Origin of the sequence: Pseudomonas mercuritolerans (assembly GCF_025706525.1) — a bacterium.
GTDB lineage: Bacteria > Pseudomonadota > Gammaproteobacteria > Pseudomonadales > Pseudomonadaceae > Aquipseudomonas > Aquipseudomonas mercuritolerans.
Window position 1 is genome coordinate 1 of record NZ_JAMSHA010000001.1, and the last position, 459,638, is coordinate 459,638.

The following is a 459,638-nucleotide window of genomic DNA, read 5'->3' on the forward strand; positions in this document are numbered from 1 at the left end:
AAAACCAGGCAAGCCGCATCCCGTTTGAAATCTGTCGAAAAATATCGTCTGGTCATATCACACCTCGTCGCTGGGCGTAGATTACCGCCCTTTAGAAGTGTCCAGAATCATTAAGCCAGATCAGGTCAGTCCCCTCTCCCTCCGGGAGAGGGTTAGGGTGAGGGGCTTTTGATCTTCAGCGCTTGCAGACCTGAGTTCGACTCGATATTTCACGTCGGCGTATCTCTCACAAACAACTCGGTCAGTCCCCTCTCCCTCCGGGAGAGGGTTAGGGTGAGGGGCTTTTGATCTTCAGCGCGCAGCAACAACCTGCGCAGTGGCATCGCTGAAATCGAACACCTTGCCACCCTGCGCCGCAGCGTATTGCTGGGCCTGGCCCTTGAGCAGGAATGCGCTGAGGCGGCCCTTGCCGTCGCTGGCAAACCACGCCTGTTCAGCGAGCAGCTTGATCCCGCTGTCACTGGCCTGCGCATACACCGCACGAATGTTCTTGCCCTCCTGCTTCAACACCGCCAGCGCGGTGAACGCCGCTTCAGCCGAACCGTAACGGCGGACTTTTTCCTCGCCACGCACCCAGATCTCCGCAACATGGCTGAAATCGGTAATGGCTTTGCCCGCCGCCGCATCCACACCCGGCAACGGCGTCTGCGCGTAGTTGGCCAGTTGCGCGGTGTAATCGAGGTTCGAAGCCTTGAAGGCAGCGCGGATGTATTGGTCGTCGATGAAGCTGTTCAGGTCGAGCCCGCGATCGGCTTTCTTCAGCAGCTTCAGGGTATCGATGGCGGTACCGACGGCCTGGCGATATTCAGGCTTCCAGCTCAGGTCACGGGTCTGTACACCGAGCGGGCCATGGAACAGGTAGTTGACCTCGGCATCGACACCGGTGACTTTGGCGATCAGTTCGCTGTACTTCTCCGGTTCGGCGGCGAGCAGTTGGTTGGCTTCGATGCTCGCACGCAGGTAGGCGACGACGATTTCCGGGTACTTTTTGGCGTAGGCCTGATCCACCAGTGCGCCATGGAAAGTCGGCGCGTTGGCCTGGGCGCCGTCGTAGATCTTGCGGGCGAAACCACGGCTCGGGAACAGCTCGGCGAAGGGCACGAAATCGGCGTGGGCGTCGATCTTGCCGGCCTGCAATGCCGAGCCGGCGACTTCCGGTGGCTGGGCGATGATGTTGACATCCTTGAGCGGGTCCCAGCCCTGCTCTGCCACGGCGCGCAGCAACATGCCGTGAGCCGTCGAGGCGAACGGCACCGAAATGGTCTTGCCCTTGAGTTCGCTCAGGCTCTGCACCGACGAAGCGCTCGGCACGACGATGCCGTTGCCGCTGCCCTTGATGCTGCCCGACAGCACGCTGATGAACAGGCTGTGCTTGCCCGCCGTTTCGAATGCCACACCGTTGAACGCACCGGGGAAATCGGCCATGGCACCGAAATCGAGTTTGCCGGCGACCATCTCATTGGTCAGCGGCGCGCCACTGGTGAAATTCTTCCACTGCACGTCGTACTTCGCGTCTTTGTAGGCGCCATCGTGGGGCAGGTATTTTTCCAGCAGACCGAGTTCACGGATCAACAGGCCGCCGGCGGCGCAGTTGATGGTGGTGTCCTGGGTGCCGATGGCGATGCGGATGGTTTCGGCCGAGGCCGACAAGGTGAACGAAGCCAGGACCAGCCCAGCAAGTGCTGCACGCAACATAAGTGTTTCCCCTCGAATCATTGGTTTGAAGTTCGTCTCCGCCGCGATCGGGGCGCGGTGGGAAACGAGGGGTGTTTTGCATTCAGCGTCCGGGGTTCACCGGATGGCTATTGGATAATCACAATTGCAACGTGGGAGCGAGCCTGCTCGCGAAGGCGGCGGGTCAGTCACCATCATTGTTGAATGAACGATTGCTTTCGCGAGCAGGCTCGCTCCCACAATGGATTTGGGGTCAACGCAATAAATAGGGGATGTCGACTTTCACCGCCCCCGTCGGGCAATCCTTCTCGCACGGCATGCAGTACCAGCATTCATCGAACGCCATGTAGGCCTTTTGCGTGGCCGGGTTGATCGCTAGCAGGTCCATCGGGCAAACGTCGACGCACACGGTGCAGCCCTTTTCCGCGATGCATTTGTCCTCGTCGACGGTGACCGGCGCGTTGGAGCGGTAGAAGATTTCCTGAGCTTGATAAGCCATGGTTCGGACTCTCTGAAAAATGATGTCTCAAGCGGCGAAGGCGCCGACCCGCAGGCGGTCGTAAGCCTGCATTTCCTCGGCGTCGAGCGGGATGATGTAAGGCTCGACGGCCTTCTTGAAACTGGTCATCTTGCCGTCCTCGCCCTTCTTCAGATGGCAGTGGCAGAACCACTCGGCGTCGTTGCGCTGCGGATAATCGACGCGATAGTGGTACAGGCCCCAGCGGCTTTCGGCGCGGAACAACGAAGCGCGGGCGGCCATTTCGGCACAGTCGCGGATCACGCTGGTTTCCATCGCTCGCATCAGTTCGTGAGCGTTGTTGGCTTTCATCTGCTCGAGATCGCGCTCGATGTCGCTGAAGCGTTGCAGGCCGATCTGCATTTTTTTGGTCACTTTCGGCGGTTGCAGGTAATCGTTGACGAAGCGCCGCAGCTTGTACTCGACCTGCGCCGGCGGCAGACCGTGTTCGCGATCGAGCGGCGCGTAGACCCGGGCTTTCTCCTTGGCGATCTGCTCGCTGTCCAGTGCGGAAAACTCGCGGCCGGCAACAAAGTCCGCGGCGTTGTGCCCGGCGAACCAGCCGTAAGTGAACGCGCCGAGCATGTAATTGTGCGGCACCGCAGCCATGTCGCCGGCCGAGTACAAGCCCTTGACTGAAGTCTCGGCACGCTCGTTGACCCACACGCCGGACGCCGAGTGGCCGCTGCAAAAGCCGATTTCCGAAATGTGCATTTCAACCATCTGCGTGCGGTAGTCGGTGCCACGGTTGGCGTGGAACTGGCCACGGCTCGGGCGCTCGTTGCTGTGCAGGATTTCCTCGATGTTCTGGATGGTTTCCTCGGCCAGGTGATCGAGTTTGAGGAACACCGGGCCGTTGCCGCTTTCCAGTTCCTGGTGAAATTCCCACATCATCTGTCCGCTCCAGTAGTCGCACTCGATGAAGCGTTCGCCCTTGTTGTTGGCGGTGTAGCCACCCAGCGGGCCGGTGACGTAGGCGCAGGCCGGGCCGTTGTAGTCCTTGATCAACGGGTTGATCTGAAAGCACTCGAGATTGGCCAGCTCAGCGCCGGCGTGATACGCCATCGCGTAGCCGTCGCCCGCATTGGTCGGGTTTTCGTAGGTGCCCATCAGGTAGCCCGACGACGGCAGACCCAGACGTCCAGCCGCGCCGCAGGCGAGAATCACCGCTTTGGCCTTGATCACATGGAAGTCGGCGGTGCGGCAATCGAAGCCCATCACACCGTTTACCGCGCCCTCCTCGTCGGTCAGCAAACGCGTGCAGACCAGGCGATTGGTGATGCTCACCCGCGCACGTTTCAACTGCCGATACAGGACTTTCTTGATGTCGTGCCCTTCCGGCATCGGCAGCACATAGGCACCCATGTGGTGGACCTTTTTCACCGCGTAGTCGCCGGTCTCGTCCTTCTCGAATTTCACGCCCCAGCGGTCGAGTTGTTCGATGGTTTCAAAACTGTGCGTTGCATAGGCGTAGACCGCCGCCTGATTAACGATGCCGTCGTTGGCGATGGTGATTTCCTTGGTGTACTGCTCTGGCGTCGAATGGCCGGGGATGATCGCGTTGTTCAGGCCGTCCATGCCCATGCTGATCGCGCCGCTGCGCTTGACGTTGGCCTTGTCGACCAGCAACACGCGCAAATCGCGGTTCTTCTCCTTGGCCTTGATCGCTGCCATCGGCCCGGCCGTACCGCCGCCAATCACGACGATGTCGTATTCCTGTTCTAGAACGTTGCGGGTCATGCCTGCTCCCCTTTCTGCCGGTCGATCCGCAGGCGGTACTGGAACGCATCGCCACGGTAATAAAGGTGTTCGAAGTCCAGCGGCTGGCCCTGGGCATCATGGGTCAGGCGCTCGATGCGCATGATCGGCGAGCCCGCTTCGACGTTGAGCGCCTGGGTCAGGTCGCTATCGGCCAGCACTGCGTCGATGGCCAGATCGGCGTGGCCGAGGGCGATGCCGCAGTCGTTTTCCAGAATCAGAAAGATGTCGCGGGTGACCAGATCAGCCTTCTCCAGCCGTTCGCCGACGGCTTTGGGCAGGTAGGTAATTTCCAGCGAAATCGGCTCGCGGTTGATCAGGCGCACGCGTTTGATCTGCGCGACGATCTCACCTTCGGCCACCTGCAGACGCTCGGCGACACGCTTGTCGGCCGGAATGAATTTGAAACTGCGCAGGCGGTTGATCACCTCGTAACCGCGCCCGGTCATCGACTCGGCGAGGCCTTGCAGGCTGCTGACGTTCTGAAAGGTTTTCGGCTTGGCGACGAAGGTGCCCTTGCCGTGGATCTTGAAGATCAGGCCTTCCTTTTGCAGATCACCGAGTGCCTGGCGCACGGTGATGCGGCTGACTTTGAACAGCGCGCCCAGTTCGCTTTCGGAAGGCATCTGACTGTCTTGCGGGTATTCGCCGTCGAGAATCCGCGCACGGAGCACGTCGCGCAGTTGGGTGTGCAGCGGAACGCTACTGAGGGAGAGAACGTTATCGGTCATCGCGGGATCACTTGTCATAACGAGTTATGACGTGATCTTAGGGAGGTTATGACGAGGTTGAGAAATATTGTTTGGGCATAACCTTAGATGCGCGTTGCGCCGGCAAAACCTGTGGGAGCGAGCCTGCTCGCGAAAGCGGTGTGTCAGTCACCCAAAATACTGACTGACAGAATGCTTTCGCGAGCAGGCTCGCTCCCACAGGGGATCGTGAGCTATTCAGCGTTTGAGGATCCAGTCCATGACCCAATCGGTCTTGACGGCTTGCTCGGCCACGGCGGGATGCTGTGAATCACCACGAATATGCGCATTCATCCCCAGCACGTGATGCCACTGAATATGCTCGTGATGGGCAATCTCCAGGCTGATCTGCTCATCGGCAAACAGCTGCACCGGATGCTCGTCAAACACGGAAAAACCGATGCGCCCCTGGCTGCCGATAATCTCGACCCGATCTTCACGCCGGTCCGCAACAAAGTTCCAGCAGCCCATGCCTAGCGCCCCGGAGGCGAATCGCCAAGTGGCGCTGACCGCATCTTCCGCCGCGTACAACCCCGCCTGACGCGCGGTGAAACCGGCGACTTCAACGATGTCGCCAAGCAGGTACTGAAACAGGTCCAGGCCGTGGCTGGCCAGGTCGGCAAAGTAGCCGCCGCCCGCCACCGCCGGGTCGGTGCGCCAATTCTCCCGACCTTCAAGATCAGCCGGCGACGGTGCTTTGGTCAGTGTCCAGCTCAGATGGCGAACCTCGCCGATGCGCCCCTCCTCCAGCCATTGCCGCACCTGGGCAAAGCGCGGCAGCGAGCGGCGGTAATAGGAGACGAACAGGTGCAGACCGGCAGCGGCAAACGCTTGCTGCATCTCGCGGCTTTGCCCGGCGTTGAGCGCCATGGGCTTTTCCACGCAGCAATGCTTGCCGGCGGCGGCGACTTTCAGGCTGTAGGCGTGGTGGCTGTCGGGTGGCGTGGCGATGTACACCGCATCCACTTCGGGATCGTTGATCAGCGCATCGACATCGGTATAGACGCGGCTGATGCCGTGGCGCGCGGCATAGTCGGTCACCGCTTCGAGACGTCGGCCCATCACCGCAACCAGCGCCGAACCGGGCGCCTTGTAAAAGGCCGGTCCGCTCTTGCGTTCAGCGACACTGCCGCAACCGATCATGCCCCAGCGCACCACGTTCATATGCAGTCCTCAGCCGATGCGCAGCGCGCGCAGATCAAGGCGTCCGTCCTTGAGCGGCGGGCACCAGTAGTAGCCGCCGGTGATTGGTCGGCTGATCTGATACAAGCCATCGGCAATACCGTCCTCCAGACCGCTCATGCGCCGCAGCTGTGCTTCGAAGGCATCCAGCGAAAAGCCGAAGGCGAGGAACATCAAACCGGCACGATCGCCTTCAATCCATGGCATCGAGCGGCGCACGACGAACGCTTCCGGCGCGAAGCTCTCTTGCGCGGTGCGTTTGACGTGGGCGGAGATCGGCGCGTCGTCGATTTCTTCGTTATCGCTCAAGCGCCGTCCCATGATGTCGTCCTTGGCGCCGGCAGACAGGCGATGAAAACCCTTGAGGTCGTGCTGCCACTGCTGGATCGCGGCGAAGCTGCCGCCGACCAGTCCGTCCGCGCCACTGCTCAGCAGCGCGGCCGCGACAGCGGCGTCATCGTGAGGGTTTTCCGTGCCATCTTCGTAACCGGTGAGGTCGTGGCCGTCCATGTGGCGGAAGGCTTCCTGCATCTCGACCAGACGCAAGGCCGGGGCCAGCGCGGCTTCGATAGCGTTGCAGCGGTTGAGCAGCTCGCCACGGTCGACACCGTGCAGCCAGATCCACAGGGCATGCTGGGTCGACGGGTTGTTCACGCCAACGCCGGTCAGCGCCGGGAAGCTGCGCAGGCCAGCGATTTCGACATTCAGCGCCTTGGTCAACGACTCACCAAAGCCAACCACCGCCGACTTGCCATCCACCAGCATCAGCAGGTTGTCGATCGCTTGCGGCAAGGCTTCCACCGACGCCAGGGCGAAAAACAGATGACGTGCTTGCGCAGGAACAGGGGTAGCGAGAATGCCCGGCTGGTAGTAACTCATGTGAACTCCTTGAAAAAGTGCGCGGAGTTTACCTGTAGCCGGATCGTTTGTGTGGGTGGCGAGAGCGTCGTCGTTCAGCGTTCACCGCCTTCGATCAACGCCCTCAAAGCCAGCGCATCGGCCGTGGCGGCACCGCTGGCGGTGTTGTCGAAGATGCACCAGATGTCTCTGCCGTCGGCCTTCGCGCGCCGCAGGTTCTGAGCAAGCTGTTGCAGATAGGCCGCTTCATAAGCGCTGTGATAAATCCGTGGCGAGCCGTGCAGGCGCCAATACTGCAGGCCTTGCCAGCCACCCGGTGCGGTGTCGCTGCTGATCCGCGAGGGATCGACCACCGCCTGGGCAATCTGCAGATCCACCAGCACTGCCTCAGCCTCAGTCCAAGATTCGTGTCGCGGTTCCAGCACCACACTGCCCTTGAACCGCTCGCGCAGGGCATGAAAAAAAGCCTCGGCGACCGGTGCCTCAAACGCCAGTTTCGGTGGCAGTTGCATCAGCAGGCAGCCGAGTCGATCACCCAAGCCCTGGCACTGTCCGAGAAATTCATCGAGCGCGGCCGCGCTGTCCGCCAGCCGCTGTTCATGGGTGATGAGCTTCGGCACTTTCACTGCAAAGCGAAAGTCCGGTGCTACCGAGTCGGCCCAGCGTTCGTAGGTCTGACGCCGATGCGGGCGATAGAACGAGCTATTGATTTCCACACAGTTGAAGCGCGCGGCGTAGCGTTGCAGGTGCGTGCCCTCGGCGGGGAATGCCGGCCAGTGCTCGCGCCCGAGACTCCAGCCGGCGCAACCGATGAATATCGCTGGTTCGTTCAAGCGCCCACCGTCATTTCTTCCCGGGCAACACGGCGCCCAGTACCTGCTTGGCGGTTTGCATGATCACCCCGGCTTCGTCCGGGTCGCCCTTGAGCAGGGTCGTGGCGAATTTCTTCGCTTGCTCAAGCTTGATGTGCGGTGGCAGCGGCGGCACGTTCGGGTCGGTCTTGAATTCGATCAGCACCGGCACTTCCGAGGCGAGTGCCTGTTCCCACGCAGCGGCGACCTCTTCTTCACGATCAACGAAAATGCCCTTCAGACCGATGGAAATCGCGAACAGGTGATACGGCACATCGGGAATGCTCTGCGACGCTTCGAACTTCGGATCGCCCTCCATCACCCGCTGCTCCCAGGTGACCTGGTTGAGGTCTTCGTTGTTGAACACCGCGCAGATCCATTTCGGGCTCTGCCACTGGCGCCAATATTTGGCGACAGTGATCAGCTCGGCCATGTTGTTCATCTGCATCGCGCCGTCGCCGACCAGGGCAATGACCGGGCGTTCCGGGAAGGCGAACTTGGCCGCGATCGCATAGGGCACCGCCGCGCCCATCGAGGCCAGGCCACCGGAAAGTGAGCATTTCATGCCGCGACGGATTTTCAGGTCGCGGGCGAACCAGTTGGCGCAAGAGCCAGAGTCGCTGGTGATAATCGCCTGCTCGGGCAAACGCGGCGACAACTCGTAGACCACTCGTTGCGGGTTGACCGGATCGGCTTTGGCCATGGCGCGTTTTTCCAGAGTTTTCTCCCAACTCCCGCGCCAGCCTTCGATCTTCTTGCGCCATTTGTTCGAGGTCTTTTGTTCCAGCAGCGGCAGCAACGCGGCGAGGGTTTCCGCTGAATCACCGACCAGATTGACCTCCATCGGATAACGCAGGCTGAGCATGTCCGGCTGCAAGTCGATCTGCACCCCGCGCGCCTGGCCTTCCTTGGGCAGAAACTCGGAATACGGGAAGCCCGAACCGATCATCAGCAAGGTGTCGCACTCGCTCATCAGCTTGTAGCTGGGCTCGGTGCCGAGCAGGCCGATGCTGCCGGTGACCCACTGCAAATCGTCAGGTAACACTGCTTTGCCCAACAGCGCTTTGGCGACACCGGCGCCGAGTTTCTCCGCCACGGCGATGACCAGATCGGTCGCCTCCAGCGCACCGGCACCGACCAGAATCGCGACTTTCTCGCCGCTGTTCAGTACCTCGGCGGCGCGTTGCAGATCGGCGGCATAAGGAACGACTTTCGGCTTGCTGTAACCGACCCCGGAATGCGCGGTGCCATGGGCGCGCGCCGGTTGCTCGTAAGGCAGATCCTGCAAGTCATTGGGCAGAATCAGCGCGGTGACGCGGCGCTCGCCGACCGCAGTGCGCACCGCGCGATCAAGCAGATGGCGCACTTGCGACGGCGCCGAAGCCTGCTGCACAAACGCACCGGCGACATCCTTGAACATCGACACCAGATCCAGCTCCTGCTGGTAGTGACTGCCCAGCGCCGTGCGCGCCTGCTGACCGACAATGGCCAGCACCGGCATGTGGTCCATGCGCGCATCGTACAGGCCGGTGATCAGGTGCGAGGCGCCGGGGCCGGAGGTGGCGATGCAAACGCCCAGCTCGCCGGTGAACTTGGCGTGGGCCGAGGCCATGAACGCGGCCATTTCCTCGTGCCGTGCCTGAACGAATTCGATCTTGCCTTTGGCCCGGCTCATGGCGCCGAACACGCCGTTGATGCCATCCCCCGGATAACCAAAAATCCGCGTGACGCCCCATTCGCTGAGCCGCTCAACCAGAAAATCACCAACTGTCATCGTCATCTTGACCCTCGCCATTTACCGCTGCATGGACATGTAAGGGTCTGGACAGCCCGCTGCGCGATGAAGTTTCGCTGGATTTTCCGGGTATCAATTTCGGCGCCGTGTTTGCGCGGGAATGATTTTTTGAGGCGATTGCCCTGCGCTGCGGTCGACTGATAAATCGAGCGAAGGAGGATTGGCCATGACTGAAGTGCAAACCCTGCTGCTTCAACGCAATGACTGGGTGCCGAACAATCCGCGTCTGCCGGTGCTGATCTACCGCAGCGCGATTGCCGTTGAAGGCGACGATCCGGCCGCGCGCTTCGAGCAGACGTTCGGTGCCAATGGCTGGCCGGCGCAGTGGCGCTACGGCATTTATGACTATCACCACTACCACACTGAAGGCCACGAAGTGCTTGGCGTGGCGGCCGGTCAGGCGCGGTTGATGTTGGGCGGGCCTGACGGCCAAGTCGTCGACGTCAGCGCCGGGGATGTGCTGTTGCTGCCGGCCGGGACCGGGCACTGCAATCTGGGCTCGAGTGAGGATTTTCTCGTGGTCGGTGCTTATCCGCCGGGGCAGCAGGCGGATATTTGCCGGGCCGCGCCGAGTGATGCGCAGTTGGCGCGGATTGCGGGGCTGGCGTTTCCTGAGACAGATCCGGTGCAGGGACTCGGGGGTGCGGTTGGGCGGTATTGGAGCCATTAGGCGCGGCGACCCTGCCGACGCTTTCGCGAGCAGGCTCGCTCCCACAATAAATACGGGTGAACCCTGTTTCTCTGTCCAATACATACCCCTGTGGGAGCGAGCCTGCTCGCGAAGGCGGCAGATCGGCTTACATCATTCAATATGAATAACCGCACTCACCGCTGGCACCCGCCGGAAATTTTCCCTACGGTGTCTACCTGTTCTCTCCCAGCATCGACGAGGTCCGTTTCATGAGCAATGCGTCTTACGTTCCGCCCAAGGTCTGGAAACACGAAGCCCCGTCCGGCGGCCACTTCGCCAGCATCAACCGGCCGATCGCCGGGCCGACCCATGACAAAGAGCTACCGGTCGGCAAGCATCCGTTGCAGCTGTATTCGCTGGCCACGCCCAACGGTGTCAAAGTCACCATCATGCTCGAAGAGCTGCTTGCACTCGGGCACAGCGAGGCCGAATACGACGCGTGGCTGATCCGCATTGGCGAGGGCGATCAGTTCTCCAGCGGCTTTGTCGAAGTCAACCCGAACTCGAAAATCCCGGCGCTGCTGGATCGCAGCGTCGAGCCGCCGATCCGGGTGTTCGAGTCCGGTTCGATCCTGCTGTATCTCGCGGAAAAGTTCGGCGCCTTGCTGCCCAAGGATCCGGCCGGTCGCACCGAAACCCTCAACTGGCTGTTCTGGCAAATGGGCTCGGCGCCGTATCTGGGCGGCGGTTTCGGGCACTTCTACGCGTATGCGCCGGAGAAGCTCGAATACCCGATCAACCGCTTCACCATGGAAGCCAAACGGCAGCTGGATGTGCTCAACCGCCGTCTCGCTGATAACGCCTATCTGGCCGGCGACGATTACACCATCGCCGACATCGCCGTGTGGCCCTGGTACGGGCAACTGGTGCGCAACAACGTTTACTCGGCGGCGGAATTCCTCGCGGCGCACGAGTACGCCCATGTGCAGCGCTGGGCCGAAGAAATCGCCAAGCGGCCAGCGGTTGTACGCGGGCAACGGGTGAACCGTACCTGGGGTGATGAAGAGACTCAGGTGCCGGAACGGCACGGTGCGCAGGATCTGGACTGATTTCAAAAAACCGTATAACCCTGTGGGAGCGAGCCTGCTCGCGAAAGCGGATTATCAGACAACGCATCTGTTGAATGACCCACCGCCTTCGCGAGCAGGCTCGCTCCCACATTTGCGTCCGAAGGCCATCGAATCCAATTGTGAAAAAATCATTAACTAACTGACTCGTACGGGTTTATTCCCCCGGAAACTTCCGACATACTAATGCGAATAATTCTTACATGCACTCGCATTAGTTTCGTTTGGGTAAATCTTGGGGAAGCAGATAGATGTCGTTTCACACCATTCACCGCCGCTCGAACCTTTCACCTAACCTCCTCGCAATCGCCATCGGCATGGCCAGCATCGCTCCTGCGTTGGCTGAAGAAACCGCAGCCACTGCGCCCACCAATGGCCCGCTGGAACTGCAAGCGACCGAAATCGGCGCCACGCAGATGAGCAGCACCACCGAAGACACGCAGTCCTACACCACCGGCCCGATGCAGACCGCGACCAAGCTGTCGCTGACCATGCGCGAAACGCCGCAGGCGGTGACGGTGATCACTCGCCAGCGCATGGACGACCAGAACATGACCAGCGTCAACGACGTGGTGCGCGGCACGCCGGGGCTGTTCCTCAGCGAGGCCAGCGGCCCGGGCCGGCAGACTTACAAGGCGCGCGGTTTCGACATCGACAACATCATGTACGACGGTCTGCCCAGCTCGTATTCGCCGTTCACTTTGGCAGTGCAACCGAATCTGGCGATGTTCGACCGGGTGGAAATCGTCCGTGGTGCGACCGGCCTGGTCACCGGTGCCGGCAACCCGTCGGCGGCGATCAACATGGTGCGCAAGCGTCCGACCGCTGACCAGCGCGTGACCCTCACCGGCGCCGCCGGCAGCTGGGATGACTACCGTGGCGAAGTCGATGCCTCCAGCCCGCTGAACGACAGCGGCACCCTGCGTGGCCGGGTGGTGACGTCGTATCAGGGCGCCGACAGTTTCCGCGACAAGGAAGAAAACGATCACGGCCTGTTCTACGCCATCGGTGAAGCCGACCTGAGCGACAGCACCACGGCGACCCTCGGTTTCTCCCGGCAGAACGATCAGACCAACTATTTCTGGGGCGGCCTGCCGATCGGCGAAGACGGCCACCACCTCGACCTGCCCCGCTCCACTTACCCGGGCACCGACTGGGAAAACCGCAAGCTGCAAGTCGACACCGTATTCGGTGAAGTCGAACACCGTTTCGACAACGACTGGAAACTGCACCTCGGCGGTTCGACCTCAACCCTCGAGGGCGAATTCTCCGGCACGTACCTGTCGCGCTACGACGGCCCGCTGGAAACCACCGCCTACCAATCGCACCACACCGACAAGCAACGCGCCTTCGACGGTTTCGCCAGCGGCCCGTTCGAAGCGTTCGGCCGCACCCACGAGTTGGTAGTCGGCGCGAGCAATCGCGTGTACGACGCCACCACCAAGGAATACGCGCCCTACGACACCGGCCTGCCGATCGCCGCGCCCAAGCCTGACTTCGTGCGCAGTGGCAAGTCGCGCAACGTCACCACCCAGGACGCGGTTTACCTGACCACGCGCTTGAGCCTGGCCGATCCGCTGACGCTGATTCTCGGCAGTCGTCTGGACTGGTATGACTACGACGATCGCAGTGCCGACGGTGACTTCAAGGTCACGCGCAACCTGACCCGTTACGCCGGCCTGATCTACAAACTCGATGACCATCACTCGGTTTACGCCAGCTACACTGACATCTTCACTCCTCAGACCCAGAAGGACCTCGGCGGCAAAGTGCTTGAGCCGATCGTCGGCGAAAACTACGAAGTCGGCATCAAGGGCGAATATTTCAACGGCGCACTGAACGGCAGCGTGGCGGTTTTCCAGATGGACCAGACCAACCGCGCCACCCAGGCGGCGACCCAGCTCGGCTGCCCGGAACTGACTTGCTACGAAACCTCCGGCAAGGTTCGCGCTCAGGGCGTGGACATGGAGCTGCAAGGGGCACTGACCGAGCAATGGCAAGTCGGCGCCGGTTACACCTACACCCGCGCCCACTACCTCAAGGACGAAAACCCGGCCAACAACAATCAGAAATTCGACACCGACATGCCCGAGCACCTATTCAAGGTCTCCACCGTGTATCGCTTCAAAGGCCCGCTGGAAAAACTGCGCGTGGGCGGCAACGTCTACTGGCAGAGCCGCATGTACAACGACATCGCCCTGGCCAATGGCGGCAGCTATCGTCTCGAACAGGGTGGCTACGCGGTCACCGACCTGATGGCCGGTTACGAGGTCAACAAGCACCTCGACCTGCAGGTCAACGCCAACAACATCTTTGACCGCAAGTACTATTCCTCCATCGGCACCGACGTGACCTGGGGCTCGACCGACAACTACGGCACGCCGCGCAGCTACATGATGACGGCCAAGTACAAGTTCTGAGCGATAGCGCTCAGCAAGCACCACACAGGGCGCCGGGAGTTTTCCCGGCGCCCTTTTTTGCAGGTTCATTAGGCAAGGCCGGTAATTACCGATAGTCTCTGGCGACACTTTCGCGAAGCACCGGCCATGCCCCAGACAGATTTCTCCTCCGACCTCGAAGCCATCGGCAGCATTGACGCTGTGCCGGTGATCCTGAGCATGGTCAAGCATATGACCGGCATGCGCTTCGCCGCCGTAGCGCGGGTCACCGCGAGCAAGTGGATCGCCTGCGCCGTGGATGATTCGATTGACTTCGGCCTGTTGCCCGGCGGCGAACTGGTGCTGGAATCGACGATTTGTCATGAGATCCGTCAGCACCATCAGCCGGTGATCTTCGGCCATGCCAGCCAGCACCCGCTGTTCTCCACGCATCACACGCCGAAAACCTACGGTCTGGAAAGCTACATTTCCATTCCGATCATCAAGGCCGATGGCGAGTTCTTCGGCACGCTGTGCGCCATTGATTCGGTGCCGGCGAACCTCGACGACCCGGCCATCGAAAAGACCCTCACCCTCTTCGCCCAATTGATTGCGATGAGCCTGGATACCCAAGGCCATTTGCACGCGACCAAAACCGCGCTGGCCGATGCCAACGAAATGGGCCGTCTGCGCGAACAATTCATCGCCGTACTGGGCCATGACTTGCGCACGCCCCTCAGCGCCATTCGCATGAGCGCCGATCTGCTGGAAAGCAAAGTCGAGGACAAGCGCTCGCGCACGCTGCTGTCAGCGATCCGCACCAGCTCGGTGCGCATGGGCGTGCTGATCGAAAACATCCTCGACTTCGCCCGGGGTCGGCTCGGCAGTGGAATTCCGGTACAGCGCAAACTGGTCGATGACTTGCAGCAAACGCTGCGCCAGACCCTTGAAGAAATCCAGGTGGCGTACCCGCAGGCGAAATTTATTGATTCGCTGGAGGTGCCGGCCGGGGTCTATTGCGACCCGCTGCGGATCAGCCAGTTGTTGTCGAATCTGCTGGGCAACGCCGTGACCCACGGCTCCACCGCCGAGCCGATCTTGCTCAAGGCGTTTGCCGAGGGCGACGAGATCGTCATTTCGCTGACCAACCAGGGCACGCCAATCCCGCCTGCGCTGATGCCACTGCTGTTCGAACCGTTTTCCCGTTCCGAAGCAGGCCAGCGTCATGAAGGGTTGGGACTGGGCTTGTACATCGCCGGGCAGATTGCCAATGCGCACAACGGCACCTTGAGCGTGACGTCCGACCGTGAAACGGGCACCTGTTTTGTCGCGCGCTTCCCTGCCCGCTTCAAGTGGGTCTGAGCGCCGTTCTAAGTATTCAGTGGCGTCTGCGGCGTGTCGGGGTTGAGCTGGCGGCGGCGGAACTGCCCCGGTGGCTGGCCATGAATCTGGCGAAACCGCCGGGAAAAATAGGCCTCATCGGCGAACCCGCACAACCGCGCCACCTCGCCCACCGAGCGCGTACTGTTGAGGAGGAAGTTGCGCGCCGCGTGCATGCGCCGCTCCAGCACCAGCTCGGTGAAGGTCTTGCCGATCTCTTTGCGCAGCCAGTGCGTCAGGTAGGTCGGTGACAGATAGGTCGCAGCGGCGACTTTGATCAGGTTGAGATCAGGATCGGCGATGTTCTTCCGCAAATACTCGAACATGCGGCTCAAGGCGTCGCGACGACTGTTCTCGGCAGCATTCTCTTCCGCCAGGCGCTTGAGCGGCTCGGCGTAGAGAAAACACACGCTACCGATCATCTGCAGCAACAAGCCCTTGAGCATTTCCCGCGTGCCGAACTGACGGTTCTCATCGAGTGCGCGCATCTGTTCGATCAGGCCGCAGACCTGAGCGAAATCCTCATCGCCCAAAATGAAATCCAGATGTTCCTGAAAGCGGAACGGCGACAGCTCAGGCGCGAGCAGGATCGACACCTCTTCCAGATCCATCGGGTCGCATTGCAGATGCGGCAATAGAAACGTCTGGGAAAAATTGATGACGATGAAATTACTGTCTGCGGGATGCGGAATCACATGCACGCGGTGCGGCAGGATGAACGCCAGAGTGTTGCGCGGGAATGGCCGCTGGACGCTGCCGATGTGCTGCACGGTGTCGCCACCGAGGTTGATCTGGATCTGGAAGTACTCGTGCCGGTGCGGCGCGGTTTCGGCGCGCCGACCCTTTTTGTCGCGAATGTAGAAATCGGTCAATTCGCTGCGTTGCTGCATGACGTAAGTCGGGATACGGCTGGGTGAAGACATGGGCAGAAGGTCCTCCGGGCAGTGAGGTAGCGCCTGTCATCTTGCAGGGTTGGGCGGTGGGCGGCAATGAGTCATACGATGACGTTAGCTTTTTTGAAAGAAGCCACGCCATGTGCCTGTCCAAAAACCGCATTATTATAAAAATACAATTAGTCGTTATTTTTCATACGCTTGGGAGTTGAATCTGATCTTTATTCTCAAGACAAATCGTATTTATCTTTTTGGACACGTTCGCCAAACCCACTTTTTTCAAGAAAAAACGTTCTAACCCATCGGTTGATTTAGAACCGTTGTACGACCACTGTAATGACCAACGCAGCCCAACCTCTTTCAAAAACAATCAAAGGTGCGCACGTCATGATCCTGCTATTTCCCCTCGCCGCCCCGCCCGACCTCCCCTTGAAATCAATCGCACAAAGACGTTCCTGAACGTCTGAAACCCGCGCTGCAAGCCGTCCGATTGCCTTGCCCCACACGTTGCGGGCAACGGCATCGGCTGCTCGAAAAATCTCGACTCTTCTAACAATAACGAGGTCTCCGCATGTCCAACTCCCACTCTTCCAGTGCCACGGTGCCGCCGGTGATAGCCGGTGCACGCGATGCCGTTTCGGCGCAGCGCCTGCCTACGCGGCGGCGCTGGTTCATGCTGTCGTTGCTGCTGATCGCGACGATCATCAATTACATCGACCGGGTGAACATCTCGATCGCCGCGCCGTTCATGGCCAAGGACCTGGGCCTGGACAAGATCGAGATGGGCCTGATCTTTTCCGCGTTCGCCTGGACCTATGCCTTGGCGCTGGTGCCGGCCGGCTTCATCGCTGACCGGTTTGGCTCGCGCTTCACCTACGGCGTTTCGCTGATCAGTTGGTCGACCGTCACCGTTTGCCAGGGTTTCGCCACGGGGTTTGCCTCGCTGTTCGGCCTGCGCCTGGCGGTCGGCGCCATGGAAGCCCCGGCTTTTCCGGCCAACAGCCGCGCGGTGACGGTGTGGTTCCCGGCGCGGGAACGCGGGATGGCCAGCAGCATTTACGTGTGCGGTCAGTACCTCGGCACAGCGCTGTTCACCGGCGCGCTGTTGTGGCTGGCGACCACTTTTGATTGGCGCCACGTGTTCTACAGCACTGGCGCACTCGGCATCGTCTTCGGTGTGCTGTGGCTGTACCTGTATCGCGATCCGCTGAACTGCAAGAAAGTCAGCCAGGAAGAATTGAAGTACATCGAAACCGGCGGTGGTCTGGTCAAGAGCAGCCAGGAGCGCACCCGCTTCAACTGGCGGCAGATCGCCGAGCTGTTCAGCTATCGGCAGATCTGGGCGATCTGCATCGGCAAGTTCGCCAGCACCTCGGCGCTGTACTTCTTCCTCACCTGGTTCCCGACCTACCTGATCGAAGAACGCAAACTGACCATGATCAAGGCCGGGATCTTCGCCGTGCTGCCCTTCGTCGGTGCGACGGTGGGGATTCTGCTGGCCGGCATCGTTTCTGACCTGCTGATCCGTCGCGGCTACTCGATGTCGTTTGCGCGCAAGTTGCCGCTGGTGGTCGGTTCGATGCTGGGCATGTCGATCGTGCTGGTCAATTTCACCGACTCCAACCTGATCTGCATCGCCGTGCTGACCATCGCGTTCTTCGCCCAGGGCATCGCGTCCTCGTCGTGGGCGGCGGTATCGGAAGTCGCGCCGAAAGAGCTGATCGGCCTCACCGGCGGCATTACCAGCCTGGCGGCGAACATCGGCGGCATCGTCACGCCGATCGTGATCGGCGCCATCGTCCACGCCACCGGCACCTTCGCCTATGCCTTCTGGTTTATTGGCGGCGTCGCGCTGATCGGCACCCTCTCCTATTCGTTACTGCTCGGACGCCTGTATCGCATCGAGCTGAAGGTGCGCTGAGGCAAGAACCCGGATTTGTCCAAACGCAGGCGGCTTTCGTCCAACTTCACCGACGCCAGCCGCCGTACGCTGCCCTTTCAAACAGGATGACCCGCAGGATGAACATGACTGAATACGTCTTTACCCCGGATCTGCCGGTGACCTTGCCGGTACTCGGCACCGAGCAGCGCTTCCCCGTCGGCCGGGTGTTCTGTGTCGGCCGCAACTACCCATGGCCGGACACTCAAGGCCAGTCGCGCCAGCCGCCAGTGTTTTTCATGAAACCGGCAAGTTGTGTGGTCGATGCCATTGGTGACGTGACCTTCCCGTCAGTGTGCGAAGACTTCGTTCACGAAATCGAACTGGTCGTGGCGATCGGTGAAGGCGGCGCCAATATTCCTGAAGATCAGGCTCTGGCCTACGTGTGGGGCTACGCCGCCGGCCTCGACCTGACCCGCCGCGACGTGCAACGCGCAGCCAAGAGCAACGGCCTGCCGTGGGAAGGCGCCAAGGTGTTCGACGGCGCCGCGCCGATGACTGCCGTCGTCCCGGTGAGCCGCAGCGGCCATCCCGAGGGCGAGTTGTGGCTGAACGTCAACGGCGAAGAACGCCAGCGCGACAACCTCGACAGCCAGATCTGGTCGGTCAGTGAAGTAATCGCGCGCATCTCGCAATCCGTGGCCCTGCGCGCCGGCGACCTGATCATGACCGGCAGCCCCGCCGGCGTCGACAGCCTGCAACCGGGCGACGTGATCAGCGCTGGCATAGACGGCATTGGCCACCTGGAAATGCGCGTCGGCCCACGGCCCTGATTCCAGCGGATTGAGAAAAAAGGAGAACAACAATATGACGACCTCTTTGAAAGTTGCGCTGGTCACCGGCGCCGGCAGTGGCATCGGCCGCGCTGTGGCGCTGGGCCTGATGGCCGACGGCTTCACCCTCGTGCTCGCCGGTCGCCGGCCCGAGCCCTTGCAAGCGCTGGCCGAACTGGCGCTGAGCCAGGGTCACCAAGCACTGGCGGTACCCACCGACGTGCGTGATCCGGCCAGTGTCGACGTGCTGTTCGCGACCATTGCCGAGGTCTACGGGCGCCTCGATGTGGTCTTCAACAACGCCGGCGTCAACGCCCCCGCCGTGCCGCTGGACGAGCTGACCTTCGAGCAGTGGCGCAACGTGATCGACACCAACCTCAACGGTGTCTTTCTCTGCGCTCGCGGCGCGTTCGGGCTGATGCGCAAACAACAGCCGCAGGGCGGACGAATCATCAACAACGGTTCGATTTCCGCACACACACCGCGTCCGTTCAGCAGCGCCTACACCGCGAGCAAACACGCCGTGCTCGGCCTGACCAAATCCCTTGCGCTGGACGGCCGCGAATTCAACATCGCCTGTAGCCAGATCGACATCGGCAATGCCCTGACGGAAATGTCGGTGCGCATGACCAAAGGCGTACTCCAGGCCAACGGCAGCATCGCCGTCGAACCGATGGTCGACGTCAAACACGTCGCCGACGCGGTGCGCTACATCGCCGGCCTGCCGCTGTCAGCCAACGTCCTGAACATGACCGTCATGGCCAGCGCCATGCCGTTTGCCGGCCGCGGTTGAGCCGGCCTTTTTATTGCGTAACGAGGTAGCCATGAAGCCAGAAATCCTGCAACTGAGCCCGATCCTGATCCCGCAAATCAACGCGCGTCTGGACGAACTGTTCACCGTACGCCGCTACTTCCAGCAAGCGGACAAACCCGCCTGCATAAAGGAACACGGCGCCAACATTCGCGGCGTCATCACTGGCGGCCACACCGGCATCAGCCAGGCGCTGATGGCGCAACTGCCGAACCTGGAAGTGGTCGCGGTCAATGGCGTCGGCACCGACGCCGTCGACCTGACCTACGCCCGCGATCGCGGCATCCGCGTCACCGCCACCATCGGCGCCCTCACCGAAGACGTCGCCGACCTCGCCATCGGCCTGCTCATCTCGGTCTGTCGCGGCCTGTGCACCAGCGACCGCTACGTACGCTCCGGCCAATGGCCACAAAGCCCGACCCCACTCGCCCCGCTGCCCTTGGCCCGACAAGTCTCCGGCATGCGCATCGGCATCGTCGGCATGGGCCGCGTCGGCCGCGCCATCGCCACCCGCGCCGCCGCCTTCGGCTGCCCGATCAGCTACACCGACCTGCAACCGATGAGCGACGTCCCTCACACCTTCGTCGCCGATCTCAAACAACTGGCCCGCGACAGCGACGCCCTGATCCTCGCCGCCGCAGCGGACAAGGGCGAAGCGATCATCGACGCGCAAGTGCTGCGAGCGCTGGGCAAGGACGGTTATCTGATCAACGTCGCCCGGGGCAAACTGGTGAACGAAGCGGATCTGGTTGCCGCGCTTTCGGCTGGGGAAATCGCCGGGGCTGGACTGGATGTGTTTGTCGATGAACCGAATGTGCCTGAAACGTTGTTTGCTAATGAACAAGTGGTGCTGCAACCGCATCGGGCCAGCGCAACATTGCAGACTCGCACGCGGATGGGGGAAATGGTCGTGGCGAGTCTGGTTGATACGTTTGCGGGGAAAGTGCCGGTTGGGTGTGTGACCGGGTGAATGGTTGTTTGGGATAGGCTGCAGATTGCGTTGAGTCAGTGAAATCCAGCCCCCTCACCCCAGCCCTCTCCCCCCAGGGGGCGAGGGGGAAAGGGAGCCGATCTTCGTTGAATCCAAGAACGAGCTCGACGCAGAGTCTCAGGTCGGCGCATCTTCAACAAACACCTCGACCAAGTCCCCTCTCCCTCTGGGAGAGGTTTAGGGTGAGGGCCGTCCCTGGAGAAACCGGATCGCAAGACAAAAGAACACTCCCCAATCATCATCGTGTTGCCTGATACACAGCCATCGCGAGCAGGCTCACTCCTGCAGTTTTGATCGGATGCATGCAGTGAGAAAACGGTCGGCTGTCAGGCCGCCTTCGCGAGCAGGCTCGCTCCCACAGAAAAGCAAAAGCAGCGCAGCTGCCCGCGGCGAAGCCGCCCCACTCAACAATGAGCGCAAGCTCGAGTAGCTTTTGATCCTGGAGCCCGTCGGCAGGCTGAGTGGAGGGATTGATCCGGGGGTGGGAGCGCAGCGACCGTCTGGCGCAGCCAGACACAGCGGAAGGAGGTGCAGCGGAGCAAACCGTAGCCGCTGCGCCCGGATCGATCCCGGAGCGAAGGAACCCCGAGCCCCAGCGAGCGGGCCGAACGTCAGGGCGAAGACCTTTTGGTTCCTTTTGGGGCGTTTGCCAAAAGGGACTCGCCGTAAGGGCGAAACCGCCAGCCGCAACACCCAAAAAAACGGATATTCACCCAAAACCCCCAAAGCATGGTCGGCCCAAAGGCCGCCAAGACCCAAAAAAAACCCCACAACCGAAAACCAGTGTGGGGCGAAAAAATTGGTTGGTTGCGGCCAACCAAAGGAGCTCTGTCAAAACCCGTCAAGCGCTCAGATCAAATGCAATCCTGAGCCGCCCGCTCAAAACTCGAAGGCAACAAATTCGACGCCAGCAAATGCCGTTCATAAATGAACACCTTGCCACCCTTCCCCGCCTTGTACGCCTCAAGCACGTTGTCCGCCGACACCTTGCTCGGCACCACGATCCGATAACTGCGCTGACTCTGCGAAACCGTCGGATTCAACGCACTGCCCTGCAACTTCGGCACCACGCACTCGGCGTACTGCGCCGGCGTCTTGCTGGTCTGCAACGTCAGGGTCGGATCGTTCGGCGCCGAAGCGCAACCGGCGAGCAACAGGGAAACAAAAGCCATGGCTGGCACGAATAAAGGACGCATCTGGGTAATCCTGAAAATAAAGGTTCGGTTCAACCGGCAACGGTTCGACTTCACGGCGCCGCCGTTGCCATTTACGTTTTAAGAATCAGCTCGACGCCACCAGGGCCTTGAGCGACACATCGAATTGCTTCAGCGCGTCGAGTTGCAGGTCGCGCTGCTGATTGATCTGCGCGGCGACTTGCGGCGCCGCCTGGTTGTGCACCCAGACCGAAGGCAGCTCTCGCTCGATCGCCCCTTCCGCCTTGCCGATGTATTGCAGATCGGCGTCGTAGAACCGTGCAGAGAAGCGCGCTTCGACCAGACTGTTGCGCTGGGTCAGCAAACGATTGAAGGTGTCGAGCTTGACCACCACGTCCGGATGGGCCTGAAGCAGCTCATCCAGATTGTCGTAAACGGTCACCGAGACGAACTGTTGCTGCAGCGAACTCATCAGCCAGTCGAGGGCCAGTTCCGGGTCGGAGCTGCCGACAAAGGCGTCGCGGATTCGCGAGTCCAGTGCGTCCTTCGCGCCGTTGAGCGCCATGTCGTGGTAGCGCTCCAGATATTGCAGGTTCTGCAAGGTGTTTTCGCTCAACAGCACACCCACGGTCTGCGTGTGCTGCAACGCAGAGGCGCTGGCGGTGATGGGTTGCAGGTGACACGACCGGGCGTCGTCTGCGTAAGCCGGTGCGGTAACTACCCCGCCCATCAGCAGGGCGATCATTGCCAGTCGAGTCAGAATGTTCATCGCGCAATTTCCTTGAGCTGCGTCTTCGATGGAGGCGATTTTCCGCCGATCTCCGGCAAAGCAGAACTTGCGTTTCTTGATGGTCACTATTACTTCCAGCAATAGTTGCGTGTCGCGCAGACTGATGCACACTGGATACATCCAAGAAAAATGATGAGGGTCTCGCCTTGAGAACGTTTGATCTGATCCGTGACGCCGTGCTGCCCGAATATCGCGACCGCGTGGCGGAATACCTGATGCAGTACGAAAGCGTCCTGCTGGACAAAAACAGCCGCGATGCGCAAGTGATCCGCGACACTGCCCAGCAACTGCGCGGTTACCTGCGCGGGCTCAACACCACGCGAGTGCTGGGCATGGCCTATTGGGAAGAGCTCGATCGCCGCGTGGTAGACACCTGGCTAAGCCCGCAAGAGTGACCGCTGAAGCGCCAGTGGTCTGCCCGGCAACGCGCCCCCTGCGAAAAACCTGACCAAACGCTTACAATCGCAGGCCTATTGCCATACAGACAGGCTTGCCCGGAAATGCCGCTCGACCCGCCAACGATGCTGACCATCACGATCGCCCTCGCAGCCGCTGCCGCGCTGTACCTGGCGGTCGAGTGGCGCAGCATCCGTGAGCCTTCGCTGCTGTTCTGGAGCGCCGGTTTCGCCACCATCACCATCGGTTCCACCCTCGCGCTGCTGCGCAGCAGCGGTTTTCTGCTGCTGGGCATCTGGTTCGCCAACGGCCTGCTGGTGACCGCGCACTTCTTTTTCCTGCTCGGTGTGGCGCGCTTCACCCAGACCCGACTGTCGCCGGCGTGGTACCTGATTTTCGCGACGTGGCTGATCATGTTGATGTTGCCGGACGGCCCGCTGTGGTCCAAGGCCATGCTGGTGGCCAACTCGCTGCTGGTGGCGATCCCGACCCTCAAGGCCAGTTCGCTGCTGCGCCCGCACGGCAAGTCGTTGAGCGTTGGCGCGGTGCAACTGCGTTATGTGCTGCTCGGCCACGGCATCTTTTATGTGGCCAAGGCCCTGACCGTGGTGATCCCCGGCACGCTGATCGATCTGGCGGCGTTTCGCGGCGAGATCATTCAGATCTCGCTGGTCGAAGGCGCGATGGCGATCATGTTGATCGCCCTGTCGATGACCGGCACCGAGCGTTATCGCCGGGAAAAGCAGATCGCCCGCCTCGCCGAGCGCGATCCACTCACTGCCCTCTACAACCGCCGGGCCCTGGAAAAACGCACGCCACGCCTGTTGGCCGGTGTCTCCGCGCAAAGACCGGGTGCGTTGCTGTTGATCGATATCGACAACTTCAAACTGGTCAACGACCAGTACGGGCATATCGCCGGTGATCGCTTGCTGATTGCTCTGAGCGAGATGATCCGCGCCCAGCTGCCGCCCCATGCGCTGACGGCGCGGCTGGGTGGCGATGAGTTTCTGATGCTGCTCAACAACGCCTCAGCCGAAGCTATCCTTGAACTGGGCAATGCCTTGCGCGAACAGTTTCTGGCCTTGGCGTCGCACACCTATCCCACGTCCGCCGCGGTGACTTTGAGCATCGGCGCAACCCTGTTCGACAAACCGCCGGCCAGTCTCGCGGCGCTGATCGAGCTTGGCGATGCCGCGCTCTATGAGTCCAAACGCGGCGGCCGCAACCGCTTGCGCCTGTCCGGCCTCGCCACTCCAGGATGAACCCAGCCATGTCCAGCCACGACACCCCGCTGCAAGACCTCGCCGCCCCCGAAGGCGTTTGTTACGGCTGCGGCGGCCGCAATCCGCAAGGCCTGCACGTAAAAAGTCGTTGGGATGAGGACGGCAGCCACGTCATCGCCGAGCATATGCCCGAAGCTCAATATTGCGGCTGGCCGGATCTGGTTTACGGCGGGCTGATCGCCATGCTCGTCGACTGTCACTCCAACTGGACCGCCATGGCCTGGCACTACCGCGCAGAAAACCGCGAAGCCGGCAGCCTGCCGCGCATCGACTGCGTCACCGGTAACCTTGGGATCAAGTTCATCAAGCCAACGCCGATGGGCGTACCGCTGCTCTTGCGCGCACGGGTCGAAGGCGAAGTCGGGCGCAAGACCCGGGTGATTTGCGAAGTGTATGCGGGGGAAGTGCTGACAGCGGTGGGTGATTCGGTGTTTGTGCGGGTGGATACAGGGCAGTTGGCGGATACGGCGCATGGCCGCAAAAGTCCCTCACCCTAGCCCTCTCCCAAAGGGAGAGGGAACTGACCGCGGTGTTTGGTGCAGATACGCCGACCCGGGAAACCGGGTCGAACTCAAATCCTGAAAAGCCTCTCACCCTAGCCCTCTCCCGGAGGGAGAGGGAACTGACCGAGTTGTACATGCGAAGTACGCCGGCCCGAGATACCGAGTCGAGTGCAGGTTTTGAACACCACACAAATCGGCTCCCTCTCCCTCGGGAGAGGGCTGGGGTGAGGGGCTGCGGTTCAAGCCTCGGAGCCACACTCAAGCCGAAAGCGAAACGTCCTGAGCCAGCTCTTCAACGCGACAAAGCCGCCACACCCGCCCGCGCCGCATGCAGCTTTTTATAGCTTTCGATCAAGCGCAAATGCCGATCCAGCCCTTCCAGCTTCATGCTCGTCGGCGTCAAACCGTAAAAACGCACACTGCCATTCACCGAGCCAATCGCCGCATCCATACGCTCGTCACCAAACATCCGACGGAAGTTGGCCTCGTAGTCTTCCAGCTCGAGATCCTCGTCCAGCTCCATCTCCAGCACCACATTCACAGCCTGATAGAACAAGCCGCGCTCAACGGTGTTGTCGTTGTATTGCAGGAACGCCTCGACCAGATCCTTGGCCTCGTCGAACTTCTGCAGCGCGAGGTAGATCAGCAGACGCAGTTCCAGAATCGTCAGCTTGCCCCATGGTGTGTTGTCATCGAACTCGATGCCGATCAGCGTGGTGATATCGGTGTAGTCATCCTGCTCGCTGCGTTCCAAGCCCTGGACCAGATTGCGCAGGCCAACCTTACTGAGGTTGTGCAGGTTGAGGATGTCGGCGCGAAATTGCAGGGCTTTGTTGGTGTTGTCCCAGATCAGGTCTTCGATCGGGTAGATCTCCGAGTAATCCGGCACCAGAATGCGGCAGGCCTTGGCGCCGATGTGCTCGTAGACCGCCATGTAGACTTCCTTGCCCATGTCTTCGAGGATGCCGAACAGCGTCGCGGCTTCTTCGGCATTGGAGTTTTCGCCTTGGCCCGAGAAGTCCCACTCGACGAATTCGAAGTCTGGCTTGGCGCTGAAGAAGCGCCACGACACCACACCGCTGGAATCGATGAAGTGCTCGACAAAGTTGTTCGGCTCGGTCACTGCCTGCCCGGAGAAAGTCGGCTGCGGCAAGTCATTGAGTCCTTCAAAGCTGCGGCCCTGAAGCAGTTCGGTCAGGCTGCGTTCCAGCGCGACTTCCAGGCTCGGGTGCGCGCCAAACGAGGCGAAGACGCCGCCGGTGCGCGGGTTCATCAGGGTCACGCACATCACCGGGAATTCACCGCCCAGCGAGGCGTCCTTGACCAGCACCGGGAAACCCTGCTCTTCCAGGCCTTTGATGCCGGCGAGGATGCTCGGGTATTTCTCCAGTACCTCTTGCGGTACGTCCGGCAGGGCCATTTCGCCTTCGAGAATTTCGCGTTTGACTGCGCGCTCGAAAATTTCCGACAGGCACTGCACCTGCGCTTCGGCCAAGGTGTTGCCGGCGCTCATGCCGTTGCTCAGGTAGAGGTTTTCGATCAGGTTGGACGGGAAGTACACCACTTCACCGTCCGACTGGCGCACGAACGGCAGCGAGCAGATGCCACGCTGGGTGTTGCCGGAGTTGGTGTCGTACAGGTGCGAGCCGCGCAGTTCGCCGTCGCGGTTGTAAATGCCGAGGGTGTATTCGTCGAGAGTCTCGCTTGGCAATTCGTCCTTAGGACCCGGCTTGAACCACTTCTCGTCCGGGTAATGGACGAATTCGGCGTTGGCGATGTCTTCGCCCCAGAACTGGTCGTTATAGAAGAAGTTGCAATTGAGGCGCTCGATGAACTCGCCCAGCGCCGACGCCAGTGCGCCTTCCTTGGTCGCGCCCTTGCCGTTGGTGAAGCACATCGGCGAATGCGCGTCGCGAATGTGCAGCGACCAGACGTTGGGCACGATGTTGCGCCACGAGGCGATTTCGATCTTCATGCCGAGGTCGGCAAGGATCTTCGACATGTTGGCGATGGTCTGTTCCAGCGGCAGGTCCTTGCCGGCGATGTAGGTGCCAGCCTGGGAATCGGACTGCGGCATCAACAAGGCCTGGGCATCGGCGTCGAGGTTGTCGACTTCTTCGATGATGAACTCGGGGCCGGTCTGCACCACCTTCTTCACGGTGCAGCGGTCGATGGAACGCAGGATGCCCTGGCGATCCTTGTCCGAGATGTCGGCGGGCAATTCGACCTGAATCTTGAAGATCTGGTTGTAGCGGTTTTCCGGGTCGACGATGTTGTTCTGCGACAGGCGAATGTTCTCTGTCGGAATATTGCGCGTGTCGCAGTACAGCTTGACGAAGTAAGCCGCGCACAAGGCCGACGACGCCAGGAAGTAGTCGAACGGCCCCGGTGCCGAGCCATCGCCCTTGTAGCGGATGGGCTGATCGGCGATCACCGTGAAGTCGTCGAACTTGGCTTCAAGTCGAAGGTTGTCGAGAAAGTTGACCTTGATTTCCATGCGGGATTACCAGAATACGGCTAAACGAATGGCGGCCATTATCCGGTTTTTGTGCGGGAAGTCTCGCCCTTTCGGGATTCGCCGCTGGCCGGCGGTTCTGGAAATTCCATCGGATTCGCTACACTTTGAAAAAATCCAGGCGATACCAATAACAACAATCTGAACATTGTGCGCTCGCCATTGTTCTAGATTCAGAAGACACCGGATCAAGGACGAGCACATGGCCGTTACTCTCCCTGCGCAGCCAATCCCCACCCCGCAACGCGCCGTGACCCGGCGCCTGGCCATCGCCGTTGGCGCACTGTTTGTTGCGGGTGTCATTGCCGCGATCAGCACCCTGCTTGGCATTGCCAATTCCCTTGACGCGAAAGACCTGGAACAGAACCAGTTCTATTCCGTGCGCGCCGTGGAAAACCGCGTCACCGCATCGAAAAACTACATCACCAGTTACGCCTACTGGACCCGCGCCTATGAGGCCTTGAGCGGGCCGATCGACGTCAATTGGGCCTATACCGAACAGAACATGGGCAAGACCCTGTTCACCAGCGACGGCTACGACGGCGTGTTCGTCCTCGATCGCAAGCGCACCAAGTACGCGGTGATTCGCGGGCAGATGGTTGAAACCGACGTATCCGGCGTACTGCAAGCGCCCGCCTCGGCACTGGTCGAGCAGGTGTTGAGCCAGCCTGATCTGACCAAGCCGATCAGTAGCTATTCATTGTTCGAAGGCTGGCCGGCGCTGATCACCGCTGCCGCGATCATTCCCAACGACGAGCGCCCGCTGGATGAATTGAGAAACACCTCGGTGCTGGTGTTCGTCGACAAGCTGACCCCGACCAAACTGCGCAAGATCGGCAGCGGTTATGGCCTGACGAACCTGACCCTGGTTCCGGACGACACCATTGAAAAAGGCCATCCAAGCGTGCCGCTCGACAGCACCGGCTACAGCCTGGTCGCCGACCTGCAACGGCCCGGTCAACAATTGTTGTGGACGTTGGTGCCGCCGCTCGGCGCGACGTTTCTGGTGCTGATGCTGCTGACGGCATACTTTTTCCGCCACGCCCTGCGCTCTTCGCAATACGTCGATAACAGTATCCATGCGATGCAGGCGTCGAATCAGGCACTGGAAGCCGCCAATCATGCCCTCGAAGCCAGTGAGGAACGCTTTCGCGCCGTGGCCGAAGCGGCGTCGGACTGGATCTGGGAAGTTGATGATCAGTTGGCGCTGACCTATCTGTCGGCGCGCTTCAGCGAAGTCACCGGCTACCCGCAAGCCCTGTGGCTGGGCCAGGACATCGGCGAATTACTGACTTGCGACACCACGCCACTGGAGCTGTGGCTGCGCAAACTCAGCGAAGAAAACAGCGCCGGCGATTTGCGCTGCACTTATCGCGATCACTCCGGGCAGCCACGCCACTGCCGGCTCTCGGCGCGGCCGATTTTCGACAAGGACAGCGTCGTCGGCTATCGCGGCACTGCCAGCGATATCACCGACGAAGTCGCCGCCCATGCGCAGATCCAGCACCTGTCGATGCATGACGCCCTGACCGGTCTGCCCAACCGCAACAAACTGGCGCGTTATCTCGACGAGGTCTTGGTGTTGAAGGAACATTCGCCACCGCTGTCGCTGCTGATGATTGATCTGGACAACTTCAAACCGATCAATGATTCCCTCGGCCATCCTGCCGGTGACGCGGTTCTTCAGGAAGTCGCAACGCGCCTGCGCGAATGCACCCGCGAACATGACCTCGTCGCCCGCCTCGGTGGTGATGAATTCGTCGTGGTGCTCAATGGCATGGACAGCCATAACGAGATCGACAAATTCTGCACACGGCTGATCGGCAGCCTGCATCAGCCGATCCTCTACGAACAGCATCCGCTGCACATCGGCGCCAGCATCGGCATCGCCCTGAGTCGTCGGCACGGTTTCGTCGCCAGCGATCTGATCCGCTACGCCGACATCGCGCTGTATCAGGCCAAATCCGACGGCAAGAACACCTGGTGCTATTTCGAAGCGCACATGAGCGATCAGATCCAGACGCGCCGGCAAATGGAAGATGACCTGCGCCATGCGCTCAAGCACAACGAATTCGTCCTGCACTATCAGCCGCGCTACAAGGTCGATGGCAAGCACATCGTTTCGGTGGAGGCGCTGGTGCGCTGGCAGCATCCGACCCAGGGCCTGCTCGGGCCGGACGTGTTCATTCCGCTGGCCGAGCAGACCGACCTGATCGTACCGCTGGGCCGCTGGGTGCTGCGCGAAGCCTGCGAAACCGCGCTGGAATGGCCCCATGACATTCTGCTGTCGGTCAACCTCTCGCCTGCGCAGTTCGCCCTCAGCGATGTCGTCGAGGATGTTCGCGAAGTGCTGGTGGAAACGCGTTTCCCGGCCAGCCGCCTGGAACTGGAGATCACCGAGAACGTGATGCTCAACGACACCGATGGCGCGCTGACCACCATGAACCAGCTCAAGGAGCTCGGCGTACGCCTGAACATGGACGACTTCGGCACCGGTTATTCGTCGCTCGGTTATCTGCGCGCCTATCCGTTCGACGGGATCAAGATCGACAAACGCTTTATCGCCTCGATCAGCAGCGGCACCAACGATCGTGCCGTGGTGCAGGCGATCATTGGCTTGGGCAAGGCCATGGGGCTGACGGTGACGGCCGAGGGCGTCGAGACCGAGGAGCAACTGGCGATTCTCGGCAAGGATCAATGCAACGAGGTGCAGGGTTATTTCATGAGTCGGCCGATCGACAAGACGGCTTTTGCTGATCTGCTACGAGCTTCGCGCCTGTCGCTGGTGAGCAAAAAAGGTCGGGTAACGTGAATCTCAACCATCGTTGGCAACGCGCACCTTGCCGCTGAACACGCGGAAACCGAAGGTGTTGTAGGCCAGCGTGATGGGGATCAGCACGGCGAATCCGACCAGCATGAAGATCTGGCTGTTGGGGCTTGAGGCTGCTTCGCTCAAGGTCAGATCCGGCGGAATGATGAAAGGAAATAGCGCGACCAGCATCACCGCAAAAGCCAAGACGAAAATGCCCAGTGCGGCGAACAGCGGGATGAAGTCGAAGCGGCTGTGAAAACCTTTGCTGAATACCCATCCTAGAGCACCAAGGATAAGCCCTGCCGGCAACCACAGCCGAATATCGGCAAGCCGCCGGGCGTATTGCGGCTGCAACGTCGCCGTCCATGCGATCAGCACCAGCAATAACGCCACAACGACCAGCGACAGCACGCGGGCCTCTCGCGCCGAGTGCTGCTGCAGTTCATCAAGGGTGCGCCAGTACAGCCAGCACGTCCCCAGCCAGACGTAACCGAGCACCAGCACCAAACCGCAAAACACAGGGAACGGATTCAGCCAGTCGCGGCCATCGCCAATGTACTGACCGCCTTGATGGGCAACGCCTTTCACGAGGGTGCCGAGCACCATGCCCTGGACAAACCCGGTCAGCAGCGAAGCCAGGGCCAACACGCCGTCGACGATGCGCTTGCGTCGCTCGTTCGATGCGTAATCGCGAAACTCCAGCGCCATGGCCCGCGCGATCAAGGCGAGGAACATCACGATAAACGGCACGTACAAGGCCGGCAGCAAGATCGCATACGCCAGCGGAAACAACGCCAGCAGCCCGCCGCCGCCGAGCACCAGCCAGGTTTCGTTGGCGTCCCACACCGGCAGAATCGACACCGCCATAGCCCTGCGCTGCTTGCTGCAAGGCGTGAGGCCCATGAGCATGCCGACGCCCAGATCGGTGCCGTCGAGCACCACGTAGTTCATCACCGAGAACGCCAATGCGGCAGCGCACAACAGCGTCAGCCAGTCGGTGTCCATTTCTGCGACTCCTCAATGCCCGGTTTCGTCGGCAAGCGTGGGCTGCGGCCCGGGTTGATCCTCCTGAGGCGGCTCGCGCAACAGGCGCAGCAACACCCACAGACCGATGCCGAAGATCAGCAGATAAAACAGTAGAATCAACCAGGTCGAGCCGACCACTTGAGCCCTGGACACCGATGACAGGCTGTCCGCCGTGCGCAGCAATCCGTAAACGGTAAACGGCTGTCGCCCCACTTCGGTGACGACCCAGCCGCTGAGCATCGCCAGAAATCCGGCCGGCGCCAGCAGCACGCACGCGCCCAGCCAGCGACGCGCCGTGTACAGGCGATTACGTCGGCGCAGGATCAGGCTGACCACACCCTGCCCAAGCATCAGCAGTCCCAGCCCGACCATCAGCCGGAACGCGAAAAACACCGGCGCCACGGGCGGGATGTCCTCAGCCGGAAATTCATCAAGCGCGGCGATGGTGCTGGTCAGGTCATGCTGCAGGTAGAGGGAGCCGATGCGTGGAATGGCGACTTCCCAATGGTTGCGCCGCTCGTCCATATCCGGCCATGCGAACAGGCGCAGTGGCTCCCCTGCCCCTTGAGCCGGGCGCGTCCATGAAGCTTCGATTGCCGCGACTTTCTGCGGCTGGGCTTGCAAGCTGTGTCGCCCATGCAAATCGCCGACGACAATCTGCACCGGCATCAGCAGCGCAATCACCCACAGCGCCATGGAGAATTGCAGGCGAGCACGCGGGTTTTTCGGGGCCTTGCGCAATTGCCAGGCACTGATCCCGGCAATCAGCGTCGCGCTGCCGATGAACACGGCGAGCAGCATGTGCGCCAGGCGATAGGGAAACGAAGGATTGAAGATGATTGCCCACCAATCCTCGGCGAGGAAACGCCCGTCCGCGCCAATCGAATAGCCGGCCGGGGTTTGCATCCACGAATTGGCAGAAAGAATCCAGAACGCGCTGATCAGCGAGCCCACCGCCACCGCACACGTTGCAAAAAAGTGCAAACGCGGGCCGACCTTCTTCAGGCCGAACAGCATGATGCCGAGAAATCCCGCTTCGATGAAAAACGCCGCCATCACTTCATAGAACATCAGCGGACCGAGGACATCACCGGCCTGCACCGACAGCCGCGACCAGTTGAGACCGAACTGATATTCCAGAATCAATCCCGACGCCGTGCCCACTGCGACATTCAGCGCAAACACCTTGAGCCAGTAGCGATAGACATCCAGATAAACCTGGCGCCCGGTCCTCAACCACAACGCTTCCAGCACCATGAGGAAATTCGCCAGACCGATGCTGAACGCCGCCAGCACGATGTGGAAGCTGATCGTGATCGCGAACTGGGTGCGGGCGGCCATCAGGGCCGAATCAACAGGCTCCATCCATCAGCCGCTGTAGAACACAGCAAGCTTGTTGCCTTCAGGATCGCGCAGATAGGCCACGTAAAAGTCCGGCGTATAGGCCTCGCGAGTGCCCGGCGGGCCTTCGTCGCTGCCGCCACTGTCGAGCCCGGCCTTGTGCACCTGATCAACCCTGTGCCGCGAGTCGGCGCGAAACGCCGGCATCATGCCGTTGCCGGGTGTCGCCGGCTCACCATTGAACGGTTTCGAGATGTGCACACTGCCGGGGCCATTGGATTTGTCGACGCAATCGGGCAGGTAAAAACAGTAGTGTTCTTCGCGATCATGCCGGTAGCCAAGCGGCGTAAGGATCGCCTTGTAAAAAGCCGCCGAACGCTCGACATCGTTGGCGCCGATAAACAGATAACTGAGCATGGGATCTCCTCCGATGGCAGCTGTCAGCGCTGTGGCTGTTCCTCGTTCAGGGTGAAAACGTTGCCGGCGTCACGCACCAATTGGCGCCATTCGGCACTGGTGATCAGGCCCTGCTCCTCCATCTGATCCGCAGCCTTGAGCAACTCGTCATACTGCTGTTCCGGATCCAGATCGCCCTCGGCCTGCTCCGCCATCCTGCGCCATGCCGCCAGTGATGCCTTCTTTTGCTGATCGAACATATGGGTATCTCCTGAGGACTTACCCGGTAGAAAAATCAGCGCGACAGAGGTTCAGGGCAGACGACGGATGGACGGGTGATGCGCAAAACCTTGTGAGAGAGACCCTGCTCGCGATAGCGATATATCTGTCAAATTAAATTTGAATGTCCCTCCGTCATCGCGAGCGGGCTCACTCCCACAGAAAAGCAAAATCAAAAGATCGCAGCCTTCGGCAGCTCCTACAGTTGGATCGCGTACCACCTCGAGAACAGGTCGGCTGTCAGGCCGCCTTCGCGAGCAGGCTCGCTCCCACAAAAGCAAAAGCAAAGCAGCGCAGCTGCCCGCGGCGAAGCCGCCCCACTCAACAATGAGCGCAAGCTCGAGTGCTTTTGATCTTGCTTTTGATCCACCGGCGACGTCGGAAGGCTGAGTGGAGGGATTGATCCGGGCGTGGGAGCGCAGCGACCGTTCGACGAAGTCGAACACAGCGGAAGGAGGTGCAGCGAAGCAAACCGGAGCCGCTGCGCCCGGATCAGTCCCGGAGCGAAGGAACCCGAGCCTGCGAGGGCCGAACGCAGGAGCAAGCCTTTTGGGTTACCTTTTTGGCGTCTGAAAAAGGTGACTCGCCGTAAGGGCGAAACCGCCAGCCGCAACACCGCAAAAACGGATATTCACCCAAAACCCCCAGAGCATGGCCGGCCCAAAGGCCGCCAAGCCCCCAAAAACCCCGCAAATGTCAAAACCGCTCCGCCACCCGCTTATACGGATAATCCGGCTCCCGATACTTGCCCGGCTTCTGCCGTTTCGGCAACTCGACCTTGTCGCGCTCCACCTCCTCATAGGGGATGCGACTGAGCAGATCAGTGATGATGTTCAGCCGCGCACGACGCTTGTCATTGGAGTCGGCAACCCTCCACGGCGCCCAATCGGTATCGGTATGCTTGAACATCTCGTCCCGCGCCCGTGAGTAGTCATACCAGCGGCTGTAGGATTTCAGATCCATTGGTGTCAATTTCCAGGTCTTGCGCCCGTCATTGATCCGCGCTTCTAGCCGGCGGGTCTGTTCCTCAGGACTAACCTCAAGCCAGTACTTGAGCAGGATCACCCCCGAATCGACGATAGCGTTCTCCACCCAAGGGATCGATTTGAGAAACTTGTCAGCCTGTTCTTCCGTGCAAAAGCCCATGACCCGTTCGACGCCGGCGCGGTTGTACCAACTGCGGTCGAAGATCACCACCTCACCGCCCGCCGGCAAATGCGGCAGATAGCGCTGCACATGCATCTGGCTCTTCTCACGATCTGTTGGCGCCGGCAGTGCCATCACCCGGAAGACCCGTGGGCTGACGCGTTCCGTAATCGCCTTGATCACCCCGCCCTTGCCCGCACCGTCGCGGCCTTCGAAAACAATACACACCTTGACACCTTTGGCGATGACCCACTCCTGCAGCTTGACCAGTTCAATGTGCAGTTTGCGCAGCTGTTGGAGATAGTCCTTGTTTTTCAAGCGTGGGCGTTCGATTGCCTTCGCAGGTTTCTTCTTGTCTTTCGCCATGAACCTGTCCTCACGCTTCAACAGCCCGCTGAATTTGTTTATTGACCCGAAGGGCCTGATCCGTGAGGTTAGTTCACGCCGGGTTGTTTGCCATTGCCGGGCAAAAAAGCCCTGTCGCCATGTGTTTCCTGAGGTTGTTCCGACGTCGCACTGTTCATTGCCCGATCCCCTGTTTGCTGGAGTTTTTTCGATGCCGTCGTCCAAATCATTGCCCACTGCCCTGCTCGGTCTGACCCTGGCCTGCCCGGCGATGGCCGAGACCCAAGGTCTGGAGCTGGGGCAAGTGCTGATTTCGGCAAATGAGCGCAGTGGCAGCGATGCAGCGGTCGAAGAAGCGCGGGAACGCCTTCAGCAGGTTCCCGGCGGCACCAACGTGGTCGACATGCGCCAGCCGTTGCAGGGCCGCGTTGCCAGCAATCAGGATGTACTGGCCTATCAGCCGGGCGTGTATGCCCAATCGGCGGGCAACGAAGGTGTGAAGATCTCCATCCGCGGTTCAGGCATCAACCGCGCACCCGGCGCCCACGCCTCGGGGCTCTACACGATGCTGGATGGCTTGCCCCTCACCGGCCCCGGCGGCACACCGTATGAATTGCTCGAGCCGTTGTGGGTCGACCATGTCGAAGTGCTGCGCGGCGCCAACGGTTTCGATCGCGGCTCGCTGGCGCTGGGCGGCGCTATCGATTACGTCAGTCACACCGGTTACACCGCGCCAAAGCTGCAAGTGCGTTACGCCACCGGCAGCCATGGCTATCAGCAGCGCCAGGTCAGCTCCGGGCAAGTGCTGGGGGATTTCGATTACTACGTGTCGCTGACCGATGCCAATGCCGACGGCTATCAGGACCACACCGCCAGCGAGAGCAAAGGCCTGATCGCCAACTTCGGCTATCGCTTCAACCCGAATCTGGAAACCCGCTTCTATTTCCGCTATCGCGAAACCGACAACGACCTCGCCGGTCGCGTGACCAAGCATTCCATCGAACACAGCCCACGGGCCGCCAACCCGGCGTATGTGGCCCGCGATGACAGCCGCAAGCAGCCCGGCAGCACCTTCATCGGCAACAAGACCACGTTCTACCTCGACGACGATTCGAGCATCCAGACCGGCCTCGTCTACCACGACTACCCGATGGATTTGCGCGAAGGCCCGAACCGGTTGAAAGTGGCTTATACCGACGTCAGCGGCACCTTCGACTACAAGCGCCGCGACACCCTGTTCGGCATGGAAAGCCGCAGCAATGTCGGCCTGCGCGTGACCAAGCACCTGCCCAACGATGGCGCCAGCGAGTTCGTGCGCATTCCGAGTGGCAACACCGCCAGCTATGCCCCCGGCACGCGGATGCGTAATTTCACCTATCAGGGTTCGGATACCGTCCTGCATTTCGGTAACGACCTGGAAATCGCCGACGACCTCTGGCTGACCACCGGCCTCGCCGCGATCTACACCCGCCGCGAAAGCGCCGTGACCTATCCGCAGGGCGGCGGCAAAACCAGTCTCAGCGACTGGGACTATGCACCGCGCATCGGCCTGCGCTATCTGATCACCCCCGACGTGCAAGTGTTCGGCAACCTCAGCCGCTCCGTCGAAGCACCGCACCCGTGGTCGCTGATCTACAGCTCCAACGTGCGCTTCCCTGCCGGCAATGGCGCCGCCACCGGCACCCAGCGCGACCCGGTCGAACTGCAAAACCAGACTGCAACCACTCTGGAAATCGGTGGCCGTGGCGACAGCCATTTGGGCGAATGGAGCCTGGCCTGGTACTACGCGCAAGTTCGTCACGAACTGCTCTCGGTACTGCCGGACGCCAACGCCGTCACGCCCTACGAACTCAACGCCAGCCCGACCGTGCACCAAGGCATCGAGGCCAGCCTCAACAGCAAACTCTGGACCGCCGCCGACGGCCGCCAGCTGAGCTTGCGCCAGGCCTACACCTTCAGCGACTTCCACTACCGCGACGACGAACGCTTCGGCGACAACCGCCTGCCGGGCCTGCCGATGCATTATTACCAGGGCGAACTGCGTTACGACTGGCCGCAGGGCTTCTTCGCCGCCGTGAACACACAATTGGTGTCCAAAGTTGCCGTGGACTACGCCAACAGCTACTACGCCGACCCTTACGCCCTGTTCGGCGCCACCCTGGGCTACAACGCGCCGAAGGGCGACTGGCAAGGCTGGGTCGACATGCGCAACCTGACCGGCAAACGCTACGCGGCAACGGTCACGCCGGGGTATGACGACAAAGGTCTGGATGCCGCGCGGTCGACCCCGGGTGAAGGGATGGGGGTTTATGTTGGGGTTTCGTGGAGTTTGCTATAAGACCCAACGCGAGATTCAAATGTGGGAGCGAGCCTGCTCGCGAAAGCGGTGGATCAGTCGTGCATTATTTGACTGACACGACGCCTTCGCGAGCAGGCTCGCTCCCACAGTTGGCTTGGTGGTGTTGGTTAGAACGGCGCAGGATTCGAATCTTTGGACGAGTATATTCGTGAAAGCACGTACCCTCGAACCGACCAGATAATCTTCGCTCTCCACTGAAAATAACGGACTGACCTCATGGATACTTCCCAAGAAAACCCATTGGAAACATCACTCCGGCTGGCCGCGGACGAACCCGCGCATCGCCCTGACTTCTATCGCACCTGCTGGATTCCACTGTCTATATCCTCGGCACCGCCGGTGCGGCGCAAGGTCATGTCAATCTCGAAGCCGGCAGCAATATCAGCATCGCCCATTGGCAGAAGCCCGATGGCACGCCGGTCATTCCGTTCTTCTCCTCGCTGCCAACGCTGCAACAATCCATCGACAGCGAGCAGAGCTATGTGGAGATACCGGCCCGATCATTGTTCGAAATCACGCTGGGCGCGCTGCTCTTTCTGAATCCGAAGTCGCCGTACGGCAAGGAATTCCTTCCGGAGGAAGTGCAACGCCTGCTCTCAGGCGAAATCGGCCGGCCCGCCACGCAGCGTACCGTTGAAAAAGAAACCAACGTGTTGCTTGGACAGCCTTCGGACTACCCATCGACGATGGTCCATTCGCTCTCGCAACTGCTTGCCAAACACGCCAATGTGAAACGCGCGTTCCTGGCGCTGATGCACGACCCCTCGATTGATGAAAAACCGCACCTGATCGTGGGCATCGAAGCGGATGGCGATATCGAGCAGGTCATGCGCGAGGCCGGCAATGTCGCTGGGGACACGGCTCCTGATGGCGGGCCGGTTGACTTTTGCCGCGTGTTGACGGGACAAGCCGGGCTGAGTGATTACTTCCTCAGGGAGACCAAACCATTCTACGAGCGCAAGTCACCGAGCAAGCTGCGTTCGTTCTTTGGCTTTGGTTGACAGTCGCCTGCAGGCCGCTTGATCAGCAGGCCAATGGTCGATTCTGATAAGCGTAACCTTGGATTCTCTCAACCCGCCCTCATAACAGTGGGTATACCCCCATCGTCTCGAGAGGAAGCACACACCATGACCACTCAAACCGAAACTGCCATTCTCGCCGGCGGCTGCTTCTGGGGCATGCAGGATTTATTGCGCCGCTACCCGGGTGTGCTGAAAACCCGCGTCGGTTACACCGGCGGCGATGTGCCGAATGCGACCTATCGCAACCACGGCAACCACGCCGAAGCCATCGAGATTGAATTCGATCCGGCCGTGATCAGCTACCGGCAGATCCTCGAGTTCTTCTTCCAGATCCACGACCCGAGCACGCCTAACCGTCAGGGCAACGATCTTGGCCCGAGCTACCGCTCGGCGATCTACTACCTGAACGACGAGCAGCGCGCCGTCGCTGAGGACACCGCCGCCGATGTCGACGCATCGAAATTGTGGCCGGGCCGAGTGGTTACGGAAATCGAACCGGCCGGCCCGTTCTGGGAAGCGGAACCCGAGCATCAGGATTACCTGGAGCGGATTCCGAACGGCTACACCTGCCATTTCATCCGGCCTAACTGGAAACTGCCGAAGCGCGGTTGAAGAAACTGCTGGCGGGGTTCAATGCCCCGCCACCACCGAAGCTTCTACAGAGCGCGGGCCCGACTTGAAACCGTGGGCCCGGGCACCCCAGGCAATGGCGAAGGCGATAGCGACCAGTGCCAGCATGGCCCACGGAAATGAGGTAACGCCCCACTGATCGAGCAGCACGCCGCCGACGACACCGCTGCCAGCGATCGCGCTGTTCCACGCCACTACGTTCAACGACAAGGCGACATCCGCTCCGTCGCCCGCCGCATCAGCCAGCGCCGTTTGCAACAGCGTCGCCGCGCCGCCAAAGGTTAAACCCCATGCCGCCACGCCGAGATAAATCACCTCTGGGCTGCCTCCGCCAAATCCCAGCGCCACGCAGACGGCGGCAAAGGTCGCCAAACTCAGCAGAACCGTCGAACGCAGCAGCGGCTCGACCAGCTTCGCCGTCAGCCATATCCCGACCAGCGCGGCGATGCCGAAGATCAACAACACCACATCCACCCGCTCGGCCATGCCCGCCGGCGCCACGAACGGAGCGATATAGGTGTAGAGAATGTTGTGCGCCAGCATCCAGCTGATCACCACTGCAAGCACAGGACGCACGCCCGGGGTAGTCAAGACTTTGCTCAGCGATAGGCGTTGATGGGCCGGCTGCGGCGGGTAGTCGGGCACTTTCACCAGCACCCAGACGATCAGTACCAAGGTCAGCGCCGACATCAGGCCGAATGTAGTGCGCCAACCGACCAGCCCACCGAGCCACGTACCCAGAGGCACGCCCAGCGACAGCGCAATCGGTGTGCCGACCATCGCCAGTGCCAACGCCTTGCCCTGCTGTTCGGGCTCAACCATGCGTCGCGCATAGCCGGCCAACAGACTCCATGCCAAACCCGCTGCAACCCCGGCGAAGAACCGCGCGACCAGCGTAACGCCGTAGTGCGACGACAGCGCGGTAATCGAATTGAACAGCAGGAAACCGACAATCGTCAGCAGCAGCACGTTGCGGCGCCGCCAGCCCCGGGTGGCGATGGTCATCGGGATCACCGCCAGTACGGAACCCAATGCGTACGCGGTAACCATTTGCCCGGCCATGGACGGCGAAATCGCCAGGCCTTCACTGATCAACGGCAACAGGCCCGCCGGCAGGGTTTCGGTGACGATGCAGATGAAGCCAGTCATGGCCAGCGCCAGCAAAGCGCCGATGGGCAGACCTTTTGGCGTAGCCGTTAACGTGATTGAAGGTGTCACTGGAAGCTCCTCGAAAAACCGACTCAGATTTAAATACCGATCGATCTAGATCCTGAGGGTGCATGCGCAGCGTTGTCAACAATTTCTGTATCGACTAGTCTTTATATTAAATCAATGAGGAGTCAGGTCATGGCGAGAACCGGTCGCCCCCGTCAGTTTGATCGCGACGACGCCGTCGATCAGGCTTTGCAACTGTTCTGGCAACACGGCTACGACGCGACATCGCTGGCCCAATTGAAGGCAGGCCTGGGTGGCGGTATCTCTGCACCTAGCTTCTACGCCGCGTTCGGTTCCAAGGAAGCGTTGTTCGATGAATGCGTGCAGCGTTATTTAACCACCTATGCGCAAGTCACCGAGTGCCTGTGGGACGACAGCCTGCCACCACGCCAGGCGATCGAGACCGCTTTGCGCCAGTCGGCACGCATGCAGTGCGACGACACACACCCCAAGGGCTGCATGGTTACCCTCGGCGTCATGAGCGCACCGAGCCCGGAAACCGCCCATGTGGCGCAAGCCCTGACCCACTCAAGGCAGCGCACCCGTGCCGGCATTCAAGCCTGCGTCGAACGCGCTGTGAATGCCGACGAGCTGGCCAGCGGCACAAGTGCGGCGGCGATGGCGACGGTATTCGACAGTTTCCTGCAGGGCATATCCATCCTCGCCAGAGACAACACCGCGCTGGATAACATTGATGCTGCTATCACTCAGGTCATGCAAACCTGGGACATTGCCGTCACGCGTAAGGCGGATTGATCAAATCACAAATGCACCGGTGCCACCGGCGCCGAACCCGGCTCCGGCACATCGACATTGACCTTCAGTGCAATCAGCAGCGCGGCCAGTAACATCAGAATTCCAGCCGCTACAAACACGCCATTGATACCGCTGAAACTGAACACCGAACCGCCAGCGGCGGCGCCTGCGGCAATTGCCGACTGCACGGACGCCACAACCATGCCGCCCGCGCTTTCGGCCTGATCGGGTATCGAGCGCGCTACCCAGTTCGACCATGCGACCGGCACACCACCGAAAGCCATCCCCCACAGCGCCAAGAGCAACGCCTGCCCGGTGACCGAGGCCGGTAACCCGACCAACGCCAGAGCAGCAACGCCCACCAACACCGGCATCAGCACCAACGTTGTCCTTGGATTGCGCTGCAACAGCCAGCCGGCTAACAGCGTGCCGCCAAAGTTCGCCACGCCGAAACCAAGGAGCATCAGTGCTAGCGTCTGCGGGCCGACGCCGGTGGTGCTTTCCAGAAATGGCCTGATGTAGGTGAATAACGCGAAGTGGCCGGTGTGCACCAATACGCAGCCGAACATGCCGATGGCAATGCCCGGTCGCAGCAACACCTCGAGCACCGTGCGCAGGCGTGACGGACGATGCGGCGCCAGACTCGGTAGCGTGAACATTTGAAAGACCAGCGTCACCACGCCAACCGCCGCAGCTGCGAAAAACGCACTGCGCCAGCCAAACTGACCGCCGAGATAACTGCCCAATGGCACCGCGACCACGGTCCCCACGGCGATCCCGCTGAAGATAATCGACAGCGCCCGTGGCAGCAGCGCCGCCGGCACCAGGCGCATCGCCACGGCCGCCGCCATGCTCCAGAATCCGCCCAGAGCTATGCCCAAAAGAATGCGCATGATCAGCAACACCGCGAGGCTGGACGACAACGCCACCAGCAGATTCGACGCGATCATCAGTACCGAGAAACCGAGCAAGACCAGGCGCCGATCAAGACTGCGCGTCAATCCAGGTACGAGCAATCCGGCAAACAGCGCCACCACCGCAGTCACCGTCACCGCTTGCCCGGCCAGCGCTTCGCTGACGCCGAGATCGAGCGCCATCGGCGTCAGCAGGCTGGCCGGCAGATATTCCGCCGTGAGCAGACCAAACACGCCCATCGCCAGCGAAAACACCGCCATCCAAGCAGGCACCAGCGGCCCCCCTTCAGTTCGCCCATCACCTACACGTTCATTCATTTCAAGACCCCCTCGGACATTTCGAGAGGGCAGTCTATTGGCGACAACCCGGATGATCTATGATGCGCAGTCTTGAACTTTTGATCGAAACCCCGAACATGAGCAGCACCGATCCCTTTGCACTGTCATCAGACCTGATCACTGAATTGCTGCGCAGCATGCGTCTGCGTGGCGTGCAATATCGGCGGATCCACGCTGGTCCGCCGTATGGTCTGGGTTTCAGCGACAAGCCCGGCCATGCGTATTTCCACTTCGTCGCCGCTGGATCGACGGTATTGCGACTGGAGGACGGCAGCCTGTACGAGTTGTCAGCAGGCAATGCGGTATTCATTGCTCATGGTGCCGCGCACCAGTTGCTGTCACACCCGGGCGCCGAGGTGCAGGACATTGACAGCGCCGTCGCCGCACCGCTCGGCGACACGGTCTGCGCGGTGCAGGTCGGGCAAAGCGCCGATTCGCCCGATAGCGCCCTACTCTTTAGTGGCTGTATGGAGTTCGAACTCGGCAGCCTGCAAGGCCTCGGTCGGCTGATGCCGGGTCTTATGCTGATCGACGCCGGCGGCCAGCGTTATCCGGGACTTATGCCAATCCTTGCGACCATGGAACGCGAAGTCAGCGCAGCGCGCATTGGCTTCGCCGGCATTCTCGCGCGCCTTGCCGACGTAGTGGCGGCAATGATTGTTCGCGGCTGGGTCGAATGCGCTTGCGGCAATGCCTCCGGTCTCGTCGCCGCCCTGCGCGACCCTCGCCTGGCGCAGGCCTTGCTGGCCCTGCACCAACAACCGGGGCGCGACTGGAGCGTCGCCGAACTCGCAACGCTGTGCAACACCTCACGCTCGGTCTTCGCCGAACGCTTCCAGACCACCCTCGGCACCCCGCCGCTGCGCTACGCCACCGAACTGCGCATGCGCCTGGCCAGTCAGTGGCTGACGCTGGAAAGACTGCCAATCGAAGAAGTGGCGCAGCGCTTGGGCTACACCTCCCAAGCGGCGTTCAGTCGTGCGTTCAAGCGGATAACAGGAAACTCACCGGGAGCGAGTCGGCGCCAGCGCTGAAGACGAGAATCGCCGTAACAGAGCCGCTCTCATTATGTGCCCCCCCCCCCGGATTTCTGCCCAACACCGCGCTCGCCCGCTCACGGATAACCGAGCCTACGAGACACAGCGCTTTTGCCTACAAATCTTACGGAAGTCGCTGTCTTGCCCGCTTACCCTCCGCAATTTATCGTTTCCCCGTCGCCACCTGAGAGTTGAAAGCGCTGGGCACATTCGACTTTGTGCAAACAGGTCAGACGAAAAAGGTGTTGTTGACGTATCCGTCACTCCTACCTAATCTGCTCCCATCCCGCCCAAGGCAGTACGCCGTTCTAATCATCCAGAACGTGCCAAACCCTTGGGCGTTTTTTTAGGTAAAAAACATGCCCACTGCGGTGTTAGTCGATGGCGCCTTTTTCATCAAACGCTTTCGACGAATCGAACCTCAAAACGCCTTCAACGCTGAACGCGCGGCCGATCTGGTCCATCGATGGGCAACCGCCCACCTCCTCAATAAAACCTTGACCCGTCCAACGGGCGCCATTCGAGAGCTACGACAACGAGCCAGGAAAGAGCTTTACCGTATCTTCTTTTATGACTGCCCCCCACTGGACACCAAACAGCACAACCCAATAAGCAAAAAAGCTGTGGATTTTTCCAGGTCCAGGGAGGCGGCATTTCGCAAAGAGCTGCACTCCAGACTGCGAAGTAAACGTAAGCTGGCGTTACGACTTGGACATTTGTCGAAGGATGTCAGATGGACCATCAAACCCGCAAAAATCGCTGAGCTGTTGAAAGGCAAAATCCAGATGACTGACCTTATGGAAAATGACGTCAGTATTGAGACCCGTCAAAAAGGTGTCGATATGCGGATCGGCATTGATGTCGCGTCGCTGTCCTTTAAACAGCAGGTCGATCAGATAGTGTTGATAGCAGGCGACGCAGACTTTGTTCCAGCGGCAAAAATGGCAAGGCGAGAAGGTGTGGACTTCATTCTCGATCCGATGTGGCAGAGCATTCCCGATAGCCTGATGGAGCACATAGACGGTTTGCGCTCAACATGCCCCAAGCCGCCGCTTCGTGAAAATAAGGCGGCGTTCTTGGAGATGCAGCAACCAGGTTCAGTCATTGGTGAGAAATAATGGTACTGGTATCCCCGTCGACTTCAGCCCCCCAATTTCCCCAGCCCCGCGCCCACCCGCTCAGCAGCCTGCAAATCCCCACGCGCCTCCAATTCCCGCGCCACTTGCCGCAACTGCTCAACCGTCAGTCCCACATTCAGACTGATCTTCAAATGCGACTCCAGTTGCGACTCGACCCCAGCCATTGCCGCCAGCGCGCCGACAGTCGCCAGTTCCCGATCCGTCCATGTCAGATTGTCGCGGGCAAAGATGTCGCCGAACAGATGCACTTTCAGAAACTGATCGATCGCCGGGGCGAATTCGAACAGTGGGCCGGACACTGGCGCGCCGACCAGGCGGGTCTGATTGTCGGTGCCGAGTTCGGTGAGCGCATATCCCGACGGAACCGGACCCGGCTCGCGTCCCGGCACGTCTTCGATGCCCCGCGCGGCGCGTTCCTGCAAAACCTTCATCAGCAATGACAAGGCGTTAAGGCTGCGCGGGAACCCGGCGTAGGCGTACAGCTGCACCAGAACTTCCCTGGTTTCGCTGATGCTCAGCCCGGCATCGAGACCACGATTGAGTGCGTCGTGCAAACGCGGCATGTCGCCGATGGCAGCGTTGGCGGCAATCGGGGCGATCGCCAGTTGTCTAAGCGTCAGAGGCTGTTCTTTCATGATCGGTTTCTCCGGTGATCGGGAAGGATTGGCGCAGAGGGGATTCACGCAGGCTGAACTGGCAAGGACCGCGCAGCCGAGGGCCACAATGCGCAAAAGACGCCCTTGATTTAACGATTTCTGGTTCATCAATGACTCTCCTCACTCATGCAGAGTGAACGTCACCCGCACATCGCCGCGCCCCAAGACTTCGGCCAAGTCCTGCGGGCGTTCGATGCGGCCAAGACGCGAATAGCGGTAGGACGAATCGAAGGTTTTATAGAAGACCACCAACGTATCGTCGCCATACAAAAGGAAATCGCCGTTGTGGATCGTGCCCGGCCGGTAGGGCTGGGTGGGCAATGGCGGCTGCACGGTGGCGTATTTTTCATTGCCGTGCAGGTCAGCCATGTCCAGGCTCAGCGGCAATCGCGTGAGCAATTGCCGAGTGCTCGGGTTGTCCTCAAGAGCAATGGCAAAACGCTGTTCCCCGACGGTCATCCACATCGTGCTGGCCTCCATAGCGGTCGGTGCAGACAGAGCAACGGGCAGCCATGCCATCAGTACGAATCCCTTCCAGCCGTTGGCAAAAGTCCGCATCGCTTTGCTCCGTCGCGTTGAAAGTTACTTCAGGTTGCTCTTGAAGAACTGCGTCAGCTTGGCAAAAGGAATCAGCTCGACCCGGTCGTACAGATCGACATGGCCGGCATTCGGCACGATCACCAGTTCTTTCGGCTGCCCCGCCAACCGGAACGCCTCTTCGCTGAACTCACGGGAGTGCGCGTCTGCACCGGCAATAAACAACATCGGACGCGGCGAGATGCTCTCGATATCGACGAACGGATAGAAGTTCATGAACTTGGTGTTGCTGCTCAGCGTCGGACGCGTGGTCTGTTGCGGCGTCGAGCTGGCCGGGGTGAATTCGCCGCGCGGGGTGCGGTAGAAATCGAAGAATTCACGCTGGATCGGATGGGTGTCGGCCTTCAGTTCCAGCACCGTGCCGCCGGTGTATGCGACCTTGCCGCCAGTGAACTCGGCGTAACGCTGCTCTGCCGCTTGCGCAATGATCTGCTTGCGCTGCGCAAGGCTTTGCGAGTGCTTGAGGCCATCACGGTTGGCCGCGCCCATGTCGTACATGCTGACCGTGGCGATGGCTTTCATGCGCGGGTCGATTTTCGCCGCGCTGATCACGAAGCTGCCGCTACCGCAGATGCCCAACACGCCGATGCGCTCGCGGTCGATGAATGGCCGTGTGCCGAGGTAATCGACGGCCGCGCTGAAGTCTTCGGCATACATGTCCGGCAACACCGCGTTGCGGGGCGCGCCCTCGCTTTCGCCCCAGAACGACAATTCCAGCGACAGGGTGACAAAGCCCTGCTCCGCCAGTTTCTGCGCATACAGATTGGCGCTCTGCTCCTTTACCGCGCCCATCGGATGGCCAACGATTATCGCCGCGCTGCGCGCTTCCGGGTCGAGCCCTTTGGGGACAAAGAGATTGCCGACCACGGTGAGTTGATATTGATTTTTGAAGCTGACCTTCTGCACGGTCACCTTTTCGCTTTTGAAGAAATTGTCGGCACCGTGGGACATGTCAGCTCCGAATGCAGTAAATGAACTCAGGAGAAACCCGAGCAGTATGAACAGTCGTTTCATGGGGGCGTCCTTGATCGAGAAACCAGGCGAGGCCGGGATGGAGGTATTGTTGCGCAGGCGCGAGGCTTTGATTAGCTAATGAGTGCTTAATGCGGTTATAAACGCTGCTAATCAATAAACCCGAGCGTCACGCCATGGCTAAACCCAACTTCAATGACCTGCTCGCCTTCGTCACCGTGGCCCGCACCGGCAGTTTCACCCGCGCGGCGGTGCAACTGGGCGTGACGCAATCGGCGGTGAGCCAGGTAGTCTCGGCGCTGGAAGCGCGTCTGAAAATTCGCCTGCTGACCCGCACCACACGCAGCGTGTCACTGACGGCGGCCGGCGAACGCTTGCTGCACACCGTGGGCCATCGTTTCGATGAGATCGAAGCCGAGCTGGACGCGCTGACCGAGTTGCGCGACAAGCCTGCCGGTACGGTGCGCATCACCTGCGGCGACAACATCATCAAGACCACTCTGCTGCCCAAACTGACTCCGCTGCTGCTGCAGTACCCGGACATCAAGCTCGAGTTCGATATCAACTACGGTTTCCGCGACATCGTTGCCGATCGCTTCGATGCCGGCGTGCGTTTCAGCGATACCGTCGCCCAGGACATGATCGCCGTACCGATCGGCCCGCCGCTGCGCATGGCCGTCGTCGCCTCGCCCGACTACTTTGCCCGGCACCCCGCCCCGCAACATCCGCGCGATCTGGCGGCGCACCGCTGCATCGACATTCGATTTCCGACCTACGACGGTGTCGATGCCTGGGAATTCGAGCGTCAGGGCAAAAAGCTGAAAGTGCGGGTCGACGGCCAACTGGTGTTCAACTCCACCGTGCACATCACCGACGCGGCCGTGAACGGATTGGGAATTGCCTACCTGCCTGAAGACGAGTTCGGTGCGCATCTGGCCGAAGGGCGTTTGGTCAGAGTGCTGGAAGACTGGTGCGAACCGTTCGGCGGCTTCCACCTCTACTACCCCAGCCGCCGCCAACCGTCGCCGGCGTTTTCACTGGTGGTGGATGCGTTGCGCGTGGAGAGATCCAGCCCCGCTGTAGGAGCGAGCCTGCTCGCGATAACGTCGGCACATCCAACAGAGTAAGTGCCAGATCCAGCGCTTTCGCGAGCAGGCTCGCTCCCACAGGGATTTGCGTCAGACCCCGGAAATCAATCGATTCACGAATCAATTGTGGGAGCGAGCCTGCTCGCGAAGGCGTCAAGTCAGTGAATTGATGGCAAGGCTGACCCAGCGCTTTCGCGAGCAGGCTCGCTCCCACAGGATTTTGCGTCAGACCCCGGAAATCAATCGATTCACGAATCAATTGTGGGAGCGAGCCTGCTCGCGAAGGCGCCAGACCAGCCACATCATCTCTGCATGCCAGCCCCGCGACACCCTCACAACTTCGGCACGTCCCCGGTCGCCTCGGCAATCGTCGCCAACGTTTCCTCCATGCTGGCGATGTCTTCTTGCAGCTTTTGAAACACCAGATCCAGCGACTCGGGAGCGTCCACGGTCTGATGGCCACGCAGCGACTCGACGCTGGCGCTCTCCACGTGCTGGAGAATGTCCACACTTTCTCGCAGTGCCAACAGCTGATCGAAGATCGCGGCAATCTGCGCCTGGCTACGGGTGCTCATCATTTCCACCCAAGCCTGGCAATGATTTCACGGCGATACGGCGTGTCGATCTGCGCCGGCACCTGTTCGATATAGTCGCGCGCTTGTTCGTGCGCCGCGCCGCTCAACCCGGCCAGATAAGAAACTGCGTCGTCGACATTCGGCACCAGGCCTTCAATGTTCTTGAATCTGCCGGGCAGCGCCGTCCAGATCACCGCATCGAGTTGCCGAGGAATTGCCCATTCAGCAAGCACGCCCATCGCCGAGGGACCGAGGGTGAAGCTGCCGATGCCATCCTCCCTGCCCTCCGGCACGCCTTCTCGAATACGCAGGAGTTCGCGGGCCTGATCGAGATCGGTCACGTCCAGGACCGACCACAGCACTTTGCACGGCGGCGCGTTCGCGCTTATGGCTGTAGTCAACTCGCCAGTGTCACTGACGCGAACGAAGTCGATCGGGATCTGCGGCCCGTCCGCGAACCATTCGCTTGCCAAGGGCAAACCGTCCGGCTTCCAGATCAGCGAGCCCCATCCCAGACATGCAATGACCATAAATCAGACCCTTCTGAAGAAACGATGAACACAGAAAAGAACAGCCTGCTCAGCCTTTGGTTTTTCGCGGGTCGGCTGCGCGCGGAAAGGTGCGTTCTTCCTGGATCGTCCCGTCTTCTTTATGGATTTTCAGCGAGGCGGTTTTGTCCTGCAGATAGTCGCTGGCAATTTGGGTGATCTCGGCTTTGGTCGCAGCCGTTTTCGACGCACGCTGCGCGCCCTCTTTGACCAGTTCCCAGCGCTGCTGGTTTTTACTGATGTGGTAGTTATCCATTCCTTCACCTCTGATGTGAATGACGTGACCGTTACAAGGATTGACCTTGAGCGGTTCAGAGAGTTTGAAAGAAATCGCGATGCGCTCTGTGCCACGTAAACACTAGTGCACATCCGTTCTCTATCACTTCGGCGATCGATAGCTAGCGCATGAAGTGATGTGGAGGCGAAAAATCCGCTGAAACGAAAAAGCGTAAATACTTATACAAAGCTTGTCGTCCTTCCTGCGCTTATTGATTAATACCTTCGCCAATGGACGACTGCGCAATGCATTTATAGCGCTTAATAATTTCAATACTAATTAGCCATCAACGTTACGGTTGCGATTCTGCTTCCTCTTCGGTCTTTTTTGCCAATTTTAAAAAAGACACATTTTGTTTCATCCAATTATTCGTTGGATCCAACGGCCCGACAAACGGTAGCCTTACAAATTTCTTTTGATTTCAGCTGGATAGTCATCGGAAAAATGCCACTTCGGTAACTCGCCAAAAATCAGGCAGCCTTATTTCAAACTCCCTATCTATGGTTTTAAAACCATCCGTGGACGTCCACCCACCCATTTACAGGGAGTAGTAATGGACAACATCGTCATTGCCGACAAAGCCAATTCTCAGCTCACTGCCCAGAACTGGGGCAATGTTCAGCTCAGTCAGCCTTCAGTTGTACAAATGCCGGTCCGCCCCGACCAACTGGCGTCGACCAGTCGCAGCGGTCAGGATTTGATCGTCAATCTGAAGTCTGGCGAGCAAATCAAAATCTCCAATTTCTTTGTCACCAGCCCTGACGGCGTGCCTAATGACATTGTCTTTCAGGGTGACGACGCGACGCTGTGGCAGGCGCGCTACAGCGCCGAGCCGTTCAATGGCTTTACCTTTGACGAAATCAATTCGCTGGACGAGCTGATCGCTGGCGTCGGTGTGGTGGATGGGGCGACGCCGGCCTGGGCGATTGCCGGGCTTGGCCTGTTGGGCGCGGGTGGTGCGGCAGCCGCTGCCGGCGGAAGTGGGGGCGGCGGAGGTGGTGGTGGCGGTGGAGACGCGACGCCTCCCGCGCCTGCGACCGGATTAACCTTGTCGGCCGATGGCCGGGTGCTGAGTGGTTTTGGCGAAGCTGGCAGTGTCGTTCAGGTACGCGATGCGGCCGGCAACCTTTTGGGTTCCGGAACCGTTGGCGCCGACGGCAGTTTCCAGGTCGACCTGGGTACGCCACAGAACAATGGCCAGCCGCTCGACGTCACGCTCACCGATCCTGCGGGCAACGTTTCGACACCCGGTACGGTCACTGCGCCGGATACCACCGCGCCCACCGCGCCTGGCAACCTCGCTGTGAGCGCCGATGGCACGCAACTCGGCGGCACCGGTGAAGTCGGCTCGACCATCCAGGTGCGCGCCGCCGATGGCAGCCCGCTCGGCAGCGCCGTGGTTGCGGCGGATGGCACCTTCAGCGTCATCCTCAGCCCCGCGCAAACCGGCGGTCAGCCGCTGACAGTGAATGCCACCGATGCCGCAGGCAACACCTCGACCGGCGCAACGATCAGCGCGCCGGAGATCGTCGAACCGACGACGCCAGGCAATCTTGGTTTGAGCAGCGACGGCAGCCAGCTGACCGGCACCGCCCGGGCCGGCACCACCATTGAAGTCCGTGCCGCCAACGGCGAATTGCTCGGGCGCGCGGCGGTGGCCGCTGACGGTACTTTCCTGCTGACGCTGGTTCGTGCGCAGGCCAACGGTGAAACCTTCAGTGTCGTGGCGGTCAACAGCGCCGGTGCGCAATCGCCGGCCGTTACCTTCAACGCACCAGACATCACCGGCCCCGCCGCGGCGACCGATGTAGCGGTGAGCAGCGATGGCCTCTCGGTGACCGGCCGTGGCGAACCCGGCAGCACAGTCAGCGTCTCCAATGCCCAAGGCACGCTGCTGGGGACAGCTTTGGTCGCCGCCGATGGCTCGTTCACCGTGCAACTCAACCCCGCGCAAATCGATGGCGAGGCGCTGAGCGTGCTGGTCACCGACGCCGCCGGCAACCCTTCGCCAGCAGTGACTATCATCGCGGTTGACCTCGACGGGCTGACTCAACCGAGTGACATCGCAGTGAGCGTCGATGGCACGCAATTGAGTGGACGCGGCCAGCCCGGTTCGACCGTGACGGTGCGTGACGCCAACGGCAATCTGCTCGGCACGGCCGTTGTCGCGGCGGACGGCACGTTCAGCCTGCAACTGAGCAGTCCACAGAACAACGGCGAAACACTGCAGATCAGTGCCAGCGACGCCGCTGGCAACACCTCCGCACCACTGAGCTACGTCACGCCTGACACCCAAGGACCCACGGCCGTCTCCGATCTCGCGCTCGACGCTCAGGGGCAGACGCTCACCGGTAAGGGTGAGTTGGGTGCGTCAGTCACCGTGCGCGATCCGGCCGGCAATATCATCGGCACCGGCACGGTGGGTGCCGACGGTAATTTTACCGTTCCACTTTCCACACCACAGACCGATGCGCAACAGCTGCAAGTGATCCAGACCGACGCAGACGGCAATCCTTCGGCGCCGGTCAACGTGATCGCACCCGATCTGACCACGCCGGTTGCCGTGACCGATGTAAGCATTTCCGCCAATGGCGCCGTGGTCTCCGGCGCGGGTCAGATCGGCGCCACCGTTACTGTCACTGACACCAATGGGACCGTGCTGGGAACAGCTATTGTCGGCAGCAACGGCCGGTTCGAGGTCACCCTGTCCTCGCCACAAACCAATGGCCAGAACCTCAGCGTCGTGCAGAGCGACGGCTCGCCGTCGGGCTCGCCGGCAGTTCCAGTTGAAGCGCCGGATATCCAGGCTCCCACTGCCCCTTCGGATCTGACGCTGAATGCAGGTGGCACTGAACTGAGTGGCACCGGCGAACCCGGTGCCACGGTGTCAGTCAAGGATTCGGCGGGCAATATTTTAGGTACCGCGATCGTCGACGGCAGCGGCGCCTTTACAGTGCCGCTGAACAGCCCGCAGATCGAAGGCCAACAACTGCAAGTCAGCCAATCGGATGGCGTGAACGTTTCCCCCAGCACACCACTAACGGCGACGGACACCACCGCGCCGCTGGCGCCGGACAATGTCGTGCTCGCCAGTAACGGCGTGACCTTGACCGGCACCGGGCAAGCGGGCAGCACCGTAACCGTCAGCGCGCCCGACGGCACGGTGCTTGGCACTACGGTGGTCGCCAGCGACGGCAATTTCAGCGTCAACCTGAGTCCGGCTCAGCTCGACGGTCAGGTGCTGAACGTGATCCAGACCGATGCGAGCGCCCTGCCCTCGCCGGCCACGCCGGTCACCGCACCGGACATCACCGCCCCGCCTGCACCGACCGGGCTGGCCGTCGATCCTTCAGGTGCCACGGTCACCGGTACCACGCAGCCCAATAACACGGTGCAGGTGCTGGATGCCGACGGCAACGTCATCGGCACTGCGACCGCTGACGGCACGGGCGCCTTCACGGTCAACCTCGATAATGCGCAGACCAATGGCGAAGCCTTGCAAGTCGTGGTGTCGGACGGCGCCAACAGTTCGCTGCCAGGCACCGTTGCCGCGCCGGACAGCACGCCGCCGGCAGCGGTCAGCGATCTCGCGCTCAACCCGGCCGGCACGCAGGTCTCTGGCCTTGCCGAACCGGGCACGACGGTCACCGTCAGCATTGCCGGCGGTGGCGCTGTGCTGGGCACCGCGACGGCCGATGCGGATGGCCGCTTTGTCGTGACCCTCAGCCCACCGGCCGAGCCTGGCGGCAATCTGGAAGTCATCAGCACGGATGGCGGCGGCAATGATTCGCCCGTCGTGCCGCTGGCAGGACTGGACGGTAGCCAGGTCGCGACCCCGACCGATCTGGCCTTGAGTGCCGATGGTTTCACCCTGACCGGTGCCGGAACGCCCGGTTGCACCGTGACGGTGACCAGCAGCAGCGGCGCTGTGCTCGGCTCAGGTCTGATCAACAGCTTCGGCCGCTTCACCCTGTTGCTCAGTAGCAAACAGATCAACGCGCAAGTTCTCCAGGTGACGGCCACCAGTCCCGACGGGGACGTCTCGATTCCGGGCACGGTGACGGCGATCGATGGCACGGCGCCAGACGCTGTGACCGATCTGGCGCTGAATGCCAACGGCACAACACTCACTGGACGCGGTGAGGCCGGGGCGACGGTCACTGTCACCGACGCCACAGGTACCGTGCTCGGTACTGCACTGGTCGCCAGCAACGGCACGTTCAGCCTGACGCTGACGCCGGCACAACTTAATGGCCAGGCGCTTACCGCGATCCAGAGCGACGCCGCCGGCAACCTGTCGCAACCCGCTGGCATCATTGCCAGCGATCTGCAACCGCCCGCCGCAGCGACTGGCGTTACGATCAATGACGTCGGCACCGTGGTCAAAGGCCAGGGCGAAGCCGGCAGCACCGTGACCGTGCGCGATGCCGCCGGTAACGTGTTGGCCACCGGCGTAGTCGATCAGAGCGGCAACTTCCAGGTCACCTTGCCCAATGCGCAGAACACTGGCGAAACCCTGCAGGTCACTCTGACCGACGCCAACGGCAACGCCTCGACTTCCACTGGCGTGATCACTGTCGACGGCACCCCGCCGGCCGCTGTGCAGAATCCACTGATCAGCGCCGATGGCAGCACCCTCAGCGGCACAGGTGAGGCTGGCGCAACAGTCAATGTCACCACCGCCAACGGCACCCTGCTGGGCAGCGCCGTGGTGGGCGCGGACGGCTCGTTCAGCGTGACCCTGGCGCCAGCGCCGACCAATGGTGAGGCGCTGGCGATCAGCCAGACCGACTCTGCCGGCAATGTCTCGCCGTCGACCAGTGTCAACGCACCCGACATCAGCCCACCGGCGGCACTGACCCAAGTCGCGGTGAATGCCGACGGCGTCACCGTTACCGGCCACGGCGAACCCGGCGCCACCGTGTCTGTACGCAGCGCCGACGGCACCTTGCTCGGCACCGCACAGGTCGGCAGCGGCGGCGCGTTCACTGTCACGCTGAACGCAGCACAACTGAATGCCGAAGTGCTGACCGTCACTCAGGAAGATCCGCCGGGCAACGTTTCGACGGCGGTTGAAGTCATCGCCGCGGATTTGACCGCGCCGGCGATTCCGAGCGCATTGACCCTCAATGCTGCTGGCGTGCAACTGGCCGGTAACGCCGAGGCCGGCAGTACCGTGACCGTACGCGACAGCCAGGGCAATCTTCTCGGTACAACCACGGCGGCCGCAAACGGCACTTTCCAGATTACCCTCAACAGTCCGCAAACCAATGGCCAGTCGCTGAACGTGACGGCCACCGATGCGGCAGGCAATCCGTCGGCCCCGGCAATCGTCAATGCGGTCGATAGCACGGCGCCGTTGGTGGCGAGCGATCTGGCGGTCAGCGCCAATGGTGCCACCCTGACCGGCATCGGCGAGGTCGGCGCCAGCGTGGAAGTTCGCGATGCCGGCGGTGTTTTGCTGGGTACTGCGACCGTTGCCAGCAACGGCAATTTCAGCGTCACGTTGTCCCCGGCGGCGGTGGCTGGATCGAATCTTTCCGTGGTGCAGATCGATGCTGCCGGCAACACCGGACCGGCGGCGCCGGTGACTGCACCGGGCAATCTGGCGGAAAGTGCACCGACCAATCTGGCCCTCAGCGCTGACGGTCTAACCCTCACCGGCTCGGCCACCGCCGGCAGCACCGTGAGCATTCGCAATGCCTCGGGCGTGTTGCTCGGCAGCGCGCTGGTGGCGGCCAATGGCACTTTCAGCGTCACCCTCAACGCCGCGCAACTCAACGGTGAACAGCTGTCTGCCGTGGCAACCTCGAGCACCGGTATCAATTCGTCACCGACCGACTACACCGCTGCCGACATCGCCGCGCCAACACCGCTGAGTGAACTGAGTCTGGCACCGAACGGCACGGCCCTGACCGGGCGCGGTGAAACCGGCGCCACGGTGACCGTGCTCGGCACCGGCGGAGTGGTTCTCGGCAGCGCCGTGGTGGCGGCCAATGGCACCTTCAGCGTCACCCTCAGCCCGGCACAGACCTCTGGCCAGACTTTGAGCCTGAGCCAGGCCGACACCGCCGGCAACGAATCCAACAGCGTCAACCTGATCGCCCCGGACCTGCTCGCCCCCAATCCGCCGGCGGCGCTGGTGGCAAGCCCTGACGGCACCTTGCTGTCGGGTACCGGTGAGGCCGGCACCACGGTCAACGTATACAACGCTGCCGGAGCGCTGGTCGGCACCGGCACCGTGAGCATCGACGGCACGTTTGCGATCACCCTGACCACGCCGCAAGCCAACGGTCAGGCGCTGACCGTGTCGCTGACGGATGCGGCGGGCAACACCTCGGCAGCCACGCCGTTCACTTCGGTCGACAGCACACCGCCAGCGGCCGTTTCGCAACTGAGCATCGGCGGCGACGGCGCAAGCCTGACCGGGCGCGGCGAACCGGGCGCGCAGGTCCGGGTCATCGACAGCGACGGCAACGTGCTTGGCACCGCCGTGGTCAGCGCGACCGGTACCTTCACCCTGCCACTGAACCCGGCGTTGACCAATGCCGAAGTGATCACCGTGGTCCAGGCCGACGCGGCGGGCAACGACTCGCCGGCAGTGAACCTGACCACACCGGACTTCACCCCGCCTGATCCACTGGACAACGTCGATATCAACTCGTCCGGCGCGTTGGTCATCGGTACTGGCGAACCCGGCGCGACCGTGACCGTGCGCGATGCCAATGGCACCTTGCTCGGCACCAGCGTGGTGCTCGGCGACGGCACCTTCAGCGTCTCCCTCAATCCGCCGCAGATCAATGAACAGATCCTCAGCGTGCAGCAGGCCGATCCACCCGGCAACGTCAGCGCGCCGGTGTCGATCACCGCACCGGATCTGACCCCGCCAGCGACGCCGGCCGATCTGCAACTGAATGCCGATGGCGACACCCTCACCGGGACCGGCGAAGTCGGCGCCATTGTCCGCGTGACATCCGCAGACGGTACCGAGCTGGGCACCGGCACCGTGGGCAGCGATGGCCGTTTCCAGATCACCGTGACCCCAACACAGACCAATGGCCAAGCGCTGTTCGTGGTGTTGGCGGATGCGGCCGGCAATGCCTCGCCTGCCGGCACCCTGACGGCGCCTGACAGCACGCCTCCTGCAGCACTGACCGATGTCGAGATCGACGCCAGCGGCAGCCTGATCACCGGCTCCGGTGCGGCTGGCTCGCAGGTAGTCGTCACCAACGCGGTGGGCACCATCGTCGGCACCGGCACCGTCGCGGCCGATGGCAGTTTCAGCGTCATCCTCGATCAGCCTCTGCTCAACGGTGAAGCCTTGTCGGTGATCCAGCGCGATGCGGCGGGCAACCCTTCGCCGATCGTGCCCGTCACTGCGCCGGACATCACCCTGCCCGCTGCGCCCACCGGCCTCGTTCTCGCGCCCGACGGCGTGACATTGACCGGTACCGGTGAAGCCGGCGCCACGGTGCGCGTGCTCAGCGCGACTGGCACTGTTTTGGGCTCGGCAACCGTGACCGGCAATGGCTCGTTCAGCGTGACCCTCAATCCGCCGCAGGTGAATGGCGAGCTGTTGAGCGTCAATCAGACTGATCCGGCTTCAAACATTTCACCCACAGCACCTCTGCAGGCGGGCGACAGCACTGATCCGCTGGAAGTGGCCGACCTCAATGTCAGCCAGGACGGCTTGACCGTCACCGGCACCGGCGAGCCCGGCGCAACCGTCACCGTGCTTGACGGCGCGGTGGTGCTCGGCACGGCGACGGTGGCGGCAGATGGCAATTTCAGCGTCACGTTGTCGGCTGCGCAACTGGATGGCCGCGCGCTCTCGGTAGTGCAAGCCGACGCGCAAAACAACCAGTCCGAGCCCGTACTGGTCGACGCGCCCGACAGCACTGCACCTATCGCACCAACGGTGACATCGCTGACCGGCGCCGGCACCTTGCTCGCCGGGACCGCCGAAGCCGGCAGCACCGTGACTGTGCTGTCCGCCACCGGCACCGTGCTCGGCACAGCGGTGGCATTGGGCGACGGCACCTATACAGTCACGCTGAATCCGGCCCAGGCCAACGGTCAGTTGTTGTCGGTGATCGCGACGGACGAGGCGCAAAACGCATCGCCAGCGCTGCTCTACCCAGCGGCAGATACCACGGCTCCGGATGCCGTCACCGGTCTGACCATCAGCGGCGATCTGAGCCAGCTCGCCGGTCGTGGCGAAGCCGGCGCGATTGTCGAAGTGACCGATGCGCTGGGCAATGTTGTCGGCACCGGCACGGTCGCGGCCAACGGCACATTCCTGATCGATCTGGATCCGGGCATCACTGCCGGCCAGGTGCTGACAGTGAATCAAACAGACGTCGCGACTAACGTGTCCGCAGACGCCGACCTGACTGTTCCGGCAGTGCCAGCCCCGGCTGCGCCGGACAATCTTGTACTGACAGCCGACGGCGTGACGCTGACCGGCACGGCGGCGATCGGCACCACCATCAATGTCTACGCGCCGGACAACAGCCTGATCGGCACCGGCGTCACAGGCCAGGATGGCACGTTCAGCGTGGTGCTGACGCCTGCGCAAACCAACGGCCAAAGCCTCGAAGTCACCGCCAACACTGCGTTGGGTGGCGCCTCGCTGCCGACTGAAATCACCGCAGGCGACACCTCGGCGCCGGCGCCACTCAGCGATCTGGCGGTCAATGCCAGCGGCACACTGGTCACCGGTCGCGGCGAAGTCGGCGCGTCGGTGACCATCACCGGCGCGGGCGGCGTGGTGCTGGGCAATGCGACGGTTGGCGCCAATGGCACCTTCAGCGCACAGCTCAATACGCCGCAGGTCAACGGTCAGGTGCTCAATGCGACACAGACCGATGCGGCCAACAACACCTCATCCGGCCTTAACGTAACCGCGCCCGACATCACTCCCCCAGCCGCTCCGACAGCACTGGTACTCAGCGGCGCCGGTCTGGTGCTCGGCGGGCTCGGTGAAGCCGGCGCCATCGTCACTGTTCGCGGTGCGGGTGGCACGGTGCTGGGCACGGCGACGGCGGCGGGCAATGGCTCGTTCTCGGTGACCTTGTCATCAGCGCAACTCAATGGCCAGCAACTGAGCGTCACGCAGAGCGATGCGGCGGGCAACGTTTCGCCGGTTACCAATCTCAGCGTCGCCGATACCACCGCGCCGGCGCCGCTGAGCAATGTCAGCCTGAACGGCACCGGTCTGGCGGTCAGCGGCACGGGTGAAGCCGGCGCGACCGTCAGCGTGACCAACGCAGCCGGTACCGTCCTCGGCACCGCCGTGGTCAATGCTGGGGGCACCTTCACCGTGCAACTGTCCAGCGCGCAACTGAACGGCCAACAGCTCAACGTCCAACAGGCCGACCCGACGGGCAATCTGTCGCAGGTCTTCAATCTGACGGCCCCTGACGTGCAGGCGCCGATTGCAGCCAGCGGTCTGACGCTCGCTGCCAACGGTCTGACGTTGAGCGGTACGGGCGAAGCCGGTGCGACGGTCAACGTATACGGTCCGGGCGGCGCGCTGATCGGCACCACCACCGTGGGCAGTGGCGGCACGTTCAGCTTCGACCTGAACACCGCGCAACTCGACGGGCAGCTGTTGACCGTGCGTCTGGTCGACCCGGCCGGCAACCTGTCGCCCAACGCCAGCCTGACAGCGCCGGACATTACCGCACCCGGCGCGCCGACCGGCGTCAGCGTCAATGGCAGCGGCACCGTGCTCACTGGCGTCGGTGTGCCCGGTTCGACCATCAGCGTGCGAGGCGCCGGCGGGGTGGTGCTCGGCACCGCCACCGTCGCTGCAAACGGCAGCTTCTCGGTGACACTGGCCTCGGCGCAGATCAACAGCCAGGTGCTCAGCGTCACCCAGGCCGATCCGAGCGGCAACGTATCGGCTGCGGCGACCGCGACGGCGCCAGACCTGACACCGCCCGCTGCCGCCACGGCGCTGCTGGTCGGCGCCGATGGCCTGACCGTCACCGGTACCGGTGAAGCCGGTGCAACCGTGACCATCAAGTCGGCCAGCGGCACCGTTCTGGGCACCGGCACGGTCGACAACCTCGGCCTGTTTACCGTCACCCTGAGCAGTGCGCAGATCAACGGCGAAAACCTCACCGTCAATCTCAGCGACGCTCGCGGCAACGTTTCGGTAGCCGCCAACGTCATTGCGCCGGACGTCGACGTCAACGCGCCCGTGGTCGCCAGCGATAATCTCGCCGTCGGCACCGTCACCCTGGCCCCGGTCACCGCCTCGCAGACCTTCAACGACTCGTTCACTACGCTGCTGGCCGGATTCTCGAAAACCTTCACCTTCACCGTCGCCGGCGGCACGCGTCTTGATCCGACCCTGACGCTGACCACCAGCAGCCTGATTTCGCTGATCGATGGCGTGGTCTACACCCTGCAAGTCAAGGATGCCAGCGGCAACTGGGTGACTCTGGATGTCAATGGCAGCGGCGGCCTGCTCGACCTGATTGCCTTGGCCGGCCAGGGTGTGCGCGTCGACATCGGTAACCTGCTGTCAGGCGATTATCGACTGACGGTTTCGAGCACCGGCATCGGCGTGCTGACCACGGTCAATACCCAGCTGCAACTGGACGTCAGCAGCCTGACCCAGTTCAATGGCATTGCCGGGCCAGCGGTGACCGGCAACGTCATCACCAACGTCGGCGTCGATGGCACGGCCGATCAGACCGGCCCGGACAACGGCGCGCAGTTGCAGATCTTCAAGAACGGCACCTGGGTCAGCGCCGGTGCCGGCACCACGGTGCAAGGGTTGTACGGCACGCTGACCATCGACGCCAACGGCAACTACAGCTACAAACCGAACGGCAGTGTCGGCAGCGTCGGCAAAGTCGACGTGTTCAACTATCAACTGGTGCACCCGAACGGCTTGAGCGACACCGCCAATCTGTACGTGCGCATCGACAGCCCGCAAGCCAGCGAAGTGTGGAATGACGCCAGCCTCGGCAGCCCGGCACTGGTGGTGGATGCCACAGCGGACATCGCCTCGACTGACGTCACCCTGATCAACCGCGAAGTCACCACCAACTCCGCCCTTGGCACGTTCAATGTGCTGCTGGGCGGCGGCAGTGGTAACTACAACACCGTGGTCGCGGCCGATACCGTCAGTGACCTGACCGTGGTGGTCAATTCGAGCAACCTGCTGGCGCTGCTCGGTTCGATGACGGTGGGCCTGTACAAGCTCAACACCGCCACCAACCAGTACGTGCTGGTCAAGAGTTACGGCGGCAACGCGCTGGTCAATCTCGGCGGCGGCAACTACGGGATCAAGTTCGACGACCAGACCGCCGGCAGTTATCAGGTGCGGGTGGCAGTGGGCGGCCTCGGCCTGCTGACCAGCGTCAACACCAGCCTGATTAACGTCGCGACCTACAACAATCAGTTCGTGGTCGGCAGCTACACGCCGGTATCGGGCAATCTGCTCACCGACACCGCTGGCGGCGGCGCCGATGTGTTGGGCTCGGTCTACACCTTGCTCAGCGTGCTGGTCGCTGGCAGTTACGTGGCGCCGGGTCACAACGGCGTCTCGCTGGTCGGCAACTACGGCACCCTGGTGGTCCAGGCCAACGGCAACTACACCTACACGCTCAAGGCCGGGCTGACCGACGCGGTGATCGGCCAGGAAGACACCTTCACCTACCAACTCACCCACCCCAACGGCACCGTGGATACCGCGACGCTGACCATCGACCTGAACAATGCCGGCGCTTTCGCCAGCACCGCGTTCTCGGCGCTGGCCAGCGATGACCTCGGTCTGGCCCATGTCGCTGGCAGCGAACTGATCCAGGGCACCGAGGGCAACGACACCCTCGACGGCTCGCACGGGGGCGCCGTCACGCTGCAAGGTGGCGGCGGCGACGACACGCTGATCGTCGCCGACCAGCAGTTCGCTTCAGTCGATGGCGGCAGCGGCACCGACACCGTGCTCTGGGCCGGTGGCGACGTGTCGATCAACCTCGGCGATCTGCAGAGCAAGATCCACAACGTCGAAATCCTCGACCTCAACCATTCCAGTGCGGTTGCGCTGACACTGAATCTCAGCGATCTGCTGGCGATCACGTCCTCGGACAACAACACCCTGCTGATCAAGGGTGACGACAGGGACAGCGTGCACATGACCGATGGCTGGGTCTCCGATGGCACGCAACAGGCCGACGGCATCGACTATGTTCAATACACGGCGCAGGAGGATCCGAGCCACCACTTGTGGGTACAGAACGGCATTCAAGTGGTTTGAAACAAGACATCGAACGTTGGTCTCTCAACAGTAAGGGAAGTCTGTGGAGTCAGTTTTTCGCCAGAAATGGCCGGTGGTCCTGTTGACCATCGGCCTCTACCCCGCTTTCACCGTCGACGTTCGCGCCGACGACAATCTCGACAGCAGCTTGCGCAGCATCAGCCCCTCGCAACTGCAACAACCGGCAGGCAATGACAATCGTCAGCGCCCTGCCCCTGCTTCAAAAACGGCCGCCAACGCAGATACTTTGGGGCTGGAACAAGCGGTCAGGCTCGCCGTGGACTGGCACCCACGCATTGGCGAGGCCATCGGCACCCTGTTCCAGCAAGGCGAAGGGGTCAACGTCGCCGAATCCGGCTATTACCCGCAGGTCACCGGCGGCATCAAGGGTGGCTACACCAGCGGTTACGGCAGCGATGCCGGCAGCCAGTCGGTGAACATTTCCCTCAAGCAGATGCTGTATGACTTCGGCAAGGTTTCCAGTTCGGTCGACGCCGCCCGCGCCCGGGTGGCGCGCAGTCAGGCCGGGATTCTGCTGGCGATCGACGACATCGCCCGCGACACCGCCAGGGCCTACATCGAGGTGCAGCGTTATCAGCGTCTGCTCGAGGTTGCGCGTGAACAGATTCAGGGCATCGGCGGCATCGTCGACCTGGCCAAGCAGCGCAGCGACATGGGCGCCAGCACCCGTTCCGATATGGTCCAGGCGCAGTCCCGGGCCGAAGGCGCGACGGCGACGTTGCAGGAATTCAAGGCGCAATACGCACGCTGGCAAGCGACCCTGACCAGTCTGCTCGGACGGCGCACGCCGCCGGCGGTCAGCGACGCCGCCGCGCCTACGCTAACCCAGGCCTGCGACGCCTCGCAGATCTCCGACACCCTGCCCGCCGTTCTCCAAGCGGCTGCGCAACGCACCCAGGCCCAGGCCGAGTTGGCCCAGGCCAAAGCCGAGGCCTACCCGACCCTGTCGCTGCAACCGTCGGTCAACCAATACCTGGACGACCACTACGACGATCAGAACTCGCGCGCCGATCGCACTCAGGTCGGGATCTTCCTCAACCTCGAAGTGCCGATCTACCAGGGCGGTGCGATCAGTGCGCGCAGCCGCGCCGCCGGGCATGCGCTGACCGCAGCGGATTCGGCCGAAGACTTCGCCCGTCTGCAAGCGCGCCAGGGTCTGGCCGAAGCCCAGGCGCAAACCTCGGGTCTGAACCGGCGGCTGCGCTCGCTGGAATTTCGCCAGACCAGCATCACCGAGGCGCGCATGTTGTATGGCCGCCAGTACCTGGAACTGGGCACGCGGCCGCTGCTCGACCTGCTCAACGCCGAGCAGGAAATCCATCAGTCGCGCTTCGATCTGGTCAACACCCAGGCTGATCTGCAACGCCTGCAGATCGACTGCTTCTACAACAGCGGTGCGATTCGCCGGGTCTTCGGCATCGACCACAGCGCCATCCAGAATGTCGAGATCCTGCCATGACCGATGCCAGCATCACTGTTCCCGAACCCGCCGCTGCCGAGGCTCGCGAAGATTATTCGCCATGGCTGGAAGCGGTGCTCAAGGTCGCCCGCCACTATCGCCTCGACGTCTCCCCGGAAAGCGTGCGCCTGGCCTCGGTGCACAGCGAAGGCCGCGTCGAAGAAGTGGTTCGGCACATGGCGCGTCAGGCCGGTTTGAGCGTCAAATTCGCGGTGTTCGACAACAAGAGCCTGAGCCGCTGGCGCACGCCGCTGGTGGTGCAACTGCGCGACGGTCAGGTCGGCGTGCTCGAAAGCATCGGCGAAACCGGCGAGCTGGGCATCTGCTTCAGTGGCGATCAGGGTTTGCAGAGCCGCATGGAGGCTGGCGCGCTCGCCGAGCAGGCATTGCGCACGGTGATTCTGCGTCCGACGCAACCGGTGGCGGACGTGCGCACCAACGATTACATCAAGCCCTACGACGAGCACTGGTTCCGGCGCATCGTCCTCACCGATCTGCGCCCTTACAGCCAAGTGATGATCGCCTCGCTGGTCGCCAACCTGCTGGGCATGGCCGGCGTGCTGTTTTCCATGCAGGTGTACGACCGGGTGATTCCGGCCGAGTCGCTGCCGACCCTGTACGTGTTGTTCGGCGGGGTGATGCTGGCGCTGCTGTTCGATTTCGTCATGCGCATTCTGCGTCTGCGCATCACCGATGTGCTGGGCAAGCGCGCCGACTTGCGCGTCTCCGATCTGGTCTTTGGCCACGCCTTGCGTCTGCGTAATTCCGCGCGGCCGAAATCCACCGGTTCGTTCATTTCGCAATTGCGCGAGCTGGAGCAGATCCGCGACCTGATTACCTCCAGCACTGCCACGGCACTGGCGGACATGCCGTTTTTCCTGCTGTTCCTGCTGGTGTTCTATTTGATCGGCGGGCCACTGGTGTTGATTCCACTGGTGGCGCTGGTGTTCATGTTGCTCCCTGGGATCATCGCGCAACCGCGTCTGGCGCGACTGGCCAATGCATCAATGCGTGAAGCGGCGCTGCGCAACGCCATGCTGGTGGAAAGTATTCAGGGCCTCGACGATATCAAGGCATTGCAGGCCGAGCAGCGTTTCCAGCAACAGTGGAACCAGTACAACGCCGCCTCGGCGGACAGCAGCCTGCGCCTGCGCACCCTGACCAACAGCCTGGTGGCGTGGACGCAGAACGTGCAAGGCGGAGTGTTCGCAGTGGTCATCGTGTTCGGCGCGCCAATGGTGATTGCCGGCGACCTGACCACCGGCAGTCTGGTCGCGGCGTCGATTCTGTCGTCGCGGATGATGGGGCCGATGGCGCAACTGACCCACGTGCTCACCCGATGGCAGCAGGCCAAGGTCGCGCTCGAAGGCTTGAACCGGATCATGCAGATGCCGGTGGATCATCCCGAAGGCAGCCAGCGCGTGCACCTGCCGGCGATTCGCGGCGACTACCGCATGCGCCAGGCCAGTTTTCGCTACAGCGAGGAATCGACCCCGGCGCTCCACAACATCGACCTGAGCATACGTCCCGGCGAGCGCATCGCCCTGCTCGGCCGCAACGGCGCTGGCAAGTCGACGTTGCTGCAAGCGCTGGGCGGCGCGATGGATCTGAGCAGCGGTGAAACCACGCTGGACGGCATCGCCCTCGCGCATCTGGATCCGGCCGATCTGCGCCGCGACGTCGGCCTGCTGTCGCAACAGGCGCGACTGTTTCATGGCACCTTGCGCGACAACATCACCCTCGGCGCCGGTCAGGCCAGCGATCAGGAAATCATCGCCGCGCTGACCGTTACCGGTGCCCTGGACTTTGTTCGGCAGTTGCCCAAAGGCATGGATCACCTGGTGCTTGAAGGTGGCTTGGGCCTTTCGGGCGGTCAGCGTCAGAGCCTGTTGCTGTCGCGCTTGTTGATCCGCCAGCCACAAGTGCTGTTGCTCGACGAACCGACGGCCGCGCTCGATGACGTCACCGAGCGGCTGCTGTTGGAAAAACTCGCGACCTGGACCCAGGGTCGAACGTTGGTGGTCGCCACGCACCGGGTCAGTGTGTTGCAACTGGTCGAGCGGATCATCGTTCTCGACAACGGACGTATCGTCATCGACGACCACCGCGACGCGGCATTGGCGCGGCTGCGCGCACCGGGCAAAGGGGTGGCGGTATGAAGCCGATGATGACCGATGTGCCGGACCCGATGTCCTACCTCGACGGCCGCGATGAGCGCGCACTTGCCGGTGGCGCAAAGGTGATCTGGGGTTGCGCGCTGATGCTCGCCTGCTTCATTGCCTGGGCGGCGTGGTTCGAGATCGTCGAAGTCTCGACCGGCACCGGCAAAGTGGTGCCCAGCTCGCGCGAGCAGGTGATTCAGTCGATGGAGGGCGGCATTCTCGAACAGCTCAATGTCAGCGAAGGCGCATTGGTCGAGCGCGGCCAGATCCTCGCGCAATTGGACCCGGTGAAGAACCAGTCCAACGTCGGCGAAAGCGCGGCCAAGTACCGCGCGGCGCTGGCCAGCGTCAACCGCTTGCAGGCCGAAGTCAGCGAAAAGCCCCTGACCTTCGACGCATCGCTGCAGGAATTTCCCGATCTGATCCGCGCCGAAACCGAGCTCTACCAGACCCGGCGCAAAGGTCTGGCGGAAACCCTCGACGGTATTCAGAGCTCGCTGAAACTGGTGCGCAGCGAACTGGCGATCACCGAGAATCTGGCGAAGATCGGTGCTTCGAGCCGGGTCGAAGTGCTGCGCCTGACCCGTCAACGCTCGGAGCTGGAATTGAAGGCCACCGAAGCCCGCTCCGATTACATGGTCCGCGCCCGCGAAGACCTGGCCAAGGCCAACGCCGAAGCGCAGATGCTCGAAGCGGTGATCCGTGGGCGCACCGATTCACTGTCGCGCCTGACCCTGCGCTCGCCGGTGCGCGGCATCGTCAAGGACATCGAGGTCAGCACGATTGGCGGCGTCATTGCGCCCAACGGCCAGGTCATGCAGATCGTGCCGCTCGATGAACAACTGCTGATCGAGACGCGCATCTCGCCGCGCGACATCGCCTTCATTCACCCGGGCCAGGCGGCGAAAGTGAAAATCACCGCCTATGACTATTCGATCTACGGCAGCCTCGACGGCGAGGTGGTGACGATCTCGCCGGACACGATTCAGGACGAAGCCAAGCCGGAAATCTTCTACTACCGCGTGTTCATCCGCACCGCTTCGGATGAACTGCGCAACAAGGCCGGCAAACGCTTCGCCATCGTGCCCGGGATGATCGCCACGGTGGACATCCGTACCGGCGAAAAAACCGTGCTCGACTACCTGATCAAACCACTCAACCGCGCCCGCGAAGCGTTGCGCGAACGCTGATCAGCGACTGGCCAGTTTGGTCGCTGGAGGAGTCGTTGGAGTGATACTGGCCTGATAGCGCGACCACTCGCGATTGATCTCCGCGTACGGCAAAAAGATGCTTACGCGCGGTTGATCGAGCAAGTCTTTGCGCTTGAGGCGGCTGACGTCGTCACGGGTGAGGAACGCCACGTTGATGCCAACCACTTTGCCATCGGCGGAAAACACCGGCCCGCCGGACATGCCTTTGGCCAGCGCGCCATTGTGGGTGCCGTAAAGCACGTTGCCCTCTTTGACGTCGAGGCGAACCATGGCCGGCAAGGCCTGGCCGGTGCCCTTGACCGACATGTACAGCGAATTGAACCCCACCGAAGTCAGCTCCTCGCCCGGCTTGTAGCCGCGCCACGCCGGCACGCTATTGGCCTTGTGACGGAAGAACTGCACGTCTGCCTGCCCCTGGAAAACCGTGCCCGACAAGTAAGGAATGTGCTTTACCGTCACGGCGAAGTCTTCATTCCATTGCACAGCCGAACCCATCAGCAGGTAAGGCAAAGGCGCTCCGGAGTGAACGACAAAGGCTTGGTCTAAAACAGGATCCTGAACAAAAGCGACTGGCATTCCATTGCACCCGCTGAGCAGCAACGAGGCTGCAACAAGTGACTTGAGGGGGCGCATTTTCGGTACATCTTGAAGTGAGGGAAGGTGCTGCAATATGTCATTGCGCCATCACTTCTAGCAATAGGCTCAGCCTACCGCTTGTCGGCGTGCGATATAGTGAGTTAATGATTGGATCCAAGCAAATTCCCGGCAATGCACGCAATCAACAGCGAATGAACGCAAATGATCGCAATTGTCTTCAACCAGGTCGATTGATCCCGTGCTGACGAAGCTTGCGATACAGCGTATTGCGGCTGATCCCCAGACGACGGGCAACACGCGCGACATGCCAGTGTTCAGCTTCAATCAAGCTGAGCAGAGTTTGCCGTTCGGATACGCCCAGTGGATCGTCAACAGGTTGGTCGTCACTTGCGGGCAGTAACTCGTGCACGTCCTCCAGCGTGACCCGGCCGTCCACCGCCAACGCCACCAGCGTACGCAAACAGGTGCGCAGTTGCCGGACGTTGCCCGGCCAGGGCTGAGCCAGCAAGTGTTGTCGAACTCCCGCTTCCAGCCGCACATTCGCACCCGCCGCTTCTTCGCGCAGCAGCAGGTCGAGCAGACGGCCCTTGTCGGAACGCTCGCGCAGCGGCGGCAGTTCCACGGCGAAACCGCCAATGCGATAGAACAGGTCCTCGCGCAGGCGTCCGTCGGCCACGCAGGCTTGCAGATTCTGGTGGCTGGCGCTGATCAGGCGTACATCGAGCGGTCGCGGCGTTGCGCTGCCCAACGGCACGACCTGACGCTCTTCGAGCACGCGCAGCAGACGGGTCTGTAGCGCGAGGGGCATGTCGCCGATTTCGTCGAGAAACAGAATGCCGCCATGGGCCTGCTCAAGCTTGCCGACCATGCCGTCCTTGCGCGCGCCGGTGAAGCTGCCGCCGCGATAGCCGAACAGCTCGCTTTCGATCAACGTCTCGGGGATCGCCGCGCAGTTGATCGCGACAAACGGCTGGCCGGCGCGCGAGCTGGCGCGATGCAGCGCTGCCGCAAAGGCCTCCTTGCCGGTGCCGGTTTCACCCTGCAGAAACACCGGCACGTCACGCTCCAGTACACGCAACGCGCGAGCGAATCCGCGTTGCAGGCGCGGGTCTTCCAGGCACACGCGCTCATCCTTGATTGGCGGGACAGGCGCAAGGGTCAATGGCGCGGAGCGGATCGGTTCGCGCAACTGGCCGTAGAACAGGCGTCCATCTATCAACCGCATCGGCCAGCAGACGTGCGCCTGGGCACTGGCCTGATTGAGCAACTGCTCCATCGGCGTTTCCAGCAGCATAGTCAACGACTGCCCGACCATCTGCCCGCGGCTCAGGCCCAACAGATCCAGCGCCGCCGCATTCACCGAACAGATTCGCGCACTCTCGTCGAAGCTGAGCAGGCCTTCACCCAGCAGCCCGACAAACCCGGCATCCGGATGAAACCGCAGCAAATAGCGTTGCGGATCGTGGCCGAGGAAAAAACAGCTCTCGATCAACCTGGCCGACAGATTGGTCAGGGCCATGGCCTTGAAGCGTTGCTCAAGGCTGCTTTCCTCGCGCACGGAGGACAGGTTGAGCACCGCGAGCAACTCACCGCTGGCGTCGAATATCGGGCTGGCCGAACAGGTCAGGCCGACGTGCTGGCCACGAAAATGCTCGTCGCGGCGAATGGTCACGTGCTGGCGCTCGACCAGGCAGGTGCCGACACCGTTGGTGCCCTCGTGCTCCTCGCTCCAGACCGAGCCGAGCCACAGCCCGGAGCGCTGGAACTCGCCGCGTTCGGCTTCGTTGAACACGCTGTCGATTGCCACACCGCGGGCATCGGTGAGCAGCAGGACATGGCCGTCACGTCCCAGTTGCTGGTGCAGGCTGTTCATCTGCCAGTGCGCCACGGAAATGATGTGTTCCAGCGGCGCACGGTGTTCGCGCAAACGCGCCTGTTCGAGCACATCCGGCGCGCGGCGGCTGGCCGGATCGAGCTGGTATTGATCCAGGCAACGCCGCCACGAACGGGTGATCGCCAGGTCTGCCGCCGCGCTGTGGCTGGCAACAGAGCCCTGCACCGCTTGCAGTACCTGGCGCGCGTGGGCGTTGATCGAGGCCGGTTTCATTGTTGTTGTTCTCCGCTTCGGTGAAGACACGGGTGTGTCCGCAGCTTAGATGAAAAGCTCGTTGCGGGGGAATTTCGCGCCGAGTGACACAGTGTCATCCGCGATTCTCGAATTTGTGACATGTCGCCTGTGCCAAGCCTTGTCGGCCTTTGCATCAAACGCTCTGGCCCGCGTCTTTCAAGGAGATGGCCCAAGCCTTGCTCTGATGCCATGGCTTACCAAAACAACAAGATCGGGAGTGGCCCCATGAACATCGCTATTGAAACCCCTTTGCAATCGCCAACAGCGCAACTCGCCGCTTGGGTCGAACGCCTCGGCGGACGTCTGGCGCAACGAGATGTGGACGGCACGCTGGAGCTGTTTGCCGAAGAATGCCACTGGCGTGACTTGCTGCTGTTCAGTTGGAACCTCGTCACCCTGGAAGGCAAACCGGCGATTCGCGACATGCTCGAAACACGCCTTGAGCAGACCCGGCCCGAACGCTGGCAACTCGAAGGTGAAGCCACGCTCACCGATGGCGTGCTCGAAGGCTGGATGAGCCTGGAAACCGACACCGCGCGTGGCAAAGGCTACGTGCGCCTGAAGGACGGTCTGTGCTGGACGTTGTTGACCACCATGCGCGAGCTCAAGGGTTTCGAAGAGCCCAGCGGCCGCCGCCGGCCGATGGGTGCGAGCCATGGCCACGCCCACGCTGACAAGCGCAACTGGCTGGAGCGCCGCCGCGATGAAGAAGCGGCGCTGGGCATCACCACGCAACCGTACTGCCTGATCGTCGGCGGCGGTCAGGGCGGGCTCGGCCTCGGCGCAAGGCTCAAACGCATGGGTGTACCGACGCTGATCATCGACAAAGCCGAACGCCCCGGCGATCAATGGCGCGGCCGCTACAAGTCGCTGTGCCTGCACGACCCGGTCTGGTACGACCACATGCCCTACCTGCCCTTCCCCGACCACTGGCCGGTGTTCACCCCGAAAGACCAGATCGGCGACTGGCTGGAGATGTACACCAAGGTCATGGAACTCAACTATTGGCCGCGCACTGAGTGCCTCGGCGCTACGTTTGACGAGCAGACTGGCCGCTGGACCGTGGAGGTCCTGCGCAACGGCGAGCCCGTCACCCTGCAGCCGACGCAACTGATCCTCGCCACCGGCATGTCTGGCGTACCGAATGTGCCGGTGTATCCAGGCGCCGAAGACTTCCAGGGCCAGCAACATCACTCCAGCCGTCACCCCGGCGGCGATGCGTGGAAAGGCAAGCGCGCAGTGGTCATCGGCGCGAACAATTCAGCCCACGACATCTGCGCCGATCTGGTGGAAAACGGCGCCGAGGTGACCATGGTGCAACGTTCGAGCACGCACATCGTGCGTTCAGACAGCCTGATGGAAATGGTTTTCGGCGGGCTTTATTCCGAAGAGGCGCTCGAGTCGGGTCTGACCACGGACAAGGCCGATCTGCTGTTCGCATCGATTCCGTACAAGGTAATGCCACAGTTTCATCGGCCGATCTTCGACGCGATCAAGGAGCGCGACAAGGACTTCTATGAACGCCTGAGCCGGGCGGGTTTCATGCTCGATTTCGGCGACGATGAATCGGGTTTGTTCATGAAATACGTACGCCGTGGCTCGGGTTACTACATCGACGTCGGCGCCTCGGAACTGATCGCCAACGGCACCATCAAGCTCAAGAGCGCACCGGGCCTCGGTGTCGAACGCATCGAAGCGGACGCGGTGGTGCTCACCGATGGCAGCCGCCTGCCGGCCGATCTCATCGTTTATGCGACAGGTTATGGCTCGATGAACGGCTGGGCCGCGAAGCTGATTTCCCAGCAAGTCGCCGACAAGGTCGGGCGCTGCTGGGGCCTGGGTTCCGGCACCACCAACGACCCCGGCCCGTATGAAGGTGAACTGCGCAACATGTGGAAGCCGACCCAGCAGCAAAACCTCTGGTTCCACGGCGGCAACCTGCATCAGTCACGGCACTATTCGCTGTATCTGGCGTTGCAGTTGAAAGCCCGTTTCGAAGGCCTCGACACCGATGTTTATCGCCTTGCAGAGCGGCATCATCTGGGCTGATTCCTCAAGTGGTCGTTCGTCGGTGCGCAGGCCAGGCGCACCGGCGAACTGGAAAGTGCGTGCTAGGGTGTCTGGCCCAAGCACGTTTCAATCCAGGAAAAATGAGGAGGATTCATGCCACTTCATCCCATTCTGTTCATGGGCGGCTCCGGCGCCATCGGCCATCAGACGGCCCGCGCATTGCGCGCGGCGCATCCCGACGTCCCCTTGCTGATCGGCGGACGCGACCTCGCCAAGGCTCAGCAAACCGCCGAGCAAATCGGCAATGCCCAGGGTGTGGTCATCGATGCTCGCGCAGATGATCTGGGGCTGGGTGATCGCCCGGTCAGCGCCATCGCCTTGTTCTACATGGACCATGCCCTCGCCGGGCTACGCTTTGCGCAAAAGCGCAAGGTGCCGCACCTGAGCATCTCTTCCGGCGTGTTCGAAATCGCCCCGCAGATCGCCAGTTTCATGCACACGCCTGACGTGTCGCCCATTGTCCTCGGCTACGAATGGATGGTCGGCGCCACCACGGTAGCGACGCTGCACATCGCCCAGGCATTCGCCCGCGTGCACGACATCCGCATTCATGCACTGGTCGACGAACAGGACGGCGGCGGCCCGACCGTGGCCGTCGACTTCGAACACCTGAACAAAATGCTGCCCGCCGCGCTGACCCGCCGTGACGGCGAATTCATCTGGCGTGAAGGCGACGACGCCAAGGTCAGCTTCCGCGCCGTCGACGGCACGACCCTGCAGGGCACCGGCTTCTCCTCGATCGACGTCACCGGCCTGGCCGCCGCCACCGACGCCCCGAACGTCGAGTTCAACCTCGCCAGCGGCGTCAGCTCGACCCGGCGTCAGGGTCAGCCGATGTCGACGGAAATACTCATTGAACTCGAAGGCACGGATCACGATGGACAGCCATTGCACACCCGCCACGCCGTAGTTCACCGCGCAGGTGCAGCGGCGTTGACCGGGCTCAGTGTGGCCATGTTGCTGGAGCGGCTGGTTGGGCTGGATGGGCAAGCGCCGGTAAGGCCGGGGCTGTATTTTCCGTATCAATTGCTGGAGGCGCAGGTGTTTTTGCAGCGGTTGGAAAAGGAAGATGGCGAGCTGATCGAATTGGACGTGTGACCCCCTCTGGACAAAGGCTGGTCAATTTTGCCCGAGCGCCTGTACGACACGCTCCGCGATGGCGAGACAGCTCGTCAATCCTGGAGATTCGATGCCGAACAGATTAACCAGCCCCGGCACTCCATGCGCCGATGGGCCACTGATGACAAAGTCCGCCGCCGGTTCGTGTACGGCGTTGATTTTCGGGCGGATGCCGCTATAGGCCGGTTCCAGGCTGCCATCGGGCAGGCCGGGCCAATAGCGGCGAATCGCCTGATAGAAACCTTCGGCCCGCTGAGGATCCACACGGTAATCAACCTGATCGATCCACTCGACATCCGGTCCGAAACGCGCCTGCCCCCCCAGGTCAAGCGTCATGTGCACGCCAAGACCCGCGGCTTCGGGCGCGGGATAGATGAGATGGCGAAAAGGTATCCGACCGCTGAAGCTGAAGTAGCTGCCTTTGCACAACCTGGCCAACGGGACGTATCGTGAAGACAGACCGACAATGTGACCCGCAAGCTGGGGCGCAGACAAGCCCGCACAGTTGATCAGTTCGCCACAGCTGACGTTCATGGGTTGCGCACCGCCGATCTGCAACTCAAAACCCTGCGGGCGACGACAGGCCGATTCGAACGGCGTGTTAAAGGCAAACGAGGTGCCCGCCGCTTCGGCGTCTGCCTGCAAGGCAAGCATCAAGGCATGGGAGTCGACAATTGCGGTAGAGGGCGACCAGAGTGCCGCGATACATGACAACTCAGGCTCCAGTTCCAGCGCCTGCCGGGCGCTGAGCAGTTGCAGGTCGTTGACGCCATTGCGCCGTCCCTGCTGCCATAACCGCTGCAATGCCCCGCACTGCGCCTCATCGGTTGCGACAACAAGCTTGCCCAGAGGTTGGCGCGCTACTGCGTGCGCTTCGCAAAAGGCATACAGGCGATGCCTGCCGTCGACGCACATTTGCGCCTTGAGGCTGCCAGTGGGGTAGTAGATGCCGGCGTGAATGACTTCTGAATTGCGCGAGCTCATGCCCGTGCCAATGCGTTCAGCCGCCTCCACCACAATCACTTCACGGCCGCTCAAGGCCAGGGCCCGGGCGACAGCCAGCCCGAGCACTCCGGCGCCAATCACGACACATTCGATATCGACGCTCACCACCTCACCGTGCGTTCAAATTGCTTGATCAGCGTGACGACCTTTTCCACGTCGCCATCCGACAAATGATGGTGACAAGGAAGTGTGATCATTTGCCGGGACAGGCGTTCGGTTGTGGGTAACGCGATGCGTGGCTGACTACTCAACCATGCCTTCTGCCAATGAATGGGCACCGGATAATGAATGGCCGCTTGCACATCGTTCTCTGCCAGATAAGCCTGCAGCTCGTCACGGTGCGTGGATTGCACGACATAGTGATAGTAGGCATTTCCCGGTTTGCCGCGCCCCAGGTCAGTGCCCGTGCGGGTTGTCGAGAGGACGTCATCATAGAATGCGGCAATTTCCACGCGCCGCTTCAGCCACTGATCCAGATACTGCGCTTTGATGTTGAGTGCTGCTGCCTGCAACGAGTCGAGTCTGGAGTTGATGCCGAACCGGATCGATTCGTTACGGTTTTCCAGGCCGTGATTACGTGCAATCCGCGCGTACTCGGCAATTCCCGGATCGCGAGTCACCAGCATCCCGCCGTCACCCAGACCACCGAGCGTCTTCAACGGATGCATGGAAAACGCTGACGCATCAGCGCGAGTGCCGACTTGCCGGCCATCGATCATGGTGCCTATCGCCTGAGCGCAATCCTCGATCACGGCAACCCCGCGCGAGCGGCACAGGTCGATGATTGGGTCGATATCCAGAGGGCGTCCGCGCAGATAGACAGGAATCACGGCTTTGGTCCGATCAGTCACAAGTGGCGCAATCGTCTCGACGCTCAGGAGTTCATCGTCACCCACATCTGCCAGGATCGGCCGGGCACCAACAGCAACAATGGCTCCGACTGTGGCAACAAAGGTATTGGCGCAGGTGATCACCTCGTCACCGGGGCCGATATCGAGCGCGCGCAATGCCAGAAACAGCGCATCCGTGCCTGAATTGAGGGCAACGGCGTGCGCGCCGCCACAACGATCCGACATCCATGACTCGAACGCCAGAACCTGATCGCCGAGAATGAACTCGCCCGATTGCAACAGCTCCCGCCAGCGTTCAAAGATCTCGCCACAGAGATCCTGGGCCTGTTCCTGTACGTTATTGCACTTGATCATTACGCGCACTCCCTGGCATGAACATGATGGACGTCAGGACGATCAGCAGAGTGCCAACCGCGCTGATGACGGCGGTCAACGCAAGCGTCTGGGAATAGCCGATCATCCCGCCGACTACGCCGCTGCCCAGATAAATGAACGGGTGCACACCGCTGGTGACAAAGGTATCCACCGCCACGACTTTGCCCAGATCCTTTTCGGGCGACAGTGTTTGCATGGCGGTTGCCCAGCCGGTGAGCCAGGACGCTTCGACGATACCGACGAACGTCGCCCCCAGAACCGCCATCCATGCCGTCGTCCCCAGCCCGAGTAACGCCATCGCTCCGGCCAGGAACAACCCGCATACCACCGCAAGGCCCACCAGGCGTTCGTGCCCCGAGGCCAGCACGGTGACAACCGATCCGAGACAAGCGCCGAACCCTGATGCTGCCAGGCAATATCCCCACATTTCTTCGCTGAAACGAAGACTGATCGCGTAGGGTGCAACGACCAGAAAAATCGGAAAACACAGCACGTTCACCACCAGCGTCGCCGCAAACCCCAGCAGCAGCGTGGCGTTACGGCTGACCACGGTGATGCCCTTGAACGCCTCGCGCAGGGAGAACTCTTCTTCGGATTCATGACGGCCGACATTCGGTAACTGAGCGGTGTAAATCGCCGCGCCGAAGAAGGTCAAGCCATCGATCAGTATCCCCCAGACCGGATCCCACAAGATGATGAACACGCCCAACGTCGCCGGAAACAGAATGGCGATCAGGTTATCGAGGAAGTTCATCGCGCCGTTGCCCGCGACCAGCGCCTTTTTGGGTAACAGGCTGACCAGCAGCACCTGCGCGCAGGGCCGAGAAACGCCGATGCCGATGCCGAAGATCAGATAGGCCAGCACCAGCCAGCCCCAAGGCGCACCGGTCAGAAGCAGTGCGACGGCCGCAAGCTGCGCCATGCCTCGGGCCGTATCGGTGTAGATGAGCACCTGTCGAGGCGACTTGCGATCCGCCAGCATCCCTCCGGCCAGAGCACCGATGACGGTCCCTACCCCGACTGCGGCCATGATGAAGCCAAACACATCACCACCAAAACCGTGGCGGATCAGCGCTATCGGCAGCGCCGCCAGACAGATGGCGTCGCCGGCCATCGACAGGCCCTGGCCGATCAGCAACTTGCGAAAAGGCAAGACTCGCAGCGCATCGTTATAGGGGGATAAGCGTTCTTTGATAGAAATCATCGGTGCCCCTCCTTGAGGCATATATATCCATCCTGGCCACGTTCGGTTGGCAACTGCCGGCCGCCCTCGCGGATTTCCAGCTCATCGTCTCCGATTACGCAAATGCGCAGACGGCGGCCCCGAAACTCAAGGGTGAAGTGGTAGGCATCCCAATCGGCGGGCAACCTCGGGCGGAAGGCCAGTTGGTCCGCAATGAGATCAAGTCCTGCCAGCCCTTCCACCAAGCCCTGCCAGGCTCCGGCATAGGCGGAAAGATGCAGGCCATTGCTGTAGTCGTCGAGCGGGGTGAAATCCAGTTTGTAGCGGCTGGCCCGAGCAATGAAATCGGCACTGATCGACGTCTTGCCCAAGTGCGCGGCGACAACCGCGTGCGGGCCGTAGCTCAATGACGATTCATGCACCGTACGCGGTTCATAATATTGGAACGCTGCGCGTTTCACGTCCGTTGAAAAATCTTCTGGGAACATCGACATCAACAACACGATGTCCGCCTGTTTGACCACCTGCGACGCGAAATTCTGCAGATTCTCTGCGCTCTCCCGTTCGGCCTCGTCCGCAAACTGCGGCCCACGCTTTTTGTCGGAACGCAGCTGCGTGTCAGGTAAGGCGGCATAACCCTCGAACTCTTCAGGAATGACCACGCCACCCACAGTGATCCAGGGCAGAAAGACGTTATCGGCTATCGACTGCCAGCGCCTGGACTGTGCCTCGGGCAATCCCGGAAAGCCCGGCCGGTCGCACAGGGAAAGCGTTGACCGGAGACACCAGCGCAGCATGTAATTGGTAAAAAAGCTGTTGTCCACATGATAGTGGTATTCGTCCGGCCCCATGACCGATTCAACGACATACGCCTGACGACTCTCGGACCACTTGAACACGGACGCGGCGAAACGGGCGCACTCAAGCAGCATTTCAAAGCCGCGAGAGATCATGAACGCATCGTCACCGGTGACCTTCCAGTATTTGTTCACGGCATAGCAAACGTCTGCCGAAATGTGGAGCACCTCATGGACACTCCACTCTCGTCGAATGTCCTGTTCGGGATACGCCAGCACATAATGGGGACCATTTTCCCGCCCTCGATCATTGGCTGCTTCCGGAAAACGCGCTCCCTCATAGCCACTGGCCCGAGCAAACTCCCGCGCTTGTTCCAGACAGTGGTAGCGATAGTCAATCAACGCCCTGGCGACACCGGGTTCGTTCCAGATCCAGAACATGCACTTGTGCAGTTCGGTATCGAAAAACGTCGCTCCGGAGTGATACGTACTGGTCAGGCCGCGCGCCGGCGAGAGCGTTCCCCGCTCGGGGGGTGCGACTCCCACGCCGTGCTGTAGCAATTGAAACATCGCGTATTTGATGCCCAGATCGGTACGTCTCTGCGCGGTTTGAACAGTGACGTCATGCTCGCTCCAGATCCTGCTCCATCGGTCAAGATGGCTGCTCTGGATATGGGTCACATCGAAGTCGCCAGAAAGCGCGTCGGGCATACTGTGCTCGCCATCGATTGCAACCCGCCAATGCGTGGCGATGCGATGCTGCAGCACCGAGTTGAAATCCATGGTGACGGAAGCAATACAACCCTGCAGGCCGTGTCGCCAGCAAACAACGGAACTCGCCGCTGAACCGGACTGTTCGACACGTACGTCGTAGCGCAGCCGATACTCTGCGGCATCGACATCCACAGTGAAGGCCGTTCGATCGACAACACTTTGCCCAAAACGGTAATGTCGGGCGGTCAGCCAGTCACTGGTGCCCAGGTATTCATTCTCGGCACTGCCATCCACGCCGTAATCCAGTCGCAATCGGTGCGCACCGGTCGGCTCGCCCAGTCGAGTCAGACTGATGCGGGTCGACACGGCGCTGTCATCAGGGGCATCAATGAACTGATCAATCGTCAGCTCATAACGGACGCCCCGCAGTTGGAACAGCTCGCGGCTGCTGACTGTCGCCTGATCCATTGCCAACACCACCGCCGGTCCATCGCCTGATGGCTCGAGAGGTTCGCCCGTGTCCACATCGTAGAGGCGCAGGACTGCCGGCGCTGGCAAAGAAATGATCTCCCGCGAAACGCCGACCCCGGGTGCATAGACCCCCGCGCAGAGCAGTTGCGTTCGCCGTGTGCGCGGCGAGGCACTGGGCACATGCGGGCGCACGCCGATCAAGGGATTGGCCAGCATTGCCACGCAGGCTGCGAAGGACGATGTCCGCGGCTCGATACCGACGATATCCTCGCACTCCTCTCCATAAGCGATGGTCAGCACGACGTGTCCCCAGACGGCTGGAACGACCAGTCTTTGTGCAGCATGTTGCGCACATTGTGATAGCGGGTGTCGGACAACACATCGTCACTGTCGTTGAAGTTCCCGGATTGCCATTGCTCGCAGATTTCCACGATGGCATCCCTGATCGAATAGATGAACTCGAAACCCAGTGTCTCCTGCACCCGTCGCGAATCCAGACGGTAAGACCGAACATCATCGCTGCGGGTAGTGGTGATCGGCACGTTGACGAGGAAGTAGCGATCGACAACCTGTTTCACCTGATCGGCTATCTCGGTCACCGTGTGGTTTTCGTAGCCGACGTTGATTGCGGTTCCGCAGACTTCGTCCAGCGATTCGCGCTCCACGAGCATCGTATACAGCCGGGTCAGATCGCCGATATGCACATTGGGGCGGTATTGACTGCCGCCGAACACGGTAATTTCACCGCGCGCCAGCGCACTGGCGGTAAGGATATTGACGGTCAGATCCAGGCGCTGGCGAGGCGACCAGCCGCACACGGTAGCGGCTCGAACCGCGACGGTTTCAAAGGATGCATCAGTGAGCCCGAACAGTATTTTTTCGCCGTCAGCCTTGAAGCGGTTGTAGTCGGTGATGGGCACGCAGGGTTGGCGCTCATCGACAAATGGTTCTGTATTGACGCCGTAGACACTGGCTGAGGATGCATAGATAAAGCGCCGGCAGCCAAGGCGCTTTGCACTGCTCATGAGATGCGGCAGACAATCGATATTGATGGACTGGCCGAGTTCGGGTGCCGAATTGAAACTGGGATCATTGGCCACTGCGGCAAGATGGACAACGGTGTGCATCCCCCGAAGCGACTGCTCGACGAGCAGCGGATCGCGAATATCGCCCTTTATGAATTCCAGTGCCGGATGGTTCATCACGCCCTCCAGGCCGTTGCCGAAATAAAGCGCATCCAGTACCCGGACCCGGTAACCGGCAGCCAGCAGTTTTGGTACCAGACGCGAGCCAATGTAGCCCGCACCGCCTGTAACGAGAACAGCGGATTGATTATTCATGGTCCTTCCTTGGGATGGGTTTGCCAGGGGGTATTCATCAAGCGATGACAGCATTGATGCCTGTGGATGAGCAGCCTTGGGTTCAAGATCATGCCGGCGGATCTGCCAGGCATGGAGCCCCAGGCCACAGGCCAGATCCGTTGCATAGGGACTGTCGTCAATCAGCTCGACATCCTGCGGATCGCGGCTTCCGACCAGTTGTTGAATCAGTGCTTCGCGGCTCTGACCGGGCGCCTGTCGGGTAATCGACAACCTGGATTCTTGCCGCAGACTGGAGCGCTCGATAGCCGCCTCGAACAACTGCGGCGCATTCAGAGACGCCGTATAAAACATCACTGGCTGTGCGGCTTGTGCAATACGTTCCAGCAATCGCTTTGCGTCCTCGAACAGCTCAGTGCCTTGGGAGAGCTGTAGAAATTCCTTTTGTTTGTGCTGCGCCAGTTCGTCTGCGCTGAGCGAGCCGGTCATTTCAGCACCGATGTCATCGGTGATCAGCGCCAGCAATCGTGAAGCGCCTTCCATGCGAGGACGTCCGGCAATGTGGTCAATGTATTCGCGCTGAGTCAGTTGTTTGCCGGCAAGTCTGTGAGCGGCGTTGCTCCACGCTTGAAAATGCGGCGTGTCGATCATTGTTCCGTCGAGGTCAATCAGCAAAAGTTTCGACATGATTGCTTACCTGTCATCTGTGCGTGGACATGACGAGCCGGGCGATTCTGGACGTCGAGTCGAATATCTTGTCGTCCGTCAAGATCATTCGCCCCCCTGCGCTTTCAACCAGTGCGCGCTCCGCCTGAAGTCTCACGTCTGACCCGTCACTGTAATCCGCACCCTTGAAATAGAGGTTGGGACGCAGCGTCTTGATCATCAATTCAGCAGTGGGTGTGTGATTTACGATGACATGATCGCAATAGCGAATAGAGGCAAGAAACTCTGCGCGTTTTTGATCGGGGAATACCGGCCGGTCCGCTCCTTTATTGACATATGGGTCGGCGGTAACTGACACGAACAATCGATCCACCATTGTTCTGGCACGTTGCAAATGATAAAGGTGCCCAGGATGCACAATATCGAAACAGCCGTGACAAAGACCGATAGTCAAACCTTTTTCGCGGCAATAAACCGCCTCATCCTGCAGTGCAGTGATGTCACTTAAAACGCCCATGATTATTCATTCCTTTGAGATAAGAGATTTAGCCATGATGTTCAGGTGTTCAAGTTCTCCCCAGTAATCGGGAAGCTGCCCGACGATTTGAAAACCATTGCGTAAATGAAAACGGTAGGCTGCACGCTCTTTGTCAATATTTCCTATATCCAGACATAACCATGTCTTTTCATTTGCCAGAGCATACTTTTCAATTTCGTCATATAACAACGAAGCCACCCCGTATCGACGGTATTCGCTATCAACAATCAACCAGTCTGCCCACAGGACAGACTTCGAGGGGATCGGACCTGCGGCGCAGCCCATCGTCCCGATCACCCGTCCGTCCACTGTGGCGACAAATCGCCCTCCCTCAAATTGAGGATTGGCAAGTTCATTGGCAAATTGCTGACCCGCAGACTCGGTAAGGTCTTCGCCAGAGGCGATCTGGGCGACCAACCCAAGAACAGCTTCCATGTCAGCCTTTACAAATCGGCGCAGGCGAATCTTCGTAACAGGTTCACTTGGCATGGTATTGAACCCTCTTGAGTGCCGAATCCAGCCGCTCACAGGCGTCCGCCAACATTTCAGGCGTATGCGATGCACTCAGGGTGACAGGCTCTGGGCAATAACTGAGGGGCATCAAAAAGCCATACAAGTTGTACTCACGGGATAGCAGGGCGAACAACTTCTGGGCAAAGTCGATCGGGTAGAAATGCTCAATCTCCCTCATGGTTCTAGGACGTTCGGAGGTTCCGATGTGGACGCCGATTCGACCGCCGTACCCATCGATATGACAGGGTATGTGGTGTTTATCGAAAACGTCCCTAAGCCCGGCCTTCAAGCGCGATTCCAGCGCGGCGATATGCCGGTGCACCGCTCCATCCTGCAAATGCTCGATGGCGGCAAGCGCGGCGGACACGGACAGGTATCGCCCCGTATTGGTCCCGCTGACCTGAACAGGACCGCGTGGTGCGATTACGTCCATGTATTCGGCTTTACCGGCAATACCCGCGATCGGCATGCCGCAGCCGAACGCCTTGCCGAAGGCGGCGATATCGGGTACGACACCGAAGTCCTTTTGCGCACCACCAATGTTTGCGCGGAAACCGGTGAGCACTTCGTCGAAGATCAGCAGCGCACCCTTACGGCTGGTCAGCGCACGCACATTTTGCAGAAAACCTTCATCCGGCCTGATGCATCCGATATTCAATGCAACAGGTTCCAGGATCACCCCTGCCACATCGTCCTTGTATTTTTCAAAAGCATTTTCCAGCGCTTCCAGATCATTCCATGAAACCGAAACCGTCAAGTTGCCGAATTCGTCAGGAATTCCCACAGTGCCCGATAAACGCTCCAGTTCTCTTCCCGCCAATAACGCGCCAGAGCGCGGTGAAGAATCCACGTTCCAGGTCAAAGAATCATTCAGCCCATGAAAATGCCCTTCGAACTTGATGATGATGCGTCGACCGGTGACGGCACGGGCGATACGCGTCGCATACATGGTCGCTTCCAGTCCGGAGTTGACCAGCCGCAACTTTTCGGCGCAGGGAACGACCGCACAGAACCGCTCACTCAACAGACGATGTTCATCGGTCTCATACTGCTGAAGAAAGCCCCGCTCCAGTGCCTTGAGAATAGAGTTTTTGATGACCGGACTATCGTGCCCCAACAGGCAGGATCCCCAGCCCATAATATAATCATCGCGCCATTCGCCCGATGACAGCTGAACCCGCGCGCCGGCGGTATTCTGCACATTTATCGGCCCGACTACCGACAAGTGATTCCATCCCGACAGCACATTGCCGACTCGTGTTTCCTTTAAACAATCCATGACGACTGACTCTCCCTTTAAAAAGTTTAGAGCGAACAAAGTCCAATACCCAGGCAAATGAAATTCGCCATGGCGTTCAAACAAGATTCAATCGTGCGATACGCAATAACGCACAAAGCAGCGCAGCAAGTTGGAGAAAAAATTAGCCCCGCCATCTACGCTGCGTCAATTTAAAAAATAAATGACCAGCTAACAGCTTGTTTGCCAATGAAAACTGTTTTTCTTAAGAGAAAGTCGCGCAAAACATCAGGCGCATTATTTCAAACAGATATAAATGAATTTTCGCACTTATATTTCAGCAAGTTAGCCACAGCAAAACGCATTCTTTCAATGATGGGAAAATCTGATCCGCAAAATTCGCAAACAACTGTGATGCTTATTAATCACATCCTGTATAAGCGGCGGACCTGGTTAATTACGAGGGTCAACTCCGCACACTTGAAAATCTCCAATAGCCAAGAGAGAGAGTTAGTCGCGGATAGCAAAAGGCCCGTCATTGACGGGCCTCTTTCAAACTTGACCTTATACCGAACGCGAGGGTTGAACCTGCCCCCTGTTTTCAGGCCGAATCCTGAACCAGATCGCATACATCGCCGGCAGAAACACCAGCGTGATGATGGTGCCAACAAACGTGCCGCCGATCAGCGTGTACGCCAGCGTGCCCCAGAACACCGAGTGGGTCAGCGGAATGAACGCGAGAATCGCTGCCAGCGCGGTCAACAACACCGGCCGCGCCCGTTGCACCGTCGCTTCGACCACGGCATGGAACGGCGCTAGGCCTTCCTGCTCATTGTGATGAATCTGCCCGATCAGAATCAGCGTGTTGCGCATCAGAATCCCCGACAGCGCGATCAACCCGACCAGCGCATTGATACCGAATGGCTGGTTGAAGATCAGCAGCGTCGGCACCACACCGATCAAGCCTAACGGCGAGGTCAGGAAGACCATGATCATCGCTGAGATCGAGCGTACCTGGACGATGATGATGAGCAGCGTCATGGCGATCATGATCGGCAGCAACGGCAGAATCGCTTTGCCGGCCTTGCCGGATTCTTCGATGGCGCCCGCCTGTTCAATCCGGTAGCCGGAAGGCAGGTTTTCGATGATCGGCTGCAACTGCTGGATGATCGCGCCGGAAACGTCCGGTGGCTGCAAACCTTCGGCGATGTCGCCACGCACGGTGATGGTCGGCGTGCGATCGCGGCGGCGCAGGATCGGGTCTTCCATGCGCACTTCGACCTGGCCGATCTGCGACAGCGGGATGCGCTGCCCCGCTGCGCCGACCAGGGTGAAGCCTTCGATCTGCGCCGGGTCGAGGCGGATATTGCCCGCCGCACGGCCGACGACCTGCACGGAACGAATGTCTTCGCGCACCGCCGTGATCGGCACGCCGCTGAGCAGAAACTGCAACTGCTGGGCGACTGCGCTGGACGTCAGCCCCACCGCCTGCAAGCGGTCCTGATCCAGGTTGAAATGCAAGGTCGGCGTCAGCGGCCCCCAGTCAGTGTTGACGGTTCTCATCATCGGGCTGTCCTGCATCACTGCCCTGACCTGCTCGGCGATGTCGCGCAATTTCGCCGGATCAGGCCCCATCACCCGATAGGCCACCGGAAATGGCGAATACGGGCCGAATACGATCTGCGTCGCCCGAACCCGCGCCTCTGGAGCAAGCCCTTCGGCGACCGCTTCGCGCAAACGCAACTTCAGAGTTTCACGGGCGTCCTGGCTGTCGGTCAGCACGACGATTTTGGCGAACGATGGGTCCGGCAACTCAGGCGCCATCGCCAGGAAAAACCGTGGCGCGCCCTGGCCGATATAGGCGGTGACGATTTTTGCTTCATCCTGCTTGTGCAGCCAGGCTTCGACTTTGGCCGCCGCAGCGCTGGTCTGCTCGATGGACGTGCCGTAGGGCATCTGCACTTCGATCATCACTTCAGGGCGGTCAGAGGTCGGAAAGAACTGCTTCTTCACCAGCCCCATGCCCGGAATCGCAACAGCAAACAGCGCGACCACCGCACCGGCCACCAGCCATTTGCGCGTGATCACCCATGCCAGAACACGCCGGAAACGGTTGTAGCGCGGCGTGTCGTAGATTGCCGCATGCCCGCCTTCGACTTTCTTGATGTCCGGCAACAGCTTCACGCCCAGGTACGGCGTGAAAGCCACGGCGACGACCCACGAAGCAATGAGCGCGATGCCGACAATCCAGAACATGTTGCTGGTGTATTCGCCTGCCGTTGATTGCGCAAAGCCGTTGGGCAAAAAGCCAATCGCCGTCACCAGCGTACCGGCCAGCATTGGCGCTGCCGTGTGGCTCCAGGCATAAGCGGAGGCCTTGATGCGGTCGTAGCCCTCCTCCATTTTCACCACCATCATTTCAATGGCGATGATCGCGTCATCGACCAGCAAGCCGAGCGCCAGAATCAGCGAACCCAAGGTGATCCGGTCAAAGTTCTTGCCGGTGGCCGCCATCACCACAAACACGATCGCCAGGGTCAACGGCACCGCCGCTGCAACGACCACGCCGACGCGCCAGCCCATGCTGAGAAAGCACACCAGCATGACTACCAGCAGCGCGACAAAGAACTTGACCATGAACTCGCCGACGGCCGAGTCGATATTCACCGCCTGATCGGTGACTTTCGACAGCGTCATGCCCAACGGCATTTCCCCGTTGATCCTGACTGTCTCGGCATCCAGCGCCTTGCCCAGATCGAGACCGTTCCAGCCCTCGCGCATGATCACGCCGAGCAATAACGCTTCTTCGCCGTCGTTGCGCACCAGAAAGGTTGCCGGGTCTTCGTAGCCGCGCTCGACCGTGGCCACGTCAGACAGCTTGAGTGTTCGGCCTTGGGCGACAACAGGCGTGTCACGGATTTTCTGCAGCGTGTCGAACGCGCCATCGACGCGCAGAAAAACCTCCGGCCCTTTGGTTTCGACCGACCCGGCCGGCGTCAATACGTTCTGATTGTTCAGCGCGGCGAAGATGTCCTGCGGCGACAAGCCCAGCGTCGCCAGCCGATCATGGGAAAACGAAACGAATATCCGCTCGGCCTGCTCGCCGATGATGTTGACCTTTTTCACCCCCGGCACGTGCAACAGGCGCTGGCGTAAAGTTTCCGCGTCGCGCACCAGCAAGCGCTGCGGCTCGCCCTTGGCTTTCAGGGCGAACAGCGCGAAGGTCACGTCGGAGAACTCGTCGTTGACCATCGGCCCGATAACACCCGCCGGCAGCCTGATCGCTTCATCATCGAGCTTCTTGCGTGCCTGGTAGAACTCTTCCTGCACTTGCGACGGCGGTGTGCTGTCGAGCAACGAAACCATGGTGAATGCCAGTCCCGGACGCGTGTAGGTTTCCGTGCGGTCGTACCACTTCAATTCCTGCAGACGCTTTTCGAGGGGTTCGGCAACCTGATCCTGCATCTCTTGCGCGGTCGCCCCCGGCCACGCGGTAATCACTGTTAGCTGCTTGACCGTGAACGGCGGATCTTCCGCCCGGCCCAATTTGAAGAACGACAGGACGCCGGCCACGGCGATGAGAAAAATCAGAAACACCGTGATCGCACGTTGGCGCACGGCGATAGCGGAAAGGTTGAACCGGCCCTCGCTCATGGACGACTCCCGGCAATCTGGCCATCGTCGCGGGCAAGCAAGCGCACTTCTTCGCCATCACGCAGCAGATGCGCGCCCAGCGCGACAATCGGTTCACCGACGTTGAGCTGGCCAGCGACACGGGCCGAATCATCGCTCAAGCCCAGCACCTCGACCGGGCGCCAGCTCACTTTCGCCGGTGTGCCGGCGATGACCCACACGCCGGGGCCTTTGCCCGGGTCGTAGATCGCCGCGACGGGCACTTTCAGCGCCTGATCTGGCGAAGAACCCTGGGCAATTTCGACGGTGACCGTCGAGCCGATTGGCGCATTGGCCAAACTGCCTTCGAGCACATAGCGCGCCTCAAAAGTACGAGTTGTGCTGTCAGCCGAATCGGAAAGCAGACGCAATTTTGCGCTCACGGCAGCCGACGTATCGCCATACAGTTTTGCCTGAGCGGTTGAGCCCGGCGCGGGGCGCAAGGTCTCGGGCAGATGGACGATGGCCTCCCGCTGACCGGCCCGCGCCAGCCGCACCACCGGTTGTCCCGGGCTGACGACTTGCCCGGGTTCGGCGAGGGTTTCCACCACCACGCCATCAGCGTCCGCCACCAGAACCGCGTAGCCCGAGGCGTTGCGCGCTACGTCCGCTTGCGCCACAGCAGCATTGAGCTGCGCCCTGGCGGTGTCAGCGGCGGCTTTGAACTGATCGTAGGCCGATGCCGAAATAGCGCCGGCGGCGACAAGTTTGCGATTGCGCGCTTCGTCACCGGCAGTCTGTATGGCTCGGGCGCGAGCGGCGCTCACCGCTTCTTGCTGGGCTCGCGCCTGCAGGCCGAGGTCGATCGGGTCGAGGCGCATCAGTGGCTGGCCGCGCTTGACCGTCTGGCCGGTATCAACCAGACGCTCGAGCACCTTGCCCGAAACGCGAAAGCCCAGATCGCCCTGGGTGCGCGCAGCGACGACGCCGGTGAACGATCGAGATCCATTTTCTGCCGGTTGCACCGCCGCCGATCTGACAATCGGCGCCAAGGTACGTGGATCTTTTGCGCTGGAGGAATCCCCGCACGCCGTCAGGGCCAAGGGCAACAAACATACCGCGAGGGGGAAAGGTCGGAGCCGGCGCATGGAATTCCTTCACTGAAAATAGGATGATCATCATATTCTCAGTCTTGTGACCAATATCGTCAACAGTCACAAAGTCACCGGCCCGATGTTCAGCGCTGAATCAGAAGCGATAGCTGACAGAAGTACCGAGCCCGCTGGCGCTGTTCTTGTATTTGGCGCTGTACGAACCTTTGCCTGCCGAAGTGTCGTTGATCTCGACGCTGAATACGCGGCCCGCGATTGGTGTTGTTCGCGGGAGGCTGATCAACCGAGACCCAGTAAGCAGCACTGAAATAACCAAACTGCGGCGGCCATGTTGCCCTAGTGACCATACCAGTCAAGAGTCACAAACAGAACAGCGGAAATGTAGTTGCGTCAGGAACAGGATGGGGTTGGGGCGACTGATCCGAGTATTCGGATCAGCAGAGGGTCAAGGCATCAAGCTGCGCAAGATGAGGTTCGAAGTCAGCGTGGGCGCCACTTCGATGAAATCGAGGTTGTGTTGCAGCATCAGTGGATTGACGAAGGGCCGCAGCGCCAAGTGGATCGACTCGACCGTCTCGTCCAGCGGCGTCCTGCGCTCGAACTCACCGGCCTCGCGCCCTTCGCGGACAATGTCGGTAATAAAGCGCTTGATCTGCGCATCGTAACGCTGCGCACTTGGCCAGTTCTCACCCGCTGCAAACGCGGCAATGTCGTAGAGCTTGCGGTCGTTGAAGAACAGGTTCACGCCCGTAGCGATCACGGTTTTCACCAAACGACGGAAACGCTCGGTGGGCGTCAGGTCTTCTTCGTTGATCGCTTGCTCGACCGCCATAACGATCTGCCCCAGACAGTTCGCGCAGATGGCTTCGCCGATCGCCTGCTTGGAATCGAAGAATTTGTAGATGTACGCCTTGGAGAAACCGATGGCCTTGGCCAGATCGGACACCGTGGTCTTGGCGTAGCCGTACTGGCTGAAATGCTCGTTGGCCGCCGCGACAATCTGATCACGAATGTCGTGATCGACGGGACCACGCGGGCCGGGGAAGGATGGGGAAATTGAGGACTGATTCATATCGGCAGCTTACTCACCCGCCCGCCGACTGACAACGTGTGACTCATTCTGAAAAACACCACCCATCCACTGTGGGAGCGAGCCTGCTCGCGAATACGCCCGCCCAAACAACACCAATTCCCCAAGCTGCTGCACTACCCGGCCTTACTGATCGCAGAAAAATTGATACGAGAAAAGCCATGCAGCAACATCCCGACAATGATCAACGCCCCCGCGCGCAACCATGTCTCCCACCCCTGCTGACTGAGCAGCACCAGACACGACACGATCGCAAGCACCGGAACGAAGGTCGGCACGCGAAAGTGATCCTCCTCGACCCTGTCACGACGAAGAACCAGCACCGCCACATTGGTACTCAGAAAAACGAACAGCAGCAGCAAAACCACTGTCTCTGCCAACGTTGCCAAAGTACCGGTGAGCGTCAGGGCAATCGCTACCACCGTGGTTGCAACAATTGCAGCCCACGGAGTTTTTCGTTCAGGCAGAACCGCACCCAAAACACCCGGCAACAGCCCCAGATTCGCCATGCCATAGGTCAATCGGCTGGCCATGATCATGGTTAACAACGCACCGTTGGCCACAGCGATCAGCGCAATAAAGGAGAACAGCGCCGGCGGGATTGCGAGGGTCGATGCGCGGACAACTTCGAGCAAAGGCGCCGACGTTGCCACCAACTTCTCGGTAGGCAACACCGAAGAAGCCGCCACGCCCACCGCCATGTAAACCACGCCAGCGGTGAGCAAAGCGGCGAACAAGGCACGCGGGTAAACCTTGCGCACGTCTTTGATTTCCTCCGCAAGATTGGCCGAGGTTTCGAAGCCAACGAAGGAATAGAACGCCAACAATGCCGCCCCCAGCACCGCCAGCACGGGACTGACGCCCGGTTTGAACGTGAGCGTCCGTCCCAGGTCCGCATTGCCTGTGCGGAAATACCAGACAGCGGCGACGATCACCAGAATCAACCCGGACAGTTCAATCACGGTCATCACCAGGTTTGCCCCAAGCGACTCCTTGATCCCCCGCGCGTTGAGCAGGCCGATAGCCAGGAGAAACACCAGCGCTGCAATCTGCGGCGATACGTCGACAAAGGCGTTGAGGTAATCACCGGCAAACGCCAGCGACAAACCCGCTGCACTGGTGACCGCAGCCGCCAGCATGCAAAAACCGACCAGGAAGGAAATGAGCGGTGACTTGAAGGCTTTTTCCGCGAATACCGAAGCCGCCCCGGCGTGGGGATATTTGGTCACCAGTTCTGCGTAGGAACCCGCCGTCAACATGGCGAAGAACAACGCGATCAGCAGCGGCACCCAAATCGCGCCGCCCACCTCCCCGGCAATGGTTCCGGCGAGTGCGTAAACACCCGCGCCGAGTACATCGCCGAGAATAAACAGAAACAGCATCGGGAAAGTGATAGCCCGGCGCAGAGCAGGTTTATGAGTGGGAGCCGTCACGGTCATTCCTTGGTTCAGGTGGGTAGGAGCTGGAGGGTTGTCACCTCAAACAATGGAAAATGGTGAGCAAAGCAAAGTTCCAAATCTATGACGGCCCGATTGGCACGGCGCTATAAACATTGCCCACTCGACACCTGTGGGAGCGAGCCTGCTCGCGAAGAAGCCAGCCCGATCAACACAAAACCTCAGCCCAAACCAATTCCCTAAACACCCCGTTTAAAGCCGACATCCAGACTATTCCAGCAAGCTACAACGCCTTGCGCCATTGCCTACGACTACGCCAGAATCCGCCGGCTTGTGCGCCTCAGGCCGTGGTTCTATCGTTGGCCGGTCACTGAAAAACAGTGATCGGGTTTGGTAGCCCGTGTATTCGAGGTGCGCAATATCATCATTTGGCGAAAGTCTTCGCCTGACTTTTTATGGTGGTCATGCGCAGGGCGCTTTCGAGCGCGCCGGTTTTGCCTCGTGTCCCGGTCTACCAACCTGTGCATGGCCGCCACCCATCGTTTGGTAGCGAGCGGGTGATGGCTCCTTTTCAAGCGGCACGAGGAGACACATCATGTTCAAAGTCACACCGAATCCCCCGAACACCGACCCAACCTCCCCCTACGAATCCCTCGACTCAAAAAAACTCCACGAAGCCGCCGACCGCGCCCTCGACCACTACCTCAAACCCAGCGACACCATCAAAACCACGCCCTACCAAACCAGCAGCATGTTCCTCGCCAACCCAAAAACCGCCACTGAAGAACTGCTGGTCAACGCTAGCGAATCGCTAGGCTCGGCCTCGGTGATGCTGAGTGATGTGATTGGAATGGTTGAAGGATCTGCTCGCAAGACACTGCAAGGTATCGCGCAAGTGGTCATGCTCGGCGAACTGGCGGTTAATCAGGCGTTGGATAACGTCGTGCCGGTCGAGTAATTCTGCGGATGCAGGCGTTCGCTAATGCCTCGCCCTCATCGCGCGCGCCTCGATAGCCCAGCCTTGCGCTGGGCTTTTTGCTCGTCAGTGGCAGTGGTAGTCGTTGGTTTTATGGTTGCGATGGCAACCCTTTGCATCAGTGCCACCGCTGTGCGCAAAGGGCCTTATGCGCTCAGCCCGATCCAGCCATGAAAGCCGACATACAGGCCAACGCCAATGATCAGCACGCTGGACAGGTAAGGAGCGCGGCGCGCTACGGTTCCCAGCCACGGCCAGCGATTGGAAGCCTGTCTGGCGCCAATGGCCGCAGCGGCACCGACAGTGACCAGAGTCAGCGCCAGGCCGATGCTGAAACACAGAACGAGCATGCCGCCGAGCGCGACCTCTTTGACTTGCAGGCACAGCAACAGGACAGTGATGGCAGCCGGACAGGGAATCAGGCCGCCAGTCAGCCCGAACATGACGATCTGACCCGTGGTCACTTCGCGGTTGGTGAAGCGTTTACGGATGTCGTTGGCATGAGCACGTTCGTGCGCATCCTGATAGCCATCAATCGACAGCTCCAGGCCTTCCAATTCGGAATGCGCATGCCCGTGATCATGCTCCTGGAACGTCAGGTCGTAATCATGCGAATGCCCGGCATGCCCAAGGCTCAAGCGGGCGCTGAACTGGTGCGGTTCCGGAATATCCACCGTCGAATGCAGAAAGCCTTCACGCTCGACGAACGCGAACGATTGGCTGCTGCCGTCCGGACGCGTCGTGGTCAGGCGAACATCCGAGGCTGCCCAGGCGTGTCCGCTCAGGGTCTTCAGGCGCCAGTGCGGTGGCATGCCCTCTTCGAAGATCGACAGTTCAACACGGCCATGACCGGTATCGATCTGGTGGGTCTCATCATGATGGCCATGCTCGTGCTCGTCGTGATGATGATCATCACCTTGCTCGAACTTGAACATCTGCTCACCGCGCCAGGTACGCCACAGCATCCACAACGCAATCGCGATGATCAGTGCAGACGAAGCAAGCTGGAAATACGGCTCAGTGGTTTCAGCGTCCAGACCTTTGCCCAGGTACATGCCGCCGATGGCGACCAGCCACACCACGGCGGTGTGCGAAAGCGTTGCGGCCAACCCCAACAAAACAGCCTGTTTGACCGAGCCACGGATGGCCACGATGAAGGCCGCCATCATGGTTTTCGAATGACCTGGCTCCAGGCCATGCAAGGCGCCGAGCAGAATCGCGCTCGGGAAATACAGCCAGGCGTGAGCCCCGCCTTGTTGCAGCAGTTCAGCAAAGTTGGGCATGTCAGAACTAGAGGTACTTGGTGATTTGTTTGAAGGCTTCCAGCGGTGCGCGCTCGCCATTGCCCAGGGCCGAAACGGTATCTTCGAGGCAGTGGTCGATGTGATCCTGGATGAGTGTTCGTTTGGCCTGGCAGATCGCTTTCTCGACCGCATGAAGCTGCTGGGCGATATCCACGCACTGACGCCCTTCTTCGATCATGGTGATGATGCCGCGCAAATGCCCGTCCGCCCGTTTGAGGCGTTTGATGATCGCCTCATGACTTTGGTGGGTGTGGGGATGGCTGTGTTCGTGTTCGTGTTCACTCATGAGTTGAGTCTCAGGGCTCGATGAATCGCTGGCATCCTATCCCCCCAGGGGGGATTAGGCAAATCGCTTGAACGCCCGGTCAACGAGTTGAAACCTTTAACGCCATGTACAGCAAAACACTAACAACGACGGTAGTAATCGCGCTTGCTCTCGCCATGTTCATGGCCTGGGCCGGGCATACCTATTCGTTGTCAGTCACCTCGGGGCAGCCAGCCTGGGAGATCGCTCAGGACGTCCATCATGCTCACGGCGAAGAGTCGTCATCCAGCCACGACCGGCGATTACCTGAGCGTCAAACAGTAATGCGGAACACATTGAAAACGAGGCCGGAAATGCGGCCTCGTTTTTTTCTGCGCGAAGAAAAGTGCTGGATTCAAATTCCACAAATGTCCGTGCGCAGCCGCCAAGCGTCTTTCGCCGGCGGCATACCGAACAAGCGGGCGTAGTCCCGACTGAACTGCGAGGGACTTTCATAACCGACTGCATATCCCGCCTCTGCGGCATCCACTGCTTCAGTGACCATCAGCCGGCGTGCTTCCTGTAGCCGCAACTGGTTACGAAATTCCAGCGGGCTCATCGAGGTGATCGCCTTGAAATGCGTGTGAAACGAAGAACGGCTCATGCCGGCGATTTCGACGAGTTGATCTATTCGACACGCTTCGTTGTAGTGGCTGCGCAGCCAGGCAATAGCCTTGGCGATCTGGTTCAAGCGGCTGTCTGCTTGTGCCATCTGCCTGATGATGCTGTTGCCGTTTTCGGTTAGAAGGCGATAAAGCATTTCGCGAATCACCAGCGGAGCGAGCGCTTCGATATCCCGTGGCCTGTCGAGCAGCCCGGCCAGCCGAACCGCAGCATCCAGCAGTTCTGGAGTCGTATCGTTGAGCGTAATGCCTGCCGGCGGTGCACTGACGCTCTCTTCTCTTAGCGGATGGCGCAGCGCAAGTTCACTCAATACAGCGGTATCGAGATCCAGCGCCAGGCACAGATAGGGAACAGCCTCACTCGCCTCGATGACCGAGCCCATCACCGGAAGGTCTACCGATGCAATCAGGTATTTGGCCGGATCGTAAACATAGGCGGTAGTGCCCAGCATCGCTTGTTTTCGTCCCTGAGCCACTAGGCAAAGTGTCGGCTCATACACCACCGGCATAGGCATCGTGGGCGAAGCCGAACGAATCAGGCTGACACCCGGAATCGCGGTGCTGTGAATGCCGTCATTCTGGGCGTGACGACCAATGATATCGACAAGCTTGGACAGGGAACTCAAACGCAACTCCATAACGAGGGCATGCGGCGGTTGAACAACTGGTATCGGATGATCAAGCAAGAAATCAGGACGATCCTGCAACAGCCCTCCTCCGCTCATAAGTCACACTTCAGATGAAGCCCAGAGGTACTGCCGGCCACACCCGCGCCGATTCTTTGCCAAAGCCCCATATAGAGCAACGGCGTGAGGGAACGCAACTAGCGGCTTACAGATAACAACAACGGCCCATCCAACTCGACGGGGCTCATCGAACAGATTAAGGAGCACAGGAAATGACGCTTGTTCAACGCCTCTCTACAGCGCTAGCACTGGTCCTCACCACACTCATCGCAGGGCCGGCGCCCGCCAGGGCCAACGAACCGACTACGGAACGCAATCGCCAATTCATCGCGCAAGCGTTCAACCAGTGGGCTCAGGGCGGCCGGACGTTCTTCACAGATGTCCTGGCTCCCGATGTGATCTGGACAATCAAGGGGACGAGCCCTTCGGCGGGCACTTATCGCGGCCGAGATGACTTCCTCAAACGCGCAGTCCAACCCTTCGCAAAACGGCTCGCCTCGCCCGTTCGCCCGACGGTGACGGATATCTGGGCTGAAGGCGACGACGTCGTCGTGCACTGGGACGGCACCGCCACCGCAGCTGACGGCGCGCCTTATCGCAACAGCTACGTGTGGATCATGCGCATGCAAAATTTGCAGGCAGTCGAGGTCACTGCCTTTCTGGACCTGGTGCCTTATGACGACGTTATCAGGCGAATTCCGCTTGAAGCGGGAGATCTTGAATAGATAAGCCCGCCAGGATCGACTGGAGGATCTGCCCGGAACACGGTGCAAGATGATGCAGATAGAGATGTCACCGAATGTCGGCTTTCGGCCAATAGCTGCCTCTCATTTCAGCAGCAATGGGCAGGTGAAGACTGCATCTTATGACTGAGTACGGGTGCAATTCAGAGGGGGCATTTCTTCATTGAGAGCCGTAGTCGTTGCCATTCATTCCAGCAGTCCTCGGCGACTAAGTCCCGGAACCCACGTTCGTTCTCCATATCCAGGGCGACGTCGAATGGAACTGCAACACACGTCGCGTGATCACGAATTTTGAGTGCCTCGGACTCTGTAAGTGGGGAGCCTTTGTTCGTTTCGGCGCTTTGCAAAGCCACCGAAAGCGCCGGAATGAATACAACGCAAAGCTGTTCCGTCATCTGTTGCTTGCCTCAATTGTGCGAGAAGGCCGAAAGATTACGCTGGTCGCTTAATCACGGCTATTGGCCAGAAGCTGCCTCCCAGGCAGCGAACCGTGAATGGTCACTCGTCAAACAAGGTCCAGCCATGACAAATGCCGGCAAAGTCTTTTGCCGTAAAAAATAATGTCAGTTCCTTTGGGTCAAATTCTTTGTAGAGCCAATGCCCAGGAATGGGGCCTCTCGTTATCGCGTATTCCAAGCGGTATTTTTGAACAGGTCCAAAACCGAAGGATCGTGAATTCAACTCAAACCTGTCACCTCTGTTGAGCGCCCATAGCTTTTCAACAAGGCAGTCATCAAGCACCACCTCTCCCGCTACCTCAATCAGATACTTTGAATGAAGTTTTTGTTGAAGCCTAACGCTTCTGGCCATGCATCAACCTACCTATGAACAGTCCGAGCATCGGCGCAATAATACTTGAACATGATGACGACCGCTTTGGGTTGGAAAAAAGTGCGTTGAGCGTCCGCTTTTGGCCGATTGCTGCCCGTCGCAATGCGCACCTTGCTGGCAGGCAATGCAAATGGATAACGGTGAAGATCCTGGAAAATCAAAAAACCCCGACAGCCCCATAACCCGTCCAGACAAGCTATCGTGTCGAGCCCTCGCTTCGTCAAAAACCCCAGGAAAGCCAATGCCCAGCTTACTTGTAATGAATGGCCAGGCTCACGAGTTCGACCGTCCAGCCCCCATAGCCCCATGGTGGAGCTTTACCAAAACAGTGTTGGCAGCGACCGCCCTTTCGTTGGTACGTGACGGTCTGATCGAACTGGACGAGCCAGTTCTCAACCAGCCTTTTACGCTGCGTCAGTTGCTGCGGCATGAGTCAGGCCTCGCCGATTATGGCGAGCTGGCTGAGTATCACGACGCCGTCGCTGGCAATGAGGACGCATGGCCGGTGATTGAAATGATGCAACGTCTTGAGGGTGCGCGACTTCGATACCGCCCTGGCACCGGATGGCGTTACTCGAATGTTGGTTACCTTTTCGTCGTGAGACTCATTGAACAGCTCACTGAGCTGACGCTTGAAGAGGCCATCCGCCGACGCGTTTTGACCCCCTTAGGCCTTTCTAGCGTTCGCTTTGCTAAAACGCGGGCCGATTTGAAGGAATGCCAAGGTGGAAATACGTTGAACTACGACCCCGCCTGGGTTTATCACGGCTTGCTGATTGGTCCCCTCTCCCAAGCAGCGTTATTGCTGGATCGACTCCTCGCCGGCCAACTCCTTCCCTCGACGTTGCTCCAGGCAATGCAGACAGCAAAACCCTTGGGCGGCCCGATTCCAGGACGCCCATGGATCGCTCCGGGGTACGGCCTTGGTTTGATGCAGGGTTCGATTGAGGGCGGATTGATCCTGAGCGGACACACAGGTTGCGGACCCGGCAGCGTCATTGCCGTTTACCGAGTCTGCGATGGCAACGCATCAGCCTGTTGCGCGGGTTTCGAGATGGGAGCCAATGAAGGTGCCGTTGAAGCCCACGTCGTCCAACGATTGGTGCAGGCCTTACGACACGGTGCTGACAACGCCTGAGTTCTCTGCCGGCTGCCCTTCCCCCCGCAAAAAATCCACAAACGCCCTCAGCGGCGAAGGCATGTGACGGCGGCCGTGGTAGTAAAGAAACGGGCCGTCGAAGGCCTGCCACCAGTCCTCGAGTATCGGCACCAGTCGACCATCGGAGAGCGGCTCGCGCAGAAAGTCCTCGAAGGTATAGACGATGCCCAGCCCGTTGATGGCCGAGCGAATTTTCAGATCGTGCGACGACGTCAGCAGTTGCCCCTGAGGCGGGATACGCACGACACGGCCGTCTCGATGGAACTCGAATACGCCGACTTTGCCACTCTCGAAGCGATGGCCGAGCAGGTCATGGCCCGGCAGTTCTTCGGGGTGAGTGGGCGTACCGCGTTCAGCCAGATAGCCCGGGGCGGCCGCTGCAACGAAGCGTTGGCGACGCGGGCCGATGGGCACGGCGATCATGTCTTTCGCCAGGCTTTCTTCATAGCGCACGCCGGCGTCATACCCGCCAGCGTTGACGTCGACGAAGGTGTTGTCCATGACGACTTCGACACTGACTCCTGGATAAAGGCGCAGAAAACGCGCCAGCAGGTCGGGCAACAGAAAACGTGCCACCGGCACCGGCACATTGAGCTTCAGCGTGCCGACCGGGCGCTGAGCGTCGTCGTCGAGATCGTTGAAAGCGGCGTCGATTTCTTGCAAGGCCGGGCGCAGCCGCTTGAGCAATCGTTCGCCGGCTGCCGTCGGCGTGACGCTGCGCGTGGTTCGATTGAGCAGGCGCACGCCCAGGTCGCTTTCCAGCCGACGCATGCAGTCGCTCAGCGACGAGGCGGACAAACCGCGCTTTTGCGCGGCAGCACGAAATCCCCCCGCCTCGACCACCGCAGCAAATATCGACACATCGGTAAGGTTTGGTTTACGCATGGACGCTTCCTCCGCAAGCGGCTGACTGTACGCCATACCGTACGGGCCATCCACCAATGCCCGACTTATCCTCGGGCACTCGTACACCGATACTGCTCACTCGCCCCGCCGAGCGGGAACCTGTCACGCGAATGAGAATCCCCCGATGAGCCATTCACCCGCTACGCCGAGCAATACCGCGACCCAACGCCTTCTCAAAGCCACCCGAATGCTGTTCGCCATTTCCGCGATGGCCGGCACACTGGCTGCGCAGGCGACTTCCCGAACGGAGCCGAAGCCGGACTGGTCAACCCACGACATGCCCAGCCAGAAAGGTCGCATCGTGCTGGTGACCGGGGGAACCAGCGGCATGGGCTATGAAGACGCGCTGGCCCTGACGCGCGCCGGTGCCGAGGTGATCATCGCCGCACGCAACGCCGAGCGCGGCCGCGAGGCGATCGCCAACATCAAGCAAGCCGTGCCCGAGGCGCGCGTGCAATTCGAAACGCTGGACCTTGCCAATCTGCAATCGGTGCGCGACCTCGCCAACCGTCTGCAAGGGCGCCTGCCGAGGCTCGACGTGCTGATCAACAATGCCGCGATCATGTCGCCGCCTGTTCGAGGCGTTTCCGCCGATGGCTACGAGATGCAACTGGCGACCAATTATCTGGGGCATTTCGCCTTGACCGGCCTGCTGATGCCCCTGCTACGCAAAAGCGACGATGCTCGGGTGGTCAGCCTGTCGAGCATCGCCGCCGGGCGCGCAAGCCTGAACTTCGATGACCTGCAGGCTGAGCGCAGTTACGACCCTTTCGCCAGCTACAGCCAATCGAAACTGGCGGTTCTAAAGTGGAGTATTGAGCTGCAGCAGCGCAGCGATGCCGCCGGCTGGGGTATACGCAGCATCGCCGCGCACCCCGGCGTCGCCGTGACCGAGCTCATCGCCCGGGGGCCTGGCCTGGACAGTGAATTCGGCAAACAATGGGCAGTAGAGCGGGACCTGTATCATTCCGCAGCGCAGGGCGCGCTGCCCACGCTGTATGCAGCGACGGCGCTTGAGGCGGTTGGCGGCGCCTACTATGGCCCCACCGGAGATAACGAAAAGCGCGGGCCGCTGGGCTTCGCCAAGATGCCGCCGGCCGCTGCCGATCGCTCGAATTCGGCCACACTGTGGCAACTCTCCGAGCGACTGACCGGCGTCACCTACCGCTGACCGCCCGGCACGGGCAGGCCCCGTGCCGTTGCCCCGCCACTCCCACAGGAGCGCAACATGGATATGTCTCTTCTTGCCCACCGCGCCGGCGCCATCATCAATGCCGAGGCTCACGAGCTGCGCCCTGCGCTCAACGGTTTTCTGCTGTTCTTTTGCCTGTTCGCCGGCTATTTCATGCTCCGTCCGATCCGCGAATCGATGGGCATCACTGCCGGCGTCGAGAACTTGCAGTGGCTGTTCACCGCGACCTTCCTGGTCATGCTGGCGGCCGTTCCGCTGTTCGCCTGGCTCAGCGCACGCGTGCCGCGCCTGCATTTCGTGGACTGGGTGTACGGATTCTTCTGCACCAATCTGCTGTTGTTCGCCGCCTTGTTCCTGGGCGAGGAAAGCCCTTGGCTGGCGCGCGTGTTTTACGTGTGGATATCGGTCTACAACCTGTTTGTCGTATCGGTCGCCTGGAGCCTGATGGCCGATGTCTTCGACAGTGCCCAGGCCAAACGTTTGTTCGCGTTCATCGCGGCGGGCGCCAGCGTCGGCGGCCTGAGTGGCCCTGCGCTGAGCGCCTTGCTGATCGGTCCGCTGGGCGAGTCCGGCCTGATGCTGCTGGCCGCTGTTCTGCTGGCCGCTGCGATGTGGTTCAAGCGCCAGCTGATGCGCTGGCGTGAACGGGGTGGCGCAGGACGCCCCGATGCCGCGCCGAGCGAAAGCCCTCGCAGGCCGTTGCCGGGCAATCCGTTCAGCGGTATGACGGCCGTTTTGAAATCATCCTATCTGCTCGGCATCTGCGGCTTTGTGGTGCTGCTGGCGACAGTCTCCACCTTCCTTTACTTCGAGCAGGCACGCGTCGTCGCCGAACACTTCCCGGACCGCGAGGCGCAGGTGCGCGTGTTCGGCATCATCGACTTTGTCGTGCAGGCGGGCGCCCTGCTCTGTCAGCTGTTCATCACCGGACGCCTCGCCCAAAGGCTCGGTGTCGGCGTGCTGTTGGCCATGGTGCCGCTGGTCATGTGTGCGGGGTTTATCGGGCTGATCTTCGCCCCCGGCTTTGGCCTGATCGCCGCGCTGATGATCGTGCGCCGCATCGGTGAGTACGCCTTCGTGCGCCCAGGCCGAGAGATGCTGTTTGCCCCGCTCGATGCCGAAAGCAAGTACAAGGCAAAGAACTTCATCGACACCGTGGTCTACCGCGCCGGCGATGCCATCAGTGCCTGGGCGAAAAGCGCGCTGGACGCCCTCGGCCAAGGTGCAGGCATGTCAGCGCTGGTCGGCGCGTTGTGCGCACTGCTGTGGGGGCTGCTGGGATGGCGGCTCGGCGAGCGGGCGGACCGCCGAGCCAGTTTGTCGGCGGCGCGGCAAAACCCCGCCTAGCGTTCATCGGTCATTGACTGAGACAGGCATTGCCGTAGAATCGCCCGCCCAAAAAATCAGCTTGCAGAGCGAGAAGGAGCTTCGATGCAACGGGTGATGATTGTTGGTCAGCCTGGGTCTGGCAAAAGTACGTTGGCGCGCAGGCTTGGTGAGCGCACGGGGTTGCCGGTCGTGCATATCGACACGATCCATTGGCAGCCAGGCTGGATCGAGCGAAGCCCGGATGAGAAGACCCGACTTTGCCTGGAGGTCGAGGCGCGTGATCGCTGGATATTCGAAGGTGGCCATTCAACCACTTGGGAAAATCGCATCGCCCGTGCAGATCTGCTGATCTGGATCGATCGTTCGCCACCGCTTCGATTCTTGCGCGTCCTGCGTAGAACGCTGCTCAACCACGGTCAGTCTCGGCCTGACTTGCCGGAAAACTGCCCCGAACAGCTGGCGAATCTGCCGGAGTTTCTAAAGTTCATGTGGCGGACGAGAAAAACCTCGCGAGCCAAAATGCGCCAATTCGTGTCAACGGCGCCATCGGCTTGCCGGGTGGTTCATCTGCGGTCGAATCGAGAGACGAAGATATTTCTTGAAAGCATTCGCCATGCACAGGGCCAGACTTTACAGACTGACTGACGGCTGACCGCTCCACCAGGGAACTGCCGGTGCCAGGCATCGTCCGAGCTTAAGCGTTTAAGCAAACTGCTCGCCACGAGGTTTCCGTTTGAAAGCTGCCATCGTCAAAAAATACCGTCTGATCATCAAGACCCTCGGCTACGTGGGCTGGTCTTTGTTCTGGTTGCTGCTCTGGGACATCGCCGTCACCGTCGACTTCATGCTGTTTCTCAACGCCAAACTGAACCTGCCGTTGATGCCGCTGACCTTGCTCGGTTCGGCGTTGATCGTGTTGATCAGTTTTCGCAACAGCAGCGCTTACAACCGCTGGTGGGAAGCGCGGACTCTGTGGGGGTCGATGATCAACAATTCCCGCAGCTTCGCCCGGCAGGTGCTGACGCTGCTGGACGACGCTGGTGGCGAGGTTAACCCGGTCAAATCCACGCTGCTGCGCCGCCACGTCGCTTACGTAAATTGCCTCGCCGCGCATCTGCAAGGCCAGCCGTGTCCCGACGAGGTACGGGTCTTTATTCCCGCCGAAGAATTCGCCCGCAGTGGCACGACCAATAACTTTGCCAACGATATCCTCACCGGCTCGGCGACTTTGCTCGCTCGCGAATACAAGGCTGGGCATCTGGACAGTATTCGTCTGGCGCGGCTTGAGTCGACGCTCGTGGACTTGTCCAACAGCCAAGGCGGCATGGAGCGGATCGCCAATACCCCGCTGCCCTACCCTTATGTGTATTTCCCACGGCTGTTCATTTCGCTGTTCTGCCTGATCGTCCCGATAGGTCTGGTGGAATCCCTCGGCTGGTTCACGCCGCTGGCGTCGACTGTGGTCGGGTTCATGCTGCTGGCCATCGAGCGCATCGGCACCGATCTGCAAAGCCCGTTTCGCCACAGCGAACACCAGATTCAAATGGAAGCGCTGTGCGAAACCATCGAAAAGAATTTGCAGTCAATGCAGCGTGATTCGTTGGGGGATGTACGCAGGGTTGAGGAGCCCGCTTGAGGCGCTGCTTAAGCAGCAGCGCTTTTCATCAGATGCCCAGTGACTATTGACGAGTGTCCGCCGCCTCGGCCGGGTAAAACTCGCCCTGCTTGCCCATTTCTTCGAGTCGTTCGCGCGCTACCGCCTCAACACGTGCCACTGCCTCTCGATCGTCAGGGTCAACCAACTGCAAGCACAGGCGTCGAACATTCTGATCATGCGTCCCCTCGCTGAGCATTTCGTGGGTAAAGACTTGTTCAGCACGCCATAGGCATAACTGGGTATGGGTCCCGCCGAGCCATATCTCGTTGATTGATCCAAGATCAGTGGTTGCCAGTTGATCCACGGTGATTGTCTTATCCATTGCGCCGCACCTTGAAAATGCTTGTACAGGTACGACTGGCAGGCATAGCGAGTCGTTCAAGTCGTCGACATTCCACCCACGCCCCACTTATTCGGAAGACTCTTATGAAATCGCCAAAAATTGAAGACTACATCGCTCAATGGCCATTACTGGGCGTGGACTCCGCTGCCCCTTGGGCGGTGGTTCAGGATTGCGAGAGCCGGATTCTGGAATTGCTTGAAACGCTCGGCCCGGGATACCGGCGCCACGACTATTGTGCGATTCATGAAACCGCCATCGTTGAGCAAGGCGCCGTTCTCAAAGGCGCAATCATCATCGGCTCGGGCTGTTTCGTAGCAGCGGGCGCTTACCTCCGTGGAGGCGTTTACCTGGGCAGAAACTGCATCGTTGGCCCCAGCTGTGAGCTGAAAAGTACGTTCATGCTCGATGGCAGCAAGCTTGCCCACTTCAACTTCGTCGGCGACTCATTGATTGGCGAAGCGGTAAATATTGAAGCCGGCGCGATCATCGCCAACTACCGGAACGAACTGGACGGAGCCGATATCAAGATCCGCCACGAAAATCAGGTGATCGAAACAGGCGTCAGCAAATTCGGAGCGCTGGTGGGTGACGGCTGCAAGATTGGCGCAAACGCTGTGATTGCTCCTGGCGCTTTGTTGCGGCCCCACACACGTGTTCCTCGTCTGGGGTTGATTGATCAGTTTGCTTATGAGTGAAACCAATTTTGGCGAGAGTACGTCTTCGGCCAATGGCATCCATCTTCATAGGCGCGTCCGTTATGCCCGCTTTCATAACATCGATTTTTCCTGGCCCAGATCCCAAACACCTCTTGCACAAAGGATGACCGCTTTGGGCCGAAATCGGCCAATAGCAAAAATCCGACCTTCGCCACCCCACCGACTGACACCTTGTTCAATCAGAATGCTTGGGCAAAGTCTGCTTGTGCACGCGATTTCTTGGTTCACCTCCAGCCATTTCGTATGATGAGCAATCTAAGTTTGGGATGCTTGGCGTGAAACCGTCATCAAAAAAAGCTTTAACCACTCCGCCCGTACCAACCGGCGTCACCCAGAATTTAAGCGATGCTGTAAGTCAGCTTTCTTGGGACGACTTGCGAATCATCAAAACGCTAAGCGAATGCGGTAATAGAGCCACGACAGCGAAACGGTTGGGGATCAATGTATCCACCGTATCGCGTCGCGTGGCTCAAGTGGAAAAGACACTTGGGGTCGCCCTATTTGACCACCGTCGCTCTGGGTACATGCTCACGCCAGAAGGCATCGAGTTAAGGGCGCTCGCCGAACGCGTCGAGCTTGATATCGTCAGCGTTACACGTCGGGTTTCTCGGGCAGGTCAAGGGCCACAGGGAAAGCTTCGGATCACTACCAGCGACTCCCTGCTTTTGTATTTCCTCACGCCGATCATCGCCGACTTCAAGGCGCTTAATGAAGGAATTGCCATCGAGGTGCTGGTCGGCAACGAGACGTTAAGTCTCGCCCGCGATGAATCTGACGTAGCGGTAAGAGCGACCAAAAAACCTGCCGAAAGTCTCGTCGGGCGCAAGCTCGCTTCGATCGCATGGGCGCCTTATGGCAGCATAAAACACGCGACTACTACCCCCTTCGCAGAAGGCCAGCGATGGGTGTCGTATTCCGCAGGATTATGTGGACTGAAGGCCAAAAGCTACGTCGAAGACAGAATCGGCGCCGACTGTATTTCTTATCGTACGGACTCCGTCGCGGCCGCGAGCGTCGCCATTGCGGCAGGACTTGGTTACGGCTTTCTTCCGTGCATGCTGGGAGACATTACGCCTGGGTTAACACGCGTAGGGCCAGTTGTGCGCGAACTACAGGACGAGCTCTGGCTGCTTACGCATCAGGACATTCGAAAGTCATGGAGAGTCAAAGCATTCATGACTTTTTGTGCAGCAGCCGTAGCGCATCAAAAGCCTTTGATCGAAGGGCAATTGGATCTCCCGGTTGCGCAGGGCGAAACCGGGAGCGTCTCTTAGTCGGCGCGAGATCCGATGACAGCTTTGCAGACAATTTCAATCAGCTGTGAACGTTGAGCCAACCTGGATACACCGATGATATTGCTCGCGCACTGTGGCCGCTCAGTGCGATATGCGGCTTTGCGCACATCACCTACGACGGCGAATGCCGCGTCCATATCCAATACGTACAGCGTTTCTTCGACGACATCATCAAGGGTTGCTCCATAGAGCGCGAGCAGCTTGGCGATATTGTCGTAGGAGGCGCGCATTTGCTCTCCTATCGACGAGAAATCGCTGGGTTTACCCTCGCTATTCAGGGGCGCGGGAGCAACGAGATTACCCTCCTCATCGTGGTTGAACTGACCCGAGATATAGATCTCGTTTCCGACTTTTCTGGCCTGGGGATAGCCGTAGCCCTCCTCCCATGAGACTCCCCAGTAAGCGGTGTTTTTGCCGTGCGGTTGTGAGGCAGCCATTGCTTTCTCCTTGCAGATGACGAATCGAATGATGTCGATTCGAGTTGTCGGGAGGCAAAGGCTAGCATCGGGAACGCGACTGGGAATGTGCATTTTTGCGCCTCCAGTAGCGCAAAATTGCGCCCCCATCCCGTCGCGCCTTCCGTTAGATTTTTCCCATCGACTGACCGCTGGATTGAGCTGATCAACCGGCTAATGGGAAAAAGGAATCAGGATGAACAAGGAAACATGCGCGTCCTCACAAAAGGATCCGGCTAAACAAACCGGACAATTGAAACCCTGGCAGATCCAGCGCGCCAAGCAGCTGATGCTCGATAACCTGGACGCACATATCTCCGTGGCAGCTATCGCACAGGCGTGTGCGCTGTCGCGCAGCCATTTCACTCGTCAGTTCAAAAAAAGCACTCTCGTCTCACCCAAAGAATGGATGCGAGAGCAAAGGATTCTACGGGGCAAGCAGCTGCTTCAGACGTCAAGATTGTTGGTTGCAGAGATCGCACTAGAATGTGGTTTCTTTGATCAGTCTCACTTCAGTCGAACATTTGTGCAAACCGAAGGTGTGACTCCCAGGGCTTGGAAACAGAACAGTCAATCGCCTGCGCTGTGATTTGATGAGCTGCATAACGGGGCTAATTCGTACTTGCAGATTTAACCCCAGAATGCTGCGAATGGAGATAACAGAATCAGTCCGCCGACGACAACTGCCCAACCCCATGCTAAACCACTCTCTACCTTGAAACGGCCGTCATTCATTAAGTCCAACACGAACACGCCAATCCGATGACCTATCAAATCGATAATCAAGTCCATGGTCCTTTCTCATAACAATCTTTGCATGAGAAGTCAGAACCCGCTTTTAACTCATAGCTGCTGGTCAGGTCAGCAATTGCAACTCTGCGCAGACATTGCACAGGATGTGCGTTGGATTATATCCAGACGTCGTTCAAAGCCGTTCTTTCGCCATCTTCATGCCCCGTGTTCAAGATGCCTCGCGGCTCGATCATCATCAGCTTGGCTTCACCTTGGGCAGCCGTGCGATGTTCCACGCCGCGGGGTACCACATAGAGTTCACCTGGATTCACATAGACGCAGCCTTCCAGCAGATCAATGCGCAAGGTGCCTTCCAAAACAAGAAATGCTTCATCGGTCTCAGGATGCGAGTGCCAGATGAATTCGCCTTCGATTCGCACAACCTTGAACTGGTAGTCATTCATCTCTGCCACAACCCTGGGACTCCATTGTTGTTCGATCAGCGAAGCCTTATGTGCCAGGTTTACAGGAACTGATGAATATTGATGACGGAGCTCTGCCATGACGAATCCTCTGTGGTTGAAGTCGCCAGCCTATAGAGCAAGGAATAGGGTCTCTTGTACGATCCTGCAACTCAGCGTGCGGCGCGCAATCGTTCCAGCCAGCGCATGGGCGGGATGCCGTAACAGCGGGTGAAATGTCGCGTCATATGACTTTGATCGTGAAACCCCGCGACGAGCGCTGCATCGACCAGGGTAAAACCTTCAACCACCAATGAGCGGAACCGGTCCAGGCGGCGCAGGGTGACAAATCGGTAAGGACTCGTACCGTAAAGCGTTCTGAAGTCGCGTGACAGGCTCCAGCGTTCGCGCCCGCTGGCACACTCGAGCATCTCCAGCGTGATGCATGAATCCAAGTGTTCCAGGATGAACGCTCTGGCACGCTCGGCTGCGCGGTAATCCAGGCGCTTGCGCCCGCGCGGCTTGCCCGCGACGGCACGCAACGCCATTGCCAAGTCATACAGCGCGTCCTGTTGCTCCAATGCTTCCAGCGGATGATCCACTGCTTGCACAAATGTTTCACTGGCATGGAACAGCCGTGGGTCGTTTGAAAGCCCCCCCGTGATAAAAGGCAAGGGCTCGCCACCCAGGATGTTTTGAATCATTGCCGGATCAATGTAAGCCATCCGATAACGAAAGCCTGCATCAGTCCCGGCCATACTGGATGAAGCACGAGCGTATTGCCGGGGATACCGTGGCGCAACGAGCCTACATAGTGAAAGCTCTGGACGCCCGCCAACGTGCGGCCGATGGAGTAGGTGTCATGTCGATGAGGATCGTAGCCGTGGCTGCCGAACCACGCTTCAATACGCTCGATTCCTCCTGGTTGAACACTGCGGATGACCCAGTCAGTGCTGTCTGGTTGGCCTTTTTTCCTATCCATGAATGCGTACGTTCCCGAGTCTGTTCGGTCGTGGTGATCCGTCTGCCGAGAATATACAAGTGCAAGTATTGACTGTCTGCTTTTGCCTGAAAGCAGTCCATGGTTCCAGTCCTGTCACTGAACCGTCACGCCTGTTCCCTAGGCTCTACCAGTCTCTGCCATCGCCCCAAGAGCCCGCATTCCAAAATGCCGCCCATCACCGCCACCTCCCCACCCCGCCAAAAAATCATCCTGCGCTCCGACAACCTCACCTCTTCCGACTTCGGCGCCCTGTTCTCCAGGCTCTTCGGCAACCGCTACGCCGATACTCCGCCGCCACCTTCCAACATCATCATCGGCGGGGTCTACGGGCGGCACGACGGGGTGAGTTTTCGGCGTATGCATTACCACGGCGACTTCAGCGTCGCCCTCCCCGATCCGCAGAACGAAATCACTTTCGTCATCCCCACCGCCGGCAAGATCGTTTTCAACCACGTCACTGAATCCATTGGCATGGCGCACATCGGTCTGGCGATCGACAAAGCGGATATCCGTTCGATGCGCTTTATTGATGATCACGCCCATCACGGCATTTCGATCGATCGTCTTCAGCTCACCGAGCGGTTGTCGGCGCTGCTGGAGAAACCGGTCGTGCAGAAGATCGTGTTTGAGCCAAGCGTGGATCTGAATACCCCGGCATTTCAGGGCCTCAAGGCGTTGATTGATCTGGCCACGGGCACTGAGTTCGATGCCTTGATCAACAGCGGCACGCTGATGCCGTCGCGCTTACGCGAGATGTTGATCGATGCGGTGCTGGAGGCGTGGCCGCACAATTTCACTGAGGCTTTACGGGGGCCGGCACCGTGTGTGGCGCCGCGTCATGTGAAGGTGGCGATGGAGTTTATTCAGGCGCATCCGCAGCAGTTGGTCAGTGGCGTGGATCTGGCGCGGTTGAGTCATGTCAGCCAGCGCGCCTTGCAGGAAGGCTTTCGACGTTTTGTCGGGATGTCGATCGTGGCGTATCAGCGGCAGGTGCGTTTGCAGCGGGCGTATGAGGCGTTGGCGCGAGGGCATGCAGGCTCTGTGACGGAGGTGGCGTTGCGTTTCGGCTTCAGCAATGTCGGGCGCTTTTGTCAGTATTTTCAAAGTGCTTACGGCGTAAGCCCAGCGGAGTTGAAGGCCAGGCGTTGACCATTCGGTCCGGCGAAACCTGCATTTGATTGAACAGCAGGAATCTCAGGGCGACTAACCCCAGACAGGTCACTTGGCGAAAAGGGGGTTTCCATGACCGAGGATTTCATCGGCTTTTTCACGGCTCACACGATTTTAGGCATTTCACTGGCGAACTGGGTGCTGGCGTTCCTCGCCGCGACACTCAGTTATCTGCTGACCACCACGGCTATCCGTTTCGTGTTCCGCAAGGTGCAGGCGCGGGCCACTGCCGGCAATGGGCATCTGACGTACATGGCCAGCGAAGTACTGGCGGCGACCAGCACCACGTTGCTGCTGTTGGCATCGATTCTGGTCGGCATCGGCTTGCTGGATTTGCCGGAGCGCTGGCTCGGGCGGGTCAGCAGTTTATGGTTCGTGGTGGCGGCGTTGCAGGTCGGCCTGTGGACCAACCGCGCGCTGGCGCTGGGGTTGCATCGGTATTTCTCGCGGCATAACGCGACCGGCACTTTTCAGGCGAGCGCCCTGGCGACCCTGAGCCTGTGGGGCGTCAAGGTGTTGCTGTGGGCGGTTATTCTGCTTGCGATGCTGTCGAACCTGGGCGTCAACATCACTGCGTTCGTCGCCAGCCTGGGTGTCGGCGGTATCGCGGTGGCGCTGGCGGTGCAGAACATTCTCGGCGACGTGTTCGCCTCGCTGTCGATTGCCGTCGACAAGCCGTTTGAGGTGGGTGATTTCATCGTCGTCGGCACGCTGGCCGGTACGGTGGAGCACGTCGGTCTGAAGACCACGCGCATCCGCAGTCTCGGCGGTGAGCAGATTGTCATGGCCAACGCCGACATGATCGGCAGCACCATCCAGAACTACAAGCGCTTGCAGGAACGTCGGGTGGTGTTCGAGTTTCGTCTGACTTACGAGTGCACCAGCGAACAGATCCGCCAGATCACTCAACGCGTTGAAAGCATCATCAAGAACGAAAAACAGGCACGCTTCGACCGTTGCCATTTCCGCAGTTTTGGTGAGAGCGCGCTGGAATTCGAGACGGTATATATCGTTCTGGACGCCAGCTACAACGTCTACATGGACGTGCAGCAACGCATCAATCTGGCAATCATGGAAGCGGTGGCCGAACTGGACGCGACGTTCGCCTTCCCGGCGCGCACCGTGCATGTCGCCTCGCTGCCCGAACCCAGCGTGCAGCCGGCACGCACACCGCAACCTTCGCGTGCGCAGCATGCTTGAGCGCAAGAGCCCGGCAATTTGCCGGGCTCGCTGTGTTCAAAACGCGTAACTGGCCTTGAGTCCGCCATTGAAACCATGGCTGTCACCGCCACCGTTGGCGCCGACCTCAGCGCCTACACTCAGGGCGCCGAGGTTGGCCATCAGATTAACGCCGCCGCTGAACTGGTCGCGATTGTCGAACGCCGCGCGCTGCTCGATATCCAGCCCCAGCAGGTGGCCTTCGCTGTCGACTTGCTGATCGCCCAGCGCCCGCTCGTAGCCCACGCGCACGCCCGGCACCAACTGCCACGCACCCATCGCCATCGGGGCGAATGACACGTCGAGGTTGGCCACGGCGCTGCGTCGGGTCTGCTCGATGCCATCTACGTCCAGCGCCAGCTCACTGCCCTTCTCTTTGAAACCTTGCAAGTCGAGATGACTGACGCGAAAGCCCAGGCTCGGTTCGAGAGTCACGCCGTTGAGCGGTGCGCGATAACCCAGCGCCAGGGTCGCGCCGGTGAGGTTGCCATGGCTGTCGCCTTTAGCTGTGCCGAGGCCACCGCCAAGCTCGCGTTTGCTGTCGTAGTCGACATAACCGGCGCTGGCGTTGGCATCGACAAACATCCCGCGCTCAAGGCTGGTGAGGCCGTAACGCACACCGAGGTTGAGGAAGGTGAAGTCCGTATCGGCCTCGCCACCCGCGCCGCCCACGCTGCCCTTGCTGTAGCCAAAGCTGCCGCGCGCGCTGAGTTGTTCGCTGAAGCGCTGGGTGATGCCGAGCATCAAGCCCTGGCTGTGCTCGTTGCTGCTATCGGCGTGGGCTGAGCCGTCGGTGCCGACGTAGCTGGCGAGCGCGGTGCTCCAGAGGCGGTATTGGCCGACCTTCAAATCGCTGCCGCTGGCGAACGGCGCGGCGGCTTGTTCGATCATCGCGTTCTGCCGTAGCAGGTAGCTGGCCGCATCGGCGTAGACCTGACCGCCGACCTGCGATTCGACACCGCCCAGAGTGCCGGCGTCGATCGCCGATTGCAGGTAGTCGTTGTAGGCGCTGTAGGTGCCGGACAGCTCGGAGTTCTGCAACTGCCGCAGCAATTCGGCACCAGCGGCGGCGTTGCCGACCAGCCCGGCCTGCCCCGGCAAGCTGTTGTACTCGACCAGTTTGCCGCGCAGTACGTAAATGGTTTCCTGGGACAGACCGAGGCCCTGCTTGAGGTAGTTGTCCATGCTGCCGTACTCAGCGGCGACCTGGTCGAGACCGGCCTGCAGGTAACTGGCCTGCACCCCGAGCAGCGGCCCGTAGACAGCGGCCATGCTCGGCGGCAGCGCTTTCAGGGTCGCGGCGACACGGGCGGCGGTGTAGTCGTTGGTCGCCAGATAATTGGCCATGATCGTCGCCTCATCGACGCCAGCGATGCTCTGCAACACGGCGGCGGTCCAGCCGGTGCGATCCTTGCCGGCGGTGCAGTGGAACAGCTGCGCAGCGTCGACACTGGCCAGCTCATTGAACAACTGGCCGAACTGCCCGCGCATGCCGGCATCGCTGACGAAAGCGCGGTTGGTTTCCTCCATCATTGCCACCGCTTCGGCGGCGCTGTGGAACGAGATATTGGTGATGTTCGCACCCGAGGTGGTGCTGCCAATGATGTCGATATTGCGATAGGCCGCGCCCGTGATCATCGTGTCGGGCGTAGCGGCAATTTCGCTGGGCGTGCGCAAGTCGTAAATGGCTTTGATGCCGAGCCCATTGAGTGTCGCCAGATCCGCCGCCGACGGCGTCAATGCGTTGGAGCGGTAGAACACGCCGCTGCGCATAAAGCCGTCGTGGGCGGTGGAGTACGCGGTGGTGATGCCGGCGATGTCGCGAAAGTTGTCGATGCCGGACAAGCGCGGCGTATCAAGGATGACAGGCTCGGCCGCGTGGGCAGCGGCGATGGACAGGCTCAGAACGGACAGCGAACACAGAAGACGTTGGAACACAGTGCAGCCTCATGAAATCAGCGTTGGGCTGGTCACTATGGGCAGACGAGTGGGAGGGAATATGACAGTTTCGGCTGGCGACAAAATGCCTGCGCGAATGGGCCGTGGGGTGCGTGATCGGTCCACAAATCTCGAAATTGTTGAGGATCCCTGTGGGAGCGAGCCTGCTCGCGAAATCGGTGTGTCAGGCGACTCGATTGAAAATGGAAAAAAGCTTTCGCGAGCAGGCTCGCTCCCACAGGGGTATTACAGTGGACGTGGGAAAGTATCCGGTTTTTCTACTTGTCGCGCGCAATCACAACCCCTTATAAGACTGCCATCACTTTCAAGAACAAGAGGCTGTACCCATGAGCAACGCCTGGAACGAAGGTTATTTCACCGACGAAGGCTACACCTACAGCTATAGCCGGGAGATCAATCCGGTGTTCCTGCGTTACTGCCTGTTGTTGCGCGGGTTCGCCACGCTGGAAAGCAACGACGGCGTGCACTGCGAACTGGGTTTCGGTCAGGGCGTGTCGATCAACATCCACGCCACCGCCAACCCGGGTTCGTTTGTCGGTACGGACTTTCACCCGGGTATGGCGGCCCATGCCATCGACCTCGCGACTGCCGCCAACAATGGCGCGCGTCTGTATGACGACAGCTTCGAACAACTGCTGGCGCGCAATGATCTGCCGCAGTTCGACAGCATCAGCCTGCATGGCATCTGGACCTGGGTCAGCCGCGACAATCAGAAACTGATCGTCGAATTCGCCCGCCGTCACCTGAAACCGGGCGGCATGCTCTACGTCAGCTACAACTGCTTCCCCGGCTGGTCGCCGTCGGCGCCGCTGCGCAATCTGTTCAGCCTGCATGACCGTTTCGCCAATGCCTCGGCGCGCTCCGATGAGCGCATCGACGCCGCACTGGAGTTTTCCGAAGCGTTGCTCGCGGCCAATCCGAAGTATGCCGCGGCGGCGCCGAGCCTGGGCGCGCGGCTACAGAGCATCAAGGGCCAGGATCGTCACTACGTCGCCCACGAATATTTCAACCGCGACTGGAACTGCATGTACTTCGCCGACATGGTCGACGCGTTGGCCCCGGCCAAGCTTGACTACGCCACCACGGCAGTGCCGCTGGACTCGGTCGACCCGCTCAACCTGAGCGCCGAAGGCATGGACTTCCTGGAAACCATCGAACACCCGATCATGCGCGAGCAAGCACGGGACTACTTCGTCAACCAGCACTTCCGCCGCGACCTGTACGTGCGTGGCGCGACGCGCCTGTCCGCTGCCGAACGCCGGGCGAGAATGCTGCACAGCCGTTTCGCGTTGCTGCAAGCCTGGGAAACCGTGGCGGGCTCGGTCACCGGTCCTGCCGGCGAAGCGACCCTGCAAGCGGAAATCTACGGCCCGGTGCTCGATGCCTTGGCGGCGCAGAACTATGCGGCCAAATCAATGCGCCAATTGCTCTCCGAGACTGCAATGGCTTACGACGACCTCGAACAAGCCCTGGCCGTGCTGATCGGTATGGGCGCTGTCGCTCCGTGCCAGAGCGAGGCCGCCGAGTCGCAGGTCAGCGGTCGCTGCGCCGCGCTCAATCTGCAACTGTGCAAACGCTCACTGTACGGCGCCAACATCCAGACCTTGGCCAGCCCGGTCACCGGTGGTGGCGTGACGGTCAGCCGCTTCCAGCAGTTGTTCCTGATCTCGATCAAACAGGGCAAACAGCAGCCGGCCGAATGGGCGCAACTGGCGTGGGGGGTGATCAGCGAACAAGGTGAAGTGCTGGTCGACAATGGCCAGCCGCTGCTCACCGCTGAAGCCAACATCGCCGCGCTGACCGCACAGGCGGAGGTGTTTGCCGAGCAAACACTGCCTGTGCTGAGGGCGCTTAAAATCGCTTGATTGCAAACGAACCAAGGTGGGAGCGAGCCTGCTCGCGAAAGCGCTGGATCAGCCGCCAAATCGGTGGCTGACGTACCGCATTCGCGAGCAGGCTCGCTCCACATTGGTCGAGGTACGTGGCTAAGCCAACCGTCCTGTTTACGGAACTTTCCGCCCTCTGCCGCCCGTCCTGTCACTTGGCAAAAAACGAAATTTCTGCTGCGCGCCCTCCTCACAAACTATGCATGCGCCAACGCCCACAAGGGTGACTGCGCGATAGCCTGGTCTGAGGAAAATTTGAATGTTCATACATAACAAGCGACTTCAGTACACCGTTCGCGTGGCCGAGCCCAACCCGGGTCTGGCCAATCTGCTTTTGGAACAATTCGGGGGCGCCAATGGCGAACTGGCGGCGGCAGCGCGCTATTTCACCCAAGCCTTGGCCGAGGAAGATCCGGGGCGCAAAGACCTTCTGCTGGACATTGCCACCGAAGAGTTGAGTCACCTTGAGGTGGTCGGCTCGATCATCGTCATGCTCAACAAAGGCGCCAAGGGCCAACTGGCAGAGGGCGTTCAAGAGGAAGGTGAGCTGTACCGCGCGCTGAATGGCGCCGGCAATGACTCGCACATCACCAGCCTGCTTTATGGTGCCGGCGCGCCTCTGGTCAATTCGGCTGGTGTGCCGTGGACGGCGGCCTACGTTGACTCGATCACAGAGCCGACCGCCGACTTCCGCTCCAACATCGCAGCCGAAGCGCGGGCGAAAATTCTCTACGAACGCTTGATCAACATCACCGATGATCCGGGCGTCAAAGAGGCGCTGGGCTTTTTGATGACGCGGGAAATCGCCCATCAACAGTCCTTCGAAAAAGCCCTGCACTCGATCCAGCCAAACTTCCCGCAGGGCAAACTGCCGGGCATGCCTGAGTTCACCAACAAGTACTTCAACATGTCTGGCGAGCCCAACGTTCGTGGTCCATGGAACGAGGGCGGCGTTTGGGAATATGTGGAAACTCCAGAGCCGGCAGTAGATGGCGGTGACGGTCTGGCGACCGTCAGCCTCCCTGCTGACGACGCAGAGGTCCTGGAAGCCATGAAGATCCGCACGGCGTCTGACCCACTCAGCGAGCCGGTGACCGGTGCTGATCTGGGCTCCGGTTACGTGCAAGGCAAAGATGTCTGAACCCCGTCCGGCGACCCCGGATCGGGGTCGCCACTTGCTCAAGGTGATCAACATGAAAAACAGCAAAGTCTCGGCACTGACCTCTGAACATTTTCAACGTTTGATGGAGCACGCATACGCCGGTTTTGAGCTGGACTGCAAACAGGCCTGTCGGGGATTGAAAGTCAGCATGGCGGTGAATGTTTTTGGCCTGGGCACCCTGCTGCCGAATAATTTCGCTGAGGAGACTGCTGTCCCGCCAGCGGACGAACATCCAGCCGTCGACGACGCCTTGCCCACGATGCCGGTGGTCGCCAAGCGCGTATTGGCGCAGCGCAACCGTTCCATCGATGTGGCTGAAAGTTTTCATCGGTAACAGGAGCGCGACATGAGAACTGATAAAAACCTGAGCTTCCCCTCAAGCCTGAGCGTAGCCCCGGGACTCCAGTTTCTGCTGGGCTGTGCGATATTCGCCGGCGGAACGCTGATCCTGATGAGCGAACTGGCGGGAACCTTCTTTGCGATGTGAGCCTTGGTTTGCTATCGGGCCTTCAAAACAGCACCGCAGCCGCTTCTCTCATGAAGATCTCAACGGTCTTCGGCCCGATCCCCTCGAATTCGGACAGGCGCTTCTCCAGCGCCTTACGATCCGCGCTCGCCGCCACGATATTAGTGACCTTACCGGCGTACTCGCTGTTGAGCTTGTTGGCCAGCGCGAGTAATCGCGACGCCGTGCTTTCATCGTAACGAACGTAACGCGCCTGCCCCAGCATCGACACCAATTGACGGTGTGTGCACTGCGCGAGCTTTTGCGGCGTGTCTTTTTGATGCTGCTCTACTATGACTTGATACGCCTTCGCTGCGATCGCGCCCTGAATCCTTTTGCCCATCAGAAAACTCGCCAGCAGCCATTTGAACAGGCCGGTTTCGTTGGCGTTTTGCAGGTCGATGTTCAAGTCACCGGCGGTGATGATTTCACTCACAAGTCTCACCTCAGGGCGCGCTTCAATTACAGATGTTGACCGGGCATGACTTTGAACGATCCAATGGCCGCCGCCTGACCATGCCAATAAATTGAATCCCCAGTGGAAAAGGATGGTCATCTTTCAGTAGATGAGAGATGACAAGCATAAGGATCTTTGAATGCTCGGTCGTAAAATGCCCGAAACCAAGGGGCATGACGCCGCAGAAACGGCTCCCATCAAAGCGGCAAGTGATATCGCTGCCTTCCGCCTGACCGTGATTTTCCTGCTGACGGTCATTCTGGCGTTTCTCGGTGTGGAAGGATGGCGCACCTGGCGTGACTATCATGCGGCCTTCTCGTCGGCGCGCGATTCGGTCACCAACCTCGCTCGCGCAACCGCGCAGCATGCCGAGGACGCTATCCGCCAAGTGGACGTATTGACCGCCGCCCTGGGCGAGCGCGTTGAAGGTGACGGCTTGCAAAACATCGACGTACCACGCATCCACAAGTTGCTGGTCCAGCAAGCCAAGTTGATGCCGCAGCTGCATGGGCTGTTCATCTACGGCCCGGACGGGCACTGGATCGTCACCGACAAGGAAAACATACCGGACCCGGCGAACAACGCCGACCGCGATTACTTCCAGTATCACCGCACTCACACCGATCGCAACGTGCGCATCGGAGATGTCGTCACAAGCAAATCCACCGACGACCTTATCATCCCGATTTCCCGCCGCTTGAATAACCCGGACGGCTCCTTCGCCGGCGTGCTGCTGGGGACGATCAAGGTCAGTTATTTCGTCGACTATTACGGCGATTTCAAGATCGACGACAAGGGCGCGCTGGTACTGGCGTTGCGCAACGGAACCATTCTCGTGCGTCGCCCCTTCATCGCTTCAGTAATCGGTCAGAGCCTCGCCGACAGTGAGGTGTTCAAGAACTACCTGCCCATTTCCAACCAAGGGATCGCCGAGGTGAAAGCCATCGTCGACGGCACCGAGCGCTTGTATGGCTACCGCGCGCTGAGCACGTACCCACTGGTGGTGGAAACCGGACTTTCGCGCGAATCGATCATCGCGCCGTGGCGCTGGGATCTGATCAAAACCGGGTTTGTGCTGTTGTCGGTAATCATCGCATTCACGGTCTTCGGCTTGATCGTCTTGAGACAACTGCGCCAGCGAATGGTGATGGAAAAGGATTTGCGTCGGGCACACCAAGCCATGAAAGACATGGCTCTGACCGACAGCCTGACCGGTCTGGCCAACCGTCGGCGGCTGGACACTGCACTGCTTGACGAGATTCGCCTGGCAAGACGGCAAGGTTCGTCAATCTCGCTGATCATGCTCGACGTCGATCATTTCAAACTCTACAACGACAGCTATGGGCACGCGGCAGGTGACGATTGCCTGAGCGCCGTTGGCCAGGCGATTGCGCATGCGGTAAAAAGACCGGGAGATCTGGCCGTGCGCTATGGCGGCGAGGAGTTTTCCGTGTTGCTGCCCAATACCGATCTTCGTGGAGCAGCGCTTGTCGCTGAGGAAATTCTCGAGGCCATTCGATCCTTGAGGCTCGAGCACAGAGCTCATCCGCTGGGCCACGTCACCGCCAGCGCGGGTATTGCGGTCGGCAAACCCGCCGAACAGGAGGTGAGCCCCGCCATGCTGATCGATTCGGCCGACAAGATGCTTTATGCGGCGAAGCAGCACGGCCGGGATCGTTATTGCAGTGGCGGGGACAGCGGCTTGGAATGCGATGGACCGTGAAGGTCAATTGGTCCGGCTGACCACCCGGATATGTGTAATCCCTACCCGCTCGGCCTGCTCGAGAATCTGTTCTGGCGTCGAATCCGCCGTGGGCATGACCAGGCTGTTTTCCGCATCGCCCAGATGCAGTTCCAGCAGATGCATCGCCGCGTCGTGCTCGGCCAGTTGCGCTTCCTTGAGTTCGAGCAGATAAGTACGAGGCTCGCCATTGAAACGGTATTCGATGTGATAGGTGTACATGATGTCGTCCGCGTCGGTGGGAAAAGGCAGTGTTTATCCTGACGCGACGGTCAGCTTTTAGTTCAACCTGACTGCCATTTTGCGTTTGCAAACAAACTTTTTGCGCAGCGAAGCGTCCTCTTCTTAACTCTCCATAACAGCTGATCACAGCTAAGGACTGGCAATGACCTTTTTCATCTTCCTTCTAGCCTGCGCGGCGGCGGCAACCACTGGCGTGATGTTCAAACCCGGCCCGTGGTACGAATCCCTGACCAAACCCTCCTTTACCCCGCCCAACTGGGCCTTCCCGGTAGCGTGGACGATCATCTACCTGCTGCTGGCCTGGGCCGGTTATCGCTTGAGCCTGATCCCCGGCAGCCAAACGGTGCTGGCTTTGTGGGCCGCGCAAATCGCCCTGAACACGCTGTGGACGCCGGTGTTCTTCGGCGCGCATCAGGTGCTGGCGGCGCTGGTGATTCTGGCGGTGCTGTGGGTGGTGGTCGCGGTGATGGTCGTGCTCGCACTGCAACTGGACGTAGTCACCGGGCTGATTCTGTTCCCGTACCTGGCGTGGCTGTGCGTTGCGGCGGCGCTGAACTGCTCGATCCTGATGAAGAATCGCCTGTGAGCGATTTTCCGTGGCCACAAGGCGAGCGCGAGCTGGCGCAGGTTCGCGCGTTCAACAAAAAGCTCGCCTGGCTGCCGCGTTTCAAGATTCGCAATCGCCTTACCCCGAGGTTGATTCAGGCGTTGCTGCGGGCGGGTCAGCTCGGCGGCGACGGCAAGCTGCGCCAGCATGGGCTGAGCGCCGAACGGAAGATCATCGACACGGTGCCCGTGCGCATCATTCGCCCCAAGGGCAAAGCCAAAGGCGTGGTGCTGGATTTCCATGGTGGCGGCTGGGTGATCGGCAATGCGCAGATGAACGACAACTTCAACATCGCCATCGTCAACACCTGCGACGTGGCGGTGGTGTCGGTTGATTATCGGCTGGCCGTTTCGACGCCGATCGAGGGCTTGCTGGAAGACTGCCTGCGTGCCATTCGCGGCATCTTGAACGATGGCGAATTTGCCGGACTGCCCGTAGTCGTCGTCGGTGAATCGGCCGGCGGGCATTTGGCGGCCGCCACCCTGCTCGCGCTCAAATCTTCGCCGCAACTGCTGCAACGGATCTGCGGCGCGCTGCTGTATTACGGCGTCTACGACCTGACCGGCACGCCCAGCGTGCGCGCCGCGCCCGCCGAAACTCTGGTGCTCGACGGCCCCGGCATGGTCGAAGCGTTGCGCCTGCTCACGCCGGACATCAGCGACGAACAACGACGCCAGCCACCGCTGTCGCCGCTGTACGGCGATTTCAGCGGACTGCCACCAGCGCTGCTGTTTGCCGGCGACCTCGATCCGCTGCTGGATGACACGCGGCTCATCGCCGAGTGCTGGCAACACGCGGCGCCGGTGGAGATGTACGTGCTGCCGGAGTGTCCGCATGGCTTCATCCACTTCCCCACCGCCACTGCAGACCATGTGCTGGCTTACAGCCGCAAGTGGATTTCGGCACGAGTGGCAAGCTACTCAGCGAAATCCGCCGAAATCAGCCCAGTGCTTTCGTAGCTGCCGATTGCATGGCGAGCCGTAAAAAACCCAGATAAGCAAAAAGGCGCCCTCACCGGCGCCTTTTTTGTTTGCGCTGAACCCTGCGCGATCGTTCACCCCATGCCGATTGTGGCTCAAACCGTAAACAGTCTTTACCCGATCCGCGCCTGTTTCCCCCGCCAGCCGCCGCATAGAGTTTGTTCCAGCAGCACACTCAACTTCAGCAAAGGAACATCTTCCATGAAAGTCTCAATGCTCGTCCTCGCACTCTTCGGCTTCAGCTCGGTGGTCATGGCTCAGGAATCGACTACCACGCCACCAGTCGAGCAATACACCTACGCCAGTCACCTCGACGTCGCCAAAATCATCTCGGAAGATCCCGTGCCGGATGTCTGCGCTGTAGTGCCGGTGCACATGACTTATCAGGATTCCCAAGGCAAACAGCACATCCTGCAATACGAGGTCATGGGCAGCGGCTGCAGCAACGGTTGATCTGGCCAATACCTCGCACACCCATTGCGTCTCAGAGTTGGCTCGCTGAGACGCAAATGCCTTTACCGCTTCAATCGATAAGCGCCTGAGCAGTGCTCGCCAACTGCGCGCCGACCCGGGTTTTCAAGGTATCGATGAATCGAGTGATCTTCGCATCGACAAACTGGCGAGACGTGTAGACCGCGTAAACATTGCGCTCATAGGTGTGGTAATCGGGCAGCACCCGCACCAGCCTGCCGGTACGCAAATCATCGATCGCCGTGAAGCCTGCCAACAGACCAATCCCCGCCCCTTCGCGAATGGCCACGGCCATTGCGTCCATATCGTTCACGCTGAAACTCGGCCCGCTCGGGATGAACGTCGCGTCGCCCGCCTTGCTTTTGAGCTGCCATTCATCGCGCACGTAATCCACGGTACCGAGCAGCAGGCATTGATGATCGCAAAGCTGCTCCGGCGTTTCGGGTGCGCCATGCCGCGCCAAGTATTCCGGGGAGGCCACCAGTACACAGTGACTGACGCCGATCTTCTGGCTGACATACGCCGAGTCCGGCAGCGTTCGCGCGATCAGAATGGACACGTCCAACTGATCCTCAAGCAGATTGGGCATGCGTTGGGAGAGCATCAAATCGACGGTCACTTCGGGAAACGCCTGGCGATATTCCAGCACCGCGCCGGTCACCAGTTGCCGCGCCAGTCCGGGCACGCAGTGCACCCGTAACGTCCCTCGTGGTTGCAAGGCGGCATTGCTCGCCTCGGCTTCGGCGCTTTCCAGGTCAGCGAGAATCTTCACGCAGCGTTCATAAAACCGCCGGCCCGCATCGGTCACCGAGAGACGCCGGGTCGAGCGTTGCAACAGGCGAGTGTCGAGCACGTTTTCCAACGCCGAGACCGCACGCGATACGTTACCGACGGTGGAGTCGAGATGGTTGGCCACGGCAGTGAAACTACCCATCTCGACTACCTTGATGTACACCGACATGTTTGAAAGTTTGTCCATCCTGATCGTCCTGTAGACCTGCCACTCACTGCGGATAACGTCGGATCCTACACGCTCGCTCCTGGGATCGATATTACCTTCTGGGACAACAATGATTCCCTCGTGGCCGGCTAAATCAAACGGCACGCCTTCCATAGACTGGATTCCACGGGACGCCTGAACCACTGCGTACAAGGCGCCGAATGAATCCTCAACCATGAAGGCGACATCCATGAACACTCCTTACGATCCGCTCTATCTCTTCATCGGTGGTCAATGGCTTACCGCCCAAGACCGCGCGACCGCTGCCGTAGTCAACCCGGCTACCGGCGACGAAATCGGCCAGGTGCCACTCGCCACCGCCCAAGACCTGGATCACGCCCTCGAAGTGGCCCGACTGAGCTTCGACCAATGGCGTCAGACCGTGCCGGACCAGCGCGCAAAAATCCTCAAGCGCGCCGCCGACCTGATCCTCGAACGCGCCCCGCACATCGCTGCGCAAATGACGCTGGAAGAAGGCAAGCCACTGCGCGAAAGCCTCGATGAAGTGACCCGTGCGGCGGAATATTTCGAGTGGTTCGCCGAAAGCGCACGACGCATCGACGGCCGTGTCGTCCCGGCCAATCGTCCGGGTGTACTGCAACTGGTCAAACGCCAGGCAATCGGCCCTGTGGCAGCGTTCACACCGTGGAATTTCCCGGCCATCACCCCGGCGCGCAAGCTCTCGGCAGCGCTGGCGGCCGGTTGCAGCGTGGTGCTCAAGCCCGGCGAGGAAAGCCCTTCCACCGCTCTGGCCCTGGCCCGGGCGCTGGACGATGCCGGTTTGCCCAAAGGCGTCCTGCAAGTGGTGTTCGGTGTGCCGGATCAAGTGTCCAGCCATTTGATTGCCTCACCGATCATTCGCAAAGTGACCTTCACCGGTTCGGTGCCGATCGGTCGGCTGCTCTCGGCCCGCGCTGCCGAAGGCGTCAAGCCGATCACCCTGGAACTGGGCGGCCACGGCCCGGTGCTGGTGTTTGCCGATGCCGACATCGAAAAGGCTGCTGTGGAAGGCGTCGCCAATCGCTTTCGCGGCACCGGCCAGGTGTGCATTTCCTCGACTCGTTTTCTTATCCAGCGTGAGGCCTACGCCGAGTTCGTCGAGCGCTTCGTTGCTGCCACCAAGGCACTGAAAATCGGCGATGGCATGGATCCGCAGACCCAGGTCGGCCCTCTGGCCAACCCACGGCAACTGGCGAAGATGGAGCAACTGATCGCCGACGCCGTCGAGAAAGGCGCGCGGGTGCTGGCCGGTGGCGAAGCGTTGCCGGGCGCGGGCTTCTTCTTTCAGCCCACCGTATTGGCCGATGTGCCAATGAATGCGCGAGTCATGCACGAAGAACCCTTTGGCCCCATCGCGATACTGATGCCTTTCGATGAGTTGAGCGACGGCCTGCAAGAAGCCAACCGCCTGCCCTACGGCCTCTCGGCCTACGCGTTCACTTCCAATGCGCGCACCGCGATCGACGTCGCCGATGGCCTGGAAGCCGGAATGATCGGCATCAACCAGTACCGCATCGTCGCCACCGAACTGCCCTTCGGCGGCATGAAAGAAAGCGGCCACGGTTCTGAAGGCGGCATCGAAGGCATCGAGCACTACCTCACCAACAAATTCATCAGCCAGGTTTAAGGGGATTTCCATGTCGACTATCGATTTCAGCAGCCCACGCGAAGCCGCGCGTGCCTTCACCCCGAAACTGGCGCAATTCGTGGACTCAACGCTGTACCCGCAGATCTGGAGCGACCCCGCCTTGTCACCCCGCGAGCGCAGTCTGATCACTGTCGCTGCGCTGATTGCCGGCGGCCACTGTGAAGAATTGCCCGCGCACCTGCGCCGCGCTGTCAGCAATGGCGTGAGCCATGAAGAGTTGTCGGCGGCGATCACTCACCTGGCCTTTTACGTCGGTTTCCCGGGCGCCATCACCGCCTCGGCCATCGCCAATGCCACCCTTGCCGACACGGAGCAACGCTGAGATGAAAGCCATCAACCTGAAAGCATTCGGCTCGGCAGAAGTGCTGCAACTCGGTGAAGCGCCCAACCCTGAAGTGCGCGCGACCGACCTGCTGGTGCGTGTCTATGCGGCCGGCGTGAACCGTGCCGACCTGACCCACCGAACCGGCGGCTACGGCCATGCGAACTTCGGCGACTCGCTGATCATCGGTCTGGAGATTGCCGGGGAAGTGATCGAGACCGGCAGCGAGGTGAGTGGATTCGCCGTCGGCGACCGGGTAATGGGCGTGGTCGGTGGCGGCGCCTACGCCGAACTGGCGCGCATCGACTACCGCATGGCCATGCCGATTCCGGCGCAGCTCGACTATGTGCACGCCGCGGCGATTCCCGAAGTGTTTGTCACCGCCCACGAAGCGATGCTGCACCTGGCCCGACTCAAGTCAGGCGACTCAGTGCTGATTCATGCCGCCGCCGGCGGCGTCGGCTCCGCTGCCGTGCAACTGGCCTACGCCACAGGCGCCACGGTGTACGCGACCACCGAGGGCGGCAAGCTGTCACGTGTTGAACACCTGGGCGCCGACGTGGCCATCGACTACAAGACCGAGGATTTCGCCGCAGTCATCGCCGACAAAACCAACGGGCGCGGCGTCGACGTGATCATTGATTTCATCGGCGCTCCCTACTTCGCCCGCAACATCGCCTCGCTGGCCCACGGCGGCCGCCTGGTCCAGGTCGGCATTCTTGGCGGCGGCGGCAAGGTCGACGTGGAGCTGGAGCACATCCTCTACCGGCACCTGCAAATCATCGGCACGGTGATGAAGTCACGCACTCAGCCGGAGAAGCACGCGATGATCCAGCGCTTTCGCGACCACTGGCTGAAACGCTTCGCCGGCGCTGCGAGTCTGGAACCGGTGGTGGACAGCATCTTTCCGTTGTCCCGCGCAGCCGATGCCCATCGGCGGATGGAGTCTTCGCAGAATGTCGGGAAGATTATTCTGACGATGCAGCCCGAGGATTTGCGTTAAGACAGACATAAAAAAAGGCCAGTCAGTTGAGCTGACTGGCCTTGGTTTGTCTGACGTTTTCGCTGATCAGCTCACCTTGATCACAATCTTGCCAAACGCCCCTTTCGCCAGATGCTCATAGGCCTCACGCGCCTGTTCGAACGGATACACATGGTCGATCACCGGCCGAATGTCGTGCTCGGCGAGGAACACGTTCATCCGGTCGAACGATGAACGCGGTGCCACCGCGATGCCGCGAATGGTGGTCTGGCGGAAGATCAGCGGCATCAGGTTCAGCTCGACGGTCTGCCCTGTCAGAAAGCCAATCTGCGCTATCCGCCCCGAAGCCTTGGTCGCTGCTACCGACTGATTGATGCCATTGCCTCCCGCCACATCAAGGAGCAGATCCACACCCTTGCCCCCGGTGAGTTTCAGCACCTCGTCCGCCCAGTTCGGCGTGCTGCGGTAATTGATACCGGCGACCGCGCCCAGACGTTTTACCGCGTGCAGATTGTCATCGCTGCTTGAGGTAGCGATGACTTTGGCGCCCAGCGCGGTGGCGATCTGCACGGCGAAAATCGATACGCCGCCGGTGCCCTGTACCAACACGGTCTGCCCCGGTTGAATAGCGCCGAAATCCACCAGCGCGTACCACGCAGTCAGTGCGGCGATAGGCAGCGTCGCCGCCTCTTCATCGCTCATGTTGGCCGGCGCGCCGACGGCGCTGTCCTCGTGAATGATCATGTACTCGGCGAGGCCACCGGGCAGCGGCGAACCGAAGCAATAATCCGGCTCGTTCGGCCCCGGCTCGCCATCCAACCAGCGCGAGTACAGATGTGAATTGACGCGGTCGCCAACCTTGAAACGAGTAACACCGGCGCCGATTGCAACTACGGTACCGGCGGCATCGCTCACCGGAATCAGCGGTTTCGGCACCAGGTGCGGCTCGTAGATACCGTCAACGATGGCCTTGTCACGAAAATTCAGCGAGACCGCGCCGACCTTGACCAGCAGCTCGCCAGCCTTGGGCTGCGGGGTTTGCGTCTCGCCCAGTTGCAGATTGTCGAGCCCGAAATCTTTCAGTAACCACGCTTTCATGATGTGTCTCCAAATGCATTATTGGCCGCAAACCCTCAGGGGGGTTGCCTTGGGGCCATGATTGGCTTTTACATCAGCGCAATAAATGCTTGGAAACAGACAGGATTGTTCTATTCTCAGGCAACAAATACAGATACTGAAGCTCACCGGAAAAGTCATGGAATTACTGCAATCGATGCGCCTGTTCGCCCGACTGGCGGAGCTGGGCAGTTTCACCAAAGCCGCTGAGTCGCTGGACATCGGCCGGCCGCAGGTCACTCGCTATATTCAGGAACTGGAAACATCGCTGGGCGTGCGCCTCTTCCAGCGCACTACCAGGAAAGTCGCACTCACCGCCGAGGGTGAACTTTTCTATCAGCGGGTCCAGGAAATTCTGGCCGAGATCACCGCCGCCACCACGATGTTCGATCGCACCGGAGCCACGCTGTCCGGCCGCCTGCGCATCGACATTCCCACTGCGTTCGCGCAACTGGAATTCATCAAGAGCCTGCGCGAGTTCACCGCCACCTACCCCGGCATCGACATGGTGCTGGGCGTCACCGATCGTGCGGTTGATCTGGTCGGCGAAGGCATCGACTGCGCGCTGCGCATCGGCGAGCTGCCCGACTCAACGCTGATCGCCCGCCCTATCGCCCTGGCGACCATGGTCACCTGCGCCGCGCCCGAATACCTGCGGGAGCACGGCACACCCGAAACCCTTGCAGACCTGACGAACCATCAAGGCGTGAACTTTCTCTCGGGCCAGAACAACCGCACCTTGCCTTGGCAGTTTTCAGTTGAGGGCAAACAGAAAAGCTATGTCAGCCGCAAAGGCATTACCGTCACCGAGTCGAACGCTTACGTGCAGTGTGGCGTGTCGGGCTTCGGCATTATCCAGGCGCCGGGCATCGCGGTCGCCGAGCATTTGGCTAGCGGTGCTCTGGTGGAAATTCTGCAACCGCTGCGCCCGCTGCCTCGGCCGGTATCGCTGCTGTACCCGAGCCGCACGCATTTGCCGGCGCAGGTGCAGGTGTTTATCGAATGGCTGCAGGTGCGGTTTGTGCAGTTGTATGCGGGGTGGGTGGAAGGTTGAATCTGGCTTTATCGCGCAGTTTCTGCAGCGTGCTGCACCTAGGATTTGACACTGATCCCGCGAGCAGCAAAGACTTCACGCGCAGCCGTTATTCCGTTCAAGGCGCTGGGAAACCCTGCGTATACGGTCATTTGCAAGATCACATCGACCACCGCCTCCGGTGTGCACCCGACGTTCATGGCACCGCCGATATGCACTTTCAGTTGTGGCTGGGCGTTGCCCAGTGCGGTCAATGCCGCAACGGTTGCCAGCTCACGAGTGCAGTGATCTAGCCCGGGGCGGGCGAAGACATCGCCGTAGGCAAAACTCAGAATCCAGTCCGCAAGCTCTGGAGCAGTATCCTTCAATGAATCGACCACTGCCTGACCAGGTCCGCCAGTGATCTGCGTCAGAGCGGCTTCTCCGCGCGCTCGACGATCAGTCATCTCCACCGGCGCTGCCACACTGGTCACGCTTGCGCCAATCAGTGTGGCGGACAGCAAACGATTGAGACCGGGAAGTTTACGGATCATGGTGATGCTCCTTTTGCTCGAGTTGGTGGTAGATCTGAATCTTGTTATCCAGAACCTCCAGGGACTGGCTCAACTGGCTGATCTGCGCTTGCACGTCCCGGCGATGCTGCTCGAGAAGTTCGCGGCGTTCTGCCAGGGTCGAGTCGCCTGATCGACGCAATTCGGCATACCGCAGCATTTGCTGGATCGGCATTCCGGTCGCCTTCAGCCGGAGCAGAAACTCGGCCCACAGCACATCCTTATCGGCGTATACCCGGTGGCCATTGCCACCGCGCCCAACCGGGTCGAACAGCCCGATGCGCTCGTAATAGCGGATCGTGTGAGCGCTCAAATCAAGGCGCTTGGCCAACTTTGAAATTGTCAGTTCTGAATTCATGTCATCACCGTAAAGGTTTGAGTGCGCTCTAAGTCAATGGCTATTTTCCATCGAGCAGAATCAGGCAAATCGCGGGCAATATCCGTGCGGTCCGCCGCTATCAGTCTCGACGGTTCAACCGCTGTTATATTCGCTTTACCAGATATATGCTTATGCGTATATTCGGTCATCCGTATCCATTGCCCGGCAATCATCCCGCCGCCTTTCATCCTACGCATCACGACATCCGCAAACGCATCAGGCTCTTCGTTTTGGTCAAGACAAAAGCATCTGGAGGACGAATGACAGAACCCATGACCCCCACCACCTTGTTCAAGTGCCTGGCCGACGACACCCGAGCCAAAATTTCCCTGCTTGTCGTGAGCCAAGGTGAACTCTGTGTATGCGAGCTGACGGCAGCGCTCGACCTGAGTCAGCCGAAGATTTCTCGTCATCTGGCGCTGCTGCGCTCCGCCGGTTTGCTGCTGGATCGTCGCCAGGGTCAATGGGTGTACTACCGAGTCAATCCTGATTTGCCCGCGTGGGTGGCTGCAGTTTTGAAGGAAGTGGTAGACGCCAATCAGCAATGGCTGGAAACCGAGGCCAAGCGCCTGTGCGGCATGAGCGACCGTCCGATCAACCAAGCCGTGTGCAACTGATTCACGCCCAACCGGATTAATGAAATGCTGATTGCCGTATTGATCTTTATCGCCACCATCGTCCTTGTCATCTGGCAGCCCAAGGGACTCGGGGTTGGCTGGAGTGCGACGTTCGGCGCCATCGTGGCGCTGCTGGCAGGCGTCGTTACCCTTGCAGACATACCCGAGGTCTGGCGCATCGTCTGGAATGCCACTGGGACATTCATCGCGGTCATCATTATTAGTCTGTTGCTTGATGAGGCAGGCTTTTTCAAGTGGGCTGCATTGCACGTGGCTCGGTGGGGAGGCGGAAGCACCCGCAAGCTGTTCGCATTTATCGTCCTGCTGGGTGCGGCTGTATCGGCACTGTTCGCCAACGACGGAGCGGCATTGATCCTCACTCCCATCGTAATCGCGATGTTGCTGGCGCTGCGTTTTTCTCCCGCCGCGACGTTGGCGTTCGTCATGGCCGCTGGATTTATCGCAGATACGGCGAGCTTGCCATTTGTCGTTTCCAACCTGGTCAACATTGTTTCTGCCGACTACTTCAATATCGGCTTCAACGAATATGCTTCGATCATGGTGCCGGTAAACATCGTCAGCGTGGCGGCGACACTAGCCATGCTGCTGTGGTTTTTCCGCAGAGATTTACCAAAGACCTATGACCTCAACCAACTGGACAACCCGGATGACGCAATCCATGACCGTGCCACTTTCGTAGCCGGCTGGTGGGTGCTGGCACTACTGCTGATCGGCTTCTTTGTCATTGAGCCATTGGGGGTTCCGATCAGCGCCATTGCAGCGATCTGTGCATGCATTCTCTATGTCATCGCGGCTCGTGGTCATGCCATCAACACAAGCAAGGTGCTCAAAGAGGCGCCATGGCAGGTGGTGATTTTTTCTTTGGGTATGTACCTGGTTGTTTATGGCCTGAAGAACGCCGGCCTTACCGACCACATCGCGCAGATCCTGAACGTGTTCGCCGGTTATGGCGTTTGGGGCGCGTCCCTTGGTACAGGACTGCTGACAGCATTGCTGTCTTCGATCATGAACAACATGCCCACCGTTCTGGTAGGCGCCTTATCCATTCATGCCGCCGAAGTCGACGGTGTAGTCCAGCAAGCGATGGTTTACGCCAACATCATCGGCTGCGACCTGGGCCCGAAGATCACCCCGATCGGGAGCCTGGCCACGCTGTTGTGGCTGCACGTGCTCGCCCGGAAAAACATAACGATCAGTTGGGGTTACTACTTCAAGACCGGGATCGTGCTGACCTTGCCCATTCTCGTCGCCACATTGTCCGCCCTGGCACTGCGCCTAAGTTTCTGAATCAAGGAATCGTCTGATGAAAATCCTGTTCATGTGCACCCACAACAGCTGCCGCAGCATTCTGTCCGAGGCGCTTTTCAACCACTCGGCGCCCGAGGGTCTAGAAGCCATCAGCTCGGGAAGCTTTCCCAGTGGCCGGGTGAATCAACGGGCACTGCAAACGCTGGAGGCGGCGGGCGTCTCCACGGCGGGCTTGAGCAGCAAGGCTTCGGATGCTTTTGAGGGCTCGCCTCCCGACATCGTCATTACCGTCTGCGATCGCGCTGCTGGAGAAGCATGCCCGATCTTCTTCGGCCCAGCCTTGAAGGCGCATTGGGGGCTGGCCGACCCGTCCGAGGCTAGCGGGTCGGAAGCCGAGATCACCGCTGCATTTGAAAGCACACTGGGCAAAATCCAGGAACGCGTGAATGCATTTCTTGCACTGCCGCTCAAGACCCTGAGCCCTGACCAACTGCAAGCTGAACTGAACCGCATCGGTTCGCTTTAAAGATCAACCGAGGCGGCGCCCCTCCACGCGCCGCGCAGGAGTTCATATGCAAGACACATTGCCGAACGTACACGCCGACCTGATCGACATTCCTACGCTGGAGCAGCTGTCTCCTCGTAATCCTTCGCAGCATAAACCTCGCATTCTGCTGTTATACGGATCGACGCGGGCACGCTCATTCAGCCGTCTGGTCACGCAAGAGGCGGCACGCCTGCTGAATGAGTTTGGCGCCGAAACCAGGATCTTCGACCCTTCGGGTCTGCCGCTGCCTGATGACGCACCCGACACCCATCCCAAAGTCGTGGAGCTGCGCGAGCTGATGCAATGGTCAGAGGGTCAGGTGTGGTGCTCTCCCGAGCGTCACGGCTCCATGAGTGCCGTGTTCAAAGCGCAGATCGACTGGGTTCCGCTGGCACTGGGCGCTGTACGACCTACGCAAGGCAAAACCCTTGCTGTGATGCAGGTCTGCGGCGGCTCGCAGTCCTTCAACGTGGTCAATCAGTTGCGGGTACTTGGCCGCTGGATGCGGATGTTCACCATCCCGAACCAGTCCTCCGTGGCCAAGGCGTTCACCGAGTTCGATGAAGCGGGTCCCATGAAGCCTTCTTCGTACTACGACCGCCTGGTGGACGTGATGGAAGAATTGATGAAGTTCACGCTTCTCTTGCGCGATCGTCAGGATTACCTGGTTGACCGTTATTCCGAGCGCAAGGAATCCGCCGAAGAGCTGTCCAGACGAGTCAACCAGCGTTCGATTTGATGCCTGTGTGGGGCAACGGTATGAGCGCACCACGATCTTTCACAAGTTGAGGCCGTTGAGCCTGGAGGATGCTGGTGAGTCAGAATTCGAAACTTGATGTCGTGGTCATTGGTGGTGGCCAATCCGCGCTGACTGTCGCTTATTTTTTGAAGCGCACAGGCTTGTCTTACGTGCTGCTGGATGCCGAGCCGGGACCAGGAGGCGCCTGGCGGCATGGCTGGGATTCGCTGCGGCTCTTCTCGCCGTCAGCATGGAGTTCGATTGCAGGCTGGCCGATGCCGGCCCTGTCCGAGGGGACGCCCGGGCGGGACGACGTTGTCCAATACCTGACTCAGTACGAGCGCCGGTATGACTTCCCCATCATCCGCTCCACGCGGGTGACCCGTGTCGAAAAGATCGAAGGCGGCTTGCGTGTTATCTCAAAGGACAAACACTGGGACGCCAAAGCGGTTATCAGTGCAACAGGCACCTGGAGCCGCCCGTTCGTACCGGACTATCCCGGCCAGGCATTGTTTGCAGGCAGGCAGCTTCATTCCGCTCATTACGTCGGGCCGAACGAGTTTGCGGGTAAAACCGTCCTTGTCGTCGGTGGCGGCAACTCGGGCGCCCAGATTTACGCCGAGGTCTCCAAAGTGGCTCAGGCAACCTGGGTTACGCAACAGGCCCCAACGTTTCTACCTGATGAGGTGGATGGACGCGTCCTGTTCGAACGCGCTACCGCTCGACTGAAGGCGCAGCAGGATGGCGTGGAGCCTCAACAGCCCGTTGGAGGACTGGGCGACATCGTCATGGTGCCACCGGTCAAGGAAGCTCGCGAACGCGGTGTATTGAGCGCGGTACGGCCGTTCACGCGTTTTACTTCGACAGGGGTTGTGTGGTCATCGGGGATCGAGACAAAGGTGGACGCTGTCATCTGGTGCACCGGGTTTTCTCCGGCGCTCGACCATCTGAACAGCCTGAATATTGTAGGCCGGGATGGCAAAGTGGCTGTGAACGAAAACCGGAGTGTCGCGTTGCCCGATTTATGGCTGGTGGGTTATGGCGACTGGACGGGGCTCGCTTCTGCCACATTGATCGGCGTAACCCGCACCGCCCGGGATGTAGTCAGGCAAGTGCAAAGCTATCTCACTGGCGGAACCTGATTGCTCGCGCCGACAAATTCGCGCGAGCTTACTGTGATGCGACTTCAAGCTCGGGGAAGATGATTGGCTCCAGCGGTGGAGTCGCCTGGTTCAGGCCGAGTCGCCAGTAGCCGACATCGTGCCATTTTCCAAGCTTGAACCCTACCTCCGGGTACATGCCGATTTGGGTGAATCCTAGTGACTCATGCAGGCCCACGCTGCCTTCATTTGGTTGCGCGATCCCAGCGTAGGCTGAGTGAAATCCCTGCTTTTCGAGAATCGAAAGCAAGGTCCCGTAAAGTTCTCGGCCGACGCCCTGACGACGAACTGATTCTGCGATGTACACGGTCACATCAACGGCCCATCGGTAGGCCGGACGTGCGCGATGCTGACTTGCGTATGCATAGCCTTTGATCTCGCCCTGCTCTTCAGCCACCAGATAGGGATAAGTCTGAAGCGTCTTAGTTATCCTATGCGCAATTTCCGTAATGCTCGGCGGTGTTTCTTCGAAAGAGATCGCAGTATTCAGAACGATTGGGGCATAAATGCGCTGGATGGCATCTGCATCGGTTGCCGCCGCCGTACGGATATTCAAAGCCATGGAGGATCGTCCTTGAGACCAAGCCTGAACCTTAGCTTTTCCAAGCCACTTTTCAATATCAACGAATGCAATATCGGTATTCAGTGTCGGAATCACAGCTTGAAGCCTGAAGGTCGGTAGTCTGTAAAATCATCTTCAGCGAGCAGAATCAGGCAAATCGCCGACAGTATCCGCTTAACGCCGACACCGCCCTGCCCCCTAATCTGAACCCATGCAGAACACACCACTGCAACGGGTTAACCAGAGACTGATCTGAACGACCCGGACCTCAATCGAAATTTGACCGGAGTCACCGCCATGAAAACTGTAAGCCAACTGATCGCTATCGCCACCTTCGCCCTCAGCGCAAGCGCATTCGCCGTACCGAGTAATCAGGAAGAACGTTTCTTCACCCAGGTCAGCGAACCACAGCAGACTGTTGCTGCCGATGGCTCGGAACGTACGCCGCAGGGCCAGGCTCTGGCTGAAAACGGCCGCAACCGCCTCGAGGAACAAGGCCTGGTTGAAGACGGTCATGACAAGACCCCACAAGGCCAGGCCATCGCTGCCGACGGCTCAGACCGCACCCCACTGGGTGAGGCCCTCGCCGCTGATGGATCGGACCGTACACCGGGCCGTCGCGCAGCATAAGTGCGTGTTGCCGAGACAGGAAAAGTCCTGCGGGTATGAGACCTGCAGGACTTTTCCGTTTTTTGAGGCAAGACCTGATCGAAAACTCTATTGATAGGAACAGGCAATACTTCGATCCGATTCGGCATCGTCCGCCAGCGTTATCCGCCCTAGCATGGCCTCTCCAATTGCCTGCTGGAGTACAGATCCATGAAGACCCTTTTCATCACCGGTGTCAGCAGCGGCTTCGGCCAGGCGCTGGCCAAGGAAGCGCTCGCTAAAGGTCACAGGGTTATCGGCACAGTGCGCAGTGAATCCGCTCTGGCAGCCTTCGAAGCGCTGTCGCCCGAGCGCGCGCATGGGGTGGTGCTGGACGTTACCGAGTTCGATGCCATCGATGGGGTGGTTGCGGCTGTGGAGGATCGTCACGGCCCGGTGGACGTGCTGGTCAACAACGCAGGTTATGGCCATGAGGGGATTTTTGAAGAGTCATCGCTGCAGGAAATGCGCCGCCAGTTCGACGTCAACGTATTCGGCGCGGTGGCGGTGACCAAGGCTTTCGTCCCGTATTTCCGCCAGCGCCGCGCGGGGCATATCCTCAATATCACTTCGATGGGCGGCCATATCACCATGCCCGGGATCGCGTATTACTGCGGCAGCAAGTTTGCGCTTGAGGGGATCTCCGACACCTTGAGCAAGGAGCTTGCGCCCTTCAATATTTTTGTCACCGCTGTGGCGCCGGGGTCATTTCGCACCGACTGGGCAGGCCGTTCGATGCAACGCACGCCGCGTAGCATCAGTGACTACGACGCAAGCTTCGATCCGGTGCGCAAGGCCCGGGAGGAGAAAAGTGGCCATCAGCTGGGCGATCCGCAGAAAGCTGCACGGGTCATGCTGACGATCATCGACAGTCCAAACCCGCCGGCTCATCTGCTATTGGGCAGTGATGCGCTGGCGCTGGTGCGTGACAAATTGCAGCGCACGGCGGAGAGTATTGAGCAATGGGCAGCGCTTAGCCGTTCGACGGATGGCTGAAAGATCAAAAGCACCCTCACCCCAGCCCTCTCCCGGAGGGAGAGGGAGCCGATCGCGGGTGGATTCAACTCCTGAGCCTGCCTCGAAGATTTCCGCAGGGCTTATTACTCTAGAACAGCGCGGTCAGCATTCGGCGCGATATTTCAGGTCGGCAGATCCCGATCAAACACCACGGTCAGTCCCCTCTCCCTCTGGGAGAGGGCTAGGGTGAGGGCTCTGTCTGATACCCCGCCAATCAGCCAGACAGGTTCAAACCCGCCTTTTCACAAGGAAACCCACAGCCCATGCCGAAACCGAAAGACCCTATCACAGCGCGCATGGTCCAGTTAATGAGCCAGCTCGCCCCGCTGGAGGGTTACAACCTGAGCCCGCTGGACGATGTGCGTTTCCTGCGTTCCAACCGACCGCTGACCCGCACGCCGGTGTTGTACGAACCGGGCATCGTGATCCTTTGTCAGGGGCGTAAACGCGGCTATCTCGGCGATGAAATCTACGTCTACGACGCTCAGCATTATCTGGTGGTGTCGGTGCCGGTACCCTTCACCATGGAAACCGACGCCAGCGAAGCCGAGCCAATGCTCGCGGTGTACGTGCGCCTGGATTTCGCTTTGGCTGGCGAGCTGATTCAGCAGGTCGATGAACTGTGGGATTTCCCCAGATCCCAACCGATGGGCATGTACGCCTCGCCGCTCGACGAACCGCTGCGCCGGTCAACCCTGCGTTTTCTTGAAGTGATGAGCGACGATGCCGACGCGCAAATCCTCGGCCCGGCGATGCTGCGCGAACTCTACTACCGTATCCTCACCGGCGAACAAGGCGGCACCCTGCGCGCCGCCATCGCCCAGCAAGGTCAGTTCGGCAAAGTGACCCGCGCCATCCACAAGATCCACAGTTGCTATAACCAACATCTCGACGTAGAAACCCTGGCCGAGGAAGCGCAGATGAGCGTGCCGAATTTTCATTTGCACTTTCGCAAGGTCACCGATTCCTCGCCGATGCAGTACCTGAAATCGACGCGGCTGCACCAGGCGCGATTGCTGATGCTGCGCAACGACCTGACCGCGGCAAAATCTGCGTTTCTGGTGGGCTACGAAAGCGCCTCGCAATTCAGCCGCGACTTCAAACGCCTCTTCGGCCGCACACCGCTGGCGGAAGTGGCGTGGATGAAACAAGCCTATGCGCTGCCGGCACCGACGACTGCTTCGCCGTTTGTGTCGTCGCACTGACTTTACCCGCGTCTTGAACAAACAGAAATCCTCATCACCTTGAAGGCAAGAAAGTGAATCTGAGAGCTGAGATCGAAAACGCATTTGGACCCCAGGCATTCGCCCGCCCGCTTTTCTATTCCTGGCCCGGAGGATTGCGTTTCGAACTCTCCGAAACGGGCGGAATGATCGAGCAATTCCTGACCGCTATGCGCAAATCCATAACCATCTGCGGCGACATTTTCCAGGGGGACGCATCGTTTGTCGCATGCCTGCGCATTCATTCCGGTCGCAATCGATTCGCCCATCGCAGCACTCTTCGCGCCCTTAAATCTGCTGGCATCGACACTCCATCAGCGCTGTGCATCTGGAGCGAAGAAATAGATAACGAGGAATGGTTCAGTGAGGAAGAGCCGGAATACTGGGTCAACGTCGCCTTCGAAGCGTCTGCCGCCCGCATTCAAGCATTACTCTGGTGCGCATTGGCCAAGGACTTCGGTGCTATCCAACCGCGTGGGAACTGTGCTGTCTACCTGTTCAATCTGCCCAAGCGAGTCATGGTCTTTCCCTATGACGACAGAGGCATGGACGTGGTTGGAGCCAACACCGAACTACTTTTGCAGCTTTATCAACGACATCATGCCTGGTTGCTCGACCATGACCGGGCAGCGATGGAAACCACATTCGGCAGGCTTAAACGTTAGGTGAACGCTATCGTTTCAACTTCTTCGCCATGATGATCGTGCGCTCCGTCTGATGAAACTCATCTCTGATTTTCTTGAAGCCGAGCGAAGCATAGAAGCCTTCTGCGGTGACTGAAGAAGGAACGCGCAGCAAGTTGAAACCTGCGTCCATGGCGAGTGATTGAATGCTCTTCATCAGCTGGCTTCCGACACCCATTCCTTGAAAGTCCGGGTCGACAAATACGCTTCGAACAACGTCTCCATCAAGACTTGCCGTTGCGACGATTTGACTGTCGAGCGTAGCGACCAGCACCTGACGCTCAGACAACAAGCAAAGGATCTTCGAGGGCGAAAAACTTTTAATCACTCGATCAATGATTTCGGGTGGATAGTCGCGAGCATTGCTCTCACGGAGCGTCTTGATGATCGTCTCACTGATAGCCGATGCATCCGCATCTTTCGCAATGTGAATTTGAATATCCATCACGTAGCTCCTTGCTGGTCAGTTCCGTGTACAGCACTTATCGCAGCAAATTCCCCATCCGCATAGTGCTTGCCCCTTCCTGCGATTCCCCGCTCAATCGCACAGGTCAGCCACCTGCATCAGGATGGGATCATGAACACCACGGCCATTCCCGAAGGTTTCACTCCATTGACCCGCAGCAGTCCGTTGCTGGATCTGCTCGGCCCGATCTACGCCAGAGGCCACGGGCTGCAATTGGAACTGGGCTTGCTGACCGACTCCCGCCACGCCAATGGTCGCGGCACTTTGCATGGTGGTGTATTGGCGACTTTGGCCGATGTCGGCATGGGCTACGCCATGGCCTTCTCCAGCGATCCGCCGCAGCCATTGATTACGGCGAGCATGACCCTGGATTATCTCGGCGCGGTGCAAATCAACGAGTGGCTCGAAGTGCGTCTTGAGCACTCCAGAAAAGGCCGCCAATTGGCGTTTGCTGGCGTCAGTCTGCACGTCGGTGAGCGAACGGTTGCGCGCGCCAGCGCCGTCTTCGCCGTGCCGCTGAGCTGAAGCGCGAAACCTCAGTCTGACGCTTCAGAATCATCCCGCGCTGGAACAGGAATTTGCCATGAGGGTTTCTTGCCGATCTGGCTATCGAACGTGCGTCGCGCTTGGCGGAAACCCTCGACGTTTTCCACCACCCAAGTCCAGATCGGCGACATCCGCACCAGCAAGCCCATGCCCAATGGCGTCAGCTCGTACTCGACGTGCGGCGGCACCTGGTCGAGCTCGCGCCGGGTCAGCAGGCCGTCGCGTTCCAGCGCACGCAGGGTTTTGGTCAACATGCGCTGAGTCACGCCGGTCATCTGCCGTTTGATCTCGGCGTGACGCATCGTGCCGTAGACCCCCAAGGCATGCAGGATGCCCAACGACCAGCGACTACCGGCGTGCGCAAGCACTTCGCGGCGCACGCCATCATCGTCTCGTCTGAGCGTCTGGCAGATTGCTTCTGCCTCACTGAGCGCTTGCTGATCAGTCATTTCTTCACCTGGTATCACGCGTGTGCCTTCTTCTGAGTGCTGCCCGATCGTGCCAGCATTTGCCGATCTTACATGCAGATCTCAGGAGACATCATGACCGAATCGAACCACCCTTCCCCGCAATCCATTCTCGTCCTGGGCGCAGGTGAGCTCGGCCTGCCGGTTTTGCGCAACCTTGCGGGAGTGGCAAAGCGCTCGCCCGGCAGCACGATCAGCGTCCTGCTCAGGGCCTCGACGATTGACAGTCAGGTGCCGGCAAAGAAAGCCGAAATCGATGAACTGCGCAGTCTCGGCGTGCAGATGGTAGCGGCAGATCTGGTCAACGATTCGATCGACCAACTGGCCGAAGTCTTCGCACCTTTCGATACCGTCATTGGCTGCGCCGGCATGGTCGCTGGTCGCGAGACGCCGATGAAGCTAGCGACCGCCGCGCTCAAGTCCGGCATCAAGCGCTACTTCCCGTGGCAGTTTGGCGTGGACTTCGAAGTGATCGGCCGGGGCAGTCCGCAGGATCTGTTCGATGCTCAGCTCGACGTGCGCGAACTGCTGCGCGCGCAGGACAAAACCGAATGGGTGATCATCTCGACCGGCATGTTTACCAGTTTCCTCTTCGAGCCGGTGTTTGAAGTCGTTGATTTCGACAACGACACCGTTAACGCCCTGGGCAGCCTGGACACCAGCGTGACGCTGACGACCCCGGACGACATCGGCAAGCTGACCGCACAAATCGTTTTCTTCGAACCGCGTTTTCGCAACGAGATCGTGTATCTGTCGGGCGACACGCTGACCTATGAACAGGTCGCGGGCCTTCTCGAACGCGTGCTCGGACGGCCCTTCAAGCGTAACGTCTGGACAGTGCCGCACCTGATGCAGGAACTGGAAAAAGACCCCACTCACCACATCAAAAAATACCGCGCGGTGTTTGCCCAAGGTCGAGGTGTGGCGTGGCCGAAAGCGGGCACGTTCAATGAGCAGCGGGCGATTCAGGTCACGACGGCTGAGCAGTGGGCGAGGGAAAATCTTGCGAACGAGTGAAAGCAGATTTTGCGCAGCGGGGCGTTGTGGGCGCTTTATACTCCCGCAAGCACCAGCTCCGCCGCCCGCTCACCAATAACGACACACGGCGCCATCGTGTTGCCAACGGTGATGCGCGGCATGATCGAGGCATCTGCAACGCGCAGCCCGTCGATCCCGTACACGCGCAATTGGTGGTCAACCACCGACAGCGCATCGCGACCCATTTTTGCCGTACACGACAGATGCCAGTAGGTCATGGCCGAGTTGCGGATGAACTGTTCCATAGCGCGGCGTTCTCTCGGCCCGGGCACCACTTCGCGCTTGATCAGCCCATCGAAGGCCTGGCTGTTGCCGAGCGCCCGGCACAGTTCGATCGACGCATGGGCTGCGGCCATGTCCTCGGGCTCGCTCAGGGAGTTCGGCTCAATGATCGGTGCATCCAGCGGCCCTGCACCCGACAGTCGCAGGCATCCGCGACTGGCCGGTCTGGCCAGCCCGGCGAACATCGTCCAACCATGCTCCGGCGGTTGTATGGCGACCTCTGGCGGAGACGGTACCGCAAATGCCAGCTGACACTGCAACAGATCCGGGGCTTCCAGGCGACTGTCGCTTTTCCAGTACAAGGTGGTTTCGCATCCGCTGCCAGCGACCGCTTGGGGTTGTTGGTATTCCCACGTGCAGCCGAAAGCCAGATGATCCTGCAAATTCTCGCCGACACCGGGTAAATGAACGACCGGTGCGATGCTGTGTTTTCGCAGTTCATCCGCCGGGCCGATGCCCGACTGCATGAGCACTTTCGGTGATTGCACCGCGCCCATGGACAGGATGACTTCAGCTGCGGCATGAAAGCGCCGCCGCTCGCCGGCGATCAACACTTCGACACCGACGGCCCGGGTGCCGACCAGCAACACGCGGGTCACCAACGCCCCGGTCAGCACCGTCAGGTTCGGAAAGTGCAGGCGTGGCCGGATGTAGGCGTCGTAAACCGACTCGCGCTTGCCCTGTTTGATGCGCAAGTCGGTGACAGCGATCCCTCCTGCGCCTTCCATCATCTCGCCATTGGGACTGTCGAATCGGGGGATGCCCAGATCGCTGGCCGCCTCCAGCGTTGCCCACGCAAGGGGTTGAGGCGTGGCCGGCTGTTCGACATGTACCGGCCCACCTGAACCACGCCGGGTGGCGTCCGGGCTGCCTTGCCAGTTTTCGATCCTGCGGTAGTAATCGAGGACCGATGCGTAGCCCCAGGCCGGGTCGCCAGACTCGGCAGCAAAATGCTCCCAATCGCAGCGATGGCCGCGCGACCAGACCATCACGTTGATGCTCGAACCTCCACCGAGCCCCTTGCCCATGCTCAGCGGGAGCCGTCGACCGTTGAGGCGTGGATCGGATTGCCCCTCGAATGCCCAGTCGCGCGTGGAGCCGAGGTTCAGCGGCCATTGCGCCGGTTCGGTCACCTCGGGGCCTGAGTAACCTTCGCCGGCTTCAATCAGCAGAACCCGTGCGCCTGACTCATCGGCAAGCCGCGCAGCGACCACGCAGCCCGACGTGCCGGCACCACAGACAATGAAGTCATAGTCGTGATCGCTTCGAGGGTTCATACGCCCGCTCCCCTTCGATGCCGCGATCACTGCTTAGCAACGCTGTGCACGGCTTTGAGAATCACTGCGGCGACCTCGGCCGGCTGCGATTGCTGCGGGACATGGCTGGCGTGCACTTCTGCAAGGGTCGCACCAATACGCTTGGCGGCAGAACGCTGGACATCGGGATGAATCATCCGGTCTTCGGTAGCGAGCAGGTACCAGGACGGCTTGGTTTTCCAGGACGAAACGGTGGTTTTATCTTCGAAAGCCGAGGCCTTGATCGGCCCTTGCGTGGCGGTCATGACGGCAGTTTGCGCGGCCGGCAGATCCTGAGCGAAGTCCTTGGCCATGCCTTCGGGGGTCAGATAGAGGAAGCCGTTAGCGTCGGCCTTGATCTGACTGATGCCCGGCGGCGTCGGCGCGCCTTTACCCTGCTCGCCACTGGTTTGCCCGGCGTCTGGCGCGAAGGCGGCGACATACACCAGCGCGCTGACTTTCTGGTCGCTGCCAGCCTCGGTGATCACCGTGCCACCCCAGGAGTGACCGACCAGCACCACCTTGCCCTGCTGGTTGTTCAGCGCGCGGCGCGTGGCGGCAACGTCGTCGGCCAGAGAGGTGAGCGGGTTTTGCACAACGGTAACGGCCACGCCTTTGGCTTGCAGCAGTGGCACCACCTTGGCCCAGTCGGAACCGTCGGCGAAGGCGCCGTGTACGATCACCACCGAAGGCGTTGTATCCTGCGCGTGGCTGGCGCCGGCCATGAAGGTACTGGCCAGGGCAAAGGCGACGGTGGCGAATTTCGATTTGATTGTTTTCATTGGATGAGCTCCTGTTCGGGAGTTCAGAGTGTGCTGGCCGGCCTGCGATGTGGGCATCGGTCAATTATCCGACCCCGAGGCATTTTTCATGGATAGTGGCTTGCAACTGGACATCTCACTGGACGGCGCACTGGCAACCATCGCCCAGGTCGGTGACCTCAGCATGGGGCAACCGCTCGGTCACTCCCGGCGCGTTGCCGCTTTGGCGCGGATGCTCGCGCAGGCATGCCATGGCGACGGTGAGCATCTGCAGGTTGCAGAGCAGATTGCCTTGCTGCGCTGGTCTGGGTGCACGGCCAACGCCGAAGGCTTTGCCGACCTGCTGGGCGACGACGTCGATGGTCGCCGCGCGATGCTCGATCTGACCCTGGGCAATGAACAGATGAACGCGGTGCATCAGGCAACCCCGCTGGCCGTGGTGCACTGTGAAGTGTCCGGTGCAATCGCCAAAACCCTCCAGCTCGGAACCGCCGTTGAAGCGGGCCTGTGTCGGGTGTTCGAAACCTACGACGGCACTGGCCGACCACTGGGCGTAAGCCATGAGCACATCCCGGAAGTCGCCTATCAGGTGGTCATGGCCGGTGATCTGGACATTCTCACCCGCGCCCATGGCCTGGACGCGGCGCTGCGCTGGATCAGCGAGCAGTCGGATCGGCGCTATCCCGCATCGCTGGTGTCGTTGCTGGTGGCCAATGCCAAGGAATGGCTGGCGGATCTGGAAACGCTTTCCTCTAAAGTTGAACCCGCGCCCGAGCAGCGTCATGTCTCACTGACTTTGGTCGGAGACATCATTGACTTGAAGCTGCCATGGCTGGCCGGGCATTCGCGTCAGGTCGCCCATGTTGCCGTGGAAGCTGCGCGCCTGTGGGGCCTGGGTGAGCCGACGCTGACAGACATTGGCAAGTCCGCGCTGATTTACGGTCTCGGCCGCGCAGCCGTTTCCAATCACCTATGGAATAGCCCAGGGCCGCTGCCCTACGGTGCGGCAGAGCGAGTGCGCCTGGTGCCTTACTGGACGCAACAGGCGCTCCGACCGGTTCCTGAACTGACCGCGCCCGCCGAGATAGCCACCCACGCGTATGAACGGCTCGATGGCAGCGGCTATTTTCGCGGGGTGGCGGGTGATGCACTGAATGCCGAATATCGGCTGTTCGCCACCTCGGTCGCCTGGGTGGCGTTGAGGCAAGCCCGGCCATGGCGATCAGCCCACGACGAAACCGCAGCAGCCACGCTACTCAAAAAGGATGCTGGCCGTGGTCTGTTCGATAACGATGTCTGCGAAGCGGTCATTGCTGCCGCCAGTGGCGAGCGCCGCCTGCGGCAACCCAAGCCTTCGCTGCTGACAGCCCGTGAGTGCCGCATTCTCCTGGAAATCAGCCGTGGCGCGAGCAACAAGCAAGTCGCGCAACTGTTGGCTATCAGTCCGAGCACGGTGCGCACGCACATGGAAAGCATCTTTCGCAAACTGCAATGTTCGACCCGGGCAGCCGCCACCCTGAAGGGGCTGACACTGGGCTTGATCGCCTGAGTCCACCCGGTCACGCCTGATCAGCCTGCCTGGCGCGAGCCAGTTCGATGAATGCCCTGGCGGCCGCAGAGGGATTGCGGCGGTTCGGGTAGTACAGGCACAACCTGTCTCGGGGCGGCGTCCAGTCCTCGAGTACCTGCACGAACTCGCCGGTGCGGATTTCGTCACGAACGTCCTGCTCCATGAAAAAGCCCAGCCCCATGCCCGCCTGCACCGCGACCTTGACCACGCTCGATTCATCCAGGGTCAGCGGACCGTTCACATCCAGACGGGTGACTTCTCCGTCCCGCTCGAAATACCAGGGGAAAATCGCCCCGTTCGGCAGTCGCACGCGGATGCATCGATGCCCGGGCAGATCGGACGGCGTGCGCGGTTTGCCGTGTTGTGCAAAATACCCCGGCGAACCGACCACCGCGTAACGTTGCGGCGGGCCGACTGGCACCACAATCACATCGTTGGGCACAAGGCCTGCCGAGCGCACGCCGAAATCGAAGCCGTCAGCCACGATATCCACCAGCCGGCCTTCGGTTACAAGGTCAATATGGACTTTCGGATGCTGCTGCAAAAACTCGATCACCAGTGGCAGCAACGCCGAACGCGCAGCGCTGGCGAAGGCGTTGATGCGCAACGTACCCGAGGGCCCGGCGTTTTGCGAGCGCACTGCATCGAGTGCCGCACGCAAATCCTGCAAGGCTGGCCCCACCTGTTCGAGAAACACTCTCCCCGCTTCGGTGATGGCGACGCTGCGGGTGGTGCGGTTGAACAGTCGCGATTCGAGGCGCGCTTCCAGTTGCGCAATGGTGTTGCTCAGCGCAGTGGTGGAGACGTCGAGATCAATGGCGGCCTGGCGAAACGACCCCCTTCGAGCGACGGCTATGACGGCGTCCAGTTCATTGAGGGCCAAGCGATCCTGAACCAATGGATTGTCCTGTTTTTCGGGATAGGTCATTAAGGCTTGTCCCAGTTGAACAAACTATCTGCAGCGCAGCAAGATGACTCCAGTTAATCAATCAGGAGTCAGCCAATGAACCTTCAACTTCCCGCCGTCGTGCAGACGTATGTCACAGTCATCGACGAGAAAGAAAACTACGACGCGACCCATCAATTCCGAGCGCTGGAGATTTCGCCATGCTGAATTCAGGATTGACTGGCAAGCGGGTCCTCGTCACCGGCGGCACCAAGGGAATCGGCAAAGCAGTGGTCGAGTGGTTCCTGGCCGAGGACGCAAAGGTCATCACTTCGGCTCGGCAAGTGGACGTCGAAATGCCGGGCGCACTGCTGGTTGCGGCTGATCTTTCGACACGGGAAGGTTGTGACGCACTCATCGCAGCGGTCCAACAGCAACTGGGCGGCGTCGACATAGTGGTTCATGTCCTGGGTGGCTCGTCGGCCCCCGGTGGTGGTTTTGCAGCGCTGGACGAGGAGCAGTGGCAACGCGAGCTCAATCTGAATTTGCTGCCAGCGGTGCGCCTCGATCGCGCCCTGCTCCCGGGCATGTTCGAGCGTCGGGATGGCGTGGTGATCCATGTCACCTCCATCCAGAGTCGACTGCCACTGCCGGAATCGACGACAGCGTACGCGGCGGCCAAGGCTGCGCTGTCGACCTACAGCAAGAGCCTGTCGAAAGAGGTGTCGCCCAAAGGGGTCCGTGTGGTTCGGGTTTCCCCGGGCTGGGTCGAAACCGAAGCATCGGTGGCATTGGCCGAGCGACTCGCGCAGGAGGCAGGCACTGACTATCAGGGTGGCAAGGACATCATCATGCAAGCCTTGGGCGGTATTCCGCTCGGCCGCCCATCGACGCCAGCTGAAGTGGCTGAGCTGATCGGGTTTGTGGCGTCGCCGCGAGCGGCTTCGATCACAGGAAGTGAATTTGTGATCGACGGCGGGACCATCCCGACGGTTTAGCCGCCAGCCTGCGGGTCAAGGATGACTCGCTGAATCCGACCGGCACGCTTACATCCGATGCTGCTCCAACAAAAAATCCACAAACAACCGCACCCGCACCGGCATCGCCGCGCCGCCCACAAACACCGCATGAATCGGCTCCTCATCGCCAGGGTTGAACGTTTGCAGCAGCGGGATCAGCGTGCCGCGCTGCAAGTCTTCCCTGACGGTGAACTCGCCAATGCGCGCAATGCCTGCACCGAGCCTGGCGAACTGGGCCAGTGCTTCGCCGCTGCTGCATTCGATGTTGCCGCTGACTTTCAGCGAGAACTCCTTGCCGTCGCGGATAAACGGCCAGTTGGCTTCGGCGCGGCGGAAGTTGAAGCGCAGGCAGTTGTGCTTGAGCAGGTCTTCCGGTTCGAGAGGTGTGCCGTGGCGTTTCAGGTAGTCGGACGATGCGACCACGACTTGGCCGGTGTGGCCGAGCCGGCGTGCGGTCAACGGGCTGTCGGGCAGATGGCCGAAGCGGATGGCGACGTCCGCCTGACCGGCAAGGATGTCGACTACTTCGTCGCCAAGGCTGAGGTCGACGACGATGTTCGGGTAACGGACGGTGAAGGCTGCGACCAGCGGCACAATGGTCAGCCGTCCATGGCCAAGGGCGGCACTGACACGCAAGCGGCCCTTGGGTACGCCTTGATCGGTGATGGCCCCTTCCACTTCGTCCATGTCGGCGAGAATTCGCCGGGCACCGCGCAGGAAGGCTTCGCCCTCGGCGGTAAAAGTGAGTGCGCGGGTGGTGCGCAGCAGCAAGCGGGTGCCGAGGCGCTGCTCAGCGCGGGCGATGATCCGACTGACCGCCGAAGGCGTCAGCCCCAGCGCACGCGCAGCCGCTGAGAGGCTGCCCTCCTGCGCCACGGTGACGAACACGCTCATTTCCCCTGATCTGCCGTTGAAGTCCATTCGTGCCTCTTACGCAAAGGTGATTGCCAAAATCGCCATCTACCGCCTGAAAACGATGGATCGTAGCATTGGCGGCATAGATGAGGAGACTTTCCATGCGTATCAATCCACCACTTGTTGCACTCGCTGTCGGCGCCTTTGGCATCGGCGTCACCGAGTTCGCGCCGATGGGCATGTTGCCCGGCATCGCCGCCGATCTCGGCGTTTCCATTCCCGCTGCGGGGTTGCTGGTCAGTGCCTACGCCTTGGGCGTGCTGCTCGGCGCGCCGCTGATGACCCTGACCACCGGCAAGATCCCGCGGCGCTATCTGCTGATCGGGCTGATGGCGATTTTCACCTTGGGTAACCTGATGTCAGCGCTGGCCACCGATTACTCCAGCCTGATGGTCGCCCGAGTGATCACCTCGCTCAATCACGGCGCATTCTTTGGGGTGGGCTCCGTGGTCGCCGCCAGCGTGGTCGCGCCGGAAAAACGTGCCGGCGCCGTGGCGGCAATGTTCATGGGCCTGACGTTGGCGACCATTGGCGGTGTGCCGCTGGCGGCGTGGTTTGGTGAGCTGTTCGGCTGGCGCACGGCGTTCTGGGGCATTACCGGCCTCGGCGTGCTGACGATGATCGCCTTGTGGTTCGCCCTGCCCAATCTGAAAGCAGAGCAAGGCGCGGGTGCGCTGGCGGAAATACGTGTATTGGGCCGAGGTCCGGTATTGGCCGCGCTGGCCCTGACCGTGGTCGGCTCGAGTGCGATGTTCACCGTTTTCACTTACATCGCGCCGATCCTCAGCAGCGAGACCCACGCCTCCACCGCGTTCATAACCGCCATGCTGGTGTTGTTCGGGATCGGGTTGACGCTGGGCAATATGTGGGGCGGCAAGGCTGCCGACCGTTCTATCGACCGCACCCTGATCGTGTCGCTGAGCGCATTGATTGTGGTGTTGCTCGCATTCACGGTGCTGATGCGCTGGCCGCTGCCGGCCGCCGTGGCCATTCTGATCTGGGGTATCGCCAGCTTCGCTTTGGTGCCGCCGCTGCAGATGCGCGTGATGGAAGCGGCCAAGGACGCGCCGAATCTGGCTTCGGCGGTGAACATCGGTGCGTTCAATTTCGGCAACGCGATCGGGGCGGCGCTCGGTGGCGCGGTGATCAATGCCGGGCTGGGTTATCCGGCGATATCCCTGGCCGGCGCGGCGATGGCTGGTCTGGGCCTGCTGATGGTGCTGACGTTCGCCTGGCGCTCCAGAGCCAGTGCCGCTGCGCTGGCGTAAGTCTTCGCAGCGCTACGCCCCGCCCTGCTGATATTCGCGGGGCGTGCAGCCGAACTCGCGACGAAACACCGTGTGCAGATATTGCGCAGACTTGAAGCCGCAGGCCTGGGCAATGTCGGCAATCGCCGCATCGGTGTTCTTCAAACCGCTGGTAGCCGCCGCCAGTTTGAAACGCAGAATCTCGTCATGCACGCTGCAACCGCGCTCAGCGCGGAAATGCGCTTCCAGCGATGAACGCGACACGCCGACATAGGCCGCCACCTGCGCGGTCTTGATGCCTTGGCAGGCATATTGGCGGATGAACAGCAGCGCTTGCATGACGTAGGGATTGCCCAGCGGTTGATGCAGGCTCGACACCTGCACGTTGACCGCGTCCGGCGGAATCAGGATTTGCGTACCGGTGGACGGCATGCCGTGGAGCATCTGGTGCAGCAATTGCGCGGCGGTGCGGCCCATGGTTTCGGTGCCCTGAATCACTGAACTCAGCGGTACGCGCGTCAGGCTGCGGGTCAGCGGGTCGTTGTCGATGCCGATCAGCGCGACCTGCTCCGGCACGGCGATGCCGGCGGTCAGGCAGGCTTGCAGCAACTGCCGGGCGCGCGCGTCGCTGACGGCGATGATGCCGATCGGTTTTGGCAGGCTGTGCAGCCAGGCGATCAGTTGCTCGACGGCGCTGTCCCACAGCGGCGCGCTGGTGCCCATGCCGCGATAGATCTCAGCGTGCAGGCCGTCGCGCTGCATCAGTTTGCGAAAGGCTTTTTCCCGCTCCTGCGCCCAGCGATTGGCCTGCGCCTCCGGCAGGCTGAAACAGGCAAAGCGCTGCAACCCCGCCTCGACCAGATGCGAATAAGCCAGCGTGATCAATGCGTTGTTGTCAGTGGCAACGTAGGGAATCGCTTTCGGATAAGCGCGTGCATCCTCGTAGGAACCGCCCACCGCTACTACCGGCAAATGAATGTCGGCCAGCGCCTCGCCAATCAGCGGATCATCGAAGTCGGCAATGATCCCGTCACCCTGCCAGCGCTCGATGCCTTTCAAGCGGCAGAGAAAGTCCTCTTCCAGAAACAGGTCCCAGGAAGCGCGGGTGCTGCTCAGGTAGTTGCCAATGCCGCTGATGATTCCACGGTCGTAGATCTTGCTGCCGTTGAACAACAGGGCGATGCGGTGCACGGGCGGTAGGCTCTTCATTCAGTATCCGGATTTTGCGTCAAGCCATTCGCGAGCAGGCTCGCTCCCACAGGGTTTTGTGAACGACACAAGTTCAATGTGGGAGCGAGCCTGCTCGCGAAAGCGGCCTCAAATTGTTTTTGTACTGTTCCAGGCCGCCATGTCGCGGCGACGATGGACACAGACTAGGCCTGCGAGCGCTGAAGCTCAATACGCAAAATCGCACTCGCAGTTGAGGCTTTTCATAATCAGCGGGCACGGGGCCGTTGCTAGTATCGAGACACCGCCAAGAACAACAAGGACAAGGTCCATGCAGTATTTCCCCAATATCGAGCCGGTTCGCTACGAAGGCCCGAACAGTGATTCGCCCCTCGCATTCCGTCACTACGACGCCGACAAACTGATCCTCGGCAAACCCATGCGCGAACACCTGCGCATGGCCGCCTGCTACTGGCACACCTTCGTCTGGCCGGGCTCCGATGTGTTCGGTGCCGGCACCTTCAAACGCCCGTGGCAACGCAGTGGCGAACCGATGGAACTGGCTATCGGCAAGGCTCAAGCCGCATTCGAGTTCTTCAGCAAACTGGGCATCGATTACTACTGCTTTCACGACACGGACGTCGCCCCCGAAGGCAACTCGCTGAAGGAGTACCGCGAACACTTCGCGCAAATGATCGACCGCCTCGAACAGCATCAGGAACAAAGCGGCATCAAGCTGCTCTGGGGCACCGCCAACTGCTTCAGCAATCCTCGTTTTGCCGCCGGTGCAGCGAGCAATCCCGATCCGGAAGTGTTCGCCTGCGCCGCCGCGCAAGTGTTCAGCGCAATGAACGCGACTCATCGCCTCAAGGGTTCCAACTACGTTCTGTGGGGCGGTCGTGAAGGCTACGAAACCCTGCTCAATACCGACCTGAAACGCGAGCGCGAACAACTCGGGCGCTTCATGCGCATGGTGGTCGAGCACAAGCACAAGATCGGTTTCACCGGCGACCTGCTGATCGAACCCAAGCCGCAGGAGCCGACCAAGCACCAATACGATTACGACAGCGCCACGGTATTCGGCTTCCTCCAGCAGTACGGTCTGGAGAAAGAAATCAAGGTCAACATCGAAGCCAACCACGCGACCCTGGCCGGCCACAGCTTTCATCACGAAATTGCCACGGCTGCCTCGCTGGGTATTTTCGGCAGCATCGACGCCAACCGTGGCGATCCGCAGAACGGCTGGGACACCGACCAATTCCCCAACAGCGTCGAAGAAATGACCCTGGCGACCTATGAAATCCTCAAGGCCGGCGGTTTCAAGAATGGCGGTTTCAACTTCGACTCCAAGGTGCGCCGGCAGAGCCTCGACGAGATCGACCTTTTCCACGGCCACGTCGGCGCCATGGACGTTCTTGCCTTGTCGTTGGAACGCGCCGCCGCGATGGTTGAGAACGATCAACTGCAAGTGCTCAAGGATCAACGCTACGCCGGCTGGCGTCAGCCGTTCGGGCAAGCGGTGATGGCGGGCGACTTCAATCTCGAGTCACTGGCCGAGCACGCGTTCAGCAACGAGCTGAACCCGCAAGCCGTCAGCGGCCGCCAGGAAATGCTCGAAAACATCGTCAACCGTTACCTGTATCGCTGATCGCCGAGACCCTCTGTCGACGCAACGACGCTGTGACAATTGCACGACAATTCTGTGCCTGCTGCGTCGGCAGATTCTCTACAGTTCTACCAGCCCGATTCATCGTCAGGCCGTGTCTTTCCAACAAAAATAAAAGGACGCACCACCATGAAGAACTTGAAACGTACGCTGTTGGCCAGTGCCCTGGCGTTGTTGGCTCTGCCGGTAATGGCCGACGCCACCCACCCGAAAATCGGTTTCTCCATTGACGATCTGCGTCTGGAACGCTGGTCGCGCGACCGCGATTACTTCGTCGCGGCGGCAGAAAAAATGGACGCCAAAGTCTTCGTGCAATCGGCGGACGCCAACGAGCAGAAGCAGATATCGCAGATCGAAAACCTCATCTCTCGCGGCGTCGATGTAATCGTCATCGTGCCGTTCAACGCAACAGTGCTGACCAACGCCGTCGCCGAGGCGAAGAAAGCCGGGATTAAAGTGGTGTCTTACGACCGGCTGATTCTCAACGCCGATGTCGACGCCTACATTTCCTTCGATAACGAAAAAGTCGGCGAAATGCAGGCCGGCGGCGTGCTGAAAGCAGCGCCCAAGGGCAATTACTTTCTGTTAGGTGGCGCGCCGACCGACAACAACGCCAAGATCCTCCGTGAAGGCCAGATGAAAGTGCTGCAACCGGCCATCGACAAGGGCGATATCAAGATCGTTGGCCAGCAGTGGGTCAAGGAATGGAACCCGACCGAAGCGCTGAGCATCGTCGAAAACGCGCTGACCCGTAACAACAACAAAATCGACGGCATCGTCGCCTCCAACGACGCCACCGCTGGCGGCGCCATCCAGGCACTGGCCGCGCAGCAACTGGCCGGCAAGGTGCCGATTTCCGGTCAGGACGCCGACCTCGCAGCGGTCAAACGCGTGATCGCAGGCACGCAAACCATGACCGTTTACAAACCGCTGAAACTCATCGCCTCGGAAGCGGCCAAGCTCTCGGTGCAACTGGCGCGCAACGAAAAACCGGCCTACACCTCGCAGTACGACAACGGCAGCAAAAAGGTCGACACCATCCTGCTCACGCCAACGCCGTTGACCAAGGACAACATCGACTTGCTCGAACAGGACGGCTTCTACACCAAGGCGCAGATTGCCGGGCAGTGATCCGGTCGTAAATCTTGATCAGACCTGTGGGAGCGAGCCTGCTCGCGAAAGCGGAGTGTCAGTCAGTAAAGCTCTGTCTGAAAAGGCCCCTTCGCGAGCAGGCTCGCTCCCACACAGGTTCAGTGGTGTTTGAGTCCCTGGTATACGAGCCTTTTCCATGTCCGACTATCTGCTGCAAATGAACGGCATCGTCAAAACCTTCGGCGGTGTCAAAGCGCTCAACGGCATCGACATCAAGGTCAGGCCCGGTGAATGCGTGGGCCTGTGCGGCGAGAATGGCGCCGGCAAGTCGACGCTGATGAAGATCCTTTCGGCGGTCTATCCCCATGGCACCTGGGACGGTGAAATCCTCTGGGACGGGCAACCGCTCAGAGCGCAATCGATCAGCGAAACCGAGGCCGCCGGCATCGTCATCATCCATCAGGAACTGACCCTGGTTCCGGATCTGTCGGTGGCGGAAAACATCTTCATGGGCCATGAGCTGACGCTGCCGGGCGGGCGCATGAACTACCCGGCGATGATCCATCGCGCCGAAGCGTTGATGCGTGAATTGAAAGTGCCGGATATGAACGTGTCGCTGCCGGTTTCGCAGTACGGCGGCGGTTATCAGCAACTGGTGGAAATCGCCAAGGCCCTGAACAAACAGGCGCGTCTGCTGATCCTCGACGAACCCTCCTCGGCCCTGAGCCGCTCGGAAATCGAAGTGCTGCTGGACATCATCCGCGACCTCAAAGCCAAGGGCGTCGCCTGCGTCTACATCTCGCACAAACTCGATGAAGTCGCCGCCGTATGCGACACCATTTCGGTGATCCGCGACGGCAAACACATCGCCACCACCGCCATGGCCGACATGGACATTCCGCAGATCATCACGCAGATGGTCGGCCGCGAAATGAGCAATCTCTACCCCAGCGAGCCGCATGAAATTGGCGAGGTGATTTTCGAGGCGCGCCACATCACTTGCTACGACGTCGACAACCCCAAGCGCAAACGGGTCGACGACATTTCCTTCAGCCTCAAACGCGGCGAGATTCTTGGCATTGCCGGGCTGGTCGGGGCCGGCCGCACCGAGCTGGTCACCGCACTGTTCGGCGCTTACCCCGGCCGCCATGAAGGCGAAGTCTGGCTGGACGGCCAGCCGATCGACACGCGCACGCCGCTGAAAGCGATCCGCGCCGGCCTGTGCCTGGTGCCTGAAGATCGCAAGCGCCAAGGCATCATTCCGGATCTCGGTGTCGGTCAGAACATCACCCTCGCCGTGCTGGAAAATTATTCGAACATGACCCGCATCGATGCCGAAGCCGAACTGGGCTGCATCGACCGGGAAATCTCCCGTCTGCATCTGAAGACCGCAAGTCCATCCCTGCCGATCACCAGCCTGTCGGGCGGTAACCAGCAGAAAGCTGTGCTGGCGAAAATGCTCCTGGCCAAACCGCGCGTATTGATTCTCGACGAGCCGACCCGAGGCGTGGACGTCGGCGCCAAGTACGAGATCTACAAGTTGATGGGCGCGCTCGCCGCCGAGGGCGTGTCGATCATCATGGTGTCGTCGGAGCTGGCCGAAGTGCTCGGCGTCTCCGACCGAGTGCTGGTGATCGGCGAGGGCCAGTTGCGCGGCGACTTCGTCAACCATGAGCTGACCCAGGAACAGGTACTCGCCGCCGCCCTCAGCCAGCCGGGCAGCCATAACAATAATGATCGGAAAACCGCGTAAATGAATCAGGTCAAACAACTGTTCACCCGCTACAAAATGCTCGCGCTGGTATTCGCCGTGGTGCTGATCTGGCTGTTCTTCAGCTGGCAGACCGAAGGCGGTTTCCTCACCCCGCGCAACCTTTCCAACCTGCTGCGGCAGATGTCGATCACCGGCATCCTCGCCTGCGGCATGGTGCTGGTGATCATCAGCGGCGAGATCGATTTGTCGGTGGGCTCATTGCTCGGCCTGCTGGGTGGCCTCGCGGCGATACTCGACGTGGTCTATCACATTCCGTTGCTGGCGAATCTGAGTCTGGTCGCCCTGTGCGGCCTGATGATCGGCCTCGCCAACGGCTACATGGCGGCGTACTTGCGCATACCGTCATTTATCGTCGGGCTCGGTGGCATGTTGGCGTTTCGCGGGATTTTGCTGGGGATCACCGGCGGCACCACCATCGCCCCGGTATCGCCGGAGCTGGTCTATGTCGGCCAAGGTTATCTGCCCCACGCGATCGGCACTGGCCTGGGTGTGCTGCTGTTTGCGCTGACAGTGTTCCTGACCTGGAAACAACGACGCAATCGCGCCCTGCATGGCCTGGCGGCGCATTCACTGGTGCGTGATGTTGTGCGCGTGCTGGTGATCGGCGCGGTGCTGGCCGGTTTTGTTCAGACCCTCAATAGCTATGACGGCATTCCCGTGCCGGTGCTGCTGTTGCTGATTCTGCTCGGGGTGTTCAGTTACGTCACCAGCCAGACCGTGTTCGGCCGCCGGGTCTATTCGGTCGGCAGCAACATGGAAGCGACGCGCCTGTCCGGCATCAATGTGCAAGCGGTCAAGCTGTGGATCTTCGGCATCATGGGCGTGATGTGCGCCCTCGCCGGCGTGGTCAACACCGCACGCCTCGCCGCCGGCTCACCGTCCGCCGGCAGCATGGGCGAGCTCGACGCAATCGCCGCCTGCTTCATCGGCGGCACCTCCATGCGCGGCGGCTCCGGCACCGTCTACGGCGCCCTCCTCGGCGCGCTGGTGATCACCAGTCTGGACAACGGCATGTCCATGCTCGACGTGGATAGTTACTGGCAGATGATCGTCAAGGGCAGCATTCTGGTGTTGGCGGTCTGGGTGGATGTGAGTACGCGTACGGCGCGGCGTTGATCGCCGCGAGCCTGGAGGGATCTGCTTCAAAAGGGAGCAAGAACGCAAGCCGCTGCTACGCTACGTAACACAATATTATGGAATACCAGATACCACAAAACATTGCTTTGAACGCTTGGTCCGCTCTGGCTCAATGGCTTCGAAGGCCTTGCACAGCTTGGCCCGTATCTTGCTCCTCCAGTGCATATCGCGCTCAAGGTCTATGGCCATGCCTGCATCCTCCGCAAATTTCGGCGACGCTCACACCCGCTCTTCAAGCGCGGTGTGTGCGTTGCCGTGCGCAGCCATGGCGCGTTATCTCCGTCGATTCCGCCCTTCGTCCTCCATCGTGCTGCCGCAGCTGCCATCCTGCGTGAGCGCGAAGCAAAACGGTTTCTGGCAGATAGTCAGGTAACACCTCCCCACGAGAGTCTCTCTCGCACTCTCGCAGTTTCCGCCTTGGCGGATCGCTGCGCACCGTCATTACCGAGTTTCCAGGTGAGTCCCTCCGGCTCGCCCGGCGCTCTGCATCCGGAACAAACCTGATGAACCAAGACACCGCCTTGCTTGTGATCGATATGCAAAAGGAAGATGGCTTCCCGCTCGAACGCTTCGATCAAGTGGTCGATAACGCCGCGTCCCTGATCGATCGCGCTCGCCAGTTGCACATCCCGATTTTCTATACCCGCCATGTCAACGACGCTCCGGGCCGCGATCTGGCGCTGGGCGAACCGGTAGACGACCAAGGCAGGCCAACGACTTACCGCGCCGGCACATCAGCGATCGAGATCATTGACGCCCTGGCGCCTCGAGACGCTGACGTCGTCATCGATAAACGCCGCTACAGCGCCTTCCACGGCACCCGTTTGGCTCAGATGCTCAACCGCCGAGGCATCAAGCACCTGGTGGTCATCGGCGTGCTGACGGATGTGTGTGTCATGAGCAGTCTGTTCGACGCCTATCAGCACGACTTCCAGATCAGCCTTGTCGCTGACGCCTGTAGTGCGACTACAGAGGGAGCGCATTACTCGGCACTGTTCATCCTTTCCAACTGGCTGTACGGGCTGGAGCTCTTTACCACCGAGCAGTTGTCGAGACGCTGGAACAACGAGCCGGCAACATCGCTTCGAACCGCAGAACCCGATCACCTCGCCTTCCAGCCAGATGAATTCCCACAAGTCGTAGCGCGCTTTCAACGCCGCCTCGTCGACGCCTGCTGAACGGAGAACAGACATGAAAGTTGAAAAACGCAGCATCGACTTTATCCCTGAGAGCGAGCGTCACGGTCGGCCCCGTTCCCTGTTCTTCGTCTGGTTTGGTGCCAACGCCAACATCACCACGGTAGCGGCTGGAGTGTTGCCCATCAGCCTGGGACTCAATCTTTTCTGGAGTGCGCTATCGATCCTTATCGGTTCGCTGATTGGTGCAATCTTCATGGCTTCGCACTCCGCGCAGGGGCCGAGACTGGGTATTCCGCAGATGATCCAGAGCCGGGCACAATTCGGGGTTTTCGGCGCTATCGTCCCGCTGCTGTTCGTCATGCTTATCTACTTGGGCTTTTTCGTCAGCAACACGCTGTTGGCTGCTCAGGCGGTGAGCGACCTGAGCCCGTTGAGCACCGCTGGCAACATCGCTCTGCTGGGCGCGGCATGCTTCCTGGTCGCGCTGTTCGGCTACCAACTGATTCATCGCGTGCAGAAGCTGCTTTCGCTGATTTCGATTGCCGTTTTCGGCATCGCCACCCTGCTCGCCCTCGCGCTGCCGATAGAGGCCGGCCAATGGACCGCGCAGGGTTTCAATCTGGTCAGCTTCCTCGCCTCCGTCAGCATCGCGGTCACTTGGCAATTGTCCTACGCACCTTACGTGGCGGATTACTCTCGCTATTTGCCGAGCGACACTTCCACTCGCCAAGTGTTCTGGTACAGCTATGCCGGTACCGTGATCGGCGGAAGCTGGATGATGTTGTTAGGCGCCGTACTGGCCAAGGGCATGGTGGGGTTCTCCGATAATGTCGGGCTGCATCTGATAGGCCTGCTCGGAGGAGGCACGCTGCTGATGGTGGCATTCGTGCTCTACGGCCAGATCGCCATCAACGTGTTCAACCTGTATGGCGCTTTCATGTCGACGGTCACGATGATCGAGCCTTTCTCTGCACTCAAAATCACCCCGTCTGTACGTGCGGGATTCCTGCTGATCATCTGCACGACCGCTACCGGTTTATGCACTCTGGCGCAGGACGACTTTCTGCAGTTCTTCCTGAATTTCATCTTTTTCATGAGCTACTTTCTGATCCCCTGGACGGCGATCAATCTTGTCGATTACTACGCGCTGCGCAAAGGCGTTTACCGGATTGCCGACATCTTCGATCCGGCAGGCATCTACGGTCGGGTGAACTGGACAGCAATCGCAGTATTCCTTTGCACCATTGCTCTGGAGATTCCGTTCATGAATACCTCCATGTACGTCGGGCCTGTTGCCACCAGCCTGCAAGGCGTAGACCTGGCGTGGGCCGTTGGCTTGCTGTTCCCTGCGTACGCTTATTACGCCCTCATGCGCCGGCGCGGTTTGCCGTTGACCAAAGCAACGGGAGTCTGAATGAGCAGAGCAGATCTGCTTTCCAAAACCCGGAGACAGGGGCTGAGGTCTGTCAGCGCAGACGTCAGCCCCTCTTCGGACCAGCCCGTCAGGGCATGCGCATCTCATACGCAGTGCCGGACCTTAACCATCTGTAATGCACGAACGTCTGCTAGGATCGCAACTCACTGACGGAACAGGAGCACGGTGCGTGAGCAAGCACAATGCGAGCAGCGACAGCGTTTCCAAGGGCATAGTGCTGATCAGCGCTGCTGTCTTTCTGCTCTCGCTGGCCGATGCAGCGGTCAAATACTTCAGCGCACGCCTACCGCTCTGGCAGCTGTTCCTCCTGGTGTCTTGTCTGTCGGTTCCCGCCCTTGGAGTCTGGCTCGGCAGGCACATCAGATCGGGCCGCCAGGGGATTGCTTCGGTGTACTGGGTGACCGTCCGGAGCATCCTGCTTTTGTTGATGTGGGTAACGTATTACGCGGCATTACCGCTGATTCCATTATCAGTGGCTGCCGTGGCGATCTACACGACGCCCCTGTTCATTGCGCTTTTTTCCACCCTTTATGGAGGTGAGCCGTTATCACTGCGTGGCTGGGTGGCGATAGCAACAGGCTTTGCGGGTGTCGCAACGGTGTTACGTCCAGGCTCGGACATCTTCGTTCTCGCAACGCTGCTGCCCGTCATCGCTGCTGTGTTCTACGCGCTTGCGATGGTAGTGACGCGCCGACATTGTCGCAGTGAACATCCACTGGTATTGGCTCTTGGTTTGAATACAGCTTTCCTCGTCGCCGCCAGCATCGGCGCAATCGCTACGCTGATGGTCAGTGACACGGCTGCCACAACTGGCGGTTTTCTACTCTCCCCATGGCAAACGCTTGATTGGCAAGTGACACTGTTCATCTTCTGTTATGCCTGCGCTCTGATCTTCATCAACACCGCTACCGCCAAGGCTTATCAAATCGCGCCCGCGGCACTGATCGGCACGTTTGATTACGCCTACCTGGTTTTTGCCTGTCTTTGGGGTTACGTGGTGTTCCACGAGGTCCCGGATATTTTTACATGGGCAGGAATGGCGTTGATTTTGATTGCCGGCTTGCTGGTAATCCGCGCCCAGAAAGACGGCCAGTAACTTCTCCTGTGACAGTTGACAGTCGGGCCTTCTGACAGTGTTTTGCCTTTTCTGGTCAATTCCCCGGCAAATCAGATATTTCTGCCTAGACTTGAACATGTCTCGGCACTTGAACGCGTTCAGCGCGTCGAGCGGTCATCACAATAAAAACAAGAGGAATCACCCAGATGCTCAGATCTCTGTTCAGCGCACTTGCCTGCGCTTTGGCGGTAAGCAGCATGAACCCGGCCATGGCGGCAGACCCGGTGATCATCAAGTTCTCGCATGTGGTCGCTGACCAGACGCCCAAGGGGCAAGGTGCGTTGCTGTTCAAGAAACTGGTCGAGGAACGCTTGCCGGGCAAGGTCAAAGTCGAGGTGTACCCCAACTCCTCGCTCTTTGGTGACGGCAAGGAAATGGAAGCCCTGTTACTCGGCGATGTACAGATGATTGCGCCGTCGCTGGCCAAGTTCGAGCAGTACACCAAGTCAGTGCAGTTGTTCGACCTGCCCTTCCTCTTCAATGACATCAACGCTGTCGACCGCTTTCAACTGAGCCCGCAGGGTCAGGGCCTGCTCAAATCCATGGAAAGCAAAAACATCACCGGCCTGGCTTATTGGCACAACGGCATGAAACAACTGTCGGCCAACAAGCCACTGCGTGTGCCCGCTGATGCGCGCGGCCTGAAGTTCCGCGTGCAGGCCTCGGCGGTGCTGGAGGAGCAGTTCAAGGCGGTGCGCGCCAATCCGCGCAAGATGAGTTTTGCCGAGGTATACCAAGGCCTGCAGACCGGTGTGGTCAACGGGGCGGAGAATCCTTACTCGAACATCTACAGCCAGAAGATGCATGAAGTGCAGAAATACATCACCGAATCCAACCACGGTGTACTGGACTACATGCTGATCACCAACACCAAATTCTGGAACGGCCTGCCGCCCGACGTGCGCAGCGAACTGGACAAGATCGTCGTGGAAGTCACCACCCACGTGAACAAGGAAGCCCAGCAACTGAACGAGGGTGACAAGCAGCGGATCATTGCCGCCAAAACCACGGAAATCATCACGCTTACGCCAGAAGAACGTGGGCAATGGCGCGACGCGATGAAACCGGTGTGGAAGAAATTCGAAGGCGAAATCGGCGCTGAGCTGATCTCTGCTGCCGAAGCCGCAAACCAGGCGCAATAATCGCAAGGCAGGCGCCGCTGCGTCGGCGCCTGCCCGTCTTCACTCGACGTGAGATGCCATCCATGAAAGCGCTTCGGCGAATCTGGGAACACTTCGAGGAAGGCTTCATCGTCTTCCTTCTGGCGGCCATGACCCTCGTCACGTTTGTCTACGTGATCCTCAATAACTTCTACAGCCTGTTTTACTGGCTCGCCGATCATTGGCCGGCGGCCAGTGTTCCGCTGTTCGCTGTTGGCGATCAGATCATGGGCATGGCGCAGGCCATGACCTGGAGCACTGCCCTGACCAAAGCGCTGTTTGGCTGGCTGATTTTTTTCGGCCTGGCCTATGGCGTGCGCACCGCCGGGCATATCGGTGTCGACGCACTGGTCAAACTGGCGCGCAGATCGGTACAGCGTTACATCGGCATCCTCGCCTGCCTGTGCTGTCTGGCCTACGCGGGGCTGCTCGCCGTCGCCAGCTTCGAATGGATCGAAACCTTGATGAACGCCGGTATCGGTGCCGAGGATCTTGGCCATTTCGGCGTCATGCAGTGGCATGTCGGGTTGATCGTGCCGCTGGGCTTCGCGCTGGTGTTCATCCGCTTCGCTGAAATTCTCCTGCGCATCCTGCTCAATCGTCAGACCGGCCTCGGCCTGGCCGATGAGGCGGCCGACGCGCTGAAACTTGCCGAACACGAGGAAGACAAGCCATGACCATTGCCTTCCTGTTCGTGGCCCTGTTCGCCTTGATGTTCATCGGCGTGCCGATCGCCATCTCGCTGGGCCTGGCCGGCTCCTTGACGATCATTTTCTTCAGTCCCGACTCGGTGCGCTCGCTGGCGATCAAACTGTTCGAGACCTCGGAACACTACACGCTGCTGGCCATTCCGTTTTTCCTGCTGGCAGGGGCCTTCATGACCACCGGCGGCGTCGCCCGCCGGCTGATCGACTTCGCCAACGCCTGTGTCGGGCATATTCGCGGCGGCCTGGCCATCGCGGCGGTGCTGGCCTGCATGCTGTTCGCCGCCCTCTCCGGTTCAAGTCCCGCCACGGTCGCTGCGGTGGGCTCGATTGCGATTGCCGGGATGGTCCGTTCCGGCTACCCGCAAGCGTTCGGCGCAGGGATCATCTGCAACGCCGGTACGCTGGGCATCCTTATCCCGCCGTCGATCGTGATGGTGGTTTACGCCGCCGCTACAGAAACTTCCGTGGGCAAGCTGTTCATGGCCGGCGTGGTGCCTGGCCTGCTGCTGGGCACGGCATTGATGGTGGCGATCTACATCGTTGCGGTGAAGAAAAATCTCCCCGCCTTGCCGCGTGCGACGCTTCGCGAGTTTCTGAGTACGGCACGCCAGGCAATATGGGGCCTGTTGCTGATGGTGATCATCCTCGGCGGCATCTATTCGGGCATGTTCACCCCGACCGAAGCTGCCGCAGTGGCAGCCGTCTATTCGGCCTTTATCGCTCTGTTCGTCTACAAGGATCTGACCTTTCGCGAGACACCGAAGGTTCTGCTCGACTCGGCCAAGCTGAGCATCATGCTGATGTTCATCATTGCCAACGCCATGCTGTTCGCCCACGTGCTGACCACCGAACAGTTACCCCAACAAATCACTGCCTGGGTGATCGACGCCGGCCTGACGCCGGTGACGTTCCTGCTGGTGGTCAACATTGTCCTGTTGATTGCCGGCGCGTTCATGGAACCGTCGGCGATCATCCTGATCCTGGCGCCCATCCTTTTTCCTATCGCGATGAAACTGGGCATCGATCCGATTCACCTCGGCATCATCATGGTGGTCAACCTTGAGATCGGCCTGATCACGCCACCGGTGGGCCTGAACCTGTTCGTGACCTCGGCGGTGACCGGCATGTCCTTGCCCGCCACAGTCAAAGCCGCGATGCCTTGGTTGTCGATTCTGCTGTTGTTCCTGATCCTGATTACTTACGTGCCGTGGATCTCACTGGTGCTGCCGAACTGGCTGGGGATGAACTGACGTCGTGACGATCACGTTCAGCCGGGACCGGCTAGAGTGCAATCACTCTGCTTAAAACCATAACAAGACGGAGAAGTGCCCCCATGCGAGTCAAAACACGCTTTGCCCTGCTGGCCGCCGCCACGCTGACCCTTAGCAGTGCTGCGCAGGCCGCGCCCGTGTTCATCAATATCCTCACCGGCGGAACCAGTGGGGTTTACTACCCGATCGGGGTCGGTCTGTCGCAAATCTACAGCGACGGTATTGCCGGCTCGAAGACATCGGTGCAGGCCACCAAAGCGTCGGTAGAAAACCTCAACCTGCTACAGGCCGGTCGCGGCGAATTGGCCCTGGCTTTGGGCGACTCAGTGGCCGACGCCAAAAACGGCGTGGAAGACGCCGGCTTCAAAACACCACTGACCAAGTTGCGCGCCTTGGGCGGCGCCTATCCCAATTACATCCAAATCGTCGCCAGCAAAGAGTCGGGGATCAAAAGCCTCGCCGATCTCAAGGGCAAGACCATCTCGGTAGGCGCCCCAAAATCCGGCACCGAATTGAATGCGCGGGCGATATTCAAAGCGGCCGGCCTGACCTACGAGGACATGGGCAAGGTGCAATATCTGCCGTTTGCCGAATCGGTGGAATTGATCAAGAACCGGCAACTGGACGCCACCCTGCAATCGTCAGGACTGGGCATGGCCGCCATTCGTGACCTGTCGTCGGTGATGCCGCTGAACTACGTGGCTATCCCGAGCGAAGTGGTGGCAAAAATCGGCAATCCGGCCTATCAGAGCGCAATGATCCCGGCCAACACCTACGACGGACAGGCCGAAGCCGTGCCCACCGTGGCAATCACCAATATTCTGGTGACCCGCGCCGACCTGCCGGATGACGTCGTCTATGACATGACCCGCCTGCTGTTCGACAACCTGGGGCGCTTGGGTAACTCCCATTCGGCGGCCAAGGACATCAAGCTGGAAGCGGCTGCGAAAAACCTGCCGATCGCGCTGCACCCCGGCGCCGAGCGCTACTACAAGGAAAAAGGCGCTTTATAAGCGCTTGTGCGCAGTGGCGTGACGGCCACTGCAGCGTCGATTCCTTTGTGTGGTCATGAGGAAGGCAGCCAATGAGTGACGAGCATCACGGTATTTCCGCGAACCCACGGGACTGGCCGAAAACCCTGTTTTACGTAGCGTTGCTGTTCTCGATTTTCCAGATCGTCACCGCAGCCTTTTCACCCCTCTCCAGCCAGGTGCTGCGTGCGGTGCACGTCGGTTTCCTGCTGTGGGTGGTGTTTCTCAGTTATCCGGCACACGGCACAGACCGTCCGTGGCAACCGCTGGCGTGGCTGCTGAGCCTGGCCGCCATCGCTACCGCGCTGTATCAATGGGTGTTCGAGGCCGATCTGATCCAGCGCTCCGGTGATCTGACGTCGGCCGACCTGGTTATCGGCATCGTGTTGATCGCTCTGGTTTTCGAAGCCGCACGACGAGTGATGGGCATCGCGCTGCCGGTGATTTGCGGGCTGTTCCTGGCGTACGGTCTGTTCGGGCAATACCTGCCCGGCGAACTGGCCCATCGCGGCTACGGTTTCGACCAGATCATCAACCAGCTGTCGTTCGGCACCGAAGGGCTGTACGGCACGCCGACCTACGTATCGGCGACCTACATTTTCCTGTTCATCCTGTTTGGCGCGTTCCTTGAGCAGGCCGGCATGATCAAGCTGTTTACCGACTTCGCCATGGGCTTGTTCGGGCACAAGCTGGGAGGCCCGGCGAAAGTGGCCGTGGCCTCGTCGGCCTTGATGGGGACAATTACCGGCTCCGGGATTGCCAACGTCGTCACCACCGGCCAATTCACCATTCCGCTGATGAAGCGCTTTGGCTATCGCGCCGCGTTCGCCGGCGGCGTGGAAGCCACCTCCAGCATGGGCAGCCAGATAATGCCTCCGGTGATGGGCGCGGTCGCCTTCATCATGGCTGAAACCATCAATGTGCCCTTCGTCGAAATCGCCAAGGCGGCGCTGATTCCGGCCCTGCTGTATTTCGGTTCGGTATTCTGGATGGTCCATCTGGAAGCCAAGCGCTCCAACCTCAAGGGCTTGCCCAAAGACCAATGCCCCAGCGCTTGGGGCGCGGTGAAAGCCCGCTGGTATTTGCTGATTCCTCTGCTGGTCCTGGTTTACCTGCTGTTTTCCGGGCGCACACCGCTGTTCTCGGGCATGGTCGGCCTGGCATTGACTGCCATCGTGATTCTTGGCTCGGCGATCATTTTCCGGGTGCACAGCTTTGGCCTGCGCTGTGCGTTCTGGATTGCACTCGGCGTGCTCTGCACAGGTTTTTTCCAGCTCGGCATCGCGGTGATTTTCGCGGTCATTGCCGTCCTGGTGCTGGTCTGCGCTTTCATCAAGGGAGGTCGCGAAACGCTGCTGATCTGCCTGCACGCGCTGGTCGAGGGCGCCCGCCACGCGGTACCGGTGGGCATCGCCTGCGCACTGGTCGGCGTCATTATCGGCATCGTTTCGCTCACCGGCGTCGCTTCGACGTTTGCCGGCTACATCCTCGCCATCGGCCGCGACAACCTGCTGCTGTCGCTGATCCTGACGATGATCACCTGCCTGGTGCTGGGGATGGGCATTCCGACCATTCCCAACTACATCATCACCAGCTCGATCGCCGCGCCCGCCCTGCTGGAGCTGGGCGTGCCACTGATCGTGTCGCACATGTTCGTGTTCTACTTTGGCATCCTCGCCGACCTGACCCCGCCGGTCGCCCTCGCCTGTTTTGCCGCCGCACCGATCGCCAAGGAAAGCGGCTTCAAGATCAGCCTGTGGGCCGTGCGCATTGCGCTGGCCGGTTTCGTCATCCCGTTCATGGCGGTCTACAACCCGGCACTGATGCTGCAAGGCGACAACCTGTGGGCGACTGCCTACATGCTGATCAAGACTCTTCTGGCGGTTGGTCTCTGGGGCATGGCATCTACCGGTTTTCTGCAACAGAAAATGCTGCTTTGGGAACGTTTGCTGAGTCTCGGTGCGGGCGCTCTGCTGATCGTGGCACTGCCCGTGACCGATGAAATCGGCTTCGCACTCGGGATTCTGGTAATCGTGCAACACGTCTGGCGCTCGCGGCGCGCCGCAGCGGCCAATGCATGATCGGCTTGTGCCTGGGTCTGGCCGGCAGTATCTGGGCACAGTTGCCGGTAGCGAACTTCACCCTGGCATGGAACCACAGCATCGAAAAGATCCGCTGGGAGGAAGACTACCGCGTCACGGCCCAAGGGCTGGTTCTTGAGCAGGCCAGGGTTCGCGGCAACGGCGCTGGCATGGAGATACCCGACGATGCCCGGCTGGAGAACGGCAGTTGGCATTTCCGACGCCACTTGCCGCCGCTGCAACCACTGCAATTGGGCCGAACCCCGCAGGCCGGCGATTACCAGTTATGCATGGATGGCGAGTGCGAACTGGTCAGCCGATGGGTTGGGCCGGCCACTGTCAGCGAGCCGTTTTTGCAGTTGTGGGGGTGTGAGATGACCACGCTATCGCCTTCGCATGAACGCCAAGCCGCTCATTTCTAATCAAGCGGTCATTTCCCGATTGATCGCAACCATCTGCTCGCGGGTGAACTCAGTGCCGGGCGCCATGAATCGGGCCATCAACCCATCGCGGTTCAGCGGCGCGCGGGCCTTGTCCGCAGCTTCGAGCGCTTGCTTCAGTTCCGGCAAGGTCAGTTCGGTGCAGTAAGCCGGGGTCCCGGGTTGTTGACGCCATGACTCCTGAAGGCTGCCCGCAGCGAGCGCGGTGAATCCGGTTTCTTCGACCAGATCCTGTGCGATCGCCTCGGCACGCACATCATCGCCGGCGACTGGCAAGGCGATGCGAGTTGCGGATTCGGCAGGTTGACCTTGATCGGCCAGCGTAGCGGCGAGTACGGCATTCCACGCTTTGATCAGCGGGCGGCCGATCTGCTCGCTGACCCAGACGCTTTCAGGCTTGCCCTCGTCCACTTCCTTGATCGCCCCGTCACGCTGCGGATAGTAATTGGAGGTATCGATGACCACGACTTGCTCGGGAACCTGGCTCAGCGTCTGCTTCAAATCAGGGTATCGGGCGAAGGGAATCGACAGGATGATCACATCGACATCGGACACAGCCTGCTCTTTGGTGACAGCCTTGGCACCGACTTCTTCAGCGAGTGCCTGAATGCTTTGCGGGTCTTTCGAGTTGGCCAGTTTGATCTTATGACCGCACGCAGCCAGCTTGCGCGCCAGTGTTGCGCCGATGTGGCCGGCGCCGATAATTCCGATGTTCATTTCAAAACCCTCTCTGTTACGTGTGTTATCGCCCGGTTGAGCGCGCTTTTGGACGGTGGGCTCAGTCAGCCGCCGGATGGGCAAGCGCATCCAGCGTCAGACGAAGCGCCTCAATCCCCTGCTCATCAAGCTGGCAGGCCGTCTTGATCTTGCCGGTGATGGCTCTGATGTCGTCTTCCATGGCCCGGCTTTCGGGCGTCAGGTCGATCAGCACGCGGCGCTCGTCTGCCGGATCGCGCTTGCGCGTGACCAATCCGGCGCCTTCCAGACGTTTGAGTAGCGGCGTGATGGTTCCCGCGTCCATGGCCAGGTAAGTGCCGAGTTCGCCCACAGACAACGGCGCGCCATCCAGAAGCTGCAGGATCACCAGATACTGCGGAAAGGTTAAGCCGAGTGGTTCCAGATACGGCTTGTGCAAGCGCACGACACGGTTAGCGGCGGCGTAGAGTGAAAACGACAGCTGCGTTCCCACGTGATTTCGGTTCGAGCTCATTTCATAGTTCGCTATTGTATAGTGCACTATATATTTCATGAGTACGAAAGGAGTGTCAACCCAGGCAGCCCGTGCGGTGTCGATCAGCACCTCTGTCAGCGATCCGGATCGCCAACAGAGGTGCTAATCGCCACGCTTGGTTTACTTGTGCGCCAGCAGCGCCTTGCGTGCAGCCTTGGCGTGTTTCATGGCAGCGATTTCCCGCTCGCACGCTTCGACATCGAAGGAGTTGTCCCACTTGGCAATGGCAATGGTGCCGATGCCGTTGCCGATCAGGTTGGTCACCGCTCGCGCCTCGTTGAGGAAGCGGTCGATGCCCAACAGCAACACCAGGCCCACCAGAGGTATGGAGTGAATGGTGGTGAGCGTGGCCGCCAAGGTCACGAATCCTGCCCCCGCCACACCGGCCGAACCTTTGGAGGTCAGCAGGAACACGCCGAGCAGGATCATCTGATCCATGAAGGTCAGCGGCGTGTTGGTCGCCTGGGCGATGAAGATCGCCGCCATGGTCAGGTAAATGCAGGTGCCGTCCGCGTTGAAGGTGTAGCCCGTCGGCAGGACCATGCCGACCACGGATTTCTTGCAGCCGAGCTTTTCCAGTTTGACCATCATTCGCGGCAGTACCGCTTCGGTCGAACAGGTGCCCAGGGTGATCAGGATTTCATCCTTGAAATAACGCAGAAACTGCATCAGCGGCATGCCCGACCATCGCGCCACCGCGCCCAGTACCACGACGATGAAGATCAGCGTGGTGATGTACAGCGCGACCAGCAACTGCCCCAACGACAGCAGAGTGCCGATGCCGTATTTACCGATAGTGAACGCCATGCCGGCCCCCGCGCCCAGCGGCGCCAGACGCATGACCATCGCGACGATTTTGAACAGACCTTGCAGGAACAGATCGATGGTGTTGATCAGCGGTTTGCTGGTTTCGCCCATTTGCACCAAGGCGACGCCCATCAGCACCGACAACAGAATCACTTGCAGCATGACGCCATTGGAGAAAGCACCGAGGAAGGTGTGCGGAATGATATTGAGGAAGAATTCGACGAGGCCGCCCTGCTCGCTCGCCGCCTGGCTGTATTTGTTGACAGCGCTGCCATCGAGGGTGCCGGCGTTGATATTCATGCCGGCGCCGGGCTTGACCACGTTGACTACGATCAGGCCGACCACCAGTGCGATGGTGGAAAGAATCTCGAAGTAGATCAGCGCTTTCACACCGATGCGGCCGACCTCCTTGATACTGCCCATCTTGGCGATACCGACCACTACCGTGCCGAAAATAATCGGCGCCAACAGCATCTTGATCAGCTTGATGAAACCGTCGGCAAACGGCTGCAGCTTGGCGCCGATGTCCGGCACGAAGTAACCGATGGCAGCGCCGATGACGATGCCGATCAGCACTTGCACATAGAGCTGGCTGTACCAGCGTGATTTTGAAGTATCCACGGAAGCACCTCATTTTATTGTTGTGGTGGGCATGTGGCTTTGGCGTCGAGGATGACGCCTGAAGCTGCGGCCTCGGCAAAACGAGGCCGCAGGTGAAACCGAATCAGCCCTCGCCCAGTTCGCGCATGACGGCATACAGCGCAGATTTGGCTTCGAAGCCGACACCCGGGATATCCGGCAGCCCGACGTAGCCGTTTTCCACGCGAATGCCATCGGCAAACCCGCCGAATGGCTGGAACACGTCCGGGTACGATTCGTTGCCGCCCAAGTGCAGACCGGCGGCGATGTTCAACGACATCTGGTGACCACCATGCGGCACCACGCGGCGCGAAGACCAACCCAGCTCTTCCATCACTTTCAGCGTGCGCATGTACTCGACGAGACCGTAGGACAGCGCGCAGTCGAATTGCAGGTAGTCGCGGTCAGGGCGCATGCCGCCGTGGCGCAACAGGTTGCGGGCATCCTGGTGAGAGAACAGGTTTTCGCCGGTGGCCATCGGCAGTTCGTAGTGATTGGCCAACTCAGCCTGGAGCGCATAATCCAGCGGGTCGCCGACCTCTTCGTACCAGAACAGGTTGTACTTCTTGATCGCTTCGGCGTAGGCGATACCGGTCTGCAGATCGAAGCGGCCGTTGGCGTCGACCGCCAGGCGCTGGCCGTCGCCCACCACTTCGAGCACCGCTTCGATGCGGCGGATATCTTCGTCCAGCGGCACCGCGCCGATCTTCATCTTGACCACGTCGTAGCCACGATCCAGATAGCTCTGCATTTCGGCCTTGAGCTTGCTCTGGTCCTTGCCCGGGTAGTAATAACCACCCGCCGCATACACCCAGACTTTGTCATCGGCGACGCCGTTGCGATAACGATCGGCAAGCAGGCGATACAGCGGCTTGCCTTCGATCTTCGCTACCGCATCCCACACCGCCATATCGATGGTGCCGACCGCTACTGAACGCTCGCCATGCCCGCCCGGTTTTTCGTTGGTCATCAGGGTTTTCCAGATGGCGAACGGATCGAGGTTATTGTTCTCGTGATCGATCAGGGTTTCCGGGTCGGCTTCAGTGATCCGCGCCAGAAAACGATCGCGCATCAACGCGCCCTGGCCGTAGCGACCGTTGGAGTTGAAGCCGTAACCGATGACCGGTTTGCCGTCGCGAATCACGTCGGTAATGACCGCAACGACCGAGCAGGTCATCTTCGAAAAATCGATGTAGGCATTGGCGATCGGGGAAGCAATGGAGACGGTTTTTTCACGGATATCGACGATACGCATGACGGGTTCCTCTTGTTGTGGTGACCCAACGTTATGCTTTGCGACGACACCCGCCCAATGCTATTAATGCCGCGCCCTATGCACAGGAGGCATTGCCCTTGGAACTGGTTTGGCTTGAGGATTTTTCAGCACTGGCCGAGTACGGCAGCTTTGTCCGGGCCGCCGAAGCGCGCCATGTGACGCAGCCGGCGTTCAGTCGCCGAGTGCGCTCGCTGGAGAACTGGATGGGTGTCGAATTGTTCGTGCGCACACCGCAAGGCGCGACGTTGACCGAGGCCGGCCGGCAGATTTTGCCCAGCGCCCAGGAAGCTGCCAGACGCCTGTACCGCATGCGCTCCGAGGCCCAGGAAGTGGCTGGCATGGCGGCGAAAACCTTGCAGTTTGCTGCCACTCACTCGCTGTCATTCACCTTCTTCCCACGCTGGTTGCGCAGCGCCGAAAGTGGCGCGCCGATCGATGCGGTTCGTCTGCATTCCGACAGCATGGCCGTGTGCGAACAGATGCTGATTCATGGCCAGGTGCAGTTCCTGCTGTGCCATCGCCACCCCGACGTTCCGCCATTACTGGCGCCTGATCAGTTCATTGGCAAGAAGGTCGGCGAGGACGTACTCGTGCCGCTGGCGAGTGCTTCAGCCCAGTTCGGCACGTCGCCTGAAACCCTGCCCTATCTGGCCTACACCCACGAATCCGGCCTGGGCCGAATCGTCGCCCACAGGTTGCATGGCAAGGCTGATTATCTGCACCTGAAACCGCTGTTCAGCAGCCACTTGGCCGCAGTGCTGATGTCGATGGCGCTGGAAAGCAAAGGCGTCGCCTGGCTGCCGAAAAGCCTGACGGAACAGGAAATGGCTGACGGGCGTCTGGTCAGGGCACTGGATGAAAGTTGGGATATTCCACTGGAAATCCACCTGACTCGCCCGACGGCACCGATCAGCCCTTCGGCCGAGGAATTCTGGGCGAAGCTGGGGGAGTGATATGCCAGTCAGCCTCTTGAGCCTGGGCGCGTCGGCGACACGCCCAGGCAGGCCTGAATCAATCAGAACTGCAACGCAGCACCGTCAGCCGGGATATCCACGCGGCTGTCGATGCCGTGCTTTTGCACATAGCTGCGCAGCTCGTCACGGGTCAGCGACATGTGGTTGATCGCGTCCATGTGCACGGCGACGATTTTTGCGTCTTTCGCTACCTGCGTCGCTCGCAGTACATCTTCCTCGCCCATGATGATCGAGCCTTCGTAACCGCTCATTTTCGCTTTGCCGGCGTTAAGCACAATCACCTCAGGCTGGAATTTCTCGATGGCCTGATCGACTTCCGGGCGCCAGATGGTATCGCCGGCGAGATAGAGTGTTTTGTAGCCGGGCGCCTGGAACACCACGCCCATGGCTTCGCCCAGCGGTTTGGCGAGGGCCGGCACGGCATACATTTCGTCAGTGCCGTGCTGGCCGCCGGTTTTGCTGATCTTCACGCCGCCGAACTCAGCCTCGTTCGTCAGCACGCGCACGTTCTTGAAGCCTTGCGAGCGGATCAGTTGCGCATCTTCTTCATGCTGGGCGAACAGAGGGATGTCTTTGGGCAGCGCTTTCTGTGCCGCGTCATCCCAGTGGTCCAGGTGCGTATGCGTGACGATAACGGCATCGACGCCCGCAATCACCTGCTCCGGGGACTCAGTCAGGTCGACCAGCGGGTTACGCAGGTTGCTGCGGTAGGTATTTTCGAACCCTGGGTACGCGCCCTTTTTCGCCAGCATCGGATCGATCAGAAAGGTCGTGTCGCCGTAGGTGATCTTCACCGTGGCATTACGCACTTGCTGCAGATTCAGCTTGTGTGCAGCTTCAGGGTTTGCCCGCGTTTCTGTCTCTGCGAAGGCCGGTGCGGTAGCAGCGGCGCAAGCAATGCTCAGGGCAAACGGTAGAGTCTTGAGTGTCATCGGAATCATCCTGTTATTTATGAATGGGTCCATTTTTGCTGAAGCCTGGCGCAGCCAACAATGGCCTGAAAGACATATATCGATATAATCGGGCCAACCCGATAGTGTGCAACCGAGATTTGTTTTATGCCCCCCATTCGCGTTGCTGTTCTGGCGTTCGACGGCGTCAGCCTGTTCCACCTGTCGGTGCCGGGCATCGTACTGGCGACGGCGAATCCAGCGTCGACTGAGCCTCGTTACCAGATCAATTACTGCGCGGAAGTACCCGGCATGGTCGCCAGTGACCAAGGCATCGGCCTGGCGGTCGCTCATGGCCTGGAATTGATGGCGGCGTCCGACGTCATCATCATTCCGGCATGGGGCGATCAATCGATCACTGCTTCGGCAGCGCTTGTACAGGCGCTGCAGAATGCCCACGCCGAAGGCAAATTGATCGTCGGTTTATGCCTGGGCGCGTTTGTGCTGGGCGATGCCGGGTTGCTTGATGGCAAGGAAGCCACGACGCACTGGGCGGCGCGCGACGAGTTTGCCAAACGCTTTCCCATGGTTCGCTTTCGCCCCGAGGTGTTGTATGTCACCGACGACAATCTGATGACCTCAGCGGGCACCGTAGCGGCCATCGACTGTTGTCTGCATCTGGTGCGCCAGCGGTTCGGGGCTGACGTGGCCAATCACACGGCGAAAATGCTGGTCACGCCACCGCACCGGCAAGGCGGCCAGGCGCAATACGTCGAGCACCCGGTGCCACAGCTCTCAAGCGAAACGCATCTGGCTGAAGTTCTGGATTGGGCGCGCATGCATCTGGGTGAAAATCTGTCGCTGGACCTTTTGGCGGAGAAAGCCCGAATGAGTCGCCGCACTTTTACCCGGCGCTTCAAGGAAACCACCGGTACGACAGTATTCAAATGGCTTAACGCCGAGCGTGTGATCAAAGCGCAGGCGTTACTGGAAACCACGGATTTGCCGGTTGAATGCATTGCCGGGGAAGCCGGGTTTGGCACGCCGCTGTCGTTGCGGCAGCAGTTTGCGGCGCACTTGGGAACTTCGCCGTCGGACTATCGGAAGATGTTTTGTCTTGGGGTGAAGCGCGAAGGCGGTGCACGGGCGTGACGAGCAATTTTTGGGGTCGACTTGATTCCGGCGGCGCGGCAGCCCCTCACCCCAGCCCTCTCCCGAGGGAGAGGGAGCCGATTCGGGTGCTGTTCTAGAACTGAGTTCGGCTCGGTATTTCAGGTCGGCGAATTTCTACTAAACACCTCGGTCAGTCCCCTCTCCCTCCGAGGAGAAGGTCAGAGCCGATTTGGGTGCTGTTCAAAACCTGAGTTCGACCCGGTATTTCAGGTCGACGTTTCTCTGCTAAACCACTCGGTCGGTCCCCTCTCCCTCCGAGGAGAATGTGAGAGCCGATTTGGGTGCTGTTCAAAACCTGAGTTCGACCCGGTATTTCAGGTTGGCGAATTTCTACTAAACACCTCGGCCAGTCCCCTCTCCCTCCGGGAGAGGGTTAGGGTGAGGGGCTTTTGGCCTTTGACTCGATTCATGCCACCGTGAGCCCTGTCCATAGCTCCGAAACCGCCCAGAGTCGCTCAGCCAGCTCAGCATCCGCCGCCCATTTCGCAACACCCTTGCGGCCTGCTTCCGGTTCATTGATCGGGGCAACATTGCAGTCTTCGCAATACACACCACCCAAATCCGCAAGCACTGCACTGGTCGCGCACCACAACCCCGTCGCCGCGCCTTGCTCGACAGTTTTCATCCCATTGTGCGCATCCAGCCGTGGCCGGCCCTGCTCATCCAGCGCGTCGAATGCGGCAAGTTCCTCTGTGCTGAGGTGCCGTGCCAGATCCGTCAGAATCTGCCCCGGATGCAATGAAAACGCGCGAACGCCATGGCTACGCCCGCGCCGGTCGAGTGCGATGGCAAACAAGGCATTGGCCGTTTTCGATTGGCCATACGCAACCCATTTGTCATACGGCCGCTGTAAAAAATCGATGTCGTCAAAATCCACCCCGGCAATCTGATGCCCGCGCGAGGACACCGACAGCACCCGCGCCTGCCCAGCCCTTACCAGCGCGGGCCAGAGGCCGCAGGTCAGGCGGTAATGACCAAGATGGTTGGTCGCGAACTGGCTTTCATGGCCATCGGCATCGCGCAGCAACGGCGCGGCCATGATTCCGGCGCAGTTGATCAGCAAGGACACTGGCTGCCCCGCGCTGACCACGCTTTGGCTGAACGCCGCCACCGATTCAGCCTGCATGAGGTCCATGGGCAGCACGCGGACGCCGTCAACACCGGCCAATGCCACCTCTGCCCGCTCCGTATCTCTGGCCGGCACAATGACCTGCGCCCCTGCCGCAGCGAGGCTTTTCGCCGTCAGCAGACCCAACCCGGAATAGCCGCCGGTGACCACAGCGAGTTGCCCGCGCAGATCGATGCCCGCCATGACTTCAGCGGCTGTGCTGGCGGCGTTAAACGGTGATTGCACAGGTTGTTGGAGCGTAGCCATGGGCGTAATCCTGAGTGAGCTATCGAAGGCCTTCATTCTTGGCTAAGCTCTCGGGACGAACCAGTCTGATAAATCCAGGTTTCTGTCGTGATCATCCAAAATCCTGCCGGCGATCCACTCTCTGCCGTATTGGCGCTCTCGGAACTGCGCGCAGCCTGCTCGGTTCGCTTGCAAGCGGGGGGCGTCTGGGCGCTGCGTTTCCAACCCATCGAACTGAAATTCAACATGGTGCGACGAGGCGCATGCTGGCTGTGCATGCAAGGCGCGCCGGCGCGACTGTTGCAGGCCGGCGACTGTTTTGTGGTGTCGCGCACGCCGTTCATTCTGGCCAGCGGCGCCGACGTCGAGGCGGTGAATGCAGCGGAGGTTTTCGCCCATGACGAAGCCTCGGCGACCTTTGGCGTCGGCGAGGAAGTCGAGTTGCTGGGCGGCAGCGTGTCGCTATCGGGACCCGGCGCAACCGAACTGCTCGATGTGCTGCCGACCTCGCTGATCATTCGTGCCGAAACCGCAGGCGCCTCGTCGTTCGGTTGGCTACTGGATGAACTGGGGCGCGAGTGGCCGTCGCATCAGCCTGGCTCGCAGGCGATGTGCAACGACCTGCTGCGGCTGATCTTCATCCATGCGCTGCGCCACCACATCAACAGCGCGGATGCCGAACAACTGGCGTGGCTGGGCGGACTGCGGGAACCGGCGATTGCCGGCGTGTTGCGCGCCGTTCACGGTGCTCCGGAAAAGGCCTGGCGACTGACGCAAATGGCCGAGATTGCCTGCATGTCGCGTTCGGGTTTCGCTGCGTTATTCAAAACTTGCATGGGTGTAGCGCCGGTCGAGTACGCCACGCGCTGGCGGATGCGCGTGGCCGCGTTCCGCTTGCGCAATGGCCGGGACAACGTGACAACGGTCGCCGCGTCACTGGGCTATCTGTCCGACGCGGCGTTTGGCGCTGCATTCCGCCGCGTGCACGGAATATCGCCGGGGCAATACCGTCGCGATCCATTCTTATAGACCGATGATCGAGGTTATGATCGCGACAACCGCCGCCAAGGACATCCGCCGATGCCTGCCATGAAAATCCGCCCCACCTCCGCGCCATTGCTCAAGCCCGGCGAAACCGTGGTGCTGTTCGACGGTGTGTGCAAGCTCTGCAACGGCTGGGCGCGGTTTCTGATTCGGTATGACCGTCAGCGCCGCGTGCGGCTGGCGACCGTACAATCGCCCGAGGGCCAGGCCTTGCTGGCGTGGGCCGGTTTGCCGCTGGACGAGTTCGACACCATGGCGGTGATTCGCGACCGCAATTATTGGGAGCGATCAGATGCATTCCTTGAAGTGGTCGGGCAACTGCCAATGCGCTGGCAGCCGCTGAAACTGCTGCGCATCTTCCCGCGTCGTCTGCGCGACTGGGCTTACGATCGCATCGCGCTGAATCGCTATCGGCTGTTCGGCAAGTACGACACTTGCCTGCTCCCGACAGCGGATCATGAAAGCCGTTTTCTAAAGGCCCACGGCTGACCCGATCAGTTGCAGCGGCGTCATCTTCGTCACCATCATCAGCACGATGACAAACATTCCGGCAAACCCGGCGACGCCCATCCAGAACCACCAGCGGTACGTGCTCGCGTAGCGATCATCCAGAGGCAGGCTACCTTCGCCCGCGCTCAGCGCCATGCTCTGCAAACGCTTCTGCAATACCAGCACCGGCAGCCACAACGCGCCGACACAGAAGAAAATGATCAGCGAAGTCAGCAGCCATTCGGTGCTCATCGAAAGCCCGGAAAGCCGCATCAGCAGATAGCCAGTGATGACCTGCACAATCCCTGCCGGCGTGGTGATCCACGTATCAAAGCGCACCACCATTCGTGCGACATGGGCGATCACTTGCGGGTTGCCGCTGCGGCTGGCGGCGATCAGGTAGAGGTAGGAGCCCATGCCGAAACCAAAGAGGAAAATCGCCGCAATGACGTGCAGGTACTTCAGGCAGAGATAGAGCATCTCAACGCTGCCCTTCGGCGAACTGAACCGACAGGCTCAGGTTGCCCGGATCGTTGATCGCCGCCAGATATTCATCGACGCTGATTTCGCCAACACACGGCCGCGCGCCAGGTTGCGGTGCATAACCCCGCGCCATTTTGATTGCCAGGGCGACGGCGGCGCAGCTGGGGATTTCCGGGCCTTTGTCATTCAGCGCTGTGAGTTGCGCGGTCATGCTCAGCGGCTGGTCGTCAACCCCGATGCCTTGAACATCGATGTACATCGCGCTTTTGCCGTCACCGAAGCGTTCGAACCACGTGCCCAAGCGATGCAGACGTGCCGCCCAGCGTACGTGATCGCGCACCAGACCGAAGCGCAAGGCTTGCGCCAGCAAGGCGTTGGCGACACCGCCGAGTTTCAGGCCAGCGCCAGCCTTGAAGCGCAGCGTCTGTGCGCCATAGCGACGCGCGAAAATATCCATGTCCGGCACATCGACATTGGCCAGCACCCGCGTGCCCAGTTGCGGCATGCTGCGCAGGGTCAGGTCGAGCCAGCCCAATACTTCGTGAACCTGGCCATTCTGTAACTGCCTGATCGGCTTGCCGGCATAAGCGAGCACGCCTTCGACCGTGGACAGCCCCGGCATTTTTGCCGAGGAAGAAATGCCATGCTCGATCGAGTCGATTCGCGCAAAGCGTGAGCGCTGCTGATCGATGATCGCCGAAGACAAGGTCGGCACCGAACTGCAACCGCTGAGCACGGCCACACCAGCCTCCCTGGCGCGGGCGTCGAGCACATCAATGCCGTTGACGAAGGTGCGGCAGTCAGCCAGATCGCAGTAATTGACCCCGGCGCTGATGCAGCTTTCAGCAACTGCGTAGGATTGCCCCTGAAACGGCCCGCCAGTGTGCACCACTAACTGGATGTTCAGCTCGCGCAGCGCCGCTTGAAAACCTGCGCCCATCGCATCACCGCACCAGCCTTCGCAAGCTCGGCCCGACTGCGCTTGCAGCTCTTCGACCTTGTGTTGCAGCTTGCGTGCATTGCGGCCCGACAGCAGCAGTTCAATCTCTGGCATCTGCGCCAGATGCCGACAAACGATACTGCCGAAATTGCCGTAACCACCGACGACCATCACCCTGAATGCCATTGCCCTGTCCCTGTTCCAGCCCAAACGTGTGGCGCAGAGGATATAGGGCGCAGCGGCGACCAGACATCTATTTTGCAACCGGGTATCACTGCGTCCGCTTGTCCCGGGCAAAAAGAATGAACCCAACGCCCCTCTCGTCGCCTAACGCACAGACCATCAGGAGTTAAGCCTATGCAAATCGAAACCGTGTGGATCGTATTGGCGGTCATTCTCGTGCTGATCGAGCTTTGGGCCATCAATCGGGTGCGTAAAAGCGAGGGGAAATCGAGCAATAAAGGCGTGTGGATCGTGCTGATCGTGTTCGTGCCGCTGTTCGGCCTGATCGCCTGGGCGTTGGCGGGGCCCAAGCATATCGGTCGCGGCTCACCTTCCCAGGCCAGCCGTTAAGCAACGACGCAGGCCCCTCTCAAGCATCACCCTCAGCCCGGCTTTTGCCGGGCTTGTTATATGCAATGCCCGTTGCGCGGATTTCTTGCAGGCTGCACGAAAGCATTGTGCCTGCTTCGATGCCAGCCCTTGATTTAGAAGGGTTGCGCTCGATCAGCGAGTTGGCATGAGTCCTGCGATAGCCTCTTCCTGAATACACAGCAGCGCGAAAAAAAGAACGCTGTGTTCAATCCGTGAAAAGCAGAGGCCTCAAAAATGAATGCCATCGACCTTCTCAAAGCCGACCATGAAAAAGTCAAAGCCATCCTCAGCCAACTGAGTGAGTCCACCGACCGCGCACTGAAAAAACGCGTCGAGTTGCTGGGCAAACTGGAAATGGAAATCACCCTCCATACCCGCCTCGAAGAAGAGATTCTCTATCCCGCGTTCAAGGAAGCCGGCAGCAAGGAAGAAGACATCATGTACTACGAAGCCAAGGAAGAGCACCGCACCGTGGACTCACTGGTACTGCCTGATCTGAAAGAAACCGATCCAGGCACCCCGGAATTTGCCGGTCGGGTCAAAGTGGTCAAGGAGCTGCTGGAGCACCACATCGAAGAGGAAGAACAGGAAATGTTTCCGAAAGCGCAGAAGCTTCTGGGCAAGGCAAAACTCGAGGAACTGGGTGCGCAAATGGAAGCCATGAAGGCAAGCCACAAAAAGGAGATGGCGGCCAACAAGATCGCCGCGTAAAGCGTTGAAGACACCAAAGCCCGGCAGCAATGCCGGGCTTTTTTGTGCGCTCAAACTTGCCCTCGCTCTCACATTGGATATTTGGGCGTTCGGGAGCTTCTGAGCAAGCCACGAAACCTGTGGGAGCGAGCCTGCTCGCGAAGGCGTCAGGTCAGCCAGACCCTCTATGACTGACACTCCACTTTCGCGAGCAGGCTCGCTCCCACATTGGATATACGTATGTTCGGCAATTCCTGAGCAAGCCACGAAACCTGTGGGAGCGAGCCTGCTCGCGAAGGCGTCAGGTCAGCCAGACCCTCTATGACTGACACTGCGCTTTCGCGAGCAGGCTCGCTCCCACAGGGTCAGAGTCAGTCTTGATGCAGACTGGACTCAGAGGGCCCAAGGTGGCCCGGTCTCGAATTTCGCTTCGATCCACTCCTTGAACGCCACCACCGCCGCCGCCGGAAACCGCGAAGACGGTCTGATCAGATAGACGCCGCCCGCCGAATCCAGCTGCCAGTCGGGCAGCACGTGAATCAATCTCCCCGCCGCCAGGTCGCGGCTCATCAGCCAGTCGCCGGCACCGAGTATGCCGGCGTCGGCACGGGCGGCGGCGAGCAGGGATTCGCTGTCGCTGGCGGTCAGGTTGCCGTGTGGCGTAATGGTCTGCACTTCGTTGCCGCGATGCAGGCGCCACAGCGGGAACGACGCCAGCCCGCTGAAGCGCAGGCAATTGTGTTGCAGCAGGTCCTGCGGGGTTTGCGGCATGCCGTGCGCCTCTATGTAGGCCGGCGACGCGCAGAGAATCCGTCGATGGTCACTGAGCTTTTTTGCAATCAGCCGGTTGTCATCAAGCTCGCCGATGCGAATGGCCGCGTCGAAGCCCTGCTCGATGATGTCGACCAGGCCTTCGCTGTAATCGGCCACCAGCGAGACGTGCGGATGGGCCTTGAGAAATTCCGGCAACAGCGGCCCCAGCCACAAACGCCCCATCGCCGCCGGCAAGGCCAAGCGCAAGGTGCCGCGCACTTCGCTGGCGCCCTGCACCGCTTGTTGCTGCGCCTCGTTCATCAACTCGACGGCCGCGCGCAGGCGCTGTTCGAGTTGCAGACCAGCCTCGGTGATACGCACGTGTCGCGTCGAGCGCTCCACCAGCCGCACGCCGAGTCGCTTCTCCATCGCCGCGAGGCGCTTGGAAACGATGGTCGGATGACGCTGCAACAAACGCCCCGCCGCGACAAACGAGCCTTGCGCAGCGACGGCCAGGAAAGCAGCGATTTCATCGCTGTGCGGGTTGCTCAGAACATCCAGATTCATGGTTTTAAAATGATCGCCCCTGATGATCGGCCCGATTCAAGATCGGCGTGCGCTTGTGCCGCGTCAGCCAATGAATAACGCGCGCGGATTTGCGGCGTGATGATACCGGCGGCAACAGCGGCCAGCACATCTTGTGCGCGCTCCTGGTATTCGGCTGTCGTGGCGGTGTGCGCGGCCAGCGATGGACGGGTCAGAAACAGCGAGCCCTTGGCGTTCAGCGTGGCCATTTCCACCGCCGCCGGCGCGCCGGCCTGCGCGCCGAACGAGACCATCAATCCGCGTGGGCGCAAGCTGTCCAGCGAGGCCTGAAAAGACACCCGACCAATCGGGTCATACACCACATCGACCTTGCGCCCCTCAGTGATACGCCCCACATCGGCGGCGAGAGTCTCGGCATCGAACACCAGCACTTCGTCACAACCGGACGCGCGAGCCTTGTCGACGCTGGCCTGCTTCGACACCACACCGATCACCGTTGCGCCAAGGTGTTTGGCCCACGGCACCAAGATTTCCCCCAGACCTCCCGCAACACCGTAAACCAGCATCGTCGTGCCCGGCCCGACCGGGTAGGTCGCCTTCAGCAGATACTGCGCGGTGATGCCTTTGAACAACACCGCCGCCGCGTCTTCGAACGACAACTCTTCGGGAATCTTCACCAGACGCTCTGCCGGAAACAGCCGCGCCGAGGCGTAACCGCCCAAGGGACCTGTGGCATAAGCGACTCGATCACCGACGCGGACATTGCTCACACCGGCACCGACCGCCGCCACCCGACCCGCGCCTTCCAGACCCAGCCCCGATGGCAACGCCACGGGCACTGCACCTTTGCGCTGGCTGACATCGAGGTAATTGACGCCCACCGCCGCCTGCTCCAGCCAGACCTCGCCGGGACCAGGGGTTTGCTCGCTGACAGCGTGCAATTGCAGCACCTGCGGAGCGCCCGTTTCGATGAAGCGGATTGCGTTGGCCATGATCATCTCCATTCATTCGATAAGCGTTGAGCTCAGTTTGAAAGCACATCACTCAACGAACAACCCAGCCTGAATGCAGTTCATTGATGCACCTGATGCAGTTATGCACGCATAAAAAAGGGGCGGCACGTGCTGCCGCTCCTCTTTCAACAATCAATCGAACGCGCCGTTGAGCACCTCGTAGATCAACCCGGTGGCCAGCGCAACAAGGATCAGGTCGGTGCCCACCTGTTGCCATTCGTAGCCGTCATAGTGAGGCAAATGCCCAAGCATGCGCCCGTCCAGCTTCTTGGCGATGCCCGGTGGCAGCGGTTTGCCCCGCGCCAGATTCTTTTGAATACCCGGCGGCAGCGGCGGCCCCGGATTCCAGTATTGCCCGCGATAACCATCGATGATGCCGAGAATATTGCCGCGATCAACGCTCGGACCACCGCCGCGATTGCCAGAGGATTGCTGGCCTTTGTTGCCATTGCCCTGACCGCCACCACCCTGATTACCGTGATCCTGCATGTTCTGCGGTTTGCCCTTGCCGTTGCCCTGGCCGCCCTGGCCACCCTGCCCCTTGCCATTGCCGGGGTCGGCCAGTGCGGTCGTGCTGCCGATTACCAGCGCGAGGCAAGACAACGCGGTAATCAATCTGCGAGCTTTTCTCATGTGCGATTCCTTCGGTTGGGGGATGCTCTTGAGTATGGGCGAATGTGCTCAGCTTAGTGGATTTCTTCTTGCTGACCACTCGGCCTTGCGTCAGGATTCCCACCCTCTCCACCCCTGATCGAAAAATCATGAATCGCCAAAAGAAGCTGCAGCAGTTGTTCAAGGAAAAAGCCAAGAAGGCCAACGCCAAACTGGCGCCGAAAAAGCCCAAATACATCTGCAAGGCCGACCGCCTGAAGCTGGAAGCCGAAGCGGCGCAGGCGGCGGCCGAAAACACCGAAAGCTGATTCAGGCCGTCTGCCGCGACGTCAGCCATGTCATCAGCGCCGCTAGCACAAGCAATGCCGCGCTGGCGAAAAACGTCAGCCGATAGCCGCTGCCGTCGAACAGCAGACCACCGACGGTAGACCCCGAGGCAATCGACAACTGCACCACCGCCACCATCAGCCCACCGCCCGCCTCGGCATCGTCGGGCAGCGTGCGCGCCAGCCACGACCACCAGCCTACCGGCGCGGCAGTGGCGATCAATCCCCACAAGCCCAGCAATACGAACGTCGCCACCACTGAACCGCCCATCCCTATGAGCGCCACGGAGATCATCGCCATCAACAGCGGGATGGCGATCACTACGCGATACAGCCCCTTCTTCAAAACCGAACCGATGACCACGGTGCCGATAAACCCGGCCACACCAATGACCAGCAGGATGATCGACAGCATCGAAACGTCGACCCGGGTCACGGTTTCCAGAAACGGTCGCAGGTAGGTGAACAGAACAAACTGGCCCATGAAGAACAGACCTGCGCCGAGCATGCCCAACGCCACCCGGCGGCTTTTGAACAACGCAAACACATTGGCTGCGCTGGCTTTGCGTGGCGCGGCCGGCAGCGCGGGCAAGCTGATCCATTGCCAGAGCAGTGCAATCAGCGCTACCGGTATCAGGCAGAAAAACGCCCCGCGCCAGCCAATCACGCTGCCCAGATAACTGCCCAACGGCGCCGCCACAACGGTCGCCAGGGCATTGCCGCCGTTAAAAATCGCCAGCGCCTTGGGCACGCTGGCGGAGGGTACCAGACGCATGGCCAACGCCGCCGACATCGACCAGAAGCCGCCGATCACCACGCCGATCAATGCGCGACCGATCATGTACACCGTGTAATTGGGCGCCAGGCCCACCACCAGCCCGGACGCGCACATCAGCGCAGTCAACAGCAGCAACAGGCGCTTGCGATCCATCGAGCCGGCGAGCCTGCTGATCGTCAGGCTGGTCAGCACCGCGAACGCGCCAGAGATGGCAATGCCGTAGCCGGCCAGGCCTTCACTGATGTGCAAGTCCGTAGCCATTGGCGTGAGCAGACTGACCGGCATGAACTCGGAAGCGATCAGGGCGAAGACGCACAGGGTCATCGCGAACACACCGCTCCAGTACGCCGGTTGCTCGCCTGGTGCGGATGCTTTGACAGACTGCGCTGTCGGGTTGTCGATTGCTTGGGCCGTCATGCAAAACCTGCTTTGGAGAAGAACTAATCGAGGCATTCTTGCCCCGCTACTCAGGCTGCAAAGCTTGACGGATCGCGCTTAACTTGATTAGTAGCGGTAATCTTCATGTGCTTTTGAGAAAAATTCATCAATGAGCAACGCCAAAATCAACGACCTGCAGGCCTTTCTGGCGGTGGCGCAGGAGCAAAGCTTCACCAAGGCTGCCGCCCGGCTCGGCGTCACTCCGTCTGCGTTGAGCCATACGGTTCGCGCGCTGGAGCAGCGTCTGGGTATTCGCTTGCTCGCTCGTACGACGCGCAATGTCTCGCCGACCGAGGCTGGCGAACGCTTGATGCACTCGATTGCGCCGCTGTTCGAGCAGATCAACGCCGAGCTCGAGGCCCTTGGCGAATTGCGCGACGAGCCCAGCGGCACGATCCGCATTTCCTGCACGGACGATCAGATCGAGTTGTGCATTCGGCCGATGCTTGCAAAATTCTTGCAGGACTACCCGGACATCACCCTGGAGTTCTACGTCGATTACGGATTTACCAATGTGGTCAAGGAACGCTTCGACGCCGGCATTCGTCTCGGTGAATCGATCAGCAAAGACATGATCGCCGTGCGCATCGGCCCGGACTGGCGCCTGGCCGTAGTGGGCTCGCCCGAGTACTTCGCTCGTCACCCGCTACCCGCCACGCCGCATCAGTTGATGGAGCACACCTGCATCAACATCCGCCACCAACCGGCCGGCGCGATTTACGCCTGGGAGTTTGCGCACAAGGGTCAGGATTTCAGCGTGAAGGTCGATGGGCAACTGGTGTTCAACAGCATCATGCATGTGCTCAACGCCGCTGTGGATGGCATCGGCGTAGCGTACGTGCCCGCACAATTGGTCGCGCCGTATCTGGCGGACGGTCGACTGGTGGAAGTGCTGAGCGAGTGGTGCCCGACGTTTCAGGGCTATCACCTCTATTACCCCAACAGGCGCCAGAGCTCGGCAGCGTTTGCAGCGTTTGTCGAAGCGCTGAAATACAACCGCTGACACCACAAATCATCTGAGCAAAACGCCGATCCCTGTGGGAGCGAGCCTGCTCGCGAAGAGGCCAGATCAGATACATCCACGTTGAATGACACACCGCTTTCGCGAGCAGGCTCGCTCCCACAGTGATCCGGGGCAGATCTACAATCTTCGTTGCACCCCAAATCCCCTGTGGGAGCGGGCTTGCCCGCGAAGGCGTCGGCACATTCAACATCATCATTGCCTGACACACCGCTTTCGCGAGCAAGCTCGCTCCCACAATGGTCCGGGGCAAGGCCACAATCTTCAGCGCAACCCAAATCCCTGTGGGAGCGGGCTTGCCCGCGAAGGCGTCGGCAAATTCAACATCATCATTGCCTGACCCAGCGCTATCGCGAGCAAGCTCGCTCCCACGGTGATCCGGGGCAAGACCACAATCTTCAGCGCAACCCAAATCCCTGTGGGAGCGGGCTTGCCCGCGAAGGCGTCGGCACATTCAACATCATCATCGCCTGACCCAGCGCTATCGCGAGCAGGCTCGCTCCCACAGTGATCCGGGGCAGATCCACGATCTTTGTCGCCCCCCAAATCCCTGTGGGAGCGGGCTTGCCCGCGAAGGCGTCGGCACATTCAACATCATCATCGCCTGACCCAGCGCTATCGCGAGCAGGCTCGCTCCCACAATGGTCCGGTGCAAGGCCACAATCTTCAGCGCAACCCAAATCCCTGTGGGAGCGGGCTTGCCCGCGAAGGCGTCGGCACATTCAACATCATCACCGCCTGACCCAGCGCTATCGCGAGCAAGCTCGCTCCCACAATGGTCCGGGGCAAGGCCACAATCTTCAGCCCAACCCAAATCCCTGTGGGAGCGGGCTTGCCCGCGAAGGCGTCGGCACATTCAACATCATCATCGCCTGACCCAGCGCTATCGCGAGCAGGCTCGCTCCCACAATGGTCCGGGGCAAGGCCACAATCTTCAGCGCAACCCAAATCCCTGTGGGAGCGGGCTTGCCCGCGAAGGCGTCGGCAAATTCAACATCATCATTGCCTGACACACCGCTTTCGCGAGCAGGCTCGCTCCCACGGTGATCCGGGGCAAGACCACAATCTTCAGCGCAACCCAAATCCCTGTGGGAGCGGGCTTGCCCGCGAAGGCGTCGGCACATTCAACATCATCATCGCCTGACCCAGCGCTATCGCGAGCAGGCTCGCTCCCACAATGGTCCGGTGCAAGGCCACAATCTTCAGCGCAACCCAAATCCCTGTGGGAGCGGGCTTGCCCGCGAAGGCGTCGGCAAATTCAACATCATCATCGCCTGACCCAGCGCTATCGCGAGCAGGCTCGCTCCCACAGTGATCCGGGGCAAGGCCACAATCTTCAGCCCAACCCAAATCCCTGTGGGAGCGGGCTTGCCCGCGAAGGCGTCGGCACATTCAACATCATCATTGCCTGACCCAGCGCTATCGCGAGCAAGCTCGCTCCCACAGTGATCCGGGGCAGATCCACGATCTTTGTCGCACCCCAAATCCCCTGTGGGAGCGAGCCTGCTCGCGAAGGCGCCGGCACATTCAACATCATCATCGCCATTCACACCGCTTTCGCGAGCAAGCTCACTCCCACAATGGTCCGGTGCAAGGCCACAATCTTCAGCGCAACCCAAATCCCGGTGGGAGCGGGCTTGCCCGCGAAGGCGTCGGCACATTCAACATCATCATCGCCTGACCCAGCGCTATCGCGAGCAGGCTCGCTCCCACAATGGTCCGGGGCAAGGCCACAATCTTCAGCGCAACCCAAATCCCTGTGGGAGCGGGCTTGCCCGCGAAGGCGTCGGCACATTCAACATCATCATCGCCTGACCCAGCGCTATCGCGAGCAGGCTCGCTCCCACAATGGTCCGGGGCAAGGCCACAATCTTCAGCGCAACCCAAATCCCTGTGGGAGCGGGCTTGCCCGCGAAGGCGTCGGCACATTCAACATCATCATCGCCTGACCCAGCGCTATCGCGAGCAAGCTCGCTCCCACAGTGATCCGGGGCAGATCCACGATCTTTGTCGCACCCCAAATCCCCTGTGGGAGCGGGCTTGCCCGCGAAGGCGTCGGCACATTCAACATCATCATCTGACCCAGCGCTATCGCGAGCAAGCTCGCTCCCACAATGGTCCGGGGCAAGGCCACAATCTTCAGCGCAACCCAAATCCCTGTGGGAGCGAGCCTGCTCGCGAAGGCGCCAGATCAGATACATCCACATTGAATGACACACCGCTTTCGCGAGCAGGCTCGCTCCCACAGGTCCAGCGGCATCGCGAATAGCCTGGCACCACGCAATCTGAATTTTCCCGCCAATCTGCCCCCTAAATTCTGAGCGGTCGATACACGTCCGCCGATGCAAGGAGGGTCAGTACGCATGTCGGATAACCAAACGCCTTCGCCGCACAACTCGCAGCAATCCACCCAAACACTATTGAGCCGTTTGCTCATGGCGCGCGGGCCCGGCGGTCAGGAAGATGAGGTCCGGGCGATCTGCCTGGAAGAACTGCGGCGCCATTGCGACGAGGTCTGGACCGATCGGGCCGGCAATGTCATCGGCCTGCTCAAGGGCCGCGAACCCGATCCGGACGGCGAGCACGCTGTGCGCATCATGGGCCACATGGATGAGATCGCCATGCTGGTCAAACGCGTCGAGCCGGACGGTACGTTGCGAGTGGTTGCCCTCGGCGGTGCGAACCCGGTGAATTTCGGTGTGTGTCCGGTGGATATTCTCGGCGACGCGCAAACCCTGCCCGGCGTGCTCTCATTCGGCTCGATGCACGCCACCACAGGCTCGCCGCAGGGCCAGGATGTGATGAGCGGCGCGGTGGAGTGGAAAGACGTGCACATCATCACCCGCCACGACCCGCAAACCTTGCAAGACATGGGCGTGCGTCCCGGCACCCGCGTCGTGCTCAGCCAGCACTGGCGCACGCCGTTCCGGGTGGGTGACGCCACCGCTGCGCATTTTCTCGATGACCGCGCGCCCGTCGTCGCCATGCTCCAGGCCGCCGAGCAACTCAAGCGTAGCCCGACCGAATTGGCGCACGACACCTACTTTGTCTTCACCACCCTCGAGGAAGAAAGCAACGCCGGCGCAATGTACGCCGCTGCGCACCTGCCCGGCGACACCACAATCGCGGTGGAAGTAGGCCCGGTGATGAGCGAGTACGCAACGCGATTGAGCGTCGACCCGATCATCGATACCGGCGACCAGAAAGGCTATTACTCGCGCGGGGTGGTCATGGCTCTGGCCGACGCCGCCAAGCGTTGCGGCTTCGAACCACAGTTCGCCCTGCTGGTGGATTTCGCTTCTGACGCCAGCGCGGTGATGAGCTCAGGCATCAGCGCCCAGGCCGGATGCATCGCAATCCCGACCGAGAATACCCACGGGTTCGAACTGGTCGTGGATGGCGCGATTGAAGCGTGCGCGCAGACGTTGGTGGAATATCTGCAAGGCCTGCAGAACGAGGTATCCACTTGACCCGAGCACAAAAAAGGGAGGCCCATTACAGGCCTCCCTAATTCTCAGCGTCAGGACGTACCCAACCCCTGTGACAAATCCGAAGACGACGGCCGCGCCGGATCAGGCTTGGTTTCAACCTCGGTCTGTTCAGTGGTCCGAGTCACCGTGTCACGCACTGCTTCATACCCTTCCTGAGCTTTCTGCTTGGCCTTGTCGACCATGCCCGCGCTGGTACGGCCCATGTAGCGCTGTTCAGTGGAAGTAGTCGGCAACGCCGCGCCGAGCAATGCACCGAGCGCAACCCCGGCGGCAGCGACCATCAGCGGTTGCTCCTTGAGCATGTGACTGAACTGCTGGCCAAGCACTTGCGAATTACGCGACAGTCGATCACTGGCGTCATGCATCGCATGGGTCAGATTTTCCTTCGCCGCACCGACGTTTTCCCCGAGGTGGCTGGCCTTGCCTTTCAGCGACTGGTAGCCGTCCTTCAGCGAGTCAGTGGTCGAGTGCAAATGCGCGCGGGCGCTGTCGATGCCGTCGGCCAAACCATCGGCCCACTCGCCGGCCTTGTCTTGATCCGGCCCGCTGCGATAGGTCGGTTGCGGCACGGGCGGGCGATTCTGGCTCATCATCAACCAGAGCAGGCCCACCGAAGTCAGCACCGCTGGCACCGGGTTATTGCGCACGCTGGTGCCGAGATTGGTGAAGAACGTCGAGCCGTTGCTCTGCATCATTCCCCAAGCCTGATCGATCATCTGCCCGGGAGTGAACTTGCTTTCCAATTGATCGACGATGTTGCCGATGCTCGCACGTTGCGCATCGATTTCGCGCTCGATCTGCTCCGGGCTTTTTTCCGCTTCGATATCCAGTTCGCTTTTCATGAGACTTTCCTCCGCAGCGCTTCCTGATCCTTGTTCAAGGCGTCGAGAGTGCGATCAGGTTTGAAGTGAGATGGCTCGAATTGTTTCTTCCCGGATTGCAGCATGGCGAAGCCAATGATCATCACCACCACGCCAACTATCAGCGCAGCCAGCCACGGCGCCATGAACATGCTCAGGCCGTACACCGCTGACATCAGCAGAATGATGAAGCCGGCGAGAAACACGATCGCACCACCGGCAACCGCACCGATGCCCGCCTTCAGCGTGCTGAGGCTGTTCTGCAGTTCGGCTTTTGCCAATGCCAGTTCCTTGGTGAACAACGCTGGCACCTCGCGCGACAGTTGTCGCAACAGGCCGACCACCGAAGCGTCATCCGTTTGGCCGAGGGGCCTTGCCCCGCTCAGATCAGATTCATCTCTGTTCATCACAGTTCTCCTTTGGCGTCGGGTGCGTGCGGTACGGAAGCCGCGGCAAAATCAGAGGGGTGATCGCTGTCACTGGGCGAGGTCGGGGTGATGCCGGTGGCCAGCCCCGGATTGGCGTGGGCCGATGACGGCACTGACGATTCATAGGGTCGCTGCGCACCGTAATCGGCTGGCGGTGGCGTCGATGTCGTGCCCGCCGCCGGATCATGTTCGGCGCTGACCGTCGCTGCTGCGGCCGTGCCGGCTTTGAGAAACCGCGACAGTCCGAAACCGATGGCAATGCTGCCGGCGATGAACAGGCCCGGATTGCTGCGCGCCAGATCCGCCGCATCGTGCAGCAACTGCTCGGCACTCTTGCCGCGCAGGTTGCCCGCCAGCCCGGTCATGGAATCCGCCATGTCCGTCAGGTAGTCGGACATGCCCAGCGTGTCCTTGTCCTGCAACTCCGAGACGAAGCTCTTTGCGCCTTGGGCCAGTGCTTCTATCTGTTCCGCCGCGGTGTCGCGGTACTGTCCGAATTGTGCGTCGGCCTGTTGCCGCGCACCGCCGAGTGCTTCATTGACGTCGTCCTTCAAATGTTCAAAACCCTGTCCAGGCTTGCTGTTCGGATCACCTGATTCAAAGCCTGCCCTGCTGTCTTGAGTATTCATGTGGCCCCTCGCGTTCTGACTTGAAAACGGAAAAACGGGACTACACGGCAACATTGCCTCGAGCCCCCACATAGAAGATGACGGAGCAGCTTGCGCGAGAGTTCAAAGAGGTTGATGAGCGTGCGACATCAGGTCTGGATCAGCGACGAAAGGTTGCGCTTGGCACGATTGCGTTGAGCTTCTGCGCCTGGCTGCGGTCAAGACAAGGCACAAGCATTTATCTGCAACACGACGCTGAAACCCGCAACAACGCCGATAGATGGCAGAATCCCCACACCCTGATCACTTCGGAGACCGCAATGCTTCGCCTGTTTGAAGAAAGGCTCGACCCCTTCCCGCCCGATGAGGCGCCGCCACCGCCAGTCGGCCTGATGCGCTTCTTGTGGGCGTGCACCCGGGGCGCGCGCGGCTACATCCTGGCCTTCGCCCTGCTCAGCGCCAGCGTATCAATCTACGAGGCGTGGCTGTTTTCTTTCCTTGGGCAAGTGGTGGATCTGCTCTCGACCTGGCAATCCGGCGGCGCTGCCGGTGATGAGGAAAGCCGCGTGTTGTGGGGCATCGGCATCGTGCTGGTAGTCAGCATTGGTCTGGTAGCGCTGCGCACGATGGTCCAGCACCAGATCCTCGCGATCAATCTGCCGCTGCGCCTGCGCTGGGACTTTCACCGGTTGATGCTGCGGCAAAGTCTGTCGTTCTTTTCCGACGAGTTCTCCGGCCGGGTGACGACCAAGGTCATGCAGACTGCGTTGTCGGTGCGCGAGGTGCTGTTCACCTTGATCGAAATTCTCCCCGGCATCGGCGTGTACTTCATCGCGATCATCGCGCTGGCCGGTGGCTTTGCGCTGAAACTGATGCTGCCGTTCCTTGCCTGGATCGTTTTGTTCGGGCTGGCGATGGTGTATTTCGTCCCGCGTCTGGGCAAGGTCGGCCAGGAACAGGCCGATGCACGCTCGTCGATGACCGGGCGGATTGCCGATGCCTACACCAACATCACCACGGTCAAACTGTTTTCGCACTCCAAGCGTGAAGCGCACTTTGCCCGTGCGGCGATGGAAGATTTCAAGCTCACCGGATTCCGCCAGATGCGTCTGGTCAGCCAGTTCGAAATCGTCAATCAGGCGCTGGTGGTGGCGTTGATTCTCGGTGCCGGCGGTTATGCGTTGTGGCTTTGGCATCAGGGTGAAGTCGGCACCGGCGCTGTTGCGGCGATCACCGCCATGGCGTTGCGCATCAATGGCATGTCGCACTGGATCATGTGGCAGATGACTTCGCTGTTCGAAAACATCGGCACCGTCCAGGACGGCATGGCCACCCTGACCAGCGGTCCGAAAGTCCAGGACGCACCGGATGCCAAAGTGCTGGAGCCGGCCGGCGGCGAAGTGGTTTTCGACAATGTCAGCTTCAACTACAACGGCGAACGCCAGGTGCTCGACGGCTTGACCCTGCACATTCGCCCCGGCGAAAAAATCGGTCTGGTCGGCCGCTCCGGTGCAGGCAAGTCGACGCTGATCAACCTGCTGCTGCGCTTCTATGACGTTGATCGCGGCGAGATCCGCATCGATGGGCAGAACATCGCCGAGGTGACCCAGGACAGCCTGCGCAGCGTGATCGGCATGGTCACCCAGGACACCTCGCTGCTGCACCGCTCGATCCGCGACAACATCGCCTACGGTCGCCCGGACGCCACCGACGAAGACATCCATCGCGCGGCGGTGAACGCTCAGGCCGATGGTTTCATCAGCCAGTTGAGCGACAAGCAGGGCCACAGCGGTTACGACACGCTGGTCGGCGAACGCGGCATCAAGCTCTCCGGCGGCCAGCGCCAACGCATCGCCATCGCCCGAGTGATGCTGAAAAACGCACCGATCCTGCTGCTCGACGAAGCCACCAGCGCACTGGACTCGGAAGTCGAAGTCGCGATCCAGGAAAGCCTCGATGAAATGATGCAGGGCAAAACCGTGATCGCCATCGCCCACCGCTTGTCGACCATTGCGGCAATGGACCGGCTGATCGTCATGGACGAAGGCCGCATCATCGAACAAGGCACCCACGCGCAACTGCTGGAGAAGAACGGCACCTATGCGCGTCTGTGGCAGCACCAGAGCGGCGGGTTCCTGGGTGAGGATCGGGGTTTGGTTGAGGTGATGGAGGAGTGATCAGGCTGGAGGGCCGGGGCCGGCCCTCCATCGATTGGCCTAGATGGTGACGGGGCTTTCGGCATCAATCGGAAGCTTTACGCGGAACACCGTTCCACCGTCCCGGTCAGAGCTGACCTCAATCGAGCCTGCATGCGAGGCGACGATTTCCGAGGCGATAAACAGGCCCAGCCCCAGCCCAGCGACAGGCCCGTGATCAACCACGGAGCGCTGCGAGAACCGCCCCATCGGATTGAAGATGAACGGCAACACGTCTTCCGGAATCGGCTCGCCGCCGTTGTGCACCATGAACAGCGCGCAATCCGCCCGAGCTTCCAGTTCAACCGTAACCGGAAACTGATTGTCGCCATGGGTCACCGCATTGCTGATGATGTTGGAAAAGACCTGTTCCATCCTGGCGCCATCGAACGCTCCCATCACCGCCTCCTTCGCATCGAACCGCACGTTGGCCTGCGGATGAAAGGCGCGGATTTCCTCGATCACCCGCTCGCACACAGGGCTGAGATCGATCAGGGATTTTTTCACCGGAATCCCCGGCCCCATCTGGCAGCGCGTCAGATCCAACAGGTCGCCCACGATCTGGCTGGCGCGCTGCACGCTGGCGTAGATCTGCCTGGCCACTTTGCTGGTGCGCGGGTCAGTGGCTTCGGTACGACGCAACATATCCGCACCGAGCAGAATCGCCCCCAGCGGCGTGCGCAAGTCATGGCCGAGAATCCCCAGAAACACATTGCGCGACGCCTCGACGGCGCGCGAGTAGCTGGCAATCGACTCGGCCAGCGCCTGGTCGATGGCTTCGTGAAAGCGTGTCATGTCGTCGACATTCACCGATTTGCCATCCTTGACCTGACGCAGCCACTGGCTCAGCACACTGGTGCGCAGCGCGCGGTATTCCGACACCATCTGATCGATGGTGAAACCGGCCATCAGCCGCGTCACCGCGTGGGTTTCCGCAGCTGTTTCTTCATCGTCGCGCGGCGCTTGGCCCTGGGCTTTGGCGATTTGTTCGCTCATGGTCTGCTTGGTCCGCAGATCGATGACGATGGCGCGCAACATCTGCTCGGCGTGATCGCGCAGCGCGACGTTATCGAGTTCCACCCCCGGCGTCTCGATGGTGCGGGCGAAATCTTCCCAGGCCTGCAGGATCGGCTCTAGGTTTTCGAGAATGAAATCTGGCAGGCGCATGGCTGTGGTCCGCAGGGGAAATCCATCAACGCCAGCAACTGAGCCGGCGCAGATTTCGGAAAGGGCAATTCAGGAGTACAGAAGGTACGGCTGACCTCGTGCAGCCTACCATCATTGCAGTGGTTCAACGCGGGAGGAAAATCGGCAGCAGCCGCTTGTGACGAAAGCCATCAGTACACTCAGCTCCCTGTGCTTGAGCTGCTGCCCGCAACGCTCAAGTCGCCACCCGGAAAAGCACCACCCTCAATGTGATACACGCTCGGCTCTGCGGAAAAATAATCCTCCAGCCCCAGCATGAAGCGCTGATGGTCGTCACTCTCTTCAAACCCCGGCGAGTGATCTTCAAGCGATTGCCAGCGCACGATCAAATTGAATTGCTCGGGGGTTTCAATACCTTGCGCCAGCAAGTGGCCGCCATATCCCTTGGCGCGGGTGAGCAACGGTTCGACTTCGGCAAATGCCCGTCGAAAGGCTTCAGTCTGTTGCGGGTGAACGGGCAGCACAGCGATCTCGTAAACCATGATGTTTCTCCAGAATCAGTGAGCGGATTCAGACGATGAGTGAAGGCTCGACGGCGATGGCGATTTTTCCCAGCAGACCGTTGTTGGCGCTCTCCAGTCGGGCATGGGCGAGCGGGATGTCGGCAAGGGAATAGACCGCGCCAACATGGGGCCGCAACTGGCCGCGCTCGACCAACGCGCTCAGTTCATCGAGCTTGCCGCGATTCTGCCGGGTGAAAACGAAGTGGTAGCTGGCGTTCTTGCCCCAGGCCTGAACGAGGTTTTGTGGCTGCGCGATGTCGACGATCGAGACCACGCGGCCAAGCTGGGCGAGCGCGTCGGCACTGCGAGACAGGGTATCGCCGCCGATGGTGTCGAACACCACATCAACGCCATGCCCGGCGGTTTCGCGCATGATCGCTTCGGCGTAATCCTCTTGGGTGTAATCGATCACCACGTCGGCACCCAGGCTGCGGACGAAATCGGCGTTGGCCTCGCGCACGGTGGTGAACACTCTGGCGCCCATGGCTTTGGCCACCTGAATCGCCACATGGCCGACCCCGCCGGCGCCGCCGTGGATCAGAATGCTTTCGCCAACGCGGAGCACGGCGCGCACGGTCAGCGCTTCCCAAACCGTACCGCCGACCAGACTCAGACTGGCCGCCTCAAGGTGGCTCAGCGAGCCAGGCTTTCTGGCGATGATGCTTTCGGCTGCGACGTGGTACTCGGCATAACTGCCCTGCCCGTCGAATATCTGCGGGGTGTACCAGACTTCGTCGCCCGGTGCGAAAGCGCTCACGCCCGGCCCGACGGCTTCAACCACGCCCGACACGTCGTGACCGGTAATGGCTGGCAGCGGCACAAGATCGGGATAGTCACCGCGCCGAACCTGATAATCCAGCGGATTGATGGAAGTAGCGTGCACTCGGACCAGCACTTGGCCCGCTTGCGGAACCGGTTTTGGAACGTCGCTGAGTTCGAACGAATCAGGACCGCCGAAGGATTTCAAAATCATCGCTTTCATGGCAAAACCTCGTATCGATAAAGAGGGATATCGAGAATTCTCGATATCCTAGAGTAAAAAAATTTACAGCTCTTTCCCTATGATCTCTGCAAGCGCGCTGATAGCAGCCTCATTGCGTTTGTAGTAGGTCCATTGACCGATGCGTCGCACTTCCACCAGCCCCACCCGCTGCAACGTGGCCAGGTAACTCGACACCGTCGACTGCGACAAGCCGATACCTTCCTGGATGCTGCTGACGCAGACACCCTCGACGAGAACGTCACCCTCATCCTGCGGGGGGAAGTTCTTGACGGGATCCTTCAGGCCTTCAAGGATCTTGAGGCGCGTCGGGTTCGAGAGGGCTTTAAAGATTTCGATCAGTTCCATGCGCCGAGGATATCGAGATTTTTCGATATGTCAATGTGGTTTTTTGACTCGTTTCTTTCAGGAAACAATCGGGTCCTGAAGAATGCGCGCGTCGATGCAAGGCCGACCGTCCAGATAGAGCTGTTGGAACTGTGCGCACTCCATGGCTTTCGCAAACAGCCATCCCTGTGCATAGCGCACCTGGTTGGCGCCCAGGAAGTTTAGCTGTGCCGGGGTCTCGACGCCCTCAGCGACAAGTGTCAGCCGTAGCGCGTGGCCCATCTGAATGACGTGAGTGACCAGTAAGGTCTTCTCCTCTGCTTCGCTGATCTGCTCAACGAAGGATCGGTCGATCTTGAGCACGTCCAGCGGTAATTGCTGCAGGTATTGCAAACTCGAATAGCCGGTGCCGAAGTCATCCAGCGCGACAACAAACCCGGCGCTCCGCGCGCGCTCCAGCGTTATTTTCGCTGACGTTAGATCGACGAGGCTGCGCTCTGTCACCTCAAGCCATATCTGCGCGGGTTGCACGTCGAGGCGACGGCTTTCATTCAACAAAGCAGGGATCAGTCGCCCGGAGCTGACGTCGGCTGCGGCCAGATTTAACGCTACGTGCAGTGAACGATCACTGGCGAGCATGGCGCCAAGGTCTGCGAATACGCGGTGAACCACTTGGTCAGTGATCGCTTCGATCAAGCCACTGGATTCGGCCAGCGGGATGAACACGTCCGGGTAGACCAGCGTGCCGTTGGGTTTGCGCCAGCGGATCAAGGCTTCGGCGCCGATGCAGCGCCGGGTCTCAATTTCGATGATCGGCTGATAATGAACCACGAACTCCTGTCGCTGCACCGCGCGCTCCAGTGCCGCCAGCGGGGACAGCTTGCGACGCCACCAGCGCAGGCTCGCAATGACCAGGCCTACGCTGATGACAAGACCGATCGGCAGCAGATAAAGCACGTGCTGCCCGAGGCTGCGCAGCAGTTCCTGTCGCGGGATTGCGGCAATTACGGTGAAGTTGCCCTGGGCCACCAGTGTGTAGAGAAAGCCGTCCTTGAGGCCATGCGTAGGCCCCTCATGCACCAAGGCTAGGAAACTCGCCATGTTCGGGTCCGCCGGGCCGAGCAAGCGGCCCTGACGTGTGCCGACGGCCAGCCTCACGCCTTCATCCAGTACGACTTCGCGAAATTGTTCCGGGTCGACCAGCACGTTGAACGCAGCAAACTGCAACGCCAGCATCGGTTTGATCAGCTCGTTGTCATCCTGCGCATCGATGGACACCTTCACCCCGTCGTCGGTGACGAAATCCTCCGCCCATTGCTTCGACCGCGGCGGCGTGGCGCCCCATGACGTGCAGGCAAATACATCTTCTTCGTAGCCGACCGTCTCGACCGAAAACGTATTGATGGCAATCATGCGCATCTGCTCGATGCCCTGTGGCGAGCAGGGTTCGAGGTCAGTGACAGCAATGCTTTTCAGTGCCTGGGAGGCCTGCGCAAATGTCTGACTGGCGCGATCGTTGGCAATCGCAGCGAGCGTTTGCAGGCGGTCATGAGCCGCGTAGATCGACAGCATCCAGCCAGCCGCGAGGGTCATGCCCAACGGGACGATCACCGCAAGGGCCGTCAGCAATATTCCTCGCCGCATGATCTTGGAACGCTTCATTTCACCGCCCGAATGATTTGGTCCATGACGCGTCTTCGCGACTGCTGGACGCGCCGTTTGCGCGGCACCTACCGCTGCTTTTAGCGTGGAATCGAGCCAGAATCAATAACTCTGCCGATTAGTTGAAAGCCCCGTGACATGCATCAATTTGTAGCCTCATTCGGAATCGCTTGAGGCCATCGACAAGTACGATTCAACTCGATTGCGTCCACCCTGTTTGGCGCGGTAGAGGCATTCATCGGCTTTCTTGAGGACGATTTCTGCAGTAGTCGGTAAGTGTTTACACGTCGCCACGCCGATCGAAGCGGTAATGCGCCCCACGGTCGGAATATCACTGGTCGCAATGGCCTGACGTATCCGCTCAGCGATGGCACTGGCTGACTCGACATCGGTTTGCGGCAAAATCAACAAGAACTCCTCTCCCCCGGCTCGGCACGCCAGGTCGCCGACGCGGGAATAGGATTGCAGCGTATGCGCGACCTGTTTGATCGCCAGATCGCCCTTGTCGTGGCCGAAGGTGTCGTTAACCTTTTTGAAATGGTCGATGTCCAGCGATAACACCGAATATGTCTGCCCGCTGCGCTCAAGGCGGCGCAACTCCTGATCCATGGCTCTGCGATTGGCCAGCCCGGTCATGGGGTCGGTCAGCACCTGCTGGTTAAGGTGGCCCAGCTTCGCTTGCAACAACTGCACGCCGGCAAGCATCGCCTGGCGGATGGAAAATGCCTCGTGATACCAAGCCTTGACGTGGCGAAGTTGCTCGCTGGCCTGCGGCGCTGACAACTGCCGGGCAATACGCGACAGCTGGTTGAGCGGGCGACAGATCAGCAAGGTGCCGAACCAGATCAGTACGAAGCCGATCAGTGCGGCAGGCAGCATTCCCAGCAGCACATCGCGCATCAAGGTGTTCAGCGGCGCCAGACTCACTTCGCGCGGCTGCTGCGCGACCACCGCCCAGCCAGCGCCCGGCACCTGAGCGTACCCGGCGAGCATGGGTACGCCTTTGTAATTACGCACGCTCATCGAGCCGCTCTCGCCACGCAACGCCGCATCGACGGTTTTGCTCCAGCCCAGGGTGTCGCCAATGCGCGCCGCCTCAGGGTGAAAAAGCAGTTGGCGATCCTGATCCGCCACAAAGGCAAAGGTGCCTTCGTGGTGAAAATGGCGGCTGATCAGGGTGTGCAGCGCGTTGTCTTCGCGCAGATAAACCGAGCCGCCAATGATGCCCACGTAACGCTCAGCAGAGTCGTAAACGGGTTCGGAGATAAATACGACGAGATTGCCGGCGGCGGATGTATATGCGGAGCTGATGAAGGGCCGCTTCGCCTCGATGGCTTTGAGAATGGCATCCGAACGCAGCGTTGAACCGTTGATTTGCAGAGTATCCGGGTACGCCTCCAGCACCTTGGCAGTGCTATCGATGATGGCAATCGAGTTGAAATCGGCATCCTGTTTTTGCAGGCGCAGCGCTTCGGCGCGCATGACGCTGGGGTCACCCCAGGCCTTGCCCAGTTCACTGGCGCTGTACCGCAGATGGTTCTGTGCTGAATGAATGAATTCAGCGAGACTCGAAGCGACCTTAGCTGCATAGGCGCTGTTCGACTGCAGCGCATGATCAACCAAGGCATCGCGCTGCACGCGGTAGGCCGTGACAAGGCTGTTGCCCAACGTCGCCAGAACAGACAGCAGTACCAGGGAGAGAATCAGCCAACGCAAATTCAGCGCAGTTACGGGCTGCGTGGCACCCAGCGTCTCGTCGCTGGCCGATTCATTTGGGGGGTCCGTTCTGTCGATCATCGTCTGCCCTGACAGGTCTCTTTGGGAGTTCGCAGCGAAAGCGCCTCAGCGAGTATATGCGCTTGTGCGTGACACGCCTGAGGGACTTCCAATAGGAGAGCGTCTGCCTGCTGCGTTTGAACTTCAAACCGGGTCCAGCAACACCCACAACCGCACGATTTTCCCTTCGCTGATTTCCGCCACGTCGACACCGCTGACAACAGTTGGCCCAGCGCTCGGGCCCGCATGCCAGCGCAGGTAACCCAAGCCATGGTGCCCAACCGCCGGCCCCTCGGGAACAAAAGCGAAGTCCGCCCCGAACTGATCCAGCAACGCACCGGCCACCTCTGAAATCGCCGCCCGCCCGGTGACGATGCCAGTCGGTTCGTACATCGTCGGTGTGCCTGCAAAAAGCTCCTGCACCGCCGCAATGCGCTTCTGTGCATCGCGCTCGTTGAACACGCGCTGCAGGTTGGCCCGCAGCAAGGCGTCGTAGTTTTCCACCTCATTGATATTTCGCGAATCTGAGCCAGACATTTTTGAATCCTCGATTGGTATGTGAAGCCCGGTTGCCCGGGCTCAGCGGTCAACCATGTTTGACCAGGTTCAAGGCTGGCAGCGGTCCGCCCGGAAACTGCGCAAGCATTCCCTGCTGCACACCGCCCAGGTCGATGCCGTAAAAACCCAGTTGAGTAATCAGCTCTGCAACTTTGGTTTTGCTCGCGGCATCTTCACCGGAATAAAACAGCACCCGCTTGCCGCCCTCGGCGGAGGGATCGCTCAGCAGAGCCGCGAGCAAATGGTTGAAGGCCTTGACCACGTGCGCACCGGGCAGCATCTGCGCCACCACTTGCGAAGACGGCTGGCCGCCCAGATCGAACGGTTTGAACAGTGGCGCCTCGATCGGGTTGTTGGCGTCGATCACGATACGTCCATCCCAAGGCCCGAGATCGCGTACCGCGTCGGGGATCTTCGACCAGTTCACCGCCAGAAAAACAATGTCCGCCTGACTGGCTTGCTGAGCGGTCACCGCTTGTGCGAGTGGACCCAGTTCGTCGACCAAACCGGCAAGGCTCTGCGGCCCACGGCTGTTGGCCAGACTGACCGGCAGGCCTGCGTTGACGAGCAACCGAGCGATGGCGGTGCCGATGGAACCAGTACCAATGATGCTGATAGTCATGATGCTCTCCTTACGCTGTGAAGCCGCCGTCGACGATTAATTCTGCGCCGGTGACAAACCCGGCGTCCGCACTGGCCAGGTACGCCACCGCGCTGGCAACATCCTTGCCCTCGCCGTACCGCCCCATGGCGATGTTCGGGCGTAGGAAATCCGCAATGGGCCCGTCGGCCGGGTTCATGTCGCTGTCGGTCGGGCCAGGATGGACGGTGTTCACAGTGATGCCGCGCGGCCCAAGATCGCGCACCAGTCCACGACTGAAACCGGTCAGCGCACCTTTGCTCAGGGTGTAGACGGAGGCGGTAGCGAACGCAGCGTATTGCACCATCGAGCTGCCGATGTGAATGATGCGACCGCCCTGCCCCATGTGTTTGAGCGCTTGCTGAGTGGCGACGAAGACGCCGGTCACGTTCACCGCAAGGATGCGTTGAAAGTCCTCAAAGGCGATGTCCTCGGGGGCACCGAGCAGGCTGATACCAGCGTTGTTCACCAGAATGTCGATCTTGCCAAAACGCTGTGCAACCTCGGCAATCGCTGCACGTACAGCCTCGGGATTGCCCGCATCGGCCGCCAGCGCCACAGCCTGGCCGCCCGCCGCGACGATTTCCTGCACGACCGCTGCGGCGCGATCTGGCGATGCGTTGTAGGTGATAGCGACGTTGGCGCCATCTGCCGCGAGCCGCTTGGCGATTGCTGCGCCGATGCTGCGTGAGCCACCGGTAACGATGGCGATTTTGCCGGTCAGTGGAAGCGTGGAAGTGTTCATGGTCAAGCCTCTGGGTGGTTGGAGTTGATGAGGCCATGAGACGCCTTTTGATCTTCCACCAGTAGTGGAAGCCCACTAGAATCACTTTCAATCATTCGTTGAAGGTGCGCAGATGGAAACCTTAGGCAATTTGCTCTCATTCGTGCGCAGCGCCGAGGCGGGAAGCTTCTCTGCCGCCGCGCGGCGCCTGGGCCTGACTCCCGCGGCGGTCAGTCGCAATGTCGCGCAACTGGAGGCCAACCTCGGCGTACGCTTGTTTCAGCGCAGCACGCGCAAACTCACGCTGACCGAAGCGGGAGAACGCTTTCTGGCCAACGTCGGTTCGGGACTGGAAAGTGTTCAAGCGGCGATTGCCGATGTGGCCGGCAATGCCGGAGAGCCTTCAGGGCTTTTGCGTCTGAGCGCAGCACCCGGTTTCGCCAGGGATTTTCTGCTGCCGCTAATGCCCGAGTTTCTCAAGCAATACCCCGCCGTGACCCCTGAATGGCACGTCGACAATCGCCAGGTCGATCTCATCGCGGATGGATTTGATGCGGCTATCGGCGGCGGCATCGAACTCGCGCAAGGTGTGGTCGCCAGAGCCATTGCCCCGGCGCATCTGATTCTGGTGGCATCGAGGGAATATCTCTCGGCACACCAGCGCATCCGGCATATTGAAGAACTGTCGACGCTGGATCACCTGGCCATGCGCTCGGTACAGACCGGCAAGGTGCGCAGCTGGATGCTGCAAGGGCCCGACGGGCAACGAGCACCGCTGGAGTTAGCGCCGCGCCTGTTGGTCAACGACCCGCAAGCGCTGTGTAAGTGCGCGCGCTTGGGATTAGGGGTTGCGCTGTTGGCGGTTCCCGATGTGCTGCCTTATCTGCAGGACGGCACGCTGGAGAGGGTGTTGCCGGGTTGGCATGTCGATGCGGGACAGATCTATTTGTACTTTTCCAGCCAGAAACTGTTGCCGGCCAAAACCCGGGCTTTTGTTGATTTTCTGGTCGGTCAGGCTCGAGCGGATGGGTGGGCGACTCGACTCGATGCTCGGGCTTTAGCAAGCGAGTTATACGACCTCTGAAACTCAACCAGCATCACGCCTATGCGGTTTTTCAAGCCTTTCGAGCTTGCCGCGTCTGCCCGATTACGGTACAAACCGAGCAGTTGTACGACAACATAATAAAAACCTGAGCCGCCCTGAGTGGCTATTATTTTTGAGATCTGCCATGTCCCGTCCTGAATTTGCCCCAACCGTACCGCCGCCCTTCCCCCGTTATCTCGCCGTGATCATTCTGTTGTGCATGGGTTGTGCGTTCGCCGGCAACCACGTCGCGGCACGGGTGGCTTTTGATGACGGCGCGGGTGTATTGCTGGCGATTCTGATGCGCTCCGGCGGGACCCTGCTGGTGCTGGCCATTCTCGTACTGTGGCAGCGGCAAAGTCTGCGCCTGCCGACGGGTGCGTGGCGTTGGCAACTACTGTTGGGGCTGTTGATCACCGCACAGAGTCTGTGTCTGTACTCCGCTGTCGCACGGGTGCCGGTCGCTTTGGCGCTGCTGGTGGCCAACGTATTTCCGATCCTGCTCGCCTTGCTGACCTGGGCGCTGGGCGGCCCACGACCAAGCGCGCGCACCGCGATGTTGATGGGCTTGATTCTCGTCGGGCTGGTGTTCGTGCTGGACGTCCCCGGACGTCTGTCAGACAGCGCCAGCGTCGGCCCGGAATGGCTACTGGGCGTCGCACTCGCCTTCTGCGCCGCCAGCGTCTTCGCCTGCGCGCTGTGGATCACCGACCACAAACTGTCGCAAGTGCGCGGCTCGGTGCGCAGCCTGCTGACCATCTTCATCGTGTTCAGCAGCGTCAACCTGGCCGGCCTGACCGGCGCCCTCCCCGGCGGACTCAACCTCCCCGCCACCTCAACCGGCTGGCTGGCCCTTGCCACGCTTGTCGTGCTTTATGGGACCGGCTTCATTGTGTTGTTCATCTCCGTGCCCCGACTGGACATGCCACGCAACGCCCCGGTGATGAATATCGAACCACTGGCGACGTTGTTGATGGGCTGGATTGTGCTGGATCAAATGCTCAGCAGAGGACAGATCATCGGTGGCGTGATTGTGGTGAGCGGGATTGTTTTGCTGACGTATCGCAAAGCGCCGGTGAAGGTTGGGGTGAAGGCTGAGGTTTGAGGGGGTGTCGTGGCGGGACTCTTGATGGCGAGTCCTGCTTATCGCCCCCGGCTCGATACCGGATCAGCAAAATTGCAGGCTCTCGAGGTCTACCTGGGCGTAGCTTCCTATTTCACCCTTGTAGAGATAAATCGCAGTTACCTCCAGCTCCGTTCGTAAGAATTCCGCCAGCGTTCTGAGTCTGGTGCTTGTGGTCATGGCAGGGCGTACATAGATTGCCAGCGTACGAAAATTCGCTTGGGCAGATCTGCGCCAATATCCGGTTTCCCCGTACCTCCCAACCTACCCAACCGCGCGCGGATTCTTTGTCGTCATTTGGTTCAGCGCCGCTGGCGCTCCCTCCCCCGGCTCGCAGAAACGTTCGACCTTGTTCGTAGCGGTAGTTTTTCGGCGGGTTTGGAACGTAACCACTCAATCCTTGATTCCTTGTTCTGATCCTTGAAGAACGGCCCGAAGGGTGACAGTCGAGGCCGGGTGGTGCAAGCCGTGGCCGTGTGCCAGCCGTGGTGCGCCTGGGTGTTGCGACGAGGTCTTGCGCTCGTCGCATTGCGGGTTATTTGGCTATTTCGACTTTGTCCAAAGCCTGATTGACCGCGATTTCGCCGAGCATGACGACCTGGGCGATGCCCAGCAGCGTCTTGCGGCGCGGGTTGTCGAGCAGCGCGGCGAAGTCGTAGAGCATGGTGGTGGCCGAGCCGAGGGATTCGCTGGCGTTGGCCAGCAGGGATTCGGTGTCGTATTTCGGGTTGGCGAGGAACATCTGTTCCGGTGTGTTGGTGCTGGCCAGGATGTCTGCCGGGCCGAGGTAGTGATCGAGGGCGCGTTCGGCGGCTTCGTGTAGTTTTTTCGATGCACCGGATTCGTAGGGTGATGCGGGGTCGCTGGTTGGGGGATTGGGTGTGACTTTGAACATGGTGAAACTCCTAGTTAGGAAAAGGAGCCTTCACATTCGCTACCAAACGAAGGTGGCGGCCATACGCGGGTTGGTAGACCGGTAACTAGGAACCGGCACACCCGAAGGTGTCCTGCGCATGGCCACCATTGAGCAGAGACCTGAAGCAGGCCTGCGAACGGTGCGCAATGCGACTAGTTATGGCGGGCTACCAAACCCGATCACTGTTTTTCAGCGACCGACAGACGATAGAACCCGCGACCTAGACGCACAAGCCGGCGGATTCTGGCGTAGTCGTAGGGAATGGCGCAAGGCGTTGTAGCCGTTTGCTTAATGCTTGAGTTACTGTTTAAACGGGCTAAGGGTTTTCTGTTTATGTGGCGGTGAATGGGCTGGCGTCATCGCGAGCAGGCTCACTCCTACAAGGGGATCAGGCGATGGGCAGTCACAGCATTCTGCTCCTGCACATTCAACTGTCGCTTCTTAAGCAGCCGGTCAGTCTCCATTTTGTTCCTCAGTCGTGTGCCGCTAGTTGTTCTTGGTACCTAAACGTCTCCATCAAAAACCCCAGCGCTCGACGAAAGACAGGATGGCAATCGCCATACGGTAACTCATCGAGCGAGGCCCAAAAAAATTCGAAGACATGCCCATGATCATCCAATGTCTGGTGAGACCATCGCTCTGACAGTGGCTCACGCACCTCGCAACGTTGGAACGACCAGACTTGCCCGTGGTGGCCAGACTCCCAGCATCCTAAATCTTCACTGATTGTCGCATTGTGGATACCGGACTCTTCCGCCAGTTCTCGCAAAGCGGCCTCGGCGGGTGTTTCTCCGCGCTCAATGGTTCCTTTTACTAACTGCACGCCAGCCTGTGGATGTCGAAACAACAGGATTCGCGGGCGCTGTGCGAAACAAAGCACAACAGGACAGGCCTTGTCAGGATGCATAAAGATTTCCTTATCGGTTTAAACGATCAATCGGGGCGGCATCAACCCTGCGTTACGAGCGTCAACTTCGGCCAGATCTCGAGCCATCTCTTCGACTGCAGGCGCTCCAGAAACACCACGTATTTATCACTTTCAAATCGGGCGGTTGGCCGCACTTTCAGCGCAAACAAATCCTCCAGCCCCAACGGCGCCGAAACCTCTATCGCACCGTGCCGATCAAGCCTGACACCTACTGCCGTAGCAGTTTCCGGCCAGAACGTCATTGAATCCGCAGCCGCCCCATAAGGCGCATCGGCGTTCCGCTGGTGCATGCGTGCCTGGTTTTTCACCGACCACTTCAAGTCACTGCACAGTGCTGCAAGCTCGACCTCCACGGTCAGGTCTGTTTGCGCACTGGCACATGCTGTGTCAAACCATACGACATCAATGTCCTCGGGCAACGGCGAAGGTTGGCGCTGATGCAGATGATCCCAAACCAGGCTGCGCACAAAACCTGCGGCAACCCAGCAGTCCGGCAAGTTGAGATCCCTGACTATTCGCAAGATGTGCATGCGGACGGGATCTTCAGCAATCAGATCCCGCAGTTGCGCTTCCTGATTCATTTATTTCAATCCAATGACCATGGTTGCGAGAGCCTATCAGTGGTCTCTGTAAGCGCTCGGTCCCTTGTGCTGAATGACGAGTGCAGGCGAACTTTTCGGGATAGGGCCAACTGCCGCCCACTTCTCAAACCTTGAACTCTTCCTTGAGCAAATCGGCAAACTTGTCTTTTGCGCGATGAGATTCAACGTGCCTGTTCCAGATAAAATAATTCTGCACAGGCTTTAAGTCATTGAAGAAGAATCCTTGAATACCGCCGAGCTGGCGGAACTGTTCAAACATGCCTCTCGGCACCAACGATATCCCGGCGCCTGAACTTACGCAGCCAAGGATGGTGCCATAACTGGCTATGCTTGTTATCGGGTTGAAAACTTTGTACCGCTCCAGCCAGGTTAACAAAGCCTTTCTGTAGGGACATCCTTCAGGCCACATGAATAAATCCACACCGCGCAGGTCCTCTGGCTGGTTTATCACCCCCGCGGACGGCGAGGCAATCACTACTAGATCCTCTTCATAGATCTCCAGACTCTCGATGTCCGGATGTTCTGGCCTGACGGCAATTATTGCCCCGTCCAACGTGTAGTTGACCACTTCTGCGGATAATTGTGACCAATCGCCAGTGCTGAATTGCATTTGTACAGCCGGATAAAGTTGATGAAACCTGGATAGCACTTTGGGTAACCGGCCGGTAGCGGATGATTCTATGGCACCAATCCTGAGTTCTCCCGAAGGAGCTGACGACGGATCAAGCGCTCGTTGCGATTCTTCGCACAAAGACAGGATTTTGTTGGTATAGCCGAGAAAAAGCCGACCTGAAGGGCTGATGATCAATCCTCTGCCTTTCCTTATAAACAGGTCAACTCCAAGCTCACGTTCCAGAAGCTTGATGCGGTTGGTGATGTTGGACGGCACGCAGTGCAATCGCTCCGAGGCACGGACGATACTGCCCAGATCGGCTACTGCCTTGAACATGACCAGTTGCGAAAACTCCATGTAAACGCTCATTAAAAATGAATGATTGGGTCAGTATAAGTCACTTGTCGCAGGCCAACAAATCGGGCTAATTTCGCCGCTGCAAGGCAAGAAAGTGCGTTAAAACCAAACATTTCATAGGTCTTTAGGGAGAAGGACACATCATGAGCTCAGCATCGCCACAGAGTCGTTTGGAACCGCTTGAACATAAATCCATGCAAGAATTTGGCGAGACATTTATCCAGGCCCTGCCCAAGCACATACGCAACTTGAAAATTCCCGGACGTACCTTAGAAGAGAACCAACGGCGTCAACCGTTGCTGGCCTGCGTCGGCAACGTTGCTGAGATACAGGACGCCATGCTTGAGGTACTCAATCATTCCATCACGCAAGACGCGCAACTGGCGGCTGAAAGCGCATTCAGGGCGTTCCTCGAAAAGCCAGTAATGGACTCGTCGGTATTGAGCTTTTTCAATGGGTGGAATGAAACCCATAAAACCACCAGCCTTGTCTCGGCAAAAATCATCATGCGCTGTCGGCGGATGCGATATCGGTATCTGCCGACAGACGTGAGGGTTACCACAATGTCATGGCGCATATGCATGAAGTGGCGAAAGATGATTTCGGTCTTGGACATCAGGGCCATGACGGAATGTACAACTACATGACTGCAGCTTTTGGTGCGTCAGCCTGGGTTGAAGAACAATTCAAAATTGCTGAGTGCAATGACTTCGCGGACTTCCTATACAACACCGGGGTCGCCAAGCATAAAACGGCACTAAACTCGCAGGAACACAAATCTTCAATTATGGATGCGATGATGGTTTCAATCTCATCTGAACTGTGGAACGGTCGTGAATACAATTTCATCGCTCAATATATTGAAGCAAAGCTCCTCGCGGCCAATCCGTTCTTGAGGACAAACACGCAAAACCTGCGTAACGCCAAAGGCTACGTAATGGGGCACTCCGGAGAAGTTGAGAACAAACACGGATTGCATGCCTTGGCGGCCGCGCAAGCTTACGGTCAGACGGTAGGTCTGGAATTCAAGCCTGCGCGACTGAAGGGCATCATGCTCAATTACAATGAAAGAGTCGGCAATGCATTCTCCGCCATGCATCGGATTATGACCTGTTGATCTCTATGGATTAACGAAGCATGCCGATGAACTCTCATAATGTGAGCTTGGAGAATGATCGGCATGTTTTGACGATATTTAAACCAAACCACGAGCGACTCATGAACCTTCCGGCTAAATGACGTTCCGCAGGGATCTATCGCATGGATGTTGAACACGCTGTTCTTGCATTGGGTTTCTTCGCGTTTTGTGGTGGCCTGATAGACGCTGCGGTCGGTGGCGGAGGCCTGGTACAGGTGCCGGCACTTCTACATGCTCTACCCCAGTACAGCCTTGCCACCATTTTCGGCACCAACAAACTGGCCGTTCTGGCAGGCAATATTTCATCAATATCGGGTTACCTGAAGCGCATAAAAATCCGCTGGAAGCTAATGCTTCCGACCATGCTCGCCGCTTTTTTATTTTCTTTTCTCGGAGCTCTCTCAGTATCCCTTGTCCCTAAAAGATTGATGGAGATCGTCGTCTTTTTCATATTGATAGTCATGGCTATCTACACGTTTATGGAAAAAAAACTTGGTTTGGCAGGCAAAGACCGCCACTTCGGAACGAAAGACATTTGCCTTGGAGTTTTCTTCGGCAGCCTGATCGGTTTCTACGATGGTGTCTTCGGACCGGGCAGTGGCAGCCTGCTGCTGTTTATCTTCGTCAAGGTCTTTGGCTTTGATTTCCTCAATGCATCAGCCTCTGCAAAACTGGTCAATCTGGGGACGTTCAGCGCTGCGCTCATATTTTTTATCCCCTCCGGTAATGTCTTGTGGGCGATTGGCGGCATAGTTGTTTTATGCAATATGGCCGGTGCACTGACCGGTGTCTTCTTGGCATTACGGTATGGAAGCAGTTTCATCAGAGTTTTCTTCCTGATTCTGCTCGTATTCCTGATCGGCAGAATGGGGATCAACATTTTTTCGTAGACCCTGGTCACGTCATACCATCCGCCGCGAATCCCGCCGTACCGCCTGCGGCGGCACGCCAAAGCCGCGCATGAACACCTCGCGCATGTGCCGGCGGTCACGAAACCCGGTTTCCCTGGCGACTACATCCAGACTGTGACTGCTCTGCTCGATCAGCAAACGCGCCGCTTCCAGGCGCAGGCTCTCTATCGCCTTGGCTGGAGACTGGCCGGTTTCGGCGGTGAACACGCGGGTGAATTGCCGCGGACTCAGGTGCACCACTTCGGCCAGTTCTTCGACGCTCAGCGGGCGATTGAGGTGCTTGCGCGCGTAATCCAGCGCACTCTGAATGCGGTCGGATTTGGGCGACAGCGACAGCAATTCCGAATGCTGCGACTGGCCTCCGGACCTACGCTGATGCATCACCAGTCGATGGGCGACCGAGCGGGCGATTTCGCTGCCCAGGTCCTTCTCGACCATACCCAGCGCCATGTCGACACCAGCGGTCATGCCCGCCGATGTCCACACCGGGCCGTCGATGATGAAGATGCGGTCGTCCTCGACATTCACCGACGGATGCATCCTGCGCAGCGCCGGGGCGAACGCCCAGTGCGTGGTCACGCGGCGGTTATCCAGCACACCGGCCTGCGCCAGTAAGAACGAGCCGGTGCAGATGCCGGCCACGCGGCGTGCGCCGTCGGCGAGCCCGCGCACGCTTTGCAGCACGTCAGCATCGGGCGGCGTCAGCGGAGTCAGCGTGCCAGCCACCAGCCAACTGTCGGCCAGCCCCGCCTGCGTCAGTGGCAACGTATCGACGTGCAAGCCCAGCGAGGAGCTGACGATGCCGCCGGCCTGGGAAAAATTCTGCACCTTGTACACGGCTTTGCCGGTGACGATGTTGGCGAACTCGAACACCGACTGGGTCGCCAGCGCCATGACCTGAAAACCTTCCGTGAGCAGATAGCCGACTCGATGCATGGTCGCGCTCCGTTTATTGAATGTCCTGAAACACTACCACATACGTCATTCAGGTCGGAGCAGGTTTTCTCCATCATGGCTCGCATACCAATCAATCCACTCGCGGGACGCAGCTCATGAAACTTGAAGCCAACACCATCTTCATCACCGGCGGCACTTCCGGCATCGGCCGCGCACTGGCCGAGGCCCTGCATCAGCGCGGCAACAAGGTCATCATCGCTGGTCGTCGCCAGACCCTGCTGGCAGAGATTGCCCAAGCGAATCCGGGCATCGACACCGTGCAGCTGGACATCAACGATGCGCAGCAGATCAAGGACGTCGCCGCCGAAGTCATCCGCCGCCATCCGTCGTTGAACGTGATCATCAACAACGCCGGGATCATGCCCTTCGACAACGCGGGTTCCGGCGACTACGACGATGCGCAAGCCGTCGCTCTGTTGCAGACCAACCTCCTCGGCCCAGTGCGCGTCAGCGCCGCGTTCGTCGAACACCTCAAGCGTCAGCCCGAGGCCTACATCATCAACAACAGCTCGGTACTGGCCTACCTGCCGCTGGCGACCACGGCGCTATATTCGGCGACCAAAGCGGCGATCCATTCCTACTCGCTGTCGCAGCGTTTCATGCTGCGCGACACCAGCGTCAAGGTCCTGGAAATCGCGCCACCTTGGGTTGATACCGACCTGATTCACAAGAGCGGCGACGAGCGCGCCATGCCGCTGGGCGAGTTTATCGAGGAAACCCTGATCAAGCTGGAAACCGCCACTACCGAAGTGCTGGTTGACCGAGTCTTGCCGCTGCGAGCCAACCAGGGCGCGAACGAGCACGGGTTGATCGAGCAGTTCAACCTGTCGCTGCTGGAAAATCCAATTCCGGTGGCCTGAACTCACCGACAGAAACACCCGGGCTCAATGCCCGGGCAGCCTGGCTGTTGATCATGTTCATTCACAACGCGGCAAGCCAAACACCACCCGCGCCCCGCTCGGCTCATTGCGCTCGGCCCACAATTTGCCGCCGTGTCCTTCAATGATCGTGCGGCAAATCGACAGGCCCATGCCCAGCCCGGTGGATTTGGTCGTGTAGAACGCCGTGAACACTTGCTCCGCCCGCTCGCAGGCAAAGCCCGGCCCCGAATCGCTGACACTGATGTGCACGTTATCACCCAGCGCCTCACTGTGAATCAGCAGACGTCGCTGCCCCTCTGCCATGATCGTCATGGCTTCGAGGCTGTTGATGATCAGGTTAAGCAGCACCTGTTGCAGTTCGACCCGGTCCGCCACTACGAAAGGCAAATCTGCCGCCAGCTCAACGCTGACTTCGGCGCCGTGCTTGAGCGCTTCGCCACGGCTGAAACCGACCATTTCTTCAATCAGCAGATTGAGGCTGACAGGCTGACGCTGCGGTGGCGTTTTGTGTATCAGCGCGCGGATGCGCCCGAGTACGTCGGCGGCGCGGTTGCCGTCGAGAATGATATGCCGCAGGCCCTGCTCGACTTCGTTGATATTTGGTGGCTTTGCACCGAGCCAGCGCAACGCGGCATTGGCATGGGTCACCGTGGCGGCGATCGGCTGATTGACTTCGTGGGCAATCGATGCGGCCAACTGGCCCATGGTTGCCACACGATTGGCGTGGGCCAGTTCCGTTTGCACCTGACGATAACGACGCTCGCCTTCGCGCACTTGCTCTTCAGCCAGCTTGCGTTCGCTGATATCCAGCACAAAGGCCAGGCCCTGTTGCTGACTCGCTTCGAAGGCGGCCAGACCGACAATCACCGGCAGCCGACTGCCGTCCTTGCGGATGTACTCCTTTTCGAATGGCTGGGCCCGGCCGGTGTGGATCGCCGTTGCCAGTGCAATATCGCTGTTAGCGCGCATCGCCGGCGGGGTCATGTCACGCCAATGGACATTGCCCGAAAGCAACTCATCACGGGTGTAACCGACCATGCGCAGGAACGCGTCGTTGGCCTCGATGATTTCCCCTTCCACGCCCCAGACGATGATGCCGATGATGTTGGCGTCGACCAGCCGACGGATCTTCGCTTCTCGCTCGGCGAGGTCGCGGTACAGGCGCGCGTTGTCCAGCGAGATCGCTGCCTGCGACGCCACCAGGCGCAACACGGCGAGACGCGTCGGGCTGAACACCCCGGCGGACAGGTTGTTTTCCAGATACAGCGCCCCGGCGACCCGCGCCTGATTCATCAATGCCAGGCAAAGGATCGAGCGCGCGCCTCGTTGCTGAACGTATGGATCAGCGGCGAACAGCGGATCGGCAACCGCGTCGTCCAGGCACAGGTTTTCGCCGGTGCGCAGCGTCTGGTAGAGCACCGACTCTGCCAGCGCCACCGTGTGCAGCGGCGCGTTGCACAACTGCGTGGCACCGTCGCCGATACGGGTTCGCGCAGCGACATAGGGAACGTCGGCGTTCAACAAAATAAGCAGGCCATGCTCGGCCCCGGCCTGTTCGATCGCGGTGCGCATCACCGTTTCGATCAAACGGTCCAGGACGATCTCGCCGGAGACTGCTTGAGAGACCTTGAGCACCGTTGCCAGGTCGAGATGTTCAACTGGCGTAATGAGCGTGGTGACCGGATTCGGTTGCGCCTCTTCGGCACGCAGAAAACGATGACGTCGCTCCAGCTCCCGCACCTTGCCAGCAGCCCCCCAACGCAGATAGGCATAACGTGCGTCGCGCAGGTAGACGCGGGATATCCTGGCCAGACCGCGAGCGCTGTAGAACCGTGCGGCCAGTTCGTTGGCCAGCGCTTCGATATGGAGCAAACCATTGTCCTGAGCCAATTGAATGGCTTGCTCGTACTGCAATTCGGCTTCGAGCAACTGCCCGGTGACGCGCGCCATTTCCGCGCCGACCAGCGCCACCTGACTGGCGAAGGTCTCTGCACACAAGCGCGCCCACGTCTGCAACTGTTCATGATGTTGACCCAGACGCTGCAAAGCTCCGGCGTCAGTTTCGCCGTGGGCCGCCAAGGTCAACGCCGCGTAGAAATGGTATTCGGCCTCCTCGAAAAACGCCGAAACCACCCACAAAAGTCCCTGCGCCTTGGCCGCGCACTCAGCGGCCGCCGCGTAATCCCCGGCCAGATAGCGCGCCTGCAACTTGCGTACCCAGTACTTGCCGCGCGCCAGCGCCAGATCCGCCGAACCGGCCAGATGTGCCTCGACAGCTGTTTCATCGAACCCCTCATCGTCGAAACAGCCGAACGTCGGCGTCTGCCCGCGCAGCATGCGGATCAGCGTCAACTGGCAGCGCATGAAATCCGCCACCAGACCGAAACCGACCTTTTGTGCATAGACCAGCCCTGATTCCGCTTGCGCCTGCACCTCGGCCAGCGGCTCGCCGATGAATAACAGATCGGAAATCAGGCTGTTTCCAGCGAACGCCGCATACGGCAGATCGCCGCTGCGATGGGCCGCGTTGAGCGCACGGCGCAACAGTTCGCGGCACTCGCGCACTGGCCGCATCCAGCGCACCACGAAGATCGAGAAGCACAACCAGGTGCTCGCCTCATAACGCGTGAGCCCGCGCCGATCAACCAGATCGCAGCCCAGACGGCCAAATCGATAACCAGCGGCATAGTCGCCAAAACGCGGCCCCGACACGCGCCCGAAGTTGGCATAGAGCAGGCAGGAGGCGTCGCAGTTGCCATATTGCAGGCTCAGGCTGATCGCTTTGCAAATGGTCAGGCTGGCGAGGTTCAGATCCGACTGCACCGCCGGCGCGAAGAGTTTGCCCAGCGCATCGAGGGTGGCCCGCGCGGCAGGATCCTCCATCAGCGGCAAGTCGATCATCTGCTCGATACTGCGCCCGCGCAGGTTGGTCCAGACCTGCTGGTATTCGTCGCGCACCTGGCTATCGTCCGGACGCGCTGGCCAATCGATGCCGACCTGACGCAGAAAGGCCAGACACACCGTCACCGCCCGGTCACTGCGATCAAGCAGCAAGTAGACATCCATCTGCAGGCACGCCACCGCCGCGCGCTCGACGGTGGTCAGGGCGCGCTCGGCCAATGTCGCCAGGCGCGAGTCGGCAAGCTGCAGTTGGCCGGTGAGAAATTCGCACTCGGCACGGTTCAGCTCCAGAGCGAAACCCAGTTCATGCCGACTGTCATAACCCTGCTCGCCCAACAGTTCTGCGCCGGCGCCCAGATAGGTCAGTGCTGAGGTATAAGCGGTCGAGGCCTTCGCTCGCTGGCCGGCGAGCAGGTTGAACTCGGCCAGCTGCTCGCGCTCGGCACGCAGGCTGATCAGATGCGCACCGCGATTGAGCTGGCCGACAATCTCGAAGATCGCCTCCTCGCGCCGCTCCCCCTGGGTTTGCAGTGCCAGCAGCCGGCCGATGCGCAGGTGCATTTGCGCCCGTTCGGTTTCAGTGATCAGCGAATACGCCGCCTCATGGATGCGATCATGCACAAACCTGTAGGCACCGTCCTGACGCTCGACCAACTCCAGCCGCACCGCCGGCCACAATGCGGAGTGAGCGTGAGGCACCGGCACATCAAGGACTGTGGCCAGCGTGTCGAGACGTGCGACGTTGCCCAGGCAGGCCAGTTGTTGCAGCGCCTGGCGGGTTTCCTGGGGCAGCCGCGCCAGTTTGCCGACCATCAAATCGACGACATTGTCGGTGTAGTCCTTGCCGTTGATCAGGTGCACATCCCAACGCCAGCGCTGGCGCGCAGGCTCGTATGTCAGCAGCTTCTCCTCGGCCAGGGCGTGCAGAAACTGGATGACGAAGAACGGATTGCCAGCGGTCTTGTCCAGTACCAGCCGCGCCAGCCCGACAATGCTCGCCGGCGGGCAGCGCAGTGATTCGCTGATCAGTTGTTCGATGTGCGCGCCAGCCAGTGGAGCCAGACGAATTTCGTCAATGTGTACGCCGGCGTGACGCAGGGTCTTGAGTGTGCGGCTGAGTGGGTGATCGCCATCTACCTCGTTGTCGCGATAAGCACCGACCAGCAGCAGATGAGGAGTCTCTGCGCGACTGAGCAAATCTTCGAGCAGATCAAGGGTGGCCGCGTCGAGCCATTGCAGGTCGTCAAGAAACAGCGCCAACGGATGCTCGGCCTGAGCGAACACGCCGATAAAACGCTGCAAGACCTGAAGGAACCGCTGCTGCGCCTGTTGCGGCTCCAACTCAGGCACGGGCGGCGGCTCGCCGATGATCAGCTTGAGTTCGGGGATCAGATCGGTGATCAACCGCGCATTCGCTTCCAGTGCCCGCAACAGTGCTTCGCGCCAGCCCGCCAGTACGTCGGTGCGCTTGCCCAACAGCGTCCGCACCAGCCCCTGAAATGCTTGAACCAGGGTCGAATAAGGCACGTCGCGCTGGTACTGGTCGAACTTGCCGGCGGCGAACAAGCCACGCGACGGCACCAGCACCTTGTGCAGTTCACTGACCACCGACGATTTGCCGATGCCGGAATAGCCGGATACCAGCACCAGTGTCGGCGCGCCTGTCTGCACCACATTGGCGAAGGCATCGATCAACGTTTGCACTTCGTGTTCGCGGCCGTAGAGTTTTTCCGGAATCAGCAAGCGCTCGCAGGCGCCCTGCTCGTTCAACGTGAACGTCTCGATCTGCCGCATACGGCGCCAGTCATCGAGGCAACGGCGCAAGTCATGCTCGACACCGGCTGCGCTCTGATAGCGTTCCTCGGCCGTTTTCGCCAGCAGTTTCATGACCAGTCGCGAGAACATCGGCGGCACCGTCGCCACCCGTTCACACACGGGCATTGGCAGCCGCGCGATGTGGCAATGCACCCACTCCGTCGGGTCATTTGCACTGAACGGCAGCGAGCCGGTGAGCATCTGGTAAAGCGTCACGCCAAAGGCATACAGATCACTACGCGAATCAATCGAACGATTCATCCGCCCGGTTTGTTCCGGCGCCATGTAGGCCAGCGTCCCGGCGATAGATTCCGGTGGCGTGGGCGCTTGCCGCTCCCGTGGCAAACGCGTGGCCAGGCCGAAGCCGGTCAGCCGCGCCTGCCCATCATGGCAATGGACAAAGACATGCTGCGGTTTCAGGTCTTTGTGCACCAGGCCACGCTGATGCATATGGCCCAGTGCCTTGGCGATGTTCGTGGCCAATTCCAGGCAGGTTTCAATATCCAGCGGGGCGACCAGCAATCGCGACAACGGCTCGCCGCCCGGATCGTCGAACAGCAGACGAACTCGGGTGCCCGTACGCTCCAAAGCTGTCGGCTGCAACGCCCAGGCAGGATTGAGGTCGTCCCTGAGGCTGTATTCATGCGCCAGACGCTCCAGGGTGCTCGGCAATGGCTGGCCCAGCGCCGGACGCACCGCCAGTAAGCTGCCATCATTCGAACCGCGCTCACGGGACAGCACCCGCTCGCCGTCGTCCCACAAAATCTGTTTTCTGCTGGCCATCTGCGTCGACACTGCTCAGGTTTTTGCCGCACGGTGAGTTGCACTTCGCCAGCGCTCAGGGGTTGCGCTGGACAGGCTCGATGCCCAGCGCTTCTGCGATACGCACCAGATCGGCCACTGAACGTGCGGCCATTTTGCGCATGACCTGGCCACGGTGGACCTTGACCGTGACCTCGCTGAGGTTGAGCTGTCCGGCAATCTGTTTGTTCATCAGCCCGGCAATGACGAAGCCGAGCACTTCGCGCTCACGTGCGGTCAGGGTTTGGTAAGCCCGACACAAAACGGCGCCGGAGTGTTCGGCTGCCAGCCGCGCACGGTCGCGAGCCAACGCACTGGCCACGGCGTCGAGCATGTCCTGATCACGGAACGGCTTGGCCAGAAAATCCACCGCGCCGGCCTTCATCGCCTTGACGCTCATGGCGATGTCGCCGTGGCCGGTCATGAACACCACGGGGATGCGCAAGCCGTTTTTTTCCATCTGTTCCTGAAACGTCAGGCCACTTTCGCCGCGCAGGCGCACGTCGAGCACCAGGCAACCGGGTACGTCACGTTGCGCTTGCGCGAGAAAATCTCCGGCGCTGTCGAAGGTTTGCACCTGCAGGCCGATCGAGCGCAGCAAGCTGTCGAGGGCCTGGCGCATCGAGGCATCGTCATCGACCACGTACACCACTGGCTCGCCGAGCACGCCGGGACTTTGCGCAGGGCTGGAATGCGACCACAAGGTCATTGTGTCTCCTCGGCGAGATCGCAGCACGCATTGGGCTGGTCAATAAATCTAGTTCAGGATGGCCACCGCATCCAGCAACCGGCCGGCCGGACGTTCAGCGATCAGGCTAACAGTCAGCGCCATTGCCGGCCGGCCAGAAACCCCTGAAAATCGGCCAGGCCGAGGCAGTCCCGCCTTTAGCGATGCAAACAGGCAGGCCCGCGATGTCCAACCATTCCTCTTTTCCATCGGCCCCGCGCGACGTGGTGTTTATCGCCTACCCACGCCTGAGCCTGCTCGATCTCAGCGGTGCGCAGACCGTGTTCTGGGCCGCGAGCAAAGCCATGGCCGAGCGCGGGCAGCCCGGTTATCAACTGCACACCGCCAGCCTCAGCGGCGGCTTGATCCAGACCGTCGAAGAGCTGGCCATCGACACCCAAGCGTTAACCACGCTCGACACCGCCGCGCTGGACACGCTGGTCGTGCCCGGCGCCCCTGACATCTGCCAGACCCTTGAGAAGCACCGCGAACTGAGCGACTGGCTGCAGGACCATGCTCACCTCGCCCGCCGCGTGGTCTCGGTGTGCAGTGGTGCGTTTCTGCTGGCTCAGGCCGGATTGCTCGACGCCCGCCGCGCTGCCACTCACTGGGCGATGTGCGACGCTTTGCGCGATCGCTTTCCAGCGGTCGAGGTAGATGCCGACGCGATCTTCATTCAGCAAGGCAAGGTCTGGACCTCGGCCGGAGTCACCGCCGGGATCGATCTGGCGCTGGCGCTGGTCGAGGCCGATTGCGGCCGTGAAGTGACGTTGCAAGTCGCGCGGGAATTGGTGGTGTACATCAAACGCCCCGGCGGCCAGGCGCAATACAGCACGCTGCTGCAATCGCAGGCGCAGGACGCTGCAATGTTCGATGATCTGCACCTTTGGCTCATGGAGCGCCTCGGCGATCCGAATCTGACGGTGGAGCGCCTCGCCGAGCAAGCCGCAATGAGCCTGCGCAACTTCACGCGGGTCTATAAAGCGCGCACCGGGCGCACACCGTCGAAAGCGCTCGAGCTGTTCCGGCTCGAAGCGGCCAAACGCCTGCTGGAAAACTCCCCGCACAAAATCGAACGAATCGCCCGCCTCTGCGGCTTCAACGATGAAGAACGCCTGCGCGCCTGCTTCCAGCGCCACCTGTCGATCTCCCCGCGCGAGTACCGCAGTCGCTTCAGCCGCGATGGTTGAACCGCTATACCTACGTATAGTTTTGCCCGCTGGCCATCAGCGTATGGTGCAAGAACGACAGGAGTCACCAAGCTCGGCCGCCCGGCCCGGGAGCGTTATGTACAAGACGCATGTCATTGCGGTAGTGGACGACGACGAGGCAATGCGCACATCGCTGAGCAGCCTGCTGCGAGCGTCGGGGTATCAGGTGTTCTGCTATGCGGCGCCAGCGGACTACCTTGACTCGGACGGGCCGGCGCAGACTGATTGTCTGATTTCCGATATGCAGATGCCGGGCATGAGTGGTTTGCAGATGCTGGATGCACTGCGGGCGCAAGGCTGGAGGATGCCGGTGATTTTCGTGTCGGCGCATCACGGAGATTTGCCTTGCGACAAGTCCCGAGCGACTGATGTCGTTGCCTGCCTGCGTAAACCCTTTGCGGCGGACGAGTTAGTTGCCTGGGTTGAGGTTGCACTGCGTAGATCCGGAAATACTTGATGAGGCCGTCAGCGGATTGAATTGCGTGTCGCCTGGATTTATCCCATTGACCCACCACAACCCTATGCAGGAGTGAGCCTGCTCGCGATTGCCCAAGCCGCAGCACCGTTTTCATCAAGCCCAACGCAAAGGTGTGTTCAATGATTCACCCCAAAAAACATGACATTGCAAAGGAATCAGTTGTTAGCGCGAACGTGCGGGATGATCGACAAATTGGATATGCTTTTCTTGAATAACGCTTCGAATGAAAACGACTTAAAAACTAGTAGTTATTACAGTTCCAGAGTTACCGGTTCTTCACCATACTCAAAAACAGCCACGCTGCAATTCGAACGGAGTCGACCTCATGCCTAATCCAGATCTTTTGCCGAGCCTACTTTTTAAAATCAACGAAAACCAGTTAGCGCTAGAAGCGGCGATACTGGAGCTTTCAAAATGGGTAGAGCAACGCGGTAGTGCAGAAGTAGCTAATAACGTTAGGGATGTATTGGACACGTGTGATAGGAATGAAGGGTTTATCAAAATAACTCTGGCCTTACTGATGGCACCCGACTGATGGTTCCAATACGAATATCAATGGCATCGGTAAGGCTCGGTGACGTTCAGCATCAAGGCCCTTACCGAGTTGCCAATTTCCAAGCACGCTCCCCATGGCTGCATCCGAAATGCAAGTTCAGGACCTCCATCCTCACGGTCGAAATTAAGCAACAAACCCTCCACCAATTCGAAGACGCCATCGGGGATCTAACCCGCACGCGCATTGATATGATGGGCCGCGATGCGGACGGCAACATCTCCTGCGTCGAATGCAAATCTTCGGAAACAGCGCCACTGACGCGCAATCAGAAATTGGGCTTTCCAGAAATAGAAAAGACCGGCGCAACCGCCGTCGGCAAAGGTAAACCCGGCTTCACCGGAGGCACCCGAATCCCACCCACCAGAGTCGACATCATTCGACCTGACCCGACCCTCTGAGGGAGCAGACATGTCCATCACCGAAACCAAAGTCGTCGACATCATCGCAGTACCCGAGTGGGAACCCGACAATGTCGTACTCGTCATCACTGATCACTTGGAATGGGGCGACAAAGCCCAACAGGGTGAACACCTGTTGTTGCTACAGGAGAAGATCAATACCTACATCGCCTTCATCGAGAGCGGCGAACTGCTGGAAAGCTATCCGCCAGCCAAGGGCAAGAATCCGAAAATTCGCATCAATGGTTTATATGAGCTACCTGAGCAAGGTGAAACCTTTGTCGACCGCGTGACCGAGGTACTCAAAGGCGTAGGCATCGGAATGGAATTTGTGCTTAAGGACGACTTTGCTGTTCGACACTAGGCGTGTGAGCTAGTAGAGCTAAAGCAAAGCAAAGGGCGGCAAGCCACAGAGCTGTAGCTCGGTTCCCTCAGAGGGATTGAACAAACCGGCTGGAGGCCAAGGATCCGCAGTGTCCTTAACAGACCCGAACATTATCGATATGTGGGGAATCCCCAAATCGGACAGTGGCGCCATCATCTTGGGCATCGCTGACCACCTAGAATGGGGCAATAAGACCCTACAAGCCGAGCACCTGCTCGCGCTACAACGGAAGATAAACGGCTACATCGCTTTCATCGAAAGCGGTGAGATCTATAACAAGATTCCCGCTGCACTCGGCAAGTCACTTGTAATCCGTACGGCGCAACGGCCTTGAGATCGGCCTAAACAGATTCGGGTCTCCGATATTCTGAAAAGGTGAGATGAGCAGGCACGTACAGCGCATAAACACGACTTGGCAAGCACGTTTAAATTACACCGATTTCTCCTCCAAAAAGCCTACAACGCCTTGCGCCGCTGCCTACGGGTACTTCAGAATCCGCCGGCTTGTGCGTCTAGGCTGCGGGTCCTATCGTTTGTCGGTCACCGAAATAGGTGATCGGGTTTGGTAGCCCGCAGTGTTAGATATACAGATCTGCCGTCGAGATTTCTGTCTCGGATTTGCGGTGGCCATGTATAGGGCGTCCTAGGGCGCGCCGGATCCTAACACCCGGTCTACCAACCTGTGCATGGCCGCCACCCTTCGTTTGGTAGCGAAAGGGTGAAGCCTCCCTTAAATGTGTTAGGAGCTTCATCAATGTTCAAAGTAACCCCAAACCCGCCGGAAGCCGATTCAATCCCGTACGACCCTGCTCTGGAACCTCAGCGGATAAAAGATGCGGCCGCTCGCGCCATCAACTTTTACCTCGACCCCCAGACGCTCAAAACCACCATTCCCAAGCGCCAGCCAGGCAGGATCTTTCTCATTGACCCGACGGTGGATGAGGAAACGCTGCTCGTCGAAGCCTCTGAATCGCTGACAGCCGCCAATGACATGGCCCGCGAAATCGGCGGCGTGATTGATCACCCACAGCGTCGATCGCTGCTGATGTTGCAACAGGTGATCATGTTGAGTGAGCTGATCGTCAATCGCGTGCTCGACAGCCGACGCGTGTCGAACTAGCTGGCAACCCAGGCACGAGGGGGCATGCTCCCTCACTGCCAGCGGACGCGCCACTGCTGTGGCGCGGCATCCTCTTATCCAGACGCTCAAGCCGCTCTCATCGGAGTTTCAGCTGATGTCACAGACACCGCCCCATCCGCCGGTCACCGACCCGGTATCGCCTTACGAATCCTTCCATTCAAAAAAACTTCATGACGCCGCCGAGCGCGCGCTCGACCATTACCTCGCGCCGGCCAAGGTCAACGCCACGCCTTACAGTCCCAACACGCTGTTTATGGTCAACCCGGAATCCGACACCGAATCCTTGCTGGTCAATGCGTGCGAATCCCTGGCGTCCGCCACGGTGATGCTCGGTGATTTCGCCGGGATGCTGGAAGGCTCACGGCGCAATACGCTGTTAGGCATTGCACAGGTGGTCATGCTGGGGGAATTGGCCGTCAACAAAGCGTTGGATAACGTAGTGCCCACCGACTGAACAACGGCATCGGCCGTGCAGGCGTGCTGGCGCCCTGCGCGGCGATGTTCGTTTCGAACAACACCTCGCCCGGTATTCCCACCTCGCCCCCCCATACCTTCGTATACCCCTCTTCCACCCATGCGTACCCCACGCACACCGATGGACAACTGCGCCCGCATCCTCCCCGCCCTAGCATGACTCTCGACGGCGAACGATTGAGCGCCAGGTAGTACGGCAAGCAGTTGCGGCGGCCACTGATCGTCACGCCAGAGTCCGCGCCGGGCTCGGGTGTCATCCATCCATCAGCGTCAGGGAGCACATTATGAAACAGCAATTATTGGTGATCGGTGCAGGGTTCGGCGGGCTGTGGAGCGCGCTGAGCGCTGCGCGTTTGCTGGATATGCATGCCCGTCAGGATGTCGAGATCACGCTGCTCGCCCCGCAAGCCGAATTGCGTATTCGCCCGCGCTTCTACGAGCCGGACGTGCACAGCATGTACGCGCCGCTCGACGCGCTGTTCGATGCGGTGGGTGTGCGCTTCGTCAAAGGCACCGCTGAAAGCATCGACGCCCGGGCGCGCCGAGTCGGTTACCGCGACGAGGCCGGGCGTCCGGGTGAACTGGCCTACGATCGGCTGGTTCTCGCCAGCGGCAGCCAGCTCGCTCGGCCTCCGGTGCCTGGCCTCAAGGAGCATGCGTTCGATGTCGATCAGATCGAATCCTCGGCGCGTCTGGAACGCCATCTCATCGCCCTCGGCAACCAACCGCCCAGTGTTGCGCGCAACACCGTGGTGGTCGCCGGTGGCGGTTTCACCGGGATTGAAACTGCGACGGAAATGCCGGCGCGCCTGCGTGCGATCATCGGTGAGGATCAAGACCTGCGCGTGATCATTGTCGATCGCAGCAAGGACATCGCCGCGACCATGGGTGATGGCATTCGCCCGTCGATCATCGAGGCGTCCAATGACCTGGGTATCGAATGGATCGTCGATGCCAGCGTTGCCGCTGTGGATGCCAATGGCGTCACCCTCGCCGATGGCCGCCACATCGAAAGCCACACCGTGATCTGGACCGTAGGTTTCCGCGCCAGCCCGCTCACCGAACAACTCGACGCCGAACGCGATGGCCAGGGCCGCCTGCACGTCGATGGCAACCTCAAGGTGCAAGGCATCGATCACGTCTTTGCCGCTGGTGATGTCGCTCGCGCCGCCACAGACGACCTCGGCAACTATGCCGCGATGTCTTGCCAGCACGCGATCAGCCTGGGTCGCTACGCCGGCAACAACGCCGCCGCCGATCTCCTCGGCGTCGCTCCGACAATGTATCGCCAGCCCAAGTACGTGACTTGCCTGGATCTGGGCGCCTGGGGCGCGGTGTACACGGAAGGCTGGGATCGTCAGCTGAAACTGGTGAAGGCCGAAGCCAAAGAGCTGAAGACGCAGATCAACACGGTGTGGATCTACCCGCCCGCCGCCGATCGTCGCGCTGCCCTCGCGGCCGCCGATCCGCTGATCCCTGTAGCCTGATTTCACCCTCCGCTTTAGCCCTGAAAACAAGGAGAACACCATGACCCTGCATCTGGATTCCTTCACCGCCAACCGCGCGGTGGCCCTGCAAACCCAAAGCGAAGAACTGGTGCCGTCGCGCTACGCCCTGCGCCTGGGCGACATTGACGTGATGGTGATCAGCGACGGCGTGTTGCCGTTGCCGACCCAGACCATGTCAACCAATGCCGACCCCGCCGACCGTGCCGCCTGGTTCAAGGAAATGTATCTGGGCCCTGACGCCTTTGACTGGGCGCTCAACGTGCTGGTGGTGCGTAGCGGCGAACAAGTCATCCTCGTCGACGCCGGCCTCGGTGGCCAATTCCCCGGTTTCCCGCGTGCCGGGCAGTTCCCCAAGCGCCTGGCCGCTGCCGGGGTGGATCTCGCCGACATCACTGATATCGTCATCACGCACATGCACATGGACCATATCGGCGGCCTGCTGGTCGACTCGGTGAAGAGCCGTCTGCGTCAAGACGTACGCATCCACGTCACCGCTGCCGAAGTGAATTTCTGGTCCACGCCAGACTTCACCAGCACCGACATGCCCGCACCAGTACCAGACGTCCTGCGCAGCACCGCCAACGCGTTCATCGACCACTATGAAAGCAAATTGCACATCTTCGAAGACGAATGCCAGGTTGCACCTGGCGTAGTTGCAAAACTCACCGGTGGTCATACGCCAGGGCACTGCGTGGTCTACGTCAACTCCGGTGGCGAGCGCCTGACCTTTGCCGGTGACGCGTTGTTCCCGGTGGCGTTCGATCACCCCGACTGGCACAACGGTTTCGAACACGATCCGGCCAAATCGGTGGAAGTGCGCGTGCGCATGCTCAAGGAAGCCGCCGCCAGCGGCGAGCTGTTCGTCGCCACGCATCTGGCCTTCCCTTCGGTGGGTAGGGTCGCGATCAATGGTGCTGCTTTCCGTTGGATACCTGCGATTTGGGATTACTGATTGCGCGCCTGAAATCTTCGCCCGGCTTCTGCCGGGCGAAACCTTCTTCACCGCCATTGCGACGCAGAGCCGTGCGGGCGGTGACCATCCTTCGGTTGCTGTGTACCCTTTCCGTATCAAAAAATCTGTGCAGAGGACAGAGCGTTGGCATATCTGGATTGGGTGCAATGGCCGGCGATGCTGGTCACCGTTCTGGCCGCCTGGCTGATCGGTTCGCAACGACCGCAACGGCGCATGAGCGGTTTCGTTTGTTTCAGTCTGAGCAATTTGCTGTGGGTGATCTGGGGCGTCCATGCCGGGGCTTACGCGCTGATCGTTCTGCAGCTTTGCCTGTTCCTGATGAACCTGCGCGGTTTCATGAAGAACCGCGTTTTAGAGCGCTGAATGACGCTGATCATCCGGCCAGAAAATCCTTTGAATTTTTCTTGTCGGACAAAATCATTTACGTATGAGCGTAAGGAGGAACTCATGCGTAGCACCGATATTTTCGTCATCGAATACAAACATCACGACCAGCCAAAATCATTCGTCATCCGCGCCAAGAGTATGCGCAACGCCGACGCTTGGCATTGGGCGAGCTGTGACGCCGGTATTGCGCCGATTCCGAAACCGGGTAAACCACCGTTGAAAGTGGTTTCCAAACCCCAGGCCGAGCGCTATGGGATTACTGAGGTGAAGTGGCGCGAGACGGCAGCGCTGGACTGGACGGAGGCTTAGGCAAATCGGGTCGCCTGGCTGAGCTTGCACGTCAGCCAGGCGCCCCAGAACAGACTGCTGAAAAACCGTGTTGCATCGCCGAATCCGGCACAATGTAACAAGGCCTGCACCGCCGCCTCCGAGTGCGGCGGATCAGCGCCCTGCAAAATCTTCCCGAGTTTCGCCTGCACCTCGTCAGCGGTTGCGCCCTGCTGTCGCCAGCGCTGGCTCCAGGCTTGCAGCAGCAACGGCTGACTGGCGTAAGCGTAATGATTGCCGGCCACGATCAATGGCGCGCCGGGTTTGAGGCGGGCCTGAATGGAGCACAGTATTTGTTGCTTGGCCTCATCACCGCCCAGGTGATGGAGTACACCGATCAGGGTGGCGGCGTCGAAAGATGCGTCGGCCGGCAAGTCTTCGACATGACCGAGATGCACATGGGTTCTGTTCAGCAGATCATTGGCGCGCAGATGTTCGGCCGCAGCATCGAGCATCGGCCCGGAAGGATCAACCGCAGTGAAGTGCCAATCCGGCTCCAGCGCGGCCATCGCGATAATTTCCTGCGCAGTGCCCCCCGCGCCCACCACCAGCACGTTTGCCGGACGCGACTGCCCAAGGCTGGCGGCGAGCATGCAGGCCGACAGGTCGTGACAGGCATCGTAGCCAGCCAGGGCAATGCGGCTTTGCCGGGCATATTCGTTGGCGCGGGAGGTGTCGAATTTGCCGGCGGCGTCAGTGACGGGTTGGGTCATGGCGATTCTCCTTGTCTTTGCGACACGCTACGCGGTGAGCGTGGAGAAGAAAAATCCAATGATTTCATGGGGGGCATTCCGCTGGGGAATGTGTGGATGTCATCCCGGCAAAGTAAAAGTGATGCAGAGCGTCAGCGGATGCGTCCCCACGCAGGAGCGTGGGAACGATCCATAACAACTAAGACCAGAACCCTTTATGCGGCTCAGCCGCCTCTGCCTCCAGCATCGGCCCGAAGACACTGACCGTGCGCTGCCCTCTGGCAAACACTTCGCGACACGGCAACGAGAACGTCGGGTTCTCCGGATGATCGCCGGTCAGCCCGAGCAAAGCATGCTCCGATAACGCGTACACCACTCGCCCGACACCGGTCCAATACACCGCGCCCGCGCACATGCAGCAAGGTTCGGCGCTGGTGTACAGCGTGCACGCCTCCAGCTCCGTGGGTGACAACCGCTTCGCCGCCGCAGCGACCGCGACCAGTTCGGCATGCTGGGTGGGATCACCCTCCGGCGGCATCGAATTGTTGCCCGCTTCGGCAATGACCTTGCCGTCGCGGTCCGCCACCAGCGCCGCAAACGGGTGCCGGCCACGTTGTTTCGACGCCTGCGACAGAGCGATGGTCTGGCGCAGCAATGCCAGGTCCAGATCGCTGACGCCGGCCGGAACAAGCTGAGTGAATTGATTCATGGGTAACTCCTGGGCAGTGGGAAAAGATAAGGTCAGTCAGCCAGTCCGGCCGCGGATGCGCCGACGGCGTCGGTCGATGGTTTTTGTTTGTTGAGCAGTACATTGAGCAGAATGGCGGTGATCGCACCGAGGAAAATGCCGCTGTCGAGCACCAGTTTCAGCGTCGGGCCGACATGTTCGAACAGGGCCGGAAACGACATTGGCAGGACGCCGACGCTGACCGACACCGCAACAATAATGGCGTTGCGTGTGCCTTCGAACTGCACCCGTGACAGTTCCTGAATGCCCGCCACCGTGGTCATGCCGAACATGACGATCGCGCAGCCGCCCAGCACTGGAGTGGGCACCGCCGCAATCAACGCGCCGAGCTTGGGGAACAAGCCCATCAGCACCATGATCGCGCCAGCGGCCGCGACGACGAAGCGGCTCTTGATGCTCGAAAGTGCAATCAGGCCGGTGTTTTGCGTGAAGGCGTTATAGGGAAAACTGTTGAACAGGCCACCGAGCATGGTCGACAAGCCGTCGGCGCGGAAGGCGTTGCCGAGGGTCTGCTGCGTAGTCGGTTTGCCGACCAGTTTGCCGATGGCCAGGCAGTTGCCAGTGGTCTCGGCCATGATCACCAGCATCGCCAGGGTCATGATCAGAATCGGTACCAGAGAAAATTCCGGCGCACCGAACGCCATTGGCGCGCTCAACTCGAACCACGCCGCCTCGCTGACCCGATTGAAGTGCGTCATGCCGCAGGCGGCAGCGATCAGGCTGCCGACAAACAAGCCGATGAGCACACTGAGATTGCCGATGAAACCGCTGAATTTCGCATAAATCACCAGCGTCACACTGACCGTGGCCAGGCCCAGCAGCAGATTGGCCGGGCGACCGAAGTCAGGCGAATCGGGATTACCGCCACCCAGCCAGATTGCCGCCGCCGGCATCAGTGAAATACCGATGATGGTGATCAGGCTGCCAATCACCACGGGCGGAAAGAATCGCAACAAGCGGCTGAACACCGGCGCCAGTGCGATGGTCAGGAAGCCGGCGGCGATCACCGCCCCAAAGATCTGGCTGAGGCCGAACTCCTTGCCGATCATGATCATCGGCGCCAGCGCAATGAACGAGCAGCCCTGAATCAACGGTAACCGCGCGCCGAACTTCCAGAAGCCGAGGGTCTGAATCAGCGTCGCCACACCGGACGTCAGCAGGTTGGCGTTGATCAGTAAAACCACCTGAGCCGACGTCAGCCCCATCGCACTGCCGAGAATCAGCGGCACCGCCACCGCTCCCGCATACATCACCAGAACATGCTGCAGACCGAAGGTGAAAAGCTGCCGCAGGGGCAACACCTCATCGACCGGGTGAACGCGTTGTGTAGTCATGGCACAAGCTCCTGAAGGGGCAGCGTTGGTTGTAATCGCGGGCGCTCAGGGACAGATGCACAGAAAGAATCGGCCCCGGCGTTCGAAGACGCGGGGTCATCCTTGAATGTTTTTAACGATGAAACAAATTGGCAACCATCGCTTTTTTCGATGGCAAAGACGCGGCACAATCGCCGTCTCGCTCAACCTCGGAGTACACCGTGTGCGCTTCTCACTCGATCAGTTGCTGATGTTCGTCCAGGTGGTGAAAAGCGGCTCGTTCTCCGCCGCCGGGCGCAAGCTGGGCAAGACGCAATCGACCATCAGCGCAGCGATCGCCAATCTGGAAACCGACCTTGGCGTCGAGCTGTTCGACCGCCGCAATCGCAGCCCTGCCCTCACCGCCAGCGGCCATAAATTGCTGGTCCAGGCAGAGGCGGTACTGGAGCGCTGCATGACCTTCGAGGCCCACGCCGATTGCCTTTCCGATAGCGTCGAACCGAGCCTGACCCTGGCGATTGAAACGCCGTACGGCCCGATCATGCCGGTGCTGCAAGCGTTCGAGCGGGCCTTCCCGTTTGTCGATCTGATCATTCGCCACCCGGTCTACGGCGATGTCAGCGAACTGGTCAGCAGTGGCGAGGCGGTGCTGGGCGTGGCGTTTTCGCAGCCGGGCTATCCTCGGGAACTGGCGTTCCAGCAGCTGGGCAAACTGATCATGCTGCACGTCTGTCATCCCGATCATCCGCTGGCGCAACTGGACAACGTCACCTTCGACGATTTGCACGTGCATCGGCGCCTGGCGTTCAGTGCGCACGCCAGCAAACTGCCGAGCAGTGAATACCTGCGCTCGACGCAACTGTGGCAAGCGGAAAGCTATCTGGCCCTGCTGGAAATGGTCCGCGCCGGCCTCGGCTGGGCGACCTTGCCGCGCCAACTGATCCAGCGTGAACTGGGCAATGGCGAACTGGTCGAGTTGCAGCTGTCGGCGTACCCGCATACCGACTGGCAAATCGGCGTCGACCTGTTATGGGCACGCCAACGGCCGCTGGGCACCGCCGAGCGCTGGCTGAAGGAAAAGCTGCAGGCCACCAAGGTTTATGAACGCGATCGCAACGGCCAGATCACTACGCTGTGATCATTTGGCAAACACCTGACTCATGTCCTTGAACGCCTTGAATTCCAGCGCATTGCCGCAGGGATCGAGCAGAAACATGGTCGCCTGCTCGCCGACCTGACCCTTGAATCGAATGTAGGGCTCGATCACGAATTGCGTGCCGAATGACTTCAGTCGCTCGGCCAGTGCTTCCCATTGCTCCCACTGCAAAATGATGCCGAAGTGCGGGACCGGTACGTCGTGACCGTCTACCGGGTTGCTGTTGACGCTTTGCTGGGCAGCCGTTTTCGGCTGTTCGTGGATCACCAATTGGTGGCCGTAGAAGTTGAAATCGACCCATTGCGCGCCGGAGCGCCCCTCCTCCAGGCCGAACACTTCACCGTAAAAACGCCGGCAAGCGGCAAGATCGTAGACCGGGATGGCGAGGTGGAAAGGTGAAAGGCTCATCAGGCACTCCCGTAGTCGCGTTGCTGGAAATATGGCAACGGCGCACCGCTGCTGATCGAGGATCGAAAACAGCCTAGATCAAAAACCCGGCGGTTGCCGACTCGACTTTTCATGCCATGGAGATAGCGCGGCTGTGAATACACGCCACGGCTAAATGCCCGGCTTCATTGCCGGCGCGTCACCACTTTTCGGTGACAGTCCGCCGGGGCCAGCACCGCGCCCGCCCGGGAGCGCACGACGATTGTCTCAACGGGCTCGGCCCGTTCGTTGTCGAGCAGAATCGAGTGCTCCTCGCCTTCCGCAAACAGAAAGCGCTCGCCCCACTGCCGCAGGCTGACGACGATGGGGAATACCGCGCGGCCCATGTCGGTGAGCACGTATTCCTTGTAGGCACTGCCGTCTGACGCGGGCCGAAGCTCCAGCACGCCCAACTCGACGAGCATTTTCAGTTTGACCGTGAGGATGTTCTTGGCCAGGCCCAGACGCTTCTGGAATTCACTGAAACGGCGCACGTCATCGAACGCGTCGCGAATGATCATCAAGGCCCAGCGATCGCCAATGGCTTCGAGGGTTCGGGCCACCGGGCATTCGCTCTGCGCCAATGTTTGTTGTCGGGCCATGTGGTTCCTGATGGATCGGTTATTGAATGTGGTTGCATTTAACAACCCGAATGAATAAAGATCAACGTATCGGTTTCAATTCAAAACCACACTACGAGGAAGCAAGGATGCCCTGCCAGACGCAAACCCTGGTCAATGCGCAAGCCGCAGCTGACAGCGCAACGACCGGGCTGAGTCGTTTGCAGACTTTTCTCTTTGCGATCACCTGCGCCATGGCGGTGGCCAATGTTTACTTCGCGCAGCCATTGCTGGAATCGATGGCCGCCAGCCTCGGGGTTTCACCCGGTGCAATCGGCGTTGTGGTCACGGCCACGCAAGCCGGATATGCCGTGGGGCTGCTGTTCATTGTGCCGCTGGGTGATCTGCTCGATCGCAAGAAACTCATCGTCAGCCAACTGCTGTTGTCTGCAACGGCGCTGTGTGCCGTGGGGCTTTCAGAGAGTTGGGGCATGCTGCTCGGCGCCATGATGCTGGTGGGATTGCTGGCAGTGGTGGTGCAAGTGGTGGTCGCCTGCACCGCCAGCCTTGCTCGCCCGCAGCAGCGCGGCGCCGCCGTAGGCACCGTCACCAGTGGCGTGGTACTGGGCATTTTGCTGGCGCGTTTCGTTTCCGGCGTAGTGGCTGATCTGGCCGGTTGGCGCGGCGTGTATTTTGTCTCGGCAGTCATGATGATCGGCTTGGCCCTGCTGTTATGGCGCACCCTGCCCGCCTCGGCAAAACCGCCCGCACAAGGCAGCTACTGGCGACTGCTGCGCTCGGTAATGGAATTGTTTTTGACTGAGCGGGTACTGCGCGTCCGCGGCATCTTCGCCCTGCTGATTTTCGCCGCCTTCAGTGTGTTGTGGACGTCGATGGTGCTGCCGCTCAGCGCCCCGCCCCTGTCGTTGTCCCACACGCAGATCGGCCTGTTTGGTCTGGCCGGAGTGGCGGGCGCGCTCGCCGCCGCACGGGCTGGGCGCCTGGCCGATCGCGGCTTGGGCAATCGCACCACCGGCATCGCCCTGGCGCTGCTGACGCTGTCCTGGCTGCCCATCGCATTTGTCGACAGTTCGCTGCTGGCGATGGCCGTCGGGGTGATCTTGCTCGACTTCGCCGTGCAAGCAGTGCACGTGACCAATCAAAGCCTGATCTTCGCCGCACGGCCCGATGCGCAGAGTCGACTGGTCGGTGCGTATATGTGCTTTTACTCGGTGGGCAGTGGTTTGGGCGCTATCGCGGCGACGTATACCTATGCGCAATCTGGCTGGGTGGCGGTGTGTTTTCTCGGAGGCGGGATCAGTGCTGTGGCTTTACTGTATTGGGCATGGCTGGAATACCGCTACTCGAACTGAACCAGTGCGGGAGCGAGCCTGCTCGCGAAGACGGAGCATCAGTCAGCAGCGAATTGTCTGACCTGACGCCTTCGCGAGCAGGCTCGCTCCCACAGGGTTTACTTGCCAGCAGTTACTTGCCCTCCTCGGGCTTGTCGGTCTGCATCTGCACCGACGGCTTGCTTTTGTCGCCGTCCTTGTTGGGTGCATCGTTGGAATCAAAGCAGCCGCTCAACAGAAACATTGAGCAGAACCCCAGACATACGCAGATTTTTTTCATGACGATCTCCTGTCAGCAGTGGTATCGCTACCCGGTTCAAGCTTGACCTTGATCCAGCCGGATTGATGTTGATCAAACGCCTTGAACGCCGAAATCGCGTCAGTCAAAGGCTCGTCCTGAGTCAGCACTTTCGCTGGGTCGACGCGCCCGGCGAGGGTCATTTCGATCAGCTTGGGAATGTATTTGCGGTGATGACAGTTGCCCATGTTGATGCGTACGTTCTTGTTCATCGCCTCGCCAATCGGGAAGCTGTCGAACCCGGCGGGATAGACACCGATGATGGAAATCGTGCCGGCCTTGGCCACAGTCTTGACCGCCCATTCCAGCGCCTGCGCCGGCGCATCGCCCGGTTGCCACTGCGCAGGATGATGATGGCCGTGATGGGAATGGTTGGCGTCGATGCCCACGGCCTCGATCACCCGATCCACGCCAATTTCCGCAGTCAAGCGCGCAATGGTTTCAACTGGATCTTCTTTCTCGAAGTTGATGCACTCGGCACCCAAAGCTTGCGCGCGAGCGAGGCGATCTTCCAGGCCATCAATGGCGAACACGCGGCCGGCGCCCATCAGCTTCGCGCTGATAATCGCAAACAGTCCGACCGGTCCGCAGCCGAACACCGCCACCGTGTCGCCGTCCTTGATCCGGGCCATGTCGGCGCCGAACCAGGCAGTGGGAAAGATATCCGACATGGCAATCGCCTGATCGTCGGTGATGGCGTCGGGCAGCTTGATCAGACCAATGTTGGCGAAAGGGATGCGCGCTTTCTCGGCTTGCAGGCCATCGAACGGCCCGGTGGTTTTCGGCCCGCCAAAAAATGACGTGCCAGCGGTTTTGCCGTTGGGGTTGGCCACGTCGCACTGGGCGAAATAGCCGGCGCGGCAGTATGAGCAGTTGCCGCAGGCAATGGTCGAGGGAATGAGCGCGCGATCGCCTACCTTGAGGTTGCGCACGTCTTCACCCAGCGCTTCGACAATCCCCACGCCCTCGTGCCCAAGGATCGTGCCGGGCTGCATGTCCGGCGCACTGCCGCGAATGAAATGCAGATCGGTGCCGCAAATGGCCGACGCGGTCAGCCTGACGATGGCATCGGTCGGCGCTTGAATGGTTGGCTCGGGAACATCGTCCAGGCGGATATCGCCGACGCCATGAAATACAACAGCTTTCATCGTTCACCTCCAATTTTCCGGATGTGCGCAAATCAGGGTTCTTAACCCTTACTGTGCTCCGGCGACGAAGGCCCTTCCTTGACGCCGCGCGGGCCGGCGATGCCCCACACGATCAGGCCGAGCACCGGGAATACGATCAGACCGATCGCCCAGGCGGCTTTGACGCCGACGCTTTTGTTGCTGCGAAACACACTGACAATCGCCCACAGATCAACCAGCAGAATGATCACCGCCACGGCGATGGAGAAGTAACTCGCTGCCTCGTTCATTTCGCAATCCTCCGATGACTTGTAAGCATTGGGCTGTGAGGCTTTTCCAGCGTTCAAAAAAATTGCGGCCGTGGGGCGCCAAATGTTCAGCCGCCTTCCGGATCCTGGCGGATCACGGAAATCTTGCCGTTGCGTTCGATGATTGCGAATTTGATCTGGTCGATGGTTTCTATGCCCTGACTGGAGCGTGCCGCCTCCATGACATCCGCCTCGACCAGCCGCGCATGACGCAGGCGTCGGTGCAACAGCTTGCCATTCTCGACAATGATCGTCGGCTCGCCATCGATCAGCCGCGACACCCAACTGGAACGCTGTTTGAGCAGGGAAAAACCGACATCCACAGCGATCAGCGTAATGATCACCAGAAACGCATTGGTCAGAGAAAAATCATCACCGAGCAGCGCTTGCTGGGTGGCTTCACCGATGATCATCAGCAGGACGAAATCAAACGTCGTCAGCTCGGCCAGCGAACGCCGGCCGGCAATTTTGAACAGCACCATCAGTGCCAGATACATCGCGAGTGCGCGCAACACCGAGTCCATGGGTCACCTATGGATAAATAAATTGAGTGAGCTTCACTTCGCTCGAGCCCGGCACGCGGATATGGCTGCGAAACAGGCCCAATCCGTCACCGCGCAGCGTCACATAGAGCGTCGCCTGGCCCTGGGCATCCGCCTGCAACCACAAGCGCATGCCCTGTTTTGAGCTGCGCATACGCACCGGGGCCGGTTGCATGGTTTCGACGCTGAAGCCATCGAGCATCTCGCCACCGATGTCGAGTTCGACAGTGGCTTCAGGCGCCGCGTGCACGCTGAGTTTCAGCGGATTGGTCGAGCCGTTGCGGTGGAACATCTCGTATTCGACCTGGACTTTGCCGTCGTCGCTGCGGGCGTCCTGCGAACTGAGCACGCCCCGGGAAAACAGCCCCAACAGACCGAGCAGCATGCACAGCACCAGCAGGTACCAACCAATGTGCTCGAAGCGCCAGACCTTCAACTGATAGGCCATGTCCTCCTGCACCGGGAACTGCCGACTGCGCAGATCGGGATGGTCAGCGTCGTGCTTCATCGGTGCCATCCTCCTTCGCCGCGCAAGGCGCGACGGTGATAGTCCGGCAACTGCTGCAGGGCGAATTCAGAAGCGATGGTCTGCACTTCACTGCGCGATCCGGGAAACCATTGCTGGCTGCTGAAAAGAAAATGTCGGTCATCGAACTGAAACGCCCAGGCGAAGCACACCGTACCGGCCTTGATGCCATCCATATCGTCGGGTCCGAGAATGCCGGTGGTGGCGACGGCGACGTTGGCGGTGCTGTCGCGCAATGCACCGATGGCCATTTCACTGGCCACTTCCACGCTGGTCAGATTGAAGGTTTCCATGGTCGCCGGGCTGACGTGCAGCAGGCGCTGCTTGGCTTGCGGCGAATAGACCACATAGCCGCACTCGATCAACTCGCCGCTGCCGGGCACCTCCGACAGCAACATGACGATTTCCCCGGCCGTGCAGGATTCGGCGGTGGTGATGATCAGTGAATGTTGGCGCAGGTATTCAATCGTTTCCTTGGCAATGGACATGGCATGCTCTCGAAGCTGTTATTGCCGGTTGACCGCTCGCCGCGCGGATCATTCCGCCGGATTTGATGAGCGTGTAAGCGCCTCTTGCAGAGAAAGTTTTCCGCCCCGTTCGGCGCGATCACCTACCCTCATAGACTGTGTGATCCACTCGAGCTCGCCGCCCCCATGTGCTGTTCATTCAAGTCGTTGTTTTTCATTCTGTTCCTACTGCTGATGCCGGGCAGCGCTGCACTGTGGGCGGCGGACCTTGGCGCGCCGGCAAACTCCGGCGCAGCGCCAATGCCGGTGATTTCGCAAAGCGATCTGCAAGCCCTGCAACAACGCCTGGACGGGCTCAAGCAGCAGATTTCGGCGGCAAACAATTACAACCAGCTCGAAGGCCCGCAGGATCGGGTGCAGGCGTTCATTCTCGATGTCGATCGGTTGTCGGCAGCGCTGTTGCCGCAACAGGCGCAACTGGCGGTGCAACTGGGCGTCCTCGGCACCGCTCCAGACGCCGAGGTGGCCGCCGAGCAAGCCGATATCGTCGCGCAGCGGGCGGCGCTGGCGGAGCAGAAAAGCAAGATCGATGGCACCCTGAAAAGCCTCGCCGCACTGAAACAGAACGCCGCCGATCTGATCACGCAAATCGCCGGCATCCGCCGCACCCTGCTGGAAAGCGAACTGACCCTGAGCACGCGCAGCGTATTGAGCCCGTATTTCTGGGCACCGCTGGTCAATCCAAGCGAAGACGACCGCCAGCGCCTGCGACTGTTCGTCGAGCAGGTGGCTGACGTATGGGCGACGGTCTGGGCGCCGGGCGAACGTTTTTATACTTGCGTACTGGTGCTGTTGGCACTGCTGATCTGGACCTTTGGCCGACGTCTGGCTGAGCGCGGGCTGACCTGGTTCTGCATTCATCGCGTGGCGGAGGGCCGCTTGCGCCGCAGTGCCTTGGCCTTCGCCTCAGCTATCGCGACCTTCATCACCACCGCCATCGCCCTGAGGCTGTTGTTCTACGCCTGCACCCGCCACGACGCACTGCCTCCGGTGCTGGAAACCTTCTCCGAAGAATTCGAGAAAGTCGTCTATGCCTGCGTGCTGATCACCGGGCTCAGCCGCGCATTGCTCTCCACCGCGCACCCGTCCTGGCGCCTGCCGGCGATTGCCGATCCAGTGGCGCTGGCCCTCAAGCCTTATCCGCGAATCCTCGCCTGCTCGTTGCTGGTGTTGGTGACGCTGGTGCAAGTCGCCAATGCCACAGGCATGAGCAGCCACATCGTGATGGCCGGGCGCGGCGTGATTTCCATGGTGGTGCTGGCGATCATCGGCACGATGCTGTTGCGCGTCGGCAAAGTGCGCAAGGCCTTGATCGCGGCCAATGACGCGTCAGCTTCCAATAGCATGTTCGCCGGGCTGATCTACAGCGTCGCCAGTCTCTCGATGTTGGTGACGGCCATCGCCCTGCTGGCCGGCTATGTTTCGCTGGCGCGATTCATCAGTTATGAATTGGTGTGGGGCTATGTCGTGCTGTCGGGCTTCTACTTGCTGATTCAGCTGGTCAAGGACGCCTGTGAGCACCTGTTTTCGCCGAAACACGCGAGCGGCCAGGCGCTCAAGCAATTGCTCGGCGTCAGCGATCGGCGCCTCGAGCAGACGTCGATCCTGTTGTCCGGCGTCAGCCGCGCCGGCCTGATGCTGATGGCGCTGATTTCGTTGTTTGTCGGCGGCATCGGCACCACCCTCGGCCAACTGGTCACCAACATCATGTCGATCCTCGGCGGCGCCGGTTTGCGCAAGCTGAATATCGTCCCGGCGCATCTGCTCAACGCGCTGCTGGCACTGCTGATCGGTATCTGGCTGATCCGTGCATTGAGCCGCTGGCTCGACAATGAGTTCCTGCCCAAGACCGACATGGACCCGGGCATGTGTGCGTCGCTGAGCACGCTGTTTTCCAATATCGGCTACGCCTTTGTGATTCTGCTGACGCTGTCGTCGTTGGGCGTGCAGTGGACCAATCTGGCGTGGATCGTCAGTGCGCTGTCAGTGGGGATCGGCTTTGGCTTGCAGGAGATCGTCAAGAACTTCGTCTCCGGCCTGATCCTGCTCACCGAGCGCCCGGTGAAAGTCGGCGACCTGATCAGCATCAGCGGCGTCGAGGGCGACATCCGCAGGATTAACGTGCGTGCTACGGAAATTCAGCTCAGCGACCGCTCGATCGTGATCGTGCCCAACTCGCAGCTGATCTCGCAGAACCTGCGCAACGTTACCCTCGGCGGCAGTGCTCAAGGTGTGGCATCGCTGGAGCTGATGTTTCCACTGGATATCGATCCTGAGCAGGTCAAACAACTGCTGCTCGACGCCTATCATGAGAACGAAACCATCCTCGATAAACCGGCACCATTCGTGCGCTTCAGCAAATTGTCGCCGGACGGCATAACCCTCACGGTCACCGGCTATGTCGGCAGCCCGAGGATCGTCGGGCTGACCAAGAGCGATTTGTTGTTCGAAGTGTTGAAGCGGTTGGGTGCGGCGGGGATTGCGCTGGCGAAGCCGCCAGCGGCGTGATTCGGTTAGCGCTTGCCCGAGTTGTCGATGCGGGCCGTGCTGCTGCGTGGCGTCAGCTCGAACGGCAAGACGACATGCCGCTCTGTCAGCGGTTGTTTTTCGATCAGCGCAATCAACATCTCGACCGCCTTGGCCCCGAAGGCCTCGGCCGGTTGCGAGATGGTGGTCAGCGGCGGATCGCAGTACGCAGCCATGGGAATGTCATCGAAACCCACCAGGGAAATATCCTCGGGCACACGCAGCCCAGTCTGCCGGATGCGCTTGAGCGCACCAATGGCCATTTCATCGTTTTCGCAGAACAGCGCGCTCGGCCGCTCGGCCAATGCGAGCATCTTTTGCGCTCCCGCAAAACCGGCCTCGAGGCTGAAATTGCCATGGCAGATCAGTGCTTCATCGAAGGCAATCCCGGCCTCGCGCAATGCCGTTTCGTAACCCGCCAGTCGATCCAGGGTCAGCGGGCTGTTTTTCGACCCCTTGATCAGGCCGATGCGTCGGTGTCCCAAGGCGATCAGGTGGTCGGTCATGGCTTTGGCGGCGGCGACGTTGTCCAGGCTGATGGTTGGATAACGCCCGGCCTTGAGCACTTCGCAGGCGTTAACGATCGGCGGCATATCGGCGTCGGCCGGAGCGTTTTCGAAAGGATCGTAAGCGCGCAACTGGATCACCCCGTCGGCCTGATAGGCGTACACCAGCTCGGCGAATTGTCGCTCCAGTTCTTCCCGGCCCTGGGTATCGCACAGCAGCAGGCGATAACCGGCTGCCTGCGCCGCTTGCTGCGCGCCGCTGATGACGCGGGCGAAGAAGGTATTGGCGATGGTCGGCACCAGAATCACCAGATTGCCGGTGCGCCGCGAACGAAACTGCACGGCCATCAGGTTCGGCCGATAGCCGGCCTGCTCCACGGCGGCCATGACGCGCTCACGGGTTGGCGCGAGCACACGCTCGGGCGATTTCAAAGTCCTCGAAACCGTCGCCACGGAAACCCCGGCCAGCCGAGCCACTTCGCGAATATTGGACAAAACCACCTCGTTGATTCATGCCGATCAGGCGCGGAGCTTACCGCAGGCGACGAGCGATCGAAACGCTGTCGATCATCCGCTGACATTTGACACTCGGCTAATTCAAGCCTAGATTTCGCCCACGATGTAACCGGTTACATCGCTCATCAACATTGCATCCAGCTACCGAGACGACTGCCATGTACGCTGCCGCAAAAATAAGAATGGGTTTTGTTGGAGGCGGTGAAGGTTCATTCATTGCCCGTGCCCACCGGCAAGCCGCCGGCCTCGACGGACGCTTCGAACTGGTCTGTGGCGCGTTCAGCCGCGACTCGGAGAATAATCAGCGCACCGCTGCGGCCTTGGGTGTCGCGGTCGAGCGTTGTTACGACGATTGGCAAACCCTGCTCGCCCGCGAGGCCGCCCTGCCCGCCGAGCAGCGCATGCAACTGCTGGTCATCGTCACTCCCAATCATCTGCACGCACCAATTGCCCGTGAGGCATTGAGCGCCGGTTTTCATGTGTTCAGCGAGAAACCCGCGGCGCTGAACCTCGCCGAGGTGCAGGCGCTGCGCTCGGTGGTCATCAACAGCCAGCGAATTTATGGGCTGGCGCACACCTACCTCGGCTACGCGATGGTCTGGCAGGCTCGCGAAATGGTCGCCAGCGGCGTGCTCGGGCGCGTGCGCAAAGTCCTTGTTGAGTACCCGCAAGGCTGGCTCAGCACCGATGTCGCCGGGCAAGGCAACAAGCAGGCCGGCTGGCGCGACGACCCGACGCAATCCGGGATCGGCGGCTGCATCGGCGACATCGGCACCCATGCGTTTTCCCTCGCCGAGTTCGTTGCCGGCCAGTCGATCCAGTTCATCAGCGCAATGCTCGGCTCGCATGTCGAGGGTCGGCAACTGGATGACGATGTGGCGATGCTGTTCAAAATGCGCGACGGCGCCAGTGGTGTATTGCTCGCCAGCCAGGTCTGCGCCGGTGAGGAAAACCCGCTGAAGATCCGCGTCTACGGTGACAAGGGTGGGCTGGAGTGGCGCCAAGAGGACCCGGCCAGCCTGATTCATCGACCGTTGAACGAGCAGATGCGCATTCTGCGCTCCGGGGTCGGTCAGCCGTGGCTGTGTGCCGCCGCAACCCGACGCATGCGCCTGCCTGCGGGGCATCCCGAAGGTTATCTGGAAGCCATGGCCAACCTCTACGGCGATCTCGCCGAAGCGATTGTTCGCGGTGCCGAGGGCCATCTGGCACCGGGCGTACCGGGCATCGAGACCGGCCTGCGCGGCATGGCCTTCATTGAAACCGCGATCGCCAATCACCTTGGCAATGAAAAGTGGAGCGAGATACCCGGCCCACTGACAGGAGCCCAGCACAATGAACAGTGATCAGCAAAATTTGACTGGCCTGAAAGGTCCGGGGATTTTCCTCGCGCAATTCATCGCCGACGAAGCGCCTTTCGACTCCCTCGCCAACATTGCCGAGTGGGCCGCTTCGCAAGGCTACAAAGCCATTCAGGTACCGACCCTCGGCACGCGGTTCATCGATTTGCAGCGCGCCGCTGAGAGCCAGGATTACTGCGACGAACTCATCGCCGTCTGCGCCCGCGCCGGTGTGGTGATCAGTGAGCTGTCGACGCACCTGCAAGGGCAATTGGTCGCGGTGCATCCGGCGTTCGACAGCCTGTTCGACGACTTCGCCCCACCAGCACTGCGCGGCAAGCCGCAGGAGCGCACCGAATGGGCCATTGAGCAGTTGAAACTGGCCGCCCGCGCCAGCCAGCGCCTCGGACTCAAGGCCCATGCGACCTTCTCCGGCGCACTCCTCTGGCCCTACGTCTATCCGTGGCCACAGCGTCCGGCCGGTTTGGTCGAGCAAGGTTTCGCCGAACTGGGCAAGCGCTGGCTGCCGATTCTCGACTGCTTCGAAGAGGCTGGCGTTGATCTGTGCTACGAAATCCATCCCGGCGAAGACTTGCATGACGGCGCGTCGTTCGAACAGTTTCTCGAAGCGGTGAATCATCACCCCCGCGCCGCAATTCTGTATGACCCGAGCCACCTGCTGCTGCAGCAAATGGACTACCTCGGCTTCATTGACCGTTACCACCAACGCATCCGCATGTTTCACGTCAAGGATGCCGAGTTCCGCCCCGATGCGCGCTCAGGCGTCTATGGCGGCTATCAGGGCTGGGTCGAGCGTCCCGGGCGCTTTCGCTCGCTGGGCGACGGCCAGATCGATTTCAAATCGATCTTCAGCAAATTGTGCCAATACGACTTCAACGGCTGGGCCGTGCTGGAGTGGGAGTGCTGCCTGAAAGACTCCGCACAGGGCGCGGCGCAAGGCGCGGCGTTCATCGAGCGACACATGATCCGCAAGACCGCCAAGGCCTTCGACGACTTCGCCGGAGTCAGCGCTGACGCTGCTTCCAACCGACGCCTGCTCGGCCTGACTGACGATTGATTCATCCGCGTTACCGACATAAAAACAATACGGTGATCTGAAATGAACGTAATGAATGCGCGACTCAGCGTGATGATGTTTTTGCAGTTCTTTATCTGGGGCGGCTGGTTCGTCACCCTCGGCACTTTTCTGGCGACAACGCTGGCCGCCAGCGGTGGTCAGGTCGGCATGGCCTTCGCCACGCAATCCTGGGGCGCGATTCTGGCGCCGTTTGTCATTGGCTTGATTGCCGACCGTTTCTTCAATGCCGAACGCATTCTGGCGGTGCTGCATCTGCTCGGCGCGGTGCTGCTCTATCAGCTCTATCGCGCGGCAGACTTCAGCGCGTTTTATCCCTATGTGCTCGCCTACATGATGGTCTACATGCCGACATTGGCACTGGTGAACGCCGTGGCGTTCCGCCAGATCAAAGACCCGGCGCTGGAGTTCTCGCGCATTCGCGTGTGGGGCACGGTGGGCTGGATCGTCGCCGGCGTGGTGATCAGCTTCGTGTTCGCCTGGGACTCTCAGCAAAGCATCGCGGCCGGAGGCTTGCGCAATACGTTCCTGATGTCCGCCGTGGCGTCGCTGTTGTTGGGGCTTTACAGCTTCAGTCTGCCGAACACCGCGCCGCTGAAAAGCGCAGCCGGCTCATCAAGCCTTAAGCAGATGCTCGGCGTCGATGCGCTGGGTTTGCTCAAGGATCGCAGCTATCTGGCGTTCTTCCTCGCCTCGATCCTGATCTGTATTCCGCTGGCCTTCTATTACCAGAATGCCAATCCGTTTCTGGCCGAGATAGGCGTGACCAACCCGACAGCGAAGATGGCCATCGGTCAGGTGTCGGAAGTGCTGTTCATGTTGCTGTTGCCGCTGTTCATCCATCGCTTCGGCATCAAGATCGCCCTGCTGGTCGGCATGGCTGCCTGGGCGTTGCGCTACGTGCTGTTTGCGTTCGGCAATAACGACGATCAGGCATTCATGCTGCTGATCGGCATTGCCCTGCACGGCGTGTGCTATGACTTCTTCTTCGTGTCCGGGCAGATCTACACCGATGCCAAGGCACCGGAACGCTTCCGCAGCTCGGCGCAAGGTTTGATCACCTTGGCTACGTACGGATTGGGCATGTTGATTGGTTTCTGGATCGCGGGACGGATTACCGACCACTTCACATCAAGCGCGGGGCATGACTGGAGAAGCATCTGGCTGTTCCCCGCTGGTTTTTCCGTGGCGGTGTTGCTGTGTTTCTGGGCGACATTCAAGAGCCGCGATCGCGACAAGGCTGTGCTGCCGAGTGCGGTTTAGAGCAGAGTTGTAATGCATGAACAGAACGAATGCCGCCTGTGGTTGAGGCGGCATTCATTATCGATGCTCATCGTTGCGCTCAAGCATTGCGACGTTCGATCAGGCGGTCAGCGCCACCTTCGGCGACCCGATTGCCTTGCAGATGATCGGAACCGTCAGAAGCTACTGCATCGCTGAACAGTGGGTCAGTTTCGGTTGCGGCTACTGCGTCGCTGAACAGCGGGTCGGTTTCGGTTGCGGCTACTGCATCGCTGAACAAGCGGTCTGTTTGAGTGGCAGCGACTGCGTCGCTGAACAGTGGATCGGTTTCGGTGGCGGCGAAGGCATTCAGTGCAAAAACCGAGAAAGCGATACCGAGGATAGTCTGGCGTTTCATGATGATGTGCTCCGAGTTGCAGTGGTTGGGTATGGAGCCGATCTTACGCCGCACCGTGGATATGAGAACTTCATTGACTTAATGGTTGTTATTGACGCGATCAATAGCTGGTCGAGCATGAGCTGCTAATGGATTGATCTTTATGCTGTTGCTTACGTCATTAAGCGAAACGCCCTACAAAGTCGAAAACATAAACCGACAATCTCATTTTTGACAGCATTATCCACACAAAAAAAGACCCGTATCAGTCGAAACCGAAACGGGTCTTTCCCCACTCAGACGACCCTTATTTCAAGTCGTCAAAGTGGTCTCGCAGGAACTCGTAAAAGCGCAAGGCTTTCAACAATCTCCATACAAGGCTCAGCGTACGCAGCAAAAGCTTCATACGTTTTGGCCTCCAGGGCTGGCGGCCAAACCTCCAGCAAACTTACCGGACCATGCGTGCCTTCAGCCGACTGGTTAGGGTGGCTGGTGAGGCGGCCGGTTGAAATCCCTTCGAGACATCATTCCGGCACGGGTGCGAATCCGTGTCGAAGGGCGTAAAACCTTTCGCGCCCCCGGCCAAACCTCTCAGCCGCTCTATCAGTTGAGCGCGGGCATATTAACCTGAAAACCCCAAGACAAAAGTGCCGCGCATACCGTTATCCATCAAACAACGACACGCCTTTGTTAAATGTTATTTCTGCCAGACAATCTTCAACAAACATAAACATATAAATTTTTCGCAGGGCTGTAGACGCGCTTGTTTCGAACGGCTGTTCAACCGTTGCAAGGCGCGGTAAAACTCCATACCATGGCAACCCTGGTTAGGGTGGCTGGTGAAGCACATGGCTTCGATCGTAAATCGATGCCCATAAAAAACCGCCCCGCGAAGGCGGTTTTTTTTCGTCTGCGTTTTCTGGTCCCCTCCCATCCAAGGCACATTGCCTGACGCGATCCCCCTGCGCATCTGCACAAATCTTCTAAACACTCTCCTCCCCCACGCGGTATTTTAGAAACGCCCCTGCTCAACCGCCCTATGGAGTCCTCCCATGGACAAACGCAACTGGATCTCTCTTTCCCAGGATGTCGATACCGGGATCGAGTCAATTCGGGCGCATTTCCGTGGGCATGCCTACGATCCGCACTGGCATGACAGTTTTCTCGTGGGCGTTACCGAACAAGGCGTGCAGCAATTCAACTGCCGCCGCGTGCGTCATCGCAGTACGCCGGGGCATGTGTTTCTGCTTGAGCCGGGAGAAATCCACGATGGCCATGCGCCGACCGAGGATGGCTTTACCTACTCGATGCTGTACCTCGATCCGCACTGGCTGGAGCGCGAACTGCACGCGCTGTTCGAAGAGGCGCCCGCCGACAGTCAGCCAGGCTTTGCCGACACACTGAGCCACGATCCGCGCCTGTCGACTGCGATCGTGCAAGCCTTCCACGTGTTACATGACGGCGATCTGCGCATCGTCCGGCAGACTGCGCTGGATGGCCTGCTGGCGTCCCTCACCCGCCACCTCGACTGGCGCAAGCGTCAGGACTTCGATCCGCGCCTGCCACTGGTTGCGCAGGTTGCGCGCGACTATCTGCATGCCCACACCTACGAAGACATCGGCCTCGACGACCTAGCGCAAGCCTGTGGTGTCGATCGTTTTCGCCTGACCCGCGCGTTCAAAGCCGCTTTCGGTCTGGCACCTCACGCCTACCTGATCCAACTGCGGCTGGCCAAGGCGCGGCAATTGCTCGCGCGCGGCGAGACGCCAGCGCAGGTGGCCAGCGTGCTTGGTTTTGCCGATCAGAGTCATCTGGGGCGCTGGTTCCGCCGCGCCTATCAATTGACCCCGGCGGACTACCGCAAACGCTGCTCAAATCTTCCAGACTGAGGCCCGCCCGCTGACGATCATGGTGTCCTGCTTCGACTCTCAGGAATTTGCACCATGGCTTCTTTACTGCCCTTTCTGCTGTTTGCTTTCGTTGCCTCGATCACCCCGGGGCCGACCAATATTCTGGTGTTGAGCCACAGTTCGCGGCGCGGATTGATTGCCACGTTGCCGATCATTTTTGGCGCCTGTGCGGCGGCCGCGCTGATCGTGCTGGTGGTCGGTCTCGGTGCTGGCGAAACCCTGTTGCGCTTTCCGCGCGTGCAGCAAGCGATGGCCTGGGGCGGCGTGCTCTGGTTGAGCTGGCTGGCGTGGCAGATCTTTTGCAGCCCGCCGCCGTCGCTGGACCCGAATGCCGCCCAGGAACAAGGCTTGAGCGTATTCGGCGCGGCGCTGCTGCAACTGGTCAACCCGAAGGTGTGGATGATGGCTGTGGCGGTGGTCAGCGTATTCGTCGGTGGCGGCGACAAGACGCTGCGCCTGCTGGTGTTGTCGCTGGCGTTTCTGCTGGTATCGCTGCCGTGCATGACGCTCTGGGCGCTGCTTGGCGTCGGCAGCGCGCGGTTGCTCAGCTCACCGCAAGCGTTCAAGCGCATGAACGCGGCACTGGCCCTTCTTCTGCTGCTCTCGGCATGGCTGGCCGTGTTGGTCTAATGCCCGGTGGCTTGCCGGTATTCGCGTGGTGTAAACCCGGTCGAGGCCTTGAACTGACGAGTGAAAGCGCTGTGATCGGTGTAGCCGCATTGCAGCGCCACCTCGGTGATCGGCAAGTCGCTGTGCAGCAGTCGATGCGCGTGTTCCAGGCGGACTTTCTGAATCATCTGCCGTGGTGTCAGGTGAAAAACGCGTTTGCAGTAGCGTTCCAGTTGCGCCACGGAAATCCCGGCGATCCGCGTCAGCTCACCCAGCGTCACCCGCCGGTTGAAATTGCCGCGAATGTATTCATCGACAGCCGCCAGGCGCTCGAACGCCGGGTGGGTTTCACTGGCTGACTGCAGATCCACCGAGATCCCCACCAAGCCGATGATCGTCCCGTCACGATTGTAGATCGGCCGCTTGTGGGTCAGGCACCAGCCCGGCTCGCGACTGCCATACAGGTGCAGTTCAAGCTGATCCTCCAACACGAAACCTTGCTCCAGCACCTTGCGATCCTGCTCGGTGTAACCCGGACCCAGCTGCGCCGGGAAAACCTGCGCACTGGTTTTGCCGAGCAACGGGCGCAGGTCCTTCAAGCCACAGCGCTGCACCAGCGTGCGGTTGGCCAGCACATAGCGCGCTTGCAGATCCTTGATGAAAATCGCCGCATTGGGGATCACATCGAGTATTGGCAACAGCTGCGCGGCGCCGGCGACCACTTCTTCGAGGGTCTGCGGACGCACGCCGTCAGCGCCTTGGCACAGGATCGAAAACGCAGACTGCATCAAAGACTTCCCCCCTCAAGATGAACCGCCAGAAAAGCCGTCCGCGAGCAGATTGCAGCAACGTCACGGCCCTGTCGAGGCCCAGCAATCGCCAGCGCCATTGTGCTGAATTCGTCATCGATCCCTGCATAAAACATCAATCGCCGCCGCCGTCGACCGGTGCAAAGTCTGGCCGTCCACGTGACACAACTGCCTATCCAATAACTCACAAGAAGGCGATGCCATGTCAGGCCAAGGCAAGTTCAAAAAACAGCTTTCATTGATCGACCTCACCTTTATCGGACTCGGCGCGATCTTCGGCTCCGGCTGGTTGTTCGCCGCCAGCCATGTCTCGGCGATTGCCGGTCCGGCGGGGATTTTTTCCTGGTTGCTGGGCGGTTTCGCCGTGTTGCTGCTGGGCATCGTCTACTGCGAACTGGGCGCGGCATTGCCCCGTGCCGGCGGTGTGGTGCGCTACCCGGTTTATTCCCACGGCCCGCTGCTCGGCTACCTGATGGGCTTCATTACTCTGATTGCGTTTTCCAGTCTGGTGGCGATCGAAGTGGTCGCCTCGCGCCAATACGCGGCGGCGTGGTTTCCTGGCCTGACCAAGGCTGGCAGTGGCGATCCGACGATCCTCGGCTGGCTGGTGCAGTTCGGCCTGCTCTGCGTGTTTTTCCTGCTCAACTACCGCAGCGTGAAGACCTTCGCCAAGGCCAACAATCTGGTCAGCGTGTTCAAATTCATCGTGCCGTTGCTGGTCATCGGCGTGCTGTTCACTTTCTTCAAACCGGAGAACTTTCAGGTTCAGGGATTCGCTCCATTCGGCCTGTCCGGCGTGGAGATGGCGGTCTCTGCCGGGGGGATCATCTTTGCCTACCTGGGCCTGACGCCGATCATTTCCGTGGCCAGCGAAGTGAAAAATCCACAGCGCACCATTCCCATCGCGCTGATTCTCTCGGTGCTGCTGTCGACTCTGATCTACGTGCTGCTGCAAATGGCCTTTCTCGGCAGCATCCCGACGGAAATGCTCGCCAACGGCTGGGCTGGCATCAGCAAGGAATTCGCCCTGCCCTATCGCGACATCGCTCTGGCGCTCGGTGTCGGCTGGCTGGCGTATCTGGTGGTTGCCGATGCGGTCATTTCGCCGAGCGGCTGCGGCAACATCTACATGAATGCCACGCCGCGAGTGATCTACGGCTGGGCGCAGACCGGCACCTTCTTCAAGGTTTTCACGCACATCGATGAAAAGTCCGGCATCCCGCGTCCGGCGCTGTGGCTGACTTTCGCCCTGTCGGTGTTCTGGACCCTGCCATTCCCGTCGTGGGAAGCGCTGATCAACGTGGTCTCCGCCGCGCTGGTGTTGAGCTATGCGGTGGCGCCTGTATCGGTTGCGGCGCTGCGGCGCAATGCGCCGGACATGCCGCGCCCGTTCCGGGTCAAGAGCATGGGCCTGCTCGGGCCGGTGTCGTTCATCATCGCCGCGCTGATCGTTTACTGGTCGGGCTGGAACACCGTGTCGTGGCTGCTCGCCCTGCAAATCCTGATGTTTGTCATCTATCTGTTCTGTGGCCGCTTTGTGCCGACCGCACACCTGAGTCTGGCGCGTCAGGTGCGTTCATCGGCGTGGCTGATCGCCTTCTACGCGGTGACTATCGTGCTGTCGAAACTCGGCACCTTCGGTGGCCTGGGTATCCTCACCCATCCGTTCGACACGATCGTCGTCGCCGCTTGCGCCACCGGCATTTACTACTGGGGCGCAGCGACCGGCGTGCCTGCCCATCTGCTGCGCCTGGACGACGAGGACGAAGAAAGCGACAGCCCTGCGCCCTCGTCCACCGTCAGCGCCCGCCCTGCCGGCGCCTACTGAAATCATCCAACGGGATCTCTTCATGAAACGAGTACACGTCATTGATTCCCACACCGGCGGCGAGCCGACGCGGCTGGTGATGAGCGGCTTCCCCGAGCTGTCCGGCAACAGCATGGTCGATAAACGCGATGCCCTGCGCAGCCAGCACGATCAGTGGCGCCGCGCCTGTCTGCTCGAGCCGCGTGGCAACGATGTTCTGGTCGGCGCGCTGTATTGTCCGCCGGTGTCGGCAGACGCCACCTGCGGGGTGATCTTCTTCAACAACGCCGGATACCTGGGCATGTGCGGCCACGGCACCATCGGCCTGATCAATTCGTTGCAGCATCTGGGGAAAATCCAGCCGGGCGTACACAAGATCGACACGCCGGTGGGGCAAGTCAGCGCGACGCTGCACGACGATGGCTCGGTCACCCTGGGCAACGTGCCCGCTTACCGTTATCGCAAACAGGTGCCGGTGGACGTTCCCGGTTTTGGCCGCGTGGTCGGCGATATCGCCTATGGCGGCAACTGGTTTTATCTGGTCTCCGAGCATGGCCAGACGTTGACGATGGACAACGTCGAACACCTGACCGCGTACACCTGGGCCATGCTCAAGGCGCTGGAGGACCAAGGCATTTGTGGCGAAGACGGCGCGGTCATCGACCACATCGAACTGTTCGCCGATGACGATCAGGCCGACAGCCGCAACTTCGTCATGTGCCCCGGCAAAGCCTACGACCGCTCGCCGTGCGGCACTGGCACCAGCGCCAAACTTGCCTGCCTGGCCGCCGACGACAAGCTGCAAGCCGGCGCGCCGTGGATCCAGGCGAGCATTACGGGCAGCCAGTTCGAAGGGCGCTTCGAATGGGAGGGCGAGCGCATTCGCCCGTTCATCACCGGCCGCGCCTACATGACCGCCGACAGCACCTTGCTGATCGACGACAGCGACCCGTTCGCGTGGGGCATCTGAGCCGCCACGCCGTTTTTTCACCTCGAATCAAACGAAATGCCAAGGAGTTGAACCATGAGCGACAACATCTTCACCGGCTGCATGCCGGCCCTGATGACCCCGTGCACCGCCCAGCGCAAACCGGACTTCGATGCGCTGGTGGCCAAGGGGCGCGAGCTGATTGATGTCGGCATGAGCGCCGTGGTCTATTGCGGCTCGATGGGCGACTGGCCGCTGCTCACCGAAGCCGAGCGTCAGGAAGGCGTGGCGCGGCTGGTCGCTGCCGGGGTGCCGACCATCGTCGGCACCGGCGCGGTGAATACCCGGGAAGCGGTTTCCCACGCAGCGCATGCGGCGAAAGTCGGCGCGCAAGGCTTGATGGTCATCCCGCGCGTGCTGTCCCGTGGCGCTTCGGCGACGGCGCAAAAGGCCCACTTCGCCGCCATTCTGCAAGCCGCGCCGAACTTGCCGGCGGTGATTTACAACAGCCCTTACTACGGCTTCGCCACCCGCGCCGAGCTGTTTTTCGAACTGCGCCGCGAGCACCCGAACCTGATCGGCTTCAAGGAATTCGGCGGCGGCGCGGACCTGCGCTACGCGGCTGAGAACATCACCTCCAAGGATGACGACGTGACGCTGATGGTCGGCGTCGACACGCAAGTGGTGCACGGCTTCGTCAACTGCAACGCCACCGGCGCCATTACCGGCATCGGCAACGCCCTGCCCCGCGAAGTGCTGCAACTGGTGGCGCTGAGCAAGCAGGCCGCGCAAGGCGATGCCAAGGCCCGGCGGCAGGCGCGGGAACTGGAGTCGGCGCTGGCGGTGCTGTCCTCGTTCGACGAAGGTTGCGATCTGGTGCTGTATTACAAGCATCTGATGGTGCTCAACGGCGACAAGGAATACACCCTGCACTTCAATGAAACTGATGTGCTGAGCGACTCGCAACGGCGCTATGCCGAGAAGCAGTATTCGCTGTTCCGTCACTGGTACGAAAACTGGTCCGCCGAGCAGAACTTCGCCTGACCGCCACCTGCCGCGAGTCATCACGATTCGCGGCAGGCCTCGCTCATTTCACAGGAAGACACCATGACTCTGACGGGCAACATGCTGATCGGCCAACAATCCGTGGCGGGCAATCGTCCGGCCTTTCGCGGGATCGATCCGGCGACCAACCAGGCACTTGAACCGCAGTACGCCGGGGCGTCAGCCGAACAGGTGGAACAGGCCTGCGCCCTGGCCTGGGCGGCGCAAGACGCGTACCGCGAAACCAGCCTGAGCACCCGTGCGGCATTTCTCGAAAGCATTGCCGAACACATCGAAAACCTTGGCGATGAACTGATCGAACGCGCCCACGGCGAAACCGGTCTGCCGCGTGCACGCCTTCAGGGCGAACGTGGCCGCACTTGCCAGCAATTACGCCTGTTCGCCCGTACCGTGCGCGCGGGTGAATGGCTGGACGTGCGCGTCGACAGTGCGCAACCACAACGCCAACCGCTGCCGCGCTCCGACCTGCGCCAGCGGCAGATTGCCCTGGGGCCGGTCGCGGTGTTTGGTGCGAGCAACTTTCCGCTGGCATTTTCCGTGGCCGGTGGCGACACCGCCGCAGCGCTGGCGGCCGGTTGCCCGGTGATCGTCAAGGCGCACAGCGCCCATCCGGGCACCAGCGAACTGGTCGGCCGCGCAGTCGCGCAAGCGGTCAAAGCCTGCGGTCTGCCCGAGGGCGTGTTTTCCTTGTTGTTCGATTCTGGCTACGAAGTCGGCATCGCATTGGTCAGCGACTGGCGCATCAAAGCTGCTGGTTTCACCGGCTCGCGCACTGGCGGTCTGGCCTTGATGAAAGCTGCGCAAGCGCGGCCCGAGCCGATCCCGGTGTATGCGGAAATGAGCTCGATCAACCCGGTTTTGCTGTTTCCCGCCGCGCTGGAAAATCGCGCGCAGGCGCTGGCCGAAGGGTTTGTCGCGTCGCTGACATTGGGCGCCGGGCAGTTCTGCACCAACCCGGGATTGCTGATTGCCCGCAAAGGCCCGGCGCTCGACGGGTTCCTCAGCGCGGTGGCTGAACTGATCCCGCGCAGTGCGGCGCAAACCATGCTCACGCCCGGCATCTTCGGCGCCTATCAAGCAGGCGTGACGGCTCTACAGGACAATCCCCACACGCGCGCGGTGGCGGTTGGCAAACCGGGAAGCGGTCCGAATCAGTGTCAGACGCATGTCTTCAGCACCGATGCGGCGGATTTCCTCGACGATCAGCGTTTGCAAGCTGAGGTGTTCGGCGCGACATCGCTTGTCGTGCAATGCAGCAGTGACGAAGAAATCCGTCAGGTCTGCGAACATCTGGAAGGCCAACTGACCGCGACCCTGCACATGGATGACGCCGACCTTGCACTGGCGCGCACGTTGTTGCCAACCCTCGAGCGCAAGGCCGGGCGCTTGCTGGTCAATGGCTGGCCGACCGGCGTGGAAGTCTGCGATGCGATGGTGCATGGCGGGCCTTACCCGGCGACCTCGGATGCGCGCAGCACCTCGGTGGGCACTGCGGCGATCCTGCGTTTCCTGCGGCCGGTGTGCTATCAGGATTTCCCCGACAGCTTGCTGCCGACGGCGCTGCAACAGGCCAATCCGCTCAACCTTCGGCGCTTGCTTGATGGCCACCGGGAAGCGACACGCCATGGCGAATAATCCTTCGCACGACATCGCCGTGGTCGGCGCCGGAATCATTGGCGTTGCTTGCGCACTGCGCCTGGCCCGCCAGGGTTTGCGCGTGGTGGTCATCGATCAGCAGGAACCGGGGCATGGCGCTTCGTTCGGCAACGCCGGACATCTGGCTACCGAGCAAGTGTTCCCGATTGCTGATGTGTCGATCCTCAAGCGCCTGCCGGCCATGCTGATGGACCCGATGGGGCCGCTGCGTCTGGACTGGAAATACCTGCCGCGCGCCCTGCCGTGGTTCACCCGCTTGCTGCTGAATCTGCGGCCCGAGCCTTTTCAAAAAACCGTCGCCGGCTTGCGCGCGCTGAATGAGAGCAGCCTCGACGCGTGGCAGCGCTTGCTCAGCGAAATCCAGCGTCCGGATCTGCTCAAGGTTGACGGCTCGTTACTGGTCTTCGAAAAACCTGAATCCCGACAGGCCATCGAGGCTTTGCATGCGCGCCTGAATCAGCAGCAGGTGCCAGTGGACTATTGGCAGGCCGGGGCAATTCGCGAGACGGCGCCGCAGCTCAGCGAACAGATACAGGGCGGACTGTTTTTCCCGCGCACCGGGCATTTTCTCGACCCGTATCGGGTGGTGTGTGCGTTGGTCGAGGCGGCTCGCAGCAGCGGCGTAAGTTTTCTAAAGCAGCAGGTTCAGGGCGGCTACGTGCAGGAAAACGGCGTGCTGTTAGTCACCGGCAATGGCGGCGTAACAGCCGCTCGAGTGTTACTGGCCTGCGGTGCGCATTCGGCAAAACTCACCGCCGCGCTGACTGGCAAGCAAGTACCGTTGGACACCGAACGTGGCTATCACCTGATGCTGCCCCACGAGCATGATCGCCTGCCCTTCCCCGTCACCTCGCTGGAACGCAAATTCATCATGACGCCGATGCGCGAGGGCCTGCGCCTGGCCGGCACGGTCGAGTTCGCCGGATTGGAGCGGCCAGCGAACATGGCGCGCGCCTGGCAGTTGCAGCGTTTGAGCCAAGGCCTTTTTCGCAAGGATCTGAACGCTGATGGCGCCACACCGTGGATGGGCTTTCGCCCGTCGCTGCCGGATTCGCTGCCGGTGATCGATCAGGTTTGCGCCGGCAAGGTCTTGCTTGCCTTCGGTCATCAGCATCTGGGCCTGACTCAAGCGGCGCTGACGGCGGAATTGATCGGGCAGATGGTCTCAGGCGCCACCCTCGCGTTGCCGAATATCGACGCCTACCGACTGGCACGTTTCTAAGCGTGCTTCAGCGCGTCGCCGTGATGCATGGCCAGGTGGCCGGTCTTGTCGCTCTTGACCTCGTACTGCGGCGCATCTTTCGAGGCCGGGCGGTGGCGGCCCATGAACTCGGTATCGCGAGTGTGCACCTTGACCACTTTGCCGCGGATCTCGCCGGCCTCGGAATTCCAGCGCACCGCATCGCCGACTTTGAATGAACTGCTCATCACTGCGTCCTCGCTCTGGCTTGTTGGTTTATGGAGCCGCGCGCGTTGCAGAAATTCCGCATTTTTGCGAGGCGACCGAAGGCAGGCAAAAAAATCGAACGGCGAAAATCGCCCGCACCTCCAACTTGCACAAGCCATAGAAAACGGCCATGACGAGGTGTGAGATGAATAACGATCAAGGCAAGCAAGGTGACGATCCGCTTCCAACCACCCCCGACCCGCTGAGTCCGGGGCGAACCGAGGTCGATCCGATGAAGGAACGCGGCATCGACGAACTGCCCGACAACGAAGGCGAAATCCCGCTGGATGATGACGATACCGGTCTGGATCCGGAGCGCGTACGTCAGGAAACCGATAACGCCGAGATGGACGACCAGCCCAATCCGCGTTGAGGGCTGAAAGGCAGCCGTCGCTATACGGCTGCCTTTCGTTTCTCCAGTCAACGGCAGAATCAGGCAAGCATTTCACAGAAATGCACTACTTCGCGCTCCAACCCAGGCGTAACAATGGGCGTCCGACTACCCCATGGAGGATGCTCACATGCTCGTACAAGCCTACGGCGCCCACGCTGGCGACAAACCTCTTGAGCCGATGCAGATCAACCGCCGTGCCCCGGCGGCGCACGACGTACAGATCGATATCGCCTTCTGCGGCATCTGCCATTCCGACCTGCATCAGGTGCGCGCCGAATGGGCTGGCACGCAATTCCCTTGCGTGCCCGGCCATGAAATCGTCGGCCGCGTCTCGGCGGTTGGCGATCACGTCAAAGCCTACAAGGTTGGCGATCTGGTCGGTGTCGGTTGCATCGTCGACAGCTGCCAGCACTGCGATGACTGCGAATCCGGTCTGGAAAATTACTGCGACGGCATGATCGGCACCTACAATTTCCCGACCCCGGACGCACCGGGCTGGACCCTCGGCGGCTATTCGCAAAACATCGTCGTGCACGAGCGCTATGTGTTGCGCATCCGTCATCCCGAGGCGCAATTGGCCGCCGTCGCGCCGCTACTCTGCGCCGGCATTACCACCTACTCGCCGCTGCGTCAGTGGCACGCTGGCCCCGGCAAGAAAGTCGGCGTGGTCGGCATCGGCGGCCTCGGCCACATGGGCATCAAACTGGCCCACGCCATGGGCGCCCACGTGGTCGCGTTCACTACCTCCGAATCCAAGCGTGAAGCGGCCAAGGCGCTGGGTGCGGACGAAGTGGTGGTGTCGCGCAATGCCGAAGAAATGGCGGCACACACCAAGAGTTTCGACTTCATCCTCAATACCGTCGCAGCGCCGCACGATCTCGACGCCTTCCTCGTCCTGCTCAAGCGCGATGGCGCGTTGACTCTGGTCGGTGCGCCTGCCTCGCCGCATCCGTCGCCGAACGTGTTCAACCTGATCACCAAGCGCCGCACCATTGCCGGTTCGATGATCGGCGGCATTCCCGAGACTCAGGAAATGCTGGATTTCTGCGCCGAGCACGGCATCGTTTCCGACATCGAGTTGATCCGCGCCGACCAGATCAACGAGTCCTATGAGCGCATGCTCAAGGGCGACGTGAAATACCGCTTCGTCATCGACAACGCAACCCTCGCCGGCTAAGCGCAAGCGCCCATCGGCAGCGCAAGGCTGCCGATGGGTCGAGGAATTGCACCTGCACAATTGACAGCGCCCGCGTTGCTCGCCAGAGTCGCACCCCTTTTTCCACCGCTGGGTGAACAGGGGTCGCCGTTGAACCAACAGACATTGTCCATGCGCCTTGAACGCGTCGCGGCTCACGTGCCGGTCGGCGCACGACTGGCCGATATCGGTTCCGATCACGCCTATTTGCTGGTTGCCCTGATGCGCCGAGGCCTGATTACAGCGGCGGTGGCTGGCGAGGTCGCGCGCACGCCGTTCCACGCAGCGCAACGCACCATCAATGACAACGACCTGCACGGCCAGATCAGCGTGCGTCTGGCCGATGGTCTGGCGGCGATCAGGCCTGACGACGGCATCAGCGCCATCACCCTGTGCGGGATGGGCGGCGAAACCATTCGCGATATTTTCGAATCCGGCAAAGCCCATCTCAGTGGCCACGAAAGACTGATCCTGCAACCCAACGGCGGCGAGCAAGCGCTGCGCCAGTGGTTGATGGATAACGGCTACCGCATCGTTTGCGAAGAAGTGCTGCACGAGAATCGCTTCGACTATGAAATCATCGTTGCCGAGCGCGGCTCTGATCCGGTGACTTACGATGCCAGGGAACTGTTTTTCGGACCGCTGCATCTGCAGGCGCGCTGCCCGGCATTTCTGCACAAATGGCAACGCAGGCTGAGTCAGCGGCAAAAGACGTTGGGGCAGTTTACGCGAGCGCAACAGGTGTTGCCGCAGGACAAAATTCTTGCGCTGAAGCAAGAGATGCAGTGGATCAGCGAATTGCTCGGGTGACTGCGCGGCCGTCTACGCGAGCAGGCTCGCTCCCACAGGAAATTGCATTTCTCTTGAGGAAACACGGTCAACTGTGGGAGCGAGCCTGCTCGCGAAAGCGGCGTGGCAAGCTACACAGCAACCAAATTGGCCGCATCCGGCCGAAAAACAAAAAGCCTGCTGTTGAAAGCAGGCTTTTTCGTGGGTCGTGAACTTACTTCTGCTGCGTCAGCGCCGAGTAGCTGTTCATCAGGTTGCGGTAGTTGGGGATGCGCTGCGACAGCAGATTGCCCAGGCCTTCGATGTCGTTGCGCCAGTCGCGGTGCAGCTCACAGGCCACCGAAAACCAGTTCATCATCTGCGCGCCGGCCTGAGTCATGCGGTTCCATGCGGCTTGCTGCACGGTGGTGTTGAAGGTGCCGGACGCATCAGTGACCACGAACACATCAAAACCTTCCGCCAGTGCCGACAGGGTCGGGAACGCTACACAGACATCCGTTACGACACCGGCGATGATGATCTGCTTGCGCCCGGTGGCCTTGATCGCCTTGACGAAGTCTTCGTTGTCCCAGGCGTTGATCTGACCTGGGCGAGCGATGTACGGCGCGTCCGGGAACATCTCTTTCAGCTCCGGCACCAGCGGGCCGTTCGGGCCTTGTTCGAAGCTGGTGGTGAGGATGGTTGGCAGGTCAAAGAACTTGGCCAGATCCGCCAGCGCCAGCACGTTGTTCTTGAACTCGTTCGGCGAGAAGTCCTGCACCAGCGAGATCAGACCGGTCTGGTGGTCAACCAGCAGCACGATAGCGTCGTCTTTGTTCAGGCGGTTGTAGGTTGGAGTGGTCATGGTGTGCGTCCCTTTTCAAGTTTGGAGTTTTGTTGTTGCGTTCAAGTTGGGTACAGATTACTGACGCACAGCAAAGGGATAAATCGGCTGAAAAGCGTTTCACCGTCCACTCAAACGGGACAATCATTCGAGGCCCGCTCTGATTAGATACACCACAGTACAAATGATGTACCTCAGCCCCCATTTATCAACTCGGCACAACTTCCTAAAGTCTCCTCCAACAGCCACCCGCCATCCTGACGGGCCAGCGACAGAGGAAATCATCATGAGCACATCGAAAAAAGTAGTTGTCATCACCGGCGCCTCGCAAGGCATTGGTGCAGGTCTGGTCGAAGGCTTTCGCGCCCTTGGCCATCAAGTGGTCGCTACCTCGCGCTCGATCAAAGAGTCGAGCGACCCGGATGTCCTGACCGTCGCCGGCGACATTGCCGATCCGCAAACCGCCGAGCGCGTGATTCGCGCCGCTGTTGCCCGCTTCGGTCGCGTCGATACGCTGGTCAACAATGCCGGGATCTTTCTGGCCAAGCCGTTCACCGCTTACAGCCAGGCGGACTATGCCCAGGTCGTGGCGACCAACATGAGCGGCTTCTTCTACATCTCGCAACTGGCCATCGCCGAGATGGAAAAACACGGCAGCGGCCACGTCGTCAGCGTCACCACCAGCCTGGTCGATCATGCAATCGACGGCGTGCCTTCGGTATTGGCGTCGCTGACCAAGGGCGGCATCAACGCCGCGACCAAATCCCTGGCCATCGAGTACGCCAAGCGTGGCATTCGGGTCAACGCCGTGTCGCCGGGCATCATCAAGACGCCGATGCACGCTGAGGAAACCCATCAGGCGCTGGGCAGCCTGCACCCGGTCGGCCACATGGGCGAAATCGACGACATCGTGCAAGCGATCCTCTACCTCGACGGGGCAAATTTCGTCACTGGCGAGATCCTGCATGTCGACGGTGGCCAGAGCGCCGGCCATTGATCGAAACCCTGCAACGCCGCCGGTGGATACCGGCGGCGTCGTTGGTTGTGGTACACAGAGGATGAACGTCCGTCGATCCTCGGTGCGAGCCACAATGAAACGCCATTTTGAAGATTTGCAGTTAGGCAGTATCGAACTGTTCTGCCTGGCCGCCGAAGCCGGCAGCTTCACCGCCGCCGCGCAACTCGCCGGGGTCACGCCCGCTGCGGTGAGCCGGTCGATTCTGCGTCTGGAGCAACGCTTGGGTTCGCGACTATTTGCCCGCACCACGCGCAGCATCCGCCTCACCGACGCCGGCCGGAGCTTCTTCGAACAGTGCAGCCAGGCGCTGACGCAACTGGTCGAAGCGCAGCAGGAAGTCATGGGCGCGCAGACTTCGCCCTCGGGTCGACTGCGCATCAGCCTGCCGACCACCTACGGGCATCACCGCATCCTGCCGCTGCTACCGAAATTTCGCGCGTTGTACCCCGAGGTCACGGTCGACGTGCACTTGGGCAATCGCAATATCGACTTCGTTGAAGAGGGCTATGACCTGGCGATACGCGTGCGCGCACAACCGGACTCGACGCTGATCGCGCGCTTGCTGGAAGACGCCGCCCTGGTGGTGGTCGCCGCCCCTGAATATCTGCATAGAGCCGGCACGCCGCAGACGCTGGACGATCTCATCGCGCATGAGTGCATCCAGTTCGAATTGCCCAGCAGCGGGCGGCGGATTTCCTGGCTGTTTCAGGAAAACGGCCGGGACCTGGAAGTGATTTCCGACGGTGGCTATTCCTGCTCCGATGACGTGCTCGGCGGTGTGACGCTGGCCAAGCACGGCGCCGGGCTGTTTCAGACTTACCGTTTCATCGTCGAGCAGGAACTCGCCGATGGCCGCCTGATTGAAGTGCTGCAACCGTACACCGGACGTTCGCGCCCCTACACCCTGCTCTACCCGCACGGCCGCTATGTGCCGCAACGGGTGCGGGCGTTTGTGGATTTTCTGCTGGGGTTTCGTGATGAATGGGCGGGACCCGCGCGGTAATCAGCCGGTCTGACGCAGGCGGCTGAGTTCCTTGGACGGCGGGCAGCCGAACTGGCGGTTGTATTCGCGGCTGAATTGCGAAGCGCTTTCGTAGCCGACGCGGTAACAGGCGCTGGACACGTCCAGCCCTTCATTGATGATCAGCCGCCGTGCCTCTTGCAGGCGCAGCTGTTTTTGATATTGCAGCGGGCTCATGGCGGTGACGGCTTTGAAGCGGTGATGCAGCGCCGAGTTGCTCAGGTTGGCCACCTGCGCCAGCGCGTCGATACGCAGCGGCTCGGTGAAATTCTTGTTCAGCCAGTCGATAGCGCGCGTGACCCGGTGGGTCTGCGAATCGTTGACGGCGATTTCATACAGCAGATGCCCGTGCTGGCCGCGCAGCAGGCGGTAATACAACTCGCGCAACGCCATCGGCGCGAGCATGCCGATGTCGCGCGGATTATCCAGCAGGCGCACCAGACGCAGCATGGTGTCGAGCAGGGTCACGTCGATCTTGTCGAGAAACATCCCGCGCCCGGCGTCCTGCGGCATGCCGGTCAGCGGCGATTCGGCAATCAGTTGCGTCAGTTGTGCCGGATCGAAATCCAGCCGTACGCAAAAATACGGCGCCTCGGGCGAGGCTTCGATCACTCGTCCGGACACCGGCAATGTCACCGACACCACCAGGTAATTCAGCGGGTCGTAGAGGAAACGTTCGTCACCCAGCCCGACTTCCTTGCGCCCCTGCACGATCAGGCACAGCGCCGGCCGGTGCACCACGTGAATCAGCTCGGACGGGCCATCAAGACGGATCACATGCAGCGGCGCAATCGCCGTTTCGTAGGTGCCCGGCGCGTCAAAGCGTTGAGTCAGCAGGCGCACCAGTTCGGCGCGATACACCGCCGTGTCGTGGAGGATGGAAGCGTCGTGGTTATCCATGCAAAGGGCCTCGAAAGCAGACGAAGGTGGGTCAACTGCGGAGGAAGATTAGCCAGTTTTACCCAGCGGCGACTAGATCAAAGATGCTGCAGATTTGCCTGATTCTGCGTGCTCGTGTTACTGGCAAAGCCATGGGCGCGTTATCACACGCGCCCTTGGCTTCTCACGCCACTATCAACCCGCCGTTACCGTCATGCCGCCATCGGCCATGACCACCGAGCCGACCATGAAACTGGCGCGGTCGGAGGCGAGGAAGGTGACGATTTCGGCGATTTCTTCCGGCTGCGCCGCCCGACCGATCGGCGCCGCTTCGCCGTGCTGTGCGAGGAAGCCCGGGCCATCCTCGACCACGTCATTAAGGATATTGGTCACCACATCGCCGACGCCGATGGCATTGACGCGAATGCCGTGCTCGATGACTTCCAGGGCCAGCGTGCGGGTCAATTGTGCCAGCGCACCTTTGGAAGCGGTGTAGGCGGCAATGGTCGGAAAGGCAAAGTACGACGCATAGGAAGCGATATTGACGATCGCGCCGGACTTGTTCGGGATCATCGCCTTGACCGCTTCGCGGCAGTGCAGGAAGGCGGCCGTGGCATTCACTGCCTGGATCTTTTCCCAGTCGTCGCGGCTCATGTCGATCACTGCTTTGTTGATAATGATCCCGGCGTTGTTGACCAGAATATCCAGGCGCCCGAACTGCTCGACGGCAAGGCCGACTGCGCGTTCGGCGGCGCCGTCCTCGGTGATGTCCGCCACCAGCGGCACCAGATCGGGACGAGCCAGTTCTTCGACAGCCGGGTTGAGGTCTTCGGCAATCACCTTGGCGCCGCGAGCGTGCAGCATCAACGCAATCGCCTTGCCGATGCCACTGGCCGCGCCAGTGACCAGTGCAACTTTACCGGCGACTTCTTGTGGCAGGGTGTGGTTGAAATCAGTCATGGTTTTAACTCCTCGATAGCGAATCGGTGTTGCGCCTGATGGCGCGGTCGTAAACACGGCTTCACTGTCGCGCACTGTCCGCCGCCGGGCTTTCGGGCGATTGCCGGGGCTGTCGGAGTTTTGCGCTGGAATTTCTCATTCGCCCGCCCTAACCTTCAAAATCATTCGCAGCCAAAGCTTTTGATGGAGCGTTCTGTGCCCTCTGCCAGCCCCGCTACACCGACAATCAGCCAGCCCGCGCGCATCGCCGCCGAAGCCATGCCGGAGCATCTGCCCGGTATTGCGGAAACGACCACGCCCCGGCCGCAGATCAAGGATGCGGTGGTGCAGCTGTTCCGCCATCAAACTCTGCTCGAACCGATCCGCGTGCCATGCGTGGCCGAACCGCTGCTGGTGCTGGTATTGGCCGGCACTGCCCGGGTCGAAGAACGTTCGTTGGGCGGAGAATGGCAGGCGAGCCAGGTCATGGCGGGCGACTTCTTCCTGACCAACACCCGCGAACCCTATGAAATGCGCTGGCAAACCGAAGGCTGTGAGGTATTCGAAGTCATGCACCTCTACCTAGGTCTGGGCCTGATCGAACAAGCGGCGCGCGAAGCGTTCGGCGAACAGGCCGGTGCAGTGACGTTTGTCGATGTGTCTGGTGCGCGTGACGAGCAGGTCAGCTTCATCCTTGAGCAACTGCGCATCGAACTGACCGAACAGCGCCAACCCAGCGCACTGCTGGTGCACAGCCTGGCTCAGGCGTTGGCGATCCATCTGCTGCGTCATTACCTCGACCCCGACAGCAACCCGCGCCGCGACAACGCCCTGCCCGCCTACAAACTGCGCCGGGTGATCGAAGCCATGAATGCGAATCTGGCGGAGGATTTCAGCCTCGGTCATCTAGCCCGGATTGCCGAACTGAGCGACTACCATTTCAGCCGTACCTTCAAGCGCGCCACCGGCTTGTCGCCCTCGCAATACTTCATCCGCCTGCGCATGAGCCGCGCGCGCCATCTGTTGCTGGAGACTGCGCACAGCGTTATCGACATTGGTCTGGAGGTTGGCTATTCCAGCCCCAGCCACTTTTCCCAAGTGTTCCGCCGCGAAGTTGGCGTCACTCCGAGCGCCTACCGCGATGCGCCGCGCGGCGGGTGAAAAACCGCTCGAAAAGCGATGCAGCAGAATTGGGCAAATCCCGTGGAGGAATCGATTAATAGCCCATGAGCCGCCGCGCTTAACCTTCTTCCAAGCCCACTCACGGGCACACAGAAGAGGACGACATCATGCTGAACATTCAAGACAAAGTGATCGCGATTACCGGCGCCAGCAGCGGCATCGGCGAAGCCACCGCACGCCTGCTCGCCGAACGTGGCGCCAAAGTGGTGTTGGGTGCACGGCGCACCGAGCGTCTGGCCGTGATTGCCGAAGAGATCAACGGCGCCGGTGGCCACGCGCAGTTCCGCGCACTGGACGTCACCGATCAGCAGGATGTGCAGCGCTTCGTCGATTTTGCCGTGGAGCATTACGGCCGCGTCGATGTGCTGGTCAACAACGCCGGGGTCATGCCGTTGTCGCGGCTGGACGCGCTGAAGGTCGATGAATGGAACCGCATGATCGACGTCAACATCCGTGGCGTACTCCACGGCATCGCCGCCAGCCTGCCGTTGATGCAGCGCCAGCGCGCCGGGCAGATCATCAACATCGCCTCGATCGGCGCTTACGCGGTCAGTCCTACTGCGGCGGTGTACTGCGCGACCAAATATGCGGTACGGGCGATTTCCGAAGGCTTGCGTCAGGAGGTGGGCGGCGATATCCGCGTCACCGTCATCGCACCGGGCGAGACTGAATCGGAACTGGCCGAGAGCATTTCCGATGAAGGCGGCCGCGAAGAGATGAAGTCATTCCGCAAGATCGCCATCCCCGCCGAAGCCATCGCCCGCGCGATTGCGTATGCCGTTGAACAACCGGCGGACGTGGACGTCAGCGAACTGATCGTACGCCCAACGGCGAGCCCTTACTGAGACCCGGAGTCAATCTGTGGCAGCTAGCCTGCTCGCGAAAGCGCAGGGTCAGGCGAACATGATGTTGAATGTACCGCCGTCTTCGCGGGCAAGCCCGCTCCCACAGGGGGTTGTGGCACCACCAAATCATTGGTCAACACGGAACATTGTGGGAGCGAGCCTGCTCGCGAAAGCGCTGGGTCAGCCGGCAAAGATGTTGAATGTGCCGCCGTCTTCGCGAGCAGGCCCGCTCCCACAGAGGTTGTAGCACCACGAAATCATTGGTCAACACGGAACACTGTGGGAGCGAGCTTGCTCGCGAAAGCGGTGGATCAGCCGGCAAAGATGTTGAATGTGCCGCCGCCTTCTCGAGCAGGCTCCCACAGGGAATCGCGGTGCCGCTGACGAAACGGGCTGGAACTCATATCTAACCTAACGCGCCCCCGGCCCGATCAACATGCTTTCGATCTCGGCGCCGGGCATCATTTGCTGCAATCCTTCGATGAGCTTGTCGCCCGCCTCGGTCAGCGCTTCCAGCGGCATCGTCGGCAGGCTTTCGAGGATGAACCACATGTGCTGCGCCTGCGCATCAAGGCGGGTTCGCACGCCTTGGCGCCAGTTCCAGCGCCGGCAGGTCACGCCTTGGTCATCGCGCCAGACCACTTCGCCGGCATCCGGAAACTCGTGCGCGGGCAGGCCTTCCTTCATCGTGTCGAACGGCTCGCTGCCGTCGGCGACGACCAGACGCGGCGAGCCGACGTAGGCCTCGGCATTCTCGCCCCCCACGGGAATCGCGTATTCCAGACTGATGGCGTTGTACAGATCGACCACCGGATCAATGCTCGGCAAGTTGCCGTCGCGCAACACACGCTTGCGCAGTGCCTCGGCCGAGCAAGGCGTGCGCTGCGGTTTGGCGCCGAACTGGCGAAACACGTCAGCCCAGGCCTGAAGATGCGCATGCGCCCACGCCGGACCACCGTTGGCGACGATCTGGCAGGCTTTGGCCAGTGCTTCACCGGCCACGTATGCCTGAGTAATCGGCGCCGCTTGCACAACAATACTCAGCGCTCTGAAGCCCGGCGCGAGTTGCGCAACAGCCGGATCGATTGACGGCACGACAGACAGCATCCCAGAATCCCCCTCATACCCGAATTTCAAACGATGCTAGCGATCAATGACCAAGAAAGTCAATATATCGACCGAAGCCGGCGCCGACGTCGAGACCGTCAGCGCGGCGGTGTCGCGCACGCTCAAACAGGCGCGCAAACAACAGGGCATCACCCTGGATGAACTGTCCAGACGCTCCGGCGTGAGCAAAGGCATGGTGGTCGAGATCGAGAAAGGCTCGGCCAACCCTAGCATCGCGACATTGTGCAAAATCGCCGCGGCGCTGGGCTTGTCCGTCGCAGACTTCGTCAACGTCGCCGATACACCAACGGCGCACCTGATTGATAGTCAGGACATCCCCACGCTATGGACCGGTGAACTGGGCGGATCGGCGCGCCTGCTGGCCGGCACCAGCGGCCCGAACATGCTGGAGTTGTGGCGCTGGGAGCTGTTTCCTGGCGAGTCGTTTTCTTCAGCTGGTCACCCGAATGGCACCACCGAGTTGTTTCATGTCGAAAAAGGCACGTTGCATCTGCAAGTTGGCGATGCCGAGCTTATTGTCGGCCCTGGGTGTTCGGCGGTGGCGAGGACCGATGTGGCGCATGGGTATGCCAACCATGGGCGAGCGAAACTGGTTTTCACGATGTCAGTGACTGAACTGCATCAGGGTGCCAGGGAAAGCCCCTCACCCTAGCCCCCTCTCCCCGAGGAGAGGGAACTGTCCGGGTTGACCATCATAGGGAGCGTTCCCCTTCAAACAGCACGGTCAGCGTGACGGCGGATGCTCCGTCGAAACCGAATTGGCCGCATCCACATCCGACATGTCTTCTTCCACAGGTGCCTCGTCGTCCGGCGGCAAAGGCACCTCGGGGTTTTCGCGCTGGGGATCGTGCCCGGTCTCATTGTCGGTGGTGCGCGTCACGGCCTGTTGCGACTGGTTGCCCGGTGCGTTTTCATCAATGTCCATGTCGGTCTCCGAGGTGATCAAAAGATGTGTACCTGAGCGTGTGAAATGCCCAAACGTGACAAGTGCCCGACAATGGACGAACGGCGTTCTGTAGAAAACGCAAAAAGCCTGCTTTCGAGGCAGGCTTTTGCTTTGGATTTAACGCTTACTTCTGCTGCGTCAACGCCGAGTAGCTGTTCATCAGGTTGCGGTAGTTGGGAATGCGCTGCGACAACAGATTGCCCAGGCCTTCGATGTCGTTGCGCCAGTCGCGGTGCAGCTCACAGGCCACCGAGAACCAGTTCATCATCTGCGCGCCGGCCTGAGTCATGCGGCTCCATGCGGCTTGCTGCACGGTGGTGTTGAAGGTGCCGGACGCATCGGTGACCACAAACACGTCAAAGCCTTCCGCCAGTGCCGACAGGGTCGGGAACGCTACACAGACATCCGTGACCACACCGGCAATGATGATCTGCTTGCGCCCGGTGGCCTTGATCGCCTTGACGAAGTCCTCGTTGTCCCAGGCATTGATCTGGCCTGGACGAGCGATGTATGGCGCGTCCGGGAACATCTCTTTCAGCTCTGGTACCAGCGGGCCGTTCGGGCCTTGCTCGAAGCTGGTGGTGAGGATCGTCGGCAGGTCGAAGAACCTGGCCAGATCCGCCAGCGCCAGCACGTTGTTCTTGAACTCGTTCGGCGAGAAGTCCTGCACCAGCGAGATCAGACCGGTCTGGTGATCCACCAGCAGCACGATAGCGTCGTCTTTGTTCAGGCGGTTGTAGGTTGGAGTGGTCATGGCGTGCGTCCCTTTTCAAGTTTGAAGTTTTGTTGTTGCGTTCAAGTTGGGTACAGATTACTGACGCACAGCAAAGGGATAAATCGGCTGAAAAGCGTTTCACCGTCCACTCAAAGAGGACAATGCCAAGAGTCGAAATGCTAGACGGCTAATCCGCCGGAACGGCGCCATGCTATGCTCCGACAGAGAAAACGAGGGGTTAACAATGAGCGAATCAGCCACTGACAGCGTCGCGAGCGAAGTATGCAAGCTTGCGGAAAAACACCGCATTGGCGCCGAGCGTGACGGCCTGAGCCGCATGGCGGCAACGATAACGCAACTGGCTGGTGATACCGTCGAGCTGGATAATGTTGAGCAGTTGCTGGTTAATCTGAAGCGAAAGGGTGTGTTGAACAAGGCAGAAATCATGGCCTTGCAAGGACGTTACCTTCAGGAAAAAAGGCGTTCGAAAAAGCAGCTCAGCGCATGACGTTCGACCCCTTCGGCGATTTCGAAACTGAAGGCTACCTTCGCAACTCGCTCAAGCTGAAAGACCCGGTTGAAGTAAAGGAATCGGAACATCTCTCTTTCGAAGCCAGTATCGAAGACGCCCTTGCTCATCTGGCAAAAAAGAGATCCATCGACTATCAAGCGATACTCAAAACTCATGAAATCCTGTTTGCCGGTTTCTACCCATGGTCAGGCAAAGACAGGAATGAGCTTGTTCCCCACCTCGCGGTTTTCAAAGGATCAAAAGAAGATCCGCATCACACACCTTTCGAGCGACCTGAGCTGATCAAAAGATCCGTCGAATATGCGCTGGAGCTCGCTACAAACAAAAAACGCTTCCGCGAGCGCCCCGGCGAGGTGATGGGCCAATTGGCTTTCGCTCATCCGTTTCTGGATGGTAATGGGCGGACTATCCTGCTCGTTCACATGGAACTGTGCTATCGAGCCAAGTTCGCCATCGATTGGTCGAAGACCAACAAAGATGCGTATTTACGGGCGCTCAGCGACGAGATCCGCGATCCTTCCAGAGGCCACCTGGACGACTATCTGAAGCCCCACGTCGTAGACATCTCAAGCCGTGAGGAATGGCCCGAAGTGATTGGCGGTATCAAAGGGTTGGACGGTTTGGATAAGGAAGGAATCGTCTACGCGAATCTGGACAATCCCGACATTCAGCAACTGTATGAAACCTACAGAACGCAGCCAATAAAGTGACCAAGAAGCCTGCTGTTAAAAGCAGGCTTTATTTGTCTGGCGGCCTGCGCGACGCAGACCTGCTTACGCGCCCTGACGACTCAAGCTGAAATTCACTCAATCGTAAAACGGCTCAACCAACGCCCGACTACCGACAAAGAAACTGTCCGCCACCAGGCGCAACGGTTGCAGATCCAGGTCGCTGGCCTTGTCGCTGATCAATTGCTGGAAGTGGCGATAGACCGCTGCGTACTCGCCCTCCTCCGAGACGCTTTGGCGCACGCCGTCGATGCTCAGCACCGCGCCGCCATTGTCCAGGCGCAGAACGCCCTCGGTGCAGCGGATTTCGATGCTCCACAGTTCGTCGTGGCCGTGGTCGAAATCAAACTCGGCGCGGACGTCCAGTTGACGTGCGTCAGACATTTTGATCGAGGCGGCAATCGGCGACTGGCAGTTGCTCGGTACGCGCAGTTCGGCGGCTTCGACAAACAGCGGCAGCGCCAGCAGGTGGGTGATGATCGACAAGGCGTTGATGCCCGGGTCGAAGACGCCGAGGCCGCCCGGTTGCCAGATCCACGCCTGGCCCGGATGCCACTTGCGCACGTCTTCCTTCCAGTCGATCTGCACGCTTTGCAGGGTGCGGCTGGCAAGCCATTCACGTGCAGCAGCGATGCCCGGTGCATAGCGTGAATGCCAGGCGAACAAAGCGCTGACGCCTTGTTCCGCGACTTGATCGACCAAGGCCATGGCTTCGCCCAATGTTGCACAAGGCGGCTTTTCCACCAGCACGTGCTTGCCGACCGCCAATGCCTGTTGCACCAGCGCGAAGCGCCCTTGTGGCGGCGTGCAGAACGCAATTGCGTCGACAGTCGGGCCGTTTTCGAGCAGTTCGCCCAGCGACTGGAAGTTCTCCACCCCGGCGCAAGGTTTGCCTTGGGTTGCGACCGCCACCAACTGGAACGCAGGGTTGGCGAGGATGGCGGGGACGTGTTGATCCTGGGCAATTTTGCCGTAGCCCACCAGGCCGAGACGAATCGGTTGCATTACAGACTCCTGTTGTTGTTTTGGTCGTTGCAGCGCAGCGGCAAGAGTACGTGTTTCTGCGCTCGCCTCCAATCGTCATACTATTTAAATCAGGTTTGCTCGCGGCGAACGCATGGCTTATTCGTCATTTCTTCTTACACCTTTTGTCGTCCGATCCCGCACTGCGCGGCGATCGGCAGCCGGCGATCAGCCTCAATTTGCTATCATGCGGCGCTTTTACGGTTAACCCCCCGCCAGTCCTGCCGACTCGCGGGCTGCAAAAGGCGGTATTAGATGACGGCTTTGTTGACTCGCCGCAAGGTACTTGCGGGAATGGGCGTGCTCGGGCTCGGCCTGCTCGCCGGTTGCGATACCCGTGGCCAACTGTCCTACAAGTACGGCAAGGATCTAAGTGACAAGATCCTCGGACGCACCTTCAAGCTGAAGAATCCCGAAGGCGAAACCATGTCGCTGTCGAGCTTTCGCGGGATGATGCCGATGATCTTTTTCGGCTTCACCCAGTGCCCGGCCGTTTGCCCCACTACCCTGGCCCGCGCCGCACAGATCAAAAAACTGATGGGCCGCGACGGCGACCGTTTGCAGGTGGTGTTCATCACCCTCGACCCGGAACGCGACACGCCGCAGATCCTCGACGCCTACGTCAAAGCCTTCGACCCGAGCTTCGTCGCGCTGTACGGCACGCTTGAGGAAACCAAGGCCACCGCCAAGGAATTCGACGTGTTCTACGAGAAAGTCCCCGCCGGCGACACCTACACCATCTCCCATACGTCCACCAGCTACGTCTACGACTCGCGTGGTGAGTTGCGCCTGGGCCTGTCCACTTCGCTGACAGCCCAAGAGTGCACGGAAGATTTGCTTACTGTTATGGAGGTCTGCTGATGCATCCCGTTCTGAATCACCTCAAACGCACCGTATGTGCACTGTCCCTGCTCGGCCTGGCCTTTCAGGCGTCGGCGCAGACCAAAGTCGACGACGCCTGGGTCCGTGCAACGGTGCCGACCCAGTCTGCCAGCGGCGCGTTCATGACCGTCACTGCCGACAGCGACAGCAAACTGCTCAGCGTCGCCTCGCCAGTGGCCAAGGACGTACAGATTCACGAAATGAGCATGCAGAACGATGTGATGACCATGGGCCCGGTAAAGTCGGTTGAGCTGCCTGCCGGCAAAGCCGTGAGCTTCGATCCGAACGGCTACCACGTCATGCTGATGGGCCTGACCGGTCAGTTGAAGGAAGGCGACAGCGTGCCGCTGACCCTGACCGTGGAAAACGCCAAGGGCGAGAAAGAAACCATCGAAGTCAAAGCACCGGTCCGCGCGCTGACCAACATGGGCGGCCACGATCACAGCAAGATGCATTGATCGCTGACGAAAATACTGTTCGCCCGACAGAAAAACGGGGCGGCCTGATCGATGATCAGGCCGCCCCTTTTTTTTTTGATGTGTGCAGAATTAACGCTTGCGGGCCAATGCGTTGCGCACGCTTTCCGGTGACATCCCTGAGCTGGAACGGGTCATGGGTTCAACGACGGTCGCCTTGGCCAACTGTTCCTTGCGCTTCGTGACCTGACGCCAGTGGTAAGCGAAATATCCGACTGCTACCACGATCCCCAACCAACCGAACACCGAACTCACGAAGAACCACAGCGCCAGTGTGACCCACACGGTTTTCGAGTTGAACAACTTCAAACTGTCGTCGGCAGGCACCGGTTCGACCGGCGTCTGTGGCGCCTCCGGTACTTTCTGCATCCCCTGCAGATCAAAGCGCAGCGCGAAGTCCGCCCCGGGCACAGGCACCTCGATCTGATTGCCTTCAGCACGATGCACGCGAATTTCGCCATCGACGAGCGAGACGGAGCTGAAACTGATCTGGGTGTCACAGCGAATCTCGCCGTTGACCAAGGTCACGACCGTTCGTTGTGAGTCAGCGGGAGTGTCGCGCATGTCGATTCCTTGAGCGTTCCACGCCGGACGACGTGCGAAGGGAAAATCCGTTGGAGGCAAATGCTACTGAGTGGCTAATACGCTGTCCAGAAGCGTGAACCCGGCTGCAAGTTATCCGGCTCGAGCGTGTTCGAAGTAACCAGCCTGATGGAAAGCGTGCTTTACATCTGAAACAACATCAGCAACCATGTAAAGGGTCTTTTACATAGGAAGTGAAGAATGAACCGGTACCACCTCGAATTGGGCGCAGCGTTAATCCTCTACATGCTGGTGCTGACAGCATCATTGATTGCCTCGCAATACCTGATGGATGCGCACCTCGTGCTGCGCTCGGCCGTCGCACTGACGCCGATCATTCCGGCGGCCCTGATGTGCTGGGCCATCGTGCGGAACATGCGGCGCATGGACGAAATGCATCTGCGCATCCAGTTCGAAGCCTTGGGGTTCGCCTTTGCCGCCTCGGCATTGGTGACCTTCAGCTACGGTTTTCTGGAAAACGTCGGCGCCCCGCATATCCCGTGGACGTGTGTGTGGCCGGTAATGGGGCTGATGTGGATTGTCGGCCTGCACATTGCGCGACGCCGCTACCAATGAAAAACCGTCTCAAGGAATTGCGCGCCGAGCGCAAGTGGTCGCAGGTCGATCTGGCCGAACGCCTGAAAGTGTCGCGCCAGACGATCAACGCCATCGAAAACGAACGCTACGATCCGAGCCTGCCATTGGCGTTTCAGATTGCCCGGGCGTTTGAGCTGCCGATTGAGAGCATTTTTGATGATGGCGAATCTTGAATGGCAAAAGGGGCAACACACGTTGCCCCTGTTCGATCAACTCCCCGCACCACCATGCGCCTCTTCAAAGAAGTAATCCTTCCAGCTCCCCGCCTTGTTTTTCAACACACCCAGTTCCTGCAATTTCTCGGCGTAGATGAACGTGCGTTGCGGTACGACGGTGAAGTCGATTTCCGGGTCTTTGACGATTTGCTCGACCAGAGCCAAGGGCAATTTCGATTGCTCTACGCGGATGTAGGCCTGGGCAGCGGCGGGCTTGTCGGCTTTGATGATCTGCTCGGCTTCGGCCAGTGCGTCGTAGAACGCCTTGTAGGTTTTCGGGTTGTCGTCGTGAAATTTTTCCGTGGTGTAGAGCACGTTGAACGTCGCCGGGCCGCCGAGGATGTCGTAGGAACTCAGCACTTTGTGCACGTTGGGGTTTTGCAGCGCCTGGTACTGGAACGGTGGGCTGGAGAAATGCGAGTTGATTTCCGAGCCGCCAGCTATCAGCGCGGCGGTGGCGTCCGGGTGCGGCAGGCTGACCGAAATGTTGTCGAACTTCTTGAACTGGTCATTACCGTATTCCCTGGCGGTTTCAATCTGCAGGGTGCGCGACTGGAAGCCTACGCCTGCGGCTGGCACGGCGATGCGATCCTTGTCGCTGAAGTCCTTGAGGGTTTTGATATTCGGGTTGTTGGTCAGCAGGTAATTGGGCATCGAGCCCAGCGCGGCGATGGCTTTGACGTTCTGTTTGCCCTTGGTGCGGTCCCACACAGTAAGCATCGGCGGCACGCCGGCCGAGACCACGTCCAGCGCTCCGGTCAGCAGCGCCTCGTTCATCGCCGTGGCGCCAGAAATGCTGTTCCAGTCGACCTTGATCTCCAGGCCCTGGGCCTTGCCGTGTTTCTCGATCAATTGTTGATCGCGCACGACGTCGAGAATCAGGTAACCAATGCCGAATTGCTGGGCGATGCTGATTTTGCCCTCGGCCCGGGCGCCGCTGCTGAACAGCGCGCCCGCTGCCAGAGTTGCGGCCAACAGAGTCAGCGCAGAACGTTTGAACGGTGTGGCCATGACAACCTCGCAGCATGGGGATGGGCTGAAAAGCCTGACTTTATAGCTATAAAAAATTGAAATTAAATATCTTTATCGCATATCGATAGCACTGAGCGATTTGACGTCTGCTGCTGGAATTCAGGAGCAGTGGATGGACCTACAACAGTCTGAAACAAAAAACTGCCGCTCCGAAAAACGGCCATACGTCCCACAACCCACGCCCGCTATGGGCACGCGCCGTTCCAGCGATCGCCAGCCGCAGGTTTAAAAAGCCGATCAGCCTTCTTGCCCTTGGTATCATCACCCACACTTTTTTGACCCTTTGATGACATGCAGGCCTTTTTTGTGAGTGCTCTTTCCAACTGGCTGCGGCGGCCGAATGCCCGCCTTTTTTCTCTCATCGTTCTGGTATTGATCGTGCCGGTGTGCCTGCGTGCAGCGTTGGGCTGGTCGACACCGCTGGGCTTTCTGTCGGACTTGGCCGTGGGCAGTTTGCTGGTGGTGACGCTGCATCGCCGCGCATGGTGGCTGGCATTGCCGGTGCTGATGTTCTGGGCGCTGCTGGCGGTCGCCACGGCAGAATTGGTCAGCGCCGTCGGCCGCCTGCCGACGCCTTCGGATATTCACTATCTGATCGACCCGCAGTTCGTCGAGAATTCCACTGGCGGCGGACTTGCGCACCCTGCCCTGGCCATGGCTTTGCTGGGTGCCCTGGCTTTCTGGCTGCTGACTCAGCTTGTTGGTCGCGGCTTGTCTCGCCCTGCTCTGCCTCGCTCCGTCTGGGCCGCGCCAATCGTGTTGTTCGCCGCACATTGGGGCGCGCAAAACCTGTGGCCGAATGACGGCGACGCCTGGCGCCTGTACAACCTGCCGCATCAGTTGCTCGCCAGTGAAGTCGCCGACCTGCAGATCCAGGCCGAGGAATGGCTCCACGGCGACGTTGAAGAACCCACACCGGCGATGGCCGGGCTCACCGACGTCGATCTCAATGGCCAGAAGCTGCTCGCCGCGCCGGGCCAGGCGCGCAATGTATTGATCATCGCGCTCGAAGGCATCCCCGGCGCCTACATCCGTGCCAACCGTGAGGCGATCGGCAGTCATTATCAGGAAGACCTGATGCCCAACCTCAGCCGCTGGGCCGAGCGCGGCATGAACACCCCGGATTACGTGCTGCACACCCATCAGACCATTCGCGGTCTGTACGCCATGCTGTGCGGTGACTACGACAAGCTCAACAATGGCACGCCCAAAGGCGTGGAAATGCTCACCCTCAACGAACGCAATCAGGCCTGCCTGCCGGCACAATTGCGCGAGCACGGCTTCAGCACGCATTACTTGCAGGGCGCGGGCCTGCGCTTCATGGCCAAAGACAAGATCATGCCGCACATCGGTTTCGATGCGACCCACGGTCTGGAATGGTTCAGCAACAGCAACTACCTGGAATTCCCCTGGGGCAAGGATGACAAGGCGTTTTTCGAAGGCGCGCTGGATTACGTCGGCCAACTGAAGAAGCAAAAACAGCCATGGATGCTCACGCTGCTGACGGTCGGTACCCACCAGCCCTACTCCGCACCGGACGATTATCTGCAGCGTTATGAAACGCCAAAGCAGGCTGCTGTGGGTTATCTCGACGATGCGCTGGATGAATTTCTTTCGGGGCTGGAGCGCCAAGGCATTCTCAAGGACACGTTGGTGGTGATCACCTCGGATGAATCCCACGGCATCGACGGCGTGCGGCTGGCCTCCTCGTGGGGTTTCAATCTGACGCTGGCGCCGGAGCAGGCGCAACTGCCGCGCCTGAATGCCGGGGTCTATGGTCACGTCGATCTGAGCACCTCGATCCTCGACTATTTCGACCTGCCGGTGCCGACTGCGCTGAGCGGCCGCTCGCTGTTTCGCGACTACGATTCCGGGCGCGAGATCATGTCGTTCACCAACGGCAAGCTGCGCTATCACGACGGCCAGGGCATCTTCTCCGAATGCGACCTGCCGCGCCGCTGCCGCTACTACCAAAGCACCGGTTTCATTGCTGACAGTGCCACCTACAAAGGCACCTACAGCGGCCACCCGGCCCGGCAGATCGCCGCGCGCGCCGATGCGCTGGACCTGTCCCTGCTGCGCACACCACTCAATCATCGCTACCAGTTCGGCAGCAACAACATCATCCCTCTGCAAGCGCAGATCAAGGATGACTGGGCCGACAACCTTATCGGCGCGCAATACCTGGAAATGCCCAAAGGCTCGCACACCCGCGTGCGCCTGACCGTGCGCTCGGTCGATCCGCAGCAGGCGGCGTACATTCAGCTCAAGGCCAAGGAATTTGAACAGGACGTGCAACTGGGCCTGCCAACAGAAATGATCGCCACGGCGGACCAGCCGCTGGAGATGGATTTCAGCTTTGAAAACCCGCAGCCGCGCAAAGCCTTCTCGTTTCATTTGTTGGGTTATGGGCAAGGCGCAGTAGAAGTCAGCGACTTCAGCGTCATCACCGAATTGCCCGGCCAGGAAGACATCCTCGACGACGTGCCGGAGGACGACACCGCACAATCGAGCTAACCCCTGTAGGAGCTGCCGAAGGCTGCGATCTTTGCTTTTGATTTTTTGATGAACAAAGATCAAAAGATCGCAGCCTTCGGCAGTTCCTACCTGTGCGGTGAAAGAGTTTGCCTATCGGTATCCAATAGTCGGGCTATTAGCCGACTTGCCAACTCGGGTCTAGCCTTACCAGTCCGAAGTCGGCACGAGCCGGCCGCAGACCTGATAGGGATACGAACATGGCAAACGAATCGAAATGCCCGTTCAACCACGCCGCCGGCGGCGGTACGACGAACCGTGACTGGTGGCCGAATCAACTCAATCTGAAAATCCTCAGCCAGCATTCACCCAAGTCCGATCCGCTGGGCCAGGACTTCGACTACGCCAAAGCCTTCAAAAGCCTCGACTTCCAGGCGCTGAAACAAGACATCAAAGCACTGATGACTGATTCTCAGGACTGGTGGCCGGCCGACTTCGGCCATTACGGCCCGCTGTTCGTGCGCATGGCCTGGCACAGCGCCGGGACCTATCGCACCGCCGACGGCCGTGGCGGCGCCGGCTCCGGACAGCAACGCTTCGCCCCGCTCAACAGCTGGCCGGACAACGTCAGCCTCGACAAGGCCCGCCGCCTTCTCTGGCCAATCAAGCAGAAATACGGACGCAATATTTCCTGGGCCGACTTGATCGTGCTCACCGGCAACGTCGCCCTAGAGTCGATGGGCTTCAAGACCTTCGGTTTCTCCGGTGGTCGCGCCGATGTCTGGGAACCGGATGAAGATGTGTACTGGGGTTCGGAAACCGAGTGGCTGGGCGGCGACAACCGTTACGGCAAGAGCAACGGCCCGGTGCAGGAGCCCGGCGACGGTACGCTGGTGGCTGAGCCTGATTTGCATGGCCGTGAAGAAAGCCGCACCGATCAGGGCGAACGCAACCTGGAAAATCCCCTCGCCGCCGTGCAGATGGGCCTGATCTACGTCAACCCTGAAGGCCCGGAAGGCAACCCGGACCCGGTGGCCTCGGCCAAGGATATTCGCGAAACCTTCGGCCGCATGGCCATGAACGATGAAGAAACCGTGGCGCTGATCGCCGGCGGCCACGCGTTCGGCAAGACCCACGGCGCCGGCCCGGCCGACAATGTCGGCCCAGAGCCGGAAGCGGCCGGTCTGGAGCAGCAAGGCTTGGGCTGGAAAAACGCCTTCGGCACCGGTAAAGGCGCCGACACCATCACCAGCGGCTTGGAAGTGACCTGGACCACCACACCAACGAAGTGGAGCAACAACTATCTGGAAAACCTGTTCGGCTTCGAGTGGGAGCTGACCAAAAGCCCGGCGGGCGCCAATCAGTGGCAACCGAAAAACGGCGCCGGTGCAGGCACCGTTCCCCACGCACACGATCCGAACAAGAAGCTCTCGCCGACCATGCTCACGTCCGATCTGGCGTTGCGCTTCGATCCTGCATACGAGCAGATTTCCCGGCGTTTCCTGGCCAATCCCGATCAGCTCGCCGACGCATTCGCCCGCGCCTGGTACAAGCTGATCCATCGGGACATGGGCCCGCTCTCTCGCTACCTCGGCCCGGAAATGCCACAAGAGGAATTGCTTTGGCAAGACCCGCTGCCAGACGTAACTCATCCGCTGATCGATGACAGCGACGCCACTGCGCTGAAAAACAAAGTGCTGGCTTCAGGGTTGTCAGTGTCGCAACTGGTTTCGACCGCGTGGGCTGCAGCATCGACCTTCCGCGGTTCAGACAAACGCGGCGGCGCCAACGGCGGACGCTTGCGTCTGGCCCCGCAGAAGTTCTGGCAGGCCAACCAGCCCGAGCAATTGGACAAGGTGCTAAGCACACTGGAAGGCATTCAGAACGAGTTCAACGGTTCTGCTGCCAATGGCAAGAAGATCTCGTTGGCGGACCTGATCGTCCTGGCCGGTAATGCCGGGGTGGAAAAAGCCGCGCAGAACGCCGGGCATTCGGTGTCGGTGCCGTTTTCACCGGGCCGCGTCGATGCTTCGCAGGAGCAGACCGATGTCGAATCGTTCGGCTTCCTCGAACCGATTGCCGATGGCTTCCGCAATTACAGCAAAGGCAAATACACGGTTGCGGCGGAAACCCTGCTGATCGACAAGGCGCAGTTGCTGACGCTCACGGCACCGGAAATGACCGTGCTGCTGGGTGGTCTGCGAGTGTTGAACACCAATGTCGGCCAGACGCGGCATGGCGTGTTCACCGATAAAACCGAAACGCTGAGCAATGACTTCTTCACCCACCTGCTGGACATGGGAGTTGAGTGGACCCCAACTTCAAGGGATGCCGATGAGTTTGAAGGCCGTGACCGCAAGACCGGGGCGCCAAAGTGGACGGCGACTCGGGTGGATCTGGTGTTCGGCTCGAATGCGCAATTGCGCGCATTGGCCGAGGTGTATGCCAGTTCCGACGCGAAGGCGCAGTTCGTCAACGATTTCGTCAAGGCATGGACAAAGGTGATGAATCTGGATCGGTTTGATCTGCGCAAGTAGCTGTTTATTGTGCCAATGAAAATGCCGCTCGTTGAGCGGCATTTTTTTGTTTGCTTCGGATTATGTGGTGCGGGAGATAACCAGCCCCTCACCCCAGCCCTCTCCCAATGGGAGAGGGGGAAAGGGAGCCGATCCCTGTTGGTTTCAAGACCTGAGTTCGATGCCGGAATTTCAGGTCGGTGTAACTCGAATATTCACCTGGTCAGTCCCCTCTCCCTTTGGGAGAGGGTTAGGGTGAGGGGCGGTCTGAAGCTGGAATACCGACCTTTATGATCATCAAAATCAAAAGATCGCAGCCTCGTTTCCCTCGACAGCTCCTAAATGATCGGGTTACGCGAGGCTTTTGCTTACCACTTCATACACGTCGCTGGACAACGACCCCGAAGCGAGAATCCGCTCCAGCTCAGCCTTCATCAATGCCTGACGCGCGCTGTCGTATTTGCGCCAGCGGGTCAGCGGGGCCAGTTGGCGCGAGGCGATCTGTGGGTTGAAGCCGTTCAGTTCGATCACCAGATCGGCAAGGAAGCGATAACCGGAACCGTCCGCCGCGTGGAAGTTGATCAGGTTCTGCCCGGCGAACGCGCCGATCAGTGCCCGCACCTTGTTCGGGTTCTTGATGTTGAACGCCGGGTGCTGCATCAACGCCTTCACCCGCTCCAAACCGCCCGGCAAGGTGCTGCCGGCCTGCACGCTGAACCACTGGTCCATGACCAGCGGATTGTCCTTGAAGTGCTCGGCGAAGCTCGCCAAAGCCAAAGCCTTCTGCTCTTCGAACGGCGAGTTGACCAGCACCGCCAGCGCAGTCAGGCGCTCGGTCATGTTGTCGGCGGTCTCGAACTGCTCGAGCGCCGCCGCCAGCACTTCCGGCTTGCCGCTGAGCATCAGGTACGACAGGGCGATGTTCTGCAAGGCGCGACGGGCGAAGTGCTCGGCCTCGGCCACGTACGGAGTCTTTTTCGACAAGTCGCGATTGGCCTGATAACGCAGCCACAGCGCTTCGAACAAGCCTTCGGCGAGTTGCTTGCGGGCGAACTCGCGAGCGACATGAATCGCCTCGACGTCAGCCACTTCGCTGATCTCGGTGAGATAGGCCTCACCCGGCAGCGAAAGCATTTCGGCAACCATCGCCTGATCCAGCGACTCGTCGGACAGCACCGTGCGCAGCGCCGACACCAAACGCGGATCGAGCTTCAGGCTCTCGCCTTTCTGATGTTGGCCGATCAACTCTTGAAGCACTTGCACCGACAATTGCTGACCGGCATCCCAGCGATTGAAACCGTCGCTGTCGTGCTGCATCAGGAACATCAGTTGATCGCGGTTGTACGGGAAGCTCAGCTTCACTGGCGCCGAGAAGCCGCGCAGCAGCGACGGCAACGGCTGTTCGTTGATGTCGACGAAAGAGAATGTCTGCTCGGCTTCGGTCACCGAGATCACCCGAGTGGTGCCTTGTGCCGAGGCTTCGCCAGCCAGACGCAGGGCGATTTCATTGCCCTGGCTGTCGAGCAGGCCGAGCTCGACCGGGATCACGAACGGCAGTTTTTCCACCTTGTCCGGGGTCGGCGGGCAGCTCTGGCGGAAGGTCAGGCTGTAGGTTTTCGCCGCAGCGTCGTAGGACTCGCTGACGGCCAGACGCGGTGTGCCGGCCTGGCTGTACCAGCGCTTGAACTGGCTGAGATCAACGCCATTGGCATCTTCCATGGCCTTGACGAAGTCGTCGCAGGTCACGGCCTGGCCGTCGTGGCGCTCGAAGTACAGATCGCTGCCCTTGCGGAAGCCGTCGGCGCCCAGCAGGGTGTGGATCATGCCGACCACTTCCGAGCCCTTTTCGTACACGGTCAGGGTGTAGAAGTTGGAAATCTCGATGAAGCTGTCCGGACGCACGGCGTGGGCCATCGGGCCGGCATCTTCGGCGAACTGGTGGGTACGCAGGTACGCCACGTCCTGAATGCGCTTGACCGTCGCCGAGTTCATGTCCGAGGAGAAACCGGCATCGCGGAACACCGTGAAGCCTTCCTTGAGCGACAGCTGGAACCAGTCGCGGCAGGTCACGCGGTTGCCCGACCAGTTGTGGAAGTATTCGTGGGCGACGATCGCCTCGACCCGCTGGTGCGCAGCGTCGGTGGCAGTTTCGGCGCGGGCCAGCACGGCGCTGGAGTTGAAGATATTGAGGCCCTTGTTCTCCATCGCGCCCATGTTGAAATCGTTGACGGCGACGATCATGAAGATGTCCAGATCGTACTCGCGACCGTAGACCTCTTCGTCCCAGCGCATGGATTTCTTCAGGCTGTTCATCGCGTGCTGGCACTTGTCGATGTTTTCCGGCTCGACATAAATGCGCAGCGCGACGTTGCGCTGGCTCATGGTGGTGAAGGTGTCTTCGACGCACCACAGATCACCGGCGACCAGCGCGAACAGATACGCCGGTTTCTTGAACGGATCTTCCCAGGTAGCCCAGTGCCGGCCGTCTTCGCCGGGGCCGGAAGCGATCGGGTTACCGTTGGAGAGCAGCACCGGGTAGCTGTGCTGTTCAGCCACGACGGTGGTGGTGAACTTGCTCATCACGTCCGGGCGATCGAGGTAATAGGTGATCTTGCGAAAGCCTTCGGCCTCGCACTGAGTGCAGAACATCGTGCCGGACTTGTACAGGCCTTCCAGCGCGGTATTGGTTTCCGGGTGGATGCGCACGCTGGTGTCGAGGGTGAACGTTTCACTGGTCGGCTGCAGGGTCAAGTGACTGTCCGAGACTTGATAGTCAGCAGCGCTCAGCTCCTGGTCCGCCAGCGTCACCGACAGCAGCTCGAGTTGCTGGCCGTCGAGCACCAGCGGCGGCAGGCCGGCGCCACGTTCAGGATTACGGCGCATCACCAGTTGCGCGTGAACCAGGCTGTGGTCCTCGAACAACTCGAAGGTCAGGTGCGTTTCGTCAATCAGGTACTCGGGCGCCTGATAGTCCTTGAGATAGATCATCTTCGGTTGTTCGGTGCGCATGCTGGAATCCTTATTGATGCACGGCGAGCTGGTACGCCGTGTATTTACGAATGTTGATCACGCCGGTGTCGAAGATCAGGTACTGCCCCTTGATCCCCAGCAGCGTGCCTTCGGCAATCGGGTTCTTGTCCAGGTTGAAGCTGACGATTTTCGCCGGGTATTGCTCGACGGGATAGCGGATTTCCAGCGGTTCGACATCGGCAATCGTCTGAATCGCCTGTAGGCCGAATCGCTCCTGCAACCCTTGCAGGCCTTCGGCGCAGCTTTCGAACAACTGATCGCGCACCTGCGCCAGATCCACCGCCGCCGCATCACCTTTGAGCAGCGCGCGCCAGTTGGTCTTGTCCGCCACCTGGCTGCGGAACAGGTCCTCGACAAACCCCGATTGCTGGCGTGTCGATACACGCATGATTGGCAAGGCTTGACTCGCACCCTGGTCGAGCCAGCGGGTCGGCAACTGCGTGGCACGGGTGATGCCAACCTTGATCCCCGACGAGTTGGCCAGGTAGACCACATGATCAGTCATGCAGAACTGCTGGCCCCACACCGGATCACGGCAGGTGCCGGCGTCGAAGTGGCAACGCTCCGGGCTCATGATGCACAGGTCGCACTGCGCCAGTTTGGTCATGCACGGGTAGCAATAACCCTGACTGAAACTGGTCTTGGTCTTGCGCCCGCAATGGGTGCAGTGGATCGCCCCCAGGAATTCCAGACGCAACGTGCTGCCGATCAACGGATTGACCGGCACCTCGACGTCATCCAGACGAAACGCGTATTGCACGTTCGACCCGTCCAGGCGCGCCGACATTTTGCTGATTGCACCGCGGCCAATCTCGATCAATGGATGGCATCCGACTTGAACAGGATGTTCGGCACTTCGATCGACTTCGACGCACATTCTTGCGGGCCCATGTAGCCAGTGCGCTGGTCTTCCGGCAGGTTCTGGATTTCCCAGGCAATCATCGCCTGCAACGACAGCTCGCGCTGTTCGGCGGTGAGTTTGTTACCGTCGGACCACTTGCCGATTTCCACGGCGAGTTTCAGGCTTTCGTAGATGTCCGGGGTGATGTTGCTGATCATGTCGTTGAAAGAGGACATCAGGGTCTCCGTGCTCTTTGCTGAACCAAAAATTTTAGACGGCCAGTTTACGGCGGTTATACAAACCGCCCAACAAACCGGTGAAGCATCCGATGAGTAACCCGCTCAGGTGCGCGGCGTTGGCGATCTGGCCGAAACCGATCAGCGAGATCAGCCCGGACATGCACACCACCAGCCACACCAGCATCATCACCAGCACGCCGCGCGGCAGGCGATAGGCCGGGTTCGGCGCCAGCAGCTGGAAGATCCAGCAATGCCCGAGCAAGCCGTAAAGCACGCCGGACAGCCCGCCAAACAGGCTCGGGCCGCTCCAGACAAACTGGGCGTAGTTGGACACCAGGCTGAACAGCAGCGTCAGACCGATCAGGTTGATGCTGCCCTGGCGCGACTCGATGCGCCGCCCCAGCTCCCAGTACCACATGCCGTTCATGGCCAGATGAAGGATGCCGAAGTGGATCAGCATCGGCGTGACCAGCCGCCACCACTGCCCTGCCGCCAGACTGTCGGCCAGTGGCGTGAAGTGGATGTACTCGCCGATCACGCGAAAATCGAGGAAGGTCAGCCAGCGCAGGGTCTCAAGGTTTTCGCCGAGGAAAGTCAGACCGCCAACGATCAGGCTCAACAGCAGAATCAATCCCGTGGCCCTGGCGTGTTTCAGCTGTTCGGCGAAACCTGGCCGTTTAAAGGTCTGGCCCACGGGAATGTCCAGTTGCTGATCCGGGTCGCCGGCCGGGAAGCGCTCGTACAGCGAACGCACGTCCTCGCTGATTTCCTCCGGCGCCCATAGCACCTGCTCGCCCGCCTCTTCACTGACACGATGGGGCACTTGCATGCGTTGCAGCAGTTTGACAAAACCGCTCAAATCCACCGCCAACGGCAGGCGCAATACCGCTACCGCACTCATTGCAGGACCTCCGGCCGCTCGACATCGACCCAGACGAATTTTTGCGGATCCAGGCGCGTTTCCTGGTCCAGACGATAGGCCACCAGTTTGCCGTAGAGCACCGCACTGTAATCCAGGCACGCGAGGTTCGGGCGGATCGGCGCCGGTTTGCCGCTGCGCCAGTAGTGGCCGACGAACAGCAACGGCTCGTCGACGCCATAGCGCAGCAGGGAATTCTTTTCGGTTGAAGTCAGCGGCGTCTGCGCGACAGGCTCCGGCAATGCATCGGGCTGGAAGACGATATCGCCGTAGGTTTTGGGATCGTCTTCCCAGAACTTGGTGCGGAAGAACGAACGCACCAGACCGTCGCCGCTGGTCATGGTCAAGCCGCCCGGCAGGCGCATGTCGGTGCCGCGCAGCAAGCGGTCGAACACGGTACAGGCGAAGCTGCCGGGAACGGCCGAGGCCTGGAGGAAATGCTCATCGACGCAGCCATTGGGGAACAACGCCCGCAACGGCTCGATCAGACCGGCGTCCCAGCACGCATGGACGACGCGAAAGCGCCCGGCATCGACGAACAGCGGCAGCTCGTAGAACCATTGCTGGAAGTCATGCCAGTCGCCGGGATGGTCTTCAAATTGAGTCAGGGTTTCCTGCAACAGCCGCGCATGGCGCTTGGTGTGTTCGCGCACGAACTGCTTGCCGCTGCCCGGTGGCGCCGGGGTGACCCAGCCGAGCGCGTTGAATTCGTGGTTGCCCATGATGCACAGCGCCTGCCCTGCTTCGACCATGTCGTGGACGATGTGCAGCGCCTCGCGAATGCGCGGGCCACGGTCGATGATGTCGCCGACGAACACCGCCATGCGTGACGGATGGCGCCAGACCCCGCCCTGCTTGTGATAACCGAGACGGTCCAGCAAGTGTTCGAGGGTCATGGCGCATCCGTGCACGTCACCGATCAGGTCGTAACTGCGCGCGGGATCGAGCATCAGTCGCCTCCGCCCCCCAGCTTGCTGCCCCAGCCAAGCTTGGTGCGGCACACCTCGTAGTAATTGTGATCGAGCGGATGAATCAGGCGCAGCTTCTGCGCTTTCTTGCTCACGGTAATGGTGTCGCCCGGTGCGCAGGTGAAATGGTTCTGGCCGTCGCAGGAGACCTGCGGGTAGATCTGCATATCTTTGGACACGACGATTTTCAGCTCACTGTTGCCATCGACCACTATTGGCCGACCCGACAAGGTATGGGGGTACATCGGCACAATCACAATAGCGTCGAGCTTGGGATGCATGATCGGCCCGCCAGCAGACAACGCGTAGGCGGTGGAGCCGGTCGGCGTGGCGACGATCAGGCCGTCGGCCTTCTGGCTGCAGACGAACTGGCCGTCGATGTACAGCTCGAATTCGATCATCCGCGTCGATTTGCCCGGGTGCAGCACCACGTCGTTGAGCGCATCGCCCTGGCCGATGGCCTCGCCATGGCGACGCACTTCGGCTTGCAGCAGGAAGCGGTTTTCCACCAGATAGTGGCCGTCGAGCACTTCGGCGACCTTGATTTCCAACTCGTCCGGGCGAATATCGGTGAGGAAGCCGAGGCTGCCACGGTTGATGCCGAGCACCGGAATATTGTGTTTGGCCAGCGCCCGCGCAGCGCCGAGCAGGCTGCCGTCACCGCCGACGACGATGACCATGTCGCAGACTTCGCCGAGCATCTTGCGCGACGAGGTTTGCAGGCCGTGGCCGGGCAGGACTTCAGCGATGGTGTCTTCGAGGATCACATGCAGGTGACGGTCGAGCAGAAAGCGTTTCAGTCGGCGGACGGTATCCAGCACCTGGGAACTGCCCAGGCGACCGATGATGCCGATATTACGAAATTGCTCCATGGGACCTCTGCGGACAATCGAAAACGCGAAAACCCGATTATGGGCGAAAGCGCCAGATAGACAAAATCCTTTCAGCCTCAAGGGTGCGCTCAGGTTTAAGGCTATGCTCGCAAGATGATCCTGTTTCCCGATTTGTTGCAGTTGCCCCATCAGTTACGCCATCCCGAAGTGCGGGACCTGGCGTGGGTGATCCTCGCGCCGCCGATGCTCGCCGCCACGCCGTGGCCACAGCGCCATCCGCTGGCGGGCAGCGACTGGGTGCACGACCCGCAGCGCCTCGAGCATTGGCTGCGCCAGCTCGACCGCGACAGTTATGGCCTGCTGCAATGGTTGTCCCAGGCGCGCACCCGGCGTCTGGGTCTGTATTACGAGCGTCTTTGGCAGTTCGCCGTCTCGCATGCGCCGGGCATAGAATTGATCGCCGCCAACCTGCCAATCCGCCGCGCCGGGCACACCCTTGGCGAGCTGGACATGCTGCTGCGTGACCGCGACGGCGTGCATCATCTGGAACTGGCGATCAAGCTCTACCTTGGCCCGCAGGATGGCGATGGCCGCGATCCGGCGCAGTGGTTGGGGCCGGGTTGTCATGATCGGCTGGATCGCAAACTGGCGCATCTGGCCGAGCATCAGCTTCCAATCTCGGCGCGTCCGGAAAGCCGCGAAGTGCTCGCGGCGCTGGATATCGAAACCTTCAGCGCGCAGCTGTGGCTGGGCGGTTACCTGCTGTATCCGTGGCCCGGGCAGGCCGACTCACCGCACGGCGCCCATCCGCAACACTTGCGTGGCAGTTGGCTGCATCAGAAGGACTGGCCGGCGTTTGTCGCCCAACGCCCGCCGGGCCGCTGGCAACCCCTGCCCCGCCATGCGTGGCTGGCGCCGGCGCATTACCCGGCGGATCAGGTCTGGACAGATGAGCACCTGCGTTTGTGGCTGGAAGACCTGCCAGCACTGGCCCCGGCGCAGCTGATGGTGCGCCTGACCGAGAACGCCCAGGGCGAATGGGAAGAGGCGGAGCGGTTGTTTCTGGTGGCGGATCTTTGGCCGAATGTCCCGGGGCAAACCTGAGATTTGTGGTGTCTGACCCAATTCGCGAGCAGGCTCGCTCCCACAGAGAATGCATTTCAAATGTGGAATGCGATCCCCTGTGGGAGCGAGCCTGCTCGCGAAAAGAGCAACTCGATCTATAGGGATAACCGCACGGCCAACGCCGCCAACGTCACCAGCAACACCGGCACCGTCAGCACAATCCCGACGCGGAAGTAATAGCCCCAACCAATGTGAATGCCCTTGCGTTCCAGCACATGCAGCCATAACAACGTTGCCAGACTGCCGATCGGGGTGATTTTCGGCCCAAGGTCGCTGCCAATCACGTTGGCGTAGATCATCGCTTCTTTGATCACGCCGCTGGCCTGACTGGCGTCGATCGACAGCAAGCCGATCAACACCGTCGGCAAGTTGTTCATGATCGACGACAGCAGCGCCGTCAGCACCCCAGTGCCCATGGCCGCGCCCCATACACCGTGCTCGGCGAACACGTCCAGCCATCCGGCGAGGTAACCAGTGAGCCCGGCGTTGCGCAGGCCGTACACCACCAGGTACATGCCCAGCGAGAAAATGACGATCTGCCACGGCGCTTCTTTCATCACTTTGCGCGTGGAGATTTTGTGCCCACGCGCGGCGATGGCCAACAGCAGCGCGGCGCACACCGCCGAAATTGCGCTGATTGGAATGCCCAGCGGTTCCAAAGCGAAGCAGCCGATCAACAGGATCACCAGCACCGCCCAACCGGCGTAGAACGTCGCCTTGTCGTGGATCGCGGTGTGCGGGTTTTCCAGTTGTTCAGGGTCGTAAGACGCAGGAATGTCGCGGCGAAAGAACCACAGCAACATGCCCAATGTCGCCGCTACGCTGACGAAGTTGACCGGCACCATCACCGCTGCATAGCGGTTGAAGCCGATGTGGAAGAAGTCCGCCGAAACGATGTTGACCAGGTTCGATACCACCAGTGGCAGGCTGGCCGTGTCGGCAATGAACCCGGCGCCCATGACGAATGCCAGCGTCGCCGCCGGTGAGAATCGCAGCGCCAGCAGCATTGAAATCACGATCGGCGTGAGAATCAGCGCCGCACCGTCATTGGCGAACAGCGCCGAGACCAGCGCGCCGAGCAGCACCATGAAGGCAAACAGTTTGCGCCCACTGCCCCGCCCCCAACGCGCCACGTGCAGCGCTGCCCAATTGAAAAAGCCAGCCTCGTCGAGCAACAGGCTGATGATGATCAGCGCCACGAAGGTGCCGGTGGCGTTCCAGATGATCTGCCAGACCAGCGGGATATCCGTGAGGTGAACGACGCCAAAAATCAACGCCAGCACGGCGCCCAGCGTTGCACTCCAGCCGACGCCGAGACCTTTGGGTTGCCAGATGACGAGGGTGATGGTCAGCAGGAAAATCAGTGACGCAGCGAGCATTCGCAGGAGCCTTCAAATATCGAAACGGGTGGAAATCGAACAAATGTGGGAGCGAGCCTGCTCGCGAAGGCGGTGTGCCAGACATGAAATTATTATCTGACACACAGCCTTCGCGAGCAGGCTCGCTCCCACAGTGAGTTTCGGTGAGCTTATTTCTTGTGTTGCTCGACGAACTGGCCGTACGCATCGATGAATTTCTGCAGGAACGGTTTCACCGAGTCGCTCAGCTTGCCCGCTTCATCAAACGCGTTGCCCGCACCGCCCAGATACGCTTCCGGCTGTTGCAGGCAATGGATATCGAGGAAAACAAAGGTCTGGCGCAGGTGCTGGTTGGCGCCGAAGCCACCGATGGCGCCTGGCGATACGCTGATAACCGCGCCGGGTTTGCCACTCCACGCGCTCTGGCCATAAGGGCGCGAACCGACGTCGATCGCGTTCTTCAGCGGTGCCGGGATCGAGCGGTTGTACTCGGGGGTAACAAACAGCACCGCGTCGGATGACGCCACTTTCTGACGGAAAGTGCTGTAGGCTGCCGGCGGAGAATCGCCGTCGATGTCTTCGTTGTACAGCGGCAGTTCACCGATCTCGACAATCTCCAGCTTGAGATTGGCCGGTGCCAGTTCGGCGATGGCCAGTGCGACTTTGCGATTGATCGATGCTTTGCGCAGGCTACCGACCACTACAGCGACGTTGTAGACATTGCTCATGGAAGACTCTCGATGGTCCGTGGGAAGAGTCGCTAGTTATAGATGATCCAGTGGCGCTTTCACCAGTGGTCATTGGTTTTTCCTGCGCGGCGAATATTTTTTTCCTGTAGGAAAACTTACCGAGCTTGGTGACGGTCTACAAAGCCGCAAATCAAGCGTTTTATCTCCAGAGGTTCTAAGCAGATGGCAGCAGTACTCGTCGGTCAGTTTCATGCAAGAGATGCGGAAGGCCGCGTTTATTCCGTGCATGAATTCCAGGAATCGAACCCGTCTGCAGACGGATCCACTGGCTCGGAGCCCATTTACAGACTGGCCATTGGCGATCGGGTCAACAAGGTCAGTGACAGCGAGTTTCTCCTGGTTCAATCAGGCATTACCCTGATTCGCGAACCTGAGCCAACCGTCGCTCAATAACCCAGCGTTATGAGCAGAAGTCATGCGAGCGGACTTGGGGTAGGATTCAGCGTCTGACCCCACCTGCTGAACATGGACTTCACGCATGCGTTTACGCCACATCGAAGTGATTCAGGCGCTCTTGCAGACCGGTCACATGGGCACCGCCGCCGAATGGCTGCAACTGCCGGTGACCGAAGTCGAAGAGCGTTTGCGCGAAGCCGAAAGTCAGCTGGGGTTCATGCTGTTCGCCAGCGTTCGCGGGCGCCTGCAATCGACCCCTGAAGCGCGCGCCCTGCAGGTGGAAATCGCGCACATCTATGAAGCGCTGGAGCCGGTGCAGCGTCTGGCCGGCAGCCTCAAGCAGTACCTCGCCCCGCCCTTGCGCATCATCGGCACCCCGCCGCTGGCCCAGCAATTACTGCCACAAAGCCTTGCGACCCTGCGTCGGCGCTTGCCGGACGCACCGTGCAGCCTGCTCAGCGCGCCGACTCGCGACATCGTTCGCAGCCTGTTACTGCGCGAAAGCGATCTGGGCCTGAGCCTGCACGATCCCGAACACCCCGATATCCACTGCCAGCCGCTGGCCCAGGGCAAGCTGCAATTGCTCGCTCCGCACGGCTGGCTGCAACCGAAACAGAAATATATTTCTCTGGCAGACCTGTCCGGTCAGGCCATGGTCGGTCTCGAAGGTCAGGATCCGCTGAGCCCGGCGCTGGAAAACAAACTTCAGGCCTTGCGGCCGGCACCAAGCATTCAGACCCGCGTGCAGACCCATCAGATGATGCGCAGCATGGTCGAGGCCGGCGAAGGTCTGGCGATCGTCGATCCCTTCACCGCGTTGGGCGCCCGCGCCGGTGGGCTTGACGTCTGCCCGCTCTCACCGGCAGTGCCGATCAGCCTCTATGCCCTGACCTTCAAGCATGCCACGCCGTCGGCGGCGATTCAGACACTGCTGACTATCGTCACGGAACAAGCCGAGGCGATGTTGTCGAGCTGAGTGGTTTTTCCAGCGGATTGTCGAACAGGCGATACCAGAACAAGGCAACTTCGGCGGTGTGCGCATCAATGCCGCGATAGCGCAACTGGTCGATGCCGCCGATCACATAACCGCAGCGCTCATACAGCCGACAGGCGCCGAGGTTGTTGTTCTGGGTTTCGAGCATGATGCCCGGCAGTTTCTTCTTGCGACTCCAGAACTGCGCGACATCGAGCAACGCCTTGGCCACGCCGTGGCGACGGGCCGGGGCATGCACCGCCAGTTCATCGATGTGGGCAAAGCCGTTCCAGTTGGTGCTGATCACCAGGTGACCGACCGGCTCGTCATCCAGATACGCCATGAAAATCGCGCTGTCGGGCGCATTGTGAAAAGCGCTGAACTCTTCCGGATCGATGCCGTAGCACTTGCGATACGGCACGATTGGCGTCACCAGCCACTGCTCGACCGGCTTGCCGATCACGGCAGCGCCATAGGCGGCCACCTCGAAACTGAAGTCGCTGCCCCAGATATACGGCGCAAAACCTTCGTCGGCGACCCGTACCGACAACCCTGGGTATTTCGGATTCATGACCGGTTGCATACTGGGAAAAGTCCTCATTCCTTGACGCAGCCGACGGTGTCGACCTTGCTGTCGCGATGGATGATTGCCAGCGCAAATTTCAACTCTTTGTACATGAGGCTCAGTGTCCTGAGGCGGCAGATTTGCACCTGACCAGTGCACTCAGGGTAGAGGGTTGCAGCGAATGTGGCGAGGGTGGCAACTTGGCTCCATGTCGCCAAACGCAAAAAATCGCTGCCTCCTCGTCTCCTACTATGGAATGCAATCCCTGTAGGAGCTGCCGAAGGCTGCGATCTTTTGATCTTCAGGTTTTTCAGGCCTGCGCATCAGCCTCGGCAATCTGCGTCCACAACGCCGGCGCTCCCGCCGATTTGGCGATGATTTCCAGCCGCACCAGATGCGCCGCCAGTTCTTCTTCAGTCGCGCGGATGATGCGTGCTGGCTGGCGATCAGCCGGCAGACGACGGATTTCCGTGGCCGAGTTATCCGCGCCCTCGCCCGTACCATTGCCGTCGGAGGCGTTGCCAGCCAGCGACAGGCTGGTCTGGCCGCCGGTCATGGTCAGATAGACGTCGGCGAGAATCTCCGAGTCGAGCAAGGCGCCGTGCAGTTCACGGCCGGAGTTGTCGACGCCGTAACGTTTGCACAATGCATCGAGGCTGTTGCGCTGCCCCGGGTGACGTTCCCGGGCCATCATCAGGGTGTCGAGGATGGTGCAATGCTGGGTGATATCGGCGCGATCGTGCTGGCCCATCAAGGCGAATTCGTTGTTGATGAAGCCAACGTCGAACGCCGCGTTGTGGATGATCAGCTGTGCGCCCTGGATGAACTCGAAGAACTCGTCGGCGACTTCGGCAAAGCGCGGCTTGCCGACGAGGAATTCGTTGGTAATACCGTGCACACCGATCGCACCTTCGTCGCTCTCGCGATCCGGTTGCAGATAAACGTGAAAATGCCGGCCCGTCAGGCGCCGACCGATCAGTTCGACGCAACCGATTTCAATGATCCGGTGACCATCGGTCACCGGCATGCCGGTGGTTTCGGTATCGAGTACAACGGATCTGGTGGCCATCAGTGCTCAGCTCTCAACGGGTCAATCGTGCAAAGGCGCGGATGTTAACACGCTCGGCGGGGTGTTTCAGTCACACCGTGGCGGGTCCTTCGCGAGCAGGCTCGCTCCCACATTGGAATGCATTCCAATTCAAGGCCCGGAATACATTCCCCTGTGGGAGCGAGCCTGCTCGCGAATGGCAGCGCCACGGCTCACAAGCGAAATCAGCTCTGCTTGTAACCGCGAACTTCATCCACTCCACGGTTGGCCAGTTGGTCCGCCCGCTCGTTACCGTGATGGCCGATGTGCCCGCGCACCCATTTCCAGGTGACTTTGTGGCGATTGACCTGCTCGTCCAGCTCTTTCCACAGGTCGGCATTCTTCACCGGCTCTTTCGCAGCCGTTTTCCAGCCGCGCTTCTTCCAGTTGGCCATCCACTCGTTGATGCCTTTCATCACGTATTGCGAGTCGGTGACCAGCAGCACGTCGCAGGGACGCTTGAGTGCTTCGAGGCCGCGGATCGCGCCGAGCAGCTCCATGCGGTTGTTGGTGGTGTTGGCTTCGCCGCCCCACAGTTCCTTTTCGACGCCCTTGCACACCAGCAGCGCGCCCCAGCCGCCGGGGCCGGGATTGCCCTTGCAGGCGCCGTCGGTGAACAGTTCTACGGTGTCGACGCTTTCCACGCTTTCGCTCATGCCAGTCTTTCCAGAAAAATGCCTGTCCTGCCAATCACGGATCGACAATGACCGCGGCCGGGACAAGCCCGGCCACAAATAAAAGAGGGTTTACGGTTCGATGCGGCGGCGGTTGACCTTGGCCATCGGCAGCGGAATCAGCTTGCCCATCGGCTCGCGGCGTTCCTGGCGCAACGGCCTGAGCCCCACCACGATCTTGCGCGCCACCAGCAGATAGAAGCCACCGCCGGACAGCTGCCAGTCACCGGCCTTGCGTTCCCAGCCGGCCAGACGGTTCTGCCACTTGGGCGACGCGAGCGGCGGACGATAGCACCCGAAGCGGCGTTTCTCCAGCGCGAAGCCGAGCAGATTGAGCCAGTCGGCGACCCGCGACGGGGAGATGCAGCGCGCCTTGCGCAGGGCATCATTGGCGAAGAAATGCCGCAGGCCCCAAGTGCTCCAGGGATTGATGCCGATGATCAGCAGATGCCCGCCGGGACGCACGCTGCTCGCCGCTTCACGCAGCAAACCGTGGGGCGACAGACAGAAATCCAGGCCATGCTGCATCACCACCACGTCGGCGGCGTGCTCGCTCAACGGCCAGGCCTGCTCTTCGCAAACGATCTCGACCCCGGGCAACGGCGCGCCGAGACGCACGTTGCGCTGCACTTGCGGCGCGGCCGGCGGGGTTTCGGCGGACGGGCCGTAATGCACCAGATAACCGCCGAAGAAGCGACCGAGCTCGTCGTCGAGCATGCGCCGCTCTTCATCCAGCAGAAATTGCCCGAGCGGCCCCGACAGCCATTCGCGGGCGGCGCTGATCAATGCCAGCCAGTCGGGATCGGCCTGAGCGAACGCTTTATCGGTCATGTCATTCTCCAACGCGCCAGGAACTACTAAGATGCGCCAATGTTTTCCGCTTGGCGAATTCCGACGATGATACAGATCAGTGCCCTGCCCGCGTTCACCGACAACTACATCTGGTTGTTACAGGATCACCAGACCCAGCGCTGTGCGGTGGTCGATCCGGGCGACGCCGCCCCGGTGCAGGCGTGGCTCGATGCGCATCCGGGCTGGGTGCTCAGCGATATTCTGATCACTCACCATCACCATGACCACGTCGGCGGCGTTGAGCGCCTGAAAGCGGCGACCGGCGCTAAAGTCTACGGTCCGGCCAGCGAAAGCATTCCGGCGCGTGACATAGCCCTCAAGGACAACGACAGCGTCAGCGTGCTCGGCTGGGACTTCGACGTTTATGCGGTGCCCGGTCATACCCTGGGGCACATCGCCTATTACCACCATGGCCTGCTGTTCTGCGGCGACACCCTGTTCGCCGCCGGTTGCGGCCGGCTGTTCGAAGGCACACCCGAGCAGATGTACCACTCGCTCAGCCGTCTCGCGGCCCTGCCGGAAGATACGCTGGTTTACTGCACCCATGAATACACCTTGAGCAATCTGAAATTTGCCGCCGCCGTCGAGCCGGGCAATCCGGAAGTCGCCGCCCGTCTGGAAAAGGTCACGCAGCAACGGCAGAACGGCGTGATGACATTGCCGTCGACTTTGGCCCTGGAAAAGCTTACCAATCCGTTTTTACGCACTTCTGAAACATTGGTTACACAAAAAGTGGACGAACGGGAAGGCGCTCAAAACCGGGAGCCGAGCGAGGTATTTGCGGCTCTGCGGGCATGGAAAGACAAGTTCTGACAAGCGCGCCGGCCGGGGCAAAAATTCTCAATGGTTGACCGCAGGGGGTGCGCTTTCTAGAATCGCCCGACATTTTTGCCCGGAACTTACTTCCAGCCAATGTCGTCATCCATACGTAAGTCCGTCAATTCAGATGCTTTGACCCGCCTGGCGCAAGCCATCGCGGTGGCTGTGTCCGCCACGCTGGCGGGTTGCTCCAGCCACGCTCCGCAGACTGAAGCGACGCACACGCCGAACATTGCTGCGCGAGCCAAGCAGAAGCCGATCTGGCTGACCGAGAAGCCCACTCCCGTGGCGCCCCAGGACATCTGGGAACGCATGCGCCAGGGCTTCCAGTTGCAGGAAGGCCTTGGCGTCAATCCGCGCATCGAGCAACAGCGCCTGTGGTTCGCCAGTAATCCCTCTTTTCTCGAGAATGCCGGCGAACGCGGCAGCCTCTACATTCATTACATTGTCGAACGCCTCGAAGAACGCAACATGCCGTTGGAACTGGCCCTGCTGCCGGTGATCGAGAGCGCGTACAACCCGATGGCCTACTCCCGCGCCGATGCGGTGGGCCTGTGGCAATTCATTCCGTCCACCGGGCGCTACTTCAACCTGCGCCAGACGCGTTTCTACGACGGCCGTCGCGACATCACCGCTTCGACCACGGCAGCGATGGATTACCTGACCCGCCTGCACGACATGTTCAACGGCGACTGGCTGCTGGCTCTGGCGGCCTACAACGCCGGTGAAGGCACCGTCAGCCGCGCGATCGAACGCAACGAAAAGCTTGGCCTGCCCACCGACTACTGGAACCTGCCGCTGCCGGCGGAAACCCAGGCCTATGTGCCGAAGTTGCTGGCGCTGTCGCAAGTGGTGCTGGCGCCGGAAGCCTACGGCGTCAACCTCAACCCGATCGCCAACGAGCCGTACTTCCAGGTCGTCGAAATCAACCAGCGCATGGACCTGTCCAAGGTCGCTGCGGTGGCCAACATCGATGAAGACGAATTGTTCCAGCTCAACCCCGCGTTCAAACAGCGCACCACCATCGACGGCCCGCAGCATCTGCTGGTGCCGACGTCCAAGGCGCAACTGCTGACCGCCAGTCTGCAGACCATGCGCCCGGACGAACTGATCAGCCCGCGCTCGCTGAAACCGGTGTTCGAAGGCGCCGATCCGTCGGAAGTGGCACAGCTCAAACGTGCTTATCGGGTCAAGCGTGGCGACAACCTCGGCTCCATCGCCAAGGCCAACAAGGTCGAAGTCAAGGATCTGCAGCGCTGGAACAAGCTGACCGGCAAGAACCTCAAGGTCGGCCAGACGCTGGTCATGCAGGACAACACCAAGCGTGCCCCGGCGCGCAAGTCCGGCCGGGTCAACACCGTGGTTGCGGCCAACAGCAAGAGCAAAGGCAAGGACGAGAGCAAGCAGCAGACCCAGTACAAGGTCAAGCGCGGCGACACCCTGTATGTAGTGGCCAAGCGCTTCAATGTCGAGATGCAACATCTCAAGCGTTGGAACCCGGGTGCGGGCAAGGCGTTGAAGCCGGGGCAAATGCTCACGGTTTATCAGCCGCACTGACAGAAGAGCCCCTGAATTCAGGGGCTTTTTTTGGATGAAGTTTTTGGTGTGCTTTAGAACCATCCCCCTCACCCCAGCCCTCTCCCCCAGGGGGGAGAGGGGGAAAGGGAGCCGATCGGGGGCTTTTCAGAAACCGAGTTCGACTCGGTATCGCACCTCGGTGCAATTCGTCCAAACACCACGATCAGTCCCCTCTCCCTCCGGGAGAGGGTTAGGGTGAGGGGCTCTTTAAGCCGCATCTTTTTCCTGTCCAGACAAGCTGTTACTGTACGGCCCACAAAGCCCAAGCCGCTGGATCGGATCTGACTTGAAGCGTGCCCTATCCCTGCTCCTGATCAGCCTGGCCTTGAGCTCATCCGCAAGCGCGACGATTACCGAAAGTCACGGTTATGCGCAGTTCGGCACGCTCAAGTACCCGGCCAGATTTACCCACTTCGACTGGGTCAACCCGCAAGCGCCCAAGGGCGGTACGTTGCGGGTGATGGCGTTCGGCACCTTCGATACGGTCAATCCGTACACTTTCAAGGGCACCAGCCCGGTCACCACCGCCAATTTTCTCCAGTACGGCATCAACGAGCTCAACGAGCCGCTGATGGTTGGCACCGGCCAGTATTCGCCGTCCGGCGACGAACCCGCGTCGAGTTACGGGTTGATCGCACAATCGGTGGAGTACAGCGAAGATCGCAGCTGGGTCGTCTTCAATTTGCGCCCCGAAGCGCGCTTTCACGACGGCGCGCCGATCACCGCCTACGACGTGGCGTTCTCCTATCGAACGCTGCTCAAGGACGGTCATCCGCTGTATCGCACGGCCCTGCAGGAAGTGCTGCGAGTCGACATTCTCAACAAGCAGCGCATTCGTTTCGTGTTCAAGCGCTCGGGCAATCCGCTGCTGATCCTGCGCCTGGGCGAATTGCCGGTACTGCCGCAGCATTACTGGAAAGACCGCGACTTCAAAGCCACCACCTTCGAACCGCCGCTGGGTAGCGGACCGTACCGCATCACGTCGGTCACGCCAGGCCGGCAGCTGATTTTCGAGCGGGTCAAGGATTACTGGGGCAAGGACTTAGCGGTCAATCGCGGCAAGTACAATTTCGATCGCATGGAGGTCGAGTTCTACCGCGACAGCGATGTCGCCTTCGAAGCGTTCAAGGCCGGTGAGTTCGACATCTACATCGAGCATCAGGCAAAGAACTGGGTCAACGGCTACAACTTCCCTGCCGTGCGTCGTGGCGAAGTGATCAAGGTGCAGATCCCGCATCAGATCCCGACCCAGACTCAGGGCCTGTTCATGAACAGCCGCCGCGCGACCTTCGCCGATGTCAGGACGCGCGAAGCGTTGGGTCTGATGTTCGACTTCGAATGGACCAACCGCGCGCTGTTCAGCGATGCCTATAAACGCACCACCAGCTACTACCCCAACAGCGAATTCACCGCGTCTGGTTTGCCGGTCGGGCATGAATGGCTAATGCTCAAGCCTTACAAGGAGCAGTTGCCAGCCCGGCTGTTCACCGAGCCGTTCACCCTGCCGAAAACCGACGGCCGTGGCATCCCGCGCGAGACCATGCGTAAAGCCCTCGCCCTGCTCGCCGAGGCCGGTTGGAAGCTCCATGGCCAGCGCCTGCAAGACAAAGACGGCCAGCCGCTGCGTTTCGAATTGCTGCTGGTCAATCCGAGCCTGGAGCGTCTCTATCAGCCGTACATCGAGAACCTCAACAGCATTGGCATCGACGTGCGCCTGCGCACAGTCGATCGCGCGCAATACAAACAACGCCTCGATCAATTCGATTTCGACATGATCTCGATGACCCTCGGCCAGACCCTGAGCCCGGGCCTTGAGCAGTGGCAGTACTTCCACTCCAGTCAGGTCGGGGTCAAGGGCAGCAAGAATTACGCGGGCATCGCCAATCCGGTAGTTGATCACCTGCTTGAACAATTGCTCGCCGCGCGCACCCGCGACGAGCAGGTCGCCGCCGGCAAGGCGCTCGACCGCGTGCTGCTCTGGCAGCACTACAGCATTCCCAACTGGTACCTCAATTATCACCGTCTGGCCTACCGCAACCGGTTGGCCTTTGTCACCACGCCGCCCTACACCCTGGGCCTGAGCGCGTGGTGGCTGAAGTCTTCGGAGAAAGATCGATGAACGCTGTTCGCACCCTGCTCGTGCAGGCCGGCGGCTTGCTGTTCGCCGGGCTGGCCTGGGCCGCCCCGCAACACGCCGTGACCCTGTACAACGAGCCACCGAAATACCCGGCCGATTTCAAGCACTTCGACTACGTGAACCCTGACGCGCCCAAGGGTGGCGTGTTCCGCCAGGCCGGGTTCGGCGGCTTCGATAGCCTCAACCCGTTCATCAACAAAGGCGTGCCGGCCGATGACATCGGCCAGATCTACGACACCTTGACCAAGCACAGCCTCGACGAGCCGTTCACCGAATACGGCCTGATTGCCAGCAAGATCGAGAAAGCCGACGACAACAGTTGGGTGCGCTTCTACCTGCGCCCGGAAGCGCGCTTCCATGACGGCCACCCGGTACGCGCCGAAGACGTGGTGTTCAGCTTCGAAACGTTGACCAAGGAAGGCTCGCCGATGTTTCGCGGCTACTACAACGACGTCGCCGAAGCCATCGCCGAAGACCCGCTGAAAGTGCTGTTCAAGTTCAAGCACAGCAACAACCGCGAGCTGCCGCTGATCCTCGGCCAGTTGCCGGTCCTCCCTAAACACTGGTGGGCCAGTCGCGACTTCAACAAGGGCAATCTGGAAATCCCGCTGGGCAGCGGCCCGTACAAGGTCACCCAAGTGAAGGCCGGCCGTTCGGTACGTTACGAGCGGGTCAAGGATTACTGGGGCAAGGACTTGCCGGTCAACCGTGGCTTCTACAACTTCGACACGATGACCACCGACTATTACCGCGACAACACCGTCGCCCTCGAAGCACTGAAGGCCGGACAGTTCGATTATTGGCTGGAGATGACCGCGAAGAACTGGGCCAGCGCCTATAACGTTCCGGCGGTCACCGAGGGCCGTTTGATCAAGGAACTGATCCCCAACAGCAACCCGACCGGCATGCAGGGCTTCGTCTTCAACCTCCGCCGCCCGGTGTTCCAGGATGTGCGCGTGCGTCAGGCTCTCGGGCTGCTGTTCGACTTCGAATGGACCAACAAGCAATTGTTCAACGGCGCCTACGTGCGCACTCGCAGCTACTTCGAAAACTCTGAAATGGCCGCCACCGGCCTGCCCGACGCAGAGCAACGGACGATCCTCGAACCGTTCCGCAGCCAACTGCCGGCTCAAGTATTCAGCGAAGCCTTCGAAAATCCCAGGACCGACGCCAGCGGCATGATCCGCACCCAGCAGCGCGAGGCGTATCAACTGCTGCAAGAGGCCGGCTGGAAAATCGTCGATGACAAAATGGTCGACGCCACCGGCAAACCGGTGGTGATCGAATTCCTCCTCGCCCAGACCGAATTCGAACGCGTGCTGCTGCCGTTCAAGCGCAACCTCAGCGACCTCGGCATCGATCTGGTGATCCGCCGCGTCGACGTCTCGCAGTACATCAACCGCGTGCGCTCGCGGGATTTCGACATGATGGTCGGCAGCTTTCCGCAGTCCAACTCGCCGGGCAACGAGCAGCGCGAATACTGGATGAGCGCCGCCGCCGACAAACCGAGCAGCCGCAACAGCATGGGCCTCAAAGACCCGACCGTTGACCAACTGGTGGAAAGCCTGATCAACGCCGACTCGCGCAAGAGCCTGGTGGCCCACGCCCGCGCGCTGGATCGCGTACTGCAATGGGGCTACTACGTGGTGCCCAACTGGCACATCAAGAGCTGGCGCGTGGCCTACTGGAACCACATCGGCCACCCGAAAACCTCGCCCAAGTACGACATCGGCATCAACACCTGGTGGGTCAAGCCTGACGCCAAGCCTGCCGTAGAAGTCGAAACCCAACTGCAAGCCGACCCTGCGGGCACGGAGTAATCAGATGCTGGCGTATATCTTTCGGCGACTGCTGCTGATCATCCCGACCCTGTTCGGCATCCTGCTGATCAACTTCGTGATCATCCAGGCCGCGCCCGGCGGGCCGGTCGAGCAGATGATCGCCAAGCTCGAAGGTTTCGAAGGCGCCACCAGCCGGATTGCCGGCGGCGGTGCCGAAGTGGCGATGGCCGGCTCGTCGTACCGTGGCGCGCAGGGGCTGGACCCGGCGCTGATCAAGGAAATCGAGCACATGTACGGGTTCGACAAATCGGCCCCGGAACGCCTGTGGATCATGGTCAAGAACTATGCGCAGCTGGATTTCGGCGACAGTTTCTTCCGCGACGCCAAGGTCATCGACCTGATCAAGGAAAAGATGCCGGTGTCGATCTCGCTGGGGCTGTGGAGCACGCTGATCATGTATCTGGTGTCGATCCCGCTGGGCATCGCCAAGGCCACGCGACACGGCAGCCACTTCGACGTCTGGACCAGTTCGGCGATCATCGTCGGCTATGCGATCCCGGCGTTTCTGTTTGCGATCCTGCTGATCGTGGTGTTTGCCGGCGGCAGTTATCTGGACTGGTTCCCCCTGCGCGGGCTGACTTCGAACAACTTCGATGAGCTGAGCCTGGGCGGCAAGATCCTCGATTATTTCTGGCACCTGGCATTGCCAGTCACGGCGCTGGTGATCGGCAACTTCGCGACCATGACTCTGCTGACAAAAAACAGCTTTCTCGACGAGATCAACAAACAGTACGTGGTCACCGCCAAAGCCAAGGGCCTGACCCGCCATCGCGTCCTTTACGGCCACGTGTTCCGCAACGCCATGCTGCTGGTGATTGCCGGTTTTCCTTCGGCGTTCATCGGCATTTTCTTCACCGGCTCGTTGCTGGTGGAAGTGATTTTCTCCCTCGATGGCCTCGGCCTGATGAGTTTCGAAGCGGCGATCAATCGCGATTACCCGGTGGTGTTCGGCACGCTGTTCATCTTCACCCTGCTCGGGCTGGTGGTGAAACTGATCGGCGACCTGACCTACACCTTTGTCGATCCGCGCATCGACTTTGCAAGCAGAGAGCATTGAGATGAACCTGTCCCCTCTCAACCGCCGGCGCTTCGAACTGTTCAAGGCCAACAAGCGTGGCTGGTGGTCGCTGTGGCTGTTTCTGATCCTGTTCGGCCTGAGTCTGGGCGCCGAGCTGATTGCCAACGACAAACCGCTGGTCGTGCATTACGACAACAACTGGTATTTCCCGGCGATCAAGCGCTACCCGGAAACCGCGTTCGGCGGCGAATTTCCGCTGGAAGCCAACTACAAGAGTCCGTACATCCGCGAGCTGCTCAAGGCCAAGGACGCGTGGATTCTGTGGGCGCCGATCCCCTACAGCTACCAGAGCATCAACTACGACCTGAAAGTCCCGGCGCCGGCGCCACCCTCGGCGGACAACCTGCTGGGCACCGACGATCAGGGCCGCGACGTGTTGGCGCGGGTGATCTACGGTTTCCGCATTTCCGTGCTGTTTGCGCTGACGCTGACCGTGCTGAGTTCGATCATCGGCGTGATCGCCGGGGCGCTACAGGGTTTCTACGGCGGCTGGGTCGATCTCGCCGGGCAGCGTTTTCTCGAGATCTGGTCGGGGCTGCCGGTGCTGTATCTGCTGATCATCCTTGCCAGTTTCGTCCAGCCGAATTTCTGGTGGCTGCTGGGCATCATGCTGCTGTTCTCGTGGATGAGCCTGGTCGATGTGGTGCGCGCCGAGTTCCTGCGCGGGCGCAATCTGGAATACGTGCGTGCCGCCCGCGCGCTGGGCATGCAGAACGGCGCGATCATGTTCCGCCACATCCTGCCCAACGCCATGGTCTCGACCATGACCTTCATGCCGTTCATCCTCACCGGCGCCATCGGCACCCTGACCGCACTGGACTTCCTCGGCTTCGGCCTGCCGGCCGGCAGTCCGTCGCTGGGCGAACTGGTCGCGCAAGGTAAATCCAATTTGCAGGCGCCGTGGCTGGGCATGAGTGCGTTTGCCGTGCTGGCGCTGATGTTGAGCCTGCTGGTGTTTATCGGCGAGTCCGCTCGCGATGCCTTCGACCCGAGGAAGTGAAATGAATCAGGACAATCTGATCGAAGTGCGCGACCTCGCCGTCGAATTCGGTTTCGGCGAGCGCGTCCACCGCGTGGTCGAGGGCGTGAGCTTCGACATCAAGCGCGGCGAAACCCTGGCGCTGGTCGGTGAATCGGGCTCGGGCAAATCGGTCACGGCGCATTCAATCCTGCGCCTGCTGCCCTACCCCATGGCGCGGCATCCGGCCGGCAGCATCAATTACGCCGGGCAGAACCTGCTGGATTTGAGCGAGAAGACCATCCGCCACATTCGTGGCAACCGCATCGCGATGATCTTTCAGGAGCCGATGACCTCGCTCAATCCGCTGCACTCGATCGAGAAGCAGATCAATGAAGTGCTCGGCATCCACAAGGGCCTGAGCGGCAAAGTCGCGACCAAGCGCACTTTGGAGCTGCTGGAGATGGTCGGCATTCCCGAGCCGCACAAGCGTCTCAAGGCCCTGCCCCATGAATTGTCCGGCGGCCAGCGCCAGCGGGTGATGATTGCCATGGCCCTGGCCAACGAGCCGGAATTGCTGATTGCCGACGAACCGACCACCGCGCTGGACGTGACCGTTCAGCTGAAAATCCTCGATTTGCTCAAGGATCTTCAGGCTCGATTGGGCATGTCACTGTTACTGATCAGTCACGATTTGAACCTGGTGCGAAGAATTGCGCATCGCGTATGTGTCATGCAGCGCGGTTGCATCGTCGAACAGGCATCGTGCGCAGAGCTGTTCCGTTCGCCGCAGCATCCGTACACTCGGGAATTGCTCGGCGCGGAGCCCAGCGGCGGCCCGGCGAGCAATGAAGTCGGCGCGCCGCTGCTCGAAGTCGAGGACCTCAAAGTCTGGTTCCCGATCAAGAAAGGCCTGCTCAAGCGCACGGTGGATTACGTCAAGGCAGTGGACGGCATCAATTTCAGCCTGCCGCAGGGTCAGACCCTGGGGATCGTCGGCGAAAGCGGTTCCGGCAAATCCACCCTCGGTCTGGCGATTTTGCGGCTGATCGGCAGCAAAGGCGCGATCCGCTTTGAAGGCAAGCAGCTAGACTGCCTGACGCAGAGTGAGGTTCGCCCGCTGCGGCGGGAGATGCAGGTGGTGTTTCAGGACCCGTTTGGCAGCCTGAGCCCGCGCATGTGCGTCAATGACATCGTTGGCGAAGGCCTGCGGATACACAAGATGGGCACCGCGGCCGAACAGGAAGCGGCGATCATTGCGGCATTGAAGGAGGTAGGTCTGGATCCGGAAACCCGGCACCGCTACCCCCACGAATTTTCCGGTGGGCAACGGCAGCGAATCGCCATTGCCCGGGCCTTGGTGCTGAAACCGGCGCTGATCCTGCTGGACGAGCCGACTTCGGCGCTCGACCGGACGGTGCAGCGGCAAGTGGTGGAGCTGTTGCGTTCACTGCAAGCCAAGTACAACCTGACGTATTTGTTCATCAGCCATGACCTGGCTGTCGTCAAAGCGCTGAGCCACCAACTGATGGTGGTCAAGCATGGCCAAGTGGTCGAACAGGGAGACGCGCAAAGTATCTTTGCCGCCCCCCAACATCCGTATACACAGCAGTTGCTGGAAGCCGCTTTTCTGGCACCAGCCACTGCGCAATAACCTGAAAGAGGAGCAACACATGGGTTTTCTCGCCGGTAAGCGCGTACTGATCGTCGGTGTCGCCAGCAAGCTGTCCATCGCATCCGGCATCGCTGCCGCCATGCATCGCGAGGGCGCTGAGCTTGCCTTCACTTATCAGAACGACAAACTCAAGGGTCGCGTCGAAGAGTTCGCACAAGGCTGGGGTTCGAGCCCTGAGCTGTGCTTCCCGTGCGACGTGGCCAGCGATGAAGAAATCGCCAAGGTCTTCGAAGAACTGAGCAAGAAGTGGGACGGCCTGGACTGCATCGTGCACTCCGTCGGCTTCGCCCCGGGTGACCAACTGGACGGCGACTTCACCGAAGCCACCACCCGTGAAGGTTTCCGCATCGCTCACGACATCAGCGCCTACAGCTTCGTGGCGCTGGCCAAGGCCGGTCGCGAAATGATGAAAGGCCGCAACGGCAGCCTGCTGACCCTGTCGTACCTGGGCGCCGAGCGCACCATGCCGAACTACAACGTGATGGGCATGGCCAAGGCTTCGCTGGAAGCCGGCGTCCGTTACCTGGCCGGTTCCCTCGGTCCGGACGGCACCCGCGTCAACTGCGTTTCGGCCGGTCCGATCCGCACTCTCGCCGCTTCCGGCATCAAGAACTTCCGCAAGATGCTGGCCGCCAACGAAGCGCAGACTCCGCTGCGCCGCAACGTCACCATCGAAGAAGTCGGCAACGCCGGCGCCTTCCTGTGCTCCGACCTGGCGTCGGGCATCAGCGGTGAAATCATGTACGTCGACGGCGGCTTCAACACCACCGCCATGGGCAACATCGAAGAGTGATCTTCGTGTAGCCAATAAAAAACCCGCCGAATATGGCGGGTTTTTTTATGCCCCTGGAAAACGTCGCGCAGTAAATATCTACCGCCCGCCAGCCAGCCCTCCCCGCGATACTCGGCATTCAATGCTTATCAACCGCCAGGGAGGCACACATGAGCGACACACCGGTACCTGAACAGACGCTGATCCAGAACCTCATTGCCGAATTGACTGCCAAACCGGTAATCACTGCCGCTGATCCGGCGCGTACGCTGGACGTTCCCCGGCCATGCCTGCTGCGCGAATGGATGGAGCTCTACTGGAACGCCCTCGAACGCCCCGAATTTCTCGACTGGGCCAGTCGCTTCCATATTGATCTGGATACGTTGCAGATCAAGGGTGACACCCTGCAAGCACAGATCCCCTCGAACGGCTCCGCCGGGCTGCGCATCTTCACGCTGGAGGATGACTCAGGTTGGTGGCAGATGGCGCCGCTGCTGCTGTCGATTTCCCAGCGTATCGATCCTGCGGGGCTGGGCCTGCCTTACATCGGTGGTACATCCGCCAACCCGCTCTACCGGTTTCCGCGGCAAGTCGTGCTGGCGTTCTACGGTTATCCGGAACCGCAAAACCAGATTCAGGCCCGGGTCATCGTCGCCGAGTGGAAGGCCCGCGGTCTGGCTGCCATCGATGAAAACGGCCACACCACGTCGGCTGTGGTGAAGGAGCGCAACGCGCAACTGGAGGACTTCCGGGCCATCGCCGATCGAATCGATGAGGTACTGCTGACCAGCAACCCGTTCGAGCAGCGAGACTTTGCCGACACTGCGGTCACGCTCACTTCGGCTTCTGTTACCGCACCAGTCAGAGGGCCGCGGCTGAAAATGGGCGAGCTTCTGAGTCGCTATGAATTTGCGTTGCCGCAAGATGCTGGCGAAGCCAAAGAACTTGTGCAACGCCTGCGCCAGCAGCGCTGGCCTGAGCTGCCCTACGTCAGCGATTACGTGCAAACCAGCGCCCCCATCCGCAGTTATCGCGAAGAGTTTGGCGATCTGGAAGATGTCCGGCACATCGTGCGACGCCTTGAAGCGCTGTGCTGGAACATGGAGCCGAAGGCCAAAATCGATTACAAGGAACTCAGCGAGACTCATCCGGATTCCACGCTTGCGCATTGGATGAAGTATGGTCAGCGTCATTTGCGCAAACTCAGCGCCGATGTGGATTTTCAAGCCATTTTGAAGCAGCAGGGACTGCCCGCCGACAGTCAGTTGCTGATTACCGAATCCGGCCATGTCGGTACCCCAAGCGCCAAAGGCTGGGTAACCCTGACGGCGCAGGTGGAAAGATATGCTGATCTGAAACTCTTCCGCGACCAGCTCAAAGCCAAGGCAAGCAAAGCCGGCGGAGCCATGCGCTCGAGCGGTAAAGTCACCCTTGGGCAGATGCTGCGCTTCTACAAGCTGCCCACCCCGACGTCTGTCGAGCAAGCTCTCGCGCTGGTCAAGTGGTACAGGATCAATCTGCACACCCACCCCGCCCACATGAACCACTGGTATCTGTTAGGTCAGCCCTGGACCCAAAGCGATCGGTTCACGGAGCAACAGCGCCAGCGCATCATCGACACCACACAGACGTTCTTGCCCGAAGGCACGACGTCATTGCTCGACTATCTCAGTGAAGGCGTCGATACCGATCTGCCACCCAAAACGCTCAAGGCAAAAGCCGACTTCCTTATCAGCCGTATCCTGATCACGCCACGGGCGCAAACACTGGGCAATCTGCTGGTGAAGAACCTGGGGGCTCCGGCGCAGAAGAAACGCCTTTTGGCGACCAACCGCGAGCGCCTGTTGCTCGCCGCATTGATTCTCAGTCTGGAGCCAAGCGCCGGCGAAGATCTGAACCGAATCGTCACCCATCGGCTGGAGGGCAGCGACCTGTGGGGCGAGAGTTACGACGAAGTACGTCGACTCATCGATACACAGCCGCATCTTGGACGAACCAGGAACAGGGCGTTGGCAACGCATTTGTTATTGTCCGGTATGGCACCGGAGTTTCTGACCCGGGATATTCCCGCATCACTCTCCTACATGAGTTCTCTGCGCTGGGTAAGGTTGAAGCAGGTCGTGCTGTATATCGAAAGCCAAATGCCGGGCGTTGCACGCATGATGAGCTACGAGCAGCTCAACCAACTGACAAAAGGCCCCGCCCCCCTGCATTTCTACAAGTTCCTGCGCGAAGATTCATGTGCCTCGCTGGTAGTCGACTGGGCGGTTGCAAGAGGACTGATCCAGCGCGACGCCGAATTCCCGGTGACGGTGTACGACGCCGCCACGCTGAAGAAGGCCGATGTCCTGTTTCGCAATCACAATCGCCTGGTAAACGACCTGTATCGCCGGGGCTTCCTCACTGCACCGCCCACCCCCACCACCGTTGCGCTGATGGATCTGCGCAAGGTTTTCGCCGATAACCTGTACCTGACGGAAAAGGCGCTGTTTGTTCCAGTCTCGGACACTGAGACGCCGCCCGCGTATTACTCTCTGAGCGAACTGCATATCGCCGGCAAACTGGCGGGCAACATGCAGGGATGGCAATCGAGCAATGCGCAGTTGCAACTGGCGCCGATGATTGCCTCGTTGCCCAGACTGCACAATGTGGCAACGTTCTTCCATGTGGCACTGGCCGCCCGTCTCAAGCAGATGAAGGAGGCGCATATCGCATTAATCAAGGAAGCGTTCTGTCGCTTGCCAATTACGCAACGGTTCGACGTCGAAACCCGCACGTTTGATTTGTTTGCCCTGCGACCGGTATCCGCTGCCACGGACAAGCTTGCCGCCGCCCACACTGCGCCTTTTGGCATCATTGCGCGGTTGCTCGGGACGCCAGCCACGGTGTTCGAGATTTTCCCCTGCAGATCGAAAGTGGTTCTGCGGCGCGATCTGGACCTCAGCCTGCTGCTGCCTTTTGCCGAGAACGAAGCAGCGCGATTGCTGCCGGTCGACGCCCAGGCTTACCAACACGGAACCCCGCCCGCGGCAAACGCCACCTGCCATGCCTTCGTCACTCCTCTCGACACTGATGGAGCCCCTCTTTTGTATAAGGTGCCGCTCGCCGTACCCGACACTTTTGCATCGGAGAGAGTCAACGCCATTGCCAGCACTGCTGTCAGGCATCTGTTTGCAGCCCATGAAGCGCAAGCCTTGCGAGAAGCGCTGCTCGTGCCCGAGCTCGAGGATGCTGCAGCCTGCCATGAGAAATGGCTGGCGTTTTACCAGAAGCTGAGCCCGCCAAAAAGCTGAATCCTGGCGGGCATTGCGCAAACTGAGCACCACCCAACCCTGTAGGAGTGAGCCTGCTCGCGATAGCTGTCTGTGACTACGACACTGCCTGACACACCGCTATCGCGAGCAGGCTCGCTCCTACACAGGATTCACGCCAGGACTAGCAGCCTTTCAGAGCTTGCTTGTGCGCATACATCGCGCCGTCCGCATCCGCCAGAAGGCGATCCACGGTGTCATGGCGTTTGGGGTCGTATTCGATCTGGCCGACGCTGAAGCGAATGGCGTAACCGCGGTGCAGCGTGGCGTTGCGCTCTTCGAGGATTTCCTTGAGCCGCGCCATGATCCGCGTGGTTTCGACGTGGCTGGAACCGGTCAGCAATGCGACGAACTCATCGCCGCCCAAGCGCCCGACCACGTCGCTTTCACGAAAGGCAATGCGCAATACGTCGGCAAAGGTCTTCAGCGCGCTGTCACCTTCGGCATGACCGTACAGATCATTGATCTGCTTGAAGTCGTTGAGGTCGAAAAACAGCAACGTCGCCGGCCGGCTCAAGCGCGCGCACGCATCCAGCGCATGCTGGGCCAGTTGCTTGAACCCGCGGCGATTGGACAGCAGCGTCAGTTCGTCCATGCTTGCCATCTGCACCGCCATCAGCTCTTGCTCGGCCATCTGCGCGAGATCACGCAGCAGCGCGCGCTCTTCGTCGTCGAGATGGCGGGGTTTGGTATCGATCAGGCACAAAGTGCCCATTTTGTTGCCGTCCGGCACCGTCAGTGGATAGCCGGCATAAAAGCGAATATTCGGCGCACCGGTAACCAGCGGATTGTCATGGAAGCGCAGATCTTCCAGCGCATCGGGGACCAGCATCAGCTCGTTCTGCAAAATCGCATGGCCGCAGAAAGAGACGTCGCGCGATGTCTCGCTGACATCCAGACCCACACAGGATTTGAACCACTGGCGATCCTTGTCGACCAGCGTGACCAAGGCGATCGGCACGTTGAACAAGCGCTTGGCCAGACGCGTCAGGCGATCGAAACGCTCTTCGGGAGCCGAGTCGAGCTTCAAGCCATGCAGCGCGTCAATTCGGGCAGCTTCGTTGGCAGGTTTTCCGGGCACCAGCATGCGCACACTCCGTAGACAGTCATGCGTTGAGCGTAGCGTTAAATCGCCGAGGCTTCACATCTGCGCCACCGGACACGGCCCGCCGGCATCAGCCCAGAGTTTGAATTGCGCGACGAAAATATCGTGCGGCACCGGTACCGGTGCGCGCCCTGCCCCGGGATTCCAGCCCCAGAGCACCAGTTTGTCTTCGCTGACGTGTTTTAACAGCGCAGCGAAATCCCGATCGCCGTTGCTTGCGCGGTCCTTGATCATCGCGCAGAGCTTGTCCGAGGGCAGACCGATCCAGGCCATTTTGTGCGCCGCCGGTGGCAGGCTCCAGTGCGGCGCACCCGGCGGCGCGTGAGGGCCGTAACTGGCCGGCGGGTTGCTTTCGGCGTGGCACGTGGCGCAGGGCAAACCGGCGGCGCCCTTGCCGTCCATGCCGCGCACCACATTCATCGCGTGGGGGATGCCGGCGTCGAACTGCAACGGCGAATCGCCGGGAATGTGGCAGTTCTGGCAGCGTGGGCTCTGGAACACTTTCTGCACCGTGGCGAAGGCTTTCAGAGCTTCCTGATCTTCGGCAAACAGGTCCGAAGCGTAGCCACCGAGACCAAGCAAAACGACGGTGCCCAACACAAGATGTCGTTTCATTTCACACCCCCGACAGTTGCAGTGGCAGTTCGCGCAGGCGTTGCCCGGTCAAGGCGAACACGGCGTTGGCCACGGCCGGCGCGGTCGGTGGCACGCCGGGCTCACCGATGCCGCCGGGTTTTTCGCTGCTGGGGACGATGTGCACTTCCACCACCGGCATTTCGTTGAGCCGCAACACCTGGTAATCGTGATAGTTGGACTGCACGACGCCGCCGTCCTTGACGGTGAGCTTGCTGTGCAACGCCATGCCAAGACCGAAGGTGATGCACGATTCCATCTGCGCGGCGATGCTCTGCGGATTCACCGCAATGCCGCAGTCCACCGCGCAGACCACCCGATGCACACGGATCGCCAGGTTGTCCTGCGACACCTCGGCGACCTGCGCCACGTAGCTGCCGAACGACTCGTGTACCGCCACGCCCAGAGCATGCCCGTCCGGCAACGGTGCGCCCCAGTTGGCCTTCTCCACCGCCAGATTGAGCACGCCGAGGTGGCGCGGGTGCGCCTTGAGCAGCGTTCGCCGGTACTCCACCGGATCCTTGCCCGCCGCCGTCGCCAGTTCATCGATCAGCGATTCCATGACAAAACCCGTGTGGGTATGGCCGACCGAACGCAGCCACAACACATTGATGCCGGTCTGCGGCGAATGCAGGTCGACCTGATGGTGAGGCAGATCCTTGATGTACGGACTGTCAGCCACGCCCTCGACCGACGTCGCATCGATGCCGCTCTTGACCATCGCTGCCTCGAGCAACGTCCCGGCCATGATCGACTGACCGACCAGCACATGCTGCCAGCTCATCGGCAAGCCATCAGCGCCCAGCCCGACCTGCGCCTTGTGCAGATACATCGAGCGGTAGTAGCCGCCGCGAATGTCATCTTCGCGCGCCCACACGGTTTTCACCGGCAGGCCCGCCGCTTTCGCCACTTGCACGGCTTCGGCGACGAAATCCGAGGTCGGATTGGCGCGGCGACCAAAACCACCGCCGAGGAATTCGGTGTGAATTTCGACCTGCTCGGGCTTGAGCCCGGTGATCTTGCTGGCGACCATTTGGTCCAGCGTCTGAAATTGCGTGCCGGTCCAGATTTCACATTTGCCGGCGCTGATTTTCACCGTGCAGTTGAGCGGTTCCATCGGCGCGTGGGCCAGATACGGCACGCTGTACTCGACCTCGATTTTCTTCGCGGCTTTGCCGAAATTGGCCTTGGCGTCTCCAGCCTGAGTGGCAGAGGTGCCCGGCGTCGCCGCCAGTTTGCGGAAACTCTCCAGCAGTTTTTCACTGCTCATGTCGGCCAGCGGCCCGAGATCCCAATCGACCTTCAGAGCATCACGCCCGAGTTTCGCCGCCCAGAAATGCTCGGCCACCACCGCTACTCCGCTGGGCACCTGCACCACCTTGTGCACGCCGGGAATGGCCAGCGCTGCGGCGCCTTCGAAGGATTTCACCGTGGCTCCGAACACCGGGGCGCGGGCGACCATCGCGGTCATCAGGCCCTCGAACTGCACGTCCATGCCGAACTTGGCGCGGCCGGTAATTTTCTCCGGGGTGTCGAGGCGCTTGGTCGGTTTGCCGATGACTTTCCAGTCCTTGGCCTCCTTGAAGGTGATGGTTTTCGGATCCGGCACCGGCAGTTGCCCGGCGGCATCGGCCAGTTCGCCGTAGGTCGCGCGTTGGTCCCCGGCGATGACCACGCCGGACTCCGTGCGAATCGTCGACGGCGCGACATCGAAACGTTTCGCCGCCGCTTCCACGAGCATCTGCCGCGCCGTCGCCCCGGCCAGTCGGTAGCGGTCGAATTCCATCCAGGTCGACGTCGAGCCGCCGGTGATCTGCATGCCGCCAAATGCCGGCAAGCCGTAATCCGCCGCTGAGGCTGGCGAGTGCTCGACGCGGATTTTCGACCAGTCGGCGTCCAGTTCTTCGGCGATCAGCATGGTCAGGCCGGTCCAGATGCCCTGCCCCATCTCCGAATGGCCGAGCAGCACGGTGACGCTGTTGTCCGCCGCAATGCGCAGAAACGCATTGGGCGCGAACGTCTTGTTCTGATCCTCCGCCGCGTGAGCGAAGCGATTGGCCCCCGGCACCACGAACGCCACCATCAAGCCGCCGCCCAACACAGCGCTGCCTTTGAGAAAACCGCGACGTGATAGCGGATTGTTCATCGTCCATCTCCCAGAGAATGATTCAGCCGATGTCGGCGGCGCGTTTGACCGCCGCGCGTATGCGCGGATAGGTGCCGCAGCGGCAGATATTGCCGGAGAGCGCCTGATCGATATCGCTGTCGGTGGGCTTGGGAATTTTCGCCAGCAACGCGGCAGCGGACATGATCTGCCCGGACTGGCAGTAACCGCACTGCACCACGTCCAGCTCGGCCCAGGCCTGCTGTACCGGGTGCGAACCATCGGTGGACAAGCCTTCGATGGTGAGGATTTTCTGGCCGTGAGCAACGGCGGTCGCCGGGGTAATACAGGAGCGCAATGGCGCGCCGTCTACGTGCACGGTGCAGGCGCCGCACTGGGCCATGCCGCAACCGAACTTGGTCCCGGTCAGGTGCGCGACATCGCGCAGAACCCAGAGCAGCGGCATGTCGGCGGGGACATCGAGCTCGTGGTCCTTGCCATTGATATTCAGGGTCAACATCGGGTGATTTCCTCAGACTCACGGTGTTGCAAAGGGGCATCGCTGTGGTCGTGAAAACCTACGGATGCCCGCGCTTATCCCTTTCAGCAAAGCCTAATTTGCGCCTGAAGCCAGCCGTTGTGACCAGCGGTCATGCAGACCCCGGCATTGCTCCTACAGTTGATAACGGTTCGAATGAGTCGTCGTACCTCTGCACAAGCGGTCCGCGATGCATCGCGGTTGACCATCCTTTGAGTCAGGAGCAGCACCTATGGGCTTTGTCACCACTCGAGACGGCGTCGACATTTTCTACAAGGACTGGGGCCCGCGCGACGCGCCGGTGATCCACTTCCACCACGGCTGGCCGCTCAGTTCGGATGACTGGGACGCGCAGATGCTGTTTTTCCTGGCACAGGGCTTTCGGGTGGTTGCTCATGATCGACGCGGGCACGGGCGCTCAAGCCAGGTCTGGGACGGCCACGACATGGATCACTACGCCGACGATGTGCTGGCCGTGGTCAATCATCTGGGTACGAGCAACGTGGTGCACGTCGGCCATTCCACCGGCGGCGGCGAAGTGATCCATTACATCGCCCGGCATGGCCAGGACAAGGTCAGCAAAGCGGTATTGATCAGCGCCGTGCCGCCATTGATGGTGCAGACCGAAAGCAACCCCGGCGGCTTGCCGAAATCGGTGTTCGATGGCTTTCAAGCGCAGTTGGCGGCGAATCGCGCGCAGTTCTATCGCGATGTGCCGAGCGGACCTTTCTACGGCTACAACCGCCCGGGCGCCGAGCCGGCGGAAGGGATCATCGCCAACTGGTGGCGCCAGGGCATGATCGGCGGCGCCAAGGCGCATTACGACGGCATCGTCGCGTTCTCGCAGACTGACTTCACCGAAGACTTGAAAAAAGTCACCGTGCCGGTGCTGGTCATGCACGGCGAGGATGACCAGATCGTGCCCTACGCCAACTCCGGACCGTTGTCAGCGAAACTGCTGCCCAACGGCACACTGAAGTCGTATCCGGGCTTCCCGCATGGCATGCCGACCACGCAAGCGGAAACCATCAATGCGGATTTGTTGGCGTTTATTCGCGGCTGACAGAGCTGAGGATGTACCCATAGCAGCGGACACCACAAAACAAATTGTGGGAGCGAGCCTGCTCGCGAAAGCGTTCGTTCAGCCACTTGCATGTTGACTGACCCAACGCCTTCGCGAGCAGGCTCGCTCCCACAGTTGGAATTGGGTATATATCCGCCAGAGACTGGTCGGCTGGAAGGCCGCCATCGCTGGCAGGCCAGCTCCCACAGGGATCAGGGTAGATCCGCTGTTCTTTCGTATCCTTGAGATAGCAATCGCGAGCAGGCTCACTCCCACAGAAAAGCAAAGCAGCGCAGCTGCCCGCGGCAAAGCCGCCCCACTCAACAATGAGCGCAAGCTCGAGTGCTTTTGATCTTGCTTTTGATCCACGGGCGACGTCGGAAGGCTGAGCGGAGGGATCGATCCGGGCGTGGGAGCGCAGCGACCGTCTGGCGCAGCCAGACACAGCGGAAGGAGGTGCAGCGAAGCAAACCGTAGCCGCTGCGCCCGGATCGATCCCGCAGCGAAGGAACCCGAGCCTGCGAGGGCCGAACGCAGGAGCAAGCGTTTTGGGTTACCTTTTTGGCGTCTGAAAAAGGTGACTCGCCGTAAGGGCGAAACCCTAAGCAGCCGTTACCGCAGCAACGGATATGTACTCGGTCAACCGAACAAATCATCGCTCGACAACAAGCCTTCGCGAGCAGCCTCGCCCCCACAGAAATCGCAGGCGTGCTGAAGGCTGAATCAATCCCCTACCCCTCTGCCCGCCCTTTGCCTTCACGATCACCACGGTAATGCCTGGCCAGCGGAAAATCCGGCAACCACGATTCACGCCGCACAATCCAGCTCTCATAAGTCGGCTTCAACTGATCCGGCGCATCCAGCGCGCCGAGGTTCACCTCGACCTCATCACCACTGCGGTTGAACACCGACGAGCCACAGCGCGGGCAAAAGTGCCGCCCTTGATACTCATGGGTTCCACCGCTGATGGTCACCGCGTCCTCAGGAAAAATCGCCGAGGCATGAAACAGCGCACCGTGGATCTTGCGACAGTCCAGGCAATGGCACAGCCCGACCCGGTAAGGCTCGCCAGAGGCTTGAAAACGCACATCGCCGCACAGGCATCCGCCGGTAAATGCAGTCGTGGTTCAGCTCCATCGCGTTCGTGGTGTCACGCCCCCAGAGCCTATAACAGTCGGCGCTGCAATGCAGACGATGTTTCAGATGAAAGAACTCAATGTTGCCGCACTGCAACGGGCATTCGACGGCCAGAGCTAATACACTCGGACGCTGACCTGCCGGGACGATAACAATGAAACACGCCGCTGCGAAAAACCCAGAGAAAGCTCCGCGTTTCTGGCGCGACGACGCCCTGCCTTTCATCGAGGCGCGGGCCATCGCGGATGGGCGCGAGGTCTGTTATGCGCGGCACTCCCACGCGCACTTTTCCATCGGCGCGATCACCGCAGGACGCAGCACTTATGTGCATGAGCAAGCGCAGTATGAGGTGGCGGCCGGCACCGTGGTGCTGATGAATCCCGGCGATGTGCATGCCTGCAATCCGATCGATGATCAGCCTTGGTCGTACGTGATGTTGTATGTCGAAACGCCGTGGCTGACGGATTTGCAGCATCAATTGGGGTTTGCCGGGGAGCTGGAATTTCGCCGATTTTCCGACACGCATCTGACTGATGCCGAACTGTTTGGCAAGTTGATGGGGTTGTATGAGGTTTTGCTCGACGACCAAATGGAGGCGCTGGCGAAACACAGCGCGGCGGTTGAGTTTTTCAGTGATTTGCAGGGGCGCCTGAATCCGGCGGATGAGCCCGTTGCCGAGCCGAATTTCAAGCTGGAGCGCGCCGCTGATTTCATCCGTGGACATTGCACCGAAGTGCTGAGCCTCGAGGCAATTTGCGCGGCGGCGCAACTATCGCCGTCATACCTGATTCGCGCGTTCAAACAGCGCTACGGGATGACGCCGCATGCCTTCCTGGTCAACCAGCGCATCCAGTTCGCCCGCGAGCGCTTGCGCAGTGGGCGGTTGATTGCCGATGTGGCGCTAGAGGCCGGATTTGCCGATCAGGCGCATTTTCAGCGGGCGTTCAAACAGCATCTGGCGGCAACGCCGGGGCAGTATCGCGGCTGATCCCGATCTGCAGCAAACACAGATCCCCCTGTAGGAGCTGACGAGTGCAACGAGGCTGCGATCTTTTGATCCTGATCTTTAAAAGCAAGATCAAAAGATCGCAGCCTCGTTGCCCTCGTCAGCTCCTACAGAGGGAATGCGGTCAGGAAATCAAGTGAACAACAGATAAAGCGCACTCACCGCCAGTAACAACGCCATCAACCGGTTGAACCAGCGCATCCCGGCGGTATTGCTCAGATACCCGCGCAAGAACGTCCCGGCATACGCCCAGCAGCCTACCGACAAATAACAGATCACCAGATACACCGCTGCAAACTGCCAGACCAGCCGCGCCTCGCCATCAGCGACAAACGCGCCCATGCCGGCTACGCATGCCAACCAAGCCTTGGGGTTGAGCCATTGCATCACCGCGCCATAGAGCATCGAAGGCGCGCGGCCGGACTCGCTGGTGTGCAACTGGCCGTCATCGCTGGCCAGTTTCCAGGCCATGAACAACAGAAACGCCACCCCGGCCCATTGCACCACGCGGGTCATGAACGGCCAAAGTTGCAGCACCTCATGCAGGCCCAGGCCCATCAGCACCAGCAACAGCACAAACCCCAACGTCGCCCCGGCGACGTGTCGCTGACTGGCACGAAAGCCATACTGCGCGCCGGAACTCAAGGCGACGATATTGACCGGCCCGGGGGTGATGGATGCGGCCAGGGCAAACGCCGCCATGGAAAGAATCAGACTCATTGCACACCTGCTTCAAACGAAGAACGAGGTGGCTACGGTAGCTAGGGGCTTATTTCAGGTATTGAAGAAAATGACCCTGAGGATGCGAATCACCTGTGGGAGCGAGCCTGCTCGCGAAAGCGGTGGGTCAGTGAGTGCAGTTGTGGATGACACACCGCATTCGCGAGCAGGCTCGCTCCCACAGGGATCGGCGCTGCACCCGACGTTCTGATCGTTCCCACGCGCAGCAAAGGAATGCCTCAAGGGACGCTCTGCGTCCCAGCAGTGAAGGGACGCGGAGCGTCCCGGGCTGCATTCCCACGCAGAGCGTGGGAACGATCAATCCCCACAAGAACAGTCAGGCCAGGCGCGGCACGGTGAAGCGGAACTCGCTGCCCTGCCCCGGCTCGCTCTCGGCGACGATCTGCCCGCCGTGGGCTTCGACGATGCCCTGGGTGATGTACAAACCCAGACCCGTACCGGTCGGGTTGCCTTCCTTCACCGTCCAGTAACGATCGAACACATGCGGCAGATGCTCCTTGGGAATGCCTTCACCACTGTCGCGCACGATAAAGACAATCTCATCGCCCACCGACTTGGCGTGGACGCCGACGGTGCCCATGCGCGGAGTGAACTTGATGGCGTTGCCGACCAGGTTCGACAGCACCTGGAACAGCCGCTCGGGGTCAGCGTGGATGCGCAAATCAGGATCGGCCTGGAAGGAAATGCTGATGTCCTTGACCTGAGCCAGCGGCGACAGTAATGCCTGCGCCTCCTCAAAGATAAGCCCGACCTCCAGCGCTTGCGGGGTGATGGAGTAGCGCCCGGCGTCGATTTTCGAGGTATCGAGCAAGTCTTCCAGCAGCGTGTTCATCCGCGCCGTGGCCTGTTGCATGGTGTCGATCGCCGTGGAGATGCGCCGCGAGGTGTGCGCGCCTTCCGAGCTGAAGGCTTTCTGCATCATGCCGCAGAGCATGGAGATCACCGTCATCGGGTTGCGCAGGTCGTGGGAAACCACCGCCACCAGATCGTCGCGCGCCTGCACGGCCGCCTGCTCGCGACGCACCTGGCGGGCCAGATCGTTTTCCAGTGCCGAGCGGCGCAGATCGTTGGCGGCGAACCGATCACCGTGGCTCCACTTGGTGGAGATCCCGGCCATCTCGATTTTCCAGATCTCGAACGAGGTACGCGGACGCAGGCGCATCCCGGCGTCGGAGTTTTCCAGATCCAGCGGCTTGCGCGGGTCGCCGCTCCAGTTGATGTTTTCCTTCACTTCCGGACGGAACCACAGCACGCCGTTGTCCACCGGTTTGGGCAGGCTCATGGCGAGCACACCACTGGCCACCGACTGAAACTGCGCCGCCGGCGGGTAAACGCTGGACAGGTGATGGCTGGCAAACACCGGCTCGCCGCGCGCCTGCAACCATTTGTGCAGCGCGCGAATTTCTTCCGGCGCCGGGCAGTTGCCGTAACGGTGCAACTGTTTGTCTTCGATGATCGCGATACCGCCGGCATTGACCAGCGCCATCAGCGTTGCAGGCTGCTGGGCGAGGCCGTCGAAGACGTTCTGCGGCGAATCGATCATCGCCTGATTGAGCCGCGCCAACGCCTCGACCTTCTCTTCACGCTGACGGGTCAGCTCAAGGGTTTCCATGGCACTGATCTGCAACGACAGGACTTGGCCGATGGTCTGGCAGGCCATGCGCAATTCATGCGGCACGTGCAGCGGCTGGCGGTTGCCGCAGCTGATCAGGCCCCAGAGCTTGTCGCCCTTGAGCAGGGAGATGCTCATCGATGACAGCACGCCCATGTTCTTCATGTACTGGCAGTGAATCGGCGAGACGCTGCGCAGCGTGGCGAAACTGAGGTCCAGCGGCGTCTGCGTGTCCGGGCGCAGCTTCGGCACCAGCGGCACTGGCTGATAATCGGCGTTGGGGATGATCCGCAGCCAATTGGTGCGATACAGCTCGCGCGCCTGCTCGGGAATGTCCGAAGCCGGGAAGAACAGGCCGTTGAACACTTCCATCGATGGATCGGACGCTTCGGCGATGACCTGACCGTGGCCCTCCTCCTCGAAGCGATAGATCAGCACCCGGTCGTAACCGGTCATCGCCTGGATTTCCTTGACGCTGATGTCGTACAGGGCCTGCAGCGTGGTCGCCGCTTGCAGGCGCTGGAGCATGCGGCCCAAATGGGTGTTGACCCCAGCGACGTTGCGCGGCTGGAAATTCTTCACATGAATTTCCAGTTCGAGAATCAGCACACCCTGATGGCGGTGCAGCAAACCTTCGAACTCAGTGCCATTGAGCTCGAAGCGCAGCGGCGCCGCCTCGGAGAACGTCGCCTGTTGCAAGGCTTGCAGCACTTGCGCGGTGTGTTCGGCGCCGATCAGGCTGTGCAGCGGCTGGCCGATCAAGGATTCGGGCGCGCGGGCCAGCAGGGTTTCGACGTTGGCGCTGACCTGAATGATCTGCAGCGCAGGCTCGGTCAGGGTCAGCAGCAGACCATGGGGCTGGATCGCGCCAGGAAAGCGGATCGGCTCGTCGGCACAGTTGGCCAGCAGTTCTTCAAAGGCTTGTGGGTCTTGCGGGTTCATGCCAGTACCTCCTGGCGCTCGAGCCATTGCTCGAAACAGCTGAATGTGGTTTGTGCTGCGCTGACCACGGCCGCGCGTTCGCTGGCCGCCATGGGCCGGTTGCTCAGGTATTCGATGAACTCACGCCAGCGCCGCCCGGTGGCCGCGCCGTAGACATCGAGAAACGCGGCGCCGTTGTCGGCGTCCAGATTCAGCCGCGCGGCGATCTCCCGGCGCAGGATCTGCCCGCCGAGGGTCGCGCCTTCGAGCACGTACAGAACGCCAAGGCTGGCAGCGCTGGAGTCGATGACTGGCAGGTCCTCGCACAGCGGCAAATCATTGGCCGTCGCGCCCAGCGCGCGCAGGTCGGCGTGCAAGGTCTCGGCTTTCAGACGAGGCGTCAGATTGAAATCGTCCGGGACCGCGCCACTGGCGAGTAACGCCCGTTCCAGCGGCTGATAAAAACCGTAATAGGCCGCCATCAGGCGCTCGAAAGCGGCGGTATCGAGGGTGTCGGAGAAAAAGGGAAGGCGTTTTTCCAGTGCGATGTGCAGTTCGGCTGTGCCGGCCCGCAGATCCTGCAGCACCGGTGGCACATAAACCTCACGGGCCTTTGCTTGCATGTAGATCGCTCTTGGTGGGACCCGGCAGGGGCCATTCTGGGTGGGCTCGACGTGCGGGGAATTTATCACGCCACGCAGCTTTTTCTGACTGCCGGAGCGTTTTTTCTGTCGAACCGCGACCCTATGACACGTTCAGAGTGGCGCCGGATCAAAAAAGTTCGACCCGCGCCACATCTGCCAGTCTCAGGGCTTGAGATCGGGATCGCTGTCCAGATTCTTCTGCTGCACGGCGTCGATATTGCCCGGCGGGTTTTGCGCCGGGGCCTGATCGATGCCCGGAGGCGGCGTGAGTTGCAGCACTTCGCTGGTGTAGCGCCACTCCTCCATGACCTTGTCCGGGTGTTCGTTCAGGCGCGTGCCATAGCTGGGCACGATCTGCCGCAGCTTGTCCTGCCACGGCGCCGAGGCCAGTTTGTCCTTGAACACCTTGCCCATCAGATCGAGCATGATCGGCGCGGCAGTCGAGGCCCCAGGGGATGCGCCGAGCAGCCCGGCGATGCTGCCATCCTTCGAGGCGACAACTTCGGTGCCGAGTTTGAGCACCCCGCCCTGCTGCTCATCCTTCTTGATGATCTGCACGCGCTGGCCGGCCTGCCACAGCCGCCACTCTTCCTTCTTCGCGTGGGGGAAGTAGGTGCGCAGTGCCTCGAAACGGTCATCATCGGACTGCATCAACTGGCCGGCGAGGTATTGCACAAGATCGAACTCGCGCACGCCGACCCGAACCATCGGCCAGAGATTGTGCAGGGTCGTACTGGCCGGCAGATCAAAATACGAACCCTCTTTCAAGAACTTGGTGGAGAACGTCGCGAACGGGCCAAACAGAATCACCCGTTTGCCATCCAGCACTCGCGTGTCGAGGTGCGGCACCGACATCGGCGGCGCGCCGGTGGAGGCGATGCCGTAAGCCTTGGCCATGTGCCGCTGCGCGACTTCGGGGTTGTCGGTCACCAGAAACGAGCCGCCCACCGGGAACCCGGCGTAGTCTTTCGCTTCCTCGATGCCGGACTTCTGCAACAGCGGCAACGCCGCCCCGCCAGCGCCGATAAAGAGGAATTTGGCGTCGGTGGCGGCCGTGGTGCCGTCCTTGAGGTTCTTGTATTCGACGTGCCACGAGCCATCGTCGTTGCGGCTGATGTCGCGCACTTCCGTGGACAGTTTGAGGTTGAAATTATCGCGGCTTTGCAGATGGCTGACGAACTGACGGGTGATCTCGCCGAAATTGACGTCGGTGCCGATCGGCGTCCAGGTGGCGGCGATCTTCTGTGTCGGGTCGCGCCCTTCCATCATCAACGGTACCCATTGTTTGATCTGCTCCGGGTCTTCGGAATACTGCATCGGGCGGAACAGCGGGCTGGCCTGCAACGCCTCGTAGCGTTTCTTCAGGAAACGAATGTTGTCGTCGCCCCAGACAAAACTCATGTGCGGCGTGGAGTTGATGAACGAGCGCGGATTCTTCAGCACGCCGGTTTTCACCTGCCAGGCGAGGAACTGCCGGGTGATCTGGAACGCCTCGTTGATCTCGACAGCCTTGGTGATGTCGATCTTGCCGTCCTTTTCCGGCGTGTAGTTCAGTTCAGCAAGCGCCGAGTGGCCGGTGCCGGCGTTGTTCCAGCCGTTGGAGCTTTCCTCGGCGACCTTGTCCAGACGCTCGACCATTTCCATCGACCAACCCGGCTCCAGCTCACTGAGCCAGACCGCCAGCGTCGAACTCATGATGCCGCCGCCGACCAGCATGACGTCGACTCGATTGGTTTGTTCGGCATACGCCTGGCCAATGCCGACCGAGAGGGTCAAGGCGACCAGTGCGCAGGTGCGCATCGGGTTGTTCATGGGGCCTCCTTGGGCTCTGTCGGCGATAGCGCCAGTTTAGTCGGCGCCGTCGTTCTGCACGGCTGGATCACCATTGGCGGGCACGCTGCTGTCGGGAACCGGTTTCGAAGGGTTGTTCTTTTCCGCGCCGGGATAACCGGGCAGACCGCGAGTATCCTCGGGCGTCATGACATCTTCGTTGTCGCGGCTGACGTCCCAGTCGGTGGTGGCGTTGGGGTCTTCATCACGCCCGGCCGTGCCAATGACGAAACCGTCGTCGTTGGGATTGATGGTTTCGTTGAGCGCCTTGTCGTTGCTGGATGGGTTGTTCATGTCTGCCTCCAGAACACGTTGATCGGACTGTTTGGAAAACCGCAGGCCCTCCAAGTGCAATGGAAAAGACCAACGGTGCATTCGCGGCGCTGGTCGCCTGGCGTGAACCACCGCTGCCACGCGCGGTTCCCATGAGAAACAGTTGCGTGAGCAGCGCCATGACCAGCCCGCGATTTGGCATCGAGGAAGAATATTTCATCACTGACCTGCAAACCCTGCGCATGGTCGGCAGCCCGCCGCCGCAGGCCATCGAGGCATGCCGGGCGGCCATGGGCGCGTGGTTTGCCACGGAGATGTTCCAGGGCCAGATCGAAGTGGCTTCGCCGGTGTTCGGAGATTTCGTGCATGCCGGCGATTTCTTGCGTGGCAGCCGTCAGGCCCTGCGCGCAGCCCTTGAGCCGTTTGGCCTGGGCGTGCTCAGCGCCGGCAGTCATCCGCTGGCCGACTGGCGCGAACAGATTCCGACCGACGAGGACCATTTCCGGTATCTGTTCGAACGCTACGGCCATGTCGCCCGCCGCAGCGTGCTGTCGGGCTTGCATGTGCACGTCGAGGTGGCAGAGCCGCTGGATCGCGTTGAGGTGATGAACGAAGTGCTGCCGTGGACGCCTCTGCTATTGGCGCTGAGCTGCTCCTCGCCGATCTGGGATGGCGCCGCCAGCGGCTTCATGAGCTACCGGCAGACCGCGTGTGACGAGTGGCCACGCATGGGCATTGCGCCGCTGTTTGCCGATCAGCGCCATTACGACGAACACTTGGCGTTTCTCACGCGCATCGGCGCCATCACTCAGCCAGGCGAATGCTGGTGGGGCGTGCGCCCGGCCGCGCGTTTCCCGACTCTCGAACTGCGCATGACCGACGCCTGCCCTCGGGTCGACGATGCGCTGACCCTGGCGGCGTTTTTCCGGGTATTGGTGGCTCATGCCAGTGCACAGCGGCGGCCCGGATTGCTGTACGACCAGACCGCGCGTTCGATGCTGGAAGAAAACCGCTGGCGCGCCAAGCGCCTGGGGCTTAATGCGCGCTTTCTGGTCGAAGGTATCGACGGCGACTGTTCGATCGGGCAATGGCTGGAGCTGGCCGAGCAGCGTTTCGCCGATACGGCGCAGGCATTGGGCGCGGCGCAGTTGTTCGAGCGTGCGCGGGCGATCATCGCCAGCGGCACCAGCGCCGACCGGCAACTGGCGCTGTTGAATCTGGCGTCTGAACAACCGCAAAACGGCCGCTCGGCTCTGGCGCAAGTGACCGAGTTGCTGCTTCAGGAAACCGCTGGCTGATCGCTCTCGGACGGGCCTTTGAGTTCGACCTGATTGCCATCCGGGTCGAAACAGTAAAGCGACAAGCCGTAACCCTCGGCGCCAAAACGCCTGGCGGCTTGTTCAACGGTCAGCCCGAACGATTGCAGGTGAGCGATGAGCGCGGCTTCGTCGAACGGTTCGATGCGCAGGCAGAAGTGGTCGACATTGCGTCGCTGCGCCTGCGCCGCGCCACCGCCCTTGCGCCCGAGTTCGCCGTGCAAGTCGACCAGATCGATCATCGACGTGCCAGCGCGCAAATGCACCAGCCCCAGCGGCTGGTTATGCCTGACCACTTCGGCGCCGAACACCCTGGCGTAGAAATCGATGCTGCGTTGCAGGTCGGCGACGCGCAGGACGATATGATCGATGTGCTGAATGGAAAATGGATGCATGGGCTGGCTTCCTCGAAAGCGGCGACCCGCCCATTGTGCTGCACAAGGGAAAAAATTCACTGTCGATTTTTCGGTGGAGCCATCGACAAAGCGGATTTACTCTCACGCCATGAACATACCAGCCGCTGTCCTGCCGCCCCACGCCGAAATGGTTCGCGCCATGCTCGAGCGCGACACTGCCTATGAAGGCGTGTTCTTCACCGCCGTGAAAACCACCGGGATTTTTTGCCGCCCCAGTTGCACGGCGCGCAAGCCGAAACCGGAAAACGTCGAATTCTTCGCCCACGCCGACGAGTGCCTGTGCGCCGGTTACCGCGCCTGCCTGCGCTGCAAACCGCTGGACGCAGCAGCCATCGCCCCGGACTGGGTGCAGCGCCTGCTGAATGCGGTGGACGCCGATCCCGAACGGCGCTGGAGCGATGCGCAGTTGCTCGCCGAAGGCATCGAACCGCTGAAATTGCGGCGCTGGTTCAAGCAGCACTTCGGCATGACCTTCCACGCCTGGCTGCGCACACGACGCCTCGGCATGGCCCTGGGCGGAATCAGGCAAGGCACTTCGATCGATCACGCCGCTTTCGACTCCGGCTATGAATCGCTCAGTGGTTTTCGCGACGCGTTTCAGAAGTCCTTCCATATCACCCCGGGCCGCGCGGCCAATAGTGAACCGTTGCTGTTCACTCGCCTGACCACGCCGCTGGGGCCGATGATCGCCATGGCCGAGCGCCGTGGGCTGGTGCTGCTGGAATTTCTCGACCGCCCGGCGCTGACCCGGGAAGTCGAAGCCCTGCAAAACCGTTACGGCTACGCGATTGCACCGGGGCATAACGCCCACTTGCAGCAGATCGAGGTGCAACTGGCGGATTATTTCGCCGGCAAACTCACTCGGTTCAACGTGCCGCTGCACCTGCCCGGCAGCGCGTTCGCCCGTGAGGTGTGGGCGGCGCTGTTGCAAATTCCCTATGGCCACACCAGCACGTACGGCGCCATCGCGGCAGGCCTGGGCAAACCCGGCGCCAGCCGTGCCGTCGGCCTGGCGAACGGGCACAATCGGCTGTCGATCGTGGTGCCATGCCACCGAGTGATCGGCGCCGACGGATCGCTGACCGGCTATGGCGGCGGACAACCGCGCAAGGCGTTCTTGCTCAGGCTGGAAAACGCCGCACTGCAAATGACTCAACAATTGGCTTTTTGAGCCATGCAATCCAACACGCAAGTAAGGATTTCGATGGGTATGTCCGAATCACCGCAACATGGCTGACATGTATGAGATGGCCAGCGCTTTTCTGGCCGCGATAGACACTGACTGGCAGCGCCATGTCAGCGCCGTCGGCCCGTGCCTGCATCAGCCACATCCGGCGCGCGATCCCTATGAATCGCTGGTCCGGGCGATTGCCTATCAGCAACTGCACGCCAAGGCCGGCGATGCGATCCTTGGGCGTTTGGTGGAGTTGTTTCCGGGGCAGGCGTTTCCGCGTCCGCAGCAGATTCTGGCTACCGAGGTCGAGCAACTGCGCGCTTGCGGATTTTCCGCCAGCAAGATCGCGACGATCCAAGGGATTGCCCAGGCGACGCTGGACGGCGTGGTGCCGGATTACCCGACTGCACGGGCGATGGGCGATGAAACCCTGATCGAACGCCTGACCAGCCTGCGCGGTGTCGGCCGCTGGACCGTGGAGATGCTGCTGATCTACAGCCTCGAACGCATGGACATTCTGCCGGCCGATGACTTCGGCGTGCGTGAGGGATATCGGCGCTTGAAGAGACTGGAGGTGCAGCCGACGCGCAAACAGATGATCGAGATTGGCCAGGCGTGGAGGCCTTATCGGACGGTGGCGGCCTGGTATCTGTGGCGCGTGGCCAAGGTTTAGACCGCGTTATCGTTCTTCGCGAGCAGGCTTGCTCCCACATTAATTGGAGGCGGCAGGTAGAACCCGGGAGTTGAAACTAAACGCGGTCGGCTCCCTTTCCCCCTCTCCCTGGGGAGAGGGCTGGGGTGAGGGGGAAATCGAACTGCCGCTGCAAATTTTCCGCCCTGAGAATCTCGAACAACGCCTGCGCCGCCGCCGACAGTTCATTGCCCGGCTCGGTCAATACACCAATCGCGCGTTCGACAGAGTCATTCAAGGTTAGGCAATGCGCGCCCAGTTCGCGCATCTGCCCCGCGCACAATGCCGGCACCGCGCTGACCCCAAGCCCGCTGGCAACCATTCGCCCGACCGTCGCCAATTGATGACTTTCGAACTCCACCGGCAACTTCATTCCGCGCGCCTGCAAATGCTCTTCCAGCATCACCCGCACGGTCGATGGCCGCTGCAGGGTGATGAACGGTTCCTGCAGCAAGGTCTGCCAATCGATATCGGCGCGACCGGCCAGCGCTGAATCGGCCGGCACCACGGCGACAAAGCGATCGACATACAGCGGTGTGAATGTCATCGACGTGCTCTGCATCGGCGCGAACGCCACACCGAGTTCAACCTGACGATCGCGGACCATTTCCAGCACTTGTTCGTTGATCACGTCATTGACCGTGACGTTGACGTTCGGATAGCGCGCGCGAAAGCTCTTGAGAATCGGCGGCAGCAGATTGCCGGCAAACGACGGCATCGCCGCCAGCGTCACGCGTCCGCGCTGGAGGCTGAAACGCTGGCGCATCTCGTCTTCGGCGTTGTCCCAATCGGCGATCAAGCGGCGCGCCAGCGGCAGCAGGGACTCGCCTTCCGGGGTCAGCGCGACATTACGCGTGTTGCGGCTGAACAGGCGCCCGCCCAAGCCCTCTTCCAGCGCTTTGATGGTCAGGCTCAGCGCCGATTGCGACAAATGCAGACGCTCGCAGGCCACGGCGAAGCTCAGGCTATGGGCCACGGCGAGAAAGGCACGGATCTGTTTGATGGTCATGGTCGCTTTGCTCCAGTTGCGAGCGGCAAGCTTCAAGCTGCAAGCCGTGATGCGATGGCCCTGATCGTTCCCACGCTCCTGCGTGGGAACGATCATCGCCGACGCGTATTAGTGAGATTTATCAATCAATCAACCGCAAAAATCAACTTAACAAATATATCCCGCAGAGAGACACTCCAGTCATTCGGCTAGCCAGCCGCCCGCAAATAATAAAAGAGGTGCCTATGGCAGGTTTCGACAAGCGTGTGTATTCCTACGAGGAAGCGATGGCCGGGCTGGAAGACGGCATGACCGTCATCGCCGGCGGCTTTGGCCTGTGCGGCATCCCAGAAAACCTGATCGCCGAGATCAAGCGCAAGGGCACCCGTGACCTCACCGTGGTTTCCAACAACTGCGGCGTTGATGGTTTCGGCCTTGGCGTGCTGCTCACCGACCGCCAGATCAGCAAAGTCATCGCTTCCTACGTCGGCGAGAACAAGTTGTTTGAAGAGCAACTGCTCAAGGGCGAGATCGAAGTCATCCTTACCCCGCAAGGCACCCTCGCCGAAAAAATGCGCGCGGGCGGCGCCGGCATTCCGGCGTTCTTCACCGCCACTGGCGTTGGCACCCCGGTTGCTGAAGGCAAGGAAGTGCGTGAGTTCAAGGGCCGCAAATACCTGATGGAAGAGTCCATCACCGGCGATTTCGCCATCGTCAAAGGCTGGAAGGCCGACCATTTCGGTAACGTCGTTTACCGTCACACCGCGCAGAATTTCAACCCGCTGGCCGCGACCGCGGGCAAGATCACCGTGGTCGAAGTCGAGGAAATCGTCGAGCCCGGCGAACTCGACCCGACGCAGATCCACACCCCGGGTATCTACGTCGACCGGGTCATTTGCGGCACGTTCGAAAAACGCATCGAACAGCGCACCATCCGCAAATAATTCAGGCCTACGGAGAACAACAACATGGCACTTACCCGCGAACAAATGGCTCAACGCGTCGCCCGCGAAATGCAGGACGGCTACTACGTCAACCTCGGCATCGGCATTCCGACCCTGGTCGCCAACTACATCCCCGAAGGCATGGAAGTCATGCTGCAATCGGAAAACGGCCTGCTCGGCATGGGCCCGTTCCCGACCGAAGAAACCATTGATGCCGACATGATCAACGCCGGCAAACAAACGGTGACGGCGCGGATCGGCGCGTCGATTTTCAACTCCGCCGAATCCTTCGCGATGATCCGTGGCGGCCATGTCGACCTGACCGTCCTTGGCGCCTTTGAAGTGGATGTTGAAGGCAACATCGCTTCGTGGATGATCCCCGGCAAACTGGTCAAGGGCATGGGCGGCGCGATGGATCTGGTGGCCGGCGCCGACAACATCATTGTCATCATGACCCACGCGTCCAAGGACGGTGAGTCCAAGCTGCTGGCCAAATGCAGCCTGCCGCTGACCGGTGCCGGCTGCATCAAGCGCGTGCTGACCGACCTCGCCTATCTGGAAATCGAAAATGGCGCTTTTGTCCTCAAGGAACGCGCACCTGGCGTCAGCGTTGAGGAAATCGTCGCCAAAACCGCTGGTAAACTGATCGTCCCGGATCATGTACCGGAAATGCAGTTCGCTGCCCAGTGAGGAATTCGCACATGCAAGACGTCGTCATTGTTGCCGCCACGCGTACCGCGATCGGCAGTTTTCAGGGCTCCCTGGCCAATGTGTCCGCAGTAGATCTGGGCGCGGCGGTGATCCGCCAGTTGCTCGAGCAGACCGGTCTCGACGGGGCGCAGGTCGATGAAGTGATCATGGGTCAGGTGCTGACTGCTGGCGCCGGGCAGAACCCGGCACGTCAGGCCGCGATCAAGGCTGGCCTGCCCCATGCCGTACCGGCCATGACCCTGAACAAGGTTTGCGGTTCGGGTCTCAAGGCCCTGCACCTGGGCGCGCAAGCGATCCGCTGCGGCGACGCCGAGGTGATCATCGCCGGCGGTCAGGAGAACATGAGCCTGTCCAACTACATCATGCCGGGCGCGCGCACCGGTCTGCGCATGGGCCACGCACAAATCGTCGACACCATGATCAGCGATGGCCTGTGGGATGCGTTCAACGATTACCACATGGGCATCACTGCCGAGAATCTGGTCGACAAGTACGAGATCAGCCGCGAACAGCAGGACGCGTTTGCTGCCGCTTCCCAGCAGAAAGCTGCCGCTGCGATCGAGGCCGGGCGCTTCGTTGATGAAATCACGCCGATCCTGATCCCGCAGCGCAAAGGCGATCCTGTCGCGTTCAAGGTCGACGAGCAGCCACGCGGCGATACCAGCGCCGAATCCCTGGCGAAACTGCGCCCCGCGTTCAAAAAGGACGGCAGCGTCACCGCTGGCAACGCCTCGTCGCTGAACGACGGTGCCGCCGCTGTGATTCTGATGAGTGCCGAAAAAGCCAAAGCGCTGGGCCTGCCGGTGCTGGCCAGAATCGCTGCGTACGCCAACGCTGGCGTCGACCCGGCGATCATGGGCATCGGCCCGGTATCGGCGACCCGCCACTGCCTGGACAAGGCTGGCTGGAGCATCGATCAGCTCGACCTGATCGAAGCCAACGAAGCGTTCGCCGCGCAATCGCTGGCCGTGGCCAAGGATCTGCAATGGGACTTGAACAAGGTCAACGTCAACGGCGGTGCCATTGCCCTCGGTCATCCGATCGGCGCATCGGGCTGCCGCGTGCTGGTGACGCTGCTGCATGAAATGCTCAAACGCGATGCGAAAAAAGGTCTGGCGACCTTATGCATCGGTGGCGGTCAGGGTGTCGCGCTGGCGCTGGAACGCGTTTAACCACGACATCCGCGTTAGCCTGCTCAAAAGCCCCTCACCCTAGCCCTCTCCCAGAGGGAGAGGGAACTGATCGGGGAATGCGCAGGAGTGATGTCGGCTTGAACGAGCAGAGTTGAATCCATAATCGACTCGGTCATCCAGGTCGATGTCTGACGCAAGACACCTCGGTCAGCTCCCTCTCCCCCGGGAGAGGGCTGGGGTGAGGGGAACTGGTGACTGCGTTGCATCGAGTTTCTTTTTGCATGTTCAGAGTCTGTAGTGAATGTTCTGCCCCCCTTCGCGAGCAGGCTCGCTCCGACATTCTGCAACGCATTTCCTTGTGGGAGCGAGCCTGCTCGCGAAAGCGCGTGTTCAGGCGCAACCACTCAAGGCTTGCGTAACAGATAGGTATCCATAATCCACCCATGCTCCGCCCGCGCCGCTTTGCGCACCCGTTCGATCTCATCGGCGACATCCGCCAGCCGACCGCTGAGCAGAATCTCATCCGACGTGCCCAGGTAAGCGCCCCAGAAAATCTCGGTCTGCCGATCCGCCACCCGCTGGTACGAATCCTCGGCATCGAGCATCACCACCAGACTGTCCGATTCACTCACCTGCCCCGCCGCCAATCGCCGGCCTGTGGTGATTTCTACTGAGCGACCAATCGTGTTCAGAGGTATTTTGTGCTGCGCAGCCAGGGCCTGAACGCTGGTGATCCCCGGTATCACTTCGTATTCAAACTGACAGGGGCCTGATGCCTGAATCGCCTGAAGAATCCGCAATGTGCTGTCGTATAACGCCGGATCGCCCCAGATCAGAAATCCGCCGCACTGACCGTCGGACAATTCTTCATTGATCAGCCGTTCGAAGGTCTGCTGCTTGGCGCGGTTCAGTGCATCGACGCTCGCCGTATAGTCGACATCGCCGCGCTCGCGCTCCGGACTGCTGGCTTCGACAAAGCGATAAGCGTGGTCGGTGATGTAGCGCTCGCAGATCTCCCGGCGCAGGTCGATCAGTGTCTGCTTGCTCTGGCCTTTATCCAGCAGAAAGAACACATCGACCCGATTCAGCGCTTTCACCGCTTGCATGGTGATGTAGTCCGGATTGCCGACGCCAATGCCGATGACCAGCAACTGTTTCATCAGAATTCCTCGTCAAGGGCCATGCCCGGCAAGCGTAGTCGCCAGATGCCATTGAAGCGCAAGTCGATCATCGCCAGCGGTTCGATGTCGATTGCGTGGAACGCCGCGCCCTGCAGCACCTGCATCAGCGCTGCGCGCATGACGAAAGGATGAGTCACCGCCACGACATGCCCAGGCGTTGCAGCGATTGTGTCCAGCCACTTTGCCACCCGCTGCGTCAGTTGCCTGACTGATTCGCCGCCATGGGGTGCCGCTTCAGGATCGGCCAGCCAGGCCTGCAACGCGTCGGGTTCCCTGGCTTGCAATTCTTTGATCGACTGGCCGTGCCAGCGTCCCCAGTCGCAATCGCGCAGGGCTTGATCAATCTCTGCATCGGCACCAAACCATGCCGCCGTTTGCTGAGTTCTCAATTCCGGGGCGCAAATCAGCCGCCGTGTTACCGCCAATCGGGCCCTGAACGCGTCGGACCGAACAGCCAGATTTTCAACAGGCTCGTCCGTAGGAAAACGCGCCAGTTTCTGTGCGACGGTTCGCGCATGGCAAATCAGTGTCAAACGGCTACTTGGCACAAGCAGGTACTCGCTCGAATTATATGAAAGCAACGGCCACTAGCCGGGCTGCGGCGCATTGTGCCGTAAAACCGTGGTCCTCAGCGTAGCCCGGCCGCTGGCTGAACGCGCTCATTGGGCAATGTCTGACACCAGCGAGGGCAAAGGACTACAGAGCGTTGCAACTTCCACGTAAGCCTTGCTACACGGGCATCCTGCACACTTTTGGTGCTCGAAAAACCTGTACAAAAATTCGCTAGACATGTAACACCCATTACATAAATACTCGTTTAACGGATTGTGAAACGAATTCGACACCCCATCCAGCAGGAGCCCGGATGCCCCCTCTCAGAGACCTGATCACCGAGCCCGGCCTGGACCTGACGCCGTCAGAGCGCAAAGTCGTTCGCGCCCTGCTCGACCAGTACCCGCGCAATGGTCTCGGGCCTATGGCGCGGCTGGCCGAACATGCCGGTGTCAGCGATCCGACTATCGTGCGCTTGGTGAAAAAGCTCGGTTTCGGCGGTTATGCCGAATTCCAGGAAGCCCTGCTCAGCGACATGGATCATCGCCTGCGTTCACCGCGCACCTTGTTGCAGCCGCGCTCGCAGCAGAACAAGGACGATGCCTGGGCGCATTACCTGGCGGACAGCCAGCGTTTGCTGGTCGACACCCAAGCCCTGACCCAGCCTGAGGACGTGCGCATCCTCGTGGAATGGCTGCTCGACAGCCGCCATCAGGTCTACTGTTTCGGTGGCCGCTTCAGCATTCTGCTGGCCAATTACCTGCTCAACCACCTGCGTCTGCTGCGCCCCGGCTGCTTCGCCCTGGAAGACAACGCCCTGCTGCCCGACCGTTTATACGATCTGCAACGTCAGGACGTGGTGCTGGTGTTCGACTACCGGCGCTATCAGACCCAAGCTTTGCGCGTTGCGCAGGCGGCGAAAAACAACAACGCGCGAGTGGTGTTGTTCACCGATGTCTACGCCTCGCCGCTGCGCGAACTGGCCGACCTGATCATCAGCGCGCCGGTCGAATCGGCATCGCCGTTCGACACCATGGTACCGGCGCTGGCGCAGGTCGAGGCGTTGATCGCCTGCCTGACCTTGCGCGTGCCAGACCCGGCCGATCGCCTGGAAGGCATCGATGCCCTGCGCAACGACTTTGCGACTCACCTGCTGGAGGACAAATAAGGATGTTCAGCCTTCCCCACCGCTCGCCTCGGGACCTGCCGTTTGCGACCGACCACACCGCTTTGCTGCTGGTGGACATGCAGCGCGCCTGGCTCGAACCGCAATTCGACCCGCACCTGAGCGAGCCGGATGCCGAGTATTTTCTCCAGCGCACGCGCAAGCAGGTGGTGCCCAACCAACAGCGTCTGCTTGGCGCCTTTCGTCAGGCGCAGCAGAACGTGCTGCACACGATTATCGAAAGCCTGACTGCCGACGGTCGCGACCGCTCGCTCGATCACAAACTGTCTGACATGCACCTGCCCAAGGGCAGCATGCAGGCTCAGGTCATCGCTGAACTGACCCCGACCGAAAACGAAATCGTGCTGCCGAAGACCTCCTCCGGGGTGTTCAATTCAACCAACATTGATTACGTGCTGCGCAATCTGCAAACCCGCCATCTGATCATCGCCGGCATTGTCACCGACCAATGCGTCGACATGGCTGTGCGCGATGCCGCCGACCGTGGCTATCTGGTCACGCTGGTGGAGGACGCCTGCGCCACTTACACAGCTGAACGCCACCACGCCTGTCTCAACGCGATCAAGGGTTATTGCTGGATCACCGACACGGACACTGTGCTCGGCCGTTTGCAGGAGATGCAGCCATGAGCCCGCGCCTGACGCCGTTGCCGATGACCACACTGGTCACCACCGACCTGATCGGCATCACCCGTGGCCGCTCGTTTCCCAGCGATGAGCTGGAGCATTACCAAGCGGCGGGTTGCGGCTGGGTCCCGGCCAACAGCGCGTTGACGCCGCAGGACATCATCGCGTCGAGCAATCCGTGGGGCGCGTACGGCGACCTGCGGCTGATTCCCGATCTGAGCAGCCGCGTCACTGTCGGCAGCGGCCCGGACGCCAATGCACCGGTGCTGGATTTCATTCACGCCGACATTCGTGAGACCGACGGCCAGGCATGGGGCGCCTGCCCACGCACATTGCTGCGCGATGAAATCGAGCGCTATCACGATGAGCTGGGGTTGCAGGTCAACGCCGCCTTCGAACATGAATTCAACCTGCACGCTGGCGTGGCCGAACACGCGGCGTTCTCTCTCGAAGCGCAGCGCCAAGGCGCCGAATTCGGCGGCTGGCTGCTCAGCGCCCTGCGCGCTGGCGGGGTCGAGCCGGAAATGTTCCTGCCGGAATACGGCAAGCACCAATACGAAATCACCTGCCGCCCGACGCTTGGCGTGGCGGCGGCGGATCGCGCGGTCAACGTGCGGGAAATCACCCGGGAAATCGCCCGGCAAATGGGCCTGGATCTGAGTTTTGCGCCGAAGACTGCCGCCGAAGCGGTGTGCAACGGTGTCCATCTGCACGTCAGCCTGCTCGATGTGGCCGGTCAGCCGATGCTCTACGACGCCGGCACCAGCAACGGCCTATCGAGCATCGGTCAGCACTGGGCTGCCGGAGTCCTGCATTTTCTACCGGCGCTGTGCGCGTTCACCGCGCCGACGCCGCTGTCGTACCAGCGTTTGCAGCCGCACCACTGGAGCGCGTCGTATGCGTGTCTGGGGCAGCAGAACCGTGAAGCGGCGCTGCGCATCTGCCCGACCGTGACCTTGGGCGGCAAGTCCGCCGCGCAGCAGTTCAACCTGGAATTCCGCGCCATGGACGCTACCGCCTCGCCTCATCTGGCCATGGCTGCGCTACTGATTGCCGGGCGGCTGGGCATCGAACAGCGTCTGGCGCTGAACGCGGTTACCGATGAAATTCCCGATTCACTCAACGACGAGCAACGCAACGCCCGGGGCATCGTCGCCCTGCCCGCCTCGCTGGCGCAGGCGCTGGATTGCCTGCGCGACAGTGCAGCCTTCAACGAATGGCTGCCCAAGCCGTTGCTCGACACTTATTACGCCCTGAAAACCGAGGAACTGGCGCTGACGGAACAGCTCTCGCCCGCTGACCTGTGTGAGCACTATGCACGCCTGTACTGAATCCGCCGAGCTTGGGTTGTATACCCGCCCGGTCTACAACCTGAACCGCGAGGACTCGACGAACCCGTTGATCCTCGTGTGCGAACACGCCAGTCGCTACATTCCCGAAGCCCTGAACAATCTGGGCCTGGACGAGGCGGCCGCACGCGAACATATCGCTTGGGACATCGGCGCGCTGCAACTGGCCGAACAGTTATCGGAACAGCTCGGCGCGACGTTGCTCAGCGCCAATTACTCACGGCTGCTGATCGACCTCAACCGCCCGCGACATGCCCCGGACAGCATTCCACTGCAAAGCGAGATCTACCAGATCCCCGGCAATCGCGAGCTCGACGAAGCGGCCCGCGAGTATCGCCGGCAGACCCTGTTCAAACCGTTTCATGCGCGCTTGCAGACTTTGATCGACGAGCGCATCGCCCGAGGCCAAGCGGTGCGTGTGGTCGGCATTCACAGTTTTACCCCGGTGTATTACGGCCAGCCGCGACCGCTGGAAGTCGGCGTGCTGTTCGGCCAGGCCAAAGACTATGCCGAGCGCCTGCTTGACGGCCTCCAAGCGCACCCGCTGAAAGTCGCGGGCAACCAGCCGTACAAAATTGATCCCTTAGGCGACATGACCGTGCCGGTGCACGGCGATGCCAGGGGCCTTGAGGCGGTGCTGATCGAGGTGCGCAATGATCTGCTGCGCAGCCCCGAAGCGGTCTCGCGCTGGGCAGGTTACCTCGCACCTTTGCTGTAAACGATGGACCGATAAAACATAAAACGACCGATGGCTGACAAGGAGTTGCGCTTCATGGAAATTGAAGAATTCGGCTACAAGCAAGAGTTGAAACGTAGCCTGACGCTGACCGATCTGGTGGTGTACGGGATGATCTTCATGATCCCCATCGCCCCGTTCGGGGTGTATGGCTACGTCAACGCCGAAGCACCGGGGTTGGTGCCGCTGGCGTACATCATCGGCATGGTGGCAATGCTGTTCACCGCGCTGAGTTACGGCAGCATGGCCAAGGCCTTCCCGGTTGCCGGCTCCGTATATTCCTACGCCCAGCGCGGCCTCAATCAACATGTCGGTTTCATCGCTGGCTGGCTGATGCTGCTCGACTATCTGCTGATTCCGCCGCTGCTGTACCTGTATTCGGCGATGGCGCTCAATCATTTGTACCCGGACATTCCCAAGGTCGGCTTCATCCTGGCGTTTCTGGTCAGCGCGACGTTCGTCAACCTGCGCGGCATCACCTTCACCGCGCGGATGAACATGCTGTTCCTGCTGGCACAACTGGTAGTACTGGGCATCTTCCTGTTCTACGCCTGGAACGCCCTGCACAACGGTGGCGGTAACGGTGAGCTGACGCTGACGCCGCTGTATCACCCGGAAACCTTCAACTTCGCCCTGCTGATGCAAGCCGTGTCGATCGCCGTGCTGTCGTTCCTCGGCTTCGACGCGATCTCCACCCTCGCCGAAGAAATCAAGGAAGATCCGGGCCGCAGTGTCGGCAAGGCAGCGCTGATCACTCTGGCAGTGATGGGCACGATTTTCGTCGTACAAACGTGGATTGCCACCGATCTGGCAGCGGGCATGGGCTTCAAATCCGCCGACACCGCGTTTTATGAAATTGCCGAAATCGCCGCCGGCAGCTGGCTGGCGACCCTGACCGCCGTCGCCACGGCGCTGGCCTGGGGCGTCGCGGTGGCGATCACCTCGCAGGCCGCCGTCTCGCGTCTGCTGTTCGGCATGGCCCGCGACGGCAAACTGCCCAAAGTGTTGGCCAGGGTCCACCCGAAACACAACACGCCGTACCTGAGCATTTATCTGGTAGCGGTATTGTCACTGCTGATCTGCTACCTGTTCATCGACGCGGTCGACATTCTCACCTCGCTGATCAACTTCGGCGCCCTCAGCGGTTTCATGCTGCTGCACCTGACGGTGATCAACCACTACTGGCGTCGGCAGAAGTCGGGAAAGGTTGTGCGCCATCTGCTCTGCCCGGTGATCGGCTTCATCATCGTCGCCGCCATCATGTACAACATGGGCGTCGATGCACAGAAACTCGGCCTGATCTGGATTGCCCTGGGCCTGGTGTACCTGTTCTTCCTCAACAAGCTCGGCGCCAGCACAGCGCTGCCAGACCCGAGCAAAGGCTGACAAGAAAAAGAGCGGCGTCTGACAACAAATCAGGCGACCGCCGATTCAACGCGTGGAAACCGACAGTGATAGTCAGGTTCGGCGAACGGGCCGAACCTTTTGATACAGGAGTACATCCATGCTGGTCTTACGCCCAGTCGAGCAGAATGATCTGCCCCAGCTACAGCGCCTGGCTCGCGAGAGCCTGATCGGCGTGACCTCGCTGCCGGATGACAGCGAGCACCTGCGCGAAAAAATCGCCGCGTCGTGCGCGTCCTTCGATAGCGCCGCCACAGCCCAAGGGCCGGAAAACTATTTCTTTGTGCTGGAAGATCTCGAACGCCAACAACTGGTCGGCTGCTCGGAAATCCTTGCCACCGCCGGTTTCAAGGAGCCGTTCTACAGCCTGCGCAACCGCCATTTCACCAGTGCTTCGCGGGAATTGAACATCGAGCACGGCGTGCCGGCGTTGTCGCTGTGCCATGACCTCAGCGGGCATACCCTGTTGCGCGGTTTCCACATTGACGCCGCGCTGGTGCGCACGCCGTTTTCCGAACTACTGTCGCGAGCGCGCCTGCTGTTTATTGCTGCGCATGCACAGCGGTTCTCCGAGGCGGTGATTACCGAGATCGTCGGCTACAGCGACGAGCATGGTCACTCGCCGTTCTGGGATGCGCTGGGCAAGCACTTCTTCGACCTCCCCTACGCGGAAGCCGAGCGTCTGTGCGGGTTACAGAGCCGCACGTTCCTTGCCGAACTGATGCCGCAATACCCGATCTACGTGCCGATGCTGCCGCAAGCGGCGCAGGATTGTATCGGGCGCGTGCACCCGGACGGCCAGGAAGCGTTCGACATCCTTGAGCGGGAAGGCTTCGAAACCAACAGCTACATCGACCTGTTCGACGCCGGTCCGACCCTGTATGCGCGCACCGCGAACATTCGCTCGATCGCTGACAGCCAGACTGCCATCGTCCGCCAACAAGCATCGACCGACGCCCGTGGCCGTTACCTGCTGAGCAACGACGCCCTGCATGACTACCGCGCGATGGTCACCGAACTCGACTATCACCCCGGTCAGCCGCTGCCCCTGACACCCGCCATCTGTGCGGCGCTGAAGGTCAGCGATGGCAGTTCGATACGGTTGGTCGCTCTGTGAGCCGCGTTAGCCATCCGCGCCTGAATCGGTACGCCAAAGGAGTTGGAGCATGATTGTCCGTCCGGTAAAAGTCAGTGATCTGCCTGCGTTGATGACCCTCGTCGAACAGGCAGGGCCAGGTTTCACCACTCTTCCTGCCAACGAGGACCGCCTCGCACATCGAGTGCGTTGGGCACAGCGCGCATTCGCCGAACAGGTGGAACGCGCCGATGCCGATTACCTGTTCGTACTCGAGGATGATGAGCAGCGCGTGGTCGGTGTCAGCGCGATGGCCGGCGCCGTTGGCTTGCGCGAGCCCTGGTACAACTACCGGCTCGGGGTGACTGTCAGTTCGGCACCGGACCTGGGCATTCAACGACAGATTCCGACGTTGTTCCTCAACAACGAACTGACCGGCCAATCGGAGCTGTGCTCGCTGTTCCTGCGCCATGACCAGCGCAGCGGCAGCAATGGCCGCCTGTTGTCGCTGGGTCGTCTGTTGTTCGTCGCCGAATTCCCGCATCTGTTTGGCGAGAAGATGATCGCCGAACTGCGCGGCAGTGCCGATGAAAACGGTTGCTCGCCGTTCTGGGACAGCCTCGGCCGGCACTTTTTCCAGATGGATTTCACCCACGCCGATCACTTGTCCGGCCTGGGCAACAAAGCCTTTATCGCCGAACTGATGCCGCGCCAGCCACTGTACACCTGCCTGCTCACCGAACAGGCGCAGGCGGCGATCGGCCAGACGCATCCGAACACTCAACCAGCGTTGAAAATTCTTCAAGCTGAAGGCTTTGCGCACAAAGGCTATATCGACATTTTCGACGGCGGCCCGGTCATCGAGGCGCCAATCCGCAGCATCCGCACGGTGCGCGACAGCCTCGAACTGACCCTGAGCCTCGGCACCCCGGATGAGCAGGCGCCGCTGTGGCTGATTCACAACCGCCGCCTGGAAAACTGCCGCATCACCGTGGCCCGCGGTCGTCTGGTGGGCAATAGCCTGATGGTTGATCGTCTCGCTGCCAAACGCCTGCAATTGCAGCCGGGCAATTCGGTGCGGGCGGTGCTCCTGCCCCATCAACAGCAACATGCCGTGGCGGCCTGATATTTCCAGCAAGGGAGATTAAACCTTTCAGCCGCCAGTCATGCCGCGCAAATTCGTCATGATTCTTGACCCATTCGCGTGATAGCCTTTTCATTCTTCGGCGTTGACACCTTTGCTCAAGCCTTTCCATTCCTTATGTATTGGTGGAACTCGTATGACCAGGCTTTCCCATCAAGATTTGCGCCGCAATTTCCGTCAGCTGCTGGCCTCCAACACCTGCTACCACACGGCTTCGGTATTCGACCCGATGTCCGCCCGCATCGCCGCTGACCTGGGTTTTGAAGTCGGTATCCTCGGCGGTTCCGTGGCCTCGTTGCAGGTGCTCGGCGCGCCGGACTTCGCCCTCATCACCCTCAGCGAATTCGCCGAACAGGCCACGCGCATTGGCCGCGTCGCCCAATTGCCAGTGATCGCAGACGCCGACCACGGCTACGGCAATGCCCTCAACGTGATGCGCACCATCGTCGAACTGGAACGCGCCGGCGTCGCTGCACTGACCATCGAAGATACCCTGCTGCCCGCGCAATTCGGGCGCAAATCCACCGACCTGATCACCGTAGCCGAAGGCGTCGGCAAGATCCGCGCGGCGCTGGAAGCTCGGGTTGACACCGAGATGGCCATCATCGCCCGCACCAATGCCGGCATTCTGCCGAACCAGGAAATCATCAGCCGCACCCGCCAATATCAGGCGGCGGGCGCTGACGGTATCTGCATGGTCGGCGTGCAGGACTTCGATCAACTGGAACAGATCGCCGAGCACCTGACCGTGCCGCTGATGCTGGTCACCTACGGCAACCCGGCCCTGCGCGACGACAAACGCCTGGCCGAACTGGGCGTGCGCGTGACCATCGACGGCCACGGCGCCTACTTCGCCGCGATCAAGGCCACCTACGACAGCCTGCGCGAACAGCGGCAGATCTTCACCCAGGCCTCCGACCTGAGCGCGACCGAGTTGACGCACACCTATACCCAGCCGGAGGAATACATCCTCTGGGCCAAGGAATACATGAGCGTCAAGGAGTGATGCATACGCTGTACCGGCCCCTTCGCGAGCAGGCTCGCTCCCACAGTTGAAATGCGCTCCCCTGTGAGAGCGAGCCTGCTCGCGAAAGCGACAGCCGCGACACCGCTAAACCGGCGTCTTGTAAGCCTCTTCCCGCTGCGCCGCCCGCGCCTGAATCACATTCAGAATCGCACAGCCCTCGCGCATCAGCAGATGAACCGCGCTGGTCACCCGCGTCAGATCACAATCGGAAATGCCCTTGAGGTTAAGGCTGGCAAAGGTGTCGGCCAGATCACGCACGACCACAAACCGGTTCATCGCACAGGCGGCCATGTCGCTGAGTTCAGTGTGAGTATTGATGAAGAGCACCGGCGATTCGGCGTCGTAGGTGTCGATGGGGAGGTAGTGCGACATTACTTGGTCGGTCATAGAGTTCACTCCAGAAAGGTCAGGTTCTGTATTCGACCGGCCAAGATCGTCGCAGAGTTATCTGCGAACCGAGACTATAAAAGTCGCGCCCAACGGCCGCAACCAGAGCTTCTGTCGGACTTTTCGGTATTTTTTGTACGCCGTCCTCGACTTCCACACTTCCCACAAAAGCCCCTCACCCTAGCCCTCTCCCAGAGGGAGAGGGGACTGATTGGGGGATGCTCTGGATCTACGCCGACGTGAGAGATCGCGTTGAATGCGAATTTGAATTCAACTTGATCTGGCGGTTGCCACATGGACCACAAACAACGCGGTCAGTCCCCTCTCCCTCCGGGAGAGGGTTAGGGTGAGGGGCCGATTTCTCTGGCACCCCGCCCGGCCTCGTCACACCGCAAACCCCATCACCGCGGCTTCGCCAACTCCATTATCATCCGCGACAACAAATAAATCCGCGGCGCCACGCTCGCCACCTCGGCATATTCCTCAGGCGTGTGAATATTGCCGCCGACGATCCCGAAGCCATCCAGCGTCGGCGTGCCAACGCCTGCGGACAGACTGGCATCCGCCGCGCCACCACTGCCCTCCTCGGTCAGTTTGCGGCCAATTTCGCCGTAAATTCCCTGGGCCATGGCCATCAGCCGATCCGACTCGGCCGTTTGTGGCATCGGCGGTAAACCGCGCTGCAGGGACGTTTTCACTTCGGTATCGGCAATCAACTTGTCCTGCGAGACCCGCGCCAGATCCTTCTCGATGCGATCAAATTCCTCCGGCACTGCCGCACGCACATCCGCCTTGGCCGTGGCCTGATCCGGAATCACGTTGGTGCGATCGCCGGCCTTGAGCACGGTGAAGTTGATGGTGGTCTTCTTTGCCTCGTCGCCAAGCTTGCCCAGCTGCAGAATCTGGTGCGCCGCTTCCATCGCCGCGTTCCGGCCCAATTCAGGCGCGACCCCGGCGTGGGCGGCTTTGCCTTTGACTTCGACCAGCGCCGTCGCACTGCCCTTGCGCCACACCACCAGGCCATCGGCCGGGCGGCCCGGTTCGAGGTTGAGGGTGACGTCGTGCTGTTTGGCGGTTTTCTTGATCAGGTCGGTGGCGACATCCGAGCCGGTTTCTTCGCTGGCGTCGAGCAGGAAAGTGATCTGCGCGTAGTCTTTGAAGTCGAGGTTCTTCAGCACTTTAAGCGCGTAGATGCCGGCGACGATGCCGCCCTTGTCGTCCATCACCCCCGGCCCGTAGGCACGGCCGTCCTTGATATGGAATGGCCGTTCGGCCGCCGAGCCTTCCTTGAACACCGTGTCCATGTGCGCCATCAGCAGGATCTTCGCCTTGCCGGTGCCTTTGAGCGTGGCCAGCACGTGGTTGGATTTTTCCGGGGTGTTCGGCACCAGTTCGATAGTTGCGCCGAGTTTTTTCAGCTCATCGATGGCGATCTCGCTGACCTGTTTCAGGCCCGGTTCATAACCGGAACCGGAGTCGATATTGACCAGCCGTTCCAGTAACTTCAGGGCTTCGGGCTGATACTGCTCGGCATCGGCGAGCACTTGTTTATGTGGTTCGGCGGCGTTTGCGGCCGAGAATGCGAGGGACAGACCGAGGCTGGCAGCCAGCAGTGAGCGGGGAAATGAGAACGTCATGAAGCAGTCCTTGTTTCGTGTCGGGGGACTTCAACCGTAACCGACATCGGCGCGAGGCTCTATAGCGGATGCGACACTTGCCCGACTGACACCGAACAAACTGTAGGAGCTGCCGAAGGCTGCGATCTTTTGATTTTGATCGTTCCCACGCGCAGCAAAGGAATGCAGGCCGGGACGCAGAGCGTCCCAAAAGATCGCAGCCTTCGGCAGCTCCTACATGGGATCTCCGATCACTCGTCAAACCGAATCCAGCAGAGCCTGCCTCGGTTTGTTGTCGCTGTTGCAGATCACCCGGTTGCGCCCACTCGCCTTGGCTTCGTACAACGCCTGGTCGGCTTCATCCAGCCAACGCGTGGCGTCGGCATGGCTCGGGTCGTAGGCGGCCAGGCCAATGCTCAGACTGACCTTCAACGCCGGGTTCTGCTCGTAGCCCATCACCGCGAAACGCTCGCGCAAGGCTTCCATGGCCTGAGCGGCGTTGAACAGTGGCAGTTCCGGCAGGATCACGCAGAACTCATCCCCGCCATAGCGCCCGGCCACGTCCGTAGCGCGCAGATTGTGTTTGAGCAGTTTGCTCAACTGGCGCAGGACGATATCGCCAGCGACGTGGCCATAGGTGTCATTGATCGCTTTGAAATGGTCGATATCGATCAAGGCAATCGCCGCGCCCTGCTGCTGGCGTTTGCAGCGCTGGAACGCGAGGTTCAGTTGATCCTTCCATGCGCCGTGATTGAGCAGGCCGGTCAGGCTGTCGGTGCGACTCAACGCCAACAGCTCGCGCTTGTGCCGACCGAGGGTCGAGGCCTGACGAAAGCAGATCCAGCCCAGCGCCAGCGGATACAGCAACAGCAACGGCAAACAGGCGTACAGCTGCAGCGGCGTTGTTGGCGGAATGAACGCCGGCGCAAACACCACCAGCCCCACGCCGATGCCCAATAGCTGCGCCGCCGACCCGGCGAGCAAAAAACGCCCACCGCCAATGGCGACGTTGTTCATTGCCATCATCGAAATCGTGGTTGCGCTGGGCAGCGGATTGAACTGCATGGCAGCGACCCAGAAGCCGCCCATGAACGCATCGATCAGCAAGTTGCGGTGTTCGGCGCGAAACGGCACGCTCGCACGGCGCGCCCATTGAAAGGCCAGATGCGGCCAGACCAGGCCGTTGAACAGCATCAAACCCCACACCCACAGCGGCGGATCGAGCGCATGCATCGCCACGCTGACACACATCAGCCCGAGCAGCAGCCCGAACACCCGCGACCTGTACAGCCTCCTGGCCAGTGAAAGTCCCTTTCCCCGCGTATTTCCCATAAGGGCCTCGACCGCGCGATGCGATGGTTACACCCCGACACGGATGTGTTCGGAGTCTATCAGGGCACGGTTAAATAGCCATCACCGGCCAGCGGCCTGAATAGAGCGCCATCAGCGCCGCACACATGGCCAGGAGTTGGCTATAAATGAAAGAGGGGAAATGGAAAAACAACTATAAAAAAGGGGGCACATGCATACCTACGCTGTGTTGATCATCGGCAGCGGTTTCGGCGGCCAGTGCGCGGCGGTCAACCTGCTCAAGGCCGGAATTGACGACTTTCGCATTCTCGAGCGACGCGACTTCTTCGGCGGCACCTGGTGCCAGAACACCTACCCCGGCGCAGCGGTGGACGTGCCGTCGCCGCTGTATTCGCTGTCATTCGCGCCCTACCGCTGGTCGCAGATGTTCGCCGAACAGGCGGAACTGCGGCGCTACACCGAACAGCTGATCGAGCAGTTCGGTTTGCGCGAGCGCGTGGAGTTGCAAGCGGATGTCGAGCGCGTCGAGTGGGACGAGGCGGAAAAACGCTGGGCGGTGCACACCCGCGCCAAAGGCATCTTTCACACGCAGTTTTTGATCAACGCTTCCGGGCCGTTGAGTCAGCCGGTCATCCCGCACTTTCCCGGGATGGATCGCTTTCAAGGCAAGACTTTTCATACAAATAACTGGGATCACAGCTACGACTATCGCGGTAAACGCGTGGCGATCGTCGGCAGTGGTGCCAGCGCCGCGCAGGTGATCCCGGCGATTGCGCCACAAGTCGAACAGCTGCATGTGTTCCAACGCACGCCGCATTGGGTGCTGCCGCGAGCCGATCGCAAATTCGGCCGTTTCCAGCGCTGGCTGCTTGCCCTGAAGCCGGCGTACAAGCTGCTGCGCTGGCTGATCTACTGGCAATTCGAAACCCGGGTGATCGCCTTCAAATACTCAAGACCGGCAATTCACCTGGTCCAACAACATGCGCTGCGCTTTCTCAAGCGCCAGGTTCCAGACCCGCTGCTGAGAGAGAAGCTCACCCCGGACTTCACCATCGGCTGCAAACGGGTGTTGGTGTCCAGCACGTACTACCCGGCGCTGAGCCGCGCCAACGTCACGCTGCACAGTCGCGAGCACGGCATCGCTTCGATCGACGAAAGCGGGATCAACACCGTGGACGGCGAGCATCTCGAAGTTGATCTGATCGTCTGGTCCACCGGTTACGACGCCACCGACGGGGTAATTTCCTACCCGGTCAGCGGCAAAAACGCGGTGCAACTCAGAGATGTCTGGGCCGAATACCCGCGCGCCTACCTTGGCACCAGCCTGCCAGATTTCCCCAACCTGTTTATCGTCACCGGGCCGAACACCGGCATTGGCCACACTTCGGCGCTGTTCATCATCGAATCGCAGATGAACTACATCCTCGACTGCATCCGCACCGTACGGGCCAAAGGCCTGCGCAGCATCGAAGTGCGCCGTGACGCAGAACGTACCTACACTGCAATGATCCACCGGGAAATGCAGCGCACGGTGTGGAAGTCCGGTGGTTGCCAGAGTTGGTACCAGAGCAAGAGCGGTCATGTGATCGCGATGTTTCCCGGCTTCAGTTTCAGCTATCACCTGCTGACCCGAGCGCTGAAACCGACCGACCATATTTTGTCCTGAACACGTATAAGGAAGACGTCGATGCTTTTGCTGTTTGTCGCACTCGCGGTTTTCGTGGCCTGGAGCTGGCTCAGTTACCCGGCGGTCGGCCATTGGTTGTACAACCTGGCCATGGCCAGCGAGGCCAGGTTGTACAAATTGCACAAGATCGAAGTGCCGATCGCCGAGATGAGCGTGTCGACCTGGCAAGGCGGGCCGTACGAGGCGTCCAGCGCGATCCTGATGCTGCACGGCTTCAGCGCCGACAAAAACCTCTGGCTGCGCTGCGCCCGGCATTTCGTCCGTCAGTATCGGGTGATCATTCCGGATCTGGCCGGCCACGGTGAGACTGGCTTCAAGGCTGGCGGCGGTTACGACATTGCGGTGCAGGCCAAACGCATGATTCAACTGCTCGACGTCTGCGGCGTGGAGAAAGTCCATGTGATCGGCAACTCCATGGGCGGCTATATCGCTGCGTGGCTGGCGGCGACCTATCCCGAGCGGATCGCCTCGCTGGCCTTGATCGACCCGGCCGGCGTCACCGCACCGGAGCCGAGCGACATGGAGCGCCATCTGGCGCGCGGGCACAATCCGTTCCTGATCAACTCGCGCGAAGAGTTTCAGCGCTTTTATGCAATGACCATGGAGTCGCCGCCGTGGGTGCCGAAGCTGGTGCTGGACGCCGTCGCCCAGCGCTATGAGCAACAGCGCGATGAACTCGAAGAAATCTTCCGCGACTTCCACTCCAGCCCGCCGATGGAGCCGAAACTGGCCGAGATCAAATGCCCGGCGCTGTTGCTGTGGGGGCGCAAGGATCGCCTGATCGACGTCAGCAGCGTACCGGTGTGGAGCAAAGGCATCGCCAATCTCGAAGTGGATGTGTGGGATCACGTCGGGCACATGCCGATGGTCGAACAGCCGGGAAATACCGCGCGGCTGTACGGGGAATTTCTGGAACGACAGCGATGAACATCCTCTACGACGAACGCCTCGACGGGCCGTTGCCCGAGGTGAACAAGGGTGAATTGCTCAAGGCTCTGCAACACGCCCTGCCGGACCTGGACATCCTCTGGCGCGAAGATGAACTCAAACCCTACGAATGCGACGGCCTCTCCGCCTACCGCACCACGCCAATGCTGGTGGCCCTGCCCCGGCGTCTGGAGCAAGTGCAAACCCTGCTGAAACTCTGCCATCAGAACAACGTGCCCGTGGTCGCGCGGGGTGCCGGTACGGGATTGTCCGGCGGCGCGCTGCCACTGGAAAAGGGCCTGTTGCTGGTGATGGCGCGGTTCAACAACATCCTGCACATCGACCCCGCTGCACGTATCGCGCGGGTTCAGCCGGGGGTGCGCAATCTTGCTATCTCCCAGGCGGCGGCCCCATTCGGCCTGTATTACGCGCCGGATCCGTCATCGCAGATCGCCTGTTCGATCGGCGGCAACGTCGCGGAAAACGCTGGCGGCGTGCATTGCCTCAAGTACGGCCTGACCGTGCATAACGTGCTGAAAATCGAAGTGCTGACCATCGAGGGCGAACATCTGACGCTGGGCTCCGAGGCGCTCGATTCAGCCGGTTTCGACCTGCTCGCCTTGTTCACCGGCTCCGAAGGCTTGCTGGGGATCATCACCGAAGTCACGGTGAAGTTATTGCCCAAACCGCAAGTCGCCAAGGTCCTGCTCGGCAGTTTCGATTCAGTGGAAAAGGCCGGCCGCGCGGTTGCCGCAATCATCGCTGCCGGGATCATTCCGGGTGGTCTGGAAATGATGGACAACCTGGCCATTCGCGCCGCCGAAGACTTTATCCACGCCGGTTACCCGGTCGACGCCGAGGCGATTCTGTTGTGCGAACTCGACGGCGTCGAAGCCGACGTGCACGACGATTGCCAGCGCGTACGGGAAGTCATGACAGCGGCCGGCGCCACTGAAGTGCGCCAGGCCCAGGACGAGGCCGAGCGTGTGCGTTTCTGGGCCGGGCGCAAAAACGCGTTTCCGGCGATCGGCCGGTTGTCGCCGGATTATTACTGCATGGACGGCACCATCCCGCGCCGCGAATTGCCCGCGGTGCTGCAAGGCATCTCGCGCCTGGGCGAGGAATATGGCTTGCGCGTGGCCAACGTGTTCCATGCCGGCGACGGCAACATGCATCCGCTGATTCTGTTCGACGCCAACCAGCCGGGGGAGCTGCATCGCGCCGAGGCACTGGGAGGCAAGATCCTCGAACTGTGCGTGAAAGTCGGCGGCAGCATCACCGGCGAGCACGGCGTCGGCCGCGAAAAAATCAATCAGATGTGCGCGCAGTTCAACAGCGACGAGTTACTGCTGTTTCATGCGGTGAAAGCCGCGTTCGATCCGCAGGGCCTGCTCAATCCCGGCAAGAACATTCCGACCCTGCATCGCTGCGCCGAATTCGGCGCGATGCACATTCACGCCGGGCAACTGCCCTTCCCCGAGCTGGAGCGATTCTGATGGCTGGTTTCGATGCCGCCAACGCCCTGCTCGATCAGGTCGACGCCGCGCGGGCCAATGCCACGCCGCTGAAGATTCAGGGCGGCAACAGCAAGGCCTTTCTCGGTCGCGAGGTGGCCGGCGAAGTGCTCGACACCCGTGCTCATCGCGGCATCGTTCAGTACGACCCGACCGAACTGGTGGTCACGGTGCGCGCCGGCACGCCTTTGTCCGAGCTGCTCGCGGCGCTGGATGACGCCGGGCAAATGTTGCCCTGCGAACCGCCATCCTTTGCCGACAGCGCCACGGTCGGCGGCATGATCGCCGCAGGGTTGTCCGGGCCACGCCGGCCGTGGTCCGGCTCGGTACGCGACTTCGTTCTCGGCACGCGGGTGATCACCGGCCTCGGTCAACATCTGCGCTTCGGTGGCGAAGTGATGAAAAACGTCGCCGGCTATGACCTGTCGCGGCTGATGGCCGGCAGTTTCGGTTGCCTCGGCGTGCTGACTGAAGTGTCGCTGAAAGTCCTGCCGAAACCGCGCCAGTGCCTGAGCATTCGCCTTGATATCGACTGCGCTCGCGCCTTGAGCAAACTTGCCGAATGGGGCCAGCAACCGCTGCCGATCAGCGCCGCGTGCCACGATGGCCGGAGCCTGTACCTGCGCCTGGAAGGTGGCGAAGGTTCGGTGACGGCGGCGCATCAACGCCTCGGCGGCGAGCCGCTGGATTCGGTTTTCTGGCGCGACCTCAACGAACAGCGCCTGAGTTTTTTTGACGAAAGTTTGCCGCTGTGGCGCCTGTCATTGCCGAACAACCTCGGCCCGCTCGAACTGCCCGGCGAGCAACTGATCGACTGGGCCGGCGCGCAACGCTGGGTGAAATCCGTAAGCCCTCAGATTCACGCACTCGCCCATTCCTTGGGCGGCCATGCAACGTGCTTTACCCACGGTGCCACCGACTCGCCGTTTCAACCCTTGGCGCCAACCCTGCTGCGCTACCACCGGCAACTCAAAGCGCAACTCGACCCGCAAGGGCTGTTCAACCCCGGGCGAATGTACGCGGAGGTCTAGCCATGCAAACCACCCTCAGCGAGCAATCGCGGCAACTGCCCCGCGCCGCCGAAGCGGAAAAGATCCTGCGCACCTGCGTACATTGCGGTTTCTGCAACGCGACGTGTCCGACGTATCAATTGCTCGGCGATGAACTCGATGGCCCGCGCGGGCGCATTTATCTGATCAAGCAAGTGCTGGAAGGCGCACCGGCCACCGAGCAGACGCAACTGCATCTGGATCGTTGCCTGTCGTGCCGCAACTGCGAAACCACCTGCCCGTCCGGCGTCGATTATCACAACCTGCTCGACATCGGCCGCGCGGTAGTCGACAGCGCGGTGCCGCGCCCGGCCGCTCAGCGCTTGCTGCGCGAAGGCTTGCGCGCGCTGGCGCCGAATCCGGGGCTGTTCAAAGGCTTGCTGCGCATGGGCGCGACCTTTCGGCCGCTGCTACCGCGCCTGCTGGAAAGCAAACTGCCGCAGCGCTTGGGTGTTATGGGGTCGCGCCCTGCTCCTCGGCATGCGCGCCGGGTGTTGTTGCTCGAAGGTTGCGTGCAACCGGGTCTGTCGCCGAATACCAATGACGCAACGGCGCGGGTGCTTGATCGTTTGGGCATCAGCGTCACTCCGGTGAGCGAGGCCGGTTGCTGCGGCGCTCTCGACTATCACCTCGACGCTCAGGGCAAAGGTCTCGACCGCGCTCGGCAGAACATCGACGCCTGGTGGCCGCATCTGCAGAACGGCGCTGAAGCCATCGTGCAGACGGCCAGTGGTTGCGGCGCGTTCATCAAGGATTACGGGCATTTGCTTGCGGACGATCCGATCTACGCGTTGAAAGCCCGGCGGATCAGCGAAATGACTCGGGATCTGGTGCAAATAATCGCTGAGGAACCACTGGAGCAAGTATGCGCCGCCAGCGAACGGCGCATCGCCGTGCATTGCCCGTGCACCTTGCAGCACGCGTTGAAACTTGGCGGCGCGGTGGAAGCCGTGCTGACCCGACTTGGCTTCAACCTCACATCAGTGCCGGATGGCCATTTGTGCTGCGGCTCGGCGGGCACCTACTCGCTGACCCAACCGGTGCTGGCGCGGCAACTGCGCGATCAGCGCCTCAACGCCCTGGAAAGCGGCCGACCGGAGTTGATCGTCACTTCCAATGTGGGCTGTCAGAGCCATCTGGCGAGCGCCGGGCGCACGCCGGTCAGACACTGGATCGAACTGGTGGATCAGTCGTTGGCAGAATGAAGTTCGTAGGATTCTTCGTTTGCCCGCCTGGGCGAAGGCTGCGATCTTTTCCGGCATCCATTTCGTCACCGTGGCAGGAATTTTTTTCATGACCGTGCAGCCGTTCGTCAGCCCCGACCTGATCCGCCAACGCTTCTCCCGAGCGATGTCCGACATGTACCGCGAAGAGGTGCCGCTGTACGGCGCGCTGATGGAACTGGTGGAAAAAACCAATCGCGAAGTGCTGGCACGTCAGCCTGAGATTGCCGGACAGCTCAAGCGCACCGGCGAAATCGAGCGGCTGGACATGGAACGCCACGGCGCCATTCGCGTCGGCACCGCGAGCGAACTGGCCACCCTCGCCCGCCTGTTCGCGGTGATGGGTATGCAACCGGTGGGTTATTACGACCTGACCCCGGCCGGTGTGCCGGTGCATTCAACGGCGTTTCGTGCGGTGCATGAAGAAGCGTTGCAGGTCAGCCCGTTTCGCGTGTTCACCTCGTTGCTGCGCCTGGAGCTGATTGAAGATCCTGAATTGCGTTCGTTTGCCGAGTCGGTACTGGCCCGTCGTTCGATTTTTACTGAAGAGGCGTTGCGCCTGATTGAACAGGCGGAAACGGCAGGCGGACTGAATGACGACGAAGCCGCAGAATTCGTCCGACAGGCACTGGAGACTTTTCGCTGGCACCACAGCGCCACGGTCAGCGCCGCGCAATACCAGAAACTCAGCGCCCAGCACCGCTTGGTCGCCGATGTCGTTGCGTTCAAAGGTCCGCATATCAATCACCTTACGCCGCGCACGCTGGACATCGACACCGTGCAGGAGCAGATGCCTGCCCATGGCATCACACCCAAAGCGGTGATCGAAGGCCCACCGCGCCGCGACTGCCCGATCCTGCTGCGCCAGACCAGCTTCAAAGCGCTGGACGAGCCGATCGCCTTCACCGATCAGCCCGAAACCCGTGGCAGCCACAGCGCGCGTTTCGGCGAAATCGAACAACGCGGCGCCGCCCTCACGCCCAAGGGTCGCGCGCTGTATGACCGCTTGTTGAATGCCGCTCGCGATGAATTGGGCGACTTCCCTAACGAAGCCAATGCCGCACGCTACAACGCGCTGATGACGCAGCACTTTGCCGAATTTCCTGACAGCATCGAGGGCATGCGCGAACAGGGGCTGGCGTACTTTCGTTATTTCGCTACGGAAAAGGGCTTGGCCGCTGAAGGACTTGGTGAGTCGTCCCTGGAGGACTTGCTGCGCGATGGCTATGTGAAAGCGGAGCCGCTGGTGTACGAAGATTTCCTGCCGGTTAGCGCAGCGGGGATTTTTCAGTCGAACCTGGGGGATGCCGCACAGGCGCATTACGGCGAACACTCCAATCGACAGGCTTTCGAACAGGCGCTGGGGCGTTCGGCCATCGATGAGTTGGGGTTGTATGCCGAGACGCAACGGCGGTCGATTGAGGAGTGTTTGACCCGACTCGCGCGTTAAACATTAAAAGATCGCAGCCTACGGCTGCTCCTACAGGGGAAACGCATTCCAAATGTAGGAGCTGCCGTAGGCTGCGATCCTTTGATCTGAAGCTATGAGGCAATCTTTGCCTCTGGACGACTTGCAAAAATGGATGGAGTCCAGCGTCTGGGGGAACAAAACTAAGAATCGCAGCATGCAGGACGAATGGAACGAACTGGCAAAGGTCGTGCAAAAACCTACTTGTGAAATGATTCGTGATGCCAAGCAGACCTATCTGAAGCTTATAATTCCAGGCGTTAGCACGCAGGAAATGGATACTCGAAAATTGCAATTGAAAGCGTACCAGCAATATCGCGATGTTCCAAAGAAAGGGGGTTACGCGCCCGGCCCTTTTCCCTTGAGATGGCGGGAGTGCACGACAACCTGGATTAGTCGATTAGTCGTAGCCAGTAAAGGCAACGAAGCGTTGACAATTCATTTGCCGATCAGTGACTCATTGCAGACCACAGATTTTTCCTTGGCATTGACCATCGCTTATCAATTGGAAGCTGAACGTGACGTAATGCACGAACCTGCTTTGTGCTCCGTGACCTGCATATTATTAGCTCACCTTATAGGCGCGATCCAACGCGCGGTGTCTTTAAGCTTGATTCTGCTGACTCGTTGCCGATTGGCACAAGTAAATCCCAATTCATATTGTTCAAAAAAGAAGATTTGGGGACCATCGATGCTTAAAAGCCTTTTCAAGCGCGGCGCTAAATTCACTACTTCTGAAGCCGCAGCGGACATCCGTAGCGAGAGGCCAAGGGCTGGAGAAGTCCGCGTCCGTGGAATGAATGAAACTCTGTTTCTATCGCCATTACCGGTCTATACAGGGCAAACTCAATCCTCTCGCCGGAATTTTTCAGGGATGAACGAAGTATTCCTGGAACTCGGCGGAAGTAATTGGGGAATGGTTGAACAAGGAAAAATACTTGCCGCTGGAATTTGGATGGCATTGACGACAGCATTCATTGCTCCGGTGCTTATCTGTGCTTGGCTCGCACTTTTCAGCCCTCACGGAATAGATCGAAGGTTCGTCGACCTAATTGGTGACTCGTTACTGGTTTTTGCTAGCGGCTCTCTACTGTTTATTCTCCCTCTTGGTGCGTACTTATACGGAATGCTCTCCGGCGTCTTTAAAGCAGCAAAAACCTACCCCGTCCGCTTCAACCGCCAACGCCGCGAAGTCTGCTACGTCGACAGCAAAACCCGCCGCGTCCTCATCGTACCTTGGGAAAGCGTAGTCGCCTGGGTCTCCAACACTCAGGGCGTCACCAGTTATGGCGCTACTCGCCAGTACACGTTCGGCATGGGTCTGGAGGATGAGGAGCAGGACAAAGTGCAATTCCTCCTGCTACCACAACCCAGCGATGCACATGCTTTAGGGATGTGGACGTCAATTCGTAATTACATGGAAGACGGTCAGTTGGTAGATGCTCCAAACCCGATGCTCAAGGCACTGGGTTTGACTCCATCCGGTGATCGGCTCAAACCGTACGAAGGCCTACACACTTTTGAAATCGAACGCGAAGACGCACGCGCGATGGGGTCGCTGGACGAGGGTGGCGACGAACTGACGCCCGAGCAGCGCGAGCATTACGGTTACTCGAAAAAATCCTACTGGCCATTGCGCCGCTGGTACATGTGGCGCGTGCTGAGCTTCTGGAAGATGCCTTACATGCTAGCCGAATGGGCGCATCGCAAAGGGCGGCCTACCCTTCCGGAGCAAGTGCAAACGTGGTCTGAGGCGTTGCCACCAGAACAATGGGCCAAGCCCAGCGCTGCATTGGTGAAAGCCAATCAAATGGTCAAGACTGCCATGGACAAAAAAGGCGCCACGTTCGTCGAAGCGTGCAAAGCGGCGGGGTTACATGGATGAAATGGGAGCAACCACGTTCGTCTATTTATTTGAATTCTTAACATCTGTTAAAACGTAAAGCCGATTTGTTTCGGTTTATGCGACGCCATAAGTCGGAAATTTCGAGTCTGAACCCCCCATGAATACCCGTCAGATAACGCTTGCCAATCGATGGACCGCAACCTTTCAAAACATCGGCGAGTTTCGCATGGGCGTCGAGGGCTGGAGCTTGCTTCTACAGGGTCCGGATAACCAGACGATCAAATACTTCGCAGACCAGATTGTTCTAGCGAACGATGAGGACGGCCACCAAGCCAACACCTGCATCCTGCTGTCGGTCGATGGTGTTTACGGCTATTTGCGTACGGCCATAGACGGCGACTGGGTGATCGATTTTGCGCGAGGGATGATTGCCCCTCATCGAGTAACGATTCGCCACCATCACGACGCTTACGACGAGACCCTTGCGCTGTACGAGCAGCCCGCTTTCAAACGTGCGCGCCAGTACATCAGTGTTGTCGGAAAACACATCTATCTGACCTTTCCGCTAACCAGAGATGAGGACTTTCCCAATTTGTGGGAAGAATACTTGGCAATCCGCAAGCGCCAACTGGATGAGCTTTACTTCGCAACCTGATGAACGCATGGCTACATCCGGTACACATCCCAACCGTTTTACGTCCTCACATTTCTCCAGTGTCCGACCCTGCCAAATTAAGCTTCACCTAAGCTTCCCCCGCTAGCATCCCGGCTCATCAACCTGTCGTCTTGAGCCGTGGATGAGTCCCTCCGACATGAAAGCCTTCGATTTACCCTCCCAGCCGCAATCCAACTTCAGCCTCGTCCTGGTAAATTACAAAACCCCGGACATTACCCGCATGTGTCTGGAGCTGTTGCGCGAGCATGTCCAGGCGCAGGGCATTCCAGTGTGGGTGGTGGATAACGATTCGGCGGATGCCAGCCTCGATTATTTGCGTTCGCTGGACTGGATCAATCTGATCGAGCGGCCGTCGCCGGGCAAGGAAATGGGGCATATTGCTCATGGCAAGGCGTTGGATCTGGCCTTGGCGCAAGTTGAGACCGATTACTTGTTTCTGCTGCACACCGACACCTTTGTCTACGACATGGAAGTGTTTGCGATGATGATGCGCGAATGCGCGAAAAGTGCGGACATGGCGGCGGTGGGTTGTGTTGAGCAACTTGATCGTGGGTTACTGCGTGATAGCTGGCGTTTAACTTCGCGGTTCTGCAAACATCATGTTCGTCGGCTCAAAGTTCATCTTGGCCTGCGTTCAAAACCGCCACGCCCGTATAAAGAAACCCATCTGAAAAGTTTCTGCACGCTGTGGAACGCGCGGGTGATGAAGTCGCTGGGTTTGCACTTCTGCATGGATGAGGAGGTACCTGGTTACACCCTGCAGGATCGAATGGTCGGGTTGGGCTATGGCGTCAGGTTTCTCTCGCCGCGGAAAATCTTCCGCTATCTGGATCACATCCAGGCCGGCACCGTAGCGGCGGCAGGCACGTACGGCAAGGATCACCGCCGTACGAAGATGTATCAGCAGACTCTGAAGCGCTTGCAAGGGCAGCAGGCCAAAGCCGGGATGCCAGCTGCGACATGATCGAAAACAATAAAAAAGGGCGACTTCAAAGTCGCCCTTTTTTGTATTTTGATTTTGCATACATCTGTCACGGTGGTGGAGTTCGCCCAGTGTTACGGCCTGGCAATCCTTGCACCGGTAAAGAGCCCTGACACTGGGCGAACGCGGAGGATTTTAATTCAATCCAATGCATATGTCGTCAGGTAGAAAGATGAAATTTTTGAACTGAAAAGTTAAAAACTGTGTTTATCGATTTTCCCCGAGAATTGTCCGACAAAAAACATTTATATGATTGTTCTCATACCTAAAGTTGTACAAGAACAATCAACTTGTAGAGCGATTACTCAACTATCGTGCTGACTAGTCACTTTCAGGATATCGGTGTAAGTGACAATAACGCTCTGCCCTACTTTCAAATCTTTCAATTTGGCTTGAATCTCCGGCTTCTTCACATCGAGCGTCTTCGATTGTCCGGACGGGTTTTCGAGGGTTACCTGATTGGTCTTCAAATCAATTTTGGTGATTTTCAGTTGCACCTGAACCTGCCGATAGGCCTCACCGCCCGGGTTGTCGCTGCCCGGCGCCTTGCGCAGTTCGCCGGTGCGTTCGGTGGTGCCTGGCAGACCTTTATCCACATCGGTGTCGAGATAAGCGGCGACAGACCGCTGTACCTCAATCTTTACCAAATCGCCCACCTTGAGATTGGCGAGGTTTTTCGCTTTGTCGCTGAGCTGAACGTGGACCTGGCGTCCCTCGGGGCCTTCCAGCACGACCTGGTGATTGGCCGGGTCGACGGCGAGCACTTTGGTGGTAACGGAATCGGCCTCAACGACGGCGGATAACGGAATGTCGGCAGCCAGAGCGCCGAAACTCGTGACAGAAAGCAGCGTTGCGAGAGTGATGGCCTTGGCCAGAGCGTCGAGCTTCATATGCATTACTTTCCCTGTGATGAAATGGCGACACCCGCCACCGAAAACACTTCAGCGGCGGGCGTGCCAGTGAGCATAGACGCTGTTCAGGGCTTGACTTGGGTTTGTGGGCCTCGGGTGTGTGGCTTGGCGGTCTCCTGCGCAGTGGATTCGCCACTCGGCGTGCCTTTGCCGCTGTCCTGCCGCTGCTTGGGATCGGTCGGGCGCAGGGCGTCGTTGTCGCGCTCGGTTTCGCCGGCCGGGCGCGGTTCGTCGGGGTTGTCGTTCTGATTGACGGTTGTATTCACGGCGGTAGTCCTCAGGCTTCGGGATCGTCAAGTTCGCGGGCGACGTTGACCTCAGGCGTTTGCTTGTGCAAATCGTCGGCCTTGGCGCGTAGCAACTGCCATTGCTCAAGGTCAATCGCCCCTTGGCCGAGCAGGTCGTCGGCGATGCGCTGCAGATCGAAATAGTGAGCGTCGGGCGATTGCTGCCAAAGGGTCTGATCGTCGAACAGGCGTTGCCAGGTGTTGAGGTCTGGGAGTTGCACGTCGTCGCTCATGGGTGAGTCCGAAAATGGCGGGTTTCTGGGTAGAGCGTATTGGCGAAGGGAGAGTTCCGAGCGGTTTGATTAGTGGCGACCTTGCTGACGCCATCGCTGGCAAGCCAGCTCCCACAGGGATCGGGTAAACCTGCTATTCATCGTTTTTTTTGAGATAGCCATCGCGAGCAGGCTCACTCCTACAAGATCAAGATCAAGATCAAGATCAAAAGATCGCAGCCTTCGGCAGCTCCTACACGATGAGCATTCGCCCTTGGGTCGAGTTTCAGCTCGCCTGCTTTTGATCTTGATCCACTAGCGACGTCGGAAGGCTGAGCGGAGGGATTGATCCGGGCGTGGGAGCGCAGCGACCGTCTGGCGCAGCCAGACACAGCGGAAGGAGGTGCAGCGAAGCAAACCGGAGCCGCTGCGCCAGGATCGATCCCGCAGCGAAGGAACCCGAGGTTGCGAGGGCCGAACGCAGGAGCAAGCCTTTTGGGTTACCTTTTTGGCGTTTGAAAAAGGTGACCCGCCGTAAGGGCGGAACCCTAAGCAGCCGTTACCGCAGCAACGGATATGTACTCGGTCAAACATCCTCACAGCCTGACAAAAAGCCTTCGCGAGCAGGCTCGCTCCCACAGGGAAGAAAGCGGTGCCGCAGTTAATACCCGGTCATTTCCAGATAGCCCTGGCCAGGATGGCTGCCATCAATCTTAACCGGACCTTCCCAGTAAGGAATACGCAAATCCATCCACGCATTGCGATTGAGCGCATCAACGCTGATATCGAGTTGCTTGTCTGGAATGCGGATCGACCATTTCACCGGCATCGGTCGGTCGGCAACCTTTGCCGTGTCCTGCGGCACAAGGCTGATCTGCTCGCTGCGCAACGTCTGAATTTGCCCATCGGCGGCGATCCAGGTGCCGGTCAGATAAGGCGCGCCGTCCTTCTGCCGCATGCGGTAAAGCATCACATGTTCGCCACTGTCCAGATGCAGGGAGAACCAGTCCCAGCCAGTCTGGTTGGCGGTCAGCGGTTGACTGCTCCACTCGCGATCGAGCCACGCCGGGCCGCTGACGGTATAGGTCTGACCGTCGATCTGCAGCGTACCGCTGGCCTGGAAGAACGGCTGACTGTAGTAATACGAAGCCTGGCCTTCTTCGGATTTCTGGCTGAAACCCTGGTCGCCCTGCAGCACCAGCGGGCGGCTGGAGGCGAGGCGCAGTTGATAAGCGAAATTTTTGTCACGAGCGCTGAGTTGCATATCGCGCAACGGATCCTGCGCTTGGCTGGCAAACATCCAGTCATCGATCCACGCCTCGAACGGCGCCAGGCGCACGCCGGCCTGGCCTACTCCGCCCCGGGCGTAGCGCTCGGCGGCGTGGTGCACCGAGCGCGAAGTGACCGCCGCATGGCCCAGCCAGATCGTCTGATTGCCCCACCCGGCCTGCTCGGCGAGCGGTTTCAGGGCGCTGCGAAACAGCGTCCATTGCACGCCGAAATCGTTGCCCTGCTGATCCTTGAGATTGGCGGTGACGTACCACCACTCGATGCGAAAACCATCATGCGCGCCGTGATCGGCGGGGAAACTGAACACCCGACCGGGCACCACCGGCGTGAACGATTGCGCCTGATCGCCCATGCCGGCAAAACCCTTCTCCTCGGGTGCAGGCTGATCGCAGCCACCGAGCAGCAGCGCAATCATCAGCACGACCCATTTAGTCCTCATGGGCAAACGTCCTCAGCAGATCCGCCGGTTGCGTGCGGTACAACGAATACAGGGGCCATGCCGAGGCCAACAGAGTCGCCAGCAAGGCCAAGCCCATCAGTTGCAACAACTGCAACGGAAACACCCGCAACGGCAAGCGCCAGCCGAATGCCTGCACATTGATCACCGCATCCAGGCACCATGCCAAAGCAATGCCCAGCGGCAGCGCCAACAGCAACGTCAATACGGCGAGCAGCCAGGTCTGGCCGAGGTTGAGCAGCATCAATTGTTTGCGCGTCACGCCCAGCGCCCACAGCGGTGCGAGTTGACTGAGGCGGCTCTGGCTCTGGGTCAGCAGGCTGATGAACAGCGCCACGCCAGCCACGGCCAAGGTCAGGCTGTTCAACGCCGCCGTCGCGGCAAAGGTGCGTTCGAACACTTGCACCGACCAGCCCTTGAGCCGCGCCTGATCGACGATGCGGCTGTCGTCCAGCTCAAAGCGCGCCTGCAACGCGTTGAGCAGCGCCGGAATCTGTGGCGGATCGATGCGCAGATTGAATCGGTTCGGCGTCAGTTGCGGCCAGCCGCGCAACAGGTGCTCACTGCTGATCAGCACATGCCCTTTCGGATTGCCGTAGTCGGCGTAGATGCCGACGATGCGCGGCGACCACGTGCCGTTTGGCGTGGGAATGTTCAGATGCTCGCCCGGCTTCACTTTCAGGCGACGCGCCAGTTGTTCGCTGAGCATCACCGCATCATCCGTGGCCAGTTTGGCCCACGGATCGCTGCCACTGCTGTCGAGCAACGGCCAGTGCTGGCGATAGTACGAGTGATCGATGATGCCGTAGACGTCGGCCGGCCAGCCTTGCAGCGTCACCGAGACTTGCCAGTTGGGCAGCACAGCGGTCACGTTGGGCTGCTGCTTGAGCCAACTGTGCATCTCGCGGGCCTGCGCCGGATTGGCCGGGTTGATGTACAGCTCGGCGCTCAAGCGTTGTTCGAGCCAGTCGTTGAAGGTCTGGCGAAAACCGGCGGTCATGCTGCCGGCGCCGATATTGGCGGCGAGCGCCAACAACAGCGCCATCAGCGCCAGACTCAGGGCCGGCAGTTGCTGGCGGCAATCAGCGAGAAACCATTGGCCAAGCACCGAACGACTGCGCCCGAGCAACGGGTTCAACAACGCGCTGAGCAGCACCGGCAAGGCCAGCGCGGCACCGAGCAACAACCCGGCCATGAGCACGAAGCCGCTGCTCAGGCTGTCGCCCCAGATCAGCGCCGCCAGCGCAATCGCAAGCAGTGCCGTCGCCAGCCAACCCTGTCGGCGCAACCACCGCGAATACTGTTGATGCCACGCCTGCGGATCAGCCACCGCCAGCAACGGCAGGCGCGCCGCCCGCAGCAGACTGTTGGCCCCGGCCAGCAAGGCGCCAAGCAGGCTCAGACCGATGCCGCTGAACCACCACCAGGGGCTCAGGCGCAACTGCCCCGCCACTTCCGCGCCATACAGACCGCGCAGACTCGCGGCGACGTCCGGCAGCAGCACGCTGGCCAGCCAATAGCCGCTGAGCACACCGAACAATCCGCCGATCAGTGCCAGCACACCCAGTTCAACCACCAGACACGCGATCAGCATTCGTGCGCTGACGCCACAAGCGCGCAGTGTACGCAGCAAGCCTCGGCGCTGTTCCAGAGCGAGGCCGATGGCAGCGTGGACGATGAACAGGCCGACCAGAAATGACAAAAATCCAAGGGCATCAAGATTGAGGTGAAAGCTCTCGGTCAGCCGCGCGAGATTGTTTTCTTCACCGCTGCTTTTGAGCTGCAAGCGATCGGTGAAACTCGCTGGTAATTCTTGATGAAAGTCCTTGGGCAGCAGCAATCGCGACAATTGCTCGGGTTGGTCGAGCAGTCTTTGCGCTGCGCCGATGTCGACCAGTAACAGGCCCGGCGCCATGTCCTTCTGCGCGAGCAGCGGCGGCAGGGTCTGGCCGTTTACGGTTTGCGCTGTATCACCTTCGCGCAAGCCGAGAATTTGCAGGGTGTCCGGAGAAATCCAGGTGCTGCCCGGCGGGCTGAAAAATTCGACGATGCGCTCGATCGGCATCGCCTGCCCGGCTACCGCGGAATCCGACGGCAGCGACACCGGCTCGATGCCCATCACCTGAATCCGCTGGTCTTCGTGGCCCTTGAGCGTCAGCCGGCCCTGCAACACCGGTGACACCGGCCAGCCCTGACGGCGCAGCTCGATAAACCAGCGCTGGGGAAACAGTGCCCCATTCGGCGTGCTCAGGCTGGCCTGTGGTTCGCCGCCGATCATCTGGCTGGCCCGCGCGTAGCTGTCGCGCGCCTGACTGTTCAGCGCCTCGACGCCAGTGAGCAGACTAGTGGCCAGCCACAGCCCGGTCAGCACACTGAAAAACTGCACGGGATGGCGCCGCCAGTGGCTGAGCAGCGCGCGCAGGGTTTGCCGCCAGATCATCAGGCAACCCGCCCGTTCGACAACACCACACGCTGGGCCAAACGCGCCGCAACGCGCTGACTGTGAGTGACCATCAACAAAGTCGTCGGCGTGTCATCGAGCAATTCGAGCAACAGCCGCAGCACTTCATCGCTGGTCGCTTCATCGAGGCTGCCGGTGGGTTCATCGGCCAACAGCAGTTTCGGCTGCGAGGCCAATGCTCGGCCCAATGCGACCCGCTGCTGCTGGCCGCCAGAGAGTTGCTCGGGATACCGCGAGAGCAGATCGCCCAGACCCAGGCGCTGCACCAGATGCGCTTGCCAGCGCGGCTCATGGCGCCCGGCGAGGCGCGCCTGAAAGGCCAGATTGTCTTCCACGCGCAGGCTGCCGATCAGGTTGAACTGCTGAAACACCAGACCGATTTCCGTACGCCGCCAGTTGGCCAGTTGCGCTTCGCTCATGGCTTCCAGGCGATGTTCGCCGCTGCGGATGCTGCCGCTGTCGACCTTGTCCAGCCCCGCCACCAGGTGCAGCAGCGTGCTTTTGCCACTGCCCGATTCGCCCATCAGCGCCAGGCTGCCACCGGCCTCCAGCGTCAGGTCAACGCCTTGCAGCACCGGCAACAATCCCTGTGGCGTGGCATAGCTTTTGAAAACGTCGCGAACCTCAAGCATGGGCAAACCCGATCAGTGAACCTGGGCCTAGGATAGCGGCCCTGAATGGTTTTTGTCCGCTGATGATCATCGCCAACGCCGGGACGCGCCCTACGCTGCTGGCTGTTCGGCCATAACGATAAAAAACCGGAGACACCCATGCCCCGTTTCATCCTGAGCCCGCGCGGCCTGCTGACCTGCCTGATCACCGCTTGCCTGAGCCAACCGTTGCTCGCTGCTGACGGTGCGGTGGCGCCGAGCATGCAAACCACCGCAAGCAACGCAGCCGTCCTGCAAACCCTGCCGTTCAGCGACCGCACCGATTTCGAATCCGTCAGCAAAGGCCTGATCGCACCGTTCAAGGGTCAGATCAAGGACGCTGCCGGCAAAGTCATCTGGAACGTCAATGCCTATGATTTCCTCGCCAAAGACAAGGCGCCAGAATCGGTCAATCCAAGCCTGTGGCGACTGGCACAGCTCAATGCCCACGCCGGTCTGTTCGAGGTCAGCCCCAAGCTCTATCAGGTACGCGGTCTCGACCTCGCCAACATGACCATCATCGAAGGTGACGACGGGCTGATCATCATCGATCCGCTGACCATGGCCGAAACCGCCAGGACGGCGCTGGACCTGTACTACGCCAATCGGCCGCGCAAACCGGTCGTCGCGGTGATCTACAGCCACACTCATGTCGATCATTTCGGCGGCGTGCGCGGGGTAATCGACGAGGCCGATGTCAAGTCCGGCAAGGTCAAGGTCTACGCGCCGGTCGGCTTCATGGAACACGTGATGAGCGAGAACGTCATGGCCGGCAACGCCATGAGCCGCCGCGCGCAGTACCAATTCGGCAGCCTGTTGCCGCGCAGTGAAAAAGGTCAGGTCGACGCTGGCCTCGGCAAGAGTGCGCCCAGCGGTGGCACGGTCACGCTGATCGCGCCTACCGACCTGATCGCCGAGCCGTTGGAAACTCGCACCATTGCTGGCCTGCAAGTCGAATTCCAGCTGACCCCGGGCACCGAAGCGCCAGCGGAGATGAACCTCTATCTGCCCGAATTGAAAGCCTTGTGCATGGCCGAAAACGCCACGCAGATGATGCACAACATCCTAACCCCGCGCGGTGCGCAGGTACGCGATGCCAAGGCCTGGTCGCAATACCTCGATGACAGCCTGGCGCGCTATGGCGACAAGGCCGACGTGCTGTTCGCCCAACACAACTGGCCGACCTGGGGCGGCGAGCGGATTCGTACTCTGCTCGCCGATCAGCGCGACATGTACGCCTTCATCAACGACCGCACCTTGCATTTGCTCAACCAGGGCCTGACGCCGCTGGAAATTGCCGAAGCAATCAAGAAACTGCCCGGCTCGCTCGATCAGAAGTGGTACACCCGCGGCTATTACGGCTCGCTGAGTTTCAATACGCGCGCGGTGTATCAGCGCTACATGGGTTTCTACGACGGCAACCCGGCCAACCTCAATCCGCTGCCGCCGGTGGATGCGGCGAAACGCTCGGTCGAGGCCATGGGCGGTGCCGCGTCGGTGCTGGAGAAAATGCGCAGCGCGATGGCCAGTGCGGACTACCGCTGGGCCGCGCAGTTGGGCAATCAGTTGCTGTTCGCCGATCCGGACAACGCCGACGCACGCAAGGCGCAGGCCGAGACGCTGGAACAACTGGGTTATCAAAGCGAGAACGCCACCTGGCGCAACATGTACCTGACCGGTGCGATGGAACTGCGCAACGGCGTGCCGCCGCAGTCAGCCAATACCGTGTCGGTGGATATGGTCCGGGCGATGAGTCCGGAAATGTTCTTCGACTACCTCGCGGTACGCCTGGACAGCGACAAAGCCGTGGCCCATGACCTGACGCTGAACTGGACGTTCGACGATGTGCAAAGGGATTTCACCCTGACCTTGCGCAACGGCGTGCTGACTCACCGTGCCGGCTTGAATCCGGCGGCGGATGCGAGGGTAAGCCTGAGCCGCGATACGCTGGAGAAGATCAGCCTGAAACAATTGGACTTCCCGACGGCGATGCAAAAAGGACTGGTGAAGTTGCAGGGCAATGGTCAGAAATTCGGATTATTGATGGGCAGCCTGGATACGTTCGGGCCGCAGTTCAATATCGTCACGCCGTAAGTCAAAAGCCCCTCACCCTAGCCCTCTCCCGGAGGGAGAGGGGACCGACCGAGTTGCATGTACGAGATACGCCGACGTGGGATAACGAGTTGAATGCAATTTTGAATAACACGCACATCAGCTCCCATGAGTCATAAGCCCCCTTCCCGGAGGGAGAGGGGACTGACTGTGTTGGATGTACGAGATATGCCGACGTGGGATACCGAGTTGAACTCAGATTCCGAACGCCATGAAGATCGGCTCCCTTTCCCCCTCGCCCCCTTGGGGGAGAGGGCTGGGGTGAGGGGGTAAATCTTGCTGGCACCCTCAATAACGATCAATCACCTCAATCCTTCTTTCAACAAACCTGCCCCGGATTCAACCGAAACTGCTTCGGCGTAATCCCGAACTGTTTGCGAAACGCGCGGATAAAGTTGCTCGGCTGGCGATAACCCAGCCGCTCGGCTATCCGTTCGATCGGTTGATCGCCCGCCGTCAGCCAGTGCCGCGCCATCGATAGATTGTCCTCACGCGCAGGTGCGCAAGTTGCAGCGTGCCAGTGACGCAGCATGCTCTGGTGCAGAAACGGGTTGGCGCCCAGCAAGGCCTGATCGAGGCTATATCGCGGCAAGGTCAGGCACAGCTGCTCGCCCCGCTCCACCGCAATGCCCACTTCACGCAGCCAGCCACCGGCCATTTGCGCCGGGCGCAGACTCACACTCACGAAGAGGTCTCCGGGCGCCCTGCCCAATCGACGGGCAATATTGCGCACCAGCGTTATCGCCGCCGCGTCCAGAGCGAAATGATGCAGCTGCCCCTGCGGCGAACGCAGGTGTATATGAGCCAATTCGCCCGCCTCGACCAACTCCACCGCGACGTAGTTGATCACCTGCGGCAAGCAGTCGATGAAGCACTGCAGGCTGGCGCGCAAGGTCGCCGCCGAGTCGAGCAGGATATTCAGCCCTTGCAGGCAATCGGTCGCCAGCCCGTCGGCCAGTTCACAGCCAAACGTCGGCGCTACCCCTGACCATTCACACTCACGCCACAACTGTTCAACCGCTTGTGCGGCGATCATTTGATGCTGCCCGGCGAGCACTGATGGGCAGATCCCCACGCGCGCCATCAAGCGTTGCGGGCACAGTCCGGACTGGCGAGCATGCGCGAGAATCGTGCGGGTAAACGCGCTGGAGGCGAACAGAGACTGAGACATGAAGGCGCGCTATCGAAGACCAGGCGTGTACTTATGCCAGCGGACGTGCTATCGATCCAATGCATTAAAAGTATCCGCAAAATGCAGGAGACGCATGATGGATCTTCGCCAGCTTCGCCACTTGGTCGCCCTCGCCGATTACCGCAACTTCGGTCGCGCCGCCGAGGCGATCAACCTTAGCCAACCGGCGTTCAGCCGCAGCATCCAGACGCTTGAGCGCGACCTTGACTGTGAGCTGGTCGAGCGCAGCAGCCGTGAATTTCGCCTGACCGGGCAAGGCCAACTGGTGCTGCAACATGCGCGGCGCCTGCTCGCTGGCAGTCAGGCGCTGCACAACGAATTGACGCAATACAACGGCCTCACCGGCGGCGAACTGCAATTCGGTTGCGGTCCGTATCCGGCACAGGTGCTGGTGCCGGAAGCGCTGGCCGATTTCATTCAGGCGCACCCGGCAATTCGCACGCGGTTTCATCAGGGCGACTGGCAGCAATTGACGTTGTGGTTGCGCGAGCAGCAGATCGAGTTTTTCGTCGCGGACGCGCGGCACTTTGTCAGCGATCCACAGTATCAGGTGCACCTGCTGCGCACGCGGCCGGGACGGTTTTTCTGTCGCGCCGGCCATCCGCTCCTCGCGCAACGAGACCTGCGCTTGCGCGCCCTGCTCGACTACCCGATCGTCGGCACACGCATTCCACCGATGATTCGCAAGGTGCTCGCCGATATCCTCGGTGAATCCGACTTCACCCCGAGCGTCGAGTGCGCACAATTTGACGCGATCCAGCGTGTGGTGCTGCGCTCAGACGCGGTGGGGCTGGCGACGCTGGAGGCCTTGCGTGAGCAGCTCGACGCAGGCCTGATCGAGTTGCTCGATTTTGTCGACGTGCCGCATGACGAAGCGGCGCTGCAATTGGGTTACGGGGTCGTCAGCCGCGCCGGCTATACCCTGACGCCGGCCGCGCGGGCGATGATCGAAGCGATCCTCAGCGTCGATCAGCGGTTGCTGGCGGCTAACGGAGCGACGGGAGACGCGCACACAACATGAGCAAAACCCATCCGCAATCCGTCAACGCTTTTTACGCGCCGACCTTGCTGCCGGCCATTGAAGAATTGCTCGCGCGCGGCATTAGCCAAGGCGCCATCGAAGCACAACTGCGCCGCAGCCTGTTCGATCTGCGCACGCCGTTCACGCGCATGCCGCTGCTGATGTCGCGGCGCTTCTGGGCGTTTGCCGTGGAACAGAGCGGGGATCCACTGATCGGTCTGGCGGCGGGTGAACGCTTCGTTTCGACGGCCACCAATGGACTGACCTATCTGTTCGATGTCGCCGTGTCGCTGGAACGTGCCTGTGAGTTTTTCGCCGAGTACTTTGTGTTTTTCAATGGACATTTCCGTGTGCAAATCCTGCGTGAAGATGACGGCGTAACACTGCGTCTGGTCGAAGCCGGGAGTCTTGATGCTCCGGCGGCGCTGACCGATTACATCCTCGTCAGCCTGTGCAGCCTGGTGCGACGCAAGTTGCTCGCCAGCGGCGTGCCCGGTGATCCGGTGCTGGGTGTGGCACTGGCATCGGCAAGCCGCGAGCAGCATCAATCGGCATTGCGCACCTCGGTGAGCGCAGAGCGGTCATGGGCGGCGATTTATCTGGATCCGCAGCTGTTCGTGATGCCGTTGACACCGGGCAATCCGGCATTGGAAACAACGCTTGTCGATCTGCTGGAACAGACTCGCCGTCACAGCGAGTCGACTCTGCTCGGACAGCTCAGCGATTATCTGATCGAAGATCTGGCGACGGCGGACTGGCCACGATTCTGCGCCGCGCAGCATGTGCTCGAGCGCACGGCGGCAAGGCGTTTGAAGGCGTTGGGCTGGACTTTCAGCGAACTGCTCGATGAGCATCGGCGCTATCGGGCCGAGGACCTGTTGCAGTCCGGGGCGCTGGAGCTGGTCGAAGTGGCGGATCGGTTGGGTTACAGCGATGTGCAGGGATTCAATCGGGCTTTCGCGCGCTGGCTGGGCTGCGCGCCTGGGGAGTATCGGGCGCGGTTCAACAAGGGTTGAGACTGTCGCAGCCTGACCCGACTTGTTCGCGAGCAGGCTCGCTCCCACCCTGGAATGCAATCCCCTGTTGGAGCGAGCCTGCTCGCGAAGAGGCCCGCCCGAGCAACCCAAAACTCACTGCCCCGCAGCCACACTCGCCGGCGCCCGCTCAGGCGTAACGATGCTGCCCAGATCGATATGCTTCCACTCAGGCTTGGCCCCCAACCGTGCATTGAAGCGGTAGTTGAAGGTGAACTCATCCGCCGTCGGCACGCTCAGCGGTTTGCCATATACCGCTTCAATCCCCGCCAGGTCATAACCCATCACCTGCAACAGCGTCGGGAAGATGTTGTAGTGGCTGGAGCGGTCCTTGTTTACCGGCAGATTCGCCGCCCAGTCCGGCGTCTGCAATCCACGGCCCTGGATCACCACCAACGGCACCAGCCCCTCCTCTTCCACCGGGTCGCCACCGCAATGGGTATTCAAGCCCGGGTTGCCGCGCTCGTGCAGATCCTGGCCATGATCGGAGGTGTAGATCAGCAGCGCGTTGTTCAGGTTGGCCTGGGCAAACACCCTGGCGAAGAACTCGCCGACGTTCCACAACAGCGTGTTCTTGTAGGCGTTGCGATACAGCACCCAGTCATCCGGCTGGCCATTGAAACCGGCGCGTTCGCCAGTGTCGGCGACTTCCGTGAATTGCCCGCGTGGCAGCGTTGGCCGGTAAGCCATGAACGCATCGGGGTATTTGTCATGCACTGGAAAATGCGCGCCAACCTTGTTGATCACGATCAGCTCGGCGTGATGGTCGTTGAGCAGTTCGATCAGCTTCGCCGCTGCCGCCATGTCGCGGTCGCGCACGCTGGTCTGGTCGAATTGCACGAAACTGTCGATGTCGTTTTTCTCGGCGGCGGTCATCAGGTTCTGCAGGTTGCCGGCGGTGCGCTGGGCGTCGATGTACACCGTGCCGAGCCCGGCCTTTTTTGCGTACTGCCAGATCGACGGCTGCGTGCTGTTGATGCGCCGGTAATCGGCGCGGGTGCCGCCGTAGCGCAAGGTGACATTGGTGTCGGCGCTGCAATTGGCAATCGACGCCGCATAACCGAAGTTGAAGACATCGACCCCGGCCGGCGCTTGCTTGAGGTTGCTGTGCACGCCGAACGGCGCATTGATGTCGAGGTAATTGCCGGAAATGCTTTCGTCGATGATCAGCACGATGTCGTGGCCGACGGCAGGCGCGGCACGTGCGAGCGTCACTGGTTCACGCGGGCCTACGGTGTCTTGCAGCGCTTCATAGGCAAACAGGTTCAGGTAGGCCAAAGGCGTGTACATGATCGGCAGGCCCCGGGCGCCCTCTCCCGCGCGTAAAAACAGTAGAGCGCTGAGCATCAACACGCCGGCGATGGGTGCCGCGACCCGCAACGCGTTCGGTATGACCAGCGCATGACGCGGCTTGAGCCCGATGCCAAACAACAGCAGCAAGCCATTGAGCACCGCGCGCAAAATCGCGTCGCGGTATTGATACGCCGCTTCCTGAATGAACCCACCCGAATACACCAGCGAGACAAAATCGCTATACCTCAAGTAATCCGCGGTGACCCGGGTGTAGACATCAAAAAAAACCGCAGCAGCAAACAGCGTTAATGCGAATGCATGTCGAACAAGAGCCTGCCTTATATAGGCAGTCAGATATAGCGCTAAAGTAAGCGCCAAAAACATCGCGCCAAAAACAAGTGCATTGAAACCCCACCCGATAGCATTTAACCGCTCCAGGTAATAGTCGGAATACAACAGCAAAAAGACAACTAAGAGTAGTTCTTTGGCATATCGGAACATGGCGATACCGGGCGTGCGAAAGGGCGGGATGTCAAAGCTTTGTCGGTCAGAACCTGACACTAGCACTCGGCCTCAAAAGCGCAAGAATTGACTGATAGCCGGATTAAGCGTCAAAAAAACGGTGCCTCAAATCTGACACACCAAATCGCTAAAAGCCTTTAAAACCAATACTTTCGACCGCTTGTCGCTTACTTTAAATCTGAACAAATCTGTAAAAAAACAACAATTTCAATCGCAGCAATGACTTGATGGCCAATCGCCAAAAACGTCTCAAGTGTTATACCCGCGCAACATGTCATTTTGCTGACACGCTTTTCCAACCCTGCGCTATACCCCTTTAACAATCTCATTCCGTAGTTAACTTTTCTGGTTTTATTGAGGTGCGTAGATGGACGTGAGCGTATTTGGCACTGGCTATGTCGGACTTATACAAGCCGCTGCACTTGCCGATGTCGGCCATCGGGTTTTATGCATTGATATTGACCCGAACAAGATCAAACAACTGCAACAAGCGGTGCCGCCAATCAGTGAGCCAGGCCTGTCCGCGACACTTGAAGAAAACATCAAGGCCGGGCGTCTATCGTTCAGTACCCAGGCCAGCGATGCGGTAACCCACGCCGAGCTGATTTTCATCGCCGTCGGCACCCCGGCGGACGAGGATGGCTCCGCCGACCTCAGTCATGTGCTCAACGTCGCCCGGCAGATTGCCGGCCTGATGGAGGCTGATCGCACGTTGATCATCAAATCCACGGTGCCGGTCGGGACCGCCGACCAGGTTCTGGCCACGGCCACCAGCGAATTGCTGTTGCGCGGCAAAACCGAGCTGCAGGTGCGCGTGGTATCCAACCCGGAATTTCTCAAGGAAGGCAGCGCCCTCGCCGACTGCATGCGCCCGGACCGGATCATCATCGGCACCCGCGACGACGCTGCCCGCGAGCAGATGAGCGAGCTGTACGCGCCGTTCTGCCGCAACCACGAAAAACTGATGTTCATGGACAACCGCAGCGCCGAGCTGACCAAGTACGCGGCCAACGCGATGCTCGCCACCCGCATCAGTTTCATGAACGAACTGGCCAACCTCACCGAACTGCTCGGCGCCGACATCGAAGCGGTGCGCAAAGGCATCGGCTCCGACCCGCGCATCGGCTACCACTTCATTTATCCGGGCTGCGGCTTCGGTGGCTCGTGCTTTCCCAAGGATCTGCGGGCCTTGCTGCACACCGCCGAACACAACGGCATGCCGTTGAAACTGCTGCGCAGCGTCACCGACGTCAACGATAGCCAGCGGCACATCCTGTTCAGCAAATTGCGCGCGCAGTTTCCGCAAGGCCTGGCCGGCAAATCCATTGCGGTCTGGGGCTTGGCGTTCAAACCGAACACCGACGACATGCGCGAAGCCCCCAGCCGCTATCTGATGGACGCGTTGTGGGCCGAAGGCGCCAGCGTGCAGGCCTACGATCCGGAAGCCATGTCCGAGTGCCGGCGCATTTACGGCTACCGCAACGACCTGCACCTGTGCGCCACCCGCGACGACACCCTCGAAGACGCCGATGCGCTGGTGATCTGCACCGAGTGGAAAAACTTCCGCGTGGTCGATTTCGAACTGCTCGCCGAGAAGCTGCGGTCGAAGGTGATCATCGATGGCCGCAACCTGTACAACCCGGAACAGGTTGCCGCCGCCGGCCTGCACTACAGCGGTATCGGTCTGCGCCACATCGCCCCTGAGGGGCTGCGGCCATGAAGATTCTGGTGACCGGTGCCGCCGGTTTCATTGGTGCCCATTGCGTCCTGCGCTTGCTGCGCGACGGGCATTCGGTGGTCGGCCTGGACAATTTCAATCACTACTACGACCCGCAGCTCAAGCACGATCGCGTGCAGTGGGTGCGCGAGCAGGTCGGCGATTTTCCGCTGGCCACGGTGGATCTGGCCCACGCTTCGGCGATCGACGCATTGTTTGCCCGCGAGCAGCCGCAAGTGGTGATTCATCTGGCCGCGCAGGCCGGGGTGCGTTATTCACTGGACAATCCACGGGCGTATCTGGACAGCAACCTCAACGGTTTCCTGAACATTCTCGAGAGCTGCCGGCATCACCCGGTCGAGCATTTGATCTACGCCTCGTCGAGTTCGGTTTACGGCGCCAATCAGCACACGCCTTACTCAGTCAAGGATGGCGTCAACCATCCGCTGTCGCTGTACGCCGCAACCAAGAAAGCCAACGAGCTGATGGCGCACAGCTACAGCCATCTGTTCGGCATTCCCTGCACCGGCCTGCGCTTTTTCACCGTGTACGGGCCTTGGGGCCGGCCGGACATGTCGCCGATCCAGTTCGCCCGGGCGATCAGCGAAGGCGAGCCGCTGAAGCTGTTCAATTACGGCGAGCACCAGCGCGACTTCACCTACATCGACGACATCATCGAAAGCATCGCGCGCCTGATCGATCAGCCACCGCAAGCCAATCCGCAGTGGGATCGCGAACAGCCCGATCCGGCCAGCAGCATGGCGCCGTGGCGCCTGTTCAACATCGGCGGGCAGCAACCGGTCGCGCTGAAAACCTACCTCGCCCTGATGGAAAAACACCTCGATCGCAAAGCCATTGTCGAGCTGCTGCCGCTGCAACCGGGCGACGTGCTCAACACCTGCGCCGAAGCCAGCGATCTGGCCGAGGCCACCGGATTCCAGCCCCGGATAGAACTGGATGAAGGACTGGGCCGCTTCATCGCCTGGTTCCGCAACTACTACCCCACTGCCCGTGCGCCGCTTGCGGCTGATTGAATGCGGAGGACGCCATGACTGGACATGAAAGAAGTGTGTCGATTGCACAGATGCGCCCTGACAAGCGCGTCGACCCGGAACATCGCATGCGCCTCGACGCAGCGATCCACCGTCAGGGTCGCGGCTGGCTCAGCGGCCGCGATGGCGGCCGCCCATGGCAGCTGTCGCGGACCAACCGGGTGGTCGCCTGCCTCGGTGCGCTGACGATTCTGCTGCTGTTCTCGCCCGTGCTGTTGGGCCTGGCACTGACGATCAAGTTGACCAGCCCGGGGCCGGTGCTGTTCGTGCAGAAACGCACCGGTTATCGCGGGCGCAAGTTCGGCATGTTCAAGTTCCGCACCATGGTCAGCAACGCCGAAGAACTCAAGGAGTCGCTGCGCCACCTGAACAAACACGGGGCCGACGCCATCGACTTCAAGATCGACAAGGACCCGCGCGTCACCGGCATCGGCAGTTTTCTGCGGCGCACCAGCCTCGATGAGCTGCCCAACCTGATCAACGTGGTGACCGGCGACATGCGCCTGGTCGGCCCTCGCCCGACCTCGTTCAACGCTTACCGCTACAAGGACAATCACCTCGCGCGTCTGGCGATCTACCCCGGCATGACCGGTCTGTGGCAGATCTCCGGACGCAGCAACATCGACTTCGACCAGCGCGTTGAGTTGGACCTCAGCTACATCGCCGAGCAGAGCCTTCTGCTTGATCTGAAGATTCTGTTGAAAACCCCCTTCAAAGTATTCAGCGGCCACGGAGCAAGCTAATGGACGGTTCAACCAATAAAAGCCTGAGCATCGCCAGCCCCAGCGAATCGAATCTGACCTCGACCGTGCTGGATCTCGATCTGCGCAGCCTGTTCCTGACCGCCGCCAATCCCGGCGCCGGCACCACCACCAGCGCGCTGGCGCTGGCCAGTCAACTGGCGCAGATGAGCAGCGGCCAGGTACTGCTGGTCGACGCCAGCCAGTCGGCAAACAACCTCACCCAGCAGATGAACCTCGGCAAGGAGCGCGGCCTGCGCGACCTGCTGTTCAACCCGGACAACCCGCCGCTGTTGCAGGACTGCGTGGTGCAGGTCTCGAGCCTGCCCTTTCATGTGCTGCCCAATGGCCGGCCGATCCGCACGCTGGAGCACCTGACCGCCGAGCGCCTGAGCCCGTTGCTCGAGCAACTGGGCCGCCAGTACCGCTTCGTGGTGATCGATGGCGACGCGGTGTATTCGGCCGCCGACACGTTGGTCATCAGCACTCAGGTCGACGGCGTGGTGTTTGTCGTGCGCGCCGAAGACACCCGCTGGGAAGTTGCCCAGGCCGCTGTGCAACGCCTGACTCAGGCCGGGGCGAAAGTGGTCGGCAGCGTGTTCAACCGGCGCAAGTACTACATGCCCAAATGGCTTTACAAAAACCTGTAAGCGAACGCAAAGGATGACGCCATGAACGCCAGAATGCTTGTCCTGCTGTTGCTGCCGCTTGCGGGCTGCACCAGCACTTCCGAGACCCGCAACATGCCGGTGAATATCCTCACCGCCACGCCGGCCAACGCCCAGGCCACCGATATGCCGCGGGTCGAACAGACCCTGCGCCCGAAAGACGTGCTGGATGTGATCTTTCACATCAGCACCAGCGGTTCGGACGCTTACCGCGTGCAATCAGGTGACCAGATCGGCCTGAATTTCACCGCCGCCAGCCAGCTCAACGGCACGCAACTGGTGCTGCCCGACGGCACCATCGAACTGCCGGGCGCCAACACCTCAGTGAAAATCGCCGGACTGACCAGCGAAGAAGCCCGTCAGGAAATCCAGCGTGCGTATGAGCGCAAGCAACTGTTCCAGCCCAACCGCAATCAGCTCTCGGTACAGATTCTCAGCCCGCTGAGCAACGAGCAGAACCTCAAAAGCGCGTTGAATCATCCGGCCACCGGCATGAGCCGCGAGATCACCGTCGGCACCGATGGCTACGCGAGTTTTCCGGAAATCGGCGCCGTGCCGCTGCAAGGCATGACCGTCAATCAGCTGGAAACCTTCCTCAATCAGAGATACGCGCAACTGCCGGGGCGAATGACCGTGGACGTGCTGCTCAAGTCCACCGCCGGCAACGAGATCTACGTGCTCGGCGAAGTCGCTCAGCCAGGCTCCTACCCTATCCGCCGGCCAGTGTCGGTACTTGAGGCGCTGACCCTGGCGCGCGGCACCAACGTCAAGGCGCGGCTGGATTCGGTGGTGATCATGCGGCGCAACGGCAATCAGGTGCAGGCGATGAACTACGACGTCGAGAAAGCACTGTCCGGGGACGCGCCACAAATCGCCTATCTGCAGCCGGATGACATGCTCTACGTGCCAAAAACCAAACTGGCCAGCGCCGGCGAACTCGCCCGCCAACTGGCTGATGTGGTGCTGTTCCAGGGCGTCGGTTTCAGCTTCGGCTACCGCGTCGACAACAAAGGCAGTGACAACTGACTCTCAGGTGACCGACATGAACCCAAAAGAAAATTACCTGCACGAGTTCTTCAGGATTTTCTTCGCCAACAAGCAAACGGTGAAGCGCATTTTCGTGACCTTTGCAGTGATCGCCCTGCTCCTGCCGTTGCTGCTCAAACAGAGCTTCGATATCACCGCGCAGGTCATCGTGCAGTCGAAAAAACTCTCTCAGGGCGACGCGACCACCTCGCTGACCCAGGACAACGCCACCTTCATTCCGCCATCGCTGGCGGACATGGAAACCGAGAGCAACATCCTCCGTTCGCCGGCGCTGATCCGTCAGACCATCAGCGAACTGCGTGACAAGGGTCAGTACAACCCGCCGCCGGGGGTGCTCAGCAAACTGGCTGGCGAGCCGTTCAAGCGTTACGTCAGCACGCCACTGCGCGAATACGTGGTCAATCCGCTGCGTGATGCGCTGGGCATGCAAACCGATCCGGTGCGCGACACGGTACTGGACGGCTTGACCCAGGAGGCCATCGACAATCTGAAGATCGAAACCTTGCCGGGTTCCAACGTGATCTCGATCGTCTACAGCTTCCCCGATCCGGCCCAGGGCACAACGTTTGTTGCCGCGTTGCTGCAGAACTACCTGGTCGATCGTCAGGCGCTGCAGTCAATCGAGCTGCCGCATTCGTTCTACGAGACCAAGAAGCATCAATATCAGGTACGGCTCGATGGCCTGGAAGGCGCGCGACTGGGGCTGCTGGAAAGCGTCGGTTCTTCCGACCCGAAAGAGGAAATCACCTTTCGCCTCAACGCGATCAACACCGAAGAGCAGGCACTCAACCTGTATCGCGATCGCTTGCTGCAGAGCCAACGCTGGCTCGATTACCTGAAAACCAGCCTGGCGGCGGCCAACTCCAACAAACTCAACGACTACACCTTCCCGTTCACCTTCACCACGACGGTGGACAACATTGCCTTCGAAGACCGCGAGATCAGGCAGATGGGCGAGGCGCTGACCACTCAGGTCAGCCGCTATATGAATGACCTGGCGGTATTTCAGCCCGGTAGCGAACCGATGTTGCTGGCCCGCGAGCAAATTGCCCGCACCCGCCAGCAGTTCCTCAAAGTGGTCAACAACCGCATCCAGGAACGCACGATCGACCTGTCGGTGGTGAGCCAGGTCATCGAACAGAAAACCGCGCGCATTGCCGAGTTCAAGAATCGCATCCATCAGTTGCAGCAGACCCAAAGCAAGCTGCGTCAGATGGACACCGAAATCGGCGCGTTGCACGCAGCGTTTTCCACCTATGCGCAACGTTTTGCCGAAAGCAGCACGACACGCGCTTTGGACAACGACTTGTCCAATGCCCGGGTGTTGAGTCCACCGTATGAACCGACCGAGGCGGCCTTTCCCAAGCCGATGCTGATCATTCCATTCGGGCTGTTCACCGGGCTTCTGCTGGCAATAGCGTTCGTCTACGTGCGTGAGTTCTTCGACCATCGCTTCAAGCATCCGGCGCAAATCAGCCATGAACTGGGCGTGCCAGTGTTGCTGGTGCTCAACGAGGAAACGTCGCAGCCGGGCAATCCGCACAAGAACTGGACCATGCCAAGCCTGGTTCACTGGGTGCGCAATTGAACGCGGTGTCCACCCCAATCGTCGCCCTGCCGATCATTCACTTGCTCAGCAGCGGCGGCTTCTACGGGGCCGAGCGGATGTTGCTGGATCATTGCCTGGCCACGCCGGGGCAGCACCAGGTGCTGTTTCTCGACGCGCCGCCAGAATTGATCTCGCGCTTTCGCGAGGCCGGGGTGGACGCTCGCGCTTGTGCCGGGCTCGGCGAATTGTTGCGGCACTTGCGTCAGCGCCGTGGCGACAAGCCGTTGCTCAACACCCACAACTTTAAAGGGCTGCTGTTCGGCTGGGTTGGCGCCACGCTGTTGCGCCTGCCGCTGGTGATTACTCAGCACGGCTTCACGCCGCGCAGTCGCAAGCAGAAGTTCTACACCTGGCTGAGCCTGCAACTGTGCCGCACGGCGTCGGTGAAACGGGTGGTCTGCGTGGCGCACAGCATCGCCACGCTGCACCTTGAGGCCAGCGTGCGTGCGGAGAAGTTGCAGGTGATTCCCAACGGTCTGCCAGCGGCGCCAGCGATGCCGCCGTTGGCAGAGCGGCAACGCTGGCTGGCCGGTTACGTCGGTCGCTTGAGCAGCGAAAAAGGCCCGGATCTGTTTCTTGATGCGCTGATCGGCCTGTGTCACCAGCATCCGCAACTGGACGCGGTGATGCTCGGCGACGGCCCGGAACGCGAAGCCTTGCTGGCGCGCATCGACGCTGCCGGTTTGCAGCAGCGGATTCGCCTGCCGGGCTACCAGACGGCGATGCAAGGCTGGTGGCAGCAACTCGATGCGCTGGTGATCAGCTCGCGCACCGAGGGCACGCCGATGATTCTGCTCGAAGCTATGCAGGCCGGCGTGCCGGTGGTGGCGTTCGCGGTCGGCGGTATTCCCGATGTGTTGCAGGACCGCCACAACGGCCTGCTCGCAGCGCCGACGGATACCGTCGCCCTCGCCCGCCAGCTCGACACACTGCTGGCCGAACCGAAGCTGGCCGCGCAGCTGCGCGACAACGCCAGACGCACCCAACAGGAACACTACGACCTCAAGGCTCTGGCCGAACGCTGGTCGCAGCTGTACATCCAAACGGCACGGGAGACACGCGCATGATTTTCCCGCTCTCGATCGTCAGTCTGTTCGCCCTGGTCAGCCTCGGTCTGCTGGCCAGTCCCTGGCCGTATCTGGCACCGGGGGCGGTGATTGGCCTGGTCGGTTTCACCGTCCTCTACCGCAAGCCGACCTGGGGCCTGCTCGGCATTGCCGCGCTGGTGCCGTTCGAAGGGTTCTTCAAGGACAGCTCGGTATCGGGCAGCAAATTGATCGGTGCCTCGCTGGCAGTGATCGTGATGCTGCAACTGGCGCTGCACCAGATTCCGTCGCAACGCCTGCGCAGCAATCTGTGGCGCTACCTGATCGGTTTCATGGCGCTGTACCTGCTGAGCCTGTTCGCCAGCGACAATCTGGGCATGTCGCAAACTCATCTGCGTGAACTGAGCGTGGGTCTGGTCCTGTTCGTGATCACCCTGTTGATTGGCCGTGAGTTGAATCTGGATCTGTTCGCCCGACTGGTCACCCTCAGTGTCAGCGCGACCTGCGCGATGGCGATGTTTTCCAGCCGATTCCAGGACAAGGGCCGCGCCGCCGGCCTGCTCGAAGACCCGAATGCCTTTGCCCTGCTGATCGCTTTCGCCGTGCCGCTGGGCCTGCTGCTGGTGATTCGCAGCCCGAACCTGCTGCACCGTTTGTTCTGGGCTGGCTGCTGCCTGTTGTTGCTCGGCGGCATGACCAAAACCGAGTCGCGCTCGGGGCTGGTGGTACTGGCGTTGAGTCTGGCAATCGGAGTCTGGCACTACCGCCAGCAGTTAACCCGCATTCGTCCACGGCATTTCGGCTTCGCCATGCTCGGTGCTGCGATCATCCTGCCCTTGGCGATCTATGCGATGCCGGCCGGTTATCTGGCACGCATTCAATCGCTGAGCATCATCAGCGCCGGGGCCAAGGCCCAGGACGAATCCCTCGGCCGTCGCGCCTCCTACATTGTCGTTGGCAGCCAGATCATCCGCGAGCATCCGTTGCTCGGCTCCGGCCCTGGCACCTTCCCGCTGCACTACGCGACCACCGGTTATGCCAAGGCGTTCTCGGCCAACCGCAAGATCGGCGACCTGTATCGCCGGGCGCATAACACTTATCTGGAGATCTTCAGCGAACTGGGGATTCCCGCCGGCCTGCTGTTTGTCGGCATGCTGGTACAGGGTTTCTACAACCTGATCCGCGCACGACGCACGTGGCTGCAACGGCGCGAGTGGCAGCACGCAGGCATGGTTACCCATCTGGGCATGAGCTTTCTGTCGTTGACGTTGTTCCTGATGTTCCTCAGTGCGCCGAACCTGAAATACCTGTGGATCATGCTGGCGCTGACCTGGGTGCTGCGTCTGAAAGCCGAGCAGCCAGCGCTGACGGAGGCCAAGGCATGAGCCGGATCAGCATTGTCATTCCGATGTTCAACGAAGCCCGGCACATCGGCCGAACGCTGCTGGCCGCCAGCAAGGCCGCGCACGCAGCCGACATCGACTGTGAATTGATAGTCGTCGACAACGGCTCCACCGACGAGGGGCCGCAGATCGCCCGCGCATTCGGCGCGCAGGTCCTGCTGCTGCCCGGCCTGCTGATCGGCGCCTTGCGCAATCGTGGCGCAACGGTTGCCCGCGGTGAATGGCTGGCGTTCATCGATGCCGATATCGAGATGCCCGAAGACTGGCTGAAGCAGATGTTTGCTTTGGCTACGGACGACCAGGGCGACGTCTTCGGCCTCGACCTGCACACCCCTGCCGCCGCGCCGTGGTTCGCCGCCGCGTGGCAGCGCCGTTCTTTGCGCCCGTCGAGCCGCGCTACGCGCACCGTGCAATGGCTGCCCAGTGCCAACCTGCTGATGCGCAAACAGTGGTTCGACAAGGTCGGCGGTTTCAACGAAACCCTGCGCACCGGCGAGGACAAGGAATACACCCTGCGTCTGCACAGGCACGGTGCTCGCCTGCTGTCGGTCAATACCAGCGTCGCCCTGCACTGGGGCTACGAAATGACCTGGCGCGAATGGATCGGCAAGGAACTGTGGCGTCAGGGCAGTCACCTGCAATTGCTCCGTGCCCACGGCATGAGCCTGCGCCTGCTGCGGTTTCCGCTGCTGTCATTGCTGGTGTGGTTGCTCGATGCTCTGGCGATCGTCGCATTGCTGGGCGGCCACGCGCAGCAGGCGTTGCTGCTGCTGATGGCGGGCCTGCTGCCCAGTCTGCTGCTCAGCCTGCGGCAAAGCATTCGCCAGCATCACCTCAGCCTGACCTTGCAACTCTGGGGCCTGCACTGGGTGCGTCTGCACCTGGCGAGCGCGGCATTGATTCTCGGTCTGTGTCATTGGAATGCAAGGAGGCCTGCCCGTGGCTGAACTCATTTTTTGCCTGTGCTTGTTGTTGCCAGCGTACGCCTACATCGGCTATCCGCTGCTGCTGACCTTGCTCGCGCCGCTGTTTCCGGCCTGGCGACATGCTCCCGCACCGCCGCTGAACGTCAGCATCGTGATTGCCGCGCACAACGAGGCACGCCATATCGAGCACAAGCTGCGCACGCTGCTGGCTCAGGACTATCAGCCGGCCGCGTTGCAGATCATTCTGGCCAGCGATGGTTCGACCGATGACACCGTGGCTTGCGCGCACAAAGTGATTGATCCGCGCATCACCGTGCTCGACCTGCCGCGTCAGGGCAAAGCCGCCACGCTGAATGCCGGCGCGGCCCTGAGCAGCGGCGACATTCTGGTGTTCACAGATGCCGACAACCAATGGTCGCGCGACACGCTCGGCCACTTGCTCGCGCCGCTGAGCGATCCGCAGGTCGGCGCCTGCGCGGGGCACATGGTGATCCCGGTTACCGGTGGTGGCCTGAGCGTCGGCGACAGCCTGTATCGGCATTACGAAGGCTGGTTGCGCCGGGTCGAGAATCGCACCGGCTGCATGGTCTCCGCCGACGGCGCCCTGCTCGCCTTGCGCCGCGAGCTATTCCAGAACGTGCCGGCGGAGGTCAACGACGATTTCTTCATCAGTACCTGCGCTCCGGTGGCGCATAAACGCATCGTCTACGTGCCCGAGGCGCAGGTGATCGATCAGGGCGTCGACGAAGCGGACAAGCAATGGCGTCGCCGCCAGCGGGTCACCGTCGGTGGCCTGCAGAGCCTGGCGCAACGCCGTGAACTGCTCAATCCCTTCAAGCACGGCCTGTATTCGATCGCGTTGATCAGCCACAAACTGATTCGTCGACTGGCGCCGGTGCTGTTGCTGCCGCTGCTGCTGAGCAATTTCTGGCTGTGGAACCAGCACGGTTTCTATCGCCTGAGCCTGATCGCGCAATTGCTCGGTTACTCGATTGCCATCGCCGGCCTGCTGGATTCGCAACACCGTTTACCGAAACCGTTCCGCCTCGCGGCATTCCTGCTGGTGACACTGGCAGGCATGAGCGTCGGCCTGTGGCAGTTCCTGCGCGGGCAACGTTACGCACAGTGGAATCCTGACCAGAATCGTTGAGAGGGCGCATGCCATGGCTATCAAACAACTGATAAAACGCACCAGCGGCTGGCTCTATCTCAACTCGTCCGTGGGGCGCAGCCAGTTGCACGGGGCCGGGGTCATCCTGATGCTCCACCGAGTGCTGGCCAACGACCGTGCGGCCAACCTGCCGCACCGCAATGAACTGTGCGTCGGCCCGCAGGCGTTCGAACACTTGCTGATATGGCTGCGCAAGCATTTCGATTGCGTGCCGCTAATGGAGTTGTTGCAGCCCAACGCCCTGCGCACCGAGCGCCCGCGCGTGGCGCTGACCTTCGATGACGGCTGGCGTGACAACGCGGTCAATGCCTATCCGCTGCTGCAAAAATATCAGGTGCCGGCGAGCATTTTTCTTTCCACCGATTTCATTGGCAGCCGGCAACGCTTCTGGTGGGAAAGCGTCGGTGAAACGCTATGGGGCAGCCATGGCGAAAAGGCCCGTATGCACCTGATCGAGCACCTGCGCATCACCGGCCATCCGCTGCCGGTGTTGCTCGACGATATCGATGTCGACCGGCGCAGCCTGGCACTGCTGCATTACCTGCAAGGGCTGAAGAGCCTCGATCCGCAGGAACTCGAACGTCTGACCAATGAGTGTCCGCCGGATTCTCTGCCGCAAGCGCTGGACTGGCATCAGGTGCGCGCCATGGAAGCGTCCGGTCTGGTGCGCTTCGGTCCCCACGGCGCCAGTCATGCGATTCTCACTGGCCTGGATGACATGCGTCTGCACGAAGAAATCAGCCGCAGCCGCGACGCCCTGCACAACGGCTGCAATCGGCCACTGCCGGTGTATTGCTACCCCAACGGCGACAACGATGAGCGCGTGCGCGAGCAGGTCGCCAATCACGATTATCCGTTTGCGCTTGGCACGTCCACCGGACTCTATCGCGGCGCCGGCGACCCGCTCAACCTGCCGCGCTTCGGCGTCAGCCAGCGCACCGCGCGCACTCCGGAGCTGCTGTCGTTACGGATCTTTCGCGGGGCACGGCCATGAGTCGCGGCAGCTACCTCCGGCATCTGGCCCTGAGCATGGGCACCAAACTGGCGATGATTGCCTTGCGCCTGCTGCGCAATGTGGTGCTGGCGCGGATTCTCGGGCCGAGCGAACGCGGCCTGTTCGCCCTGCTCAGCACCCTGCCGGATCTGATCAGTGCGGCCACCAGCGGCGGCTTGAATTCGGCGGTCGGTTATCAAGCGGCCAACCAGCGGCCGATGGGTCTGTTGCTCGCTCAAGTGCTGGTGTTCGGTTGTCTGTTGGCCGGGCTGCTGACGTTGCTGGTGGTGGCGCTGGCGCGAGAATTTGGCAGCGAACTCGATGTCACGATGCAGCTCGGTCTGCTGGCCTGGCTGTTGCTGCTGGCGGTACCGCTGACCGTGCTCAAAAGCGGCCTGCTGACCTTGCACAACGCGTCGGGTGGCGTGGTCGCCTTCAATGTCCTGCGCCTGATCGAATCGCTGGCACCACTGCTGTTGTTTGTTGCGCTGTTCTGGATGTGGAAAGAGGCGGCACTCGAAGCGGCGCTCATCAGTTGGCTGGCCGGTATCAGCCTGGTGGTACTGGTGGGCTGGATGTGGCTCAAACGCGCACAGCCGCTGCAACTGCAATGGGATCGTGCGAGCCAGAACGAGTTGCTGAAATTCAGTGCGCGCAGCCATCCGGACCTGCTGTTCCAACAGGTGATCCTGCGCTCCGATTACCTGTTCATCGGCGCCCTGCTCGGCAGCAGCGCGCTCGGCCACTACGCCATGGCCAGCGCCGCCGCCGAACTGTTGTTGATAGTTCCGGAAGCGGTCACCACACCGCTGATGAAGCGCCTGCTGCAACAGGATAAGGGCATGGACAAGGTCACGCCGCTGGCGCTGCGCCTGACCGCCACAGTGATGCTCGGCGCCTGCGTCACGATGGCGTTGATCGGCGAGTGGCTGATCATCACTCTGTTCGGCGTCGCCTACCAACCGGCCTATCCGGCGCTGCTGGCTTTGCTGCCGGGGCTGTTGGGCCTGTGCTACGCAAGCATTCTGCGCCTGGACCTGATCGGCAAGAATCGCCCCGCCACCGTCTCGCTGATGATGGGGGTGGGCGCGTTGCTGAATCTGGGCCTGAATCTGCTGCTGATCCCGAGCTACGGCATCGTCGGCGCAGCGGCGGCGTCCTCGATTGCCTATCTGGCAGTGACCCTGGCGATGCTGGTGCTTTATTGCAGGCTGAGCGGCGTACCGTTCTGGCACACGCTGTTCATTCTGCCCGGCGACCTCAGCCCGATGTGGCTGATGCTGCACCGCAGGAAAGCCGCATGAAGCGCCTGGCCCTGCTGTTCGGACTCGGCATGACGCTGAATGCCTTCGCTGCGCCCATGCAGTGGGGCGACATCCGCGATGGCAGCCTGTATCTGCAAGCCGACCGCCCGGATACAGTCACCGTGCGCTGGGTTCCGGCGTGGCAGGCCGAGGCCAATGAAGAGCATATCTACCTGCTTGACGGCCATGGCCGCTTGCAAGGTGATCGCTTCATCAAGGCCAGTGAGGTTCGCGGTTCGCAAAGCTGGCCGCTGGCGCCGGGAGCTGACGGTTATCGCCTGGAGATTCCCGGCTACAGCTTCCGTAGTTACCGCGTCGAGCATGACGCAACCACCGTGGCGCTGTTCAGTCCGGCCAAAGTGCATTTCAGCGTCGAAACCCGCAATGGTACTGAGCTGCTTTTCCAGGTCGCACCGGGAGAGCATGCGGTGCTGAACGGCAAATACCATGGCGGCGTCAACGCGCTGCAAGCACAGCGTGTAGACGATGGACAACAGCTGTCGCTGGCCCTCAAGCCCCACCGCGCCTATTGGCAATTCGATCAAGTGGCCTTGCCGGTCAGTGACCGGCCTCAAGTGTGGCGCTTGCGCCTGCAGGGTAGCGGCAAAGCGGCGTTCTGGCTCGACGGCACGGCCAACCTGTTTGCGCAGAATCCGCAGCAGCTGCAGCCAGTGCGTGAAGAGTCGGGTGAGGTACGCCTGACCCTGCATGGCAAGGTGCTCGGGCGCACTCCGGATCTGGGCATTGCGCTGCCCAATCTGATGCCGCCCGCGAGCAGTCATGCCGCACTGGATGCGTTGAAGCCGGGTGCGGCGAGTTATTACAGCTACGTTGACGTCAGCGCGAAAAATGCCCGCTTCGAAGACCCGGTTCGTCAGCTCTATCAGACGCGCTTCGGCATCCGCCAGGACATCACCCTGCTCGCCGGCACCGGGCGTCAGGCCAATCTGCGCGCCGATGTACAAAGCAGCAACGGCCTTGAGACATGGCTAGCCGGTACTCGTGCCTTGGGTGGTCAAGGCACGCATTACATCGGCTTCGCCGACGAGCCGAACCTCAACTATTCAAGCTACGAAGATTATCGGGCGATTTTTGTCAGCATGGCCCGGCAGGTGCGCAGCGATCCGGCCAACGCCAGGGCCGGCGTGCGCATCGCCATGCCGGCCAGTTCGCGCTTGGTCAACGGCCCGTTCGCCAATAACGCCGCAGACAAACGCGGGATCGATTGGGCACGGCGTCTGCTCAGTGAAGCGCCCGATCAGATCGACGCGTTGGCCTGGCACGAATGGATGGTCCGCGACCTGCTCGCCACTCGCGTCTACCGCGACAGCGTGCGCCGCGCCGCGCAACTGGTCGGCCTCGACGCAAAGGGTCAGCCGCGCAAAGCATTGCTACTCGACCAGACCAATCTGTCCAGTGGCTCGAGCCTGAGCCCGTACGACCAGGAAACTCATTACGCCGCGCTGTGGTGGGCATCGGTGGTCATCAATGCTTCTCAGGACGGTTTGCTGAGCATGCTCAACTGGTTTCAGGCGGCCGACGAACCGCCCTACGCCAAGGGCATGGTGCGCGTGTTGGACGGCAATCGCTTCGAGCTGAAACCGGTGGGCCTGGCCCAGCAATTCATCGCTCGGCATTGGCTGCCACACGTGCTGCAACTGGATAACGATGCCTTCGAAGTGGATGTGCTGGCGATGGCCGGCGACGAGCAGCGCACGTTACTCGGGGTGAACAAAGGCACACGCCTGCAACGCGTTGCTCTGAGCGGTGCCAAGTGCCCGCTCAACCAAGGCGCCCTGCATTTCTTCGGCGCTGACAATCGCGCCCGCGACGCACCGTTCGCCTGCGAAAACGGGCGCGTGCGTTTCGAATTACCCGGGCAAACCCTGTTTGCCCTCACCTGGAACGCTTCATGAACCGCCCTTCTGCCCTGCGAGCGTCATGCTGCGCGCGGCACCTTCATCAGGAGAAGAGACCATGGATATCTTGAAAAAACTCAGCGGACATATCCGTCGTAAAGGTCTGCGAGCGACCTTGGCGAAGATCCGCAGAATGTACATTTTTTCCCATCGGCAACTGCTGTGGATGGAACGGGATCTGGTCAGCCCCGTGCCGCCGCACAACCTCAAACCGTACCCGCCACTGCGCGTAATGAAGATCACCGCAGACAACGCCAGCGCCTTCACCCGTTACTTCGGCGACCGTGTCGGCGTCATGGCCGAACTCGCCAGTGAAGGTCACACCGGGCATATGCATGTCGACGAGCATGGCGATGCCGTGGCGTTCATCTGGGGTACGCCGCGCGACTATTTTGATCGGCATTACTACGGTTGCCGGTTCCCGGTGAAACCTGGCGAGTTCTTCGAGTTCGGTGGCGAAATGACCCGTGCCTACTGGGGCAGCGAATTGTCAGTCGATGTGCAAGTGCGCCTGTGGCAAGCCATGGCTGAGAAAGGCTGCCGCAAAGTGGTCGATGTTTGTGACTCCAGCAACATTCCGGCGCTCAAGCTGCATCTGCGCATGGGCTATACCGAACAACAGCGGATCACCCATATCTACACGCTGTTTGGTCGCTGGCGCTTTTATCGCGAAACCCGCTACAGCGGTTCGCGCCTGACGGCGTTGCGCAAAACTTCCCGTCCACCTGTCCCAGCAACGGCGGTCTGACCCAATGGCGATGCGATTCGAATGGCGCACATCGCTGTGCGCTGCCGACTTCCCGGCGACGGCCTACGAGGCATTGCGCCTGCGCGTGACCGACCACACGCCGTTCAACAATCTCGGCTGGTTGTGCGCGGCAGAACAGGCGTTGGAAGAGAATCAGTGCCTGCACGTTCTGCTCGGCTGGGAAGCAGAGGCTTTGCGCCTGTGCCTGCCGCTGGTGGCCAGCCGCGAACGCTTCGCGGGCGTGCCATTTCGCGTCTTGCGCCACTTGGGTTATCCGCTGGCCGATCGGTTGGCCCTGCTGTCGTTGCTCGGCGCAGAGGATATGCGCGATGCGCTGATGCTGATCCGTCAGCGCCTGCCCCATGCGCTGCTGCAACTCAACGAACTGTCGGAACCTGCTGGGGAAGAAAGTGCCCTCACCGATTGGATGGCGCGTAGCTCTACTGCTGAACGGCGCCTGAGTTGCCGGGTGCCTGTGCATCTGATCAGCGACGCCGACCATCAGGAAGTCTCCGGCGACCCGCGCTACAAACTGCGCCGGGCGCGCAAACGGATTACCGCGTGCGGCGCCCAAGTGCGGCGCATCATCCCCGATGCGCTGTCGATGCCTACGGTTTTACAGGCGTTGGAAGAAGTCGAGTCGGTCAGTTGGAAAGGTGACGAGGGCGTCGGCATTTTCGCAACTGACCACAGTCGTCAATGGATACAGAACGCCTTCACCGCCCTCGCCGCTCAAGGGCTGGTGCGAGTGGTGACGCTGGAGCTGGACGGCCGCTGCATCAGTTATCGGCTGGGCCTGCTCGAGCAGGGCCGACTCTACGACTACAACCTGGCGTTCCTGCCGCAACATGCCGATCTGGGCAGCGGTCGGGTGCTGCTGGAGGAATGGATTCGCTGGGGCCTGGACGAGCAATGGCACTGGATCGATGCCTCGCGGGTCAGCCTGGAAAACTCCAGTCATCAACTGCACGAGCGCATGACCGGGCAACTGGAACACTGGCGCTGGAGCTTCTACTCATGGCGCCCCAGTGGCTTGCTGCTGGGCCTGGGGCTGCGTCTTTGGTACTGCGTCAAACCGGCCCTGCAAAAATGGCGCGCACAGCGTGCCGGCAAACCGAAAGCGGCAAATACATCCGCAACACAACCTGCAACTTCATCCACCACACCTGGGCTAGCGCCTCGGAGAGCATCATGAACGTCATCGACAAACTGCTTCTGCGCATCAAACAAAAAGGCCTGCGCCGCACCCTTGGCGCGTTCGGCAAACGTTATGTCTTCGCTCACCGTGAATTGCTGTGGATGGAGCGCGATCTGGTCACGCCGATCGCGCCAAACAAACTGCGCCCCTGTGAAGGTTTACATAGAGTCGACATTACCGAGGACAACGCCAAGGCTTTCGGCAAGTACTTTGGTGATCGTGTGCAGACCATGGCCGAATTGGCCGCTGAAGGGCACACGGGGCACATGTACCTGGACCAGGAAGGCCACACCGTCGGGTTCGTCTGGGCCAGCACCCGCGACTATTACGATCGCCACTTCTACCGCTACACGTTCACGATCCAGCCCGGTGAGTACTTCCAGTTCGGTGCCGAAATTGCCCGGCCCTATTTCGGCAGCACCTTGACCGTCGACGCACAGACCGCACTTTGGCAAGTCATGGACGCCGGTGGGTACAAAAAAGTGGTGGATATCTGCGACAACGCCAATATCCAGGCCCTGAAGATGCATGTGCGCTTGGGCTATAAGGAACAAGGGCGGATCACCCATGTTTACGACCTGTTCGGCCACTGGCGCTTCTTCCGCGAAACGCGCTACAGCGAGTCAAGGCTGGAGGCGCTGCGCAAGCCGGAAAGACCGGTAGTCAGTGCGCCGGCGCAGGCTTGATTCAGGCTGAATATTTGCGGCGGTTTTGATACCGCCATCGCGAGCAGGCTCGCTCCCACACTGGAATGCATTTCCCTGTGGGAGCGAGCCTGCTCGCGAAGAGGTCAGTAGCTGCACCGCAGCTCTCACAATCGATTGGCTGGTTGCCTACAAACTGTGACGACACTTCCAACATTCGGAAAAGACTTGGCCGACTGTTTATCCGTATCCACTTGGATACAGTCGAGCACGACATCGGAGGCGACAAATCCTCACAAAGCGCAGACATCCGACGCGCACAAAAAATGGCAAAGGAGGTTTAACCATGAGCCAGACTTTGATGAATTTCGACATGGTCGCGCTGCTGGACAGTGACGAAGCCATCAGTGAATACCTGTCGCAGGTGCTTGCAGACGGAGACAGCGAAGAATTCCTTCGCGCAATCGGTTACGTGTTAAGGGCGCGAGGAATGACGCAGATCGCCAAGAATTCAGGCATGGGTCGTGAAAGTTTGTACAAAGCTTTTGCTCCCGGAGCGAAGCCGCGATTTGACACAGTGTTGAAGGTAATTCATGCACTAGGCATTGATCTCTATGCGCAGCCGGGGCACGTAGTCAATCACGCCGTTCCGTGAATTTTGTAGCGGTCGCAATGCCGCCCATCGCGAGCAGGCTCGCTCCCACAATGGAATGCGTTTCCCTGTGGGAGCGAGCCTGCTCGCGAAGAGGCCAGCCGTCGCAATAAAGGATCTCAGGCCTTGCTCGCCACCAGGCTAAAGCACATCGGCAACTGCGCCTGCTGGTTCAGGTAGCAGTCATACACCTCTTCCCGGTTCGAATGCGCATATTCCTGAAAATCCACAATGCGCAGCCCCGCTCCAATGGCGCCGCTGAAGATCGCGCCCAGCGTATGCACGAACCAGTACGACTTTGCCGCCGGCTGCTCGACTTTACCTACGTAAACGATCGGCTCTTGCTGCACAAACGGCTCGACACGGAAATACGAGCTGGCGAGGCGGTAGGGATCTTCAGCCTGCGGATCAACCATCTCCAGAAACGGATGGGTTTCGTAGATCACCAGTTTGCCGCCCGGCTTCAGCACCTGCGCGACATGATGGAAGAATTCGCCGATGTCAGGCATCCAGTTAAGTACACCAATGGTAATCAGGGCTACGTCGAAGCGGTTATGCAGCGATGCGGGCAGATGGTGGATATCACTTTCGATGAACTCAGCAGTGTGCGGCGAGCGGCTATTCAGCTCGCGGGCCTGTGCGAGAAAGGCTGCCGATTGATCGACGCCGACGACACTGCGCGCACCCAGCGCAAACAGCGACAGGCTCTCCCGACCGTTATTGCAGCCCAGTTGAATCACGTCTTTGCCGTCGACGTCCAGCAAGCCGCGCGAGGTGTCATCAAGGCAGCAAAACTCCGCCTGCGCGACATCGTTGAGCAATGCCTGCCAGTCCGGCGAATCCTGATGATGACGGGCAGAATCGTTCCACGCCTGTCGATTGCTTTCGATGGCGGTTTTGGGGGTGGGCACTTCCATGGCGCTACTCCGGGTGAGGCTCGTGATTGAGCTGCGTGAGTCTAGAACAGACCCGGGGTGGCGGTTGTTCCAATGTTGTAATCACACTGCGCAGTCCTCTTCAGCGAGTCCTACAGAAAAAGGAAGGAACTCGGGATACCCCAACCGTTTTCCTACATCTTCCGTCGGTTGGCCGTCGGAAGCGCTCAGTCTAGGATTTGTCGAACTACAAGTACTCATGGAGCTCGACCCAGATGCAGTTCATCCAGACAACGACGACAGCAATCCCTGCACCGAATAGACTGCCAGGCATTGATCCCGGAGGCACAATGGACGGCAAAATCTTTCCCGACGATTCAGGGTTTGAAAACGACGAGCAGGCTGCCAGTCATGATCGCTGGTTGCGAGCCAAGGTGCAGGCGTCCAGAGATGATCCCCATCCGAGTCTCCCCCATGAGGACGTGATGGCGGACATGCATGCCTTGATCGAATCCATGCGAAAAAAGGCCGATGCAGATTGAGTGGCGGCCCGAAGCCAAGGCCGATCTTTCGAACATCCTCAGATACATTGGCGAGAGAAACTTTGCAGCCGCAGTGAGTCTCTCGAAATCCATCGAAGAATCCACAACCTCACTCTCCGTTCATCCCCATCTCTACCGTAAAGGTCGATCTCCCGGCACCCGGGAAATCGTTGTACATCCTAACTACGTAGTGATTTATGAGGTGACGGATCGAATCGAGATACTTAGCGTTTTGCATACCCGACAGGAATATCCATAAAGACATCGCAGGAAAAAACGGTGTGATGTTCGCCCGATCGATAACACGCCGTTTGCCCAGTAGGCACCACTATCAAAGATCCACATGACTCTGGTTAAGCCGCTCACGCAAAAACTCCACCAGTGCCTGCACCGGCCGCGAAGCCTGGCGATGCTGCGGATACACCGCCGACAAGGTCAGTGGCTCCGGACGTAAATCATCCAGCACCGGTACCAGCCGCCCGTCCTTCAGCGCCGCGCCGACGATGAAGGTCGGCAGATAGGTGATCCCCATCCCCTGCACCGCCGCGTCCCGCAGCAGTTCGCCGTTGTTCACCCGCATGCGCCCGGTGACGTTGATCAGCAGCGGTTTGCCCGGTGCTTCGTTGAAGCGCCATTGCACCGAGCGCCCGTGGCCGTAAGGCAGGCAGTCATGGCTGTGCAGGTCTTCAGGTTTGAGTGGTGTGCCGCGTTCGGCGAGGTAGGCCGGGCTGGCGCAATAGACCCGTTCGATGCTGGCAATGCGCCGGGCGATCAGTGTCGAGTCTTCCAGCACGCCGATGCGCAGGGCCAGGTCGTAGCCCTCGCCGAGCAGGTCGACCGGGCGATCGCTCAGATCCACCTCGACGGTGACTTCGCGATAACGCTGCAGGAACAACGGCAGCAGACAACCCAGATGCGCCACCGCGAACGACAGCGGCGCGCTCAGGCGAATCGTGCCGCGCGGCTCGGCGGTTTCGCCGGCGATGCCCTGCTCGACCTGCTCTACCTCGCCGAGCAAACGCAACGCCGATTCGTAATAGCTCTGCCCCAGCGGCGTGACGTCGAGGCGGCGGGTCGAGCGATTCAACAAGCGCACACCAAGTCGCTCTTCCAGTTGCATCAAACGGCGGCTGACGAACTGCTTGGACAGCCCCAACTGATCGGCCGCGGCGGTGAAGCTGCCGGAGTCCATGACCTGGCAAAAAATACGCATGTCTTCGAACGGGTTCATTGTCACTCTCTGGTGGACAGTTAAACGCTTTATAGCCGCTTTTTCGCTTTTCAGCAGCCCATTAATCTGTGCTCACGGTTTGAAAACAACCATGAACAGGTAGGAGCTGCCGCAGGCTGCGATCTTTTGATCTTGATCTGCAGTGACGCTGGAAATGGCAAAACAGGATCAAAAGTTCGCAGCCTTCGGCAGCTCCTACACGAACGTATAAATACTCAAAAATGGAATTGAACATGAGCATCAAGAAAACCCTCGCCGCGTCCCTCCTCGCCCTGTCCGTCAGCAGCGCTTTTGCCGCTGGCAGCCCTGGCGTCGAACACAACACCCAAGCGTTCCTCGATGCCCTCGCCGCTGGCGGTGGTCGTCCGCTGGAGCAACTGAGCCCGAAGGACGCCCGTGCGGTGCTGACCGGTGCCCAAGCTTCTGTGAAGGTTGATCTGTCCGGTGTGGAAGTCAGCGACAAGGCGATCAAGGTCGATGGCCGGACCCTCAACCTGAAAGTGGTGCGCCCGGCCAAGGTCAAGGGCGAGTTGCCGGTGTTCATGTTCTTCCACGGTGGCGGCTGGGTGCTGGGTGACTTCCCGACGCACCAGCGCCTGATCCGTGATCTGGTAGTCGGCTCGGGCGCCGTTGCAGTGTATGTCGATTACACGCCGTCGCCGGAAGCGCAGTACCCGACGGCGATCAATCAGGCTTACGCCGCGACGAAATGGGTGGCCGAGCACGGCAAGAACATCGGTGTCGATGGCAAGCGTCTGGCGGTGGCCGGCAACAGCGTCGGCGGCAACATGGCAGCGGTCGTGGCGTTGATGGCCAAGGAGCAGAAAACCCCTGCCCTGCGCTTCCAGCTGTTGATGTGGCCGGTAACCAATGCGCAGTTCGAGGACGGTTCGTACCAGCAATTTGCCGAGGGCCATTTCCTCACCAAGGGCATGATGCAGTGGTTCTGGGACAACTACACCACCAACCCGGCCGAGCGTGCGCAGATCCATGCCTCGCCGCTCAACGCCAGCAGCGAACAGCTCAAGGGCCTGCCCGCTGCGCTGGTGCAGACCGCCGAGTTCGACGTGCTGCGTGATGAAGGTGAAGGTTATGCGCGGCACTTGGATGCGGCTGGCGTGCCGGTGACCTCGGTGCGCTACAACGGGATGATTCATGACTTCGGCCTGCTCAATCCGCTGAGCCAGATTCCCGAGGTGAAAGCTGCGGTGCGTCAAGCGGCTGCAGAACTGAAAACTCATTTGCAGCCTTAACCGCAAAAGATCGCAGCCTTCGGCGGCTCCTACAGGAAAACGCATTCCAAAGTAGGAGCTGCCGCAGGCTGCGATCTTTTTTCTCACCAGCGTCGCGGAGTACCGGTCATGACTCTTTTCTACGCCCACCTGCTGTCCTGGAGCACTGTGCTGTTGCTGCTCGACGCCGCACTCTGGCACTTCTCGCCCTTCAGCCACCGTGCACCGCGAGTCGGCGTACGTCTGGCACTGTTTCTGGCATTCAGCGCGCTGGTGATCAACGCCGGTGTCAGCCCGTTGCAGGCGCCGCTGTTCGCCGATGATCGCGTGGCGCAGCTGGGGGCGACGGCGCTGGGGATTCTCTGGTGGTTGTACGCAGCACGGGTGCTGACCGAAGTGATCGGCCTGGCGCTGATGCGCCGCATCGGCCACAGCGGTCGCTTGCTGCAGGACGTCATCGGCGCGCTGGTGTTTCTGGTCGCCATTGTCGCGGCGGCCGGCTACGTGCTGGAGCTGCCGGTCAAAGGTCTGCTGGCCACTTCCGGGGTGGTCGCCATCGTGGTCGGTCTGGCGCTGCAAAGCACTCTCGCCGATGTGTTTTCCGGCATCGTCCTCAACACCACCAAGCCGTATCAGGTGGACGATCTGGTGATGATCGACGGCGTCGAAGGCAAGGTCTTCGATATCGACTGGCGCGCCACGCACCTGCTGACCAGCGCCGGCACCATGGCTGTGGTGCCGAACTCGGTGGCGGCCAAGGCGAAGATCGTCAACCTCAGCCGGCCGAGCAACATGCACGGCGTATCGATCAGCATCCAGGTGCCCAATCACATTCGTCCGCGCCGGGTACTCGATGCCCTTGATCGCACCTTGCAGGGCAGCAGCTCGCTGTTGCTCAGCCCGGCGCCGAAAGCCGTGCTCAAAGAGGCTGGCGAAACCATGTCCGAGTATGTCGCCAGCGGTTTCATCGCTGAGCTGGGCAAGAAGAGCGAAGTGCGCAATCAACTTTTCGACCTCGCCCACCGCCATCTCGAAGCGGCGGGTATTTCCCGGCATCCCGACGGCGTGATCGAACCGTCGAGCCGTGCCCGTGCGTTGCTGGATGAAGTGAAGATTTTCCGCTCGCTGAGCAGTGAAGAACGCGATCGCCTCGCTGAGTCGATGGTCGCGCAGCAGTACACGGCCGGTCAGGTGGTGCTGGATCTGGAGGAAGTGCCGGACAGCCTGTTCGTGATTGCCACGGGCGTGGTCAGCGCGACGGTGCCGGACGGCAATGGCCAGACCGAGGCCGGGCGCATGGGGCCGAGCGAAGTCATGGGTGAGCAGAGCATTCTTGCCGATACACCGTCGCAAGCGACGTTTACGGCGCTGACGTCGAGCATCATCTATCGCCTCGACAAACAGTTGACCCGTGAGTGCATGGACAAGCGCAGCGAAGTCGGCCAGGCCTTGAACAAGTTGCAGGCGGTGCGTCAACAGAACAGTCGCCTCGCGTTGATGGCCAAACCGGTGGCGGTGAAAAAAGGTGGATTTCTGGGGTGGTTGCAGAAGCGTTGAAGCGCCAAATTCAAGATCAAAAGCCTCCCCCTCACCCCAACCCTCTCCCTCAAGGGGGGCGAGGGTGAAAGGGAGCCGATCTCCGGGCCTTTCAAGACCGAAGCTCGGCTCGGTATTGCAGGTCGGCGTATCCCGAACAAGCCCCTCGGTCAGTCCCCTCTCCCTCCGGGAGAGGGCTAGGGTGAGGGGCTTTTGACTTTCGACCAGATTACTTGGCAGTGAACTTGGTGTAGCTGTTGATCAGGTTGCGATAGTTAGGCAGACGCTCGGACAGCAGATGCGCCAGGCCTTCCATGTCGTTGCGCCAGTCGCCCTGCAGCTCGCAGGCCACTGCGAACCAGTTCATCAGGTGTGCACCGGCGGCCGACATCCGCGCCCAGGCCGCTTGTTGCACGGTGGTGTTGAAGGTGCCCGACGAGTCGGTGACGACGAACACTTCGAAGCCTTCAGCGATCGCCGACAGGGTCGGGAAAGCTACGCAAACGTCGGTCACTACACCGGCGATGATCAGTTGCTTGCGGCCGGTGGCCTTGATCGCTTTAACGAAGTCTTCGTTGTCCCAGGCGTTGATCTGGCCTGGACGCTGGATGAACGGCGCGTCGGGGAATTGCTCGAGCAGTTCCGGCACGATCGGGCCGTTGGGGCCAGCGTCGAAGCTGGTGGTCAGAATGGTCGGCAGCTTGAAGAACTTGGCGATGTCGCCCAGCGCCAGCACGTTGTTCTTGAACTCGTTCGGCGAGAAATCCTGCACCAGCGAGATCAGACCGGTCTGGTGGTCGACCAGCAGGACGACGGCATCATCTTTGTTCAGACGCTTGTAAGGAACGCTCATGGCAAAACTCCTGGATGGATGGTTGTTGCGGTAAGCGCCGGCCCTGATGACCGGCACTTTTTTCAAACTCAGAACGCGAAGCAGGAACAGCCGAACGCGCCCCAGAAACCGGCGAAATCGCTGACCGGCGCATTCGACATCCGCGCTTTTTCATGGCTGTGGGTGTGCACGGCGCATGGCCCGCTGCACTGGTGAACCTGCGCTTGCAACGGCGAGTTCGGGCGCCAGTGGCCCGGGACTTTGACTACCGGCGACCAGTCCGGCAGCACCGGAATCGAGCGCGGGCCGAGGTCTTCGAAGTCGCCGGCGGCGTAGACAATCTTGCCGCCGACCACGGTCATGACCGACTCGATCCACTTGATCGCTTCTTCTTCAACGCTGAAGAAGTCCGCGCTCAGTGCAGCGAGGTCTGCCAGTTGGCCGACGCGGATCTGGCCCTTCTTGCCCTGCTCCGAAGAGAACCAGGCGCTGCCGTGGGTGAACAGTTCCAGCGCAGTGCTGCGTGGCAAACCTTCTTCGTACAACGCCAGACCGCCAACGGTGCGGCCGCTGACCATCCAGTACAACGAAGTCCACGGGTTGTAGCTGGACACGCGAGTGGCATCGGTGCCGGCGCCGACCGGCACGCCTTCAGCGAGCATGCGCTTGATCGGTGGCGTGGCTTCGGCGGCTTGTTTGCCGTAGCGATCGACGAAGTATTCACCCTGGAACGCCATGCGATCCTGAATCGCGATACCGCCGCCCAGCGCTTTCACGCGCTCGATGTTTTGCGGAGTGATGGTTTCGGCGTGGTCGAAGAACCACGGCAGACCGTTGAACGGAATGTCGCGGTTGACCTTCTCGAACACGTCGAGCATGCGGCTGATCGATTCGTTGTACGTGGCGTGCAGACGGAACGGCCAGCGCTGCTCAACGAGGTGGCGCACCACCGGCTCCAGTTCCTGTTCCATGGTCTGCGGCAGGTCCGGACGCGGTTCGAGGAAGTCTTCGAAGTCCGCCGCCGAGAACACCAGCATTTCGCCGGCGCCGTTGTGGCGCAGGTAATCGTCGCCCTGATGCAGCTTGACGCTGCCGGTCCAGTTCTGGAAATCGGTCAGTTCTTCTTTCGGCTTCTGGGTGAACAGGTTGTAGGCGATGCGTACGGTCAACTGGTCGTCTTTGGCCAGTTGTTCGATCACTTGGTAATCGTCCGGATAGTTCTGGAAACCACCGCCGGCGTCGATCGCACTGGTCAGGCCGAGACGATTGAGTTCGCGCATGAACTGGCGGGTCGAGTTGACCTGATATTCCAGCGGCAGCTTCGGCCCTTTGGCCAGGGTCGAGTAGAGAATCATCGCGTTCGGCCGCGCGACCAGCATGCCGGTCGGGTTGCCGTTGCTGTCGCGCACGATCTCGCCGCCCGGCGGGTTCGGCGTGTCGCGGGTGTAGCCGGCCACGCGCAGGGCAGCGCGGTTGAGCAGCGCACGGTCGTAGAGGTGCAGGATGAACACCGGAGTATCCGGTGCGGCCTGGTTGATTTCTTCCAGGGTCGGCATGCGTTTTTCGGCGAACTGGAATTCGTTCCAGCCACCGACCACGCGCACCCATTGCGGGGTTGGCGTGCGGTCGGCCTGGTCCTTGAGCATGCGCAGCGCGTCGGCGAGCGATGGCACACCTTCCCAGCGCAGTTCGAGGTTGTAGTTCAAACCGCCACGAATCAGGTGCAGGTGCGAGTCGTTGAGGCCAGGGATGACGCAGCGGCCCTTCATGTCGACCACTTGTGTGGCGCTGCCTTTGAGAGCCATGGCCTCTGCATCGTTACCGACGGCAACGAAGCGGCCGTCCTTGATCGCCACCGCACTGGCCAGTGGTTTTTCCCGGTCTACGGTATGAAACTGGCCATTGAATAAAATCAGATCGGCGCTCATCGCAGTTCCTCAAGCAAAAGTGAAAAGAAGCAAACCCCGCTCAACGCAGCGAGGTTTCTTGGGAATCGAGGTGTTCATGGGCCTGACTGGCTTCCAGCCACGGGGTGAACAAACGGGTGACCGGCGGCATCACCACGTAGACCACAGAAAGGACGATGGTCAGGGTGATCAGGAACGTGGCGACCACGTAGTTGGACAGAAGCGGATGCAGCGCCAGCAACGGGCCCCAGATCAGCGGCACCAGCAGGGTGTGCGGCAGAATCACCAACAGCGTGACGACCGCCTGCTTCCAGCGCGGCGGTGGCGAGCCGGCTTCGGCCAGCGGTGTGAACCAGAATTCATTGACCGGCGCGACTTCGGTCTGATCGCCGTCGGCCAGCATCGGTGCGGCTTCAGCCACCAGCGCCTGACGCTCGGAGGATTCCAGCCAGCCCTGCATCGCTTCGGTGGAGCTGAAGCGCAATACGCACGTGTAAAAATCCAGACGCCCGCGCTTGCCGCGCACCACGTCCACACCCAAATGCCCCTCGCGCTGCCCGGCAACGCGCACGATGTTGCGCAGCCATGCTTCATACGCCGATTCGAAACCGGCCTTGACCGAGTGTTTGATGATCAACGTGACGGTCTCATCGGCCCCCGGTGCTTGTGAATTGAGGACTTCAGGCATAACGCAGCACTCCGGGCAAACGAACAGGAATCGCCAGCCGTCCGGGCCCGGCGATCAATACGGTGGTGAAAAGAATCAACAGCAACCAGCCGAACTGCCCTTCGGCCACACTCCATTGCGGGTGCACGACCAGCAGCGCCACGAGCAGTACAAAGAGAATAGGCAGGCAGGCCAAACGCGCCAGCACACCGGCGACGATCAGCAACGGGCAGAGGACTTCGGCGAAGATCGCCAGGATCAGCGTCAGGTGGGCGCCGAGGTGGAACGGGTCTTCGATCAGTTGCAGCTGCGCGGTGAAGTCCAGCAGCTTGGGCAAGCCGTGCACCCACAACAGAAACAACCCGCCGCTGACCCGCAGGAACAGCAACCCGATGTCGCGCGCCTGTTCATCCCTCGTAGCAATCATGACCCGACCCTTTGAATGTCATTGACGGGAATCATGCCAAGGCCGGGGCGGAAGAAATTGGATGGGTGTGCTTAGTTGCTTTTCAGACCGCCGACGGTCTGCAGTCAGGCACAAAACATTGTGGGAGCGAGCCTGCTCGCGATGGCGTCGGGTCAGTCACATCCACACTCACTGACACACCGCATTCGCGAGCAGGCTCGCTCCCACAGGGATTGGCGGCGTGCGCTCAATATGCAGACCGCCACAAAAACAGTGTGGAAGCGAGCTTGCTCGCGAAGGCGTCGGGTCAGTCACATCCACACTAACTGACACACCGCATTCGCGAGCAAGCTCGCTCCCACAGGGTTTGGCGGCGTGCATTCAATTTGCAGACCACCACAAAAACAAAGTGGGAGCGAGCCTGCTCGCGAAGGCGTCAGCTCAGTCACATCCACGTTGACTGACACACCGCATTCGCGAGCAGGCTCGCTCCCACAGGGATTGGCGGCGTGCGCTCAATATGCAGACCGCCACAAACACAGTGTGGGAGTGAGCCAGCTCGCGAAGGCGTCGGGTCAGTCACATCCATGTTGACTGACACACCGCATTCGCGAGCAGGCTCACTCCCACAGGGATTGGCGGCGTGCGCTCAATGTGTAGACCGCCACAAAAACAACGTGGGAGCGAGCCTGCTCGCGAAGGCGTCGGGTCAGTCACATCCACACTCACTGACACACCGTATTCGCGAGCAGGCTCGCTCCCACAGGGATTGGCGGCGTGCGCTCAATATGCAGACCGCCACAAAAACAAAGTGGGAGCGAGCCTGCTCGCGAAGGCGTCAGCTCAGTCACATCCACGTTGACTGGCACACCGCTTTCGCGAGCAAGCTCGCTCCCACAGGGGTTAGCGGCGTGCGCTCCATTTGCAGACCGCCACAAAAACAGTGTGGGAGCGAGCCTGCTCGCGAAGGCGTCAGGTCAGTCACATCCACACTCACTGACACACCGCATTCGCGAGCAGGCTCGCTCCCACACGAAAACTGCTTGCGTAATCGAGGGCGGTTAAAGCGCTGGAATATCCAGCGGCGCCGCCATGAACTGGCTAATGCGCGAGCGCAGCCATTTCTCTGCCGGGTCGTTGTCGTGCACCCCGCTCCACGCCATCGACAACTGCGCCGCATCGATCGGGAAAGGGGGATCTTCGGCGCGCAGCGCACAGCCTTCGACCAAGGCACAGGCAGCGTAATCCGGCACGGTGGCGATCATGTCGGTTCCGGCGAGCAAGGCGCGCAAGCCGCTGAACTGCGGCACACCGAGGACGACTCGGCGGCAGCGGCCGATCTTGGCCAGATCCAGATCGATATTGCCGCTCAGGTCACCGGAGAACGACACCATCGCATGCGGACGCGCGCAATATTCGTCCAGCGTCAGTGGCCCCGGACGGTCGTCGCCGCGCAGCACTTTGCAGGGAATGTCACGCAGCTTCTTGCGCTTGGCATTGGCCGGCAGATCGGTGGTGTAGCTGACGCCCACGGAGATTTCCCCCGAAGCCAACAACGCCGGCATCAACAAGTAATTAGCCCGGCGCACCACCACGACTATCCCCGGTGCCTCCTGCTGAAGCTGGCGCAACAGCGGCGGAAACAGACCGAACTCGGCGTCGTCCGACAGTCCGATGCGAAACACATCGCAACTGCTCGCCGGTTCGAATTCCTTGGCGCGGCTGACTGCGCCGGAAATCACGTCCATTGCCGGTTGCAATTCCTTGAGGATCGCCAGCGCCCGCGCCGTCGGTTCCATACCGCGACCGTTGCGCAGCAGCAACGGATCGTCGAACAGATCACGCAAGCGCCCCAGCGCAGCACTGACCGCTGGCTGGCCCATGAACAGTTTTTCGGCAACGCGGGTCAGGTTCTTTTCGAACATCAACGCTTCGAAAATCACCAGCAGGTTCATGTCGACGCGGCGCAGATCGTTACGGTTCATGGGCGTGGTTTCCTTATCGGTGTCAGACGCTTTATGCCACTGGCGCTGGGCACTTTACTCGATCAACGGCACTTTCGCCGCGCGTTTGTAAGGGCCGTACTCCACCGGCACCCACTGGAAATGCTTGCCCTCGGCGGCGATGTGGCCGATGCCCGGGAACGGCAGATGCGCTGCCGTCACCCAGGTCTTGCTCGCTGCCGCAGCACTGAACACTGCCTGCCGACTGGCGATCGCTTGCTGACTGTTGACGTCGAAACCGATCGAGACTTCCGGGTGCAAGAACTGCACCGCGAGGTTGTGCACCAGATCGCCCATGAACACGATGCTCTGCTGCTGCGACGTGAAGCGGTAAGTGGTGCTGCCCGGGGTGTGCCCGGCTTCGAGGGTTGCTTCGACCAGTCCCGGCAATGGCGACTGCCCGGCGGCAAACGTCTTGAAGCGGCCAGCGGCAACGTAGGGCGCCGTCGAATCCTGGGCAATTTTGAAAAACTCTTTGGCTCCCGCCGGAGCTTTGGCCAGTGCTGCCGGATCGAGCCAGTAGTCGGCCTCGGCTTTGGCTGCAAACACGGTGGCGTTGGCGAACACCGGTTTCTTTTCGGCATCGACCAGACCGCAGACGTGATCGAGGTGCAGGTGGGTCAGCAAAATTGTGTCGACCTGCTCAGGCTTGTAACCGGCGGCCTGCATGTTGGCCGAGAGTTGGCCTGCGGTGGCGCCGATGCACTGTCCTGCGCCCGTGTCGACCAAAATCAGTTGTTTGCCAGTGTTGACCAGAAAGGCATTGAACGCCGTCTGCACGCCCGGGGTTTCAATCGAACGCCGTGCGAGCAGCGCGCGAATCTGACTCTGGCTCATGCCCTGCAACAACTTCGGCGACAGATCGTTGTAACCGTCGAACAACGCGGTGACTTCGTAATCGCCCACCGCCAAGCGGAAATAACCCGGCGCCTGAGTGCCCACCTGCGGTGCCTGCGCCATCGCGCCGGACATTGCCAGCATGACCGCCACAGTCGTTGCTGCTTTCATCATGCCTTTCATTGCATTCCCCCTGAACCTGGCCAACGGCGGCCGCGCTTTGTCGACATCGTCGCGCAAAGCGCCGGGCGCTGACTTGCAAGGATGTGCTGAGTTCCAGCCTTTGCGATGAAATTAACAACGATTAACTCGTCAGCCTCACGCCCTCACCCAACAATGAAGCCCTCTGCGCAGCGTTGCTTTTTTGACCTGAGGGAATGCGCCGACCGTGTATTCCCCACCGACACGGACCTTGGCCATGGCTTATCTACAGCAAACCGTCGCCCTCGCCCCTGCTTGCGAACCGCGGAAAAACGCGACTGGCGGACTCAGTCCACAGCGCGAACGCCAGATCAAACAGTTGATCCTCGAGCGCTTGGGCGAAAGTCTCGAAGTGGCTGAGCTGGCCCGTGCCTGCTCACTGTCACGCAGTCACTTCTCACGTGCATTCAAATGCAGCACCGGCCTGTCGCCACAGGACTGGATTCGCGCCCAGCGTCTGGCCCGGGCCAAGTTGCTGATCCAGCACACCGACCTCAGCCTGACGCAGATCAGCCTGGAATGCGGCTTCTGCGATCAGGCGCACTTCTGCCACATGTTCACCCGCAGCGAGGGCATCAACCCTTTCGCCTGGCGCTGTCGAGTCATGGGCAAACTGAAAAACAACGCAGTGCAGCCTGCGCTGTTGTGACTGCTGCCGTTACGCCACCCGTTGCACTGATGCCAAAACCTGAGGATTATGCCCGGACACCCCGGATCAGACGGCCTGCGCATGCGCCAGGCACTGGTTCGCCCTGTCCGCCGCATTACCGCAGGAGCGCGCTGTTGAGTTTTTCCCCGAATCAGGCCATTGCCTTTGGCCCCTATCGGATTCATCCCGGGCAACGACTGCTGCTTGAGGGCCAACAGCCTTTGCGCCTGGGACGGCGGGCGATGGACATCCTCCTGATTTTGCTGGCCCATGCCGGCGAGGTGGTGAGCAAACAGCAATTGATGGCCGGGGTCTGGCCAGACAGCGTCGTCGAAGACATCAACCTGCGCGTGCACATGGCGGCCCTGCGCAAAGCGCTTGGCGACGGGCAGAACGGCCAGCGCTACATCGTCACCGTGGCGCAGCGCGGCTACAGTTTTGTCGCACCGATCGTGCTCGACAGCATTGAACAAAAACCGGCAATGCCCGTCGCCAGGCACAACCTCCCGCTGCGCCGTACGCGAATGATTGGGCGCCAGCCCGTGATCGATCACCTGATCGCGCAACTGCCGCGCCGACGCTGCATCACCCTGATCGGTCCCGGCGGCATCGGCAAGACCACCGTCGCCCTGCGCGTCGCCGAACAATTGATCGGCCAGTATCGCGACGGCATACGCCTGGTGGACTTGGCACCCATCGCCGATCCCGCGCTGATCGGCTCGCACCTGGCGACATTGCTCGATCTGTCCGCACCGGAAGGTGATGCGCAAGCGTGTCTTGTCGATGGCCTGCGTGATCGGCAAATGCTGCTGGTAATCGACAACTGCGAGCACCTGATCGATGCGGTCGCGGCGCTCAGCGAGCAGATTCTGCGGGGGGCGCCAAAGGTGCATATCCTCGCGACCAGCCGCGAGAGCCTACGCGCTGAGGGCGAATTCGTGCAGCGTCTGGAATCGCTCGAATGCCCGTCCTTGTTGACCCCGATGGATCCGGCCCAGGCGCTGGGCTTTGCTGCGCTGCAACTGTTTGTCGAGCGCGCGACCGCGGCGCGGGAAAGCTTTCAACTGAGTCGCGCCGAGCTACCGCAGGCGATCGAAATCTGCCAGCGTCTGGACGGCATCCCGCTGGCGCTGGAACTGGCCGCCGCGCAGGTCAGCGAATTGGGCATGGACGGATTGCTCAAGCAATTGCGCGAAGGATTGCCGCCATTATCGGCCGGACACCACAGCAGCGCCGAACGCCACCTGACCCTGCGCGCGACGATGGACTGGAGCTTCAACCTGCTCAACGCCTGCGAGCAAACCTGTCTGCGGCGACTGGGAATTTTCCGCGGCAGCTTCACCCTCGCCTCGGCGGCAGCGGTGGTCATCGGCCAACAGATCGACCCCGGCGCGGTGTTCACCGCTGTCACGCAACTGGTGGCCAAATCCCTGCTGAGCGTAGAAGTGGGTGACGAAGATGTTTTCTACCGGTTGCTCGACACCACGCGCCACTACGCACTGGAAAAACTCGAACAGGCTGACGAGCTCAGCGCAACCCGCCAACGCCACGCCGAGCGCTGCCTGACACTGATGCAGCAGGCGCAGGCGGATTGGGACAATACTCCGACTGTATTGTGGATGGAGCGCTATGCCAGGGGGCTGGAGGATTTGCGCGCGGCGCTGGACTGGAGCCTCGACGGGGCGGGACCAGATGAGCTGGGCGTGCAACTGGCAGCCGCGTCGGCACCGTTGTGGCAGGAGCTGTCGTTGCTGCGCGATTACAGCCGCTACGTGCGCCGGGCATTGAGTCTGCTGGAGGCTTCGCCAGCAGGCTCGCTCCTGCCGCCCTGCCCTCGCCTGCAAATCGCCTTGAAACTGGCGCTCGGCAGCGCCAGCTATCACACCTGGGGCGGCACGCCACAAACCATCCAGGCCTTCATCGACGCCTGCCGCTTAGCCGAAGAACACGGTGACGTGGCCGGGCAACTGCGTGCGATATCGGGGCATATGGCGGTCAATCTGAGTTGCGGGCATTACCGCATGGCGCTGGCGCAGAGTGAGCAATTTGATCGCATCGGCGTGCACGACGAGCCATTGCTGTCGCTGAGCACGCATCGCTTGCGCGTGCTGGCGTTGCATTATGCCGGCGACCAACCGCAGGCCCGCGTACATGCCGAGCAGGTGCTGCAACGCATGGCTCACAGCGGCCATCTCAATCGCTTCACCCATGGTTTCGGCGTGCAATACGACCAGAGTGTCGCCTCGCTGACGGTGTTGGCCCGAGTGCTGTGGCTGCAGGGTCTGCCCGAGCAAGCCTGGCGCGCGGCACGGCAGGCGCTGGACATCGCCGTGCAGATCAATCATGGCACTTCGATCTGCTACACCTTGGCGCTGGCCAGTTGTCTGATCGCCCATTACAACGGCGACGCCGCCAACGCCCGCGCGCTCCTGCAATTGTTGCTGGAGCAGTCGCAGAAGCATTCGGTGCTGCTGTTCAATAATTGGGGGCGGCAGTATGCGCAGGTGATCGATCCGGATAATGCCGCGCCCGTGTCAACGCAGAGCAGCGGTTTGATCAGGGAAGTGATGGTTACGCTGGATGAGCGCTTTGTCGATGATGCACTGGTGGAGCGCGCGCGCACCGGGGACGCGGGTTGGAGTGCAGCGGAGATATTGCGGGCACGGGCGGCGGCATTAGTGAAGGGTTCAGAGTGGCCCCTTCGCGAGCAGGCTCGCTCCCACAAGGGGGCGGTGTCGGGCGCAAATTCCGAGTTGTGCGCTGTTTCCTGTGGGAGCGAGCCTGCTCGCGAATCGGCCTGCTCAGACACCGCTGAAACCCGAGAAGCCGAACAAACCCTGCAACAAGCTCTGGTCATTGCCAGAAGCCAAGGCGCGTTGGCCTGGGAACTGCGCAGCGCCACGGACCTTGCTCAGTTATGGCAACGCCAGTCCCGCCATCGCGAAGCTTTGGATTTGCTCAGCCCCGTCTACCAGCGCTTCACCGAAGGCTACGCCACCCCGGACTTGCGCAAGGTCCGCCTGCTACTCGACAGCCTGCGCGAGCAGTGCCTGGCCTGATGCCTTGCGCGTGCGGCTGAGATAGCGCGCATGACGCTGTTGCAGTTCGAGCCTGTCGTCGCTGCGCTCAAAGCGATCCCGCGCATAGCGGCGCACGGTGTTGAGCATCCAATAGCGCGCCGTTGCCCGGTTGGGTTCTTGAATGAGCAACGACTTGCGCGCCAACCCTTCGATGATTGCGCTCAACCTGGATCCCGCCAGATCCACGCTGCTGATCACGCTCAGTGCCGCCTCCAGGGTAAACCCCGTGCTGAACACCGACAGCCGCAGCAGCACACGCTGTTCCATTTCCGTCAGGTACTGGAAGCTCCAATCGATCGCAGCGGCCATCGACTGATGGCGCGGCTCCGCGGTGCGCCGTCCTTGGCCAAGCAACTGCAGACCGTTTTCAACCTGGGCCTGTAAGCCGATCAAGCCCAGCGCGTCGATCTGCGCAGCGGCGAGCTCGATCGCCAGCGGCAAACCGTCCAGTTGGCGGCAGATTTCGCGCACACCTGGCAAATCCTGTTGACGCAAACTGAAGCCCTGTTGCCGCGCTCGCGCGCGATTGACGAACAACTGCACCGCCGGATAGCCCATGGCTTCCTCGACGGAGTTCAATGCCGAGCGCTTGGGAATCGCCAACAGCGGCACGTAATGGACGGTCTCGTGCGCGATGTTTAAGGCTTCACGGCCGGTGACCAGAATCGACAGGCGAGGCGCGGCATGCAACAGGGTCTCTACCAGAGCCGCGCAACTGTCGCGCTGGTGATCGCAGTTGTCCAGTACCAGCAAGGCGTGGCGGCCGGTCAGTGTGAAAAAGTCTGTGTTCAGGGTGTGCAACAGGCGCTCGATCAATGGAATGTCATCTTCGAGGCTGGCAAGGTCGACCCACCAGGCGCCATCACGAAAGTATTGCAGCAGCAATTCCGCCACGCGCAGTGCCACAGTGGTTTTGCCAACGCCCGGGGCACCGGTAATCGTCATCAAGCGGCATACCGGCATTTGTCGAACCAGACCACCGATCAAGGCGTCGCGCCCACTGACTGGCGTCAATCGTGCCGGAAGATTGTGCAGGGGCGTGAGCGCGGCGGCGGGCATGGGCAGCGCGTCATTTGGACTCTGCTCTACCGGGGCGACAAAACTGTAGCCACAGTGCGCCACGTGAATGATGTAACGCTGCCCGTTGCTGCCATCGCCCAGTGCGCGGCGCAACGCTGCGATGTGCACCCGCAGGTTGATTTCCTCGACGATCGACGTCGGCCACACTTGAGCAATCAACTGCTCTTTGCTGACCACCTCGCCCGCGTGTTCGAGCAGCACCTGCAGAATGTCCATGGCGCGCCCGCCCATGCGCAGCGGCTGTTCTCCTTCGAGAACCAAGCGTTGGCGCACATGGAAAGCGTACGGGCCAAAACGCAGCACCGAACCTTGGCTTGTGTCGTTGTGATTATTCATGCCAAACATCTTGGCACTGTTGCGTGACGATACAACCGCCACAACCAACGCAATACGGACATCCGGCTGCGGCAGACGGACAGAACCGCTCTAGCTGAACTGTTCTCGGTATTGCAAAGGCGTGAGACCGAGCTTTTCGGCGAACAACGAGCGCATGCGCCGAACACTGCCAAAGCCACTTTTATAAGCGATGGTCTTCAGCGGCAGATCGCTGGTTTCCAGGAGGTTTCGTGCGCAGTCGATACGGGCGTTCTGCAGAAACTCCATTGGAGTCATGTTGACGTCACGGGCGAACAGCCGAGCAAAGTGCCGTGCGCTCATATTCGCCAGTCCGGCCATGCGCTCGACGGTAAAGGCTTCGTCCAAGTGTTCAAGCACGTAATTCTGTACGCGGGTGATGGGCGTTTCTTGCGGTGAGACGGCCGCCATCAACGGGCTGAACTGCGCTTGCCCACCCTGACGCTTCATGACCACCAACAACACCTTGGCGACGTCCTGGGCGATTTTCTTGCCGTGATCCCTGGCCACCACCGCCAGCGCCAGATCGATGCCAGCGGTTACGCCACCGGAAGTGATGAGATTGCGATCCTCAACGTAGATCTGGTCGGTGGTCACCGTGGTTTTCGGGAAAGCCTTGATCAGGCGCTCGGTGTAGTTCCAGTGCGTGGTGACGCGATAACCATCAAGGAGGCAGGCATGGCCGAGGATGAATGCGCCGGTACAAATCGAACCGTAACGCTCCGCCCGCGGCACGGCTTTCTTCAGCCAGCCAAACAGCTCGGGAAATCTCTGGTTATAGGCGCCGGGGCCGCCGGGCACCAATAACAGGTCATAGCGCTCGGCCGCCTCGTCGATGTGCAGGTCAGCCTGGACCTGTACACCATTGGAAGCCCTCAGCAAGCCGCGCTCCGTGCCTAGAGTCGTCAGTTGGTAGTGCAAATCGGGTTTCAGATAACGGTTGGCGACTGAAAACACTTCCAGCGGCCCGGCCATGTCGAGCATCAGAAAGTCAGGGAACAGCACCATTGCCACGGTTTTCATGGGAGGCATCACACATGTTCAAGGATCAATACGCACGCTACAGCCGGGGCATTATGGCCAACTGAATCGTGATGGGCGTAACCGAATGCGTGAACCATAACGCAAAACTGTCAACCTGAGCCGGACAGTCTTTCAATTTCCACCTACTTATTGGCTTGTCGGGTAACCAGTAACCTTCTCCTCACTCGGACGAATTCACGTCCAGCCAGGAGATTTCATCATGCTGACTCTTCGCAAAGCCTCCGATCGCGGCCTCGCCAATCACGGCTGGTTGAAGTCGTTTCACACCTTCTCTTTCGCCAGCTACCGCAACCCGCGTGAACAGGGTTTTTCCGACCTGCTGGTGATCAACGATGACCGGGTCGCGGCCGGCAAAGGTTTTGGCCAGCACCCGCACCGTGACATGGAGATCTTTTCCTATGTGCTCGAAGGCGCGCTGGAACACAAGGACACCCTCGGCACTGGCTCGGTGATCCGTCCCGGCGACGTGCAATTGATGAGTGCCGGCAGCGGCGTGGCGCACAGTGAGTTCAACCACTCGGCCACCAAGCCCGTGCACTTTCTGCAAATCTGGATCGTGCCGGACGTCAGCGGCGCCAAACCGCGCTATCAACAGGAGCATTTCAGCGCGGAGAAAAAACGCGGTCGCCTGCAACTGATCATCTCGCCGGATGGCAGTAAAGGTTCTCTGAAAGTCCGCCAGGACGCGCGGGTCTATGCAGGATTATTCGACGGCAAGGAAAGTGCCACGCTGCAATTGCCGGCCAATCGTTACGCCTACGTGCACGTCGCGCGTGGCAGTGTCGAACTCAACGGCCAAGCCCTGCAGGAAGGCGACGGCGTGCGGGTTCGTGAAGAACAGCTGCTCACTTTGAGCAACGGTATCGATGCCGAAGTGTTGGTGTTCGATTTGCGCCCTCAGGAGTTGCCGGAAATGCCATGATCTGGCGCGATGCAGAACGGCCTTCCGATGAAGGCCGTTTTTTATTGTGGCGGCACTGTTGAGGGTTGTACGACCGGTTTGGGTGACGATACCTCTTTGCCAATCTGAATCGCTGCCAGCGTAGTTTGTATGGTGGTCAACACCGCCGCCTGATTGGCGAAATGTGCGCCAACCAGCAAGGAAGCCACGCCGAGAAAATGCACAGTGGTGGCCGCCCAGTAATTGGCCTTTACCGTTGATGCCTGCCTGATCGCTTCCCGCGATTCGTCGGCAATTTTCTGCACGCCCATCCACATCACGTCATAACGCTTGTCCCGCTCCTGCAGGGCCTTGTCCCGCTCTGCCTGAGCAGCCAGGAACCCGCGAATGTCGGCGCGCATTTCTGCCACGCGGCCGTCCATCCTCGTCTCGATGGTCTCTATCCTGGCATCGAATTCTTCGCGACTTATGCTGCTCATGGTTTGCCTGTCCCGCCCTGCATTCGATCTGTCCGTGACCGCATATTGATTCACTTCCCTGATTTTCAATTCGGCACCTTTCCATGGCTACGCGGCCTTCCCTGGCTCTTCCTTTCGATGCGTAACTGAGGTTCGCATCGAGCTGCAGTGACAATAGAACTCATCATTGCTTACGACAAGCCGGCCCATTCTGCCTCGGACGTAGGCTGTTTCGTCAGACCTTGTAGCCTCTGCAAAACCCTGCACCCATTATTGGTTTTCCAGCGCAAAAGCCTCAACGATCTGCTCGATGACCGCCCGTACCCGCGCGGTGTGACGCAGGTCGGCGTGGGTGACCAGCCAGACTTCATACGGCAGCGGCCGGGTGCGCTCCGGCCAGAGCCTGACCAGGCCGTCGCGTTCGCCCATGTACACCGGAATTTCCCCTACACCCAGGCCGGCGGCAAGTGAGCGACGCACCAACAGGCTTGAACTGAGCGTCGCCACGATGCGCCCTCTGTTCAACGGTTCGGAGACCAGGGTCAAATCCTTTTTGCTCTGCAAATACGGCTGATAGACCACCAGATCATGGCCCTCGAATGCACTGCCGGGCTGCGGTTCGCCGTTGCGATCAACATAGGCCCGCGCTGCGAAAAGTCCTACAGGCCAGCGGGCGATTCGCCGGGCGATGAGATCCGGGTTATCCGGCCGAGTATTGCGCACCGCGATATCGGCTTCACGCTTGGCCAGACTGAGGATTTGCGTCGACGCATCCAGCTGGATCTGCACATCCGGATGCTGATCATGCAGGCGCGCCATCGCCGGGATGATGAAGTCGATGGCCAGCGAGTCGGTGGTGCTGACGCGTACGTTACCGGTCAGACGATCATCCAGCCCATGGATGTGCCGCTCCAGTTCCAGCGCCGAATGCTCCATTTTTTCCACGCTTCTGAGCGCCGCTTCACCGACTGCAGTCAGCGCGTAGCCATCAGAGGTGCGCAGGAACAGCGTCGCGCTCAAAGACTTCTCCAGCGCGGCGACACGCCGTCCGACCGTGGCCTGGTCCACGCCCAGAACCCGCGCAGCCCCACGCAATGTCGACTCGCGACAGACCGCCAGAAACACTCGGGCATCATCCCAATTCATGCTGATCCTCGTCGAAGCATTTTTGCATCAGTGTGCCGCTTAATCGCTGCGTATGCGCAGCAACGATAGCCGATAAGCTGAGCGCCATACACCTCTTGTGAGATCGCGATCATGCGTACTGCAAACTCTACCGGCATCTGGCTGCCGATCTTCGCCGGACTTTGCGCCAGTCTGGTCAGCATTGGTCTGGCGCGTTTCGCTTACACGCCATTGATCCCTTCGCTGATTCAGGCGCACTGGTTTTCGGCCAATGATGTCGTCTATCTCGGCGCGGCCAATCTGGTCGGCTATTTGATCGGCGCCCTGCTCGGTCGGCCCATGGCCCATCGACTGGGTAACCGTAACGCCTTGCGGCTGATGATGCTGGCAGTCACGGCGGCATTTTTTGCCTGCGCTTATCCGCTGTCGGTGAGCTGGTTTTTCGGCTGGCGTTTGCTGTCAGGTGTTGCTGGCGGCGCGATCATGGTGCTGGTTGCGGCAACCGTGCTGCCACATGTTCCTGCGTCACGAAGAGGCTTGGCCAGTGGCGCAATCTTCCTTGGCATCGGCCTCGGAATCGCCGGCTCCGGCACCATCGTGCCGCCGCTGCTGAGCCTCGGCTTGCAGGCAACGTGGCTGGGACTGGGCGCGCTGGCGTTGCTGCTGACCGCGGTGAGCTGGTTCGGCTGGCCTGCGGATACCACGCATGCCGTGGCTGCGCACGCAACGTCGGCTGATGAGCCAACACCGTCGGGCGTTTACCTGTTATTCGCTCAATACGCGTTCATGGCTGCCGGGCTGGTACCTGCCATGGTGTTTCTGGTGGATTATGTGGCTCGCGGCTTGGGGGCCGGCGCGCATATCGGCGCAATGGTCTGGGTCATGTATGGCCTGGGGGCGATTGTCGGGCCGGTGACTTACGGCTTCCTGGCCGACCAGCTTGGCGCCCGCACCGGTATTCGACTGGTGTTGGTAGTGCAAGCCGTTGCCCTCGGTTTGCTGGCCGTCCTTCATTCGTTTCTGGCGCTGGCGTTACTGGCGGTGATTCTCGGCTCGTTCCCGCCGGGCATCGTGCCGCTGGCCCTGGCCCGCGTGCATGAACTGGTGCCGTCGCATCACCGCCAACAGATCGCCTGGAGCCGTGCCACTGTGTCATTCGCAACCTTTCAGGCGCTGGCCGGGTTTGCCTATTCGGCATTGTTCAATGCCTCGGGCGGCCAGTACACGCTGCTGTTTGTGATCGCCGCTGGCGCGATCGTCGTTGCCCTGCTGCTGGAGCAAGCCATGTGCTGGCTGCCCTCTACAACTGAACCCCGTTGCGCGGCGAACTGAAGGGAATCATTGCGCGCTGCCAGCGTTCCCATCTACACGACCTTTTTCACAGGAATCGACAATGTCACTGCCCAACGAAATGACCCGTATTGAAATCACCGAACCCGGCGGCCCTGAAGTATTGCAAGCCAGGCGCGTGCCTCTGCCAAGCGTTGCCGAAAGCCAAGTGCTTATCCGCGTTCACGCTGCCGGCATCAATCGTCCGGATGCCTTGCAGCGCGCCGGCAAATATCCGATGAAACCCGGGATGGACCCGATTCCCGGCCTGGAAGTGGCTGGCGAAGTGGTTGCACTGGGTCCCGGAGTTACGCGGTTCGCTGTGGGCGATCGTGTTTGCGCACTGACCAATGGCGGCGGATACGCCGAGTATTGCGCGGTACCAGCCGGCCAGACTTTGCCTGTGCCGGATGGAGTCGATTGGGTCCAGGCCGCCGCGATTCCGGAAACGTTTTTCACCGTCTGGGCCAACCTGTTTGGCCTCGGCGGTGCCAAGGCCGGCCAGCGCGTGCTGATTCACGGCGGCACCAGCGGTATCGGCACCACCGCGCTGATGCTCTGCCGTGAATTCGGTATCGAAGCGTTCGCCACCGCCGGCAGTCCTGAAAAATGCGCCGCAATCAGTAAACTTGGCGGGCAGCCGATCAACTATCGGGAAGAAGATTTTGCCAAGGTCATTGCCGAGAAGACCGCAAATCAAGGCGTGAACGTGATTCTCGACATCATGGGCGGCTCGTACCTCAACGGAAATATCAGCGCACTGGCAATGGATGGGCGACTGGTGATGCTCGGCTTCCTCGGCGGCGCCCGCGCCAACGATGTGGATTTGTTGGCGATCCTCGGCAAACGCGCGGTGGTCACCGGTTCGCTGCTACGCGCGCGCACCGCTGCGGAGAAAGCCGCCATCGCCGATCAACTGCATGAACACGTTTGGCCTGCTCTCAGCGCCGGGCGCTGCCTACCGATCATCGACAAGGTTTACCCGATGGCTGACGCGGCTCAGGCCCACGCCCGCATGGAGGGCGGCGATCATATCGGCAAGATCGTCCTGCAAGTCGCGTGAGCGATTGCAGCATCTTGTAATCGTTGCACATGCACGGTGGTCGAAAATAATCACGCGCAGACCGAGGCATCTGGTAAAAAGCGTTCTTTGTCTGCGCCGTGGTGAAACGATTAATGTTCCTGTCCTTGCTGACTCGTCTGCGACGCCGCCGCTTGGCATTCGCCATGATGGCCGCGCTGATCATTGGCGTGCCGACGAGTTGTGCGGTGCTGGAACACACCGAGCGCAAACTGCTGTTTCGTATCGAACCGGGCACCGCCGGCTGGTATCGCGGTCTGCCCGGCAGCGTTCAGGAACTCGATCTGCAACCGAAGAGTTTCAAGGCCGGGCAGAACATCCATGCCTGGTGGTGGCCGGCGGAACGTGCCAATGCCCCGGCAATCCTTTACTTGCATGGCGTGCGCTGGAACCTCACCGGGCAACTGTTTCGCATCGAACAACTGCGCGCGGCGGGTTATTCGGTGCTGGCTATCGATTATCGCGGGTTTGGCCAGAGCAAGGGCGATCTGCCGTCGGAGAGCAGCGTTTATGAAGATGCCCGCGTGGCTTGGCAGCATTTTCAACTGCTGCAACCGGACCCGAACAAACGCCTGATCTACGGTCATTCTCTCGGTGGCGCGGTGGCGATTGATCTGGCAGCTGAACTTGGGCAGAACGCGGCCCGCAACCACACACCGCTACCGGTACGCGGTCTGGTCATTGAATCAACCTTCACTTCCTTGGCCGATGTCGCCGCCGCCGTGGCGAACACCTCGCTCCCGGTGCGCTGGTTGCTGTCGCAGAAATTCGATTCCATCGACAAGATCGCCGATATTCATATGCCGCTTTTGGTGGTGCACGGCCTGGCTGATGCCTTCGTGCCGCCGCGCTTCAGCGAGCAGCTGTTCAATGCCGCTGAGCAGCCCAAGCGTCTGCTGCTGGTGCCCGGAGCAACGCACAACAACAGCATGGCGCTGGGCGGTCAGGGTTATCGCAAGGCCCTGGATGCGCTGATGCAGACCAGACCGTTGCCGAGGGTTGCCGGGCCGACGGTGGCCAAAGGCTCGCGCGACTCTTGATCAGCGCACTGGCATACTGGCGCCCCTTGCGACACCGCAAAAAGGACTGAGTGTGTTAACCCGCCCCAATGCCCAATGGATTTACTACCCGATTTGCTGGCTTGCTGTTCTCTCACTGCTGCTGCACATCGCTTTCTATGACTGGAATCTCCTCACCCCAATCGACGTCGGTGGTACCTTCATGGGGGGAATGGGCGGCCAGCTGTTCGCCAGTGGCTGGGTCGCCGCCACTGTAGCTTTGTTATTGGCCATGCTGGTGCGCATACCAGGCGCGATTCATGCCTGCATACTCGCCGGCCTTATGCCGTTGGCCATCGGCGTCTGGTGGCAAATCAACTATCCCGACGACGCGGAACAGCGCATCTACAGCATCAGCCCTCACGAGATCGGCAGTGCGATGCTGATCGGTGCGGTGTTATTCGGGCTCGGCCTGTTTTTGCGTTCCAGGCTTAACAAGCAAAACAAAGGCGCGCCTACACTTTGGGCAATGATCGGCAGATCAGCCACGGCGATTCTCATATCGACAGTATTTATTGGCGTGCCCATTTATGTCGCCAGGCAGATGTCACTGCCGCATTGTGCGTTCACCAAAGACGGCCAGCAGTTGACCATATGTTTGAGTGACGACGACAACGAACGCGTGATCGTCGACTGAATATTTCGCCACCGTTCAAAAAACACAAAAAAGACCAACCAGTCAGGTTGGGCTTCTTGGCTTATCGCCGTGCCAACTCGTGGCGTACGCACTGTTCGTAATAGGTCTGCTTGACCGCTGCCGGTTTGAGTTTCGAACTGCTGTTATAGGTCTGCTCGGTAATTCCCATCGCGGTCATACGCATCCAGGGTTGCTGGAACCGGCGAACCTGCAATTGCTTGCGCGCGCCATACAGCGAGACTCCGGACAGCTTGGATTGCTGCGCACCGGCAGCAATGTCCGAGCCCCAGGCGCAGGCAAAGCGATGGCCCTTGCTTAACTCTTTTGCCTGCACTCCCGAAGCGATCAAAGCCAGGGAAAGCGTCGCAACGGTGATGACAATCGTCCGCATATAGCCAACCTAACCTTTTGAAAAAAGGCGATTTTGCCGGGGCGAAATGTCTATGGGGGCCAGCAATTTGCCTGCTGTCAGGATTTTTTTCATCAGGGTGAAATTCGCCGTTCGTCCAGTACCGCGCACCTTCGCCAGACAGGCCTATCCAACGCTGTACCTTCCACCTCGCAGAAGGCCCACGTGATGAACAAGAAAATTTTCGCCTTGTCGTTTTTCAGCCTGTGCCTGATCGGCCCAATTCACGTTTCGGCAGCCGAATCCACGGCGGGCGCCGCCACCCCCGCCACCGCCCTGCCCGGCGTCAATCATGCAGAAAGCTCTCGCGATCATGATGAGAAGGCGAACAAGAAAGGCGAAGAGTCGTCAGGCGCCAACGCTGGCTCCCAGCCGCATGAGACAGAAAAGGATGCCGCGACGTCGAGCGATTCCAACGACCTGGATAAAAAACCGGCTCAGTAAGAGTGGATTCGCTTTTGGTAACGAAAATCCGACACCGAAACTAGCGCAACACCGGGTGATATCAATATGATGCGCGCACTGGCCGCCATAGAGGGCGACCAGAGGAAAATACATCCAAGGAATGCAAATGAAAGATTTCGTCATCGGCGTCAACAACATCGTTCTCTACATCGCACTGGCGGTCATCCTGATCGTTTCCCTCTTCATGATGAGCCAGAGCTTTCTCTCGGGTCTCGGTATGTTCGTAGGCGGCACCCTGGGCTGGTGCATCGTCTCCGGCTTCTGGTTCGTGCAATCGGCGACCTATGAAGAACTGCGCAAGTTGAACTCGAAAACCAACTGATCTGCGCCGAGTATTCGTTAAAGAGAAAAGGCCAATGTCATCGACATTGGCCTTTTTTTAGCGGCGAAGAGACTGGCTGGTCATTGTTTGGTGCACTGAGCGCCCAGTCCCATGCCCATGGAACCCAGGGCTACCATCGGACCGCTCGGCAGTTCGCAGGTATATTCGCCACTTTCGGTTTGAGCGGTGTAGAACGTTGTATTGAAGTCGCTGCGAATGTTGGAAACCTTGATCACGGGTTTGCCGATGGTGGTCTGTGCGCGATTCTTGAGATCACTCTCCCCCGGCTTTACGGTCTGGCATCCCGTGACCGCGAGGACCAGTGTTGCGATTAAAGCGAGAACCGGAATAGTCCTTGATGAATTCATTGCAGATCGACCTTTTTGATTTTGTACCGGAAAATTTGACAGTCAGCTGCCAAGCGAAAGGACTTTAAGGTCGAGCCGGAACAGGGGCAATTAGGTCGGATGTGCTAATGGCTCAAGGCTAGCGGCGCTCTCAGTGAAGTTTTGCGACTGCCTTCGGGATCGCAGGTCGCTGCTAATGAGTTTGTAAAACTGCTATACGCAAGCGATCACTGCCCTCCTCCTGGCAATCGATACGGACGGGCAAAAACATCTGTATGACTTCAATGTTGCTGCGCAAATGATCAGTCATGCGCGGCGTGGTGAACGATCCACCGCCGGCCAGTGCCATCGGCAACAGCAACTGATCGGCCAAGTGCTCAGCGACCGCAGCATCACTGCGCAGCCAGTCAGCAGCCTGATTGATCGCGGCATCCGCTACTTTCTCAGCGCGTAACGACACTTGGCCAAATGCGCTGAACACTTCAGTGACGTGCTCGAAAACGTACTCAAGCAATAACACATTGCCCGGGCCGCGTGCCGGATCAAGCGTCACTTGGTGCAGCGCGTCCGCTGGCCAGTTCAACCGCTTGGCCACTTGGCTCAGTTCTCGCTGAGCGACGGTAGGCGCAAGTCCGGCAGTCAGCGCCAGAGCCTGCCGTGAAATCGCCTCGCCGCGCTCACACACATCCAGTCGCGTCAGGCGCGACGGCTGCACCGTCACGGCAATCTCGCCACCGCCAGCCGGTACGAAACCATGACGCAGCAACTCCAGCTCGACATTGCCGCCCATGCGCCGCAGCAGCGGTAGCCAACTGCGCGAGAGGAAATCCGTCGGCGGTGCCAGCGGATTGTGCGTGCCACCGGAGATCGTCACCCGACTGGTTTGAGGCGCCTGCAACAGGGCTGGCAACAGCGTCTGTAGCACCAGCGTGCAACTGCCCGCCGTGCCAATAGCGAACTGAAAGTTGCCTCCGTGAATCTCGCCCGGTTCGAAGCTCAGGGCTTGCGACCCTAGATGCGCACCAGATATCTCTGCACCACAAACCTCGGCCGCCGCCATCACGGCTGTCAGATGTTGACGCAGCAATCCCGGACGGCTGCGTCTGGCGCGGATCTGTTTAATACGAAACGCCCGGCCTGTCACCATCGACAGGCTCAGCGCACTGCGCAACACCTGACCGCCACCAATGGCGCCGTCCAGTTCAATTATTTCTTTCATTGCCAATCCTTATGCATACAGCCCAACGATATCCCTGAGGTACCGATACTGCCGTCACGAATCTTGCTGAGTTCTGAGTAATGTCGGGACTTTGCGGTCCAGCTCAGCCGCGATGAAACGGTGCAGTGCCGGACGACGGAGGTTCCAAATGCCCTATCCAGCACGGCAGTCGTTATCCTTTAACGCACACCACCTGACGCAGGGTATGCAGCACTTCCACCAGCTCGCGCTGGGCGTGCATGACTTTGTCGATGTCCTTGTAGGCCATCGGAATCTCGTCGATCACCGCTTCGTCCTTGCGGCATTCCACGTGGGCGGTGGCGCGAATCTGATCGGCGACGGTGAAGGTATTCTTGGCCTTCGTGCGGCTCATGGTGCGCCCGGCGCCATGACTGCAGGAACTGAATGATTCTTCGTTGCCCAGACCGCGCACAATGAAACTCTTCGCCCCCATCGAGCCCGGAATAATCCCCAGCTCGCCCTTCTTCGCTGACACCGCGCCTTTGCGGGTAATCAGCACGTCTTGGCCAAAATGCCGCTCCTTCTGCACGTAGTTGTGATGGCAGTTGACCGCTTCCAGCGCGACCTCGAAAGGCTTGCGGATGATCTGCCTCGTGGCCTGAATCACCGCGCGCATCATCAGTTCACGGTTCTGTCTGGCAAAATCCTGCGCCCAGCCCACCGCCTCCACGTAGTCATCAAAATGTCGGCTGCCTTCTTCGAAGTAGGCCAGGTCACGGTCTGGCAGGTTGGCGATGTGCTGACGCATATCGGCTTGGGCCATCTGGATGAACAGGTTGCCGATGGCGTTGCCGACACCCCGCGAGCCACTGTGCAACATGAACCAGACCCGATTGGCTTCATCGAGGCACACTTCAATGAAGTGGTTGCCGCTGCCAAGCGTCCCCAAATGCCCACGGTTGTTGATGTTGGCCAGTTTCGGATACTTGTCGGTGATCAGTTTGAAACGCGGCTGCAACCCCGCCCAGGCCTGATCGGCTTGCTGAGGAATCTCATCCCACGCGCCTTTGTCTCGCCGCGAACGAGTCGAACTGCGGCCGTGCGGCACCGCTTGCTCGATGGCGCTGCGCAGTCCATGCAGGTTGTCCGGCAGATCCGCGGCTGTCAGCGATGTACGCGCAGCGATCATGCCGCAACCGATGTCGACACCCACTGCCGCCGGAATGATCGCGCCGACCGTTGGAATCACGCTGCCAATTGTCGAGCCCTTGCCCAAGTGCACATCGGGCATGACCGCCAGATGCTTGAAGATGAACGGCATTTTTGCCGTGTTCATCAACTGTGCGCGGGCTTCGTTTTCAACCGGAACGCCTTCGGTCCAGAGTTTGATGGGTTTGCCATTGGCGACTTCGAGAAGCTGATAGGTTTGGTCCTTCATATCTTGGTGTCCATGTTCGTTTCCATCAGCACTGCAGCCGCTGTGCCAGCTTTGGATGCGGCTATGGTTGTTTATGCTATCTTTTTGATTTTAATAGCTTTTATATCTGATGCGACGAGTCTCGATAATCCATGGAAGACAAATCCAACCACCAAAATTATCATTGCATATCGTCATTTATCTTATGAGATAAGCATGCCCAACAAACGCACGGTCGCCATCGGATTTATCGGAGCCACCCTGGATCGCGTCGGCAAAGGTGCCAGCCGTTGGAATTATTGGCGACCAAGCGTAGGCCTGTGCCAACAAACAGACCTCCCTATCCACCGGCTTGAATTGATTCACGGCCTCGACGCGCGCGACGTCAGCCTCGCCGAGCGTGTCCGAGCGGACATCCAGCAGATTTCTCCGAGCACCGAAGTGCGCCTGCATCCAATGTCGCTGCGCAACCCTTGGGATTTCGAGGAGGTGTACGGCGCCCTGCACGACTTCACCACTGCGTACAATTTTGACACCGAGCACGAGGATTACCTCGTCCACATCACCACCGGCACCCACGTCGCACAGATCTGCTGGTTCCTGCTCACCGAGGCGCGCTATCTGCCGGCCCGACTGATCCAGACCTCCCCTGCCAAGCGCAAGAGCGAGAACGAGCCCGCCTGCGGCACTCATGCGCTGATCGATCTCGATCTGTCGCGCTATGATCGGATTGCTTCACGCTTCGCCAGCAAACGTCTCGAAGGCCTGGAATTTCTCAAGTCCGGCATTGCCACGCGCAACCCGGCCTTCAACCGCTCCATTGAACAGATCGAGCGCGTTGCGCTGCGCTCCAAAGCCCCCATGCTGCTGATCGGCCCGACCGGCGCCGGCAAATCCTTCCTGGCTCGACGCATCTACGAACTCAAACGTAACCGTCATCAAATGCAGGGACGCTTTGTCGAAGTCAACTGCGCCACTTTGCGTGGCGACGGCGCGATGTCGGCCTTGTTCGGCCACGTCAAAGGCGCTTTCACCGGCGCGCAGAACTCACGCGATGGCCTGCTGCGCGCCGCCGATGGCGGGATGTTGTTTCTCGATGAAATCGGCGAGCTCGGCGCAGACGAACAAGCGATGCTGTTAAAGGCAATCGAAGAGAAACGCTTCTTCCCGCTGGGCTCGGACAGGGAGATCGAGAGCGATTTTTTGATCATCGCCGGCACCCACCGCGACCTGCGCAGCCGGGTCGCCGAAGGCCTTTTTCGCGAGGACCTGTACGCACGGATCAACCTCTGGACATTCGACCTGCCCGGCCTCGCGGGCCGCCGCGAGGATATCGAGCCAAACATCGACTTCGAACTGGAACGCCATGCTCGCGAACAGGGTGAGCGGGTGCGTTTCAATCTCGAGGCACGCCGACGCTACCTGGCTTTTGCCAGCTCACGCGAAGCAGCCTGGCTGGGCAACTTTCGCGAACTGTCCGCATCGATTACGCGGATGGCGACTTTGGCCGACAGCGGCCGCATCGATGAAGCGCAGGTAGATGATGAGATCGATCGATTGCGGTATGCGTGGAGCTTGGCGCAACCCTCTGCAGCTGATTTGCCGGGAGATGGAGAGAGCATGGACTTGTTCGACCGCTTGCAGTTGAAGGCTGTCATTGAGGTGTGCCAGCAGGCGGACAGCCTGTCCGACGCCGGCCGACAGCTGTTCGGTGTTTCCCGGCAGGCCAAGGCGCAACCCAATGATGCAGATCGTTTGAGAAAGTACTTGGGGCGGTTCGGACTTGAATGGGGCGAGGTAGCGAGCACAAAGTAAGGCGGCATTCATGCTCACACCCCGTCAATGAATACCGTAGAAAAAATGAATTAGCCGCCTGATCCCTCGGTCAAGAATTATGAACGCAGTAAATCTGACGAGGTGACAGCAATGACTATCCAGGCAGAGACACTCGTACAACTGACCGAAGCGCTTCAAGAGCGCGGAATGAAGATGGTTTCAGATGTTCATTTCACTCGCGCGCCGTACCGATACAACCACCGTTGGATCTGCATCGTCGAGTAAACATGCTTGTTGCCGGCGCCTGGATCAATCATTCAGGCGCCGGCGCCGCTCGGCTTCGCCCTTGGAACCCAGATGACCGTCTCCATATACATCCCGGCTACGTTGATAGCGGATTCGGTGGCAATAAAAAACCCGGCGCGATGGCCGGGTCTCGTACACGATATGAATTCAATGCGTCTATTTCGCGCCGCCGTTGTCGCGACCCGTTTGCGCATCTTGATCAGAGCCAGGGTTGCCGGGTGGCGGATTCCAGTCCTCTGGTCGTTCGTCGGTACCTTGCTTGGGCTCAGAGTCAGCTTGCTCAAGTCCGGAATCATGACCCTCGCCAGAGCCAGGGGTTTGCTCGCCTGGTCCCGGATATGGCGCTTCAGGGCCGTTGTTGTCGTCGATCATCATTCTCTCCCGTCAGTGGCGCAGGGGCTGCGCTTAATAAGTGAGAGGAGCTCGGAGCACGAGGAGTGCTGTTTGCTCGACGAGCGGACATTTTCATTAACTCAAACGCTTGAGGGTGCTAGCCGCAGCCGTGATCGAAGTAGCCCCGCAAATCTCACACACATGAAAAAGGCCAATGCTGTGAACATTGGCCTAAGTCATTGAAAAATATGGTCGGGACGGAGTGATTCGAACACTCGACCCCTAGCACCCCATGCTAGTGCGCTACCGGACTGCGCTACGCCCCGACTGATGTTGCATCTCGTTCTTCACCTCGAAGAACGCTCAAGAATATATCGCAAGCTTTTGAAAACTGGAAGTATTCAAACGCTGCTTTTTATTTCTTGAGCACCACCAGGACATCTTCCAATTCGGCAATCATCTGCCGAATCATCTGTTTGTACTGGGTGGTATCGTCTTTGGCTTCGTCGCCGGACAGACGCAGACGTGCGCCGCCGATGGTGAAACCCTGATCGTAAAGGAGCGCACGGATCTGCCGGATCATCAGCACGTCCTGGCGCTGATAATACCGGCGGTTCCCGCGGCGTTTGACGGGGTTGAGCTGAGGAAACTCCTGCTCCCAATAGCGCAGCACGTGTGGCTTTACGGCACACAGCTCGCTGACTTCACCAATGGTGAAGTAGCGTTTGCCCGGGATGACGGGTAGCTCGTCGTTATGACTTGGTTCCAGCATAAGCCTCAACTCGGGCCTTCAACTTCTGCCCTGGACGAAAGGTGACCACACGGCGAGCCGTGATCGGGATTTCTTCCCCCGTTTTCGGGTTGCGGCCAGGCCGCTGGCGTTTGTCCCGAAGGTCGAAATTGCCGAAACCGGACAATTTGACCTGCTCGTTGTCTTCAAGAGCGTGCCTGATTTCCTCGAAAAACAGTTCTACCAATTCCTTGGCTTCCCGCTTGTTCAGGCCCAGCTCTTCATACAGACGTTCCGCCATCTCAGCTTTCGTCAAAGCCCCCATACGTCACTTCCTTAACGTGGCGTTCAACCTTTGTTCGAGCGAGGTGAGGATATTTTGCGTCGTCGAATTCACCTCATCGTCATTAAGAGTGCGCGATGGATGCTGCCAGGTCAAGCCAACTGCAAGGCTTTTTCTATCAGGATCAATACCTTTACCCTGATACACGTCAAACAGCCTGAGCTCTGTGAGCCATTCGCCTGCATTTTCACGGATTACGTCCAGTACAGCCGAGGCCGCGACATCTTTGTGCGCGATCAGTGCAAGGTCACGACGCACTTCAGGAAAGCGCGACAACTCGTGGAATTTCGGCATTTTACCGAGCGCCACTTCCGCCAGAACCAGCTCGAAGACGAACACCGGACGATCCAGCCCCAAAGCCTTCGACAATTCTGGGTGGATCGCACCAATGAAGCCTACTTCGCGACCTTCACGCTCGATGCGCGCGGTCTGACCCGGATGCAGCGCCGGGTGTTTGCTCGGAGCAAAGGTGAACGAATCCAAGGCACCAGCAAAACCCAATACCGCTTCCACGTCAGCCTTGACGTCGAAGAAGTCGACGGTGTCGCGACCCTGCGCCCAGCCTTCCGGCAAGCGGCTACCGCAGACAACCCCGGACAGCATCGGCTCTTGCTTCAAGCCTTCAAGCTGACCAACGAAGCGCAGGCCGCTCTCGAACAGACGCACGCGATCCTGCTGACGATTGAGGTTGTGCTGCAGCGCTTTGACCAGACCTGGCCACAGCGACGAGCGCATGGCTGCCATATCATTGGAGATCGGGTTGGCCAGCAACAGCGGCTCGACGCCTGGATTGAACAGTTCGAACTGACGCGGATCGATGAAGCTGTAAGTGATCGCTTCCTGATAACCACGAGCAACCAGCAAACGGCGCAACTCAGGCAGATCGCTACGCGCTTCGGCCTTGGCTTGTGGCGCCAGACGCGCTTGCGGGTAGCGAACCGGCAGACGGTTGTAACCGTACAGACGAGCCAGCTCTTCGATCAGGTCGACTTCCAGACTGATATCGAAGCGATGGCTTGGCACTTCAACGCGCCATTGACCTTCGCCGTCAGCGGTAATGCTCAGGCCCAAGGCACTGAGCAGACGCTCGACCTGTGCCGAATCCATCTCCATGCCGAGCATCTGCGCGATGCGCTGAGCACGCAAAGTGATCGGTGCAATCGATGGCAGGTGTTGCTCGCTGACGGTCTCGATGATCGGGCCAGCTTCGCCACCAGTGATTTCCAGCAGCAGGCCAGTGGCGCGCTCCATGGCTTCACGGGCCAGCTGGAAGTCAACGCCACGCTCGTAGCGATGCGAAGCGTCGGTGTGCAAGCCGTAGGAACGTGCCTTGCCGGCAACAGCAATCTGATCAAAGAACGCAGATTCCAGGAATACATCGCGCGTGGTCGCGGAAACACCGCTGTGCTCGCCACCCATGACGCCGGCGATCGCCAGTGCACGAGTGTGGTCAGCGATGACCAGCGTATCGCTACGCAGGCTGACTTCCTGACCGTCGAGCAGAACCAGCTTCTCGCCCTCTTCAGCCATACGCACGCGAATACCGCCATTGATTTCGGCGAGATCGAAAGCGTGCAGCGGTTGGCCGAGCTCCAGCATCACATAGTTGGTAATGTCGACCGCAGCGTCGATGCTGCGCACATCGGCGCGACGCAGACGTTCAACCATCCATAGCGGCGTCGGCTTGGACAGGTCGACGTTACGGATGACCCGGCCCAGATAACGTGGGCAGGCGGCTGGCGCCAGCACTTCAACCGAACGCACTTCGTCGTGCACCGCTGCAACCGCAGCCACCACAGGACGAGTTACCGGCACGGCGTACAGCGCGCCGACTTCACGGGCCAGACCGGCCAGGGACAGGCAGTCGCCACGGTTCGGGGTCAGGTCGACCTCGATGCTGGCGTCTTCCAGATCCAGATACACGCGGAAATCTTCGCCCACCGGCGCATCGGCCGGCAGTTCCATCAGACCGTCGTTGCCTTCACCGACCTGCAATTCGGCTTGCGAGCACAGCATGCCGTTGGACTCGACGCCGCGCAGCTTGGCTTTCTTGATCTTGAAGTCGCCCGGCAGTTCTGCGCCGATCATGGCGAAAGGAATCTTCAGGCCCGGGCGCACGTTTGGCGCTCCGCACACGACCTGGAAGGTTTCCGCGCCATTGCTGACCTGGCACACGCGCAACTTGTCGGCGTCCGGATGCTGCTCGGTGCTCAGCACCTCACCCACAACCACGCCGCTGAATACACCGGCGGCCGGCGTAACGCTATCGACCTCAAGACCGGCCATCGACAGACGGGCAACCAGCTCGTCGCGATCTACCTGCGGGCTAACCCAGCCACGCAGCCATTGTTCACTGAATTTCATCCTGCTCTCCTAAGAATTCGTTACGACTAGCGAAATTGCGCGAGGAACCGCAAGTCGTTGTCGAAGAACAGACGCAAGTCGTTCACGCCGTAACGGAGCATGGCCAGACGCTCGACGCCCATGCCGAAGGCAAAGCCGGAGAACTCTTCCGGATCGATGCCGGACATGCGCAGCACGTTCGGGTGAACCATGCCGCAGCCCATCACTTCCAGCCAGCCAGTCTGCTTGCAGACGCGGCAGCCTTTACCGCTGCACATCACGCATTCCATGTCGACTTCGGCGGATGGCTCGGTGAACGGGAAGTACGAAGGACGGAAACGCACGGCCAGTTCTTTCTCGAAGAACACCCGCAGGAATTCTTCGATGGTGCCTTTGAGATCGGCAAAATTGATATCGCGATCGACCAGCAGGCCTTCGACCTGGTGGAACATCGGCGAATGGGTGATATCGGAGTCGCTGCGATAGACGCGGCCCGGGCAGACGATGCGGATCGGCGGCTGCTTGGATTCCATGGTGCGGACCTGTACCGGGGAGGTATGGGTGCGCAGCAACATGTTGGCATTGAAATAGAAGGTGTCATGCATCGACCGGGCCGGGTGATGGCCTGGGATGTTGAGCGCTTCAAAGTTGTGGTAGTCGTCTTCGACCTCAGGGCCTTCGGCGATGCCGTAGCCAATGCGGGTGAAGAACTGCTCGACGCGCTCCAGAGTCCGGGTGACCGGATGCAGACCGCCAGAGGTCTGGCCACGGCCCGGCAACGTCACGTCGATGGATTCGGCAGACAGTTTGGCAGCCAGTTCGGCTTCTTCAAACAATGCCATGCGCGCATTGAGAACGCCTGTAACACGTTCCTTGGCAACGTTGATCAGCGCGCCGACTTGCGGACGCTCTTCTGCCGGCAGATTCCCCAGGGTCTTCATCACCTGAGTCAATTCGCCCTTCTTGCCAAGGTATTGAACCCGGATTTGCTCCAGGGCATTGATATCTTCAGCGCTTTGCACAGCCTCTAGTGCTTGAGAGACCAGCGCATCCAGGTTTTCCATGTACAGACTCCAGATACAAAATAGGGGAAGAGCTTGAAGGCTCTTCCCCTATTTATGACGTTTAACACCTGGCCCCACAGAGGTGAGGCCGGGTGACTGTCGGGGGTACTTAAGCCAAGGTGGCTTTAGCTTTCTCGACAATCGCAGCAAACGCCGCTTTTTCGTTCACTGCCAGATCAGCCAGAACCTTACGGTCGATCTCGATGGACGCTTTTTTCAGGCCAGCGATGAAACGGCTGTAGGACAGACCGTTAACACGAGCACCAGCGTTGATACGAGCGATCCACAGAGCGCGGAACTGACGTTTTTTCTGACGACGGTCACGGTAGGCGTACTGGCCTGCCTTGATTACCGCTTGCTTGGCAACACGGAATACGCGGGAGCGTGCGCCGTAGTAGCCTTTAGCAAGTTTCAGAATTTTTTTGTGACGCTTACGGGCAATGACGCCACGCTTTACACGAGCCATGAGTTACTTCCTCTATTCTTGACTAAATTAACGAAGGCGCAGCATGCGCTCGACTTTTGCCACGTCAGACGGATGCAGCAAGCTGCTACCGCGCAGTTGACGCTTACGCTTGGTCGACATTTTAGTCAGGATGTGGCTCTTGAAAGCGTGCTTGTGCTTGATGCCGTTAGCAGTTTTCAGAAACCGCTTGGCAGCACCACTTTTGGTTTTCATTTTTGGCATGTTCGGATACTCCGCATTCAGTTGATAAACATAATCAGAAGGCCTGCCGTGCCCTGTTGATTACTTCTTCTTTTTCGGGGCGATGACCATGATCAGCTGGCGTCCTTCCATCTTAGGATGCTGTTCGACCGAACCGTACTCGAGCAGGTCTTGTTCAACCCGCTTGAGGAGTTCCATCCCCAGCTCCTGGTGGGCCATCTCACGGCCGCGGAATCGCAAGGATACCTTGGCCCTGTCCCCGTCACTCAGGAAACGTACCAGGTTGCGCAGTTTTACCTGGTAATCCCCTTCCTCCGTCCCTGGACGAAACTTGATTTCTTTAACCTGAATCTGCTTCTGGTTTTTCTTTGCCGCGGCAATCTGCTTCTTCTTCTCGAAGATCGACTTGCCGTAGTCCATCACCCGGCAAACAGGCGGGACTGCGTCTGCGGAAATTTCCACCAGATCAAGCTTTGCTTCTTCAGCGATACGAAGCGCTTCATCAATCGAGACGATGCCAATCTGCTCGCCATCAGCGCCAATTAACCGAACCTCGCGTGCCGAGATATTCTCGTTGATCGGGGCTTTCGGTGCAGCTCGTTTATCTTGTCTCATTTCACGCTTAATAATAATTACTCCGAATCTGGGCGACCACGCCGGGAAACCGCTTGCGCGAGAAACTCAGCGAACTGGGCGACGGGCATCGAGCCCAGGTCAGCACCTTCACGAGTACGCACAGCGACAGTCTGCATCTCGACTTCCTTATCTCCGATAACCAAAAGATAGGGAACCTTGAGCAAAGTATGCTCGCGGATTTTAAAGCCGATCTTTTCATTTCTCAAGTCGGACTTGGCACGAAATCCGCTTTCGTTGAGAGTTTTTTCAACCTCTGCAACAAAATCTGCCTGTTTATCAGTGATATTCATGATCACCGCCTGGGTCGGCGCGAGCCACGCAGGGAAAGCACCTTCGTAGTGCTCGATCAGAATCCCGACGAAACGCTCGAAAGAACCGAGGATCGCTCGGTGCAACATCACAGGGTGTTTGCGGCTGTTGTCTTCAGAGACGTATTCAGCGCCCAAACGGACAGGCAGGTTAAAATCGAGCTGCAAGGTACCACACTGCCAGACGCGACCGAGACAATCTTTCAGCGAGAACTCGATCTTCGGCCCGTAGAAAGCGCCCTCGCCCGGCTGCAGATCGTACGGCAGGCCAGCAGAATCAAGGGCTGCAGCCAATGCTGCTTCAGCGCGATCCCACAGCTCATCGGAGCCGACGCGTTTTTCCGGACGAGTGGACAGTTTCATCTCGACTTCGGTAAAGCCGAAATCGCGATAGACGTCCATGGTCAGCTTGATGAACGCAGCGGACTCGGCCTGCATCTGCTCTTCGGTGCAGAAAATGTGCGCGTCGTCCTGGGTGAACGCTCGCACACGCATGATGCCGTGCAACGCACCCGATGGCTCGTTACGGTGACAGGCACCGAACTCGGCCAGACGCATCGGCAACTCACGGTAGCTTTTCAGGCCCTGATTGAATACCTGCACGTGGCACGGGCAGTTCATCGGCTTGATGGCGTAGTCGCGGTTTTCCGACTGAGTGGTGAACATGTTGTCGGCATAGTTGGCCCAGTGCCCGGATTTTTCCCACAGGCTGCGGTCGACGACTTGAGGAGTCTTGATCTCAAGGTAGCCGTTGTCGCGCTGGATCTTGCGCATGTACTGCTCGAGCACCTGGTACAGAGTCCAGCCATTCGGGTGCCAGAACACCATGCCCGGGGATTCTTCCTGGGTATGGAACAGGCCCAGACGCTTGCCGATCTTGCGGTGATCGCGCTTCTCGGCTTCTTCGATGCGCTGGATGTACGCCGCCAGTTGCTTCTTGTCAGCCCAGGCGGTGCCGTAGACGCGCTGCAACTGCTCGTTCTTGGCGTCGCCACGCCAGTAGGCGCCCGACAGCTTGGTCAGCTTGAAGGATTTCAGGAAACGCGTGTTCGGCACGTGCGGACCGCGGCACATGTCGACGTACTCTTCGTGATAGTACAGACCCATGGCCTGCTCGTTCGGCATATCTTCGACCAGACGCAGCTTGTAGTCTTCGCCGCGGGCCTTGAACACTTCGATCACTTCGGCGCGCGGAGTGACTTTCTTGACGACGTCGTAATCCTTCTCGATCAGCTGCTGCATGCGCTGTTCGATGGCCGCCATGTCTTCCGGCGTGAAAGGACGCTCGTAGGCGATGTCGTAATAGAAGCCTTCGTCGATGACCGGGCCGATGACCATCTTCGCGGTCGGGTACAGCTGCTTGACCGCATGGCCAACCAGGTGCGCGCAAGAGTGGCGAATGATCTCCAGCCCCTCTTCATCCTTTGGCGTAATGATTTGCAGGGTCGCGTCGCTGCTGATGATGTCGCTGGCGTCGACCAGTTGGCCATTGACCTTGCCCGCGAGCGTCGCCTTGGCCAGACCTGCACCAATGGATGCGGCGACCTCGGCTACGGAAACCGGGTGATCGAATGAACGTTGACTGCCGTCGGGAAGAGTAATAGTTGGCATGGCGCCTCCTCTCCTAGTGGTGACCCCTACCAAAGGTCACGTGGGTTGGGATGAGCCAGTACAAGATCCGATCCAGGCCATTCAATGACGAACGCCTGCCTTACAGCGGCAGGAGCCTTGCGGCCAACCGGAAAACCGAACCAGAGTGACTGGGATTCAAATCGGAAAATTCGCACGCCGACCGCTTCGGGACTGAAGGTCATCCGAAGCCTGAGAACGCTTGAGCCCGGCATGCTAGCACAGATGAGCGGTCGCTTACGCCCTGATTTGGCAGAAGGCGAAATGTCCGTTTTTATGCCAGAGTGCTGAACTTGATAGGCCGTTGCGCCCTCAGATAACAAGACATTGACCCACAAGGAGCATCCTCGCATGCGTCTGAAAAGCTCATTCGCCGTCGTTGCCCCCGTCGTTATGCTGCTGCCATTGAGCGCCCATGCCGACTGGCCGAAAGGCGAGCGCGAGAAGTACATGGCCCAGTGCACTCAGGCTGCCACCCAGCAAATTGGTGCTGCCGCAGCGAAATCCCACTGCGCTTGTGGTGCTGACGCCATCAAGTCCTATCCGGCCAGCGACATTCAGGCGCTGATGGACAACAAGGCGACTCCTGAATTGCAACAGAAAGCCCTTGGCCAGATCGCCAAATGCAAGGCAAATACCGCCCCGAAAAAATAAGAAAACCGGGTATTAACATCGGCTGAAAGACGGAAAAAAGTGCTGGAAATGAGCCTTTTCAGACGATTTATGCAGGTTTTACAGGTTTTTTTATCGTCTTTACGTTTCGCTGAAAGCCTTTCAATCCGGGGCTTTCAGCAGAAACGGGTGGTAAAGAAAACACGACTGATTGGCAAACAGCACGTCCGGGGGGCTCCCAAAGCGAACATTTCGACTATGATACCCGGGTGTGCCCAGTTGGCCTGAGCAGCACAGTACTACTGAAAATATATGTTTCTTGGAGATACACCATGTCTAATCGCCAAACCGGCACCGTTAAATGGTTCAACGATGAAAAAGGCTTCGGCTTCATCACTCCTCAAGGTGGCGGTGACGACCTGTTCGTACACTTCAAAGCTATCGAATCCGACGGTTTCAAAAGCCTGAAAGAAGGCCAGACCGTCTCTTTCGTGGCTGAGAAAGGCCAAAAGGGTATGCAAGCTGCACAGGTTCGCCCAGAGTAATTTCTCGGCGCACTAAAAAAACCCCGTCCAAGTGACGGGGTTTTTTATGTCTTGAACAAAGTGTTCAGCCGCAATTGACGCGGGTAACCACCAGGTTGTTGTCGGTGTTCAGATTCAGGCGATCGGAGCGGTATTCCAGGGTGATCATGTCGTTTGGCTTGAGGAAGCGCGCATTTTGCGCCCCAGCCTTGGCACGTGCCTGATCCAGCAATTCAGGGGATGCTTTCTTGCCGATGGCGAATTGCGCTGCCGATGCTTCGCAGCGGCTGCTTCCCGATTCAGCCGCCACGGGCTCCTTTGCCGACTCGCTGGAGGTTGTGCTACAACCAGCCAATAGCGCAGCGGCCATAAGTGCACCCAGTGTCGCGAACTTCAAAGGCATGAAGCCTCCTTGTTTTCAAATGTTTAAGCAGAGATCGTGCGACCGCCAATGCGGCGTTTGGTTTCAAGGCTCAAGCCATGCCCTGGCCCACGAGCGGAAAAATGCCGAGTGTGCCTGAGCTGCGCGCAGCGACTCAGCAAACAATCGTGACTGAATATTAACGACATCAATAAACGTCGATGTAGTCATAAGGCGGATTCGGCCAGTTGTCCCTGAGCGCGTTGTAAATCTGCATCACCCAGACTTCATCGCTGGCTGCGACGTTACCCACATAGCCGGAGCCCTTTGCCCAGGTTTCCAGGCGAAAAAGAAGACCGTCGATATCCTGCCCACCGGTCACGGTGGACAGATAGGCGATGCCGTCTTTGGTCACGCGCAATTGGTTGTGTACGTCGTCACTGGCCGAGGCGAGCAATTGGCGCACTGCTTCGAGTGTGAGGCCGTCAGGGCTATTCAGATCGATGTGCACAACAGGGTCCTTGGCAAGCCGGAAAAGACCAAGTGTCGCATAGCACTCCGCTCATGCCTAAGTCGCAGTGCCAAACGCCGCGCAAAATGGTTAACTCGAAAAACAGACATCCTGACCTTTCGAGCCTCCTCATGACCAGTGTAAGCATCGACGCCGCCATCAACGCCAGATGGGCCGAAGGACACAGCTCTTACAGCCCCGGCACGACGGAAGAACTGGCGTTGATCGGCATCGATTTACTGGTCAAGGAGTTGGGAATAGAAGCGGCGCAACATTTCATCAATCAGGTATTCGAACGCTATCCGATCGGTCAGGCCGAACAGGCACAGTGAAAACCCGCAGACAACAGCCTGCGGGTTTACGACTTATTTCAGACGCTTCAAGCGCTCGGTCAGCAGGTCAAAGAATCCCTGGGCATCACCATTTTCGACCCAGAACGCATTCTTCGGTGCTTTCAAACCGTCGTACCAGTCAACGATGGTCTGGCCGAATGTCGGTCCTTCACGGCTATCCACCACGACGTTAACCGCCCGGCCGGTGAACAGCTCAGGCTTGAGCAGGTATGCCACAACGGTCGCGTCATGCACCGGGCCGCCGGGAATGCCGTAGTGCTCCATATCGCCCTTGATGTATTCGTTGAGAATGTCGCCGACGATTTTGCTCGCATTGTTGTTCAGCGCGGCGATCTGCTTCAGGCGTGCATCGCTGGTCAGGATCTTGTGGGTCACGTCCAGCGGCAGATAGGTGAGTTTCACCCCGCTCTTGAGCACCACCTCGGCAGCCTGCGGATCAGCGAACAGGTTGAATTCAGCCACAGGGGTAATGTTGCCACCGTTGAAATGCGCCCCGCCCATGATCACCACTTCCTTGATGCCCTGAACGATTTCCGGTTCCTGGATCAACGCCAGAGCCAGGTTGGTCTGCGGGCCGAGCATGGCGATAGTGATGCTGTGCGGTTTGGCGGATTTAAGGGTGTCGATCAGATAATTGACCGCATTTCCTTTCGCCAGGCCTTTCTTCGGTTCGTGAACCGTCACGCCCGACAGGCCTTCCTTGCCATGAATATTCTCGGCGTAGATCGGCGTGCGCATCAGCGGCCTCGGTGCGCCAGCGTAAACCGGCACGTCTTCGCGCCCTGCCCATTCGCGAGCCAGCCGCGCGTTGCGCGAGGTCTTGTCCAGGCGCACATTGCCCGCGACGGTGGTCAAGGCACGGATATTCAATTCATCCGGCGAAGCCAGGGCAAAGAGCAAGGCGACCACGTCGTCAGCGCCTGGATCGGTGTCGATGATCAGGTCGATCTTTTCCGCCGCCTGTGCGCCGGCCCCAGTAATCACGGACAAAAGCAGCAGCCCCCGAAGCAGTTGATGGAGTTTTTCAGCATAGCGTTGCATAGCGCATTCCTTGTGCAGGTGAAATCGGAAATCAGAATGTAACTCCGGCGACCAGAACGATGTTGCAGTACGGCTGACATTCTCCTGTACGAATGATCGCCCTGGCCTGTCGGCTAAGCACCTTGAACTGCTCATGAGTGAGCAGATCCCTACGGCCCAGCGCGCCCTCTTCGTTCAACGCGTCCAGATCGGCCAGCGCCGTGGGTTGCTTGTCGAAGATCTCCTTGGCCAGCACATGGCTTTCCACCTGCATCTCGCTGAGCACGACTTTCAGCGTGCTGACGAAATCAGGGACGCCATGGGTCAGCGCCAGATCAATCAATTCGACACCCGGCGGCACGGGCAAACCGGCATCGCCAATCACGACCATGTCACCGTGGCCAAGAGAAGCGATCAGTCGCGACAGCGCGACGTTGAGTAATGGAGTCTTTTTCATGCGGGTCTGAACGCCTGTACTTCGGACATGGTTGGAATCGACGGTTGTGCACCGGCACGGGTAACCGACAGTGCCGCAGCGATCTGACCGTAGCGGATCGCCTCGGCTTCGGATTTGCCATTGGCCAGCGCTGCGGCGAAGCCGCCGACAAAGGTGTCACCCGCCGCCGTGGTATCCAGCGCCTTCACGGTCGGCGCGGGGAAGTGTTCGAATCCCTTGCCATTGGCGAACAAAGAACCCTGCGCGCCCAAGGTGACGATGACTTTACCGGCACCCATGGCGATCAATTGGCTGGCAGCCGTTTCTGCCGACTGCAGCGAGTCGACAGCCAAACCGCTCAACGCTGCAGCTTCGCTCTCGTTGGGAATCAGGTAGTCGATCGCGGCAAACCAGTCTGCCGGCAAAGGGCGACTGACTGGCGCCGGGTTAAGAATCACGGTTTTGCCCAGTTCACGTGCACGCTTGAGCGCATGCCCGACCGTCGCATCGGGAATCTCGAGCTGACAGATCACTACATCGGCGGCCTGCAAAATCGCGTCAAAGCGCTCGATTACCGCCGGCGTCATCGCGCCGTTGGCACCAGCGACAATCACGATGGCGTTCTGGCTGTTGTCATCCACCACAATCAGCGCGACGCCACTGGAATCCTCTACAACACTGACAGCCTGGCAGTCGATATCCTCGGCGAGCAAGGCATCGCGTAATCGCACGCCGTAGTCGTCATGGCCCACGCAGCCGATCATCGCCACCTGCGCACCCAGACGAGCAGCCGCAACCGCCTGATTGGCGCCCTTGCCGCCCGACACCGTGGCAAAGGAATGACCAATCAGCGTTTCACCGCCGCGCGGCAGTCGTGGCGCCCGGGTGACCAGGTCCATGTTCAGGCTGCCTATTACCACTACATTTGCTGGCATACATCACTACTCATCAATTCGGTTTCAGCGATATTCGGTAAACACGCCGGACAGCGGCGCGGTCGATTCGCGCAGGACAATGCTCGGGGTCACGATGCGTTGATCGGTGCCCGAGTCCGGCGCAGCAATTCTGCGCAACAGCACTTCGGCGGCCATCTCGCCCAGTTGCAGGATCGACTGGCCGACCGTGGTCAGCGCCGGATAGACATAACGACTCATCTGAATGTCATCGAAGCCGATCACCGACAGCTCGGCGGGCACCCGGACGTTACGTTCGGCCGCCGCACGCAGCACACCGATACCAATCATGTCGTTGCCGGCGAAAATCGCGCTGGGCGGATTGCTTTCAAGCAGCCGGGCAGCAGCGTTGTAACCGCCGGTGCTGGTGAAGTCGCTTTCCAGCATGCGCTCTTCGCGCACCTCGATTCCCGCCTCTTGTAGCGCTCGGCAATAACCGGCCTGACGCATTTGCGCCACGCTGGTACTGGCCGGACCGCCGATCGTGGCGATGTCGCGATGCCCCAACTCGAGCAGGTGGCGGGTTGCCAGATAAGCGCCGTATTCGTGGTCGATGCGCACCAGATCGGCATTCACACCTTCCAGGCCCCGGTCGACGATGACCATCGGCGTCTTCACGCCTGCCAGCCCTTGCGCCAGACCACTGTCACCGCCAGCAGAGGCGACGATCAAACCGTCGATGCGCTTTTCCAGCAACACACGCAAATAGCTGCGCTGCTTGCCCGGGTTGTCGTCGGAGTTACAGAGGATCACGCAATATCCGTTGCGCTCGCAGTAATCCTCGATTCCCCGCGCCAGTTCGGCGAAGTATGGGTTGAGACTGTTCGGCACCAGCAAGCCGATGGTCGCGGTGGTCTTGGCTTTCAGCGAGCGCGCCACGGCACTGGGTACATAGTCGAGACTTTTGATCGCCGCCTCGACTTTACGCCGCACTTCCTGACTGACCGGACGGGTGTTGTTCACCACGTGGGACACGGTCGTGTAGGAAATGCCCGCGAGCGCCGCTACATCCTTGATCGTTGCCATGGTTCAGCCCCGGCGACTGGCGCGTTGACTGCGATAGGTGTCGAGCACCACAGCGATAACGATCACCGCGCCGGTGATGATGCGCTTGGTCGGCTCCGTCGCCCCAATCTGCGCGAGACCGGCCGCGAGCACGGAAATGATCAACACGCCAAAGAAAGTACTGATCACCGAACCGCGCCCGCCCATCAGGCTGGTGCCGCCGATAACCACGGCCGCGATCACTTGCAGTTCCAGTCCGGAACCTGCGTTCGGGTCCGCGGCTTCCAGACGGGAAATCTGAAACAGCGCAGCGATACCTGCCAGCAGCCCCATCAAGCTGAACACCAGAATCTTGTAGGGCTTGGGATTGATCCCGGCCAGACGCACGGCCTCTTCGTTGGTGCCGATGCCGATCAGATAACGACCAAAAACCGTGCGGGTCAGAACCGCCTGCGCAATGAAGATCACCAGCAAAGCGATGATGAACGACGGGGAAATGCCGAACGCGATCGGATTCGACAGCCAGGCGAACGCATCGCCAATGTACGCAGTACGCGACCCGGTCATCTGATATGCCACACCGCGGGCCATTTCCAGCACGCCGAGGGAGACGATGAACGACGGAATCCGCCAGGCCACGGTGATCGAGCCAGTGATGGTCCCGGCCAGAGCCGCCACGGCCATGCCGAGCAGCGCAGCCGGCAGAACGCTCCAGCCCCAGCCGAGAATCGCAACGCTGACCGTCGATGCGGCCAGCGCCAGCACCGAGCCGACGGACAAATCAATACCGCCGATGATCAGCACAAAGGTCATGCCTACCGCCAGCACCATCAGGTCGGGAATCTGGTTGGCCAGGGTGCTGAAAGTGTTGTACGAGAGAAAATGGCTGCTCAGGACCGAGAACAGCGCAATCATCGCCAGCAAGGCACCGGCCAGGCCCAGATAAGTACCCAGGCCGAAGAAATTGCCACTACGTTTACTGGCAGAAGATGCAGTTTTCATGGGAGATCCCTAGGCGCTGCTTCATTGAGCAACGCATCACGTTTCTGGTAGCCGGCGAAAGCGGCGGCAAGCAAATCATCCTGGGTCCAGCTGTCGCGCTCGAAGGTGTCGATCAGCCGCCCCGCCGAGAGCACGCCGATCCGATCACAGATCAGCATCAATTCGCGCAAGTCGCTGGACACCACCACCAGCGCCTTGCCCTGACGGGTCAGCTCGCCGAGCAGACCGTAAATGTCGAACTTGGCACCGACATCAATTCCGCGAGTGGGCTCGTCGAACAGCAGCACTGAACAGTCGCGCTCCAGCCAACGACCGATCACGACCTTCTGCTGATTGCCGCCGGACAGCTCCGAAACCAACTGCGTAGGGCTCGAGCTGCGGATGCGCATGGCCTCGATCTGACGTTGCGCCAAGGAAATTTCGTCGCCGTTGTTGACGAAACCGCCACTGGAGATTTCCGGCATGTTGCCCAAGGCGATGTTGGCGCTGATCGACTGACTGAGCAGCAGCCCTTCGCCTTTGCGATCCTCGGTGATCAGCGCAATGCCGTTGCGTACCGCATCGACAGGCGAGCGAACACTCACAACCTTGGCCGGCGAGCCGAGCGCGATGGTGCCGCTGTCGGCAACATCGGCACCGAAGATCAGCCGCAGCAACTCCGTGCGCCCTGCCCCGATCAATCCGGAAATGCCGTAAATCTCGCCGGCGCGCACCTCGAAGGAAACATCGCGGACCTTGTCAGAACGCGTCAGGCCGTTGACCGTCAGCGCCGGAGCGCCGATCTTGCGCGGCCCCATGTCGATGTGTTCGCCCAGTTCGCGACCGACCATCAAGGTGACCAGTTGCTCGCTGTTGTAGTTGGCCATCGGCTCGACGCAGACCAGATTGCCGTCACGCAGCACAGCAATGCGTTGCGCCACACGCGCCAGTTCTTCGAGGCGGTGAGAGATATAAATGATGGAAACGCCGCGAGCCTGCAGTCGCGTGATCTGCTCGAAGAGCATTTCGACTTCGCGCGCCGTGAGCATCGCGGTCGGCTCATCGAGGATCAATACGTGGCAATCGCCGATCAGGTTGCGCGCGATTTCGACCATTTGCTGATGACCGATGCCCAACTCGCCGACCAGCGTGTCCGGGTCGATCGCATCGAGGCCGACCTGCGCCATGGCTTCGATCGCCGCCTTGCGCAATTGCTTGCGGCTGATCCAGCCCGCGCTGCTCGGCAGATTATCCAGAAACAGGTTTTCCGCCACCGACAGCGTCGGCAACAGATTGAGTTCTTGCATGACCATGCGCACGCCAAGCTCTTCAGCCTGGGTACGGCTGCCCGGACGATAGTCCTTGCCCTGGAATTGCATCTGGCCGGTGGTCGGCGTCACCAGACCACCAATGATCTTCGACAGGGTACTTTTGCCGGCACCATTTTCGCCGGTCAGCGCCAGTACTTCACCGCGCATCAACGTCAGATCGATGCCGGTGAGCACCGGTTGCGCATAGGTCTTGCCGATACCGCTGACCGAGAGGACAGCGTTCGGAGCGGAAACTGACATAGGAATCTCCACGCGCTCGCCCGGACGGACGAGCGCCGTTGTGTCGCCAGATGACTTACTGGGTGACCAGCTCGACCGGTGTTTCGATCACGCCGTTGGCACCGCTGTCGACTTTCTCGCCTTTGATGATCTTCAGCGCGGTTTCGATGCCGAACACGGCCTGCTTAGCTGCAAACTGGTCAGCCGTCGCCAGTACGCGGCCGTCCTTGAGCATTGGCTTGATCGCGTTGATATTGTCGTAACCGACGACTTTCACCTGCCCTGCCTTACCAGCGGCACGGACTGCGGAAACGGCACCGACCGCCATGCTGTCGTTACCAGCCAGCAGTGCTTTGACATCCGGGTATTCACTGAGGATCGAAGCGGCAACCTTGTTGCCCTTGTCGATTTCCCAATCACCGGATTGCAGCGAGACCACTTTGATCTGTGCGGCTTCCATCGCGTCCTTGAAGCCGGCCGTACGCGCCTGCGCGTTGGTGGTGGTGGACACGCCTTCGATGATGCCGACCTCGTCGCCCGCCTTCAGTTGCTTGGCCAGGTATTCGCCAACCAGACGTGCACCCTTGCGGTTGTCCGGACCTACGAAAGGCACGTTGATGTTTTTGCTTTTGACCACGGCGGGATCGAGCTGGTTGTCGATGTTGATCACCGTGATACCGGCGTCTACGGCCTTCTTGATAACCGGCACCATGGCCTTGGAGTCAGAAGGCGCGATCACCAGCGCATTCACCTTGGCCAGAATCATCTGTTCGACGATGCGGGTCTGGCCGGCGGTGTCGGTTTCGTCTTTGATACCGTTGGAGATCAGATCGAAATCGGCGGAGTGTTCTTTCTGGTAGGCCTTGGCGCCGTCTTCCATGGTCAGGAAGAATTCGTTTGCCAAGGATTTCATGACCAGCGCGACTTTGGGTTTTTCTGCGGATTCGGCGAACGCCGAGGAGACAGGTAGTGCGGCGGCTGTGGCAGCCAGCATAGCGACAGCAAGAAGACGTGCGGCGAATGGCAGCTTCATGGGTTCACTCCGATCTTATGATTATTGTGAGCAACGTTTGCGCTGACGTAAGCTACGTCACGGCTCCGAGAGCAGAGGCCCTTCCAAGCCGCGCAAACGTTTGCGTAGACCGAACTATGAGAATACCGCCGACATTTGTCAACAATCAGAAATCGTCTTTTGTTGTAGGCCGAATCGCTGAGCTGGCCATCTGACGCTTCAGGCGGTCGTGTTGACCAAGCCCCCGCTGGTAGCGCTTTTCGACATTTCCTTGACCAATGCACCCGCTACTTCCGCCAGTGCCGCGCTGGTTTGCGCAATCTGGCCCTGGATCGACATTACTGCCTGGGTTTTCGCTTCAGGCGTCGGATAGCTAGCAGCCTGAGCGGCAGCCAGTTGCTGTTGCTGCTCCTGGAGTTGCTTTTGCAATTCCTTCATCCGCTTGAGCAACGTCTTGACGGTGATGCTGAGATTGCTGTCAGCCTCGGTTTCACTGTTTTCCTGCACAGGACCACCACCGGTTCTGACCTGATTCTTCTCAGTCTTCTCGGTACCCAGCGCCTGCGCCGATGCCTCATTGGTCGCGTCGTTCAGGCTGTTGATAGTCGCTGCAGTTTTACCGCCGATGGTGACTGCAGCGGGATTGGCAAAACCGACCGTCAGTGACATGTGAACTCCTAAGATTTGGTTTCCTTGAGGACGCATCGGCCTGAAAGCACATTTCTTTAGCGGGGATTTGTCACGGGCCGGCATTTCAAAAAATCGCCATCGGTGAGCCGAACGAGAATCCGCCTGTCGTTCGGAATCCCGGATGGGCAAGGCGGAAACAATACTTCGACTATCGACAAATATTGATTTAAATCATCGGCTTAAACATTTTCCGTGGGCACATTACGCATGGTATGAATCCTGCTCCCCTCCTTGCACCTCAAGCATTCAGATCGGCTTGGGGCGCATCTAGATGAACCTGCATCAGCACCGTCTCACGACTAGAGAGAAAAATAATGAAATCTGCTTTCAATACCTTGATTCCGGGCGCATTGGCCCTCCTCCTGCTCCTGCCGAGCGCCGCTCAGGCAAAAAAAGTCGAAACCCAGACCAAACTGGCGAACGTCGTTGTTCTCGCCACGGGCGGTACCATCGCCGGCGCTGGCGCCAGTGCCGCAAACAGTGCCACTTACCAGGCAGCGAAAGTCGGTATCGAACAACTTATCGCCGGCATCCCCGAGTTGAGCAAACTGGCTAACGTGCGTGGCGAACAAGTCATGCAGATCGCTTCGGAAAGCATTACCAACGACAACCTGCTGCAATTGGGTCGTCGCGTTTCCGAACTGGCTGACAGCAAGGACGTTGACGGCATCGTTATCACCCACGGCACCGACACCCTCGAAGAAACCGCGTACTTCCTGAACCTGGTCGAGAAGACCGACAAGCCAATCATCGTCGTTGGCTCGATGCGTCCGGGCACTGCCATGTCAGCAGACGGCATGCTCAACCTGTACAACGCCGTAGCCGTGGCAAGCAGCAAAGAAGCGCGCGGCAAAGGCGTGCTGGTCACCATGAACGACGAGATCCAGTCCGGTCGCGACGTCAGCAAAATGATCAACATCAAGACCGAAGCGTTCAAAAGCGCCTGGGGTCCACTGGGCATGGTTGTCGAAGGCAAATCCTACTGGTTCCGCCTGCCAGCCAAGCGTCACACCATGGATTCGGAATTCGACATCAAGGACATCAAGAGCCTGCCTGATGTAGAAATCGCCTATTCCTACGGCAACGTCGGCGATACCGCCTACAAGGCACTGGCGCAAGCCGGCGCCAAAGCGATCATCCACGCCGGCACCGGCAACGGTTCGGTATCGTCCCGCGTGGTTCCATCGCTGCAAGCGTTGCGCAAGGATGGCGTGCAGATCATTCGCTCGTCCCACGTCAACGCCGGAGGTTTTGTCCTGCGTAACGCCGAACAGCCTGACGACAAATACGACTGGGTTGTCGCTCACGATCTGAACCCGCAAAAAGCCCGCATCCTGGCGATGGTCGCGCTGACCAAGACCAACGACAGCAAAGAACTGCAACGGATGTTCTGGGAATACTGATTGACCTTCGCCTGATCACTTCTCGATCGGGCAATTGAGCACCACTTGCCAACTTGGCAGGTGGTGCCTCGCTTACAACCCTCAAGCATTTTTCCCACACAAATCTCGACAAGCCTTACACCAAAATCAGAAACCCGCTGTCAGAGGATTTTCTTGAATTTTAAGCAGTTGCGAAATCGCTTACAGTTAAATACTGTATGCACGTACAGCTTAATAAGGATAACCTCGTGGCCACCTCTCCTGCTGCTCCTGACGCCTACGAACGCATGGGTATGCGCGTTCAGAAAATCATCAATTCCCCCACCGCACAAAAAGCCAAAGCCGCTCTTATTTTCCGTTTGCCGGATGAGCCGATGGATGACTGGGAGCGCCTGCTTGAGGAAATCGACGAGAACGACAACGTTACCCTCGCTTATCGCGATGACGGTGGCGTGCAGATTTTTTGGGTTGTGCCGAAGGAAGATTGATTCAATGAGTGTCCGGTGTATTGCTTTGCTGTTGTTGATTTTCGCTGTGGGCGCCCAGGCTGGCGCGCCACGAACCTTTTCCGAAGCCAAGAAAGCCGCGTGGAAACTCTACGCGCCGCAGTCCACCGAGTTTTACTGCGGCTGCAAGTACACCGGCAACAAAGTCGATCTGAAGGCTTGTGGTTATGTGCCGCGCAAAAACGCCAAGCGTGCGTCGAGAATCGAGTGGGAGCACATCGTGCCGGCGTGGCAGATCGGACATCAGCGACAGTGCTGGCAGCAAGGCGGACGCAAGAATTGCACACGCTACGACCCGGTGTATCAAAAGGCCGAAGCTGACTTGCATAACCTGGTACCGAGCATCGGTGAAGTCAACGGTGACCGCAGCAACTTCAGCTACGGCTGGTTGCCGGTGCAGTCCGGTCAGTACGGTTCCTGCCTGACGCAGGTCGACTTCAAGGCGAAGAAGGTCATGCCCCGCCCTTCGATTCGCGGCATGATCGCCCGCACATATTTTTATATGAGCAAACAATACGGACTGCGCCTGTCCAAACAGGATCGGCAGTTGTACGAGGCGTGGGACAAGACCTATCCGGTGCAGGACTGGGAGCGTCAGCGCAACCAAAGCGTGGCGTGCGTGATGGGGCGTGGCAACGAGTTTGTCGGCTCGGTGAATCTGAAAGCCTGCGGCTGATTGCAGCATAAATAAAAAGGCCTCGAGCGTTATGCTCGAGGCCTTTTTCATGTCTCTTCAACCTGTTTTGAAGGCGCTTCGCTTATGGCGTGAGCGGATGCTCGATCACCACCGATTCGATATTTTGTTTCTTGGCTTTTACCAGCGCTGCATCGACCTGCACCTTTCGCGCCTCGGCGTCAGCCTGGGAATTGAACGGACCGATCAGAATTCGTGTTTTACCGCTGCCGTCCTTGACGACCGTCGGAACGAAAGCATGCTCGATCAACCAGCCGCTCAGGTCACTGACTGCCTGCGGAGTTTCGCCACGCACTTCCAGATCCCACTGTGGCGCGGCGGCCGCCGGCGCTGCCGCGACCTTCGTCTCAGGCTTCGGCGCATCTACATTCCTGCCTTCACCGCAGCCTGCCAATGCCAGTGCCGCTACCAGCCAAACCAATTTGCGCACAACGCTTTCCTCGGAATTCACAAAGCAGGGATCTTAGCATTCAAAAATACTTCGCGAGCCCCGCAAAATGGGCACAAAACAACGAGAATGATGATTGCAGCCTCTGTATAGTTACGCCCTGGGAATTAATGCCGCTTCTGCGCGTCAGAAAGAGGCACCCAAACCGTGAGACTTCGCACTAATCTATAGATACCACCGACCTCTGCACTGTCTGAATCAGGTGCCCTACAAAGCAATCAAGGAGAAGACCATGCTGATACTCACCCGCAAAGTCGGTGAAAGCATAAACATTGGTGATGACATCACGATCACCATCCTCGGAGTCAGCGGCCAACAGGTCCGCATCGGCATCAACGCTCCGAAAAACGTGGCAGTGCACCGTGAAGAAATTTATCAACGCATCCAGGCCGGCCTGACCGCTCCGGACAAGCCGCAAACGCCCTGAGCCACTCTGCATTACGTAGCCAGTCCTATTGCCGTCGCGCAAGACTGGCTAAAGATTCACGCGCCGTTTAGCCATCCGCATTTCACCCCGCTGGGCACGGCGCCTGAAGCATGCTGACTCCTTTCACTTGCCCCTTCCCTCTTTTCTTGCGCCGATATTACCTTTCACTTCTGGAGCTGGCTGTCGGACGTTTCCGATAGAGCGCGGAGAATTTCGCCTTTTCTCGTACCCGCCAAACGCACGCATCGCTCCGGTGACCAGCAGCGTCAACGCCGAAAGCCCCCACAGGTTATCGGCGAGCAGAACGCGCTTGGCCGCTCCCGTACCCGACGCAAATAGGCTGGACGCTCTGCCACGCGCCAGCACTGCCCAAAAGGCCAAGGCAAACGCAAACAGGTGAATCGCCGCAAGAATCCACTGACTCAGCATCGACGCGCTCCTCTATAAAGAGTCGAAAATCGGCCAGTCATTAGTAGTCGAAAAAACGGCGCCTCGCTCGGAGGTGGTGGAGCGACGGATTGCCAAATGCCAAATCGCAGGCAAAAAAAATCCCAAGCAGCTGATGGAAGCTTGGGATTTAAAAATGCATAAACCGTGGTGGTGAACGCGAGGCAGATGTTACTTAAGTTCACAACCACCAACAAGGCTTTTTCGATAACCGGTTGGAGAAAAAAATCTGTAAGTCTTTCATTAGCCACATTTTTTTAACGAAAAATCAGAAAAACAACCGTCTGCCAGCCGATGAAAGCCGGAGTCGAATGCAATCACCCCCCCGGGGACAACAGAAAATTGTTTCAGTTTTATGCTTCAGAAAATATTTTTCCCGTAGAATATCCACCTGAACAGAAACAGATCGAAAATCAGGTCAAGGAAGAATTCGTGGGACGCATTACCGCTGCTGTATGGCCTCTACTTTCCATCTTCGCTTTCTCCGCCAGTGCAATTGCTGCACAGGACGATTACTACGCGGCCTACTCTATCGTGAGTGTTGATGGCGACATGCCGATCCGCACCGTGATAGTGAAGCGGGTCAGTCAGGATTTCGTTTCCTATCGCGGCTTTCAATTCGATTGCACCAATCAGGCGCTGAGTCAGAGCGGATTCTATAACGCCCCTGATCTGGCTCTTGGCGAATTGGCCAAGGCTACGCCTTCGTCAGGCAACTACACATTCATGACTGACCGCGCCCGCGCTAAAGCTTGTGACATCGAGAGCTCGCAAACTCTAGGTGGACTGAATCAGCCGCAGCCTCAAGGACCTTCCTGAATCTGCTCGCAAATCCACCCCGGCGTGACATGAATCAGCACAGTTTGCTCGAGTGACTGCCCGGAATGGCTGATCAGGCCCAATCTGATCAGCCATTCGCCAAAATCAACAGCCAGACGAAACCGGAGCCATCGCCATTTTCCGCGCCATGGGCTTCGCCAAGTACGCCGCCGCTATCTAAGCCCCACCCCACCCCACCGAACCGATCAAATTATCATCTCAGCCAGTCGACCTTCTGACGACGCATGAAGGGCTGTTCCATGCCGTTTGCGGCAAATGAAAAAGGAACGCACTGAGCGGAAGATGTGTTCGGTGGTCGCCTGCTTGAAGCTTGCCCAAACATCAGACAACAAAAAAGGGCTCACCTTTCGGTGAGCCCTTCTAGACCGCCCAGCAGAGCGGATTTTGTTTGGTAGGCGCGATTGGACTCGAACCAACGACCCCCACCATGTCAAGGTGGTGCTCTAACCAACTGAGCTACGTGCCTGCTGTGAGGCGGCATTCTACGGAATTCCGGAGGGGTGTCAACACCTTTTTTTCACCTAACTCTATGAATATGCAAAATATTTAATTTCGCCTCAGCGAAGAAGAGTTTCCGGTGGCTGGCGGAGGTTTTTCAACTCGGGTAGGATCGACGCACTCGTAAAATATATTAAACAGAGGCAGCAGGATGGCGAACACCCAATACCCAGAGTCTTATTACGCTGCGTCGGCCAATGCCGTGCCGCCACGTCCTGTGCTGCAGGATGATGTGGAGACGGACGTCTGTGTGATCGGCGCTGGGTATACCGGGCTGTCCTCCGCTTTGTTTCTGCTGGAGAACGGTTTTCGCGTAACCGTGCTGGAGGCGGCGAAAGTCGGTTTCGGCGCTTCGGGGCGAAACGGTGGGCAGATCGTCAATAGCTACAGCCGTGACATTGATGTCATCGAACGCACGGTCGGCCCCAAGCAAGCGCAATTGCTCGGTGAAATGGCCTTTGAAGGCGGCCGGATCATTCGCGAGCGCGTGGCCAGATACAACATCCAGTGCGACCTGAAAGACGGCGGTGTATTCGCCGCCCTTTCCGCCAGACAAATGGGGCACCTGGAATCGCAAAAGCGCCTGTGGGAACGCTTCGGCCACACCCAGCTGGAATTGATGGATCAACGCCGCATCCGTGAAGTGGTGGGTTGCGATCAATACGTCGGTGGCATGCTCGATATGAGCGGCGGCCACATCCATCCGCTGAACCTGGCGCTCGGTGAAGCGGCGGCAGTCGAGTCTCTCGGCGGCACCATCTATGAGCAATCACCTGCCGTGCGCATCGAGCGCGGCGCCAATCCGATTGTGCATACGCCGCAGGGCAAGGTCAGGGCCAGGTTCATCATCGTCGCCGGCAACGCCTACCTCGGCAATCTGGTGCCGGAACTGGCGGCCAAATCGATGCCGTGCGGTACTCAGGTGATCACCACCGAGCCGCTGGGCGATGAGCTGGCAAAGGCGCTGTTGCCGCAGGATTATTGCGTGGAGGACTGCAACTATCTCCTCGACTACTATCGCTTGACCGCCGACAAGCGTTTGATCTTCGGTGGCGGCGTGGTTTACGGCGCTCGCGATCCGGCGAACATCGAAGCTATCATCCGCCCGAAGATGCTCAAGGCCTTCCCGCAACTCAAGGATGTGAAGATCGACTACGCCTGGACCGGCAACTTCCTGTTGACCCTGTCGCGCTTGCCGCAAGTCGGTCGCCTGGGCGACAACATCTATTACTCGCAGGGTTGTAGCGGTCACGGCGTCACCTACACGCACCTGGCGGGCAAGGTCCTCGCCGAAGCGTTGCGCGGTCAGGCTGAGCGTTTTGATGCCTTTGCCGACCTGCCGCACTACCCGTTCCCCGGCGGGCAGTTGCTGCGCACACCGTTTGCCGCGCTGGGGGCCTGGTATTACGGGTTGCGGGATAAGTACGGCCTATAAACACCATTGTGGCGAGGGGATTTATCCCCGTCGGGGGTGCGCAGCGCCCCTCTCTTGAGCAGGAGGGGACTGCTGCGCAGTCCAACGGGGATAAATCCCCTCGCCACAGTAGATTCAGCAAGGCTTTGGATCAGAGCTGATCCCGAGCGATCCCGCTGCGTATCCGCAGGATATCTGCCAGCACCGCCAGCGCAATTTCCGCCGGTGTCTTGCTGCCGAGGTTGAGGCCGATCGGCACATGAATCCGCGCCAGCTCCGCCTCACTCAAGCCACCAATGCGGCGCAAACGCTCGAAGCGTTTTTGCGACGTTTGCAGCGATCCCATCACACCGATGTAAAACGCCTCGGTGCGCACCGCTTCCATCATTGCCAGATCGTCGATACGCGGATCGTGAGTCAGCGCCACCACCGCCGTGTCGCGATGGCAGCCACCGTCGGCAATGAACACCGAAGGCAACTGCCGACGGATCTCCACGCCATTGAGCACCACACCTTCAAGCACTTCATCGCGCGGATCGCAGAGAATCACTTCAAAGCCAAGCCCCACCGCGAACTCGGCACAGGCCTGCGCCACACTGGAGTAGCCAGCGAGCAACAAGCGCTGCGCCGCGCCGATACGGATGCGCACCCGATCGATCTCACGCTCGATCCGCGCGCCCTGCTCGCGATCAGCGAACAGAGCGCGAGCACCGCTGGCCAGATCGACTTCGCGAAGCAGACGACGCTGCCCCAGCAGCGCCGACTCCAGTTCACGCAGATGCGCCTGCACCGCGCAGTCGGCGTCAAGTTTCTCAACCAGCACATCAAGAATGCCGCCGCAAGGCAGACTGACCCGCGAACGCGGATCATCCCCTTCGCCGTAACGCACGACGCTTACTGCTTCGAGAAATGCACCTTCGGCGACGCGCTGAAGAAAATCCTCCTCAACGCAACCGCCCGACAGCGAACCGATCCACTGCCCGCCTTCGTTCACCGCGAGCAGCGAACCCGGCGCGCGCGGTGCCGAGCCGTAAGTGGTCAGCACCGTGCACAGCCAGATTCGCTGCCCGGCCACCGACCATTCCAGCGCCCGACGCACCACTTGCAGATCGAGATGCTGCATATCAGTGGGCCTTGTGCTCGACGCTCGGCGCGTCGGCTTGCAGCTTCTGCACTTCGCTCACCGCCAGTTCAGCGCCCTGCCCGCCCCAACCCTGACGCAGGTAGTTGAGCAGATCGGTCAATTGCTCAGGACTGAGCTTTTCAGCAAAACCCGGCATCGGCTGCATGTGTTCGAACCCGGAAAACTTCTGTTCGCCGATACCATCCTCGATCACTCGCAACAGATTGCGCGGATCTTCCAGACGCAACGTCGTGTTGCCACGCATGGCCACGGCGATGTGCGGTTTGCCTTCACCGCCAGCCGCGTGACAACCGGCGCAGACGTTCAGGTATTCCTGACGGCCGCGCTGAGCACTCGGACTGAGCTTGTCCAGCGGCACTTCGACGAGCTCTTTGGCTGGCGGCGGTTGCTCGCCAAGGAGGAACGTCGCCATTGCCGCCAGATCCGTATCGCTCAGCCCCTGAGTGCTGTTGTGAAACACCGGGAACATCTCGTTGAACATCGTCCCTTGCGCGCTCATGCCGTGCTTGAGAAACGTGCTCAGATCCTGCTGATTCCAGCCGCGCGCGGCCAGGTCGGTGGCCAGCAGGCTTGGCGCCAGATAACCGTTGAGGATGCCGCCGGTCATGCGCTTGTCCAATTGCATCGCGCCGGGCAGGCCGCGTGGCGTATGGCATTCGCCGCAGTGACCGAGAACGTCGACCATGTACTGGCCGCGCTTCCACGCCGCACTTTTGCCTTCGGCCGGCTCCAGCTTGACGTCTTTGCCGTAGAGCATGTTCCAGCCGGTCAGGCCCAGACGCACGTTGAACGGAAAGCTCAGGCTGGTCACCGGCGCGGCGCGTTCGATCGGCTCGATGGTTTTCAGATACGCGTGAATCGCATCGGAATCGGCGCGCGGCATCAGGTGATACGAGGTGTACGGCATCGCCGGATACAGATTCGCACCGTCGCGCCGCTTGCCTTCGGTCAACGCAGCGAAGAACTCATCATCGCTGTACAGACCGATGCCGTGCTCTTTGCTCGGGGTGATGTTGGTGCCGTAGATCGTGCCGAATGGCGAGACGATCGGCAGGCCGCCGGCATAGGGCGCGCCACCCGGTGCGGTGTGGCAGGCCATGCAGTCAGCGGCGCGGGCGAGGTATTCGCCGCGCTTGATCTGATCGTCGGCGTGGGCCGCCATAAGCGGCGCAGCCAGTCCGACCGCGAGGGCCAGGCGGGTCAGTAAACGCTTCATGCTCAACCCTCCTTGACCAGACCGAGATCGGTCAGCACGTTGCGCGTGGCGTTGTAATAACGCACGTAGCCGGTGCAGCGGCAGACGTGATGGCCGAGGCTGTCCTCGATCACCTGTTCCAGCTGACTTTTGACGATCGGCTGGCGCTGCAGCTTCTCGACCAACACCGTCGCGGCGTTGACGAAGCCTGGCGCGCAATAGCTGCACTGGAAGGCGAACTCGTCGACAAAGCGCTGCTGGATCGGATTGAGCTCGGTGACCTGACCCTGCTCGTCGCGAGTGGCGTGGCCTTCGATGGTGCGGACTTTCTTGCCCTCGAAGTAGTGCGCGCCGGTGATGCAGGTGCGCACTTCTTCGCTGGTACCGTCTGGGTTATCGACGATCACCACGCAGGCGTGGCAGATCCCCTGACCGCAGCCCAGCCGCGAGCCGGTGAGGTTTTTGTATTCGTGCAGGTAGTCGATCATCGGCAGGTCATCAGGGATGTCCACCGGGCCGACGGATTGACCATTGAGGGTCAGTTGAAGCGGACGGTTAGCCATTGAGGGCCTCCTTGATGCGCGCAGCGGTGATAGGCAAGTCACGAACACGTTTACCAATGGCGTGCGCCACGGCGTTACCGATGGCACCGACAATCGGGATCATCACCACTTCGGCGATGCCCTTGGACGGATCGCTCGGCGACAGCGGCGGCAGGATCTCCGCGGTCTGCTTCCACACCGCAACGTGACGCGCCATCGGCAGGCGGTAACGGTTGAAGTTCCAGTCACCCTCCCCCGGCCCGCCTTCGTACAACGGCATCTCTTCCATCAGCGCATGACCAATACCCATGGCGATGCCACCTTCAAGTTGGCCCTTGACCAACTCTTCAACCAGCACGCGACCGCACTCGATCCACGAATGGTGGTTGAGCACCTCGACTTCCGCCGAGCCTTTATTGACCTTCAACTCGACCAGCGTCGCGACCGGGCTGTAATAGGTCACGGCAGCGTTGTTCAACTGCACTACCGGGTAGTTGACGTTCTGCCGATCAAGCAAGTGGAAGCCGGCGCTGTTCATCTGCGCTTTCTTCGCTTGCGGCGCGCCATCGCCGTATTTCACCGCCAGACCGTCGAGCGGCAGGCGCTCGCGCACGCCGTCGATGCTGTACTCGGCCTCGGCCCAGCTCCAACGGTTGAAACCGTGCACCGTAGCGCCCGTCACCAGCCCGCGTTCGTGGGCGCGCTTGGCCAGCTCTTCGAAACTCAGCGGCTGCATGCCGTTGGCGGTCAGCTTGCCGTCGACCCAATGCGCATCTTCGCGGCGCACCACGTAAGGGTTGGCTTGGCCGCCGTACGGACCCTGACGCCAGATCTCCAGCGCCGCCGGCCACAAGCCGTGGTTGAACAGCACGCGTGCCGCTTCACGGGTCGCGTGGCTGAAGTAATAGGCGGAGTTGGTCGCCGAAGACGCCGACGCCAGCTTGCCGACCCAGCGCGGGTTGCGCAGCAGATTGTCCTGCTCGGCCTGACTCATGATGTAAGGGTTGCCGCTGGTGATCAGCTGCATTTCCTGCCATTCGGTTTCGCCGGTCTTCACCTCATGCGCGGGGCTGCCGAGGAAATCGGCGACGACCAGGGCTTGCGAGGTGGACATGCCGGTACCGATTTCGATGCCGATGTGGCGCAGGGTGATGCGCCCGTCAGCGGTGAATTCGATGCTGGCCATCGGCGCTTCGGAGCCGGTGCCGAAGTCTTTCTGGCAGATGGCGAAACCGACGCCGTACCAGTTATCCGGGTCTGCCGCTTCACGTTGTTGCTTGATCGCGTCGCGGTTTTTCCAGACTTCGTGCACCGAGGCCTTGTCGAGAATTTCGTGCAGGCGCAGTGCACCGGCCGGGACTGCGCCCTGGGTGTTTTTCATGCCGGAACGCAGGGCATTCCTGCGGCGCAAGTCGATAGCGTCGACACCCAGGCGATTGGCGATCTCATCGACCATCATTTCGGTGGCCGCCATGCTTTGCAGGGTGCCATAACCGCGCATCGAACCCGCCTCGACCGCGCGCGAGTGATACGCGGTGACTTGCAGGTCGTTCTGCGGCATGTAGTAGATCGACTGCGCAGCCGTGGCGCCAACCGCCGCCACCGATGGGCTGTAGTTGACCCGACCGCCGCCGTCGACGCTCATTTCTGCACGGAAAATCTTGAAGGTGTAGTCGTTCTTGTCCACGGCCAACTGGTAGCGGATGTCGAACGGGTGACGCTTGATGCCGCTCTGGAATTGCTCATAGCGGTCGTTGGCCAGACGCACCGGCACACCGGCGCCGTACAGCGCGGCCAGGGCTGCGTAGTAGACGAAAATGTTGTGGTCTTTGGAGCCATACCCGACGGTGTAGCCAGGGTGCATGTTCAGGTTGGCCAGGCCGAAACGCGACGGCCCGATCATCTTCGCGGTCTCGGTCGCGACTTCCAGCGGGCATTGCGTCGCCACGACGAAATGCAGGGTTTTGGTTTTCGGGTCGTACCAGCCGTTGCCGTTGTCCGGCTCGAGGGCGGCCGGTTCGATCGACGGCGTCTTGTAGCGCTCATCGAACACCAGCCAGTTGTCTGGCGGCGTGTCGATTTCCTGCTTCATGCGGTCGGCGTAGAACAGGCCGCGCTCGGTGAGGTTGCCATGAAGGTTCGGCGATGCATTCCACACTGGACGGCGGTTCTTCAGCATCGGAAACAGGATCGAATCCTTGAGGCTGGCGAATTCGTCTTCGTCCGCCGAAGTCGCGCCGCCGACGCGCACGTAGCGGAAGCTGCCGTAGGGGTCGCCTTCGTAGAACGGCACTTTGGCGCCGTAACGAATCGCTTTGTCATTGAATTTGAGTTGATTCTTGGCCTGACGGAAACGCTCGAAGTCGTTCCAGATCAGAATCGCTACCGGGTGCCCGATGAACATCGGCACTTTGCCTTCTGGCAGCAATGGATCAGGCGCGTGCTCTTCGGGGAAGACGATACCGTCCTTGTCCAGATCGGCAGCGGTAACGATGCGGTCCGGCTGCAGATCAGCGCCGAGCCACGACAGGTCGTAACCTGCGTAGATACGGTCGGCCTTGATGGTTTTCAGCAGCATGGCGTGGCCTTGTTGCTCAGGCCAGCCTGGCATGTCCTTGGCGCGGATGTCGCGGGCAAACACCTTGCTGCCGCAGACCTTGGACAAGGCATCGTTGCGTTGCCGCGCCTTGCCGTTATTGCCGAGCCATTTCTCCGACGGCACGGTGACGCTGTTTTCCATCAAGGCAGCCAGCGCCTGACTGCTGAGCGGCGTGAGCGTAACGCTCACACCCGCCACCAGCCCGCCCTGGAGGAACGAGCGCCGGGATATTTCACGGTTGGACATGGATCATCCTCTGGGCGGTTATAGGTCCGCCCTTGTGGTTATCTACTGGGGATCTCGAGTCTTGCAGAAGCTCTTTCTGGCGAAGCAAAGAGCTGTGTTGACAGTGCAAAGCTGACCGAAAGGTTAACTTTAAAGGTTTCTACGCCCACAGCAAACAACCAGTTACAAAAACCTGACTAAATAATCAAAAAAATCAATGCGACGTGGCACCGCAGGAGGCTTGCAGAGATTCTTGTAGGAGCTGTCGAGTGAAACGAGGCTGCGATCTTTTGATCTGGATTTTTTAAGAGCAAGATCAAAAGATCGCAGCGTGCCGCAGCTCCTACAGGAGGATTTGCGCAGGAGTTCGAGAGGGGAATAGCCAAACTTCAGACACAAAAAACCCCGGTCTTTCGACCAGGGTCTTTGCTATCGATCCGATTCAGCCAAAGGCCTATTTCGGCGCTTCAAGGCGTTCAGTGGTCCTTGAAACAGATATGGCGCAGCGGACGGGACTCGAACCCGCGACCCCCGGCGTGACAGGCCGGTATTCTAACCGACTGAACTACCGCTGCGTATCGCTTTGAGCTTGCGCTCAAGTAACTCGTTTTGATTGCCGGCTTCGGTACCTGGCAATCGCGAATCAGATGAATCTGACTCGTAAAATATGGCGCAGCGGACGGGACTCGAACCCGCGACCCCCGGCGTGACAGGCCGGTATTCTAACCGACTGAACTACCGCTGCGCGTCGGTGCAGGCACTTTCAGCCTACTCTCTTGCTTGCGCAAGCTTCTCCGGAGTGGTGGGTGATGACGGGATCGAACCGCCGACATTCTGCTTGTAAGGCAGACGCTCTCCCAGCTGAGCTAATCACCCGTTTGCATCTCCGAGGCCGCGAAATTTACGCAGGTGGCGAAGCTAAGTCAATAGCAGGATTGGAGTTTTTTTCAAAAAGGGGTTCAAGCTTCAAGCTTCAAGCTTCAAGCTTCAAGAAAAGGATGATCACCTAAAACAGGCACACCAGCGTCTTGCTTTAGCTTGAAGCTTGCAGCTTGCAGCTCGAAGCTGCCTTTCACTGCTCGTAGATCATCTTCTTGGTCATGCCGCCGTCGACGACGAATTCCTGGCCGGTGACAAACCCGGCATTCCTCGACAGCAACCACGCCACCATCGCCGCCACGTCCTCGACAGTCCCTACCCTGCCCGCCGGATGCTGAGCATGATCGGCATCGGCCAAAGGTTCGGCGCGACGCACCGAGGGATCACGGGCATCAATCCAGCCAGGACTGACTGCGTTCACGCGGATTTCCGGTCCAAGGCTGATTGCCAGCGCATGGGTCAGCGCCAACAGCCCGCCCTTGCTCGCCGCATACGCCTCGGAGTCCGCCTCCGACTGTCGCGCGCGGGTCGAGGCCAGATTGACGATCGAACCGTTGTGCGCACGCAGATACGGCGCACAGTGCTTGGCCAGTAACATCGGCCCGCTCAGATTCACCGCCAGCACCCGATTCCAATACGCCAGATCGAGGCTTTCCAGGGTGATGTTGTGCGGATCGGCCACCGCCGCGTTGCAGACCAGCGCATCAAGACGACCAAACTGCCCCAATACCTCGGCCACGCCCAGCGCGACCTGGTTTTCGTCGGCGACGTCCATGGCGATGAACCAGGCGTTCTCGCCGAGCACCTTCGCCACTTTCGAACCACGCGCCCGATCAAGATCGGTCAGCACCACTTGCCAGCCTTCGCTGATCAGCCAGGCAGCAATTCCAAGGCCGATACCGCGCGCAGCCCCGGTGACTAGCGCCACGCGGCCATGGGTGTTGGCCGCGGGTGTGGACAACTCGATCACAATGCCGCCAGACCGCGCGCCAGATCAGCTTGCAGGTCAGCCACATCTTCCAGACCGACCGCAACGCGGATCAGACTGTCACGAATGCCTGCCGCTTCACGCTCCTGTGGCGCCAGACGGCCGTGGGAGGTGGTGCTTGGATGGGTGATGGTGGTTTTGCTGTCGCCGAGGTTGGCGGTGATCGAAATCAACCGCGTGGCATCGATAAAGCGCCAGGCGCCTTCTTTGCCGCCCTTGACCTCGAAGCTGACCACCGCACCGAAGCCCTTCTGCTGGCGCTGGGCCAACTCGTGCTGCGGATGGCTCTTGAGGCCGGCATAATGGACTTTCTCGATGCCGTCCTGCTGCTCCAGCCATTCGGCCAGCGCCTGAGCGTTGGCGCAATGCGCTTTCATGCGCAGGTTGAGGGTCTCGAGGCCTTTGAGGAAGATCCACGCATTGAACGGGCTGAGGGTCGGCCCGGCGGTCCGCAGGAAACCCACCACTTCTTTCATCTGTTCACCGCGACCGGCGACAACGCCGCCCATGCAGCGGCCCTGGCCGTCGATGAACTTGGTCGCCGAGTGCACGACAACGTCCGCGCCGAGCTTCAGCGGCTGCTGCAACGCCGGGGTGCAGAAGCAGTTGTCGACCACCAGTTGCGCGCCCTTGGCATGAGCGATTTCTGCCAGTGCGGCGATATCCACCAGTTCGGCCAACGGATTGGACGGGGATTCGACAAAAAGCAGTTTGGTGTTGGATTTGATTGCCGCATCCCAGGCCGACAGATCGGCCAGCGGGACGTAATCGACTTCGACGCCGAAGCGCTTGAAATACTTCTCGAACAGGCTGATGGTCGAGCCGAACACGCTGCGCGATACCAGTACATGATCGCCAGCACTGCACAGGCTCATCACCACCGCCATGATCGCGGCCATGCCGGTGGCCGTGGCGACGGCCTGCTGGGCGCCTTCCAGCGCGGCGATGCGCTCTTCAAACGCACGCACGGTCGGGTTGGTATAACGCGAATAGACGTTGCCCGGCACTTCGCCGGCAAAGCGCGCCGCAGCATCGGCAGCGGTGCGGAACACGTAACTGGAGGTGAAGAACATCGGATCACCGTGTTCGCCTTCCGGCGTGCGGTGCTGACCGGCACGGACGGCCAGGGTATCGAACGCTACGCCTTCGAGGTCGCTGTCCAGCCGACCGGCATCCCATTCCTGACTCATGCTGTCTCTCCTTTGTTCACGAACAATAAATATCAGATACAAAACCGGCCCCTCAGGGCCGGTGGAAACTCAGTTGTTGTACAGATCGATGATCGCACTGACTGCCTGGGTCTTGACCTTCGAGGCATCGTTGCGCGCCTGTTCGATCTTGTTCAGGTAAGCCTCGTCGACGTCACCAGTCACGTACTTGCCGTCGAACACCGCGCAATCGAAGTGCTCGATCTTGATCTTGCCGCCACCGACCGCTTCGATCAAGTCAGGCAGGTCCTGATAGATCAGCCAGTCAGCGCCGATCAGGTCGGCCACGTCCTGGGTCGAACGGTTGTGCGCGATCAGTTCGTGAGCGCTCGGCATGTCGATACCGTAGACGTTGGGGAAGCGCACCGCAGGTGCCGCCGAGCAGAAGTAGACGTTTTTCGCGCCGGCTTCGCGGGCCATCTGGATGATCTGCTTGCAAGTGGTGCCGCGCACGATCGAGTCATCGACCAGCATCACGTTCTTGCCGCGGAATTCCAGCTCGATGGCGTTGAGCTTCTGGCGTACCGACTTCTTGCGCGCAGCCTGGCCCGGCATGATGAAGGTGCGACCGATGTAGCGGTTCTTGACGAAGCCTTCGCGGAATTTCACACCCAGGTGATTGGCCAGCTCCAGCGCGGCAGTACGGCTGGTGTCCGGAATAGGGATGACCACGTCGATGTCGTGCTCAGGGCGCTCGCGCAGGATCTTTTCGGCAAGCTTCTCGCCCATGCGCAGACGTGCCTTGTACACCGACACGCCGTCGATGATCGAGTCCGGACGCGCCAGGTAGACGTGTTCGAAAATGCACGGGGTCAGCGACGGGTTGGTTGCGCACTGACGGGTGTGCAGCTTGCCATCTTCGGTGATGTACACCGCTTCGCCTGGCGCGAGATCGCGGATCAGCGTGAAACCGAGCACGTCCAGGGAAACGCTTTCCGAGGCAATCATGTACTCGACGCCTTCGTCGGTGTGACGCTGGCCGAATACGATCGGACGGATGCCGTGCGGATCGCGGAAACCAACGATGCCGTAACCGGTGACCATCGCCACAACGGCGTAGCCACCAACACAACGGTTATGCACGTCGGTCACGGCGGCGAACACGTCTTCTTCGGTCGGCTGCAGCTTGCCGCGCTGGGCCAGCTCGTGGGCGAACACGTTGAGCAGCACTTCCGAGTCGGAACTGGTGTTGACGTGACGCAGATCGGATTCGTAGATCTCTTTGGCCAACTGTTCAACGTTGGTCAGGTTACCGTTGTGCGCCAAGGTGATGCCGTACGGCGAGTTGACGTAGAACGGCTGGGCTTCGGCCGACGTCGAGCTGCCGGCAGTCGGGTAACGGACGTGGCCGATACCCATGTGGCCGACCAGACGCTGCATGTGACGCTGCTGGAACACATCACGCACCAGGCCGTTATCCTTGCGCAGGAACAACCGGCCATCATGGCTGGTCACGATACCGGCAGCGTCCTGGCCGCGGTGCTGGAGCACGGTTAGCGCGTCATACAGCGCCTGATTGACGTTCGACTTACCGACGATACCGACGATGCCACACATGCGACGCAACCCCTACTTAATGGATCTGAACTGAACAGCACTCACTGAGGCGTTTTCGCCGTCGGCAAGAGCTGCTCCTTGAACGGAATCTCAGCGGGTACGCTGATTCCGCTGGCAAGCCACTGACTGCTCCACCCGAGTATCAGGTTTTTGGACCAGTCGGCGACCAATAGAAACTTGGGCACGAGCTGTGATTCTTTCCACCACCCGTCCTGCTGTACCGGCCCCAGGCTCAACAGCCCGACCGCCACGACCACCAGCAACACGCCACGCGCTGCGCCGAAGGCCATGCCGAGGAATCGATCGGTCCCGGACAACCCGGTGACGCGAACCAACTCGCCGATAAGATAATTGATCATTGCGCCCACGATCAGTGTGGCGACAAACATGATGGCACAGCCCGCGATCACGCGAGCCGATGGGGTTTCGATGTATCCGGCGAGGTACTCGGACAGTGAGCCACCAAACATCCAGGCAACCGCTCCTGCGATGATCCAGGTCAGCAGCGATAACGCTTCCTTTACGAAGCCGCGGCTCAGACTGATCAATGCGGAGATGGCGATGATTGCAACGATCGCCCAGTCAACCCAGGTAAATGGCACAGTGCAGCCTACAGACGGATAAGGCGGCGCATTTTAGCAGAGCGCATGGCTGTCGGTAAGCTGCGATTGTCAGTGCTTTTCAATCGAGGTGATAGATTTCAGCCACGTTCAGGCTGAAAACGGACAACGAAGCCCTTGAGGTTCTGTTGACGGCTCAGCAGATCACGCAGACGATCGGCCTCGGCACGCTCGATCAGCGGACCGACGAACACCCGGTTCTTGCCATCGGCCGAACGAATGTAGGCGTTATAACCCTGGCTGCGCAGGTTCTTCTGCAGGCTTTCGGCGCTGGCGCGGCTCGACAGACTGGCCAGTTGCACCGACCAGCTCACCGACAGACCGTTGGCATCGACGCGGCTCTGCGTGGTGTCAGGCTTGCTGGTTGCCGAGGTGATTGGCTGAGCCGGCGCCGGAATCGGCTTGGCCACCGGTGGCGGCGTTGCCGGGCGGGCAATCTGCGCCGGGATGGTCGGTGCCGGGGCGGCCGGAGCAGCAGCCGGAGCAGCAGGCACCGCTTCTTCAGCGACCTCTGCGTCCGTTGGCACAGGCTCTTGCGGCAAAGCCTGGGGCTCAGGCACGGCGACCGGGTCCATTTGCACTTGCGGCATGGCCGAAGGCTGAGGAGCAGCCGGGGCCTCGACGGTCACCTGACGCTGCTCGTCCTGACGGGAAAACAGCATCGGCAGGAAGATCACCGCCAGCGCCACCAGTACCAGCGCGCCAACCATGCGCTGCTTGTACGCTTTATCCAGCAAAGCCATTTGCCGCTTCCTCCGTGGAGCGCCGGGCCAGCCATTCAAGGGCCTCGGCGACACAATAAAATGATCCGAACAAGAGAATCTCGTCGTCGCTGGTACCTACAGCACACTGCCCTTCCAGAGCCGCCGCAACGCTGGCATAGGACGTAACCGAAGCACCAAGGTTCTGCAGCGCTGCCTCAAGCTCAGTTACGGGACGCGCACGCGGCGAATCCAGCGGCGCGACAGCCCAATGCGCGACACTAGCATTCAATTCGCCAACAACACCATCGAGATCCTTGTCCGCCAGCAACCCGAACACCGCCAGACGCTTGCCAACCGGCGGCCGCGCAGCCAGACGTCGCGCGAGATATTCAGCGGCATGCGGATTGTGACCAACATCCAGCAACAGGTTCAGGCGCTTGCCGTTCCATTCGAACGAACGACGATCGAGGCGCCCGACCACGCGCGTCGCCTGCAACGCAGGTACGATCTGTTCGGCATTCCACGGCAAACCGGTCAGCAGATAGGCTTGCAGCGCCAGCGCGGCGTTTTCCATCGGCAGATCGAGCAGCGGCAGGTCGCGCAATTCGACCGATTGGCCTTGGACATCGGTGCCGCGCCATTGCCAGTGTTGGTCAGTGATGCCGAGATCGAAATCGCGTCCACGCAGGAAGAACGGGCAAGCCAGTTCACGCGCCTTGTCGAGCAGTGGTTGCGGAGGGTTCAGATCGCCACACAAGGCCGGTTTGCCCTGACGGAAAATTCCAGCCTTCTCGTAGGCTACGGATTCGCGGGTATCGCCCAGATAATCGGCGTGATCGACGCCAATGCTGGTGACCAGCGCGATGTCGGCATCGACCACATTGACCGTGTCCAGACGCCCGCCCAGACCCACTTCAAGCACTACAGCGTCAAGTGCAGACTGCTGAAACAGCCAGAACGCCGCCAGGGTGCCCATTTCGAAGTAAGTCAGGGAAGTCTCGCCGCGGCCCGCCTCGACCGCAGCAAAGGCTTCGCACAGCTGGGCGTCAGTGGCTTCGACGCCATTGAGTTGCACCCGCTCGTTGTAACGCAGCAGGTGCGGAGAATTGTAGACACCAACGCTCAGGCCCTGCGCACGCAGCAAAGAAGCCACGAACGCGCAGGTCGAACCCTTGCCGTTGGTGCCGGTGACCGTGATCACCCGAGGCGCCGGCTGGCCCAGCCCCATGCGGGACGCTACCTGTTGCGAACGCTCCAGGCCCATGTCGATGGCCGACGGATGCAACTGCTCGAGGTAGGCGAGCCATTCACCAAGGGTGCGCTGGGTCATACGTTGGCAGGCACCGGCGGCACCACGATCGGCTCGATCGGCGCGGCGACGAACTTCGGCGTCGGCTTGCCGGTCATCTGTGCCAGCAGGTTACCCAGACGCGGACGCAGTTCCTGACGGTGAATGATCATGTCGATTGCACCGTGCTCCAGCAGGAATTCGCTGCGCTGGAAGCCTTCCGGCAGTTTTTCGCGCACGGTCTGCTCGATTACCCGCGGACCGGCGAAGCCGATCAGGGCTTTCGGTTCGCCAACGATGACGTCACCGAGCATCGCCAGACTGGCGGAAACACCGCCGTAGACCGGGTCGGTCAGTACGGAAATGAACGGAATGCCTTCTTCACGCAGGCGCGCCAGCACGGCCGAGGTCTTGGCCATCTGCATCAGCGAGATCAGCGCTTCCTGCATGCGCGCGCCACCGGAAGCGGCGAAGCAGATCATCGGGCAGCGGTTTTCCAGTGCGTAGTTGGCAGCGCGCACGAAGCGCTCACCGACGATGGCGCCCATGGAACCGCCCATGAAATTAAATTCGAATGCCGAAACCACCACCGGCATGCCCAGCAAGGTGCCGCTGACCGAGATCAGCGCGTCTTTTTCGCCGGTCTGCTTCTGCGCAGCGACCAGGCGATCCTTGTACTTCTTGCCGTCGCGGAATTTCAGACGGTCAACCGGCTCCAGATCGGCGCCCAGTTCGTTGCGACCTTCCGGGTCGAGGAAAATGTCGATGCGCGCACGTGCTCCGATGCGCATGTGGTGGTTGCACTTGGGGCAAACGTCCAGGGTCTTTTCCAGCTCCGGACGGTACAACACCGCCTCGCAGGATGGGCATTTGTGCCACAGACCTTCAGGCACCGAGCTCTTCTTGACCTCCGAGCGCATGATCGAAGGGATCAGTTTGTCTACTAACCAGTTGCTCATGCTTTCTTTCTCCAGTACCGGCGGCCCGAACGCTCTGGTTCGCAGCCCCGCGTATGCCCTTGAGCTAAATTCATGTGTGTGGCGATGGTTGCCGAACAGTCGCGGTCAGCGCGAAACATGACCTGCGTACGATTCAGCAACCCTCAGCCGCGCCTGCTTTGTGCAAGTGCATTGATGGACGGCGGCAGACTGCCAGCCGTCACATCGACGATGTATTGCCGCGCACCGCGTTGATGAATGCGCGAATCTTGTGGTGATCCTTGATGCCTTTGCTCGCTTCTACCCCGCCGCTGACATCCACCGCGTAGGGCTTGACCCGTGCTACCGCGTCGGCAACGTTCTCCGGCGTCAGGCCGCCGGCCAGAATCAGCGGTTTGCTCAGGTGTTTCGGAATCAGTGACCAGTCAAACGCCTCGCCGGTTCCGCCGGGCACCCCTTCGACATAAGTGTCGAGCAGTACGCCACTGGCGCCGGGAAAGGCATCGCAGGCAGCGGCAATATCATCGCCAGCCTTGACCCGCAGTGCCTTGATGTACGGACGATGCCAGCCTTCGCACTCCTCCGCCCTTTCGTCGCCATGAAATTGCAGCAGATCCAGCGGCACCGCATCGAGGATTTCTCCCAGCTCGCAACGACTGGCATTGACGAACAGCCCCACGGTGGTGACAAACGGCGGCAGCGCCTTGATGATCGCCCTTGCCTGCTGCACATTCACTGCACGCGGGCTCTTGGCGTAAAACACCAGACCAATCGCATCGGCGCCGGCTTCGACGGCGACCAGTGCATCTTCAATGCGGGTAATGCCGCAGATCTTGCTGCGAACAGCTGACATGTCAGGAAAACCTCAAGGCAAAATCCGAAAACGTCCCGGATGGTAACAAAAGCGTCCAAGGGCGTCAGCCGTCAAGTTCGGAGAAACCCGTAAGGAAATGTGGCCCGATAAAGCGTTCGGGTAACGGGAATTCGTCGTGGTACTCAACCTGTACCAGATACAGCCCGTATGGATGCGCCGTCACCCCGCCGGAGCGACGCTCGCGACTCTCCAGCACTTCTTTCATCCACTCCACCGGGCGCTCCCCGGCACCGATGGTCATCAGCACACCGGCAATATTGCGCACCATGTGATGCAGGAAGGCATTGGCCCGAATGTCGAGCACGATCATCTTGCCGTGACGGGTCACGCGCAGGTGATGCATCTTTTTGATCGGCGACTTGGCCTGACATTGACCAGCCCGAAACGCGCTGAAGTCGTGCGTGCCGATCAGGTACTGCGCGGCTTCGGCCATGCGCTCGGCGTCGAGCGGGCGGTGATTCCAGGTGATTTCTTCGTTGAGGTGCGCCGGGCGAATCTGATCGTTGTAGATCACATAGCGATAACGCCGGGCGATGGCTTTGAAGCGCGCATGAAAATGCGCCGGCATGACCCTGGCCCAACTGACGCTGATGTCGTGGGGCAGATTGATGTTGGCGCCCATGACCCAGGCTTTCAGCGAGCGATCAACCTGGGTGTCGAAGTGCACCACTTGGCCGCAGGCATGCACGCCGGCGTCGGTACGCCCGGCGCATTGCAGGGAAACCGGTGAATTGGCGACTTTCGACAGGGCTTTTTCAAGCTCTTCCTGCACCGTCGCCACACCGGTCAACTGACGCTGCCAGCCGCTGTAGCGCGAGCCTTTGTACTCAACGCCCAGTGCGACGCGGTAAAAGCCGTCGGGCGCCATTTCGGCGACCGGGTTATCTATGTTTGCCAAGGTGGGACAGCCTGCTGATTTTGCAAAGGCGGGCATTATAAGGCGGTGGGCCGGGGATGCCAGAGTTCTCTATCGGCAGTACCGCCGCCTTCGCGAGCAGGCTCGCTCCCACATTTGCAATGCATCCCCCTGTGGGAGCGAGCCTGCTCGCGAAAGCAATCGATCAGACACCGCCGAATCCGGCACCAACAAAAACGGCAGCCCCACCGGGCTGCCGCTTGTTGTTTACCGCTGAACTTACGCCAGGTTGGAAAGCATTTCCTTGGCCTCGCCCCGCTGCTTCTCGTCACCCTCGGTCAACACTTCGTTGAGGATGTCACGGGCACCGTCGGCGTCGCCCATGTCGATGTAGGCCTGGGCCAGATCGAGCTTGGTCGCTGCTTCGTCAGTGCCGGCGAGGAAGTCGAAATCGTCTTCGCCCAAATCATCACCCAACGCTGCGTCCGCTTCGGTGAAGCTCGGTTCGGCCATGCTTTGCGACAGGCGATCCAGCTCGGCATTGACGTCGTCCAGCTCGGCCGAGAAGGCATCCGGCTCAGCAGCCGGGTTGCTGTCCATTTCGTCCGCCAGCGACAGGTCGAAATCGGCTGGCAATTCCAGATCGTCCTGCGGCACGTCGGCGACTACCGGCGTCTCGACCGGCGGCAGATCTTTCACGCCGTCGTCCAGATCCAGCAGGAAGTCATCTTCAGCCAACGTGGCCGGCGATGGTTCGGCGCCGAGATCCATGTCCAGATCGAAGTCCGACAGATCGTCGAGATTGTCTTTCATCTCGGTCTGTTCCTGCAGCACCGAGGCGAAGCTCAGGTCGTCTTCGGCCGGAAACGCGTCGAGCTCGACAGGCGCCTCTGGCTCGGCCACTGGTGCAGGATCGACCGGGGTGATGTTGTCGAGATCGTCCAGACTCAAATCGAACGCAGTGTCGAGGTCGTCAGCGGCAGTCTCGGGCGCTTGCGGCTCGTCTTGCAGCAGTTCCTTGACGTACTGCGCGTCCAGCTCGGCAGCGACGGCGGCAGCCGCCAGCCCACCGGTAGCGACCACGGCCATGGCCGGGAAGCGGCTTTTCAGCGCTTCGACCTTGGCGAAGTTGTCGCCATTGGCCACCAGTTGACGCTCCTGCGCGACGAACGCATCCCGATCGCCCTGCTGGCCGTAGACTTCCATCAACTTCAGGCGCAGATCGCTGCGCTCAGGCTCAAGGCTGACGCCCTCTTCCAGCAGCGCGGCGGCCTGATTCAGGCGACCGGCATTGATGTGCGACTGTGCCTTGTCGAGCACGTCATCAGAGCGTTCACCGGCCGGGGCCACCAGAGGTGCGGCAATCGGCGTGGCCATCACCACCGGAGCAACGACTGGCGCTGGAGTTGGCGCAGGTGCCGGAGCTGGCGTATTGAGTTTGACGCTGGCTGCCGGGGTTCCCAGGCCGGAGAAGCTGCTTTCCGGCAGATCCTGCTCAGCGGAGAACTCTTGCTCTTCAGCCAGCGCGCGGGCCATGCGCAGGTGCTTTTCAGCTTCCTGCTGGGCTTTGCGACGACGCGCCAGCAGCAACAGCAGAAGCAGCAGAACCACCGCACCGCCGCCGATCAGGCCAAGCAGGATCGGATTGGTCAGCAGTTCATTGAAGGCTTTGTCGTCATCGGCGGCAGCAGGCTTGGGTTCGACCACCGGCTCGACGACTGGCTCAACCGGGGTTTCCGCTGGCGGCGCGATGGCGGACTCCGGGGTGGGTGAAGCCGCTGCGGCATCGGCCGGGGTAGCTGGCGGTGTCGCGGCCAGCTCGGCAGTGATTGCCGGCACCGGCGGCACAGCACCGTTGGCGCCAGGCGCAGCGCCGGCACCGTCGGCCTGCATCTTCGCCAGTTGATTGTTTTTCAGCTCAATGAGCTTCTGCAGCTTGTCCAGCTGGCTCTGCAGATCAGCCATGCGGCTTTTCAGTTCCTCGTTGTCACGACGAGTCGTGTCGAGGTTTTCCTGGGTGATTGCCAGTTTGTTGCTTAGCGCCTTGGCGTCGCCGGCCGGGCCTTTCGCACCGGGCTTGGCGCTTTCTGCCGAGACCAGGCTCAGGTTGTCCTGAGTGTTGGGCGCCGCGCCGGCATTGCCACGGCCGCGATTGGTCGCATCCAGCTGCTGCTGTCCGGTGCCAGGCTTGGCCGCGTAACGACGGCCCTGACGCCACGCTTCGTTCTGCGCCGCCACTTCAGCGATGGCCGCCGACTGCGGCAGCGCGGTGCTTTGTACCGGATCCGGCAGACGCAGCACCTGACCGGTTTTCAGACGGTTGATGTTGCCGTCGATAAAGGCATTCGGATTGAGCGCCTGAATCGCCAGCATGGTCTGCTGCACCGAGCCGCCGTTGCGCGCCTTCGCGGCGATTTCCCACAGGGTGTCGCGCGGCGTGGTGGTGTATTGATTGCGATGGGTGGCGCCGGTGGTTGGCGCGGTGATGGTCTGCGACGGCGCCGGTTGCGCGGCGGCGTCAGCGGTCTGCGGCGAGAATTTCGACGGATCGAGCAGCACGCTGTAATCACGCAGCAGGCGGCCATTGGGCCACATCACCTGCACGAGGAACTTCACCATCGGTTCCGACAGTGGTTGGCTCGAGGTCACGCGCAATACGCTTTTACCGTTGGCGTTGAGCACCGGGGTGAAAGTCAGATCGTTGAGAAAGGCCTGACGATCAACGCCGGCCTTGGCGAAATCTTCAGGGGAAGCCAGGCTCGGCACCACCTCGGCGGCGGTGAGATCCTTGACGTCGAGCAGCTCGATTTCAGCCACCAACGGCTGGTTCAGGGTCGACTTCAGGGTCAGCTCCCCGAGCCCGAGGGCATGCGCCATACCGGAGGACAGCGCCGAGGCGGCCGCTATTGCTAACACCAGTTTGCGAACTTGAACCATAGCCTCATCCTTTGTTTGAACGTTCCTCGGCCAGCGAGAAGCTTTTGAATACCGCTGCCGTAAGGCATTGCGCGCGACGACGGGGGTCGCCGCGCGCGATCATTTCTGTGCTGCCCCGGAAAGTCCCGGAGGGTGACTCGTCATCGACGCGCTTCGGGCAAGCATAGCGCTCACCTAGAATCAGTCGACAAATTGTTGCCAAGTATCTTTTACAGCAGGCCTTTTATCAACAACTCAGCCAATTGCACGGCATTGAGCGCCGCGCCTTTGCGTACGTTATCTGACGTCAGCCAAAGATTTAGTTCCGCCGGCTCGTCGACGCCTGTGCGCACGCGACCGACGTAGACCACGTCCTGCCCCACCGCATCGCCGACTGCGGTCGGATAATCGCCGGCCTCGACCAGCTCGATGCCCGGTGCTGCCTCGAGCGCGGCGTTGACCTTTTCCAGGTCAACAGCGCTGCCTGACTGCAAGGTCACGCTAAAGCTATCGCCAAAAAACACCGGGGCTTGAACGCAAGTGGCAGAAATCTTCAATAAAGGTTTTGCCAGCACCTGGCGCAACTCGCGCACCAGACGCTTTTCCAGCAGCGTATGGCCTTGCGCATCAGGCGTACCGACTTGCGCCAGCAGGTTGAACGCCATCTGCCGATCAAAGAAGGTCGGCTCCAGCGGGCGCATGTTCAGCAGCTCGGCAGTCTGCCGCGCAAGCTCGGTGACCGCCTCGCGCCCTTGCGCAGAAACGGCCAGGTTGGCGGTGACGTTGACGTATTGCAGATCCAGCAGATCGAGCAGCGGCGCCAGTACCACAGCAAGCGTGGTGGCCGACGGGCTTGGGCTGCTGACCTGGAATGGGCTTTTCAGACCGGCGAGAATATCGGCATTGGCCTCGGGCACCACTTGTGGCGCCTGATCCGCAGGCAACGCGCCGGATAAATCGATCAGTGAGCAACCGGCAGCGTGGGCGCGAGCGGCGTAGCTCAGCGACACCGCAGCGCCAGCGGCGAAGAACACCAGTCTGACCTTGCTGAAATCGAACTCGTCGACCTCGCGCACGCGGACGTTTTTGTTGCGGAACAGCACCGAGCTGCCGGCCGACTCACTGCTGGCCAGCAGGTGCAGATTGCCGACCGGGAAGTCGCGTTCTTCGAGAATCTGTACGAGGGTTTCGCCGACAGTACCGGTGGCGCCGATAACGGCGATATCGAAAGTCTGGGTCATGGAGCTACCTCTGGCAAAACGGGGGGAGCGGCACTTTACCGGGTGGGTGGCGCACAGGCAATTTCTGCGGGATTTGCGGCGGCTGTGCCGGCCCTTTCGCGAGCAGGCTCGCTCCCACAGGGACCGCATTTCAATGTGGGAGCGAGCCTGCTCGCGAAAAAGGCAGTACAGATACCGGAGAAATCCTTGGCATAAAAAAACCCGCACCTCTCACAAGGCACGGGCTTCTTCATTGCTTCAAGCGATCAACGCTCCAGCAGGATCCGCAGCATGCGCCGCAGCGGTTCGGCCGCGCCCCACAGCAGTTGGTCGCCGACGGTGAAGGCGCCGACGAATTGCGAACCCATGTTCAACTTGCGCAGACGACCGACCGGTACGTTCAGGGTGCCGGTGACCTTGGTCGGGCTCAGCTCCTGCATGCTGATTTCGCGGTTGTTCGGTACCAGCTTGACCCACGGGTTGTGCTGGCTGATCAGCCCTTCGATATCGGCGATCGGTACGTCTTTGTTGAGCTTGATGGTCAGTGCCTGGCTATGGCAACGCATGGCGCCGATGCGCACGCAGATGCCGTCGACCGGGATCGGGCTCTTGAAGCGGCCAAGGATCTTGTTGGTCTCGGCCTGGGCCTTCCACTCTTCGCGGCTCTGGCCGTTCGGCAGTTCCTTGTCGATCCACGGGATCAGGCTGCCGGCCAGCGGTACACCGAAGTTTTCGGTTGGGTACGCTTCGCTGCGCATGGCCTCGGCCACGCGACGGTCGATGTCGAGGATCGCGCTGGCCGGGTCGGCCAGCTGATCGGCGACAGCGGCGTGGGTCGCACCCATCTGCTTGATCAGTTCACGCATGTTCTGCGCGCCGGCACCGGAGGCCGCCTGATAGGTCATGGCGCTCATCCACTCGACCAGACCGGCCTCGAACAGACCGCCCAGGCCCATCAGCATCAAGCTGACGGTGCAGTTGCCGCCGATGTAGTTCTTGGTGCCCGCGTCCAGCTGCTGGTCGATGACCTTGCGGTTGACCGGGTCGAGAATGATCACAGCGTCATCGTTCATGCGCAGGCTCGACGCCGCGTCGATCCAGTAACCCTGCCAGCCGGCTTCGCGCAGCTTGGGGAATACTTCGCTGGTGTAGTCGCCGCCCTGGCAGGTCAGGATCACGTCGAGGGTCTTCAGCTCGTCAATGCTGTAAGCGTCCTTGAGCGGAGCAATGTCCTTGCCCACGGACGGGCCTTGGCCACCGACATTGGACGTGGTGAAAAACACCGGCTCGATAAGATCGAAATCCTGCTCTTCCAGCATCCGCTGCATGAGCACGGAACCGACCATCCCGCGCCAACCGATCAGACCTACACGTTTCATCGCAACTACACCTTCTTGAAAAGTGGGCCGCTGCTTTGTATTGAATTTCGCAGCGGGCCCGAGAGATTACAGATTCCGCAGCGCGGCGACTACTGCGTCGCCCATTTCCTGCGTACCGACTTTGGTACAACCGGCCGAGTGGATGTCACCGGTGCGCAAGCCCTGATCGAGCACCACACTGACGGCTTTTTCGATGGCATCGGCAGCGTCGTGCAGATTGAAGCTGTAACGCAGCATCATCGATACCGACAGGATCGTCGCCAGCGGGTTGGCAATGCCTTTACCGGCAATGTCCGGCGCCGAACCGTGGCAAGGCTCGTACATGCCCTTGTTGTTGGAGTCCAGCGAGGCCGACGGCAGCATGCCGATCGAACCGGTGAGCATCGACGCTTCGTCGGAGAGGATGTCGCCGAACATGTTGTCGGTGACGATCACGTCGAACTGCTTGGGTGCGCGCACCAGTTGCATGGCGGCGTTGTCGACGTACATGTGGCTCAGTTCGACTTCCGGGTAATCCTTGGCCACCTGCTCGACCACTTCGCGCCACAACTGGCTGGATGCCAGGACGTTGGCCTTGTCCACCGAGCAGAGCTTCTTGCCACGAACCATGGCCATGTCGAAACCGACACGGGCGATGCGGCGGATTTCGCTTTCGCTGTACGGCAGGGTGTCGTAGGACTGACACTCGCCGTTGTCCAGCGTACGGGTGCCACGCGGCGCGCCGAAGTAAATGCCGCCGGTCAGCTCCCGGACAATGAGGATGTCCAGACCGGCAACGATTTCCGGCTTCAGGCTCGACGCGTCGGCCAGTTGCGGATACAGGATCGCCGGGCGCAGGTTGCCGAACAGGCCCAGTTGCGCGCGGATTTTCAGCAGGCCGCGCTCAGGGCGGATGTCACGCTCGATGGTGTCCCATTTCGGCCCACCGACAGCGCCCAGCAGCACGGCGTCGGCAGCGCGGGCGCGATCAAGGGTTTCGTCGGCCAGCGGCACGCCATGCTTGTCGATGGCCGCGCCACCGATCACGTCGTGGCTCAGCTCGAAGCCCAGGCTGTACTTGTCATTGGCCAACTCCAGCACCTTGACCGCTTCGGCCATGATTTCCGGACCAATACCGTCACCCGGGAGAATCAGAATCTGCTTGCTCATGCTTTCCTCGTGTCTTCAAGCGGTGCGCCAGTGAACGGCGCGCCGGGAAAAATTCTTATCGCTCGGCCATCAATACGATCACATCGGTACTGAACGAGCCGTCGGCATCTATCTCAAAATACTCACGCACTTCGTTGCCCATTGACTGCTGCAACTGGCGGATCGCCGCGCGCATCACGTCAGGTGTGCGCATGCGCTCGACCCAACTGCTGTACTCCAGACGCAGGCGCTGACGGGTGGTACTGCGCACATGCAGACCGGCCTCGCTGACCTGACGCAGCCATTCGGCGGCGGAGTAGTCGCGGACATGGCTGGTGTCGCGCAACACCTCAACGCTTTGCAGGTAAGTGTCGAACAACGCACTGCCCGGTGACAACACATCAACGAACGCCGCCACCCCGCCCGGCTTCAGCACACGACGCACTTCGCGCAAGGCCAGACCGAGGTCGCTCCAGTGATGCGCCGAATAGCGGCTGAACACAAAATCGAACTCGCCATCGGCGAACGGCAAGCGCTCGGCAGCACCGTTGACGGTAATGATGTTGCTCAAGCCGCGATCGACGGCAGCGCCGGCAACCACATCAAGCATTTGCTGCGACAGGTCGTAAGCCACCACTTCCCTGACCAGCGGTGCCACATGAAAGCTGACGTGACCGGCGCCACAACCCAGATCCAGCACCCGTGCCGCGCCTTGCCCGGCCAGCTCAGCCTGCAGCAGCGCGAATTCACTGCCTTGGGCATGAACGGCGCTGCTCAGGTAAGCGGCGGCCTGTTCGCCGAATTGCTTCTGGACGACCTGAGTGTGCTGGGGGTTCTGGTCATGGGTCACATCCTGTAAGCAGTGTTGTTTGAAATACATTCCCTGTGGGAGCGAGCCTGCTCGCGAAGAGGCCCGCCCTGACTACATCAATCTCGAATCACGCGTCGCGAAACAACCACGGCTGGCTAACTCGATGCTTGGCCTCGAACGTCGCGATCGCATCGCCGTCCTGCAAGGTCAGGCCGATATCGTCCAGACCATTGAGCAGGCAGTGCTTGCGGAACGCGTCGATCTCGAAGCTGTAGACCTTGCCATCCGGGCGGGTCACGGTCTGCGCTTGCAGGTCGACCTGCAATTGATAACCCGGCTCGGCTTCAACCTGCTTAAACAGTTCATCAACTTCTGCATCGCTGAGGATGATCGGCAGCAGGCCGTTCTTGAAACTGTTGTTGAAGAAGATGTCGGCGTAACTCGGCGCGATGATGCTGCGGAAACCGTACTCTTCCAGCGCCCACGGCGCGTGTTCACGGCTCGAACCGCAGCCGAAGTTCTCGCGGGCGAGCAATACGCTGGCACCTTGGTAACGCTCGGCGTTGAGGACGAAATCCTTGTTCAACGGGCGCTTGGAGTTGTCCTGATACGGCTGGCCAACATCCAGATAACGCCACTCGTCAAACAGATTCGGACCGAAACCGGTGCGCTTGATCGACTTCAAGAACTGCTTGGGAATGATCTGATCGGTGTCGACGTTGGCACGATCCAGAGGCGCGACAAGACCAGTGTGCTGGGTAAAAGCTTTCATGCTGCGCTCCTTTTAGATCAATTCACGAACGTCGATGAAACGGCCGTTCACCGCTGCCGCCGCTGCCATCGCCGGACTGACCAGGTGGGTACGGCCACCGGCACCCTGACGACCCTCGAAGTTACGGTTGGAAGTCGACGCACAATGCTCGCCGGACTCCAAACGGTCCGGGTTCATCGCCAGGCACATCGAGCAGCCCGGTTCACGCCATTCGAAACCGGCCTCGAGGAAAATCTTGTCGAGGCCTTCGGCTTCGGCCTGCGCCTTGACCAGACCCGAGCCCGGCACCACGATCGCCTGCTTGATGGTCGAGGCGACCTTGCGGCCCTTGGCGATCACCGCAGCGGCGCGCAAGTCTTCGATGCGCGAGTTGGTGCAGGAACCGATGAACACGCGATCGAGCTGAATGTCAGTGATCGCCTGATTGGCGGTCAAACCCATGTATTTCAAGGCGCGGACGATCGAGTCGCGCTTGACCAGATCCATTTCCTTGGCCGGGTCCGGCACGTTCTGATCCACGGCCAAGACCATTTCAGGCGAAGTGCCCCAGCTGACTTGCGGCTTGATCTGCGCGGCGTCGAGCTCGACCACGGTGTCGAATTTGGCATCGGCATCGGAAACCAGGTCTTTCCAGGCTTCGACGGCCATGTCCCACTGCTCGCCCTTCGGCGCGAATGGACGACCTTTGACGTAGTCGATGGTCTTCTGATCCGCCGCCACCAGGCCCACGCGGGCGCCGGCTTCGATGGACATGTTGCAGATGGTCATGCGGCCTTCGACGGACAGATCGCGGATCGCGCTGCCGGCAAATTCGATGGCGTGGCCGTTACCGCCGGCGGTGCCGATCTTGCCGATCACCGCAAGGACGATGTCCTTGGCGGTCACGCCGAACGGCAATTGGCCTTCGACGCGCACCAGCATGTTTTTCATTTTCTTGGCCACCAGGCACTGGGTGGCGAGCACGTGCTCGACCTCGGAGGTGCCGATGCCGTGGGCCAACGCACCGAATGCACCGTGGGTCGAAGTGTGCGAGTCGCCGCAGACTACGGTCATGCCCGGCAACGTCGCGCCCTGCTCCGGGCTGATCACGTGAACGATGCCCTGACGCACGTCGTTCATCTTGAACTCGACGATGCCGTATTCATCGCAGTTGTCGTCGAGGGTCTGCACCTGCAAACGCGAGACCTGGTCGGCAATGGCTTCGATGCCGCCCTTACGCTCAGGGGTGGTCGGTACGTTGTGGTCCGGGGTCGCGATGTTGGCATCGATGCGCCAAGGCTTGCGCCCGGCCAGACGCAAGCCTTCGAAAGCCTGCGGCGAAGTCACTTCGTGGATGATGTGACGATCGATGTAGATCAGCGCCGAGCCATCGTCGCGCTGCTTGACCAAATGCGAATCCCAGAGCTTGTCGTAGAGCGTTTTGCCGGCCATCAGACGGTTCCTCATCAGCTTGTTTCTATGCCCTGGGCTTATCAATAACCCTTTGGCTTGTGAGGCCGATCCTATGGGGTTAGATTAAATAACTCAAATTCATATTTTTTATGCTTTGGATAACCAACTGGAATGCGACATGGACTTGGCTAACCTCAACGCTTTTATTGCCATCGCCGAGACCGGCAGCTTCTCCGGCGCTGGCGAACGCCTGCACCTGACACAACCGGCGATCAGCAAGCGCATCGCCGGTCTTGAGCAGCAATTAAAGGTGCGCCTTTTCGATCGACTGGGCCGCGAAGTCGGCCTGACCGAGGCCGGTCGTGCCCTGCTGCCACGGGCTTATCAGATTCTTAACGTGCTCGACGACACCCGCCGCGCCCTGACCAACCTGACCGGTGAAGTCAGCGGCCGCCTGACCCTGGCCACCAGTCACCACATCGGCCTGCACCGCTTGCCGCCTCTATTAAGGGAGTTCACCCGCCGCTACCCACAGGTCGCGCTGGATATTCAGTTCCTTGATTCGGAAGTGGCCTACGAGGAAATTCTCCACGGCCGCGCCGAACTGGCGGTCATCACCCTCGCGCCGGAGCCGCATACCCTGGTCAAAGCCACGCCGGTATGGGACGACCCGCTGGATTTTGTTGTCGCCCCGGAGCATTCGCTGATCAATAACGGCGCCGTCAGTCTGGCGGACATCGCCGGTCATCCGGCGGTTTTCCCCGGCGGCAACACCTTTACCCACCACATCGTCCAGCGTTTGTTCGAAGCCCAGGGCCTGACGCCGAACATCGCCATGAGCACCAACTACCTGGAAACCATCAAGATGATGGTCTCCATCGGCCTGGCCTGGAGCGTGCTGCCGCGCACCATGCTCGACGAACAAGTGGCAAGCATCGCATTGCCGGGCATACAGCTCACTCGCCAGCTAGGCTATATCTTGCACACCGAACGGACGCTATCGAATGCAGCACGCGCCTTCATGGCCCTGCTGGATGCACAAATCGATCGGCCAGGGATCCCGGCCTGACTTGTGCTACTTCTATAGAGCCGCTCCTGTGCCTAACGCCACTCAGCTCAAGGCCCGCTGACAATGCCGAAATCTGTTGACCGAATTCCGCCGATGCCGCGAATCCAGGCTGTTGATCCGCGCCATTCCGAGCAGAGCTGGGAAAGCGCGCCGCAATTGCTCGCCGCGCTCAACGGCGCGCGGCTCGGTGCCTGGTATTGGGACATCGAGCGCGGGCAGATCAGCTGGTCGCGAGGCACCCAGGCGTTGTTCGGTTTCGATCCACGGCAGCCATTACCCGCCGACCTGGAATACCTCGACCTGTTGCCACCGGAGGACCGCGCAAAAACCGTGCGTGCCTTCCACGCGGTGATCGCCGGCGCCCCGCTGGAGCAGGCGATGCATCACCGCATCCGCTGGCCCGACGGCAGCCTGCACTGGCTGGAGATCAGCGGCAGCCTGCTGCCGGACAAGAACGGCCGGCCCCGAATGATCGGGGTGATTCGCGAAATCACCCACCAACGCCAGCGCGAGCAGGCCCTGAGCAGCTCGGAGAAACGTTTCGCGACACTTTTCCACCTGTGCCCGAACATGGTTCTGCTGACCCGTCAGGATGACGGTCTGATCAGCGAGGCCAACCAGTATTTCGAAAGCCTGTTCGGCTGGCCGGTGCAAAGTGCGATCGGCCGCACCACCCTGGAACTGGGCTTGTGGGTGCACCCCGAGCAACGCGCCGAACTGGTGAAGAAAACCAAGGCCAAAGGCGAACTGATCAGCATGGAAGTGCAGTTCCGCGCCAGCAATGGCCAGGTGCACGACGGCATCCTCAGTGCACAGAAGGTCGAGCTCGAAGGCCAGCCCTATCTGCTCAGCACCTTCCTCGACACCACCGAACGCAAAGCCGCCGAACTGGCCTTGAAGGACAGCCAGGAACGCCTCGACCTGGCGCTGGACTCGGCGCAACTCGGCACCTGGGACTGGCACATCCCCAGCGGCATGCTTTACGGCTCGGCGCGCGCTGCGCAATTGCACGGGCTGGAGCCGATCCCATTCCATGAATCATTCGAGGAGTTTTTCGAAGGCGTGCCGGGCGAGGAGCGCGACAGCATGCGCGACGCCTACCGCAGCCTGCGCGAAGGTCCGGCCGGCAATTATCAACTGACCTACCGCGTGCAATTGCCCGACGGCAGCTCGCGTTATCTGGAAAGCCGCGCGCGTCTCTATCGCGACGACAACGGCGCGCCGCTGCGCATGGCCGGCACGTTGCTGGACATCACCGATCAGGTCGAGCGCGAGCAGCGTCTGGTCGCCTCGGAAGAGAAATTCGCCACGCTGTTTCAGGTCAGCCCTGATCCGATTTGCGTCACGCGCCAGGAAACCGGGGAGTTCATCGAGATCAATTCCAGCTTCAGCCAGACTTTTGGCTGGAGCGCCGCCGACGTGATTGGCCACACCGCCGAGGAAATCGGCCTGTGGGACGCCTCGGCGAAAAGCCTGCAACGCATCGAACGGGTGATTCGCGAACAAGGCCTGAGCAACGTCGCCATTCTCGTCCAGCACAAGGACGGCCAGTCGCTGACCTGCGTGATTTCCAGCCGGCAGATCAGCGTCGGCGATCAGCCGTGCATCGTCACCACCCTGCGCGACATTACTCAGCAACAGCGCTCGGAAGCGGCGCTGAAGGCCAGCGAAGAAAAATTCGCCAAGGC

424 protein-coding genes, 5 tRNA genes and 5 pseudogenes (1 of these 434 running past the window's edge) are annotated in these 459,638 nt (G+C 60.3%); 215 read left to right on the forward strand and 219 right to left on the reverse strand.

Features of this window, described 5'->3' with window-relative positions; translation table 11 throughout:
- Positions 1–291: 291 nt before the first annotated feature.
- The 8 genes from ND528_RS00005 to ND528_RS00040 form a co-directional block, all read right to left on the reverse strand.
- Positions 292–1,716, reverse strand: coding sequence for an ABC transporter substrate-binding protein (locus ND528_RS00005; protein WP_263469274.1), 1,425 nt, complete (start codon positions 1,714–1,716; stop codon positions 292–294).
- A 211-nt stretch (positions 1,717–1,927) separates the two neighbouring features.
- Positions 1,928–2,173 (reverse strand): 4Fe-4S dicluster domain-containing protein, encoded by a 246-nt coding sequence (locus ND528_RS00010; RefSeq protein ID WP_263469275.1) that lies wholly within the window; start codon positions 2,171–2,173, stop codon positions 1,928–1,930.
- A 27-nt stretch (positions 2,174–2,200) separates the two neighbouring features.
- Positions 2,201–3,931, reverse strand: coding sequence for a fumarate reductase/succinate dehydrogenase flavoprotein subunit (locus tag ND528_RS00015; protein WP_263469276.1), 1,731 nt, complete (start codon positions 3,929–3,931; stop codon positions 2,201–2,203).
- Positions 3,928–4,680 carry a GntR family transcriptional regulator gene (locus tag ND528_RS00020; protein ID WP_016774450.1) on the reverse strand — a complete coding sequence of 251 codons (753 nt, stop codon included), beginning with the start codon at positions 4,678–4,680 and terminating at the stop codon, positions 3,928–3,930. The genes ND528_RS00015 and ND528_RS00020 overlap by 4 nt, the downstream gene beginning before the upstream one ends.
- Before the next feature lie 216 nt (positions 4,681–4,896).
- A complete protein-coding gene (locus ND528_RS00025) occupies positions 4,897–5,862 on the reverse strand; it encodes a Gfo/Idh/MocA family protein (RefSeq protein WP_212616160.1) in 966 nt (321 codons plus the stop codon).
- A gap of 9 nt (positions 5,863–5,871) precedes the next feature.
- Complete coding sequence (locus ND528_RS00030; RefSeq protein WP_137213410.1) at positions 5,872–6,759, reverse strand: Dyp-type peroxidase; 888 nt, start codon at positions 6,757–6,759, stop codon at positions 5,872–5,874.
- A 74-nt stretch (positions 6,760–6,833) separates the two neighbouring features.
- Positions 6,834–7,571, reverse strand: coding sequence for a DUF72 domain-containing protein (locus ND528_RS00035; RefSeq protein ID WP_263469277.1), 738 nt, complete (start codon positions 7,569–7,571; stop codon positions 6,834–6,836).
- 10 nt (positions 7,572–7,581) lie between these two features.
- Positions 7,582–9,369, reverse strand: a complete 1,788-nt coding sequence (locus tag ND528_RS00040) for a thiamine pyrophosphate-requiring protein (protein WP_263469278.1) — start codon at positions 9,367–9,369, stop codon at positions 7,582–7,584.
- A gap of 181 nt (positions 9,370–9,550) precedes the next feature.
- Between ND528_RS00040 and ND528_RS00045 the strand changes: the two genes are divergently transcribed.
- The 4 genes from ND528_RS00045 to ND528_RS00060 all read left to right on the forward strand — a co-directional run bounded on the left by ND528_RS00045 (position 9,551) and on the right by ND528_RS00060 (position 14,882).
- Positions 9,551–10,054, forward strand: coding sequence for a cupin (locus ND528_RS00045; RefSeq protein ID WP_212616158.1), 504 nt, complete (start codon positions 9,551–9,553; stop codon positions 10,052–10,054).
- A 230-nt stretch (positions 10,055–10,284) separates the two neighbouring features.
- Positions 10,285–11,124 (forward strand): glutathione-dependent disulfide-bond oxidoreductase, encoded by an 840-nt coding sequence (gene yghU, locus ND528_RS00050; RefSeq protein ID WP_263469279.1) that lies wholly within the window; start codon positions 10,285–10,287, stop codon positions 11,122–11,124.
- Between the two features lie 269 nt (positions 11,125–11,393).
- On the forward strand, positions 11,394–13,562 hold the full coding sequence (locus tag ND528_RS00055) for a TonB-dependent siderophore receptor (RefSeq protein ID WP_263469280.1): 2,169 nt from the start codon (positions 11,394–11,396) through the stop codon (positions 13,560–13,562).
- Between the two features lie 126 nt (positions 13,563–13,688).
- Positions 13,689–14,882: a GAF domain-containing sensor histidine kinase gene (locus tag ND528_RS00060; RefSeq protein ID WP_263469281.1), complete on the forward strand. Its 1,194-nt coding sequence runs from the start codon at positions 13,689–13,691 to the stop codon at positions 14,880–14,882.
- Between the two features lie 8 nt (positions 14,883–14,890).
- On the opposite strand, the gene ND528_RS00065 is transcribed toward ND528_RS00060, so the two are convergent.
- Complete coding sequence (locus tag ND528_RS00065) at positions 14,891–15,823, reverse strand: helix-turn-helix transcriptional regulator (RefSeq protein ID WP_024012697.1); 933 nt, start codon at positions 15,821–15,823, stop codon at positions 14,891–14,893.
- Between the two features lie 541 nt (positions 15,824–16,364).
- Here ND528_RS00065 and ND528_RS00070 point away from each other — a divergent pair.
- From ND528_RS00070 to ND528_RS00085, 4 genes are all read left to right on the forward strand, one after another.
- Positions 16,365–17,714 (forward strand): MFS transporter, encoded by a 1,350-nt coding sequence (locus ND528_RS00070; RefSeq protein WP_056785134.1) that lies wholly within the window; start codon positions 16,365–16,367, stop codon positions 17,712–17,714.
- A gap of 98 nt (positions 17,715–17,812) precedes the next feature.
- Complete coding sequence (locus tag ND528_RS00075; RefSeq protein ID WP_263469282.1) at positions 17,813–18,505, forward strand: fumarylacetoacetate hydrolase family protein; 693 nt, start codon at positions 17,813–17,815, stop codon at positions 18,503–18,505.
- A gap of 34 nt (positions 18,506–18,539) precedes the next feature.
- Positions 18,540–19,298 (forward strand): SDR family oxidoreductase, encoded by a 759-nt coding sequence (locus ND528_RS00080; protein ID WP_263469283.1) that lies wholly within the window; start codon positions 18,540–18,542, stop codon positions 19,296–19,298.
- Between the two features lie 31 nt (positions 19,299–19,329).
- Complete coding sequence (locus ND528_RS00085) at positions 19,330–20,286, forward strand: 2-hydroxyacid dehydrogenase (RefSeq protein WP_263469284.1); 957 nt, start codon at positions 19,330–19,332, stop codon at positions 20,284–20,286.
- Positions 20,287–21,161: 875 nt separating this feature from the next.
- Here the strand turns inward: ND528_RS00085 and ND528_RS00090 are convergent.
- Together ND528_RS00090 and ND528_RS00095 are read right to left on the reverse strand one after the other, a co-directional pair.
- Positions 21,162–21,503 (reverse strand): YajG family lipoprotein, encoded by a 342-nt coding sequence (locus ND528_RS00090; RefSeq protein ID WP_130911692.1) that lies wholly within the window; start codon positions 21,501–21,503, stop codon positions 21,162–21,164.
- Positions 21,504–21,588: 85 nt separating this feature from the next.
- Positions 21,589–22,230: a class II glutamine amidotransferase domain-containing protein gene (locus ND528_RS00095; RefSeq protein WP_263469287.1), complete on the reverse strand. Its 642-nt coding sequence runs from the start codon at positions 22,228–22,230 to the stop codon at positions 21,589–21,591.
- Positions 22,231–22,397: 167 nt separating this feature from the next.
- Here ND528_RS00095 and ND528_RS00100 point away from each other — a divergent pair, with 167 nt between their 5' ends.
- The 3 genes from ND528_RS00100 to ND528_RS00110 all read left to right on the forward strand — a co-directional run bounded on the left by ND528_RS00100 (position 22,398) and on the right by ND528_RS00110 (position 24,427).
- Complete coding sequence (locus tag ND528_RS00100) at positions 22,398–22,646, forward strand: hypothetical protein (protein WP_122699173.1); 249 nt, start codon at positions 22,398–22,400, stop codon at positions 22,644–22,646.
- A gap of 105 nt (positions 22,647–22,751) precedes the next feature.
- On the forward strand, positions 22,752–23,909 hold the full coding sequence (locus ND528_RS00105; RefSeq protein WP_073474876.1) for a GGDEF domain-containing protein: 1,158 nt from the start codon (positions 22,752–22,754) through the stop codon (positions 23,907–23,909).
- 8 nt (positions 23,910–23,917) lie between these two features.
- Positions 23,918–24,427 (forward strand): PaaI family thioesterase, encoded by a 510-nt coding sequence (locus ND528_RS00110; protein ID WP_263469289.1) that lies wholly within the window; start codon positions 23,918–23,920, stop codon positions 24,425–24,427.
- A gap of 298 nt (positions 24,428–24,725) precedes the next feature.
- Here ND528_RS00110 and ND528_RS00115 read toward each other — a convergent pair whose 3' ends face one another.
- The gene (locus ND528_RS00115; protein ID WP_212616151.1) at positions 24,726–26,930 is read right to left on the reverse strand and encodes an OsmC domain/YcaO domain-containing protein; all 2,205 of its coding nucleotides are present in this window, start codon (positions 26,928–26,930) and stop codon (positions 24,726–24,728) included.
- A gap of 220 nt (positions 26,931–27,150) precedes the next feature.
- Here ND528_RS00115 and ND528_RS00120 point away from each other — a divergent pair, with 220 nt between their 5' ends.
- Positions 27,151–29,760: a bifunctional diguanylate cyclase/phosphodiesterase gene (locus ND528_RS00120; RefSeq protein WP_263469291.1), complete on the forward strand. Its 2,610-nt coding sequence runs from the start codon at positions 27,151–27,153 to the stop codon at positions 29,758–29,760.
- Positions 29,761–29,763: 3 nt separating this feature from the next.
- Here the strand turns inward: ND528_RS00120 and cydB are convergent, their stop codons facing one another.
- The 5 genes from cydB to ppk2 form a co-directional block, all read right to left on the reverse strand.
- Positions 29,764–30,765, reverse strand: coding sequence for a cytochrome d ubiquinol oxidase subunit II (gene cydB, locus ND528_RS00125; RefSeq protein ID WP_212616149.1), 1,002 nt, complete (start codon positions 30,763–30,765; stop codon positions 29,764–29,766).
- Positions 30,766–30,777: 12 nt separating this feature from the next.
- Complete coding sequence (locus ND528_RS00130; RefSeq protein ID WP_263469292.1) at positions 30,778–32,127, reverse strand: cytochrome ubiquinol oxidase subunit I; 1,350 nt, start codon at positions 32,125–32,127, stop codon at positions 30,778–30,780.
- 27 nt (positions 32,128–32,154) lie between these two features.
- Positions 32,155–32,544: a VOC family protein gene (locus tag ND528_RS00135; protein WP_263469293.1), complete on the reverse strand. Its 390-nt coding sequence runs from the start codon at positions 32,542–32,544 to the stop codon at positions 32,155–32,157.
- Positions 32,545–32,567: 23 nt separating this feature from the next.
- Positions 32,568–32,783, reverse strand: coding sequence for a hypothetical protein (locus ND528_RS00140; protein ID WP_016774424.1), 216 nt, complete (start codon positions 32,781–32,783; stop codon positions 32,568–32,570).
- Positions 32,784–33,498: 715 nt separating this feature from the next.
- Complete coding sequence (gene ppk2 / locus ND528_RS00145; RefSeq protein WP_263469790.1) at positions 33,499–34,314, reverse strand: polyphosphate kinase 2; 816 nt, start codon at positions 34,312–34,314, stop codon at positions 33,499–33,501.
- 190 nt (positions 34,315–34,504) lie between these two features.
- On the opposite strand from ppk2, the gene ND528_RS00150 reads away from it, so the two are divergent.
- The 3 genes from ND528_RS00150 (at position 34,505) to msrA (ending at position 38,286) form a co-directional block, all read left to right on the forward strand.
- Positions 34,505–36,631 (forward strand): TonB-dependent receptor family protein, encoded by a 2,127-nt coding sequence (locus ND528_RS00150; RefSeq protein ID WP_263469294.1) that lies wholly within the window; start codon positions 34,505–34,507, stop codon positions 36,629–36,631.
- Positions 36,632–36,975: 344 nt separating this feature from the next.
- Positions 36,976–37,653 carry an enhanced serine sensitivity protein SseB C-terminal domain-containing protein gene (locus tag ND528_RS00155; protein WP_263469791.1) on the forward strand — a complete coding sequence of 226 codons (678 nt, stop codon included), beginning with the start codon at positions 36,976–36,978 and terminating at the stop codon, positions 37,651–37,653.
- Positions 37,654–37,779: 126 nt separating this feature from the next.
- Entirely contained in the window at positions 37,780–38,286 is a 507-nt protein-coding gene (gene msrA, locus ND528_RS00160; RefSeq protein ID WP_016774420.1) for a peptide-methionine (S)-S-oxide reductase MsrA, read from the forward strand.
- 18 nt (positions 38,287–38,304) lie between these two features.
- Here msrA and ND528_RS00165 read toward each other — a convergent pair whose 3' ends face one another.
- Entirely contained in the window at positions 38,305–39,522 is a 1,218-nt protein-coding gene (locus tag ND528_RS00165; protein ID WP_263469296.1) for an MFS transporter, read from the reverse strand.
- Between the two features lie 129 nt (positions 39,523–39,651).
- Here ND528_RS00165 and ND528_RS00170 point away from each other — a divergent pair, with 129 nt between their 5' ends.
- The gene (locus ND528_RS00170; protein WP_016774418.1) at positions 39,652–40,275 is read left to right on the forward strand and encodes a TetR/AcrR family transcriptional regulator; all 624 of its coding nucleotides are present in this window, start codon (positions 39,652–39,654) and stop codon (positions 40,273–40,275) included.
- Positions 40,276–40,280: 5 nt separating this feature from the next.
- On the opposite strand, the gene ND528_RS00175 is transcribed toward ND528_RS00170, so the two are convergent.
- Positions 40,281–41,507: an MFS transporter gene (locus ND528_RS00175; protein WP_130912175.1), complete on the reverse strand. Its 1,227-nt coding sequence runs from the start codon at positions 41,505–41,507 to the stop codon at positions 40,281–40,283.
- A gap of 59 nt (positions 41,508–41,566) precedes the next feature.
- Here ND528_RS00175 and ND528_RS00180 point away from each other — a divergent pair, with 59 nt between their 5' ends.
- Complete coding sequence (locus ND528_RS00180; RefSeq protein ID WP_408005019.1) at positions 41,567–42,562, forward strand: AraC family transcriptional regulator; 996 nt, start codon at positions 41,567–41,569, stop codon at positions 42,560–42,562.
- Positions 42,563–42,924: 362 nt separating this feature from the next.
- Complete coding sequence (locus ND528_RS00185) at positions 42,925–43,683, forward strand: NYN domain-containing protein (RefSeq protein ID WP_052269086.1); 759 nt, start codon at positions 42,925–42,927, stop codon at positions 43,681–43,683.
- 23 nt (positions 43,684–43,706) lie between these two features.
- On the opposite strand, the gene ND528_RS00190 is transcribed toward ND528_RS00185, so the two are convergent.
- The 3 genes from ND528_RS00190 to ND528_RS00200 all read right to left on the reverse strand — a co-directional run bounded on the left by ND528_RS00190 (position 43,707) and on the right by ND528_RS00200 (position 45,971).
- Positions 43,707–44,339 (reverse strand): carboxymuconolactone decarboxylase family protein, encoded by a 633-nt coding sequence (locus ND528_RS00190; protein WP_241669478.1) that lies wholly within the window; start codon positions 44,337–44,339, stop codon positions 43,707–43,709.
- A gap of 141 nt (positions 44,340–44,480) precedes the next feature.
- Entirely contained in the window at positions 44,481–44,918 is a 438-nt protein-coding gene (locus tag ND528_RS00195) for a cyclophilin-like fold protein (RefSeq protein ID WP_241662941.1), read from the reverse strand.
- A 24-nt stretch (positions 44,919–44,942) separates the two neighbouring features.
- Positions 44,943–45,971 carry an alpha/beta hydrolase gene (locus tag ND528_RS00200; protein WP_263469298.1) on the reverse strand — a complete coding sequence of 343 codons (1,029 nt, stop codon included), beginning with the start codon at positions 45,969–45,971 and terminating at the stop codon, positions 44,943–44,945.
- A gap of 134 nt (positions 45,972–46,105) precedes the next feature.
- Here ND528_RS00200 and ND528_RS00205 point away from each other — a divergent pair, with 134 nt between their 5' ends.
- Complete coding sequence (locus ND528_RS00205) at positions 46,106–47,056, forward strand: LysR family transcriptional regulator (RefSeq protein ID WP_212616140.1); 951 nt, start codon at positions 46,106–46,108, stop codon at positions 47,054–47,056.
- A gap of 293 nt (positions 47,057–47,349) precedes the next feature.
- Here ND528_RS00205 and ND528_RS00210 read toward each other — a convergent pair whose 3' ends face one another.
- Genes ND528_RS00210 through ND528_RS00220 form a run of 3 tightly spaced genes read right to left on the reverse strand, consistent with a single transcriptional unit; the run spans position 47,350 to position 48,396 of the window.
- Positions 47,350–47,592: a hypothetical protein gene (locus ND528_RS00210; protein WP_122507439.1), complete on the reverse strand. Its 243-nt coding sequence runs from the start codon at positions 47,590–47,592 to the stop codon at positions 47,350–47,352.
- Entirely contained in the window at positions 47,592–48,122 is a 531-nt protein-coding gene (locus tag ND528_RS00215) for a hypothetical protein (RefSeq protein WP_212616139.1), read from the reverse strand. Before ND528_RS00215 ends, ND528_RS00210 begins: the two co-directional genes overlap by 1 nt.
- 49 nt (positions 48,123–48,171) lie before the next feature.
- Positions 48,172–48,396, reverse strand: a complete 225-nt coding sequence (locus ND528_RS00220; protein ID WP_039758787.1) for a DUF2188 domain-containing protein — start codon at positions 48,394–48,396, stop codon at positions 48,172–48,174.
- Positions 48,397–48,970: 574 nt separating this feature from the next.
- Between ND528_RS00220 and ND528_RS00225 the strand changes: the two genes are divergently transcribed.
- Genes ND528_RS00225 through ND528_RS00240 form a run of 4 tightly spaced genes read left to right on the forward strand, consistent with a single transcriptional unit; the run spans position 48,971 to position 65,523 of the window.
- A complete protein-coding gene (locus tag ND528_RS00225; protein WP_263469299.1) occupies positions 48,971–60,691 on the forward strand; it encodes a BapA/Bap/LapF family large adhesin in 11,721 nt (3,906 codons plus the stop codon).
- Between the two features lie 43 nt (positions 60,692–60,734).
- Complete coding sequence (locus ND528_RS00230; protein ID WP_241663513.1) at positions 60,735–62,171, forward strand: TolC family outer membrane protein; 1,437 nt, start codon at positions 60,735–60,737, stop codon at positions 62,169–62,171.
- A complete protein-coding gene (locus ND528_RS00235; protein ID WP_263469300.1) occupies positions 62,168–64,330 on the forward strand; it encodes a type I secretion system permease/ATPase in 2,163 nt (720 codons plus the stop codon). Before ND528_RS00230 ends, ND528_RS00235 begins: the two co-directional genes overlap by 4 nt.
- 5 nt (positions 64,331–64,335) lie before the next feature.
- Positions 64,336–65,523 (forward strand): HlyD family type I secretion periplasmic adaptor subunit, encoded by a 1,188-nt coding sequence (locus ND528_RS00240; protein ID WP_370593533.1) that lies wholly within the window; start codon positions 64,336–64,338, stop codon positions 65,521–65,523.
- Here ND528_RS00240 and ND528_RS00245 read toward each other — a convergent pair whose 3' ends face one another.
- Complete coding sequence (locus tag ND528_RS00245) at positions 65,524–66,177, reverse strand: trypsin-like peptidase domain-containing protein (protein ID WP_408005020.1); 654 nt, start codon at positions 66,175–66,177, stop codon at positions 65,524–65,526.
- A gap of 181 nt (positions 66,178–66,358) precedes the next feature.
- Positions 66,359–68,248 (reverse strand): sigma-54-dependent Fis family transcriptional regulator, encoded by a 1,890-nt coding sequence (locus ND528_RS00250; protein ID WP_263469301.1) that lies wholly within the window; start codon positions 68,246–68,248, stop codon positions 66,359–66,361.
- A gap of 246 nt (positions 68,249–68,494) precedes the next feature.
- Between ND528_RS00250 and ND528_RS00255 the strand changes: the two genes are divergently transcribed.
- The gene (locus ND528_RS00255; RefSeq protein ID WP_263469302.1) at positions 68,495–70,318 is read left to right on the forward strand and encodes an NAD(P)/FAD-dependent oxidoreductase; all 1,824 of its coding nucleotides are present in this window, start codon (positions 68,495–68,497) and stop codon (positions 70,316–70,318) included.
- A gap of 114 nt (positions 70,319–70,432) precedes the next feature.
- Positions 70,433–71,437, forward strand: coding sequence for a Rossmann-fold NAD(P)-binding domain-containing protein (locus ND528_RS00260; protein WP_263469303.1), 1,005 nt, complete (start codon positions 70,433–70,435; stop codon positions 71,435–71,437).
- A 21-nt stretch (positions 71,438–71,458) separates the two neighbouring features.
- On the opposite strand, the gene ND528_RS00265 is transcribed toward ND528_RS00260, so the two are convergent.
- The 12 genes from ND528_RS00265 to ND528_RS00325 all read right to left on the reverse strand — a co-directional run bounded on the left by ND528_RS00265 (position 71,459) and on the right by ND528_RS00325 (position 88,380).
- Positions 71,459–72,568, reverse strand: a complete 1,110-nt coding sequence (locus tag ND528_RS00265) for an NAD(P)/FAD-dependent oxidoreductase (RefSeq protein ID WP_130910121.1) — start codon at positions 72,566–72,568, stop codon at positions 71,459–71,461.
- The gene (locus ND528_RS00270; protein WP_258711540.1) at positions 72,565–73,668 is read right to left on the reverse strand and encodes a DegT/DnrJ/EryC1/StrS family aminotransferase; all 1,104 of its coding nucleotides are present in this window, start codon (positions 73,666–73,668) and stop codon (positions 72,565–72,567) included. The genes ND528_RS00265 and ND528_RS00270 overlap by 4 nt, the downstream gene beginning before the upstream one ends.
- Complete coding sequence (locus ND528_RS00275; protein ID WP_263469304.1) at positions 73,652–74,893, reverse strand: MFS transporter; 1,242 nt, start codon at positions 74,891–74,893, stop codon at positions 73,652–73,654. The genes ND528_RS00270 and ND528_RS00275 overlap by 17 nt, the downstream gene beginning before the upstream one ends.
- Entirely contained in the window at positions 74,890–77,154 is a 2,265-nt protein-coding gene (locus ND528_RS00280; RefSeq protein ID WP_263469305.1) for a glycosyl hydrolase family 65 protein, read from the reverse strand. The genes ND528_RS00275 and ND528_RS00280 overlap by 4 nt, the downstream gene beginning before the upstream one ends.
- Entirely contained in the window at positions 77,148–78,860 is a 1,713-nt protein-coding gene (locus ND528_RS00285) for an NAD-dependent epimerase/dehydratase family protein (RefSeq protein WP_263469306.1), read from the reverse strand. Before ND528_RS00285 ends, ND528_RS00280 begins: the two co-directional genes overlap by 7 nt.
- 13 nt (positions 78,861–78,873) lie before the next feature.
- On the reverse strand, positions 78,874–79,356 hold the full coding sequence (locus tag ND528_RS00290) for an adenylyltransferase/cytidyltransferase family protein (RefSeq protein ID WP_039758830.1): 483 nt from the start codon (positions 79,354–79,356) through the stop codon (positions 78,874–78,876).
- A 6-nt stretch (positions 79,357–79,362) separates the two neighbouring features.
- Positions 79,363–79,866, reverse strand: coding sequence for a GNAT family N-acetyltransferase (locus ND528_RS00295; RefSeq protein WP_263469307.1), 504 nt, complete (start codon positions 79,864–79,866; stop codon positions 79,363–79,365).
- Entirely contained in the window at positions 79,856–81,253 is a 1,398-nt protein-coding gene (locus ND528_RS00300; protein WP_263469308.1) for an aspartate aminotransferase family protein, read from the reverse strand. The genes ND528_RS00295 and ND528_RS00300 overlap by 11 nt, the downstream gene beginning before the upstream one ends.
- Before the next feature lie 438 nt (positions 81,254–81,691).
- A complete protein-coding gene (locus ND528_RS00305; RefSeq protein WP_263469309.1) occupies positions 81,692–84,781 on the reverse strand; it encodes an efflux RND transporter permease subunit in 3,090 nt (1,029 codons plus the stop codon).
- The gene (locus ND528_RS00310) at positions 84,778–85,887 is read right to left on the reverse strand and encodes an efflux RND transporter periplasmic adaptor subunit (protein ID WP_263469310.1); all 1,110 of its coding nucleotides are present in this window, start codon (positions 85,885–85,887) and stop codon (positions 84,778–84,780) included. The genes ND528_RS00305 and ND528_RS00310 overlap by 4 nt, the downstream gene beginning before the upstream one ends.
- A 409-nt stretch (positions 85,888–86,296) precedes the next feature.
- Positions 86,297–86,923 (reverse strand): TetR/AcrR family transcriptional regulator, encoded by a 627-nt coding sequence (locus ND528_RS00320; protein WP_263469311.1) that lies wholly within the window; start codon positions 86,921–86,923, stop codon positions 86,297–86,299.
- A 134-nt stretch (positions 86,924–87,057) separates the two neighbouring features.
- On the reverse strand, positions 87,058–88,380 hold the full coding sequence (locus ND528_RS00325; protein ID WP_263469312.1) for an APC family permease: 1,323 nt from the start codon (positions 88,378–88,380) through the stop codon (positions 87,058–87,060).
- 553 nt (positions 88,381–88,933) lie between these two features.
- On the opposite strand from ND528_RS00325, the gene ND528_RS00330 reads away from it, so the two are divergent.
- On the forward strand, positions 88,934–89,296 hold the full coding sequence (locus ND528_RS00330) for a DUF6124 family protein (RefSeq protein ID WP_263469313.1): 363 nt from the start codon (positions 88,934–88,936) through the stop codon (positions 89,294–89,296).
- A gap of 84 nt (positions 89,297–89,380) precedes the next feature.
- On the opposite strand, the gene ND528_RS00335 is transcribed toward ND528_RS00330, so the two are convergent.
- From ND528_RS00335 to ND528_RS00350, 4 genes are all read right to left on the reverse strand, one after another.
- Entirely contained in the window at positions 89,381–89,482 is a 102-nt protein-coding gene (locus ND528_RS00335) for a YHYH domain-containing protein (protein ID WP_263469792.1), read from the reverse strand.
- The gene (locus tag ND528_RS00340; RefSeq protein ID WP_263469314.1) at positions 89,461–90,597 is read right to left on the reverse strand and encodes a nickel/cobalt efflux protein RcnA; all 1,137 of its coding nucleotides are present in this window, start codon (positions 90,595–90,597) and stop codon (positions 89,461–89,463) included. The genes ND528_RS00335 and ND528_RS00340 overlap by 22 nt, the downstream gene beginning before the upstream one ends.
- 7 nt (positions 90,598–90,604) lie before the next feature.
- A complete protein-coding gene (locus tag ND528_RS00345) occupies positions 90,605–90,904 on the reverse strand; it encodes a metal-sensing transcriptional repressor (protein WP_150635596.1) in 300 nt (99 codons plus the stop codon).
- A gap of 373 nt (positions 90,905–91,277) precedes the next feature.
- Positions 91,278–92,252, reverse strand: a complete 975-nt coding sequence (locus ND528_RS00350; RefSeq protein ID WP_263469315.1) for an AraC family transcriptional regulator — start codon at positions 92,250–92,252, stop codon at positions 91,278–91,280.
- A gap of 191 nt (positions 92,253–92,443) precedes the next feature.
- Between ND528_RS00350 and ND528_RS00355 the strand changes: the two genes are divergently transcribed.
- Entirely contained in the window at positions 92,444–92,956 is a 513-nt protein-coding gene (locus tag ND528_RS00355) for a nuclear transport factor 2 family protein (RefSeq protein WP_263469316.1), read from the forward strand.
- Between the two features lie 516 nt (positions 92,957–93,472).
- On the opposite strand, the gene ND528_RS00365 is transcribed toward ND528_RS00355, so the two are convergent.
- On the reverse strand, positions 93,473–93,784 hold the full coding sequence (locus ND528_RS00365; protein ID WP_125916036.1) for a hypothetical protein: 312 nt from the start codon (positions 93,782–93,784) through the stop codon (positions 93,473–93,475).
- 262 nt (positions 93,785–94,046) lie between these two features.
- On the opposite strand from ND528_RS00365, the gene ND528_RS00370 reads away from it, so the two are divergent.
- Positions 94,047–94,943: a serine hydrolase domain-containing protein gene (locus tag ND528_RS00370; protein WP_130910150.1), complete on the forward strand. Its 897-nt coding sequence runs from the start codon at positions 94,047–94,049 to the stop codon at positions 94,941–94,943.
- Here ND528_RS00370 and ND528_RS00375 read toward each other — a convergent pair.
- Entirely contained in the window at positions 94,917–95,849 is a 933-nt protein-coding gene (locus ND528_RS00375) for a LysR family transcriptional regulator (RefSeq protein WP_263469317.1), read from the reverse strand. The genes ND528_RS00370 and ND528_RS00375 overlap by 27 nt on opposite strands.
- A 145-nt stretch (positions 95,850–95,994) precedes the next feature.
- Here ND528_RS00375 and ND528_RS00380 point away from each other — a divergent pair, with 145 nt between their 5' ends.
- The 4 genes from ND528_RS00380 to ND528_RS00395 all read left to right on the forward strand — a co-directional run bounded on the left by ND528_RS00380 (position 95,995) and on the right by ND528_RS00395 (position 100,027).
- Positions 95,995–97,041 carry an SDR family oxidoreductase gene (locus ND528_RS00380; protein ID WP_130910135.1) on the forward strand — a complete coding sequence of 349 codons (1,047 nt, stop codon included), beginning with the start codon at positions 95,995–95,997 and terminating at the stop codon, positions 97,039–97,041.
- A 57-nt stretch (positions 97,042–97,098) separates the two neighbouring features.
- Positions 97,099–98,409, forward strand: a complete 1,311-nt coding sequence (locus ND528_RS00385) for an NTP/NDP exchange transporter (RefSeq protein WP_263469318.1) — start codon at positions 97,099–97,101, stop codon at positions 98,407–98,409.
- 84 nt (positions 98,410–98,493) lie between these two features.
- The gene (locus ND528_RS00390; RefSeq protein ID WP_130899697.1) at positions 98,494–99,036 is read left to right on the forward strand and encodes an AAA family ATPase; all 543 of its coding nucleotides are present in this window, start codon (positions 98,494–98,496) and stop codon (positions 99,034–99,036) included.
- 88 nt (positions 99,037–99,124) lie between these two features.
- Positions 99,125–100,027, forward strand: a complete 903-nt coding sequence (locus ND528_RS00395; RefSeq protein ID WP_263469319.1) for a bestrophin family protein — start codon at positions 99,125–99,127, stop codon at positions 100,025–100,027.
- Positions 100,028–100,070: 43 nt separating this feature from the next.
- Here ND528_RS00395 and ND528_RS00400 read toward each other — a convergent pair whose 3' ends face one another.
- Positions 100,071–100,370: a hypothetical protein gene (locus ND528_RS00400; protein ID WP_073475000.1), complete on the reverse strand. Its 300-nt coding sequence runs from the start codon at positions 100,368–100,370 to the stop codon at positions 100,071–100,073.
- A 104-nt stretch (positions 100,371–100,474) separates the two neighbouring features.
- Between ND528_RS00400 and ND528_RS00405 the strand changes: the two genes are divergently transcribed.
- Both ND528_RS00405 and ND528_RS00410 read left to right on the forward strand, forming a co-directional pair.
- Positions 100,475–101,086 (forward strand): LbetaH domain-containing protein, encoded by a 612-nt coding sequence (locus ND528_RS00405; protein ID WP_263469320.1) that lies wholly within the window; start codon positions 100,475–100,477, stop codon positions 101,084–101,086.
- A 287-nt stretch (positions 101,087–101,373) separates the two neighbouring features.
- Positions 101,374–102,381, forward strand: coding sequence for a LysR family transcriptional regulator (locus ND528_RS00410; protein ID WP_130910151.1), 1,008 nt, complete (start codon positions 101,374–101,376; stop codon positions 102,379–102,381).
- Here ND528_RS00410 and ND528_RS00415 read toward each other — a convergent pair.
- Positions 102,378–102,839: a Rid family hydrolase gene (locus ND528_RS00415; RefSeq protein ID WP_039759017.1), complete on the reverse strand. Its 462-nt coding sequence runs from the start codon at positions 102,837–102,839 to the stop codon at positions 102,378–102,380. The two genes, ND528_RS00410 and ND528_RS00415, sit on opposite strands and share 4 nt — an antisense overlap.
- Positions 102,840–103,053: 214 nt before the next feature.
- Here ND528_RS00415 and ND528_RS00420 point away from each other — a divergent pair, with 214 nt between their 5' ends.
- Positions 103,054–103,446, forward strand: a complete 393-nt coding sequence (locus ND528_RS00420; RefSeq protein ID WP_039758866.1) for a helix-turn-helix domain-containing protein — start codon at positions 103,054–103,056, stop codon at positions 103,444–103,446.
- Between the two features lie 319 nt (positions 103,447–103,765).
- On the opposite strand, the gene ND528_RS00425 is transcribed toward ND528_RS00420, so the two are convergent.
- Entirely contained in the window at positions 103,766–104,152 is a 387-nt protein-coding gene (locus tag ND528_RS00425; protein ID WP_125926132.1) for a cupin domain-containing protein, read from the reverse strand.
- A 71-nt stretch (positions 104,153–104,223) separates the two neighbouring features.
- Positions 104,224–105,032 (reverse strand): annotated as a pseudogene (locus ND528_RS00430) (AraC family transcriptional regulator).
- A gap of 186 nt (positions 105,033–105,218) precedes the next feature.
- On the opposite strand from ND528_RS00430, the gene ND528_RS00435 reads away from it, so the two are divergent.
- Both ND528_RS00435 and ND528_RS00440 read left to right on the forward strand, forming a co-directional pair.
- Positions 105,219–106,202, forward strand: coding sequence for a helix-turn-helix transcriptional regulator (locus tag ND528_RS00435; RefSeq protein ID WP_263469321.1), 984 nt, complete (start codon positions 105,219–105,221; stop codon positions 106,200–106,202).
- Positions 106,203–106,295: 93 nt separating this feature from the next.
- On the forward strand, positions 106,296–107,423 hold the full coding sequence (locus ND528_RS00440; RefSeq protein ID WP_263469322.1) for a mechanosensitive ion channel family protein: 1,128 nt from the start codon (positions 106,296–106,298) through the stop codon (positions 107,421–107,423).
- Between the two features lie 36 nt (positions 107,424–107,459).
- On the opposite strand, the gene ND528_RS00445 is transcribed toward ND528_RS00440, so the two are convergent.
- Entirely contained in the window at positions 107,460–109,379 is a 1,920-nt protein-coding gene (locus ND528_RS00445; RefSeq protein WP_263469323.1) for a tyrosine-protein phosphatase, read from the reverse strand.
- 347 nt (positions 109,380–109,726) lie between these two features.
- Between ND528_RS00445 and ND528_RS00450 the strand changes: the two genes are divergently transcribed.
- The 4 genes from ND528_RS00450 to ND528_RS00465 all read left to right on the forward strand — a co-directional run bounded on the left by ND528_RS00450 (position 109,727) and on the right by ND528_RS00465 (position 112,935).
- Positions 109,727–111,265: a class I SAM-dependent methyltransferase gene (locus ND528_RS00450; RefSeq protein ID WP_263469324.1), complete on the forward strand. Its 1,539-nt coding sequence runs from the start codon at positions 109,727–109,729 to the stop codon at positions 111,263–111,265.
- Between the two features lie 280 nt (positions 111,266–111,545).
- Complete coding sequence (locus ND528_RS00455) at positions 111,546–112,427, forward strand: manganese catalase family protein (RefSeq protein ID WP_110599202.1); 882 nt, start codon at positions 111,546–111,548, stop codon at positions 112,425–112,427.
- Entirely contained in the window at positions 112,420–112,782 is a 363-nt protein-coding gene (locus ND528_RS00460) for a hypothetical protein (RefSeq protein ID WP_263469325.1), read from the forward strand. Before ND528_RS00455 ends, ND528_RS00460 begins: the two co-directional genes overlap by 8 nt.
- Positions 112,783–112,794: 12 nt before the next feature.
- Positions 112,795–112,935 carry a hypothetical protein gene (locus tag ND528_RS00465; RefSeq protein ID WP_156089134.1) on the forward strand — a complete coding sequence of 47 codons (141 nt, stop codon included), beginning with the start codon at positions 112,795–112,797 and terminating at the stop codon, positions 112,933–112,935.
- A gap of 22 nt (positions 112,936–112,957) precedes the next feature.
- Here ND528_RS00465 and ND528_RS00470 read toward each other — a convergent pair whose 3' ends face one another.
- Entirely contained in the window at positions 112,958–113,389 is a 432-nt protein-coding gene (locus ND528_RS00470; protein WP_212616293.1) for an HhH-GDP family DNA glycosylase, read from the reverse strand.
- A gap of 160 nt (positions 113,390–113,549) precedes the next feature.
- Between ND528_RS00470 and ND528_RS00475 the strand changes: the two genes are divergently transcribed.
- A complete protein-coding gene (locus tag ND528_RS00475; RefSeq protein WP_263469326.1) occupies positions 113,550–115,133 on the forward strand; it encodes a sensor domain-containing diguanylate cyclase in 1,584 nt (527 codons plus the stop codon).
- A gap of 3 nt (positions 115,134–115,136) precedes the next feature.
- Here ND528_RS00475 and ND528_RS00480 read toward each other — a convergent pair whose 3' ends face one another.
- Positions 115,137–115,373, reverse strand: a complete 237-nt coding sequence (locus tag ND528_RS00480) for a hypothetical protein (protein WP_016774354.1) — start codon at positions 115,371–115,373, stop codon at positions 115,137–115,139.
- Between the two features lie 163 nt (positions 115,374–115,536).
- Between ND528_RS00480 and tspO the strand changes: the two genes are divergently transcribed.
- From tspO to ND528_RS00495, 3 genes are all read left to right on the forward strand, one after another.
- Positions 115,537–115,980 (forward strand): tryptophan-rich sensory protein TspO, encoded by a 444-nt coding sequence (gene tspO / locus ND528_RS00485; RefSeq protein WP_041480509.1) that lies wholly within the window; start codon positions 115,537–115,539, stop codon positions 115,978–115,980.
- Positions 115,977–116,960 (forward strand): alpha/beta hydrolase, encoded by a 984-nt coding sequence (locus ND528_RS00490; RefSeq protein ID WP_263469327.1) that lies wholly within the window; start codon positions 115,977–115,979, stop codon positions 116,958–116,960. The genes tspO and ND528_RS00490 overlap by 4 nt, the downstream gene beginning before the upstream one ends.
- A 222-nt stretch (positions 116,961–117,182) precedes the next feature.
- Positions 117,183–117,434, forward strand: coding sequence for a DUF2790 domain-containing protein (locus ND528_RS00495; protein ID WP_016774351.1), 252 nt, complete (start codon positions 117,183–117,185; stop codon positions 117,432–117,434).
- Between the two features lie 70 nt (positions 117,435–117,504).
- Here ND528_RS00495 and ND528_RS00500 read toward each other — a convergent pair whose 3' ends face one another.
- A complete protein-coding gene (locus ND528_RS00500; protein WP_256821765.1) occupies positions 117,505–118,431 on the reverse strand; it encodes a LysR family transcriptional regulator in 927 nt (308 codons plus the stop codon).
- Positions 118,432–118,642: 211 nt separating this feature from the next.
- Here ND528_RS00500 and ND528_RS00505 point away from each other — a divergent pair, with 211 nt between their 5' ends.
- Genes ND528_RS00505 through ND528_RS00515 form a run of 3 tightly spaced genes read left to right on the forward strand, consistent with a single transcriptional unit; the run spans position 118,643 to position 121,425 of the window.
- Complete coding sequence (locus ND528_RS00505; protein WP_263469328.1) at positions 118,643–120,079, forward strand: NAD-dependent succinate-semialdehyde dehydrogenase; 1,437 nt, start codon at positions 118,643–118,645, stop codon at positions 120,077–120,079.
- Positions 120,080–120,089: 10 nt separating this feature from the next.
- Positions 120,090–120,422 carry a carboxymuconolactone decarboxylase family protein gene (locus ND528_RS00510; protein ID WP_110599182.1) on the forward strand — a complete coding sequence of 111 codons (333 nt, stop codon included), beginning with the start codon at positions 120,090–120,092 and terminating at the stop codon, positions 120,420–120,422.
- Position 120,423: 1 nt separating this feature from the next.
- Positions 120,424–121,425, forward strand: a complete 1,002-nt coding sequence (locus ND528_RS00515) for an NAD(P)H-quinone oxidoreductase (RefSeq protein WP_263469329.1) — start codon at positions 120,424–120,426, stop codon at positions 121,423–121,425.
- A 66-nt stretch (positions 121,426–121,491) separates the two neighbouring features.
- On the opposite strand, the gene ND528_RS00520 is transcribed toward ND528_RS00515, so the two are convergent.
- Positions 121,492–122,502, reverse strand: coding sequence for a zinc-dependent alcohol dehydrogenase family protein (locus ND528_RS00520; RefSeq protein WP_137213348.1), 1,011 nt, complete (start codon positions 122,500–122,502; stop codon positions 121,492–121,494).
- A 157-nt stretch (positions 122,503–122,659) separates the two neighbouring features.
- Here ND528_RS00520 and ND528_RS00525 point away from each other — a divergent pair, with 157 nt between their 5' ends.
- A complete protein-coding gene (locus tag ND528_RS00525; RefSeq protein ID WP_130912866.1) occupies positions 122,660–123,574 on the forward strand; it encodes a LysR family transcriptional regulator in 915 nt (304 codons plus the stop codon).
- Positions 123,575–123,612: 38 nt separating this feature from the next.
- Here the strand turns inward: ND528_RS00525 and ND528_RS00530 are convergent, their stop codons facing one another.
- The 3 genes from ND528_RS00530 to ND528_RS00540 form a co-directional block, all read right to left on the reverse strand.
- On the reverse strand, positions 123,613–124,005 hold the full coding sequence (locus ND528_RS00530; RefSeq protein WP_408005026.1) for a carboxymuconolactone decarboxylase family protein: 393 nt from the start codon (positions 124,003–124,005) through the stop codon (positions 123,613–123,615).
- A gap of 70 nt (positions 124,006–124,075) precedes the next feature.
- Complete coding sequence (locus ND528_RS00535) at positions 124,076–124,462, reverse strand: MerR family transcriptional regulator (RefSeq protein ID WP_263469330.1); 387 nt, start codon at positions 124,460–124,462, stop codon at positions 124,076–124,078.
- Positions 124,459–124,680 (reverse strand): hypothetical protein, encoded by a 222-nt coding sequence (locus ND528_RS00540; RefSeq protein WP_263469331.1) that lies wholly within the window; start codon positions 124,678–124,680, stop codon positions 124,459–124,461. The genes ND528_RS00535 and ND528_RS00540 overlap by 4 nt, the downstream gene beginning before the upstream one ends.
- Positions 124,681–124,743: 63 nt before the next feature.
- Between ND528_RS00540 and ND528_RS00545 the strand changes: the two genes are divergently transcribed.
- From ND528_RS00545 to ND528_RS00565, 5 genes are all read left to right on the forward strand, one after another.
- Complete coding sequence (locus ND528_RS00545; RefSeq protein ID WP_122610110.1) at positions 124,744–125,100, forward strand: metalloregulator ArsR/SmtB family transcription factor; 357 nt, start codon at positions 124,744–124,746, stop codon at positions 125,098–125,100.
- Positions 125,101–125,124: 24 nt separating this feature from the next.
- Complete coding sequence (locus ND528_RS00550; protein ID WP_130911028.1) at positions 125,125–126,408, forward strand: arsenic transporter; 1,284 nt, start codon at positions 125,125–125,127, stop codon at positions 126,406–126,408.
- Between the two features lie 16 nt (positions 126,409–126,424).
- Positions 126,425–126,895, forward strand: coding sequence for an arsenate reductase ArsC (locus tag ND528_RS00555; protein ID WP_263469332.1), 471 nt, complete (start codon positions 126,425–126,427; stop codon positions 126,893–126,895).
- Positions 126,896–126,941: 46 nt separating this feature from the next.
- Positions 126,942–127,655 (forward strand): arsenical resistance protein ArsH, encoded by a 714-nt coding sequence (gene arsH / locus ND528_RS00560; protein ID WP_263469333.1) that lies wholly within the window; start codon positions 126,942–126,944, stop codon positions 127,653–127,655.
- Between the two features lie 68 nt (positions 127,656–127,723).
- A complete protein-coding gene (locus ND528_RS00565) occupies positions 127,724–128,797 on the forward strand; it encodes an ArsO family NAD(P)H-dependent flavin-containing monooxygenase (protein ID WP_263469334.1) in 1,074 nt (357 codons plus the stop codon).
- Positions 128,798–128,825: 28 nt separating this feature from the next.
- Here the strand turns inward: ND528_RS00565 and ND528_RS00570 are convergent, their stop codons facing one another.
- Positions 128,826–129,377, reverse strand: a complete 552-nt coding sequence (locus ND528_RS00570; protein WP_073475408.1) for an arsinothricin resistance N-acetyltransferase ArsN1 family B — start codon at positions 129,375–129,377, stop codon at positions 128,826–128,828.
- Between the two features lie 297 nt (positions 129,378–129,674).
- Here ND528_RS00570 and ND528_RS00575 point away from each other — a divergent pair, with 297 nt between their 5' ends.
- The 4 genes from ND528_RS00575 to ND528_RS00590 all read left to right on the forward strand — a co-directional run bounded on the left by ND528_RS00575 (position 129,675) and on the right by ND528_RS00590 (position 132,930).
- Complete coding sequence (locus tag ND528_RS00575) at positions 129,675–130,007, forward strand: hypothetical protein (RefSeq protein WP_130911024.1); 333 nt, start codon at positions 129,675–129,677, stop codon at positions 130,005–130,007.
- A gap of 189 nt (positions 130,008–130,196) precedes the next feature.
- Positions 130,197–131,021: an oxidoreductase gene (locus tag ND528_RS00580; RefSeq protein WP_130911023.1), complete on the forward strand. Its 825-nt coding sequence runs from the start codon at positions 130,197–130,199 to the stop codon at positions 131,019–131,021.
- A 284-nt stretch (positions 131,022–131,305) separates the two neighbouring features.
- Complete coding sequence (locus ND528_RS00585) at positions 131,306–132,247, forward strand: AraC family transcriptional regulator (protein ID WP_263469335.1); 942 nt, start codon at positions 131,306–131,308, stop codon at positions 132,245–132,247.
- Positions 132,248–132,300: 53 nt separating this feature from the next.
- Positions 132,301–132,930, forward strand: a complete 630-nt coding sequence (locus ND528_RS00590) for a DUF3885 domain-containing protein (protein WP_263469336.1) — start codon at positions 132,301–132,303, stop codon at positions 132,928–132,930.
- Between the two features lie 7 nt (positions 132,931–132,937).
- Here ND528_RS00590 and ND528_RS00595 read toward each other — a convergent pair whose 3' ends face one another.
- On the reverse strand, positions 132,938–133,393 hold the full coding sequence (locus tag ND528_RS00595; protein ID WP_263469337.1) for a GNAT family N-acetyltransferase: 456 nt from the start codon (positions 133,391–133,393) through the stop codon (positions 132,938–132,940).
- Positions 133,394–133,525: 132 nt separating this feature from the next.
- Between ND528_RS00595 and ND528_RS00600 the strand changes: the two genes are divergently transcribed.
- Complete coding sequence (locus ND528_RS00600; RefSeq protein WP_122699100.1) at positions 133,526–133,939, forward strand: PaaI family thioesterase; 414 nt, start codon at positions 133,526–133,528, stop codon at positions 133,937–133,939.
- Between the two features lie 11 nt (positions 133,940–133,950).
- On the opposite strand, the gene ND528_RS00605 is transcribed toward ND528_RS00600, so the two are convergent.
- Positions 133,951–134,409 carry a winged helix-turn-helix transcriptional regulator gene (locus ND528_RS00605; protein WP_130911018.1) on the reverse strand — a complete coding sequence of 153 codons (459 nt, stop codon included), beginning with the start codon at positions 134,407–134,409 and terminating at the stop codon, positions 133,951–133,953.
- Positions 134,410–134,502: 93 nt separating this feature from the next.
- Here ND528_RS00605 and ND528_RS00610 point away from each other — a divergent pair, with 93 nt between their 5' ends.
- The gene (locus ND528_RS00610; RefSeq protein WP_263469338.1) at positions 134,503–135,444 is read left to right on the forward strand and encodes an aromatic alcohol reductase; all 942 of its coding nucleotides are present in this window, start codon (positions 134,503–134,505) and stop codon (positions 135,442–135,444) included.
- A 35-nt stretch (positions 135,445–135,479) separates the two neighbouring features.
- Here the strand turns inward: ND528_RS00610 and ND528_RS00615 are convergent, their stop codons facing one another.
- Both ND528_RS00615 and ND528_RS00620 read right to left on the reverse strand, forming a co-directional pair.
- Positions 135,480–137,024, reverse strand: coding sequence for a GMC family oxidoreductase (locus ND528_RS00615; RefSeq protein ID WP_263469339.1), 1,545 nt, complete (start codon positions 137,022–137,024; stop codon positions 135,480–135,482).
- Positions 137,025–137,050: 26 nt separating this feature from the next.
- Entirely contained in the window at positions 137,051–137,824 is a 774-nt protein-coding gene (locus ND528_RS00620) for an alpha/beta fold hydrolase (RefSeq protein WP_130911015.1), read from the reverse strand.
- An 88-nt stretch (positions 137,825–137,912) separates the two neighbouring features.
- On the opposite strand from ND528_RS00620, the gene ND528_RS00625 reads away from it, so the two are divergent.
- The gene (locus ND528_RS00625; RefSeq protein WP_263469340.1) at positions 137,913–139,352 is read left to right on the forward strand and encodes an HD domain-containing phosphohydrolase; all 1,440 of its coding nucleotides are present in this window, start codon (positions 137,913–137,915) and stop codon (positions 139,350–139,352) included.
- A 10-nt stretch (positions 139,353–139,362) separates the two neighbouring features.
- Here ND528_RS00625 and ND528_RS00630 read toward each other — a convergent pair whose 3' ends face one another.
- On the reverse strand, positions 139,363–140,271 hold the full coding sequence (locus ND528_RS00630; protein ID WP_110599163.1) for a LysR family transcriptional regulator: 909 nt from the start codon (positions 140,269–140,271) through the stop codon (positions 139,363–139,365).
- 209 nt (positions 140,272–140,480) lie between these two features.
- On the opposite strand from ND528_RS00630, the gene ND528_RS00635 reads away from it, so the two are divergent.
- Entirely contained in the window at positions 140,481–141,257 is a 777-nt protein-coding gene (locus ND528_RS00635; RefSeq protein WP_263469341.1) for an SDR family oxidoreductase, read from the forward strand.
- 48 nt (positions 141,258–141,305) lie between these two features.
- On the opposite strand, the gene ND528_RS00640 is transcribed toward ND528_RS00635, so the two are convergent.
- The gene (locus tag ND528_RS00640; protein ID WP_263469342.1) at positions 141,306–142,199 is read right to left on the reverse strand and encodes a LysR family transcriptional regulator; all 894 of its coding nucleotides are present in this window, start codon (positions 142,197–142,199) and stop codon (positions 141,306–141,308) included.
- Positions 142,200–142,294: 95 nt separating this feature from the next.
- Here ND528_RS00640 and ND528_RS00645 point away from each other — a divergent pair, with 95 nt between their 5' ends.
- The gene (locus ND528_RS00645; protein WP_263469343.1) at positions 142,295–143,461 is read left to right on the forward strand and encodes an MFS transporter; all 1,167 of its coding nucleotides are present in this window, start codon (positions 142,295–142,297) and stop codon (positions 143,459–143,461) included.
- 12 nt (positions 143,462–143,473) lie between these two features.
- On the opposite strand, the gene ND528_RS00650 is transcribed toward ND528_RS00645, so the two are convergent.
- Positions 143,474–144,649 carry a XylR family transcriptional regulator gene (locus ND528_RS00650; protein ID WP_016774329.1) on the reverse strand — a complete coding sequence of 392 codons (1,176 nt, stop codon included), beginning with the start codon at positions 144,647–144,649 and terminating at the stop codon, positions 143,474–143,476.
- Positions 144,650–144,938: 289 nt separating this feature from the next.
- Between ND528_RS00650 and xylA the strand changes: the two genes are divergently transcribed.
- From xylA to ND528_RS00715, 13 genes are all read left to right on the forward strand, one after another.
- Positions 144,939–146,255 (forward strand): xylose isomerase, encoded by a 1,317-nt coding sequence (gene xylA / locus ND528_RS00655; protein ID WP_263469344.1) that lies wholly within the window; start codon positions 144,939–144,941, stop codon positions 146,253–146,255.
- A 147-nt stretch (positions 146,256–146,402) separates the two neighbouring features.
- On the forward strand, positions 146,403–147,404 hold the full coding sequence (gene xylF, locus ND528_RS00660) for a D-xylose ABC transporter substrate-binding protein (protein WP_016774327.1): 1,002 nt from the start codon (positions 146,403–146,405) through the stop codon (positions 147,402–147,404).
- A gap of 157 nt (positions 147,405–147,561) precedes the next feature.
- On the forward strand, positions 147,562–149,118 hold the full coding sequence (gene xylG / locus ND528_RS00665) for a D-xylose ABC transporter ATP-binding protein (RefSeq protein ID WP_263469345.1): 1,557 nt from the start codon (positions 147,562–147,564) through the stop codon (positions 149,116–149,118).
- Positions 149,119–150,255 carry a sugar ABC transporter permease gene (locus tag ND528_RS00670; RefSeq protein ID WP_024012594.1) on the forward strand — a complete coding sequence of 379 codons (1,137 nt, stop codon included), beginning with the start codon at positions 149,119–149,121 and terminating at the stop codon, positions 150,253–150,255.
- Positions 150,256–150,779: 524 nt separating this feature from the next.
- Positions 150,780–151,454, forward strand: a complete 675-nt coding sequence (locus tag ND528_RS00675; protein ID WP_122746501.1) for a cysteine hydrolase family protein — start codon at positions 150,780–150,782, stop codon at positions 151,452–151,454.
- A 13-nt stretch (positions 151,455–151,467) separates the two neighbouring features.
- Positions 151,468–152,829: a purine-cytosine permease family protein gene (locus ND528_RS00680; RefSeq protein ID WP_263469346.1), complete on the forward strand. Its 1,362-nt coding sequence runs from the start codon at positions 151,468–151,470 to the stop codon at positions 152,827–152,829.
- 190 nt (positions 152,830–153,019) lie between these two features.
- The gene (locus ND528_RS00685) at positions 153,020–153,946 is read left to right on the forward strand and encodes a DMT family transporter (protein ID WP_178083674.1); all 927 of its coding nucleotides are present in this window, start codon (positions 153,020–153,022) and stop codon (positions 153,944–153,946) included.
- Between the two features lie 167 nt (positions 153,947–154,113).
- On the forward strand, positions 154,114–155,109 hold the full coding sequence (dctP, locus tag ND528_RS00690; RefSeq protein ID WP_137213323.1) for a C4-dicarboxylate TRAP substrate-binding protein DctP: 996 nt from the start codon (positions 154,114–154,116) through the stop codon (positions 155,107–155,109).
- 62 nt (positions 155,110–155,171) lie between these two features.
- Complete coding sequence (locus ND528_RS00695; protein ID WP_016774320.1) at positions 155,172–155,804, forward strand: TRAP transporter small permease; 633 nt, start codon at positions 155,172–155,174, stop codon at positions 155,802–155,804.
- A complete protein-coding gene (dctM, locus tag ND528_RS00700; RefSeq protein WP_041480541.1) occupies positions 155,801–157,084 on the forward strand; it encodes a C4-dicarboxylate TRAP transporter large permease protein DctM in 1,284 nt (427 codons plus the stop codon). Before ND528_RS00695 ends, dctM begins: the two co-directional genes overlap by 4 nt.
- 83 nt (positions 157,085–157,167) lie before the next feature.
- Positions 157,168–158,118: a TAXI family TRAP transporter solute-binding subunit gene (locus tag ND528_RS00705; protein WP_110645770.1), complete on the forward strand. Its 951-nt coding sequence runs from the start codon at positions 157,168–157,170 to the stop codon at positions 158,116–158,118.
- A 71-nt stretch (positions 158,119–158,189) separates the two neighbouring features.
- Positions 158,190–160,217, forward strand: coding sequence for a TRAP transporter permease (locus ND528_RS00710; RefSeq protein ID WP_212616089.1), 2,028 nt, complete (start codon positions 158,190–158,192; stop codon positions 160,215–160,217).
- Entirely contained in the window at positions 160,214–160,639 is a 426-nt protein-coding gene (locus ND528_RS00715) for a DUF1850 domain-containing protein (protein ID WP_212616088.1), read from the forward strand. The genes ND528_RS00710 and ND528_RS00715 overlap by 4 nt, the downstream gene beginning before the upstream one ends.
- On the opposite strand, the gene ND528_RS00720 is transcribed toward ND528_RS00715, so the two are convergent.
- The 4 genes from ND528_RS00720 to ND528_RS00735 form a co-directional block, all read right to left on the reverse strand.
- Positions 160,640–161,374: an NADPH-dependent F420 reductase gene (locus ND528_RS00720; protein ID WP_024012583.1), complete on the reverse strand. Its 735-nt coding sequence runs from the start codon at positions 161,372–161,374 to the stop codon at positions 160,640–160,642.
- A 61-nt stretch (positions 161,375–161,435) separates the two neighbouring features.
- Positions 161,436–161,867: a MarR family winged helix-turn-helix transcriptional regulator gene (locus tag ND528_RS00725; RefSeq protein ID WP_263469348.1), complete on the reverse strand. Its 432-nt coding sequence runs from the start codon at positions 161,865–161,867 to the stop codon at positions 161,436–161,438.
- A 141-nt stretch (positions 161,868–162,008) separates the two neighbouring features.
- Positions 162,009–163,316 (reverse strand): C4-dicarboxylate transporter DctA, encoded by a 1,308-nt coding sequence (dctA, locus tag ND528_RS00730; RefSeq protein WP_263469349.1) that lies wholly within the window; start codon positions 163,314–163,316, stop codon positions 162,009–162,011.
- Between the two features lie 103 nt (positions 163,317–163,419).
- Complete coding sequence (locus ND528_RS00735; RefSeq protein WP_024012582.1) at positions 163,420–164,589, reverse strand: mandelate racemase/muconate lactonizing enzyme family protein; 1,170 nt, start codon at positions 164,587–164,589, stop codon at positions 163,420–163,422.
- Between the two features lie 98 nt (positions 164,590–164,687).
- Here ND528_RS00735 and ND528_RS00740 point away from each other — a divergent pair, with 98 nt between their 5' ends.
- Entirely contained in the window at positions 164,688–165,563 is an 876-nt protein-coding gene (locus ND528_RS00740) for a LysR family transcriptional regulator (RefSeq protein ID WP_024012581.1), read from the forward strand.
- Between the two features lie 62 nt (positions 165,564–165,625).
- Here the strand turns inward: ND528_RS00740 and ND528_RS00745 are convergent, their stop codons facing one another.
- Positions 165,626–166,516, reverse strand: a complete 891-nt coding sequence (locus ND528_RS00745) for an MBL fold metallo-hydrolase (protein ID WP_137213318.1) — start codon at positions 166,514–166,516, stop codon at positions 165,626–165,628.
- 126 nt (positions 166,517–166,642) lie between these two features.
- Between ND528_RS00745 and ND528_RS00750 the strand changes: the two genes are divergently transcribed.
- On the forward strand, positions 166,643–167,626 hold the full coding sequence (locus tag ND528_RS00750) for a GlxA family transcriptional regulator (RefSeq protein WP_263469350.1): 984 nt from the start codon (positions 166,643–166,645) through the stop codon (positions 167,624–167,626).
- A gap of 427 nt (positions 167,627–168,053) precedes the next feature.
- Here the strand turns inward: ND528_RS00750 and ND528_RS00755 are convergent, their stop codons facing one another.
- Complete coding sequence (locus ND528_RS00755; protein WP_263469794.1) at positions 168,054–169,022, reverse strand: oxidoreductase; 969 nt, start codon at positions 169,020–169,022, stop codon at positions 168,054–168,056.
- 87 nt (positions 169,023–169,109) lie between these two features.
- Here ND528_RS00755 and ND528_RS28205 point away from each other — a divergent pair, with 87 nt between their 5' ends.
- Together ND528_RS28205 and ND528_RS00765 are read left to right on the forward strand one after the other, a co-directional pair.
- A complete protein-coding gene (locus ND528_RS28205; RefSeq protein WP_263469351.1) occupies positions 169,110–170,030 on the forward strand; it encodes an AraC family transcriptional regulator in 921 nt (306 codons plus the stop codon).
- A gap of 51 nt (positions 170,031–170,081) precedes the next feature.
- Entirely contained in the window at positions 170,082–170,534 is a 453-nt protein-coding gene (locus ND528_RS00765; RefSeq protein WP_263469352.1) for a thiol-disulfide oxidoreductase DCC family protein, read from the forward strand.
- Here the strand turns inward: ND528_RS00765 and ND528_RS00770 are convergent.
- Both ND528_RS00770 and ND528_RS00775 read right to left on the reverse strand, forming a co-directional pair.
- Positions 170,517–171,014, reverse strand: coding sequence for a DUF2269 family protein (locus ND528_RS00770; RefSeq protein WP_263469353.1), 498 nt, complete (start codon positions 171,012–171,014; stop codon positions 170,517–170,519). The genes ND528_RS00765 and ND528_RS00770 overlap by 18 nt on opposite strands.
- Position 171,015: 1 nt before the next feature.
- The gene (locus ND528_RS00775; RefSeq protein ID WP_263469354.1) at positions 171,016–172,143 is read right to left on the reverse strand and encodes a saccharopine dehydrogenase family protein; all 1,128 of its coding nucleotides are present in this window, start codon (positions 172,141–172,143) and stop codon (positions 171,016–171,018) included.
- 171 nt (positions 172,144–172,314) lie between these two features.
- Between ND528_RS00775 and ND528_RS00780 the strand changes: the two genes are divergently transcribed.
- Both ND528_RS00780 and ND528_RS00785 read left to right on the forward strand, forming a co-directional pair.
- Positions 172,315–172,530: a PLD nuclease N-terminal domain-containing protein gene (locus ND528_RS00780; protein ID WP_016774306.1), complete on the forward strand. Its 216-nt coding sequence runs from the start codon at positions 172,315–172,317 to the stop codon at positions 172,528–172,530.
- 255 nt (positions 172,531–172,785) lie between these two features.
- Entirely contained in the window at positions 172,786–173,262 is a 477-nt protein-coding gene (locus ND528_RS00785) for a hemerythrin domain-containing protein (RefSeq protein ID WP_212616082.1), read from the forward strand.
- Between the two features lie 372 nt (positions 173,263–173,634).
- On the opposite strand, the gene ND528_RS00790 is transcribed toward ND528_RS00785, so the two are convergent.
- The 3 genes from ND528_RS00790 to ND528_RS00800 form a co-directional block, all read right to left on the reverse strand.
- Entirely contained in the window at positions 173,635–174,561 is a 927-nt protein-coding gene (locus ND528_RS00790) for a LysR family transcriptional regulator (RefSeq protein WP_137213306.1), read from the reverse strand.
- Positions 174,558–175,532: a quinone oxidoreductase family protein gene (locus ND528_RS00795; protein ID WP_263469355.1), complete on the reverse strand. Its 975-nt coding sequence runs from the start codon at positions 175,530–175,532 to the stop codon at positions 174,558–174,560. Before ND528_RS00795 ends, ND528_RS00790 begins: the two co-directional genes overlap by 4 nt.
- A 153-nt stretch (positions 175,533–175,685) precedes the next feature.
- Positions 175,686–176,186, reverse strand: coding sequence for an anti-virulence regulator CigR family protein (locus ND528_RS00800; RefSeq protein WP_130911232.1), 501 nt, complete (start codon positions 176,184–176,186; stop codon positions 175,686–175,688).
- A 128-nt stretch (positions 176,187–176,314) separates the two neighbouring features.
- Here ND528_RS00800 and ND528_RS00805 point away from each other — a divergent pair, with 128 nt between their 5' ends.
- The gene (locus tag ND528_RS00805; protein WP_110645778.1) at positions 176,315–176,473 is read left to right on the forward strand and encodes a DUF2986 domain-containing protein; all 159 of its coding nucleotides are present in this window, start codon (positions 176,315–176,317) and stop codon (positions 176,471–176,473) included.
- Between the two features lies 1 nt (position 176,474).
- Here the strand turns inward: ND528_RS00805 and ND528_RS00810 are convergent, their stop codons facing one another.
- Complete coding sequence (locus tag ND528_RS00810) at positions 176,475–177,686, reverse strand: MFS transporter (protein ID WP_408005021.1); 1,212 nt, start codon at positions 177,684–177,686, stop codon at positions 176,475–176,477.
- A gap of 130 nt (positions 177,687–177,816) precedes the next feature.
- Between ND528_RS00810 and ND528_RS00815 the strand changes: the two genes are divergently transcribed.
- Complete coding sequence (locus ND528_RS00815) at positions 177,817–178,710, forward strand: LysR family transcriptional regulator (protein ID WP_263469356.1); 894 nt, start codon at positions 177,817–177,819, stop codon at positions 178,708–178,710.
- Positions 178,711–181,091: 2,381 nt separating this feature from the next.
- Positions 181,092–182,198 carry a M20/M25/M40 family metallo-hydrolase gene (locus tag ND528_RS00825; RefSeq protein ID WP_263469357.1) on the forward strand — a complete coding sequence of 369 codons (1,107 nt, stop codon included), beginning with the start codon at positions 181,092–181,094 and terminating at the stop codon, positions 182,196–182,198.
- Positions 182,199–182,248: 50 nt separating this feature from the next.
- On the opposite strand, the gene ND528_RS00830 is transcribed toward ND528_RS00825, so the two are convergent.
- The 3 genes from ND528_RS00830 to ND528_RS00840 are packed head-to-tail and all read right to left on the reverse strand — an operon-like array spanning position 182,249 to position 184,136.
- Positions 182,249–183,061 carry a DUF3618 domain-containing protein gene (locus ND528_RS00830; RefSeq protein ID WP_212616069.1) on the reverse strand — a complete coding sequence of 271 codons (813 nt, stop codon included), beginning with the start codon at positions 183,059–183,061 and terminating at the stop codon, positions 182,249–182,251.
- On the reverse strand, positions 183,058–183,486 hold the full coding sequence (locus ND528_RS00835) for a phage holin family protein (protein ID WP_024012566.1): 429 nt from the start codon (positions 183,484–183,486) through the stop codon (positions 183,058–183,060). The genes ND528_RS00830 and ND528_RS00835 overlap by 4 nt, the downstream gene beginning before the upstream one ends.
- Complete coding sequence (locus ND528_RS00840; protein ID WP_110645784.1) at positions 183,486–184,136, reverse strand: hypothetical protein; 651 nt, start codon at positions 184,134–184,136, stop codon at positions 183,486–183,488. Before ND528_RS00840 ends, ND528_RS00835 begins: the two co-directional genes overlap by 1 nt.
- Before the next feature lie 299 nt (positions 184,137–184,435).
- On the opposite strand from ND528_RS00840, the gene ND528_RS00845 reads away from it, so the two are divergent.
- Positions 184,436–186,292 (forward strand): ABC transporter ATP-binding protein, encoded by a 1,857-nt coding sequence (locus tag ND528_RS00845; RefSeq protein WP_056784851.1) that lies wholly within the window; start codon positions 184,436–184,438, stop codon positions 186,290–186,292.
- Positions 186,293–186,331: 39 nt separating this feature from the next.
- Here the strand turns inward: ND528_RS00845 and ND528_RS00850 are convergent, their stop codons facing one another.
- The 9 genes from ND528_RS00850 to ND528_RS00890 all read right to left on the reverse strand — a co-directional run bounded on the left by ND528_RS00850 (position 186,332) and on the right by ND528_RS00890 (position 194,727).
- Complete coding sequence (locus tag ND528_RS00850; protein WP_212616068.1) at positions 186,332–187,477, reverse strand: sensor histidine kinase; 1,146 nt, start codon at positions 187,475–187,477, stop codon at positions 186,332–186,334.
- A gap of 179 nt (positions 187,478–187,656) precedes the next feature.
- Positions 187,657–187,998, reverse strand: coding sequence for an antibiotic biosynthesis monooxygenase family protein (locus ND528_RS00855; protein WP_212616067.1), 342 nt, complete (start codon positions 187,996–187,998; stop codon positions 187,657–187,659).
- Between the two features lie 28 nt (positions 187,999–188,026).
- Positions 188,027–189,001 (reverse strand): zinc-dependent alcohol dehydrogenase family protein, encoded by a 975-nt coding sequence (locus ND528_RS00860; RefSeq protein ID WP_263469358.1) that lies wholly within the window; start codon positions 188,999–189,001, stop codon positions 188,027–188,029.
- A 63-nt stretch (positions 189,002–189,064) separates the two neighbouring features.
- On the reverse strand, positions 189,065–189,367 hold the full coding sequence (locus ND528_RS00865; protein ID WP_024012559.1) for an ArsR/SmtB family transcription factor: 303 nt from the start codon (positions 189,365–189,367) through the stop codon (positions 189,065–189,067).
- A 57-nt stretch (positions 189,368–189,424) separates the two neighbouring features.
- Entirely contained in the window at positions 189,425–191,008 is a 1,584-nt protein-coding gene (locus ND528_RS00870) for an EAL domain-containing protein (RefSeq protein ID WP_122601650.1), read from the reverse strand.
- A 156-nt stretch (positions 191,009–191,164) separates the two neighbouring features.
- Positions 191,165–192,805 (reverse strand): sensor domain-containing diguanylate cyclase, encoded by a 1,641-nt coding sequence (locus ND528_RS00875; protein WP_263469359.1) that lies wholly within the window; start codon positions 192,803–192,805, stop codon positions 191,165–191,167.
- A gap of 123 nt (positions 192,806–192,928) precedes the next feature.
- The gene (locus tag ND528_RS00880; RefSeq protein WP_263469360.1) at positions 192,929–193,321 is read right to left on the reverse strand and encodes a nuclear transport factor 2 family protein; all 393 of its coding nucleotides are present in this window, start codon (positions 193,319–193,321) and stop codon (positions 192,929–192,931) included.
- A gap of 49 nt (positions 193,322–193,370) precedes the next feature.
- Positions 193,371–193,967 carry an NADPH-dependent F420 reductase gene (locus tag ND528_RS00885; RefSeq protein ID WP_205884329.1) on the reverse strand — a complete coding sequence of 199 codons (597 nt, stop codon included), beginning with the start codon at positions 193,965–193,967 and terminating at the stop codon, positions 193,371–193,373.
- 7 nt (positions 193,968–193,974) lie between these two features.
- Positions 193,975–194,727, reverse strand: coding sequence for a 3-oxoacyl-ACP reductase family protein (locus tag ND528_RS00890; RefSeq protein ID WP_130910843.1), 753 nt, complete (start codon positions 194,725–194,727; stop codon positions 193,975–193,977).
- Positions 194,728–194,839: 112 nt separating this feature from the next.
- Between ND528_RS00890 and ND528_RS00895 the strand changes: the two genes are divergently transcribed.
- The gene (locus ND528_RS00895) at positions 194,840–195,790 is read left to right on the forward strand and encodes a LysR family transcriptional regulator (RefSeq protein ID WP_263469361.1); all 951 of its coding nucleotides are present in this window, start codon (positions 194,840–194,842) and stop codon (positions 195,788–195,790) included.
- A gap of 145 nt (positions 195,791–195,935) precedes the next feature.
- Positions 195,936–196,895, forward strand: a complete 960-nt coding sequence (locus ND528_RS00900) for an EamA family transporter (protein WP_236169172.1) — start codon at positions 195,936–195,938, stop codon at positions 196,893–196,895.
- Positions 196,896–197,104: 209 nt separating this feature from the next.
- On the opposite strand, the pseudogene ND528_RS28715 reads toward ND528_RS00900, so the two are convergent.
- From ND528_RS28715 to ND528_RS00920, 5 genes and pseudogenes are all read right to left on the reverse strand, one after another.
- Positions 197,105–197,262: pseudogene (locus tag ND528_RS28715) on the reverse strand (DUF2931 family protein); the annotation flags it as partial.
- Positions 197,263–197,448: 186 nt separating this feature from the next.
- On the reverse strand, positions 197,449–197,808 hold the full coding sequence (locus ND528_RS00905; protein WP_041480573.1) for a DUF6124 family protein: 360 nt from the start codon (positions 197,806–197,808) through the stop codon (positions 197,449–197,451).
- A gap of 493 nt (positions 197,809–198,301) precedes the next feature.
- A complete protein-coding gene (locus tag ND528_RS00910; protein ID WP_263469362.1) occupies positions 198,302–198,736 on the reverse strand; it encodes an NUDIX hydrolase in 435 nt (144 codons plus the stop codon).
- Positions 198,737–198,777: 41 nt separating this feature from the next.
- Positions 198,778–199,338, reverse strand: coding sequence for a nucleotidyltransferase family protein (locus ND528_RS00915; protein ID WP_263469363.1), 561 nt, complete (start codon positions 199,336–199,338; stop codon positions 198,778–198,780).
- 124 nt (positions 199,339–199,462) lie between these two features.
- Positions 199,463–200,329, reverse strand: a complete 867-nt coding sequence (locus ND528_RS00920) for a LysR family transcriptional regulator (RefSeq protein ID WP_056784815.1) — start codon at positions 200,327–200,329, stop codon at positions 199,463–199,465.
- Positions 200,330–200,472: 143 nt separating this feature from the next.
- Between ND528_RS00920 and ND528_RS00925 the strand changes: the two genes are divergently transcribed.
- The 3 genes from ND528_RS00925 (at position 200,473) to ND528_RS00935 (ending at position 202,357) form a co-directional block, all read left to right on the forward strand.
- Positions 200,473–200,976, forward strand: a complete 504-nt coding sequence (locus tag ND528_RS00925; protein ID WP_263469364.1) for a hypothetical protein — start codon at positions 200,473–200,475, stop codon at positions 200,974–200,976.
- Positions 200,973–201,446 (forward strand): hypothetical protein, encoded by a 474-nt coding sequence (locus ND528_RS00930; RefSeq protein ID WP_263469365.1) that lies wholly within the window; start codon positions 200,973–200,975, stop codon positions 201,444–201,446. Before ND528_RS00925 ends, ND528_RS00930 begins: the two co-directional genes overlap by 4 nt.
- Before the next feature lie 143 nt (positions 201,447–201,589).
- Positions 201,590–202,357, forward strand: coding sequence for a sulfite exporter TauE/SafE family protein (locus tag ND528_RS00935; protein WP_263469366.1), 768 nt, complete (start codon positions 201,590–201,592; stop codon positions 202,355–202,357).
- Between the two features lie 12 nt (positions 202,358–202,369).
- Here ND528_RS00935 and ND528_RS00940 read toward each other — a convergent pair whose 3' ends face one another.
- Entirely contained in the window at positions 202,370–203,314 is a 945-nt protein-coding gene (locus tag ND528_RS00940) for a GlxA family transcriptional regulator (protein WP_133339968.1), read from the reverse strand.
- Positions 203,315–203,430: 116 nt separating this feature from the next.
- Between ND528_RS00940 and ND528_RS00945 the strand changes: the two genes are divergently transcribed.
- Entirely contained in the window at positions 203,431–204,195 is a 765-nt protein-coding gene (locus ND528_RS00945) for an SDR family oxidoreductase (protein WP_263469367.1), read from the forward strand.
- A gap of 57 nt (positions 204,196–204,252) precedes the next feature.
- Here the strand turns inward: ND528_RS00945 and ND528_RS00950 are convergent, their stop codons facing one another.
- Positions 204,253–209,715, reverse strand: a complete 5,463-nt coding sequence (locus ND528_RS00950) for a trifunctional serine/threonine-protein kinase/ATP-binding protein/sensor histidine kinase (protein ID WP_263469368.1) — start codon at positions 209,713–209,715, stop codon at positions 204,253–204,255.
- A 55-nt stretch (positions 209,716–209,770) separates the two neighbouring features.
- Complete coding sequence (locus tag ND528_RS00955; RefSeq protein ID WP_130910830.1) at positions 209,771–210,442, reverse strand: response regulator transcription factor; 672 nt, start codon at positions 210,440–210,442, stop codon at positions 209,771–209,773.
- A 203-nt stretch (positions 210,443–210,645) separates the two neighbouring features.
- On the opposite strand from ND528_RS00955, the gene ND528_RS00960 reads away from it, so the two are divergent.
- The 12 genes and pseudogenes from ND528_RS00960 (at position 210,646) to ND528_RS01015 (ending at position 218,280) form a co-directional block, all read left to right on the forward strand.
- Complete coding sequence (locus tag ND528_RS00960; RefSeq protein ID WP_263469369.1) at positions 210,646–211,650, forward strand: GlxA family transcriptional regulator; 1,005 nt, start codon at positions 210,646–210,648, stop codon at positions 211,648–211,650.
- 97 nt (positions 211,651–211,747) lie between these two features.
- The gene (locus ND528_RS00965) at positions 211,748–212,128 is read left to right on the forward strand and encodes a response regulator transcription factor (RefSeq protein ID WP_137213276.1); all 381 of its coding nucleotides are present in this window, start codon (positions 211,748–211,750) and stop codon (positions 212,126–212,128) included.
- Positions 212,129–212,474: 346 nt separating this feature from the next.
- Positions 212,475–212,684, forward strand: a complete 210-nt coding sequence (locus ND528_RS00970; protein ID WP_130910827.1) for a hypothetical protein — start codon at positions 212,475–212,477, stop codon at positions 212,682–212,684.
- A 194-nt stretch (positions 212,685–212,878) separates the two neighbouring features.
- Positions 212,879–213,103 (forward strand): annotated as a pseudogene (locus ND528_RS00975) (S-type pyocin domain-containing protein); the annotation flags it as partial.
- A 10-nt stretch (positions 213,104–213,113) separates the two neighbouring features.
- The gene (locus ND528_RS00980; protein ID WP_016774273.1) at positions 213,114–213,467 is read left to right on the forward strand and encodes a DUF6572 domain-containing protein; all 354 of its coding nucleotides are present in this window, start codon (positions 213,114–213,116) and stop codon (positions 213,465–213,467) included.
- Positions 213,468–213,576: 109 nt separating this feature from the next.
- On the forward strand, positions 213,577–213,822 hold the full coding sequence (locus ND528_RS00985; RefSeq protein ID WP_241669475.1) for a DUF6572 domain-containing protein: 246 nt from the start codon (positions 213,577–213,579) through the stop codon (positions 213,820–213,822).
- Positions 213,823–214,242: 420 nt separating this feature from the next.
- Complete coding sequence (locus ND528_RS00990; protein ID WP_206420539.1) at positions 214,243–214,608, forward strand: DUF6124 family protein; 366 nt, start codon at positions 214,243–214,245, stop codon at positions 214,606–214,608.
- Between the two features lie 115 nt (positions 214,609–214,723).
- Positions 214,724–215,083, forward strand: a complete 360-nt coding sequence (locus tag ND528_RS00995) for a DUF6124 family protein (protein ID WP_125926071.1) — start codon at positions 214,724–214,726, stop codon at positions 215,081–215,083.
- A gap of 304 nt (positions 215,084–215,387) precedes the next feature.
- Positions 215,388–216,590: an NAD(P)/FAD-dependent oxidoreductase gene (locus ND528_RS01000; RefSeq protein ID WP_136493634.1), complete on the forward strand. Its 1,203-nt coding sequence runs from the start codon at positions 215,388–215,390 to the stop codon at positions 216,588–216,590.
- A 40-nt stretch (positions 216,591–216,630) separates the two neighbouring features.
- Positions 216,631–217,563 (forward strand): MBL fold metallo-hydrolase, encoded by a 933-nt coding sequence (locus tag ND528_RS01005; RefSeq protein WP_130912844.1) that lies wholly within the window; start codon positions 216,631–216,633, stop codon positions 217,561–217,563.
- Positions 217,564–217,740: 177 nt separating this feature from the next.
- Positions 217,741–217,947 (forward strand): hypothetical protein, encoded by a 207-nt coding sequence (locus ND528_RS01010; RefSeq protein ID WP_050977883.1) that lies wholly within the window; start codon positions 217,741–217,743, stop codon positions 217,945–217,947.
- Between the two features lie 84 nt (positions 217,948–218,031).
- A complete protein-coding gene (locus ND528_RS01015) occupies positions 218,032–218,280 on the forward strand; it encodes a DUF6555 family protein (RefSeq protein WP_041480580.1) in 249 nt (82 codons plus the stop codon).
- Here ND528_RS01015 and ND528_RS01020 read toward each other — a convergent pair.
- The 3 genes from ND528_RS01020 to ND528_RS01030 form a co-directional block, all read right to left on the reverse strand.
- Positions 218,277–219,011, reverse strand: a complete 735-nt coding sequence (locus tag ND528_RS01020; protein ID WP_263469370.1) for a class I SAM-dependent methyltransferase — start codon at positions 219,009–219,011, stop codon at positions 218,277–218,279. The genes ND528_RS01015 and ND528_RS01020 overlap by 4 nt on opposite strands.
- A gap of 178 nt (positions 219,012–219,189) precedes the next feature.
- Positions 219,190–219,699, reverse strand: a complete 510-nt coding sequence (locus ND528_RS01025; protein WP_016774265.1) for a nucleoside deaminase — start codon at positions 219,697–219,699, stop codon at positions 219,190–219,192.
- A 32-nt stretch (positions 219,700–219,731) separates the two neighbouring features.
- The gene (locus ND528_RS01030; RefSeq protein WP_263469371.1) at positions 219,732–221,072 is read right to left on the reverse strand and encodes a nucleobase:cation symporter-2 family protein; all 1,341 of its coding nucleotides are present in this window, start codon (positions 221,070–221,072) and stop codon (positions 219,732–219,734) included.
- A gap of 202 nt (positions 221,073–221,274) precedes the next feature.
- Between ND528_RS01030 and ND528_RS01035 the strand changes: the two genes are divergently transcribed.
- Positions 221,275–222,189 carry a LysR family transcriptional regulator gene (locus tag ND528_RS01035; RefSeq protein ID WP_263469372.1) on the forward strand — a complete coding sequence of 305 codons (915 nt, stop codon included), beginning with the start codon at positions 221,275–221,277 and terminating at the stop codon, positions 222,187–222,189.
- Here the strand turns inward: ND528_RS01035 and ND528_RS01040 are convergent, their stop codons facing one another.
- Both ND528_RS01040 and ND528_RS01045 read right to left on the reverse strand, forming a co-directional pair.
- On the reverse strand, positions 222,190–222,615 hold the full coding sequence (locus tag ND528_RS01040; protein ID WP_263469373.1) for a VOC family protein: 426 nt from the start codon (positions 222,613–222,615) through the stop codon (positions 222,190–222,192).
- A 164-nt stretch (positions 222,616–222,779) separates the two neighbouring features.
- Entirely contained in the window at positions 222,780–223,235 is a 456-nt protein-coding gene (locus ND528_RS01045) for a winged helix-turn-helix transcriptional regulator (RefSeq protein WP_130912839.1), read from the reverse strand.
- Between the two features lie 107 nt (positions 223,236–223,342).
- On the opposite strand from ND528_RS01045, the gene ND528_RS01050 reads away from it, so the two are divergent.
- On the forward strand, positions 223,343–224,566 hold the full coding sequence (locus tag ND528_RS01050; protein WP_263469374.1) for an MFS transporter: 1,224 nt from the start codon (positions 223,343–223,345) through the stop codon (positions 224,564–224,566).
- Between the two features lie 112 nt (positions 224,567–224,678).
- Here the strand turns inward: ND528_RS01050 and ND528_RS01055 are convergent, their stop codons facing one another.
- From ND528_RS01055 to ND528_RS01080, 6 genes are all read right to left on the reverse strand, one after another.
- Positions 224,679–224,825, reverse strand: coding sequence for a hypothetical protein (locus ND528_RS01055; RefSeq protein WP_178084462.1), 147 nt, complete (start codon positions 224,823–224,825; stop codon positions 224,679–224,681).
- A complete protein-coding gene (locus tag ND528_RS01060) occupies positions 224,822–225,991 on the reverse strand; it encodes a zinc-dependent alcohol dehydrogenase (RefSeq protein WP_263469375.1) in 1,170 nt (389 codons plus the stop codon). The genes ND528_RS01055 and ND528_RS01060 overlap by 4 nt, the downstream gene beginning before the upstream one ends.
- A 41-nt stretch (positions 225,992–226,032) precedes the next feature.
- Positions 226,033–226,260, reverse strand: a complete 228-nt coding sequence (locus ND528_RS01065) for a PLD nuclease N-terminal domain-containing protein (protein WP_024012535.1) — start codon at positions 226,258–226,260, stop codon at positions 226,033–226,035.
- A gap of 86 nt (positions 226,261–226,346) precedes the next feature.
- Complete coding sequence (locus ND528_RS01070; RefSeq protein ID WP_024012534.1) at positions 226,347–226,802, reverse strand: DUF421 domain-containing protein; 456 nt, start codon at positions 226,800–226,802, stop codon at positions 226,347–226,349.
- Between the two features lie 7 nt (positions 226,803–226,809).
- Positions 226,810–227,328 carry a hypothetical protein gene (locus ND528_RS01075; protein ID WP_122746922.1) on the reverse strand — a complete coding sequence of 173 codons (519 nt, stop codon included), beginning with the start codon at positions 227,326–227,328 and terminating at the stop codon, positions 226,810–226,812.
- On the reverse strand, positions 227,325–227,834 hold the full coding sequence (locus tag ND528_RS01080; protein WP_212616047.1) for a CinA family protein: 510 nt from the start codon (positions 227,832–227,834) through the stop codon (positions 227,325–227,327). Before ND528_RS01080 ends, ND528_RS01075 begins: the two co-directional genes overlap by 4 nt.
- A gap of 165 nt (positions 227,835–227,999) precedes the next feature.
- On the opposite strand from ND528_RS01080, the gene ND528_RS01085 reads away from it, so the two are divergent.
- The gene (locus tag ND528_RS01085) at positions 228,000–230,381 is read left to right on the forward strand and encodes a DUF3772 domain-containing protein (protein ID WP_263469376.1); all 2,382 of its coding nucleotides are present in this window, start codon (positions 228,000–228,002) and stop codon (positions 230,379–230,381) included.
- 5 nt (positions 230,382–230,386) lie between these two features.
- On the opposite strand, the gene ND528_RS01090 is transcribed toward ND528_RS01085, so the two are convergent.
- A complete protein-coding gene (locus ND528_RS01090; protein WP_263469377.1) occupies positions 230,387–231,400 on the reverse strand; it encodes a LacI family DNA-binding transcriptional regulator in 1,014 nt (337 codons plus the stop codon).
- Positions 231,401–231,603: 203 nt separating this feature from the next.
- On the opposite strand from ND528_RS01090, the gene ND528_RS01095 reads away from it, so the two are divergent.
- Genes ND528_RS01095 through ND528_RS01105 form a run of 3 tightly spaced genes read left to right on the forward strand, consistent with a single transcriptional unit; the run spans position 231,604 to position 235,120 of the window.
- A complete protein-coding gene (locus tag ND528_RS01095; RefSeq protein ID WP_263469378.1) occupies positions 231,604–232,767 on the forward strand; it encodes a Gfo/Idh/MocA family protein in 1,164 nt (387 codons plus the stop codon).
- Complete coding sequence (locus ND528_RS01100) at positions 232,757–233,839, forward strand: sugar phosphate isomerase/epimerase family protein (RefSeq protein ID WP_130912831.1); 1,083 nt, start codon at positions 232,757–232,759, stop codon at positions 233,837–233,839. The genes ND528_RS01095 and ND528_RS01100 overlap by 11 nt, the downstream gene beginning before the upstream one ends.
- Before the next feature lie 42 nt (positions 233,840–233,881).
- On the forward strand, positions 233,882–235,120 hold the full coding sequence (locus ND528_RS01105) for a nucleoside permease (protein ID WP_263469379.1): 1,239 nt from the start codon (positions 233,882–233,884) through the stop codon (positions 235,118–235,120).
- Between the two features lie 79 nt (positions 235,121–235,199).
- On the opposite strand, the gene ND528_RS01110 is transcribed toward ND528_RS01105, so the two are convergent.
- Positions 235,200–235,496 carry a hypothetical protein gene (locus ND528_RS01110; RefSeq protein WP_263469380.1) on the reverse strand — a complete coding sequence of 99 codons (297 nt, stop codon included), beginning with the start codon at positions 235,494–235,496 and terminating at the stop codon, positions 235,200–235,202.
- Between the two features lie 1,031 nt (positions 235,497–236,527).
- On the opposite strand from ND528_RS01110, the gene ND528_RS01115 reads away from it, so the two are divergent.
- On the forward strand, positions 236,528–237,364 hold the full coding sequence (locus ND528_RS01115) for an AraC family transcriptional regulator (RefSeq protein WP_263469381.1): 837 nt from the start codon (positions 236,528–236,530) through the stop codon (positions 237,362–237,364).
- Between the two features lie 54 nt (positions 237,365–237,418).
- On the forward strand, positions 237,419–238,015 hold the full coding sequence (locus tag ND528_RS01120) for a LysE family translocator (RefSeq protein WP_212616040.1): 597 nt from the start codon (positions 237,419–237,421) through the stop codon (positions 238,013–238,015).
- Here ND528_RS01120 and ND528_RS01125 read toward each other — a convergent pair.
- Entirely contained in the window at positions 238,012–238,782 is a 771-nt protein-coding gene (locus ND528_RS01125; protein WP_263469382.1) for an AraC family transcriptional regulator, read from the reverse strand. The genes ND528_RS01120 and ND528_RS01125 overlap by 4 nt on opposite strands.
- A 223-nt stretch (positions 238,783–239,005) precedes the next feature.
- On the opposite strand from ND528_RS01125, the gene ND528_RS01130 reads away from it, so the two are divergent.
- The 5 genes from ND528_RS01130 (at position 239,006) to ND528_RS01150 (ending at position 245,481) form a co-directional block, all read left to right on the forward strand.
- The gene (locus ND528_RS01130) at positions 239,006–240,631 is read left to right on the forward strand and encodes an APC family permease (protein ID WP_263469383.1); all 1,626 of its coding nucleotides are present in this window, start codon (positions 239,006–239,008) and stop codon (positions 240,629–240,631) included.
- 22 nt (positions 240,632–240,653) lie between these two features.
- On the forward strand, positions 240,654–241,580 hold the full coding sequence (locus ND528_RS01135) for a 4-hydroxyproline epimerase (RefSeq protein ID WP_263469384.1): 927 nt from the start codon (positions 240,654–240,656) through the stop codon (positions 241,578–241,580).
- Between the two features lie 54 nt (positions 241,581–241,634).
- The gene (locus ND528_RS01140; protein ID WP_263469385.1) at positions 241,635–242,582 is read left to right on the forward strand and encodes a dihydrodipicolinate synthase family protein; all 948 of its coding nucleotides are present in this window, start codon (positions 241,635–241,637) and stop codon (positions 242,580–242,582) included.
- 63 nt (positions 242,583–242,645) lie between these two features.
- Positions 242,646–244,238 (forward strand): aldehyde dehydrogenase (NADP(+)), encoded by a 1,593-nt coding sequence (locus ND528_RS01145; protein ID WP_263469386.1) that lies wholly within the window; start codon positions 242,646–242,648, stop codon positions 244,236–244,238.
- The gene (locus tag ND528_RS01150; RefSeq protein WP_263469387.1) at positions 244,228–245,481 is read left to right on the forward strand and encodes an NAD(P)/FAD-dependent oxidoreductase; all 1,254 of its coding nucleotides are present in this window, start codon (positions 244,228–244,230) and stop codon (positions 245,479–245,481) included. The genes ND528_RS01145 and ND528_RS01150 overlap by 11 nt, the downstream gene beginning before the upstream one ends.
- Here the strand turns inward: ND528_RS01150 and ND528_RS01155 are convergent.
- Positions 245,478–245,687, reverse strand: a complete 210-nt coding sequence (locus tag ND528_RS01155) for a hypervirulence associated TUDOR domain-containing protein (RefSeq protein ID WP_263469388.1) — start codon at positions 245,685–245,687, stop codon at positions 245,478–245,480. The genes ND528_RS01150 and ND528_RS01155 overlap by 4 nt on opposite strands.
- Positions 245,688–245,851: 164 nt before the next feature.
- Here ND528_RS01155 and ND528_RS01160 point away from each other — a divergent pair, with 164 nt between their 5' ends.
- From ND528_RS01160 to ND528_RS01170, 3 genes are all read left to right on the forward strand, one after another.
- On the forward strand, positions 245,852–246,079 hold the full coding sequence (locus ND528_RS01160) for a hypothetical protein (protein ID WP_110645810.1): 228 nt from the start codon (positions 245,852–245,854) through the stop codon (positions 246,077–246,079).
- A gap of 148 nt (positions 246,080–246,227) precedes the next feature.
- Entirely contained in the window at positions 246,228–247,277 is a 1,050-nt protein-coding gene (locus tag ND528_RS01165) for an NAD(P)-dependent alcohol dehydrogenase (RefSeq protein WP_212616034.1), read from the forward strand.
- A 129-nt stretch (positions 247,278–247,406) separates the two neighbouring features.
- On the forward strand, positions 247,407–248,105 hold the full coding sequence (locus tag ND528_RS01170; RefSeq protein ID WP_330221307.1) for a tRNA (adenine(22)-N(1))-methyltransferase: 699 nt from the start codon (positions 247,407–247,409) through the stop codon (positions 248,103–248,105).
- Positions 248,106–248,298: 193 nt separating this feature from the next.
- On the opposite strand, the gene ycaC (ND528_RS01175) is transcribed toward ND528_RS01170, so the two are convergent.
- Positions 248,299–248,928, reverse strand: coding sequence for an isochorismate family cysteine hydrolase YcaC (ycaC, locus tag ND528_RS01175; protein ID WP_212616032.1), 630 nt, complete (start codon positions 248,926–248,928; stop codon positions 248,299–248,301).
- Positions 248,929–249,193: 265 nt separating this feature from the next.
- On the opposite strand from ycaC (ND528_RS01175), the gene ND528_RS01180 reads away from it, so the two are divergent.
- On the forward strand, positions 249,194–249,904 hold the full coding sequence (locus ND528_RS01180; RefSeq protein WP_016774234.1) for an SDR family NAD(P)-dependent oxidoreductase: 711 nt from the start codon (positions 249,194–249,196) through the stop codon (positions 249,902–249,904).
- A gap of 94 nt (positions 249,905–249,998) precedes the next feature.
- Complete coding sequence (locus ND528_RS01185) at positions 249,999–250,928, forward strand: LysR family transcriptional regulator (RefSeq protein WP_137213239.1); 930 nt, start codon at positions 249,999–250,001, stop codon at positions 250,926–250,928.
- Here ND528_RS01185 and ND528_RS01190 read toward each other — a convergent pair whose 3' ends face one another.
- Both ND528_RS01190 and ND528_RS01195 read right to left on the reverse strand, forming a co-directional pair.
- Complete coding sequence (locus tag ND528_RS01190; protein ID WP_016774232.1) at positions 250,929–251,846, reverse strand: AraC family transcriptional regulator; 918 nt, start codon at positions 251,844–251,846, stop codon at positions 250,929–250,931.
- A 174-nt stretch (positions 251,847–252,020) separates the two neighbouring features.
- Entirely contained in the window at positions 252,021–252,785 is a 765-nt protein-coding gene (locus ND528_RS01195) for an SDR family NAD(P)-dependent oxidoreductase (protein ID WP_016774231.1), read from the reverse strand.
- Between the two features lie 258 nt (positions 252,786–253,043).
- Between ND528_RS01195 and ND528_RS01200 the strand changes: the two genes are divergently transcribed.
- Both ND528_RS01200 and ND528_RS01205 read left to right on the forward strand, forming a co-directional pair.
- The gene (locus ND528_RS01200; protein WP_263469796.1) at positions 253,044–253,925 is read left to right on the forward strand and encodes a helix-turn-helix domain-containing protein; all 882 of its coding nucleotides are present in this window, start codon (positions 253,044–253,046) and stop codon (positions 253,923–253,925) included.
- A 128-nt stretch (positions 253,926–254,053) separates the two neighbouring features.
- Positions 254,054–254,791, forward strand: a complete 738-nt coding sequence (locus tag ND528_RS01205) for an SDR family oxidoreductase (protein WP_263469390.1) — start codon at positions 254,054–254,056, stop codon at positions 254,789–254,791.
- A 411-nt stretch (positions 254,792–255,202) separates the two neighbouring features.
- On the opposite strand, the gene ND528_RS01210 is transcribed toward ND528_RS01205, so the two are convergent.
- Positions 255,203–255,898: a B3/B4 domain-containing protein gene (locus ND528_RS01210; protein ID WP_263469391.1), complete on the reverse strand. Its 696-nt coding sequence runs from the start codon at positions 255,896–255,898 to the stop codon at positions 255,203–255,205.
- A 46-nt stretch (positions 255,899–255,944) separates the two neighbouring features.
- On the opposite strand from ND528_RS01210, the gene ND528_RS01215 reads away from it, so the two are divergent.
- A complete protein-coding gene (locus ND528_RS01215; RefSeq protein WP_263469392.1) occupies positions 255,945–256,571 on the forward strand; it encodes a helix-turn-helix domain-containing protein in 627 nt (208 codons plus the stop codon).
- A gap of 72 nt (positions 256,572–256,643) precedes the next feature.
- On the opposite strand, the gene ND528_RS01220 is transcribed toward ND528_RS01215, so the two are convergent.
- Together ND528_RS01220 and ycaC (ND528_RS01225) are read right to left on the reverse strand one after the other, a co-directional pair.
- The gene (locus tag ND528_RS01220; RefSeq protein ID WP_130912486.1) at positions 256,644–256,844 is read right to left on the reverse strand and encodes a hypothetical protein; all 201 of its coding nucleotides are present in this window, start codon (positions 256,842–256,844) and stop codon (positions 256,644–256,646) included.
- A 145-nt stretch (positions 256,845–256,989) separates the two neighbouring features.
- Positions 256,990–257,619, reverse strand: a complete 630-nt coding sequence (gene ycaC / locus ND528_RS01225; protein WP_137213233.1) for an isochorismate family cysteine hydrolase YcaC — start codon at positions 257,617–257,619, stop codon at positions 256,990–256,992.
- Between the two features lie 205 nt (positions 257,620–257,824).
- Between ycaC (ND528_RS01225) and ND528_RS01230 the strand changes: the two genes are divergently transcribed.
- The gene (locus ND528_RS01230) at positions 257,825–258,088 is read left to right on the forward strand and encodes a hypothetical protein (RefSeq protein WP_130909541.1); all 264 of its coding nucleotides are present in this window, start codon (positions 257,825–257,827) and stop codon (positions 258,086–258,088) included.
- Positions 258,085–258,822, forward strand: a complete 738-nt coding sequence (locus ND528_RS01235; RefSeq protein WP_130909540.1) for a Fic/DOC family protein — start codon at positions 258,085–258,087, stop codon at positions 258,820–258,822. The genes ND528_RS01230 and ND528_RS01235 overlap by 4 nt, the downstream gene beginning before the upstream one ends.
- A gap of 96 nt (positions 258,823–258,918) precedes the next feature.
- Here ND528_RS01235 and ND528_RS01240 read toward each other — a convergent pair whose 3' ends face one another.
- Entirely contained in the window at positions 258,919–259,845 is a 927-nt protein-coding gene (locus tag ND528_RS01240) for a Gfo/Idh/MocA family protein (RefSeq protein ID WP_130909539.1), read from the reverse strand.
- Between the two features lie 273 nt (positions 259,846–260,118).
- Here ND528_RS01240 and ND528_RS01245 point away from each other — a divergent pair, with 273 nt between their 5' ends.
- The gene (locus tag ND528_RS01245) at positions 260,119–260,724 is read left to right on the forward strand and encodes an SCO family protein (RefSeq protein WP_016774221.1); all 606 of its coding nucleotides are present in this window, start codon (positions 260,119–260,121) and stop codon (positions 260,722–260,724) included.
- Positions 260,724–261,203, forward strand: coding sequence for a copper chaperone PCu(A)C (locus ND528_RS01250; RefSeq protein ID WP_263469393.1), 480 nt, complete (start codon positions 260,724–260,726; stop codon positions 261,201–261,203). Before ND528_RS01245 ends, ND528_RS01250 begins: the two co-directional genes overlap by 1 nt.
- Before the next feature lie 90 nt (positions 261,204–261,293).
- Here ND528_RS01250 and ND528_RS01255 read toward each other — a convergent pair whose 3' ends face one another.
- Positions 261,294–261,785 (reverse strand): hypothetical protein, encoded by a 492-nt coding sequence (locus tag ND528_RS01255; RefSeq protein ID WP_071171860.1) that lies wholly within the window; start codon positions 261,783–261,785, stop codon positions 261,294–261,296.
- A gap of 219 nt (positions 261,786–262,004) precedes the next feature.
- Here ND528_RS01255 and ND528_RS01260 point away from each other — a divergent pair, with 219 nt between their 5' ends.
- Positions 262,005–262,379 (forward strand): hypothetical protein, encoded by a 375-nt coding sequence (locus ND528_RS01260; RefSeq protein WP_130899769.1) that lies wholly within the window; start codon positions 262,005–262,007, stop codon positions 262,377–262,379.
- Complete coding sequence (locus ND528_RS01265) at positions 262,376–262,573, forward strand: helix-turn-helix transcriptional regulator (protein ID WP_137213231.1); 198 nt, start codon at positions 262,376–262,378, stop codon at positions 262,571–262,573. Before ND528_RS01260 ends, ND528_RS01265 begins: the two co-directional genes overlap by 4 nt.
- A 36-nt stretch (positions 262,574–262,609) precedes the next feature.
- Here the strand turns inward: ND528_RS01265 and ND528_RS01270 are convergent, their stop codons facing one another.
- On the reverse strand, positions 262,610–263,626 hold the full coding sequence (locus ND528_RS01270) for an ABC transporter substrate-binding protein (protein WP_263469394.1): 1,017 nt from the start codon (positions 263,624–263,626) through the stop codon (positions 262,610–262,612).
- Between the two features lie 327 nt (positions 263,627–263,953).
- Here ND528_RS01270 and ND528_RS01275 point away from each other — a divergent pair, with 327 nt between their 5' ends.
- A complete protein-coding gene (locus ND528_RS01275; RefSeq protein WP_263469395.1) occupies positions 263,954–266,164 on the forward strand; it encodes an LTA synthase family protein in 2,211 nt (736 codons plus the stop codon).
- A gap of 218 nt (positions 266,165–266,382) precedes the next feature.
- Positions 266,383–268,659 carry a catalase/peroxidase HPI gene (katG, locus tag ND528_RS01280; protein ID WP_263469396.1) on the forward strand — a complete coding sequence of 759 codons (2,277 nt, stop codon included), beginning with the start codon at positions 266,383–266,385 and terminating at the stop codon, positions 268,657–268,659.
- Positions 268,660–268,989: 330 nt separating this feature from the next.
- Here katG and pepN read toward each other — a convergent pair whose 3' ends face one another.
- Genes pepN through ND528_RS01310 form a run of 6 tightly spaced genes read right to left on the reverse strand, consistent with a single transcriptional unit; the run spans position 268,990 to position 275,507 of the window.
- Positions 268,990–271,647: an aminopeptidase N gene (pepN, locus tag ND528_RS01285; protein ID WP_263469397.1), complete on the reverse strand. Its 2,658-nt coding sequence runs from the start codon at positions 271,645–271,647 to the stop codon at positions 268,990–268,992.
- A 10-nt stretch (positions 271,648–271,657) separates the two neighbouring features.
- Positions 271,658–272,488, reverse strand: coding sequence for a DUF2797 domain-containing protein (locus tag ND528_RS01290; protein ID WP_016774216.1), 831 nt, complete (start codon positions 272,486–272,488; stop codon positions 271,658–271,660).
- Complete coding sequence (locus tag ND528_RS01295; protein ID WP_042609561.1) at positions 272,485–272,745, reverse strand: YeaC family protein; 261 nt, start codon at positions 272,743–272,745, stop codon at positions 272,485–272,487. The genes ND528_RS01290 and ND528_RS01295 overlap by 4 nt, the downstream gene beginning before the upstream one ends.
- 34 nt (positions 272,746–272,779) lie before the next feature.
- Positions 272,780–273,649, reverse strand: a complete 870-nt coding sequence (locus tag ND528_RS01300; protein ID WP_073475289.1) for a rhomboid family intramembrane serine protease — start codon at positions 273,647–273,649, stop codon at positions 272,780–272,782.
- The gene (locus ND528_RS01305) at positions 273,646–274,617 is read right to left on the reverse strand and encodes a metallophosphoesterase (protein WP_024012499.1); all 972 of its coding nucleotides are present in this window, start codon (positions 274,615–274,617) and stop codon (positions 273,646–273,648) included. Before ND528_RS01305 ends, ND528_RS01300 begins: the two co-directional genes overlap by 4 nt.
- The gene (locus tag ND528_RS01310; RefSeq protein ID WP_016774212.1) at positions 274,617–275,507 is read right to left on the reverse strand and encodes an NAD(+) kinase; all 891 of its coding nucleotides are present in this window, start codon (positions 275,505–275,507) and stop codon (positions 274,617–274,619) included. Before ND528_RS01310 ends, ND528_RS01305 begins: the two co-directional genes overlap by 1 nt.
- 114 nt (positions 275,508–275,621) lie before the next feature.
- Here ND528_RS01310 and ND528_RS01315 point away from each other — a divergent pair, with 114 nt between their 5' ends.
- On the forward strand, positions 275,622–276,572 hold the full coding sequence (locus tag ND528_RS01315; protein ID WP_263469398.1) for a DUF1853 family protein: 951 nt from the start codon (positions 275,622–275,624) through the stop codon (positions 276,570–276,572).
- 116 nt (positions 276,573–276,688) lie between these two features.
- On the opposite strand, the gene ND528_RS01320 is transcribed toward ND528_RS01315, so the two are convergent.
- Both ND528_RS01320 and ND528_RS01325 read right to left on the reverse strand, forming a co-directional pair.
- Complete coding sequence (locus tag ND528_RS01320) at positions 276,689–277,972, reverse strand: arsenic transporter (RefSeq protein ID WP_263469399.1); 1,284 nt, start codon at positions 277,970–277,972, stop codon at positions 276,689–276,691.
- Positions 277,973–278,121: 149 nt separating this feature from the next.
- Complete coding sequence (locus tag ND528_RS01325; RefSeq protein ID WP_263469400.1) at positions 278,122–278,679, reverse strand: NADPH-dependent FMN reductase; 558 nt, start codon at positions 278,677–278,679, stop codon at positions 278,122–278,124.
- 183 nt (positions 278,680–278,862) lie between these two features.
- Between ND528_RS01325 and ND528_RS01330 the strand changes: the two genes are divergently transcribed.
- Together ND528_RS01330 and ND528_RS01335 are read left to right on the forward strand one after the other, a co-directional pair.
- Positions 278,863–279,093 carry a hypothetical protein gene (locus ND528_RS01330; RefSeq protein WP_016774209.1) on the forward strand — a complete coding sequence of 77 codons (231 nt, stop codon included), beginning with the start codon at positions 278,863–278,865 and terminating at the stop codon, positions 279,091–279,093.
- Between the two features lie 85 nt (positions 279,094–279,178).
- Entirely contained in the window at positions 279,179–280,072 is an 894-nt protein-coding gene (locus ND528_RS01335) for a LysR substrate-binding domain-containing protein (protein ID WP_263469401.1), read from the forward strand.
- Here ND528_RS01335 and ND528_RS01340 read toward each other — a convergent pair.
- The 4 genes from ND528_RS01340 to ND528_RS01355 all read right to left on the reverse strand — a co-directional run bounded on the left by ND528_RS01340 (position 280,038) and on the right by ND528_RS01355 (position 283,226).
- Positions 280,038–280,652, reverse strand: coding sequence for a GNAT family N-acetyltransferase (locus ND528_RS01340; protein WP_263469402.1), 615 nt, complete (start codon positions 280,650–280,652; stop codon positions 280,038–280,040). The two genes, ND528_RS01335 and ND528_RS01340, sit on opposite strands and share 35 nt — an antisense overlap.
- A 292-nt stretch (positions 280,653–280,944) precedes the next feature.
- Positions 280,945–281,703, reverse strand: a complete 759-nt coding sequence (gene dnaQ / locus ND528_RS01345; RefSeq protein WP_130909529.1) for a DNA polymerase III subunit epsilon — start codon at positions 281,701–281,703, stop codon at positions 280,945–280,947.
- 203 nt (positions 281,704–281,906) lie between these two features.
- Positions 281,907–282,377 carry a ribonuclease HI gene (gene rnhA, locus ND528_RS01350; protein ID WP_123441684.1) on the reverse strand — a complete coding sequence of 157 codons (471 nt, stop codon included), beginning with the start codon at positions 282,375–282,377 and terminating at the stop codon, positions 281,907–281,909.
- Between the two features lie 90 nt (positions 282,378–282,467).
- Positions 282,468–283,226, reverse strand: a complete 759-nt coding sequence (locus tag ND528_RS01355) for a class I SAM-dependent methyltransferase (RefSeq protein ID WP_041480625.1) — start codon at positions 283,224–283,226, stop codon at positions 282,468–282,470.
- A gap of 66 nt (positions 283,227–283,292) precedes the next feature.
- Here ND528_RS01355 and gloB point away from each other — a divergent pair, with 66 nt between their 5' ends.
- The 9 genes from gloB (at position 283,293) to ND528_RS01400 (ending at position 297,398) form a co-directional block, all read left to right on the forward strand.
- Complete coding sequence (gene gloB, locus ND528_RS01360; RefSeq protein WP_122750756.1) at positions 283,293–284,060, forward strand: hydroxyacylglutathione hydrolase; 768 nt, start codon at positions 283,293–283,295, stop codon at positions 284,058–284,060.
- Between the two features lie 99 nt (positions 284,061–284,159).
- Positions 284,160–285,623 (forward strand): transglycosylase SLT domain-containing protein, encoded by a 1,464-nt coding sequence (locus tag ND528_RS01365; RefSeq protein WP_130909528.1) that lies wholly within the window; start codon positions 284,160–284,162, stop codon positions 285,621–285,623.
- A 307-nt stretch (positions 285,624–285,930) separates the two neighbouring features.
- Positions 285,931–287,763 carry an extracellular solute-binding protein gene (locus tag ND528_RS01370; RefSeq protein ID WP_263469403.1) on the forward strand — a complete coding sequence of 611 codons (1,833 nt, stop codon included), beginning with the start codon at positions 285,931–285,933 and terminating at the stop codon, positions 287,761–287,763.
- A complete protein-coding gene (locus ND528_RS01375) occupies positions 287,760–289,601 on the forward strand; it encodes an extracellular solute-binding protein (RefSeq protein WP_263469404.1) in 1,842 nt (613 codons plus the stop codon). The genes ND528_RS01370 and ND528_RS01375 overlap by 4 nt, the downstream gene beginning before the upstream one ends.
- A 4-nt stretch (positions 289,602–289,605) precedes the next feature.
- Positions 289,606–290,679: a microcin C ABC transporter permease YejB gene (locus tag ND528_RS01380; RefSeq protein ID WP_263469405.1), complete on the forward strand. Its 1,074-nt coding sequence runs from the start codon at positions 289,606–289,608 to the stop codon at positions 290,677–290,679.
- A gap of 1 nt (position 290,680) precedes the next feature.
- A complete protein-coding gene (locus ND528_RS01385) occupies positions 290,681–291,700 on the forward strand; it encodes an ABC transporter permease (protein ID WP_016774153.1) in 1,020 nt (339 codons plus the stop codon).
- Between the two features lies 1 nt (position 291,701).
- Positions 291,702–293,312, forward strand: coding sequence for an ABC transporter ATP-binding protein (locus ND528_RS01390; protein WP_263469406.1), 1,611 nt, complete (start codon positions 291,702–291,704; stop codon positions 293,310–293,312).
- A gap of 19 nt (positions 293,313–293,331) precedes the next feature.
- Positions 293,332–294,126 carry an enoyl-ACP reductase FabI gene (gene fabI / locus ND528_RS01395; RefSeq protein ID WP_003202751.1) on the forward strand — a complete coding sequence of 265 codons (795 nt, stop codon included), beginning with the start codon at positions 293,332–293,334 and terminating at the stop codon, positions 294,124–294,126.
- Positions 294,127–294,275: 149 nt separating this feature from the next.
- Entirely contained in the window at positions 294,276–297,398 is a 3,123-nt protein-coding gene (locus ND528_RS01400) for a hypothetical protein (protein ID WP_263469413.1), read from the forward strand.
- 142 nt (positions 297,399–297,540) lie between these two features.
- Here ND528_RS01400 and ND528_RS01405 read toward each other — a convergent pair whose 3' ends face one another.
- Genes ND528_RS01405 through ND528_RS01420 form a run of 4 tightly spaced genes read right to left on the reverse strand, consistent with a single transcriptional unit; the run spans position 297,541 to position 301,778 of the window.
- Positions 297,541–298,503 (reverse strand): sensor domain-containing diguanylate cyclase, encoded by a 963-nt coding sequence (locus ND528_RS01405; RefSeq protein ID WP_130909522.1) that lies wholly within the window; start codon positions 298,501–298,503, stop codon positions 297,541–297,543.
- Between the two features lie 54 nt (positions 298,504–298,557).
- Positions 298,558–299,136, reverse strand: coding sequence for a hypothetical protein (locus ND528_RS01410; RefSeq protein ID WP_122506902.1), 579 nt, complete (start codon positions 299,134–299,136; stop codon positions 298,558–298,560).
- 1 nt (position 299,137) lies between these two features.
- Positions 299,138–301,300: a xanthine dehydrogenase family protein molybdopterin-binding subunit gene (locus ND528_RS01415; RefSeq protein WP_263469414.1), complete on the reverse strand. Its 2,163-nt coding sequence runs from the start codon at positions 301,298–301,300 to the stop codon at positions 299,138–299,140.
- A gap of 22 nt (positions 301,301–301,322) precedes the next feature.
- On the reverse strand, positions 301,323–301,778 hold the full coding sequence (locus ND528_RS01420; protein ID WP_137216125.1) for a (2Fe-2S)-binding protein: 456 nt from the start codon (positions 301,776–301,778) through the stop codon (positions 301,323–301,325).
- Positions 301,779–302,028: 250 nt separating this feature from the next.
- Between ND528_RS01420 and ND528_RS01425 the strand changes: the two genes are divergently transcribed.
- On the forward strand, positions 302,029–302,859 hold the full coding sequence (locus tag ND528_RS01425) for an alpha/beta fold hydrolase (RefSeq protein ID WP_130909519.1): 831 nt from the start codon (positions 302,029–302,031) through the stop codon (positions 302,857–302,859).
- Positions 302,860–303,590: 731 nt separating this feature from the next.
- On the opposite strand, the pseudogene ND528_RS01430 reads toward ND528_RS01425, so the two are convergent.
- Positions 303,591–303,974, reverse strand: a pseudogene (locus tag ND528_RS01430) (GFA family protein); the annotation flags it as partial.
- A 176-nt stretch (positions 303,975–304,150) separates the two neighbouring features.
- Here ND528_RS01430 and ND528_RS01435 point away from each other — a divergent pair.
- Positions 304,151–304,984 (forward strand): AraC family transcriptional regulator, encoded by an 834-nt coding sequence (locus ND528_RS01435; protein ID WP_263469417.1) that lies wholly within the window; start codon positions 304,151–304,153, stop codon positions 304,982–304,984.
- Between the two features lie 150 nt (positions 304,985–305,134).
- On the opposite strand, the gene ND528_RS01440 is transcribed toward ND528_RS01435, so the two are convergent.
- From ND528_RS01440 to ND528_RS01460, 5 genes are all read right to left on the reverse strand, one after another.
- Entirely contained in the window at positions 305,135–305,722 is a 588-nt protein-coding gene (locus tag ND528_RS01440; RefSeq protein WP_130909516.1) for a LysE family translocator, read from the reverse strand.
- A 337-nt stretch (positions 305,723–306,059) separates the two neighbouring features.
- Positions 306,060–308,297: an ATP-binding protein gene (locus tag ND528_RS01445; protein ID WP_212615960.1), complete on the reverse strand. Its 2,238-nt coding sequence runs from the start codon at positions 308,295–308,297 to the stop codon at positions 306,060–306,062.
- Positions 308,294–308,899, reverse strand: coding sequence for a biliverdin-producing heme oxygenase (locus ND528_RS01450; RefSeq protein WP_039763256.1), 606 nt, complete (start codon positions 308,897–308,899; stop codon positions 308,294–308,296). Before ND528_RS01450 ends, ND528_RS01445 begins: the two co-directional genes overlap by 4 nt.
- A gap of 183 nt (positions 308,900–309,082) precedes the next feature.
- Positions 309,083–310,732, reverse strand: a complete 1,650-nt coding sequence (mqo, locus tag ND528_RS01455) for a malate dehydrogenase (quinone) (protein WP_263469419.1) — start codon at positions 310,730–310,732, stop codon at positions 309,083–309,085.
- Positions 310,733–310,768: 36 nt separating this feature from the next.
- Positions 310,769–311,044, reverse strand: a complete 276-nt coding sequence (locus ND528_RS01460; RefSeq protein ID WP_130911145.1) for a hypothetical protein — start codon at positions 311,042–311,044, stop codon at positions 310,769–310,771.
- Positions 311,045–311,202: 158 nt separating this feature from the next.
- On the opposite strand from ND528_RS01460, the gene ND528_RS01465 reads away from it, so the two are divergent.
- Positions 311,203–312,321 (forward strand): carboxylate-amine ligase, encoded by a 1,119-nt coding sequence (locus ND528_RS01465; RefSeq protein ID WP_137216140.1) that lies wholly within the window; start codon positions 311,203–311,205, stop codon positions 312,319–312,321.
- On the opposite strand, the gene ND528_RS01470 is transcribed toward ND528_RS01465, so the two are convergent.
- Positions 312,303–312,734, reverse strand: coding sequence for a VOC family protein (locus tag ND528_RS01470; RefSeq protein WP_016774139.1), 432 nt, complete (start codon positions 312,732–312,734; stop codon positions 312,303–312,305). The genes ND528_RS01465 and ND528_RS01470 overlap by 19 nt on opposite strands.
- 109 nt (positions 312,735–312,843) lie before the next feature.
- Here ND528_RS01470 and ND528_RS01475 point away from each other — a divergent pair, with 109 nt between their 5' ends.
- A complete protein-coding gene (locus tag ND528_RS01475; protein WP_137216120.1) occupies positions 312,844–313,926 on the forward strand; it encodes a bifunctional transcriptional activator/DNA repair enzyme AdaA in 1,083 nt (360 codons plus the stop codon).
- 58 nt (positions 313,927–313,984) lie between these two features.
- Positions 313,985–314,602 carry a DNA-3-methyladenine glycosylase family protein gene (locus ND528_RS01480; RefSeq protein WP_263469420.1) on the forward strand — a complete coding sequence of 206 codons (618 nt, stop codon included), beginning with the start codon at positions 313,985–313,987 and terminating at the stop codon, positions 314,600–314,602.
- A 76-nt stretch (positions 314,603–314,678) separates the two neighbouring features.
- On the opposite strand, the gene ND528_RS01485 is transcribed toward ND528_RS01480, so the two are convergent.
- Positions 314,679–315,629: a LysR family transcriptional regulator gene (locus tag ND528_RS01485; protein WP_263469421.1), complete on the reverse strand. Its 951-nt coding sequence runs from the start codon at positions 315,627–315,629 to the stop codon at positions 314,679–314,681.
- Positions 315,630–315,853: 224 nt separating this feature from the next.
- Between ND528_RS01485 and ND528_RS01490 the strand changes: the two genes are divergently transcribed.
- The 3 genes from ND528_RS01490 to ND528_RS01500 are packed head-to-tail and all read left to right on the forward strand — an operon-like array spanning position 315,854 to position 318,435.
- Complete coding sequence (locus tag ND528_RS01490) at positions 315,854–316,552, forward strand: CoA transferase subunit A (protein ID WP_016774135.1); 699 nt, start codon at positions 315,854–315,856, stop codon at positions 316,550–316,552.
- 24 nt (positions 316,553–316,576) lie between these two features.
- A complete protein-coding gene (locus ND528_RS01495) occupies positions 316,577–317,242 on the forward strand; it encodes a CoA transferase subunit B (RefSeq protein ID WP_016774134.1) in 666 nt (221 codons plus the stop codon).
- An 11-nt stretch (positions 317,243–317,253) separates the two neighbouring features.
- On the forward strand, positions 317,254–318,435 hold the full coding sequence (locus tag ND528_RS01500) for an acetyl-CoA C-acetyltransferase (RefSeq protein WP_263469422.1): 1,182 nt from the start codon (positions 317,254–317,256) through the stop codon (positions 318,433–318,435).
- A gap of 365 nt (positions 318,436–318,800) precedes the next feature.
- Here ND528_RS01500 and cobF read toward each other — a convergent pair whose 3' ends face one another.
- Both cobF and ND528_RS01510 read right to left on the reverse strand, forming a co-directional pair.
- Positions 318,801–319,556 (reverse strand): precorrin-6A synthase (deacetylating), encoded by a 756-nt coding sequence (gene cobF, locus ND528_RS01505; RefSeq protein ID WP_263469423.1) that lies wholly within the window; start codon positions 319,554–319,556, stop codon positions 318,801–318,803.
- Positions 319,556–320,125 carry a histidine phosphatase family protein gene (locus tag ND528_RS01510; protein WP_263469424.1) on the reverse strand — a complete coding sequence of 190 codons (570 nt, stop codon included), beginning with the start codon at positions 320,123–320,125 and terminating at the stop codon, positions 319,556–319,558. The genes cobF and ND528_RS01510 overlap by 1 nt, the downstream gene beginning before the upstream one ends.
- Positions 320,126–320,442: 317 nt before the next feature.
- On the opposite strand from ND528_RS01510, the gene ND528_RS01515 reads away from it, so the two are divergent.
- The 8 genes from ND528_RS01515 to ND528_RS01550 all read left to right on the forward strand — a co-directional run bounded on the left by ND528_RS01515 (position 320,443) and on the right by ND528_RS01550 (position 328,655).
- On the forward strand, positions 320,443–321,297 hold the full coding sequence (locus ND528_RS01515) for a MurR/RpiR family transcriptional regulator (RefSeq protein WP_130911635.1): 855 nt from the start codon (positions 320,443–320,445) through the stop codon (positions 321,295–321,297).
- A gap of 2 nt (positions 321,298–321,299) precedes the next feature.
- Positions 321,300–321,944 carry an isochorismatase family cysteine hydrolase gene (locus tag ND528_RS01520; protein ID WP_130911636.1) on the forward strand — a complete coding sequence of 215 codons (645 nt, stop codon included), beginning with the start codon at positions 321,300–321,302 and terminating at the stop codon, positions 321,942–321,944.
- Positions 321,941–323,272, forward strand: coding sequence for a type I glutamate--ammonia ligase (locus tag ND528_RS01525; protein ID WP_263469425.1), 1,332 nt, complete (start codon positions 321,941–321,943; stop codon positions 323,270–323,272). The genes ND528_RS01520 and ND528_RS01525 overlap by 4 nt, the downstream gene beginning before the upstream one ends.
- Positions 323,256–324,008 carry an N-formylglutamate amidohydrolase gene (locus tag ND528_RS01530; protein WP_263469798.1) on the forward strand — a complete coding sequence of 251 codons (753 nt, stop codon included), beginning with the start codon at positions 323,256–323,258 and terminating at the stop codon, positions 324,006–324,008. The genes ND528_RS01525 and ND528_RS01530 overlap by 17 nt, the downstream gene beginning before the upstream one ends.
- 54 nt (positions 324,009–324,062) lie before the next feature.
- Entirely contained in the window at positions 324,063–325,412 is a 1,350-nt protein-coding gene (locus tag ND528_RS01535; protein ID WP_263469426.1) for an APC family permease, read from the forward strand.
- Between the two features lie 118 nt (positions 325,413–325,530).
- Positions 325,531–326,547 carry an arginine N-succinyltransferase gene (locus tag ND528_RS01540; RefSeq protein WP_263469427.1) on the forward strand — a complete coding sequence of 339 codons (1,017 nt, stop codon included), beginning with the start codon at positions 325,531–325,533 and terminating at the stop codon, positions 326,545–326,547.
- Between the two features lie 49 nt (positions 326,548–326,596).
- Positions 326,597–327,631: an arginine N-succinyltransferase gene (astA, locus tag ND528_RS01545; RefSeq protein ID WP_263469428.1), complete on the forward strand. Its 1,035-nt coding sequence runs from the start codon at positions 326,597–326,599 to the stop codon at positions 327,629–327,631.
- A 154-nt stretch (positions 327,632–327,785) separates the two neighbouring features.
- Positions 327,786–328,655 (forward strand): isocitrate lyase/PEP mutase family protein, encoded by an 870-nt coding sequence (locus ND528_RS01550; protein WP_263469429.1) that lies wholly within the window; start codon positions 327,786–327,788, stop codon positions 328,653–328,655.
- A gap of 105 nt (positions 328,656–328,760) precedes the next feature.
- Here ND528_RS01550 and ND528_RS01555 read toward each other — a convergent pair whose 3' ends face one another.
- The 3 genes from ND528_RS01555 to ND528_RS01565 form a co-directional block, all read right to left on the reverse strand.
- Positions 328,761–329,063 (reverse strand): hypothetical protein, encoded by a 303-nt coding sequence (locus ND528_RS01555; protein ID WP_130911642.1) that lies wholly within the window; start codon positions 329,061–329,063, stop codon positions 328,761–328,763.
- 401 nt (positions 329,064–329,464) lie between these two features.
- Positions 329,465–330,700, reverse strand: a complete 1,236-nt coding sequence (locus tag ND528_RS01560) for a M20/M25/M40 family metallo-hydrolase (RefSeq protein WP_130911643.1) — start codon at positions 330,698–330,700, stop codon at positions 329,465–329,467.
- Between the two features lie 237 nt (positions 330,701–330,937).
- On the reverse strand, positions 330,938–332,011 hold the full coding sequence (locus tag ND528_RS01565) for a diguanylate cyclase (RefSeq protein WP_212615937.1): 1,074 nt from the start codon (positions 332,009–332,011) through the stop codon (positions 330,938–330,940).
- A 190-nt stretch (positions 332,012–332,201) separates the two neighbouring features.
- On the opposite strand from ND528_RS01565, the gene ND528_RS01570 reads away from it, so the two are divergent.
- From ND528_RS01570 to ND528_RS01610, 9 genes are all read left to right on the forward strand, one after another.
- Entirely contained in the window at positions 332,202–333,656 is a 1,455-nt protein-coding gene (locus ND528_RS01570; protein ID WP_263469430.1) for a flavin-containing monooxygenase, read from the forward strand.
- A 21-nt stretch (positions 333,657–333,677) separates the two neighbouring features.
- Positions 333,678–334,604 (forward strand): alpha/beta fold hydrolase, encoded by a 927-nt coding sequence (locus ND528_RS01575; protein WP_263469431.1) that lies wholly within the window; start codon positions 333,678–333,680, stop codon positions 334,602–334,604.
- A complete protein-coding gene (gene glcD, locus ND528_RS01580) occupies positions 334,601–336,100 on the forward strand; it encodes a glycolate oxidase subunit GlcD (RefSeq protein ID WP_263469432.1) in 1,500 nt (499 codons plus the stop codon). The genes ND528_RS01575 and glcD overlap by 4 nt, the downstream gene beginning before the upstream one ends.
- Entirely contained in the window at positions 336,100–337,149 is a 1,050-nt protein-coding gene (gene glcE / locus ND528_RS01585) for a glycolate oxidase subunit GlcE (protein ID WP_263469433.1), read from the forward strand. Before glcD ends, glcE begins: the two co-directional genes overlap by 1 nt.
- 2 nt (positions 337,150–337,151) lie before the next feature.
- A complete protein-coding gene (gene glcF, locus ND528_RS01590; protein WP_263469434.1) occupies positions 337,152–338,372 on the forward strand; it encodes a glycolate oxidase subunit GlcF in 1,221 nt (406 codons plus the stop codon).
- An 88-nt stretch (positions 338,373–338,460) separates the two neighbouring features.
- Positions 338,461–339,840, forward strand: a complete 1,380-nt coding sequence (gene hglS, locus ND528_RS01595) for a 2-oxoadipate dioxygenase/decarboxylase HglS (protein ID WP_212615913.1) — start codon at positions 338,461–338,463, stop codon at positions 339,838–339,840.
- A 175-nt stretch (positions 339,841–340,015) separates the two neighbouring features.
- Positions 340,016–341,743 (forward strand): DUF6708 domain-containing protein, encoded by a 1,728-nt coding sequence (locus tag ND528_RS01600; RefSeq protein ID WP_263469435.1) that lies wholly within the window; start codon positions 340,016–340,018, stop codon positions 341,741–341,743.
- Positions 341,744–341,861: 118 nt separating this feature from the next.
- Positions 341,862–342,359 (forward strand): hypothetical protein, encoded by a 498-nt coding sequence (locus ND528_RS01605; protein ID WP_130911649.1) that lies wholly within the window; start codon positions 341,862–341,864, stop codon positions 342,357–342,359.
- 157 nt (positions 342,360–342,516) lie between these two features.
- Positions 342,517–343,344, forward strand: a complete 828-nt coding sequence (locus ND528_RS01610) for a glycosyltransferase family 2 protein (protein ID WP_263469799.1) — start codon at positions 342,517–342,519, stop codon at positions 343,342–343,344.
- A 323-nt stretch (positions 343,345–343,667) separates the two neighbouring features.
- Here the strand turns inward: ND528_RS01610 and ND528_RS01615 are convergent, their stop codons facing one another.
- The 6 genes from ND528_RS01615 to ND528_RS01640 form a co-directional block, all read right to left on the reverse strand.
- Positions 343,668–344,252, reverse strand: a complete 585-nt coding sequence (locus tag ND528_RS01615) for a hypothetical protein (RefSeq protein WP_263469436.1) — start codon at positions 344,250–344,252, stop codon at positions 343,668–343,670.
- 86 nt (positions 344,253–344,338) lie between these two features.
- Positions 344,339–344,539: a hypothetical protein gene (locus ND528_RS01620; protein WP_263469437.1), complete on the reverse strand. Its 201-nt coding sequence runs from the start codon at positions 344,537–344,539 to the stop codon at positions 344,339–344,341.
- A gap of 11 nt (positions 344,540–344,550) precedes the next feature.
- On the reverse strand, positions 344,551–344,793 hold the full coding sequence (locus tag ND528_RS01625) for a hypothetical protein (RefSeq protein WP_130909480.1): 243 nt from the start codon (positions 344,791–344,793) through the stop codon (positions 344,551–344,553).
- A gap of 640 nt (positions 344,794–345,433) precedes the next feature.
- Positions 345,434–346,501: a lipocalin-like domain-containing protein gene (locus ND528_RS01630; RefSeq protein ID WP_263469438.1), complete on the reverse strand. Its 1,068-nt coding sequence runs from the start codon at positions 346,499–346,501 to the stop codon at positions 345,434–345,436.
- Positions 346,491–348,959, reverse strand: a complete 2,469-nt coding sequence (locus ND528_RS01635; protein WP_408005022.1) for an ABC transporter permease — start codon at positions 348,957–348,959, stop codon at positions 346,491–346,493. Before ND528_RS01635 ends, ND528_RS01630 begins: the two co-directional genes overlap by 11 nt.
- Positions 348,959–349,612, reverse strand: a complete 654-nt coding sequence (locus ND528_RS01640; RefSeq protein WP_016774109.1) for an ABC transporter ATP-binding protein — start codon at positions 349,610–349,612, stop codon at positions 348,959–348,961. The genes ND528_RS01635 and ND528_RS01640 overlap by 1 nt, the downstream gene beginning before the upstream one ends.
- 138 nt (positions 349,613–349,750) lie before the next feature.
- Here ND528_RS01640 and ND528_RS01645 point away from each other — a divergent pair, with 138 nt between their 5' ends.
- On the forward strand, positions 349,751–351,724 hold the full coding sequence (locus ND528_RS01645) for an alkyl/aryl-sulfatase (RefSeq protein ID WP_212615898.1): 1,974 nt from the start codon (positions 349,751–349,753) through the stop codon (positions 351,722–351,724).
- Between the two features lie 337 nt (positions 351,725–352,061).
- Here the strand turns inward: ND528_RS01645 and ND528_RS01650 are convergent, their stop codons facing one another.
- Positions 352,062–352,913: an AraC family transcriptional regulator gene (locus ND528_RS01650; RefSeq protein WP_263469439.1), complete on the reverse strand. Its 852-nt coding sequence runs from the start codon at positions 352,911–352,913 to the stop codon at positions 352,062–352,064.
- 97 nt (positions 352,914–353,010) lie between these two features.
- Between ND528_RS01650 and ND528_RS01655 the strand changes: the two genes are divergently transcribed.
- Together ND528_RS01655 and ND528_RS01660 are read left to right on the forward strand one after the other, a co-directional pair.
- Entirely contained in the window at positions 353,011–353,955 is a 945-nt protein-coding gene (locus ND528_RS01655) for a LysR family transcriptional regulator (RefSeq protein WP_263469440.1), read from the forward strand.
- Positions 353,952–354,971, forward strand: coding sequence for a helix-turn-helix transcriptional regulator (locus ND528_RS01660; RefSeq protein ID WP_263469441.1), 1,020 nt, complete (start codon positions 353,952–353,954; stop codon positions 354,969–354,971). Before ND528_RS01655 ends, ND528_RS01660 begins: the two co-directional genes overlap by 4 nt.
- A gap of 114 nt (positions 354,972–355,085) precedes the next feature.
- Here ND528_RS01660 and ND528_RS01665 read toward each other — a convergent pair whose 3' ends face one another.
- The gene (locus ND528_RS01665; protein WP_212615879.1) at positions 355,086–356,783 is read right to left on the reverse strand and encodes a sulfatase-like hydrolase/transferase; all 1,698 of its coding nucleotides are present in this window, start codon (positions 356,781–356,783) and stop codon (positions 355,086–355,088) included.
- A gap of 388 nt (positions 356,784–357,171) precedes the next feature.
- On the opposite strand from ND528_RS01665, the gene ND528_RS01670 reads away from it, so the two are divergent.
- The 17 genes from ND528_RS01670 to ND528_RS01750 all read left to right on the forward strand — a co-directional run bounded on the left by ND528_RS01670 (position 357,172) and on the right by ND528_RS01750 (position 375,645).
- Entirely contained in the window at positions 357,172–358,524 is a 1,353-nt protein-coding gene (locus ND528_RS01670; RefSeq protein WP_137216092.1) for a UDP-glucose dehydrogenase family protein, read from the forward strand.
- Positions 358,521–359,555 (forward strand): NAD-dependent epimerase, encoded by a 1,035-nt coding sequence (locus ND528_RS01675; protein WP_263469442.1) that lies wholly within the window; start codon positions 358,521–358,523, stop codon positions 359,553–359,555. Before ND528_RS01670 ends, ND528_RS01675 begins: the two co-directional genes overlap by 4 nt.
- 14 nt (positions 359,556–359,569) lie before the next feature.
- Positions 359,570–360,316, forward strand: coding sequence for a sugar transferase (locus ND528_RS01680; protein WP_137216088.1), 747 nt, complete (start codon positions 359,570–359,572; stop codon positions 360,314–360,316).
- Positions 360,316–360,963 carry a CpsD/CapB family tyrosine-protein kinase gene (locus ND528_RS01685; protein WP_263469443.1) on the forward strand — a complete coding sequence of 216 codons (648 nt, stop codon included), beginning with the start codon at positions 360,316–360,318 and terminating at the stop codon, positions 360,961–360,963. Before ND528_RS01680 ends, ND528_RS01685 begins: the two co-directional genes overlap by 1 nt.
- A gap of 21 nt (positions 360,964–360,984) precedes the next feature.
- Positions 360,985–362,007 (forward strand): polysaccharide biosynthesis/export family protein, encoded by a 1,023-nt coding sequence (locus tag ND528_RS01690; protein WP_130909491.1) that lies wholly within the window; start codon positions 360,985–360,987, stop codon positions 362,005–362,007.
- A gap of 16 nt (positions 362,008–362,023) precedes the next feature.
- Complete coding sequence (locus ND528_RS01695) at positions 362,024–363,616, forward strand: GumC family protein (RefSeq protein WP_263469444.1); 1,593 nt, start codon at positions 362,024–362,026, stop codon at positions 363,614–363,616.
- Positions 363,613–364,704, forward strand: a complete 1,092-nt coding sequence (locus tag ND528_RS01700) for a glycosyltransferase family 4 protein (RefSeq protein ID WP_212615875.1) — start codon at positions 363,613–363,615, stop codon at positions 364,702–364,704. The genes ND528_RS01695 and ND528_RS01700 overlap by 4 nt, the downstream gene beginning before the upstream one ends.
- On the forward strand, positions 364,701–366,068 hold the full coding sequence (locus ND528_RS01705; protein WP_263469445.1) for an O-antigen ligase family protein: 1,368 nt from the start codon (positions 364,701–364,703) through the stop codon (positions 366,066–366,068). Before ND528_RS01700 ends, ND528_RS01705 begins: the two co-directional genes overlap by 4 nt.
- On the forward strand, positions 366,065–367,033 hold the full coding sequence (locus tag ND528_RS01710; RefSeq protein ID WP_130909495.1) for a glycosyltransferase: 969 nt from the start codon (positions 366,065–366,067) through the stop codon (positions 367,031–367,033). The genes ND528_RS01705 and ND528_RS01710 overlap by 4 nt, the downstream gene beginning before the upstream one ends.
- A complete protein-coding gene (locus ND528_RS01715) occupies positions 367,026–368,162 on the forward strand; it encodes a glycosyltransferase (protein WP_130909496.1) in 1,137 nt (378 codons plus the stop codon). Before ND528_RS01710 ends, ND528_RS01715 begins: the two co-directional genes overlap by 8 nt.
- A 13-nt stretch (positions 368,163–368,175) precedes the next feature.
- Complete coding sequence (locus ND528_RS01720) at positions 368,176–369,177, forward strand: polysaccharide deacetylase family protein (RefSeq protein ID WP_137216081.1); 1,002 nt, start codon at positions 368,176–368,178, stop codon at positions 369,175–369,177.
- Positions 369,174–370,481, forward strand: coding sequence for an oligosaccharide flippase family protein (locus ND528_RS01725; protein ID WP_263469446.1), 1,308 nt, complete (start codon positions 369,174–369,176; stop codon positions 370,479–370,481). The genes ND528_RS01720 and ND528_RS01725 overlap by 4 nt, the downstream gene beginning before the upstream one ends.
- Positions 370,478–372,397, forward strand: coding sequence for a hypothetical protein (locus ND528_RS01730; RefSeq protein WP_263469447.1), 1,920 nt, complete (start codon positions 370,478–370,480; stop codon positions 372,395–372,397). Before ND528_RS01725 ends, ND528_RS01730 begins: the two co-directional genes overlap by 4 nt.
- A gap of 61 nt (positions 372,398–372,458) precedes the next feature.
- Positions 372,459–373,148, forward strand: coding sequence for a GNAT family N-acetyltransferase (locus tag ND528_RS01735; protein WP_263469448.1), 690 nt, complete (start codon positions 372,459–372,461; stop codon positions 373,146–373,148).
- Between the two features lie 4 nt (positions 373,149–373,152).
- A complete protein-coding gene (locus ND528_RS01740) occupies positions 373,153–374,343 on the forward strand; it encodes a GNAT family N-acetyltransferase (protein ID WP_263469449.1) in 1,191 nt (396 codons plus the stop codon).
- Positions 374,340–375,032 (forward strand): N-acetyltransferase, encoded by a 693-nt coding sequence (locus ND528_RS01745; RefSeq protein WP_130909502.1) that lies wholly within the window; start codon positions 374,340–374,342, stop codon positions 375,030–375,032. The genes ND528_RS01740 and ND528_RS01745 overlap by 4 nt, the downstream gene beginning before the upstream one ends.
- A gap of 304 nt (positions 375,033–375,336) precedes the next feature.
- Positions 375,337–375,645, forward strand: a complete 309-nt coding sequence (locus tag ND528_RS01750) for an addiction module antidote protein (RefSeq protein ID WP_263469450.1) — start codon at positions 375,337–375,339, stop codon at positions 375,643–375,645.
- A 116-nt stretch (positions 375,646–375,761) separates the two neighbouring features.
- On the opposite strand, the gene ND528_RS01755 is transcribed toward ND528_RS01750, so the two are convergent.
- A complete protein-coding gene (locus ND528_RS01755) occupies positions 375,762–376,559 on the reverse strand; it encodes a class I SAM-dependent methyltransferase (protein WP_263469451.1) in 798 nt (265 codons plus the stop codon).
- A gap of 308 nt (positions 376,560–376,867) precedes the next feature.
- On the opposite strand from ND528_RS01755, the gene relB reads away from it, so the two are divergent.
- On the forward strand, positions 376,868–377,059 hold the full coding sequence (gene relB, locus ND528_RS01760; RefSeq protein ID WP_038862015.1) for a type II toxin-antitoxin system RelB family antitoxin: 192 nt from the start codon (positions 376,868–376,870) through the stop codon (positions 377,057–377,059).
- Complete coding sequence (locus ND528_RS01765; RefSeq protein WP_082228561.1) at positions 377,049–377,318, forward strand: type II toxin-antitoxin system RelE/ParE family toxin; 270 nt, start codon at positions 377,049–377,051, stop codon at positions 377,316–377,318. The genes relB and ND528_RS01765 overlap by 11 nt, the downstream gene beginning before the upstream one ends.
- Before the next feature lie 72 nt (positions 377,319–377,390).
- On the opposite strand, the gene ND528_RS01770 is transcribed toward ND528_RS01765, so the two are convergent.
- Complete coding sequence (locus ND528_RS01770) at positions 377,391–378,290, reverse strand: LysR family transcriptional regulator (protein ID WP_263469452.1); 900 nt, start codon at positions 378,288–378,290, stop codon at positions 377,391–377,393.
- A 233-nt stretch (positions 378,291–378,523) separates the two neighbouring features.
- On the opposite strand from ND528_RS01770, the gene ND528_RS01775 reads away from it, so the two are divergent.
- Positions 378,524–379,543: an alpha/beta hydrolase gene (locus ND528_RS01775; RefSeq protein WP_263469453.1), complete on the forward strand. Its 1,020-nt coding sequence runs from the start codon at positions 378,524–378,526 to the stop codon at positions 379,541–379,543.
- A gap of 108 nt (positions 379,544–379,651) precedes the next feature.
- Entirely contained in the window at positions 379,652–381,079 is a 1,428-nt protein-coding gene (locus tag ND528_RS01780) for a mechanosensitive ion channel family protein (RefSeq protein WP_137216064.1), read from the forward strand.
- Between the two features lie 208 nt (positions 381,080–381,287).
- Here ND528_RS01780 and ycaC (ND528_RS01785) read toward each other — a convergent pair whose 3' ends face one another.
- The 6 genes from ycaC (ND528_RS01785) to ND528_RS01815 form a co-directional block, all read right to left on the reverse strand.
- Positions 381,288–381,911, reverse strand: a complete 624-nt coding sequence (gene ycaC / locus ND528_RS01785) for an isochorismate family cysteine hydrolase YcaC (protein WP_016774080.1) — start codon at positions 381,909–381,911, stop codon at positions 381,288–381,290.
- Between the two features lie 68 nt (positions 381,912–381,979).
- Entirely contained in the window at positions 381,980–383,818 is a 1,839-nt protein-coding gene (locus ND528_RS01790; protein ID WP_042609477.1) for an amidohydrolase, read from the reverse strand.
- A 40-nt stretch (positions 383,819–383,858) separates the two neighbouring features.
- Positions 383,859–384,485 (reverse strand): antibiotic biosynthesis monooxygenase, encoded by a 627-nt coding sequence (locus ND528_RS01795; protein ID WP_263469454.1) that lies wholly within the window; start codon positions 384,483–384,485, stop codon positions 383,859–383,861.
- Positions 384,478–384,891 carry a DoxX family protein gene (locus tag ND528_RS01800; protein ID WP_024012430.1) on the reverse strand — a complete coding sequence of 138 codons (414 nt, stop codon included), beginning with the start codon at positions 384,889–384,891 and terminating at the stop codon, positions 384,478–384,480. The genes ND528_RS01795 and ND528_RS01800 overlap by 8 nt, the downstream gene beginning before the upstream one ends.
- Positions 384,892–385,931: 1,040 nt before the next feature.
- The gene (locus ND528_RS01810; protein WP_212615841.1) at positions 385,932–386,855 is read right to left on the reverse strand and encodes a LysR family transcriptional regulator; all 924 of its coding nucleotides are present in this window, start codon (positions 386,853–386,855) and stop codon (positions 385,932–385,934) included.
- Between the two features lie 54 nt (positions 386,856–386,909).
- A complete protein-coding gene (locus ND528_RS01815; RefSeq protein WP_408005023.1) occupies positions 386,910–387,881 on the reverse strand; it encodes an MBL fold metallo-hydrolase in 972 nt (323 codons plus the stop codon).
- Between the two features lie 247 nt (positions 387,882–388,128).
- Here ND528_RS01815 and ND528_RS01820 point away from each other — a divergent pair, with 247 nt between their 5' ends.
- Both ND528_RS01820 and ND528_RS01825 read left to right on the forward strand, forming a co-directional pair.
- Positions 388,129–388,560, forward strand: coding sequence for a helix-turn-helix domain-containing protein (locus ND528_RS01820; RefSeq protein ID WP_130909566.1), 432 nt, complete (start codon positions 388,129–388,131; stop codon positions 388,558–388,560).
- Positions 388,561–388,694: 134 nt separating this feature from the next.
- Positions 388,695–391,619: an ATP-binding protein gene (locus ND528_RS01825; protein WP_263469455.1), complete on the forward strand. Its 2,925-nt coding sequence runs from the start codon at positions 388,695–388,697 to the stop codon at positions 391,617–391,619.
- On the opposite strand, the gene ND528_RS01830 is transcribed toward ND528_RS01825, so the two are convergent.
- Positions 391,584–393,056 (reverse strand): ATP-binding protein, encoded by a 1,473-nt coding sequence (locus ND528_RS01830; RefSeq protein ID WP_263469456.1) that lies wholly within the window; start codon positions 393,054–393,056, stop codon positions 391,584–391,586. The genes ND528_RS01825 and ND528_RS01830 overlap by 36 nt on opposite strands.
- A gap of 90 nt (positions 393,057–393,146) precedes the next feature.
- The gene (locus ND528_RS01835; RefSeq protein ID WP_263469802.1) at positions 393,147–394,097 is read right to left on the reverse strand and encodes a GlxA family transcriptional regulator; all 951 of its coding nucleotides are present in this window, start codon (positions 394,095–394,097) and stop codon (positions 393,147–393,149) included.
- 220 nt (positions 394,098–394,317) lie between these two features.
- Between ND528_RS01835 and ND528_RS01840 the strand changes: the two genes are divergently transcribed.
- Positions 394,318–395,040 carry a pirin family protein gene (locus ND528_RS01840; RefSeq protein ID WP_263469457.1) on the forward strand — a complete coding sequence of 241 codons (723 nt, stop codon included), beginning with the start codon at positions 394,318–394,320 and terminating at the stop codon, positions 395,038–395,040.
- A 41-nt stretch (positions 395,041–395,081) separates the two neighbouring features.
- On the opposite strand, the gene ND528_RS01845 is transcribed toward ND528_RS01840, so the two are convergent.
- Both ND528_RS01845 and ND528_RS01850 read right to left on the reverse strand, forming a co-directional pair.
- Positions 395,082–395,567 (reverse strand): hypothetical protein, encoded by a 486-nt coding sequence (locus ND528_RS01845; RefSeq protein WP_223630241.1) that lies wholly within the window; start codon positions 395,565–395,567, stop codon positions 395,082–395,084.
- Positions 395,568–395,747: 180 nt separating this feature from the next.
- The gene (locus ND528_RS01850; RefSeq protein WP_263469458.1) at positions 395,748–396,623 is read right to left on the reverse strand and encodes a LysR family transcriptional regulator; all 876 of its coding nucleotides are present in this window, start codon (positions 396,621–396,623) and stop codon (positions 395,748–395,750) included.
- 111 nt (positions 396,624–396,734) lie between these two features.
- Here ND528_RS01850 and ND528_RS01855 point away from each other — a divergent pair, with 111 nt between their 5' ends.
- From ND528_RS01855 to ND528_RS01870, 4 genes are all read left to right on the forward strand, one after another.
- Positions 396,735–397,934, forward strand: coding sequence for an MFS transporter (locus ND528_RS01855; protein ID WP_263469459.1), 1,200 nt, complete (start codon positions 396,735–396,737; stop codon positions 397,932–397,934).
- Positions 397,935–397,995: 61 nt separating this feature from the next.
- On the forward strand, positions 397,996–398,994 hold the full coding sequence (locus ND528_RS01860) for an NAD(P)H-quinone oxidoreductase (protein ID WP_263469460.1): 999 nt from the start codon (positions 397,996–397,998) through the stop codon (positions 398,992–398,994).
- Positions 398,995–399,107: 113 nt separating this feature from the next.
- A complete protein-coding gene (locus tag ND528_RS01865) occupies positions 399,108–400,052 on the forward strand; it encodes an alpha/beta hydrolase (RefSeq protein ID WP_263469461.1) in 945 nt (314 codons plus the stop codon).
- Positions 400,053–400,104: 52 nt separating this feature from the next.
- Positions 400,105–400,707 carry a hypothetical protein gene (locus ND528_RS01870; protein WP_241669541.1) on the forward strand — a complete coding sequence of 201 codons (603 nt, stop codon included), beginning with the start codon at positions 400,105–400,107 and terminating at the stop codon, positions 400,705–400,707.
- Positions 400,708–400,768: 61 nt separating this feature from the next.
- Here ND528_RS01870 and ND528_RS01875 read toward each other — a convergent pair whose 3' ends face one another.
- The gene (locus ND528_RS01875) at positions 400,769–401,098 is read right to left on the reverse strand and encodes a hypothetical protein (protein WP_130911100.1); all 330 of its coding nucleotides are present in this window, start codon (positions 401,096–401,098) and stop codon (positions 400,769–400,771) included.
- A gap of 186 nt (positions 401,099–401,284) precedes the next feature.
- Between ND528_RS01875 and ND528_RS01880 the strand changes: the two genes are divergently transcribed.
- Positions 401,285–401,560, forward strand: a complete 276-nt coding sequence (locus ND528_RS01880; RefSeq protein ID WP_130911099.1) for a hypothetical protein — start codon at positions 401,285–401,287, stop codon at positions 401,558–401,560.
- A gap of 127 nt (positions 401,561–401,687) precedes the next feature.
- Positions 401,688–401,903, forward strand: coding sequence for a hypothetical protein (locus tag ND528_RS01885; RefSeq protein WP_016774063.1), 216 nt, complete (start codon positions 401,688–401,690; stop codon positions 401,901–401,903).
- 80 nt (positions 401,904–401,983) lie between these two features.
- On the opposite strand, the gene ND528_RS01890 is transcribed toward ND528_RS01885, so the two are convergent.
- The 3 genes from ND528_RS01890 to ND528_RS01905 form a co-directional block, all read right to left on the reverse strand.
- Positions 401,984–402,271 carry a hypothetical protein gene (locus ND528_RS01890; protein WP_130902651.1) on the reverse strand — a complete coding sequence of 96 codons (288 nt, stop codon included), beginning with the start codon at positions 402,269–402,271 and terminating at the stop codon, positions 401,984–401,986.
- A 172-nt stretch (positions 402,272–402,443) separates the two neighbouring features.
- Positions 402,444–403,469, reverse strand: coding sequence for an RNA 3'-terminal phosphate cyclase (rtcA, locus tag ND528_RS01895; RefSeq protein WP_263469462.1), 1,026 nt, complete (start codon positions 403,467–403,469; stop codon positions 402,444–402,446).
- A gap of 172 nt (positions 403,470–403,641) precedes the next feature.
- Positions 403,642–404,868 (reverse strand): RtcB family protein, encoded by a 1,227-nt coding sequence (locus ND528_RS01905; RefSeq protein WP_263469463.1) that lies wholly within the window; start codon positions 404,866–404,868, stop codon positions 403,642–403,644.
- Positions 404,869–405,063: 195 nt separating this feature from the next.
- Between ND528_RS01905 and rtcR the strand changes: the two genes are divergently transcribed.
- Positions 405,064–406,662: an RNA repair transcriptional activator RtcR gene (gene rtcR, locus ND528_RS01910; protein ID WP_263469464.1), complete on the forward strand. Its 1,599-nt coding sequence runs from the start codon at positions 405,064–405,066 to the stop codon at positions 406,660–406,662.
- 849 nt (positions 406,663–407,511) lie between these two features.
- Here the strand turns inward: rtcR and ND528_RS01915 are convergent.
- The 9 genes from ND528_RS01915 to thrS all read right to left on the reverse strand — a co-directional run bounded on the left by ND528_RS01915 (position 407,512) and on the right by thrS (position 414,964).
- Positions 407,512–407,588 (reverse strand) — tRNA-Pro (locus ND528_RS01915).
- Positions 407,589–407,677: 89 nt separating this feature from the next.
- The gene (locus ND528_RS01920; protein ID WP_003179985.1) at positions 407,678–408,034 is read right to left on the reverse strand and encodes a MerR family transcriptional regulator; all 357 of its coding nucleotides are present in this window, start codon (positions 408,032–408,034) and stop codon (positions 407,678–407,680) included.
- Positions 408,015–408,317, reverse strand: a complete 303-nt coding sequence (ihfA, locus tag ND528_RS01925; protein ID WP_002553164.1) for an integration host factor subunit alpha — start codon at positions 408,315–408,317, stop codon at positions 408,015–408,017. Before ihfA ends, ND528_RS01920 begins: the two co-directional genes overlap by 20 nt.
- A 3-nt stretch (positions 408,318–408,320) precedes the next feature.
- The gene (gene pheT, locus ND528_RS01930) at positions 408,321–410,699 is read right to left on the reverse strand and encodes a phenylalanine--tRNA ligase subunit beta (protein WP_263469552.1); all 2,379 of its coding nucleotides are present in this window, start codon (positions 410,697–410,699) and stop codon (positions 408,321–408,323) included.
- A 26-nt stretch (positions 410,700–410,725) separates the two neighbouring features.
- Complete coding sequence (gene pheS, locus ND528_RS01935; protein ID WP_003226365.1) at positions 410,726–411,742, reverse strand: phenylalanine--tRNA ligase subunit alpha; 1,017 nt, start codon at positions 411,740–411,742, stop codon at positions 410,726–410,728.
- A 109-nt stretch (positions 411,743–411,851) separates the two neighbouring features.
- Entirely contained in the window at positions 411,852–412,208 is a 357-nt protein-coding gene (gene rplT, locus ND528_RS01940) for a 50S ribosomal protein L20 (protein ID WP_002553161.1), read from the reverse strand.
- Positions 412,209–412,235: 27 nt separating this feature from the next.
- Positions 412,236–412,430: a 50S ribosomal protein L35 gene (gene rpmI, locus ND528_RS01945; protein WP_002553160.1), complete on the reverse strand. Its 195-nt coding sequence runs from the start codon at positions 412,428–412,430 to the stop codon at positions 412,236–412,238.
- Between the two features lie 60 nt (positions 412,431–412,490).
- Positions 412,491–413,042 (reverse strand): translation initiation factor IF-3, encoded by a 552-nt coding sequence (gene infC / locus ND528_RS01950; protein ID WP_169432615.1) that lies wholly within the window; start codon positions 413,040–413,042, stop codon positions 412,491–412,493.
- A complete protein-coding gene (gene thrS / locus ND528_RS01955; RefSeq protein WP_130911084.1) occupies positions 413,042–414,964 on the reverse strand; it encodes a threonine--tRNA ligase in 1,923 nt (640 codons plus the stop codon). Before thrS ends, infC begins: the two co-directional genes overlap by 1 nt.
- 369 nt (positions 414,965–415,333) lie before the next feature.
- Here thrS and ND528_RS01960 point away from each other — a divergent pair, with 369 nt between their 5' ends.
- The gene (locus tag ND528_RS01960; protein ID WP_263469553.1) at positions 415,334–415,636 is read left to right on the forward strand and encodes a hypothetical protein; all 303 of its coding nucleotides are present in this window, start codon (positions 415,334–415,336) and stop codon (positions 415,634–415,636) included.
- A 290-nt stretch (positions 415,637–415,926) separates the two neighbouring features.
- Positions 415,927–416,139, forward strand: coding sequence for a cold-shock protein (locus ND528_RS01965; protein WP_003179963.1), 213 nt, complete (start codon positions 415,927–415,929; stop codon positions 416,137–416,139).
- Between the two features lie 64 nt (positions 416,140–416,203).
- Here the strand turns inward: ND528_RS01965 and ND528_RS01970 are convergent, their stop codons facing one another.
- Together ND528_RS01970 and ND528_RS01975 are read right to left on the reverse strand one after the other, a co-directional pair.
- The gene (locus ND528_RS01970; RefSeq protein WP_130902656.1) at positions 416,204–416,521 is read right to left on the reverse strand and encodes an I78 family peptidase inhibitor; all 318 of its coding nucleotides are present in this window, start codon (positions 416,519–416,521) and stop codon (positions 416,204–416,206) included.
- A gap of 166 nt (positions 416,522–416,687) precedes the next feature.
- On the reverse strand, positions 416,688–416,990 hold the full coding sequence (locus tag ND528_RS01975) for a hypothetical protein (RefSeq protein WP_130911082.1): 303 nt from the start codon (positions 416,988–416,990) through the stop codon (positions 416,688–416,690).
- 131 nt (positions 416,991–417,121) lie between these two features.
- On the opposite strand from ND528_RS01975, the gene ND528_RS01980 reads away from it, so the two are divergent.
- Entirely contained in the window at positions 417,122–417,322 is a 201-nt protein-coding gene (locus tag ND528_RS01980; RefSeq protein WP_130911081.1) for a hypothetical protein, read from the forward strand.
- A gap of 33 nt (positions 417,323–417,355) precedes the next feature.
- Here ND528_RS01980 and ND528_RS01985 read toward each other — a convergent pair whose 3' ends face one another.
- From ND528_RS01985 to ND528_RS02020, 8 genes are all read right to left on the reverse strand, one after another.
- Positions 417,356–418,384 carry a nucleoside hydrolase gene (locus ND528_RS01985; RefSeq protein WP_263469554.1) on the reverse strand — a complete coding sequence of 343 codons (1,029 nt, stop codon included), beginning with the start codon at positions 418,382–418,384 and terminating at the stop codon, positions 417,356–417,358.
- Between the two features lie 31 nt (positions 418,385–418,415).
- Positions 418,416–418,820 carry a D-ribose pyranase gene (rbsD, locus tag ND528_RS01990; protein ID WP_130911079.1) on the reverse strand — a complete coding sequence of 135 codons (405 nt, stop codon included), beginning with the start codon at positions 418,818–418,820 and terminating at the stop codon, positions 418,416–418,418.
- Entirely contained in the window at positions 418,817–419,734 is a 918-nt protein-coding gene (gene rbsK / locus ND528_RS01995; protein ID WP_130911078.1) for a ribokinase, read from the reverse strand. Before rbsK ends, rbsD begins: the two co-directional genes overlap by 4 nt.
- A 24-nt stretch (positions 419,735–419,758) precedes the next feature.
- Positions 419,759–420,778: a LacI family DNA-binding transcriptional regulator gene (locus ND528_RS02000; protein ID WP_263469555.1), complete on the reverse strand. Its 1,020-nt coding sequence runs from the start codon at positions 420,776–420,778 to the stop codon at positions 419,759–419,761.
- A gap of 3 nt (positions 420,779–420,781) precedes the next feature.
- Positions 420,782–421,759, reverse strand: a complete 978-nt coding sequence (locus ND528_RS02005; RefSeq protein ID WP_016774040.1) for an ABC transporter permease — start codon at positions 421,757–421,759, stop codon at positions 420,782–420,784.
- Entirely contained in the window at positions 421,756–423,309 is a 1,554-nt protein-coding gene (locus ND528_RS02010) for a sugar ABC transporter ATP-binding protein (RefSeq protein ID WP_130911076.1), read from the reverse strand. Before ND528_RS02010 ends, ND528_RS02005 begins: the two co-directional genes overlap by 4 nt.
- Before the next feature lie 55 nt (positions 423,310–423,364).
- On the reverse strand, positions 423,365–424,321 hold the full coding sequence (locus ND528_RS02015) for a sugar ABC transporter substrate-binding protein (protein WP_024012403.1): 957 nt from the start codon (positions 424,319–424,321) through the stop codon (positions 423,365–423,367).
- A gap of 198 nt (positions 424,322–424,519) precedes the next feature.
- Positions 424,520–424,969 (reverse strand): hypothetical protein, encoded by a 450-nt coding sequence (locus ND528_RS02020; RefSeq protein ID WP_212615798.1) that lies wholly within the window; start codon positions 424,967–424,969, stop codon positions 424,520–424,522.
- A gap of 335 nt (positions 424,970–425,304) precedes the next feature.
- Here ND528_RS02020 and ND528_RS02025 point away from each other — a divergent pair, with 335 nt between their 5' ends.
- From ND528_RS02025 to ND528_RS02035, 3 genes are all read left to right on the forward strand, one after another.
- Positions 425,305–426,393: an asparaginase gene (locus ND528_RS02025; protein ID WP_263469556.1), complete on the forward strand. Its 1,089-nt coding sequence runs from the start codon at positions 425,305–425,307 to the stop codon at positions 426,391–426,393.
- Between the two features lie 197 nt (positions 426,394–426,590).
- Entirely contained in the window at positions 426,591–426,860 is a 270-nt protein-coding gene (locus ND528_RS02030; RefSeq protein ID WP_016774035.1) for a DUF1654 domain-containing protein, read from the forward strand.
- Between the two features lie 4 nt (positions 426,861–426,864).
- Positions 426,865–427,554 carry an endonuclease gene (locus tag ND528_RS02035; protein WP_137215737.1) on the forward strand — a complete coding sequence of 230 codons (690 nt, stop codon included), beginning with the start codon at positions 426,865–426,867 and terminating at the stop codon, positions 427,552–427,554.
- A gap of 82 nt (positions 427,555–427,636) precedes the next feature.
- On the opposite strand, the gene ND528_RS02040 is transcribed toward ND528_RS02035, so the two are convergent.
- The gene (locus ND528_RS02040; protein WP_137215738.1) at positions 427,637–428,002 is read right to left on the reverse strand and encodes an SPOR domain-containing protein; all 366 of its coding nucleotides are present in this window, start codon (positions 428,000–428,002) and stop codon (positions 427,637–427,639) included.
- 250 nt (positions 428,003–428,252) lie between these two features.
- Here ND528_RS02040 and csrA point away from each other — a divergent pair, with 250 nt between their 5' ends.
- The gene (gene csrA, locus ND528_RS02045) at positions 428,253–428,447 is read left to right on the forward strand and encodes a carbon storage regulator CsrA (RefSeq protein WP_003179932.1); all 195 of its coding nucleotides are present in this window, start codon (positions 428,253–428,255) and stop codon (positions 428,445–428,447) included.
- A gap of 219 nt (positions 428,448–428,666) precedes the next feature.
- On the opposite strand, the pseudogene ND528_RS02050 reads toward csrA, so the two are convergent.
- Positions 428,667–428,876 (reverse strand): annotated as a pseudogene (locus tag ND528_RS02050) (DUF2214 family protein); the annotation flags it as partial.
- A 360-nt stretch (positions 428,877–429,236) separates the two neighbouring features.
- On the opposite strand from ND528_RS02050, the gene ND528_RS02055 reads away from it, so the two are divergent.
- Positions 429,237–429,713: a hypothetical protein gene (locus ND528_RS02055; RefSeq protein ID WP_137215740.1), complete on the forward strand. Its 477-nt coding sequence runs from the start codon at positions 429,237–429,239 to the stop codon at positions 429,711–429,713.
- Between the two features lie 410 nt (positions 429,714–430,123).
- Here the strand turns inward: ND528_RS02055 and ND528_RS02060 are convergent.
- A tRNA-Val gene (locus ND528_RS02060) sits at positions 430,124–430,200 on the reverse strand.
- Between the two features lie 183 nt (positions 430,201–430,383).
- On the opposite strand from ND528_RS02060, the gene ND528_RS02065 reads away from it, so the two are divergent.
- Positions 430,384–431,667, forward strand: a complete 1,284-nt coding sequence (locus ND528_RS02065) for an NAD(P)/FAD-dependent oxidoreductase (RefSeq protein WP_263469557.1) — start codon at positions 430,384–430,386, stop codon at positions 431,665–431,667.
- 130 nt (positions 431,668–431,797) lie between these two features.
- Here ND528_RS02065 and ND528_RS02070 read toward each other — a convergent pair whose 3' ends face one another.
- The 23 genes from ND528_RS02070 to leuC form a co-directional block, all read right to left on the reverse strand.
- On the reverse strand, positions 431,798–432,769 hold the full coding sequence (locus tag ND528_RS02070) for an XdhC family protein (RefSeq protein ID WP_263469558.1): 972 nt from the start codon (positions 432,767–432,769) through the stop codon (positions 431,798–431,800).
- Position 432,770: 1 nt separating this feature from the next.
- Positions 432,771–434,006, reverse strand: coding sequence for a cytochrome c (locus ND528_RS02075; protein ID WP_263469559.1), 1,236 nt, complete (start codon positions 434,004–434,006; stop codon positions 432,771–432,773).
- A 2-nt stretch (positions 434,007–434,008) separates the two neighbouring features.
- The gene (locus tag ND528_RS02080) at positions 434,009–434,548 is read right to left on the reverse strand and encodes a (2Fe-2S)-binding protein (RefSeq protein ID WP_016773947.1); all 540 of its coding nucleotides are present in this window, start codon (positions 434,546–434,548) and stop codon (positions 434,009–434,011) included.
- Positions 434,541–437,372, reverse strand: coding sequence for a xanthine dehydrogenase family protein molybdopterin-binding subunit (locus tag ND528_RS02085; RefSeq protein ID WP_263469560.1), 2,832 nt, complete (start codon positions 437,370–437,372; stop codon positions 434,541–434,543). The genes ND528_RS02080 and ND528_RS02085 overlap by 8 nt, the downstream gene beginning before the upstream one ends.
- Positions 437,373–437,849: 477 nt before the next feature.
- Positions 437,850–437,926: transfer RNA gene (locus tag ND528_RS02090), tRNA-Asp, on the reverse strand.
- 93 nt (positions 437,927–438,019) lie between these two features.
- A tRNA-Asp gene (locus ND528_RS02095) sits at positions 438,020–438,096 on the reverse strand.
- A 55-nt stretch (positions 438,097–438,151) separates the two neighbouring features.
- Positions 438,152–438,227 (reverse strand) — tRNA-Val (locus ND528_RS02100).
- 196 nt (positions 438,228–438,423) lie between these two features.
- Complete coding sequence (locus ND528_RS02105; RefSeq protein ID WP_263469561.1) at positions 438,424–439,200, reverse strand: SDR family oxidoreductase; 777 nt, start codon at positions 439,198–439,200, stop codon at positions 438,424–438,426.
- Positions 439,197–440,408 carry an O-succinylhomoserine sulfhydrylase gene (locus ND528_RS02110; protein ID WP_263469562.1) on the reverse strand — a complete coding sequence of 404 codons (1,212 nt, stop codon included), beginning with the start codon at positions 440,406–440,408 and terminating at the stop codon, positions 439,197–439,199. Before ND528_RS02110 ends, ND528_RS02105 begins: the two co-directional genes overlap by 4 nt.
- 69 nt (positions 440,409–440,477) lie before the next feature.
- Positions 440,478–441,983 carry an amidophosphoribosyltransferase gene (gene purF, locus ND528_RS02115; protein WP_016773943.1) on the reverse strand — a complete coding sequence of 502 codons (1,506 nt, stop codon included), beginning with the start codon at positions 441,981–441,983 and terminating at the stop codon, positions 440,478–440,480.
- Between the two features lie 41 nt (positions 441,984–442,024).
- A complete protein-coding gene (locus ND528_RS02120; RefSeq protein WP_016773942.1) occupies positions 442,025–442,585 on the reverse strand; it encodes a CvpA family protein in 561 nt (186 codons plus the stop codon).
- A 98-nt stretch (positions 442,586–442,683) separates the two neighbouring features.
- Positions 442,684–443,346 (reverse strand): SPOR domain-containing protein, encoded by a 663-nt coding sequence (locus ND528_RS02125; RefSeq protein ID WP_263469563.1) that lies wholly within the window; start codon positions 443,344–443,346, stop codon positions 442,684–442,686.
- Entirely contained in the window at positions 443,330–444,637 is a 1,308-nt protein-coding gene (gene folC, locus ND528_RS02130) for a bifunctional tetrahydrofolate synthase/dihydrofolate synthase (RefSeq protein ID WP_137215745.1), read from the reverse strand. The genes ND528_RS02125 and folC overlap by 17 nt, the downstream gene beginning before the upstream one ends.
- On the reverse strand, positions 444,634–445,554 hold the full coding sequence (gene accD / locus ND528_RS02135; RefSeq protein WP_016773939.1) for an acetyl-CoA carboxylase, carboxyltransferase subunit beta: 921 nt from the start codon (positions 445,552–445,554) through the stop codon (positions 444,634–444,636). Before accD ends, folC begins: the two co-directional genes overlap by 4 nt.
- 199 nt (positions 445,555–445,753) lie before the next feature.
- The gene (locus ND528_RS02140; protein WP_263469564.1) at positions 445,754–446,386 is read right to left on the reverse strand and encodes a phosphoribosylanthranilate isomerase; all 633 of its coding nucleotides are present in this window, start codon (positions 446,384–446,386) and stop codon (positions 445,754–445,756) included.
- A gap of 64 nt (positions 446,387–446,450) precedes the next feature.
- A complete protein-coding gene (gene truA, locus ND528_RS02145) occupies positions 446,451–447,275 on the reverse strand; it encodes a tRNA pseudouridine(38-40) synthase TruA (RefSeq protein WP_016773937.1) in 825 nt (274 codons plus the stop codon).
- Positions 447,276–447,542: 267 nt separating this feature from the next.
- Positions 447,543–450,200 (reverse strand): FimV/HubP family polar landmark protein, encoded by a 2,658-nt coding sequence (locus tag ND528_RS02150; protein WP_263469565.1) that lies wholly within the window; start codon positions 450,198–450,200, stop codon positions 447,543–447,545.
- Between the two features lie 209 nt (positions 450,201–450,409).
- The gene (locus ND528_RS02155) at positions 450,410–451,420 is read right to left on the reverse strand and encodes an aspartate-semialdehyde dehydrogenase (protein WP_263469566.1); all 1,011 of its coding nucleotides are present in this window, start codon (positions 451,418–451,420) and stop codon (positions 450,410–450,412) included.
- A gap of 245 nt (positions 451,421–451,665) precedes the next feature.
- Complete coding sequence (gene asd, locus ND528_RS02160) at positions 451,666–452,778, reverse strand: aspartate-semialdehyde dehydrogenase (RefSeq protein ID WP_071171651.1); 1,113 nt, start codon at positions 452,776–452,778, stop codon at positions 451,666–451,668.
- Between the two features lie 66 nt (positions 452,779–452,844).
- Entirely contained in the window at positions 452,845–453,927 is a 1,083-nt protein-coding gene (gene leuB / locus ND528_RS02165; RefSeq protein WP_263469567.1) for a 3-isopropylmalate dehydrogenase, read from the reverse strand.
- 55 nt (positions 453,928–453,982) lie between these two features.
- On the reverse strand, positions 453,983–454,756 hold the full coding sequence (locus ND528_RS02170) for a class I SAM-dependent methyltransferase (RefSeq protein ID WP_263469568.1): 774 nt from the start codon (positions 454,754–454,756) through the stop codon (positions 453,983–453,985).
- An 88-nt stretch (positions 454,757–454,844) separates the two neighbouring features.
- Entirely contained in the window at positions 454,845–455,489 is a 645-nt protein-coding gene (gene leuD, locus ND528_RS02175) for a 3-isopropylmalate dehydratase small subunit (protein WP_007913445.1), read from the reverse strand.
- Positions 455,490–455,501: 12 nt separating this feature from the next.
- Positions 455,502–456,920 (reverse strand): 3-isopropylmalate dehydratase large subunit, encoded by a 1,419-nt coding sequence (gene leuC, locus ND528_RS02180; RefSeq protein ID WP_016773930.1) that lies wholly within the window; start codon positions 456,918–456,920, stop codon positions 455,502–455,504.
- Between the two features lie 139 nt (positions 456,921–457,059).
- Here leuC and ND528_RS02185 point away from each other — a divergent pair, with 139 nt between their 5' ends.
- Positions 457,060–457,950: a LysR family transcriptional regulator gene (locus ND528_RS02185; protein ID WP_024012384.1), complete on the forward strand. Its 891-nt coding sequence runs from the start codon at positions 457,060–457,062 to the stop codon at positions 457,948–457,950.
- Positions 457,951–458,013: 63 nt separating this feature from the next.
- Positions 458,014–459,638, forward strand: the beginning of a protein-coding gene (locus ND528_RS02190) for a PAS domain S-box protein (RefSeq protein WP_263469569.1). It continues 1,654 nt past the right edge of the window; the window shows 1,625 of its 3,279 coding nt (coding positions 1–1,625); its start codon is at positions 458,014–458,016; the stop codon falls past the right edge of the window.

Excerpts from the sequence above, each read along its gene's own strand:
- ND528_RS00005 (WP_263469274.1), bottom strand. The coding sequence starts at position 1,716 with ATGATTCGAGGGGAAACACTTATGTTGCGTGCAGCACTTGCTGGGCTG.
- ND528_RS00010 (WP_263469275.1), bottom strand. The coding sequence starts at position 2,173 with ATGGCTTATCAAGCTCAGGAAATCTTCTACCGCTCCAACGCGCCGGTC.
- ND528_RS00015 (WP_263469276.1), bottom strand. The coding sequence starts at position 3,931 with ATGACCCGCAACGTTCTAGAACAGGAATACGACATCGTCGTGATTGGC.
- ND528_RS00020 (WP_016774450.1), bottom strand. The coding sequence starts at position 4,680 with ATGACCGATAACGTTCTCTCCCTCAGTAGCGTTCCGCTGCACACCCAA.
- ND528_RS00025 (WP_212616160.1), bottom strand. The coding sequence starts at position 5,862 with ATGAACGTGGTGCGCTGGGGCATGATCGGTTGCGGCAGTGTCGCTGAA.
- ND528_RS00030 (WP_137213410.1), bottom strand. The coding sequence starts at position 6,759 with ATGAGTTACTACCAGCCGGGCATTCTCGCTACCCCTGTTCCTGCGCAA.
- ND528_RS00040 (WP_263469278.1), bottom strand. The coding sequence starts at position 9,369 with ATGACGATGACAGTTGGTGATTTTCTGGTTGAGCGGCTCAGCGAATGG.
- ND528_RS00045 (WP_212616158.1), top strand. The coding sequence starts at position 9,551 with ATGACTGAAGTGCAAACCCTGCTGCTTCAACGCAATGACTGGGTGCCG.
- yghU (WP_263469279.1), top strand. The coding sequence starts at position 10,285 with ATGAGCAATGCGTCTTACGTTCCGCCCAAGGTCTGGAAACACGAAGCC.
- ND528_RS00055 (WP_263469280.1), top strand. The coding sequence starts at position 11,394 with ATGTCGTTTCACACCATTCACCGCCGCTCGAACCTTTCACCTAACCTC.
- ND528_RS00060 (WP_263469281.1), top strand. The coding sequence starts at position 13,689 with ATGCCCCAGACAGATTTCTCCTCCGACCTCGAAGCCATCGGCAGCATT.
- ND528_RS00065 (WP_024012697.1), bottom strand. The coding sequence starts at position 15,823 with ATGTCTTCACCCAGCCGTATCCCGACTTACGTCATGCAGCAACGCAGC.
- ND528_RS00070 (WP_056785134.1), top strand. The coding sequence starts at position 16,365 with ATGTCCAACTCCCACTCTTCCAGTGCCACGGTGCCGCCGGTGATAGCC.
- ND528_RS00075 (WP_263469282.1), top strand. The coding sequence starts at position 17,813 with ATGAACATGACTGAATACGTCTTTACCCCGGATCTGCCGGTGACCTTG.
- ND528_RS00080 (WP_263469283.1), top strand. The coding sequence starts at position 18,540 with ATGACGACCTCTTTGAAAGTTGCGCTGGTCACCGGCGCCGGCAGTGGC.
- ND528_RS00085 (WP_263469284.1), top strand. The coding sequence starts at position 19,330 with ATGAAGCCAGAAATCCTGCAACTGAGCCCGATCCTGATCCCGCAAATC.
- ND528_RS00090 (WP_130911692.1), bottom strand. The coding sequence starts at position 21,503 with ATGCGTCCTTTATTCGTGCCAGCCATGGCTTTTGTTTCCCTGTTGCTC.
- ND528_RS00095 (WP_263469287.1), bottom strand. The coding sequence starts at position 22,230 with ATGAACATTCTGACTCGACTGGCAATGATCGCCCTGCTGATGGGCGGG.
- ND528_RS00105 (WP_073474876.1), top strand. The coding sequence starts at position 22,752 with ATGCCGCTCGACCCGCCAACGATGCTGACCATCACGATCGCCCTCGCA.
- ND528_RS00110 (WP_263469289.1), top strand. The coding sequence starts at position 23,918 with ATGTCCAGCCACGACACCCCGCTGCAAGACCTCGCCGCCCCCGAAGGC.
- ND528_RS00115 (WP_212616151.1), bottom strand. The coding sequence starts at position 26,930 with ATGGAAATCAAGGTCAACTTTCTCGACAACCTTCGACTTGAAGCCAAG.
- ND528_RS00120 (WP_263469291.1), top strand. The coding sequence starts at position 27,151 with ATGGCCGTTACTCTCCCTGCGCAGCCAATCCCCACCCCGCAACGCGCC.
- cydB (WP_212616149.1), bottom strand. The coding sequence starts at position 30,765 with ATGGACACCGACTGGCTGACGCTGTTGTGCGCTGCCGCATTGGCGTTC.
- ND528_RS00130 (WP_263469292.1), bottom strand. The coding sequence starts at position 32,127 with ATGGCCGCCCGCACCCAGTTCGCGATCACGATCAGCTTCCACATCGTG.
- ND528_RS00135 (WP_263469293.1), bottom strand. The coding sequence starts at position 32,544 with ATGCTCAGTTATCTGTTTATCGGCGCCAACGATGTCGAGCGTTCGGCG.
- ND528_RS00140 (WP_016774424.1), bottom strand. The coding sequence starts at position 32,783 with ATGTTCGATCAGCAAAAGAAGGCATCACTGGCGGCATGGCGCAGGATG.
- ppk2 (WP_263469790.1), bottom strand. The coding sequence starts at position 34,314 with ATGGCGAAAGACAAGAAGAAACCTGCGAAGGCAATCGAACGCCCACGC.
- ND528_RS00150 (WP_263469294.1), top strand. The coding sequence starts at position 34,505 with ATGCCGTCGTCCAAATCATTGCCCACTGCCCTGCTCGGTCTGACCCTG.
- msrA (WP_016774420.1), top strand. The coding sequence starts at position 37,780 with ATGACCACTCAAACCGAAACTGCCATTCTCGCCGGCGGCTGCTTCTGG.
- ND528_RS00170 (WP_016774418.1), top strand. The coding sequence starts at position 39,652 with ATGGCGAGAACCGGTCGCCCCCGTCAGTTTGATCGCGACGACGCCGTC.
- ND528_RS00175 (WP_130912175.1), bottom strand. The coding sequence starts at position 41,507 with ATGAATGAACGTGTAGGTGATGGGCGAACTGAAGGGGGGCCGCTGGTG.
- ND528_RS00180 (WP_408005019.1), top strand. The coding sequence starts at position 41,567 with ATGATGCGCAGTCTTGAACTTTTGATCGAAACCCCGAACATGAGCAGC.
- ND528_RS00185 (WP_052269086.1), top strand. The coding sequence starts at position 42,925 with ATGCCCACTGCGGTGTTAGTCGATGGCGCCTTTTTCATCAAACGCTTT.
- ND528_RS00190 (WP_241669478.1), bottom strand. The coding sequence starts at position 44,339 with ATGAAAGAACAGCCTCTGACGCTTAGACAACTGGCGATCGCCCCGATT.
- ND528_RS00195 (WP_241662941.1), bottom strand. The coding sequence starts at position 44,918 with ATGCGGACTTTTGCCAACGGCTGGAAGGGATTCGTACTGATGGCATGG.
- ND528_RS00200 (WP_263469298.1), bottom strand. The coding sequence starts at position 45,971 with ATGAAACGACTGTTCATACTGCTCGGGTTTCTCCTGAGTTCATTTACT.
- ND528_RS00205 (WP_212616140.1), top strand. The coding sequence starts at position 46,106 with ATGGCTAAACCCAACTTCAATGACCTGCTCGCCTTCGTCACCGTGGCC.
- ND528_RS00210 (WP_122507439.1), bottom strand. The coding sequence starts at position 47,592 with ATGAGCACCCGTAGCCAGGCGCAGATTGCCGCGATCTTCGATCAGCTG.
- ND528_RS00215 (WP_212616139.1), bottom strand. The coding sequence starts at position 48,122 with ATGGTCATTGCATGTCTGGGATGGGGCTCGCTGATCTGGAAGCCGGAC.
- ND528_RS00220 (WP_039758787.1), bottom strand. The coding sequence starts at position 48,396 with ATGGATAACTACCACATCAGTAAAAACCAGCAGCGCTGGGAACTGGTC.
- ND528_RS00225 (WP_263469299.1), top strand. The coding sequence starts at position 48,971 with ATGGACAACATCGTCATTGCCGACAAAGCCAATTCTCAGCTCACTGCC.
- ND528_RS00235 (WP_263469300.1), top strand. The coding sequence starts at position 62,168 with ATGACCGATGCCAGCATCACTGTTCCCGAACCCGCCGCTGCCGAGGCT.
- ND528_RS00240 (WP_370593533.1), top strand. The coding sequence starts at position 64,336 with ATGATGACCGATGTGCCGGACCCGATGTCCTACCTCGACGGCCGCGAT.
- ND528_RS00245 (WP_408005020.1), bottom strand. The coding sequence starts at position 66,177 with ATGCGCCCCCTCAAGTCACTTGTTGCAGCCTCGTTGCTGCTCAGCGGG.
- ND528_RS00250 (WP_263469301.1), bottom strand. The coding sequence starts at position 68,248 with ATGAAACCGGCCTCGATCAACGCCCACGCGCGCCAGGTACTGCAAGCG.
- ND528_RS00255 (WP_263469302.1), top strand. The coding sequence starts at position 68,495 with ATGAACATCGCTATTGAAACCCCTTTGCAATCGCCAACAGCGCAACTC.
- ND528_RS00260 (WP_263469303.1), top strand. The coding sequence starts at position 70,433 with ATGCCACTTCATCCCATTCTGTTCATGGGCGGCTCCGGCGCCATCGGC.
- ND528_RS00270 (WP_258711540.1), bottom strand. The coding sequence starts at position 73,668 with ATGATCAAGTGCAATAACGTACAGGAACAGGCCCAGGATCTCTGTGGC.
- ND528_RS00275 (WP_263469304.1), bottom strand. The coding sequence starts at position 74,893 with ATGATTTCTATCAAAGAACGCTTATCCCCCTATAACGATGCGCTGCGA.
- ND528_RS00285 (WP_263469306.1), bottom strand. The coding sequence starts at position 78,860 with ATGTCGAAACTTTTGCTGATTGACCTCGACGGAACAATGATCGACACG.
- ND528_RS00290 (WP_039758830.1), bottom strand. The coding sequence starts at position 79,356 with ATGGGCGTTTTAAGTGACATCACTGCACTGCAGGATGAGGCGGTTTAT.
- ND528_RS00295 (WP_263469307.1), bottom strand. The coding sequence starts at position 79,866 with ATGCCAAGTGAACCTGTTACGAAGATTCGCCTGCGCCGATTTGTAAAG.
- ND528_RS00305 (WP_263469309.1), bottom strand. The coding sequence starts at position 84,781 with ATGAGCGAGGGCCGGTTCAACCTTTCCGCTATCGCCGTGCGCCAACGT.
- ND528_RS00310 (WP_263469310.1), bottom strand. The coding sequence starts at position 85,887 with ATGCGCCGGCTCCGACCTTTCCCCCTCGCGGTATGTTTGTTGCCCTTG.
- ND528_RS00320 (WP_263469311.1), bottom strand. The coding sequence starts at position 86,923 with ATGAATCAGTCCTCAATTTCCCCATCCTTCCCCGGCCCGCGTGGTCCC.
- ND528_RS00325 (WP_263469312.1), bottom strand. The coding sequence starts at position 88,380 with ATGACCGTGACGGCTCCCACTCATAAACCTGCTCTGCGCCGGGCTATC.
- ND528_RS00330 (WP_263469313.1), top strand. The coding sequence starts at position 88,934 with ATGTTCAAAGTCACACCGAATCCCCCGAACACCGACCCAACCTCCCCC.
- ND528_RS00340 (WP_263469314.1), bottom strand. The coding sequence starts at position 90,597 with ATGCCCAACTTTGCTGAACTGCTGCAACAAGGCGGGGCTCACGCCTGG.
- ND528_RS00345 (WP_150635596.1), bottom strand. The coding sequence starts at position 90,904 with ATGAGTGAACACGAACACGAACACAGCCATCCCCACACCCACCAAAGT.
- ND528_RS00355 (WP_263469316.1), top strand. The coding sequence starts at position 92,444 with ATGACGCTTGTTCAACGCCTCTCTACAGCGCTAGCACTGGTCCTCACC.
- ND528_RS00365 (WP_125916036.1), bottom strand. The coding sequence starts at position 93,784 with ATGGCCAGAAGCGTTAGGCTTCAACAAAAACTTCATTCAAAGTATCTG.
- ND528_RS00370 (WP_130910150.1), top strand. The coding sequence starts at position 94,047 with ATGCCCAGCTTACTTGTAATGAATGGCCAGGCTCACGAGTTCGACCGT.
- ND528_RS00375 (WP_263469317.1), bottom strand. The coding sequence starts at position 95,849 with ATGCGTAAACCAAACCTTACCGATGTGTCGATATTTGCTGCGGTGGTC.
- ND528_RS00380 (WP_130910135.1), top strand. The coding sequence starts at position 95,995 with ATGAGCCATTCACCCGCTACGCCGAGCAATACCGCGACCCAACGCCTT.
- ND528_RS00385 (WP_263469318.1), top strand. The coding sequence starts at position 97,099 with ATGGATATGTCTCTTCTTGCCCACCGCGCCGGCGCCATCATCAATGCC.
- ND528_RS00390 (WP_130899697.1), top strand. The coding sequence starts at position 98,494 with ATGCAACGGGTGATGATTGTTGGTCAGCCTGGGTCTGGCAAAAGTACG.
- ND528_RS00400 (WP_073475000.1), bottom strand. The coding sequence starts at position 100,370 with ATGGATAAGACAATCACCGTGGATCAACTGGCAACCACTGATCTTGGA.
- ND528_RS00405 (WP_263469320.1), top strand. The coding sequence starts at position 100,475 with ATGAAATCGCCAAAAATTGAAGACTACATCGCTCAATGGCCATTACTG.
- ND528_RS00410 (WP_130910151.1), top strand. The coding sequence starts at position 101,374 with ATGCTTGGCGTGAAACCGTCATCAAAAAAAGCTTTAACCACTCCGCCC.
- ND528_RS00415 (WP_039759017.1), bottom strand. The coding sequence starts at position 102,839 with ATGGCTGCCTCACAACCGCACGGCAAAAACACCGCTTACTGGGGAGTC.
- ND528_RS00420 (WP_039758866.1), top strand. The coding sequence starts at position 103,054 with ATGAACAAGGAAACATGCGCGTCCTCACAAAAGGATCCGGCTAAACAA.
- ND528_RS00425 (WP_125926132.1), bottom strand. The coding sequence starts at position 104,152 with ATGGCAGAGCTCCGTCATCAATATTCATCAGTTCCTGTAAACCTGGCA.
- ND528_RS00435 (WP_263469321.1), top strand. The coding sequence starts at position 105,219 with ATGCCGCCCATCACCGCCACCTCCCCACCCCGCCAAAAAATCATCCTG.
- ND528_RS00440 (WP_263469322.1), top strand. The coding sequence starts at position 106,296 with ATGACCGAGGATTTCATCGGCTTTTTCACGGCTCACACGATTTTAGGC.
- ND528_RS00450 (WP_263469324.1), top strand. The coding sequence starts at position 109,727 with ATGAGCAACGCCTGGAACGAAGGTTATTTCACCGACGAAGGCTACACC.
- ND528_RS00455 (WP_110599202.1), top strand. The coding sequence starts at position 111,546 with ATGTTCATACATAACAAGCGACTTCAGTACACCGTTCGCGTGGCCGAG.
- ND528_RS00460 (WP_263469325.1), top strand. The coding sequence starts at position 112,420 with ATGTCTGAACCCCGTCCGGCGACCCCGGATCGGGGTCGCCACTTGCTC.
- ND528_RS00465 (WP_156089134.1), top strand. The coding sequence starts at position 112,795 with ATGAGAACTGATAAAAACCTGAGCTTCCCCTCAAGCCTGAGCGTAGCC.
- ND528_RS00475 (WP_263469326.1), top strand. The coding sequence starts at position 113,550 with ATGCTCGGTCGTAAAATGCCCGAAACCAAGGGGCATGACGCCGCAGAA.
- ND528_RS00480 (WP_016774354.1), bottom strand. The coding sequence starts at position 115,373 with ATGTACACCTATCACATCGAATACCGTTTCAATGGCGAGCCTCGTACT.
- tspO (WP_041480509.1), top strand. The coding sequence starts at position 115,537 with ATGACCTTTTTCATCTTCCTTCTAGCCTGCGCGGCGGCGGCAACCACT.
- ND528_RS00495 (WP_016774351.1), top strand. The coding sequence starts at position 117,183 with ATGAAAGTCTCAATGCTCGTCCTCGCACTCTTCGGCTTCAGCTCGGTG.
- ND528_RS00500 (WP_256821765.1), bottom strand. The coding sequence starts at position 118,431 with ATGGACAAACTTTCAAACATGTCGGTGTACATCAAGGTAGTCGAGATG.
- ND528_RS00505 (WP_263469328.1), top strand. The coding sequence starts at position 118,643 with ATGAACACTCCTTACGATCCGCTCTATCTCTTCATCGGTGGTCAATGG.
- ND528_RS00510 (WP_110599182.1), top strand. The coding sequence starts at position 120,090 with ATGTCGACTATCGATTTCAGCAGCCCACGCGAAGCCGCGCGTGCCTTC.
- ND528_RS00515 (WP_263469329.1), top strand. The coding sequence starts at position 120,424 with ATGAAAGCCATCAACCTGAAAGCATTCGGCTCGGCAGAAGTGCTGCAA.
- ND528_RS00520 (WP_137213348.1), bottom strand. The coding sequence starts at position 122,502 with ATGAAAGCGTGGTTACTGAAAGATTTCGGGCTCGACAATCTGCAACTG.
- ND528_RS00525 (WP_130912866.1), top strand. The coding sequence starts at position 122,660 with ATGGAATTACTGCAATCGATGCGCCTGTTCGCCCGACTGGCGGAGCTG.
- ND528_RS00535 (WP_263469330.1), bottom strand. The coding sequence starts at position 124,462 with ATGAATTCAGAACTGACAATTTCAAAGTTGGCCAAGCGCCTTGATTTG.
- ND528_RS00540 (WP_263469331.1), bottom strand. The coding sequence starts at position 124,680 with ATGCGTAGGATGAAAGGCGGCGGGATGATTGCCGGGCAATGGATACGG.
- ND528_RS00545 (WP_122610110.1), top strand. The coding sequence starts at position 124,744 with ATGACAGAACCCATGACCCCCACCACCTTGTTCAAGTGCCTGGCCGAC.
- ND528_RS00550 (WP_130911028.1), top strand. The coding sequence starts at position 125,125 with ATGCTGATTGCCGTATTGATCTTTATCGCCACCATCGTCCTTGTCATC.
- ND528_RS00555 (WP_263469332.1), top strand. The coding sequence starts at position 126,425 with ATGAAAATCCTGTTCATGTGCACCCACAACAGCTGCCGCAGCATTCTG.
- arsH (WP_263469333.1), top strand. The coding sequence starts at position 126,942 with ATGCAAGACACATTGCCGAACGTACACGCCGACCTGATCGACATTCCT.
- ND528_RS00565 (WP_263469334.1), top strand. The coding sequence starts at position 127,724 with ATGCTGGTGAGTCAGAATTCGAAACTTGATGTCGTGGTCATTGGTGGT.
- ND528_RS00570 (WP_073475408.1), bottom strand. The coding sequence starts at position 129,377 with ATGGCTTTGAATATCCGTACGGCGGCGGCAACCGATGCAGATGCCATC.
- ND528_RS00575 (WP_130911024.1), top strand. The coding sequence starts at position 129,675 with ATGAAAACTGTAAGCCAACTGATCGCTATCGCCACCTTCGCCCTCAGC.
- ND528_RS00580 (WP_130911023.1), top strand. The coding sequence starts at position 130,197 with ATGAAGACCCTTTTCATCACCGGTGTCAGCAGCGGCTTCGGCCAGGCG.
- ND528_RS00585 (WP_263469335.1), top strand. The coding sequence starts at position 131,306 with ATGCCGAAACCGAAAGACCCTATCACAGCGCGCATGGTCCAGTTAATG.
- ND528_RS00595 (WP_263469337.1), bottom strand. The coding sequence starts at position 133,393 with ATGGATATTCAAATTCACATTGCGAAAGATGCGGATGCATCGGCTATC.
- ND528_RS00600 (WP_122699100.1), top strand. The coding sequence starts at position 133,526 with ATGAACACCACGGCCATTCCCGAAGGTTTCACTCCATTGACCCGCAGC.
- ND528_RS00605 (WP_130911018.1), bottom strand. The coding sequence starts at position 134,409 with ATGACTGATCAGCAAGCGCTCAGTGAGGCAGAAGCAATCTGCCAGACG.
- ND528_RS00610 (WP_263469338.1), top strand. The coding sequence starts at position 134,503 with ATGACCGAATCGAACCACCCTTCCCCGCAATCCATTCTCGTCCTGGGC.
- ND528_RS00615 (WP_263469339.1), bottom strand. The coding sequence starts at position 137,024 with ATGAACCCTCGAAGCGATCACGACTATGACTTCATTGTCTGTGGTGCC.
- ND528_RS00620 (WP_130911015.1), bottom strand. The coding sequence starts at position 137,824 with ATGAAAACAATCAAATCGAAATTCGCCACCGTCGCCTTTGCCCTGGCC.
- ND528_RS00625 (WP_263469340.1), top strand. The coding sequence starts at position 137,913 with ATGGATAGTGGCTTGCAACTGGACATCTCACTGGACGGCGCACTGGCA.
- ND528_RS00635 (WP_263469341.1), top strand. The coding sequence starts at position 140,481 with ATGCTGAATTCAGGATTGACTGGCAAGCGGGTCCTCGTCACCGGCGGC.
- ND528_RS00640 (WP_263469342.1), bottom strand. The coding sequence starts at position 142,199 with ATGGACTTCAACGGCAGATCAGGGGAAATGAGCGTGTTCGTCACCGTG.
- ND528_RS00645 (WP_263469343.1), top strand. The coding sequence starts at position 142,295 with ATGCGTATCAATCCACCACTTGTTGCACTCGCTGTCGGCGCCTTTGGC.
- ND528_RS00650 (WP_016774329.1), bottom strand. The coding sequence starts at position 144,649 with ATGAAGAGCCTACCGCCCGTGCACCGCATCGCCCTGTTGTTCAACGGC.
- xylA (WP_263469344.1), top strand. The coding sequence starts at position 144,939 with ATGCAGTATTTCCCCAATATCGAGCCGGTTCGCTACGAAGGCCCGAAC.
- xylF (WP_016774327.1), top strand. The coding sequence starts at position 146,403 with ATGAAGAACTTGAAACGTACGCTGTTGGCCAGTGCCCTGGCGTTGTTG.
- xylG (WP_263469345.1), top strand. The coding sequence starts at position 147,562 with ATGTCCGACTATCTGCTGCAAATGAACGGCATCGTCAAAACCTTCGGC.
- ND528_RS00670 (WP_024012594.1), top strand. The coding sequence starts at position 149,119 with ATGAATCAGGTCAAACAACTGTTCACCCGCTACAAAATGCTCGCGCTG.
- ND528_RS00675 (WP_122746501.1), top strand. The coding sequence starts at position 150,780 with ATGAACCAAGACACCGCCTTGCTTGTGATCGATATGCAAAAGGAAGAT.
- ND528_RS00680 (WP_263469346.1), top strand. The coding sequence starts at position 151,468 with ATGAAAGTTGAAAAACGCAGCATCGACTTTATCCCTGAGAGCGAGCGT.
- dctP (WP_137213323.1), top strand. The coding sequence starts at position 154,114 with ATGCTCAGATCTCTGTTCAGCGCACTTGCCTGCGCTTTGGCGGTAAGC.
- ND528_RS00695 (WP_016774320.1), top strand. The coding sequence starts at position 155,172 with ATGAAAGCGCTTCGGCGAATCTGGGAACACTTCGAGGAAGGCTTCATC.
- dctM (WP_041480541.1), top strand. The coding sequence starts at position 155,801 with ATGACCATTGCCTTCCTGTTCGTGGCCCTGTTCGCCTTGATGTTCATC.
- ND528_RS00705 (WP_110645770.1), top strand. The coding sequence starts at position 157,168 with ATGCGAGTCAAAACACGCTTTGCCCTGCTGGCCGCCGCCACGCTGACC.
- ND528_RS00710 (WP_212616089.1), top strand. The coding sequence starts at position 158,190 with ATGAGTGACGAGCATCACGGTATTTCCGCGAACCCACGGGACTGGCCG.
- ND528_RS00715 (WP_212616088.1), top strand. The coding sequence starts at position 160,214 with ATGATCGGCTTGTGCCTGGGTCTGGCCGGCAGTATCTGGGCACAGTTG.
- ND528_RS00720 (WP_024012583.1), bottom strand. The coding sequence starts at position 161,374 with ATGAACATCGGAATTATCGGCGCCGGCCACATCGGCGCAACACTGGCG.
- ND528_RS00725 (WP_263469348.1), bottom strand. The coding sequence starts at position 161,867 with ATGAGCTCGAACCGAAATCACGTGGGAACGCAGCTGTCGTTTTCACTC.
- ND528_RS00735 (WP_024012582.1), bottom strand. The coding sequence starts at position 164,589 with ATGCGTATCGTCGATATCCGTGAAAAAACCGTCTCCATTGCTTCCCCG.
- ND528_RS00745 (WP_137213318.1), bottom strand. The coding sequence starts at position 166,516 with ATGACACTCAAGACTCTACCGTTTGCCCTGAGCATTGCTTGCGCCGCT.
- ND528_RS00750 (WP_263469350.1), top strand. The coding sequence starts at position 166,643 with ATGCCCCCCATTCGCGTTGCTGTTCTGGCGTTCGACGGCGTCAGCCTG.
- ND528_RS00755 (WP_263469794.1), bottom strand. The coding sequence starts at position 169,022 with ATGGCTACGCTCCAACAACCTGTGCAATCACCGTTTAACGCCGCCAGC.
- ND528_RS00765 (WP_263469352.1), top strand. The coding sequence starts at position 170,082 with ATGCCTGCCATGAAAATCCGCCCCACCTCCGCGCCATTGCTCAAGCCC.
- ND528_RS00770 (WP_263469353.1), bottom strand. The coding sequence starts at position 171,014 with ATGCTCTATCTCTGCCTGAAGTACCTGCACGTCATTGCGGCGATTTTC.
- ND528_RS00775 (WP_263469354.1), bottom strand. The coding sequence starts at position 172,143 with ATGGCATTCAGGGTGATGGTCGTCGGTGGTTACGGCAATTTCGGCAGT.
- ND528_RS00780 (WP_016774306.1), top strand. The coding sequence starts at position 172,315 with ATGCAAATCGAAACCGTGTGGATCGTATTGGCGGTCATTCTCGTGCTG.
- ND528_RS00785 (WP_212616082.1), top strand. The coding sequence starts at position 172,786 with ATGAATGCCATCGACCTTCTCAAAGCCGACCATGAAAAAGTCAAAGCC.
- ND528_RS00790 (WP_137213306.1), bottom strand. The coding sequence starts at position 174,561 with ATGAATCTGGATGTTCTGAGCAACCCGCACAGCGATGAAATCGCTGCT.
- ND528_RS00795 (WP_263469355.1), bottom strand. The coding sequence starts at position 175,532 with ATGGCCAACGCAATCCGCTTCATCGAAACGGGCGCTCCGCAGGTGCTG.
- ND528_RS00800 (WP_130911232.1), bottom strand. The coding sequence starts at position 176,186 with ATGAGAAAAGCTCGCAGATTGATTACCGCGTTGTCTTGCCTCGCGCTG.
- ND528_RS00805 (WP_110645778.1), top strand. The coding sequence starts at position 176,315 with ATGAATCGCCAAAAGAAGCTGCAGCAGTTGTTCAAGGAAAAAGCCAAG.
- ND528_RS00810 (WP_408005021.1), bottom strand. The coding sequence starts at position 177,686 with ATGACGGCCCAAGCAATCGACAACCCGACAGCGCAGTCTGTCAAAGCA.
- ND528_RS00815 (WP_263469356.1), top strand. The coding sequence starts at position 177,817 with ATGAGCAACGCCAAAATCAACGACCTGCAGGCCTTTCTGGCGGTGGCG.
- ND528_RS00825 (WP_263469357.1), top strand. The coding sequence starts at position 181,092 with ATGTCGGATAACCAAACGCCTTCGCCGCACAACTCGCAGCAATCCACC.
- ND528_RS00830 (WP_212616069.1), bottom strand. The coding sequence starts at position 183,061 with ATGAAAAGCGAACTGGATATCGAAGCGGAAAAAAGCCCGGAGCAGATC.
- ND528_RS00835 (WP_024012566.1), bottom strand. The coding sequence starts at position 183,486 with ATGAACAGAGATGAATCTGATCTGAGCGGGGCAAGGCCCCTCGGCCAA.
- ND528_RS00840 (WP_110645784.1), bottom strand. The coding sequence starts at position 184,136 with ATGAATACTCAAGACAGCAGGGCAGGCTTTGAATCAGGTGATCCGAAC.
- ND528_RS00845 (WP_056784851.1), top strand. The coding sequence starts at position 184,436 with ATGCTTCGCCTGTTTGAAGAAAGGCTCGACCCCTTCCCGCCCGATGAG.
- ND528_RS00850 (WP_212616068.1), bottom strand. The coding sequence starts at position 187,477 with ATGCGCCTGCCAGATTTCATTCTCGAAAACCTAGAGCCGATCCTGCAG.
- ND528_RS00855 (WP_212616067.1), bottom strand. The coding sequence starts at position 187,998 with ATGGTTTACGAGATCGCTGTGCTGCCCGTTCACCCGCAACAGACTGAA.
- ND528_RS00860 (WP_263469358.1), bottom strand. The coding sequence starts at position 189,001 with ATGAAAGCGATGATTTTGAAATCCTTCGGCGGTCCTGATTCGTTCGAA.
- ND528_RS00865 (WP_024012559.1), bottom strand. The coding sequence starts at position 189,367 with ATGGAACTGATCGAAATCTTTAAAGCCCTCTCGAACCCGACGCGCCTC.
- ND528_RS00870 (WP_122601650.1), bottom strand. The coding sequence starts at position 191,008 with ATGAAGCGTTCCAAGATCATGCGGCGAGGAATATTGCTGACGGCCCTT.
- ND528_RS00875 (WP_263469359.1), bottom strand. The coding sequence starts at position 192,805 with ATGATCGACAGAACGGACCCCCCAAATGAATCGGCCAGCGACGAGACG.
- ND528_RS00880 (WP_263469360.1), bottom strand. The coding sequence starts at position 193,321 with ATGTCTGGCTCAGATTCGCGAAATATCAATGAGGTGGAAAACTACGAC.
- ND528_RS00890 (WP_130910843.1), bottom strand. The coding sequence starts at position 194,727 with ATGAACACTTCCACGCTTCCACTGACCGGCAAAATCGCCATCGTTACC.
- ND528_RS00895 (WP_263469361.1), top strand. The coding sequence starts at position 194,840 with ATGGAAACCTTAGGCAATTTGCTCTCATTCGTGCGCAGCGCCGAGGCG.
- ND528_RS00900 (WP_236169172.1), top strand. The coding sequence starts at position 195,936 with ATGTCCCGTCCTGAATTTGCCCCAACCGTACCGCCGCCCTTCCCCCGT.
- ND528_RS00905 (WP_041480573.1), bottom strand. The coding sequence starts at position 197,808 with ATGTTCAAAGTCACACCCAATCCCCCAACCAGCGACCCCGCATCACCC.
- ND528_RS00910 (WP_263469362.1), bottom strand. The coding sequence starts at position 198,736 with ATGCATCCTGACAAGGCCTGTCCTGTTGTGCTTTGTTTCGCACAGCGC.
- ND528_RS00915 (WP_263469363.1), bottom strand. The coding sequence starts at position 199,338 with ATGAATCAGGAAGCGCAACTGCGGGATCTGATTGCTGAAGATCCCGTC.
- ND528_RS00920 (WP_056784815.1), bottom strand. The coding sequence starts at position 200,329 with ATGGAGTTTTCGCAACTGGTCATGTTCAAGGCAGTAGCCGATCTGGGC.
- ND528_RS00925 (WP_263469364.1), top strand. The coding sequence starts at position 200,473 with ATGAGCTCAGCATCGCCACAGAGTCGTTTGGAACCGCTTGAACATAAA.
- ND528_RS00930 (WP_263469365.1), top strand. The coding sequence starts at position 200,973 with ATGACTGCAGCTTTTGGTGCGTCAGCCTGGGTTGAAGAACAATTCAAA.
- ND528_RS00935 (WP_263469366.1), top strand. The coding sequence starts at position 201,590 with ATGGATGTTGAACACGCTGTTCTTGCATTGGGTTTCTTCGCGTTTTGT.
- ND528_RS00940 (WP_133339968.1), bottom strand. The coding sequence starts at position 203,314 with ATGCATCGAGTCGGCTATCTGCTCACGGAAGGTTTTCAGGTCATGGCG.
- ND528_RS00945 (WP_263469367.1), top strand. The coding sequence starts at position 203,431 with ATGAAACTTGAAGCCAACACCATCTTCATCACCGGCGGCACTTCCGGC.
- ND528_RS00950 (WP_263469368.1), bottom strand. The coding sequence starts at position 209,715 with ATGGCCAGCAGAAAACAGATTTTGTGGGACGACGGCGAGCGGGTGCTG.
- ND528_RS00955 (WP_130910830.1), bottom strand. The coding sequence starts at position 210,442 with ATGACCTTGTGGTCGCATTCCAGCCCTGCGCAAAGTCCCGGCGTGCTC.
- ND528_RS00960 (WP_263469369.1), top strand. The coding sequence starts at position 210,646 with ATGTCCAACCATTCCTCTTTTCCATCGGCCCCGCGCGACGTGGTGTTT.
- ND528_RS00965 (WP_137213276.1), top strand. The coding sequence starts at position 211,748 with ATGTACAAGACGCATGTCATTGCGGTAGTGGACGACGACGAGGCAATG.
- ND528_RS00970 (WP_130910827.1), top strand. The coding sequence starts at position 212,475 with ATGCCTAATCCAGATCTTTTGCCGAGCCTACTTTTTAAAATCAACGAA.
- ND528_RS00980 (WP_016774273.1), top strand. The coding sequence starts at position 213,114 with ATGTCCATCACCGAAACCAAAGTCGTCGACATCATCGCAGTACCCGAG.
- ND528_RS00990 (WP_206420539.1), top strand. The coding sequence starts at position 214,243 with ATGTTCAAAGTAACCCCAAACCCGCCGGAAGCCGATTCAATCCCGTAC.
- ND528_RS00995 (WP_125926071.1), top strand. The coding sequence starts at position 214,724 with ATGTCACAGACACCGCCCCATCCGCCGGTCACCGACCCGGTATCGCCT.
- ND528_RS01000 (WP_136493634.1), top strand. The coding sequence starts at position 215,388 with ATGAAACAGCAATTATTGGTGATCGGTGCAGGGTTCGGCGGGCTGTGG.
- ND528_RS01005 (WP_130912844.1), top strand. The coding sequence starts at position 216,631 with ATGACCCTGCATCTGGATTCCTTCACCGCCAACCGCGCGGTGGCCCTG.
- ND528_RS01010 (WP_050977883.1), top strand. The coding sequence starts at position 217,741 with ATGCTGGTCACCGTTCTGGCCGCCTGGCTGATCGGTTCGCAACGACCG.
- ND528_RS01015 (WP_041480580.1), top strand. The coding sequence starts at position 218,032 with ATGCGTAGCACCGATATTTTCGTCATCGAATACAAACATCACGACCAG.
- ND528_RS01020 (WP_263469370.1), bottom strand. The coding sequence starts at position 219,011 with ATGACCCAACCCGTCACTGACGCCGCCGGCAAATTCGACACCTCCCGC.
- ND528_RS01025 (WP_016774265.1), bottom strand. The coding sequence starts at position 219,699 with ATGAATCAATTCACTCAGCTTGTTCCGGCCGGCGTCAGCGATCTGGAC.
- ND528_RS01030 (WP_263469371.1), bottom strand. The coding sequence starts at position 221,072 with ATGACTACACAACGCGTTCACCCGGTCGATGAGGTGTTGCCCCTGCGG.
- ND528_RS01040 (WP_263469373.1), bottom strand. The coding sequence starts at position 222,615 with ATGAGCCTTTCACCTTTCCACCTCGCCATCCCGGTCTACGATCTTGCC.
- ND528_RS01045 (WP_130912839.1), bottom strand. The coding sequence starts at position 223,235 with ATGGCCCGACAACAAACATTGGCGCAGAGCGAATGCCCGGTGGCCCGA.
- ND528_RS01050 (WP_263469374.1), top strand. The coding sequence starts at position 223,343 with ATGCCCTGCCAGACGCAAACCCTGGTCAATGCGCAAGCCGCAGCTGAC.
- ND528_RS01055 (WP_178084462.1), bottom strand. The coding sequence starts at position 224,825 with ATGAAAAAAATCTGCGTATGTCTGGGGTTCTGCTCAATGTTTCTGTTG.
- ND528_RS01060 (WP_263469375.1), bottom strand. The coding sequence starts at position 225,991 with ATGAAAGCTGTTGTATTTCATGGCGTCGGCGATATCCGCCTGGACGAT.
- ND528_RS01065 (WP_024012535.1), bottom strand. The coding sequence starts at position 226,260 with ATGAACGAGGCAGCGAGTTACTTCTCCATCGCCGTGGCGGTGATCATT.
- ND528_RS01070 (WP_024012534.1), bottom strand. The coding sequence starts at position 226,802 with ATGGACTCGGTGTTGCGCGCACTCGCGATGTATCTGGCACTGATGGTG.
- ND528_RS01075 (WP_122746922.1), bottom strand. The coding sequence starts at position 227,328 with ATGAAGCACGACGCTGACCATCCCGATCTGCGCAGTCGGCAGTTCCCG.
- ND528_RS01080 (WP_212616047.1), bottom strand. The coding sequence starts at position 227,834 with ATGTCCATTGCCAAGGAAACGATTGAATACCTGCGCCAACATTCACTG.
- ND528_RS01085 (WP_263469376.1), top strand. The coding sequence starts at position 228,000 with ATGTGCTGTTCATTCAAGTCGTTGTTTTTCATTCTGTTCCTACTGCTG.
- ND528_RS01095 (WP_263469378.1), top strand. The coding sequence starts at position 231,604 with ATGGGTTTTGTTGGAGGCGGTGAAGGTTCATTCATTGCCCGTGCCCAC.
- ND528_RS01100 (WP_130912831.1), top strand. The coding sequence starts at position 232,757 with ATGAACAGTGATCAGCAAAATTTGACTGGCCTGAAAGGTCCGGGGATT.
- ND528_RS01105 (WP_263469379.1), top strand. The coding sequence starts at position 233,882 with ATGAACGTAATGAATGCGCGACTCAGCGTGATGATGTTTTTGCAGTTC.
- ND528_RS01110 (WP_263469380.1), bottom strand. The coding sequence starts at position 235,496 with ATGAAACGCCAGACTATCCTCGGTATCGCTTTCTCGGTTTTTGCACTG.
- ND528_RS01115 (WP_263469381.1), top strand. The coding sequence starts at position 236,528 with ATGGACAAACGCAACTGGATCTCTCTTTCCCAGGATGTCGATACCGGG.
- ND528_RS01120 (WP_212616040.1), top strand. The coding sequence starts at position 237,419 with ATGGCTTCTTTACTGCCCTTTCTGCTGTTTGCTTTCGTTGCCTCGATC.
- ND528_RS01125 (WP_263469382.1), bottom strand. The coding sequence starts at position 238,782 with ATGCAGTCTGCGTTTTCGATCCTGTGCCAAGGCGCTGACGGCGTGCGT.
- ND528_RS01130 (WP_263469383.1), top strand. The coding sequence starts at position 239,006 with ATGTCAGGCCAAGGCAAGTTCAAAAAACAGCTTTCATTGATCGACCTC.
- ND528_RS01135 (WP_263469384.1), top strand. The coding sequence starts at position 240,654 with ATGAAACGAGTACACGTCATTGATTCCCACACCGGCGGCGAGCCGACG.
- ND528_RS01140 (WP_263469385.1), top strand. The coding sequence starts at position 241,635 with ATGAGCGACAACATCTTCACCGGCTGCATGCCGGCCCTGATGACCCCG.
- ND528_RS01145 (WP_263469386.1), top strand. The coding sequence starts at position 242,646 with ATGACTCTGACGGGCAACATGCTGATCGGCCAACAATCCGTGGCGGGC.
- ND528_RS01150 (WP_263469387.1), top strand. The coding sequence starts at position 244,228 with ATGGCGAATAATCCTTCGCACGACATCGCCGTGGTCGGCGCCGGAATC.
- ND528_RS01155 (WP_263469388.1), bottom strand. The coding sequence starts at position 245,687 with ATGAGCAGTTCATTCAAAGTCGGCGATGCGGTGCGCTGGAATTCCGAG.
- ND528_RS01160 (WP_110645810.1), top strand. The coding sequence starts at position 245,852 with ATGAATAACGATCAAGGCAAGCAAGGTGACGATCCGCTTCCAACCACC.
- ND528_RS01165 (WP_212616034.1), top strand. The coding sequence starts at position 246,228 with ATGCTCGTACAAGCCTACGGCGCCCACGCTGGCGACAAACCTCTTGAG.
- ycaC (WP_212616032.1), bottom strand. The coding sequence starts at position 248,928 with ATGACCACTCCAACCTACAACCGCCTGAACAAAGACGACGCTATCGTG.
- ND528_RS01180 (WP_016774234.1), top strand. The coding sequence starts at position 249,194 with ATGAGCACATCGAAAAAAGTAGTTGTCATCACCGGCGCCTCGCAAGGC.
- ND528_RS01185 (WP_137213239.1), top strand. The coding sequence starts at position 249,999 with ATGAAACGCCATTTTGAAGATTTGCAGTTAGGCAGTATCGAACTGTTC.
- ND528_RS01190 (WP_016774232.1), bottom strand. The coding sequence starts at position 251,846 with ATGGATAACCACGACGCTTCCATCCTCCACGACACGGCGGTGTATCGC.
- ND528_RS01195 (WP_016774231.1), bottom strand. The coding sequence starts at position 252,785 with ATGACTGATTTCAACCACACCCTGCCACAAGAAGTCGCCGGTAAAGTT.
- ND528_RS01200 (WP_263469796.1), top strand. The coding sequence starts at position 253,044 with ATGCCGGAGCATCTGCCCGGTATTGCGGAAACGACCACGCCCCGGCCG.
- ND528_RS01205 (WP_263469390.1), top strand. The coding sequence starts at position 254,054 with ATGCTGAACATTCAAGACAAAGTGATCGCGATTACCGGCGCCAGCAGC.
- ND528_RS01210 (WP_263469391.1), bottom strand. The coding sequence starts at position 255,898 with ATGCTGTCTGTCGTGCCGTCAATCGATCCGGCTGTTGCGCAACTCGCG.
- ND528_RS01215 (WP_263469392.1), top strand. The coding sequence starts at position 255,945 with ATGACCAAGAAAGTCAATATATCGACCGAAGCCGGCGCCGACGTCGAG.
- ND528_RS01220 (WP_130912486.1), bottom strand. The coding sequence starts at position 256,844 with ATGGACATTGATGAAAACGCACCGGGCAACCAGTCGCAACAGGCCGTG.
- ycaC (WP_137213233.1), bottom strand. The coding sequence starts at position 257,619 with ATGACCACTCCAACCTACAACCGCCTGAACAAAGACGACGCTATCGTG.
- ND528_RS01230 (WP_130909541.1), top strand. The coding sequence starts at position 257,825 with ATGAGCGAATCAGCCACTGACAGCGTCGCGAGCGAAGTATGCAAGCTT.
- ND528_RS01235 (WP_130909540.1), top strand. The coding sequence starts at position 258,085 with ATGACGTTCGACCCCTTCGGCGATTTCGAAACTGAAGGCTACCTTCGC.
- ND528_RS01240 (WP_130909539.1), bottom strand. The coding sequence starts at position 259,845 with ATGCAACCGATTCGTCTCGGCCTGGTGGGCTACGGCAAAATTGCCCAG.
- ND528_RS01245 (WP_016774221.1), top strand. The coding sequence starts at position 260,119 with ATGACGGCTTTGTTGACTCGCCGCAAGGTACTTGCGGGAATGGGCGTG.
- ND528_RS01250 (WP_263469393.1), top strand. The coding sequence starts at position 260,724 with ATGCATCCCGTTCTGAATCACCTCAAACGCACCGTATGTGCACTGTCC.
- ND528_RS01255 (WP_071171860.1), bottom strand. The coding sequence starts at position 261,785 with ATGCGCGACACTCCCGCTGACTCACAACGAACGGTCGTGACCTTGGTC.
- ND528_RS01260 (WP_130899769.1), top strand. The coding sequence starts at position 262,005 with ATGAACCGGTACCACCTCGAATTGGGCGCAGCGTTAATCCTCTACATG.
- ND528_RS01265 (WP_137213231.1), top strand. The coding sequence starts at position 262,376 with ATGAAAAACCGTCTCAAGGAATTGCGCGCCGAGCGCAAGTGGTCGCAG.
- ND528_RS01270 (WP_263469394.1), bottom strand. The coding sequence starts at position 263,626 with ATGGCCACACCGTTCAAACGTTCTGCGCTGACTCTGTTGGCCGCAACT.
- katG (WP_263469396.1), top strand. The coding sequence starts at position 266,383 with ATGGCAAACGAATCGAAATGCCCGTTCAACCACGCCGCCGGCGGCGGT.
- pepN (WP_263469397.1), bottom strand. The coding sequence starts at position 271,647 with ATGCGCACCGAACAACCGAAGATGATCTATCTCAAGGACTATCAGGCG.
- ND528_RS01295 (WP_042609561.1), bottom strand. The coding sequence starts at position 272,745 with ATGTCCTCTTTCAACGACATGATCAGCAACATCACCCCGGACATCTAC.
- ND528_RS01300 (WP_073475289.1), bottom strand. The coding sequence starts at position 273,649 with ATGAGTGCGGTAGCGGTATTGCGCCTGCCGTTGGCGGTGGATTTGAGC.
- ND528_RS01305 (WP_024012499.1), bottom strand. The coding sequence starts at position 274,617 with ATGCTCGATCCCGCGCGCAGTTACGACCTGATCGGTGACGTGCACGGA.
- ND528_RS01310 (WP_016774212.1), bottom strand. The coding sequence starts at position 275,507 with ATGGAGCAATTTCGTAATATCGGCATCATCGGTCGCCTGGGCAGTTCC.
- ND528_RS01315 (WP_263469398.1), top strand. The coding sequence starts at position 275,622 with ATGATCCTGTTTCCCGATTTGTTGCAGTTGCCCCATCAGTTACGCCAT.
- ND528_RS01320 (WP_263469399.1), bottom strand. The coding sequence starts at position 277,972 with ATGCTCGCTGCGTCACTGATTTTCCTGCTGACCATCACCCTCGTCATC.
- ND528_RS01325 (WP_263469400.1), bottom strand. The coding sequence starts at position 278,679 with ATGAGCAATGTCTACAACGTCGCTGTAGTGGTCGGTAGCCTGCGCAAA.
- ND528_RS01330 (WP_016774209.1), top strand. The coding sequence starts at position 278,863 with ATGGCAGCAGTACTCGTCGGTCAGTTTCATGCAAGAGATGCGGAAGGC.
- ND528_RS01335 (WP_263469401.1), top strand. The coding sequence starts at position 279,179 with ATGCGTTTACGCCACATCGAAGTGATTCAGGCGCTCTTGCAGACCGGT.
- ND528_RS01340 (WP_263469402.1), bottom strand. The coding sequence starts at position 280,652 with ATGCAACCGGTCATGAATCCGAAATACCCAGGGTTGTCGGTACGGGTC.
- dnaQ (WP_130909529.1), bottom strand. The coding sequence starts at position 281,703 with ATGGCCACCAGATCCGTTGTACTCGATACCGAAACCACCGGCATGCCG.
- rnhA (WP_123441684.1), bottom strand. The coding sequence starts at position 282,377 with ATGAGCGAAAGCGTGGAAAGCGTCGACACCGTAGAACTGTTCACCGAC.
- ND528_RS01355 (WP_041480625.1), bottom strand. The coding sequence starts at position 283,226 with ATGACCGATAAAGCGTTCGCTCAGGCCGATCCCGACTGGCTGGCATTG.
- gloB (WP_122750756.1), top strand. The coding sequence starts at position 283,293 with ATGATACAGATCAGTGCCCTGCCCGCGTTCACCGACAACTACATCTGG.
- ND528_RS01365 (WP_130909528.1), top strand. The coding sequence starts at position 284,160 with ATGTCGTCATCCATACGTAAGTCCGTCAATTCAGATGCTTTGACCCGC.
- ND528_RS01375 (WP_263469404.1), top strand. The coding sequence starts at position 287,760 with ATGAACGCTGTTCGCACCCTGCTCGTGCAGGCCGGCGGCTTGCTGTTC.
- ND528_RS01380 (WP_263469405.1), top strand. The coding sequence starts at position 289,606 with ATGCTGGCGTATATCTTTCGGCGACTGCTGCTGATCATCCCGACCCTG.
- ND528_RS01385 (WP_016774153.1), top strand. The coding sequence starts at position 290,681 with ATGAACCTGTCCCCTCTCAACCGCCGGCGCTTCGAACTGTTCAAGGCC.
- ND528_RS01390 (WP_263469406.1), top strand. The coding sequence starts at position 291,702 with ATGAATCAGGACAATCTGATCGAAGTGCGCGACCTCGCCGTCGAATTC.
- fabI (WP_003202751.1), top strand. The coding sequence starts at position 293,332 with ATGGGTTTTCTCGCCGGTAAGCGCGTACTGATCGTCGGTGTCGCCAGC.
- ND528_RS01400 (WP_263469413.1), top strand. The coding sequence starts at position 294,276 with ATGAGCGACACACCGGTACCTGAACAGACGCTGATCCAGAACCTCATT.
- ND528_RS01405 (WP_130909522.1), bottom strand. The coding sequence starts at position 298,503 with ATGCTGGTGCCCGGAAAACCTGCCAACGAAGCTGCCCGAATTGACGCG.
- ND528_RS01410 (WP_122506902.1), bottom strand. The coding sequence starts at position 299,136 with ATGAAACGACATCTTGTGTTGGGCACCGTCGTTTTGCTTGGTCTCGGT.
- ND528_RS01415 (WP_263469414.1), bottom strand. The coding sequence starts at position 301,300 with ATGAACAATCCGCTATCACGTCGCGGTTTTCTCAAAGGCAGCGCTGTG.
- ND528_RS01420 (WP_137216125.1), bottom strand. The coding sequence starts at position 301,778 with ATGTTGACCCTGAATATCAATGGCAAGGACCACGAGCTCGATGTCCCC.
- ND528_RS01425 (WP_130909519.1), top strand. The coding sequence starts at position 302,029 with ATGGGCTTTGTCACCACTCGAGACGGCGTCGACATTTTCTACAAGGAC.
- ND528_RS01435 (WP_263469417.1), top strand. The coding sequence starts at position 304,151 with ATGAAACACGCCGCTGCGAAAAACCCAGAGAAAGCTCCGCGTTTCTGG.
- ND528_RS01440 (WP_130909516.1), bottom strand. The coding sequence starts at position 305,722 with ATGAGTCTGATTCTTTCCATGGCGGCGTTTGCCCTGGCCGCATCCATC.
- ND528_RS01445 (WP_212615960.1), bottom strand. The coding sequence starts at position 308,297 with ATGAACCCGCAAGACCCACAAGCCTTTGAAGAACTGCTGGCCAACTGT.
- ND528_RS01450 (WP_039763256.1), bottom strand. The coding sequence starts at position 308,899 with ATGCAAGCAAAGGCCCGTGAGGTTTATGTGCCACCGGTGCTGCAGGAT.
- mqo (WP_263469419.1), bottom strand. The coding sequence starts at position 310,732 with ATGAACAACCCGATGCGCACCTGCGCACTGGTCGCCTTGACCCTCTCG.
- ND528_RS01460 (WP_130911145.1), bottom strand. The coding sequence starts at position 311,044 with ATGAACAACCCATCCAGCAACGACAAGGCGCTCAACGAAACCATCAAT.
- ND528_RS01465 (WP_137216140.1), top strand. The coding sequence starts at position 311,203 with ATGACCAGCCCGCGATTTGGCATCGAGGAAGAATATTTCATCACTGAC.
- ND528_RS01470 (WP_016774139.1), bottom strand. The coding sequence starts at position 312,734 with ATGCATCCATTTTCCATTCAGCACATCGATCATATCGTCCTGCGCGTC.
- ND528_RS01475 (WP_137216120.1), top strand. The coding sequence starts at position 312,844 with ATGAACATACCAGCCGCTGTCCTGCCGCCCCACGCCGAAATGGTTCGC.
- ND528_RS01480 (WP_263469420.1), top strand. The coding sequence starts at position 313,985 with ATGGCTGACATGTATGAGATGGCCAGCGCTTTTCTGGCCGCGATAGAC.
- ND528_RS01485 (WP_263469421.1), bottom strand. The coding sequence starts at position 315,629 with ATGACCATCAAACAGATCCGTGCCTTTCTCGCCGTGGCCCATAGCCTG.
- ND528_RS01490 (WP_016774135.1), top strand. The coding sequence starts at position 315,854 with ATGGCAGGTTTCGACAAGCGTGTGTATTCCTACGAGGAAGCGATGGCC.
- ND528_RS01495 (WP_016774134.1), top strand. The coding sequence starts at position 316,577 with ATGGCACTTACCCGCGAACAAATGGCTCAACGCGTCGCCCGCGAAATG.
- ND528_RS01500 (WP_263469422.1), top strand. The coding sequence starts at position 317,254 with ATGCAAGACGTCGTCATTGTTGCCGCCACGCGTACCGCGATCGGCAGT.
- cobF (WP_263469423.1), bottom strand. The coding sequence starts at position 319,556 with ATGAAACAGTTGCTGGTCATCGGCATTGGCGTCGGCAATCCGGACTAC.
- ND528_RS01515 (WP_130911635.1), top strand. The coding sequence starts at position 320,443 with ATGCCCCCTCTCAGAGACCTGATCACCGAGCCCGGCCTGGACCTGACG.
- ND528_RS01520 (WP_130911636.1), top strand. The coding sequence starts at position 321,300 with ATGTTCAGCCTTCCCCACCGCTCGCCTCGGGACCTGCCGTTTGCGACC.
- ND528_RS01525 (WP_263469425.1), top strand. The coding sequence starts at position 321,941 with ATGAGCCCGCGCCTGACGCCGTTGCCGATGACCACACTGGTCACCACC.
- ND528_RS01530 (WP_263469798.1), top strand. The coding sequence starts at position 323,256 with ATGCACGCCTGTACTGAATCCGCCGAGCTTGGGTTGTATACCCGCCCG.
- ND528_RS01535 (WP_263469426.1), top strand. The coding sequence starts at position 324,063 with ATGGAAATTGAAGAATTCGGCTACAAGCAAGAGTTGAAACGTAGCCTG.
- ND528_RS01540 (WP_263469427.1), top strand. The coding sequence starts at position 325,531 with ATGCTGGTCTTACGCCCAGTCGAGCAGAATGATCTGCCCCAGCTACAG.
- astA (WP_263469428.1), top strand. The coding sequence starts at position 326,597 with ATGATTGTCCGTCCGGTAAAAGTCAGTGATCTGCCTGCGTTGATGACC.
- ND528_RS01550 (WP_263469429.1), top strand. The coding sequence starts at position 327,786 with ATGACCAGGCTTTCCCATCAAGATTTGCGCCGCAATTTCCGTCAGCTG.
- ND528_RS01555 (WP_130911642.1), bottom strand. The coding sequence starts at position 329,063 with ATGACCGACCAAGTAATGTCGCACTACCTCCCCATCGACACCTACGAC.
- ND528_RS01560 (WP_130911643.1), bottom strand. The coding sequence starts at position 330,700 with ATGACGTTCTCATTTCCCCGCTCACTGCTGGCTGCCAGCCTCGGTCTG.
- ND528_RS01565 (WP_212615937.1), bottom strand. The coding sequence starts at position 332,011 with ATGGGAAATACGCGGGGAAAGGGACTTTCACTGGCCAGGAGGCTGTAC.
- ND528_RS01570 (WP_263469430.1), top strand. The coding sequence starts at position 332,202 with ATGCATACCTACGCTGTGTTGATCATCGGCAGCGGTTTCGGCGGCCAG.
- ND528_RS01575 (WP_263469431.1), top strand. The coding sequence starts at position 333,678 with ATGCTTTTGCTGTTTGTCGCACTCGCGGTTTTCGTGGCCTGGAGCTGG.
- glcD (WP_263469432.1), top strand. The coding sequence starts at position 334,601 with ATGAACATCCTCTACGACGAACGCCTCGACGGGCCGTTGCCCGAGGTG.
- glcE (WP_263469433.1), top strand. The coding sequence starts at position 336,100 with ATGGCTGGTTTCGATGCCGCCAACGCCCTGCTCGATCAGGTCGACGCC.
- glcF (WP_263469434.1), top strand. The coding sequence starts at position 337,152 with ATGCAAACCACCCTCAGCGAGCAATCGCGGCAACTGCCCCGCGCCGCC.
- hglS (WP_212615913.1), top strand. The coding sequence starts at position 338,461 with ATGACCGTGCAGCCGTTCGTCAGCCCCGACCTGATCCGCCAACGCTTC.
- ND528_RS01600 (WP_263469435.1), top strand. The coding sequence starts at position 340,016 with ATGCAGGACGAATGGAACGAACTGGCAAAGGTCGTGCAAAAACCTACT.
- ND528_RS01605 (WP_130911649.1), top strand. The coding sequence starts at position 341,862 with ATGAATACCCGTCAGATAACGCTTGCCAATCGATGGACCGCAACCTTT.
- ND528_RS01610 (WP_263469799.1), top strand. The coding sequence starts at position 342,517 with ATGAAAGCCTTCGATTTACCCTCCCAGCCGCAATCCAACTTCAGCCTC.
- ND528_RS01615 (WP_263469436.1), bottom strand. The coding sequence starts at position 344,252 with ATGAAGCTCGACGCTCTGGCCAAGGCCATCACTCTCGCAACGCTGCTT.
- ND528_RS01625 (WP_130909480.1), bottom strand. The coding sequence starts at position 344,793 with ATGAGCGACGACGTGCAACTCCCAGACCTCAACACCTGGCAACGCCTG.
- ND528_RS01630 (WP_263469438.1), bottom strand. The coding sequence starts at position 346,501 with ATGAGGACTAAATGGGTCGTGCTGATGATTGCGCTGCTGCTCGGTGGC.
- ND528_RS01635 (WP_408005022.1), bottom strand. The coding sequence starts at position 348,959 with ATGATCTGGCGGCAAACCCTGCGCGCGCTGCTCAGCCACTGGCGGCGC.
- ND528_RS01640 (WP_016774109.1), bottom strand. The coding sequence starts at position 349,612 with ATGCTTGAGGTTCGCGACGTTTTCAAAAGCTATGCCACGCCACAGGGA.
- ND528_RS01645 (WP_212615898.1), top strand. The coding sequence starts at position 349,751 with ATGCCCCGTTTCATCCTGAGCCCGCGCGGCCTGCTGACCTGCCTGATC.
- ND528_RS01650 (WP_263469439.1), bottom strand. The coding sequence starts at position 352,913 with ATGTCTCAGTCTCTGTTCGCCTCCAGCGCGTTTACCCGCACGATTCTC.
- ND528_RS01655 (WP_263469440.1), top strand. The coding sequence starts at position 353,011 with ATGGATCTTCGCCAGCTTCGCCACTTGGTCGCCCTCGCCGATTACCGC.
- ND528_RS01660 (WP_263469441.1), top strand. The coding sequence starts at position 353,952 with ATGAGCAAAACCCATCCGCAATCCGTCAACGCTTTTTACGCGCCGACC.
- ND528_RS01665 (WP_212615879.1), bottom strand. The coding sequence starts at position 356,783 with ATGTTCCGATATGCCAAAGAACTACTCTTAGTTGTCTTTTTGCTGTTG.
- ND528_RS01670 (WP_137216092.1), top strand. The coding sequence starts at position 357,172 with ATGGACGTGAGCGTATTTGGCACTGGCTATGTCGGACTTATACAAGCC.
- ND528_RS01675 (WP_263469442.1), top strand. The coding sequence starts at position 358,521 with ATGAAGATTCTGGTGACCGGTGCCGCCGGTTTCATTGGTGCCCATTGC.
- ND528_RS01680 (WP_137216088.1), top strand. The coding sequence starts at position 359,570 with ATGACTGGACATGAAAGAAGTGTGTCGATTGCACAGATGCGCCCTGAC.
- ND528_RS01685 (WP_263469443.1), top strand. The coding sequence starts at position 360,316 with ATGGACGGTTCAACCAATAAAAGCCTGAGCATCGCCAGCCCCAGCGAA.
- ND528_RS01690 (WP_130909491.1), top strand. The coding sequence starts at position 360,985 with ATGAACGCCAGAATGCTTGTCCTGCTGTTGCTGCCGCTTGCGGGCTGC.
- ND528_RS01695 (WP_263469444.1), top strand. The coding sequence starts at position 362,024 with ATGAACCCAAAAGAAAATTACCTGCACGAGTTCTTCAGGATTTTCTTC.
- ND528_RS01705 (WP_263469445.1), top strand. The coding sequence starts at position 364,701 with ATGATTTTCCCGCTCTCGATCGTCAGTCTGTTCGCCCTGGTCAGCCTC.
- ND528_RS01710 (WP_130909495.1), top strand. The coding sequence starts at position 366,065 with ATGAGCCGGATCAGCATTGTCATTCCGATGTTCAACGAAGCCCGGCAC.
- ND528_RS01720 (WP_137216081.1), top strand. The coding sequence starts at position 368,176 with ATGGCTATCAAACAACTGATAAAACGCACCAGCGGCTGGCTCTATCTC.
- ND528_RS01725 (WP_263469446.1), top strand. The coding sequence starts at position 369,174 with ATGAGTCGCGGCAGCTACCTCCGGCATCTGGCCCTGAGCATGGGCACC.
- ND528_RS01730 (WP_263469447.1), top strand. The coding sequence starts at position 370,478 with ATGAAGCGCCTGGCCCTGCTGTTCGGACTCGGCATGACGCTGAATGCC.
- ND528_RS01735 (WP_263469448.1), top strand. The coding sequence starts at position 372,459 with ATGGATATCTTGAAAAAACTCAGCGGACATATCCGTCGTAAAGGTCTG.
- ND528_RS01740 (WP_263469449.1), top strand. The coding sequence starts at position 373,153 with ATGGCGATGCGATTCGAATGGCGCACATCGCTGTGCGCTGCCGACTTC.
- ND528_RS01745 (WP_130909502.1), top strand. The coding sequence starts at position 374,340 with ATGAACGTCATCGACAAACTGCTTCTGCGCATCAAACAAAAAGGCCTG.
- ND528_RS01750 (WP_263469450.1), top strand. The coding sequence starts at position 375,337 with ATGAGCCAGACTTTGATGAATTTCGACATGGTCGCGCTGCTGGACAGT.
- ND528_RS01755 (WP_263469451.1), bottom strand. The coding sequence starts at position 376,559 with ATGGAAGTGCCCACCCCCAAAACCGCCATCGAAAGCAATCGACAGGCG.
- relB (WP_038862015.1), top strand. The coding sequence starts at position 376,868 with ATGGACGGCAAAATCTTTCCCGACGATTCAGGGTTTGAAAACGACGAG.
- ND528_RS01765 (WP_082228561.1), top strand. The coding sequence starts at position 377,049 with ATGCAGATTGAGTGGCGGCCCGAAGCCAAGGCCGATCTTTCGAACATC.
- ND528_RS01770 (WP_263469452.1), bottom strand. The coding sequence starts at position 378,290 with ATGAACCCGTTCGAAGACATGCGTATTTTTTGCCAGGTCATGGACTCC.
- ND528_RS01775 (WP_263469453.1), top strand. The coding sequence starts at position 378,524 with ATGAGCATCAAGAAAACCCTCGCCGCGTCCCTCCTCGCCCTGTCCGTC.
- ND528_RS01780 (WP_137216064.1), top strand. The coding sequence starts at position 379,652 with ATGACTCTTTTCTACGCCCACCTGCTGTCCTGGAGCACTGTGCTGTTG.
- ycaC (WP_016774080.1), bottom strand. The coding sequence starts at position 381,911 with ATGAGCGTTCCTTACAAGCGTCTGAACAAAGATGATGCCGTCGTCCTG.
- ND528_RS01790 (WP_042609477.1), bottom strand. The coding sequence starts at position 383,818 with ATGAGCGCCGATCTGATTTTATTCAATGGCCAGTTTCATACCGTAGAC.
- ND528_RS01795 (WP_263469454.1), bottom strand. The coding sequence starts at position 384,485 with ATGCCTGAAGTCCTCAATTCACAAGCACCGGGGGCCGATGAGACCGTC.
- ND528_RS01800 (WP_024012430.1), bottom strand. The coding sequence starts at position 384,891 with ATGATTGCTACGAGGGATGAACAGGCGCGCGACATCGGGTTGCTGTTC.
- ND528_RS01810 (WP_212615841.1), bottom strand. The coding sequence starts at position 386,855 with ATGAACCGTAACGATCTGCGCCGCGTCGACATGAACCTGCTGGTGATT.
- ND528_RS01815 (WP_408005023.1), bottom strand. The coding sequence starts at position 387,881 with ATGAAAGCAGCAACGACTGTGGCGGTCATGCTGGCAATGTCCGGCGCG.
- ND528_RS01820 (WP_130909566.1), top strand. The coding sequence starts at position 388,129 with ATGGCTTATCTACAGCAAACCGTCGCCCTCGCCCCTGCTTGCGAACCG.
- ND528_RS01830 (WP_263469456.1), bottom strand. The coding sequence starts at position 393,056 with ATGAATAATCACAACGACACAAGCCAAGGTTCGGTGCTGCGTTTTGGC.
- ND528_RS01835 (WP_263469802.1), bottom strand. The coding sequence starts at position 394,097 with ATGAAAACCGTGGCAATGGTGCTGTTCCCTGACTTTCTGATGCTCGAC.
- ND528_RS01840 (WP_263469457.1), top strand. The coding sequence starts at position 394,318 with ATGCTGACTCTTCGCAAAGCCTCCGATCGCGGCCTCGCCAATCACGGC.
- ND528_RS01850 (WP_263469458.1), bottom strand. The coding sequence starts at position 396,623 with ATGAATTGGGATGATGCCCGAGTGTTTCTGGCGGTCTGTCGCGAGTCG.
- ND528_RS01855 (WP_263469459.1), top strand. The coding sequence starts at position 396,735 with ATGCGTACTGCAAACTCTACCGGCATCTGGCTGCCGATCTTCGCCGGA.
- ND528_RS01860 (WP_263469460.1), top strand. The coding sequence starts at position 397,996 with ATGTCACTGCCCAACGAAATGACCCGTATTGAAATCACCGAACCCGGC.
- ND528_RS01865 (WP_263469461.1), top strand. The coding sequence starts at position 399,108 with ATGTTCCTGTCCTTGCTGACTCGTCTGCGACGCCGCCGCTTGGCATTC.
- ND528_RS01875 (WP_130911100.1), bottom strand. The coding sequence starts at position 401,098 with ATGCGGACGATTGTCATCACCGTTGCGACGCTTTCCCTGGCTTTGATC.
- ND528_RS01880 (WP_130911099.1), top strand. The coding sequence starts at position 401,285 with ATGAACAAGAAAATTTTCGCCTTGTCGTTTTTCAGCCTGTGCCTGATC.
- ND528_RS01885 (WP_016774063.1), top strand. The coding sequence starts at position 401,688 with ATGAAAGATTTCGTCATCGGCGTCAACAACATCGTTCTCTACATCGCA.
- ND528_RS01890 (WP_130902651.1), bottom strand. The coding sequence starts at position 402,271 with ATGAATTCATCAAGGACTATTCCGGTTCTCGCTTTAATCGCAACACTG.
- rtcA (WP_263469462.1), bottom strand. The coding sequence starts at position 403,469 with ATGAAAGAAATAATTGAACTGGACGGCGCCATTGGTGGCGGTCAGGTG.
- ND528_RS01905 (WP_263469463.1), bottom strand. The coding sequence starts at position 404,868 with ATGAAGGACCAAACCTATCAGCTTCTCGAAGTCGCCAATGGCAAACCC.
- rtcR (WP_263469464.1), top strand. The coding sequence starts at position 405,064 with ATGCCCAACAAACGCACGGTCGCCATCGGATTTATCGGAGCCACCCTG.
- ND528_RS01920 (WP_003179985.1), bottom strand. The coding sequence starts at position 408,034 with ATGCTGGAACCAAGTCATAACGACGAGCTACCCGTCATCCCGGGCAAA.
- ihfA (WP_002553164.1), bottom strand. The coding sequence starts at position 408,317 with ATGGGGGCTTTGACGAAAGCTGAGATGGCGGAACGTCTGTATGAAGAG.
- pheT (WP_263469552.1), bottom strand. The coding sequence starts at position 410,699 with ATGAAATTCAGTGAACAATGGCTGCGTGGCTGGGTTAGCCCGCAGGTA.
- pheS (WP_003226365.1), bottom strand. The coding sequence starts at position 411,742 with ATGGAAAACCTGGATGCGCTGGTCTCTCAAGCACTAGAGGCTGTGCAA.
- rplT (WP_002553161.1), bottom strand. The coding sequence starts at position 412,208 with ATGGCTCGTGTAAAGCGTGGCGTCATTGCCCGTAAGCGTCACAAAAAA.
- rpmI (WP_002553160.1), bottom strand. The coding sequence starts at position 412,430 with ATGCCAAAAATGAAAACCAAAAGTGGTGCTGCCAAGCGGTTTCTGAAA.
- thrS (WP_130911084.1), bottom strand. The coding sequence starts at position 414,964 with ATGCCAACTATTACTCTTCCCGACGGCAGTCAACGTTCATTCGATCAC.
- ND528_RS01960 (WP_263469553.1), top strand. The coding sequence starts at position 415,334 with ATGCGTCTGAAAAGCTCATTCGCCGTCGTTGCCCCCGTCGTTATGCTG.
- ND528_RS01965 (WP_003179963.1), top strand. The coding sequence starts at position 415,927 with ATGTCTAATCGCCAAACCGGCACCGTTAAATGGTTCAACGATGAAAAA.
- ND528_RS01970 (WP_130902656.1), bottom strand. The coding sequence starts at position 416,521 with ATGCCTTTGAAGTTCGCGACACTGGGTGCACTTATGGCCGCTGCGCTA.
- ND528_RS01980 (WP_130911081.1), top strand. The coding sequence starts at position 417,122 with ATGACCAGTGTAAGCATCGACGCCGCCATCAACGCCAGATGGGCCGAA.
- ND528_RS01985 (WP_263469554.1), bottom strand. The coding sequence starts at position 418,384 with ATGCAACGCTATGCTGAAAAACTCCATCAACTGCTTCGGGGGCTGCTG.
- rbsD (WP_130911079.1), bottom strand. The coding sequence starts at position 418,820 with ATGAAAAAGACTCCATTACTCAACGTCGCGCTGTCGCGACTGATCGCT.
- rbsK (WP_130911078.1), bottom strand. The coding sequence starts at position 419,734 with ATGCCAGCAAATGTAGTGGTAATAGGCAGCCTGAACATGGACCTGGTC.
- ND528_RS02000 (WP_263469555.1), bottom strand. The coding sequence starts at position 420,778 with ATGGCAACGATCAAGGATGTAGCGGCGCTCGCGGGCATTTCCTACACG.
- ND528_RS02005 (WP_016774040.1), bottom strand. The coding sequence starts at position 421,759 with ATGAAAACTGCATCTTCTGCCAGTAAACGTAGTGGCAATTTCTTCGGC.
- ND528_RS02010 (WP_130911076.1), bottom strand. The coding sequence starts at position 423,309 with ATGTCAGTTTCCGCTCCGAACGCTGTCCTCTCGGTCAGCGGTATCGGC.
- ND528_RS02015 (WP_024012403.1), bottom strand. The coding sequence starts at position 424,321 with ATGAAGCTGCCATTCGCCGCACGTCTTCTTGCTGTCGCTATGCTGGCT.
- ND528_RS02020 (WP_212615798.1), bottom strand. The coding sequence starts at position 424,969 with ATGTCACTGACGGTCGGTTTTGCCAATCCCGCTGCAGTCACCATCGGC.
- ND528_RS02025 (WP_263469556.1), top strand. The coding sequence starts at position 425,305 with ATGAAATCTGCTTTCAATACCTTGATTCCGGGCGCATTGGCCCTCCTC.
- ND528_RS02030 (WP_016774035.1), top strand. The coding sequence starts at position 426,591 with ATGCACGTACAGCTTAATAAGGATAACCTCGTGGCCACCTCTCCTGCT.
- ND528_RS02035 (WP_137215737.1), top strand. The coding sequence starts at position 426,865 with ATGAGTGTCCGGTGTATTGCTTTGCTGTTGTTGATTTTCGCTGTGGGC.
- csrA (WP_003179932.1), top strand. The coding sequence starts at position 428,253 with ATGCTGATACTCACCCGCAAAGTCGGTGAAAGCATAAACATTGGTGAT.
- ND528_RS02065 (WP_263469557.1), top strand. The coding sequence starts at position 430,384 with ATGGCGAACACCCAATACCCAGAGTCTTATTACGCTGCGTCGGCCAAT.
- ND528_RS02070 (WP_263469558.1), bottom strand. The coding sequence starts at position 432,769 with ATGCAGCATCTCGATCTGCAAGTGGTGCGTCGGGCGCTGGAATGGTCG.
- ND528_RS02075 (WP_263469559.1), bottom strand. The coding sequence starts at position 434,006 with ATGAAGCGTTTACTGACCCGCCTGGCCCTCGCGGTCGGACTGGCTGCG.
- ND528_RS02080 (WP_016773947.1), bottom strand. The coding sequence starts at position 434,548 with ATGGCTAACCGTCCGCTTCAACTGACCCTCAATGGTCAATCCGTCGGC.
- ND528_RS02085 (WP_263469560.1), bottom strand. The coding sequence starts at position 437,372 with ATGTCCAACCGTGAAATATCCCGGCGCTCGTTCCTCCAGGGCGGGCTG.
- ND528_RS02110 (WP_263469562.1), bottom strand. The coding sequence starts at position 440,408 with ATGAGTCAGGAATGGGATGCCGGTCGGCTGGACAGCGACCTCGAAGGC.
- purF (WP_016773943.1), bottom strand. The coding sequence starts at position 441,983 with ATGTGTGGCATCGTCGGTATCGTCGGTAAGTCGAACGTCAATCAGGCG.
- ND528_RS02125 (WP_263469563.1), bottom strand. The coding sequence starts at position 443,346 with ATGGCTTTGCTGGATAAAGCGTACAAGCAGCGCATGGTTGGCGCGCTG.
- folC (WP_137215745.1), bottom strand. The coding sequence starts at position 444,637 with ATGACCCAGCGCACCCTTGGTGAATGGCTCGCCTACCTCGAGCAGTTG.
- accD (WP_016773939.1), bottom strand. The coding sequence starts at position 445,554 with ATGAGCAACTGGTTAGTAGACAAACTGATCCCTTCGATCATGCGCTCG.
- ND528_RS02140 (WP_263469564.1), bottom strand. The coding sequence starts at position 446,386 with ATGTCAGCTGTTCGCAGCAAGATCTGCGGCATTACCCGCATTGAAGAT.
- truA (WP_016773937.1), bottom strand. The coding sequence starts at position 447,275 with ATGGCGCCCGACGGCTTTTACCGCGTCGCACTGGGCGTTGAGTACAAA.
- ND528_RS02150 (WP_263469565.1), bottom strand. The coding sequence starts at position 450,200 with ATGGTTCAAGTTCGCAAACTGGTGTTAGCAATAGCGGCCGCCTCGGCG.
- ND528_RS02155 (WP_263469566.1), bottom strand. The coding sequence starts at position 451,420 with ATGACCCAGACTTTCGATATCGCCGTTATCGGCGCCACCGGTACTGTC.
- asd (WP_071171651.1), bottom strand. The coding sequence starts at position 452,778 with ATGAAACGTGTAGGTCTGATCGGTTGGCGCGGGATGGTCGGTTCCGTG.
- leuB (WP_263469567.1), bottom strand. The coding sequence starts at position 453,927 with ATGAGCAAGCAGATTCTGATTCTCCCGGGTGACGGTATTGGTCCGGAA.
- leuD (WP_007913445.1), bottom strand. The coding sequence starts at position 455,489 with ATGAAAGCTTTTACCCAGCACACTGGTCTTGTCGCGCCTCTGGATCGT.
- leuC (WP_016773930.1), bottom strand. The coding sequence starts at position 456,920 with ATGGCCGGCAAAACGCTCTACGACAAGCTCTGGGATTCGCATTTGGTC.
- ND528_RS02185 (WP_024012384.1), top strand. The coding sequence starts at position 457,060 with ATGGACTTGGCTAACCTCAACGCTTTTATTGCCATCGCCGAGACCGGC.